Origin of the sequence: Sandarakinorhabdus glacialis (genome assembly GCF_014643455.1) — a bacterium.
Lineage (GTDB): Bacteria > Pseudomonadota > Alphaproteobacteria > Sphingomonadales > Sphingomonadaceae > Sandarakinorhabdus > Sandarakinorhabdus glacialis.
Genome location: NZ_BMJM01000001.1, coordinates 222,066 through 593,246 on the forward strand (window position 1 = coordinate 222,066; position 371,181 = coordinate 593,246).

Annotated in this window: 351 protein-coding genes, 5 tRNA genes and 8 pseudogenes (1 of these 364 cut by a window edge); 198 read left to right on the forward strand and 166 right to left on the reverse strand. The window is 65.6% G+C overall.

Features of this window, described 5'->3' with window-relative positions:
* The 3 genes in view from IEW98_RS01170 to IEW98_RS01180 are tightly spaced (at most 53 nt apart) and all read left to right on the forward strand, a layout consistent with a single transcriptional unit that may run on beyond the window.
* Positions 1-706, forward strand: partial view of a 3-methyl-2-oxobutanoate dehydrogenase (2-methylpropanoyl-transferring) subunit alpha gene (locus IEW98_RS01170; protein WP_188761094.1) — the 3' portion only. 596 nt of this gene lie to the left of the window's left edge; 706 of the gene's 1,302 nt are visible here — the last part of the coding sequence; its start codon lies off the left edge, out of view; it ends in the stop codon at positions 704-706.
* Between the two features lie 53 nt (positions 707-759).
* The gene (locus IEW98_RS01175) at positions 760-1,767 is read left to right on the forward strand and encodes an alpha-ketoacid dehydrogenase subunit beta (RefSeq protein WP_188761427.1); all 1,008 of its coding nucleotides are present in this window, start codon (positions 760-762) and stop codon (positions 1,765-1,767) included.
* On the forward strand, positions 1,767-3,071 hold the full coding sequence (locus IEW98_RS01180; RefSeq protein ID WP_188761095.1) for a dihydrolipoamide acetyltransferase family protein: 1,305 nt from the start codon (positions 1,767-1,769) through the stop codon (positions 3,069-3,071). The genes IEW98_RS01175 and IEW98_RS01180 overlap by 1 nt, the downstream gene beginning before the upstream one ends.
* Before the next feature lie 75 nt (positions 3,072-3,146).
* Here IEW98_RS01180 and glmS read toward each other — a convergent pair whose 3' ends face one another.
* Positions 3,147-4,970, reverse strand: coding sequence for a glutamine--fructose-6-phosphate transaminase (isomerizing) (gene glmS / locus IEW98_RS01185; RefSeq protein ID WP_188761096.1), 1,824 nt, complete (start codon positions 4,968-4,970; stop codon positions 3,147-3,149).
* Between the two features lie 5 nt (positions 4,971-4,975).
* Entirely contained in the window at positions 4,976-6,385 is a 1,410-nt protein-coding gene (gene glmU, locus IEW98_RS01190; RefSeq protein WP_188761097.1) for a bifunctional UDP-N-acetylglucosamine diphosphorylase/glucosamine-1-phosphate N-acetyltransferase GlmU, read from the reverse strand.
* 20 nt (positions 6,386-6,405) lie between these two features.
* On the opposite strand from glmU, the gene gph reads away from it, so the two are divergent.
* From gph to IEW98_RS01235, 9 genes are all read left to right on the forward strand, one after another.
* Positions 6,406-7,080: a phosphoglycolate phosphatase gene (gene gph / locus IEW98_RS01195; protein ID WP_243450493.1), complete on the forward strand. Its 675-nt coding sequence runs from the start codon at positions 6,406-6,408 to the stop codon at positions 7,078-7,080.
* A complete protein-coding gene (locus IEW98_RS01200; RefSeq protein ID WP_188761098.1) occupies positions 7,077-8,264 on the forward strand; it encodes a sensor histidine kinase in 1,188 nt (395 codons plus the stop codon). Before gph ends, IEW98_RS01200 begins: the two co-directional genes overlap by 4 nt.
* Positions 8,265-8,484: 220 nt before the next feature.
* Entirely contained in the window at positions 8,485-9,498 is a 1,014-nt protein-coding gene (locus IEW98_RS01205; RefSeq protein WP_188761099.1) for a substrate-binding domain-containing protein, read from the forward strand.
* Entirely contained in the window at positions 9,495-10,889 is a 1,395-nt protein-coding gene (gene pstC / locus IEW98_RS01210; RefSeq protein WP_188761100.1) for a phosphate ABC transporter permease subunit PstC, read from the forward strand. The genes IEW98_RS01205 and pstC overlap by 4 nt, the downstream gene beginning before the upstream one ends.
* Complete coding sequence (gene pstA, locus IEW98_RS01215) at positions 10,889-12,202, forward strand: phosphate ABC transporter permease PstA (protein WP_188761101.1); 1,314 nt, start codon at positions 10,889-10,891, stop codon at positions 12,200-12,202. Before pstC ends, pstA begins: the two co-directional genes overlap by 1 nt.
* Before the next feature lie 41 nt (positions 12,203-12,243).
* On the forward strand, positions 12,244-13,047 hold the full coding sequence (pstB, locus tag IEW98_RS01220) for a phosphate ABC transporter ATP-binding protein PstB (protein ID WP_188761429.1): 804 nt from the start codon (positions 12,244-12,246) through the stop codon (positions 13,045-13,047).
* An 11-nt stretch (positions 13,048-13,058) separates the two neighbouring features.
* Positions 13,059-13,787 carry a phosphate signaling complex protein PhoU gene (gene phoU, locus IEW98_RS01225; protein WP_188761102.1) on the forward strand — a complete coding sequence of 243 codons (729 nt, stop codon included), beginning with the start codon at positions 13,059-13,061 and terminating at the stop codon, positions 13,785-13,787.
* Positions 13,788-13,811: 24 nt separating this feature from the next.
* Entirely contained in the window at positions 13,812-14,516 is a 705-nt protein-coding gene (gene phoB, locus IEW98_RS01230; protein ID WP_188761103.1) for a phosphate regulon transcriptional regulator PhoB, read from the forward strand.
* 84 nt (positions 14,517-14,600) lie between these two features.
* Entirely contained in the window at positions 14,601-15,497 is an 897-nt protein-coding gene (locus IEW98_RS01235) for an SDR family oxidoreductase (RefSeq protein WP_188761104.1), read from the forward strand.
* Positions 15,498-15,846: 349 nt separating this feature from the next.
* On the opposite strand, the gene IEW98_RS01240 is transcribed toward IEW98_RS01235, so the two are convergent.
* Positions 15,847-16,185, reverse strand: coding sequence for a DUF2794 domain-containing protein (locus tag IEW98_RS01240; protein ID WP_188761105.1), 339 nt, complete (start codon positions 16,183-16,185; stop codon positions 15,847-15,849).
* A 42-nt stretch (positions 16,186-16,227) separates the two neighbouring features.
* The gene (gene epsC / locus IEW98_RS01245) at positions 16,228-16,911 is read right to left on the reverse strand and encodes a serine O-acetyltransferase EpsC (RefSeq protein WP_371870730.1); all 684 of its coding nucleotides are present in this window, start codon (positions 16,909-16,911) and stop codon (positions 16,228-16,230) included.
* Between the two features lie 143 nt (positions 16,912-17,054).
* On the opposite strand from epsC, the gene IEW98_RS01250 reads away from it, so the two are divergent.
* Entirely contained in the window at positions 17,055-17,291 is a 237-nt protein-coding gene (locus IEW98_RS01250; RefSeq protein ID WP_188761106.1) for a hypothetical protein, read from the forward strand.
* Between the two features lie 87 nt (positions 17,292-17,378).
* Here IEW98_RS01250 and ahpD read toward each other — a convergent pair whose 3' ends face one another.
* Together ahpD and IEW98_RS01260 are read right to left on the reverse strand one after the other, a co-directional pair.
* The gene (gene ahpD, locus IEW98_RS01255; protein WP_188761107.1) at positions 17,379-17,897 is read right to left on the reverse strand and encodes an alkylhydroperoxidase, AhpD family; all 519 of its coding nucleotides are present in this window, start codon (positions 17,895-17,897) and stop codon (positions 17,379-17,381) included.
* A gap of 120 nt (positions 17,898-18,017) precedes the next feature.
* Entirely contained in the window at positions 18,018-18,566 is a 549-nt protein-coding gene (locus tag IEW98_RS01260; RefSeq protein ID WP_188761108.1) for a peroxiredoxin, read from the reverse strand.
* Between the two features lie 107 nt (positions 18,567-18,673).
* Here IEW98_RS01260 and IEW98_RS01265 point away from each other — a divergent pair, with 107 nt between their 5' ends.
* From IEW98_RS01265 to IEW98_RS01285, 5 genes are read left to right on the forward strand one after another with little or no spacing between them, the layout of a single operon-like run.
* Positions 18,674-19,621 (forward strand): hydrogen peroxide-inducible genes activator, encoded by a 948-nt coding sequence (locus tag IEW98_RS01265; RefSeq protein WP_188761109.1) that lies wholly within the window; start codon positions 18,674-18,676, stop codon positions 19,619-19,621.
* Positions 19,618-20,592 (forward strand): NADPH:quinone oxidoreductase family protein, encoded by a 975-nt coding sequence (locus tag IEW98_RS01270; RefSeq protein WP_188761110.1) that lies wholly within the window; start codon positions 19,618-19,620, stop codon positions 20,590-20,592. The genes IEW98_RS01265 and IEW98_RS01270 overlap by 4 nt, the downstream gene beginning before the upstream one ends.
* A gap of 54 nt (positions 20,593-20,646) precedes the next feature.
* Positions 20,647-22,089: an aldehyde dehydrogenase family protein gene (locus IEW98_RS01275; protein WP_188761111.1), complete on the forward strand. Its 1,443-nt coding sequence runs from the start codon at positions 20,647-20,649 to the stop codon at positions 22,087-22,089.
* The gene (locus tag IEW98_RS01280; RefSeq protein WP_188761112.1) at positions 22,086-22,601 is read left to right on the forward strand and encodes a 2'-5' RNA ligase family protein; all 516 of its coding nucleotides are present in this window, start codon (positions 22,086-22,088) and stop codon (positions 22,599-22,601) included. The genes IEW98_RS01275 and IEW98_RS01280 overlap by 4 nt, the downstream gene beginning before the upstream one ends.
* A 41-nt stretch (positions 22,602-22,642) precedes the next feature.
* Positions 22,643-23,455, forward strand: coding sequence for an outer membrane protein assembly factor BamD (locus IEW98_RS01285; protein ID WP_188761113.1), 813 nt, complete (start codon positions 22,643-22,645; stop codon positions 23,453-23,455).
* Positions 23,456-23,553: 98 nt separating this feature from the next.
* Here the strand turns inward: IEW98_RS01285 and IEW98_RS01290 are convergent, their stop codons facing one another.
* On the reverse strand, positions 23,554-23,730 hold the full coding sequence (locus IEW98_RS01290; RefSeq protein ID WP_188761114.1) for a CsbD family protein: 177 nt from the start codon (positions 23,728-23,730) through the stop codon (positions 23,554-23,556).
* Between the two features lie 114 nt (positions 23,731-23,844).
* On the opposite strand from IEW98_RS01290, the gene IEW98_RS01295 reads away from it, so the two are divergent.
* A complete protein-coding gene (locus IEW98_RS01295; RefSeq protein ID WP_188761115.1) occupies positions 23,845-24,222 on the forward strand; it encodes an MAPEG family protein in 378 nt (125 codons plus the stop codon).
* A gap of 110 nt (positions 24,223-24,332) precedes the next feature.
* Here IEW98_RS01295 and IEW98_RS01300 read toward each other — a convergent pair whose 3' ends face one another.
* Positions 24,333-25,013 carry an MBL fold metallo-hydrolase gene (locus IEW98_RS01300; protein ID WP_188761116.1) on the reverse strand — a complete coding sequence of 227 codons (681 nt, stop codon included), beginning with the start codon at positions 25,011-25,013 and terminating at the stop codon, positions 24,333-24,335.
* A 313-nt stretch (positions 25,014-25,326) separates the two neighbouring features.
* On the opposite strand from IEW98_RS01300, the gene IEW98_RS16675 reads away from it, so the two are divergent.
* The 5 genes from IEW98_RS16675 to IEW98_RS01320 all read left to right on the forward strand — a co-directional run bounded on the left by IEW98_RS16675 (position 25,327) and on the right by IEW98_RS01320 (position 29,325).
* Positions 25,327-25,455, forward strand: coding sequence for a hypothetical protein (locus tag IEW98_RS16675; RefSeq protein WP_279380326.1), 129 nt, complete (start codon positions 25,327-25,329; stop codon positions 25,453-25,455).
* A gap of 249 nt (positions 25,456-25,704) precedes the next feature.
* Positions 25,705-26,079, forward strand: a complete 375-nt coding sequence (locus IEW98_RS01305; RefSeq protein ID WP_243450494.1) for a PEPxxWA-CTERM sorting domain-containing protein — start codon at positions 25,705-25,707, stop codon at positions 26,077-26,079.
* A gap of 92 nt (positions 26,080-26,171) precedes the next feature.
* The gene (locus IEW98_RS01310; protein WP_207792466.1) at positions 26,172-26,984 is read left to right on the forward strand and encodes a sterol desaturase family protein; all 813 of its coding nucleotides are present in this window, start codon (positions 26,172-26,174) and stop codon (positions 26,982-26,984) included.
* A gap of 84 nt (positions 26,985-27,068) precedes the next feature.
* Positions 27,069-28,676, forward strand: coding sequence for a SulP family inorganic anion transporter (locus IEW98_RS01315; RefSeq protein WP_243450495.1), 1,608 nt, complete (start codon positions 27,069-27,071; stop codon positions 28,674-28,676).
* A gap of 10 nt (positions 28,677-28,686) precedes the next feature.
* Positions 28,687-29,325 (forward strand): carbonic anhydrase, encoded by a 639-nt coding sequence (locus tag IEW98_RS01320; protein ID WP_188761118.1) that lies wholly within the window; start codon positions 28,687-28,689, stop codon positions 29,323-29,325.
* A gap of 62 nt (positions 29,326-29,387) precedes the next feature.
* On the opposite strand, the gene IEW98_RS01325 is transcribed toward IEW98_RS01320, so the two are convergent.
* From IEW98_RS01325 to IEW98_RS01335, 3 genes are all read right to left on the reverse strand, one after another.
* Positions 29,388-31,301 carry a S9 family peptidase gene (locus IEW98_RS01325; protein WP_188761119.1) on the reverse strand — a complete coding sequence of 638 codons (1,914 nt, stop codon included), beginning with the start codon at positions 31,299-31,301 and terminating at the stop codon, positions 29,388-29,390.
* A 61-nt stretch (positions 31,302-31,362) separates the two neighbouring features.
* Positions 31,363-31,734, reverse strand: coding sequence for a DUF1428 domain-containing protein (locus tag IEW98_RS01330; protein WP_371870725.1), 372 nt, complete (start codon positions 31,732-31,734; stop codon positions 31,363-31,365).
* 10 nt (positions 31,735-31,744) lie between these two features.
* A complete protein-coding gene (locus IEW98_RS01335; protein ID WP_188761120.1) occupies positions 31,745-32,185 on the reverse strand; it encodes a VOC family protein in 441 nt (146 codons plus the stop codon).
* A gap of 78 nt (positions 32,186-32,263) precedes the next feature.
* On the opposite strand from IEW98_RS01335, the gene IEW98_RS01340 reads away from it, so the two are divergent.
* The 3 genes from IEW98_RS01340 to IEW98_RS01350 all read left to right on the forward strand — a co-directional run bounded on the left by IEW98_RS01340 (position 32,264) and on the right by IEW98_RS01350 (position 36,073).
* Positions 32,264-32,932, forward strand: coding sequence for a winged helix-turn-helix transcriptional regulator (locus tag IEW98_RS01340; protein WP_243450496.1), 669 nt, complete (start codon positions 32,264-32,266; stop codon positions 32,930-32,932).
* Between the two features lie 95 nt (positions 32,933-33,027).
* Positions 33,028-34,773, forward strand: a complete 1,746-nt coding sequence (locus tag IEW98_RS01345) for a chorismate-binding protein (RefSeq protein WP_243450497.1) — start codon at positions 33,028-33,030, stop codon at positions 34,771-34,773.
* A gap of 97 nt (positions 34,774-34,870) precedes the next feature.
* Complete coding sequence (locus IEW98_RS01350) at positions 34,871-36,073, forward strand: pyridoxal phosphate-dependent aminotransferase (protein ID WP_188761123.1); 1,203 nt, start codon at positions 34,871-34,873, stop codon at positions 36,071-36,073.
* Positions 36,074-36,212: 139 nt separating this feature from the next.
* Here IEW98_RS01350 and IEW98_RS01355 read toward each other — a convergent pair whose 3' ends face one another.
* From IEW98_RS01355 to IEW98_RS01365, 3 genes are read right to left on the reverse strand one after another with little or no spacing between them, the layout of a single operon-like run.
* Positions 36,213-37,421, reverse strand: coding sequence for a DUF445 domain-containing protein (locus IEW98_RS01355; RefSeq protein ID WP_188761124.1), 1,209 nt, complete (start codon positions 37,419-37,421; stop codon positions 36,213-36,215).
* 55 nt (positions 37,422-37,476) lie between these two features.
* Positions 37,477-40,557, reverse strand: coding sequence for an efflux RND transporter permease subunit (locus IEW98_RS01360; protein ID WP_188761125.1), 3,081 nt, complete (start codon positions 40,555-40,557; stop codon positions 37,477-37,479).
* A gap of 11 nt (positions 40,558-40,568) precedes the next feature.
* Entirely contained in the window at positions 40,569-41,744 is a 1,176-nt protein-coding gene (locus tag IEW98_RS01365) for an efflux RND transporter periplasmic adaptor subunit (RefSeq protein WP_371870732.1), read from the reverse strand.
* 234 nt (positions 41,745-41,978) lie between these two features.
* On the opposite strand from IEW98_RS01365, the gene IEW98_RS01370 reads away from it, so the two are divergent.
* Complete coding sequence (locus tag IEW98_RS01370; RefSeq protein ID WP_207792467.1) at positions 41,979-42,170, forward strand: GlsB/YeaQ/YmgE family stress response membrane protein; 192 nt, start codon at positions 41,979-41,981, stop codon at positions 42,168-42,170.
* 167 nt (positions 42,171-42,337) lie between these two features.
* Positions 42,338-43,075, forward strand: a complete 738-nt coding sequence (locus IEW98_RS01375) for an SIMPL domain-containing protein (RefSeq protein WP_188761127.1) — start codon at positions 42,338-42,340, stop codon at positions 43,073-43,075.
* Positions 43,076-43,175: 100 nt separating this feature from the next.
* Here the strand turns inward: IEW98_RS01375 and IEW98_RS01380 are convergent, their stop codons facing one another.
* The gene (locus IEW98_RS01380; protein WP_188761128.1) at positions 43,176-43,952 is read right to left on the reverse strand and encodes an SDR family NAD(P)-dependent oxidoreductase; all 777 of its coding nucleotides are present in this window, start codon (positions 43,950-43,952) and stop codon (positions 43,176-43,178) included.
* Between the two features lie 112 nt (positions 43,953-44,064).
* Here IEW98_RS01380 and IEW98_RS01385 point away from each other — a divergent pair, with 112 nt between their 5' ends.
* Positions 44,065-45,273 carry an MFS transporter gene (locus IEW98_RS01385; RefSeq protein WP_188761129.1) on the forward strand — a complete coding sequence of 403 codons (1,209 nt, stop codon included), beginning with the start codon at positions 44,065-44,067 and terminating at the stop codon, positions 45,271-45,273.
* 197 nt (positions 45,274-45,470) lie between these two features.
* Here IEW98_RS01385 and IEW98_RS01390 read toward each other — a convergent pair whose 3' ends face one another.
* From IEW98_RS01390 to IEW98_RS01415, 6 genes are all read right to left on the reverse strand, one after another.
* Positions 45,471-46,238: a proteasome-type protease gene (locus IEW98_RS01390; protein ID WP_188761130.1), complete on the reverse strand. Its 768-nt coding sequence runs from the start codon at positions 46,236-46,238 to the stop codon at positions 45,471-45,473.
* A 51-nt stretch (positions 46,239-46,289) separates the two neighbouring features.
* Complete coding sequence (locus IEW98_RS01395; protein WP_188761131.1) at positions 46,290-47,141, reverse strand: transglutaminase family protein; 852 nt, start codon at positions 47,139-47,141, stop codon at positions 46,290-46,292.
* A 144-nt stretch (positions 47,142-47,285) separates the two neighbouring features.
* Positions 47,286-48,227 (reverse strand): alpha-E domain-containing protein, encoded by a 942-nt coding sequence (locus tag IEW98_RS01400; protein ID WP_188761132.1) that lies wholly within the window; start codon positions 48,225-48,227, stop codon positions 47,286-47,288.
* Between the two features lie 110 nt (positions 48,228-48,337).
* Entirely contained in the window at positions 48,338-49,801 is a 1,464-nt protein-coding gene (locus tag IEW98_RS01405) for a circularly permuted type 2 ATP-grasp protein (RefSeq protein WP_188761133.1), read from the reverse strand.
* A 116-nt stretch (positions 49,802-49,917) separates the two neighbouring features.
* The gene (locus IEW98_RS01410) at positions 49,918-51,204 is read right to left on the reverse strand and encodes a DUF6600 domain-containing protein (RefSeq protein WP_188761134.1); all 1,287 of its coding nucleotides are present in this window, start codon (positions 51,202-51,204) and stop codon (positions 49,918-49,920) included.
* 79 nt (positions 51,205-51,283) lie between these two features.
* A tRNA-Asn gene (locus IEW98_RS01415) sits at positions 51,284-51,358 on the reverse strand.
* A 153-nt stretch (positions 51,359-51,511) separates the two neighbouring features.
* On the opposite strand from IEW98_RS01415, the gene IEW98_RS01420 reads away from it, so the two are divergent.
* Complete coding sequence (locus tag IEW98_RS01420) at positions 51,512-52,558, forward strand: glycosyltransferase family 2 protein (RefSeq protein WP_188761135.1); 1,047 nt, start codon at positions 51,512-51,514, stop codon at positions 52,556-52,558.
* A 30-nt stretch (positions 52,559-52,588) separates the two neighbouring features.
* On the opposite strand, the gene IEW98_RS16680 is transcribed toward IEW98_RS01420, so the two are convergent.
* From IEW98_RS16680 to moaA, 3 genes are all read right to left on the reverse strand, one after another.
* Complete coding sequence (locus IEW98_RS16680; protein ID WP_188761136.1) at positions 52,589-54,250, reverse strand: Pnap_2097 family protein; 1,662 nt, start codon at positions 54,248-54,250, stop codon at positions 52,589-52,591.
* Positions 54,251-54,356: 106 nt separating this feature from the next.
* Positions 54,357-55,139, reverse strand: coding sequence for an NAD kinase (locus tag IEW98_RS01430; protein ID WP_188761137.1), 783 nt, complete (start codon positions 55,137-55,139; stop codon positions 54,357-54,359).
* Positions 55,132-56,178, reverse strand: coding sequence for a GTP 3',8-cyclase MoaA (gene moaA, locus IEW98_RS01435; protein WP_188761138.1), 1,047 nt, complete (start codon positions 56,176-56,178; stop codon positions 55,132-55,134). Before moaA ends, IEW98_RS01430 begins: the two co-directional genes overlap by 8 nt.
* A 153-nt stretch (positions 56,179-56,331) precedes the next feature.
* Between moaA and IEW98_RS01440 the strand changes: the two genes are divergently transcribed.
* Positions 56,332-58,137: an EAL domain-containing protein gene (locus IEW98_RS01440; protein ID WP_188761139.1), complete on the forward strand. Its 1,806-nt coding sequence runs from the start codon at positions 56,332-56,334 to the stop codon at positions 58,135-58,137.
* A gap of 8 nt (positions 58,138-58,145) precedes the next feature.
* Entirely contained in the window at positions 58,146-59,051 is a 906-nt protein-coding gene (locus IEW98_RS01445; protein WP_188761434.1) for a formylglycine-generating enzyme family protein, read from the forward strand.
* A 120-nt stretch (positions 59,052-59,171) separates the two neighbouring features.
* On the opposite strand, the gene IEW98_RS01450 is transcribed toward IEW98_RS01445, so the two are convergent.
* The 4 genes and pseudogenes from IEW98_RS01450 to IEW98_RS01460 form a co-directional block, all read right to left on the reverse strand.
* The gene (locus IEW98_RS01450; RefSeq protein ID WP_188761140.1) at positions 59,172-60,005 is read right to left on the reverse strand and encodes a hypothetical protein; all 834 of its coding nucleotides are present in this window, start codon (positions 60,003-60,005) and stop codon (positions 59,172-59,174) included.
* A gap of 234 nt (positions 60,006-60,239) precedes the next feature.
* Positions 60,240-61,046, reverse strand: a complete 807-nt coding sequence (locus IEW98_RS01455; protein ID WP_243450499.1) for an arginine deiminase family protein — start codon at positions 61,044-61,046, stop codon at positions 60,240-60,242.
* A gap of 41 nt (positions 61,047-61,087) precedes the next feature.
* Positions 61,088-61,240, reverse strand: a pseudogene (locus IEW98_RS16865) (hypothetical protein); the annotation flags it as partial.
* Positions 61,237-61,677 (reverse strand): APC family permease, encoded by a 441-nt coding sequence (locus IEW98_RS01460; protein WP_188761141.1) that lies wholly within the window; start codon positions 61,675-61,677, stop codon positions 61,237-61,239. The gene IEW98_RS01460 and the pseudogene IEW98_RS16865, both read right to left, overlap by 4 nt.
* A 5-nt stretch (positions 61,678-61,682) precedes the next feature.
* Here IEW98_RS01460 and IEW98_RS16685 point away from each other — a divergent pair, with 5 nt between their 5' ends.
* Positions 61,683-61,814 (forward strand): hypothetical protein, encoded by a 132-nt coding sequence (locus IEW98_RS16685; protein ID WP_279380327.1) that lies wholly within the window; start codon positions 61,683-61,685, stop codon positions 61,812-61,814.
* 141 nt (positions 61,815-61,955) lie between these two features.
* On the opposite strand, the gene IEW98_RS01465 is transcribed toward IEW98_RS16685, so the two are convergent.
* A complete protein-coding gene (locus IEW98_RS01465; RefSeq protein WP_188761142.1) occupies positions 61,956-62,543 on the reverse strand; it encodes a PEPxxWA-CTERM sorting domain-containing protein in 588 nt (195 codons plus the stop codon).
* Between the two features lie 292 nt (positions 62,544-62,835).
* On the opposite strand from IEW98_RS01465, the gene IEW98_RS01470 reads away from it, so the two are divergent.
* Complete coding sequence (locus IEW98_RS01470) at positions 62,836-63,804, forward strand: magnesium and cobalt transport protein CorA (protein ID WP_188761143.1); 969 nt, start codon at positions 62,836-62,838, stop codon at positions 63,802-63,804.
* A 48-nt stretch (positions 63,805-63,852) separates the two neighbouring features.
* Here the strand turns inward: IEW98_RS01470 and IEW98_RS01475 are convergent, their stop codons facing one another.
* From IEW98_RS01475 to IEW98_RS01495, 5 genes are all read right to left on the reverse strand, one after another.
* Complete coding sequence (locus IEW98_RS01475) at positions 63,853-64,626, reverse strand: bestrophin-like domain (protein WP_207792469.1); 774 nt, start codon at positions 64,624-64,626, stop codon at positions 63,853-63,855.
* Positions 64,627-65,067: 441 nt separating this feature from the next.
* Positions 65,068-66,237 (reverse strand): thiolase C-terminal domain-containing protein, encoded by a 1,170-nt coding sequence (locus tag IEW98_RS01480; protein ID WP_188761144.1) that lies wholly within the window; start codon positions 66,235-66,237, stop codon positions 65,068-65,070.
* Positions 66,234-66,647: a Zn-ribbon domain-containing OB-fold protein gene (locus IEW98_RS01485; RefSeq protein WP_188761145.1), complete on the reverse strand. Its 414-nt coding sequence runs from the start codon at positions 66,645-66,647 to the stop codon at positions 66,234-66,236. The genes IEW98_RS01480 and IEW98_RS01485 overlap by 4 nt, the downstream gene beginning before the upstream one ends.
* Entirely contained in the window at positions 66,644-67,864 is a 1,221-nt protein-coding gene (locus tag IEW98_RS01490; protein ID WP_207792470.1) for a cytochrome P450, read from the reverse strand. Before IEW98_RS01490 ends, IEW98_RS01485 begins: the two co-directional genes overlap by 4 nt.
* Before the next feature lie 6 nt (positions 67,865-67,870).
* Positions 67,871-69,370: a class I adenylate-forming enzyme family protein gene (locus IEW98_RS01495; RefSeq protein ID WP_188761146.1), complete on the reverse strand. Its 1,500-nt coding sequence runs from the start codon at positions 69,368-69,370 to the stop codon at positions 67,871-67,873.
* A 184-nt stretch (positions 69,371-69,554) separates the two neighbouring features.
* On the opposite strand from IEW98_RS01495, the gene IEW98_RS01500 reads away from it, so the two are divergent.
* The 3 genes from IEW98_RS01500 (at position 69,555) to IEW98_RS16090 (ending at position 73,709) form a co-directional block, all read left to right on the forward strand.
* Positions 69,555-71,168, forward strand: coding sequence for a GMC family oxidoreductase (locus IEW98_RS01500; RefSeq protein ID WP_188761147.1), 1,614 nt, complete (start codon positions 69,555-69,557; stop codon positions 71,166-71,168).
* Positions 71,169-71,415: 247 nt separating this feature from the next.
* The gene (locus IEW98_RS16085; RefSeq protein ID WP_207792471.1) at positions 71,416-72,609 is read left to right on the forward strand and encodes a TonB-dependent receptor plug domain-containing protein; all 1,194 of its coding nucleotides are present in this window, start codon (positions 71,416-71,418) and stop codon (positions 72,607-72,609) included.
* Positions 72,576-73,709, forward strand: coding sequence for a TonB-dependent receptor (locus tag IEW98_RS16090; protein WP_207792472.1), 1,134 nt, complete (start codon positions 72,576-72,578; stop codon positions 73,707-73,709). Before IEW98_RS16085 ends, IEW98_RS16090 begins: the two co-directional genes overlap by 34 nt.
* 50 nt (positions 73,710-73,759) lie before the next feature.
* Here the strand turns inward: IEW98_RS16090 and IEW98_RS01510 are convergent, their stop codons facing one another.
* Positions 73,760-74,434, reverse strand: coding sequence for a TetR/AcrR family transcriptional regulator (locus IEW98_RS01510; RefSeq protein WP_188761148.1), 675 nt, complete (start codon positions 74,432-74,434; stop codon positions 73,760-73,762).
* Positions 74,435-74,540: 106 nt separating this feature from the next.
* On the opposite strand from IEW98_RS01510, the gene IEW98_RS01515 reads away from it, so the two are divergent.
* The 5 genes from IEW98_RS01515 to IEW98_RS01535 all read left to right on the forward strand — a co-directional run bounded on the left by IEW98_RS01515 (position 74,541) and on the right by IEW98_RS01535 (position 80,529).
* Positions 74,541-75,395 carry an alpha/beta fold hydrolase gene (locus IEW98_RS01515; RefSeq protein ID WP_207792473.1) on the forward strand — a complete coding sequence of 285 codons (855 nt, stop codon included), beginning with the start codon at positions 74,541-74,543 and terminating at the stop codon, positions 75,393-75,395.
* 63 nt (positions 75,396-75,458) lie between these two features.
* Positions 75,459-76,646, forward strand: a complete 1,188-nt coding sequence (locus IEW98_RS01520; protein WP_188761149.1) for an aromatic ring-hydroxylating oxygenase subunit alpha — start codon at positions 75,459-75,461, stop codon at positions 76,644-76,646.
* Positions 76,647-77,016: 370 nt separating this feature from the next.
* The gene (locus tag IEW98_RS01525) at positions 77,017-78,204 is read left to right on the forward strand and encodes an acyl-CoA dehydrogenase family protein (protein ID WP_188761150.1); all 1,188 of its coding nucleotides are present in this window, start codon (positions 77,017-77,019) and stop codon (positions 78,202-78,204) included.
* A complete protein-coding gene (locus tag IEW98_RS01530) occupies positions 78,201-79,412 on the forward strand; it encodes an acyl-CoA dehydrogenase family protein (RefSeq protein ID WP_188761151.1) in 1,212 nt (403 codons plus the stop codon). Before IEW98_RS01525 ends, IEW98_RS01530 begins: the two co-directional genes overlap by 4 nt.
* A 13-nt stretch (positions 79,413-79,425) precedes the next feature.
* Entirely contained in the window at positions 79,426-80,529 is a 1,104-nt protein-coding gene (locus IEW98_RS01535; protein WP_188761152.1) for an acyl-CoA dehydrogenase family protein, read from the forward strand.
* Here the strand turns inward: IEW98_RS01535 and IEW98_RS01540 are convergent.
* Together IEW98_RS01540 and IEW98_RS01545 are read right to left on the reverse strand one after the other, a co-directional pair.
* The gene (locus tag IEW98_RS01540) at positions 80,510-81,202 is read right to left on the reverse strand and encodes an HPP family protein (RefSeq protein ID WP_188761153.1); all 693 of its coding nucleotides are present in this window, start codon (positions 81,200-81,202) and stop codon (positions 80,510-80,512) included. The two genes, IEW98_RS01535 and IEW98_RS01540, sit on opposite strands and share 20 nt — an antisense overlap.
* 24 nt (positions 81,203-81,226) lie before the next feature.
* Positions 81,227-81,880 (reverse strand): TetR/AcrR family transcriptional regulator, encoded by a 654-nt coding sequence (locus IEW98_RS01545; RefSeq protein ID WP_188761154.1) that lies wholly within the window; start codon positions 81,878-81,880, stop codon positions 81,227-81,229.
* A 124-nt stretch (positions 81,881-82,004) separates the two neighbouring features.
* Here IEW98_RS01545 and IEW98_RS01550 point away from each other — a divergent pair, with 124 nt between their 5' ends.
* Genes IEW98_RS01550 through IEW98_RS01575 form a run of 6 tightly spaced genes read left to right on the forward strand, consistent with a single transcriptional unit; the run spans position 82,005 to position 88,605 of the window.
* Positions 82,005-82,994 carry a phosphotransferase family protein gene (locus IEW98_RS01550; protein WP_207792475.1) on the forward strand — a complete coding sequence of 330 codons (990 nt, stop codon included), beginning with the start codon at positions 82,005-82,007 and terminating at the stop codon, positions 82,992-82,994.
* Entirely contained in the window at positions 82,991-83,728 is a 738-nt protein-coding gene (locus IEW98_RS01555; protein WP_188761155.1) for an SDR family NAD(P)-dependent oxidoreductase, read from the forward strand. The genes IEW98_RS01550 and IEW98_RS01555 overlap by 4 nt, the downstream gene beginning before the upstream one ends.
* 11 nt (positions 83,729-83,739) lie before the next feature.
* Positions 83,740-84,966 (forward strand): acyl-CoA dehydrogenase family protein, encoded by a 1,227-nt coding sequence (locus IEW98_RS01560; RefSeq protein WP_188761156.1) that lies wholly within the window; start codon positions 83,740-83,742, stop codon positions 84,964-84,966.
* 23 nt (positions 84,967-84,989) lie between these two features.
* Positions 84,990-86,534 (forward strand): acyl-CoA synthetase, encoded by a 1,545-nt coding sequence (locus tag IEW98_RS01565; protein WP_188761157.1) that lies wholly within the window; start codon positions 84,990-84,992, stop codon positions 86,532-86,534.
* Positions 86,531-87,571 (forward strand): amidohydrolase family protein, encoded by a 1,041-nt coding sequence (locus IEW98_RS01570; protein ID WP_188761158.1) that lies wholly within the window; start codon positions 86,531-86,533, stop codon positions 87,569-87,571. Before IEW98_RS01565 ends, IEW98_RS01570 begins: the two co-directional genes overlap by 4 nt.
* A complete protein-coding gene (locus IEW98_RS01575; RefSeq protein WP_188761159.1) occupies positions 87,568-88,605 on the forward strand; it encodes an alcohol dehydrogenase family protein in 1,038 nt (345 codons plus the stop codon). The genes IEW98_RS01570 and IEW98_RS01575 overlap by 4 nt, the downstream gene beginning before the upstream one ends.
* Before the next feature lie 59 nt (positions 88,606-88,664).
* On the opposite strand, the gene IEW98_RS01580 is transcribed toward IEW98_RS01575, so the two are convergent.
* Both IEW98_RS01580 and IEW98_RS01585 read right to left on the reverse strand, forming a co-directional pair.
* Positions 88,665-92,393, reverse strand: a complete 3,729-nt coding sequence (locus tag IEW98_RS01580) for a beta strand repeat-containing protein (protein ID WP_188761160.1) — start codon at positions 92,391-92,393, stop codon at positions 88,665-88,667.
* Positions 92,394-92,523: 130 nt separating this feature from the next.
* A complete protein-coding gene (locus tag IEW98_RS01585) occupies positions 92,524-93,420 on the reverse strand; it encodes a LysR family transcriptional regulator (RefSeq protein ID WP_188761161.1) in 897 nt (298 codons plus the stop codon).
* Positions 93,421-93,515: 95 nt separating this feature from the next.
* Here IEW98_RS01585 and IEW98_RS01590 point away from each other — a divergent pair, with 95 nt between their 5' ends.
* The 3 genes from IEW98_RS01590 (at position 93,516) to IEW98_RS01600 (ending at position 96,654) form a co-directional block, all read left to right on the forward strand.
* Positions 93,516-94,385 (forward strand): aldo/keto reductase family oxidoreductase, encoded by an 870-nt coding sequence (locus IEW98_RS01590; RefSeq protein WP_279380328.1) that lies wholly within the window; start codon positions 93,516-93,518, stop codon positions 94,383-94,385.
* Positions 94,386-94,563: 178 nt separating this feature from the next.
* Positions 94,564-96,363: a flavin-containing monooxygenase gene (locus IEW98_RS01595; protein WP_188761163.1), complete on the forward strand. Its 1,800-nt coding sequence runs from the start codon at positions 94,564-94,566 to the stop codon at positions 96,361-96,363.
* A 99-nt stretch (positions 96,364-96,462) separates the two neighbouring features.
* Positions 96,463-96,654: a Clp protease/crotonase-like domain-containing protein gene (locus tag IEW98_RS01600; protein ID WP_188761164.1), complete on the forward strand. Its 192-nt coding sequence runs from the start codon at positions 96,463-96,465 to the stop codon at positions 96,652-96,654.
* Positions 96,655-96,681: 27 nt separating this feature from the next.
* Here the strand turns inward: IEW98_RS01600 and IEW98_RS01605 are convergent, their stop codons facing one another.
* Together IEW98_RS01605 and IEW98_RS01610 are read right to left on the reverse strand one after the other, a co-directional pair.
* Entirely contained in the window at positions 96,682-98,019 is a 1,338-nt protein-coding gene (locus IEW98_RS01605; RefSeq protein ID WP_188761165.1) for a sensor histidine kinase, read from the reverse strand.
* A complete protein-coding gene (locus tag IEW98_RS01610; protein ID WP_188761166.1) occupies positions 98,016-99,413 on the reverse strand; it encodes a sigma-54-dependent transcriptional regulator in 1,398 nt (465 codons plus the stop codon). The genes IEW98_RS01605 and IEW98_RS01610 overlap by 4 nt, the downstream gene beginning before the upstream one ends.
* A 209-nt stretch (positions 99,414-99,622) precedes the next feature.
* Here IEW98_RS01610 and IEW98_RS01615 point away from each other — a divergent pair, with 209 nt between their 5' ends.
* The 3 genes from IEW98_RS01615 to IEW98_RS01625 are packed head-to-tail and all read left to right on the forward strand — an operon-like array spanning position 99,623 to position 104,138.
* Positions 99,623-100,939, forward strand: coding sequence for an efflux RND transporter periplasmic adaptor subunit (locus IEW98_RS01615; protein WP_243450500.1), 1,317 nt, complete (start codon positions 99,623-99,625; stop codon positions 100,937-100,939).
* A gap of 5 nt (positions 100,940-100,944) precedes the next feature.
* A complete protein-coding gene (locus IEW98_RS01620; protein ID WP_188761440.1) occupies positions 100,945-101,625 on the forward strand; it encodes an ABC transporter ATP-binding protein in 681 nt (226 codons plus the stop codon).
* Positions 101,626-101,636: 11 nt separating this feature from the next.
* Positions 101,637-104,138 (forward strand): ABC transporter permease, encoded by a 2,502-nt coding sequence (locus IEW98_RS01625; protein ID WP_188761167.1) that lies wholly within the window; start codon positions 101,637-101,639, stop codon positions 104,136-104,138.
* Positions 104,139-104,204: 66 nt separating this feature from the next.
* On the opposite strand, the gene IEW98_RS01630 is transcribed toward IEW98_RS01625, so the two are convergent.
* From IEW98_RS01630 to IEW98_RS16290, 3 genes are all read right to left on the reverse strand, one after another.
* Complete coding sequence (locus IEW98_RS01630; RefSeq protein WP_188761168.1) at positions 104,205-105,233, reverse strand: tyrosine-protein phosphatase; 1,029 nt, start codon at positions 105,231-105,233, stop codon at positions 104,205-104,207.
* 31 nt (positions 105,234-105,264) lie between these two features.
* The gene (locus IEW98_RS16285) at positions 105,265-106,323 is read right to left on the reverse strand and encodes a TonB-dependent receptor domain-containing protein (RefSeq protein ID WP_243450501.1); all 1,059 of its coding nucleotides are present in this window, start codon (positions 106,321-106,323) and stop codon (positions 105,265-105,267) included.
* A gap of 114 nt (positions 106,324-106,437) precedes the next feature.
* A complete protein-coding gene (locus IEW98_RS16290) occupies positions 106,438-107,529 on the reverse strand; it encodes a TonB-dependent receptor (RefSeq protein ID WP_243450502.1) in 1,092 nt (363 codons plus the stop codon).
* Positions 107,530-107,688: 159 nt separating this feature from the next.
* Here IEW98_RS16290 and IEW98_RS01640 point away from each other — a divergent pair, with 159 nt between their 5' ends.
* From IEW98_RS01640 to IEW98_RS01660, 5 genes are all read left to right on the forward strand, one after another.
* Positions 107,689-108,942, forward strand: a complete 1,254-nt coding sequence (locus IEW98_RS01640; protein WP_243450503.1) for a TetR family transcriptional regulator — start codon at positions 107,689-107,691, stop codon at positions 108,940-108,942.
* A 188-nt stretch (positions 108,943-109,130) separates the two neighbouring features.
* Positions 109,131-109,207: transfer RNA gene (locus IEW98_RS01645), tRNA-Arg, on the forward strand.
* 79 nt (positions 109,208-109,286) lie between these two features.
* A complete protein-coding gene (locus IEW98_RS01650; protein WP_188761169.1) occupies positions 109,287-109,781 on the forward strand; it encodes a 2Fe-2S iron-sulfur cluster-binding protein in 495 nt (164 codons plus the stop codon).
* Positions 109,778-110,746, forward strand: a complete 969-nt coding sequence (locus IEW98_RS01655; RefSeq protein WP_188761170.1) for an FAD binding domain-containing protein — start codon at positions 109,778-109,780, stop codon at positions 110,744-110,746. Before IEW98_RS01650 ends, IEW98_RS01655 begins: the two co-directional genes overlap by 4 nt.
* Positions 110,743-112,953 (forward strand): xanthine dehydrogenase family protein molybdopterin-binding subunit, encoded by a 2,211-nt coding sequence (locus IEW98_RS01660; RefSeq protein WP_188761171.1) that lies wholly within the window; start codon positions 110,743-110,745, stop codon positions 112,951-112,953. The genes IEW98_RS01655 and IEW98_RS01660 overlap by 4 nt, the downstream gene beginning before the upstream one ends.
* Here IEW98_RS01660 and mnhG read toward each other — a convergent pair.
* The 9 genes from mnhG to IEW98_RS01705 all read right to left on the reverse strand — a co-directional run bounded on the left by mnhG (position 112,931) and on the right by IEW98_RS01705 (position 121,313).
* On the reverse strand, positions 112,931-113,221 hold the full coding sequence (gene mnhG / locus IEW98_RS01665; RefSeq protein ID WP_188761172.1) for a monovalent cation/H(+) antiporter subunit G: 291 nt from the start codon (positions 113,219-113,221) through the stop codon (positions 112,931-112,933). The two genes, IEW98_RS01660 and mnhG, sit on opposite strands and share 23 nt — an antisense overlap.
* Positions 113,218-113,490 (reverse strand): K+/H+ antiporter subunit F, encoded by a 273-nt coding sequence (locus tag IEW98_RS01670; protein WP_188761173.1) that lies wholly within the window; start codon positions 113,488-113,490, stop codon positions 113,218-113,220. The genes mnhG and IEW98_RS01670 overlap by 4 nt, the downstream gene beginning before the upstream one ends.
* On the reverse strand, positions 113,484-113,981 hold the full coding sequence (locus IEW98_RS01675) for a Na+/H+ antiporter subunit E (RefSeq protein ID WP_207792476.1): 498 nt from the start codon (positions 113,979-113,981) through the stop codon (positions 113,484-113,486). The genes IEW98_RS01670 and IEW98_RS01675 overlap by 7 nt, the downstream gene beginning before the upstream one ends.
* A complete protein-coding gene (locus tag IEW98_RS01680; RefSeq protein WP_188761174.1) occupies positions 113,978-115,489 on the reverse strand; it encodes a monovalent cation/H+ antiporter subunit D in 1,512 nt (503 codons plus the stop codon). Before IEW98_RS01680 ends, IEW98_RS01675 begins: the two co-directional genes overlap by 4 nt.
* A complete protein-coding gene (locus IEW98_RS01685) occupies positions 115,486-115,821 on the reverse strand; it encodes a Na+/H+ antiporter subunit C (protein ID WP_188761175.1) in 336 nt (111 codons plus the stop codon). Before IEW98_RS01685 ends, IEW98_RS01680 begins: the two co-directional genes overlap by 4 nt.
* Complete coding sequence (locus tag IEW98_RS01690) at positions 115,821-118,622, reverse strand: monovalent cation/H+ antiporter subunit A (protein ID WP_188761176.1); 2,802 nt, start codon at positions 118,620-118,622, stop codon at positions 115,821-115,823. Before IEW98_RS01690 ends, IEW98_RS01685 begins: the two co-directional genes overlap by 1 nt.
* Positions 118,623-118,857: 235 nt before the next feature.
* Complete coding sequence (locus IEW98_RS01695; protein ID WP_207792477.1) at positions 118,858-119,226, reverse strand: c-type cytochrome; 369 nt, start codon at positions 119,224-119,226, stop codon at positions 118,858-118,860.
* Positions 119,227-119,229: 3 nt separating this feature from the next.
* Positions 119,230-120,822 carry a flavin monoamine oxidase family protein gene (locus IEW98_RS01700; RefSeq protein ID WP_188761177.1) on the reverse strand — a complete coding sequence of 531 codons (1,593 nt, stop codon included), beginning with the start codon at positions 120,820-120,822 and terminating at the stop codon, positions 119,230-119,232.
* Between the two features lie 191 nt (positions 120,823-121,013).
* Complete coding sequence (locus tag IEW98_RS01705) at positions 121,014-121,313, reverse strand: EthD family reductase (RefSeq protein ID WP_188761178.1); 300 nt, start codon at positions 121,311-121,313, stop codon at positions 121,014-121,016.
* Positions 121,314-121,473: 160 nt separating this feature from the next.
* Between IEW98_RS01705 and IEW98_RS01710 the strand changes: the two genes are divergently transcribed.
* A complete protein-coding gene (locus IEW98_RS01710) occupies positions 121,474-123,474 on the forward strand; it encodes a TonB-dependent receptor (RefSeq protein WP_188761179.1) in 2,001 nt (666 codons plus the stop codon).
* Positions 123,475-123,480: 6 nt separating this feature from the next.
* On the opposite strand, the gene IEW98_RS01715 is transcribed toward IEW98_RS01710, so the two are convergent.
* Positions 123,481-124,125 (reverse strand): TetR/AcrR family transcriptional regulator, encoded by a 645-nt coding sequence (locus IEW98_RS01715; RefSeq protein WP_188761180.1) that lies wholly within the window; start codon positions 124,123-124,125, stop codon positions 123,481-123,483.
* A gap of 110 nt (positions 124,126-124,235) precedes the next feature.
* Here IEW98_RS01715 and IEW98_RS01720 point away from each other — a divergent pair, with 110 nt between their 5' ends.
* The 6 genes and pseudogenes from IEW98_RS01720 to IEW98_RS01755 all read left to right on the forward strand — a co-directional run bounded on the left by IEW98_RS01720 (position 124,236) and on the right by IEW98_RS01755 (position 131,085).
* Positions 124,236-125,546 (forward strand): oxidoreductase, encoded by a 1,311-nt coding sequence (locus IEW98_RS01720; RefSeq protein ID WP_188761181.1) that lies wholly within the window; start codon positions 124,236-124,238, stop codon positions 125,544-125,546.
* Positions 125,477-126,253 (forward strand): FAD-dependent oxidoreductase, encoded by a 777-nt coding sequence (locus IEW98_RS01725; protein ID WP_188761182.1) that lies wholly within the window; start codon positions 125,477-125,479, stop codon positions 126,251-126,253. Before IEW98_RS01720 ends, IEW98_RS01725 begins: the two co-directional genes overlap by 70 nt.
* Positions 126,250-127,101, forward strand: coding sequence for an SDR family NAD(P)-dependent oxidoreductase (locus IEW98_RS01730; RefSeq protein WP_188761183.1), 852 nt, complete (start codon positions 126,250-126,252; stop codon positions 127,099-127,101). Before IEW98_RS01725 ends, IEW98_RS01730 begins: the two co-directional genes overlap by 4 nt.
* Positions 127,098-127,508, forward strand: coding sequence for a Zn-ribbon domain-containing OB-fold protein (locus tag IEW98_RS01735; protein WP_188761184.1), 411 nt, complete (start codon positions 127,098-127,100; stop codon positions 127,506-127,508). Before IEW98_RS01730 ends, IEW98_RS01735 begins: the two co-directional genes overlap by 4 nt.
* Positions 127,505-129,541 (forward strand): annotated as a pseudogene (locus IEW98_RS01740) (SDR family NAD(P)-dependent oxidoreductase). The gene IEW98_RS01735 and the pseudogene IEW98_RS01740 overlap by 4 nt, the downstream one beginning before the upstream one ends.
* Positions 129,538-131,085: an AMP-binding protein gene (locus IEW98_RS01755; RefSeq protein WP_188761186.1), complete on the forward strand. Its 1,548-nt coding sequence runs from the start codon at positions 129,538-129,540 to the stop codon at positions 131,083-131,085. The pseudogene IEW98_RS01740 and the gene IEW98_RS01755 overlap by 4 nt, the downstream one beginning before the upstream one ends.
* A 134-nt stretch (positions 131,086-131,219) precedes the next feature.
* Here IEW98_RS01755 and IEW98_RS01760 read toward each other — a convergent pair whose 3' ends face one another.
* The 6 genes from IEW98_RS01760 to IEW98_RS01785 form a co-directional block, all read right to left on the reverse strand.
* Positions 131,220-132,359 carry a nitronate monooxygenase gene (locus IEW98_RS01760; RefSeq protein ID WP_188761187.1) on the reverse strand — a complete coding sequence of 380 codons (1,140 nt, stop codon included), beginning with the start codon at positions 132,357-132,359 and terminating at the stop codon, positions 131,220-131,222.
* A 19-nt stretch (positions 132,360-132,378) separates the two neighbouring features.
* Positions 132,379-133,143 (reverse strand): SDR family NAD(P)-dependent oxidoreductase, encoded by a 765-nt coding sequence (locus IEW98_RS01765; RefSeq protein ID WP_188761188.1) that lies wholly within the window; start codon positions 133,141-133,143, stop codon positions 132,379-132,381.
* Positions 133,144-133,336: 193 nt separating this feature from the next.
* A complete protein-coding gene (locus tag IEW98_RS01770; protein ID WP_188761189.1) occupies positions 133,337-133,957 on the reverse strand; it encodes a glutathione S-transferase family protein in 621 nt (206 codons plus the stop codon).
* 30 nt (positions 133,958-133,987) lie between these two features.
* Entirely contained in the window at positions 133,988-134,821 is an 834-nt protein-coding gene (locus IEW98_RS01775) for a metallophosphoesterase family protein (RefSeq protein ID WP_188761190.1), read from the reverse strand.
* Complete coding sequence (locus IEW98_RS01780) at positions 134,782-135,639, reverse strand: alkaline phosphatase D family protein (protein WP_188761191.1); 858 nt, start codon at positions 135,637-135,639, stop codon at positions 134,782-134,784. The genes IEW98_RS01775 and IEW98_RS01780 overlap by 40 nt, the downstream gene beginning before the upstream one ends.
* A complete protein-coding gene (locus tag IEW98_RS01785) occupies positions 135,639-137,480 on the reverse strand; it encodes a hypothetical protein (RefSeq protein ID WP_188761192.1) in 1,842 nt (613 codons plus the stop codon). The genes IEW98_RS01780 and IEW98_RS01785 overlap by 1 nt, the downstream gene beginning before the upstream one ends.
* Positions 137,481-137,687: 207 nt before the next feature.
* Between IEW98_RS01785 and katG the strand changes: the two genes are divergently transcribed.
* The 6 genes from katG (at position 137,688) to IEW98_RS01815 (ending at position 144,369) form a co-directional block, all read left to right on the forward strand.
* Positions 137,688-139,922, forward strand: a complete 2,235-nt coding sequence (gene katG, locus IEW98_RS01790) for a catalase/peroxidase HPI (RefSeq protein ID WP_188761193.1) — start codon at positions 137,688-137,690, stop codon at positions 139,920-139,922.
* Positions 139,923-140,002: 80 nt separating this feature from the next.
* Positions 140,003-140,290: a hypothetical protein gene (locus IEW98_RS01795; protein ID WP_188761194.1), complete on the forward strand. Its 288-nt coding sequence runs from the start codon at positions 140,003-140,005 to the stop codon at positions 140,288-140,290.
* Between the two features lie 110 nt (positions 140,291-140,400).
* Positions 140,401-140,937 carry a hypothetical protein gene (locus tag IEW98_RS01800; protein ID WP_188761195.1) on the forward strand — a complete coding sequence of 179 codons (537 nt, stop codon included), beginning with the start codon at positions 140,401-140,403 and terminating at the stop codon, positions 140,935-140,937.
* Positions 140,938-141,054: 117 nt separating this feature from the next.
* Positions 141,055-141,993, forward strand: coding sequence for a CoA transferase (locus tag IEW98_RS01805; RefSeq protein WP_188761196.1), 939 nt, complete (start codon positions 141,055-141,057; stop codon positions 141,991-141,993).
* 1 nt (position 141,994) lies between these two features.
* Positions 141,995-143,347: a carbohydrate porin gene (locus tag IEW98_RS01810; protein WP_188761197.1), complete on the forward strand. Its 1,353-nt coding sequence runs from the start codon at positions 141,995-141,997 to the stop codon at positions 143,345-143,347.
* Positions 143,348-143,580: 233 nt separating this feature from the next.
* On the forward strand, positions 143,581-144,369 hold the full coding sequence (locus IEW98_RS01815) for a tyrosine-protein phosphatase (RefSeq protein WP_188761198.1): 789 nt from the start codon (positions 143,581-143,583) through the stop codon (positions 144,367-144,369).
* On the opposite strand, the gene acuI is transcribed toward IEW98_RS01815, so the two are convergent.
* The 5 genes from acuI to yghU form a co-directional block, all read right to left on the reverse strand.
* Complete coding sequence (gene acuI / locus IEW98_RS01820) at positions 144,370-145,356, reverse strand: acrylyl-CoA reductase (NADPH) (protein WP_188761199.1); 987 nt, start codon at positions 145,354-145,356, stop codon at positions 144,370-144,372.
* 41 nt (positions 145,357-145,397) lie between these two features.
* Complete coding sequence (locus tag IEW98_RS01825) at positions 145,398-146,027, reverse strand: biliverdin-producing heme oxygenase (protein ID WP_188761200.1); 630 nt, start codon at positions 146,025-146,027, stop codon at positions 145,398-145,400.
* 235 nt (positions 146,028-146,262) lie between these two features.
* Positions 146,263-146,976, reverse strand: coding sequence for a uroporphyrinogen-III synthase (locus IEW98_RS01830; protein ID WP_188761201.1), 714 nt, complete (start codon positions 146,974-146,976; stop codon positions 146,263-146,265).
* A gap of 94 nt (positions 146,977-147,070) precedes the next feature.
* Positions 147,071-147,484, reverse strand: coding sequence for a PaaI family thioesterase (locus IEW98_RS01835; protein ID WP_188761202.1), 414 nt, complete (start codon positions 147,482-147,484; stop codon positions 147,071-147,073).
* The gene (gene yghU, locus IEW98_RS01840) at positions 147,481-148,350 is read right to left on the reverse strand and encodes a glutathione-dependent disulfide-bond oxidoreductase (protein WP_188761203.1); all 870 of its coding nucleotides are present in this window, start codon (positions 148,348-148,350) and stop codon (positions 147,481-147,483) included. The genes IEW98_RS01835 and yghU overlap by 4 nt, the downstream gene beginning before the upstream one ends.
* Before the next feature lie 242 nt (positions 148,351-148,592).
* Between yghU and IEW98_RS01845 the strand changes: the two genes are divergently transcribed.
* Entirely contained in the window at positions 148,593-149,684 is a 1,092-nt protein-coding gene (locus tag IEW98_RS01845) for a sensor histidine kinase (RefSeq protein ID WP_188761204.1), read from the forward strand.
* Positions 149,685-149,725: 41 nt separating this feature from the next.
* Here IEW98_RS01845 and IEW98_RS01850 read toward each other — a convergent pair whose 3' ends face one another.
* Both IEW98_RS01850 and IEW98_RS01855 read right to left on the reverse strand, forming a co-directional pair.
* On the reverse strand, positions 149,726-150,940 hold the full coding sequence (locus tag IEW98_RS01850) for a serine hydrolase domain-containing protein (RefSeq protein WP_188761205.1): 1,215 nt from the start codon (positions 150,938-150,940) through the stop codon (positions 149,726-149,728).
* A gap of 94 nt (positions 150,941-151,034) precedes the next feature.
* The gene (locus tag IEW98_RS01855; RefSeq protein WP_188761206.1) at positions 151,035-151,280 is read right to left on the reverse strand and encodes a DUF6356 family protein; all 246 of its coding nucleotides are present in this window, start codon (positions 151,278-151,280) and stop codon (positions 151,035-151,037) included.
* A gap of 124 nt (positions 151,281-151,404) precedes the next feature.
* On the opposite strand from IEW98_RS01855, the gene IEW98_RS01860 reads away from it, so the two are divergent.
* Both IEW98_RS01860 and IEW98_RS01865 read left to right on the forward strand, forming a co-directional pair.
* Positions 151,405-151,480 (forward strand) — tRNA-Val (locus tag IEW98_RS01860).
* 283 nt (positions 151,481-151,763) lie between these two features.
* On the forward strand, positions 151,764-155,111 hold the full coding sequence (locus tag IEW98_RS01865) for an outer membrane beta-barrel protein (protein ID WP_188761207.1): 3,348 nt from the start codon (positions 151,764-151,766) through the stop codon (positions 155,109-155,111).
* 167 nt (positions 155,112-155,278) lie between these two features.
* Here the strand turns inward: IEW98_RS01865 and IEW98_RS01870 are convergent, their stop codons facing one another.
* Positions 155,279-155,755, reverse strand: a complete 477-nt coding sequence (locus IEW98_RS01870) for an Lrp/AsnC family transcriptional regulator (protein WP_188761208.1) — start codon at positions 155,753-155,755, stop codon at positions 155,279-155,281.
* 149 nt (positions 155,756-155,904) lie between these two features.
* Between IEW98_RS01870 and trxB the strand changes: the two genes are divergently transcribed.
* The 4 genes from trxB to IEW98_RS01890 all read left to right on the forward strand — a co-directional run bounded on the left by trxB (position 155,905) and on the right by IEW98_RS01890 (position 159,370).
* Complete coding sequence (gene trxB / locus IEW98_RS01875; protein WP_188761209.1) at positions 155,905-156,903, forward strand: thioredoxin-disulfide reductase; 999 nt, start codon at positions 155,905-155,907, stop codon at positions 156,901-156,903.
* 23 nt (positions 156,904-156,926) lie between these two features.
* Complete coding sequence (locus IEW98_RS01880; protein WP_188761210.1) at positions 156,927-157,847, forward strand: LysR family transcriptional regulator; 921 nt, start codon at positions 156,927-156,929, stop codon at positions 157,845-157,847.
* Positions 157,848-158,190: 343 nt separating this feature from the next.
* Positions 158,191-158,262, forward strand: a tRNA-Ile gene (locus IEW98_RS01885).
* Positions 158,263-158,272: 10 nt separating this feature from the next.
* Positions 158,273-159,370 carry a lysylphosphatidylglycerol synthase domain-containing protein gene (locus IEW98_RS01890; protein WP_188761211.1) on the forward strand — a complete coding sequence of 366 codons (1,098 nt, stop codon included), beginning with the start codon at positions 158,273-158,275 and terminating at the stop codon, positions 159,368-159,370.
* 74 nt (positions 159,371-159,444) lie between these two features.
* Here the strand turns inward: IEW98_RS01890 and IEW98_RS01895 are convergent, their stop codons facing one another.
* Positions 159,445-160,131 (reverse strand): MOSC domain-containing protein, encoded by a 687-nt coding sequence (locus IEW98_RS01895; RefSeq protein ID WP_188761212.1) that lies wholly within the window; start codon positions 160,129-160,131, stop codon positions 159,445-159,447.
* A 218-nt stretch (positions 160,132-160,349) separates the two neighbouring features.
* Positions 160,350-161,126: an enoyl-CoA hydratase-related protein gene (locus IEW98_RS01900; protein ID WP_188761213.1), complete on the reverse strand. Its 777-nt coding sequence runs from the start codon at positions 161,124-161,126 to the stop codon at positions 160,350-160,352.
* 520 nt (positions 161,127-161,646) lie between these two features.
* Between IEW98_RS01900 and proS the strand changes: the two genes are divergently transcribed.
* From proS to dnaE, 4 genes are all read left to right on the forward strand, one after another.
* Positions 161,647-162,960, forward strand: coding sequence for a proline--tRNA ligase (gene proS / locus IEW98_RS01905; RefSeq protein ID WP_188761445.1), 1,314 nt, complete (start codon positions 161,647-161,649; stop codon positions 162,958-162,960).
* A gap of 17 nt (positions 162,961-162,977) precedes the next feature.
* On the forward strand, positions 162,978-164,204 hold the full coding sequence (locus tag IEW98_RS01910) for a lipoprotein-releasing ABC transporter permease subunit (protein WP_188761214.1): 1,227 nt from the start codon (positions 162,978-162,980) through the stop codon (positions 164,202-164,204).
* Entirely contained in the window at positions 164,197-164,877 is a 681-nt protein-coding gene (locus tag IEW98_RS01915) for an ABC transporter ATP-binding protein (RefSeq protein WP_188761215.1), read from the forward strand. Before IEW98_RS01910 ends, IEW98_RS01915 begins: the two co-directional genes overlap by 8 nt.
* Before the next feature lie 74 nt (positions 164,878-164,951).
* Positions 164,952-168,473, forward strand: a complete 3,522-nt coding sequence (gene dnaE, locus IEW98_RS01920) for a DNA polymerase III subunit alpha (RefSeq protein ID WP_188761216.1) — start codon at positions 164,952-164,954, stop codon at positions 168,471-168,473.
* A gap of 101 nt (positions 168,474-168,574) precedes the next feature.
* Here the strand turns inward: dnaE and IEW98_RS01925 are convergent, their stop codons facing one another.
* Positions 168,575-169,513: a glutaminase gene (locus IEW98_RS01925; RefSeq protein ID WP_188761217.1), complete on the reverse strand. Its 939-nt coding sequence runs from the start codon at positions 169,511-169,513 to the stop codon at positions 168,575-168,577.
* A 154-nt stretch (positions 169,514-169,667) separates the two neighbouring features.
* On the opposite strand from IEW98_RS01925, the gene IEW98_RS01930 reads away from it, so the two are divergent.
* From IEW98_RS01930 to fabZ, 14 genes are all read left to right on the forward strand, one after another.
* On the forward strand, positions 169,668-170,996 hold the full coding sequence (locus IEW98_RS01930; RefSeq protein ID WP_188761218.1) for a cytochrome P450: 1,329 nt from the start codon (positions 169,668-169,670) through the stop codon (positions 170,994-170,996).
* 28 nt (positions 170,997-171,024) lie between these two features.
* Positions 171,025-171,345, forward strand: a complete 321-nt coding sequence (locus tag IEW98_RS01935) for a 2Fe-2S iron-sulfur cluster-binding protein (protein WP_188761219.1) — start codon at positions 171,025-171,027, stop codon at positions 171,343-171,345.
* A 58-nt stretch (positions 171,346-171,403) separates the two neighbouring features.
* Entirely contained in the window at positions 171,404-172,582 is a 1,179-nt protein-coding gene (locus IEW98_RS01940) for a PQQ-dependent sugar dehydrogenase (RefSeq protein ID WP_188761220.1), read from the forward strand.
* Between the two features lie 307 nt (positions 172,583-172,889).
* Positions 172,890-173,747, forward strand: a complete 858-nt coding sequence (gene rpsB / locus IEW98_RS01945; protein ID WP_188761221.1) for a 30S ribosomal protein S2 — start codon at positions 172,890-172,892, stop codon at positions 173,745-173,747.
* A 132-nt stretch (positions 173,748-173,879) separates the two neighbouring features.
* Complete coding sequence (tsf, locus tag IEW98_RS01950; protein WP_188761222.1) at positions 173,880-174,806, forward strand: translation elongation factor Ts; 927 nt, start codon at positions 173,880-173,882, stop codon at positions 174,804-174,806.
* 109 nt (positions 174,807-174,915) lie between these two features.
* Entirely contained in the window at positions 174,916-175,638 is a 723-nt protein-coding gene (gene pyrH, locus IEW98_RS01955) for a UMP kinase (RefSeq protein WP_188761223.1), read from the forward strand.
* A gap of 5 nt (positions 175,639-175,643) precedes the next feature.
* Positions 175,644-176,213, forward strand: a complete 570-nt coding sequence (gene frr, locus IEW98_RS01960) for a ribosome recycling factor (protein ID WP_188761224.1) — start codon at positions 175,644-175,646, stop codon at positions 176,211-176,213.
* Positions 176,214-176,215: 2 nt separating this feature from the next.
* Complete coding sequence (locus IEW98_RS01965; protein ID WP_188761446.1) at positions 176,216-176,947, forward strand: isoprenyl transferase; 732 nt, start codon at positions 176,216-176,218, stop codon at positions 176,945-176,947.
* 7 nt (positions 176,948-176,954) lie between these two features.
* On the forward strand, positions 176,955-177,749 hold the full coding sequence (locus IEW98_RS01970) for a phosphatidate cytidylyltransferase (RefSeq protein WP_188761225.1): 795 nt from the start codon (positions 176,955-176,957) through the stop codon (positions 177,747-177,749).
* Positions 177,749-178,906 carry a 1-deoxy-D-xylulose-5-phosphate reductoisomerase gene (locus IEW98_RS01975; RefSeq protein ID WP_188761226.1) on the forward strand — a complete coding sequence of 386 codons (1,158 nt, stop codon included), beginning with the start codon at positions 177,749-177,751 and terminating at the stop codon, positions 178,904-178,906. The genes IEW98_RS01970 and IEW98_RS01975 overlap by 1 nt, the downstream gene beginning before the upstream one ends.
* Positions 178,907-178,911: 5 nt before the next feature.
* Complete coding sequence (rseP, locus tag IEW98_RS01980; RefSeq protein WP_371870733.1) at positions 178,912-180,045, forward strand: RIP metalloprotease RseP; 1,134 nt, start codon at positions 178,912-178,914, stop codon at positions 180,043-180,045.
* Positions 180,046-180,128: 83 nt separating this feature from the next.
* Positions 180,129-182,696 (forward strand): outer membrane protein assembly factor BamA, encoded by a 2,568-nt coding sequence (gene bamA, locus IEW98_RS01985; protein ID WP_243450523.1) that lies wholly within the window; start codon positions 180,129-180,131, stop codon positions 182,694-182,696.
* Positions 182,696-183,268 carry an OmpH/Skp family outer membrane protein gene (locus tag IEW98_RS01990; protein ID WP_188761228.1) on the forward strand — a complete coding sequence of 191 codons (573 nt, stop codon included), beginning with the start codon at positions 182,696-182,698 and terminating at the stop codon, positions 183,266-183,268. The genes bamA and IEW98_RS01990 overlap by 1 nt, the downstream gene beginning before the upstream one ends.
* Complete coding sequence (gene fabZ / locus IEW98_RS01995) at positions 183,265-183,765, forward strand: 3-hydroxyacyl-ACP dehydratase FabZ (RefSeq protein ID WP_188761229.1); 501 nt, start codon at positions 183,265-183,267, stop codon at positions 183,763-183,765. Before IEW98_RS01990 ends, fabZ begins: the two co-directional genes overlap by 4 nt.
* A gap of 103 nt (positions 183,766-183,868) precedes the next feature.
* On the opposite strand, the gene IEW98_RS02000 is transcribed toward fabZ, so the two are convergent.
* From IEW98_RS02000 to IEW98_RS02030, 7 genes are all read right to left on the reverse strand, one after another.
* Positions 183,869-184,744, reverse strand: coding sequence for a DMT family transporter (locus tag IEW98_RS02000; RefSeq protein ID WP_188761230.1), 876 nt, complete (start codon positions 184,742-184,744; stop codon positions 183,869-183,871).
* Complete coding sequence (locus tag IEW98_RS02005; protein WP_188761231.1) at positions 184,744-185,964, reverse strand: glutamate carboxypeptidase; 1,221 nt, start codon at positions 185,962-185,964, stop codon at positions 184,744-184,746. The genes IEW98_RS02000 and IEW98_RS02005 overlap by 1 nt, the downstream gene beginning before the upstream one ends.
* 145 nt (positions 185,965-186,109) lie before the next feature.
* Positions 186,110-186,622 carry a molybdenum cofactor guanylyltransferase gene (mobA, locus tag IEW98_RS02010; protein ID WP_188761232.1) on the reverse strand — a complete coding sequence of 171 codons (513 nt, stop codon included), beginning with the start codon at positions 186,620-186,622 and terminating at the stop codon, positions 186,110-186,112.
* Positions 186,619-187,782 (reverse strand): isovaleryl-CoA dehydrogenase, encoded by a 1,164-nt coding sequence (locus IEW98_RS02015; RefSeq protein ID WP_188761233.1) that lies wholly within the window; start codon positions 187,780-187,782, stop codon positions 186,619-186,621. The genes mobA and IEW98_RS02015 overlap by 4 nt, the downstream gene beginning before the upstream one ends.
* 223 nt (positions 187,783-188,005) lie before the next feature.
* Complete coding sequence (locus IEW98_RS02020) at positions 188,006-190,033, reverse strand: acetyl/propionyl/methylcrotonyl-CoA carboxylase subunit alpha (protein ID WP_188761234.1); 2,028 nt, start codon at positions 190,031-190,033, stop codon at positions 188,006-188,008.
* Positions 190,034-190,042: 9 nt separating this feature from the next.
* The gene (locus tag IEW98_RS02025; RefSeq protein ID WP_188761235.1) at positions 190,043-190,495 is read right to left on the reverse strand and encodes a hypothetical protein; all 453 of its coding nucleotides are present in this window, start codon (positions 190,493-190,495) and stop codon (positions 190,043-190,045) included.
* On the reverse strand, positions 190,492-191,271 hold the full coding sequence (locus tag IEW98_RS02030; RefSeq protein ID WP_188761236.1) for an enoyl-CoA hydratase-related protein: 780 nt from the start codon (positions 191,269-191,271) through the stop codon (positions 190,492-190,494). Before IEW98_RS02030 ends, IEW98_RS02025 begins: the two co-directional genes overlap by 4 nt.
* 106 nt (positions 191,272-191,377) lie before the next feature.
* On the opposite strand from IEW98_RS02030, the gene IEW98_RS02035 reads away from it, so the two are divergent.
* Positions 191,378-192,229 (forward strand): LOG family protein, encoded by an 852-nt coding sequence (locus tag IEW98_RS02035; RefSeq protein ID WP_188761448.1) that lies wholly within the window; start codon positions 191,378-191,380, stop codon positions 192,227-192,229.
* A 79-nt stretch (positions 192,230-192,308) separates the two neighbouring features.
* Here IEW98_RS02035 and polA read toward each other — a convergent pair whose 3' ends face one another.
* Positions 192,309-195,065 (reverse strand): DNA polymerase I, encoded by a 2,757-nt coding sequence (polA, locus tag IEW98_RS02040; RefSeq protein WP_188761237.1) that lies wholly within the window; start codon positions 195,063-195,065, stop codon positions 192,309-192,311.
* A 99-nt stretch (positions 195,066-195,164) separates the two neighbouring features.
* Between polA and IEW98_RS02045 the strand changes: the two genes are divergently transcribed.
* The 10 genes and pseudogenes from IEW98_RS02045 to IEW98_RS16295 all read left to right on the forward strand — a co-directional run.
* The gene (locus tag IEW98_RS02045; RefSeq protein ID WP_188761238.1) at positions 195,165-196,043 is read left to right on the forward strand and encodes an MBL fold metallo-hydrolase; all 879 of its coding nucleotides are present in this window, start codon (positions 195,165-195,167) and stop codon (positions 196,041-196,043) included.
* Positions 196,044-196,090: 47 nt separating this feature from the next.
* Entirely contained in the window at positions 196,091-196,690 is a 600-nt protein-coding gene (leuD, locus tag IEW98_RS02050) for a 3-isopropylmalate dehydratase small subunit (RefSeq protein WP_188761239.1), read from the forward strand.
* 140 nt (positions 196,691-196,830) lie between these two features.
* Positions 196,831-197,127, forward strand: coding sequence for a UrcA family protein (locus IEW98_RS02055; RefSeq protein ID WP_243450504.1), 297 nt, complete (start codon positions 196,831-196,833; stop codon positions 197,125-197,127).
* A gap of 104 nt (positions 197,128-197,231) precedes the next feature.
* Positions 197,232-198,299 carry a 3-isopropylmalate dehydrogenase gene (gene leuB / locus IEW98_RS02060; protein ID WP_188761241.1) on the forward strand — a complete coding sequence of 356 codons (1,068 nt, stop codon included), beginning with the start codon at positions 197,232-197,234 and terminating at the stop codon, positions 198,297-198,299.
* A gap of 31 nt (positions 198,300-198,330) precedes the next feature.
* Positions 198,331-198,963: a DUF502 domain-containing protein gene (locus IEW98_RS02065; protein WP_188761242.1), complete on the forward strand. Its 633-nt coding sequence runs from the start codon at positions 198,331-198,333 to the stop codon at positions 198,961-198,963.
* Positions 198,960-200,231 (forward strand): dicarboxylate/amino acid:cation symporter, encoded by a 1,272-nt coding sequence (locus IEW98_RS02070; RefSeq protein WP_188761243.1) that lies wholly within the window; start codon positions 198,960-198,962, stop codon positions 200,229-200,231. The genes IEW98_RS02065 and IEW98_RS02070 overlap by 4 nt, the downstream gene beginning before the upstream one ends.
* Positions 200,232-200,264: 33 nt before the next feature.
* A complete protein-coding gene (locus tag IEW98_RS02075) occupies positions 200,265-201,308 on the forward strand; it encodes an aspartate-semialdehyde dehydrogenase (RefSeq protein ID WP_188761244.1) in 1,044 nt (347 codons plus the stop codon).
* Between the two features lie 46 nt (positions 201,309-201,354).
* Entirely contained in the window at positions 201,355-201,750 is a 396-nt protein-coding gene (locus IEW98_RS02080; RefSeq protein ID WP_188761245.1) for an NADH:ubiquinone oxidoreductase subunit NDUFA12, read from the forward strand.
* Positions 201,750-202,259, forward strand: a complete 510-nt coding sequence (gene mlaD, locus IEW98_RS02085; RefSeq protein ID WP_188761246.1) for an outer membrane lipid asymmetry maintenance protein MlaD — start codon at positions 201,750-201,752, stop codon at positions 202,257-202,259. Before IEW98_RS02080 ends, mlaD begins: the two co-directional genes overlap by 1 nt.
* Positions 202,260-202,521: 262 nt before the next feature.
* Positions 202,522-202,671, forward strand: a pseudogene (locus IEW98_RS16295) (DUF2155 domain-containing protein); the annotation flags it as partial.
* Between the two features lie 35 nt (positions 202,672-202,706).
* On the opposite strand, the gene aat reads toward IEW98_RS16295, so the two are convergent.
* The 4 genes from aat to aroQ are packed head-to-tail and all read right to left on the reverse strand — an operon-like array spanning position 202,707 to position 205,796.
* Positions 202,707-203,441, reverse strand: coding sequence for a leucyl/phenylalanyl-tRNA--protein transferase (aat, locus tag IEW98_RS02090; RefSeq protein WP_188761247.1), 735 nt, complete (start codon positions 203,439-203,441; stop codon positions 202,707-202,709).
* Positions 203,442-203,490: 49 nt separating this feature from the next.
* On the reverse strand, positions 203,491-204,837 hold the full coding sequence (gene accC / locus IEW98_RS02095) for an acetyl-CoA carboxylase biotin carboxylase subunit (protein WP_371870726.1): 1,347 nt from the start codon (positions 204,835-204,837) through the stop codon (positions 203,491-203,493).
* Positions 204,838-204,843: 6 nt separating this feature from the next.
* A complete protein-coding gene (gene accB, locus IEW98_RS02100; protein WP_188761248.1) occupies positions 204,844-205,320 on the reverse strand; it encodes an acetyl-CoA carboxylase biotin carboxyl carrier protein in 477 nt (158 codons plus the stop codon).
* 35 nt (positions 205,321-205,355) lie between these two features.
* Positions 205,356-205,796, reverse strand: a complete 441-nt coding sequence (aroQ, locus tag IEW98_RS02105; protein ID WP_188761249.1) for a type II 3-dehydroquinate dehydratase — start codon at positions 205,794-205,796, stop codon at positions 205,356-205,358.
* Positions 205,797-205,998: 202 nt separating this feature from the next.
* Between aroQ and thiS the strand changes: the two genes are divergently transcribed.
* Genes thiS through IEW98_RS02125 form a run of 3 tightly spaced genes read left to right on the forward strand, consistent with a single transcriptional unit; the run spans position 205,999 to position 208,504 of the window.
* Positions 205,999-206,973, forward strand: a complete 975-nt coding sequence (gene thiS / locus IEW98_RS02110; RefSeq protein ID WP_279380329.1) for a sulfur carrier protein ThiS — start codon at positions 205,999-206,001, stop codon at positions 206,971-206,973.
* A 27-nt stretch (positions 206,974-207,000) separates the two neighbouring features.
* On the forward strand, positions 207,001-208,119 hold the full coding sequence (locus IEW98_RS16095; protein WP_207792479.1) for a colicin D domain-containing protein: 1,119 nt from the start codon (positions 207,001-207,003) through the stop codon (positions 208,117-208,119).
* Positions 208,120-208,168: 49 nt separating this feature from the next.
* Positions 208,169-208,504, forward strand: a complete 336-nt coding sequence (locus tag IEW98_RS02125) for a colicin immunity domain-containing protein (protein ID WP_188761251.1) — start codon at positions 208,169-208,171, stop codon at positions 208,502-208,504.
* 109 nt (positions 208,505-208,613) lie between these two features.
* Here the strand turns inward: IEW98_RS02125 and IEW98_RS02130 are convergent, their stop codons facing one another.
* The 6 genes from IEW98_RS02130 to IEW98_RS02155 form a co-directional block, all read right to left on the reverse strand.
* Positions 208,614-209,108: an RNA pyrophosphohydrolase gene (locus IEW98_RS02130; protein ID WP_188761252.1), complete on the reverse strand. Its 495-nt coding sequence runs from the start codon at positions 209,106-209,108 to the stop codon at positions 208,614-208,616.
* 106 nt (positions 209,109-209,214) lie between these two features.
* Positions 209,215-210,165, reverse strand: coding sequence for an alpha/beta hydrolase (locus tag IEW98_RS02135; protein WP_243450505.1), 951 nt, complete (start codon positions 210,163-210,165; stop codon positions 209,215-209,217).
* 202 nt (positions 210,166-210,367) lie between these two features.
* Positions 210,368-210,979 carry an ABC-type transport auxiliary lipoprotein family protein gene (locus IEW98_RS02140; RefSeq protein ID WP_188761253.1) on the reverse strand — a complete coding sequence of 204 codons (612 nt, stop codon included), beginning with the start codon at positions 210,977-210,979 and terminating at the stop codon, positions 210,368-210,370.
* Positions 210,976-211,938, reverse strand: a complete 963-nt coding sequence (locus IEW98_RS02145) for an MlaD family protein (protein ID WP_188761254.1) — start codon at positions 211,936-211,938, stop codon at positions 210,976-210,978. The genes IEW98_RS02140 and IEW98_RS02145 overlap by 4 nt, the downstream gene beginning before the upstream one ends.
* A complete protein-coding gene (locus tag IEW98_RS02150) occupies positions 211,938-212,750 on the reverse strand; it encodes an ABC transporter ATP-binding protein (RefSeq protein WP_188761255.1) in 813 nt (270 codons plus the stop codon). The genes IEW98_RS02145 and IEW98_RS02150 overlap by 1 nt, the downstream gene beginning before the upstream one ends.
* Positions 212,750-213,892 (reverse strand): ABC transporter permease, encoded by a 1,143-nt coding sequence (locus IEW98_RS02155; protein WP_188761256.1) that lies wholly within the window; start codon positions 213,890-213,892, stop codon positions 212,750-212,752. Before IEW98_RS02155 ends, IEW98_RS02150 begins: the two co-directional genes overlap by 1 nt.
* Positions 213,893-214,075: 183 nt before the next feature.
* On the opposite strand from IEW98_RS02155, the gene IEW98_RS02160 reads away from it, so the two are divergent.
* Complete coding sequence (locus tag IEW98_RS02160) at positions 214,076-214,777, forward strand: HAD family hydrolase (protein ID WP_188761257.1); 702 nt, start codon at positions 214,076-214,078, stop codon at positions 214,775-214,777.
* A 6-nt stretch (positions 214,778-214,783) separates the two neighbouring features.
* Here the strand turns inward: IEW98_RS02160 and IEW98_RS16305 are convergent, their stop codons facing one another.
* From IEW98_RS16305 to IEW98_RS02185, 7 genes and pseudogenes are all read right to left on the reverse strand, one after another.
* On the reverse strand, positions 214,784-215,107 hold the full coding sequence (locus IEW98_RS16305) for a PEPxxWA-CTERM sorting domain-containing protein (protein WP_243450506.1): 324 nt from the start codon (positions 215,105-215,107) through the stop codon (positions 214,784-214,786).
* 9 nt (positions 215,108-215,116) lie between these two features.
* A complete protein-coding gene (locus IEW98_RS02165) occupies positions 215,117-215,944 on the reverse strand; it encodes an NF038122 family metalloprotease (protein ID WP_243450507.1) in 828 nt (275 codons plus the stop codon).
* 276 nt (positions 215,945-216,220) lie between these two features.
* Positions 216,221-216,328 (reverse strand): annotated as a pseudogene (locus IEW98_RS16870) (PEPxxWA-CTERM sorting domain-containing protein); the annotation flags it as partial.
* A 489-nt stretch (positions 216,329-216,817) separates the two neighbouring features.
* Positions 216,818-217,477: pseudogene (locus IEW98_RS16875) on the reverse strand (trypsin-like serine peptidase); the annotation flags it as partial.
* Positions 217,478-217,577: 100 nt separating this feature from the next.
* The gene (locus IEW98_RS02175; RefSeq protein ID WP_188761259.1) at positions 217,578-217,940 is read right to left on the reverse strand and encodes a hypothetical protein; all 363 of its coding nucleotides are present in this window, start codon (positions 217,938-217,940) and stop codon (positions 217,578-217,580) included.
* Positions 217,941-217,943: 3 nt separating this feature from the next.
* Positions 217,944-220,625 (reverse strand): aconitate hydratase AcnA, encoded by a 2,682-nt coding sequence (gene acnA / locus IEW98_RS02180; protein WP_188761260.1) that lies wholly within the window; start codon positions 220,623-220,625, stop codon positions 217,944-217,946.
* Positions 220,626-220,815: 190 nt separating this feature from the next.
* Positions 220,816-221,442, reverse strand: a complete 627-nt coding sequence (locus tag IEW98_RS02185; RefSeq protein WP_188761261.1) for a PEPxxWA-CTERM sorting domain-containing protein — start codon at positions 221,440-221,442, stop codon at positions 220,816-220,818.
* A gap of 167 nt (positions 221,443-221,609) precedes the next feature.
* Between IEW98_RS02185 and recR the strand changes: the two genes are divergently transcribed.
* Together recR and def are read left to right on the forward strand one after the other, a co-directional pair.
* A complete protein-coding gene (recR, locus tag IEW98_RS02190) occupies positions 221,610-222,206 on the forward strand; it encodes a recombination mediator RecR (RefSeq protein ID WP_188761262.1) in 597 nt (198 codons plus the stop codon).
* A 117-nt stretch (positions 222,207-222,323) separates the two neighbouring features.
* Positions 222,324-222,878, forward strand: a complete 555-nt coding sequence (def, locus tag IEW98_RS02195) for a peptide deformylase (protein ID WP_188761263.1) — start codon at positions 222,324-222,326, stop codon at positions 222,876-222,878.
* A gap of 126 nt (positions 222,879-223,004) precedes the next feature.
* Here def and IEW98_RS02200 read toward each other — a convergent pair whose 3' ends face one another.
* The 3 genes from IEW98_RS02200 to purF all read right to left on the reverse strand — a co-directional run bounded on the left by IEW98_RS02200 (position 223,005) and on the right by purF (position 225,889).
* Positions 223,005-223,616 (reverse strand): flagellar basal body-associated FliL family protein, encoded by a 612-nt coding sequence (locus tag IEW98_RS02200; RefSeq protein WP_188761264.1) that lies wholly within the window; start codon positions 223,614-223,616, stop codon positions 223,005-223,007.
* Entirely contained in the window at positions 223,613-224,296 is a 684-nt protein-coding gene (locus IEW98_RS02205; protein ID WP_188761265.1) for an SDR family NAD(P)-dependent oxidoreductase, read from the reverse strand. The genes IEW98_RS02200 and IEW98_RS02205 overlap by 4 nt, the downstream gene beginning before the upstream one ends.
* Positions 224,297-224,431: 135 nt before the next feature.
* The gene (gene purF, locus IEW98_RS02210; protein ID WP_188761266.1) at positions 224,432-225,889 is read right to left on the reverse strand and encodes an amidophosphoribosyltransferase; all 1,458 of its coding nucleotides are present in this window, start codon (positions 225,887-225,889) and stop codon (positions 224,432-224,434) included.
* Positions 225,890-225,989: 100 nt separating this feature from the next.
* Here purF and hisI point away from each other — a divergent pair, with 100 nt between their 5' ends.
* The 7 genes from hisI to IEW98_RS02245 all read left to right on the forward strand — a co-directional run bounded on the left by hisI (position 225,990) and on the right by IEW98_RS02245 (position 233,815).
* Positions 225,990-226,370 carry a phosphoribosyl-AMP cyclohydrolase gene (gene hisI / locus IEW98_RS02215; RefSeq protein ID WP_188761267.1) on the forward strand — a complete coding sequence of 127 codons (381 nt, stop codon included), beginning with the start codon at positions 225,990-225,992 and terminating at the stop codon, positions 226,368-226,370.
* The gene (locus IEW98_RS02220) at positions 226,367-226,993 is read left to right on the forward strand and encodes an NAD-dependent epimerase/dehydratase family protein (protein ID WP_207792480.1); all 627 of its coding nucleotides are present in this window, start codon (positions 226,367-226,369) and stop codon (positions 226,991-226,993) included. Before hisI ends, IEW98_RS02220 begins: the two co-directional genes overlap by 4 nt.
* A gap of 31 nt (positions 226,994-227,024) precedes the next feature.
* Positions 227,025-227,462 carry a MerR family transcriptional regulator gene (locus IEW98_RS02225; protein ID WP_188761268.1) on the forward strand — a complete coding sequence of 146 codons (438 nt, stop codon included), beginning with the start codon at positions 227,025-227,027 and terminating at the stop codon, positions 227,460-227,462.
* A 23-nt stretch (positions 227,463-227,485) separates the two neighbouring features.
* On the forward strand, positions 227,486-229,276 hold the full coding sequence (locus IEW98_RS02230; protein WP_188761269.1) for an acyl-CoA dehydrogenase C-terminal domain-containing protein: 1,791 nt from the start codon (positions 227,486-227,488) through the stop codon (positions 229,274-229,276).
* An 81-nt stretch (positions 229,277-229,357) separates the two neighbouring features.
* Positions 229,358-230,569, forward strand: a complete 1,212-nt coding sequence (locus tag IEW98_RS02235) for an acetyl-CoA C-acetyltransferase (protein WP_188761270.1) — start codon at positions 229,358-229,360, stop codon at positions 230,567-230,569.
* A gap of 112 nt (positions 230,570-230,681) precedes the next feature.
* Entirely contained in the window at positions 230,682-232,871 is a 2,190-nt protein-coding gene (locus IEW98_RS02240) for a 3-hydroxyacyl-CoA dehydrogenase NAD-binding domain-containing protein (protein WP_188761271.1), read from the forward strand.
* 125 nt (positions 232,872-232,996) lie between these two features.
* Positions 232,997-233,815: a metallophosphoesterase gene (locus IEW98_RS02245; RefSeq protein ID WP_188761272.1), complete on the forward strand. Its 819-nt coding sequence runs from the start codon at positions 232,997-232,999 to the stop codon at positions 233,813-233,815.
* 54 nt (positions 233,816-233,869) lie between these two features.
* On the opposite strand, the gene cysK is transcribed toward IEW98_RS02245, so the two are convergent.
* Complete coding sequence (gene cysK, locus IEW98_RS02250; RefSeq protein ID WP_188761273.1) at positions 233,870-234,790, reverse strand: cysteine synthase A; 921 nt, start codon at positions 234,788-234,790, stop codon at positions 233,870-233,872.
* Positions 234,791-234,816: 26 nt separating this feature from the next.
* Positions 234,817-236,112 carry an MFS transporter gene (locus tag IEW98_RS02255; protein ID WP_188761274.1) on the reverse strand — a complete coding sequence of 432 codons (1,296 nt, stop codon included), beginning with the start codon at positions 236,110-236,112 and terminating at the stop codon, positions 234,817-234,819.
* Between the two features lie 142 nt (positions 236,113-236,254).
* Here IEW98_RS02255 and IEW98_RS02260 point away from each other — a divergent pair, with 142 nt between their 5' ends.
* Entirely contained in the window at positions 236,255-236,572 is a 318-nt protein-coding gene (locus IEW98_RS02260; protein WP_188761275.1) for a hypothetical protein, read from the forward strand.
* A 2-nt stretch (positions 236,573-236,574) separates the two neighbouring features.
* Here IEW98_RS02260 and IEW98_RS02265 read toward each other — a convergent pair whose 3' ends face one another.
* Complete coding sequence (locus tag IEW98_RS02265; RefSeq protein WP_188761276.1) at positions 236,575-238,869, reverse strand: ATP-dependent helicase; 2,295 nt, start codon at positions 238,867-238,869, stop codon at positions 236,575-236,577.
* Between the two features lie 114 nt (positions 238,870-238,983).
* On the opposite strand from IEW98_RS02265, the gene IEW98_RS02270 reads away from it, so the two are divergent.
* A complete protein-coding gene (locus IEW98_RS02270; protein WP_188761277.1) occupies positions 238,984-241,335 on the forward strand; it encodes a putative bifunctional diguanylate cyclase/phosphodiesterase in 2,352 nt (783 codons plus the stop codon).
* Positions 241,336-241,654: 319 nt separating this feature from the next.
* On the opposite strand, the gene nudC is transcribed toward IEW98_RS02270, so the two are convergent.
* Both nudC and IEW98_RS02280 read right to left on the reverse strand, forming a co-directional pair.
* Positions 241,655-242,560, reverse strand: a complete 906-nt coding sequence (gene nudC / locus IEW98_RS02275; RefSeq protein WP_188761278.1) for an NAD(+) diphosphatase — start codon at positions 242,558-242,560, stop codon at positions 241,655-241,657.
* Positions 242,557-243,633, reverse strand: a complete 1,077-nt coding sequence (locus IEW98_RS02280; RefSeq protein WP_188761279.1) for an A/G-specific adenine glycosylase — start codon at positions 243,631-243,633, stop codon at positions 242,557-242,559. Before IEW98_RS02280 ends, nudC begins: the two co-directional genes overlap by 4 nt.
* Positions 243,634-243,659: 26 nt before the next feature.
* Here IEW98_RS02280 and IEW98_RS02285 point away from each other — a divergent pair, with 26 nt between their 5' ends.
* The 4 genes from IEW98_RS02285 (at position 243,660) to IEW98_RS02300 (ending at position 249,394) form a co-directional block, all read left to right on the forward strand.
* Entirely contained in the window at positions 243,660-244,193 is a 534-nt protein-coding gene (locus IEW98_RS02285) for a DUF721 domain-containing protein (RefSeq protein ID WP_243450508.1), read from the forward strand.
* Positions 244,194-244,339: 146 nt separating this feature from the next.
* Positions 244,340-245,029, forward strand: a complete 690-nt coding sequence (locus IEW98_RS02290; protein ID WP_188761281.1) for a DsbA family protein — start codon at positions 244,340-244,342, stop codon at positions 245,027-245,029.
* Positions 245,030-245,177: 148 nt separating this feature from the next.
* Complete coding sequence (locus IEW98_RS02295) at positions 245,178-245,951, forward strand: thioredoxin domain-containing protein (protein ID WP_188761282.1); 774 nt, start codon at positions 245,178-245,180, stop codon at positions 245,949-245,951.
* Between the two features lie 32 nt (positions 245,952-245,983).
* Entirely contained in the window at positions 245,984-249,394 is a 3,411-nt protein-coding gene (locus IEW98_RS02300) for a chromosome segregation SMC family protein (protein ID WP_188761283.1), read from the forward strand.
* Between the two features lie 88 nt (positions 249,395-249,482).
* On the opposite strand, the gene IEW98_RS02305 is transcribed toward IEW98_RS02300, so the two are convergent.
* Positions 249,483-250,121 (reverse strand): peptidylprolyl isomerase, encoded by a 639-nt coding sequence (locus IEW98_RS02305; RefSeq protein WP_188761284.1) that lies wholly within the window; start codon positions 250,119-250,121, stop codon positions 249,483-249,485.
* 185 nt (positions 250,122-250,306) lie between these two features.
* On the opposite strand from IEW98_RS02305, the gene IEW98_RS02310 reads away from it, so the two are divergent.
* From IEW98_RS02310 to IEW98_RS02355, 10 genes are all read left to right on the forward strand, one after another.
* Positions 250,307-251,143 (forward strand): peptidase, encoded by an 837-nt coding sequence (locus IEW98_RS02310; protein ID WP_188761285.1) that lies wholly within the window; start codon positions 250,307-250,309, stop codon positions 251,141-251,143.
* Positions 251,144-251,362: 219 nt separating this feature from the next.
* Positions 251,363-251,641 carry an AtpZ/AtpI family protein gene (locus IEW98_RS02315; protein ID WP_207792481.1) on the forward strand — a complete coding sequence of 93 codons (279 nt, stop codon included), beginning with the start codon at positions 251,363-251,365 and terminating at the stop codon, positions 251,639-251,641.
* A gap of 6 nt (positions 251,642-251,647) precedes the next feature.
* Positions 251,648-252,400 carry a F0F1 ATP synthase subunit A gene (locus IEW98_RS02320; RefSeq protein WP_188761287.1) on the forward strand — a complete coding sequence of 251 codons (753 nt, stop codon included), beginning with the start codon at positions 251,648-251,650 and terminating at the stop codon, positions 252,398-252,400.
* A 36-nt stretch (positions 252,401-252,436) separates the two neighbouring features.
* Positions 252,437-252,661, forward strand: a complete 225-nt coding sequence (locus IEW98_RS02325; protein ID WP_188761288.1) for an ATP synthase subunit C-like protein — start codon at positions 252,437-252,439, stop codon at positions 252,659-252,661.
* Positions 252,662-252,734: 73 nt separating this feature from the next.
* The gene (locus tag IEW98_RS02330; protein WP_188761289.1) at positions 252,735-253,214 is read left to right on the forward strand and encodes a F0F1 ATP synthase subunit B family protein; all 480 of its coding nucleotides are present in this window, start codon (positions 252,735-252,737) and stop codon (positions 253,212-253,214) included.
* Between the two features lie 10 nt (positions 253,215-253,224).
* Positions 253,225-253,869: a F0F1 ATP synthase subunit B family protein gene (locus IEW98_RS02335; RefSeq protein ID WP_188761290.1), complete on the forward strand. Its 645-nt coding sequence runs from the start codon at positions 253,225-253,227 to the stop codon at positions 253,867-253,869.
* 216 nt (positions 253,870-254,085) lie between these two features.
* A complete protein-coding gene (locus tag IEW98_RS02340; RefSeq protein WP_188761291.1) occupies positions 254,086-254,601 on the forward strand; it encodes a GNAT family N-acetyltransferase in 516 nt (171 codons plus the stop codon).
* A 63-nt stretch (positions 254,602-254,664) separates the two neighbouring features.
* Positions 254,665-255,225, forward strand: coding sequence for a DUF1285 domain-containing protein (locus tag IEW98_RS02345; RefSeq protein ID WP_188761292.1), 561 nt, complete (start codon positions 254,665-254,667; stop codon positions 255,223-255,225).
* The gene (locus IEW98_RS02350) at positions 255,222-255,830 is read left to right on the forward strand and encodes a CoA pyrophosphatase (RefSeq protein WP_188761293.1); all 609 of its coding nucleotides are present in this window, start codon (positions 255,222-255,224) and stop codon (positions 255,828-255,830) included. Before IEW98_RS02345 ends, IEW98_RS02350 begins: the two co-directional genes overlap by 4 nt.
* Positions 255,827-257,014: a CCA tRNA nucleotidyltransferase gene (locus IEW98_RS02355; RefSeq protein ID WP_188761294.1), complete on the forward strand. Its 1,188-nt coding sequence runs from the start codon at positions 255,827-255,829 to the stop codon at positions 257,012-257,014. The genes IEW98_RS02350 and IEW98_RS02355 overlap by 4 nt, the downstream gene beginning before the upstream one ends.
* A gap of 68 nt (positions 257,015-257,082) precedes the next feature.
* Here the strand turns inward: IEW98_RS02355 and IEW98_RS02360 are convergent, their stop codons facing one another.
* From IEW98_RS02360 to recO, 5 genes and pseudogenes are all read right to left on the reverse strand, one after another.
* Entirely contained in the window at positions 257,083-257,529 is a 447-nt protein-coding gene (locus IEW98_RS02360; protein WP_188761295.1) for a PA2169 family four-helix-bundle protein, read from the reverse strand.
* Between the two features lie 64 nt (positions 257,530-257,593).
* Positions 257,594-257,785, reverse strand: a complete 192-nt coding sequence (locus tag IEW98_RS02365) for a type II toxin-antitoxin system antitoxin (RefSeq protein ID WP_188761296.1) — start codon at positions 257,783-257,785, stop codon at positions 257,594-257,596.
* A 12-nt stretch (positions 257,786-257,797) separates the two neighbouring features.
* Positions 257,798-258,683: pseudogene (locus IEW98_RS02370) on the reverse strand (SPFH domain-containing protein).
* 390 nt (positions 258,684-259,073) lie between these two features.
* Entirely contained in the window at positions 259,074-261,368 is a 2,295-nt protein-coding gene (parC, locus tag IEW98_RS02375; protein ID WP_188761297.1) for a DNA topoisomerase IV subunit A, read from the reverse strand.
* A gap of 8 nt (positions 261,369-261,376) precedes the next feature.
* Positions 261,377-262,102: a DNA repair protein RecO gene (gene recO, locus IEW98_RS02380; RefSeq protein WP_188761298.1), complete on the reverse strand. Its 726-nt coding sequence runs from the start codon at positions 262,100-262,102 to the stop codon at positions 261,377-261,379.
* 179 nt (positions 262,103-262,281) lie between these two features.
* Here recO and IEW98_RS02385 point away from each other — a divergent pair, with 179 nt between their 5' ends.
* Positions 262,282-262,476 (forward strand): hypothetical protein, encoded by a 195-nt coding sequence (locus IEW98_RS02385; RefSeq protein WP_188761299.1) that lies wholly within the window; start codon positions 262,282-262,284, stop codon positions 262,474-262,476.
* Positions 262,477-262,595: 119 nt separating this feature from the next.
* On the opposite strand, the gene era is transcribed toward IEW98_RS02385, so the two are convergent.
* The 3 genes from era to lepB are packed head-to-tail and all read right to left on the reverse strand — an operon-like array spanning position 262,596 to position 265,026.
* Complete coding sequence (gene era, locus IEW98_RS02390) at positions 262,596-263,528, reverse strand: GTPase Era (RefSeq protein WP_188761300.1); 933 nt, start codon at positions 263,526-263,528, stop codon at positions 262,596-262,598.
* A complete protein-coding gene (rnc, locus tag IEW98_RS02395) occupies positions 263,525-264,205 on the reverse strand; it encodes a ribonuclease III (protein WP_188761301.1) in 681 nt (226 codons plus the stop codon). The genes era and rnc overlap by 4 nt, the downstream gene beginning before the upstream one ends.
* A complete protein-coding gene (gene lepB, locus IEW98_RS02400; protein WP_188761302.1) occupies positions 264,202-265,026 on the reverse strand; it encodes a signal peptidase I in 825 nt (274 codons plus the stop codon). The genes rnc and lepB overlap by 4 nt, the downstream gene beginning before the upstream one ends.
* Positions 265,027-265,133: 107 nt before the next feature.
* On the opposite strand from lepB, the gene pgi reads away from it, so the two are divergent.
* On the forward strand, positions 265,134-266,645 hold the full coding sequence (gene pgi / locus IEW98_RS02405; protein WP_188761303.1) for a glucose-6-phosphate isomerase: 1,512 nt from the start codon (positions 265,134-265,136) through the stop codon (positions 266,643-266,645).
* Positions 266,646-266,785: 140 nt separating this feature from the next.
* Here the strand turns inward: pgi and IEW98_RS02410 are convergent, their stop codons facing one another.
* Positions 266,786-267,523: an arginyltransferase gene (locus IEW98_RS02410; protein WP_188761304.1), complete on the reverse strand. Its 738-nt coding sequence runs from the start codon at positions 267,521-267,523 to the stop codon at positions 266,786-266,788.
* A gap of 105 nt (positions 267,524-267,628) precedes the next feature.
* On the reverse strand, positions 267,629-268,879 hold the full coding sequence (locus IEW98_RS02415) for a threonine ammonia-lyase (protein WP_188761305.1): 1,251 nt from the start codon (positions 268,877-268,879) through the stop codon (positions 267,629-267,631).
* A 65-nt stretch (positions 268,880-268,944) separates the two neighbouring features.
* On the opposite strand from IEW98_RS02415, the gene IEW98_RS02420 reads away from it, so the two are divergent.
* Genes IEW98_RS02420 through IEW98_RS02430 form a run of 3 tightly spaced genes read left to right on the forward strand, consistent with a single transcriptional unit; the run spans position 268,945 to position 272,241 of the window.
* A complete protein-coding gene (locus tag IEW98_RS02420) occupies positions 268,945-269,646 on the forward strand; it encodes a VIT1/CCC1 transporter family protein (protein ID WP_188761306.1) in 702 nt (233 codons plus the stop codon).
* Positions 269,647-269,682: 36 nt separating this feature from the next.
* Complete coding sequence (locus tag IEW98_RS02425; protein ID WP_279380330.1) at positions 269,683-270,564, forward strand: NAD(P)-dependent oxidoreductase; 882 nt, start codon at positions 269,683-269,685, stop codon at positions 270,562-270,564.
* Positions 270,565-270,609: 45 nt separating this feature from the next.
* Positions 270,610-272,241: an amidohydrolase gene (locus IEW98_RS02430; protein WP_188761308.1), complete on the forward strand. Its 1,632-nt coding sequence runs from the start codon at positions 270,610-270,612 to the stop codon at positions 272,239-272,241.
* A 130-nt stretch (positions 272,242-272,371) separates the two neighbouring features.
* Here IEW98_RS02430 and IEW98_RS02435 read toward each other — a convergent pair whose 3' ends face one another.
* The 6 genes from IEW98_RS02435 to IEW98_RS02460 form a co-directional block, all read right to left on the reverse strand.
* On the reverse strand, positions 272,372-272,971 hold the full coding sequence (locus tag IEW98_RS02435) for a thioredoxin family protein (protein ID WP_188761452.1): 600 nt from the start codon (positions 272,969-272,971) through the stop codon (positions 272,372-272,374).
* A 19-nt stretch (positions 272,972-272,990) separates the two neighbouring features.
* Positions 272,991-275,060 carry a protein-disulfide reductase DsbD family protein gene (locus IEW98_RS02440; RefSeq protein WP_188761309.1) on the reverse strand — a complete coding sequence of 690 codons (2,070 nt, stop codon included), beginning with the start codon at positions 275,058-275,060 and terminating at the stop codon, positions 272,991-272,993.
* A gap of 420 nt (positions 275,061-275,480) precedes the next feature.
* Positions 275,481-276,020, reverse strand: a complete 540-nt coding sequence (gene rpsI, locus IEW98_RS02445; protein WP_188761310.1) for a 30S ribosomal protein S9 — start codon at positions 276,018-276,020, stop codon at positions 275,481-275,483.
* Positions 276,020-276,526 (reverse strand): 50S ribosomal protein L13, encoded by a 507-nt coding sequence (gene rplM, locus IEW98_RS02450; RefSeq protein WP_188761311.1) that lies wholly within the window; start codon positions 276,524-276,526, stop codon positions 276,020-276,022. The genes rpsI and rplM overlap by 1 nt, the downstream gene beginning before the upstream one ends.
* Before the next feature lie 170 nt (positions 276,527-276,696).
* Entirely contained in the window at positions 276,697-277,062 is a 366-nt protein-coding gene (locus IEW98_RS02455; protein ID WP_188761312.1) for a DUF2237 family protein, read from the reverse strand.
* The gene (locus IEW98_RS02460) at positions 277,059-278,024 is read right to left on the reverse strand and encodes a COX15/CtaA family protein (protein WP_243450509.1); all 966 of its coding nucleotides are present in this window, start codon (positions 278,022-278,024) and stop codon (positions 277,059-277,061) included. The genes IEW98_RS02455 and IEW98_RS02460 overlap by 4 nt, the downstream gene beginning before the upstream one ends.
* A gap of 222 nt (positions 278,025-278,246) precedes the next feature.
* On the opposite strand from IEW98_RS02460, the gene IEW98_RS02465 reads away from it, so the two are divergent.
* From IEW98_RS02465 to IEW98_RS02485, 5 genes are all read left to right on the forward strand, one after another.
* Positions 278,247-278,612 carry a MerC domain-containing protein gene (locus IEW98_RS02465; RefSeq protein WP_188761314.1) on the forward strand — a complete coding sequence of 122 codons (366 nt, stop codon included), beginning with the start codon at positions 278,247-278,249 and terminating at the stop codon, positions 278,610-278,612.
* 50 nt (positions 278,613-278,662) lie between these two features.
* Positions 278,663-279,130 carry a Fur family transcriptional regulator gene (locus IEW98_RS02470; protein ID WP_188761315.1) on the forward strand — a complete coding sequence of 156 codons (468 nt, stop codon included), beginning with the start codon at positions 278,663-278,665 and terminating at the stop codon, positions 279,128-279,130.
* 146 nt (positions 279,131-279,276) lie between these two features.
* Positions 279,277-281,184, forward strand: a complete 1,908-nt coding sequence (dxs, locus tag IEW98_RS02475; RefSeq protein ID WP_371870734.1) for a 1-deoxy-D-xylulose-5-phosphate synthase — start codon at positions 279,277-279,279, stop codon at positions 281,182-281,184.
* A 64-nt stretch (positions 281,185-281,248) separates the two neighbouring features.
* Complete coding sequence (locus IEW98_RS02480) at positions 281,249-281,479, forward strand: AbrB/MazE/SpoVT family DNA-binding domain-containing protein (RefSeq protein WP_188761317.1); 231 nt, start codon at positions 281,249-281,251, stop codon at positions 281,477-281,479.
* Complete coding sequence (locus IEW98_RS02485; RefSeq protein WP_188761318.1) at positions 281,469-281,867, forward strand: PIN domain-containing protein; 399 nt, start codon at positions 281,469-281,471, stop codon at positions 281,865-281,867. Before IEW98_RS02480 ends, IEW98_RS02485 begins: the two co-directional genes overlap by 11 nt.
* Position 281,868: 1 nt before the next feature.
* Here the strand turns inward: IEW98_RS02485 and IEW98_RS02490 are convergent, their stop codons facing one another.
* The 7 genes from IEW98_RS02490 to IEW98_RS02520 all read right to left on the reverse strand — a co-directional run bounded on the left by IEW98_RS02490 (position 281,869) and on the right by IEW98_RS02520 (position 289,744).
* Positions 281,869-283,236, reverse strand: a complete 1,368-nt coding sequence (locus tag IEW98_RS02490; protein ID WP_188761319.1) for an L-serine ammonia-lyase — start codon at positions 283,234-283,236, stop codon at positions 281,869-281,871.
* A gap of 98 nt (positions 283,237-283,334) precedes the next feature.
* Positions 283,335-284,258 carry an oxygen-dependent tRNA uridine(34) hydroxylase TrhO gene (gene trhO, locus IEW98_RS02495; protein WP_188761320.1) on the reverse strand — a complete coding sequence of 308 codons (924 nt, stop codon included), beginning with the start codon at positions 284,256-284,258 and terminating at the stop codon, positions 283,335-283,337.
* A gap of 67 nt (positions 284,259-284,325) precedes the next feature.
* Positions 284,326-285,384 carry a phosphotransferase family protein gene (locus IEW98_RS02500; RefSeq protein ID WP_188761321.1) on the reverse strand — a complete coding sequence of 353 codons (1,059 nt, stop codon included), beginning with the start codon at positions 285,382-285,384 and terminating at the stop codon, positions 284,326-284,328.
* Positions 285,381-286,487 (reverse strand): Rv3169 family protein, encoded by a 1,107-nt coding sequence (locus IEW98_RS02505; protein WP_188761322.1) that lies wholly within the window; start codon positions 286,485-286,487, stop codon positions 285,381-285,383. Before IEW98_RS02505 ends, IEW98_RS02500 begins: the two co-directional genes overlap by 4 nt.
* 222 nt (positions 286,488-286,709) lie before the next feature.
* Complete coding sequence (locus IEW98_RS02510; protein ID WP_243450510.1) at positions 286,710-287,975, reverse strand: Y-family DNA polymerase; 1,266 nt, start codon at positions 287,973-287,975, stop codon at positions 286,710-286,712.
* Positions 287,976-288,047: 72 nt separating this feature from the next.
* The gene (locus IEW98_RS02515) at positions 288,048-289,379 is read right to left on the reverse strand and encodes a M56 family metallopeptidase (protein WP_188761324.1); all 1,332 of its coding nucleotides are present in this window, start codon (positions 289,377-289,379) and stop codon (positions 288,048-288,050) included.
* A complete protein-coding gene (locus tag IEW98_RS02520; RefSeq protein WP_188761453.1) occupies positions 289,376-289,744 on the reverse strand; it encodes a BlaI/MecI/CopY family transcriptional regulator in 369 nt (122 codons plus the stop codon). The genes IEW98_RS02515 and IEW98_RS02520 overlap by 4 nt, the downstream gene beginning before the upstream one ends.
* A 179-nt stretch (positions 289,745-289,923) precedes the next feature.
* Here IEW98_RS02520 and IEW98_RS02525 point away from each other — a divergent pair, with 179 nt between their 5' ends.
* The 5 genes from IEW98_RS02525 to IEW98_RS02545 all read left to right on the forward strand — a co-directional run bounded on the left by IEW98_RS02525 (position 289,924) and on the right by IEW98_RS02545 (position 295,262).
* Complete coding sequence (locus tag IEW98_RS02525) at positions 289,924-291,129, forward strand: alpha/beta fold hydrolase (protein WP_188761325.1); 1,206 nt, start codon at positions 289,924-289,926, stop codon at positions 291,127-291,129.
* Between the two features lie 147 nt (positions 291,130-291,276).
* On the forward strand, positions 291,277-293,052 hold the full coding sequence (locus IEW98_RS02530) for a tachylectin-related carbohydrate-binding protein (protein WP_188761326.1): 1,776 nt from the start codon (positions 291,277-291,279) through the stop codon (positions 293,050-293,052).
* Between the two features lie 101 nt (positions 293,053-293,153).
* Positions 293,154-294,170 carry a DNA topoisomerase IB gene (locus IEW98_RS02535; RefSeq protein WP_188761327.1) on the forward strand — a complete coding sequence of 339 codons (1,017 nt, stop codon included), beginning with the start codon at positions 293,154-293,156 and terminating at the stop codon, positions 294,168-294,170.
* A gap of 37 nt (positions 294,171-294,207) precedes the next feature.
* Positions 294,208-294,945: a queuosine precursor transporter gene (locus IEW98_RS02540; protein WP_188761328.1), complete on the forward strand. Its 738-nt coding sequence runs from the start codon at positions 294,208-294,210 to the stop codon at positions 294,943-294,945.
* Complete coding sequence (locus IEW98_RS02545; protein ID WP_188761329.1) at positions 294,945-295,262, forward strand: hypothetical protein; 318 nt, start codon at positions 294,945-294,947, stop codon at positions 295,260-295,262. The genes IEW98_RS02540 and IEW98_RS02545 overlap by 1 nt, the downstream gene beginning before the upstream one ends.
* Positions 295,263-295,272: 10 nt before the next feature.
* Here the strand turns inward: IEW98_RS02545 and purQ are convergent, their stop codons facing one another.
* Genes purQ through IEW98_RS02565 form a run of 4 tightly spaced genes read right to left on the reverse strand, consistent with a single transcriptional unit; the run spans position 295,273 to position 297,746 of the window.
* On the reverse strand, positions 295,273-295,938 hold the full coding sequence (gene purQ, locus IEW98_RS02550; protein ID WP_188761330.1) for a phosphoribosylformylglycinamidine synthase subunit PurQ: 666 nt from the start codon (positions 295,936-295,938) through the stop codon (positions 295,273-295,275).
* The gene (purS, locus tag IEW98_RS02555; RefSeq protein ID WP_188761331.1) at positions 295,935-296,165 is read right to left on the reverse strand and encodes a phosphoribosylformylglycinamidine synthase subunit PurS; all 231 of its coding nucleotides are present in this window, start codon (positions 296,163-296,165) and stop codon (positions 295,935-295,937) included. The genes purQ and purS overlap by 4 nt, the downstream gene beginning before the upstream one ends.
* 31 nt (positions 296,166-296,196) lie before the next feature.
* Entirely contained in the window at positions 296,197-297,189 is a 993-nt protein-coding gene (locus tag IEW98_RS02560; RefSeq protein ID WP_188761332.1) for an adenosine deaminase, read from the reverse strand.
* The gene (locus IEW98_RS02565) at positions 297,186-297,746 is read right to left on the reverse strand and encodes a phosphoribosyltransferase (RefSeq protein ID WP_243450511.1); all 561 of its coding nucleotides are present in this window, start codon (positions 297,744-297,746) and stop codon (positions 297,186-297,188) included. The genes IEW98_RS02560 and IEW98_RS02565 overlap by 4 nt, the downstream gene beginning before the upstream one ends.
* A 117-nt stretch (positions 297,747-297,863) precedes the next feature.
* Between IEW98_RS02565 and IEW98_RS02570 the strand changes: the two genes are divergently transcribed.
* Together IEW98_RS02570 and IEW98_RS02575 are read left to right on the forward strand one after the other, a co-directional pair.
* Positions 297,864-298,208, forward strand: coding sequence for a DUF6152 family protein (locus tag IEW98_RS02570; RefSeq protein ID WP_188761334.1), 345 nt, complete (start codon positions 297,864-297,866; stop codon positions 298,206-298,208).
* A 2-nt stretch (positions 298,209-298,210) separates the two neighbouring features.
* The gene (locus tag IEW98_RS02575) at positions 298,211-298,672 is read left to right on the forward strand and encodes a hypothetical protein (RefSeq protein WP_188761335.1); all 462 of its coding nucleotides are present in this window, start codon (positions 298,211-298,213) and stop codon (positions 298,670-298,672) included.
* A gap of 6 nt (positions 298,673-298,678) precedes the next feature.
* Here IEW98_RS02575 and IEW98_RS02580 read toward each other — a convergent pair whose 3' ends face one another.
* The 3 genes from IEW98_RS02580 to IEW98_RS02590 form a co-directional block, all read right to left on the reverse strand.
* A complete protein-coding gene (locus tag IEW98_RS02580) occupies positions 298,679-299,875 on the reverse strand; it encodes an FkbM family methyltransferase (protein ID WP_188761336.1) in 1,197 nt (398 codons plus the stop codon).
* Between the two features lie 30 nt (positions 299,876-299,905).
* The gene (locus IEW98_RS02585) at positions 299,906-300,082 is read right to left on the reverse strand and encodes a hypothetical protein (protein ID WP_188761337.1); all 177 of its coding nucleotides are present in this window, start codon (positions 300,080-300,082) and stop codon (positions 299,906-299,908) included.
* A gap of 293 nt (positions 300,083-300,375) precedes the next feature.
* Positions 300,376-302,769 carry a TonB-dependent receptor gene (locus tag IEW98_RS02590; RefSeq protein WP_188761338.1) on the reverse strand — a complete coding sequence of 798 codons (2,394 nt, stop codon included), beginning with the start codon at positions 302,767-302,769 and terminating at the stop codon, positions 300,376-300,378.
* A 262-nt stretch (positions 302,770-303,031) separates the two neighbouring features.
* Here IEW98_RS02590 and IEW98_RS02595 point away from each other — a divergent pair, with 262 nt between their 5' ends.
* Positions 303,032-304,282, forward strand: coding sequence for an MFS transporter (locus IEW98_RS02595; RefSeq protein WP_188761339.1), 1,251 nt, complete (start codon positions 303,032-303,034; stop codon positions 304,280-304,282).
* A gap of 82 nt (positions 304,283-304,364) precedes the next feature.
* Here IEW98_RS02595 and purC read toward each other — a convergent pair whose 3' ends face one another.
* Entirely contained in the window at positions 304,365-305,141 is a 777-nt protein-coding gene (gene purC / locus IEW98_RS02600) for a phosphoribosylaminoimidazolesuccinocarboxamide synthase (RefSeq protein WP_188761454.1), read from the reverse strand.
* A 238-nt stretch (positions 305,142-305,379) separates the two neighbouring features.
* Here purC and IEW98_RS02605 point away from each other — a divergent pair, with 238 nt between their 5' ends.
* The 4 genes from IEW98_RS02605 to IEW98_RS02620 are packed head-to-tail and all read left to right on the forward strand — an operon-like array spanning position 305,380 to position 306,979.
* A complete protein-coding gene (locus IEW98_RS02605) occupies positions 305,380-305,697 on the forward strand; it encodes a DUF1476 domain-containing protein (protein ID WP_188761340.1) in 318 nt (105 codons plus the stop codon).
* A gap of 1 nt (position 305,698) precedes the next feature.
* Entirely contained in the window at positions 305,699-305,929 is a 231-nt protein-coding gene (locus IEW98_RS02610) for a BolA/IbaG family iron-sulfur metabolism protein (protein ID WP_188761341.1), read from the forward strand.
* Between the two features lie 13 nt (positions 305,930-305,942).
* On the forward strand, positions 305,943-306,278 hold the full coding sequence (gene grxD, locus IEW98_RS02615) for a Grx4 family monothiol glutaredoxin (RefSeq protein WP_188761342.1): 336 nt from the start codon (positions 305,943-305,945) through the stop codon (positions 306,276-306,278).
* Between the two features lie 44 nt (positions 306,279-306,322).
* Positions 306,323-306,979, forward strand: a complete 657-nt coding sequence (locus IEW98_RS02620) for a hypothetical protein (protein ID WP_188761343.1) — start codon at positions 306,323-306,325, stop codon at positions 306,977-306,979.
* Between the two features lies 1 nt (position 306,980).
* Here the strand turns inward: IEW98_RS02620 and IEW98_RS02625 are convergent, their stop codons facing one another.
* A complete protein-coding gene (locus IEW98_RS02625) occupies positions 306,981-307,559 on the reverse strand; it encodes a GNAT family N-acetyltransferase (protein ID WP_308785493.1) in 579 nt (192 codons plus the stop codon).
* A 2-nt stretch (positions 307,560-307,561) separates the two neighbouring features.
* Entirely contained in the window at positions 307,562-308,416 is an 855-nt protein-coding gene (hemF, locus tag IEW98_RS02630) for an oxygen-dependent coproporphyrinogen oxidase (RefSeq protein WP_188761345.1), read from the reverse strand.
* Between the two features lie 205 nt (positions 308,417-308,621).
* Here hemF and petA point away from each other — a divergent pair, with 205 nt between their 5' ends.
* The 4 genes from petA to IEW98_RS02650 all read left to right on the forward strand — a co-directional run bounded on the left by petA (position 308,622) and on the right by IEW98_RS02650 (position 311,956).
* A complete protein-coding gene (gene petA / locus IEW98_RS02635; RefSeq protein WP_188761346.1) occupies positions 308,622-309,188 on the forward strand; it encodes a ubiquinol-cytochrome c reductase iron-sulfur subunit in 567 nt (188 codons plus the stop codon).
* 10 nt (positions 309,189-309,198) lie between these two features.
* Positions 309,199-310,515, forward strand: a complete 1,317-nt coding sequence (locus tag IEW98_RS02640; RefSeq protein ID WP_188761347.1) for a cytochrome b — start codon at positions 309,199-309,201, stop codon at positions 310,513-310,515.
* An 11-nt stretch (positions 310,516-310,526) separates the two neighbouring features.
* The gene (locus IEW98_RS02645) at positions 310,527-311,357 is read left to right on the forward strand and encodes a cytochrome c1 (protein WP_188761348.1); all 831 of its coding nucleotides are present in this window, start codon (positions 310,527-310,529) and stop codon (positions 311,355-311,357) included.
* 68 nt (positions 311,358-311,425) lie between these two features.
* Complete coding sequence (locus IEW98_RS02650; RefSeq protein WP_188761349.1) at positions 311,426-311,956, forward strand: adenine phosphoribosyltransferase; 531 nt, start codon at positions 311,426-311,428, stop codon at positions 311,954-311,956.
* A gap of 235 nt (positions 311,957-312,191) precedes the next feature.
* Here the strand turns inward: IEW98_RS02650 and IEW98_RS02655 are convergent, their stop codons facing one another.
* Positions 312,192-312,521 (reverse strand): DUF6481 family protein, encoded by a 330-nt coding sequence (locus tag IEW98_RS02655; RefSeq protein ID WP_188761350.1) that lies wholly within the window; start codon positions 312,519-312,521, stop codon positions 312,192-312,194.
* A gap of 241 nt (positions 312,522-312,762) precedes the next feature.
* On the opposite strand from IEW98_RS02655, the gene IEW98_RS02660 reads away from it, so the two are divergent.
* Together IEW98_RS02660 and IEW98_RS02665 are read left to right on the forward strand one after the other, a co-directional pair.
* A complete protein-coding gene (locus IEW98_RS02660; protein ID WP_188761351.1) occupies positions 312,763-313,281 on the forward strand; it encodes a hypothetical protein in 519 nt (172 codons plus the stop codon).
* A gap of 114 nt (positions 313,282-313,395) precedes the next feature.
* On the forward strand, positions 313,396-313,761 hold the full coding sequence (locus tag IEW98_RS02665) for a DUF4440 domain-containing protein (RefSeq protein ID WP_188761352.1): 366 nt from the start codon (positions 313,396-313,398) through the stop codon (positions 313,759-313,761).
* A 117-nt stretch (positions 313,762-313,878) separates the two neighbouring features.
* On the opposite strand, the pseudogene IEW98_RS02670 reads toward IEW98_RS02665, so the two are convergent.
* Positions 313,879-314,496, reverse strand: a pseudogene (locus tag IEW98_RS02670) (esterase/lipase family protein); the annotation flags it as partial.
* A 160-nt stretch (positions 314,497-314,656) separates the two neighbouring features.
* Between IEW98_RS02670 and IEW98_RS02675 the strand changes: the two are divergent.
* The 4 genes from IEW98_RS02675 to IEW98_RS02690 are packed head-to-tail and all read left to right on the forward strand — an operon-like array spanning position 314,657 to position 318,317.
* Entirely contained in the window at positions 314,657-315,154 is a 498-nt protein-coding gene (locus IEW98_RS02675; RefSeq protein ID WP_243450512.1) for a pyridoxamine 5'-phosphate oxidase family protein, read from the forward strand.
* Positions 315,155-315,211: 57 nt separating this feature from the next.
* Positions 315,212-315,865, forward strand: a complete 654-nt coding sequence (locus IEW98_RS02680; RefSeq protein ID WP_188761355.1) for a Pr6Pr family membrane protein — start codon at positions 315,212-315,214, stop codon at positions 315,863-315,865.
* Between the two features lie 44 nt (positions 315,866-315,909).
* The gene (locus IEW98_RS02685) at positions 315,910-317,424 is read left to right on the forward strand and encodes an AMP-binding protein (protein WP_188761356.1); all 1,515 of its coding nucleotides are present in this window, start codon (positions 315,910-315,912) and stop codon (positions 317,422-317,424) included.
* Complete coding sequence (locus IEW98_RS02690) at positions 317,424-318,317, forward strand: TraB/GumN family protein (protein ID WP_188761357.1); 894 nt, start codon at positions 317,424-317,426, stop codon at positions 318,315-318,317. Before IEW98_RS02685 ends, IEW98_RS02690 begins: the two co-directional genes overlap by 1 nt.
* 25 nt (positions 318,318-318,342) lie before the next feature.
* On the opposite strand, the pseudogene IEW98_RS16310 reads toward IEW98_RS02690, so the two are convergent.
* Positions 318,343-318,924 (reverse strand): annotated as a pseudogene (locus tag IEW98_RS16310) (RBBP9/YdeN family alpha/beta hydrolase); the annotation flags it as partial.
* A 344-nt stretch (positions 318,925-319,268) separates the two neighbouring features.
* Between IEW98_RS16310 and IEW98_RS02695 the strand changes: the two are divergent.
* The 8 genes from IEW98_RS02695 (at position 319,269) to ppdK (ending at position 329,252) form a co-directional block, all read left to right on the forward strand.
* The gene (locus IEW98_RS02695) at positions 319,269-319,892 is read left to right on the forward strand and encodes a 50S ribosomal protein L25/general stress protein Ctc (protein ID WP_188761358.1); all 624 of its coding nucleotides are present in this window, start codon (positions 319,269-319,271) and stop codon (positions 319,890-319,892) included.
* Between the two features lie 19 nt (positions 319,893-319,911).
* Entirely contained in the window at positions 319,912-320,484 is a 573-nt protein-coding gene (gene pth / locus IEW98_RS02700; RefSeq protein WP_188761359.1) for an aminoacyl-tRNA hydrolase, read from the forward strand.
* A gap of 99 nt (positions 320,485-320,583) precedes the next feature.
* Positions 320,584-321,684, forward strand: a complete 1,101-nt coding sequence (gene ychF / locus IEW98_RS02705) for a redox-regulated ATPase YchF (RefSeq protein WP_188761360.1) — start codon at positions 320,584-320,586, stop codon at positions 321,682-321,684.
* Positions 321,685-321,883: 199 nt separating this feature from the next.
* Positions 321,884-323,074 carry a molybdopterin-dependent oxidoreductase gene (locus IEW98_RS02710; protein ID WP_188761361.1) on the forward strand — a complete coding sequence of 397 codons (1,191 nt, stop codon included), beginning with the start codon at positions 321,884-321,886 and terminating at the stop codon, positions 323,072-323,074.
* Positions 323,071-323,364 (forward strand): hypothetical protein, encoded by a 294-nt coding sequence (locus tag IEW98_RS02715; RefSeq protein ID WP_207792482.1) that lies wholly within the window; start codon positions 323,071-323,073, stop codon positions 323,362-323,364. Before IEW98_RS02710 ends, IEW98_RS02715 begins: the two co-directional genes overlap by 4 nt.
* 5 nt (positions 323,365-323,369) lie before the next feature.
* Positions 323,370-324,350 carry a glycine--tRNA ligase subunit alpha gene (locus IEW98_RS02720; protein WP_188761455.1) on the forward strand — a complete coding sequence of 327 codons (981 nt, stop codon included), beginning with the start codon at positions 323,370-323,372 and terminating at the stop codon, positions 324,348-324,350.
* The gene (gene glyS / locus IEW98_RS02725) at positions 324,347-326,509 is read left to right on the forward strand and encodes a glycine--tRNA ligase subunit beta (protein ID WP_188761363.1); all 2,163 of its coding nucleotides are present in this window, start codon (positions 324,347-324,349) and stop codon (positions 326,507-326,509) included. The genes IEW98_RS02720 and glyS overlap by 4 nt, the downstream gene beginning before the upstream one ends.
* Positions 326,510-326,585: 76 nt before the next feature.
* A complete protein-coding gene (ppdK, locus tag IEW98_RS02730; RefSeq protein WP_188761364.1) occupies positions 326,586-329,252 on the forward strand; it encodes a pyruvate, phosphate dikinase in 2,667 nt (888 codons plus the stop codon).
* A gap of 210 nt (positions 329,253-329,462) precedes the next feature.
* Here ppdK and IEW98_RS02735 read toward each other — a convergent pair whose 3' ends face one another.
* Positions 329,463-329,741 carry a hypothetical protein gene (locus tag IEW98_RS02735; protein WP_188761365.1) on the reverse strand — a complete coding sequence of 93 codons (279 nt, stop codon included), beginning with the start codon at positions 329,739-329,741 and terminating at the stop codon, positions 329,463-329,465.
* A gap of 3 nt (positions 329,742-329,744) precedes the next feature.
* Positions 329,745-330,305, reverse strand: a complete 561-nt coding sequence (locus IEW98_RS02740) for a helix-hairpin-helix domain-containing protein (protein WP_188761366.1) — start codon at positions 330,303-330,305, stop codon at positions 329,745-329,747.
* Between the two features lie 165 nt (positions 330,306-330,470).
* On the opposite strand from IEW98_RS02740, the gene IEW98_RS02745 reads away from it, so the two are divergent.
* Genes IEW98_RS02745 through IEW98_RS02755 form a run of 3 tightly spaced genes read left to right on the forward strand, consistent with a single transcriptional unit; the run spans position 330,471 to position 334,280 of the window.
* Positions 330,471-332,111 (forward strand): MDR family MFS transporter, encoded by a 1,641-nt coding sequence (locus IEW98_RS02745; RefSeq protein WP_188761367.1) that lies wholly within the window; start codon positions 330,471-330,473, stop codon positions 332,109-332,111.
* Positions 332,108-333,094, forward strand: coding sequence for an alpha/beta fold hydrolase (locus IEW98_RS02750; RefSeq protein ID WP_188761368.1), 987 nt, complete (start codon positions 332,108-332,110; stop codon positions 333,092-333,094). Before IEW98_RS02745 ends, IEW98_RS02750 begins: the two co-directional genes overlap by 4 nt.
* A gap of 49 nt (positions 333,095-333,143) precedes the next feature.
* The gene (locus tag IEW98_RS02755) at positions 333,144-334,280 is read left to right on the forward strand and encodes an NAD(P)/FAD-dependent oxidoreductase (protein ID WP_188761369.1); all 1,137 of its coding nucleotides are present in this window, start codon (positions 333,144-333,146) and stop codon (positions 334,278-334,280) included.
* 133 nt (positions 334,281-334,413) lie between these two features.
* On the opposite strand, the gene tgt is transcribed toward IEW98_RS02755, so the two are convergent.
* Entirely contained in the window at positions 334,414-335,544 is a 1,131-nt protein-coding gene (tgt, locus tag IEW98_RS02760) for a tRNA guanosine(34) transglycosylase Tgt (protein WP_188761370.1), read from the reverse strand.
* Positions 335,541-336,017 (reverse strand): GNAT family N-acetyltransferase, encoded by a 477-nt coding sequence (locus IEW98_RS02765; protein WP_188761371.1) that lies wholly within the window; start codon positions 336,015-336,017, stop codon positions 335,541-335,543. The genes tgt and IEW98_RS02765 overlap by 4 nt, the downstream gene beginning before the upstream one ends.
* A gap of 132 nt (positions 336,018-336,149) precedes the next feature.
* Here IEW98_RS02765 and IEW98_RS02770 point away from each other — a divergent pair, with 132 nt between their 5' ends.
* The 5 genes from IEW98_RS02770 to proC all read left to right on the forward strand — a co-directional run bounded on the left by IEW98_RS02770 (position 336,150) and on the right by proC (position 339,173).
* The gene (locus tag IEW98_RS02770; protein WP_243450514.1) at positions 336,150-336,905 is read left to right on the forward strand and encodes a TlyA family RNA methyltransferase; all 756 of its coding nucleotides are present in this window, start codon (positions 336,150-336,152) and stop codon (positions 336,903-336,905) included.
* A 13-nt stretch (positions 336,906-336,918) separates the two neighbouring features.
* Complete coding sequence (locus IEW98_RS02775; protein WP_188761372.1) at positions 336,919-337,455, forward strand: TspO/MBR family protein; 537 nt, start codon at positions 336,919-336,921, stop codon at positions 337,453-337,455.
* A gap of 2 nt (positions 337,456-337,457) precedes the next feature.
* A complete protein-coding gene (locus tag IEW98_RS02780; RefSeq protein ID WP_188761373.1) occupies positions 337,458-337,733 on the forward strand; it encodes an accessory factor UbiK family protein in 276 nt (91 codons plus the stop codon).
* A 126-nt stretch (positions 337,734-337,859) separates the two neighbouring features.
* A complete protein-coding gene (locus IEW98_RS02785; protein WP_188761374.1) occupies positions 337,860-338,378 on the forward strand; it encodes a type III secretion system chaperone family protein in 519 nt (172 codons plus the stop codon).
* A gap of 27 nt (positions 338,379-338,405) precedes the next feature.
* Entirely contained in the window at positions 338,406-339,173 is a 768-nt protein-coding gene (proC, locus tag IEW98_RS02790; RefSeq protein WP_243450515.1) for a pyrroline-5-carboxylate reductase, read from the forward strand.
* Positions 339,174-339,232: 59 nt separating this feature from the next.
* On the opposite strand, the gene IEW98_RS02795 is transcribed toward proC, so the two are convergent.
* The 3 genes from IEW98_RS02795 to IEW98_RS02805 form a co-directional block, all read right to left on the reverse strand.
* Entirely contained in the window at positions 339,233-339,610 is a 378-nt protein-coding gene (locus IEW98_RS02795) for a hypothetical protein (protein WP_188761375.1), read from the reverse strand.
* Positions 339,611-339,716: 106 nt separating this feature from the next.
* Positions 339,717-340,043: a hypothetical protein gene (locus IEW98_RS02800; protein ID WP_188761376.1), complete on the reverse strand. Its 327-nt coding sequence runs from the start codon at positions 340,041-340,043 to the stop codon at positions 339,717-339,719.
* Between the two features lie 182 nt (positions 340,044-340,225).
* Positions 340,226-340,744, reverse strand: coding sequence for a MarR family winged helix-turn-helix transcriptional regulator (locus tag IEW98_RS02805; RefSeq protein WP_188761377.1), 519 nt, complete (start codon positions 340,742-340,744; stop codon positions 340,226-340,228).
* 94 nt (positions 340,745-340,838) lie between these two features.
* Here IEW98_RS02805 and IEW98_RS02810 point away from each other — a divergent pair, with 94 nt between their 5' ends.
* Positions 340,839-341,723 carry a branched-chain amino acid aminotransferase gene (locus tag IEW98_RS02810; RefSeq protein WP_188761378.1) on the forward strand — a complete coding sequence of 295 codons (885 nt, stop codon included), beginning with the start codon at positions 340,839-340,841 and terminating at the stop codon, positions 341,721-341,723.
* Positions 341,724-342,237: 514 nt separating this feature from the next.
* A complete protein-coding gene (locus tag IEW98_RS02815; RefSeq protein ID WP_188761379.1) occupies positions 342,238-345,141 on the forward strand; it encodes an SLBB domain-containing protein in 2,904 nt (967 codons plus the stop codon).
* On the opposite strand, the gene IEW98_RS02820 is transcribed toward IEW98_RS02815, so the two are convergent.
* From IEW98_RS02820 to IEW98_RS02880, 13 genes are all read right to left on the reverse strand, one after another.
* Positions 345,138-346,028 (reverse strand): flagellar motor protein MotB, encoded by an 891-nt coding sequence (locus IEW98_RS02820; RefSeq protein WP_188761380.1) that lies wholly within the window; start codon positions 346,026-346,028, stop codon positions 345,138-345,140. The genes IEW98_RS02815 and IEW98_RS02820 overlap by 4 nt on opposite strands.
* Positions 346,025-346,891 carry a flagellar motor stator protein MotA gene (gene motA, locus IEW98_RS02825; protein WP_188761381.1) on the reverse strand — a complete coding sequence of 289 codons (867 nt, stop codon included), beginning with the start codon at positions 346,889-346,891 and terminating at the stop codon, positions 346,025-346,027. The genes IEW98_RS02820 and motA overlap by 4 nt, the downstream gene beginning before the upstream one ends.
* Before the next feature lie 196 nt (positions 346,892-347,087).
* Complete coding sequence (locus IEW98_RS02830; RefSeq protein ID WP_188761382.1) at positions 347,088-348,008, reverse strand: flagellin N-terminal helical domain-containing protein; 921 nt, start codon at positions 348,006-348,008, stop codon at positions 347,088-347,090.
* Between the two features lie 162 nt (positions 348,009-348,170).
* A complete protein-coding gene (flgK, locus tag IEW98_RS02835; protein ID WP_188761383.1) occupies positions 348,171-350,042 on the reverse strand; it encodes a flagellar hook-associated protein FlgK in 1,872 nt (623 codons plus the stop codon).
* The gene (locus IEW98_RS02840; RefSeq protein ID WP_188761384.1) at positions 350,039-350,353 is read right to left on the reverse strand and encodes a hypothetical protein; all 315 of its coding nucleotides are present in this window, start codon (positions 350,351-350,353) and stop codon (positions 350,039-350,041) included. Before IEW98_RS02840 ends, flgK begins: the two co-directional genes overlap by 4 nt.
* The gene (locus tag IEW98_RS02845) at positions 350,353-351,438 is read right to left on the reverse strand and encodes a flagellar basal body P-ring protein FlgI (protein WP_188761385.1); all 1,086 of its coding nucleotides are present in this window, start codon (positions 351,436-351,438) and stop codon (positions 350,353-350,355) included. The genes IEW98_RS02840 and IEW98_RS02845 overlap by 1 nt, the downstream gene beginning before the upstream one ends.
* Positions 351,435-352,061 carry a flagellar basal body L-ring protein FlgH gene (locus IEW98_RS02850; protein WP_243450516.1) on the reverse strand — a complete coding sequence of 209 codons (627 nt, stop codon included), beginning with the start codon at positions 352,059-352,061 and terminating at the stop codon, positions 351,435-351,437. Before IEW98_RS02850 ends, IEW98_RS02845 begins: the two co-directional genes overlap by 4 nt.
* Positions 352,062-352,083: 22 nt before the next feature.
* Positions 352,084-352,869 (reverse strand): flagellar basal-body rod protein FlgG, encoded by a 786-nt coding sequence (gene flgG, locus IEW98_RS02855; protein WP_188761387.1) that lies wholly within the window; start codon positions 352,867-352,869, stop codon positions 352,084-352,086.
* A gap of 12 nt (positions 352,870-352,881) precedes the next feature.
* Complete coding sequence (locus IEW98_RS02860; RefSeq protein ID WP_188761388.1) at positions 352,882-353,634, reverse strand: flagellar hook-basal body complex protein; 753 nt, start codon at positions 353,632-353,634, stop codon at positions 352,882-352,884.
* 7 nt (positions 353,635-353,641) lie between these two features.
* Complete coding sequence (locus IEW98_RS02865; protein WP_188761389.1) at positions 353,642-354,934, reverse strand: flagellar hook protein FlgE; 1,293 nt, start codon at positions 354,932-354,934, stop codon at positions 353,642-353,644.
* A gap of 3 nt (positions 354,935-354,937) precedes the next feature.
* Positions 354,938-355,210 (reverse strand): flagellar hook assembly protein FlgD, encoded by a 273-nt coding sequence (locus IEW98_RS02870; RefSeq protein WP_188761390.1) that lies wholly within the window; start codon positions 355,208-355,210, stop codon positions 354,938-354,940.
* A complete protein-coding gene (flgC, locus tag IEW98_RS02875; RefSeq protein ID WP_188761391.1) occupies positions 355,207-355,602 on the reverse strand; it encodes a flagellar basal body rod protein FlgC in 396 nt (131 codons plus the stop codon). The genes IEW98_RS02870 and flgC overlap by 4 nt, the downstream gene beginning before the upstream one ends.
* Positions 355,599-355,934 carry a flagellar basal body rod protein FlgB gene (locus IEW98_RS02880; protein WP_188761392.1) on the reverse strand — a complete coding sequence of 112 codons (336 nt, stop codon included), beginning with the start codon at positions 355,932-355,934 and terminating at the stop codon, positions 355,599-355,601. Before IEW98_RS02880 ends, flgC begins: the two co-directional genes overlap by 4 nt.
* 210 nt (positions 355,935-356,144) lie before the next feature.
* Between IEW98_RS02880 and IEW98_RS02885 the strand changes: the two genes are divergently transcribed.
* The 3 genes from IEW98_RS02885 to IEW98_RS02895 are packed head-to-tail and all read left to right on the forward strand — an operon-like array spanning position 356,145 to position 357,305.
* Complete coding sequence (locus IEW98_RS02885; RefSeq protein ID WP_188761393.1) at positions 356,145-356,594, forward strand: hypothetical protein; 450 nt, start codon at positions 356,145-356,147, stop codon at positions 356,592-356,594.
* Positions 356,595-356,652: 58 nt separating this feature from the next.
* Positions 356,653-356,985 carry a flagellar biosynthesis anti-sigma factor FlgM gene (gene flgM, locus IEW98_RS02890; protein ID WP_188761394.1) on the forward strand — a complete coding sequence of 111 codons (333 nt, stop codon included), beginning with the start codon at positions 356,653-356,655 and terminating at the stop codon, positions 356,983-356,985.
* A 2-nt stretch (positions 356,986-356,987) separates the two neighbouring features.
* Positions 356,988-357,305, forward strand: coding sequence for a hypothetical protein (locus IEW98_RS02895; protein WP_188761395.1), 318 nt, complete (start codon positions 356,988-356,990; stop codon positions 357,303-357,305).
* Between the two features lie 83 nt (positions 357,306-357,388).
* Here the strand turns inward: IEW98_RS02895 and IEW98_RS02900 are convergent, their stop codons facing one another.
* The 3 genes from IEW98_RS02900 to IEW98_RS02910 are packed head-to-tail and all read right to left on the reverse strand — an operon-like array spanning position 357,389 to position 361,701.
* The gene (locus IEW98_RS02900) at positions 357,389-358,828 is read right to left on the reverse strand and encodes a TolC family protein (protein ID WP_188761396.1); all 1,440 of its coding nucleotides are present in this window, start codon (positions 358,826-358,828) and stop codon (positions 357,389-357,391) included.
* Positions 358,829-358,844: 16 nt separating this feature from the next.
* Positions 358,845-359,906, reverse strand: a complete 1,062-nt coding sequence (locus tag IEW98_RS02905) for an efflux RND transporter periplasmic adaptor subunit (protein WP_188761397.1) — start codon at positions 359,904-359,906, stop codon at positions 358,845-358,847.
* Positions 359,899-361,701 carry an ATP-binding cassette domain-containing protein gene (locus IEW98_RS02910; protein WP_207792483.1) on the reverse strand — a complete coding sequence of 601 codons (1,803 nt, stop codon included), beginning with the start codon at positions 361,699-361,701 and terminating at the stop codon, positions 359,899-359,901. The genes IEW98_RS02905 and IEW98_RS02910 overlap by 8 nt, the downstream gene beginning before the upstream one ends.
* 132 nt (positions 361,702-361,833) lie before the next feature.
* On the opposite strand from IEW98_RS02910, the gene IEW98_RS16880 reads away from it, so the two are divergent.
* The 4 genes from IEW98_RS16880 to IEW98_RS02930 are packed head-to-tail and all read left to right on the forward strand — an operon-like array spanning position 361,834 to position 366,450.
* Positions 361,834-362,703 carry a transglycosylase SLT domain-containing protein gene (locus IEW98_RS16880; protein WP_371870728.1) on the forward strand — a complete coding sequence of 290 codons (870 nt, stop codon included), beginning with the start codon at positions 361,834-361,836 and terminating at the stop codon, positions 362,701-362,703.
* 26 nt (positions 362,704-362,729) lie between these two features.
* On the forward strand, positions 362,730-364,820 hold the full coding sequence (gene flhA, locus IEW98_RS02920) for a flagellar biosynthesis protein FlhA (RefSeq protein WP_188761458.1): 2,091 nt from the start codon (positions 362,730-362,732) through the stop codon (positions 364,818-364,820).
* Positions 364,820-365,560, forward strand: a complete 741-nt coding sequence (locus IEW98_RS02925; protein ID WP_188761459.1) for a sigma-70 family RNA polymerase sigma factor — start codon at positions 364,820-364,822, stop codon at positions 365,558-365,560. The genes flhA and IEW98_RS02925 overlap by 1 nt, the downstream gene beginning before the upstream one ends.
* Positions 365,561-365,616: 56 nt before the next feature.
* Positions 365,617-366,450, forward strand: a complete 834-nt coding sequence (locus IEW98_RS02930; RefSeq protein WP_188761400.1) for an HpcH/HpaI aldolase/citrate lyase family protein — start codon at positions 365,617-365,619, stop codon at positions 366,448-366,450.
* Between the two features lie 69 nt (positions 366,451-366,519).
* Here IEW98_RS02930 and IEW98_RS02935 read toward each other — a convergent pair whose 3' ends face one another.
* Entirely contained in the window at positions 366,520-367,608 is a 1,089-nt protein-coding gene (locus tag IEW98_RS02935; protein WP_188761401.1) for a zinc ribbon domain-containing protein, read from the reverse strand.
* Complete coding sequence (locus IEW98_RS02940) at positions 367,605-368,624, reverse strand: NAD-dependent epimerase/dehydratase family protein (protein ID WP_188761402.1); 1,020 nt, start codon at positions 368,622-368,624, stop codon at positions 367,605-367,607. Before IEW98_RS02940 ends, IEW98_RS02935 begins: the two co-directional genes overlap by 4 nt.
* A 148-nt stretch (positions 368,625-368,772) precedes the next feature.
* On the opposite strand from IEW98_RS02940, the gene IEW98_RS02945 reads away from it, so the two are divergent.
* From IEW98_RS02945 to IEW98_RS02955, 3 genes are all read left to right on the forward strand, one after another.
* Positions 368,773-369,876: an MraY family glycosyltransferase gene (locus IEW98_RS02945; protein ID WP_188761403.1), complete on the forward strand. Its 1,104-nt coding sequence runs from the start codon at positions 368,773-368,775 to the stop codon at positions 369,874-369,876.
* 75 nt (positions 369,877-369,951) lie between these two features.
* Positions 369,952-370,026 (forward strand) — tRNA-Gln (locus IEW98_RS02950).
* A gap of 101 nt (positions 370,027-370,127) precedes the next feature.
* A complete protein-coding gene (locus tag IEW98_RS02955) occupies positions 370,128-371,081 on the forward strand; it encodes a DUF6538 domain-containing protein (RefSeq protein ID WP_188761404.1) in 954 nt (317 codons plus the stop codon).
* Positions 371,082-371,181 lie beyond the last annotated feature (100 nt).

Genomic DNA, 371,181 nt, shown 5'->3' on the forward strand with positions numbered 1-371,181 from the left:
TCCGCAGGCGGTGGGCTGGGCGATGGCGTCGGCGGCGAAGGGCGACACGCGCATCGCGGCGGCGTGGTGCGGTGAGGGATCGACGGCGGAGGGCGACTTCCATGCGGCGTGCACCTTTGCCAGCGTCTATCGGGCGCCGGTGATCCTCAACATCGTCAACAATCAATGGGCGATCAGCAGTTTTTCGGGATTTGCCGGGGCCGAGGCGACGACGTTTGCGGCGCGGGCGGTGGGCTATGGCATCGCTGGGCTGCGGGTCGATGGCAATGACGCGCTGGCGGTTTATGCGGCGACGGAATGGGCGGCGGAACGCGCGCGGACCAACCAGGGATCGACGCTGATAGAGCATTTCACCTATCGCGCCGAGGGCCATTCGACGTCGGATGATCCGGGGCAGTATCGGTCTGAGGGCGAGCCCAATGCCTGGCCGCTGGGGGATCCGATCCGGCGGTTGAAGGAGCATCTGATCGCCATCGGCGAATGGGACGAGGAGCGGCACGCGGCGCAGGACAAGGAAGTCGCCGAGGAGGTCAAGGCGGCACAGAAGGAAGCCGAAAAGAACGGCATCCTGGGGCATGGCCTGCACCAGCCGCTCGATACCTTGTTCGACGGGGTGTTCGAGGAGATGCCGTGGCATTTGCGCGAGCAGCAGGCGCAGATGCTGGCGGAAGAGACAGCGTCCGGGCGACCATGGGACAAGAAATGAGCGAGATTTTGCCAGAGACTGCAGAGGCTGGCGCAGAAGCCACCTCGTCGCGGATGAACATGATCCAGGCGATCAATTCGGCGCTCGATATCATGATGGATCGTGACCCCAACGTCATCGTCATGGGCGAGGACGTGGGATATTTTGGCGGGGTGTTCCGCGCCACCGCGGGCCTGCAGGCCAAGCACGGCAAGACGCGGGTGTTCGACACGCCGATCACCGAATGCGGGATCATCGGGGTCGCGGTCGGCATGGGGGCGTATGGCTTGCGGCCGGTGCCCGAGATCCAGTTTGCCGATTACATCTATCCGGCGCTCGACCAGTTGGTGTCGGAGGCGGCGCGGCTGCGGTATCGGTCGGCGGGCGAGTTCACCTCGCCGATCACGGTGCGGTCGCCGTTCGGCGGCGGGATTTTCGGCGGGCAGACGCACAGCCAGTCGCCAGAGGGCATCTTTACCCATGTGTCGGGCATCAAGACGGTGATTCCGTCGACGCCTTACGACGCCAAGGGCCTGTTGATCGCGGCGATCGAGGACAATGACCCGGTGCTGTTTTTCGAGCCCAAGCGGATTTATAACGGGCCGTTCGATGGCTATTGGGACCGGCCGACGCAGAATTGGTCGAAGCATCCGGCGGGTGACGTCCCGACCGGCTATTACCGGATCGAGCTCGGCAAGGCGAAGGTCGTGCGGGCTGGCGGGGCGCTGACGATCCTGGCCTATGGCACGATGGTGCATGTCTGCACGGCAGTCGTCGCGGCGGCGGGGGTCGATGCCGAGATCATCGATTTGCGGACGCTGATCCCGCTCGATATCGAGACGATCGAGGCTTCGGTGAAAAAGACCGGGCGCTGCATGATCGTCCATGAGGCGACGCGGACCGGCGGGTTCGGCGCGGAGCTGTCGGCGCTGGTGCAGGAACGGTGTTTCTATCACCTGGAAGCGCCGATCGAGCGGGTGACGGGGTTCGACACGCCGTATCCGCACAGCCTGGAATGGGCATATTTTCCGGGACCGGTGCGGATTACCGAGGCCCTCAAGAAGATCATGAAGGACGCATAATGGCCCGCTTTACCTTCAAGCTACCCGATATCGGCGAAGGCATCTCCGAGGCCGAGGTGGCGGCGTGGCATGTCGCGGTGGGGGACCGGGTCGAGGAGGACCAGCCGATTGCCGACATGATGACCGACAAGGCGACGGTGGTGATGGAATCGCCGGTTTCGGGGGTTGTCGTCGAACTGGCGGGAGTGGTTGGGGACCAGGTTTCGATCGGTGCGGCGCTGGTGGTGTTCGAGACCGATGCTGTTGTCACCGAGGACGAGGTGACGGCGGCAGCGCTTGAGGTGGTGGCGCAGCCACTGTCGGCGGCGCAGGTCGAGACGGCCGAGCAGTATGAGGCGGAGAATCCGGGGGTCGAGCAGGTTGTGATGTCTGCGGAGCCGGAGCCGGTGGCGGCGGTTGCGCCGGTTGAGGTGGCTCCGGTGGCCAAGGCCGCGCATGCGTTGGCGTCGCCGGCGGTGCGGGCGCGGGCGCGGGATCTGGGGATCGACCTGTCGCTGGTGAAGTCCGAGACCGACCTGGTGCGGCATGCCGATCTCGATGCGTATCTGCGATACGGGTCGGGGCAGGGGTATGGCGCCGGGCCGAAGCGGGCGCGGGCCGACGAGGCGATCAGGGTCATCGGCATGCGGCGGCGAATCGCCGAGAACATGGCGGCGTCGAAGCGGTCGATTCCGCATTTTACCTATGTCGACGAGATCGACGTGACGGCTCTGGAGGCGATGCGCGCCGATCTGAACGACAATCGCGGCGAGCGGCCCAAGCTGACGATGTTGCCATTGCTGATCGCGGCGATCTGCAAGACGATCCCGGATTTTCCGATGCTCAACGCGCGGTATGACGACCAGGCCGGGGTGGTGACGCGGTTCGGCGCCATTCATTTGGGCATGGCGACGCAAACCGATGCGGGGTTGATGGTGCCGGTCATTCGCGATGCGCAGGACCGCAATGTCTGGCAGCTGGCGACCGAAATCGGCCGGTTGGCGGAAGCGGCGCGGACCGGGACAGCGACTTCGGCGGAGCTGTCGGGATCGACGCTGACGGTGACGTCGCTGGGGCCTTTGGGCGGAATCGCGACGACGCCGGTGATCAATCGGCCGGAAGTGGCGATCATCGGGCCGAACAAGATCGTCGAGCGGCCGGTGTTTGCGAAGAATGCGCACGGTGTAAAGGAAATCCGCAAGGCGAAGTTGATGAACCTGTCGATCAGCTGCGATCACCGAGTTGTCGACGGCTGGGATGCGGCGAGCTTCGTGCAGGGGCTGAAGCGGTATCTCGAGACGCCGGTGCTGCTGTTCGCCGGATGACTGCCGCCGGGGCAGTTCGGTAATAACGGTCTTCCGTCGCGATTGTCCTGCTTGTGGGCCGCGGCCGGAACCCGGCTATTCGACCGTGACGCTTTTGGCGAGATTGCGGGGTTGGTCGACATCGGTGCCCTTGGCGAGGGCGACGTGATAGGCGAGCAACTGGACCGGGATCGCCGTTATCAACGGGCTGATGAACGGGTCGACGCTTGGCATCTCGATGGTGGCGGCGGTGCCGGCGCCGTGTTCGGCAAGGCCGGCGGCGTCTGACAGGAGATAGACCAGCCCGCCGCGGGCCATGACTTCCTGCATGTTCGAGACGGTCTTTTCGAAGCGCGGTCCGGACGGGGCGATGACGATGACGGGGACGTTCTCGTCGATCAGCGCGATGGGGCCGTGCTTGAGTTCGCCGGCGGCATAGCCTTCGGCGTGGATGTAGCTGATTTCCTTGAGCTTGAGCGCGCCTTCGAGCGCCATCGGATAGTCGGGGCCGCGGCCGATGTAGAGGATGTCGCGGGCCTTGCTGAGCGGCAGCGCGAGGGCGTGGATGGATTCCTCGGTCTTGAGGGCCTCGTTCATCGCGGCAGGAATTTCGGTGAGCAGGTGGACGAGACGGGCTTCCTCGACGGGCGTAACGCGGCCCTTGGCCTTGCCGAGGGCGATGGCAAAGGCGGCGAGGACGGCCAGCTGGCAGGTGAAGGCCTTGGTGCTGGCGACGCCGATTTCGGGGCCGGCGTGGGTGGGGAGGAGCAGGTCGGCTTCGCGCGCCATGGTCGATGACGCGACGTTGACGACGGCGGCGATGTGCTGGCCGCCGGCCTTGGCGTGGCGTAGCGCGGCGAGAGTGTCGGCGGTCTCGCCCGATTGCGAGATGAACAGGGCAAGGCCGCCGGGTTCATAGACCGGGTCGCGGTAGCGGAATTCGGAGGCGTTTTCGATCTGGACGGGGATACGGGCAAGGCTTTCGAGCCAGTAGGTGGCGACCTGGCCGGCGAGCAGCGCGGTGCCGCAGGCGACGATCTGGACGCGCTTGACGCCGGCGAGGTCGAAGGGGAGCGGCGGCAGGCTGATGGTTTCGGCGAGCGGATCGACATAGGCGCCAAGCGTCTGGGCGACGACGATCGGTTGCTCGTAGATCTCCTTTTCCATGAAGTGGCGGTGGTTGCCCTTTTCGATGACCGCGGCGGACGCCGACGAGGTGATGACCTGGCGGGCGACGGGGGCGTCGTTTTCGTCGAAGACCTGCGCGCTGTCGCGAGTCATCCGGACCCAGTCGCCTTCCTCAAGATAGGCGATGCGATTGGTGAACGGCGCAAGGCCGAGGGCGTCGGAGCCGAGGAACATCTCGCCGTCGCCGTAGCCGAGGACAAGGGGCGAGCCGCGGCGGGCGCCGTACATGAGGTCGGGGTGTTCGCGAAAGATGATGGCAAAGCTGAAGGCGCCGTTGAGGCGTTTCAGCGTGCTCGATACGGCGTCGTCGGGGGAAGCGCCTGCGGCAAGTGCCATGGTGATGAGGTGGGCGACGACTTCGCTGTCGGTGTCGGAAGTCAGCGTGCGGCCGGCGGCGAGGACTTCGGCGCGCAGCGGCTTGAAGTTTTCGATGATGCCGTTGTGGACGAGGGCGACTGCCTCGGTGGCATGGGGATGGGCGTTGTCGGTGGTGGGGGCGCCGTGGGTGGCCCAGCGCGTGTGGGCGATGCCGGAGGTGCCGGGCAGCGGATCGGCGGCGAGGACGGCGAGGAGATTGTCGAGCTTGCCGGCGGCGCGGCGGCGTTCGATGTGGCCGCGGTGGATGGTGGCGATGCCCGACGAGTCATATCCGCGATATTCGAGACGGCGCAGGCCCTCGACGAGGCGGCCGGTTACGGGGTTGGCGGAAAGGATGCCGATGATGCCGCACATTGGGGTCAGGCTTTCTTGCGGGCGAGTGAGGCGGCGCGGAAGCGCGTGGCCCAACCGGATTTGCTGGTTTGGGGCGGGCGAACGAGGGCGAGGGCGTCGGGTTCGACGTCGGCGGTGATGGTGCTGCCGGCGGCGACGATGGCGCCGGCACCGATGCTGACAGGGGCGACGAGGGCCGAGTTGGAGCCGATGAAGGCGCCGTCGCCGATGACGGTCCGGTATTTGAAGAAGCCGTCGTAATTGCAGGTGATGGTGCCGGCGCCGATGTTGGCGCGGGCACCGACGCTGGCATCGCCGATATAGGAGAGGTGGTTGGCCTTGGCGCCCGGGCCGAAGACGGCCTTCTTGGTTTCGACGAAATTGCCGATCTTGGCGCCGGCGCCGAGGATTGTGCCGGGGCGAAGGCGGGCGAAGGGGCCCACGTCGCAGTTTTCGCCGATGATGGCGCCTTCGATATGGCTGTGGGCGCGGATGGTCGTGCCGCTGGCGATGGTGACGCCGGGGCCGAAGACGGTGAAAGGCTCGATGGTGACGTCCTGGGCGATTTCCGTGTCATGGGCGAAGAAGACGCTGGACGGATCGATGAGGGTGACGCCGGCGGCCATGGCGGCGGTGCGGCGGTGCGATTGCCATTGGGCCTCGAGGGCGGCGAGTTCGGCGCGGCTGTTGACGCCTGCTACCTCGTCGGCGGCGGTTTCGATGATGCGGGCGGTGCGGCCGTCGGCGATGAGCAGCCCGATGATGTCGGGGAGGTAGTATTCGCCGGCGGCGTTGGCGTTGCCGACACGCGCGAGCAGCGGCCAGAGATCGGCGGCGCGGACCGCCATCAGCCCCGAATTGCACAGGGTTTCGGCGCGCTCGGCGGGGGTGGTGTCCTTGAATTCGACCATTTTCACGATGGTGTCGCCGGCCGCGATGATGCGGCCATAGGCGCCGGGATCGGCCGGGCGGAAGCCGAGGACGACTGCTGCAGGGGCGGCTGCGGTGTCGCCGGTCAGGGCGGACTGGAGGCGCTTCATGGTGGCGGCGGTGACCAGCGGCGCGTCGCCGTAGAGGATGAGGATGTCGCCGTCGAAGCCGGCGAGGGCGTCCTTGGCCTGGAGGACGGCGTGGCCGGTGCCGAGTTGCGGCGACTGCACGGCGACGGCGACGCCATGGGAAGCGACGGCAGCTTCGACCTGTTCGCGCGCCGATCCGACGACGACGACCTGTTGCTGCGGCGACAGCGATGCGAGGCTGTCCAATAAATGCAACACCATTGGTTTACCTGCGATCGGATGCAGAACCTTGTGCAGCGCCGATTTCATTCTTGTGCCTTGCCCGGCGGCGAGGATGATGGCGGCCAGAGGGCGGGTTTTGGGGCGGGGGCTGGTCACCGGATGCTGCTGCCATATCGGGCTTGCCTTGGGAAGCATTGCAAACGCATGGGGGAGTCGTGAATTTGTTGCCAGCCACTGTCGTCTTCGATCTCGATGGGACGCTTGTCGATACGGCGCCCGATCTTTGCGCGGCGCTCAACCATGCGCTCGGGGTGCTGGGGCGGCGCGGCGTGCCGGCCGAGGACGTCCGGCACATGGTCGGGCATGGCGCGCGCAAGTTGCTCGAGCGCGGGCTGGCGGCGACCGGCGAGATGACGCCCGAGCTGGTCGAGGCCGGGGTGGCGCCGTTCCTCGCGTTTTATGCGGCGAATATCGCGGTGGAGTCGCGGCCGTATGACGGGGTCGAGGCGGCCATGGACGCGCTGGCGGCGGCGGGGGTGAGGCTGGCGATCTGCACCAACAAGCCGGCGGCGTTGTCGGCGAAGCTGGTCGAGGCGCTGGGCTGGACCGGGCGTTTTGCCGCCAATCTGGGGTATGATTCGGTGCCGAGCCCGAAGCCGGATGCAGAGCATCTGTTCGCGACGATCGCGGCGGCGGGCGGCGACCGGGCGACGACGATGTTCGTCGGCGATTCGATCACCGATACGACGACGGCGCGGGCGGCGGGGATCCCGGTGGTGGCGGTCAGTTTCGGCTTTTCCGACCGGCCGGTCGAACAGCTGGGCGCCGATGCGATCATCGATCATTATGATGCGCTGGTTCCGGCGCTACGACGTTTGGGCGCGCGATGACCTTCGCCGCGATGCCGCTGGTGTTGCTGGCGACGGCCTTGCTGGCGGCTTTCATCGGTTATGCCCTGGGGCATCGCAAGGTGATTGCCGAGACGGCGCTGCCCGAGCCGATGCCGGCCGACGCGCCGCTGCCGACCGAGCCGGCGGCGGACCGGATCAGCGTCGAGGCGCTGGCCGATCCGGCGTTGATCGTTGCGGGTGATGTCGCGGTGGCGGCCAATGCGGCGGCGCGGCGGCTGTTCGGCGACCGGGTGGCGGGCAGCGACATGCGGATGACGGTGCGGCATCCGGTGGTGCTCGATGCGCTCGGCGAGGTGCGCAGCCATGGGCTGAGCCTCGAGCGCGAGATTACCGGGCTGGGCAGCGGCAACAGCATCTGGCGGATGCGTGCCGGCCATGGCGGCGTCGAAGGGGGCGACGCCGCACCGATGCTGGTGGTGTTCGACGACATCACGCAGACCCGGCTGACCGAGCGGATGCGGGTCGATTTTGTCGCCAATGCCAGTCACGAACTGCGCACGCCGCTGGCGACGCTGACCGGCTTCATCGAGACGCTGCAGGGCCCGGCGGCGGAGGACGAGCCGGCGCGGCGGCGCTTCCTCGATATCATGGCGCGCGAGGCGAGCCGGATGTCGCGGTTGATCGACGATTTGCTGTCGCTGTCGCGGATCGAACTCGACAAGCATGTGCGGCCGGTGGCGGTGCTCGATCTGAACGGGGTGATCGGCGATGTCGGCAAGACGCTGGCGATGCGGCTGGAGGCCGATGAGCGGATGCTGATCATCGAGGAGGCGACACCGTTGCCGCCGGTGATCGGCGACCGCGACCAGGTCCTGCAGGTGCTCCACAACCTGATTTCGAATGCGCTGAAATACGGGCGTAGCGGGACGCCGATCACCGTGACGGCGAAGGGTGAACCGGCTGGGGGAGGGGCGCTGGCGGTGGTGCGGCTCTGCGTCAGCGATGTCAGCGAGGGCATTCCCGTCGAGCATCTGCCGCGGTTGACCGAGCGGTTTTACCGGGTCGATTCGCTGCGCTCGCGGCGGATGGGGGGGACGGGGCTGGGGCTGGCGATCGTCAAGCATATCGTCGAGCGTCATCGCGGCCGGCTCGAGATCGAAAGCCGGCCCGGCGAGGGGACGAAAGTGTCGTTCACGCTGCCCCAGGCAAAAAGTGCGGCTTGAAGATGGCCTTTGGCAGCCGCTGTCATCGATCTGTAACAACGTTGTCATAAAGGCCACATCAGGCGGCGCTACCGCAAGGCATGCGTTCATCTTTTTTCAACCGTCGGCCGCGAACATGTCGCGAGCCTGGCGCGAACGCTTTGGCGGCTCGGTGAGCGGTCCTGGGCGGCAATCGGAGGGACGGGGCTTGGCAGGCAGGGCGTGTTGGGCGGGCACGCTGATGTTGCTCGGCACAGGCTTGCTCGCCGGGTGCAGCGGCGGCGGCGCGCGGACGCAGATCCGCATCGTCGGGTCGTCGACGGTCTATCCGTTTACCACCGCGGTCGCCGAGCAATTCAAGCGGGCGTATCCGCAGTTTTCTGCGCCGATCGTTGAATCGACCGGGACCGGCGGCGGTATCAAGCTGTTGTGCGCCGGCGTCGGGCAGCAGTTTCCCGATATCGCCAATGCGTCGCGGCGGATCAAGAAGGGCGAAATCGAGGATTGCGCCAAGCATGGCGTCGACGGGATCATCGAGATCCAGGTCGGGCTCGATGGGCTGGTGGTGGCGCAATCGCGCAAGGGGGCGTTCACGGGCGTGTCGGAGCGCGACATCTATCGGGCGCTGGCCGCCGATCCGTTCGGACGCGGGGCGAACACGGCACGGCTGTGGTCAGATGTGAATCCGGCGCTCCCGGCGACGCGGATCGAAGTCATCGGGCCGCCGCCCACGTCGGGGACGCGCGACAGTTTCAACGAGCTTTACATGACCAAGGGCTGCGAGACCGAGCCTAGCATGGCGGCGCTGAAGAAGAGCGACGAAGACAAGTTCAAGTCGATCTGCACCAAGGTGCGCGAGGACGGGCCGTTCGTCGAAGGCGGCGAGAACGATAATCTGATCGTGCAGAAGATTTCGGCCAATCCCAATGCGATCGGGGTGTTCGGGTTTTCGTTCCTCGAGGAGAACCTCGACAAGATCAGGGATGTGCCGCTGAACGGCGTCGAGGCGACGTACGAGAATATCTCGTCGTTCAAATATCCGGCGTCGCGGGCGATGTATATCTATGTGAAGGCGCAGCATGTGAAGGCGGTGCGCGGGATGCACGAATTCCTGATCGAATATAGCAAGGAATCGACCTGGGGGCGGGGCGGATATCTGTCGCGGCGCGGGCTGGTGGCGTCGCCCGATGCCGACCGGGCACGGTATGCGGCGGTGGCGCGCGACCTGACCCTGCTTGATCCGGCCGTGCTGTGAGCCTGTCGTTGATCCTGGTCGTCGTGCTGGCGCTCGGCGCGATGGCGTATTGGCTGGGCCGGTCGCGCGGCGCGGCGATGGTCGTGGCCGGCGGGCATCGCATCGGCGCGGTGCATTCGTTGCCGGGCTATCACGGCGCCTGGGTGGCGTTGCTGGCGCTGGCGCCGGCGCTGGTGGTGCTGGCGGGCTGGGCAATCGTTGGCGAGGGCGTGGTGACAGGGCAGGTGCTTGCCGCCGTTCCGCAAGATGTGCGGCCGGTGACGCCGCTCGACACGTCGGCGTTCATGAACGAAGTGCGCGGGCTGGCGGCGGGTGACATCGCCGCGGCGTTCAACCCGGCGGCGGAGGCGGTCGCGCCGCAGTACCGGGCCATTCGCGGCAATTATAATTTGATGGTCGGGGCACTGGCGCTGGCGTTGTTCGCGATCGGCGGGCTGTGGGCGTTCTCGCAGGTGCGGCCCGATTTCAGGGCGCGTAACCGGGTCGAGCGGGTGGTCAAATGGGGGCTGGTGCTGGCATCGGTGGTGGCGATCCTGACGACCTTCGGCATCGTCATGTCGCTGATCTTCGAATCGATCCGCTTCTTCCAGATGGTGTCGCCGGTGGAATTCCTGTTCGGCACCAAATGGTCGCCGCAGACTGCCATTCGTGCCGACCAGGTCGGGTCTTCGGGGGCGTTCGGCGCCGTGCCGCTGTTCTGGGGGACGATCTTTATCGGCGCGATCATTGCGATGATCGTGGCGATTCCGCTGGGGCTGATGGCGGCGATCTACATGACGCAGTACGCCGATGCGCGCGTTCGTAGGGTGGTCAAGCCGATGCTCGAGCTGCTCGCCGGGGTGCCGACGGTGGTGTATGGCTTCTTCGCTGCGCTGACGGTGGCGCCGGCGGTGCGTAATTTCGCCGTGTCGATCGGGATTGCCGACGCTTCGGCCGAGAGTGCGCTGGCGGCCGGGCTGGTGATGGGCATCATGATCATCCCATTCGTGTCGTCGATGGCCGATGACGCGTTGACGGCGGTGCCGCAGGCGATGCGCGACGGCAGCCTGGCGATGGGGGCGACCAAGTCCGAGACGGTCAAGAAGGTGCTGGTGCCGGCGGCGTTGCCGGGGATCGTCGGTGGCGTGCTGCTGGCGGTAAGCCGGGCGATCGGCGAGACGATGATCGTCGTCATGGCGGCGGGGCTGGCGGCGAACCTGACGCTCAACCCGTTCAGCAGCGTGACAACGGTGACGGCGCAGATCGTCGCGCTGCTGACCGGCGACCAGGAATTCGACAGTCCCAAGACCTTGTCCGCATTCGCGCTCGGGCTGGTGCTGTTTGTCATCACGCTGCTGCTCAACATCTATGCGTTGGCGGTGGTGAAGAAATACCGCGAGGCCTATGAGTGATGGCGAGCGTGATTATTCCCGAGAACGAGGCGGTGGCGGTGAAACTGCCGACCGATTGGGCTTCGCCGCTGATGCGCGGGCGCGTCGCGGCGCGGTACCGGGCGGAGCGGCTGTTCAAGCTGCTTGGGCTGGCGGCGCTGTCGCTGGCGGGGCTGTTCCTGGCGTTCCTGCTGTTCACCATCGTGCGGGATGGCTGGACGGGTTTCAAGCACACAGAAGTGCGGATTTCGGTCAGTTACGACCCGGCGTTGCTGGGAGTCGATCCGGCGGCGGCGACGGGGCCGGGCGGGCTCGAGGCGATCCGGCGCGGTGATTATATCGGGTTGATGCAGCGCGCGGCGGCACAACTTGGACCCGCGGCGAACGTGGTCAGCGATGGTGCGTGGCTCGATTTGCGGCAGATGGTCGAGGCGAACCCGGCCGTGCTGGGGACGACGCAGACGGTGTGGGTGCCGGTGCGGAGCAGCATCGACCTGCTGGCGAAGGGCAAGTTCGACCTGAAGGAGCCCGAGATTTCGCGCGGTGTCAGCAATGATGACGTGGCGTCGTACAATCTGCTCGAGACGCGCGGGCTGCTGAAGACCAGCTTCAACACCATTTTCACGGGGGCGGCGGATTCGACCGACCCCGAGCTTGCCGGGGTCTGGGGCGCGGCGCTGGGGACGTTCATGACGTTGCTGGTGACGATCGCCCTGGCGTTTCCAGTCGGCGTGCTGGCGGCGATCTGGCTCGAGGAGTTCGCCGCCAAGAACCGCTGGACCGACCTGATCGAGGTCAGCATCAACAATCTCGCGGCGGTGCCGTCGATCATCTTCGGCCTGCTTGGGCTGGCGGTGTTCCTGAATTTCTTCAACATGCCGCGCTCGGCGCCGCTGGTCGGTGGGCTGACCTTGGCGTTGATGACGCTGCCGGTGGTGGTGATCACGGCGCGAGTGGCGATCAAGTCGGTACCGCCGTCGATCCGCGATGCGGCGCTGGGCATCGGGGCCTCGCCGATGCAGGTGGTGTTCCAGCATGTGCTGCCGCTGGCGATGCCGGGTATCATGACGGGGACGATCATCGGCATGGCGCGCGCGCTTGGCGAGACGGCGCCGCTGCTGCTGATCGGCATGCGGGCGTTCGTGACCGATACGCCGCAGGGCTTTGCCTCGCCGGCGACGGTGTTGCCGGTGCAGGTGTTCCTGTGGTCCGACGACGTCCAGCGCGGGTTCATCGAAAAGACGTCGGCGGCGATCATCGTGCTGCTGGTCATGCTGTTGTTGATGAACAGCGCGGCGATCTATCTTCGCAACAAGTTCGAGAGGCGCTGGTGACCGACATTCCTGCACGTCAAGCCGACGGCAATTCGGCCCCGATGGCGCACAATGTGCCCGTCGCCGCCGGCCGCGCTGCCGAGGCCGTCACCACCAAGATGACGGCGCGCGACGTCAACGTGTTCTATGGCGCCAAGCAGGCGCTGAAGAACGTGTCGATCGACGTTAGCCGCGAGAATGTTACGGCTTTCATCGGGCCGTCGGGGTGCGGGAAATCGACGTTCCTGCGCTGCTTCAACCGGATGAACGATACCGTCGATTCGGCGCAGGTCAGCGGGCGCATCCAGCTCGATGGCAAGGACATCTACAGCCCCGACATGGACGTGGTGCAGCTGCGCGCGCGGGTCGGCATGGTGTTCCAGAAACCCAACCCGTTTCCCAAGTCGATCTATGAGAACATCGCCTACGGGCCGCGCATTCATGGCTTGGCGCGCGCCAAGCCCGATCTCGACATCATCGTCGAGAGCAGCCTGCGCCGTGCCGGCCTTTGGGACGAGGCCAAGGACCGGTTGAACGAGAGCGGCACCGCGATGTCGGGCGGCCAGCAGCAGCGGCTGTGCATCGCGCGGGCGATCGCGGTCGATCCCGAAGTGATCCTGATGGACGAGCCGTGTTCGGCGCTCGATCCGATCGCGACGGCGAAGATCGAGGAGCTGATCGACGAGCTGCGCGGCAAATATGCCATCGTCATCGTGACGCACAATATGCAGCAGGCGGCGCGGGTGAGCCAGAAGACGGCGTTCTTCCACCTTGGCTCGATGGTCGAATATGGCGACACCTCGATGATTTTCACCAATCCCGTCCAGACCCGGACCAAGGATTACATCACCGGCCGCTACGGCTGAGGACACCAGATATGGCAGACACCACCGCTCACACCGTCAAGTCCTTCGACGAGGATATCGCCCAGCTGCGGTCGATTATCACGCGCATGGGCGGGCTTTGCGAAGTGCAGATCGCCGGCGCCGTCGATGCGCTGGTCAGCCGGAATGTCGATGCGGCGATGCGGGTGGTCGAGGCCGATGCGCGGATCGACCTGCTCGAGGCCGAGGCCGAGGCGCTGGCGGTGCGGATCATCGCGCTGCGGGCACCATTGGCGGGGGACCTGCGCGAGATTGTCGCCGCGCTGAAGATCGCCGGCGTGCTCGAGCGGATCGGCGACTATGCCAAGAATATCGCCAAGCGCGCCTCGGCGCTGGCGATGGCACCGCCGATCGAGCCGGTGATCATCGTGCCGGAGATGGCGCGGGCGGTGATCGGCATGATCAAGGACGTGCTCGATGCATTCGTCGACCGCGATGTCCAACTGGCCAAGGCGGTTTGCGATCGCGACCAGCGGGTCGATGATCTGTACAACAGCCTGTTCCGGTCGTTGCTGACCTTCATGATGGAAAACCCGCACTACATCACGCCGTCGACGCATTTGTTGTTCGTTGCCAAGAATTTGGAGCGGATTGGCGATCATGCGACCTCGGTTGGCGAGATGGTGCATTTCGCGGTGACGGGCATCCATATCGTCGACCGGCCCAAGACCGACGACACTTCGACCTATTCGAATACGCCGCTGGTTCCGCCAGTCGCCTGAGTTTTTGCCGACGGAGACTTATCGATGCGTCCCAAGATCCTGCTTGTCGAAGACGACGCCAATCTGGTCGAACTGGTCAGCTATAACCTCGAGAAAGAGGGCTTCGACGTCATCCGCACCGATGATGGCGAGGAGGCGCTGGTGCTGGCGCTCGAGGAAAAGCCCGACCTGGTGATCCTCGACTGGATGATCGCCAATCTGTCGGGGATCGAGGTCTGCCGGCGGCTGCGGCGGGCACCGGCGACGGCGAATTTGCCGATCGTCATGCTGACGGCGCGCGCCGAGGAAGCCGACCGGATCCGCGGGCTCGAGACCGGTGCCGATGACTATGTGACCAAGCCGTTTTCGCCGCGTGAGCTGATCGCCCGGGTGCGCGCCGTGCTGCGCCGCCTGCGGCCGGCGCTGTCGGGGGGCAACCTCGACTATGCCGGGATCATGATGGACACGTCGGCGCACAAGGTCACCCGCGAGGGCAAGTCGGTCCAGCTCGGGCCGACGGAGTTCCGGCTGCTGCGGCATTTCCTCGAGCATCCGGGCCGGGTGTTCAGCCGCGAGCAACTGCTCGATGCGGTTTGGGGGCGCGACGTCTATGTCGAGCAGCGGACGGTCGACGTGCATATCCGGCGGCTGCGCAAGGCGGTCAATGCATCGACGGGCACTGCCGAGCTGCCCGACGTGATCCGGACGGTGCGGTCGGCGGGCTATGCGCTCGATGTCGAGCTGGTTTGACAGCACCTCGGCTGATTCAGGGTCTTTGCGTTTGGCCTCCGCTCGGTTAGAGGGCTCCGACAGTATCTGGGGCAGGCTTTTACCATGACTCTTCGTTTCGATGATCGCGTTGCAATCGTTACCGGTGCCGGCGGCGGCCTGGGCCGGGCCTATGCGCTCGACCTGGCGTCGCGCGGTGCCAAGGTGGTGGTCAACGACCTTGGCGGTGCGCGTGACGGCAGCGGCAGCTCGCTGTCGGCGGCGCAGTCGGTCGTCGACGAGATCATCGCCGCGGGCGGCGAGGCGATGGCCAATGGCGCCAGCGTCACCGACGAGGCCGCGGTCGCCAAGATGGTGGCGTTCGTCAAGGAGCGTTGGGGCCGGATCGACATTTTGATCAACAATGCCGGCATCTTGCGCGACAAGACCTTCGTCAAGATGACGCATGACGACTTCCGCCAAGTAGTCGATGTGCATCTGATGGGCAGCGTCATCTGTACCAAGGCAGTGTGGGAGATCATGCGCCAGCAGGCCTATGGCCGGGTGCTGATGACAACGTCGTCGACGGGGCTTTACGGCAATTTCGGGCAGGCGAACTATGGCGCTGCCAAGATGGGTCTGGTCGGCTTGATGAAGACGCTGTCGATCGAGGGGGCGAAATACAACATCAAGGTCAACACCATCGCGCCATTGGCGGCGACGCGGATGACCGAGGATCTGATGCCGCCCGAGCTGCTGTCGCGGATGGGGCCGGAGACGGTGGTGCCGGCTGCGGTGTTCCTGGTTTCGGACGATGCGCCGAGCAATGCCTGCATCAATGCCGGCGGCGGTGGTTTCGAGCGGTCGTATGTGACGCTGACGCAGGGCATCCATGTGGCGCCTGAGGACATGACCGCCGAGACGATCGCGGCGCGGTTCGAGGAAATCAGCGACCGGACGGGCGAGCTGGTGCCGGATACCGGTGGGGCACAGGGCGCGGTCGCGTTGAGCGGCGCCAAATAAGCACGGATTTCGGGTTTGAATTGAGGGGCTTGCGGGGAACCGTGGGCCCCTTTTTCGCGCGAATAAAATGGCGTCGTGGGGTTCTTGATATTTGCGTCGGATTTGAATGGGTTGACCCCGAGAAGTTCACTGGGACGCGAATTTTGTAGGGTTTCAAGGGCCTCCATCGCCTGTGGGAGAATCCATTGGATGGGGTTCGGGGCCTGCGGCCCCGGCCGCCGGAGGCTCTTTGTATGCGTGGTTCTAACACTAACCTATCTGGTGTGTTTTGTCAAGTTCTGGAAATTCGGGCATGCGGCGGGATGGATGCTGAAACGAGTTCAGCATGACGAAGGGCATATTTTTTGGGTCAGGCCTGGACGAGTTTGACGAGGCGGCGTTCGACGGGGGCGAGGACGCCGGCGAGGTCGTGGCCGCGTTTGAGGATGATGCCGCCTTCGCCGTAGAGGAGCCATTCGCCTTGCTTGAGGCGGAGGGCGGGGTCCTTGACGATGCGGACCTCGGGATTCTCGGCGGCGCGGCGGAAGGCCGAGAAGCTGGCGGTCCGGGCGCCGAGGTCGAGGGCGTAGTCGCGCCAATGGCCGGCGGCGACCATGCGGCCGTAGAGCGACAGGATGCGATCGAGCTCCAGACGGGTGAACGCCACCTGGGTCGGGGGCGTCAGCGGCAGGTTTGCGACGTTATCCAACGGCGGGAGCGGCCATTGTCAGCGCTGCGAAGGCAGCCATAGTCAGCGCTGCGCGGCCTTGGGGAGGTCAGGACGCACTTCGGCGGTGAGGGCGTCGAGGCGGGTGCGCAGGGCCTCGATCTCGCAGCGCAGGATTTCGAGTTTTTGCGTCTCGGGATCGAATTTCTGCGCGCACGGCGTGCCGTAGGGCATGAACGGCTTGGCATAGTCGCCGGCGTCGACGAGCACGGGCTTGGCGGGGATGCCGACCATGGTGGCGCCCTCGGTGACGTCGCGGGTGACGACGGCGTTGGCGCCGACGCGGGCGCGCTTGCCGACGGTGATCGGGCCGAGGACCTGGGCACCGGAGCCGATGATGACGCCGTCTTCGAGCGTCGGGTGGCGCTTGCCGGCGACGCCGTTGGCGGGATCTGTGCCGCCGAGCGTAACGCATTGATAGATTGTGACATTGTCGCCGATGACCGCGGTTTCGCCGATAACGACGAAGCCGTGATCGATGAAGAAATTGCGGCCGATGGTGGCGCCGGGATGGATGTCGATGGCGGTCAGGAAGCGCGACAGATGGTTGACGACGCGGGCGACGAAGAACAGCCGGGCGTTTAACAGCGCGTGCGCGACGCGGTGAAGGCCGAGCGCGAGGACGCCAGGATAGGTCAGGATCTCCCAGCGTGACCGGGGCGCCGGATCACGGGACTTGATCGAATCGAGATAGGCGATAAGCGCCATGGTGATCTCCGCGCGCCGGCCTGGGGGGCCGGGCTTCATTTAGAACCAGTTTATCGCGCTTTGGTTGCGGGCGCTAGTCGGGGGCGATCGGGGGAACAGCGGGGCGTGGGGGGCGTTTTTGGTCGTGTTAAGGGAGAAACGACATGCCCGAGAAGAACAAGGCTGAGAGGAACAAGCGCGGCGAGGCGGCTCCGGGGCAGGGGGAGGCCGTGCGGGAAGCGCTGGATGGGGGCCAGGCGCGCGAGGTCGATCGGTGGGAGGGGTTTTCCGAAGAAGAGGCGAAGCGGCGGGGGGCTGAGCCGGCGGCGCCCGAGGGGGCGGAGAAGCCGTTGGCGGGGTTGGCGCGGAAGGGGAAGGTGCTGGAGGGGGGCGAGGAGTAGGGCGTTATTCGGGGAAGGGGACCACCCCCACCCGGGCCGGTCAAGTGGCCGTCTCTCGCCTCCCCCCTCTAGGGGGAGGACAAGATTTTAGATTGCTTGGAGGGTTCTGGCGACGGCGTGGACCACCGAGGCGATGCGGACGCTGGCCTGGATCTTTTCGGCGGATATGTTGTGGGCGGCGAGGACCTTGTCATGGGCGTCGATGCACATGCCGCAGCCGTTGATGGCCGAGACGGCGAGGCTGAACAGCTCGAAATCGGCCTTGTCGATGCCGGGGGCGCCGATGACGTTCATGCGCAGCTTGGCCGGCATGGTCTTGTATTCGGGGCGTGAAGCCAGGTGGACGAAGCGGTAGTAGATGTTGTTCATTGCCATTACCGAGGCAGCAGCCTTGGCGGCGTTGAGCGCTTCGGGGGATAGTTTGCCTTCGGCTTCGGCTTCGATGGCTTCGATCACCGGCTTGTAGGCGCAGGCGTGCGCGACGGCGACGAGGGTGCCCCATTTCTGCTGGTCGGTGAGGAGTTGCTCGGAGAGCAGGCTCGAGACGTTGAGGCGCTGGTCCTTGGCGTATTCGGGGAGGGTCTTGGCGAGTTCGGAAAAGAGCATGGGGGTTCCTTTGCCCGGTAAAGGGGCCGGGCGAGCATCGTTCTGAAAGGGCGGGCGACCCCCACCCGCTCGCCTCAGGGGCGAGTCGCCTCCCCCCTGAGGGGGAGGGGACGTGGCAGCTTATGCGGCCGGCTTCAGGACTTCCTGGCCTTCCGACCAGTTGCAGGGGCAGAGTTCGTCGGTCTGCAGTGCGTCGAGGATGCGCAGGGTTTCGGCGGGGTTGCGGCCGACGTTGAGGCCGTTGATCGTGACGTGCTGGATGATGTTGTCGGGATCGATGATGAAGGTGGCGCGCAGGGCGACGCCGGCTTCCTTGACGATGATGCCGAGGGCATCGGCGAGGTGCTTCGAATTGTCGGCGAGCCATGGGAAGTCGCAGGCAGCGAGGCGCTCGTCGGACTTGCGCCAGGCGAAGTGGACGAAGTCGCTGTCGGTCGAGGCGCCGATGAGGACGGCGTCGCGGTCTTCGAAGTCGCTCTTGATGTCGCCGTAGCCGATGATCTCGGTCGGGCAAACGAAGGTGAAATCCTTGGGCCAGTAGAACAGGATCTTCCACTTGCCGGGGTATGCGGTGGTGATGTCGAGAGTTTCGCCAGCGGGGAGGGCGCCGACGCCCTGCTGAACGGGGAGAGTGAACGAGGGGACGATATCGCCGACGGTAAGGGCCATGAAAATAGAGCTCCATTTGGGGGGAATAGCGGTTGCCGGTTGTGATGTGGCGGAGGGGCGACTAGAAATCAAATCGATAATTTCAACGCTATAGATCGAGTGGGTCGATGACGTTTCTGCCAACATTGAAACAGCTTCAATATCTGACCGCACTGCACATACACGGGCATTTCGGGCGGGCGGCGGATGCGTGCTTTGTCACCCAGTCGACGCTTTCGGCGGGTTTGCGCGAGTTGGAGAATTTGCTCGGGGTGCAATTGGTCGAGCGTAATCGGCGGGTGGTGCGGTTCTCGCCGCTGGGCGAACAGGTGGTGGCGAAGGCGTATGAAGTGCTGCGCGAGGCCGATGCGCTGGCCAGCCTGACGCGGGCGACGAAGGAGCCGCTGGCGGGGGATCTGCGGCTGGGGGTGATCCCGACGATCGCGCCATATCTGTTGCCGCGGGTGCTGCCGGCGGTGCGGGCGGCGTATCCGGAATTGAAGCTGTATCTGCGCGAGGAGATGAGCGGTCCGGCGTGCGAGGCGTTGGCGCGGGGGACGCTCGATGCGGTGTTGCTAGCACTGCCGTGGGCGTGCGGCGGGGTCGAGACGATGCCGTTGTTCGACGATGCGTTTTACCTCGTCTTTCACCCGGGCGACCGGATCGATCCGCCGCCTTCGGTGGCGCCCGATGCGATCGACGATACGCATCTGTTGCTGCTCGAGGATGGGCATTGTTTGAAGGACCAGGCGCTGGCGGTTTGCGGGCGGCCGGAGTTGCGCGCCGATCCGGGGCACCGGGGGACGTCGCTGGTGACGTTGGTGCAGATGGTGGCGGGGCGGCTGGGGCAGACGCTGGTGCCGGAAATGGCTTTGAAGGCGGGGATTATCGAGGGTTCGGGGCTGATTGCGCGGCCGGTGACGGGGGGCGCGTCGCGGACGGTGGCGCTGGTGTGGCGGACCGGCAGCCCGCGCGCCGCGGAGTTCAAATTGCTAGGTGACGTGATCGTGTCGGCGGTGGACAGCGAAGGCGCCGGCGCTATGGTGCGCGCAAAATCCGGGGAGTTGATGCGATGAAAGCTGTGTTGTGTGTCGAGCATGGTCCACCCGAGAAACTGGTGGTGCGCGAGATCCCGACGCCTGAGCCGGGCAAGGGCCAGGTGCGGGTGCGGGTACATGCCGCCGGGGTCAATTTCCCCGACACGCTGATCATCCAGAACCTGTACCAGTTCAAGCCGGCGCTGCCGTTTTCGCCGGGCGGCGAAGCGGCGGGTGTTGTCGATGCGGTTGGTGAAGGGATTACCGACCTGGCGATCGGCGACCGGGTGGTGGCGATGACGGGCAACGGTTGCTACGCCGAGCAGGTGATCGCCAACCGGGCGCAGATCGTTGCCATTCCGGGCGACATGCCGTTCGATATCGCCAGCGGTTTCACCATGACGTACGGCACGTCGCACCATGCGCTGAAGCAGCGGGCGCGGTTGCAGCCGGGCGAGACGTTGCTGGTGCTGGGCGCAGCGGGCGGCGTCGGGCTGACTGCGGTCGAGCTTGGCAAGCTGATGGGCGCGCGGGTGATTGCGGCGGCTTCGAGCGACGAGAAGCTGGCGCTGTGCCGGGAATATGGCGCCGACGAGACGATCAATTACGCGACCGAGAATCTGAAGGACCGGATCAAGGACCTGACCGGCGGCAAGGGTGTCGACGTGGTTTACGATCCGGTCGGCGATCGCTTTGCCGAGCCGGCGTTTCGCGGCATCGCCTGGAACGGGCGGTATCTGGTGGTCGGTTTTGCCGGGGGCGCAATTCCGTCGCTGCCGCTCAATCTGCCGCTGATCAAGGGCGCCAGCATCGTCGGGGTGTTCTGGGGGTCGTTCACCCAGCACGAACCGGCGCTGCACCGCGAGAACATGGCCGAGCTGCTCGAATGGTATAACGTCGGCAAGTTGAAGCCGCATGTATCGAAGCATTTCCCGCTGGCGGAAGGGGCTGCGGCAATTCGCTGGGTGATGGATCGCAAGGCGACGGGCAAGGTCGTCCTCGACGTATAGGGGCGGTTTGACAAAAGGGGTCCGGGGCCAAGGCTCCGGCCGCCGGAGGATCTGATGAAACTGCAAGACTCCTACCCGCTGTATATCGCCAACAAGGCAGAGCAGCCGAACACCGACCTGGCGGTGACCGACAAGTTCACCGGCGAGGTGGCGACGCGGGTGGCGATGGCGGATGCGGCGATGATCGATCGCGGCATTGCGGCGGCGGTGGAGGCCGCGCCGGCGATGGCGGCGATGGCGTCGTACGAGCGGCAGGCGGTGCTGATGCATTGCGTGACGCGGTTTACCGAGCGCGCCGACGAGCTGGCGTATGCGCTGTGCATCGAGGCGGGCAAGCCGATCCGCGATTCGCGCGGCGAGGTCGGGCGGTTGATCGACACGTTCCGGATTGCCGCCGAGGAGAGCGTGCGGATGACCGGCGAGGTGCAGCCGCTCGATATTTCGGCGCGCGCCAAAGGCTATCAGGGGATGTGGAAGCGCGTGCCGATCGGGCCGTGCAGCTTTGTGTCGCCGTTCAATTTCCCGCTCAACCTGGCGGCGCACAAGATTGCGCCGGCGCTGGCGGTGGGGTGTCCGTTCGTGATGAAGCCGGCGTCGCGGACGCCATTGGGGGCGATCATTATCGGTGAAGTGCTGGCGGAGACGGATCTGCCGGCGGGGGCGTTCTCGATTTTGCCGGCGCACCGCGAGGGGGCGGATTTGTTCACGACCGATGATCGGTTGAAGTTGCTCAGCTTCACCGGGTCGCCGGATGTGGGTTGGGATTTGAAGGCGCGGGCGGGCAAGAAGAAGGTGGTGCTCGAGCTGGGCGGCAATGCGGCGGTGATTATCGACAAGGACGCCGACCTCGATGATGCGGCCGAGCGGACGGTGTTCGGGGCGTTCTACCAGTCGGGGCAGTCGTGCATCGGGGTGCAGCGGATCATCGTCCATGAGGCGGTTTACGATGCGTTTCGCACCAAGATGGTGGCGAAGACGCGGGCGCTGGTGGCGGGTAATCCGATCGACGAGGCGACCTTTATCGGCCCGATGATCGATGTGAAGGAAGCGGCGCGGCTGGGCGAGTGGATCGACGAAGCGGTTGCGGCGGGGGCGACCTTGTTGTGCGGCGGCGGGCGCGAGGCGGCGATGTTGCAGGCGACGCTGCTTGAGGGCGTGCCGCGGGCGGTGAAGCTTTATACCGAGGAAGCCTTTGGACCGGTGGCATTTTTCTCGAAGTTCAGTGATTTCGATGCGGCGCTCGAGGAGGTCAACGACAGCAAGTTCGGGTTGCAGGCGGGGGTGTTCACGCGCGACCTGTTCAACATGCTGAAGGCGTGGGACCGGCTCGAGGTCGGCGGCGTGGTGATCAACGACGTGCCGAGCTACCGGGTCGACAACATGCCGTATGGCGGGGTGAAGGATTCGGGGCTGGGGCGCGAGGGGGTCAAGTTCGCGATGGAGGACATGACCGAGATCCGGAATTTGGTCATTCGGCGGCGGCCGCAGGACATTTGAACGACGCCCGGCCTTTGATCCTGACGGCGTTGTTCGAAGCGCCGGTGCAGGCGCGGTTCGAGACGTTGCGGCGGGAGTTTTATCCGGCGGAAATCAACCGGGTGCCGGCACATGTTTCGTTGTTTCATCATCTGCCGGGCAGCGAGCTTGAGGCAGTGAAGCGGCGGTTGAAGGCGGTGTGCGGGCCGTTGCCGCGGCCGGCGGTGGCGGTTACCGGGTTGAAATCATTGGGCGGGGGCGTGGCGTTCAAGCTGCGCTCGGCGGAACTCGACGATGTGCGGGCGGAGCTGGCGGCGGGGTGGGACACGTTGTTGATCCCGCAGGACCGGGCCGGGTTCCGGGCGCATGTGACGGTGCAGAACAAGGTGACATCGGCGACGGCGCGGGCGACGTTGCAGGGGCTCGAGGCGGGGTTTGTGCCGTTCGAGGCCGAGGTTGTCGCGGTAGCGATCTGGCGATACCTGGGCGGGCCGTGGGAGGCGTTGGGGCAGGTTGCGTTCAGGGGCCGTTAGGGTGCTTGGCGCTAGAGCGGAGCGCTGCTAAGGGATTTTCCATGGTCTTCGCCCGCGCTATTCTTGTCCCTGTGCTTTTGCTCGCTGCGTCGTTGGCGCTGTCGGCGTGTGCGAGCGGGGACGGCAAGAAGGACCAGAGCTATATCGCGCGGGACGTCGAATCGCTTTACCTGGTCGCCAAGGACCGGCTCGATCGCCGGCAGTATGCAATGGCGGCGGCGATGTTCGATGAAGTCGAGCGCCAGCATCCTTATTCGGTATGGGCTCGCCGCGCGCAGTTGATGAGCGCCTTCAGCTATTATGTGTCGGGCGAATACAATGAGGCGATCGGTTCGGCGCAGCGGTTCCTGTCGCTGCATCCGGGTAGCCGTGAGGCGCCTTATGCCTATTACATGATCGCGATCAGCTATTACGAGCAGATCAAGAGCGTCGATCGTGACCAGCGGATAACGCAGCAGTCGCTCGATGCGCTGGGTGAGTTGATCCGGCGTTATCCGAATACCGATTATGCCGCCGATGCGCGGTTGAAGGTCGACCTGGCGCGCGATCACCTTGCCGGCAAGGAGATGGAGATCGGGCGGTTTTACCAGCAGCAGGGGCTTTACCTCGCGGCGGTCAGCCGGTTCCGGGCCGAGATCGAGACGTACGACACGACGAGCCATACGCCGGAGGCCTTGCACCGGCTGGTCGAGTCGTATCTGGCGCTGGGGTTGCCCGAGGAAGCGCGCAAGGCTGCGGCGGTGCTTGGGTCGAATTATCCGGGTTCGAAATGGTATGAGCGGAGTTATGCGCTGATCGGCAAATATGCGCCGGCTGCCGTGGACGCGGCAAAGCCGGCTTCCGGCGGGCGATAGCGGTTATGAAAACACCCCGCCGCGGTTAGCGACGGGGTGGTTCGCACCCGCATTCAGGGTGTTTCGGGCAAGTTGCCGGCAGGTTTGCAGCAACGGGGCTATTTTTTCTCGCGTAGTGCGTCCTTGACGCCGCCGACGCTGTTCTGGACCTTGCCGCTGACCTGGTCGGCCTTGCCCTCGGTCTCGAGCTTGGTGTCGCCGACGAGCTTGCCGACGCCTTCCTTGATTTTTCCGCCCACATTCTTGGCGGCACCGTCGACACGATCCTTGTCCATGATACTCTCTCCTTGCCTTGGGGTTCGTGATGTAGAACGAGTCCGGGACTGTCCGGTTGCCTGATCGGGGACGGGTTGGAGCGACGTGAGGGGGTTTTAGCGATTGTCACTCTGGTGACGGGTGGGCTGTGTGGCCTGATCTATTTCTATCTGTCTTGGCGGGTGGTGCGCGTGCGCCAGAGCGCGCAGGTGTTGCTCGGGGATGGCGGCGACGGCTTGCTGCTGCAGCGGATCCGGGCGCACGCCAATTTTGCCGAATATGTGCCGATCTGCTTGATCCTGATCCTGGCGATCGAGATGTCGACCGAGCGCAGCACCTGGCTTTTGTGGACGACGGGGTTGGCACTGGTGGTGGTGCGGTTGCTGCATGCGGTCGGCATGACCAGGACGGTGGCCAATCGATATCGGGTAGTCGGCGCGGCGGGGACCTGGGTGGTGATGATCGGGTTGAGCGTGGGGGCGCTGGTGGTGGCGGTTGGGATGGGGGGGTAAGGCATATTCTGGGGCGTTGGGGACCCCCACCCCGCTCGGCGGAGGCGCAGAGTCGCCCTCCCCGCAGGGGGGAGGGAGTTGAGTTGCCCTCCCCCGCGGGGGGGAGGGCGTTAGTCGAGGGCCAGGATGCGGTCGGCGACATAGGCGTTGCGATCGCGTTCGTGGGCGAAGGTCGACATCGGGCCGTGGCCGGGGATGAAGGCGGTCTGGTTGCCGAGGGGCCAGAGGCGGCTGGTGATCGAGCGGATCAGGTCGGCGTGGTCGCCGCGCGGGAAATCGGTGCGGCCGATCGAGCCCTGGAAAAGCACGTCGCCGACGATGGCGAGGTTCGACGGGGCGTGGTGGAAGACGATGTGGCCGGGAGTATGGCCGGGGCAGTGGTAAACCTTCAGGTGGAGGTCACCGACTGTGACCTCGTCGCCGTCGAACAGCCAGCGGTCGGGGGTGAAGGCGGTGGCGCCGTCGAGGCCGTATTTGGCGCCGTTGGCAGGGGCCTGGTCGATCCAGAACTTGTCGTCGGGATGAGGGCCTTCGATCGGCACGCCGAGATCGGCGGCGAGGACGCCGGCGAGGCCGCAATGATCAATATGACCGTGGGTGATCAGCAGTTTTTCGACGGTTACGCCGTTTTGCAGGGCGACCGACTTGAGCCGTTCGAGGTCGCCGCCGGGATCGGTGAAGGCGCCGCGCATGGTCTTGGTGCACCAGATGAGCGTGCAGTTCTGCTGGAGCGCGGTCACCGGGATGATGACGGCGTGGAGTGGCGGCAAGGGATCGGCGGTGCTGGTCATCGTTTGAATTTGCGGGTTCGGCGAAGCCCGCGCAAGGGTGGTCGCTTACTTAACATTTAACAATGTGTAAACTGGACCGACAGTTTACGGCGTGGATTTAGGGAAAACCGGACGGCTACAACCAACGATGCCACCTAACTATCTGAAATAAAATTATTTTAAAGTTATGGTTAACGCGAGGGACTTGGCACGGGTGTTGCAACGAGTGCGGCAAGCAGATTTGGTTTCAGTTGGCTCGGTGTGAATTGCGGTACCGACCTGGTGTCGCCGATTTGCTTTGATTGCTGTCAATTTTTTCGAAAGACCTTTCAACATGCGCGCTTTTTTCCTCGGCCTCGTGGCCGCAGCCAGCCTTGCTTCGAGTGCCCAGGCTGCACAATTGGTTGTCAACGGCGGCTTCGAAAGCTGGGGCCTGACGAGTTCGGATGAATTTTCGAACTAGTATGCGCCCGGCAACGGCCAGCTGACCGGCTGGACGACGACCGGACTGGCATTTGTTTTCGTTCCCGGTGATGCGACCGCTGTCGGCCGCTACAACGGCTTCGAGCTTTACGGTCCTTCGAACGGCCATAACAACGGCCTGACCACGAGCCTGACCGGCGGCAATTTCGTCGCTTCGGATGCCGACCGCGGTTTCGGCGCGCCGATCAGCCAGCTGCTGACCGGGCTTGTCGTTGGCAAGACCTATGACGTGTCGTTCGAATGGGCGGCCGCGCAGCAGCTCAACTATCCCGGCGCGACGTTTGAATCCTGGCAGGTCAGCCTGCTCGATTCGCAGGGCGCCGTGACGACCGATTTCCGCACCGACACCGTCATCAACCCGCAGGGCGGCTTCCAGGCCTGGCGCAGCGAGACGTTCAGCTTCATCGCCAGCGAAACTGCGCAGACGCTGCGCTTCTGGGCCGATGGCGGCCCCGGCGGCGTGCCGCCGTTCGCGCTGCTCGACAGCGTCTCGGTGACGGCCGCGGTGCCTGAGCCTGCAACCTGGGCGATGCTGGTTGTCGGTTTCGGTCTTGTCGGCGCGACGCTGCGCCGCCGCAATGCTGCCACCACCGTCAGCGCATAACATCAGCGCATAAGGGCTGATCGCCTCCGGCGGTATCGGTGCTCGCAAGGCACCAATACCGCCGGAGGTTTCGTTTCTCGGGAATGGTGACCATGGTTGCTGCCTTTATCGTCGACGTCCTGCGGCTTTGCGGATGGCTGGCGTTCCTGACCGCGGTATTCGTGCCGATTGAACGCTTGTTCGCGCGGTCGCCTTCCACGCTGTTCCGGCGCGAGACGGCAAATGACCTTGGCTATTATTTCCTCAACAGCCTGGTGCCGGCGGCGTTGATGGCGGCACCGCTCGCACTCGTCGCGGCGACGGTGCAGCAGGTCGTGCCGAGCGGTTTTCACGTCTTCATGCGCGGGCTGCCGCTGTGGGCGTCGATCCCGATCGGGCTGGTGGTCGCCGATATCGGGTCATACTGGGGGCACCGGATCAGCCATGCCTCGCCGACCCTGTGGCGATTCCACGCCGTGCATCACAGCGCCGAGCATATGGATTTCCTGGTCAATACGCGGGCGCATCCGGTCGACATGGTGGTGACACGGATGTTCGGGCTGGTGCCGCTGTACATCCTCGGGCTGGGAACGGCGGGGGCGGCGGGCAGCCTGTTGCCGGTGGTGATCACGCTGATCGGCACGTTTGCGGGGTTTTTCATCCACGCCAATGTGCGCTGGCGGATGGGCCCGGTCGAATGGCTGGTGGCGACGCCGGCGTTCCATCATTGGCACCACAGCCGCAACGACCATATCAACCGCAATTTTGCAGCGACATTCCCGGTGATCGACCGGATTTTCGGGACGCATTACCTGCCGGCGCATTTTCCGGCCGAATACGGCCTGGAGGAGCGATTGCCGGAAACCATGACCGGGCAATTAATCGGGCCGATCGTCGGCGGACGACGGGTTGCGCCGAGCCGATAAGCGGCAAGTCGAGCCGATTTAAGGTTGCCGAGTTGTAATGTTTGCCGCTAAAAGCCCATGTTGCAGCGCGGCAAAAGGACTTGCATGTCGACAGAATCGAGTAGCGGCCCGGTTGGGCCTGTCGGTCGGATGTTCGCAAGCTGGCGGTCGGACCTGCCGGCGTCGATCGTCGTGGCGCTGGTGGCGTTGCCGCTGTGCCTTGGTGTCGCGCTGGCGTCGGGAGCGCCGCTGTTTGCCGGATTGATCGCCGGTGTCGTCGGCGGTGTCGTCGTCGGCGCGATCAGCCGGTCGTCGCTTTCCGTAAGCGGCCCGGCGGCGGGCCTGACGGCGATCGTCTATGTCGCGGTGACGACCCTGCCGTCGTACGGCGCGTTCCTGATGGCGGTCTGCCTCGCCGGCGTCATGCAGATCGGGTTTTCGCTGACCAAGGGCGGCGTACTGGCCGATTTTGTGCCGTCGTCGGTGATTACCGGAATGCTGGCTGCCATTGGCCTGATCCTGATCTTGAAGCAACTGCCGCATGCCATCGGTTACGATGCGACGTCGGGCAGCGACCTCGAGTTTTTCCAGCGCGATGGCAGCAACACGTTCAGTGTCTTGCTCGACATGCTGCGCAACGACATATTTTGGGGGGCGCTGGCGATCGCGGTGATCAGCCTGGCGTTCCTGTTCTGGTGGGATAAGGCCAAGCCCAAGGACGGCCCGCTGCGGCTGTTGCCGGGGCCGCTGGTCGTCGTCGTGTTCAGCGTGCTCGCCAACATGTTCTTCGAAGCTTTCGCACCGTCGCTGGCGATCGGCCAGAGCCACCTCGTCAACGTCCCGGTGACGGCAACGCCAGCCGAGTTCGTGGCGCTGTTCCGGCTGCCGGATTTCGGATCGATCGGCACCGGGGCGGTGTGGACGACGGCGGTGACGCTGGCGATCGTCGCCAGCCTTGAATCACTGTTGAGCGTGACGGCTGTCGACGAGATCGATCCCAAGCGGCGGGTGACCGACAAGAACCGCGAATTGCTGGCGCAGGGTTGCGGCAACATCGTGTCGGGCGCGCTGGGCGGCATCCCGGTGACATCGGTGATCGTGCGGTCGTCGGCGAATGTCGATTCGGGTGCGGATTCGCGGCTGGCGACGATCATGCACGGCGTCTGGCTGCTGCTCAGCGTCACCTTGATTCCGGTGGTGCTCAACATGATCCCGCTGTCGGCGCTGGCCGCGGTGCTGATCGCCACCGGTTACAAGCTGGCCAAGCCCAAGCTGTTCACCGAGCGCTGGAAACAGGGCTATACGCAGTTCATTCCCTTTGTCGTGACGGTCGTCGCGATCCTGTTCACCGACCTGTTGATCGGCATCATGATCGGGCTGGGTGTCGGCATGGGGTTCGTGATCTGGCGCAGCCTTGCCGACGTCATTACCTATGTCGACACCGGCGACAACGTCATGGTGCGGGCGCGGCGCAACCTGTATTTTATCCACAAGGTGCAGCTGAAGGCGGCACTGGGGAGGGTGCCCGACGGCCATACCGTGCTGATCGACCTGTCGGCGACGAACTATGTCGATCTCGACAATATCGATATCATCAACGCGTTCGTGAAAAGTGCGCCGTATCGCAACCTGACGGTCTATCTGAAGGGTGACCCGATGGGCCGGACGCCGCCGATGATCAATGCGCCGCTGACCCAAGCCCGCGCGACCTGAGGACAAGATCATGCAAGAGATCAAGCAGCTGATGCTGCATAACCGGGCCTGGGCGGCGGAGCAGATCGCCGAGGACCCCGATTATTTCAAGCGCCATGTGTCGGACCAGAAGCCGGTGTTCCTGTGGATCGGCTGTTCGGACAGTCGGGTGGCGCCCGACCAGTTCACCCAGGCGGTGCCGGGCGGGCTGTTCATCCACCGCAACATCGCCAACCTGGTGCAGCCGGACGACGGCAACCTCATGGCGGTGCTCGATTATGCCGTCGGCGTGCTCAAGATCGACCAGGTCGTGGTGTGCGGGCATTATGGCTGCGGCGGCATTCGTGCGGCGCTGGCCGGGCGCGGCAATGGGGCGCTCGGGGAGTGGCTCGACCATGCGCACGATGTTTATGTCGATCATGCCGACGAGATCGATGCGATGCCCGACCAGGAGGCGCGGGTGAACCGCTTCGTCGAGTGCAATGTGCGCGACCAGCTGCTCCACTTGGCGGCCACGGGCCCGGTCAAGGCGGCGTGGAGCGAGGGGCGCGACCTGAAGCTGCACGGCTGGGTTTACGACCTGCGCAACGGGTTGCTGAACGGGATGCTGGAGATCGATCGGGAGACCGACCTGGGCGATGTCGAGCGGCCGGAGCGGGTGCTGGTCTAGCTGTCAGGAAGTAAGGACCCTCCCCCGACCCCTCCCTGGAAGCAGGGAGGGGGGAAGAAGGGTTATTTCAGAAGGGTCTGCTGCCAGAAGGCGAGGGTGCTGAGGAACTGATAGTCCTGGTTTTCCTTTTTCCGGAAGCCATGGCCTTCGTTGGCGGCGAGGATGTGCCAAGCAGGGGTGCCATTGGCGCGGACGGCTTCGACCATTTGTGTCGCTTCGGAGGCGGGGACGCGGGGATCGTTGCCGCCGGTGACGACGAGCAGCGGCACCTTGAGCTTCTTGGCGTCGGTGAGCGGCGAGATCTTCTGCAGGGCGAGGCGCTGGCCGGCGTTGCGCTCGTCGCCGTATTCGACGCGGCGCAGGTCGCGGCGATAGGACTGGGTGTTTTCGAGGAAGGTGACGAAGTTCGAGATGGCGACGGTGCATTGGGCCGCATTGAAGCGGTCGCCGTAGCGGATGGCGGCGGCGTAGCACATGTAGCCGCCGTAGCTGCCGCCGGTTACGGCGATGCGGGCGGCATCGATATCGGGGCGGGCGGCGAGGCTGTCGAGGAAGGCGCCGATGTCCTTGACCGAATCCTCGCGCTTGTAGGGGCCGTTGTCGAGGCCGACGAAGGTCTTGCCATAGCCCGACGAGCCGCGGACGTTGGGGTAGAAGACGGCGATGCCGAGCTCGTTGACAAGATAGTTGGTGCGGCCGAGGAAGCCGGGGCGCGATTGGCCCTCGGGACCGCCGTGGATGTCGATGATGAGCGGGCGCTTGCCGGGGAACTTAACCGGGTCGGGCGTGGTGAGGAAGCCCGAGACGGCGAGCTTGTCGAAGGATCGGGCGGTGACGAGTTGCGGCGCGCGGTTCCGGGCGGCATCGAGGCCGCCGGTTTCGGAGGTCGTCCAGCGGGTGGCGGCGAGGGTTTTCGGGTCGACACTCCAGGCGTCGGCGGGGGAGCCGGCGCTGGCCATGGTGAAGCCGATGTCGCCCCAAGGGGCGATCTCGAGGCCGCCGATGGTGCCGGCGGGGAGCTTGACGTCGCCGCGGAAGGCACCGGTTTTCGGGTCGAGGAGGCGCAGGCGGCTGACGCCGGCTTCGTTGAGGGTGAGGGCGATAAAGCTGCCGTCGTCGGCGATGGCGAATTCGTCGACGTCCCATTGCGCCGGGCCGGTGATTATCTGCCTGAAGCCGTTTTTCTGGTCGATGGTGCCGAGGCGCTTGAAGTCGTTGCCGATGTCGGAGGTGACGTAGATGGTGCCGTCGGGGCCGTATTTGGCGCCTTCGATGGCGGCCGGGGCGCCGGGGGCGTTGAGGCGCGACATGATGCCGGTGGCGAGATCGATGCTGTAGAGGTCGGCATGTTCGACCGAGGTGTAATGGCCGACGAGGGCGGTCTTGCCGTCGGGAGCGAAGTCCTCGAACGACCAGCCGCCGCCTTTGAGTTCGGCCAGCTTGCGATCGGTTTTCGGGTCGGCGGGGTCGATCAGGTAGAGATCGGTATCGGTGCCGTTGCGGCGGGTCGAGGCGTAGCCGACGGTCTTGCTGTCGCGCGACCAGACGGGGCCGGAATTGCGGCTCCTGCCATCGGTGAGCAGGCGGAGGCGGCCTTCGGCGAGGGTGTAGAGCTGGTAGAATTCATTGCCGCCGATGTCCTTGTCGACAAGGAGGGTCTTGCCGTCGGGCGAATAGACGCCGTCCAGGGGTTCGACCTCGAAGCTGATCTGGGTGCGGGCGGCGCCGGGGGCGGCGACCTTGTGGAGTTGCGGGGAATTGCCGAAGCGGGTCGAGATCAGCATTGACTTCGACACCGGCTCCCAGCCCTGGAAGGCGGCGCTGCGGTTTTCGAGATAGGGACGGACGGTGTCGGCGAGCGATTGCGGGATGGCGGGGACGCCGTCGGCGGTGATCGCCGAGGGAATGGGGAAGCTGGCGGGCGTTTGCGCTGCGGCCAGAGCGGCGATTGCGGCGGCGAAAAGGATGAGGCGCATCTTTGCTCCGGCGTTCAGGAGGCACCGGTGTGTCATGGCCGGGGGTTGGCGGCAAGATGGGTCAGCTGGAGGGGTCGTGGCCGGTATCGAGAATGGCCTGGAAGCCACCGACGATCATGCGTTTGCCGTCGAAGGGCATGCCGGCGGACTTCATGCGTTCGTCGGCCATCATGGCGGCCTTGCCGGCGTCGCGGGTGGGTTTGTCGGGCCAGGTGATCCACGAGAAGACGACGGCTTCCCCGGGTTCGGCAAGGACGGCACGGCGGAAATCGGTGACCTTGCCATCGGCGATGTCGTCGCCCCACGCCTCGACAACGCTGAGCGCGCCGAGTTCGCGGAAGATGGGCGCGGCGATGCGAGCGGCCTCGAGATAGGCATCGCGGCCGCCCGCGGGCACGGGGATGAGGAAGCCTTCGACATAGGGCAGGGGCATGGGATTCTCCTTAGGCTTGTGTGGCTTGAGGGGCGGCGGCGGGGTCCATCCAGAAGGTTTCCCAGATGTGGCCGTCGGGATCGGCATAGCTGCGGCCGTACATGAAGCCATGGTCCTGGAGCGGGCAGGGATCGGCGCGGCCACCGGCGGCGGTTGCGGCGGCGATGGCGGCATCGACGGCGGCGCGGTTTTCGGCCGAGAGGGCCAGCAGGACCTGGGTGGTGCGATGAGCGTCGGGGATTTCGAGCGGCGAAAAGTCGCGGAAACGGGCGTGATCGAGCAGCATCACGAATATGGTTTCGGATATGACCATGCACGAACTGCTGTCGTTGGAGAATTGCGGGTTCCGGACGGTACCGACGGCCGCGTAGAAGGCGGTGCTGCGCGCGACATCGGTGACGGGGAGGTTGATGAAGATCTGTCGCGGGGCGGGGGCATTCGCAGTGGCCATTGGTGGTTCCTTCGACTCGGTTGCGAAGCGTGGCGCAGATGGTTAGAAAAGACAACTATGAAGTTAGAAAAGATAAGTATGACGGCGAAGCGGCGATACGATGATGCGTGCGGGGCCGCCCATGGCCTCGACCTGGTGGGAGAGCGCTGGGCGTTGCTGGTGATGCGCGAGCTGTTGATGGGGCCGCGGCGGTTCGGGGATCTGCGGGCGGATTTGCCGGGGATCAGCGCGAATGTGCTGACGCAGCGGCTGGAAGGGCTGGAGGCGGCGGGGATATTGGGACGGCGCAAGCTGCCGCCGCCGGTATCGGCGCAGGTTTACGAATTGACGGCTTGGGGGCTTGAGTCAGTGCCGATTTTCGGGGCGTTGGGGCGGTGGGCGGCACGATCGCCGGGCCATGACCCGCGGCTGCCGCTGAGTGCAGTGTCGTTGATGCTGAGTTTCGGGACGATGTTCGATGCGGGGCTGGCGGGGCGGTTGGCGGCGCGGATCGGGTTTGTCATCGGGCGGGAGAGCTATGTGGTGGCGATTGCGGACGGGCGGATCAGCGTTGGGCGGGGTGCTGTCGAGGGGGTGGATGTGGTGTTTAGTGGGGCGGCGAGCGCGGTGGCGGGCGTGGTTTATGGAGGGGAGTCGCTGGCGGGGATGGTGGCTTCGGGGGCTTTGGGGCTGGTGGGAGATCGGGGGGTGGCGGCGCGGTTTGTCGGGTTGTTTCCTTTGCCGGTTAAGGCGGGGGCTTTGGCTTGATGGGGCGGGTTCCCCCACCCCGCTCGGCTGGGGCCGAGTCGCCCTCCCCGCAGGGGGGAGGGAGTAGAGAGGCGTTTGATCCGGTAAGGCCGTTTGTGTTGTTGGATGATGTGGCGGCGGGGAGTGCGCGGTTGTTTTCCGGGGTGGTGGAGACGGTCGAGGCGTGGATGCCGGAGGAGGTTCTGGGGGCGGTGGAGCGGCTGCGCGAGGTGGGGCCCTGGGCCGGGTTTTTGGGGTTTGAGGCGGGGTATGCTCTCGAGCCGCGGTTGCGGGGGTTGGCGAGGGCGGCGCCGGCGGGGGAGCCATTGGTTTGGTTCGGGCGGTTTGCGCGGGAAGAGCGGGTGGAGGCGGCGGCGTTGCTGGGGGAAGGGCCGGCCTGGGTCGGGGCGGCCGAGCCAGGGGTGTCGCGGGGGGATTATGATGCGCGGTTGGCGCGGGTGCTGGGGTTGATTGCGGCGGGGGATATCTATCAGGCGAATTTGACGTTTGCGGCGGCGGTGGCGGTGGGGGGGCATCCGCTGCATCTTTATGCGCGGTTGCGGGCGGGGAGCCGGGCGCCGTACGGGGCGCTGGTTTTTACGGGGGCGTTGTGGCTGCTCAGCTTTTCGCCGGAGCTGTTTTTTCGGTTGGAGGGGCGGAAGCTGACGGCGAAGCCGATGAAGGGGACTGCGGTTCGGGGTGGGGACGCGGTGGCGGATGCGGCGGCGGCGGCGGCTTTGCGGGCCGATCCGAAGAACCGGGCGGAGAATTTGATGATTGTGGATTTGCTGCGGAATGACCTGTCGCGGGTGGGGAGCGGGGTAGCGGTGACATCGCTGTTCGAGGTGGAGACTTATCCGACGGTTTTGCAGATGACTTCGACGATTACGGCGGTGGCGGATCACGGGGTTGTGGCGGCGGATGTGTTGGGGCGGCTGTTCCCCTGTGGCTCGGTTACAGGGGCGCCCAAGATACGCGCGATGGAGGTGATTGCTGGGGTCGAGGGGGGGGCGAGAGGGGCTTATACGGGGAGTATCGGGGCGATTTCGGTTGGGGGGGATGCGGTTTTTAATGTGGCGATACGGACGCTTGTGATTAGGCCGGGGCGGTCTTGGTCGGCGGATTCACCCACCCCCAGCCCCTCCCTTGAAGAAGGGAGGGGAGTCGAAGGGAGGTTGGGCCTTGGGTCTGGGATTGTGGCGGATAGTGAGGCTGGGGCTGAGTGGGGGGAGTGTTTGGCGAAGGGGGCTTTTTTGGCTCGGCGGGGGGTGCCGGATCTGATCGAGACGATGCGGTGCGAAACTGGGATTGTCGTTGATCTGGAGCGGCATTTGGGGCGGATGGCGGCTAGTGCGGGGTTTCTCGGGTTGGTGTTTGAGCTGAGGGCGGTGCGGGAACTGGTGCTGGGGGCGGTGGTTGGGTTTTCGGGGCGGGTGCGGGTGCTGGCTTCGCCGTCGGGGGCGATCTGTGTTCAGTGTTCGCCTTTGCCGGCTGCAGTGGGTGAGATGGTCGTGGCGGTGGCGCGATTGCCGGTAGCGGCGGGGGATTGGCGATTGCGGCACAAGACCGGCGATCGCGGGTTTTATGATGCGGCGCGGTGGGCGAGCGGGGCGGATGAGGTAGTGTTTGTCGGGGTGGATGGGTTGGTGACCGAGGGAAGCTTTACCAATGTGTTTGTGGAGCGCGGCGGAAGGTTGGTGACGCCGTCATTGGAGTTGGGGTTGTTGCCGGGGGTGCTGCGGGGGCGGTTGGTTGAGGAGGGGGTCGCGGTCGAGAGTGCGGTGACTGTCGCGGATTTGCGGCACGGGTTTTTCGTTGGGAATTCGTTGCGGGGGTTGATGCGAGCGCGGTTGCGGGGGTAAGCGCGCAGGCACCGGCGGACGGGAACCCCCACCCCGCTCGGCTGATGCCGAGTCGCCCTCCCCGCAGGGGGGAGGGAGGCAGTCTTGAGGAATTTCGATGTCGCAGCTTTCTGCCGCTATCCAGCGTATCCAGCCTTCGCCGACGATCGCAGTGACCAACAAGGCGGCGGTGCTGAAGGCCGAGGGGCGCGATATTATCGGGCTGGGCGCGGGCGAGCCGGATTTCGATACGCCGGATTTCGTCAAGGACGCAGCGATTGCGGCGATCCGCGAGGGGCAGACGAAATATACCGCGGTCGATGGTACGCCGGCATTGAAGAAGGCGATTCAGGCCAAGTTCAAGCGGGATAACGAGCTGGATTATGGGCTCGACCAGATCACGGTGAATGTCGGCGGCAAGCAGACGATCTTCAATGCGCTGCTGGCGACGCTCGATGCGGGCGACGAGGTGGTGATCCCGGCGCCGTATTGGGTGAGTTACCCCGATATCGTGGCGTTTACCGGGGCGACGCCGGTGATCGTCGAATGCACGTTCGAGCAGGGGTTCAAGCTTTCGCCCGAGGCTTTGGACGCGGCGATCACGCCGAAGACGAAGTGGCTGATTTTCAATTCGCCGTCGAATCCGACGGGGGCGGCGTATTCGCGGTTGGAACTGAAGGCGTTGACCGATGTGTTGATGAAGCACCCGCAGGTGATGGTGCTCGCCGACGATATGTACGAGCATATCGTCTATGACGGGTTCGAGTTTACCACGATGGCGCAGGTCGAGCCGGGGCTTTACGACCGCACGTTGACCGTCAATGGCGCGTCGAAGGCCTATGCGATGACCGGGTGGCGGATCGGTTATGCCGGCGGGCCGGCGTGGTTGATCAAGGCGATGGCGAAGCTGCAGTCGCAGTCGACGTCGAACCCTTGCTCGATCTCGATGGCGGCGACTGTGGCGGCGCTGAATGGCGACCAATCGTTCCTGCAGTCGCGTAATGAAGCCTTTGTGAAGCGGCGGGACCTGGTGGTGTCGATGCTCAACCAGACGCCGGGGCTGCGGTGCCCGCGGCCGCAGGGGGCGTTTTATGTCTATCCGGATTGTGCCGGGTTGATCGGCAAGACGACGCCTTCGGGGGTTGTGCTGGTGGATGACGAGGCTGTGGCGGCTTATCTGCTGGATAGCGAGGGCGTTGCGGTGGTGCATGGGGCGGCGTTTGGTGGGTCGCCGGCGTTTCGGATCTCCTATGCGACTTCGGATGATGTGCTGGAGGATGCTTGCCGGCGGATTCAGCGGGCTGTGGGGAATTTGACTTGAGGGCTGGTCGCATGGGGGAGGGGGGCGAGTCACCCACCCCCGGCCCCTCCTTTGAAGAAGGGAGGGGGGAAGGAAGCAGCAAGTAAGGGACCCGCCCCCGACCCCTCCCTAGAAGTAGGGAGGGGGGAAGAAGGATCCGTTAGAGCGCCAGCTTGATCGCGTGGATGGTGAGGCCGATGAGGCCGCCGATGAGGGTGCCGTTGATGCGGATGAACTGGAGGTCGCGGCCGACGGCGGTCTCGAGTTTTTCGGTGACGGTGCGCGCGTCCCAGCCGCGGACGGTGTCGCTGACGATGCGGACGATGCTGGCGCCATAGTCGTTGACGAGGCCGACGGCGGCGCGGCGGAGGTGGAGGTTGATCGCGGCGCGTAACGGGGCGTCGGATCCGAGCCTGGCACCAAGGGCTTTCATGGCTTCGGCGAGCTTGCCGGGGCCGGTGGCGGATGGGTTGGTGAGGTTGGCGACGATGCCGGTGCGGGCCTCGTCCCACAGGCCGGCGAGCCATTGGCCCATCGCGGGGTTGGCGATGAGATCGGTCTTGAAACCTTCGATGGTGGCCTGGGTTTCGGGGAAATGGCGCAGGTCGAAGGCGTAGGTGCGCAAGGATTCGCCGATGCGGCGGCGCAGCGGGTGGTGGGGGTCGCCGCCCATTTCCCAGAGCAGCTTGCGCAGGCCGGCGATCAGCGAGCCGGAAACGCGGGTGTCGACGTTGACGAGGCGGAGCAGCCAGTTGGTGCGATCTGCGACCATGCCGCGGATGGTCGATTCCTGGTCGTCGAGGGTGCGCAGGCCCCAGTCGATGGCCGAATCGATCAATGGCTCGTGGCGATTGTGATCGAGGGTGGTGTCGATGGTATCGGCGACGATCGGCGAGATGGCGAGGGCGCGTAGCTTTTCGGTGGCGGCGTCACGGACGAGATCGCCGATGACTTTTTGGTCGAGCGCCTCGATGACGCGGGCGATGAGGGGGCCGAAGCCGCGCCTGTTTGCCCCCAGCGATTGCGGGCGGTCGGCGCTGAGCCAGCGGGCGGCGGCGCCGGCCATGTCGACTTCCTCGAGGCGGCGGGCGACGACGGTGGGAGTGAGGAAATTTTCCTTGAGAAAGACGGCAAGGCTGTCGCCGATGCGGTCCTTGTTCGACGGGATGATCGCGGTGTGCGGGATCGGCAGGCCGAGCGGGTGGCGGAACAGCGCGGTAACGGCGAACCAGTCGGCAAGGCCGCCGACCATGGCGGCTTCGGCGAACGACTGCACCCAGGGCAGGGCAGGGTGGGCGTCGTGCCACCACGACGCCGCGGCGAAGATGCAGGCCATGGCGAACAGCAGCAACGTCGCCGCCAGCCGCATCTGGTGGAAGGGCGTTGCCGGAAGCTCGAAGGGACGCAGCAGTTTCAGTGGGGGCCTACTCCGCCGGGTGTGGCGCCGGTGTGATATCAGGCTTCTTAGCGCCTTCATCATTGGTGAACCAGCGTTTCATCCGCGGGGCCAGCCATTCCTCGGCACCGACGGCGAGGCTGAAGCTGGCGGGGACGATGACCAGCGTCAGGGCCGTCGAGACGATGAGGCCGCCGATGACGGTGACGCCCATCGGCGCCCGCGAACTGCCGTCGCCGCCAAGCGACAGGGCGATCGGCAACATGCCGGCGACCATGGCGATCGTGGTCATGATGATCGGCTGGACGCGCTTGTGGCCGGCTTCGAGGATGGCAGCGGTGCGTTCGACGCCCTTCGACATTTCCTCGATCGCCATGTCGACGAGCAGGATCGAGTTCTTGGCGACGATGCCGAGCAGCATCAGCAGGCCGATGAACACCGGCATCGAGATCGGCATGCCGGTGAGATGCAGCGCGATGCCGCCGCCGAGCGGCGCCAGCATCAGCGAGCCCATGTTGACGAACGGCGGCAGGATGCGTTTGTAGAGCAGCACCAGCACCGCGAAGACGAGCAGGACGCCGGCGACGACGGCGATGACGAAATTGACCAGCAGCTCGGCCTGCCATTTGTCACTGCCGAGCTTTACCTTGTCGACGCCGCGCGGCAGGTTGTTGAGGCTTTTCAGTGCGTCGATCTTGGGCTGGGCATCGCCGGAAACAAGGCCCGGGGCGAGATCGGCGCCGATCATGACGCGGCGCTGCTGGTTGTAGCGGCGCAGTTCGGTGGCGCCGGCGCCGAAGCTTATGTCGGCGACGACCTTCAATGGCACCGATCCGCCGCTGGCGGTCTGCACCGGCAGGTCGCTGATGGTGGCGAGGGTACGGCGCGAATTTTCGGCGAGCATCACCCGGATCGGGATCTGGCGATCCGACAGCGAGAATTTGGCGACGTTCTGGTCGATGTCGCCGAGCGTCGCGATGCGAATGGCCTCCGATAGCGCGGCGGTCGTCACGCCGAGTTCGGCAGCGACGGCGAAGCGCGGCTTGATCGAGATTTCCGGCCGGCGGAGATCGCCCTCGATGCGCGGCTGGCGCAATTCCTTGATGCCGCGCATTTCCTCGACGACCTTGGAAGCCGCGGCCTCGAGCGCGACGGGATCGGTGCCGGTCAGGACGACCGACATGTCACGGCCGTTGAAGCCGCCGTTCTGCGATTCGAAATTGACGCGCGCGTCGGGAATGGCCTGGAGCGACGGCGCCAGGCTGCGTTCGAATTCGACGCTGGTCATCGGCCGGTCTTTCCTGAGCGTCAGGAAGATGCTGGCCTCGCCGACTTCGATATCCGAGAACGCCGCTTCGACGACGGGGGAAGCGCTCAGGATCGCCGTGGCCTGGTCGGAGATGGCGGTGGTCTGCGCCAGGGTCGAGCCCGGCGGCAGGGCAATGGTAACCTGGCTGAAATCGGTGTCCATCGTCGGCTGGAAGGTGAGCGGGAGCGTGGCGAAGGCCAGCACGGTGCCGGCCAGCGCGCCGCCGCCGCCGAGCAGCGCGACCTTCCAGCGGTTGTTCAGCGACCAGCGCAGGATCGTGATGTACCAGCCGACCCACGCTGCATCGCCGTGGGCGGCCTCGCCTTTGCTCTTGAGGAAATAGGCCGCCATCATCGGGGTGATCAGGCGCGCGACGGCGAGGCTGAGCAGCACCGAGACGACGACGGTGAAGCCGAAGTTCTTGAAGAACTGCCCGGAAATGCCGGGCATCATGCCGACGGGGAGGAAGACCGCGACGATCGACATGGTGGTGGCGACGACGGCGAGACCGATCTCGTCGGCGGCATCCATGGCGGCCTGATAGGCCGATTTGCCCATTCGCATATGCCGGACGATGTTTTCGATCTCGACGATGGCATCATCGACCAGCACGCCGGCGACAAGGCCGAGGGCGAGCAGGCTGAGGCTGTTCAGCGAAAAGCCGAGCAAGTCCATGAACCAGAACGCCGGGATCGCCGACAACGGGATGGCGAGCGCCGAGATGACGGTGGCGCGCCAGTCCTTCAGGAAGATGAAGACGACGATGACGGCGAGGATGGCGCCTTCGATCATGGCGGCGATTGCCGAGTGATATTGCTCGTTGGTGTAGCCGACGCTGGTGTAGAGCTCGGTAAAGCGGATCTGCGGGTTTTCCTTCGCGATCTTGTCGAGCTCCGCATGCGCGGCATTGTACAGCGTGACGTCGGAATGACCCTTGGCCTTGGTGATCGAGAAGCTGAGCACCTGGCGGCCGTTCATCTTGGCGAAGCTGCGCTGTTCGGCGAAGCTGTCGCGCACCGTGGCGATATCGGCGAGGCGGATACTGCGGCCGCCGCCGACCGATATCTGGGTTTCGCTGAGCACGAGCGCGCTGCCGGCATTGCCGAGGACACGCACCGATTGTTCGGAGCCGGCGATTTCGGTCCGGCCACCGGCGGCGTTTACATTGACGAGGCGGAGCTGGTCGTTGACCTGTGAGGCGGTGAGGCCATAGGCCTGCATGCGGGCGGGATCGAGGACGACGCGGATTTCACGGCTGACGCCGCCGCTGCGCCTGACCTGCGCCATGCCGGGGATGGCCAGCAGGCGCTTGGAGACGGTGTTGTCGACGAACCAGCTGAGTTCCTCGAGGGTCATGTCGACGGCTTCGACCGAGATGAACGAGATCGGGCCGCCCGAGAAATCGACGCGCTGGACCTGCGGCTGGAGGATGCCCTGCGGCAGGTCGCTGCGGATGTTGGCGATGGCATCGCGGACGTCGTTGACGCTGCGATCGATGGGGACGCCGATGGCGAACTGGATGTTGGTGCGCGACGTGCCTTCGGAAACGTAGGAGGTGATTTCATCGACGCCGTTGATGCCGCGAACGGCGGCTTCGACGCGCTGGGTGACTTGCGTTTCCATTTCGCTGGGGGCGGCGCCGGGCTGGCTGACGACGACCTGCGCTGCCGGGAAATCGATGTCCGGGTTGTTGTTGATGTCCATCGTGATGAAACTGACGATGCCGGCGAGGGTCAGCATCGCGAACAGGACGAGCGGCGGGATCGGGTTCTTGATCGACCAGCTGGAGATATTGCGCATCGGGCGGGTCCTTAACCAGCGCTGCGGGCGACGACGGGGGCGATCTTTTCACCGGGGCGCAGGAAGGCGCCGGCGCTGGCGACGATCTTTTCGGTGCCATCGAGGCCCGAGGCGATGGCGACGCCCTGGTCGCTGACGGTGCCGACGGTGATGCTGCGGCGCTCGACGCGGTTGCCGGCGCCGACGACGAGGACATAGCTGCCCTTTTCATCGACCTGGACGGCGGACTGCGGCAGGACGGGGCGCGTTGCTTCACCCGAGGCGATGCTGGCCTTGGCGAAGGCGCCAACCCGGAGGCCGGGCGAATAGGCGAGCGCGATGCGGGCAATGCCCTGGCGGCTGGCGACATCGATGACCGGATCGAGCAGCCAGACGCGGCCGCGATATTCGATGTTGGAGCCGACGGGCGTGACGCCGGCGGCCATGCCGACCTTCAGCCGGGCGATGTCCTGCTCGGCAACCTGGGCGCGCATTTCGAGGACGCCGCCTTCGGCGAGGCGGAACAGCGCGGTGCCGGGCGAGACGACCTGGCCGACCTCGACGGTGCGCGACAATATGAGCCCGGCGGCGGGGGCGCGGACATCGAGGCGGGCAAGGCGGGCATTGGCTTCGGCAAGCTGGGCTTTTGCGACTTCGACGCGGGCACGGGCGCCGTCGCGGGTGGCGATGCGACTGTCGACATCGGCCTTGGAGACGAAGCCGCGCGAGACGAGTGCCTGGGCGCGATCGAGGTTCTGCTGGGCGAGCTGGGCATCGGCCTCGTTCGAGCGGATGGTGGCGGCAAGCTGGCGCGACTGCTGGACCTGGACGCTGTTATCGATCCGCGCGAGCACCTGGCCGGCGGCGACCATCTGGCCGGGATCGACGAAGACGGCGGTGACGCGGCCGCCATCGCCCTGGATGCCGACGGCGGCATCGCGGCGTGCGGCGATCGAGCCGGGGGCAGTGATGGTATCGAGGACGGCAGTGGTGCCGGGGACGATGACGGTGACCTGGGGCAGCGCGGCGACGACCGGGGCGGCGGCGGGTTTCTTGCCAAAGACCTGCCACAAGCCGAAGGCGACGACGGCTAGCACGAAGGCGACGACGACCGGGCGCAGCCATGGCCGACGCGACCCGGAATCGATGCTGGCAGCGGGGAAGCCATAGACGCCGGCTGCGTCGGGATCGGGCAGCTTGTTATGCATATTCATACTCAACGTCCTTGTGGCGACGACTGTATTACATGAATAAGTCAGTGCCTGCAATTGCTTCAATAACGCATCAATGTGGCAGTGCGAAGGCCAAATCCGAATGGCACCCCGGCTGGCCGGTCAGGGTGTGGGTTTTGGCCAATAAATTGCCATGGATGGCATGCGGCATGCAATTGTGCATTATTGCGGTCGCAGCCGGATGAGGCTGGGCAAGATAGGGGAATCGACATGGATCTGTTCGGAATCATCGGCACGGCGATCGTCGGCCTTGTCGTCGGCGTCATCGCCAAGTTCCTGATGCCGGGCAAGGACCCGAGCGGCTTTTTCGTCACCATGCTGATCGGCGTCGCGGGCGCCTTTGCGGCACGGTTGGTCGGTCGGTTGTTCGGCTGGTATTCCGACGGTTCGGCACCGGGCTGAATCATGTCGATCCTGGGCGCGATCCTGCTGTTGTGGATCTATCGCCTGATCAAGAGCCGCACGGCGTAACCAGATGTTCAGCCCTGCGAAAGCCGGGTTGATTTAAGCGTAATGAACCACCCGCCGGCGATGCCGGCGGGTGGTGTCTTTTTATTCGAGGTGACACGATGAACAAGCGTAACTGGCTTTCCGCGGCGGCCGCGATCGGGGTGATGATGATGGCGACGACAGCGCAGGCGCAGGTGGCTGGAACCGTGGGCGCGGTCCCGTTGGTGCCTTCGTCGACGACGTTGACGGTGGTTGCCGAAGGTCGCAGCCTGCGGACGCCCGATATCGCCGAGGTTTCGGGCGGCGTGGTGACGACGGCGCTGACGGCGGCGGCGGCGATGCGCGAAAACGCGGTGCGGATGAATGCTGTGGTGGCGGCGGTGAAGAAGGCCGGCATTGCCGATCGCGATGTGCAGACGTCGGGGTTGAGCCTGCAGCCGCAGTATAAATACGAGAACAATCAGGCACCGGTGCTGACCGGATACCAGGCGACGAACACCGTAGCGCTGCGGATCCGCAAGATCGCCGATACGGGGAAGTTGCTGGATACTTTGGTCGGGGTTGGGGCGAACCAGATTTCGGGGCCGAATTTCCGCGTCGAGGCCGAGGAGGCGGCATTGGATGAGGCGCGGGTTGCGGCGATGGGCACAGCGCGGGCGCGAGCCGAGCTTTATGCCAAGGCGGCGGGGCTGCGGGTGAAGCGGATTGCGTCGATTGCGGAGGCGGGCGGGTTCGAGCCGCGGCCGCAGCCGATGATGGTGCGGCAGGCGAAGATGGCGGATGCGATGGCTTCGCCGGTGGCGCCGGGGGAGGTGGCGCTTTCGGTTAATGTTACTGTGGTGTTTGAATTGGAGTAGGCGGCGCGGGTGATCCTTCGATTGAACGGGGGACCACCCCCACCCGGGCCGCCAAGGGGCGTCTCTCGCCTCCCCCCTTTAGGGGGAGGACAAGAAGCGTTCAGACGATTGTGGCGCCGCCGTCGATGGTGAAGCATTGGCCGGTGGCGAAGCCGCCGGCCTTGCCGGCGAGGAGGACGGCCATGCCGGCGATCTCGTCGGGGGTGCCGATGCGGCGGAGGGGGGCGTTGCCGGTCGAGGCCTTGAGGATGTCGGGGTTGTCCCAGAGCGCCTTGGCGAAATCGGTCTTGATGAGGCCAGGAGCGATGCAGTTGACGCGGACGTTGTCGGGACCGAATTCAGCCGCAAGGTTGCGGGCGAGCTGCATGTCGGCGGCCTTGGAGATGCAATAGGCGCCGATGACGGTCGAGCCCTTCAGCCCGCCGACCGACGAGATGATGGTGATGCTGCCGTCCTTGCGCGCCTGCATGGCGGGGGCGACCATGGTGATCAGCCAATGGTTGGAGACGATGTTGTTCTGCAGGATCTTGGTGAACTGGTCGTCGGAGATGCCGGCCTGGGGGCCGAAATAGGGATTCGAGGCGGCGTTGCAGACGAGGCTGTCGATCTTGCCGTGACGCTCCAGCGTCTTGTCGACGAGGTTCTGCAGGCTGGCCTTGTCGGCGATGTTGGCGGGGATAGAGAACGCCGCTTCACGGCCGACGGCGGCGTTGATCTCCGCGACGGCGGCGTCGCAGGCGTCGGACTTGCGGCTCGAGACGATGACGTTGGCGCCGTGCTCGGCCATGCGGTGGGCGATGGCCTTGCCGATGCCGCGTGACGAGCCGGTGATGAGGGCGGTCTGGCCGGTCAGGTCGAATAGTGCGGGCAATGTCATGATCGTCTCCTGTGGTTTTAAGGTGTCTATGCGGCGTCATTGCACCCCTGTCACCCGTCAGTGATGACAAGTTCATTGCGCCTCGCCATGGTGCGCCATGGCCGAATCGTTGATGACTAATTTCACGCGCCCCGGTGTGCGTGCCACCTGGCTGGCGTGTCTGTTCTTTGCCGGGTTCGGGTGCCTCGTGCCGTTCTTGCCGATGTGGCTGGAAAAAGCGCATGGATTTTCGGGGTCGCAGATCGGCCTGGTGCTGGCGATCGGCGGGTTTTCGCGGATCATCGCCGGGCCGTTGACCGCCGCCTGGGCCGACGGGCGGAGCGATCGCCGCGCGCCGATGTTCCTGTTCGCGATCCTGATGACGATCGGCTTCGGGTCGCTGTGGTTCGTCACCGGGTTCACGATGGTCTTCGTCATCATCCTGATGCTCGACGTGGCGTTCTGGGGGCTGTTGCCGGTCGTCGAGGCGGCGTTGCTGCGGCTGACGCGCTATGGCTGGCCGCGATATGGGTTGGCGCGGGGGCTGGCTTCGGCGGCGTTCGTGCTGGGGTCGAGCATGGTCGGCATGTTGATTGATCACTATGGCGCCTGGGCGATCTGGGGCTGGCTGTTCGGGGTGTCGGCGCTGCTGATCGTCGCGGCGTGGTGGATGGTGCCCGAGCCGGTGGCGGGCGACCGCGAGGCGCCGTTCGGGGCGCGGCTGGCGGCGGGCGTCGGCATGTTGAAGGATCGCAAGTTCGCGCTGCTGATCTTTGCCGCCGGGTTGATCCAGGCGACGCACAGCTATTTCTATGTGGCGGGGACGTTGATCTGGACCAACAGCCAGCAATTGTCGTCGACGCTGTCGGGGAATTTATGGTCGATCGGGGTGGTGGCCGAGGTTGGATTTTTGATCTTTTTGGCGCGTTGGACCGAGCGGTTCGCGCCCGAGACCTTGATTTTGGTGGGGGCGATTTCCGCGGTTATTCGCTGGACGGTGATGGCGGCACTGCCGCCGGTGTGGGCGCTGTATTTCCTGCAGATCATGCATGCCGGGACGTTTGCGGCGACGTTCCTGGGGGCGATGCGGATGATCCAGGGGCTGCATGGGGATGAGCGGACGCCGACGGCGCAGATGATCTATATGGCGCTGGCTTCGGCGCCGGCGCAGGCGGTGACGACGTTGATGTCGGGGGAGCTGTATGAGTACCTGGCGCCGACGGGGCGGGCGGCGCTGGGGTATCTGGCGATGACCGGGGTGGCGGTTGTTGGCTTGGTGCTGGCGGTCATGTTGTGGTTGCGGCGGGATCCTGTGGCGGCGCCGGTTGGGGCTGCTGCCTAGCGCTTTGCCGGTTGGCGTGGTGCTTGCGCTTGGGTGCGGGTGCGTGCGGGGAGGCTGGATGCCAGCCTTCGCTGGCATGACAGGGTAGAGATAGAAAGTTAGCTGGGTCCCGGGTCGAGCCCGGGATGACAGTTCTTTGGGTGCAGAGTCACCCACCCCCGACCCCTCCCTTGAAGAAGGGAGGGGAGCAGAAGCCGCTAGTCGTAGAGGCTTTCGCGGCTGGGTTCGCTGGCGTAGCTGGGGAGGGGGATGGCGGCGGCGGCGGCGCGGAGGGCGTTCGACCAGCGGTCGTTGATGTCGCGGTAATAATGGTCCTCGGCGTCGATGCGGTGGCTGAGTTCGACGCGGCTGGTGCCGGTGCGGACGGTGACGATGTCGATCGGCAGGCCAACGGCGAGGTTCGAGCGCATCGTGGCCGAGAAGGAGATCAGCGCGATCTTGATGGCTTCGGCCATCGGGGTTTCGAAATTGACCATGCGATCGAGGACGGGCTTGCCGTATTTGTGCTCGCCGATCTGCAGGAAGGGCGTGTCGGGCTGGCATTCGATGAAATTGCCGGCGCCGTAGATCAGGAACATGCGCGGGCGGCGGCTGTCGATGCTGCCACCGAACAACAGGCTGGCGTCGGTGCGGATACTGTCATCCTTGACGACAAGATCGATCGAGGCCTTGGCTTCGCTGAGGCCCTGGCCGACGATCTGGGCGGCGCGGAAGACGGTGGGGGCAGAGGCAACGAATTCGCGCTCGTCGCTGTCGGGCATGACGATGCCGAGCTGGACCCGGCTGAGCGCCGATTGGGTGACCGACAGGCTGCCGGCGGAGGCCACCGTCATGACGCGGTCGTCGCCGGTTTCGAGGATGCGGAGCTTGCGATAGGTCGAGATGTTGTCGACGCCGGCGTTGGTGCGGGTGTCCCCCATCATCACCATGCCCTCGCGGACCAGGATGCCGATACAATAGGTCATGACCCGAGGAATCCCCGTTGAACTGCCGTGTTGGTCGCGCGTCCGTCGGTGTCAGTTTTGCGACTGGCTCTGCTTCTGCGACCCCGACACGGCGGTGGCAAGCCCTGCTTCGCTGGCGGTGACGCTGACCGCCATGGTTTCGGCGCCGCCGCCGCGCCGGGCGCCGCGGACGGGAGCGGCATCGAGATAGTCGAGGCCGACGGCGACGCGGAGGTAGGATTCGGTCGTCGACATGCCGTTGGTTGGATCGAAGCCGACCCAGCCGAGATCTGGGAGGTGCGCCTCGACCCAGGCGTGGCCGGCGGGTTGGGTGACGATGCCGTCAGCGCGCACCAGGTGCCCGGAGACGTAGCGCGCCGGGATTTCAAGGTAGCGCGCGGCGGCGGCGAAGATGTGGCTGTAGTCCTGGCAGACGCCGGCCTGGAGGGCGAAGGCATGGGCGGCGCCGGTCTGGCTTTCGGTGGCGTCGGCGTCGAAGGTCATGCGTTCGAACAGCGCCTTGAGCATGACGTGGCAGGTTTCGAGCTGGTTGGCGCCGGCGCATTCGCGGGCGAAATTGCGGATGGCATCGTCGGCGGTGCTGAGCGGGGTGCTGCGCAGGTAGATGCTGGGGGGCAGCGGCTCGGGGGTGCCGGTAAGGACGCCGTGGGTCTCGGTGGTGTCGACTTCGCCGGTGACGTGGAGCGACAGGCGGCGGATGGGGGCGTCGGCGTAGAACATGTGGGTGATGTTGCCGAAGACATCGCGGCCGCGCCGGAGGTGGCCGTCGGCATCGGTGTCGAGGCGCCAGTGGATGATGTGCTGGTCGTGATGGCCGCAGGGTTCGACGCGGAGCAGCTGGATGACGTCGCTGGCTAGGGCGGAATAGTCGTAAATGGTGGAGTAGGCGACTTTGATGCGCATGACGGTGAGCGACCTAGTTTGGGTTTGGGGTGGTGGGCCCGATTTGTGCTGTGGGGTGGGGGGCTATTTTCGGCTGGGGCGGGAGATGGGCCCCGGCCTTCGCCGGGGTGACGATGAAAAAAGGGGTGGCGGCTAGAAAGGTCATCAGAAGAGGTATTGTTCGGCGATGGCTTCGCCGAGCTTGTTGTTGTCGATGATGAACTGGTTGAGGAATTCGTGGAGGCCGTCGGAGAAGATGGTGTCGATGTTCGAGCGCGACAGGCGGGCGTGGCCGGCCGAGGCGAGGCGGTGGGCGGGGCCGCGCTTGCCGGTGACGCTGGCGAGCAGGTCGAGGTGGCGGAGGAGCTCGTCGTAGCAGGAGGCGAGGCTGCGCGGGATCTGGCGGTTGAGGATGAGCAGGTCGGCGACCAGCCAGGGCTTGACGGTGTCGCGGTAGACCCAGCGATAGGCGGTCATCGCCGAGACGGTGCGCAGGATCGTCGTCCATTGAAAATAGTCGAGGCTGCCGCCGACGGTCTCGCCGCGGGGCAGCAGGAGGTGGTATTTGACATCGAGAAGCCGGGCGGAATTGTCGGCGCGCTCGATCGCCGAGCCGAGGTTGACGAACCAGAAGGCGTCGCCGCGCAGCATCGTGCGCTGGGCGGCGCCTTCGAAGGCGGCGACGGCATGCTTGACGAGTTCGAGGAGCGGCCCGATGGCGTCGCGGCCATCGAGGCGGGTGCCGTAGCGCGAGACTTCGAGCCAGGCGGTGTTGACGGCTTCCCAGGCTTCCTCCGTCAGTGCGGTGCGGACCGAGCGGGCGTTGGCGCGCGCCGCTTCGAGGCACGAGCGGATCGACGACGGGTTGGCGGGATCGAGAGTGAGGAAATCGCTGATCTGCTGCTCGTCGAGGGCGAGGCCGCGTTCGGCGTGGGCCTGGGTCATCCAGGTCGCGGCGAGGGCGGATTCCCAGGCGTTGCCGGCGCCGCCGTACGAGGTCGGCAGCGCGGCGAGACGCTGGGTGGCCTCGATCAGGCGCGCGGTGAAATCGGCGCGCTCGAGGTAGCGGCCCATCCAGTAGAGGTTGCCGGCGGTTCTAGAAAGCACGGGTTGTTTCCTGTTGAGCGCTGGCGTTTCGGCTGGTGCGGGACCCCTCACCCCGCTCGGCCAAGGGGCCGAGTCGCCCTCTCCCGCAGGGGGAGAGGGAGGTGGACGGCTTAGTCATCGACGACCCATGTGTCTTTGGTGCCGCCGCCTTGTGAGCTGTTCACAACCAGTGAGCCGGGGGTCATCGCGACGCGGGTGAGGCCGCCGGGGACGATTTTCACGTCGTTGGCGCCGGTGAGGACGAAGGGGCGGAGATCGACGTGGCGCGCGGCGATGCCGGCGTCGGTGGCGGTCGGGCAGGTGCTGAGCGCGAGTGTTGGCTGGGCGATGAACTTTTCGGGGTGGGCCTTGAGCTTGGCAGCGAAGGCGGCGAGCGTGGCTTGGGGCGCGTGGGGGCCGATCAGCATGCCATAGCCGCCCGAGCCGTCAACTTCCTTGACCACCAGTTCGGCAAGGTGATCGAGGACGTAGCCGAGCGCCTCGGGTTCGCGGCAGCGCCAGGTGGGCACGTTGCCGAGGATGGGTTCCTCGCCGGTGTAGAAGCGCACGATGTCGGGCATGTAGCTGTAGATCGCCTTGTCGTCGGCGACGCCGGTGCCGACGGCGTTGGCGAGGGTGACGTTGCCGGCGCCATAGGCCGACATCAGGCCGGGGACGCCGAGCATCGAGGCGGGGTTAAAGACCAAAGGGTCGATGAAATCATCGTCGAGGCGGCGGTAGATGACGTCGACGCGCTCGGGGCCCTCGGTGGTCCGCATGTAGACGATGTCGTCGCGGACGAAGAGGTCGGAGCCTTCGACAAGCTCGATGCCGAGTTTGTCGGCGAGGAAACTGTGTTCGTAGAAGGCGCTGTTGTGGCGGCCGGGGGTGAGCAGGACGCAAACGGGTGCGCTGCCGCTGCGGCTGCGGCGCGGGCTGACCGAGGCGAGGGTTTCGAGCAGCATTTCCGGATAGGTTTCGACGGGTGCGACCTTCATCTGGTCGAACAGCTCGGGGACCAGCTTGAGCATGACCTCGCGGTTTTCGAGCATGTAGGAGACGCCGGACGGCGTTCGGGCGTTGTCCTCGAGGACGTAGAACTGGTCGGGGCCGGTGCGGACCAAGTCGATGCCGGCGATGTGGGTCCAGACGCCGCCGGGGGGCTTTTTGCCGACCATGTGGAGGTTGTAGCCGGGGTTCTGGAGGACGAGCTCCTCGGGCATGATGCCGGCGCGCAGGATATCGCGCGGGCCATAGACATCGGCGAGGAAGGCGTTGAGGGCGCGGACGCGTTGCTTGAGGCCGGCTTCGAGGCCATCCCATTCCGAGCGGGCGAGAATGCGCGGCACGATGTCGAAGGGGATCAGGCGCTCGGCGGCATCGGGGTCGCCATAGACGGCGAAGGTGATGCCGATGCGGCGGAAGAAGAGTTCGGCTTGGCGGCGGCGCGTGGCCATCAGCTCGGGGGGCGATTGATCGAGCCAGTTCTGGATCGCGCGGTATCCCGAAGTAACTGCTGCCGGTTCGCCGCCCGAGGCACGGCCATACGCATCGCCGAGGCCGTACATTTCGTCGAATGCCGTGATTTGCGCCATTGCCGCTCCCGAAAGGCTGGATGCCGATAGTGTGCAGTGGCGCGGAAAGCGCAAGGGCAATGTGAGGTGTGCGGCGCCTCCGATCGAATACTTGCCGAAAAATTCCGGCGGGGCGGCTATTGCGGGCGGACGTCGTTGTTGTTGCGTTCCGAACGCGGGATGGATTGTGCCGGGCGTTCGGCTCGGAGTGGCGGGGCAGCGGCGGGCTGGGGGGCCGAAACCTGCGGGGCGGGGGCTTGCATAACAGGCCGGCCGCCGCCCGGGCCGCCCTGGTACTGGCCGGCCGGACGCGGCGGTTGGCCGACGGCGCCGACGGGTCGGCCGGGATTGCCGTTGTAGCCGGGGCGGGGCCGGCCGTTGAAGCTGCCGCCGATGGCGTTGCCGACGCCGTTGTTGACGCCGTTGTTCTGGCCGTAATTCTGGCCGTTCGGGCGGGGCACATAGGCAGGGCGGTCGCCGCCAGGGCGACCCTGGTAATTGCCCTGGGGGTAGCTTGGACGTTGACGCGGGACGCCGGCGATGGCGCCGCCGATGCTGTCCGAGACGCCGGGACGGGGGTAGTTTCCAGGGCGGCCGGGATAGTCGGGCCGGCCGGCGCCCGGGTTGTTGCCGGGGTAACCGGGGCGGTTGTAGCCGGGGCGGCCGTAGTTGTAGCCGGGCCGACCGTTCCAGCCGTTGTTGTAGTTCCAGCGGCTGCCACTCCAATAGTTGCGGCCGTTGTTCCACGGCAGGATGCGGCCGCCGAAGCCGCGCTGATAGATGTTCTGGCGCGGCACCCAGACCCAGCTCGGCGCGTACCAGCTGTTCCAGTTGTCGTAGCCCCAGCTGTTGCCCAAGCCGCCGGTGCCCAAGCCGCCGGTGCCGAAGCCGCCGCTGCCGAAGCCAACGCCGACCGAATAGGCGACGCCGGGAGGGATCGGTGCCCAGCCGGCGACGTCCTGCGTCTCGTCCTCGCGCCACGCCACCCATGACGGCGCCCATTCGGTGCCCGGCACCCAGACCCAGCCGGCGGCCTCGTCGAAGCCCCAGCGGCCGTAATGGTCGGTGGCCCAGCCCCAGGGATCGTCGCTGATCCACAGGCGATCCTCGCCCCATTGGCCGTTGACATAGGGCCGCCAGCCCTGAGGCGCGTCGGGCCGAAAGGCCTGGCCGAAGCGGCTGTCGATCCAGTCGCCGTATTGCGCAAGCGGTTCGTAGAAGACCTGGGTTGATACGACGTTCTGGCCGCCGAATTGATCGCCGGGCTGGGCGTATTGGCCGCCCCCCATGCCATTGTCGTAACCGGACGGATAGCTGGGGGCCTGGCCGCCGGCATAGTCATAGGCGCAGGCGCCGGTGAGCAGGAGGGCGGCGAACGGGAGGAGGCGGATCGGCGACATGATGGCGAACCTTTCGATTGCCATGATCGTTAACGATGTGTCGCTGTCGGCGCGATGAATGACGTATCCTTCGCGGTTTCGGCCCGTCGCATGGCCGAAAAACTGGCTCCCCGGGTAGGATTCGAACCTACGACATTTCGATTAACAGTCGAACGCTCTACCGCTGAGCTACCAGGGAACGGTGCGAGGCGGCGGCTATAGCCGGGGGATTGCGCATCGGCAAGGGCGAGTGTGAAGGTTTTCGGCTTTTGTTGCGGCGGTGCGGCATTGCGGTTGCCTTGGTGGGCGGGTTCGCGCATCCAAGCGTCTGGCGGATACGGGAAATGCTGCGATGAACGCGACGTTGAATGCTGCTCCGGAAGCTGCCAAAGGAGCGGCGCCTGTTGGCGTCGTGCTGGTGAACTGGAACCGCTGGGCGGATACGATCGAGGCGCTGGAATCGCTGTTGCGCAGCACGGTGCCGGTGCGCGTGGTGGTGGTCGACAATGCCTCGGCGGATGGGTCGTTCGAGCGGATTGCGGCCTGGGCCGCGGGGCGTGAGCCGGCGGCGGCAGCGTCGGCGCCGATGGCGCGGTTGAGCACGCCGGCACTGGCCAAGCCAATTGCGCTGCGACGGATCGCGCCGGATGAGGCCGGGACGGCGGAACTGGGTGCGGAGGACTGGCTGACGCTTGTTGATTCCGGCGGTAATCTGGGGTTTGCTGGCGGCAATAATGTCGGGCTGCGGCTACTGCAAACCGATCCGGCGGTCGAGATTTTCTGGCTGCTCAACAATGATACGGTGGTCGAGGCGGATACCGCGGCCTTGCTGGGGGCGCGAATGCTGGCCGAGCCGCGGGTCGGCATGTGCGGGACGGTGGTGCGCTATTACTGGCATCCGGACCGGGTGCAGGCGCTGAACGGCCACCGGCTGAGCTGGTGGACGGGGACGTCGAAGGGCATAAATCACGGCCTGTCGCCGGAGGTGGCGTTCGATGCCAGGCAGGTCGCGCGCGAGACCGATTTCGTGCTGGGGGCGTCGCTGGCGGTCAGCCGGGCGTTCCTCGAGACCGTCGGACCGATGGAGGAATCCTATTTCCTTTATTTCGAGGAGGCCGATTGGGCCGCGCGCAACGCCGGCCGCTTCGGCATCGGTTTTGCGGCGGGCGCGGTGGTGTTCCACAAGGAAGGCGGGTCGATCGGATCGTCGGGCGTGCCTGGCGCGCGCAGCGAGATGTCGGACTATTGGCTGGCGCGCTCGCGGCTGGCGTTCATCCGGCGGCACCGGCCGCTGCTATGGCCGTGGCACTGGCTGTTCAGCGGGGCGTTGATGGCGCGGCGGCTGGTGCGCGGCCAGCCGGCCAAGGCGAAGTCGATCTGGAAGGCGATGACCGAGTAGCGCGTTCAGGCTGGCTCGGGCGGCAGCAGCCTAGCTGCCGAGGCGTTGATGGGTGGTATTGAGCTTGGCCATCAGCTTGCCGTCGGAGGCGCGGGACAGGCTGGTCGATACGGTACGCTTGTCGCCATCCTGGGTAATGGCATGGATGCGGAATATGATCGTGCCGCCTGCGCCGCTGTTCGCGAAGTAATAGGTGTCGCGGTCGAGCGTCGTGTAATTCTGCCAGTCGCTGGCGCCAAGATGCCGTCGGGCACAGACGTCGTTGATGATCGGATAGGCCGCAAAGTAGAGCAGGCCGACGCCGTTGATGTCGTGATAGGGCTGTAGCTCATACTCGGTCTCGAACAGGATGGTTTCCACAGCCCCGTCGCTGCGTTGGGTACGGTAGTCGTCGACGATCTCGGGCGCGGCAGCAAGCAGCGGGATTGCAAAATTTTCGGGAATTGCCGGCTGGCCACGGACGAGCGATGTGTTCTGGCCCGGCACTTCGAACTTGGAAAAGTTCGACATGATTTCGACAATGCCCTGCGCGCGCTGGGTCGCGATACTTGCCGTGCTGAAGAACATTCCCGAACCAAAGCGGGACATGGTCATGTCGATGTCGAGCCGATCATTCTCGACAATTGCACTGAGGGGCTGGCCCAGCCGCAGACGGATAGCGGTGAACGTGGCATAGAGTCGGTCACCACGGGCATCGGCAATATTGCGGGACGAGACGCCGAGCGAGTCCGTGAGGATTTGCCAATGAATGTCGCCCAATTCCTTGAACAGCCAGCTTTCGGAAAGGCCGGCAGCGATCATTTGCGGCATGCCGACATCATGGCGGCGCAGGCGACGCGACCCGGTGCGCGGCAGGTCGGCAGTTCGCAAGCCGGGCATGAGGGCCGGGGCAGAGGCGGCGGAGAGCGCCGGACCAGTGCTGGCCGGCAGTGCCGGGGCGGTGCTGACCGGCAGCGCCGGGGCGGTGCCAGCAGGCAGCATGGCGAGAATGTCGGCGGGCGTGCTGATCGAGGTCCAGCGATCGTCATCGATTATCGTTCCCAGTGTGGCTTCGATTTCGGCCCTGAGGGTTACCAGGCCAAAACTGTCGAAGCCGACACTCGCAAGCGATCTGATCTTGTCTTCGTTTTTTAGCGCAAGCAACTGGTCGAGGCTGTTTGCCCGCGCGGCGCTCGGAACACTACGCTCACCAAGTGGCAGGGCGCGGGTCGTCGCAATGCCGGACGTCGTTGAAGCCCCGCTATTCGCGCGATCGAGGAAATGCACGGCGCGAATGCCCCATTTGCCGGTGCGAATATTGCGCTCGACGGCCCGGGCCGGATTGCCCGACATCAGCGAGCCCTCAGGTACGTCCGCCACCACAACGCTTCCCGCGCCGATGATGCAATGATTGCCGATCGTCACACCCGGCAGGATCACCGATCGGGCACCGATCAGGCAGTGCGATCCGATCCGCGTTTCGACATGTTTGTAATTGACGAAATCATGGCTGAGAATTGCGGCGTCGAACGAGACAGCCGTATAATCACCGATATGGATGCCGCGCGGGTTGGTTGTGTCAAGTCGTGCCGATCGAGCAATACGGACCTCCGTCCCAATATCCATTCCCCAAAACGATCGATAATAGCTACGCAGCAGTCGGGTAGACAGTAAATAAAGTTGTTTTTTTACCGCACTGGCAACTTTTGACATTAGATTTGTGCCCTAATGGTTGTGCGAACCAAGCCTGCGCCTGATTTGTGCACTGCGGTGTAGAGTTGAGAAGCAAACAATTCAAGCAGGTTATGCAGCTGGGATCTTAACTCGCGAATTGTTCGAGAACGATGCGATCGTCGAGGGCATAGCCCGGATCGAACAGCAGTTCGAGACGGATAGACTTGTCGGTGACGATCCGGACGGTGTCGACGTCGCGGACTTCGCGCTGGTCGGCGACCGCCGAAACGGGTCGCTTGCGGGCTTCGAGGACGCGGAATTCGATGACGCTGGCCTGGGGGAGCAGGGCGCCGCGCCAGCGCCGGGGGCGGAACGGGCTGATCGGGGTGAGTGCCAGCAGGTCGGATTGCAGCGGCAGGATGGGGCCGTTAGCGGAGAGGTTGTAGGCGGTCGAGCCGGCGGGGGTGGCGACGAGGATGCCGTCGCTGATGAGCTCCTCCATGCGGACCTGGCCATCGATGGCGATCTCGATCTTGGCGGTCTGGCGGGTTTCGCGGAGCAGCGAAACTTCGTTGATGGCCGGCGAGATGATGGTTTCGCCGCCGACGGTGATGGCGGTCATCATCAGCGGGTGGAGGCCGAAGCCGCGAGCCGCCGCGATCCGGCCGTGGAGGTCCTCGGGCTCGAATTCGTTCATCAGGAAGCCGACGGTGCCGCGGTTCATGCCGAACATCGGCTTGGGGTCGCTGGCGGACAAAGCTTCGTGCAGGACCTGGAGGAGGAAGCCGTCGCCGCCGAGCGCGACGACGATATCGGCGTCGCGGACGGGCACAAAATCATAGCGGGCGCGCAGGGCCTGGCCGCCTTCGTCGGCGGCTTCGGTGTCGGAGACAAGCAGTGCCAGTTTCGGCGGGGGCGTATCAGCCACCGGTGACGCTCATGTGGCGGCGGACGGCGGGGGCGGCGGCGCGGCGGTCGATGACGAAATCATGGCCCTTGGGCTTGCGGGTGATGGCTTCGTCGAGGGCCTTGTCGAGCTCCTGATCGTCGTCATGGGCGCGGATGACGGCGCGCAGGTCGGCGACATCGTCCTGGCCGAGGCACATGTAGAGCTGGCCAGTGGCGGTCAGACGGACGCGGTTGCAGCTTTCGCAAAAATTGTGCGTCAGCGGGGTGATGAAGCCGAGGCGCTGGCCGGTCTGCTCGATGCGGACGTAGCGCGCCGGGCCCCCGGTGCTGTCGGGCAGGTCGGTGAGGGTGAGGCGGGTCTCGAGGTCGGCGCGGACGCGGGAGAGGGGCAGATAGTGATCGACGCGGTCGACGCCGATCTCGCCGAGCGGCATTGTCTCGATGAGGACGAGGTCGTGGCCGCCCTGTGCGGCAAAGGCGAGCATGGCGTCGACTTCGGTATCGTTGACGCCGGCGAGGGCGACCATGTTGAGCTTGACGTGGAGCCCGGCGGCGGTGGCTGCCTCGATGCCGGCAAGGACTTGCGGGAGGCGGCCCCAGCGGGTGATCTCGGCGAACTTGGCGGGATCGAGCGTGTCGAGGCTGACGTTGATGCGGCGGACGCCCGCTGAGTAGAGGTCGGCGGCGTGGCGGGTGAGCTGCGAGCCGTTGGTGGTCAGGGTCAATTCCTCGAGCGCGCCGGTTTCGAGGTGGCGACCGAGCGAACGGACGAGTTCGATGATGCCGCGGCGGACGAGAGGCTCGCCGCCGGTGAGGCGGAGTTTCGTGGTGCCGCGGCGAATGAAGGCGGTGGCGAGGCGGTCGATCTCCTCGAGGCTTAGGACCTCGGCCTTGGGAAGAAACTGCATGTTTTCAGGCATGCAATAGACGCAGCGGAAGTCGCAGCGATCGGTGACCGAGACGCGCAGGTACGAAATCGCGCGGCCGAAGGGGTCGACCAGCGGACGGGTACCGGCCGGCGGCGCAGCGGGGCGGGTCAGGAGGGGAGCGAGATCCATGGCGGCTGCAACGTGGCGACGCGGGGCCGCGAAGTCCAGTGCAATGCGGGACATGCGTATTTTCCAACTGGCAACGGGTGTGGAGGTTTGTAAAAGGAGCGTATGCTGCACCTGCAACAACGCGCAACCGGCGCAAGAGGGCCATTCAAGACGATGCAAAGCGATGCGGTGCCCTTGAACAGCGGCCAGGCGAGCGCCGGCGAGCCGGTGCTGATCGTGTCGCCGCGCTATGCCGATGAAGTGGCGGCGTCGGTGACCGATACCGGGATGGTGCCGCGGATCGAGCGGCGGCCGGACAAGTCGGCGGAGCGGTTCGAAGCGGAGCCAGCGCGGCTGGTGGTGGTCGATGCACGCGGGGCGCTGGCGCAGGGGCTGGCTTCGGCGCGGGCGCTGGGCGGGCTAGTCGAGGTGCGCCAAGGCGCGATGCTGGTGCTGCTGTCGCGCAGCGACGGGTCGGCGACGGCGGCGGCGCACGATGCCGGGGCGACCGGCGTACTGGTCAGCCCGTTCGGAGGAGCGGCCTTTCGCAGCGCGTTGCGGCTGGCGGCACGGCATGCCGGACGGCTGGAGAATGCCGTGGTCGCCGATGGCGACCCGGCTGCGGGCCGGCGCCACGACCAGCTGACCGGATTGGCGACAAGCGACCAGTTGCAGACCTGGATCATGCTGGCGCTGGCGGCGCCCGATGCGCCGCCGGTCTATGTGTTGGCCGTGGGAGTCGAGCGCTTCGCACAGATCAACGCGGCATATGGCCGGGCGGTGGCGGACCGGGTGTTGACCGAGGTGGGTCTGCGCCTGAGCCAGATCGTCGATGCGCGGGACCGGCGGCCATTGGTCGATGCGCGGCTGCTGGCGCGGCTGGCGGCGGCGGAATTCGCGGTGGCGATGGCGGGTGCCGTGACGCTCGACGATGCGATGCGGTTGGCCAATGCGCTGGCGCAATCGTTCGAAATGCCGTTCGTTATCGACGATCACGTCGTTCATTTGTCGGCTCGGGTGGGCATCGCCGTCGGCGGTGAAATGGACAAAGCCTTGACAAGCAACGCGGAAACCGTGGCCGGTCACGCGGCGGCGCTGACCAGGCGGGCAAGTGCGGCGCTCGCCAGGGCACGTGCCGGGGACGCCGGGGCGATCGAGGTTTTCCAGATCGACCCGGCCGGCGATCCATTGACGCGGATGGCCGACCTCGAGGCCGATCTCCATCATGCCATTGCTGATGGTCACATCAAGATACTGTTCCAGCCGCAGCTGTCGTTAGTGACGGGGCGGATTACCGGGGTCGAGGCGCTGGTGCGCTGGGACCATCCGGCTCTCGGGTTGCTGCCGGCGGAGACGCTTCTGGGCACCGCGGCATCGGCGGAACTGGCGATCAAGCTGGGGCGACATATCCGACTACGGGCAATGAGCCATGCGGTGCGATGGACCAAGTCACTGGAAAAACTGAGACTTTCTCTCAATGTCACGGCCGCCGATCTGGCTGATCCGGGGTTTTCGGCGGCGCTTGAGGAAGCGATCGCTGAATCGGGGCTGGCGCGGAACCGATTGACGCTCGAAGTCACCGAAGGCGCGTTGATCGACGATATGTATGGCGCGGTGCAGCTGTTTTCGGCGCTGCGAGCGAGCGGGGTGCGGATTGCGCTCGATGATTTCGGAACCGGATATTCGTCGCTGGCGTGGATGGCGCGGTTGCCGATCGATGTCATCAAGCTCGACCGGAGTTTTACGCTGGGGCTGACGGGATCGCCGCGCGAGCGTGTAGTGGTGGAGACAATGGTGCGTCTTTCCAAACAGTTGGGGATGAAGGTCGTTGCCGAGGGCGTTGAGGACGAGAGCCAGCTGGAGGGGGCGCGGCTGGCGGGCTGCGACCTGGTACAGGGTTACAAGGTGGCGGCGCCGCTGCATGTCGAGGCGCTCGCGGATTTTTGCGAGAACTGGCAAGTGATGGAGATTGCTGGTTGAACAGCGGCATGGTGGCGGTCCGGGGTGGCCGTTTTCGAATGGGAGCGGACGACGGATATCCCGAGGAAGCGCCGGCGCATCTGGTCGAAGTCGATGATTTCCTTATCGATTCCTGCGCGGTGACGAACGCGGAGTTTGCGCGGTTCGTGGCGGCGACGGGGCATGTGACGGTGGCGGAGATGGTGCCTTCGGCGGCGGATTATCCGGGTGCGCTGCCGGAGACGCTGTTTGCCGGGAGCCTGGTTTTCCAGAAGACCAAGGCGCCGGTGAATACGCGGGACTGGTCGCAGTGGTGGTCGCTAAGGCCCGGGGCGAATTGGCGAAATCCTTATGGGCCGGGGTCCTCGATCGACGGGCTGGAGGCACATCCGGTGGTCCATGTCGCCTATGCCGATGCGCTGGCCCATGCGGTCTGGGCGGGCAAGGACCTGCCGACCGAGGCGGAGTTCGAATTCGCGGCGCGGGGCGGCCTGGAAGGGGCGACCTATGCCTGGGGCGAGGTTTTCCGGCCGGACGGGCGGCATATGGCGAACACCTGGCAGGGCAAATTCCCGTTCAAGAACAGCCTGGAAGACGGTTGGGAGGCGACGGCGCCGGTTGGGTCGTTCCCGGCCAATGGCTATGGCCTGCACGACATGATCGGCAATGTCTGGGAGTGGACGCAGGACTGGTTCCGGCCGGGTTTCGATGGCGATGCGGGCAAGGCGTGCTGCGTGCCGAAGAACCCGCGCGGGCCGGTGGCGGGGACGCTGGACCCGTCGGCGCCGATCCCGCAGCGGGTGCTGAAGGGCGGCAGTTTCCTGTGCGCGCCAAGTTACTGCAAACGCTATCGGCCGGCGGCGCGGCATGCCGAATCGATCGATACCTCGACGTGCCATATCGGCTTTCGGTGCGTCGTCCGGGGGTCGTTCTAGGGTCGATTACGGGGCTGCGCGGGGTGTGGCGGCGGTATTCGGCGGGGTGGTCGCCGGTGCTTTTACGCCCTGGATCGGGGATTGGCGGGCACGTTTCGGGCGATGGCCCGGTTCATGCGGTCAGCTTGGTTTGCCGACGGCTGGTTTAGGCTTGGCGGGTGCCCTGGCACGGGGCGGCGAGGCGGGCTTGCTCGCGGTCATCGGGACTGGCTTCGATGCGGTGACCGGCGGAACTTCGGGAGCCGAAGATGTCTCGATGTCGGGGACCTGGGCTTCTTGCATGACCGCGATGGAGGGCGACAGCGGCTGCGGCGTCTCGGCGGGAGCGGCTGGCGTTGCAGTGGCGGCGGCCGATATGGCGGCGGCCATGGCGGCTTCGGCGACGGGGTCGAGGCCGCGGGCTTCGAGGGCTTCCTCGCCGTCGCGGTCGCGCAGGGCGAGCGCGGCCATGGCGACGGCGTCGGCGATGAGTTCGAGGCCGATGAAGACGCCGATCAGCGCCACGGAAACTTCCGACCAGTTGAAGAACATCACTGCGCCGAGGACGGCCGAGAGGATGGCCGCGGCGAGGATGAAGTGGAAGTATTTCGACTGCTTGGCGTTGACGGCGATCATAAGCTTGGCGCCGGCGGAGCCGATGAGCAGCAGGCCGAGGACGAAGATGAGCGACACCGGCCCGATGGTGGTGGGGTCGCCGAACTTCATCGACAGGCCGGCATAGGCGAGCAGGATGCCGATCAGCGCCGGGCCGATGACGATGCGGAAGCGGCGGCGCGAGCGCAGCAATATCGAGACGAACTGGATAGCGGCGCCGATGAGGAGCAGCCAAGGGATGAGGCTGCCGGCGGCGGAGACGATGGTCACCGGGTTGAGCATGATGGACAGGCCGAGGATACCGAGTATCGCCGCCAGCCCAGCCTGGGTTTTCCAGTCCATTGCCCGGTTCATTGCCATTTTTCGCCCCTTTTTCGTGCTGTTGCGGCGGCGTTTTGTTGGGGAAGTGTAATGGGGAGTTGGATGAGGCGCCAGATGGGGGTGGGTCGTTTTTTGGGCGGTTTGGTTTTGGTTGGGGAAGTAAGCGGCGTGGGGGAGGGGGGCTTTGTTTTGTTGGGGTGGGAGATGGGCCCCGGCCTTCGCCGGGGTGACGGCTAAAAAAGGGGGTGACGGGGAAGGAGGGAGGCGCTTTTTCTAGAAGGCGACTGGGTCGCGGATGATGGGGCAGGTCATGCAGTGGCCGCCGCCGCGGCCGCGGCCGAGTTCGGCGCCGACTATGGAGATGACTTCGACGCCTTGTTTGCGCAAGGCCGTGTTGGTGGTGGTGTTGCGGTCGTAGGCGTAGACGACGCCGGGTTCGGCGCAGACGACGTTGTTGCCGCTGTCCCATTGCTGGCGCTCGCGGGCATAGGTGTTGCCGCCGGTTTCGACGATGCGGAGGTGCTTGTATTTGAGGGCCTCAGCGACGACGTCCGTGAAGGGCTTGTCTTCCTTGCGGATGTCGAGGTGGTCGGCGTCGTTGGCGGGCCGGATCGAATAGGTGTCCATCTTGTAGACGATTTCGGGAAACAGGGTGACGACGTCGCCGTCGCAGAAGGTGAAGACCGTATCGAGGTGCATCGCGGCGCGAAGTTTCGGCATGGCGGCGACGATGACGCGTTCGGCGGCGCCCTGTTCGAACAGCGCCTTGGCGAGCGAGGTGATGCCCTGGCGGCTGGTGCGTTCGCTGAGGCCGATGAGGACGTTGCCGTTGCCGATCGGTATGACGTCGCCGCCCTCGATGGTGGCCTGGCCATGGCTTCGCTCGGGGTCGCCCCACCAGACTTTCACCTTTTCGGGGCCGAAGTCCGGGTGGAATTTGTAGATGACGGTGGTCAGCAGGGTCTCTTCGTGGCGCGCCGGCCAGAACAGCGGGTTAAGGGTGACGCCGCCGTAGATCCAGCAGGTGGTGTCGCGGGTGTAGATGGTGTTGGGCAGCGGCGGCAGGAAATACTCGCCCATCGAATGCCGCGGTCGCGCATTTTCGTGATGAAGTCGAAATGGTCGCGCTTGGCGTTGGCGACCCAGAGCACGTCGTCGAACAACAGGCTGTCGCAGTTGGTCGGGGTGAGCCGCGTGTGGGCGAGGCCGGGGGCGCAGACGAGGACCTTGCGCAGCTTGCCGACTTCGGAATGGACGCCGTAGGGGGTCGTCATTTGTGGGGCTCCGTGGTGAGATTATAGTGGCTTGCGATCTCCGGCGCGGGCGCGAGGCCGGTGCTGGCGAGATCGTAGACGGCATAGAGTGCGGCGAGGACGGCGATGGCGAAGGCGATCGCCTCGCGGCCCTGGAAGATCGCGAGGCCGCGTTCGCGGCGGGTCATCCAGTACAGCGCGGTGCCGGCGGCGTAGATGATCGCCGAGAGCAGCAGGAACTTGAGGCCGCCGGCCCAGAGCAGGAAAGCGGTGTAGATCGTCGCCAGCGCGGCGATGATCAGGCCGGAGCGTTGCTGCGCCGGCTGGCCGGCATAGGTTTCACCGCTGCGCGCCAGTTTGAGGGCGAAGGCGGCGACGAGGAAATAGGGGATGAGGTTCATCGAGCTGGTCAGTTCGAGCGCCAGCAGGAAGGCGTTTTCGGCAAAGCCCGAGATCACCAGGGGTGGCGGTGGTCATCCAGACGGCGGAGGACGGGACTTTCGCGGCGCTCTCGGTGGCGAGGAACTTCGGCATGGTGCCCGATTTTGCCGCGCTGAACAGGACTTCGGCGGCGAGGAGCGACCAGCTGAGATAAGCGCCGTGCTGCCGCTGGTGTCGGCATTTTTCGTCGATATCGCCAATGCGTTCGTGATCCAGGGCTATTTGCGGTTCTTTGGTTGAGCGGGCGTTGAACGGCCGGGGATTGCCCCCGGCCGTTCGTTCGTACAGGCGTTGATCAGGCGGCGAGTGCAGCCGAACGACGACGCATCGCGGCGCCGACGAGGCCGAAGCCGGCGATCAGCATGGCCCAGGACTGTGGCTCGGGCACTGCGCCGGCGGTGAAGCTGAGCGAGGTGACGCCAAACTGCCATCCGGTGCTGTTGTTGTTGCTGAGAACGAGGCTGGTGATGCCGCTACCGGTCACATTGGTGCTGAAGTAGCCCCAGGTGGCGTCAAGCGCGCCCGAGCTGACCAGCGTTGCGCCGTTGTAGGCGCTGAAGCTGGAGCCGTTGCCGCCGCCGAAGTTATTGTAGACGAAGGAGATGTCGCTTGCACCGCTGCCGAAGGCGAAGTTGACGGTGTGGGCGGTGGGGTAGTAAGTCGTGGTGCTGTTGGTGAGGGCGAGGCCCTCACCGAAGACGTCGGCGACGATGGCGGGGCCATTGTCGACGCCGCCGAGCAGCGAGACGGAGACGCCCGCGAACTGGTTGGTGACAGCGGTGCCTGCGGCGAGCGCCGAGAAATCGATGGTGGCGGCGCCGGCAGCCGACGCAAAGGTGGTGAGCAACGCCGCTGCTGCGGTGAAGGCGATCTTGAAATTCATGGTGTCCCCTGACTGTTGGCGTCGTCTCGATTGACGACCGCAACGAAGATGATGCAATTGTCGTGCCAAGTGTTGGACGGACGGTAAGTGATTGAGAAAGTAGCGGCAGGCTGAACAAGGTCGATCTGCACCCGATATGAACTGTAAAGTTTTTTGACACTTTCGCGGCGTCTGGGCGTTGGATGACAGTCATTGCCCGGATGCGCACGCCAGTGCAGTGCCGCATTGTCAATTGCGGGCGCAACTGCTTCAAGGCGGCTGCGTTTTCGCACCCCGCCGAGCCAGAGCCCGTATGACCGTAGTAGCTGCCTTCATGTACCGCGACGGTGTCCGCGTCCGCGAGGTCGCCATCACCGACAAGGTGGACTGCGTGCACGAGAAATCCGAGTTCGTCTGGATCGGTATCGCCGACCCGACCGCGGCGGAACTGCGCACGCTGCAGCAGACCTATGCCCTGCACCCCCTTGCCGTCGAGGATGCCTTCAAGGCGCACCAGCTGCCCAAGGTCGATGTCTATGGCGACCAGTTGTTCGTCGTCGCACGCACCGCCTATCTCGAAGGCGATACCATCGCCTATGGCGAGACCGCGGTGTTCGTCGGCCATAGCCACATCATCAGCGTCCGCCACGGCTCGATGCGCGCCCATACCGGGCTGCGGACCGACCTCGAGGCGACCCCGACCCTGCTGGCGCACGGCGTCGATTATATCCTGCACGCCATTCTCGATTTCATCAGCGACGGCTATTTGCCCATGGTCGAGACCATCGAGCTCGAAGTGCTCGAAATGGAGCGGCGGGCAATCGACAATTTCCTCGGCCGCGCCGAAATCAGCCGCATCTTCGCGCTGCGCCGCGAGCTGATGCGGTTCCAGCGCATCCTGGTGCCGATGGGCGAAGTTGCCAGCAAGTTCGTCCGGCTCGAACTGCCGTGCATCGACAAGGAATCGCGGCCCTATTTCAACGACGTGCATGACCATGTCCGCCGCGTCCAGATGATCGTCGACGATTTGCGCGAGGTGCTGACATCGGTGTTCGAATTCAGCACCCTGCTCGAACAGCAGCGCACCGGCGGCATCACCCGCCAGCTCGCTGCCTGGGCCGCCATCCTTGCGGTGCCGACCGCGATCGCCGGCATCTATGGGATGAATTTCGAGAACATGCCCGAGCTGAAGACCCAGTTCGGCTATTTCGTCGTGCTGGGCGTGATTGCCAGTGCCTGCTCCGGACTGTTCCTCTGGTTCCGGCACACCAAATGGTTGTGAGCCGGCCAATCGCCAGCAGCCAAACCCGTTAATTGCGGTGCAAGGCGTTCACTGCAGGTGTGTGAGCGCGATCGCGGCGTTTTCGAATTCGGCAACATTGATGATGCCGAACCGCGGAAATTCGAGGTCGGCGATGACGTAGAGCGTCACGGTCATGATTGCCGCGAAACTGAGCAATCGGAGCCAGTCGCGGTTTCGGGCAGCGCCCATGCCGAACCCGGCCAGCGCCGCGGCAACCATTGCGAGCGTCAGGAGCATGATTGCGATTGTCGCGGGCGTGTGCATCAGCATCGAAAGCGCCCGTGTCGCGGTGATGTCGATCATGTCGTTCAGTGCCGGAAGCAGCAGCATGTTGGCGGCCGGCAGGGCGTCGGGCCTTGCCCCGGCGGTGATGGCCAATTGCCAGATTTCGCCCTGGGTTGCGGTGGAACGACCGAGTGCGGCCCTGAAATCAGCTTCGTTGCCAACGTGCGCATAGGCATCGACGCGGGAAGCGGCATAGCGGCGAAAGGCATTGCGCAAGGGCGGCCGGGCGTCGGCGGGAACGAGGTCGATGCGCAGCCAGGCGGTGCCGATGGCATTGGCTTCCTCGACGATGAGGTCGCGGCGGTGATCGAAGCGCGCGGCCGCCGCGGAGAAAGTGAAGGCGATGAGCAGGCCGAGAACGGCGAAAACGGCGGCGTCGACGGCACTGCCGCTTGCCTCTGCATGACCCGAGGCTATCGCGCGCCGGGCCAGCCACCGACCGAGCTCGAGGCTGAGCAGGAATGCCGCGAACAGGGCGATACACAGCACCAACGGGTGAGTGAACAGGAGTTGCAAACCGGGGTCTCCTTGCAACCCGCTCGCCGCCGAGCCGGCCGCAGAAATTCGGGACAGGTCGTGTCAGGTCCGACACGATCAAGTGTCGGACAATAATCGGTTGGGTTTGCGAGGCAAGTCCGCAGAGCGGCCTTTTTGCAACTGGATCTGTTGGCGGTGGATGCAAGACCAGGAGTGTCACCGGCCATGGCGTATCGCAGGGATGTTGATCGATGTCAGTGCAGGCGCAAGATGGCGACGACCATCGAGAATACGCCGGGCTGGTTTTCCGTTTCCGACATCCGTGTGCCGGCGGCAGAGCGCCGTGCTGCTGCAAGGGCCTGACAGCCGACCCCGAAATCCCGGCTGTGACGTGTGGAGTTTTGCCGGCGTCCAGGACTTGTCATCTTCGATATCGATACCGAACATGGGTCGGGGTAGGATATCCGTGCCATGCTGACCTCAGTCGAACCGGTTGGCGAAAATCGCCGAGCTGACGGTGGGGGAACCTGGCCCGCCGGCGAGCAGGCAGGTGCGGGCGCCGGCGACAGGGTTGGCGGATTCGCCGCGGAGCTGGCGGACGGCCTCGATCGGCAGGCCGATGCCGTGGATGAAACCCTGGGCGAGGTTGCCGCCCGAGGTGTTGACCGGCAGCTTGCCGCCGTCGGCGATGAGGTTGTCGAAGCGGATGACGTCGGCGGCGCTTTCGTGGCTGCAAAAGCCATGGTCGATCAGCGACATGACACCTTGGGCATCGAAGTTTTCGTAAAGCTGGACGACATCGATGTCGGCCGGGGTGAGGCCGGTGTCGGCGTAGAGGCGTTTGGCGACGGGGCGGAAACCGGCGGTGGCGTAAAGGTCGGCGGCGTCGTTTTCGAGGAGGTCGCCCCAGCCGGCTTCCGCGCCTTGTGCGCAGCCGAGGAGGTAGACGGGGGGCTTGGCAAGGTCGCGGGCGCGGTCGGCGGCGACCATCAACAGCGCGCCGGCACCATCGTTTTCGCGGCTGCAATCGAACAGGCGGAAGGGTTCGGCGATCATCCGCGAGCGGCGCAGCGATTCGATGTCGAAGTCCTGGCCGAAGCTGACCGCCTCGGGGTTGCGGTTGCCGTGGTAGTAGGACGCGCGGACGAGGTCCTCGACGATGTCGCGGGGGACGCCGTGGTGGTCGAACAGGCGGGTGGCGCGGATGGCGCAGACTTGCGCCGGGGAGACGACGCCGGCGGCGAGCAGGTGATCGGTGAGGTGGTGGGCCATGACTGCCGCCGAGAGTCGCCCGCTCGAGCCTTCGACAAGGGCGCGGAAGATGACGACGGCGGTGGCCTGGCCGGTGAGGATGGCGCTCGCTGCAACCCCAAACGCGCCGGCGATGCCGCCGCCGCCGCCGCCCCAGACGGCGGACGACCAGCGCAGTTCGCGGATGCCGAGTTCGGGCATGAGGCGGACGGGTTCGTTGTGATCGTCGCCATAGGAGACGAAGCCGTCGATTTCGGCGGGGTCGAAGCCGGCATCGGCGCAGGCGGCGAGCACGGCTTCGACAAGGACGGAGCGTTCGGGGAGGGGGGCGGCGCCGCGCTTGTACTGGCGCAGGCCGACGCCGGCGATGGCGGTGGTGCCATAGAGCGGGTGGGTCATGCGAGGCGGCTCCAGATGATCGTCGGGATCGGGTCGGTGCCCACGCCAGTTCTAATGACGGTGGTGCCGATGCGGCCGGTGAGGGGTTCGCCGATGACGGGATCGATGCGATCGGGGTCGTCGAGGCGGCCGAGCAGGCGGATGCCGCAATCATCGACTTCGGCGACGATGCTGGTGAACGGCAGGTCCAGCGATTCGGTGAGCGCGAAGCGGTGCCAGGTGCGGGTCCAGGAGAAGATTGCGGCGGTCATCGCACGCTCGGTCCAGGTGACGCCGACCGCGCCGCAACTGCCGCAGCGGTGCCCGGCAGGCCACATCCAGCGGTCGCAGCCGGTACAGCGGGGGAAGAGGAGTTTGCCGTCCGCAAGGCCCTGCCAATAGGGTGCGTCGGCGCCGGAGGAGCGGGTCATTTGGCGGTTCCCCAGGCGAGGGGGAGCGCCTCGAGCGCCATGACGGTGCCGGTGCGGAAGGGGCGGACGGCGCCGGGGACGATGCGGAAGGCCGGGATGTGGCGGACCCAGGTTTCGATGAGGATGCGGATTTCGGCGCGGCCCGGGACATGGCCGATGCAGAGGTGGGGGCCGGTCGAGAAGGTGATGTGGGCGGCGCGCTTGCGATCGATGTCGACAAGGCCGGGGAGGGTGAACTTGCGGTCGTCGCGGCTGCCCATGGGGAGGAGGTTGAGGACCATGTCGCCGGCGCGGAAGGGGACGCCGAGCAGGTCCTTGTCCTTGACGACGAGGCGCGGGGCGTTGACGACACCGAAGGCGCGGACGGCCTCGTCGGCGAAGGCGCCGGACAGCGACGGGTCGGCGGCGAGGCGGGCCTGCAGTTCCGGCATCTGGGCGAGTTGCTGATACGCGAAGCCGGTGACGTTGGTGACGGTGTCCATGCCGCCGAGGAAGAGCACGAAGCTCATCGCCAGGATCTCGTCGTCGGACATGGTGCGGGGGGTGCCTTCGCCGACATCGGCCTGGATGAAGTGGCTCATCAGCTTGTCGTCGGGGCTGGTGCGCTTTTCGTCGATCAGGCCCTTCAACAGCCCGAGGATTGTCGCGCTGAGCTGGCCGAGTTCCTCGGCGTCGTTCTGGACCTCGAAAAAGCGTTCGGCGAGATGGCGGAATTCGTGGAGGCGCGACAGGTCCATGCCCATCAATTCCATGAAGACGGTGACCGGATAGACCTTTGCGACATCGGCCATGAAGTCGCACGCGCCCTTGTCGGCAACGCCGGCGACGATGGATTCGGCCCAGTAGCGCAGGCGGGGCTCGATGGCCTTGATCGCGACCGGGCCGAACATCGGCGCCATGGCGCGGCGGTAGGGCAGGTTGTGGGGCGGATCGAGGCTGAGCGGGATGAAGAACGGCGGGTTGGGAACGCGGGGGATCTGCATTTCGCGAACCGAGAAATGTTCGGGGTCGGTGGCGATGGCGGCGATGGCGTCCATGCGGCGGACCATCCAGTGGCCGCCGTTGGCCGGGGTCCAGAAAATGTCGGGCGCGGTCTCGATGGCAGCGGCGTAGCTGTCCTGGACGGCGCAATCGATGCGCGGATCGGCGTAGATGTCGAATTCGAAGACAAGGTGCCGGGGGACGTGCGGGGGAATATGGTCGGGGGTGTTCATCATGGCTCCTCAGCGGACGCGGGGCAGGTGCGCATGGGCACCCGCATAGATCTGACGGACGGCGGGCTTGGACAGCTTGCCGGTGGCGAGGCGGGGAAGCGGTTCGGCCGAAAACGCGACGAAGCGCGGCACCTTGTAGTTCGAGAGGTTGGCGTCGCAGTGGCGGATGAGCGCGGCGACATCGATTTCGACGGGGCCGTGGATGACTGCGAACGGGGTCTCGCCGAATTTCGCGTCGGGGGCAGCGATGACCAGCACTTCGGAGATGCCGGGGAATTCGGCAATGACGGCTTCGACCTCGGCAGCGGCGATGTTGAGGCAGCCCGAAATGATGAGGTCCTTCATGCGATCGATGAAGGTCAGCATGCCGTGTTCGTCGAGCACGCCGATGTCGCCCGACCATAGCCAGCCGGCGCGGATGGTGCGGGCGGTTTCCTCAGGATTGCGCCAATAGCCGGCCATCATGCCGGGCGAGCGCATGAGGATCTCGCCGCGTTCGCCGGGGTCGCAGTCGCTGCCGTCGGGACGGACGACGCGGATATCGAGGAAGACGCCGCCCCAGCCGCATTTGTCGGGGGCGGCTGCTGCGAGGTGTTCGGGCATCATGGTGGCGTTGCCGCCGACCTCGGTCTGGCCGTAGATCTGGCGGATGACGATGCCGCGGGCGGCCCAGGTTTCGGATAGCTGCCGGCTGACGCGGGCGCCGCCAGCGGTGACGAGGCGCAGCGACGACAGGTCGGCAGCGGCGAATTCGGGCAGCGCGGCGATGAATTCGAAAAAGGCGGGCACGGCGCCGAAGCAGGTGATGCGCTGTTCTTCGATGAGGCGGAGCGCCTCCAGCGGCACGAACTGCGGTACCATGAAGATGGTGCAGCCCTGGACGCCGTAGTGCATCAGCTGGACAAAGCCGGCGGAGGTGTTGAGCGGGGCGAGGCAGATGACGCGCGCGCCGGCGGCGGAGGCTGTGCTTTCGACGGCCCAGTTGGCGGCGTAGGCGGTCATCGAGCGGTTGGTGAAGACGACACCTTTGGGCTTTGCCGTCGAGCCCGAGGTGGCGATGATGACGACGGGGGCGTCGGGGACGGGGTCGTGGGCGACGTTGGCGGGTTCGCCGTGACGGAGCGCGGCGATCACGGCGATGTCGTCGGGGGCGTGGCCGGCGGCGGCGATCTTGTCGAAATATTCGGGCATGGCGAAGATGCGCGAGGGCTCGGCGGTGTCCGTCAGCTCGGCGATCTCGCGGGCTGTGTAGCGGAAGTTGATGGGCGCGACGATGCCGCCGGCGCGGATGATGCCGAGGATGAGCGCGACATAGGCGAGGCTGTTGGTGGCGCAGATCGCAACGCGGTCGCCGGGGGCGAGGCCGCCGGCGACGAGGAGCGCGGCGACGCGGCCGGACCAGTCGTGCCAGGCGGCATAGGTGAGGGTGTCGCCCTCGAGCACGACGGCGGCCTGGTCGGGGCGCATGCGAGCCCACCAGGCGATGGCGGCGGGTAGAGTCTGGGCCATTTGTTCCCCTTAGGCGCGCCGTATTCTTCGGCTGGCACCGTGATTGCTGTCGTTCTGCGGGCGATGCTAGGAAGCGTTCTATCTAATGGCAATAGGTATTGATGAGAGGGTTGGCGACCAGCTCGATCTGTTATCTATGTCGTTTAGATAAACCGGGGTACGAACGCCGGGAGCGGGGAAAACCATGGACAGTCATGACTATGTCATTGTCGGTGCCGGTGCCGCCGGCTGCGTGCTGGCGTATCGGCTGTCGGAGGACCCGGCGAATTCGGTGCTGCTGATCGAGGCAGGGCCGCGCGACACGCATCCGTTCATTGCGATGCCCAAGGGGCTGGCCAAGGTGATGGCCGATCCGAGCCATCTATGGGCCTATGCCAGCCAGCCCGACGATTGCACGGCGGGGCAGTCGGAGATGTGGGTACGCGGCCGGGTGCTGGGCGGATCGAGCTCGGTCAACGGCATGATGTATGTGCGCGGCCAGCCGGCCGATTTCGATGCGATTGCCGAGATCAGCAGCGACGACTGGAACTGGGCGCATATCGGCGCGGCCTATGCGGCAATGGAGAACCACGAGCTGGGCGCTGCGCCGACGCGGGGCGATCGCGGGCCGCTCAAGGTGACGATGCCGGTGCTGCGCGATGCCTTGTCGGAAGCGCAGCTGGCGGCCGGCGAGGCGATGGGGTGGCCGCGCAAGGTCGATGTCAACACGCCGGATGATGGCGATGGCATCGGTTATGCGCCGCGGACGATTTCGGGGGGCAAAAGGCAGAGTGCGGCGACGGCGTTCCTGCGGCCGGCCGAGAAACGCCCGAACCTGACGATCGTGACCGATTGCACGGTCGACCGGGTGGTGTTCGAGGGCAAGCGCGCGGTGGGCGTCGAGGTGGTGCGTGGGGGCGGGCGGGAGATTTTGGCCGCGCGGCGCGAGGTGATCGTCTGCGGCGGGGCGATGGCGAGCCCGGGCATATTGGAGCGGTCGGGGATCGGCGATGCGGCGCGGCTGGCGGCGCTGGGGATCCCGCTGGTCCATGCGAGCGACCAGGTCGGCGAGGGATCGATCGAGCACCGCGGGCTGATCATGCAGTGGAAGCTGACCAGCGACGTTTCGCAGAACCGGGACTTTCATGGCTGGCGGCTGCTGAAATCGGCGCTGCGCTACTATCTCAACCGGACCGGGCCGATGTCGGCGGCGGCGTACGAGATCGGCGGCTGGTTCCGGACGCGGCCGGGGCTGAACCGGCCCGATGCGCAGGTGCTGGTGGCGCCGTTCTCGTTCGATTTCGCCAAGCAGCGCCAGGATGTCGAGCGGTTTCCGGGGATGCACGTGGTGGTCTATGCGCTGCGGCCGACGTCGCGCGGCAGCATCCATATCGACAGCCGCGACCCCGACAAGCCGGCGAGTTTCCGGCCGAATTACCATGACAACGACGCCGATCGGCAAGCGATGATCGGCGCGGTCAAGGTCATCCGAGACTATGTGCGGACGCCGCCGCTGGCGGCATTCGTTGGCGAGGAGACGATGCCGGGACCGGACTTCGCCGGCGATGCCGGGATTATCGATGCCTATGACCGGTTCGGGACGTGCGCGTATCACGCCGTCGGCAGCTGCCGGATGGGCAAGGACGATGCCGCGGTGGTCGACCCGCAGTTGCGAGTGCGGGGGGTCAGCGGGCTGCGGGTGATCGACACCTCGGTCATGCCGGTGATCCCGGCCGGGAACACCGCCGGCCCGACGATGGCAATGGCATGGCGGGCAGCGGACCTCATCCTTTCCGAAGCGCTGGCACGCGCTGACTGACGTTTTTATCTATTGACTGTAGTTTTAGGACTACGATGCTTTGGGGCATCGGAAAGAACATCGGCGGAAATGCCGGGACGACAATTTTTCATGGGAGGGGATCGAACATGACGCGACAGTTTCACCTGGCTGCATTGCTGCTGACATCGGCGCTGGCGGGCCTTCATGGGCGCAAGATGCGGTTGCTCCCGCCTCCCCCGAGCCCCTTGCGCAGTCGCAGGCGCAGTCCGATGAGCCGGGCGAGATCGTGGTAACGGCGCGGCGGCGGGACGAGCGGCTGGTCGATACGCCGGTAGCGATCACGGCGGTCAGCGGCGCGACGCTGAATGCCTATTCGGTGACGCGGGTGACCGACCTGGCGACATTGGTGCCGTCGCTGATTGCCGGCAAGGCGGCTTCGGGGTCGTCGGCGAGCATCTTCCTGCGCGGTGTGGGGTCGACGGCGCTGTCGGCGGGGTTCGACCAATCGGTATCGTTCGTCATCGATGGCCTGCCGATGAGCCGCGGCCGCGAGATCAGCCTGCCGCAGTTCGACGTGCGCGGCGTCGAAGTGCTGAAAGGCCCGCAGGCGCTGTATTTCGGTCGTAACACAACAGGCGGCCTGATCAGCGTGACGACCAACGGTCCGACTGACGAGCTCGAGGCCGGCATCAAGGGTGACTATGGCTTCAAGGCGCAGGAGAAATATGTCGAGGCCTATATCTCCGGGCCGCTTACCGACACCATTCGCGGCCGGGTTGCCGGGCGGTATTCGAAGGCCAACGGAGCCTTTGTCAACACGGCGGCGCTGACCTATCCGACGCCTATCCCGGGGCAGGTGCGGACACGCAATGCCGACCGGCGCGGCTACTCGGAGGCCTATAGCGGCCGGGTGACGCTCGACTGGCAGCCGACAGACGGCATCACATTCGAGCTCAAGGGCGGCGCGACAAAGATGACCGACGGCGGGCCGACGGACCTTATCGAGCGGGTTTGCGGCGGCGGGCGGACGACGCCGTTGCCGGCGAACGGCATACCGCCGAGCCCGAATGCCGATTGCGTGGTCAATGGCCGGTCGGACAGCTCGGCGCTGCCGATCCAGGTTGCGGAGGCGAACTATCGCAATGCCCGCGACGGCCGGATGTATGCCGATTTCGATTCGCAGTACGCGATCCTGACGGGGAACATCGAAAGCGAGCCGTTCGACCTGGCGTCGATCACCGGCTTTTACCGCTTCAACCAGACCGACCTGAACAATGTGTCGGGCGAGGCGTATCCGGCAAGCTTTTCCCAGCTGGCGAATTTCACGCAATATTCGCAGGAGCTTCGGTTCCAGTCGAAATTTGCCGGGCCGCTCAATGTGCTGGTCGGGGCGTTTTATGCGCATGGCAAGTTCAAGTTCGATACGGATGCCTATATATCTTCCCGGTGCCGTTCGATCCGACGACGGGCACGTATGTGACATTCAAGCGGGATAATGGCTTTGAAACCGATTCGATGTCGGTGTTCGGCGAGGCGACGGTCGACCTGACCGAGAAGTTCGAGATTTCGGCGGGCGCCCGCTACAGCCTGGAAGCCCGCGATTCCTACCAGCGGTCGTTGCCGGCGCACATCGCCTTTGCCGGCGCGTTTCCGGGCAATATCGTGCTGACCGATCGTTATCGCGACGACAATATCTCGCCGCAGGTGACGGTGCGGTACAAGCCCGAACCGGATACGTCGATTTATGCGGCCTACAAGCAGGGCTTCAAGGCGGGCGGGTTCAATATCTCGCAGGCGCTGACGCCGGCGGCCAGCGTGGCGGCGGGACGATACGGCGCAGAGACGGCAGAGGGCGGCGAGATCGGGCTGCGGACCTTGCAGTTCGACCGGCGGCTGAGCTTCAACATCACCGCGTATCGCTATATTTACAGCGACCTGCAGGTGCAGTTCTTCGACCCGCAGAGCGTTTCATTGACGGCGGGCAACGCCGGGGCGCTGCGGACCCAGGGGGTTGAGGCGGATTTCAATTACCGGGTGCCAGGCATCGACGGGTTCAGCCTGCGCGGCGCCGGGGCGTATAACGACGCCGAATACGCCGATTATATCGGGCAGTGTTTTCCGGGGCAGACAATCGCGCAGGGGTGCAATCTGCTGCCCGTCGGCACGGCGTTTACGTCGCAGGATTACGATGGGCGGACGCCGCCGAAGGCACCGAAGTTTGCCGGGCGGCTGGGATTCACCATGGATGCGCCGTTGGGCAGGTCGGGGCTGTCGCTGCGGGCCTCGAGCGACGTTAGTTATACGTCGGAATATAATTACACCGATGCGCTGCGGGTGGATTCGATCCAGCCGGCGTATGCGCGGATCGATGCGGCACTGGCGCTGTGCGGTTCGGACGGACTGTGGACGGTGTCGCTGATCGGGCGGAACCTGACCAACAAGCTGACGGTGACGGCGGCGAACGACATTCCGTTTGCCGGCGGGACCGGGACGGGGACCAACACCGGCGTCCTGGCGGATATGTCGGCATTCGTGGACAATCCGAGGGAGATTTTTCTTGAGCTGGCGCTGAAGTTCTAGCCGGTTTCGGGGCGCTGCCGCTGACGCTACCGCTGGCGCTATCGCTATCGCTATCGCTGGCGCGGGCCGTAGCGGACGCGGAAACCGTCCAGAAGCGCGCGCAGGGCCTCGACGTGGAGGTCCTCGTCGCTGGCCGGGGCGGCGGCGATGGCGCTGGCGAGATAGGGGAAATGCGCCTCGTCGACGGGTGGCATCGCCGGGGTGTGGTGTGCCTCGGCAGCGGCGGCGAACAGCGCCGAGCCATAGGTGAATTTTTCGACGGCTTCGAGGATGACGGCGTGGAATTGCGGCGGATAGGGGCAATCGACGAGCGAGCGTTCATAGGCCGGCAGCATCAGCTTGCGCGGGAAGAAGCGCAGCGCCAGCGGGGCGGCGTTGGGATGGCGGAGGGCGACGCGCCGGGTGGCGAGGCTGAGCTCGATGGTGCGGGTTTCCCAATCGTCGGACCAGCGTTCCTGCTGATGGCCGATCTCCTCGAGGAAACAGCGGGCGACCTGGGTGAGAAGCTCTTCCTTGTCGCGAAAGTGGTGATAGAGCGACGGCGCGCTGACGCCGAGGACGCGGGCCACGGCCTGGAGGCTGAGGCCGTCGAGGCCGCCACTGTCGATGAGGCTGAGCGCGGCATCCGCGGCGGCGCGCCGGGTTATCAGCGGCGAGGCGGGGCGGCCGGCGCGGGGCACGCGCGGCGTTGTTGCGGCGGCGGTTGCAGACGGTGATGATGTCATTCGCCGATTTTCCCGGCCTTGTTGCAGGTCATCGGGGCACCGTAGAAGGCACGGCGCAGCGGCGCCAGAGTCGGGCACGGAAAAAACTAATCTTGTTAGACAGGATATGATGATGGCGGTGAAGCGTTTCCAGGCGGGCGACGGGATCGAACTGGTGGCCGACGTCGCGGGGCCGCAGGGTGCGCCGGCGGTGATCCTGCTCCATGGCGGCGGGCAGACGCGGCATAGCTGGGCAGGGGCGATGACGGTGCTGGCCCAGCGCGGCTACCGGGTCATCAGCTTCGACGCGCGCGGGCACGGTGACAGTGGGTGGTCGGACGCGGGAGCCTATGGTCTCGATGACCGGGCCGCGGACCTGGCGGTGGTGGCGGGCTCGCTTTCGGCGCCATTCGCGGTCGTCGGCGCGTCGCTGGGCGGGGCGACGGCGATCCATTCGGTGGCGCTGGGCCTGCAGCCGGCGGCGGTGGTGCTGGTCGATATCGTGCCCGAGCCGGAGGCGGCGGGCATCGCGCGGATCGTCAATTTCATGCGCGGCAATCCCGATGGCTTTGCGACGTTGGGTGAGGCGGTCGATGCGGTGGCGGCGTATAATCCGTCGCGGCCGCGACCGCGCGATACCACCGGGTTGATGCGCAACCTGCGGCACCGCGAGGACGGCCGGCTGGTCTGGCATTGGGACCCGCGGATCCTGTCGGACGGGCCGGCGGTGGATCATGCCGTCGTCAAAGCATCGGCAGCGACGCTGGCGGATGCGGCGGCGCCGCCGGTTCTGCTGGTGCGCGGGTTGCAGAGCGACGTCGTCAGCGATGCCGGGATCGCGGCGTTCCGGGCACTGGTGCCGGCACTGGAAGTGGTCGATGTGACGGGGGCGGGGCACATGGTGGCGGGGGATCGCAACGATGCCTTTAACGCCGGGGTGACGGGATTCCTGGAGCGGCACCTGCCACTTTCGGGACGATAAACTATTGTCATTAGATTAGTGTCAGGGTAATGTCGTCGCTCATCTTGGGAGGGTGAGCGCGCCATGGAAAACATCGCCGAACTGACGCAGCCGGCGCTGCGCAAGGTCACCCGGCTGGTCGACCTGACTGCCAGCCAGCAGGCCGCCATCCGCCGGATCCCGGCCGAGAAGGACGCGGTCAACGTGCCGATCGCGGCGTCGCGGCCCAACGCCATCTTTACCGGGCAGGCGCGCTTCGACGCCGAGCAGGCGGGCATTTTCCGGCGCTATCCGGTGCCGATCACGCTTGAGGCGGTGCTGGCGGAGCCCGGGTCGGTGGTCGCCGTCGAGGCCTATGGCATGCCGTTGCTGGTGACGCGGACCCGCGACGACGAGATCCGGGTGTTCATCAATTCGTGCCAGCACAAGGGTTCCAAGCTGGTCGAGGATTGCGAAGTCCACAAGCAGAGCCGGCTGACGTGCCCATATCACGCCTGGACCTATGGGCTCGACGGCAGACTGGTCGGGGTGGCGCGCGCCGAGATGTTCGAGGGGCTGGACAAGGGCAGCCGCGGGCTGAAGCAGCTGCCGTCGCGGCTGTGGGGCGGCGTGGTCTATGCCCAGCTCGATGGCCGCGATCCGGACTGGTCGCAGGTATCGGACCAGGTTACAGCGGATTTCAAGGCGTTCGGCATGGCCGGGGCGCATGTCTATGGGCGCAAGTCGTTCGAGCTGAAGGCCAACTGGAAGCTGGTGCTCGAGCCGTTTCTGGAAGGCTATCATGTGCAGCGGCTGCACGCGGCATCGATCGGGCGGCTGTTCGTCGATGCGCCGAATATCGTCGATATGTTCGGTGCCAATGTGCGCCAGGTATCGGGGCGTATCGGGTATGAGCCGTCGATGGTCGACGACGACCCGGAGGGCAATGTCCACAAGCTGGTGACGCATGCCTATACGGCGTTCCCTAACGTCGTCGTCGTGACGAGCCAGTATTATATCAGCGTGATGATCCTGGTGCCGCGCGGCGTCGATCATACGACGGTGCATTATTTCATGCTGACGCCCGGCCCGGCGACGACACCGAAAGCCGAGGAGGTGTTCGAGCGGTCGTACGACCTGATCATCAAGGTTTTCGGCGGCGAGGATTTTCGCGCGGCGGAGATCAGCCAGGCGGGGCTGTCGACGGGGTATCCGGAGACGACGCTTTACTGTGGGCTGGAGGCGAATATCGTGAATTATTACGATGCGATCGAGGCGCTGATGGAGGTTTGATCGCGGGGTCTTGGCTCGGCAAGTCGGGCGTCCTTCGATTTCGCTCGGGATGAGCGGATCCGGGGTGTTGCGCGGGCTGAGTATCGCTTTGACTGGCGCGATCGTGTTCGGCGTCTCGGTGGATGCTGAAACAAGTTCAGAATGACGAGCGGGTTTGGTCGTCGGCGCGGGTGGTGGCGCGTTCGGTCAACCGGGCGGCGGCGATGGTCAGCGCTCGCCCGCGATACGGTAGCGAATGGCGCCGCAATTGCATCCACCCTCGATCATGCCCGCCCCTCTCCAATTGAACTGGACACGCCGAATTGGCTTTATCCGACGGCGGTAGTTCGTAAACCTGTGTGCAAGTGCAGGTTTGCGAGGATGATGGCATATGGACCTGTTGATCGATGCCGACGACTTGGCCTTTGTCGACGAGGCGCGGATTTTTTTCGAACGCGACTATCCGCGCGATATAATCGACAAGGCGCGCGCCGGGATCGTGCTGACGCGGGATGATCATGTCCGCGCCCAGCAGGCATTGCAGGCGCGTGGCTGGCTGGGGGTCGGCTGGCCGGCGGAACATGGCGGGCCGGGGTGGACGCCGGTGCGGCGGTATCTGTTCGAGCAGGAACTCGAGCGGGCGGGGGCGCTTTCGATCATCCCGATGGCGGTGATCTATATCGGGCCGATCGTCTGTGCGTTCGGGACGCCGGAGCAGCAGGCGCACTGGTTGCCCGACATTCTCGAATCACGGGCGATGTGGGCGCAGGGTTATTCCGAGCCGGAATCGGGGTCGGACCTGGCCTCGCTGGCGATGACGGCGACGCGCGATGGCGATGATTTCATCCTGCAGGGATCGAAGATCTGGACGTCGGGGGCACATTGGGCCGACTGGATATTCTGCCTGGTGCGGACCGAGAAGACGGCGCGCAAGCAGGACGGTATCTCGATGATCTGCGTCGACATGCGGACGCCGGGGGTCGAGGTGCGGCCGATCATCACGATGGACGGGTCGCACGAGCTCAACCAGGTGAGGTTCGATGCGGTGCGGGTGCCGGCGACGAACCTGATCGGCGAGGAGGGGCGCGGCTGGTACTATGCCAATGTGCTGTTGTCGGCGGAGCGGGTTTCGTACGCGCATGTCGGCCGCAAGCGCGCCGACCTCGCGGCGCTGGCGGTGCTGGGGGAGGAACGGCTGGGGGCCAATAACGGCTTTCGCCAGCGGCTGGCGCGGGCGGGGATCATGCTCGATGTGGTCGAGATCAGCGTCTTGCGCGTGTTGACGGGCGACGCCGAGCCGGCGGCGGTCTCGGGGCTGAAGATCGCGTGCACGCAGCTGGCGCAAGAGATCACCGCGCTGTGGGTGGAACTGGCCGGGCGCGACCGGTCGGCGCTGGTCGATCGCAGTGCCGCGGGATGGTCGGCGCAGGCGCCAGCGGTGCCGGGTTTTGCGGTGACGCGCACGGCATCCTATTTGTTCGAGCGGGCGCAGACGATCTATGGCGGGTCTACCGAGGTGCAGAAGACCATCGTCTGGCGGCATCTTGCCCGCGGTGGGGCACTCGGGCGCAGGGCATGAACCTCGACTGGAGCGATGACGAACTAGCGTTTCGGCAGGAAGTGCGGGAATTTTTCGCCGAGAATTTGACGGACGAGCTGCGGTCGGCAGGGACATGGATGACCAGTGTCTATGCCGATCATGAGCGATCGCTGGCGTGGCAGCGAATATTGCACAAGCGCGGCTGGGTCGCGCCGGCCTGGCCGGTGGAGCATGGCGGCGCCGGGTGGAGCGTAGCGCAGCGATATATCTTTGCTCGCGAGCGTGCGGCGGCCGGGGCGCCGCCGGTGTCGCCGATGGGGATCGCGATGTGCGGGCCGGCGATCATCGGGCATGGCAACGATTGGCAAAAGGCGCATTTCCTGCCGCGGATGCTGAGCGGCGAGCATTTCTGGTGCCAGGGCTATTCCGAGCCAGGGGCGGGATCGGATCTCGCGGCGCTGCAGATGCGCGCCGAGGATGACGGCGACGCGCTGGTGTGCACGGGGCAGAAGATCTGGAACACCCATGCCGATGTCGCGAACTGGGGATTTTTCCTGGTGCGCACGTCGCGGCTCGAGCGGCTGCAGCAGGGGATCACGTTTTTGCTCGTGGACATGACGACGCCGGGGGTGACGGTGCGGCCCATTGTGTCGCCAGCGGGCGAGCATATCCAGAACGAGATATTCTTCGACCAGGTGCGGGTGCCCAAGGCCAATGTCGTTGGTGCGATCGACAATGGCTGGACGGTGGCGAAGTACCTGCTCGAGTTCGAGCGCGGCGGGTCGGCCTATGCGCCGGACCTGCAGGTGCGGTTGGATCAGATCGAGGCGGCGGCGCGGACGGTCGCGGTGGGGGATGGAATGCTGGCGGACGACGCGGCGTTCGTGCGGCGGCTGGCACTGGCGCGGATCCGGCTGGCCGCGTTCGAGACGTATGAGTTTCGGGCGATGGCGGGGCCGGCTTTGTCGGGGGCGTCGGCGTCGGTGATGAAGGTGCTCGGTACCGAGTTGCAGCAGCATGTTACCGAGCTCGGGCTGCTCGTGGCGGGGCGGTATGGCATGGCCTACCAGCCGCAGGCGGGCATGCCGGGGGGCCAGGTTTCGCTGCCGCATGCGCACGGTACGTTCGTCGGCCCGCGCCAGGCGGCGGTCGCGCCGCTGCGCTATCTCAACGAGCGCGCCGGGTCGATTTATGCCGGGTCGAACGAAATCCAGCGCAACATCATCGCCAAGACGCTTCGGCTGTAAACAGGACCCCCTTATGGATTTCAGTCTTTCGGGCGAACAGCAGCAGCTGCGCGACAGCGTGCGCGGCTGGCTGAAAAGTCATCACGGCTTCGAGCATCGGCGGGCGATCAGCCGATCGGAGAGCGGCTGGGACGCGGCGACGTGGACGGCGTTTGCGGACGACCTGGGCATCCTCAGCCTCGCCGATATCGCAGTGCCGCACGACGCGGTGACGGTGATGGTCGTCATGGAGGAACTGGGCGAGGCGTTGATCACCGTGCCGTTCCTCGAGACGGTGGTGACGGGGGCGGCGGTGTTGCGCGCCGCAGGCGGCGAGGCTGCGCAGGCGCTGTCGGACGGCATCATTGCCGGCGACGTGCGGCTGGCGCTGGCCTGGGCCGAGCCCGATACGCGCTATGGCTGGCAGCCGAGGACAACGCGGGCGGTGCGCGAGGGCAACGGCTGGCGGCTCGATGGGCTGAAATCGGTGGTTGTGGGAGCGCCTTGGGCGACGCATCTCATTGTCAGCGCGCTGACCGACACGGGGACGTCGCTGTTCGTCGTGGCGCCGGATGCGATCGGCGTGAGCCTGATGTCCTATCCGACGATCGACGGGCGGCGGGCGGCGGACGTGCGCTTCGAGGGCGTGGTGCTGTCAGGCGATGCCTTGCTCGGCGAAGAGGGTGCGGCGCTGCCGGTGCTCGAACGTGTCGGCGATATCTCGATCGCGGCGATGGGCGCGGAGGCGGTCGGCGTGATGCGGCGGATGCTGGCGGACACGATCGAATATACCGGGCAGCGGAAGCAGTTCGGGCAGCCGATCGCTTCGTTCCAGGTTTTGCAGCACCGGATGGTCGACATGTTCATGCAGATCGAGATGGCGACGTCGGCGGTCTATCTGGCGACGTTGCGGCTGGAGGCCGAGCCCGCCGAACGCGCGCGGGCGGCGTCGGTGGCCAAGGTGACGATCGGCGAGGCGTGCCGGTTCGTGGGGCAAAATGCGGTCCAGTTGCACGGCGGCATGGGGATGACCGACGATGCCGCGGTCAGCCATTATTTCAAGCGGGCGACGGTGATCGAGGGCGAGTTCGGAACGACCGACCATCATGTCGAGCGGTTTATTTCGGTGGCGGGCTGAGGGCTCGCAATGCTGCATGGTGTTCGACGCGGCTGAACAGCAGGTCGAGATCCTCGCGCGCCACGTCGAAGGTCTCGCCGAGGTCGGCAAGGGCTTGGTCGATGTCCTCCGGGTGGAGCGGCAGTATCGGCGGTGGCAGGAGATGGCCGGCGACGGGGACAGGACGGTGCGGATAGCTGTGGCCTGAAAAGCGGTGGAAGGCGATGGCGAGCGCGGTGAGGATCACGGCGTTGAGTGCGACCGGCAGGAACGGGTAGGTGTATCCGGCGGCCAGCATGGCGGGACCACCGAGTACGGCGGACAAGGCAGCGGCACCGCCGGGGGGATGGAGCGAGCGGGTCAGCGACATGGCGAGAATGGCGCCGCCAACGGCCAGGCCGGCGGCAAGGGCGGGGATAGGCACCAACTGTGCAACGGTAACGCCGACAAGGGCCGAGATCACATTGCCGCCGATGACCGGCCAGGGCTGCGCCAGCGGGCTTGCCGGTACGGCGAAGACCAGCACGGCCGAGGCGCCAATGGGCGCGGCGACGAGCAGCAGGAGGTTCGGGTCATCGAACGGGGCTGCAATGATCAGGACGGTCAAGGCAATGCAGAGCGCTGCGCCGATACAGGCGACCAAGCGGTCGGCAAAGGTGCCACCGGCGAGCAACGGAACGAAAAATCGTGGCATTCGAATATTCATGGATGCCGACGTCTATAGTCGATCAGCCGGGCATTCGAGCATTGCGGTCATCGTCAGGGCGAAATGGGCGAGTGCGGTGTCCGATTGCCAGCTTGGATGGTCGCGTGCGGTGTCGGCAAGTTGTGCTTCGCGGGCGGCGAGGACGCTGCCGAGATAGGCGCCCATGAAGACGAAGCGCTGGTTCTTGAGCGCCGCGGGCATGGCGGGCATCAGCCGGCGCAAATGTTCGAGGCAGCGCAGATAGCCTGAATTCCAGCGATCGGCGAGCGTGTCCATGAAGAACTGGCGGTGGGTCATGCCGAGCATGACGACGAAGCGGCTATAGCCATTTTCGGCACCGTCGCCAGCGAGATCGACGCCGGCGTAGATCAGCACATCGACGACTTCGCGGACGCTGCGCGGGCCGCCCCGGGATTCGCGTTCGTCGAGCCATTCGTTGCGGCGCCGGTCGATCAGGATCGCACCGTCGAGGATGATCTCGCGGACGAGAGCGTCCTTCGAGCCGAAGTGATAGCCGACGGCGGCGTGGTTCTTCTGGCCGGCGACCTCGGCGATGTCGCGGACGGTGACGCCGTCGATGCCGCGCTCGGCGAACAACAGGCGGGCGACCGACTTGAGATGGTCGGCGGCGTCGGTCCGCGGTTTCGGGGCTGTGGGGTCAGGCATTGCAAAGCCTGATTTCCACTGCCTAGCAGTTACGTCAAGTGCATTATCCAACTGTCTTAAATACACGAGGATGATGACGAGCGAGTTTCCTGCAGGTGTTGATGAAGGCGCGTTGACCGGTTGGATGGATCGCGAGGCCTTGGGATCAGGGCCGATCTCGAACGCGGCGCTGTTGACCGGGGGTACGCAGAATATCCTGCTGCGTTTCGAGCGCGACGGGCGTGGTTATGTGCTGCGCCGGCCACCGCCGCATCTGCGCGCCAATTCTAACGAGACGATGCGGCGCGAGGCGCGGATGCTGGCGGCGATCGCCGATACCGGGGTGCCGCATCCGCGGTTGATTGCGGCGTGCGGCGACGAGAGTGTGCTGGGGGCGGCCTTCTATTTGATGGAGCCGATCGACGGCTTCAACGCGACGATGGGGCTGCCAGCGCTGCATTCGGGCTCGCCGGCGATACGCCGGCGGATGGGGTTGGCGTTGACCGAGGGCATCGCCGGGTTGGGGGCGCTGGATTATCGTACGCTTGGGCTGGAGGGGTTCGGCAAGCCCGACAATTATCTGGCGCGGCAGGTGGCGCGGTGGCAGTCGCAATTGACGTCGTACGGCGAGTTTGCCGGCTGGACCGGGCCGGATGCGATCCCGGGGGTTGCGCAGGTGGCGGCGTGGCTCGAGGCGCATCGGCCGGTCGACGGCGAGCCGGGGATCATTCACGGCGACTATCATCTTTCCAATGTGATGTACCGGCACGACGGCCCCGAACTGGCGGCGATCATCGATTGGGAGCTGACGACGATCGGCGACCCGTTAATTGACTTGGGGTGGCTAATGGCGACTTGGCCAGAGGGCGACGAGCATGGCGACGAGGCGGTCGCGATCCAGCCGTGGGACGGATTTCCGACGATCGCCGAACTGGTCGACCACTACCGGCCACGGACATCGCGCGACCTGTCGGCGATCGACTGGTACGCGGTGCTCGCCTGCTACAAGCTGGGCATCATCCTCGAGGGCACCCATGCCCGCGCCTGTGCCGGCAAGGCGCCGCGCGCGACGGGTGACCTGCTCCACGCCAAGACTGTCGGACTTTTCGAACGCGCACTGAGGTGGATCAGATGAACGACGATATGGATTTCAGTGGCAAGACCGTCCTGGTCGTCGGCGGATCGAGCGGGATCGGCAATGGCATCGCCCACGCGTTCCGGACACGCGGCGCGCGGGTGCATGTCTGGGGCACCAGGCGGAGCGCCGCGGATTATGCCGGCAATGAGGGGTCGGACCTGTCGGGGCTGGGCTATGATTGCGTCGATGTCGGTGATCCCGATGCGATTGCGGATGCGCCGGCGCCGTTCGCCGGGTTGGACGTGCTGGTGCTGTCGCAAGGCACTGTCGTCTATCGCCGCGGCGAGTTCGAACGCGAGGGCTGGGACCGGGTGATGGCGGTCAACCTCGACAGTTTGATGCATTGCTGCCGGCGCTTTCGGGGCGATCTGGCGGCAAGTCGCGGCTCGATCGTTATCGTCAGCTCGATTTCGGGGACCAAGGCCAACAAGGGCAACCCGGCCTATGCGGCGTCGAAGGCCGGGGCGATCAACCTGACCAGGACGCTCGGGCAGGCATGGGCGCCTGAGGGTATCCGGGTGAATGGGCTGGCGCCGGGGCTGGTCGATACCAAGCTGACCAAGGTCACCACCGAACACCCAAAGCGCCTCGAAGGAGCGCTAGCGGCGATTCCTTCCGGCCGGATGGGGACTCCCGCCGACATGGCGGGTGCCGCGCTGTTCCTCGCTTCGCCGCTCGCCGCATATGTGAACGGGCACACGCTGATCGTCGATGGCGGCCTTTCACTTTAGGAGATTTGGCAATGATTTTCGACCATTCCGAGAAGGTGAAGGCGCTGGTCGCCAAGCTCGAAGCGTTCATGGACCTGCACGTTTATCCAGCCGAGCAGGCGCACCACGACTGGGTGACCGAGCACGCCAATTTGTGGAAATATTGGCCGGAGCTCGACACGCTGAAGGCCGAGGCCATGGCGCAGGGCTTGTGGAACCTGTTCCTGCCGCATGAATATGGCGCCTGGAGCCCCGGGCTGACCAACCTCGAATATGCGCCGCTGGCCGAGATCATGGGGCGGGCGCCATGGTGTTCGGAGGTCTTCAACTGCTCGGCGCCCGATACCGGCAACATGGAAGTGCTGGCGCGGTACGGCAGCCCCGAGCAGCAGGAAATGTGGCTCAAGCCGCTGCTGGCGGGCGGAATTCGCTCGGCTTATGTGATGACCGAGCCGCAGGTGGCGTCGTCGGACGCGACCAACATCGAGCTGACGATCCTGCGCGACGGCGATGATTACGTGCTCAATGGGCGGAAATGGTGGATCTCGGGGGTGATGGACCCGCGGTGCTCGCTGTTGCTGGTGATGGGCAAGACGCTGCTCGACAACCCGCGCCATCGGCAGCATTCGACGATCATCGTGCCGGCGAATACGCCGGGGGTGAGCATCGTGCGCAACCTGACGGTATTCGGATCGAAGAACTCGCCGGGCGGCGAGGCCGAGATGCGGTTCGAGAATGTCCGGGTGCCGGCGGCAAACCTTATCCTTGGGGAAGGGCGCGGCTTCGAGATCGCGCAGGGGCGGCTCGGGCCAGGGCGCATCCACCATTGCATGCGGTCGATCGGCCAGGCGCAGCGTTCGCTCGAGATCATGGCGCGGCGGGTCGAGAGCCGGACCGCGTTCGGCAAGAAGCTGTCGGATCAGGGCAGCATCCGGCAGGACGTGGCGCGGTCGTTCTGCGAGATCGAGATGGCCCGGCTGCTGACGCTGAAGGCCGCCGACCAGATGGACCGGCATGGCAATGTCGTCGCCAAGGACCTGATCGCGGCGATCAAGGTGATCGCGCCGCAAATGGCGCAGACGGTGACCGATCGCGCGATCCAGGCGCATGGCGGCATGGGGGTGAGCGACGATACGCCGATCGCCGGGTTCTTTACGCTCAACCGGTTTCTGCGGCTCGCGGATGGGCCCGACGAGGTTCATATGTCCCAGCTCGGCAAGGCCAAGATCCGCGAATATAATGCGATGAATGCGCGGTGAAACCGTGACTTGGGGAGAACGTCATGGGTTGGATCAGTAGCGGCGAGCGCACGCTGGACGCGGTCGAATTCGGCGACCGGGTGGCGCGGGCGGCGACGGTGCTGGAACAACTTGGCATCCGGAAGGGCGACGGCGTGGCGCTGTACCTGCGCAACGACCTGGCGTTTTTCGAGGCGAGTTTCGGGGCAGGGTTGCTCGGCGTGTACCCGGTGCCGGTCAACTGGCACTACACCGCCGACGAGGCGGGGTATCTGCTGCGCGACTCCGGGGTCAAGCTGCTGCTGATCCACGCCGACCTGCTGCCGCCGATTGCGGACGCCATCCCCGAAGGGTTGCGCATCGTGGTGGTGGCGACGCCGCCCGAAGTTTGCGCCGCCTATGGCATCACCGCGGCGCTGCCGGCGGGATTTCCGCTGTGGCAGGAACTGGTTGATGCGGCGGCGCCGATGACCCGCGAAGCCGAAGTCGCACCGAGCACGATCATCTATACGTCGGGGACGACCGGCCGGCCCAAGGGCGTGTGGCGCGAGACGTTCACGCCCGAACAGGGTGCGGCGGTGTCCAGGATGCTTGGCTGGACCTATGGCTATACCGATTATCTGGAGGGGCGCGCCGACCCGGCCGAGATCGTCACGGCGGTCATCGGCCCGGTCTATCATGCGGCGCCGAATGCCCATTCGGCGTTCTCGATACGCTGCGGGGCCAACGTCGTCGTCATGCCGCGCTTCGATGCCGAAGAGCTGCTGGAGCTGATCGAGGCGAAGCGGATCACCCATCTGAACATGGTGCCGATCATGTTCAACCGGTTGTTGCGGCTGCCCGAGGAGGTGCGCCGGCGGTATGATTTGAGCTCGCTGAAGTTCGTGACGCACGCGGCGGCGCCGTGCCCGCCGCCGGTGAAGCGGGCGATGATCGAATGGTGGGGGCCGATCATCAACGAATATTATGGCTCGACCGAGATGGGCAATGTGACATCACTGACCGCCGACGAATGGCTGGCGCACCCAGGATCGGTCGGGCGGGTAATGCCCGATGTCGATGTGCGGGTGATCGACGACGAAGGCAACGACGTGCCGGCGGGGACGATCGGCGAAGTCATCGGGCGTGGGCGGGGTGCCGCCGAGTTCACCTATCGCAACGCGCCGGAAAAGCGCGCGGCGATGGAGAAGGCCGGGCTGATCACCCCGGGCGACATGGGATATTTCGACGCCGACGGGTTTTTGTATTTGTGCGACCGCAAGACCGACATGATCATCTCCGGCGGCGCCAACATCTATCCGGCCGAGATCGAGGCCGAATTGCACAAGATGCCCGGGGTTGCCGATTGCGCGGTGTTCGGCATTCCCGACGAGGAGTTCGGCGAGAGCGTGATGGCGGTCGTGCAGGCGATGCCGGGGCAAATGCTCGATTCCGGGGCGTTGCGCGCCGAGCTGCGGCGGTCGCTGGCAGGGTACAAGGTGCCGCGGCGGATCGATTTTGCCGATGACCTGCCGCGCGAGGATTCGGGCAAGATCTTCAAGCGCAAGCTGCGCGCGCCATTCTGGGAAGGCCGGGGAACCGCGATATGAGCGAAATTATCATCGAGCCCGAACTGCCGATCATCGATCCGCATCACCATTTGTGGGATTGGCGATCACGGGTCGCATTGCTGCCGCCGGAGACGCATGGCTTCGATGCTGTCCTGCGCCAGTCGCCGCGGTATTTGCTCGACGAACTGGTGGCGGATACCGGCAGCGGGCACAATGTCATCGGTACGGTCTATGTCCAGTGCGGGGCATTTTATCGGGCGGATGGCCCGGAGGCAATGAAGCCGGTGGGCGAGACCGAGTTTGTCAATGGCGTCGCGGCGATGGCGGCGAGCGGCGTCTATGGCCAGGTGCGGGCATGTGCCGGGATCGTCGGGCATGCCGATCTGGGGCTGGGCGATGGCGTCGCGCAGGTGCTTGACGCGCATATTGCGGCGGGTGGCGGGCGGTTTCGCGGCATTCGGCACATGATGGCGCATGACGCGGACCCGGCGGTGCTGGGGCCGTTAGGGCATGCGGCGGCGGGCCTGACGGGTGATCCGGCGGTCCGGCAGGCAGTGGCGCATTTTGCGGCGCGCGGGCTGTCGCTCGATGTGTGGGTGATCGAGCCGCAATTGCCGGGAGTGGTAGATCTGGCGCGGGCGTTTCCGGATACGGCGATGGTCATCGACCATGTCGGGACGCCGGTGGGGATCGGAGCCTATGCGGGGCGGCTCGAGGAGCGGTTTGCCGGGTGGGCGGCGAATATCCGGGCGCTGGCGGCCTGCCCGAATGTGTCGATGAAGCTCGGCGGTCTGGCCATGCCATTTGCTGGGTTCGAGGGCATGGGGCCGGGCACGCGACCGTCGTCGGACGTGCTGGCGAATGCGTGGCGGCCCTATATCGAGACATGCATCGAGGCGTTCGGCGCCGAGCGTTGCATGTTCGAAAGCAATTTCCCGGTCGATCGCTGGGGCGCGGATTATCCGGTGCTGTGGAATGCCTTCAAGCGCATCGCGGCGGGGGCTTCGGCGGACGAGAAGGCGGCGCTGTTTGCCGGGACCGCGGCGCGTTTCTATCGGCTGGAGGGGCTGGCATGAAGGCCCTGCGCTATTTTGGCGAGCGCGATATCCGCTTTGACTCGATGGACGACCCGCGGCTGGAATCGGATCGCGATGCCATCGTCCAGATGGAGGCCTGCTCGATCTGCGGCAGCGACCTGCATATCTATCACGGGCATGGATTTTCCGAGGATGTCGGCTTTTGTGTCGGCCATGAGGCGGTCGGCGAGATCGTCGAGGTCGGGCGCGCGGTGACGCGGTTGCGGGTCGGCGACAAGGTCATGATCCCGGCGGCGGTGGGCTGCGGCGCGTGCCGGTCGTGCCTGTCGGGCAATGTCATCGGCTGCGAGAACAACGGCGCCGGCTGTTATGGCCTGTCGGCGAAATTGCAGGGCGTCCAGGCCGAGACGTTCCGGGTACCGGCAGCCGACAGCAACGCGGTGAAGATCCCGGAGGGCATCAGCCGCGACCAGGCGCTGATGATGACCGACGCGCTGGCGACGGCGTGGTTCGGCGCGCGCAACGCCGACATCAAGCCGGGCAGCAGCGTCGCGGTGATCGGGCTGGGTCCGATCGGGCTGATGGCGGTCGACAGCGCATTCGTGATGGGCGCGCATGTCGTGTTCGCGATCGATCCGATTGCCGAGCGGCGGGCACTGGCGGCCGGATCGGGGGCAATTGCGTTGTCTCCGGATGAAGCCATCGAGCATATTCGCGAGGCGACGCATGGCCGCAAGGTCGATTGCGTGGTCGAGGCGGTGGGGCATGATGCGACGGTCGACCTGGCGCTGCGGCTGGTGACGCGGCGTGGGACCGTCTCGGTGATCGGCGTGCAGCAGTCGCGGCGTTATGCGTTTCCGCTCGAGCGCGCCTTTGCCGCCGGGCTGACATTCCGAATCGGGACGTGCTCGGTGCCCGAGGAATGGCCGGCACTGATGCCGCTGGTGCAGTCCGGGCGGCTGAAGCCCGAACGGTATATAAGCCACGTCATGCCGCTGAGCAGCGGCGCGGCGGCTTATGAGGCGTTCGACAGCCGAAGCGCCGGGGCGCTGAAGATGGTACTGGTGCCGTAGGGCGCGCGCTGGGAAGGAGCTGGGTCCCGGGTCAAGCCCGGGATGACACATCAGGTGGATCAGATGATTTGGCTATAGCTGAACAGATCGACCGAATTGACGCCGGTCATGACGATGGCCTGGTCGGGGAGGTTATCGCCGCCGGCGCCGTCCCAAAACACCCAGCCATCGGTGCTGCCGGCGACGAAGACCGCAGTCTTGCCGCCGGCGGCGAACAGCGAGCGCGCCATGTTGAGAGCATCGGTGAAGTTGTTGGTGCCGATCGATCCTTCGGCATAGGCGGTGGCGTCGAGGCTACCGGAAACTAGATCGAGATCGATGCGATCACCGGCGGCGGTGCTGAAATCGGTAATGCGATCAAGGTTAGTGTTAAGCGTCGTGTCGCCGAAGGCAAAGCCGAAGATGTCGGCGTCGAGGCCGCCCGTAAGCGTGTCCTTGCCGGTGCCGCCAATGAGCGTGTCGGCGCCCGATTGGCCGAGCAGGCTGTCGCTGGCGTCGCCGCCGCGCAGGATGTCGTTGCCGATGCCGCCGTCGAGGACGTCGGTGCCGGCGCCGCCTTCGAGGATATCGTCGCCGCCGATACCGGACAGGGTGTCGTTGCCATCGAGCCCGGTGATGACATTGCCGGCGGTATTGCCCGAGATGACGTTGGCGAGGCTGTTGCCGGTGCCGTTGATCGCGGCGGTGCCGGCAATCGTCAGCTGTTCGACGTCGGCGCCGAGCCGGTAGCTGACGGTTGTCGAAACGCGGTCGTTGCCGCCGCCGGCAAGTTCGGTGACGAGGTCGTCGTTGAGATCGTTGCCATCGTCCGACCAGACATCGACGAGATAGAGGTCGTCGCCGGCGCCGCCGGCAAGGGTGTCGATGCCGATGCCGCCGTCGAGCCGGTCGATTCCGGCACCGCCCTGGAGATTGTCGTTGCCGTTGCCGCCGAGCAGCTGGTCGTCGCCGTCGCCGCCGACGAGGGTGTCGTTGCCGTCGTTGCCGAGAATGGTGTCGTTGCCGGCTTCGCCCGACAGGAGATTGGCGGCGGCGTTGCCGGTCAGCGAATTGGCGAGATCGTTGCCGAAACCGTCGATCGCGAGGGCGCCGAGCAGGGTCAGGTTTTCGACCTGGGCGGCGAGGCGATAGCTGACCGAGGCGTTGACGCGATCGGTGCCGCCGCCGGCGAGCTCGACGACGATATCGTCATTGGTGCTGCGGCCATCGTCGGAAAAGCGATCGACTGTGTAGGTGTCGTTGCCGGCGCCGCCCTCCATGCGATCCTCGCCGGCACCGCCGTCGATCGTGTCGTTGCCGGCTAGGCCGTAGATCGTGTCGTTGAGCGCGGTGGTGCGCAGCGCGGCGACGGCGGTAGGCGTGATGGTGTCGTTGCCGGTAGTGCCGGTGATGGTGCGGCCGATCTCGTTGACATCGGTAACCGAAATAGCGAGCGCCTGGCTGTCGATATTGACCCCATCGGTCGCCTCGACGGTGACCTGGTAGATATTGTCGAGATCGCTGTCTTGCGGTGCCTCGAAATCAGGGGCGGCGAGGAAGGCAAGCGCGCCGGTGGCGGTGTTGAGGCTGAACAGCGCCGCGTCGGCGCCGCCGGATATGCGGTAGGTCGGCGTGGTGCCATCGGCGTCGGCGGCGATGACGCTGGTGACGACCACGGCGTTTTCGGCGACGGCGACTGCCGCGACTGCCGCGCCGCCGTTGCTGTTGATGACCGGTGCGGTGTCGTTCAGATTTGCGACCGTGATGGCAATGCTTTGCTCGGCGGTGAAGCTGCCATCATTGGCGGCGACGATAACCGAATAGATGTTGTTGCCGTCGGCATCGGTGGGGGCTTCGAAATCGGGAGCGGTGATGAAGGTCAGCGCGCCGGTGACGGCATCGAGGCTGAAACGGGCCGCGTCGTCGCCGCCGATGATGGCGAAGCTCGGCGCGAAGCCGGGCGTGGATGTGTCGGCGTCGACCGCGGTGATGGTCGCGGCGAGCACAGTGTTTTCATCGATGGTCGCTGCGGGGCCGGAGGTAATGACCGGTGAATTGTCGTTGAAGTTGGTGATCTCGATGCTGAGCTGCTGGCGGTCGCTGTTGAGGCCATCGGTGGCTTCGACAAAGACTTCGTAGCGATTGTCGCCATTGGCGTCGGCGGGTGCTTCGAAATCGGGGGCGGCGAGGAAGATTAGCGCGCCGGTCGCGGCATCGAGGCTGAACCGCGCGGCATCGGCACCGCCGGCAATACGGTACGTTGGCGTGGTGCCATCGGCATCGGCGGCGGCGACGATGGTGACGTCGGTGGTGCCCTCGGCGCGGGCGATGATGGCGGTGCGATCGCCGCCGTCGGACGAAATGACCGGCGCGGCGCCGTCGGCGGCATCGGCAACCGTGACCGACAAGGTCTGGACATCGCTGCCGCCGAGGTTGTCGAAGGCGCGGACATTGACCTGGTAGACGCCGTCGCCATCGGCATCGACCGGATTTTCGAAATCGGGCGCGTTGGCGAAGCTGAGCAGGCCGGTGGCGGCATCGACGACGAAAAGCGCTGCGTCGGCGCCGCCGGCGATGCCGAAGCCGAGCGTCTGGCCGGCATCCTGGTCGGCGGCGGTGATGGTGGTGACGGCAGCGGTGTTTTCAGCGATAGTCAGGACGGCCGTCGCACCGCCGCCGTCCGAGGTGATGACCGGGGGGTAGTTAAGCTGGTCGACCGAGAGCAGGGCGTCGGCGAATTGCAGGAATTCGACGGCGCGCAGCGTGTCGGTGCCATCGATGCCGCGGCTGTCGGTGACGGTATAGGAGCCATCGGCGTTGAGCACGGTGACATAGTCGGCGCGGTTGCCCGAATAGAGCGCGGTGTCGATGTCCTCGTCGCCGCCGAGGCTGTCGTTGCCGGCGCCGCCGACCAGCAGGTCGTTGCCGGCGCGGCCGCGGACGATGTCGTCGGCGTCGTCGCCGTAGAGGCGATCGTTGCCGGTGCCGCCGTCGAGCTGGTCGATGCCGCCGCCGCCGCGAAGCTCGTCGTCGCCGGCGTCGCCGAACAGCTTGTCGCCGCCGATGCCGCCGGGATCGTCGCCGTAAAGCATGTCGTTGCCGATGCCGCCATACAGCGTGTCGCCGCTGAGCCCGCCATAGAGCGTGTCGTTGTCCTCGTCGCCGTAAAGGGCGTCGGCGCTGACACCGCCATAAAGCGTGTCGTCGCCGGCGCGACCGCGCAGCGTGTCCTGGCCTCCGACCAGGTTGGCGCCCATGTCGTCGCCGTAGATTGTGTCGTTGCCCGCGCCGCCATCGAGCTTGTCACCGCCGCCGTTGCCGATCAGCAGGTCAATACCGTTGCCGCCGTTGATCTCGTCGTTGTTGGAGCCGCCGATCAGCGTGTCGTCGCCGTCCTCGCCATTCAGCAGGACTTGCTTGGTATAGGCGGCGCCGTTGCCGCGCGCGCTGAAATCGGCGATGTCGTTGCCGGCACCGAAGTAGAATTGCTGGATACCGTTGATGCCGCCGACGCCATCGGCAAATTGGCCGTTATTGAAGAAAATGGCGTCGTTGCGGCTCGATCCGTACAGGACGTCGGTGCCGCCATTGGAATTATAGACATCCTGCGAGATCTGTACGTCGGTGCCGCTGATGGCCAGCAGGCTGCCGTCGGCCTTGCGAATGCCGGTTGTCCAGGTGAACAGCGCAAATAGCGCATCGGGATTTACCCGGTCGAAATTATCGTCCTTGGTAAAAGCATAATAGCGATCGAGTGCGGCCGTGCCGTTGACGAACTGGGGACCGAAAAGATTATAGTATTGAGCCACCGCTGAACTCCCGCAGGAGTCGGAAACGCTGCAACGACCGACGTATCCGACGTTGTGCCAAGATACGCAGTTCGGGCCGCGGTGAGGCAGGGGCAAGGGGGGTAGTCCAATTGCCCCGGACGGAGCAGCTTCAGACGCGGGCCCCGATGAAATCGATGAAGGCCCGCAGCGGGGCCGGGAGGTGACGGCGGCCCGAATAATAGAGAAACGGTCCCGAAAATGACCGCCACCAGTCCTCGAGAACCGGCACCAGCGCGCCGCTGTCGAGGTGGGGCCTGAGCCAGTCTTCGAACAGCTGGATGATACCGGTGCCGGCGATGGCCGCATCGACCACGAGGTCGGTCGCGGCACCGATGCCGACGACCAGGGGTCCGGTCGGTTCGACGAGAATGATCTCGCCGCCGCGTTCATATTCCCAGGGGGGAATGGCGCCGCTGCTGAAACGCCCGCGCAGGCAGGCGTGCTCCAGCAGGTCACGGGGATGGCCCGGGATGCCATGGCGCGCCAGATAGGCCGGTGCGGCGGCGGTGGCGAAGCGTTGCACGCGTGGGCCGATCGGCACGGCGATCATGTCCTGCTCGAGCCGGTCATCGTAACGGATGCCGGCATCGCAGCCGGATGCGAGAATGTCGACGAAACCGTCCTCGGCGGTGATCTCGAGCCGGATGTCGGGAAAGGCGGCGAGGAACGGCGGGACGATCGCCGGCAAGACCAGCCTGGCGGCGCTGACGGGAACGTTGAGCCTGAGGGTGCCGGCGGGACGGTCGCGGAAGCCGTTGACGACATCGAGTGCGGTTTCGACTTCGGCGAGTGCGGGCAGCAGGCGTTCGATGAGACGGGCGCCGGCTTCGGTGGGGCGGACACTGCGGGTGGTGCGGTGGAGGAGGCGAACGCCGAGGCTGGCCTCGACACGGCGCACGGCTTCGCTGAGACCCGAAGCGCTTTTGTCGCTCGCGCGGGCAGCTTCGCGAAAGCCGCCGGCCCGGGCGACGGCAATGAAAGCGTTGAGATCACCAAGGTCCGCCACTGTGCGAATATTCGCACGGCCCGTACGAATTGTCTTGTCTTATCGCGCGGCGGGAGAGCGCCTAGATGGATGATCTCGCAACAAGGAGACTTTCCGTGACAGATATCGGCAAGGCCGGGACGTATTGGCTCTGTGATCGCAGCGTGAAGCGGATCGGCTACGGCGCCATGCAACTGGCCGGCCCCGGGGTGTTCGGGCCGCCACGCGATCGGGATGCCGCGCTGGCGGTGCTACGGGCAGCGATGGAGGCGGGTGTCGACCATATCGATACCAGTGATTTCTACGGGCCGCACGTTACCAACCAGATCATTCGCGAGGCGTTGTCGCCGTATCCACAGGAGCTGACGATCGTTACCAAGGTCGGTGCGCGGCGGGGCGCGGACGGTTCGTGGAATGCGGCGATCTCGGCGGCGGACCTTGAAGCCGCGGTGGACGACAATCTGCGAAACCTGGGTGTCGAAGCGCTCGATGTCGTCAATCTGCGGATCATGTTCGGCGATGGCCATGGTCCCGCCGAGGGATCGATCGAAGCGCCGTTGACGGCACTTGCGACGCTTCGGCAACGCGGCCTGGTCCGGCATGTCGGGCTGAGCAATGTGACATCGGCGCAGGTCGCCGAGGGGCGCCGGATCACCACCATAGCCTGCGTGCAGAACCAGTATAACCTCGTGCACCGCGAGGACGATGCGTTGATCGACGAACTGGCGGCGGCGGGAATCGCCTATGTGCCGTTCTTTCCGCTCGGCGGGTTCACGCCGCTGCAATCGAGTGGGCTCGATGCGGTCGCGGCGCGGATCGGGGCGACGCCGATGCAGGTTGCGCTGGCTTGGCTGCTGCAGCGGGCGCCGAATATCCTGTTGATACCGGGGACGTCGTCGACCGCGCATTTCCGCGAGAATATCGCGGCGGCTGAGCTGGCGTTGTCCGCGGCAGACCTGGCGGAACTGGGTGCAATCGGAGGCTAAAGGCGAGCCGGGAAACCGCCTCGGACGGAGGGGTTCGTGATCATCCCCTGCACCCCGGGGGATCGGTATGAACGCGGCTGCCCGATCCGCGAACCTGTGACAGCCTGCGGAAAACTGCCAGCTTGGCGCGGGCTCGAACTGGGCTAGCGTTGCCGCGGATCCACGGGGAACGAGCATCATGAGCAGCGACAAAGAAGCCGTATTGGCCCGCTATCGCGCCGAACGCGACAAGCGGCTGCGGCCCGACGGCAATGCGCAATATCTCGAAACGACCGGCAGTTTCGCGCATTTTCTCGATGATCCCTACACGCCGCGCGTGGAGCGCGAGCCGCTGACCGACCATGTCACCTTCGCCATGGTCGGCGGCGGCTTTGCCGGGCTGGCGGTCGGCGCGCGGCTGGTCGAGGCCGGCATCACCGATGTGCGGATCATCGACAAGGCCGGCGATTTCGGCGGCAACTGGTACTGGAACCGCTATCCGGGTGCCCAGTGTGATACAGCGTCGATCATCTACCTGCCGCTGCTTGAAGAGACGGGTCACATGCCGACCGAAAAATATGCCCATGCGCCGGAGATCCTCGAACAGTCGCGGCGGATCGGGCGGACGTTCGGGCTGTACGACAAGGCGCTGTTCCATACGCGCGTCGACGACATGGTATGGGATGACGAGCGCGGCGTCTGGGTCATCACCACGGACCGCGGCGATCGCTTCACCGCCGACTATATCGGCATGGGTACGGGGCCGTTGCACGTGCCCAAGCTGCCCGGCATCCCGGGCATCGAGACGTACAAGGGCCACAGCTTTCACACAAGCCGCTGGGATTACGACTATACCGGCGGTGATACCAATGGCGCGCCGCTCGATAAACTCGGTGACAAGCGGGTTGCGATCATCGGCACCGGCGCGACTTCGGTGCAGTGTGTGCCGCATGTCGCCCGCGCCGCGGAGACGCTGTATGTCGTCCAGCGGACGCCGTCGTCGGTCGACGTGCGGGCCAATGCGCCGATCGATCCGGACTGGTTTGCCGGCATTGCGACGCCCGGCTGGCAGAAGCGCTGGCTCGACAATTTCGCTGCCAATATCGGGCTGTGGCCGGTGCCGAGCGAGGATCTGGTGCAGGACGGCTGGACCGACCTGACCCGGCGGATTCGGGCGCGGGTGATGGACCTGCCGCCGGAACAGATGAACCCGGCGGGCATGATGGCGGCGTATGAAGACGCCGATATCGAGAAGATGTCCGAGATCCGCGCGCGCGCCGAAGCGATCGTCGAGGACAAGGAAACCGCCGAGAATTTGAAGGCCTGGTACCGCCAATTGTGCAAGCGGCCGTGCTTTCACGATGCCTATCTGCAGGCCTTCAACGAGCCGGGAACGCATTTGATCGATACCGGCGGCAAGGGCGTCGAGCGGATCGACGAGACCGGGTTCTGGGTCGGCGGCAAGCATTATGAGGTCGATTGCATCGTCTATGCATCGGGGTTCGAGGTGGGCACGTCGCACGAGCGCCGGGCCGGGTTCGACATCGCCGGTGTCGGTGGCCGGCGGCTGTCGGAGGCCTGGTCGGAGGGGATGCGGACCTTCCATGGGCTGCATGTCCACGGTTTTCCCAATGCTTTCATCGTGCAATTTGCCCAGGCGGCGAACTTCATCGTCAACGTGCCGCATAATTGGACCGATGCCGGCGACACCATCGCGGCGGTGGTCCGCCATGCGCAGGAGACCGGTGCAGCGCGGGTCGATGCCGACGCCGGGGCGCAGGAGGATTGGGTCAAGTTCCTGATGACCGGGCCGGGCATGATGGCCGGGGCGGCGCCCGATTGCACGCCGGGGTACTACAACAACGAGGGACTGGCGCGGGACGAACGGGCGGCGTTTGCGGTCGGGCATCCGGCGGGTGCGACGGCATTCTTCAAATATATCGACGATTGGCGAAAATCCGGAGAATTCAAGGGGCTGGTGTTCGAGAAGGCGGGTTGAGCGCCATGCAATATGCGGAAATTCGATACGAGGTCGAGGGCCCGGTGCTGACGGTGACGCTCGACCGCCCCGACAAGCTCAACGCCTATGCCAGCCTAGATGATCTGGCGTTTCGGCTCGTCGGAACTACCGTTCGATCTCCTCGAGATCGATGGACCGTTCGCGCTGGCGCTCGGGTCGTCGGGGGACGTCAAGGAAGGCGTCGGGGCTTTTATCGAGAAGCGAGCGCCGGCGTTTCCGGGACGGGTCTCGACGGATATGCCCGTCGGTTACCCGTGGTGGAAAGACTAGATAAAGGCCCGAAATCTTGCGGCGTTCTTAAATAAAGGCGCGAAAACGCGCGCCGCCGCCGGGCGCATCGTCCACGGCGATCGAGCCGCCATGGGCGATCACGACCTGATGGACGAAGCTGAGCCCGACGCCGTGGCCGTCGGCGCGGGTGGTGTAGAACGGCAGGAAGATGTCGTTGCGGCGGTCGGGTGGGATGCCGGGGCCGTTGTCGCCGACCTCGATCAGCGTCGCGCCGGGTTCGCCGGGGGTGACGGCCAGCGTCAGCCGGGGCGGGGTGCCGGCGCCGGTGGCGGCGGCGGCGCCGTTGCGGAGCAGGTTGAGGCAAAGCTGGGCGAGCAATTCCGGATCGCCGTCGATCGCGGCGTTGGGCGGTATCAGGCGCTGCAAATCGGCAAGCGCGCCGGTGGGGTCGGCGGCGAAAAGCCGGGCGATCTCGTCGGCCCAGGGCGCGGCCGCGAAGCGTTGGCGGCGGACTTCGGGGGGCCGGGCGAAGGCGCGGTAGCTTTCGACGAAACGGTGCATTCCTTCGGCGCGGCGGGCGACGGTGTCGATCGCGGCCTTGACGTCGGCAAGGTCCTCGCGGCCGCCGAGATCGGCTGCGGCGAGCAGGTCGGCGGCGGTGCGAGCAAGCGAGGTGACCGGCGTCAGCGAATTCATGATCTCGTGGGTGAGCACGCGGACAAGGTCGCTTTGGGCGGCCATTTCGGCGCTGCCGAGAACCTTTTGTACGGGCATCACCGAGACGATGCGGATGTCTTCGCCGAGCCGGTCGATGCGCGCCGATTCGATGATGACGCGCTGGGCGATGCCGTCCTTGAGCAGGCGGGTGAGCCGGCGTCCGGCCGGCGCCATGCCAAGAGCGGCGACGAACTCCGGGCCAAGCCGGGCAAAATCGGGCAGGCGAGTGACGTCGATCGTACCGAACTGGCGCCGGGCGGCCTTGTTGAGCAGGGTGACATGGTCGCCGCCCTGGATCATCAGCAGCGGCACCGGCGCGTCGTCGACGACGGCGGCGAGAAAGCGCGCTTCATCGGCGGCAAGCGAGCGGCGGCGACCGAGTTCGATGACGGCGTTGTCGAGCGCCCGGCCGAGCGCTTCGAAGCCGCCGCCCTTGCCGAGGGTGAAGCGCTGCGAAAAATCGTCGAAGCGGACAGCTTCGATGAAGCGGGCGACGGCGCGATTGGTCCGGTCGAGATAGTGCCAGAGATCGGCGGCCGCGACGATAACGAGAATGCCGGCGACGATGCGGGCGGCGACAAGGCCGGGCTGCGACCAGGTCCAGCCGGACGCCAGGATCAGCAGGGCCATGCCGGTAAGCCGGAGCGCCAGGCCGAATTCGAAACGGTGGATCGGTCCGCGTTTCAAAGCGCGTGCTTTTCCATGCGCCGGTAGAGCGCGGCGCGGGTCAGCCCGAGTTCGCCCGCGGCGAGGCTGATGTTCCAGTTGTGCTTCTTGAGGGCGCGCTCGACCATCTGTTTTTCGGCGCGATCGAGATTGAGGTCGGTGTCGACAGGCACCGGCGCCAGTGCTGGCGGTGGGGACAGTGCTGACGACCGGCGCGGCAGCGGGAAATCGTCGAGGACATAGGCGTCGCCGCGGGCCAGGATCACGGCGCGTTCGGCGGCATGGCGAAGGGCGCGGACATTGCCGGGCCAGTCATGGTTGCTGAGGATCTCGGCGAGCGCCGGCGACAGGTGCCGCGGCGGCGCCTTGTAGCGGCGCGCATAATGGGCAAGGAAATGGGCGAGCAGCAGCGGCACGTCCTCGGGCCGGGCGCGCAGCGGCGGCAGCTCGATCTCGACAGTGTTGAGGCGGAACAGCAGATCCTGCCGGAAGCGGTTTTCGTCGGTGAGTTGGTCGAGCGGCATGTTGGTCGCGGCGATGACCCGGATATCGAGCGGCACCGGCTTGTTGGCGCCGACCGGGGTGACTTCGCGGCGTTCTAGCGCGGTCAGCAGCTTGGGTTGCAGGCGCAGCGGCAGATTGCCGATCTCGTCGAGGAAGATGGTGCCGCCATTGGCTGCCTGCAGCCGGCCGATCCGGTCGCTTTTGGCATCGGTGAAGGCACCTCGGACGTGACCGAACAATTCGCTTTCGAAGACGCTTTCGCTGACGGTGCCGAGATCGACCGATACCATGATGCCGGCGGCGCGGCGCGAGCGGCTGTGGAGTTCACGCGCCACAAGCTCCTTGCCGGTGCCGTTTTCGCCCAGGATGAGCACGTTTGCATCGGTCGGTGCGGCGCGGTCGATGAGCGAGCGGACATGGTCCATGGCTTTGGAGGTGCCGAGCATCGGGGTTTCCGACGATGGCTTGGCCACTTCGACGACGCGGCGGCGCTCGTGGCGGGTTTCGCGGCGCGAACGGCGCAGCGCGGCGGCGGACCAGGTCGTGGCGAACAGGCGTTCATTGTCCCACGGCTTGGTGACGAAATCGGTCGCACCTGCCTTGATCGCCTCGACGGCGATGCCGATGCCGCCGTGTGCGGTGATGATGACGACGGCGGCGTCGGGGTCTTTTTCAAGGATGCGGCTGAGCCACAGGAAACCTTCGCGGCCATCGGTGGCGCCGCGGGCGAAGTTGAGGTCGAGCAGGATGACGTCGGGGGGCGATTTCTCGAGCAATGGGAGCAGCGCGTCGGGATGCGATAGCGTGATGACCTGGCGGAAGGCGCTGCGAATGGCGAGCTTTGCGGCAAGCGCGATATCGGCGTCGTCGTCGACCACGACCGCCGTTCCGAATGCCTGATTGTCGACCATTGCCACTCCCGGATTCTGCCTGTTTCGCCCTTGCCGAGCAAGTTCCGGGCCAACCCGCGGCGTTGGCACGATTTATGCAAAGCACGATGCAGGCGGGGCACGCGGGGGCACATCCCCAAGGCATGGAGATAGGATTTGGCGACAGGTTACCACAAGGTTGTTCATGAGCGGACACTCACTGTCCGTTTTCGGACAGTGGCGGGCGCCTGATGCAGGTCGTCCAGCTCGACCGCCACGATGGCGGGCCGGCCAGCGGCGGGGCCATGGATCGTCCAGTGGAAAAAAGGCGCCTTGACCGCCGCCTGCTGATCGCGATCGTTATGGGCCTGTCGGCCCTTGTCGGCGTGCTTTGGTGGCAGTTCGCGCCACGTGTCGGCAGCCAGTCGATCACGGCCGACCGGGCGACGATCTCGGAAGTCACCAGCGGCGTATTCGAGGATTTCCTGCCGCTGCGAGCGCAGGTCAAGCCGCTGGTGACCGTCTATCTCGACGCGGTCGAGGGCGGCCGTATCGAGCAGCTGTTCGCCGAGGATGGTGCCAGTGTCGTCAAGGGGCAGTTGCTGGCGCGGCTGTCGAACGCCGAGTTGCAGCTGTCGACGCTGGCCCGGCAGACCGAGGTCGAACAGCAGCTCAACAACATGCGCAGCCAGGAATTCACCCTCGAGCAAAGCCGCATGGCCAACCGGCGCGGCATCATTGAGGCCGAGCTGGAACTCGCCAAGGCGCAGCGCCAGCACGATGTGCAGGCGCCGCTGGCGGCGCGCGGCTTCGTCGCCGGCCGGGTGTTTCGGGATAGCGAGGACAATCTGAAGGCGCAGCGGGCGCGCACGAGCCTGCTCAAGGATGCAGCGGCGGCGGAGGAGCGGCTGCAGGCCAGCCAGCTGAGGCAATTGCGCGCTGCGTCGGCGTCGCTGCAATCAAGCCTGGGCATTGCCCGTGGCAGCCTCGATGCGCTCAACCTGCGTGCCCCCGTGGCGGGGCAGCTGTCGGCATTCTCGATCGAGATCGGCCAGTCGATGGAGCCCGGCGCGCGGCTTGGCCAGATCGACAGCCCGGGCCGCAACAAGCTGACCGCCGCTGTCGACGAATTCTATCTCGGCCGGATCGAGCCGGGGCAGGCGGCGACGATCACAGTCGGCGGCAAGGAGCATTTGCTCAAGGTCGCGCGGATCCTGCCGCAGGTGACCGGCGGCCAGTTCCGGATCGACCTGGTCTTTGTCGGCGCCGAGCCGCAGGGGCTGCAGCGCGGCCAGACCTTGCAGGCGCGGCTCAAGCTCGGCGATCCGGAACGGGCGAAACTGTTGCCGAACGGCAGTTTCTACAACGATACCGGCGGCAACTGGGTATTCGTCGTCGATCCCGACGGCACCAGCGCCGAACGCCGGCCGGTCCGGCTGGGACGCCGCAACAGCGACTTCATCGAAGTGCTGGACGGCCTCGATACCGGCGAGAAAGTGCTGACCAGCCCCTACACCGGTCTTGTCGACAAGACCGCGCTTACGATTGCCCCCAAGGAGAACGACTGATGGCGATGCTGACGATGACCAACCTGTCCAAGGCCTATCGTACCGATACCGTCGAGACGGCGGCGCTCGACGGGGTCGACCTTGCCATCGAGCAGGGCGAATTCGTCGCCATCATGGGGCCGTCGGGCTGCGGCAAGTCGACATTGCTCAACGTGATGGGAATGCTCGATTCACCGACCGCCGGATCGTACATGTTTGCCGACAAGGAGGTCGCCGGGCTGAACGAGGAGAAACTCGGCGAGCTGCGAAAACACTATATCGGCTTTATTTTCCAGAGCTTCAATCTCGTCGACGAACTGTCGGTGCGCGAGAATGTCGAACTGGCACTGCTGTATCACAACATCCCCGCCGCCGAACGCCGGACAAGGGTGGAGGCCGTTCTCGACAAGGTCGGCATCGGCCACCGGGCGGGGCATCGACCGGCGCAACTTTCGGGCGGCCAGCAGCAGCGCGTCGCCGTTGCCCGGGCGCTAGTGGGCGCGCCCAAGCTGATCCTGGCGGATGAGCCGACGGGGAACCTGGATACCGCGCACGGCGAGGAGGTGATGCGGATGCTGCGGCAGCTCAACGAGGAAGGCTCGACGATCGTCATGGTTACCCATTCGCCCGCCCACGCCGATTACGCCGGCCGGGTCATCAACATGCTCGACGGCCGTATCGTCGTCGAACGCCGCCGCGCGGCATAGGGAGCGGTAAAATGTGGCGCAATTACCTGACTGTCGGCCTCCGCAGCCTGATGAAGAACCGGCTGTACAGCTTCATCAACATCCTCGGCCTCGCGATCGGGCTGGCGGCGTGCCTGATGATCATGCTCTTCATCCGGTACGAGCTGAGTTATGACAATTGGGTGCCCGGCAACGAGAACGTGTACCAGTTGCAGAGCTGGTACAAGTCGCGTGAGACGGGCCGTGAAGACAAGTTGCAGATGACACCGTATATCGCCGGCAAGCGGTTCGAGAAGGACTTTCCGCAGGTTGCGGCAGAAGTATTCGTGATGAAGACGGCGCCGGTGTTCATCAAGAACGGCGAAGCGCTGGCGGCCGAGGATTTTCTGTACGTCGATGGCAATCTGCTCGACGTGATCAAGCTGCCGCTGGTGCGGGGCAATGCGGCCGGCCTGACCGAGGCGGGCACGGCGTTGATGACTCAGAGCGAGGCGCGGCGGCGTTTCGGTACCGAGGACGTCGTCGGCAAGACGATGAGCGTGATTTCCAAAGGGGTCACCCGGGATTACCGGATCGTCGGGGTGTTGAAGGAATTGCCGAAGAATTCGGCGCTGAAAGCCCGCGCGGTCGTTCGGATCGACATCAACAGTTTCATGGCCAAGGAACTCCAGGGCCTGTCGTGCTGGGGTTGCCAGTTCGGCTATTCGTTCATGCGGCTGAAGCCGGGCGCTGACGTGGCAGCAATGGCGGCGCAGCTGCCGGCGTGGGAGAAGCGCAATATCCCCGATGAGGATGCGGGCGGCGGCATGCGCTTCAACCAGGGCGATGAGCAAGACTGGCATCTCGCGAACCTGCGCGATATCCATATCGGGCCAGCGCAGGCGGCGTCGATGACCCCGGGCAACGACCGTTCGACGATCGCGACTTTCGGGATCATTGCCGCGTTGATCCTCGGCATGGCGGTGGTCAATTTCACCAATCTGTCGACGTCGCGGGCCAGCCAGCGGGCGCGCGAGGTGGCGCTGCGCAAGGTGCTCGGCGCCAATCGCAAGCAGTTGATCTCGCAGTTCCTGGCGGAATCGATGCTGGTGACGATCATCGCCATGCTGGTGGCGCTGGCGTTGGTCGAGCTGCTGATGCCGGCGTTCGCCGCGTTCCTCGATGCCGATATCCCGGTTCGTTATACCGGGCCGGACGGCCTGGGGCTGCCGGTCATCGGGCTGGTGTTTGTCGTCGGCTTGCTCGGCGGCATCTATCCGGCATTTTTCCTGTCGCGTTTTCAGCCCGCAGCGGTGCTCAAGGCCAACAAGTCCGCAGCCGAGACGCCGGGTTCGGGGCGGTTGCGCAATGCGCTGGTTGTCGGCCAGTTCGCGGTATCGATCGGCCTGATTATCTGCACGGCGGTGATCTATGCCCAGACGATCCACGCGCGCAGCGTCGATCCGGGCTTTGATCGCAACAACATCCTCCAGCTCGACGGGCTCACTCGGTACCAGTTGCTGACCCGCGGCGAAGAGATCGCCAACACGATGGCGCGGGTCGAGGGCGTCGATGCCGTCGGTCGCACCGGCATTGGCGTCGCCACCGAGAACAGCAGCAATACCGGCTATATCGTGCCGGGTCGCAGCGAGCTCGTCACGGTCGGGGTGTACAACGTCGATACGGGTTTCAAGGACGCGATGGGACTGAAACTGGTGGCCGGGCGCTGGTTCGACAAGGCACGGCCGATGGATGATGCGACGCTGCCGTTCCCGGCCGATGATGCGGCGGAACGGGCGCTGGCGGCGCGGGGTGCCAATGTCGTGATCAACGAGCTGGCGGCGCGGCGGCTGGGATTTGCCAATCCCGCCGACGCTGTCGGCAAGACATTCGGCGCCGGTTATGTGCAGACCCAGAACGGAGTCGTGCCATCAACGATCATCGGGGTCGTCGGTGACGCGCGATTCCGCTCGGTACGGGTGCCGCTCGAACCGATCTCGTTCCTGAACACGACGATGGGCCATCAATATCTGACACTGCGCTATCACGGCGACCCGGCGGCGGTGCGCGGCCGGGTCGAGCGGGCCTGGAGATCGATCATCAGCGACGTGCCGTTCGACGCGAAGTTCAGCGAGGCGGTGGTCGAGGACCTTTACCGCGCCGACAAAGCGCGGGCGACGACCTTTGCCGCGTTCGCAATCCTGTCGGTGATCGTCGGCTGCCTTGGGCTGTTCGGACTGGCATCGTTCACCGCCGAGCGCCGCACCAAGGAGATCGGCATCCGCAAGGTGCTGGGGGCGCGGACGCGCGACATCGTGCAGCTGCTCATCTGGCAATTTTCAAAGCCCGTGCTGGTCGCCAATTTGATCGCCTGGCCGGTTGCGTGGTGGCTGATGCGCGACTGGCTCAACGGCTTCGACAGCCGCATCGGCCTTGGGCCGCTGCCGTTCGTGGTGGCCGGCGGCGCCGCGCTGGTGATCGCGGCGGGAACGGTGGCGGGCCATGCGATGCGCGTGGCGCGCGCCAATCCCATCCACGCGCTGCGTTATGAATGACCGTGGGGCCGAAACCTCGGCAAACCTGGCCGCAACTCGGGTCCAGGCCGGGGGAGGCGCCGGGGTCTATTCGAGATAGGCGGTCTTGAGCTTGGCGACGTCGGCGGCCGACAGCTTCAGGTCTTCCCGGACATATCGCGCCATGCCGCCCTTTGCCTCGATGGCGGCGAATGCCGACTCCAGGTAGCGCCGATCGACGCCCATCAAGGCTTTGAGGGCATCGGGCGGGAGCTTCGACATGGCCAGCATGCTGGCGTCCGGTGTCTGGCCGGGTTTCGGCGTGGGGGCCCGGAAGTAGGTATTAGAGAGAAGATAATCCGCGATGACCGTTTCGCGCGGTACGCCGAGCACGGTCAACAGCATCGCCGCGGCCACGCCGGTGCGGTCCTTGCCGGCTGAGCAATTGAAAGCCAGCGGCGCACCGCCATTAACCAGGGCCCTGAACATCTGGGCGTACTGGCCGGCGAATTCGAAAGGCAGGCCCTTGTAGAAGCCCGCCATGGCATTCGAGGTCTGCTCGGCCGTGACGTTCGCGCTTTGGAACAGTTGCGCCATGGCACCCATGTCCATGCCATAGTCGCGGCTGAGGACGACAGGGCGGATACCGGCCGGCCATGTCACGGCTTCGCGCTTGCGTTCCTCGTTGGAGCGCAGGTCGCAGATCGTGCGGATACCCAGGTCGCCGAGATAATCGAAATCGGCGCTGGTCAAGCCCGACATCACGCCGGAGCGGTAAAGCTGTCCCCAACGGACGTGGCGCCCGTCCGCTGTGGCATATCCGCCGAGATCGCGGAAATTGTTGCCGCCGGCCAGCGGCAGCACGCGCTCGGCAGCGGTCACTTTCTGGCCCCTGGCGTCCTTGGCGAAGAAATACGGGCGCGGCGCGGCGGCAACATTTACCTGGTTGCCGGCGATGGGTTTCGCACTCTTGCCTTCGGGGTTGGTGGCCATGGTGACGCCGACCGGCGCGGTGAGGCCCTGCCAATCCAGCGTGATCTGGCCGCCGCTCCGCGTTGCCGTGGCAACCTGGGCGGAAACGCTTTGAGTATAGGCAGGTCCCGCAACCAGCGCTGCCATGAGCAATAATGCACGCATAGAGATCATCCTCGAAAAATATGGCTGGATGTCAGAACCGGACCGTGGCTTCGACGCCATAGGTCAGGGGCTCGTTGAAAATGCCCAGCAGCAGCGACTGCGGGGTTCCGGTCGCAAAGAACGTATGCTGTTCGTTGAACAGGTTACGCCCCCACAGCGAAACCTGGAGCCGGGCCGCGGCGTCGAGCTCGATGTCGGCAATCGCCAGCCGGCCGTTCACCACAAACGACGAGTCGGTCAGCAGCGGGTCGCTCGATTGCGAGTGATAACCGTCACCGCCGCTGGCATCGAGATGGGCGCGCAACTCGGCGCCTGCGACCGGCAAGCAATAGTCGATCGCGGCGCTATAGGCATTCTCCGGCGTGTATACCAGGAAGACATTTTCGAGCGCGTTGTTCCTGAACGGGTTCGCCGCCTTCTTGAGATCGCCCTTTGTATAGGCATAGCTCGCTGTCAGCGTCAGGCCCTGGAGGGCGGCGACTGTCAGGTCTGCCTCGACACCCTTGATGGTGCCGTTACCGGTGGCATTGATCGTCTCGATCGTGGTCCGGGTCGGACCTCCCGGCACCGCGGAGAGCACGGCATTGAAGTCGATCTGCTGATTTTTGTAGATCGTCTTGTAGGCTGCGACATTCAGACGGACGTGACGGTCTAAAAACTCGCTCTTGAAACCGATTTCCGTCGTTTCGACCTCTTCGGGATCATAGGCCCGATAGGTAATCGACCGCGAGTTTGCGCCGCCGGCCCGGTAAGCAGTGCCCCATTTTCCGTAAAGATGGATGCTTTCGCTGGCGTCGAAGGCAATCGTCACAGTCGGATCGACGCGGCTGCTGGAGATTTCGAAGGTGTCCGGCGTGTCGACGCCATTCACCTTGAACAGGTCGCCGTGCTTGTTGTCGTTGGTGTACCTCGCACCGGCGGTCAGGTGCAGCGCGCCGTCCAATATCGACGGGGTCCAGGTGCCCTGGCCATACAAGGCGAAGCTATCAGCCACCGCATTGCTCGCACGGTCGGGATAGGGGCTAACCTGGCCGGCGGCAAGCGAAGGCAGCCGGGTGGGCGCGGCGGCGCGGGTTGCCCCCCATTGCATCGTGTACGGTGCCCAGGCCCAATCCTCGCCCTTTTCATGGTAGCAATAGGCACCGGCGACGAAATCGACCTGCGAGAAGGTCCCGACCAGCTGAAGCTCCTGGCTGAACTGGTTCTACTCGAGGCCGGCAAGGCTGTATCGGGCAAATCGGGCGTTGGGGCCAAAGGCCCCCTGGTGCGCGCCGCCATTGTCGTACTGGCTTTGGCTCAGGGTGCGATAGGATGTGATCGAGCGGACTGATAGCCAATCACTGGCTTTCCAGTCGAGGTGGAGAGCATGGCCCTGGGTGTCGCCGACGCTTTCCTGGATGGGCACGCCGACGTCGGCGATCTGCGCCCGATCGGGCTGTACCTGGACGATATCTGCAAAGGGCAACAGGGGCGACTTGGCGAGGACCTGCATGTAATAGGGAGTCGTCGCATCGCGGGCGATGTCGAAATCATATCGCGCGCTGAAATTGTCGGTCGGCTCCCACAACACTCCGGCATGCAGGCCGCGCTGGTCGTACTGGTTGTAATCCTCCTCGCCGGCCATCGGGTTCTGGGTGGTGCCGCCGCGCTTGGTCACGATGGCATCGAGCTTCACGCTGAAATTGGCGAAGCGTGGCAGGTCGAGGTGGGTCTCGCTTTTGTAGCCGCCGAAGTTGCTGACCCCGATCGTCTGCGCCAGGTGAAACTCGCCGGATGGGCCGCGGGTGACGATACTCAGCGCGCCCCCGGTGGAATTGCGTCCGAACAGCGTGCCCTGCGGCCCTTTGAGCACCTCGATCCGCTCGAGATCATACAGCGCCGTGCCGAGGCCCTGCGAGCGACCCAGATAGACGCCGTCGATGTAGACGCCGACGCCGGAGTCGCGACTAGGCTGATTGGCGTCGAAAGGCACGATCCCGCGAATGCCGACGGTCAGCGCCGAATTGCGCCCGGCGAACGGCGCGATGCGCAGCGACGGTACCGCGCCGTTCATCAGGTCCCTGGGGCCGACGACCCCGCGCGCCTGGAGATCGTCGCTGCCAAGCACGGAGATCGAGACCGGCGTTCGTTGCAGGTTGGTTTCGCGCTTCTGCGCCGTCACGATGATTTCCTCGATGCCGGCGCTTTCGTCGACACTCGCCACGTTCTGGGAATAGGCCGGCGTCGTGACCCCGACGAGGATGGCAGTGCCCGCCAGGATGAGCGCGCGGAAATGCGCGATTGGAACGATATTCATTAATGTAGCCCCGGAACGACAATGGATGTCGTTCGCTAGAACGTTTGTATGTCTGGATTGTTACGGTTGTAGCATCATTGCATGACATGATTGGATCTGCGGAAATGGGGATGAACAGGCTATAGTGAAGTGATAGATCGATGCAGCGCCGCAGCGGCAGTGAGTAAAGACGTGGAAAATAAAGCCCAATATCAATCGGTAGATAGCCTTTCCTCGATGGATCGGCTAATCGCGGCGGTCCTTGTTTGCTGGGAAAAGTCTGGAAATGGCAGCATCTCGGCTCGTGGTCTCGGGCGCATGGCCAACGCGCCGGTCTCCAGCATCTATCATCACTTCGGGAGCCTGGAACGATTGTTTCTGGCTGCGCATGAGCAAGGGCTGAAAGCAGCGGAGCAATGGTGTGCCGACCGTTTGCGTGACTTGCCGGTAGGAGGTGCCACCGCAGCGCTTGCCCTGTCAGCCTTTCCAACATTGCTGGCGGCGCTGATCGACGACTGGTGCGTGCAGCAGCGCCAGTCGGCCTTTGCCTGGCGCGAGTGCCAGCTCATGGCGTCACGCGAACCTTGCTATCGCCCCGTCCTGCTTGAGTGGCAGTGCATCTGGGCCGGCTTCTGGGAAGAAATCTGCAGCCGGTGCGGCCATCGGGGCCGCGGTTTGCTCACCAGCTACTTGTTCGATGGGGAAAGCCTGCTTCATCTGATGCGCTGGCGACGGGTGGTCGATAGGGCCGGGCTTGGAGAAACCTGCGCCGGATGGAGCCGCTGGCTCGGCGGCCATTCCGCGGGGGAGGGCCACTGGCGGCAATATGCGGCTGAACAGGCCGGGCTGGAGATGCCCGAGACGACCGTCACGAACGCCACGACGGTGCGCATTGCGACAGTGGCTGTCGAGTTGCTTGCCGAGCAGGGTGTCGCCAGCCTGACCCACCGCGCCGTTGCGTTGCGGGCCGGCCTGACATTGGGGGTTGTGTCTTATAATTTCCGGACCAGCGCCGACCTGGCGAGGGCGGCCTTCGAACTGATTTATCGCCAGACAGTTGGATTGGGGGGCAAGATCGAGGATCCCGCGGCCATGACGGCAGACGCCTTGACTGCGCATTATGGCCGCTACAAATCCAGCGGGCACCTGTTGCCGGCGCTCGACGAACTGCTCGTCGCTGTCGCGCGTGATCCAAGTCTCAAGGCCTTTGCGCCGCAGTTGCGGTACTGGCGCGGTCGATCCAGCCACGACCTGTTGCTGGCGAACATGGGACCAGGTCGATTGGTGTCGAGCGTGGACACGGCGTTGTTCTCGAGCTTCGGCTCGGGCTGCCGACGGGCGTTCATGGGCTTCGACGAGGAGGAAGCCTCGATCCGCGGCATCGACGCAATGCAACAACTCCGGAACCTGCTCAGGTCGACAAGCGACCGATAGCTGGCAGCGGCGACACGTGCTTCACGCAGCCCAATCCGGGCGTCGGGCGGAACCGCGAGGTTTTTGCGATCTGGATCAGCTATTGTAACGATGTCGCCGCGCCTGTGGCGGGCGTTGGCGTGGAGCCCGGCATCGGGCGTTGGCGTAGAGCCCGGCATCGGTTAAGGCGTCGTCGCTGCAACGATCATGCGCCCGTAGCTCAGCTGGATAGAGCGCGGGACTTCTAATCCTGAGGCCGCTGGTTCGAGTCCAGCCGGGCGCACCAAGCCGCACTTTCCAGTCGCCGATAGCGAGGAACCTTGTGCCCGACCGCTGGTTTCAGGGGACCACGGAGGACGCACGACATGCCGGCACTTGTCATTAACGGAACGTTGCGATCGTTCGACTGCGACGAGCGAACGTCGCTGCTCGACCTTTTGCGCAATCATGCCGGACTGACCGGCACCAAGAAGGGCTGCGATCACGGCCAATGCGGGGCCTGCACCGTCATCGTCGAAGGCCGCCGCATCAACAGTTGCCTCAGCCTGGCGGTGATGCACGATGGCGATGAAGTGACGACGATCGAGGGGCTGGGAACGGCGACCGACCTGTCACCGCTGCAGCGTGCCTTCGTCTCGCACGATGCGTATCAGTGCGGTTATTGCACGCCGGGCCAAATCTGCTCGGCAACTGCGATGATCGAGGAAGCCCGGATGGGTTGGCCGAGCGCCGTCACCGATGATGTCGAGACGTCACCCGAGCTTAGCGACAATGAAATCCGCGAACGCATGAGCGGCAATCTTTGCCGCTGCGCCGCTTATCCCAATATCGTCGCGGCAATCCGCGAGACCGCAGCATGAAGGCCTTCACCTATGCGCGTGCCGGGAGCACGGCCGATGCGGTCGCCGCCGATGCGATGAAGATCGCCGGCGGCACCAATCTCCTCGACCTGATGAAGCTGGAGGTCGAAGTGCCGCGGCGGCTGGTCGATATCAACCGGCTGCCGCTGGCGGCGATCGAACCGGCCGGGGGCGGCCTTCGGATCGGTGCCGTCGTGCGCAACAGCGACCTGGCCGCCGACATTCGTGTCCGGCGCGATTATGCCGTGCTCAGCAAGGCGCTGCTCGCGGGGGCCAGCGGGCAGTTGCGCAACAAGGCGACCACTGGCGGCAACCTTTGCCAACGCACGCGCTGCGGTTATTTCACCGACACCGCGATGCCGTGCAACAAGCGCGAGCCCGGCTCGGGATGCCAGGCCATCGGCGGCTTCAACCGGATCCATGCCATCCTCGGCGCCAGCGACGCGTGCATCGCGACCTATCCGGGTGATATGGCGGTGGCGATGAGCGCGCTCGATGCCGTCGTCGAGATCGAAGGCACGGCCGGCAGCCGCAGCGTGGCGGTTCGCGACTTCCACCGGCTGCCGGGCAACACCCCCGAGCGCGATAATGTGCTGGAGGCCGACGACCTGATCACCGCGGTGACCCTGCCGGCGCCGGTGCCGGGGCGCCATGCCTATCGCAAGGTCCGCGATCGCTCGTCCTATGCCTTTGCATTGGTGTCGATCGCGGCCGTGGTCGAGATGGACGCCGGCCGCATCGCATCGGCATCGCTGGCGTTCGGCGGGCTGGCGCACAAGCCGTGGCACGACCCGGCGATCGCCGAGATACTGATCGGCAAGGCACCGTCGAAGGCATTGTTCGACAAGGCCGCCGATGTCCTGCTCGCCGGTGCGCAGGGGCAGGGCGCCAATGATTTCAAGATACCGCTGGCGCGGCGGACGCTCCACGCGGTGCTCGCCGAACTGACCGGAGAGACGGCATGACCAACACGCTGACGATGGACAAGCCCGACGTCCGCAATCGCCTCGATGCGATGGCGCAGGGCATCATCGGCGCGCCGCTGGATCGCCCTGAGGGGCCGCTCAAGGTTGTCGGCACCGCGACCTATGCATCCGAATGGCAACTGCCCGACATGGCATATGGCGTCTTCGCCCGGGCGACGGTTCCCGCGGGCAAGGTCGCAAGTATCGACCGCGAGGCGGTGCTCGCCATGCCCGGCGTGCTGGCGATCCATGATGATCCGAGGATGCTGGTCAACCCGGCGCAGGGTGGGGCGGGCAAGAAGCCGCTTCAGGACATTCGCGAAATCCATTATTTCGGCCAGACGGTGGCGCTGGTCGTCGCCGAGACTTTCGAACAGGCGACAGCTGCCGCCAAGGCGCTCAAGGTCGAATATGCGGCGCCCGATGACGCGTCGGTGTTCGATCCCGAAAGCAGCGCCGCGACGGTCGAGCACGGCCCCGATACCCAGCGCGTCCAGACCGGCGATCTCGACAAGGCGATGGCCGACGCCGCGTTTTCGGTCGATGTCACCTATACGACGGCAGGCCATGCCAGCGCGGCGATGGAGCCGCACGCCTCGATCGCCAGCTGGCAGGGGGATCAGCTGACCCTGCGCGGCAGCCTCCAGATGCTCAACTACAATGTCGCCGAACTGGCCGACTCGCTGGCTGTCGGCCAATCGCAGGTGCGGATCCTGAGTCCTTACGTTGGCGGCGGTTTCGGCTCGAAGCTCGGGGTTGGCGAGGACAGCGTTGCGGCGGCGATCGCGTCGCGCGAACTCGGGCGGCCGGTGCGGGTCGACATGTCGCGGCAGCAGGTCTTCGAAACGGTGATGCGGCGCTCCGAGACGCGCCAGCGGCTGCGGCTGGCGGCGCGTGCCGACGGCGTGTTGACCGGTATCGGGCATGAATGCCTGGTTTCCAACCTGCCCGGTGAGCAATATGCCGAGCCGGTGACCCAGGCGACGGAGTTTCTCTACGGCGGCGAAAATCGCATGCTGTCGGTCGATGTCGCGCGGATCGTGCGGTTGTGCGCGGGATCAGTGCGCGCGCCGGGTGAGGCGGTCGGCATGCAGGCGCTTGAATCGGCGATGGACGAACTTGCTGAAAAGGTCGGTATCGATCCCGTTGAACTGCGCAAGCGCAACATTCCCGCGATCGATCCTTCGCAGGGTACGCCGTATAGTTCGAACACGCTGGCGAAGTGCCTCGATGCCGGCGCTGCGCGGTTCGGCTGGGACCAGCGCCAGACGCAGACCTGCGCGACGCGCGAAGGCGAATGGTGGATCGGCATGGGCGTGGCGTCGGCGGCGCGGGTCCACAAGCTCGTCGAGGCCAGCGCGCGCGTTACCCTGGCCAGCGATGGCACGGTCAAGGTCGAGACCGACATGACCGATATCGGCACCGGCACTTATGCCGTGCTTGGCCAGATCGCCGGCGAAATGCTCGGTACGCCCATTGAAAAAGTCAGCGTATGTCTCGGCGACAGCGCCCTGCCGGCGGGTCCGGGTTCGGGCGGGTCATGGGGTGCGGCGTCGTCGGGGTCGGCGGTATTCCTTGCCTGCGAACAGATACGCCAGGCGCTGGCGAAGAAATTCCAGGGCGATGAGGAAGCCTTGTCGCTCAAGGACGGCATCGCCCGGCTGGGTGAAGCCAGCGCGATGGTGGTTGATTTGGTGGCGGGCAAGCCCATCGTCGGCGAAGGCACGATCAAGCCGGGCGAGACCAGCAAAGCGACGCGCCAGGCAAGCTATGGGGCGTTCTTCGCCGAGGTCGCGGTCAACGCCTATACCGGCGAAACGCGGGTGCGGCGGATGACCGGGGCATTCGGCATCGGGCGCGTATTGAACGAAAAAACCGCCACTTCACAATGCTATGGCGGGATGACCTGGTCGATCGGCAGCGCCCTGACCGAGGAACTGGCGTTCGACCTGCGCGACGGCCATCTCGTCAATCACGACCTTGCCGAATATCATGTACCGGTCAATCTCGATGTCCCGGCGCTCGAGGTGGTCTTCGTCGAGGAGCGCGACCCGCATGCCAGCCCGATCCAGGCTAAGGGTGTCGGCGAGCTTGGAATCTGCGGCGGGGCGGGGGCTATCGCCAATGCGATCTACAACGCCTGCGGCGTCCGGGTCCGGGATTTCCCGATGACCCTCGACAAGATCATCGGCGGCCTTCCCGATTAAGGGATCGGGATTTCGCAACCTTTCCAAGCACATGTGCCGTGATGGGCGCCGTGATGAAGACGAACAGCAGGATCACCAGGCCGCGCAGGTCGCCGCCGGAAACGATGATTCCGGCGGCTGCGATCGAGCCGAGGCCGAGGGTGGTGGCCTTGGTCGGGGAATGGAGGCGGGTGAAAAAGTCGGGTAGCCGGGCGAGGCCGATCGAGCCGATGAGGATGAAGGCGGCACCGACAAGGAGCAGCAGCGCGGCGACGGCTTCGGCGATCATGGCGCTTCCTTGTTGTTATCGCCCAGGAATTTGCCCAGCAGGACGGTGCTGACAAAGCCCAGCATGGCCAGCAGCAGCGCGGTTTCGAACCATGCGCTGGAGCGGTTGGCGATGCCGAAAAGCAGGACCAAGGCTATGGTATTAATGGTTAATGTGTCGATCGCGAGGATACGGTCCTCGGGGGCCGGGCCCTTTATCAGCCGATAGATATTCAGCAGAACGGCGAGGCCGATGATGACCGACGCGGCGGACAGGGCCAGGTTCAGCATCCGAAGATTTCCGTGAGCGGCATTTCGTAGCGACTTTTAATCTCGGCGATGAGTGCGGCCGGGTCGGCGACATCGAGGGCGTGGAGGTGCAAGATACTGGAATCCATGTCGATATCGATGGTGACCGTGCCCGGCGTCAGCGAGATGATGCTGCCGAGCAAGGTTGCGACAAAGGGATCGGCGATGTCGATCGGCAGGTCGATGAAGGCCGGGCGCAGTTTGCGGGGCGAGCCGAGAACGAGGCGGGCGACGTGAAAACTGGCGGTTACGATATCGCCGAGCACCCGGACGCAGAGCATGACCGCGGCAAGGGGGCGGACGAGTTTGGGTCGGTCGGGCCGGAGATTCCGGGTCAACCGGGGTATGGCGACGGCGAGAACAAGGGCGATTGCGAGCGCGCCGGGGGTCAATCGCGGGGCTAAAACGACCGTCAAACCGGCGATGGCGAGGCTGATTGCGGGCTGTGGCAAAATTTGGCGCAGGACGGTCATGGCCGGCGCTCCCGTGCAATCGGGTCGCTGCCCAGGACGGCAGCGATATAGGCCTGGCGGTCGCTGAGTTGCTTAGCTGTGGCCGAGGTCCAGTCGGCGAGCGGGCGGGCGGCAAGGGTCATTGCCGGGCTGGCTATGACGAGGACGAGCAAGGCGAGCTTTGGTCCGGCGAGGGTCGGTCCGGCGGACGGCGTTGCACTGTCCTGTTGCCAGAACAACAGGCTGGCGGCGCGGGCGAGGACCACGGTGAGGCCGAGGCCGGAGCCAAGCAGCGCAGCCCACCAAGCGGCTTGCCAGCCGCCGGTGCCGACCGACTGGAGGAGCATGAGCTTGCCGAGGAAACCCGACAGCGGCGGCAGGCCGGCGACGGCGACGGCGAGAATGAGGAAGGCGGTGCCGAGCATGGTCCGGCTGGCGACGGCAGGCCCGCGAACGAGGCGGTCGCCGAGGTCGCCGCGGTCCTGGTCGACGAGGGCGGCGAGGAGGAAGAGCCCGGCGGTGACCAGCGCCGAGTGCGGCAGGTAGAACAGCAGCGCGGCGATCGCGCCGGTATCGGCAAAGGCGACGGCGAAGACGAGGGTGCCGGCCGAGACCAGCACGAGGTTGGCGACGACAATGGCGAGGCGGTCCGCGGCGAACGCGCCGACGGTGCCGAGCGCGATCGTGGCGATCGCCAGTACGGGCAGCCATGGGAGCAGCAGCCCGGCAGTGGTCGGGGTGTTGCCGAAGATGGTGACCGACAGGCGCAGCAGCAGGACGATGCCGACCTTGGTCATGATGACGAAGATCATGGCGGCCGGCGGCGCGGCGGCGGCGTAGGTGCGGGGCAGCCAGAAGGCGAGCGGGAGGACGGCGGCCTTGAGCAGGAACACGGTGATGAGGATGGCGAAGGCGGCGCGGACGAGCGCGACGTCACCGGGCGGCACGCCGGCCAGGCGGTTGGCGATGTCGGCCATGTTGAGGGTGCCGAGGGTGGCGTAAATCAGCGCGAGGGCGACGAGGAACAGCGCCGAGCCGGCGAGGTTGAGGATGACATAGGCCAGCGCGGCGCGGGATTGGCGGGGCGTGTTGCCGCCGACCAGCAGGGCGTAGGAGGCGAGCAGCAGGATTTCGAAGAAGACGAACAGGTTGAAGATGTCGCCGGTCAGGAAGGCGCCGGCGATCCCCGCCAGCTGAAGCTGGAACAGCGGGTGGAAATGCCGGGGCATGGCCCTGCCGGTACCGGCGAGCAGCGCGGGCAGGGCGAGGGCGAAGGTGAGCAGCACCATCTGCGCCGCCAGCCGGTCGGCGACGAGGACGATGCCGAAGGGCGCCGGCCAGCCGCCGAGGCGATAGACGGCGATGGTCCCGGTGCCGGCGTCGAAACACAGCGCCAGTGCCGCGGCGCCGCCGAGCAAGACCGCGCCGAAGCCGATGCCGGCTTGCAACCGCGGCCGGTTGCTCGCCAGCAGCATGAGCGCTGCGGCGACGAACGGGATGAGGATCGGCAGGATGGGAAGGTGGCTCATTCGCCGGCGTCCCGGTCGCTATCGACGGTATCGGTGCCGTGCTCGCCGAGCGAACGGAGTGACAAAGCGACGAGATAGGCGGTCATGCCGAAACCGATGACGATGGCGGTCAGCACCAGCGCCTGGGGGAGGGGGTCGGCGAGGCGGGCGGCGCCGGGGAGGAAAAGCGGCGGGGTGTCGCGATCGAGGAGGCCGGCGACGAAGACCAGGATGTTGACGGCGTAGGAGATGAGGGTGAAGCCGAGCACGACCGAGAAGCTGCGCGGCCGCAGGACCAGGAAGATGCCGCCGGCAAACAACAGGCCGACGCCGATGGAGACGAGGATTTCCATTATAGGACGGGCTCGTGACGACGAAGTACTGCAAGTTCGGTCAGGATCAGCATCAGCGCCGCAAACACGGTGAGGAGGATGCCGAGATCGAAGATCATCGCGGAGGCGAGCTCGACATGGCCGATGACCGGGACGGCGATGCCGGCATGAGCGCTGGCCAGAAATGGCGCGCCGAAGGCGAGGCTGGCGATGCCGGTGGCAGCGGCGATGAGCAACCCGGCGCCGAGGATCCGGATATAGTCGATGCGCAGGTGTTTTTCGGCGAACGCCGCGCCGCCGGCAATATATTGCATCATCAGCGCCATCGCGGCGATCATGCCGGCGACGAAGCCGCCGCCGGGCAGGTTGTGCCCGCGCAGGAAGATATAGGCAGCGACCGCGAGCGCCAGCGGTAGCAACGGCTGCATCATCATCCGGAGCATGATGAATTGCGTTTCCGCCGGTCGCGCGTTGGTTGCGGCGGGGGTCAGCTTCAGCCCCGCCAACAGCGCCTGCACGCCGAGCGCCGCCATCGCGAGCACGGCGATTTCGCCCAGCGTGTCGAAGCCGCGAAAATCGACAAGGATGACGTTGACGACATTGGTACCGCCGCCGCCGGGCAGGGCTTGTGCGGTGTAGAAGCCGGAAATCGTCTCGAACGGCCGGGTCAGCATGGCGTAGCAGAGCAGCGCGGTGCCGGTCCCCCCGACTGCGGCGAGGATTGCATCGCGCCAGCGGCGGGTGTCGACGGGCGCGGCCGCAGCGATATTCCGAGGCAAATAGCGCAGGGCCAGCACCAGCAGCGTGATCGTCGCGACTTCGACCGCCACCTGTGTCAGGGCGAGGTCGGGCGCCGCGAAACGCACGAAGACCAGCACGGCGACGAGCCCGATGACCGACAGGAAGACAAGCGCCAGCAGGCCGGAACGGTGGAACCAGAGCGTGCCGCCGAGGCCGATGAGCAGGGCGGCGAAGGCGAACAGCGCCGGGGCGTCGACCGCGGCAAGGGGCAATGGCCCGGCCAGTCCGGTCTCGGCGGCGCCGAACCAGCTCCAGGTCGCGAGCGCGATCGCCAGCCCGAAAAGCAGCGCCAGATACTGGCGGATGCTTTGGTGGTCGATGGCGCGCACGATGGCCTGCGCCGCGGTGGCGGCGCCGGCATAGGCGCGTTCGAAGGCAACGGCATCGAGGCCATGGCCGGGCAGCAGCCGGGTCAGCCGGGCGTGGAACGAATAAAGTGTTTCGCGGCGGAGGTAGTAGAAGGCGCCGCCGCCGAGCGCGGCGATACTCATCACCAATGGCAGGTTGAAGCCGTGCCAGAGGGCGAGGGTGAATGGCGGCACCGGCGCCATCAGCACGGCGCCCGAGGCGAGGCGCAGGATCGGGCCCAGCGCCAGTTGCGGCAGCAGGCCGACGAGCAGGACGAGGCCGACCAGCACCTCGACCGGCAGGCGAATCCAGCGCACCGGCTCGTGGGGGATACGCGGCAGGTCGACGGCGTCGCCATTGAAGAAGACGTCGTGGACGAACCGCGCCGAATAGCCGACCGACAGGATGCCGCCGACCGTCGCTATGGCCGGCAACAGCCAAGTCCACAGGCCCGGCAGCGGCTTTGCCACGGCGGCGGCAAAGAACATCTCCTTCGACAGGAAGCCGTTGAGGAACGGCACCCCGGCCATGGCGCCGGCGGCGAGGATGCCGAGTGTCGCGGTGATCGGCATGACCTTGAACATGCCGGCCACGCGCCGCATGTCGCGGGTGCCGCATTCATGGTCGACGATGCCGGCGACCATGAACAGCGACGCCTTGAAGACGGCGTGATTGATGATGTGGAAGACCGCGGCGACCGGCGCCAGCGCGGTGCCGAGGCCGAAAAGCATGACGATCAGGCCAAGGTGGCTGATCGTCGAATAGGCTAGAAGCCCCTTGAAATCATTCTTGAACAGCGCCCGATAAGCACCGAAGACGAAGGTGAACGCGCCGGTGGTGGTGACGAGGGTGAACCAGAGTTCGGTGCCCGACAGCACCGGGTAAAAGCGCGCCAGCACGAACACGCCGGCCTTCACCAGTGTCGCCGAGTGGAGATAGGCGCTGACCGGGGTAGGGGCAGCCATGGCGCCAGGCAGCCAGAAATGGAACGGGAACTGCGCCGACTTGGTGAAGACGCCGAGCAGGACCAGCACCAGCATGACCGGATAAAGCGGATCGGCGCGGACGATGTCGCCGCGCACCAGGATGTCGGACAAGGCGAAGCTGCCGGACATCTTGCCGAGCAGGATCATGCCGGCGAGCAGGGCGAGGCCGCCGCCGCCGGTGACGGCGAGTGCGGTGCGGGCGGGGATGCGCGCTTCGCGCTCGCGGAATTTATAGGCGATGAGCAGGAACGAGGCGAGACTGGTGACCTCCCACGCCAGCACCAGCAGCAGGATGTTTTCGGCAAGGACGATGCCGAGCATGCCGGCGGCGAAGCCCAGCAGCAGCATGTAGAAGCGGCCGAGCCGGTCGGCCTCGGGCATGTAATAATAGGCGTAGAGCACGACCAGCAGGCCGATGCCGTCGATCAGGATAACGAACAACAGGCCGAGGCCGTCGAGGCGCAGGGCAAGGTCGAGACCCCATTCGGGGAACCAGGGCAGGGTAGCGGTGATGACCTGGCCGGCGAAGACCTGGGGGGCGAGGGCGGCGAGCGCGGCGAGGCCGGAAAGCATGGCGGCGCCGGCGGCGAAACCGGCGGCGCGGCGGGAGTGGCGCGCGGCGAGGGCGATCAGCGGCAGCCAGAGGAGCGGCAGGACGAGGAGGGCAACGAGGAGAAGGACCGTCATTGCGGAACCAGGTCGGGGTTTGGCCGACGGCGCGCGCGGAAGAAACTGGGTCCCGGGTCAAGCCCGGGATGACAAGTTTGGTTCGATTGCACCCTGAGTGACTCTAGTGCGTTTTGTTGCGGGTGCAAATGGGAAGCGGCAGGTTCGCCTTGCCGAACGGTGGGGGCGTTTCGGGGAATAGCGGGTGTTGCGGTACGATGGATGCTGAAACGAGTTCAGCATGACGAAACTGTTCCTAGCGGTCCTGGCCCTTGGGGGCGGGGACGCCGAGTTCGGCGACCTGGGCGGCGGTGACCCTGGACTTGTACCGGTTGCCGAAATGGGTGCGGACATAGCTGATGACGTCGGCGATCTGCTGGTCGGTCAGATTGCCGCGAAACCATGGCATGGGCCCCTTGCCGCCGGTGACGATGGCGATGGCGTAGTCCGGGAATTCGAGGTTGGGGTTGCTCGCCAGACCGGTAATGCGACCGGCGCCGACCGCGCCCCTGGCGTCGGCCATGTGGCAGGCCTGGCAGACCTCGCGGTAGATGGTTTCGCCGGGATGCGGGGCGGCGATGGCGGGGGCGGCGACAAGGCCGAGCAGGAGGGCGGTTCGCAGCATGGCTCAGGCCTCCAGTGCGCGCTTGTGGAGCCGGGTGACGGCGTCGAGCGACGACAGCAGCGCGCCCTCCATCCAGCAGCCGATGTACGAGGCGTGTTCGCCGGCGAGGACGATGCGGTCGTCGACGGCGACGAGCGTCTGGTAATGTTCCTTGCGGGTGTCCTCGTTCCATTGCGCGCAGCAGCCCAGCGTGAAGGGGACGCGGCTCCAGGCGACGGTAGCGCCGCTCATGTAGTTTTCCTTGTAGCGGCCCGGGTGGAGCACGGCGCCGTCCTCAAGGGCCTCGGCGATGCGTTGTTGTGGGGTCATGCCGGCGAAGCGGTATGAGGCGGGGCCGTAGATATAGGCGCCGAGCAGGACCGCGGGACCGGCGCTGTGCATGCCGTTGCTGGGGTATGACACCAGCGAGATCGGCCGATCGGTGAAGCTCATGCCGCCGTAAATGGCCTCGTCGTCCTCCCAGAAACGCGATTTCATCTCGAGGCCGACTTTGACCGAGTTCGAATAAGGGATGGCGGCGATGGCAGACAATAGCCCGGCGGAGGCGTCGAGCTCGATCTGCGACAGGATGCCGAGCGGGATGGTGCAGACGCAGTAATCGGCCTTGGCGGTCTGGACGGTGTTGGTGGCGACATCGGTGTAGGTGGCGGTGACGGCGCCGCCGCTTTGATCGATCTTGGTGACCTTGGCGTTGTAGCGGATCTTGTCGGCGACCTGCTTGCCAAACGCCTTGCCGATCATGCCCATGCCGCCGACGGGCTGGAACATCGTCGTCTGGTGCTGGCTTTCCATGTGGCTGGCGATGATGCCGCCGATGTCCGAATCGAGCAGGTCGGTAAGGGCGAACGGCTGCGAGGCGATCGGGGCGCCGTCGACGCCGCCGCCCAGCGGCCGGTCGTAGCCGCGTCGGCGGGCGGTGCGCAGGTTTTTCGCATAGCGCATGTCCTTGTCGAGGATGCCCCATTCGCGCAGGGCTTCCTTCAACCGGTCGCGGTCGGCGGCGACGATCGTCGAATCAAGGCCCTTGTTGTCGATGGCCTTGGCAAGGAGTTCGGCGACGTTGCCGTCCCAGTCGGCGGCGAGTTCGCGGTAGCGCTTTGGCTGGCCGCCAAAGGCTTTGGAGCTGTGCACCAGCGCCTGGTGGTTGAGCTGGATAAAGGGTTCGAGCACGACGCCGAAGGCCTTGCAATAATGCAGCAATGTGCGGTGGTGGTAGGGGATCCGCCATGGGCCGGGGTTGAGGTAATTGCCGGGCGCGAAGCCGACTTTCTGGGTAGCGCCGCCGAGCTCGGTGTAGGTGTCGCCCCCGTAAAGCGACCAGTTCCGTCCGCCGGGGCGGTTGTTGTATTCGAGGATCTGGACCTTGTAGCCGGCCTTGCCGAGTTCATAGGCGGCGAGCATGCCGGCGAGGCCGGCGCCGAGGACGAGGACCGATGCGCCGGGGCGGGCGCCGGACAGGTTGGGTGGGCCGGCGAATTGGGATTCAGCGGCGTGGCCCATGGCTTCCATCGCCTGATAGAGCACCGCAGCGCCGCCCATGAGGCCGATCGCGTGCAGCACCTCGCGGCGGGTCGGGGCGCGTCCGGTCGTCTCCATGGCTCGTGATCCCCCGGTTGTGCAGTGCAACACCATTGTCATACTGACGAGGGATTGCAGGCTCCGCAACCCTGTGCGTTGTCCATTTTGGGGGGTCGTGTGCGGGTGCACAATATTGCAGCAAATCGGGGTGGCCGGGGCAGGCGGCGGCTTATATTTCAGGCAGATGCGGGGCCGGGCAGCGCTGGATGCTATCTCGCTTCGCAGCGGACGGCGACGGGGGCGATGGTGGTGAACTTGGCGACGTCGCCGAAGACTTCGGCGGCTTCGGGCGAGGTCATGGCGCGATCGAGGGCGGCGCCGTCGGCGAATTCGAGGATGGCGATCGCGGCATAGGCGGCGGCGGGGTCGACCGGGATCAGCGCGGTGGCCGAGGTGAGGCCATACTGGGACCATTTTTCGCGGACCAGCGGGATATGTGTCGCGGTGTAATAGTCCGCGTCGAAGCTGGTGCCGTCGCTGACCGGGTAGGTCACTACGAATGAGGTCATGTGGTTCTGCCTTTCCGATATCGCTGTGAGGCCTTTGTTAGTGATCACCCGCCGGTCTGCCGACCCGCGAAATATGCGGGTTACCGGCGATGTCAGGCGTTATAGGCAGTAGGGCCAGTCCGGCCGCCGCGAGCCGTTTGCGAAAGTTGTGCCCGATCCCATGCGCCGTCTTGCCCTGTTGCTGCCGTTGCTGTCCGCCGTGCCTGCCCTCGCAGCGCCGGGGGTTGTCGAGAGCCCGGAAATCCTCGTGCTGGGGACCGGGCTGCCGTTGCCGCCGGGCACGCCGGCCTATGGGGCATCGATCATCGACCGCGACCGCCTGACCAGCGAGGCGTCCGACCGCGTCGAGAACGTCCTCAAGGACGTTGCGGGGTTCCAGCAGTTCCGGCGTTCCGACAGCCGCTCGGCGAATCCTTCGGCGCAAGGGGTGACGCTGCGTGCGCTTGGCGGCAACGCCTCGAGCCGGGCGCTGGTGCTGCTCGACGGCGTGCCGCTCGCCGATCCGTTTTTCGGCTTCATCCCGTTCAGCGCGCTTTCGGCCGATCGGCTGTCGGCGGTGCGCATCACCCGCGGCGGCGGCACCGGGGCGTTCGGCGCCGGCGCCGTGGCGGGCACCATCGAACTGGTCAGCGCCGTGCGCGACGACCTGCCGACCTATGCCGGCAGCGCGTTCTACGGCAGCAACGACGCGATGAGCATCGCCGGCGCGGTGTCGCCCGACCTCGGCGGCGGCTATGCGACCGTGTCGGGGCGGTTCGAGCGCGGCGACGGCTTTTTCACGATGCCCGAGACACAGCGCGTTCCGGCCAGCGCCCGTGCGCGCTATCGCGACTGGTCGGCGGGCGTGCGCGGGGTCATCCCTGTCGATGCCCGGACCGAACTCCAGTTTCGCGCGCTCCTCTATAACGACAATCGCACGCTGCGCTTCGAGGGCGCCGACAGCAGTTCCGAGGGACAGGATGCCAGTTTGCGGCTCGTTCACCGCGGCGACTGGATGGTCGATGCCTTGGCCTATGTGCAGGCGCGCAACTTCACCAACAAGGTCATCAGCGCGACCAGTTTCCGGTTGACGCTCGACCAGCGCAACACGCCCTCGACCGGCATCGGCGGCAAGATCGAGCTGCGCCCGCCGGTCGGCGGCGACCATGTGCTGCGCGTCGGTGTCGATGCGCGGCTGGGCGACGGCGAGTTGCTCGAGGACGCCTATAGCGGCGTCACGGGGCGGGTGACAGCGCGGCGCAACGCCGGCGGCCGCACCAGCACCGCGGGGCTGTTCATCGAGGACGACTGGAGCATCGGCCGGCTGGTGCTGACCGGCGGCGTGCGCGGCGACCGCTGGACGATCAACGACGGGTTTTTCCGGGAGGCCAACGCGGCGGGTGCCATGACCGGCAACATCGCGTATCCCGACCGTAGCGGCACCGTCGCCACCGGCCGCGCCGGCGCACTGTTCCGGGCCAATTCGACGATCGCCTTGCGCGCTGCCGCTTACACGGGCTTCCGCCTGCCTACCCTCAACGAGCTTTACCGGCCGTTCGTGGTGTTTCCGGTGACAACCCTCGCCAATGCGAGTCTCGGCCTTGAAAAGCTGCGCGGCGCCGAGGCCGGGTTCGATCTCGTGCCTTTGCCGGGCACCGCGATCGGCGTCACTGCTTTCTACAATCGGCTTGATGACGCTATCGCCAACGTCACCATCGCCCCAAACCTGCGGCAGCGGCGCAATGTCGATGCCGTCGTCGCCAAGGGGGTCGAAATCACCGCGCTGGCGCGACTTGGGCAGATCTCATTCGACGGTTCCTATGTGTTCAGCGACGCCGTGGTGCGCGGCAGCGGCGCGTCAGCCGGGCTCGACGGACTCGCGCCGTCGCAAAGCCCGCGCAATGCCGCCAGCGCAACGCTGGGTTGGGTGCCGGCGCCGAACTGGCTGGTGTCGGGAACATTGCGCTATGTCGGCAAGCAGTTCGAGGACGATCTTGAAACCGATGTGTTGCCCGATGCACTGACGGTCGATGCCGTCGTCCGGGTGCCGGTGTCGCGCCGCGTCTCGATCGTCGCCCGCGCCGAGAATATCTTCGACGAGACCGTGGTCACCCGCAACCAGGGCGGCTCGATCGATCTCGGAACGCCGCGGTTGTTCTGGATCGGGATCCGGCTGAATTGATGGCGGTCACGCTTCGAGGATTGCTGCCGCTGTCCGGATGATGTCGGCCAGCATTTCGTCGGACTGCCAGGTCGGATGGTCCGCAGTATCGGCAAGCATCGCCTCGCGCTGGGCGAGCAAGGGCCCCAAGTAACTGCCGAGGAAGACGAGCCGGCGGCTTTGCACCTGCCGCGAGGAGCCGGGCATCAGCCGGCGCAAATGCGACAGGCAGCGCCGATAGCCTTCGTTGTAGCGCCCATCGAGGGTGCGATCGACGAACGCCGAGTCGTAAACCGTCAGCCGGAACAAATAGCGATTGAAGTTGCTGCCGTAATCGGCGTCCTCGTCGACGAATTCGGCGGACGGCAGCACAATCGCTGCGACGGCATCGGCAACGCGGTGCGGGCCGCCATCGGCCTCCAGCCTGGCCAGGTGCACCCGCCGCCGCGCCTCGATGCGCTCGGCGCCGTCGACAAGGATTTCGGCGAGCAGGTTCTCCTTGGTGCCGAAATAATAGGTCACGACCCCCTGGTTGCGCTGCCCCGCTGCCTGGGCGATCTCGCGCACCGTGATGCCGCGCACGCCGCGCTCCGAAAACAGCCGGCGCGCCGTGCGTTTCAGCGCGCGGCGAGTCTCGTTGTCGCGATCGGTCAGGGTTTGAGGCGCGGTCACTAGCACTGCGAACAGCTATGCTAACTCATCTGACTTAGGTCAAACGACTTAGCATATGCCCGAGCCGCCAGAAGAATGTGGCCGAGCGCAAAGATCGCGGGAGGATCGCCATGACCAAGCTGCTGGAGCCGTTCGACGCCAAGGGCCTGCACTTCAAGAACCGCATCGTCCATGTGCCGACGACGCTCAACATGTCCGACCCGAATGGTTACGCGACGCGGCGGCTGGCGGCGGCGTACGGCGCACTGGCGGCGGGCGGCTATTCGGCGATCGTCGTCGGCGCCACCTGCGTCCGCCGCGACGGGCTGATCAACGAGCGCATGCTCGGGCTGTACGACGAAGATTACGTCATCGATTTCCGCGACACCGTCGCCGAGATCAAGAACAACGGGTCGCTGGCCGGCATCCAGCTTTTCTACGGCGGCCTCATCCTCGGGCTCGTCAGCACGATCCCGCTGGAGCCCGGCAAGGGCTGGATTCCCGGCACCGTCGCCTGGGGCCCCGGCAACACCTATGTCATCGGTAATCCTGCCAGCGATGTCGTGCCGACAGAGGCCTATGACGATATCGTCGAATGTTTTGCCCAGGCCGGGCGGCGGGCGAAGGAGGCCGGTTTCGACTTCCTGTCGTTCCATTTCTGCCACGGCTCGCTGCCGCACACCAACCTGTCGCTGCTCGCCAACCAGGGCCGCACCGACGCCTATGCCGACCGGTTTTACATGTGCGAAAAGATCATCCAGCGCACCCAGGAGCTGTGCGGCAAGGACTATCCGCTGATCCCGCGGCTGTGCGTCGATGAGAATCTGGAGGGCGGCTACGACATCGAATATTTCGCCGAACATTATGCGCCGCGGCTGCATGCGCTGGGGATATCGGTGCTCGATTGCACCTTCGGCTCGATGCTTGGCGCGCACAGCCGCCGCGCCGATATCCACTCGACCGAGTTCATCGGCCCGTCGTTCTACACCGCCAAGGTCGTCAACAAATCGAACATCCAAGCGCTGCGGGCCGCGCTCATCGCGCGCAACATCGACATGCCGCTGATCGGTTCGGCCAACCTCATCACCCCGATCATTTGCGCACGATGGTCGATGAAGCCGGCGCCGATTTCGCCGGCGTCTGCCGTCTGTCGCTCGACGATCCCGATTTTCCGATCAAGATCATGCAGGGCCGCGAGGATGAAATCCGCCTGTCGACCCACACCGGCGCCTCGCTGTTGCAGGGCAATATCTTCGGCAAGGGCTGGGCCGGCTCGGCGCAGAACCCGGTGTTCGGCCGCGAGGACGAATTCCGCATCGTGCCCACCACCTGCCCGCGCAAGGTCGTGGTCGTCGGTGGCGGCTCGGGCGGCATGGAATACGCCATCACCGCCGACGAGATCGGGCATGATGTCGTGCTGTTCGAACGCGACGAAACCCTAGGCGGCGCGATGGACTGGGCTGGCAATTACGCCGCGTTGCCCAACATGGAAATGCTGAGCTACCAGCCCAAATATCACCGCAAGATGATTGAAAAATCGAGCGTCGATGTGCGGCTCGGCGTCGATGCTGACGTCGCTGCGATCATGGCCGAAGCCCCCGACGTGGTGGTCATCGCCACCGGCGCCCAGCCGATTGCCGCCCCCTTCGAAGGTCTCGATGCCGCCCGCGCCAGCGGCTTCGCCATCCGCATCGACGACGCCATGCGCCGCGACAACCCGCCGGTCATCGGCATGCGCGTCATCATCTACGGTGCCGGCGAGGGGGCCGAACTGGCGCTCGATCTCAAGCTGCGCGGCCACGAGGTTCGCCTCATCGACGCCGGCCCAGCCTATGCCCCCGCCAACTATATCGGCTCGCGGGTCTGGGCGATCATGGGCATGATGGCGCACGTCGGGCTGGCGGTAGAACCTGGCCATTCGCTCGCCCGGCTGGCCGACGGCAGCGCGGTGTTCACCACAGCCGGCGGCGAAACCAGCGTCGAAGCCGATACCGTCGTCATCTGCTCGGTTCGCCGCGCCCTCAACGCGCTCGAAAAGGCCCTGCAATCACAGCCGGTCTCGCTCCATGTCGTCGGCGACGCGCGCACGCCGCGCTCCTACGCCAACGCCATCCACGAGGCGGCGTACCTGTCGCGGCAAGTCCGATGAGCGGGCGCCTGGAGGGCAAGATCGCCCTCATCACCGGCGGCTGCTCGGGCATCGGCCTCGCCACCACGGAGCGCTTCGTCGCCGAGGGCGCGCGCGTGCTTGTCACCGATTTGCAGTGCGAAAAGGGGGCCATGCTTGAGCGCCACTTTGCCGGAAAGGTCGCCTATCATCGCTGCGACGTGACGCAGGAGGCCGACATCGCTGCCGCGGTCGCTACGGCGGCATCGGCGTTCGGCGGACTCGACATATTGTTCAACAATGCCGGCACCGGTGGCACGCCCCTTGGCGTCGCGGAAATGACCATCGAAGCCTGGGACGCGACCTTCGCGCTCCTGCTGCGCGGGCCGATGCTCGGCATCAAGCACGCGGCGCCGCTGATGATCGCGCGCGGCGGCGGTTCGGTCATCAACACCGCTTCGATCGCCGGGCTCGAAGCCGGCTGGGGCCTCGCTTACGGCGTCGCCAAGGCCGGTGTCATCCAGCTTTCCAAGCTCGCCGCAGCCGAGCTCGCCGTCCACAACATCCGCGTCAACGCCATCTGCCCCGGCGTCATCGTCACGCCGATATTCGGGATTGCCGCCGGCCTCGAACGCCCCGCCGCCGACCAGATGGCTGCCGCCCTTGTCGAGGCGTCCGCCAAGATGCAGCCACTCCGCCGCGCCGGCGACCCCGCCGACATCGCCTCTGCGGCGCTCTATCTCGCCTCCGATGACTCATCCTTCGTCACCGGCACGCATCTCGTCGTCGATGGCGGCATCACCGTCGGCCAGCGCATTTCCTGGGATCCCGAGGCGGTCCTGCCGCTCCACGCCGCCATGCAAGCGGCACTTACCGGAAACGCCGCATGACCGATTCCATCCTGCCCTATGTAAAATCCGGCGACGGCGCCCCCTATCTCGCCGGCTCGCGCTGCGGCGCCTGCGGCCAGGTCTTCGTCGGCGAACGCAGCACCTGCGCCAAATGCACCGCGCGCGACAAAATGGAGCCCATCCACCTCGCCACCACCGGCCGCCTGTACGATTTCACAATTGTCCACCGCAGCTTTCCCGGCGTGAAGACCCCCTTCGTCGACGCCATCGTCGATCTCGACGACGGCGCCCATATCAAGGGCACCCTCATCGGCGTCGACCCGGATCCGGCCCGCATCGCCTTCGACATGCCGGTCCGGCTCGAATTCCGCGAGGCCATCCCCGTCGGCGCCGACCGGCCCTATTTGACCTATGTCTTCGTCCCCGCAGAAGGAGCCACGGCATGAGTGATGTCTATGTCGTCGGGATCGACATGATCCGCTTCGGCCGATACCCCGATCGCACCGTGCCGGGTCTCGCTGCCGAGGCCGCGCTGATGGCGCTCGACGATGCCGGGCTGACCATCCGCGACATGCAGGCGCTGTTTTGCGGCAATCTGGGGCAGGCCGCCGGCATGGTCGGCCAGCGCATGCTCGCCGAAATCGGGCAAACGGGCATTCCTGTTACCAATGTCGCCAACGCCTGCGCCACCGGGGCGACGGCGTTTCGCGACGCCTGGATGACGATCAAGGCCGGCGTTTACGACACGGTACTGGCGGTCGGCGTCGAGCAGATGGGCAAGGGCTTGCTCGGCGCCGGCGGCGGCGTCTCGCCCGAAGGGCTGGTCGGGTCTTACACGATGCCGGCGATGTTCGCCCATATCGGCATGGAGCATTCGCGCAAATACGGCACGACCTTCGCCCAGTTCGCCAAGGTTTCGGTCAAGAACCACCACCATTCCACCCTCAACGCCAAGTCGATGTACCGCGTCGAAACGCCGTTGGAGGAGGTCATGGGCGCCGAGATAATCTCCTATCCCAACACCAAGCTGATGTGCTCGGTCAACGTCGATGGCTCGGCCGCCGCGGTCCTGATGTCGGAGAAAAAGGTGCGCCAGCTCGGCCTGATGGACCGCGCCGTCCGCATCCGCGGGTCGGAAATGAGCAGCAACCTCTTCGCCGAACGCCAGGCCGCGATGCCCGATTTCAGCGCCGCGACCCGCCTAGCCGCGACCAACGCCTATGAACAGGCGGGCATCGGGCCGGGTGACGTCAACTTGGTCGAACTCCACGACTGTTTCGCCACCGCCGAGCTCGTCCATTACGAGAATCTGGGACTTTGCGCCGACGGCGAGGCGGGGCGGCTGATCGACGACGGCGACACTGCGCTCGGTGGGCGAGTGCCGGTCAACGTCTCAAGCGGGCTGTTGTCGAAGGGCCATCCGCTCGGCGCCACGGGCATCGCCAATATATACGAGATCGCCCCACCTCCGCGGCAAGGCCGGCGCGCGGCAGGTCGAAGGCGCGCGTATCGGGCTGACGCATGTCGTCGGCGGCGGCCCGGGGGCAGGGACCGCCTGCGCCATCCACGTCCTGGAGAAAGTGTGATGGACGACCTCAGCGGCAAGGTCGCGGTCATCACCGGCGGCGCCAGCGGCATCGGTTTCGCCCTTGCGCGCGGCGCGTTGCAACGAGGCGCCAAGGTCGTCATCTCCGACATCCGCGCCGACGCCCTCGCCGAGGCCGAAGCGGCGTTGTCGGGCGAGGACGAAGTCCTCGCCGTCCGCGCCGATGTCGCTCGCTACGACGATGTCGCCGCCCTCGCCGACGCGGCAATCGCCCGCTTCGGCACGGTCAATTTGCTCGTCAACAACGCCGGCGTGTTCGCCGCCGGGCTCGCTTGAGAAATCTCGCTGGAACAATATGAATGGGTCATCGGCGTCAACCAGCGCTCGGTCGTCCATGGCATCAAAGCCTTTTTTCCCCGCATGATCGCTGCCGACGAGGACTGCCACGTCGTCACAATTTCCTCTGGCGCCGGCATCACCGTCAACCCCGGCTTCGCCAGTTACTCGATGACCAAGCACGCCGTCGTTGCGCTCACCGAGGCGCTGTATCTCGACCTCGCGACGCAGGGCATCGCCAACATCGGCGTTACCATCGTCATGCCCGGCGTCGTCCAGTCGCGCATCATGTTCCCCGAAAGAACCGGCCTCGACATCCTCCAGGCCGAGCTCAAATCGCGCCACAACAACCCGGTGATGGCGGCGCTCGAGGCCGGCATGCGCGGCGCCGTCGATGCCGGGCTGCCGGTGGCCGAGCTCGCCGACCAGGTCTTCGACGCCGTTGCGCGCGGCGACCTGTATGTGCTGCCCAACTTTACCGACCCGACCTCGCAGACGATCGCGCAGGACATCGCGATGGGCCGCGCCACGGCGACCAACCCCTATCCCCCCATGATCGCGGCGATGCTCGCCCCCGCTACCGAGGACCCCGCATGACCGAGCTCCACCCCGCCGCACACATCGTTTCGCCCATCATCAACGCGATGATTCGCGACCGCGACCGGCCGATCGTCGAGATGGCCGGCGGCCGCGCCTGGACCGGCGGCGAAATGCTCGAGGCGACCAGCCGGCTGACACAAGCGCTGCAGGCGCAGGGGGTCAAGTCCGGCGCGCGAGTGGCATTGCTCGCGGGCAATTCGGTCGAGGTGCTACTGCTCCACAACGCGATCGCCTTTGCCGGCGGCTGCCTTGTCGCCATGCACCCGATGGGGTCGGCCGATGATCATCTGTTCGCCATCGAGGACGCCGATGTCGAGGTGCTGATCTACGATCCTGCCAATTTCGCCGCGCGAGCAGGGGAGCTGCGCGCACGCACCAACCGCCTCAAGACCGCGCTCTCGTTCGGGCCGGATGCAGAGAGCACCGACCTGCTCGCGCTCTCCGAAACCTACCCCCCCGGGGCATTGACTGCGCCGCTGCTCGACCCCGGCAACATCACGCGGCTGTCTTATTCGGGCGGCACCACCGGCAAACCCAAGGCCATTCCCGGCAACCCGCGCACCGCCGCCGCCGCGCTGCAGATCATGCTCAGCGAATGGGAATGGCCGATCGAGCCGCGCATCCTCGCCGCGGTGCCGCTCAGCCATGCCGGCGGCGCGTTGTTCGGGCCGATGCTGCTCAAGAACGGCTCGATGGTGGTACTGCCGTATTTTGAGCCCGGCGCGGTGCTGGCGGCGATCGAGAAATACCGCATCACCTGCACGATGCTTGTCCCGACGATGATCTATGCGCTGCCCGACCATCCCGATTTTGACAAATACGACATCTTCGGCCTCGAGACGATCTTCTATGGCGCTTCGCTGATGTCGCCCGTGCGCCTCAAGGAAGCTATCGAGCGCATCGGGCCGGTGTTCTTCCAGTTCTACGGCCAGGCCGAAGCCCCGATGACCGTCTGCGTCATGCGCCGCTCCGAACATGATGCCAACAACCCCGATCGCCTCGCCTCGTGCGGCCGCCCGGTGCCCTATGTCGACGTGGCGCTGCTCGGCGATGACAACCAGCCCGTGCCCGATGGCGAGCCGGGCGAAATCTGCGTCCGCGGGCCATTGGTGATGGACGGCTACATGGACCGTGCCGACCAGAACCTCGAGGCACTGTCGGGCGGCTGGCTCCACACCGGCGATGTTGCGGTCAAGGATCTCGACGGCTTCCTGCGCATCGTCGATCGCAAGAAGGACATGATCGTGACGGGCGGCTTCAACGTCTTCCCGAGCGAAGTCGAAAACGTCATCGCCTCGCATCCCGCCGTGGCGCAGGTCTCGGTTTTTGGAATCGCCGATGAAAAATGGGGCGAGGCGGTCCGCGCCGCGGTGGTCCTGCGACCCGGCGCGAGCGTCGAACCTGCCGTTCTCATTGCGCTGGTGCGGGAACACAAGGGGCCGGTGCAGGCGCCGGAAGCCATCGATTTCGTCGATGCGATCCCGCAGACGGCGGTGGGGAAGCCCGACAAGAAGGCGCTGCGGGCGCGGTTTGCCGCCTGACCCAACGCCTCCCCGTTTTCGTCATGCTGAACTTGTTTCAGCATCCACTCCGCCGCTGGCGCAAATTGGCCCGGCCGCACGATGGATGCTGAAACAAGTTCAGCATGACGATCGCCTTGTGAGGAGACTGCCCCTTATTCCTCCATCATCTCACCAACCGTGCCCAACGCATCCGCAAACTCTTCCTTGAACTCCTGCACAACCTGCCGAGCCGACTTCACCCCCTCGACCAGCCCAACGCCCTGGCCGACGAAGTACGTCACCAACGGCCGCGCTGCCGCATTCCCCCCTTCCGCCGACTTTTCGATCCGCCGGATAGCCGGCTCGCTGATGAGCGACATCAACGGCATCGGCAACGCCTCGGGCGCCCCCGGCGCATTCCACGCCTCGGTCCACCCCGACTTCAGCTGCCGCGAATATTTGCCCGTCCGCGTCTTTGCCCGCACGGTGTCACGCGACCGCGCCTCGACCATCTTCTCTCGGAAAACCTGCGATGTTTCGGACTCGTTCGTCGCCAGCCAGACCGACCCGGTCCACGCCCCCGCCGCGCCCATCGCCATGCATGCCATCATCTGGCTGCCGGTCATGATGCCGCCCGCCGCCAGCACCGGAATATCGCGGCCCTTCAAGGCGCGCACCACCTCGGGGATCAGCACCAGCGTCGAAACCTCGCCGCAATGCCCGCCCGCCTCGCCGCCCTGCGCGACGATCACGTCGCAACCGGCATCGGCCAGCCGCACCGCATGTTCCTTCGCTCCGGCCAGCGCGCCAACCGGCACGCCGTATTTGCGCCCCATCGCGATCATCTCTGGCGGCGGCTTGCCGAGCGCGTTGACGATCAGCTTGATCGGATGCCGGAACGACACTTCGAGCAGCTTCATCGCTTCCTCGGGCCAGAACGGCGGCGGCGCATCCGATGGCGGCCGGTCGGCGACGTTGCTGTCGCCCGGATCGATGCCGTGCTCGGTCAGCAGCTTGTCGACGAACGCCTTGTATTCCGGCCCGATGCGTTCCTTGAGCTTGCGCGATGTCAGCCCGCTCTCGTTGGCGACCCCCAGGTGCTCGGGGATCAGCACATCGACGCCGTACGGCTTGCCGTCGACATGCGCGTCGATCCACTGAAGTTCGACTTCGAGCTGTTCTGGATTGAACGCCGTTGCACCCAGTACGCCGAACCCGCCGGCGCGGCTGACGGCTGCCACCACGTCACGGCAATGGCTGAAGGCAAACAGCGGAAACTCGATACCGAGCATGTCGCAAATCTTGGATTTCATCTTTCATCTCCCCAAAAATCTAGGCGTTTCGCGCCATCAGACCACCGTCGACCGGAATCGTCGCGCCGGTAATATAGCTTGCCGCCGGCAGGCACAGGCTCAGCGTCATGTGTGCGACCTCCTCCGGCCGGCCATAGCGCCGCAGCGCCGTGCGCCGCCGGGCATAAACCTCCTTGTCGGCATCGGGCACCCCCGCCGTCATCCCCGTCGTGATCGGCCCCGGGCAGATGCAGTTCACCGTGATCCCCTCGGGCCCAAGCTCGACCGCAAGCGCCCGCGTCAGCCCGGTAACTCCCGCCTTCGCCGCTGCATAAGGACTGTCGCGGCTGGTCGCCCCCAGCGCCTCGGTTGACGCGATGTTGACGATCCGCGGCGCCGCCGACTTGCGCAGATAAGGCAACACCGCCCGCACGAGCCGCTGCTGCGCCGTCAAGAGGATAGCGAACGACCGCACCCACACGTCCTCATATTCGTCGGAATCGATCGGCGCGAACCCCGAAACGCCCGCATTGTTGACCAGGATATCGATACCGCCGAAGCGCGCCGCCACTTCGCCCACAACAGTCTTGATCGCCGCCGCATCGGCAATATCGAGCGTCCACGCCGCCGCCGAAAACCCGCGCCCGGTCATCTCCTCGGCCAACCCCCGCACGCTATCGCCCGATATATCGATGCAAGCGACATGCGCCCCCTCGGCAGCAAACACCTCCGCCGTCGCGCGCCCCATGCCCGACGCCGCGCCGGTAACAAGGACGACGGAATTGGCGACCGATCGGCTATTCATGGCGGCGTCCCTCGCAGATTGCCGACCCGTCTTCGGCCAATTCGCCAGCCCGCGCCCCTCCCAAAAAGACGCGCAAAATTTCTCACCTGTCATCCCGGGCTTGACCCGGGAGCCAGTTGCTTCTTTGCGCAGAGAAACAACTGGGTCCCGGGTCAAGCCCGGGATGACACCAGATGGCTAAGCGACCCCTTGATCAGGCGAAAGCGTAAGGCCCGCCCTTGACCAACGCCGCTGCGTAAGCGGGGCGCGCGTGGATCCGTGCCAGCCATGCCATCAGGTGCGGCCGCCGTGCATCGAGCCCCCCGCGCTGGCGCGATGCCTCCAGCGGAAAACTCATCATCACATCGGCGGCGGTGAACGCATTACCGGCGAACCATTCGCGCGTCGCCAGCTCGCTTTCGAGCCAGTCCAGATGCCCATCGAGCATCTTCTGCACCGTCGGCCGCGCCGGTCTTCCCAGCCAGCCGAGCCGGCCAAGCACCAGGATCGCCAGCAGCGGGGGCATCATCGAGCCTTCGGCATAATGGATGAAATGCCGGTACTGCAGCGCTGCTGCGGGATCCGCCGGCGCTCCCAAGCGGCCGGCTTTCGAGACCAGATACTCGGCGATCGCCCCGGTTTCGGCCACCACCACCCCATCGTCGTCGATCACCGGCGCCTTGCCGAGGGGATGCACCGCTTTCAGTTCGGGCGGCGCCAGCATCGTCTTCCTGTCGCGCTCGTATCGCTTGACCGCATACGGCAGGCCAAGCTCCTCCAGTAGCCACAGGATGCGCTGTGAACGCGAATTTTCGAGATGATGGACGGTGATCATGGTTCACCTTATACGCCCCGGCGCGCAATCCTAGAGATACAGCCCGAAATCCACCCCCAGCGCGTAGGACGCGCCCTTGTGGGCGATCGCAGTCTGGATCTCGGCGCCGCGCCCGGTGGGGATGACTTCGACCACGGCGAAGTTGAAGTTGGTGACCACCTCCTTCAGCACCGACCGGATGCCGTCGGCGACCTCGAAATCCCGGCTCAACAGCACGTCGACTGTCGGCGGGGCGCCGTGGATGGTGTTGATCCCCGACGCCGTTATCGACAGTGCCCGGTACGGCGGATCCTCACAGCTGACATCGAAGCGCGCGCCGAGGTGGATGTCGCCCGAGACGAAGACCAGCCCGCGCGGCGCCCCCGGCGTGCGGTTGCTCAGCCGCGCCTTGCCTGCCGCACGCAGCAGACGCGCCTGTTCGGGCCGCGAGAATTTGTGCGACCATTGATCCCGCGCCTCGTCGATATTGCCGATCTTGAAATTGCCCAGGTTGAGCTGGTTGCCGGTGATCGCGCTCGACAGCCGCGACAGATGGACATTGGCCACAGCCAGCGGAAACTGCTTGCCGCCGCCTGAATCCGGCTCGAGCGCATTCTTCTCGTCGCCGCGCCGGAACGCCTCGATGTCGTCGGTGCGGTCGCCCATCAGCTTCATCGTCGCGCCTTCGGGATCGATCGAGGCCAGCGGCGTCGCAGTCACCACGGCCAATGCCTCGACCTCGGGCGCGAGGTTGGCGAAGACCTGTTCGATGAACTGCCACTGCACCGGCCCCAGGATGGGCAGTTCGGCGCGGAAGACGTCGCGCTCGCCGCGGCTGTCGAGCATCAGCACCACCAGCCGCCCGCACCGGAACACCAATGGCATCGCCGAACGCGTGCCTGGGGGCGGGGGCGCATCGACATAGTTGGGGGCAGGCAGCGACGGATCCGCCGGGTCGCTGGCGCGCGGGTTATGACACGCCTGGAAATGCCAATAGGCGTCGCGGCAATCCTCGAAATACGCCCGGCAGATCTCGAAGATGGCTTCGCCGCGGGTGTGGCGCCGACCATCGTCGGACTATCCGATGCCGACGACCCCCAGCCGTCGCGGATGTCGTGGTCGTCATTGACCATATAGACGGGGATGTTGGCGAGCACGTCGCGGGTTTCGGGCAGGCTCCAGTGCAGCCGGTATTTTTCGGCGATCGCGGCGCGGCGTTTTTCGCGGCTCAGCTTGCGCTTTTCAGCGCTGAACAGGTCGATTCCGCCCTCGTCGAGATACAGCTGGTCGCCGCACATCAACAGGAATCGCGGCTTGGTATCGGCGATGTATTTGGCCAAGGCCGGCCAAGCGCCCTTGACGGATTTGACGTTGCACGAGATGGCGACGAAGTTGAACGCGCCCTGCGATCCGGGGTCGGGCATGGTGCGGAAAGTGCCGCGCCCGTCCGCCACCGCCTTGCCCCGGCGCAGCACCGTATACCGATATTGCCAATCGGCGCGCAGGCCATCGGCGATAGCGATCGCGGTCCGGAACTCGAGCGGACCCGGCGCCTCGGTGGAGACGAACGCGAACTGCCCGGCACCCTGGACCCGCAGCGTATAGTCGGCGGGATCGCCCGCCACCTCTATCCACACCCGGCTCGACCGGAAATCGGTGTGGCCGACGACGGGGCCGAGCACGAGCCGGTTCGGCCCGGCCATCAGCCGATATCCGCCGCGCCCAGCAATTTCTCGCCGATTACCCGCTCGATCTCGGCGGCCTCCTTGCTGCCGATCGGCACGAACACCGGCTCCACCGGCGCGGCGCCGCTGGGGTCGCGCGGTCGTGCGGCGAGCTGGGCATTATAGCGTTCGAGCACCGGCGCCGCCTTTAAGGCCTGCGCCAGGCTGGCAAGGTTGGTGACGCGCGCCTGCTTGAGCCGGCCCTGCAACTCGCCGCTCAGCCCGAATGCAGCTGCGGCCGCGGACACATCGAGGTTGCGCGGATCGCCCGCCGGCAGTTTTGCCCAGCGATCGAGCAGCAGTCCGACCAGCCGCGGATCGTTGAACTTGCCTGGCTTGGGAGCCTCCTTTTCCGGCGGATTGTCGAGCAGCACCGCCAGCTTGCGCTCGAGCGCGTTCGACCGCACCACCGACGCCAGCGCGCGTGACTTGGTCGTGCTTCGCGCCGACGACGCGACGACGTCGGTCGCCAATATGCCGAGATCGCGCGGCCCGATCCGGATCGGGCGCAGCGGCGCGACCGTCGCTGCGCTTTGCGTCACCGTAAGCGTATTGCCGGCCGCAAAGGCAAAACACGTATCGAGCTGGCGCGTCTCCCCGACGAGCACGCCGCGCTCCAGGGGCGAACGCTGGACATCGCGCTCATAATCGGACCGCTGCGTCTCCAGCCACAGTTCCTTGAAAGTCTTGTAGTTGACGCTCTTGCGGCTTACCTGCGCCAGCGCCGCGGTCGATATGATGTCGGCGATCATCATGCCGGCCGGCACGATTACCCAGGTCTCGACCACCGGCCGCGGAAAGCTCTGCGGCGGCAGCGTACCTGTCACGTCGACATCGAGCTCCTCGGCCGGGGTGCCGACCGGGATGGTCCGGTCGATGTAGTCGAGCACTCGCCACAGTGCCGGCCCAACATTGAATGGCTGGTTGAAATCGGGCTCGGCCGGCGGATCGTCGAGCAGGCAGACCCGCCGCAGCCGCGCCGTGACGCAGAAATCCTCGCCCTTGGGCACCACCACGATCATGGTGAATTCTTGGCAGCCCTCGATGCCGCTCGACCGCCGCTGCAGCAATTGCCCGAACCACAGGCTGGGGTCCGACGAGTCGATCGAAAGCTGCTGCAACGGCCGCGGCGACAGCGAAAATCGCAGATACGGCGTGCCGACATATCTGGTGTTGAGCAAGGTCAGGACGTTCTCGACGCTGGTCGTGTGGCTGACCAGTTCGCGGCGTTCCTGCGAGGCGTCGCGGTTGGTGACGTCCGATACCTGGGTCACGTCGCGGCTGCCGGCGACGCTCGTGGTCGTCGTCGAGGCTGACACCCCGATGCCGAACAGGCTGCCACCCGCCGACGCCGAATTCGTCGTTGCGTTGCTGCGCGAGGACTCGTGCATCTGGCTGCCGCTCTTGCCGATGAACTGGCTTTCGGCCGCGCCGCTGAAATCCTCGGCGCCGATCAGGCCGGACTGCACCATCTCGCGGCGCAGCGGGGCGGCGGCATGGAAATACGGGTGGATGGTCCCCAGCTCGCCGGTTTCGCGGCGGATCTTTATGTCGAGCTGGACATGATAACAGGGGATGCCCTCGCCGAGCACCGACGCCGCGATCGGGCCCGGTCCGGGTGGGAACTTCGCCGGCGAAATCGACGCCGCGACTTTCAGGAAAACGACGTCGTGGCCGGGAAAGGCGCCGGTCATCGCCGCATCGTCAGGGCGGAAGGTAAATAGCGAGATCGTCGTCTCGTCGGGCTCGCCGGCAACCAGCGGCTGGGTCGTCGAGGCGAGTTGCCATGGAATTTCGATCGCTGGCAGCAAGTCGGCCATGATCTTCCCTCCGAACGGTAAGGGTTGGAGGATAACATGTCGGGGACGGCGTTCGATAGCGCCGACGATGGACCATCCACGGCTCTTATGGGCGATTGCATCTCGCGGGATTGATCGAATTCATCGTGCGGCCTGATGAAATTTATTCGCTTCGTGTGCGGCGGCGATGGGCGCAGACTTCAGTCAACGAAAATGGAGGAGCCGAACATGGACGCAATTACCAAGGGTAGCCCGCTGAGCGACCCGTCGAAGGAGCCGCGCGCACTGCGGGCGCTGTTGGGGCGGACCAATCGCGACTGGTGGCCGAACCAGCTTTCGCTCGAGATCCTCAACCAGAATTCAACGGGTTCGCCCGATCCGATGGGCGAGGATTTCAACTATCCCCGCGCTTTCCTGTCGCTCGATTACCAGGCGGTCAAGGCAGACCTTCACGCCCTCATGACCGACAGCCAGCCGTGGTGGCCGGCGGATTATGGCCATTACGGGCCGTTCTTCATCCGCATGGCGTGGCACAGCGCCGGCACCTATCGCACCGGCGACGGCCGCGGCGGTGCCTCGTCGGGTTCGCAGCGTTTTGCGCCGCTCAATTCCTGGCCGGACAACGGCAATCTCGACAAGGCGCGCCGGCTGCTGTGGCCGATCAAGCAGAAGTACGGCGCCAAGCTGTCATGGGCGGATTTGATGATCCTGACGGGCAATGTCGCCATTGAATCGATGGGTGGGCCGGTGTTCGGCTTCGGCGGCGGCCGCAAGGACGTCTTCGAGCCTGAAAAGGACATCTACTGGGGCACCGAGGAGGAGTGGCTCGGCACCACCCGCATCGAGGAGGAATCCGGCCGCGCGCTCGAAAATCCGCTTGCCGCGATCCAGATGGGCCTGATCTACGTCAATCCCGAAGGACCTGGCGGCTGCCCCAACCCGCTCGGTTCGGGCCGTGACATGCGCGAGACCTTTGCCCGCATGGGCATGAACGACGAGGAGACAGTCGCGCTCACCGCCGGCGGACATACGTTCGGCAAGGCGCACGGCGCCGGTGATGCAACGCTCGTCGGGGTCGAACCCGAAGGCGCCGATATCGCCACCCAAGGCCTTGGCTGGCTGTCGACCCATGAAAGCGGCATGGGCGACCACACCATCACCTCGGGCATCGAGGGCGCCTGGACGCCGACGCCGATTACCTGGGACATGACCTATTTCGACATGCTGCTCGATCATGAATACGAGTTGGTGAAGAGCCCCGCAGGCGCCAATCAGTGGCAGCCGGTCGGCAACCCGCCGGAAACGCTGGCGCCGGGTGCCCACAGCCCCGATCGCCGGGTGCCGACGATGATGACGACGGCCGACATAGCGCTCAAGATGGACCCGATCTACCGGCCCATCACCGAGGCTTTCCGCGCCGATCCTGCGTATTTCGCCGATGCCTTTGCCCGCGCCTGGTTCAAGCTCTGCCACCGCGACATGGGTCCCAAGGCGCGCTATCTCGGTCCCGAGGTTCCTGCCGAAGACCTTATCTGGCAGGATCCGATCCCGGCTCCCGAGCATGCGCTGGTCGGTGAGGCCGACATCGCCGCGCTGAAGCAGAAGATCCTTGCGTCGGGCCTGACGGTCTCCGAACTTGTCCAGACCGCCTGGGCGTCGGCCTCCACCTATCGCGGTTCGGACAAGCGCGGCGGCGCCAATGGTGCCCGCGTCCGCCTCGCCCCGCAGAAGGACTGGGAGGTCAACGATCCACAGCAGCTTGCCCGGGTGCTTGGGGTGCTCGAGAGTATCCGCGGCAGCTTCGGCAAACCCGTCAGCCTTGCCGACCTCATCGTCCTTGGCGGTTCGGCCGCGGTCGAAAAGGCGGCTCGTGATGCCGGACACGAAGTGCCGGTGCCGTTCATTCCGGGCCGCACCGACGCCAGTGCCGAGCAGACCGACGCCGACAGCTTCGATGTTCTCGAACCCAAGGCCGATGGCTTCCGCAACTATCTCCAGGTCGCCTTTACCGTCCCCACCGAGGAACTGCTCATCGATCGCGCCCAGCTGATGCAGCTCAGCGCGCCCGACATGACGGTGCTTGTGGGAGGCCTGCGAGTGCTCGGCGGCAACCACGCCGGCAAGACACACGGCGTGCTCACCGATCGGCCGGGCCAGCTGACCAACGACTTCTTCGTCAATCTGCTCGACATGGGCACGGCGTGGAAGGAAGTCGACGGCCATGCCGACGAAGTCTTCATCGGCACCGATCGCCGGACCGGCGAGGAGAAATGGACGGCCACCCGCACCGACCTCGTCTTCGGCTCGAACTCGCAGCTTCGCGCCGTTTCCGAAGTCTATGCCTCGGCCGACGCCGGCGGGAAGTTCGTCCGCGACTTCGTCAAGGCGTGGACACGCGTGATGAACGCCGATCGCTTCGACCTTGTCAACGCCAGGAGCCACGCGCCGGAGGCAGCCGCATAAAGGCAGCCGCCGGAAAGGGCCGCGCCGGAGGACAGCCATCAGAGCTGCCCCGGCGCGGCATCACCTTGGGGAGAACCGTGATGCATCGCCAGCAGGTCGATGACCTCGATCCACGCCATGACTATTGGGTGCCCGCCGTTGTCGCGCCGCGCCGCGACTGGGCGGGTATGCCGGGCTGCCGGCGAGGCGCCCGCTACCTTGTCGACCAGCACACGCTCCACGCCAGCCGCGACGCCTTCAACCCGTTCGACAGCCAGCTGAACTGCCTGCAATGGATCATGCTCCACCGCGCCCGGCTCAACCAGGCGCTCCCCGGCGCCAACGTCCGTGCCGTCCGCCTCGATCGCTGGCTGCTCGGCCTCGAATAACACCCACTGATCCGTAACGCATTCGTGCTATCTCCCGGTGTTCGTTGACACCCCATGCCAATGCGATAGTGGCGGTAGCGTAACGAAACCGACCGTGCCAACGGCTTGTGTTGGGGAACAGGCATGGGCGTCACCAGGCGGGATACATCAAGGCGTCGGGTTATGCAGCCGCAGGCGCCGTCGTAACCTCAAGCCTGCCGGCGAGCGCCGCAACCCAGCCTTTCGACATCGACCGCAGCTTCGTCCGCTTCATGAACGATATCGGCGGCACCCCGTCCGATGCCGGCGGCAAGGTGACTTTCACCGGCCAGGATCCGATCATCCGCAGCCATTTCCGCGTCGGCGCTGCGATGGCGATGCCGGCGATGGGGGCCGCGCTCGGGGCTGCTGCGATCTGGCGCGCCCGCACCGGCCAGGGCCAGGATCTGAAGGTCGATCTTCGCGAGTCGATCTACAACGTCAACCCGCTGATCAGCGGCCTCAAGCTGATGATGCAGGCGCAGGGAATGTCGCCCGCCGGCGACGACGTCCCCGCGATTTCATCAAGCCGACCGTCAACGGCCTGCTCCCGCAAGCTCCCGTCGGCCTCGGCAACCCCGTCTCGTTCATTCCGTTCGAAACCCGCGACGGGCGCTATTTCAACCTGACCGGCATCTATCCACACCTGATGGACCGCGCCTTGGGCGTGCTCAAATGCGCACCCGGCGGCGACAACATCCGCGCCGCCTTCAAGAAGGTCGACGCCGTCCAGTTCGAGGACGACCTTGCGGCGGCGGGCGGCGGGCGGCGTCGGTGTCGTCCACCGGACGCGCGCCGAATGGCTGGCGCATCCGGAGGGCAAGGCGCTCGCCGCACTGCTGCTGATCGAGATCATCAAGATCGCCGATGGCCCGCCGGTGCCGTGGTCGGCCGACCCGGCGCAACCGCTGTCGGGGCTCAAGGTGCTGTCGAACACCCATGTCATCGCCGGCACCTGCTCGTCGCGGACGCTTGCTGAATACGGCGCCGAAGTCCTCCACATCGCCCGCGACCAGTCGTTCGAGCACGAGGCGCTGGTCATCGACGTCAATGTCGGCATGCGCTCGACCTTCGTCGACCTGCGCAACGCCGAACAGAACAAGCGCCTGAAGGGCCTTGTCCCGCAGGCCGATGTGTTTGTTGAAAATTACCGCCTCGGCACCCTCGATCGCCTCGGCTTCAGTCCCGAGGAACTTGCGGCCGGCCATAAGGGCATGGTCTATTTGTCGTGCAATGCCAACAGCACCAAGGGTCCTTGGGCCAATCGCGGCGGCTTCGACATGGAAGGCCTGTCGACCTCGGGCTTCACCATCGAGGAAGGCGCCGGCGGCCCGCCGCGCTTCCCGCCGACGTTGGTGATGAACGATTACATCGCCGGCTATCTGGGGGCTTGCGGGGTCATCGCGGCGCTGCGCCGCCGGGCGACGGAAGGCGGCAGCTATCATGTTCTTGTCAGCCTGACTCGCGCCGCCATGTGGTACGCCACCCTCGGCAAGTTCCCCGACGTGAACTTCGACCTGTCCGGCCCGAACAACCGCCTGATCGCTCCTGAGATCCTCGTCGCCGACACGCCCTATGGGCAGGTCCGCCGCCTTGGCCCGCAGGTAAAGCTGTCGAAGGCTCCCGGCAGATGGCGGTCGCCGCTGGTTGCCGTCCGCGGCGCCGATACCGTCAACTGGGCGTAGAATGATGGCATTGGCGAACAGGGCGGCGTTGCTGCTTGCATTGATGGCGGCTCCTGTGTTCGCGCAGGTCGCCCCCACCCAGGGGCCACCCGCCGACCCGGTGGCAGCCGAAGTCCTGCCCGACCTGCTCAATGGCACACTCTCGACTGAAGGCGACCTCGATGAAGACGCCGTGCCGCGCACGACGATCCTCAACGCCGCGCCGGCGCTGTCGCCGTGGTTCGCCTGGAAAGCCCGTATCCAGGAACGCACCGGCATCAGCTTTGGGGGTTCTTATGGCATCTTGTGGCAAAACTTTTCGAACAGCCGCTTCGGCGAGGAAAACGCTCTTGGCCATAAATTCACCTTCAACGCCTCCAAGGCGCTGATCAACGAAGGACAGGCCAACGCGCTGACGTTCGATATCGCCGTCGAGGACCGCCGCCCGCTCGGCACCGATTTCGCGCCGCTCCAGGCCGGCATCCTCGCCGGATCGAGCCTGCCGACCGCCGCCACCTGGGGCGATTTCAACCTCGGCGTGACCCAGGCCTATATCCGGCAAACCGTCGCCGGCGGGCGCTTCCAATATACGATCGGCAAGATCTTCGCCCCCAACTTCGTCGACGCCTATCCGTTCTTCGACGACAACCGCCAGTTCCTCAATCTCGCCTTCTCGACCAGCCCGACAATTGCCGTTCCCTTGCGCGGTTTCGGCTTCGTCGGCGCTGCTTATCCCGGCGCCGGCAATCTCTACGTGAAAGGCGGCATGTTCACCGCCAACAGCGACGACACCGGCGTCACCGTCGGCGACTTTTTCTCGAAAAACGAACATTTTTACTTCGTCGAAGTCGGCCAGACTCAGTTCGCGCGCCGCCCGATCCCGATCCATGCGCGCGGGCCGATGGATGCCAACAATTTCCACCTCACGTTCTGGTACCGCGACGCGCTGGCCTTTCGCACCGGCGAAAGCCCGCTGCTCCGCCCCCGCGACGAAGCCTATGGCGTTGCCTTCAGCGTCAACCAGATGATCGGCACCGATTACATGTGGTTCCTGCGCGGCGGCGTCGGCACCGGCGGCTTCGCCAAGGCCAACATCACCGGCGGCTTCGGCTATCGTCCGCCGGCGCGCACCGCCGACGTGTTCGGCATCGGCATCGGCTGGAGCGACCCCGAAATCCCCGACATCACCATCCCCCTGCCGATCCCGCTGCCGACCAACCTGCCATCGCAGACCGTCGCGGAAGTCTTCTACCGCCTGGCATTGACCTCCAACTTCGCGCTGACCCCCGACTTCCAGTTCATTCTCAACCCCTCGCTCGACCCCGCCTGCGGCAGTTTGGCCGTCCTCTCCCTACGCGCGCGCTTGGCGTTTTAGACAAAGCGCCCATCTTCCCCCTGTCATACCAGCGAAGGCTGGTATCCAGTCCATCCGCGCGGCACGTCCAACAGAACAGAGCCTCAAGCGTCCAAACGGGGTTTGGGGCCAAGGCCCCAACCGCCGGTGGCCCCACCTTCCCAAATAAAACCACCGCCTAACCAAACAACGCATTGCCCTTCGCCCCCCGGTTGCCGCAACCAGACCCCGCGGCCACCAAGGACGAAATCCCGATGGACAACAGAGTATTCGCCCTCACCGGCGTGCATAATTTTCGTGACCTCGGCGGCTATTCCGCCGGCCGCTCGAAACTCCGCGCCGGCCGGTTGTTCCGCTCGGGCCACCACTTCGGCGCCACGCCGGAAGACCTCACCGCCATCGAAGCCCTCGGCTTGCGCGCCGTCATCGATTTGCGCTCGATCCCCGAACGCCAGGCCTTCCCGTGCCGCCGCGCCGCTGGCTTCAGCGCCGAAGTCCTCCACCTCGATGACTTTCCGCCCCGCGTCCGCGCCGAGACCGCCCCGCATATCGAGGCCGCGCTGCGCGCCGGCGGCGCTCCCGAAGCCCATGAAATGATGCGCGCCTCCTACGATGGCATGCCGTTCCGGCCCGAGCTTCAGTTCATGCTCCGCCGCTATCTGGTCCGGCTCGCCGCCGACGATACCCCCAGCCTGATCCACTGCTTCGCCGGCAAGGACCGCACGGGGCTGCTTGTCGCCGTCCTCCACCGCGCGCTAGGCGTCCACGCCGATGATATCATGGCCGATTATCTGCTGACCAACACCGCCGGCGACCCCGAAGCGCGCATCGCCGACGGCGCGCAATTCGTCCGGCAAATGCACGGCGGCGCCGTCCACGACGACGCCATCCGGGTCATCATGTCGGTCGACGCCGACTATCTGACCGCCGCGATGCGCGCCATCGACGAGCTGCCGGGCGGCTTCGACGGTTATCTCCAGACGCAGATCGGCATCACCCGCGACCAGCGCGCCGGTCTCGATGAGCGCCTGCTCGAGGCCTGATCAGGCGTTCACATCGACAACCGTACGCCCCTGAACCTTGCCCTCGAGGATTTGCGCCGCCACTTCCGGCACATCCGCCAGCCCGATCATCCGGGTCGTGCGCGCCAGCTTGCCGAGATCGAGATCGCGCGCCAGCCGCGACCACGCTTCGACGCGCACGGCTTGCGGCGCATTGACCGAATCGATCCCGGCCAGCGTCACGTTGCGCAGGATGAACGGCAGCACCGAACCCGGTAGGTCGAGCCCTTGGGCGAGGCCGCATGCCGTGACAACGCCGCGATAGCCGGTCTGCGCCAGTACGTTCGCCAGCGTGTGGCTGCCGACCGAATCGACTGCTCCGGCCCAGCGCTCGCCGGCGACCGGCTTGCCCGGCTCCGACAGCGTCCGCCGATCGATGACTTCGGCGGCGCCGAGTTCGCGCAGATAATCACTCTCCTCGAGCCGTCCGGTCGAAGCGACGACGCGATAGCCAAGGTCAGACAGCAGGGCGACCGCGATCGATCCGACCCCGCCATTGGCGCCAGTGACGAGGATGTCGCCGCGGTCGGGCGCGATACCGCCATGTTCGAGCGCGAGGATGCACAGCATCGCTGTATAGCCCGCCGTGCCGATCGCCATCGCGTCTTTAGTCGACAGCGGCGCCGGGATTTTGACCAGCCAGTCGCCGCTCAACCGCGCCTTCTGGGCATAACCGCCGTGATGCGTCTGGCTGAGGCCCCAGCTGTTGGCGACGACCCGGTCGCCGACTTCGATGCCCGGACAGGTCGATGCTTCGACGGTCCCCGACAGGTCGATGCCGGCGATGAGGGGATATTTCTGGATGATTCCCGATTTGCCGCCGAGCGCCAGACCGTCCTTGTAGTTCACCGTGGAATATTCGACCGCCACGGTGACGTCGCCAGGCATCAGGTCGTTCTCGTCGAAATCGACGACGCCGGCCGAAACGCCATCACCGCTTTTGCTTGCAACCAGTGCCTTGAACGTCATGGCCTTCTCCCTGTCAGCACCGCCGCCTGAATCAATTGCCTTTACGATGGCGCGTCGCTGGAAGCGACTGCGAAAACCCCGGCAAAGGCCGCGTCGACAAGTGTATGGACGCGGACGAAAGCGTCCCTGGCGCCGGCGATGACGCGGTCTTCCTCATCGGGCTGCAGGACCAGTGCGTCGAGCGCGGCGGTGAATTCGCGCCAGTGGCGGGCACGGCCGCCGGGATGGCCGGCAAGGTGGCGGGCGCCGCAGTCCGCATCGAGGCCGAGAGCGGCGGCGGCCTTCAACAGGAACGCGGCGCCGAGGTTCGAGCCTTCGGCAACGTACAGCCAGCCGAAGGCAGTCGGCAGGTCGACGTCGCTTGCGCCGAAAAATGGCGGGCGATCAGCGGCTGGCGCAGTCTGGCCGAGGTCGGCGATGTCCCGGCCGATCTGCGCCAATCGGCGGCGGGCGGAAAGGTCGGGCAGCAGCCTGTCGAGCGCCGGATTGGCGTACAAGGCATCGATGTCGCGGTGGAAGCAATATTGGACCCGGAGGAGCCGGCCATAGCGATTGCGGCTGCCGAACGGGTCAGCCGACATGATGCGCTTGTCGAGCCCGTCATGGGTCTCGTTGGTCGCATCCTTGAGCCGCTTGGCGCGGGTCGGCAGCATGTCGGTGATGTCGTTCATCAAGCTTCCATTCGGTCTGGGATCGACACCGATCCATCTGCCGGGCGACGATAGCCTGGTAATGGCGAGCACTGCACCAGCTCGATCGTCAAGGCCGAAGGGCAGGTGCACCGGCGGCGGGGGCACCGGGCGCGACAAAAGGCGAGATGGGGCGCCGGACACCCTTGTCGCCAGGGTTCGAAGCTGTTGGCTTGCTGGAAACAGGCCACGGGTCGAGCCCGAGATCGACGCCGGGTCAGCAATTGTCGTTTGTGGCTGGCGAGGCGGCGCTCGGGTGGAAGGTTTCGAGCGCAGTGAGAAGCGATTCTTCGCTGGGCTGGGCGGCGATGGTGATGCGCAGGCCCGGCATGTCGGCGAAAAGCGCGGCGCTGGCGGGGGAGATGCAATGGAGGGTGCCGGTCCAGTTGCTGCCTTGCAAAAGCGCGGCGATGCGCGCGGCGGCGGGGGCGGAGTGGACGAGAATGCGGTCGGCGCGGGGGAGGGTGGTTTCGGCGATGCGGAGGCCGGCTTCGCCGACGGGGACGGTGCGGTAGACCTGGCGGCGGGCGATCTGGAGGTCGGCAAGTGCGGTCTGGAGGCGGTCGGAGGTGTAATCCGAGCAATAGTGCGCGATGCGGCTGCCGGGGGCCCGGGTGGCGGCGATGAAGCCGATGAGGGCGGTTTCGCTGCCGAGCGAGGTGGTGGTGAGGTAGCCCAGCGCGGCGGCGGCGGCGGCGATGCGGTCGCCGCAGGCATAGACGGGCGTGTCGGCGAGCGCGGGATCCATGACGTGGTTGCGGACGGCGTGAATGCTCGAGAAGACGATGGCGTGGGGCGGCTGGTCGAGAGGGGCGTGGGGAAGTGGCTGGATCTCGGAGACCGGGGCGAGCAGGGGGCGGTGGCCGGCGCGGTGGAGGCGGCGGGCGGTCCAGAGATTGTCAGGGGCGGAGCGGGTTATCCAGATCGGCATGCTATTCTGCTTTTGGCTGTTGCTGGGGGAGATGGGGACCCCCACCCCGCTCGCGCAAGGGCGCGAGTCGGCCTCCCCGCAGGGGGGAGGGAGTTTAGGAGGCAGTCATTTGTTCCACGCGCTTTGTTTCCAGGAGGCGAATTGTCGAGGTGCCTTTGGCGAGGACCTTGCCATTGGTGTCGAGCAGGCGGCCTTCCGCGAACAGCGTGCGGCCGCCGCCGTTTTCGATCCAGCCCTCGGCGATGACGAGGCCGGGGATGGTAGGCGCGAAATAGCTGATCTTGAGTTCGAGCGACATCGGGACGGTGTCGGTGCCGACCTTGGCGATGACGGCGTGGGCCATGGCGGCGTCGATCCAGCCGGCGACGAAGCCGCCCTGGGCGATGCCGCCGGAATGGCACATGTGCAGCCCGCAGCGGTATTCGAGCGAGGCGCGGCCGGGCTCCATTGTGACGATGCGGACGAATCCGAGTGTGTCGCCGAGGCCGGCGGGTTCATTGCCGATCATTCGGGCTTGGGTCCGATCTTGTCCTGGGTCTGGGTGTCGAAATCGCCGGCGTCGTGGCGCTCGTGGAGTTGGCTGGCGGGGTCGCCCATGGCGCGGTTGACCATGCGACCGCGCTTGACGGCGGGCCGGGCCCCGACTTGGTCGGTCCAGCGGATGACGTTGGTATATTCATGGACCTGGAGGAATTCGCCGGCTTCGTAGACCAGGCCCTTCACCAGTGCGCCGTACCAGGGCCAGATCGCCATGTCGGCGATGCTGTATTCGTTGCCCGCCATGTATTCGTTGGCGGCGAGGTGGCGGTCGAGGACATCGAGCTGGCGTTTTACTTCCATGGCGAAGCGATCGATGGCGTATTCGATTCGGGTCGGGGCATAGGCATAGAAGTGCCCGAAGCCGCCGCCAAGATAGGGGGCGCTGCCCATTTGCCAGAACAGCCATGACAGCGCCTCGGTGCGCGAGGCGTGATCAGTGGGCAGGAAGGCACCGAATTTTTCGGCGAGGTAAAGCAGGATGGCGCCCGATTCGAAGACGCGCTGGGGCGGGCTGACGCTGTGGTCGACCATCACCGGGATCTTGGAATTGGGGTTGATGTCGACATAGCCACTACTGAACTGGTTGCCCTCGCCGATGTTGATAAGCCAGGCGTCGTATTCGGCGCCGCTGTGGCCGGCGGCGAGAAGCTCCTCGAGCATGACGGTGACTTTGACGCCGTTGGGGGTGGCGAGCGAGTAGAGCTGGATCGGGTGCTTGCCGACTTCGAGGACCTTGTCATGGGTGGGGCCGGCGACGGGGCGGTTGATGGCGGCGAAACGCCCGCCGCTTTCCTTATTCCAGGTCCAGATCTTGGGGGGCGTGTATTCGGTCATGTCGGGGATGCCCTTGTTTGACGTACCCGGCGGATGTGCCAGCAAGGTCGTGGGCGGCGCAAGCCCGCATATATGAGGACATCTCATCCCGGTACCGGGCGATGTGATCTCTTCCAGCATCGCATTTGCAGTCAGACAGGGCAGGTACTCGACTACAATGTTCACAGCGTTTAAACGCAAGGGGTTACACCCGCGTTTGTCGCAGGCCGGTATCGCCAGGTAATGTGGAGAAATGCGCTCAGATGGCCGATGTTTCAATAATCCCATCGGATGAGGCTCGGCGTCTCGCGGCCGTTCGGCGCTACGATATTCTCGATACCCCGCCCGATGGCGCGTTCGATCGCATCACGGCGCTTGCCGCCCGCCGCTTCGGCGTCCCGATCTCGATCATCAGCATCGTCGACGAGGATCGTATCTGGTTCAAGTCGCACCACGGGGTAACCGTCGAACAGATCGGGCGCGACCCCGGCCTTTGCGCATCGGCAATCCTGTCCAACGATCCCCACATCCTGATCGATGCCAGCATCGATCCCCGCTCCCTGGCCAATCCTCTCGTGGCCGGCGATTTCGGGCTTCGCTTTTACGCCGGTGTTCCGCTCATGACGAACGATGGCCATAATCTTGGCACACTGTGCATCATCGACAGGGAAGCGCGCCCTATCGACCAGTCGCAGATCGACGATCTGAAAGACCTTGCTGCGATCGTGATGGATCGGATCGAACTGCAGCTCGCCGCCCGTCGTGCAGTCTCGAAGGCCGAGTTGATGGCGAAGGAAATCGACCATCGCGTGATGAACAGCCTGCAGTTCGTATCGAGCCTGCTCGCCATGCAGAGTCGATCTCTCGAGGATGAAGACGCTGTCGCCCACCTCCAGCTTGCCGCCAACCGTGTCGCCGCGGTGGCGCAGGTTCACCGTCATTTTTACGCCGAGGGAACGGACCAGACGTCCTGCCTGACGTTCCTTCGCCGACTTTGCGCGGACCTCGCATCGGTCCTGGACCGGGAAATTCAGGTCAGCGGCGACGAGGGCGATATACCGACGACGTCGATCCAGCCCATCGGGTTGCTCGTCAATGAACTGGCGACGAATGCGGCGAAACACGGACAGGGCTTGATCGAGGTGCGATATGAGATCGGGACGGATCGGCACACCCTGATCGTTTCCGACGAAGGCCGCGATCTGCCGACAGACTTCGATCCGGCTGAAGTTCGCCAGGGCCTGGGCATGCGAATTGTGACGTCACTCGCAAACCAGCTCGGCGGCGAATTGACCAGAGGGCATCGTCAAGACGGCGGCTCATCCTTCAAGGTGTCGTTTCCGGCTGCCCGTTAAATCCGGGCTGTCGTGTCCCCGCCCGCCAAGGGGCAAGCGGGTCAGTCGTCGAGAGCGCTATAGACCATGGTGCGGACTTCGCGGCGAACGGGATAGGTGCTGCTCGGGATGAGCTGGGTCATGAAGATTGCAACAAGGTCTTCCTCGGGATCGATCCAGAAGAAAGTGCTGGCGGCGCCGCCCCAGAAATAGTCCCCGTCGCTGCCGGGCATCAGAGTCTGGGCGGCGTTCAGCGTCGTCGCAAAACCGAGGCCGAAGCCGATGCCGTCATAGGCGGCTTCGGAGAACATCGATTTCGACATGGCCGCGATGCTGCTGTCGCCGGGCAGGTGGTTGGCGGTCATCAGGTCGATGGTCTTGCGGCTGAGGTAGCGGTGGCCGTCCGCGGTGCCGCCATTGAGCAGCATCTGGGCGAATTTGAGATAGTCGCGCGCCGTGCTGACGAGGCCGCCGCCACCCGAGATGAAGCTGGCCGGCTTGAGGAAGCTGCTGGTGGCGGCGTCGTCCTGCAGCTCGATGCCGCCGGCGCGGGCGGGTTGGTAGCAGCCGGCGAGGCGGTGGGCCTGGCCATCGCGGACGTGGAAGCCGGTGTCGACCATGCCGAGCGGCTTGAACAGGCGGTCGGACAGGAATTCATCGAACGGCTGCCCGCTGACGACCTGAACAAGCCAGCCGCAGACATCGGTAGCGACCGAATAGTTCCAGGCGTCGCCTGGCGAGAATTCGAGCGGGATCTTGCCGAGCGCGGCGATCATGTCGGCCAGTGTGCCGGATTTTTCAACTTCGCCGATCTTTTCGCGGCGATAGGCTTCGTCGATGTTGGTGCGGAGCTGAAAGCCGTAGGTGAGGCCCGCAGTGTGGCGGAGGAGGTCAACGACCTGCATCGGGCGCTTCACCGGCGTCGTCTGAAAACCGAGCTTTTGGGTGCCGGCGGCAAAGACCGCGAGGTTCTTCCATTCGGGGATGTAGCGATGGACGGGGTCCTCGAGAGCGATCCTGCCTTCCTCGACGAGCATCATCAGCGCCACCGACGTGATCGGCTTGGTCATCGAGTAGATGCGGAAGATCGTGTCCTCGGCAAGCGGCACGCCGCGCTCGACATCGGCGTGGCCGGTGATGCCGATATGGGCAATGTCGCCGTGGCGGGCGACGAGGGTCAGCGTGCCGGGCAGGCGGCCGGGTCCGGTATAGCGTTCGGCGAGGAACTTATCGATGCGCGCGAGGCGTTCGGGCGAAAAGCCGAGGGAAGCATCCATCTGAAAATCTGTCCTTGGATAACCGGTGCGTAGCCCCGGCTGAACCCGATCGGCGCAACTTATATACTGGCGACCCTGATAGGTTTCGCCGCGCTCAAAGCGTCGGCTGGTCGAAGCGGCGCGGGCTGATCTCGCCGTGGAGCTTGAAGATGGCGTCGCTGCCGGCGGTCTTGCAGAGGCCCGGGACAAAGGCGTGGACGACGCATTTGAAAGCGGCGGCGGCGAGGCGGACGGCGACGGTGAACGAGGCGGCCATGTGCTCGAGATAGGTCTCGTTGACGGCACGGGGGTGATCGACGAACAGGCGGGCAAACTGGCGGTCGAGTTGGCGGTCGATCATGGAGCCTCCTTGGTTGATCGGCATTATCCCGCAAAAAGTGGCCCGCCGCCAGCCTGTGGGCGATGCTGGCCCGTTGCAAGACGGTGGGACCGGCGCTAGGGAACCGGCCACTCGCCGATTGCGAGGGCGATTAGCTCAGTTGGTAGAGCGCTTCCTTTACACGGAAGATGTCGGCGGTTCGAGCCCGTCATCGCCCACCATATCCATTTGCGCTGCGGGCCAGCGTGCCTTCGCCTCGTGGACATGCCCCTGAATCCCGGTTGCAAACTGTTGCTGCAACGCAACACCGGCCGACGATCGGCCGGCGATCGATCTATGTGACGCGGTCAGCGCTGGACTGTCATGTAACTGTCATATCTCCCTCGCAATAGACGGGGCAATCGAATCGGGGCTGTGTGCAGGCACATCGCGGGCGCCCCGGTCCGGATCGTTCTCGTATTTCGGGCTTGCGGCTGACGCCATCAAGCAAACAGGGGTTTTTCAATGCGCTATCTTCGTATCGGTTGTGCCGTCGCTGCACTTATCGCCCCTGTTGCCGTCCAGGCGCAGGACACCACGTCGAGCATTCGCGGCCAGGTCACCGACAGCGCTGGCGTCGCCGTGCCGAGCGCGACTGTCGTCATTCTCCACACGCCATCGGGCACCCGCACCACGCAGGTGACCGATTCGAGCGGCGGCTTCAACGCCAGCGGGCTTCGCCTCGGCGGTCCCTACACGATCACCGTGAACGCCGCCGGCTATGACGCCGCCGACGAGACCATCAGCGGCCTTGCCGCCGGTACGCCGCAGCGCATCACCGTGCTGCTTGCAGCGGCGGGCGAGACGATCACCGTCACCGCGGCACGCCAGCGTTCGTCGATCAGCATCGCCAGCGGCCCGGCGACCGTCCTCACCGCCGAGGATATCCGCGGCGTCTCGACCGTCAACCGCGACATCCGTAACCTTGCCGTCCGCAACCCGCTGGTATCGCTCGATCCGACCAACGGCGGCGCCATCTCGATCGCCGGGCAGAACAACCGCTTCAACCGTATTTCGGTCGACGGTATCCAGTTCGGCGATCCGTTCGGACTCGAAGCCGGCGGCCTTGCTTCGGCACGCGGTCCAGTCCCCCTCGATGCCATCGCGGAATTCTCGGTCGAAGTTGCACCGGTCGACATCCAGCAGGGTGGTTTCCAGGGCGGCGCCATCAACACCCAGCTGCTATCGGGTACCAACGACTTCCACGCGCAGGGCTTTTTCACTTACTCGTCGGACAATCTGGCTGGCGACACCACGAAAGGCGTGACGCGTCCGCGCGATTTTGAATCGAAGATCTTCGGCGCGCAGCTGACCGGCCCCATCATCAAGGACAAGCTGTTCTTTGCCGTTACCTGGGAGCGGTTGCGCGATACGACGCCGTCGCAGGTCCAGGCGGCTGATCTGGGCATCACCCAGGCGCAGATTGACCAGATCAATCAGATTTCGACCAGCCGTTACAATTTCGACGCCGGGCAGGTGGCCAACAATGTGGCCGAAAGGGACGACAAGGTCGTCGCCAAGATCGATTGGAACATCGCCGACGGCCATCGTGCCGCGCTGACGTATATCTATAACGAAGGCAATCTGCTTGCCGGCCAGACCGGAACCAACCAGCTGAATGCCAACAACCCGACGCTTTCACTTGAATCGAACAATTATAACCAGGGTTCGGTCAACCATTACGGTGTGTTCCAGTTGAACGACCAGTGGACCGACAATTTCTCGACGCAGATACGGGTCAATTATAACGACTATGTTCGCCTGCAGGAACCCTTTGGCCAGAAGGATTTCGGCCAGTTCCAGGTCTGCCTCGAGCCGGCAGCAACCGTCGGCGGCGCCAATCCTTCGTGCCCGCGTACGGGTCCCGGCCGCGCGGCCACCCGCCAGATCCAGTTTGGGCCCGACACTTCACGCCAGGCCAACGAGCTTTCGGCGCAGACGCTGGGCATCGAGTTCATGGCGCAGTTGAAGATGAACAGTCACACGGTGAAATTCATTGCCGAACGTCGCGGCCAGGATTTCAATAACCTCTTTGCCCAGAACGTGTCGGGCAACTTCCGCTTCGACTCGATTGCCGATCTGGCTGCGGGACGCGCCAACCAGCTGGTGTTTGCGGCACCCTTGCGCGGCGACATCGGTACGGTGCGCGCGTTGTTCGCCAACAACGTCTATACATTCGGCCTGCAGGACGTGTGGGATGTCAACGATACGCTGTCGCTGACGGCCGGTTTCCGTTGGGACCTGTATGAAACGCCTGACACCCCGGTGTTCAACCCGGATTTCCTGGCGCGCACGGGTATTCGCAACAACTCCTCACTCAACGGTCGCCAGGTATTCCAGCCCCGCGTTGCGGCGGCCTGGTCTCCGACCGACCGCCTGCGCGTGCGGGGAACCGCCGGGCTGTTCGCCGGCGGTAATCCGAACGTCTGGATTTCTAACAACTATTCCAACCCGGGGCCGACGTTGGGAACGGCAACCGTGGCGCGTAATCTCGACGGCAGCTTCGCAATTACGGGCGTAAACACGGCGGGGCTGACGCCGGCACAGATACAGGCACTGGGGGCCGCGACGCTCAACAACGTGACCGGCGGCACCGGCGTTCCGGCGGCGTTGCGCAATCTGATCACTGGCGCCGGCTCTGCGGCTGCGCCGACCAATGTGCTCGACCCCAATTTCCAGATCCCGTCGCAATGGCGTGTTTCGGGCACGGTCGATTATGTCGCCGACCTCGGTGGCCTTGGCGATGACTGGAACTTCGGTGCCGATGTCGTGTGGTCGCGGGTCAAGAATGCCCTGACCTACACCGATCTCCGTTCGGTACCGAATACCTCGCCGGGCGGCGCGTCCACTCCCGATGGTCGTCCACGGTATCAGGCTTTCAACGCCGCAGCCGGCAGCAACACCGACCTGTTCCTGACCAACACCGACCGCGGGTATAGCTGGAACATCGTCGCTCGGGTCGACAAGCGTTGGGAGAACGGCTTCTTCCTTGGTGCGGCGTACACTTTCCAGCGCGCGAAGGACGTCAACTCCGGCACCTCGTCGACGGCCGGTTCTAACTATGGCAACGCGGCAGCAGGGATCGACCCTAACAATGGCGCCTATGGCACTTCGAACTATCAGATCGACGATGCGTATCGTTTGAACATCGGCTTCGACCAGGCGCTGTTCGGTGACAACAAAACCCGCATCGAGCTGTTCTTCAACAGTCGCGCCGGTCAGCGCTTCAGCTACACGTTCGCCGATACAACCAATAACGGCTCTACCGGCAACCGGTCAGCGGTGTTCGGCACGCAGTCGTTCAACAACCGATATCTGATTTATGTGCCTAACGTGGCGTCGCCGACGGCCGATCCTTTGGTTCAGTATGCGGCCGGGTTCGATTTTGCCGGCTTCCAGAAAGTTGTGCAGAACAGTGAGTTGACCAAGTACCAGGGCAAGATCGCGCCAAAGAACATCGGTCGTTCGCCGCGCTTCAACAAACTCGACCTCAGCATAAAGCAGGAACTGCCGTTCGTGTTCGGTGGCAAGATGGAAGTCTTTGCCGATATGGAAAACGTGCTCAACTTCATCGACAATGACTGGGGCTCGCTTCGGCAGGTGGCCTTCCCATATTATGGCACTCTGGTGAACGTCTCGTGCGTTTCGGTGGCAGGCTCGGCAACAGCGCCGAACAATACTGCTCCCTCGCAGCCTTGCGCCCAATACCGTTACGCCAATGTTTCGGGCTCTACGGTAACGGCTCCGGCGCAGACACTGTTCCAGAACCAGTCGCTCTGGGGCATCCGCGTTGGTGCGCGGGTCAAGTTCTAGGCTGACAGCGGACGCGCGTAGCGAAAGCTACGCGCGGACTCGTCTGACGTCAGCCCCGGCTTTGCCGGGGCTTGTTTTGCAATTTGCTTCTGAAGTCTGCGCGCGAAAGACCCCTCACCGGCTCGCGAAGGCGCGAGTCCGATCTCTCTCGCGTGGGGAGAGGTTCGTCAGTCTACGGGAACGCCGGGGCGGCTGAGGGCGGTGCGGATCACAAAGCTGGTTTTCACGCTTTCGACGTTCGGAGCCGGGGTCAGCGAGCTGGTCAGGAAGCGCTGGAACTCCTGGAGGTCGTGGGCGACGACCTTGAGGATGAAGTCGATCTCGCCGTTGAGCATATGGCATTCGCGGACTTGGGGCAGGGCGGAGACATGGTCTTCGAAGGCCTTGAGATCGGCCTCGGCCTGGCTGCGCAGGCTGACAAGGGCAAAGACGATGATGCCATAGCCGAGCGCCTGGGCGTCGAGGTCGGCGTGGTAGCCGAGGATGGTGCCGTTTTCCTCCAGCGCGCGGACGCGGCGCAGGCACGGCGGGGCGGTGAGGCCGGCACGATCGGCGAGCTCGACATTGGTGATGCGGCCCTCGGCCTGCAGGTGGCGCAGGATGACGCGGTCGATGTCGTCGATAGGGAGTCGCGAACGATGCATCTGGCGTAACTCCGTAACGCATAAAGCCCCTCCTTCATAACAATCTTGCCGGAACGCGCAAGGACTGCATTGCCTTCGCGCAATATCGGAGAGGGGTGCAAATCCCGTGGTTCGCGCCTATCTGGGAAGCATATCCCGAGGAGTTCACCGTGCCTGAGACCCGTCATACCCGCGTGCTGATCATTGGATCGGGCCCCGCCGGCTATACTGCGGCCATATATGCAGCGCGCGCCGCGATGGAGCCGGTGCTGATAGAGGGCCTGCAGCCGGGTGGCCAGCTGACCATCACCACCGAGGTCGAGAACTGGCCGGGCGATGTGACGGTGCAGGGGCCGAACCTGATGGTGCGGATGGCCGAGCAGGCGCGGCATGTCGGGGCCGAGCTGGTCAGCGACATCGTCACGCGTATCGACACGTCGGCGCGGCCGTTCGTGGTCGAGACTGATTCCGGCCAGCGTTGGACCGCCGATACGGTGATCATCTGCACCGGGGCGCAGGCGCGCTGGCTGGGCATCCCGTCGGAGACGAAGTTTCGCGGCTTTGGCGTCTCGGCGTGCGCGACGTGCGACGGGTTCTTCTTTCGCGGCAAGACGGTGGTCGTTGTCGGCGGCGGCAATACCGCGGTCGAAGAGGCGATGTTCCTGACCAATTTCGCATCGAAGGTGCATCTCGTGCATCGCCGCGGCGAACTGCGCGCCGACAAGACCAACCAGAAGCGGTTGTTCGCCAATGCCAAGATCGAGACGCACTGGTATGCCGAGATTGCCGATGTGCTCGGCAGCGATGCGCCGGCGACGGTGACCGGCGTGGTGCTGCGCGATACGCGCGACGGCCGGGTGCGCGAGCTGGCGTGCGACGGACTGTTCGTGGCGATCGGGCATGTGCCGGCGACGGAGCTGTTCGTTGGCCAGCTCGAGATGGACCATGAAGGCTATCTGGTGACGGCGCCCGATTCGACGGCGACGTCGGTGCCGGGGGTGTTTGCGGCGGGCGACGTGAAGGACAAGGTCTATCGCCAGGCGGTGACCGCGGCGGGAATGGGGTGCATGGCGGCACTCGAGGCCGAGCGGTTCATCGCGCATGGCCTGCATGGGATGAACGGGGTGGATGAGGAGGCCTTGGTGGCTGACGAGGCTGCTGCGGCTTAGGAAGGGGAGAAGGGGGGAGCGACGTGAACCTGGACTGGGAGAAGCTGCGGCTGTTCGAGCTGGTGGCCGAGGCGGGCAGCTTTACCGAGGCGGCGCGGCGGTTGCACATGAGCCAGCCGGCGCTGAGCCGGCAGATCGGTGCGCTCGAGGAGCAGATCGGCGCCAAGCTGTTCCACCGCCACGCGCGCGGGCTGGCGATGACGCACGAGGGCGAGCAGCTGCGCAGCGCGACGCACGACATGCAGGACCGGCTCGAGCGGACGCGGCAGGCGATCGATGCGTCGCGCGACCGGCCGACGGGCGAGATCCGGCTGACGACGACGGTGAGTTTCGGATCGACCTGGCTGGCGCGGCAGCTGGGCGATTTTCTCGATTTCTATCCCGATATCACCGTCAATCTGATGCTGTCGGATTATGACGTCGACCTGGCCAAGCGCGAGGCCGACGTGGCGATCCGTTTCCACCCGCCGCTGCAATCGGAACTGGTCCAGAAATCTTTGGTCGGCATTCGGCATTTCCTGTGCGCGTCGAACGAGTATCTGGCGAAGCATGGCGTGCCGAAGACCGTCGACGACCTGCGCCAGCACCGCCTGATTGCCTATGGCGACACGGCGCCGGATTCGCTGAAAGGCATCAACTGGGCGCTCGAACTGGGCATCGAGGGCACGGCGCGGACGGCGGCACTGACCATCAACAACAGCCACGGCGTGCTGCAGGCGGTTGAATCGGGCGCCGGGATCGCGGCGTTGCCGAGCTATCTGATCCGCTTCTCAGGGCGGGTGCGGGTGGTCCTGCCCGAAGTCGACGGGCCGGTATTCCGGACGTTCTTCACCTATCCTGTTGAATTGCGGCGGTCGCTTCGCGTAGCGGCGTTGCGTGACTTTCTCGTCGAGCGGATGGTGCCGGCCAATCTCGACATCGATCGCTATGCGCTGAACGCATAGCTGGACTGCAAGTTTGTGCACTGCACAAAGATGCTTCGGAACCGTAAATACAGTCCGTGGCCGTCGTTGACGGCGCTACGCTCGGATCGCCCACCCCCCCCGGGTGACCGAGTGTCAGGTTGCCGGTCGCTCCTCCCCCTTGAGGCCGGCAACCCGATCCGCACACTGCCCGCTCCACCCCCCCCCGGAGCCGCCAGTCCCTGCGGATCACATATTCGGGCCGGGCCTTGCCAACGCGAGGCCCGGCCCATTTTTTTGGGCATTTGAGTGGGTCCTGGGCAGCAGCGCGGCGTTTACTCGTTGCCGGGCAGCATGAGGATGGGCTAGGCGGTCGCTACCGGCCGGGCCTGTAGCTCAATGGTAGAGCCGGCCGCTCATAACGGCTAGGTTGGGGGTTCGAGTCCCTCCGGGCCCACCGGCGTGTTTTGAAGGAGCTGCTCCTGTCCGACTCCCGCCTGCCCGCCACCGCCCCGGGGGCGATTTCCGGTGACGCGGCGGCCGGCGGCGGGGCGGCGGTAGTATCGCCCGTCGCGGCAAACGATATTGCCGCCGGCGATGCCTTGCCGGGCAAGCCGAAGGGCAATCTGAAGCAGTGGATCGGTTTTGGGCTGGGCATTGTCGTCCTGTGCCTGGCGTTGTGGGGCCTCAAGATGATCGCGGGCCAGGTGACGCTGGCCGAGGTGATGGCCGACATTGAATCGACGCCGACGCACCTGCTGGTAGCGGCGTCGCTGTCGGCGGCGATGTCCTATGTGGTGCTCGTCGGTTACGACTGGCTGGCGACGAGGCACCTTGGCTATGACTTGCCGCTGCGGACGTTGGCGGCGGCGAGTTTCGGCAGTTTCACGATGAGCCATGCGCTCGGGCTGACGATGCTGACCGGTGGCAGCGTTCGGTATCGCACCTATACGCGTGCCGGGGTAACGCCGGGCGATATCGCAATGATCATCCTGCTGTGCGGATGGACATTCTGGCTGAGCATCGTCGCCGTGGCAGGGGTCGGGCTGGTCATTGCACCCGATCTGACCGAGGCTTTCAAGGACATCGTGCCGGGCGCGCATACCTGGGCGGGGATCATCCTGTTGACAGGGACGGTGTCGTATCTGCTGCTGGCGACCTTCTGGCGACGCGAGTTCCGGCTGTGGAGCTATCGCTTCTTCATTCCCGACGGGCGCGAGACGATGCTGCAGATCTTCATCGGGGCGGTCGACCTGGCGTTCGCGGCGGGGGCGCTTTATCTGCTGCTGCCGGGGGCGGGAGCTCCGGATTTCCTGACCTTCCTGACGATTTATGCAGTGGCGATGGTGGCCGGGGCGCTGAGCCATGCGCCTGGCGGGCTGGGGGTGTTCGAGGCGGTGATATTGCTGCTGATGCCCGATGCGCCCAAAGCCGGCGTGCTGGCGGCGTTGGTGATGTTCCGGCTGATCTATACGTATATTCCGTTCCTGCTCGGGCTGGTGGTGATTGCGGCGGGGGAGTGGCTGGCGTTGCGGGCGAAGCGGCGGGCTCGGCGGGCGGTTTAGCAGGCTGGGGACAGGGCCTCCGGCGGCTGGGGCCTTGGCGCCAGGCCCCGATTTATTTGTGGCTGGGTCCCGGGTCAGGCTCGAGATGACACGTCGGTGAGAGGGGCGCTCTGGGCGGCCAAGGCTTTTTCCGCCTTCGTTCGCCAGTATCGGGTAAGGCCGGGCAGGGTGGTCAGTTCCTGCAAGGCTTCCACCGTGCCGCCCTTGCCGGCGGCGAAGGGGGTAAAGCGGCTGATCGGCCAGCTGGGGTTGGGGCGTTCGATTATGGTGTGGGGGTCGCCGGCTGCGACCGAACCGGGCTCAAGGACACGGAAGTACCAGCCGCAGCGGCCCGAGCGGACCATGGCGCGGACGACCTTGGCGGTGCCCATCACGTCGGCAAGGATCGCGCACGGTTCGCGGATTTGCGAGACCTGCAGCAATGCGGTGCCGCAGCGAATAATGTCGCCGATGTGGACGCTGGTTTCGTCGAGGCCGGTGACGACGAGGTTTTCGCCCATGCTGCCGGGTCCGAAGCGGTCGGCGATTTCAGGAAATTCGGCGCGCCAGCCGACGTAGTCGGACAGGGCATAGGCATAGACCGCCTTGTCGGGGCCGCCATGGACGCGGCGGTGGGTCTGCTCGTCGCCGGCGATGCCGAGCGAGTGGATGGCGACGGACCCGGTGACGGGGGTCTTGATGAAGGCGGCGAGTTGGCCGTTCCCGCGCAGCGGTGCGGTGCGACCGACATGAATAGCCTGGATGATGCCGGGTGCGGTCATTTTGCCTCTTGCAAATTGGTCCCGGGTTTCTGACGTTGGTCTTTGAGTTCAACAACACGGAAGGAGGTGATCGGATGTCTCATTGTCACACGCTACGGTCCGGTGCGTTGGTGGTCGCGGTGGGAATCGCGGCGGAATAGGCGCTACCTCCGGTTTCGTAGCCGGCAATGCTGGGCCGTCGGGGGTTACCCCGGCGGCCTTTATTGTTTCAGGATGCTCTAGCGGCCCTTCCACTCGGGTTTGCGTTTTTGGGCAAAGGCGAGGGGGCCTTCGCGGAGGTCCTCGGATTTCCACAGGGCTTTGACGGCGGAGTGGGCCATCTGGCCCTCATAGGCTTCCTGGAGGGAGGCGGTATCGAGGCTGTTGGCAACGACCTGCTTCGAAGCGCGGAGCGACAGCGGCGACAGCGCGCAGATCTGGACGGCGAGGGCCTTGGCAGCGTCGAGCAGCCCGGCCTGGGGGACGACTTCATGGACGAAGCCGAGCGCCAGGCCCTCGGCGGCGGAGACGCTGCGGCCGGTCAGGATCATGCCCATGGCGCGCTTGACGCCGATGGTGCGCGGCAGGCGGTGGAGACCGCCGGCGAGCGCTGCGAGGCCGACCTTGGGCTCGGGCAGCGCGAAGGTGGCATTCTCCGAAGCGAGGATGATGTCGCAGGCCAGCGCGATCTCGAAGCCACCCCCCATGGCGACACCGTTGACCGCGGCGATCAGCGGCTTGTCGAGATCCCAGCGCGAGGTAAGGCCGGCGAAACCGGTGGCGGGCACGGCGACGGCATTGCCTTCGGCCTGGAAGCGCAGGTCGTTGCCAGCGGAAAAGGCGCGGTCACCGGCGCCGGTGAGAATGGCGACCCAGAGATCGGGATCGGCGGCAAAGTCGTCGAAGACCTGGGCGAGTTCGGCGTTGGCGGGCGGGTGGAGGGCGTTCATCCGTTCGGGACGGTTGATGGTGACAATCAGCGTGCGGCCGTCGCGTTCGATCTGGACGTGTTCCATGAGTAAAGCCTCCTGCGGGAAAGCGCGGTTGTGGCAGGGGGGCGGCAGGCCCGATATGGGTGAAATGAAGGGGTGAAGTGCGGCGCAAAAACGGAAAATGCCCGAATGCGGTTGCGCATCCGGGCATCCCCGTGACGAGACCTCTGAAACCTGAAAACATTTCTGCAGGATCGGACGTTGCCCCCGATCCGATCCTGCAGGCGCAAACCCGTTGCCGGGTCGCAGCATGTTTCCGGCCGTTCGGCCTTCTCCCTGAACCCCGGCTTTCGCTGAGTGATCGCAGTCTGGATAATCCGAACTTTCCATAATGTCATCGGAGAGTTGGGAGTTTTGACAGTCACCGCGCACTTGGTTGAAAAGTGTGGCGGGCTTGCAACATATGCGTAGCCGATGTTCGCATATTCCGGACCATGCCATGGTGCGTTTAAGGCGCTTGATCGAGTGCGGGTGCGTTGCGAACCGCGGCAGCCGTGCTACATGCGCGCCACACGTCTTTGCGATGACAAGAAAGAGCTGCCTCGTGCGCCTGTCCCGTTACTTTTTGCCCGTTCTCAAGGAAACGCCGGGCGATGCCCAGGTCGTCAGCCACCAGCTGATGCTGCGCGCCGGGATGATCCGGCAGACCGCGGCGGGCATCTATGCCTGGCTACCGATGGGGCTGCGGGTGCTCAGGAAGATCGAGAACATCGTCCGTGAGGAACAGGATCGCGCCGGCGCCATCGAAGTGCTGATGCCGACGATCCAGTCCGCCGAACTGTGGAAGCAATCGGGGCGATACGAGGCCTATGGCCCGGAAATGCTGCGGATCATCGACCGGCACGACCGCGAGATGCTGTTCAGCCCGACCGCCGAGGAGCTGTTCACGGTGATTTTCCAGAACGGCACCAAAAGCTATCGCGAATTGCCGCGCAACCTTTACCAGATCCAGTGGAAGTTTCGCGACGAGGTGAGGCCGCGGTTCGGCGTGCTGCGCGGGCGCGAGTTCCTGATGAAGGATGCGTACAGCTTCGATCTCGATTTTGCCGGGGCGCGGCACAGCTATAACCGCATGTTCATCGCCTATATGCGCACCTTCGCCCGCATGGGCCTTCATGCGATCCCGATGCGCGCCGATACCGGACCGATCGGCGGCGATTTAAGCCATGAGTTCATCGTGCTGGCGCCGACCGGCGAGAGCGACGTCTTCTATCACCGCAACTGGGAACAGGGGCATGATACCAGCGCGATCGATGCCGATGATGCCGGCGCGCTGGAGAGGTTCATCGACGGGCTTAATGCCGATTATGCGGCGACCGACGAGAAGCGCGATCCGGCGGCCGAGGCCGAGACCGGCGATGCGTTGAAGCAGTCGAAGGGCATCGAGGTCGGGCAGGTGTTCTACTTCGGCGACAAATATACCAGGGCGATGGGCGTCTCGGTGCAGGGGCCCGATGGCGTTGCGGTAGCACCGTTGATGGGCAGCTATGGCATCGGCGTGTCGCGGTTGATGGGGGCGATCATCGAGGCGTCGCACGACGAGGCCGGGATTATCTGGCCGGATGCGGTGGCGCCGTACAAGGTGGCGTTGATCAATCTGCGGGTCGATGACGAGGCCTGCGCAGCGGCGGCGGACGGGCTTTATGCCCAGCTGACGGCGGCCGGGGTCGAGGTGCTGTACGATGATCGCGACGAGCGCGGCGGGGCGAAGTTCGCCACGGCCGACCTGATCGGCCTGCCGTGGCAGTTGGTGGTCGGGCCAAAGGGCATCAAGGCCGGCGTCGTCGAGCTGAAGCGGCGCGGCGGCGAGCGCGAGGAAGTTTCGATCGAGGCGGCGACAGCGAGGTTGTCGGCTTGATCACCCGCTACGAACGGATGATCGCATCCCGGTATCTCTTGCCGGGCAAGGGCGAGGGATTCATCTTCCTGGTGGCAGCGATCAGCCTGATCGCGGTGGCGCTGGGCGTGGCGGCGCTGATCACCGTGATGAGCGTGATGAACGGCTTTCGCGCCGAGATGTTCGATCGGATCCTGGGGCTCAACGGTCATGCCGTGGTGCAGGGCTATGGCGGGCGGATCGAGGCCTGGCAGCCGTTGGCGGCGAAATTGAAGGCGATGCCCGGGGTGACCGAGGTGACGCCGTTGATCGAACAGCCGCTGATGGGCAGTTATGCCGGGCGGGTCGAAGGCGTCATCGTGCGCGGCATGACGGTCAAGGACATCGCTAACACGCGGGTGATCGCGCAGAACGTCGTCGCGGGCGACCTGAAGAATTTGCAGCCGGGGACGAGCACCGTGGCGATCGGAGTGCGGCTCGCCGAGGCGCTGGGCGCTCGGATCGGCGACGAGATTTCGCTGATCAATCCGCAGGGCGAATCGACGCCGTTCGGGACGGTGCCGCGGATCGTCGCTTACCGAATCGTCGCGGTCTTCGAGGTCGGCATCTTCGAATACGACAAGGCCTTCGTCGTCATGCCGATGCAGGACGCGCAGGTGCTGCTGCGGCTGGGCGATGCGGTCGGCATGGTCGAGGTCGTCACCAACGACCCCGACAATATCGGCATGATCATGGCGCCGATCGTGCCGCAGGTGACGGGGCAGGCGGTCGTCGTCGACTGGAAGACGAGCAATTCGGCGCTGTTTTCGGCGCTGGTGGTCGAGCGGACGGTGATGTTCTGGGTGCTGTCGATCATTATTTTGGTCGCGGTTTTCAACATCTTGTCGTCGCTGATCATGCTGGTGCGGGCCAAGACGCGCGACATCGCGATCCTGCGCACGATGGGGGCAAGCCGGGCGGCGTTGATGCGGGTGTTCGTGACTGTTGGGACGATTATCGGCGGGCTGGGGATCGGGCTCGGGATCGTGCTTGGGTTCACGCTGCTGTATTTCCGGCAGAACATCATCGACGGGGTGAGCAAGCTGACGGGGACCGACCTGTGGGACCCTTCGGTGCGGTATCTGAGCGATTTGCCGGCAAAGACCGATCCGCTGGAAGTGGTCGGGATCGTGCTGCTGGCGTTGCTGTTGAGCTTTTTGGCGACGCTTTACCCGGCGTGGAAGGCGGCAAGTACCGATCCTGTGCAGGTTTTGCGGTATGAGTAGCCAGGTGCTGGTCGTCGAGGATCTGCGGCGCAGCTTCACGCAAGGCGATGCGACGATCGAGGTCCTGCGCGGGGTCGACCTGTCGGTAAACGCTGGCGAGATCGTCGCGCTGCTGGGGCCGTCAGGGTCGGGGAAATCGACGCTGTTGCAGGCTGTCGGCCTGCTCGAGGGCGGGTTCCAGGGGCGGATCTCGATTGCCGGCGAGCGGGTCGAGGCGCTCGACAATGCCGGGCGGACGCGGGTGCGGCGCGACCGGCTGGGATTTGTGTATCAGTTCCATCATTTGCTGCCCGATTTCAGTGCGCGTGAGAATGTGCTGCTGGCGGGGTTGGTGGCGGGGCATCCCGAGAAGGAAGCGCGGGCCCGGGCGGACCAGTTGCTGACCGATCTGGGTCTGGGCGCTCGGCTGGCGCATCGGCCGTCACAGCTTTCGGGCGGCGAGCAGCAGCGTGTGGCGGTGGCGCGGGCCTTGGCCAACAAGCCGGTGCTGGTACTGGCGGACGAGCCGACAGGCAATCTGGATGAGGCCACGGCGGCGCGGGTACTGGGCGAATTCCTGTCGCTGGTGCGCGGGCAGGGGTCGGCGGCGCTGGTGGCGACTCATAACGTGGCGCTGGCGCGGGCGATGGACCGAGTGGTGACGCTCCACGAAGGACGATTGGCGGTCGCTTGACGGGTTTTCAGTCGGTCGAAGATAAAGCCAAGGCGAAGCTTTCCAGAATGGAGCGGAGGGGGCAGACTGCGCCCATGCCACACGCGGGTTTTGTCCATCTTCGCATGCATTCGGCGTACTCGATGCTCGAGGGCGCGATCCAGCCCGAGGACCTCGCCAAGGCATGCCGCAAGGCGGGGTTTCCGGCGGCGGGGCTGGCGGATCGCGGCAACATGTTCGCGGCGATGGACTTCTCGGCGGCGTGCAAAGATGCCGGTGTCCAGCCGATCATCGGCGCGATGGTCGCCGTCGAACGTCCGGGGTCGCGGACGGCGTTGACGCGGGCGATATATGACTGGCTGGTGCTTTTTGCCCAGGATGCTGCCGGATATGGGAATCTGATCTCGCTGGTCAGCCAGGCGCATCTGGGGGCCGATCCTGCTGACGACCCGCATCTCCTGCTCGCCGATTTCGAGGGGCGGACCGATGGGTTGCTGTGCGTGACCGGCGGGGCGGATGGCGCGTTGACGCGGTTGCTGGCCGATGGGCAGGCGATCGAGGCTTATGCCGATACGCTGACCGCGCTGTTTCCGGGGCGGCTTTACATCGAGATTTCGCGCGCCGGCGAGGCGGTCGAGGCGCGGTCCGAGCCCGGGTTGTTGCGACTGGCGCAGGCGCGGGATTTGCCGATCGTGGCGACCAACCCGGTCAAGTTCCTCGATGCGCGGGTGCACCTGGCGCATGACGCGCTGCTGTGCATCGCGGATTCGGCGTATGTCGAGGCCGAGGAGCGGCGCAAGTCGAACCCCGAGCACCGGATGAAGAGCGCCGAGGAGATGCGGACGGCGTTTGCCGATCTGCCCGAGGCGCTGGCGAATACGATCGTGGTGGCGCAGCGATGCGCATTCGCGGCGCCGGCGCGCAAGCCGATCCTGCCGCGGATGGCATCGGGTGGCCTGTCGGAGGATCCGGCGCTGGTAAAGGCGGCGGAAGCCGGCCTCGATCAGCGGCTGTCGGCTTTGTCGATCAGCGGCGAGGCGGCGGCGCCGTATCGCGAGCGGCTGGCGTTCGAGCTGTCGGTGATCAATGCCATGGGTTTCCCGGGCTATTTCCTGATCGTCGCGGACTTTATCGCCTGGGCTAAGCGGCAGGGCATCCCGGTCGGGCCGGGGCGCGGTTCGGGTGCGGGCTCGGTAGTGGCATGGGCGCTGACGATCACCGATCTCGATCCGTTAGAGCATGGCCTGCTGTTCGAGCGGTTCCTCAACCCCGACCGAGTATCGATGCCCGATTTCGACATCGATTTCTGCGAGACGCGGCGGCAGGAGGTGATCCAGTACGTCCAGGAACGCTATGGCCGCGACCAGGTCGCGCAGATCATCACCTTCGGGAAAATGAAGGCGCGCGCCGTATTGAAGGACGTCGGGCGGGTTTTGCAGATGCCGTACGGGCAGACGGACAGGCTGTCGAAGCTGGTGCCGAGCCATCCGACCGACCCGTGGACGCTGGCGCGGACGCTGGGGATCGGCAAGGACGCCGACGGCAAGCGCCATGTCGGGGTGCCCGAATTCATCGCCGAGCGCGATCGCGACCCCAAGGTGCGGCGGCTGATCGAGATCGCGTTGCAATTGGAGGGGCTGCCGCGGCATAGCTCGACGCATGCGGCGGGCGTGGTCATCGGTGATCGCCCGCTGTCGCAGCTGGTGCCGCTGTACCGCGACCCGCGGTCCGACATGGCCGTGACGCAGTTCGAAATGAAGGCGGTCGAAAAGGCCGGGCTGGTGAAGTTCGATTTTCTCGGGCTGAAGACGCTGTCGGTGCTCGACCGTGCGGCGAAATTGTTGAAGAACCGCGGCGTGGTGGTCGACTGGCTGGCGCTGCCATTGGACGATCCCGAGGTCTACAAGCTGCTGGCGCGCGCCGATACGGTCGGGGTGTTCCAGTTCGAATCCGAGGGCATGCGGCGCGCGCTTGGCCAGGTGCGGCCCGATTGTTTTGGCGATATCGTCGCGCTGGGCGCGCTGTATCGGCCGGGCCCGATGGACAATATTCCGAGCTTTGCCAACCGCAAGCACAAGCGCGAGGCGGTCGAATTGCTGCATCCATTGATGGAGCCGATCCTGCGCGAGACCTACGGGATCATCGTCTATCAGGAACAGGTGATGCAAATCGCCCGGACGCTGGCGGGGTATAGCCTGGGCGAGGCCGATTTGTTGCGGCGCGCGATGGGCAAGAAGATCCATGCCGAGATGGTCGCGCAAAAGGAGCGGTTTGCCGAAGGCGCCGACAAAAACGGCATCGACAAGAAGACGGCGTCGGCGATCTTCGACCTGGTGCTGAAGTTCGCCAACTATGGCTTCAACAAGTCGCATGCGGCGGCGTATGCGCTGGTAAGTTTCCAGACGGCGTGGCTGAAGGCGCATCACCCGGTCGAATATTTTGCAGCGTCGATGGCGTACGATATCACCAATACCGACCGGCTGGCGGCGTTCACCGAGGACGCGCGGCGATCTGGGGTGCGGGTGCTGCCGCCGTGCATCAATGCTTCGCAGGCGGATTTCGCGGTCGAGACGGTCGGCGACGATCTGGCGGTTCGCTATGCGCTCGCGGCGTTGAAGAACGTCGGTGAAAAGGCGATGGAGGTCGTCGTCACCGGGCGCGGCGCGGGCTATGCGGGGCTGCCGGCGTTTTCGAAGAACGTCGATCCGAAACTGCTCAACAAGCGGCAGTTGGAGAGCTTGATCGCGGCGGGGTGTTTCGACCGGATCGAGGCCAACCGCGCCGGCGTGTACCTGCTTGCCGAGGCGGTGCTGGGGACGGCGCAGGCGGCGGCCGCGGCGCGCGATTCGGCGCAGACGGCCCTGTTCGGCGAAGATACCGGGTTCATCGACGAGGGCGGGCTGGCGATGCTGGTGCCGGCCAACGCGAGCTGGACGCTGGCGCAGACGATGGCGCAGGAAAAGGAAGCGTTCGGTTTCTATTTTTCCGGGCATCCGGTCGAGGCATGGCGGCCGGTGCTCGATGCGCAGGGAGCCAAGAGCTTTGCCGAGGTCGCGGCGATGCCCGCTCCTGCCGGCGGTGGACGCCAGGGCGTCGTCATGGCCGGGCTGATCGAGGAAGTCCGCTGGCGGACGCCGCAGACCGGAAAAGGCAATCGCTACATGCTGATCACGCTTTCGGATCGTTCGGGGCAGTATGTCGGGAGTTGCTTCGACGAGGAGACGCAGGTTCGGCTCGAGGCGATCGCCAAGGATACGCCTTCGGTGCTGCTGCAGGCCGAATTGATGTGGCGTGAGGGCGAGGATGTGCCGCGAGTAACGGTGCGCGGGGTGACGCTGCTGGAGGCGATGGCGAAGCGAGCGCGCGGGCGGCTGGTAGTGAACGTCGCCACGTCTGAGGAGGCGGCGCAACTCGAGGCGCTGGTTGCCGGCGCGCGCGGGCAGGGGCGCGGCGAACTGGTGGCGCAGGTGGCGACGCCGGTGGGCATGGCGCGGCTGTGGCTGGGGCGGGATTATCTGCTCGATGCCGAGATGGTGGCGGCTACGGCGCGCGTTTTCGGGGTCGAGCGGGTGGTTTCCGAGGCTATGGAAGCGCCGCGACTGTCCTTGGTGAGCTAGGCTTACGCATCAAACTGTCATCCCGGGCTCGACCCGGGACCCAGTTTTTCTTCGCCGAAAAGAAACCGGGTCCCCGGTCGAGCCCGGGATAAAACCGCCGTTCAGAGAATATCCGGGTTGAAAACGCTCCAGCGCATGGTGTGGGCAAGCTGCTCCAGAGCGCGCGTGCCGAGCAGCGAATTTCCCTGCGGGCTGAGGCCGGGGGACCACACGGCGATGCTGGCGCGGCCGGGGGCGATGGCGAGGATGCCGCCGCCGACGCCCGATTTCGCCGGCAGGCCGACCTGAAAGGCGAATTCTCCAGAGGCATCGTAATGGCCGCAGGTCAGCATCAGCGCGTTGATGCGGCGGGCGCGCTCGGGGGAGACAATGGCCTCGCCGCTGACCGGGCAGACGCCGCCGGCCATCAGGAACCGCCCGGCGCGCGCGAGCTGCCGGCACGACATGGCGATGGCGCATTGCTGGAAATAGACGCTGAGCGTCGCATCGACCGGGCCGGCGATGGTGCCGAAAGCGCGCATATAGTTGGCGAGCGCAGCGTTGCGATAGCCGGTGGCAGCCTCCGACCAGGCAACGGCAGCGTCGAGGTCGATGGTCTCGTCGCCTGAAAGGCGGCGGATAAGTGCCAGGATGGATTGGAGGCCCTCGCCGGGGCTGCGGCCTTCGGCGATAAGGTCGGTGACGGCGATGGCGCCGGCGTTGATGAACGGGTTGCGCGGCCGGCCCTGTTCGAGCTCAAGCTGGATGATCGAATTGAAGGCGCTGCCCGAAGGCTCCTTGCCGACGCGGTCCCAGACCCGGTTGCCGTGCCGGGACAGCGCCTCGACAAGGGCGAAGACCTTGCTGACCGACTGGATGGAGAAGGCCTCGCCAGCATCGCCGGCGACATGCTCGGTGCCGTCGGCGGTGATCACCGCAATGCCGAAATGGCGCGGCGAGACCTTGGCAAGCTCGGGGATGTAGTCGGCGACGCGGCCGCGATCGGTGGCGGCCTGCAGGCGCGATGCGATGTCGGAGACGAGACCGGCGAGGTCGGCCATGGACGCTTTTCCTAGTTTCTTGCGGCGAGCATCCCAAAATAGTCGACGAAATGACCGCCGCCGGTCAAAATATGAGTGGCACTTGAATTACACGGAGAGTAACAACGCAGCTCGGGGTGAGATCGCGTTCAGCGCGACGGGATAGGAGACGCATATGGCGAGCAAGCACACTTTGTCACGTGAGGAACAGCCACAGCGTTGGCCGTTGCCGCCGCGTCGCCGTCCGGACCTCGCTGATTTCAGCCGTGCATCGCTGATTGCCTATCTGCAGACGGCGCCGCTCGACGAGGTCGATATCTCCGACCCGATGTATTGGGAAACCGATACCAACAGCATCTATTTCAAGCGGCTGCGCGATGAAGCGCCGGTGCATTTCACCACGCATAACAGCGATCGTCACCGCGGCTTCTGGTCGGTGACGCGCTGGGCCGACATCATGGCGGTGGATACCAATCACAACGTCTATTCGTCCGACGCGCATCTCGGCGGCATTACCCTGTTCGACATGGACCAGGATTTCATCATGCCGATGTTCATCGCCATGGACCCGCCCAAGCATGATGTGCAGCGCAAGGCCGTCAACCCGATCGTATCCGGGCCCAACCTGGCCAGTTTCGAAGGGCTGATCCGCGAGCGCACGCGCGAAGTTCTCGATGGCCTGCCGCGCGGCGAGGCGTTCGACTGGGTCGACCGGGTGTCGATCGAGTTGACCAGCCGGATGCTGGCGACGCTGTTCGATTTCCCCCAGGAGCATCGCCGCAAGCTGACCTATTGGTCCGACGTTTCGACGTCCGATGCCGAGATTCCGGGCAACCCGCAGAAGGAGGAGCGCCAGGCGATCCTGATGGGAATGCTGCAGGAATTCACGCTCCTGTGGAACCAGCGCGTCAACGAGCCGCCCAAGGGCGACCTTGTATCGATGCTGGCGCACAACCCGGCGACGCGGGACATGCCGCCGATGGAGTTCATGGGCAATCTCGTGCTGCTGATCGTTGGCGGCAACGATACGACGCGCAATTCGACCACCGGCGGCGTTTATGAATTCAGCAAGAACCCGGGCGAATGGGCCAAGCTGCGCGCCAACCCGGCGCTGGTCGAATCGGCGGTCAGCGAGATCATCCGCTACCAGACGCCGCTGGCGCACATGCGGCGGACGGCATTGGAGGACACGATCCTGGGTGGCCAGCGCATCCGCAAGGGCGACAAGGTCGTCATGTGGTACAGCTCGGGCAACCGCGACGAGCGCGCCATCGAGAACCCCGACGCCTTCATCATCGACCGGCCGCGGGCGCGCCAGCACATGTCGTTCGGTTTCGGCATTCACCGCTGCGTCGGCAACCGGCTTGCGGAACTGCAGCTGAAGATCCTGTGGGAAGAAATTCTCGCGCGCTTCGAAAGTATCGAAGTGCTCGAGGAGCCGGAGCGGGTGCCTTCGGCGTTCGTGAAGGGCTATAAATCGATGATGGTCCGGCTTCCGGCCTGACCTGCAGCAGCTGATACCAGGACCGAAAATGGCTCACGTTACATATATCGAATTCAACGGCACGCCGCATACCGTGGACGTCGCCGACGGCGTGTCCTTGATGGAGGGGGCGCTGCAGAACGGCGTCCCCGGCATCGACGGTGATTGCGGCGGCAACGCGGCGTGCGCGACGTGCCATGTCTATGTCGCCGATGGCTGGATGGGCAAGATCGGCGAGCGCAGCGAGAGCGAGGAAGCGATGCTCGATCTCGCCGACGGGTTGCAGGAAAACAGCCGGTTGGCGTGCCAGATATTCGCCAGCGACGGTCTTGAGGGGCTGGTGGTTTCCATGCCCGAGTCGCAGCACTAGGAGGAACCTTTCGGGTCGGCAGCGTTAAACCTGCAGACCAATCAAAGGACGCCTCGATATGCGCATCGCTCTTTTCTCGCTGCTGCTGGCTTCGGTGCCGGCGATGGCGGCTCCGGTCGTGCAGGGCTCGCCGAATGTGCCGGCGTTCAAGCCTGCGTTCGCCGGCCAGGCGCGCGCCGAAGCGGTCACCACGCGGACGAAGCTGGCGGTGACCGAGATCGCCACCGGGCTGAGCAAGCCATGGGGGCTGGCGTTCCTGCCCGATGGCCGGATGCTGGTCAGCGAAAAGACCGGCGCGCTGCGGATCATCGGCACGGATGGCAGCAAGTCGGCGCCGGTAACGGGAACGCCGGCGGTCGATGCGCGCGACCAGGGCGGCATGCTCGGGGTGGCAGTGCCGGGTGACGGATTTGTCTATTGGATCTATTCGGAGCCGCGCACCGGCGGCAACGGACTGGCGGTGGCGCGCGGCAAGCTGGGCGGAACCGCAGCCGCGCCGGTGCTTTCGGCGGTCGAGGTCGTGTTCCGGGTGCAGCCGACGCTCGATTCGACCATGCACTCGGGCGGCCGGCTGGTGTTCCCCGCCGATGGCACGATGATGGTGACGATGGGCGAGCGCTCGATTCTGCCGGGCCGGGTGCAGGCGCAGGACCTCGGCAGCGATTTCGGCAAGATGGTCCGTATCAACCGCGATGGATCACTGCCCAAGGGAAATCCCTATGCCGGCAAGGCAGGGGCGCGGCCGGAGATCTGGTCGATCGGGCATCGCAACATTCTGTCGGCGGCGCTCGATGGGCAAGGCCGGGTCTGGGAGGTCGAAATGGGGCCTAAGGGCGGCGACGAGCTCAATCTGGTCAAGCCGGGCAAGGATTATGGCTGGCCGACGATCACCTACGGCGAGGAATATTCGGGCAAGCCGGTTGGCAAGGCTATTACCGCGCAGGCGGGCATGGAGCAGCCGGTCTATTATTGGGACCCGGTGATCTCGCCGTCGGGCATGGCGATCTATTCGGGCAGCCTGTTTCCCGAATGGCAGGGCAACTTCTTCATCGGCGGGCTGTCGTCCACCGCGCTGGTGCGGCTGGTGATGCGGAACGACAAGGTCGTCGGCGAGGAGCGGCTGCTGACCGATCGCGCCGAGCGTATTCGTGATGTCGTGCAGGGGCCGGACGGAGCGCTGTACCTGTTGACCGACGACGCCAACGGCAAGCTGTTGAAGCTGACCCCCGCCGGCTGATCGAGGCTCCGGCCTGTCCTACACGCGCCACTTCCGCTATTCCGCGATACCAGCGCCCGGGACAGCTCACGCAGCCCCGGGCGTGGCACTGAAAAACGGCGAAAGCGGAAAATGCGGAAAATGTTAACGAATACTAGCCTTCGATTTCGGCCTAAACCGGCCATTGGCAACGAGCCTTCTTGACGTCGGGGGCCGGTGCCGCTAATCGCGCCGCTCCACAAACACACACGCAGGGGCCTTGCCCATCCGGTGTCGGAGAAATTCGAACATCCCCTGCGGCGGCTTAACCGGATAGAGGAGAAAGACTATGGCGGCACCCGTCGTGACTATGGCGCAGCTTTTGGAAGCCGGCGCTCACTTTGGACACCAGACTCACCGGTGGAACCCGAAGATGAAGCCTTACATCTTCGGTGATCGCAACGGCGTTCACATCATTGATCTGTCGCAGAGCGTTCCGCTGTTCGCTCGCGCGCTCGATTTCGTCCGCGGCACGGTCCAGGCCGGCGGCAAGGTGCTTTTCGTCGGCACCAAGCGCCAGGCGCAGGATCCCATCGCTGAAGCGGCTCGCCGTTCGGGCCAGCATTACGTCAACCATCGCTGGCTCGGCGGCATGCTGACCAACTGGAAGACCATCAGCGGTTCGATCAAGAAGTTCAAGCAGCTCGAAGAGCAGCTGGCAGGCGACACGGTCGGCCTGACCAAGAAGGAAATCTTGAAGCTTACGCGTGAGCGCGACAAGTTCGAGCTTTCGCTCGGCGGCATTCGCGACATGGGCGGCCTGCCCGACGTGATCTTCATCATCGACGTCAACAAGGAAGAGCTGGCCGTCAAGGAAGCCAATGTCCTGGGTATCCCGGTCGTTGCCATTCTCGACACCAACACCGATCCTTCGGGCATCGCCTTCCCGGTTCCGGGCAATGACGACGCCAGCCGCGCCATCCTGCTGTACGTCAACGCGATCGCCGACACGGTAATCGAAGCGCGCCAGGGCCGTGCTGCGGATCGCGGCATCGACCTTGGTGCACAGGACGAAGCACCGGTTGAATTCGCGATTGCGGCGCCAGCTGAAGAGCCTGTCGAAGCTGCTCCGGTAACGATGGAAGCCGCTGTCGAAGCGGTTACCGCGGTCGATGTCGCTGACGCCGAGGCGCAGACCCAGGCCTGACGATCGTTGCCGGCGATTGGCCGGTGACAACAAGCGAACGGGCCGGGTGCAGATGCTGCATCCGGCCGTTTCCGCAAAGAATTATCAAATCGGTCGTTTAGCGACCGCAGACCCGAACCAAGGAGTCAGTTCATGGCCGATATCACCGCCAGCATGGTGAAGGACCTGCGCGACCGTACCGGCGCAGGCATGATGGATTGCAAGAAGGCGCTGAACGAAAACAACGGCGACATGGAAGCGTCGATCGACTGGCTGCGCACCAAGGGTCTGGCCGCTGCCGCCAAGAAGGCCGGCCGTACTGCGGCAGAAGGCCTGATCGGCGTGACGGTTGCCGGCAAGCGTGGCGCCATGGTCGAAGTCAATTCGGAAACCGATTTTGTCGCCAAGAACGAGACCTTCCAGGGTTTTGTTCGCACGGTCACCGAGATCGCGGCCGAACTCGGCACCGATGTCGCGGCCTTGCTGGCGGCAGCGTATCCCGATAGCGACGGCAGCGTGCACGACAAGCTGACCCACAACGTTGCGACCATCGGCGAGCACCAGTCGCTGCGCCGCGCCGCCATCGTCGAAGTCGACCAGGGCATCGTGACGTCGTATGTCCACAACGCCACGGCTTCGGGCCTCGGCAAGATCGGCGTGCTCGTCGGTCTCGAATCGTCGGCGCCTGCCGATGTGCTTGAGCCCCTCGGCAAGCAGATCGCCATGCACATTGCAGCAGCAAACCCGCTGGCCCTCGACGAAACGGGTCTCGACCCTTTGCTGGTCGAGCGCGAGCGTGCGATCGCACGTGAAAAGGCGTCGACCTCGGGTAAGCCCGCCGAGATCATCGAGAAGATGATCGAAGGCGGCGTGCGCAAGTACGCGCAGGAAAACACCCTGATGACGCAGGTTTTCGTCATCGACGGCAAGTCCAAGGTCGGCGACATCGTTGCTGCGGCCGCCAAGGCTGCCGGCGTCCCGATCACCGTCAAGACCTTCGTGCGTCTCCAACTCGGTGAAGGCATCGAGCGCGAGGAAAAGGATTTTGCGGCCGAAGTCGCAGCAGCAGCCGGGCTGTAATTTCGATTGGACGCGGTCCATGAGGACCGCGTCCAAGTCGCTTGGCTTGGCGGCGCGGTCTGACTAGGGTGCCGCGACAAAGCGGACCCAGGGGAGTAGTTTCAGCATCATGCCACGGTCCGGTTTCAAGCGAATCCTGCTCAAACTGTCTGGCGAAGCGCTGATGGGGCAGGGGCAGTACGGCATCGATCCGGCCGAGACCGCGCGCATTGCCGGTGAAGTGAAGCTGGCGGTCGAGGCGGGTTACGAGATCTGTCTCGTCGTCGGCGGCGGCAATATTTTCCGTGGGTTGGCGGCGGCGGCCAAGGGTTTCGACCGTGGCTCGGCCGATTACATGGGCATGCTGGCGACTGTGATGAACGCGCTGGCGGTGCAAAACGCGCTTGAGAATGTCGGCATCGAGACGCGGGTGCAGTCGGCGATCCCGATGCCTTCGGTGTGCGAGCCCTATATTCGGCGTCGTGCCGAGCGGCATATCGAAAAAGGCCGCGTGGTGATCTTCGCTGCTGGGACAGGCAATCCGTTTTTCACGACGGACACCGGCGCGGCGTTGCGGGCGGCGGAAATGAACTGTGATGCGCTGTTCAAGGGGACTTCGGTCGACGGCGTCTATGATGCCGACCCGAAGAAAGTATCGACGGCAACTCGCTACGAAACATTGAGTTTTTCACGCGTGCTGTCCGATGATCTGAAGGTCATGGACGCCAGCGCGGTTTCGATGTGCCGTGACAATAATATTCCGATCGTGGTCTTCAACATCCGCGAGGCGGGCACTTTGGCGGCGGTTTTGCGCGGCGAAGGCACCTCGACGATCGTTACAACGGAAGGATAGCGCCTGTGGCTGAATTCGAAGCAGGACCGTGGAAGGCCGATCTCGAGCGGCGTTCGGCCGGTGCGACCGACGCGCTGAAGCATGACTTGGCGGGTCTGCGGACCGGGCGGGCGAATACCAGCCTGCTCGATCCGGTAACGGTTGAAGTCTATGGCTCGGCGATGCCGCTGTCACAGGTCGCGACGGTGACGGCGCCCGAGCCGCGGATGCTGAGCGTCCAGGTCTGGGACAAATCGAATGTGACGCCGGTCGAAAAGGCCATTCGGTCGGCCGGGCTCGGGCTGAACCCGATCACCGATGGCCAGACGCTGCGGCTGCCGATCCCCGACATGACCGAGGAGCGCCGCAAGGAGATGGCTAAGTTGGCCAGCACTTATGCCGAAAAGGCCAAGATCGCCGCGCGGAACGTGCGGCGCGACGGTATGGAAACGCTGAAAGCTGCTGAAAAAAAAGGCAAGATCAGCCAGGACGAGCAGAAGAAGTTTGAAGCCGAATTGCAGAAGATCACTGACAAGGCGGTCGCCGACATCGATTCGGCGGCGAATGCCAAGGAAAAGGAAATCCTTGGAAAGTGACGCTGTCGGCGGTTTCTCCAGCGACGGGTGTTGACGGGTCCGGCCTGCGCCATCTTGCCATCATCATGGACGGCAATGGTCGCTGGGCGAAAGCCCGGCGATTGCCGCGGGTTGCGGGACATCGGGCCGGGGTCGAAGCCGTGCGGCGGGTGGTCGAGGCGGCGCCTGACCTGGGGATCGAGATCCTGACGCTGTATGCTTTTTCGAGCGAAAACTGGAAACGGCCGGCCGAAGAGGTCGCCGACTTGATGGGGTTGCTCCACCATTATATCCGGTCCGAGATCAAGGACCTGCACAAGAACGGCGTGAAGCTTGATTTCATCGGCGATTGGAAGGCGTTGAAGCCCGACCTTGTGAGGTTGCTTGAAGATGCGCGGGTGCTTACGGGTGCGAATACGAAGCTGACGTTGATCATGGCGTTGAATTACGGCGGGCAGGACGAATTGGTTCGTGCGGCGCGTGGTCTGGCGGTCGCGGCCGCGGCGGGGCGGCTCGATCCGGCAACGATCAGTATCGAGATATTGGCGCAAAGGCTTGATACGGCTGGACTTCCGCCGCCGGACCTCGTGCTGCGGACTTCGGGCGAGATGCGGCTGTCGAATTTTTTGCTGTGGCAGTCGGCCTATGCCGAGTTCGTGGCGACCGATACCTTGTGGCCCGACTTCGATCGCGCGGCGTTGGCCGAGGCGGTCGCCGAGTTCGCGACGCGTGAGCGGCGCTTTGGCGGGCGCTAACCCATTGATGTTGCGGGTTGCTACCGGCGCCGCGCTGGTGGCGGTGGCGCTGGCTGCGGTGTGGCTTGGCGGGCAGGCATTCTTGGCTTTAGTTGCGGCAGGCACGCTGGTGATGTTTGCCGAATGGGCAGTCATGCAGCGGATGACACGCGGCGTGCGATTGGCCGGGCTGATATTGCTTGCGGGGGCTATCGCGTTGATGTCGTTGGTTTCTACGGCCGAGGCGCTGATGGCGTTGGCGGCAGGGGCGGCGATTTTGGGGCTGTTTTCGGCGCGTAGCGGGACGGGGTTCAGCCGGTCGACGGGTGTTTCGACGGTCTTTGGCGTGCTGTATTGCGGCCTGCCTGCTATCGCGTTGATATGGCTTCGTGAATTGCCGTTGGGACTGCCGGCGACGGTGTTTGTCCTGGTCAGTGTCTGGGCGACCGATATCGCTGCGTTCTTTGCCGGGCGGGCAATTGGCGGGGCGAAGCTGGCGCCGTCGATTAGTCCGAACAAGACCTGGGCCGGGGCATTTGGGGGAATTGCGGGCGCGATGGCGGTGTGTGGCGGGCTGGCCATCGGCTATTTGTCGTCGATCGATGGGCACGGCGCGGTACTTTTCATCCCCGTCGCGGGTATGTTTGCGGTCTTGTCGATTCTGGGCGACCTTTTCGAGAGCTGGTTGAAGCGCCGCGCCGGGGTCAAGGATTCGGGTTCGCTGCTGCCGGGCCATGGCGGCGTCATGGATAGGCTCGACGGGTTGGTCCCGGTGGCGATTGCCGGAGCGGCATTTTTTGCGGTTTCGGGCTGGGCCGGCTGATGCGGCGGATCGCGATTCTGGGCGCCACCGGCTCGGTCGGGCAGCAGGCGCTCGACCTCGTGGCGCGCAACCCCGGGCGCTGGCAGGTCGAGGCGCTGACGGCGAACGGCAATGCCCAGGCGCTGGCCGATGCGGCGCGCGCTTGCGGGGCGAAGTTTGCCGCGGTCGGTGACCCGGCGGCCTATGGCGCGTTGAAGGAGGCGCTGGCGGGATCGGGGATCGAGGCGGCGGCCGGGCCCGAGGCGATCTGCGAGGCGGCGCGGCGGCCTTCGGATATCGTGCTGACGGCGATCGTCGGCGCGGCGGGATTGAAGCCGACATTGGCCGCAGTCGAGCGCGGGGCGACGATCGCGATTGCCAACAAGGAGACGCTGGTGTGCGCTGGGCCGGTGGTCCAGGCGGCGGCGCGGGCTTCGGGGGCGGTGCTGTTGCCGGTCGACAGCGAGCATAATGCGATCTTCCAGTGTTTCGACCACGACCAGCCGGGCAGCGTCGAGCGGATTATCCTGACCTGCAGCGGCGGGCCGTTTCGGACCTGGACGCGGACTGAGATGGGGCAGGCCTCGGTCGCCGATGCGTGCAGGCATCCGGTGTGGTCGATGGGCGCCAAGATCTCGGTCGATTCGGCGACGCTGATGAACAAGGGGCTCGAACTGATCGAGGCGCATCATCTGTTCCCGGTCGGCATCGATCGGCTCGATGTCGTGGTGCACCCGCAGTCGGTGGTGCACTCGATGGTCGAATATGTCGACGGCTCGGTGCTGGCGCAATTGGGCACGCCCGACATGCGGATTCCGATCGCCTTTGCGATGGCGTGGCCCGAGCGGATCGCGACGCCGGCGACGCGGCTCGATCTGTGTGCGATCGGCAGGCTGGAATTCGAAGCGCCCGATTTCGAGCGATTTCCGTGCTTGAAACTGGCCTGGGATGCGATGCGCGCCGAGGGGTCGGCGCCGTGCATCCTGAATGCGGCAAACGAGGTCGCGGTGGCGGCGTTCATCGCCGGGAAAGTCGGCTTCCTCGATATCGACACAATCGTGGCCGAAACACTGGCGACGGTGGCTTCGGGGCCGGTCGGTTGCCTGGACGAAGTCCTCGAGATCGACCTGGCGGCGCGCGCCGCGGCTGGTGTTCAAGTGGAGTTGCGCACGCGATGACCGAATTGCTGCCCCAGCCCGGCCTCGGCTTTACGCTGCTCACGTACATATTGATGGTGGCGGTGCTCGTCGTCGTCCACGAGGGCGGGCATTACCTCGCGGGGCGGATGTTCGGCATCAAGATCGATGCGTTTGCTGTCGGATTCGGCCGCGAGTTGTTCGGCTGGAACGACAAGCGCGGCACCCGCTGGAAGGTCAATCTCGTTCCGCTCGGGGGTTACGTAAAATTCACCGGTGACATGAACGAGGCCAGCCAGCCGTCGCCCGAAGTGCTGGCGCTGCCCGCGGCCGAGCGTGCCGACCTGTTTGTTTCGAAGCCGTTGTGGCAGCGCGCCATCGTCGTTGCAGCAGGGCCGGCGATCAATTTCGCCTTTGCCATTCTCATCCTGGCGGGTTTCTACATGGCGCTCGGCCATCCACTGACGCCACCGGTGGTATCCATGGTGCAGCCGGGCAGCGCCGCCGCCAAGGCCGGCATCGTCGCCGGCGATCGTATCGTGAGCATCGATGGCGAGGCGATCGGCCGCTTCGAGGATATCGTCAACACGGTGATGATCAGCACCGGCGAGCCGATGCGCGTCGTGATCGCGCGGGGCGGCAGCGATAAGATCCTCACCATCGTGCCGGCCATGGTGAAGAGCAACGATGGCTTCGGCAACATCAGCCGGCATGGCCAACTGGGCATCGCGCGCGGCGACAAGGTCATCGAACGCGTCAACCCGTTCGAAGCGGTGGGTTATGGGATCAGCGATACGATCTCGATCACCGGTAGCATCGCGTCGACATTGAAGCAGGTCGTCACCGGGCAACGCAGCCTCGATGAACTGGGCGGGCCGTTGAAGACCGGGCAAGTCACCGGGCAGCAGGCGTCGCTCGGCGTGTTGGCATTTATCGCTTTCATGGCGTTTTTCTCGATCAACCTTGGTTTCATCAACCTGTTGCCGATCCCGATGCTGGACGGCGGCCATCTTGTGCTTTACGCGGTCGAAGCCATCAGACGGCAGCCGATCGGCGCTCGTGTGCAGGAACTGGCCTTCATGTCGGGATTTGCTGCGCTGATGACGCTGATGGCCGTGTTGACATGGAATGACCTGGGGTCGGTCGGGGTTTGGGACCGGCTTTCGGGATGGTTGAGTTGACGGATATAATCGATGTGGATGCGGCGGGTGGCAGCAAGGACGATCAAAGCGTGAAGCATTGCCAAGGGCAGCGGGGGCAGAATATGCGCCGCCGGGTCTCATTACTGCTCATTACGACGATGTTGGGTTCGCCGGCGCTGATGGGAGCGTCTGCGAACGCCCAGCAACCACGGCGTCCCGACGTGCAGCCGGCGCAGCCGACCGCCGAGGCCGAAGCGGCTGCGGCGGCGTCGCGTGAAGCCACGGCCCTGCCCGAGACTGCCGCCAATGCCGGCGTGGTGCGCGCCGTCATCGTGCGCGGCACCGAGCGGCTCGAACCCGAGACGGTGCGGTCGTACCTCAATCTGAATATCGGCGATCGTTACGATCGCGATCGCACCGATACGGCGTTGAAGGCGCTGTTTGCCTCGGAATTGTTCGCCGATGCGACGATCCGCGACGACAATGGCGCGCTGACCGTCGAGGTGAAGGAGAATCCGGTGATCAACCGGATCATCATCGAGGGCGCCAAGCGGGTCAAGGAAGACAAGATTCGCGAAGAAATCCGCCTGGCACCGCGCCAGATCTTCACCCGGTCGAAGGCGCGCGCCGATGTCGGGCGCATTCTCGAACTGTATCGCCGGTCAGGACGTTTCGCTGCTGCTGTCGAGCCCAAGATCGTCCAGCTCGAGCAGAACCGCGTCGACGTGGTGTTCGAAATGACCGAAGGGCCCAAGTCCAAGGTCCGCCAGATCAACATCCTGGGCAACGACAAGTTCAGCGAGGGCGACATCCGCAAGGCGTTCGCGACCAAACAGTCCCGGCCGTGGCGGTTTTTCTCGTCGAACGATACCTATGACCCCGATCGGCTGGCGTACGACCAGCAGAAGTTGCGGCAGTTCTATCTGACCAACGGCTATGCGGATTTCCGCGTCGTGTCGCAGGTGGCCGAATTGACCCCCGATGGCCGCGATTTCATCGTGACCTATGTGCTCGACGAGGGTGAGCGGTACAAGTTCGGCAAGGTCGACCTGGAAAGCCAGATCCGCGACATCAAGTCGGACGAGTTCAAGGCACTGATCACCATCAAGCCGGGCGACTGGTATGATGCGCAGAAGATCGAAAATACCGTCGAGGGCCTGACCGAGACCGCCGGGCTGCTGGGCTATGCCTTTGCCGATGTGCGGCCGCAGTTCGATCGCGACAAGGACAAGCGCGAGATGAATGTGGTCTTCCAGATCGGCGAGGCGCCGCGCGTCTATGTCGAAAAGGTCCAGATCAGCGGCAACACGGTGACGGTCGATACGGTCATCCGCCGCGAGTTCCGGCTGGCGGAGGGCGATGCGTTCAACTCGATCAAGGTCAAGCGGACGCGCGACCGGCTGCAGGGCCTGGGGTATTTCCAGGACAAGCTCGAGATCGAGCAGAAGCCGGGTTCGGCGCCCGACAAGGTCATCCTCGATACCGTCGTGCAGGAGCGCCCGACCGGCGAATTGCAGGTTTCGGCGGGTTTCTCGAGCCTCGAGCGCTTCATCCTGTCGCTGTCGATCCGCCAGCGCAACTTCCGCGGCCGTGGCCAGGAATTGCGCGCTTCGGCCAATCTTTCGAGCTATTCGCGGTCGATCGAGGCGGGCTTTACCGAGCCTTATTTGTTCGGACGCAACCTGGCGCTCGGGTTCGACGTGTTCCGGCGCGATTATCGCTCGTTCAACCAGCTCGGCAGCCAACGCAACACCACCTACACGCAGGTTTCGACGGGATTTCAGGTGCGCACCGGCTTTCCGATCACCGAGTTCTGGGCGGCGTCGTTGCGGTATGGGCTGTCGTTCGAGGAAATCAGTCTCGACGAGTCAGTGTTCTTCACCAACGGCCGGTGCGATCCGTTGCTGGCCGGCCGGTTCCTGTGCGAAGCGCTGGGCAAGCGGACGATCTCGTCGATCGGCTATTCGATCCTGTTCAACAATGTGAACAATCCGCGGCGGCCTTCGACCGGGCAGAAATTTTCGCTCAGCCAGGATCTTGCGGGTATTCCGACGGGCGTGAAGTATCTGCGTACGCGCGCCAATTACGATTGGTATCACGCGCTGTTCGGCACCGGGTTCGTTCTCAATCTGGGCGGCGAGGCGGGCTATATCGCCGGTTATGGCGGCAATGACGTGCTGCTGACCGATCGCTTCTTCCTCGGACAGCCGCAGATGCGCGGTTTCAACATCCGCGGTGTCGGGCCGCGGGTGCTGCGCCAGATGTTCGATGCCTCGGGAACGCCGATCACCGATCGCCAACAGGTCCAGGACGATGCGATCGGCGGCAAGGCCTATTACCTGGCGCGTGCCGAAATCCAGATTCCGCTGGGTTCCAGCGGTGAGGAGCTGGGGCTGCGGCCGTCGATCTTTGCCGATATGGGCGCGCTGTGGAACGTCAAGGCACCGCAGCTGACCTGCCTTAATGGTCCGACGACGGCGCGGCCGGATTGCCTGCCGTTCAACGGTTCGTCGTCGGGTTTCCAGGAAGTGTTCCTAGGCGATTCGCCGAGTCCGCGCCTGTCGGTCGGCGTCGGTGTCTCGTGGAATTCACCGTTCGGACCGTTCCGCTTCGATCTCGCCAAAGCCGTCCTTAAGCAGGAAGGCGACGATACCCAGCTATTCCAATTCAACGTAGGGACTCAATTCTGATGAAGACCATGCTTACTGCCGTGGCGCTTGCCACCGCCGCCATTGCCGCTCCGGTTGCCGCCCAGACGCTGCCGCCAGCGGTCATCATCATCGTCGACATGGACAAGGTGTTCCAGTCGACCGCCGCTGGTCGCCAGGCGCAGACCGAGCTGAAGACGCGTCTCGACAGCATCCAGGCGCGCGTCACCTCGCTGCGCACGTCGTTCGGCACCGAGGAGCAGACCCTGGTGTCGACGCGCCCGGCACAGGCGGCGACGCCTGCGGCGATCACCGCGTGGGAGACGAAGGCCAAGGATTTCCAGACCCGCAAGACCCAAGCAGAAGCCGAACTGGCCAAGCGCGAGCAGGATTTCCAGGCGAGCCGCCAGTTCGTGCTCAAGCAGATCAATGACGGCGCGCAGCCGATCATCACGACGATCATGAAGGAGCGCGGTGCTTCGATCGCGCTCGCCGAAGGTGCGACGCTGCAGCATTCGGCAAGCGTCGATGTGACCAACGATGTCGTTGCGCGCCTCGACAAGTCGCTGCCGCGCGTTTCGACGGCGGCTCCGGCGACCCCCGCCGCGCGATGAGCGACACTTCGGCAGCAGCGTCTTCCGCGGATATTCTTGCGGACGCGTCTTCCGCGGATATCAACGCGGTAATGGCGCTGCTGCCGCATCGCTTTCCGATGCTTCTTGTCGATCGCGTCGAGGACATTGTCCCCGGCGTGTCGGCGCGCGGCATCAAGGCGGTGACGATCAACGAGCCGTTTTTTGCCGGGCATTTTCCGGGACGGCCGATCATGCCGGGCGTGCTGATCGTCGAGGCGCTGGCGCAGACTGCCGGGGTGCTGGCGCTGCGAACGCTCGGGGATGCGGGGAAGGGCAAGCTGGTTTACTTCATGGCGATCGAGGCGGCGAAGTTCCGTGCGCCGGTGGAGCCGGGGTGCTTGCTCGATCTGAAGGTGGCTTTTACCCAGAACCGGGGGCGGGTGAGCAAGTTCAGCGGGCGGGCCGAGATTGCCGGCAAGCTGGTGGCCGAGTGCAGCTTTACGGCGATGATTGCGGATCCGCCTGAGGTGGGTTGAGGTTCAGGGTTGCCGCTTGGCCCCAGATCCCATTTTTATTTGAGCGCCGAAGAAACTGGATCCCGGGTCAAGCCCGGGATGACAGCGTCGGTACGCGCGGGCCTTACTCGCTCGGGATGATCGCCGGCACGCGCTCGCTGCGGCTCGCCCATAGGCATGCGGCCAGGATGATCGCGGCGCCGATCCAGACCTGCGGGCGGACGGGTTCGGCGAAGAAGATCCAGCCGAAGAACGCGGCCCAGGGGAGGGCGGTGAATTCCATGACGGCGAGGGTTTGCGCCTCGATATGGGCGTAGGCGCGGGAGAGGAACTGCATGCCGATGTTGCCGATCAGACCGAGCAGCATGAACCAGCCGAGAAGGGGGATGTCGGGGAGGGGGGCACCGATGGCAACCGGGCTGAGGACGAGCATGGGGATGGCGGCGCCCATGAGGGTGACGATAGTGGCGCCGTCGCTGGCGGCGCGCGCGCGGAGGAGGACCGACGCGCCGGCGTAGGCGATGGCGGCGTAGAGGACGGCGCCAAGCGCAAGGAGGCGGTCGCCGCTGAAATCGGGGGCGCCCTGGACGGTAACGAGCACGCCGATGAAGCCGAGGCCGACGGCGGCAAGGATGCGGGGCTGCATGCGTTCACCGAGGACGAGGCTGGCGAGGGGCGGGACGAGGAGCGGAGCGATGAAGGACAGGGTGATGGTTTCGGCGAGGGGGCGCTTGGTGAGCGACCAGTAGAAGGCGAGCGCCATGGAGGCGATGAGGATGCCGCGGACCAGATGGAGGGGGAGCATTTCGCGGGTGAGGGGTTGGCGGCCCTGCCAATTCCAGACGAGGAGGGCGAGGGCGGTGCCGGTGGTGTAGCGGGCGAGGGTGATTTGTGGGACGGGGACGCTTCCGGCGAGGTGTTTGACGACGACGTCCATCAGGCACAGGCTGCCGATGCCGGCGGCGGCCTGGGCGAAGGCGATGGGGCGGGTATTTGGCATTATTTCCCGAGTTGGCGGATGAGTTCGGCGGCGAGGTAGAGGCGGCGCGGGACGGCTTCGAGGAAGACATATTCGGCGGCGCCGGTGTGATAGCCGTAGCCGGGAAGGCCGAGGGATTCGATTACGGGAACGTTGGCCAGGGCTGCGTAGCCGGCGTCGGTGCCGCCGCCGGAGCGGGGCTCGATTTCGAGTGGGTGGCCGAGATCGGCGTAGATGGCGCGGGCGCGGGCGATGAGGGCGTCGCTGGCGTGGGTGGCGGTGAACGGCGGACGGTTGACGCGCACTTCGAGCTGGATTTCGGCGCCGGGGAGCGAGGGTTTGGCAAGGCGGCGGGTGATTTCGGCCTTGAAAGTGTCGAACTGGGCGGTGGTGGAGGTGCGCAGGTCACCGACGAGGGTGATGTTGTCGGGGATGATGTTGCGGACGCCGGCGGGGGATTGGCCGATGACGGTCCAGTTGAAGCGCAGCTTGCCGGGGCCCTGATCGAGGTCGCGGGTGGCCTCGATGACGTGGGCGGCTTCGACGAGGGCGTTGATGCCTTGTTCAGGGGCGGCGCCGGCGTGGGAGGCCTTGCCCTTGATGACGGCGGTAACGGTGTTGGTGCCCGAGGTGGCGCGCCAGAGCTGTTCGGGCATGGTGGTGGGTTCGAAGGAGAGGACGGCGTCCTTGCCGCGGGCGAGTTCGGTGATGATGGCGCCGGAGCCGAGCGAGCCCTTTTCCTCGTCGGTGTTGATGACGATGGTGAGGGAGCCGTAGTCGGCGGGTTTTAGCAGCTTGAGCGCATGGAGGATGACGGCGATGCCGCCCTTGTCGTCGGCGATGCCGGGGCCGTAGGCTTTGCCGCCCTCGATGCGGAAGGGGGCCTTGGCAAGAGCGCCGCGCTGGTAGACGGTGTCCATGTGGCTGAGCAGGAGGAGGTTCTTGCGGCCGGTGCCCGTGAGGCGGCCGACGATGATGTCGCCCTTGGAGATGGGGAGGGGGGCGACACGTTCGACCTTGGCGCCTTGGGCCTTGAGGGCGGTTTCGATGAGGGTGCCCAGCGCCGCCATGCCTTCAGCGTCGCCGGTGCCGGATTCGATGTTGACGAGGCTCTCGAGGGTTTTTGTGACGGCTGGGGCTTCGGCGGTGGCGGCCTTTAGGAGGGTGGGGTCGATTTTTGCGGTGGCGGGGGCTGCGAGGATTGCGGCGATGGCGGCGAGGTGGTGGATTGGCTTGGTCATGGTGGCTCCCCGGATGTGCGGGGAGTGTTAGTCGGGCGTTGGGGCGTTGCAAAGGCGGTGCGTTATATTGCGCGAGCGGGTGCACCCTCACCCGGGCCGCTGGCGCGTCTCTCGCCTCTCCCGCGGGCGGGAGAGGGGCAGGGGGTCAGCGCAGCGCGGCTAGGTCGGCGGCGGTGTTGATGTTGGCGAGCTTGCCGAGGTCGATGGCGTGGGCGTAGCAGGCTTCGGCCCAGCCGTGGACCGAGCGGTTGCCGGCGAGGATGTGGTCGCCGAGGGCGCTGGCGAGCGTGGTGGGCCAGAGGCCGATGGTGGGTTGGCCGAGCGCATAGGCCGGGGCGGGGGACAGGCTGCGGGCGAGGTCGGGGGGCAGGTTGGGCAGGTCGCAGCCTGCCGTGAGGACGTGGTTGTAGCCGGTTGCGGCGGCGTGGCGCAGGGCGGCGCAGAGGCCGCCGAGGGGTCCGAGGCCGGGGTTTGGCCAATCGGGGATGCCGGTCATGTTGGGGTAGTCGCGGCCGACGACGACGACGGCGCCTGCTTCGCGGGCGAGGGCGTTGATCACATGGTCGATGAGAGCGACGCCCTGGTGGCGGGCGAGCGCCTTGTCGGAGCCGAAGCGGCTCGATTTCCCGCCTGCGAGGACGGCACCGAGGAGTCTCAAGCGGTTTCTTTGAACAGCTCGCGGCCGATCAGATAGCGGCGGATTTCGCTGGTGCCGGCGCCGATTTCATACAGCTTGGCGTCCCTCAAGAGCCGCCCGGTCGGGTAGTCGTTGATATAGCCGTTGCCGCCGAGGCACTGGATGGCCTCGAGCGCCATCCAGGTGGCTTTTTCGGCGCTGTAGAGGATGCAGCCGGCGGAGTCCTTGCGGGTGGTTTCGCCGCGGTCGCAGGCCTGGGCGACGGCATAGGTGTAGGCGCGGGCGGTCGATTGGGCGACGTACATGTCGGCGAGCTTGCCCTGCATCAGCTGGAAGGTGCCGATGGGTTGGCCGAACTGGCTGCGGTCGTGGATATAGGGGACGACGACGTCCATGCACGCGGCCATGATGCCCAATGGGCCTCCGGAGAGCACGACGCGTTCATAGTCGAGACCCGACATCAGCACCTTGGCGCCCATGCCAACGCCGCCGAGGATGTTTTCGGCGGGGACTTCGCAATCCTCGAATACCAGCTCGCAGGTGTTGGAGCCGCGCATGCCGAGCTTGTCGAGTTTCTGCGCGGTGCTGAAGCCCTTCATGCCGCGCTCGATGAGGAAGGCGGTGACGCCGCGCGGCCCGGCTTCGGGGTCGGTCTTGCCATAGACGACGAGGGTGTCGGCGTCGGGGCCGTTGGTGATCCAGAACTTGTTGCCGTTCAGGAGATAGGCGTCGTTGCCCTTCCTTTCGGCGCGGAGCTTCATCGAGATGACGTCGGAACCGCTGCCGGATTCGGACATGGCGAGGCTGCCGACATGGTCGCCGCTGATGAGGCTGGGGAGATATTTCGCCTTTTGCTCGGCGGTGCCCCAGCGCGCGATCTGGTTGATGCAGAGATTGGAATGGGCGCCGTAGCTAAGGCCGACCGAGGCCGAGGCGCGGCTGATTTCCTCGATGGCGATGACGTGGGCGAGATAGCCGAGGCCGAGACCTCCGTCTGCCTCTGGGACGGTGATGCCGTGGAGGCCGAGGTCGCCGAGTTTTTTCCACAGGTCCATCGGGAAGTGGTTGGACGTGTCGATTTCGGCGGCGCGGGGCGCGATTTCGGCGGCGGCGAAGGCGGCGACGCTGGCGCGCAGCATGTCGATGGTTTCGCCGTGATCGTAGCGGAGCGAGGAGAGCATCAGCGGGCCTGATCGTTGCCGAGAGAGGTGTGGGTCATGGCGGTGGTTTAGGCGGGTTGGGGGGGCGGGGGAAGGGGGCAGGAAAGAAGCACCCACCCCCGGCCCCTCCCTTAAAGAAGGGAGGGGAGTTTAGGGAGGAAGCGAGGAAGTGAACCCGCCCCCGACCCCTCCCTAGAAATAGGGAGGGGGGAAGAAAGTAGCGGCCCCCCCGACCCTTTGAAAGTCAGGCGATTTCCACCAGCAGCATTCCGTCGGCGATCTGGTCGCCTTCGGTTATGTGGACGGCGGTGATGGTGCCGGCGGCGCGGGCGGTTATGCGGTGTTCCATCTTCATCGCTTCGAGAACGAGGAGGCGGTCGCCGGCTGCCACCGCCTGCCCGGCGATGGCGTCGACGGCGAGGACGCGGCCGGGCATGGGGGCGATGATGCGGCCGTCGGAGGCACCGGTGACGGCGTCCTTTCGGGGGGCGCGGCGGCTGAGGATGTAGGTCTGGCCGCCGAGGCGGACTTCGACGGCATCGGGGCCGGTGACGATGTTGCCGGTTACGATGCGGCCGCCGATGTCGGCGACGATGCCGCCGTTTTCGCGGCGCGCGCCGACTTCGGCGATGGTTTCGAGGCCGGCGAGGCGGAAGCGGCCACTCCCCGCCGCGCGGGCGCGATGATCGCCGGCGGCGCGGACGGTCAGGGCGTACATGGTGTCGCCGGTCCAGAAGCGGAAACTGCGTTCCTCGGGCAGGTTGAGGCGGAAGCCCGAGCGCGCAAAGGGTGAGGCGGCAGGTGCGGCTGGGGTTTCAGGCAGGACCGCGGCAAGGGCGGCGAGGAGAAGTGCGGTTTCGGGGACGGCCGATGCCGGGGCGAGGGCGTCGGCGTGGCGGACGATGAAGCCGGTGTCGACGTCGCCGTCGCGAAACGCCGGGTGGTCGGCGAGGCGGGCGAGAAAGGCGCGATTGGATTTGAGGCCCTCGACGATGGTGCCGCCGAGTGCCGCGACGAGGCGGTCGATGGCGATGCCGCGGTTGGGACCCCAGGCGATGACCTTGGCGATCATCGGGTCGTAGTCGAGGCCGATGGTGCTGCCGGTTTCGACACCGGTGTCGATGCGAACACCTTCTGCATCTTTGTTTGCGGCTCCGCTGTGCGCTGCGCCGGTGCCGAAATCGAGGCGCGTGAGCGTGCCGGTGGACGGCAGGAAGCCGCTGTCCGGATCCTCGGCATAGAGGCGGGCTTCGACGGCGTGGCCGGTGACGGCGATGGCTTCCTGGCTGGCGGGGAGCATCTCGTCGCGGGCGACGCGGAGCTGCCATTCGACGAGGTCGAAGCCGGTGATGCACTCGGTGACCGGGTGTTCGACCTGGAGGCGGGTATTCATCTCCATGAAGTAGAAGGCGGGGTCGCCATTGGCGTCGACGGCATCGAGATCGAGGATGAATTCCACGGTGCCGGCACCTTCATAGGCGATGGCGGTGGCGGCGGTGACAGCCGCTATCCCAAGCGTGTGGCGGAGGCGGTCGCTGAGGCCCGGGGCGGGGGCTTCCTCGATGACTTTCTGGTGGCGGCGTTGCAGCGAGCAGTCGCGCTCGAACAGATGGACGACATTGCCGTGGCGGTCGGCGAAAACCTGGACCTCGACGTGGCGCGGGCGCTGGATGAGCTTTTCGAGCATGACGCCGGCGTTGCCGAAGCTGTTCTGGCCTTCGCGCTGGGCGGCCATGAGGGCGTCCTGGAATTCGGCGGGGTCGTGGACGGCGCGCATGCCCTTGCCGCCGCCGCCGGCAACGGCCTTGATGAGCAGCGGGAAGCCGACGCCTTCGGCGGCGCGCTCGAGGCGGACAAGCGACTGGTCGGTGCCCTGGTAGCCGGGGGTGATGGGAACACCGGCCTTTTTCATTGCGGATTTGGCGGAGTCTTTCAGCGCCATGACGCGCATCGCGGCTTCGGGTGGGCCGACGAAGATGAGCCCGGCCTTGCGGACCGCTTTGGCGAAATCGGCGTTTTCCGAAAGGAAGCCGTAGCCGGGGTGGATGGCGTCGGCGCCGGTTCGCCTGGCCGCGGCGATGATGGCGTCGATATCGAGATAGGGGCGGGCTTCGGCGGGGCCGATGGCGACCGACTGACCGGCCTCGCGGACGTGCGGCGAGGCGGCGTCGGGATCGGAATAGACCGCGACCGTGGCGATATCCATGGCGTGCGCCGTGCGGATGATGCGCCGGGCGATCTCGCCGCGGTTGGCGATGAGGAGTTTATGCATGGGTGGGGCTCATTTCGGGCAACCTGTGGAGTCGGCGGTCCAGGCGAGGGAGTTGATCAGCCATTTGCCGCGGGTCTTGACGAAGCCGAACGAATCAACGCCGCAATGGCTGCGCTTGCCATCGATATCGAGGCTGTAGGGGGCCCAGACATGGGCGAAATCGCGGGTGACAAGAATTTGCGGGTCGATCAGGCGCTCGTCGATGGCGGTGCCCATGCGGGCGCGCATGCGGGCGGCGAACTCGGCGGCGGGGAAGACTTCGAGGTTGGAGCTGCCATCGGGCTTGAAGCGCTGGATCTGGATGAGGGTGCCTGGCTGCTGGGCGGCGAGGAAGGCGCCGGCGTCGTTGGTGTTGATGCTGTGCATGAAGGCGGACAGAGCGGCGGCGACTTCGGCGTGGTGGTTTTGCGCGGCGGCGGGTGCGGCGGCGAGCGCGAGCGCGAAGGCGAGGCGGCGGATCATGCGTTCCACTCCGGTTTGCGCTTGTCGAAGAAGGCCGCGAGGCCTTCGCGGCCTTCGTCCGAAGTGCGCCTGGCGGCGATGCGGTCGGCGGTGATTTCGCGCAAGGATTTGTCGATGGGACGGCCTGCAACGTCGGCGACCAGAGTTTTGGCGTCGGCGACGGCACCGGGCGCGGCCGCCGCGAGATGGACGAGCCAGTTGGCGATTATGGCGTCGGCGGTCGCGGCATCGGGGGCGGTTTCGTGGACGAGGTTCATGGCTTTTGCTTCAGTCGCACCAAAGCCTTCGGCGGTGAGGAACCAGCGGCGGGCGTGGGAGGCGCCGGTCTTGGCGACGACGAACGGCGAGATGGTGGCGGGGGTGAGGCCGAGGCGGACCTCGGAGAGGCGGAACTGCGCACCTTCGATGGCGACGACCATGTCGGCGCAGGCGACCAGGCCGACGCCGCCGCCGGCGACATTGCCGTGGACGAGCGCGATGACCGGCTTGGGGCAGGTATCGATGGTTTGCAGCATGTCGGAGAGCTTGAGGGCGTCGGCGCGGTTTTCGGCGGCGGTCCAGCCGCCGGCGCGGCGCATCCAGGCGATATCGGCGCCGGCGCAGAAGGATTTGCCGTTGCCCGAGAGGATGATGGCGCGGACGGCGGGATTTTTACCAAGTGACTGGAAGGCATCGGTAATGGCGGCAATCAGCGCCTCGTCGAAGGCGTTGTGGCGTTCGGGGCGATCGAGGGTGACGCGGGCGATGCCGCGGTCGTCGATGGTGTTGGTCAGCATGATGGGGTCCCGATCTGGTGTTCAGGGATAGGCGAACGGGGGGGAAAGGCAATGGTGGGGAGGGGGTGACATTGGGGGCCGGGCACCCTACTTCACGCCCCCCATGATGAACCCCCCGCACGTTCCCCCCCGTATATTTCCCACCGCTCGCGAGGAGGCTGTGGCTGCCAACGCGCCGACCAGCGTGCCGCAGACCGAGCATCCGGCGTATGCGCTGGCGTTCCAGGACAATGATTTCCTGTTGCGGCCGGAATTGCGGCCGGTGCGGTTTCAATTGGAATTGCTGAAGGCCGAGTTGGCGCTGGGGGAGGCGGGCATCGATTCGATGTTCGTGTTCTATGGGTCGGCGCGAATTCCGTCGCCCGAGGAGGCGCAGGGCGTGCTCGATGCGGCGACGACACCCGAGGAAAAGGCGATTGCCGAGCGGCTGGTGGCGAAATCGCATTATTACAATGTTGCGCGCGAACTGGCGGCGCTGGCGTCGTGCAACGATGCCGGCGGCGAGCGGTGCTTTACGGTGTGTTCGGGGGGTGGGCCGTCGATCATGGAGGCGGCCAATCGCGGCGCTGCGGATGTGGGGGCGCCTTCGGTGGGGCTGAATATCGTGCTCCCGTTCGAGCAGGTGCCGAACCCGTATGTGACGCCGGGGCTGTCGTTTCAGTTTCACTATTTTGCGCTTCGGAAGATGCATTTCTTGATGCGTGCCAAGGCGGTGGCGGTGTTTCCGGGCGGGTTCGGGACGTTCGACGAGATGTTCGAGTTGTTGACGCTGGTGCAGACGGGGAAGGTCGCGGCGCTGCCGATCCTGCTTTATGGGCGGGAATTCTGGACGAAAGTGGTGAACTTCGAGGCGCTGGCGGACGAGGGGGTTATTGCGCGGAGTGATCTGAAGCTGTTTCATATTGTGGAGACGGCGCAGGAGGGGTGGGATATTGTGGCGGAGCAGTTCGGGCTTTAACGTCGGCGGGGGACACCCCCACCCGGGCCGCGAAGGCGCGTCTCTCGCCTCCCCCCTCCAGGGGGAGGACAAGAGTATTTTAGTGGGCGTCGCCCCAGCTGGGGCCGGTGCCGATTTCCACGCCTAGCGGGATCGAGAGATCGACGAGCGGGCGGTGGGCGTTGGCCATGGTTTCGCGGATGACGGGGGTGGCTGCGGAGACTTCGGAATCGGGGACTTCGAAGACGAGTTCATCGTGGACCTGGAGCAGCATTTTCGTGCCGGTGAGGCCGGCGGCGGTCAGGGCGCCGGGCATCTGGACCATGGCTCGCTTGATGATGTCGGCGGCGGTGCCCTGGACGCGGGCGTTTACGGCGGCGCGCTCGGCGAACTGGCGCTCGCCCATGTTTTTGGAAAAGATCAGCGGGACGTGCGCCTTGCGGCCGAAGAGCGTGGTGACGAAGCCGTGTTCCTTTGCCGCCGCGATGGTTTCGGCCATGTAGTTGCGGATGCCGGGAAAACGGCTGAAATACAGGTCGATGTAGCGGGCTGCCTCGCCGCGATCGATGCCGAGGCGCTGGGCTAGGCCGAAGGCCGAGATGCCGTAGATGATCGAGAAGTTGATCGTTTTGGCGCGGGCGCGGGTGTCGCGGGTGAGTTCGCCGAAGACTTCCTGGGCGGTCAGGGCGTGGACGTCGCCGCCTTCGGCATAGACGGTCTTGAGTTCGGGAACGTCGGCGATGTGGGCGACGAGGCGGAGCTCGATTTGGTTGTAGTCGGCGGCCATGAGGACGTGGCCGGGGGCGGCGACGAAGGCGTGGCGGATGCGGCGGCCGAGTTCGGTTCGGATCGGGATGTTCTGGAGGTTGGGATCGTTCGACGACAGGCGGCCGGTCGAGGTCGCGGCGAGTGCGTAATTGGTGTGGACGCGGTCGGTGTCGGGGTTGATCTGGGCCTGGAGGGCGTCGGTGTAGGTCGATTTCAGCTTGGAATGCTGGCGCCAGTCGAGGACTTTCGTGGCAATGGCATGGCCTTCGCCCGCCAAGCGCTCGAGTTCGCTGACGTCGGTGGTCCAGGCGCCGGTCTTGCTGCTTTTCTTGCCGGATTTGAGGCCCATGCGCTCGAACAGGACTTCGCCCAATTGCTTGGGGCTGCCGATGGTGAAGGGGCCGCCGGCAATTTCGTGGATTTCACCTTCGAGGCGCGCGATTTCGATTTCATAGGCCGCGGACAGCCCGGCCAGCGCGCTGCGATCGACGCGGATGCCGTGCATTTCCATCTGGGCGATGACGGGGACCAGCGGGCGGTCGACGAGTTCGTAGATCTGGGTGACCTGTTCGCGCCAGAGCCGGGCCTTGAAGCCGGCGTGGAGGCGGAAGGTGACGTCGGCGTCCTCGGCGGCATAGTCGGTGGCTTCGCGAAGACCGACTTGCGAGAAATCCCATTTGCCGCGCGCGCCGCCGGTGACGTCCTTGAAGGCGATCGGGGTATGGCCGAGGTGGCGGGTGCTGAGGTCGTCCATGCCGTGGTTCCAGCGGCCGGCGTCGAGCGCGTAGCTGAGCAGCATGGTGTCGTCGAAGGGGGCGAGGACGGGGACGCCGTGGCGCTTGAGGACGATGAGGTCATATTTGAGGTTCTGGCCGATTTTGAGGACCGACGGATCGGCGAACAGCGGGTTAAGCCGGGCGATGACATCGGTTTCGGCGAGTTGCGGGAGTTTTTCGGCGAGCAGCCCCTCGCCCTGAACGTGGTTGAGCGGGATGTAGCAGGCGCGGCCGGCGCAGGTGGCGAGACTGATGCCGAGCAGGCTGGCGCGGCATTGGTCGATGCTGGTGGTCTCGGTGTCGACGGCGACGATGCCGCAGCTGGTGGCGTCGGCGATCCAGGCGTCGAGCTGGGCAAGATCAAGGATAGTCTCGTAGTCGGCGTGGACGAAGGGCACGCGATCGGGGGCGTCGGCGGCGACCGGGATGGCGTTGGCGGCTTCGGCTTCGCGGCCGAGTTTCGACAGCAGGGCGCGAAAGCCGTGCTTCGCGAGAAACTTGGCGAGGGGCTCGTGCGGCGGGTGGCGCAGGGTCAGGTCGGCGAGCGGCACGGCGAGGGGGATATCGTCCTTGAGGCGGACGAGTTCGCGGCTGAGACGGGCGTCGGCGATCGAGGCGGCGAGGGTCTCGCGCAGCTTGGGCTTCTTGATCGCGTCGATGTTGGCGATGACGCCTTCGACGCTGCCATAGGCCTGGATGAGCTCGGCGGCGGTCTTGGGGCCGACGCCGCGGACGCCTGGGACGTTGTCGACGCTGTCGCCCATGAGGGCCAGCACGTCGCCGACCTGTTCGGGGGGCACACCGAACTTGGCGACGACTTCGGCGCGGTCGATGCGGGCGTTCTTCATCGTGTCAAGGCAGTCGATGCCCGGCTGGATGAGCTGCATCAGATCCTTGTCGGACGAGACGATGGTGACGTTGAAATCGGCGGCGAGCGCGGCGAGGGCGTAGGAGGCGATGATGTCGTCGGCCTCGACGCCTTCCTGCTCGATACACGGGACCGAAAAGGCGCGGACGGCGTCGCGGATCAGCGGGAATTGCGGAATGAGGTCGTCGGGCGGCGGCGGGCGGTTGGCCTTGTACTGGTCGTACATGTCGTTGCGAAAGGTGATGCTGCCGGCATCGAGGATGACCGCGAGATGGGTAGGTGCCTCCGCATTTGCCAGCTCGGTGATGAGTTTCCACAGCATCGCGGTGAAGCCATAGACGGCGCCGACGGGGGTGCCGGTTGGATCGGTGAGCGGTGGCAGCCGATGATAGGCGCGGAAGATATAGCCGGAGCCATCGACGAGATAGAGGTGCTGCTTGGACATGTCGGGCGTGTCTTAGCAGGCGTTTTCTTGTCCTGCGAGGGCGGGCTTGCGTTCGCGGGGCGGGCGCAGGACAACGGTGTTGTCCATGGTGGAGAGATTATGCGCCCGAATATCCTTGTCGCTGCATTGTTCATGTCGGCGGCGGCCAGCGCGCAGGTTGGGCCGGTGACGACCGAGCCCGAGGCGGTGCCGTTCACCGTCGGCGCGATCCAGATGGTGTCGCTTCGCGATGGCGCCAATATCCTGCCTAACGACGGCAAGGTGTTCGGTGTCGATGCGGGGGTCGAGGCGGTCGACAAGGTGCTGGTTGCCGCCGGCGCGACGCAGGGCCAGATCGACCTTTCGGTGAATACGCTGCTGGTGCGGCTGCCGGGGCATGTGGTGTTGATCGATACGGGTTATGGCGCGGCGCGCGGGCTCACGCTGGCCAGTCTCGAAAAGGCCGGCGTGGCGCCCGCGGCGGTGACCGACGTGCTGATCACGCATGGCCACGGCGATCACATTGGCGGGCTGTTGACGGCAGACGGAAAGCCGGTGTTCGTCAATGCGGCGGTGCGAATGTCAGCGGCGGAATGGGCAGCGGTGAAGGCGGCGCCGGCGAACGCGAAGCTGGTCGCGGCGATCGGCAAGAAGGTGAAAACCTTTGCAGCGGGCGGCGCGGTGTTGCCGGGCATCACGGCCGTCGACCTGAGCGGACATACGCCGGGGCATAGTGGCTATAGAGTGGCTTCGGGTAGCAAGACGATGCTGGCGATCGGCGATTCGGCGCACAGCTATATCGTCTCGCTGGCGCGGCCCGGCTGGATCATCCAGTACGACAAGGACGCGGCCAAGACGATCGCGCGGCGCGAGGCGCTGCTGGCGGGATTGGCGACGAGCGGTGAAACGGTGTTTTCGCCGCATTTCCCCTATCCGGGGGTCGGGCGCGTGACGAAGGCCGGTGGCGGCTATGCCTGGGTGCCCGGCCTGCCGCGCTAGCATTGCCTGCTCTGGCGCCGCGCCGCTCTCTCTGGCATCAGGCGCGGATGCAGGCATTCACCACACTCAGCGGCACGGCGGTCCCGTTCGGCGCCGAAAATGTCGATACCGATGTCATCATCCCGGCACGGTTCCTGAAGACGATCACGCGGACGGGCCTTGGCAAGTCGGCCTTTACGGTAATCCGGCAGGATCCGGGCAATATCTTCGACAGCGAGCGCTATCGCGGCGCGCCGATTCTGATTGCCGGCGACAATTTCGGTTGCGGGTCGAGCCGCGAGCATGCGCCCTGGGCATTGGCCGACATGGGCTTTCGGGTCGTCATTGCGCCGTCGTTCGCCGATATCTTCTCGGGCAATGCGTTCAAGAACGGCATGTTGCTGGTGGTGTTGCCGCAGGAACAGATCGACCGGTTGATGGCGGTGGCGGCGACGGACCCAATCACTGTCGACCTCGAGAACCAGGTGGTGACGACCGATTTCCAGGATCGCTTTGCCTTTCCGATCGATCCGTTTCGCAAGCATTGCCTCGTCAATGGCCTCGACGAAATCGGTCTGACGACGGCGATGGATGCCGATATCGCCGCGCACGAGACGCGGCTGCACCGCGAGCGCCCGTGGATCGAAGGCGCAGCGCTGCGCGGTTGAAGGCCATGCACCAGTTGCAGGCCTGCCATGCGCCGGACGCGACGATCTTCACTTAAACGTCATCGCATCGGCCTTGGGCGTTCATCCCTGGCTCGTATTCCGGCGCCGGCGCGGGGATGGCCCCGTCATGGAGATGCACGATGTTCAAGTTCCTCGTTGTTGCCCTGCTCGCTGCTGCCCCGGTGATGGCGCAGGCCGAAATCGTCACCCGCAACGTGCGGGTCGCCGACCTCGACCTGCGTAGCCCCGCCGGCCTTGCCGAACTCGATCGCCGCATCGACCGCGCGGCGCGCCAGGTCTGTGAAACGGGCGGCGTCAAGCCGATCTGGGAACACCGGATCGCCGAGACTTGCCGCACCGGTGCCGTCGCCGGCGCCATGGGCGAACGCGAGGCCGTACTTGCCGCTGCGCAGACGACACGGCTCGCGGCGCGCTGAGCTGCGTTTCTCCCGGGCCGGCACCTGCTGGTCCGGGGAACGTTGGCCAGAAGCGTTGGCCCGGAAGCGTTGGCAATGCTGCCATTTCCCTCTAAGTCGGGGGCATGACCAAGACGCTTCTCATGCTCCCCGGCGACGGTATCGGCCCCGAAGTGACGGCGCAGGCGCGCCGCGTCGCCGAGCGCTTGATCGAGCAAGGGCTGGCGCTCGACATCGGCGAGGCGCGCTTCGGCGGCGTGGCGATCGATGCCGATGGCATGCCATTGACGGCCGACACGCTGACGCTGGCCAAGGCGTCGGATGCCGTGCTGATGGGTGCAGTCGGGGGTCCGCAATGGGCCGATCAGCCTTATGGCAACCGCCCCGAAGCGGGGCTGCTGGCGCTGCGATCGGGCATGAACGTCTATGCCAATCTGCGGCCGGCGCTGTGCTTTGCCGCGTTGGCGGATGCGTCGTCGCTAAAGCGCGCGCTCGTCGAGGGGCTCGATATCCTGTTCGTGCGCGAGCTGACCGGTGGAGTCTATTTCGGCGAGCCGCGCGGGATCGAGACGCTGCCCGATGGCCAGCGGCGCGGGGTCAATACGCACGTCTATACGACCAGCGAGATCCAGCGTGTGGCGCGGACGGCGTTTGCGCTGGCGCGCGGGCGCAAGGGCGAAGTCGTGTCGGCCGAGAAGTCCAACGTCATGGAGGCCGGGCTGTTGTGGCGCGAGGAGGTGCAGGCGCTGCGCGATGCCGAATATCCCGATATCAGGCTGACGCACATGCTCGCCGACAACATGGCGATGCAGTTGGTCAAGAATCCCAAGCAGTTCGATGTTATCCTGACCGATAACCTGTTCGGCGACATGTTGTCGGACGAGGCGGGGATGCTGACCGGGTCATTGGGCATGCTGCCGTCGGCGGCGATCGGCGATGCGGGGATGCCGGGGCTGTATGAGCCGATCCATGGCTCGGCGCCGGATATTGCCGGGCGCGGGGTGGCCAACCCGAGTGCGAGCATTTTGAGCCTGGCGATGGCACTGCGGTACAGCTTGGGAGCGCCGGAGTTGGCGGCGAAGGTCGAGGCGGCGGTCGAGGCGGCGCTCGATGGCGGCGCGCGGACGGCGGATCTGGGTGGGACGATGACGACGGCGGCGATGGGTGACGCGGTGCTGGCTCACCTGGCGTGATTTTTGAGGCCGCGAGCGCAGGCGCCGCGCTATGATGCGCCGGCTGGTCGGGCCGTTCGTGACCGGGCTGGTATTCCTCGCGCCGGTGATCCTGACGATCCTGATCCTGCAATGGCTGTCGGGGTATGTGACCGCGGCGTTCGGGCCGGGGACGATGATCGGCGAGGCGCTGGCCAATGCTGGGATGCTCGTGACCGAAAGCCGGTTGATGGCGTTCTGGTCGGGGATCGGGCTCGTCGTGCTGATCGTCTGGGCGCTCGGGTTGCTGGTGCAGACGCAGGCGCGGGCGCGGCTCGAGGGTGGGCTCGACGGGTTGATGGGGCGGATGCCGTTGCTCGGGGCGTTCTACCGGCCGCTGGCGCAGATGGTGCGGATGATGGGCGGTACGCCGGGCGGCGAGCTACAGGGCATGGCGGTGGTTTCGGTGCAGCTCGGAGACGATACCGAGGTGCTGTCGCTGCTGGCGACGCCCCAGATTTTCGACATGGGCGACGGGCCGCGGCATCTGGTACTGCTGCCGACGGCGCCGGTGCCGATCGGCGGGGCGTTGCTGTTCGTCGACGTGGCGCGCGTGCGTCGGGTGCCGGGGCTGGGCGTTGACGATCTGGCGAAATTCTATGTGTCGATGGGCACGATAGCTCCAGAGGGATTGATACGCCGATGAGCCTGACGCTGCGGATATTCCTGAGCCTGGTGGCCGGGCTGGCGGTGGGCAGTTTGCTGGCGGCGTATGGCAGTCCCGAAGCCGCCGAAGTCTTCGCAGCGGTTGCCGATCCGATCGGCGGCGTCTGGCTCGATGCGTTGCAGGCGACGGTGATCCCGCTGGTCATCGGGCTGTTGTTCACCGGCATCGCCGATGCGGCTGGCTCGGCGCGGGCGAGCCGGCTGGCGGGGCGAGCGCTGTTGCTGTTCGGGGTGCTGATCGTCACCGGCGGGGTGATCGCGGTGACCTTCGTGCCGGCGCTGCTCGGGGTCTGGCCGATCGCAGCGGACGCGGCGCGGGCGTTGATTCGCGACGATGCGGTGATCCCCGCGGCGGCGACGTTGAGCGCCGGGGCTTGGCTGCGCAGTTTCGTGCCGACCAATGTGTTTGCCGCGTTGGCGGGCGGGTCGATGTTGCAGCTTGTGATCTTTACCGGCGCGTTTGCCATGGCGGCGACACGGTTGCCGGTCGACGCCCGGCAGCGGTTGATCGGGTTTTTCGAGGCGGTGACGCAGGCGATGCTGGTGCTGGTGCACTGGGTGCTGATGCTGGCACCGATCGGGGTGTTCGCGCTGGCTTCGCAGGTCGGGATCAAGGTCGGCATCGGCGCGATCGGGATTCTGACGCATTATGTGGCGATCGTGATTGCGGTGCAGATCGTTGTGATCGTGCTGATTTATGTTTTGGTGGCGTTGATGGCGCGGCAGGGGGTGCTGGCGTTTGCGCGGGCGGCGGTGCCGGCGCAAGTGGTGGCGGTGAGCACGCAAAGCTCGATCGCGACGCTGCCGGCGATGCTCGAGGCGACGACGCGGGGCTTGGGCGTGCCCGACAATGTGGCGCGGCTGGTGCTGCCGATGGCGGTGTCGATCTTCCGGATGACGAGCGCGCCGGCGAATTTGGCAGTGGTGCTGTATGTCGCCAATTTGCACGGCATCGTGTTGGGGCCGGCCGAGCTGGCAGTTGGCGTGGCGGTGGCGTTTGCGGCGAGCATCGCGGCGGTGGGGTTGCCGGGGCAGGTATCATTCATCACCTCGGTGGCGCCGATCGCGCTGGCGATGGGGGTGCCAATCACGACCTTGCCGTTGCTGATCGCGGTCGAGATGCTGCCCGATATTTTCCGGACTTTGGGCAATGTGACGGGGGACATGGGGGTGACGGTGATCCTGGCGCGCGATGCTGTTGCCGAGGATGCCCCCTTGGAGGATGTCCCCTTGGACTCTGGGGCCTGATCGGCTAGTTGCGCCGCATCAGGAGTTTACCAAATGGCCTACAAGATCGTCGTCGTCGGTGCCACCGGCAGTGTCGGGCGTGAAATGCTCAATATCCTCGCCGAGCGGCAGTTTCCGATTGCCGAGATCGCGGCGGTCGCGAGCTCGCGGTCGACCGGAGACATGATCGATTTCGGCGACTCCGGGCGTGAGCTCAAGGTGCAGAATATCGAGCATTTCGATTTCGCGGGCTGGGACATGGCGTTGTTCGCGGCCGGCTCGGACGTGTCGAAGATCTACGCACCCAAGGCGGCGGCGGCAGGGTGCACGGTGATCGACAATTCGTCGCTGTTCCGCATGGACCCTGATGTGCCGCTGATCGTGCCCGAGGTGAATCCGGAAGCGATCGACGGCTATCGCAAGCGCAATATCATCGCCAATCCGAATTGTTCGACGGCGCAGATGGTGGTGGCATTGAAGCCGCTCCACGATGCGGCGGGGATCAGGCGCGTTGTGGTTTCGACGTACCAATCGGTTTCGGGCGCCGGCAAGGAGGGCATGGACGAGCTGTTCGAGGAGTCGCGGGCGATTTTCGTCGGTGATGCCTTGTCGCCGCGCAAGTTCACCAAGCAGATTGCCTTCAACGTCATCCCGCATATCGACAGCTTTGTCGGGCCGGAAACCGATTATGACGGATACACCAAGGAAGAGTTGAAGATGGCGCAGGAGACCAACAAGATCCTGTCGCCCGATATCCTGGTGACGGCGACGTGCGTGCGAGTGCCGGTGTTCGTTGGCCATTCCGAAGCGATCAACATCGAATTCGAGCGGCCGATTTCGGTCAAGGAAGCCCAGGCGATCCTGCGCGAATCCCCCGGCGTCATGCTGTACGACAAGCGCGAGGATGGCGGATATATCACGCCGATCGAGTGTGTTGGCGAATATGCGACGTATATCAGCCGGGTGCGCAAGGACCCGACAGTCGACAATGGCCTGGCGCTGTGGTGCGTGTCGGACAATCTGCGCAAAGGGGCGGCATTGAACGCCGTGCAGATCGCTGAATTGCTTGGGCGGCGGCATTTGAAGAAGGCGGCATAACCCGGTGGGGGTTGCGCTTCGCACCGGATTGGGGCTGTAGAGAGCCATGGGTATGCTGGTCAGAATCTTTACCTGGTGGAACGGTCCGGGTCTCGGCACGCGGATCATGACGCGGCGCCATGGCGCCGAAGTCGGCCGTGATGGCGAGGGCAACATCTATTACCGCCGTGGCGCGGGGAAGACCGAGCGGCGCTGGGTGATCTATAACGGCATTCCCGAAGCGACGCGGATTCCGCCGGAATGGCATTCGTGGATGCACAAGACGGTGGCACTGCCGCCGACCGAGGCGCCGACCCGCCCGCGGGTGTGGGAACGGCCGTGGACGCCGAACGCGACGGGTACGGTTGCGGCGCATATGCCGTCGGGCAGCCTTGATGCCGGCGGCAAGCGGGCGAAGGCGACGGGCGACTACCGCGCCTGGACGCCGGAGGCGGGGGACTGATGCGCGCTTTGTTCAAGGAAAACATCGTCGAGGCGCTGGTCGGCTTGCTCGTGGTGCTGGTAGCGACCGGTTTCGTGGTGTTCGCCTATGGGCGGACGCAGGCGGGGGCGAGCGCCGATGGCTATGTGCTGACGGCGCGGTTTCCCAACGTCGCGGGCGTGTCGCCGGGCACCGATGTGCGGATGTCGGGCATCAAGGTTGGGCGGGTCGTGTCGCAGAGCCTCGATCCGTCGAGTTTCCAGGCAGTGGTCCAGATCGGCATCGACAAGGCGTTGCAATTGCCGATCGATTCAAGTGCGGCGATCACTACCGAGGGCATATTGGGAGGGACATATGTTTCACTGACGCCGGGCGGCGATCCGGTGATGCTGAAGGCCGGCGAGGAGATTACCGATACGTCGGGCGCGACCGACCTGATGGCGTTGATCGGAGGCTTTGTGAACCGGTCGGGTGACACGGCGCCGGCTGCGGCGCACGCGGCTACACCGGCGGCCCCGGCGGCGAAATAGGGTGCGGACGGCGGGTGCGGGACTTGCGGCGCTGCTGATGCTGGCCGTGCCGGTGGTGGCGCAGGAGGCTGTCTTGGCGCCGGTTGCTCCCAAGGTGGCTGTTGCACCGGTTGTACCGAAAGCGCCGGTCGTACCCAAGGCGGCTGGGAAGACAGAGCCGGCGAGCAAGGGCCTGACGCCGAATGCCGAGCGCGAGGTGTCGATCGGCGCGATCAACAAGCGCACCGGGGTGACGCGGACTTTTAACGGCAAGCCAGGCGAGATGTTCGATTTCGGCGGGCTGCGGGTGACGGTTCGCGCCTGCGAGCAGACGCCGCCGTGGGAGCAGAAGCTGACGGGCGCGTTCCTGTTGATCGACGAACGGCTGCTGAGAGGCGGTTCTCGGCGGGTTTATTCGGGCTGGATGTTTGCCGAGAGTCCGTCGCTGCACCCGCTCGAGCATCCGCGCTACGATATCTGGGTCAAGAGTTGCACGATGCGTTTTCCCGAGACTGGGCCCGATACGGTGGTGGCCGGGCGCGGCGATTCAAGGGACAAGGCTTCGGCAAAGGCGTCGCCAAAAGCGTCAAATGCGAAGAAGTCCGCGGCCGTGCCGAGCGCTGCGGTCAATTGAGACTGGTAGAAGCGCGCGGTGATTTCGGCGGCGCCGAAGCTGGCCAGGTGGGCGGTCAGGAACTGGGTGTCGAGCAGGGTGAAGCCACCGAAATGCAGGCGCGCGACGAGAGCGGCGAGGGCGCATTTGGACGCGTCGCGTTCGCGGGTGAACATCGATTCGCCGAAGAAGGCGCCCGCCAGGCGGACGCCATAAAGCCCCCCGGCGAGCGTTCCGGCTTCGGTCCAGGCTTCGATGGAATGCGCGTGGCCCATCGCGTGGAGATCGCGATAGGCTTCTGAAATCATGGGATTGATCCATGTTTCGAGACGGCCGGGGGTGGGCTCGGCGCAGGCGTCGAGGACGGCGTTGAAGGCGCGGTCGGCGGTCAGCGTGAAGCGCTCGGACTTGAGTGTCTTGGCGAGGCTTTTGGAGAGATGGAAGCGATCGAGGGGGAGGACGCCGCGGCGCTTGGGTTCGACCCAAAAGACGTCGGGGCTGTCGGCGCGGTCGGCCATCGGGAAGATGCCGCTGGCATAGGCGCGGAGCAGGACGTCGGGGTCGAGGCGCGGTTTCAGGGGGTGGCTCATTGCGGATGCGCCCGCCCCGGCCCCCTCCGCAGCGCCGAAGGGGGAAAGGTCATGCCGCGCGTGAGGCTAGCCAGCGTTCGAGCCATTTGATCGTATAATTCCCGTCGATGAAGTCGGGATCCTCGATAATTGCCTGCTGGAGCGGAATTGTCGTCTTGGGGCCGTGGATGACGAATTCCTCGAGGGCGCGGCGCAGGCGCATGAGAGCGTCGTTGCGGTTGGCGCCGTAGACGATGAGCTTGGCGATCAGCGAGTCGTAATATGGCGGGATGCGGTATCCATCGTACAGCGCGCTGTCGACGCGGACATGAAGCCCGCCGGGGGCGTGGAAATCGGTGACGCGGCCGGGGGAGGGGGCGAAAGTGACCGGATCCTCGGCGTTTATGCGGCATTCGATGGCATGGCCTTCGAAGCGAATTTGTTCTTGGGTGACGCTGAGCGGCAGGCCGGCGGCGATGCGGATCTGTTCGCGGACGAGGTCGATGCCGGTTATGGCCTCGGTGACGGGATGTTCGACCTGGAGGCGGGTGTTCATCTCGATGAAGTAGAATTTGCCGTCTTCGTAGAGGAATTCCATGGTGCCGGCGCCGCGGTACTTGAGCTTGGCGACGGCTTGGCGGACGACTTCGCCCATTTCGGCGCGTTGCTCGGCGTTGAGTGCCGGGGAGGGGGCTTCCTCAAGGACTTTCTGGTGGCGGCGTTGCAGCGAGCAGTCGCGTTCGCCGAGATGGATGGCGCCGCCCTTGCCATCGCCGAAGACCTGGAACTCGATGTGCCTGGGTTCGTTGAGGTATTTCTCGATATAGACGGTGTCGTCGCCGAACGCGGCCTTTGATTCGGCCTTGGCCTGCTGCATCAGGCCGGGCAGGCTGGCGGCGTCGGGAATGACCTTCATGCCGCGGCCACCGCCGCCGGATGCGGCTTTGATCAGAACGGGATAGCCGATCTCGTCGGCGACGGCGATGGCTTCCTCGGGCGAGTTGACCGGGCCGTCGCTGCCGGGAACCAGCGGCAGGCCGAGTGCCGCGGCGGTGCGTTTGGCTTCGACCTTGTCGCCCATCTTGCGGATATGCTCGGGATCGGGGCCGATCCAGACGATCTTGTGCTCTTCGACGATCTCGGCGAAGCGCGCATTTTCCGAAAGAAATCCGTAGCCTGGGTGGATTGCGTCGGACTGGGAAATTTCTGCGGCGGAAATGATCGCCGGGATATTGAGGTAGGAATCGGTGGCGCTTGGCGGTCCGATGCAGATGGCTTCGTCGGCGAGGCGGACGTGCATGGCGTCGGCGTCGGCGGTCGAGTGGACGGCGACCGTGCGGATGCCCATCTCGCGGCAGGCGCGGTGGATACGCAGGGCGATTTCGCCGCGATTGGCGATGAGAACTTTACCGAACATCAGGCTTTATTCAATGACTACAAGAGGTTCGTCGTATTCGACAGGCTGTTCGCTGCGGATCAGGACCTTGATGACTTTGCCGGCCTTGGGCGCGGTGATCGGGTTCATGACCTTCATCGCCTCGATGATCAGCAGGATCGCGCCGGCGGCGACGGTTTCGCCTTCGCTGACATAGGGCGGGGAGCCGGGCTCGGGCGTCAGGTATGCGGTGCCGACGATCGGGGATTTTACGAGGCCTGGATGGGCTTTCCAGTCATCGGCCGCGGGCGTGGCGGGGGCGGCGGCGGCCTGTTGCGGGGCGATTTGCGCCGCGAACTGGGGCGCGGCGGGATAGCCGGCGGACACGACTGCAGCTGTTCGCGCGACGCGGATCGTGCGTTCGCCGTCCTTGACTTCGATTTCGGTCAGGTGGCTCGATTCGAGCAATTCGGCGAGCTCGCGGACGAGCGCGGTGTCGACCTGAATTCCACTGCCTTCTGGCATGATTTTTTTCCTGCGTTTTGCCCCGTAGGGCAGTCTCATTGCCGTAAGCGTGCCGCCGCGTCCAGCGCCAGCGTATAGGAAAGCGCGCCGAAGCCGCAAATGCTGCCGCGGGCGACGGGGGTGATGAAGCTGTGGTGGCGGAAGGCTTCGCGGGCGTGGGGGTTCGACAAATGGACTTCGATGACCGGCACGGGAATCGCCTTGATGGCGTCGTGGAGGGCGATCGAGGTGTGGGTGAGGGCGCCGGCGTTGAGGATGACGGCGACGACGCCGCGGCTGCCGGCCTCGTGGAGCCAGTCGACCAGATGGCCCTCGTGGTTGGATTGCCGCAGGTCGATCTCGAGGCCGAGGGCATGGGCCTGGTTCTCGAGGGCCTCGGCGATCGTGTCGAGGGTGTCGTGGCCGTAGATTTCGGGCTCGCGGGTGCCGAGGAGATTGAGGTTCGGGCCGTTGAGGACGAGGACGAGATTGCTCATTGCCGGACTATAGGGGGTTGTGGTGGGGAGTGTCACCTTCCTCGTCGGCGGGGGACACCCCACCCGGGCCGCGCAGCCGTAGGCGACGCCTTCGCGTCAACGGCGCGTCTCTCGCCTCCCCCGTTGACGCGAAGGCGTCGCCTACGGCTGAGGGGGAGGACAAGGGTTGCGGTTGATGGAGTCGGCACGCCATATGGGGCGGATGATCAATGTGACTTTGAATGGCGAGCTTCGCCGGGTGGCGCCCGGCTTGAGCGTGGCGGGATTGCTGGCTGAACTGGCAATCGATGTTTCAAAGGTGGCCGTCGAGCGGAACCTCGAGATCGTGCCGCGATCGACGTTCGGGAAGGTCGAGCTGGCCGATGGTGACCGGCTCGAGATCGTGCATTTCGTCGGCGGTGGGCAGGATGACGATTCCTGGGAGGTCGCGGGGCGGCGGTTTTCGTCGCGGCTGATCGTCGGCACCGGTAAATACAAGGATTTCGCGCAGAATGCGGCGGCGCTCGAGGCTTCGGGTGCCGAGATCGTCACCGTGGCGGTGCGGCGGGTCAATGTGACCGATCGCGGCCAGCCGATGCTGACCGACTTCATCGACCCGAAGAAGTTCACCTATCTGCCCAACACGGCGGGGTGTTTTACCGGCGACGAGGCGGTGCGGACGCTGCGGCTGGCGCGCGAGGCGGGAGGGTGGAACCTCGTCAAGCTCGAGGTGCTGGGCGAGGCGCGCACGCTGTATCCCGACATGCAGGAGACGCTGCGGGCGACCGAAGTGCTGGTGAAAGAGGGCTTCGACGTGATGGTTTATTGCGCCGATGATCCGATCGCGGCGAAGAAATTGGAAGACCTGGGGGCGTGCGCGATCATGCCGCTGGGGTCGCTGATCGGGTCGGGGCTGGGGGTGCAGAACCCGGTGACGATCCGCATGATCGTCGAGGGCGCCCGGGTGCCGGTGCTGGTCGATGCCGGCGTTGGCACGGCGTCGGATGCGGCGGCGGCGATGGAGTTGGGCTGTGCGGGGGTGTTGATGAACACCGCGATTGCCGAGGCGAAAAACCCGGTGCTGATGGCGCGGGCGATGCGGCTGGGGGTCGAGAGCGGGCGGCTGGCTTATCTGGCGGGGCGGATGCCGAAGCGGCGTTATGCCGATCCGTCGAGTCCGTTGGCGGGATTGATCTGAACTGGCTATAGTCGTTCCGGGCTTAGAATGAACGACGACAGGTGGCAGGGGGATCGCAGCGGCAGCGGGCCGTTGCCGATTTTTGCGGGGCGGATTCGCGCGGCGTTCCCGTCGATCGACGGGGGCCGTGCCGGGGCGCCATCGGTGTCCACCATGTTTCTTGCCGACCGGGTCGGGTATCTGATCAAGCAGAAAAGCATGATGCTGCTCGACCTTGGGCCGGATGTGAAGCTAGTGCAGAGCCTGGCTGGCATCGACGCCGGCGCGTTGCCGGGCGGCACGCCGCTGCACGAGAAGGTGCGGCTGGTCATCTCCGGGCTGGCCGATGTGCCGGCGGACGAAATCGGCGACGCCGGGCAGGCGGGATTCATTCAGCTCAGGCAGCAGTTGATCGCAACGCCGGCGACCGGGATCATGATGGTGACAGTGTTTGCCGGCTGGGCGGAGTCGCATGGCGCTGTCGTTGGTGGGCTGGCGATCGATGCTGCGTTGTTCGGAATGGCGGTGAACTCGATGGGAATGCTGGCGTTCGACTGGTTCGAGCGGCTGGCCGACCTGATCGGCAAGATCGGCGCGGCGGAGACACCGGCAGATGCGCAGCACTGCTCGGCGCTGCTCGCGAAGCTGATCGCCGAGATCGGATTTGCCACCTTTGCGACGCTGTTGCCGCGGGCGGCGGGCAAGCGGGTGAACCGGATGCCGGCAGGCCCGGCAGCGGCGTTGAAGACGGCGCCGCCGAAGCCGGCTGGACCAGCGGCCGCAGCGCCAGCGCCGGCGCCCGTTCCTCCACCCTTACCCGCGCCCGCGCCTGCCCCGGTACCTGTTCCTGTGCCCCCGGCCCTCGCCCCCGCTGCGGCTGCTGCTGCACCTGCTGCAGTCGCAGACGGTCTTGGCTATCCGGTTTTTGAGCCGAAGCACCTCCAGCACGCCTTCAAGCACGCCAAGGATTTTGGAGTTCTCGGCAATCAGTCGAAAAGCAAGCTTGCTGAATTCCAGGCGGCGATCGAGGCGCACATCGCGGCGCCGTCGACGGAGCGGAAAGTCGGAATTTATCGCGGTAAATCCGCTGTCCATTATTTGATCGCGAAACGGGCCTCAATATCATTCAGGCGGCGGACGGAAATTTTGAATCGGGCTGGAAGTTAAGTCCGCAGCAGATGGAGCACGTGTTGAAAACAGGGAAGCTTGGAGGCGGATGATGGACCCGGTGGAAAAATATCGGCTGCTTGTCGAACAGTTCTTGCGCAGGGAAATACCGGTTTCCAAGTTCCAGAAAACTTACCTCGAAAGTTTCAAGAACGAAGCGACAAGGTTCGAGGATCGAATATTCGAGGTGCTGGATCGGCTGTTCGGGGATGTCGATGCTTATACCGACGATGGCGAACTGCTTTCGATGTCGCCCGGACAATATATCGATGAAGTTGAATTGCGACTTTGTGCCGGCAACGCGCTGCGCGACTTTTCGCAAGCGAAACAAGGAAGGCGTTCGCGGTCGATCCCGCTGTTGGGGGGTGGGCACGGAAGCAAGTAAGTAAGTAAGCAAGTAAGTAAGTAAGCAAGTAAGTAAGCAAGTAAGTAAGTAAGCAAATACCCTCCCCCCACCCCTTCCTGGAAGCAGGGAGGGAGGAAAAGAAAGAGAGTTACGCTGCGAGGATGCGGATTATGTCGATGTAGAGGTCGCGCTTGAAAGGGACGGCGAGGTCGACGAGGCCGTCGACGCTGGCCCAGCGCCAGGCCTTGAACTCGGGGTGGGCGGTGGCGATGGCGACGTCGCTGTCCTGGCCGAGGAAGCGCATCGAATACCATTTCTGGCGCTGGCCGGCGTAGCGGCCCTTCCACAGCACGCCGACCATGTCGGCCGGCAGGTCGTAGTGATGCCAGTCGGGGGTTTCGGCGATGACTTCGACTAGATGTGGGGGGATACCGGTTTCCTCCTCGAGTTCGCGGAGCGCGGCGGTGAGGGGTTCCTCGCCCTTGTCGATGCCGCCCTGGGGCATCTGCCAGGCTTCGAGGGTCGAATCGAGGCGCTGGCCGACGAAGACCTTGCCGTGTTCGTTGAACAGCAGGACGCCGACGCCGGGGCGGTAGGGCAGGCCGGAGGGGTGGGTGCGCGGGGTGGTGGTGTCGTGGGTCATTTTTGCTCGCTTGTGGGGGTTGGAACTATTCTGGGAGCGAGACACCCCCACCCGGGCCGCGCAAGGGCGCGTCTCTCGCCTCCCCCCTCTAGGGGGAGGACAAGAGTTAGGCGGCTTCGTTGATGAGGATGCGGAGGTCGGTGAGGCAGGCGTGGAGGTCGTCCTGGGCCGAGGGGATGGCGGCGCGCAGCGTGATGCAGCCGTGGATCTGGCCGTCGGCTTCGCGGAAGATGGTGCGGACCCCGGCGGCGATGAGCTTTGCCGCATAGGCACGGCCCTGGTCGCGCAAGGGATCGAGGCCGCAGGTGAAGACCAAAGTGGCGGGCTGGCCGGCGAGGCTGGCGGCGTTGATCGGCGAGGCCCAGACATGGGTGATGTCGGCGCCTTCGGGCATATAGTGGCCGTTGAAATATTCCATGCCGGCGGCGGTGAGCAGATAGCCGTCGGCGAATTCGGCCATCGAGCCGGTCGTCGCGCTCATGTCGGTGGCGGGGTAGATCAGCCATTGCGCGAGGATCGGCGCGGCGAGGGTGCCGTGCGTTTCGAGGCTGATGGCAGCGGCGAGGTTGCCGCCGGCGCTGTCGCCGGCCGGGATGACGCCGGTGACAGGGTGGCCGATTTCGGCGGGCGAGCTAGCGACCCAGCGGGCGGCGGCGATGCAATCCTCGGTGGCTGCGGGGAAGCGGTGCTCGGGCGCGAGGCGGTAATCGACCGAGACGACGCTGATATCGAGAGTGCGGCTGATCTCGGCGCAGAGCGATTCGTAGATTTCGAGGTCGCCGATGACCCAGCCGCCGCCGTGATAGAAGACGATGACGGGGGCGGGAGTGTCTGTGAGGTTGTTGCGGTAGAGGCGTGCCGGAATGGTGTGGCCGTGGGGGCCGGGGATCGACAGGTTGCGGATTTCAGCGAGGTCGCCGCGGGGGCGCTCGGCGAACTGTGCCATGCCGGTCATCATGGCGCGGGCGTCGGTGGGGGGCATGTCCTGCATCTGCGGGCCGGGCTGGGCGGCGAGCATGGCGAGGAGGTTTTGGACGTCGGGACGGATGTAAGGCAATTTCTGGGCTCCCAAGGTTTGCTTTTGCGGGGAGTATAATGGGTGAGGACCGAGAGTCACCCACCCCCGGGCCCTCCCTTGAAAGGGAGGGGAGCAGGAAACAAGAAGTCCGCCCCCGACCCCTCCCTGGAAGTAGGGAGGGGAGCAGGAAGCAAGAAACCCGCCCCCGACCCCTCCCTAGAAGTAGGGAGGGGGAAGAAGGCTAAGTGCGGGACCAGGCGGCGACTTCGGCGGCGATCTTGTTGGCGGCGCGGTTGAGGGCGGCGGCGACGGCGGCGGGGGTCTGGTCGAAGGCGGGTTCGGCGGCTTCGAAACGGCGCAGGGTGACGGTGGCGCCGGGATTGCGCGGATAGGCGATCTGGGCGTCGTAGCGGACGCGGACCTGGGGGTTGGCGGGGTCGCTGACGTCGAGGCCGAAGACCCGCAGAGCGCCGGTCAGCTGGCGGGTGGGGGGGGTATTCGAGCTGCGGACGTCGATGACGGCGAGGCCATTGGCGGCGAGGGTGTCGGCGAGGACGCGCTGGAACTGACGGTTGGGTTGCTCGGCCCAAGTGGCGGCGGTGAGGTAGCTGACTTCGGTGGCCGAGGTGACGACCGGCACGCGCAGGGTCTGGAGAACGGCGGGGACGGCGGGGATATCGACGCTGATGGTGTCGGCAGTCTTGGCGGGGCCGTCATAGGCGCGCGGTGCGGCGGTGGCGGATAATGTGAGCAGCGACGACGGCGGCGTGCTGTTACCGCCGATCTGGACCAGCGGACCGCAGCCGGCGAGGAGGACGACCGCCAGCAGGGGGGCGAGAGCGGGGAGCTTCATTTCGCGGCTTTCGTCTTCGAGGGGTCGTATTCGGGCAGGGTGCGGCCGCCGACGAGCGCGCCGGCGGGGTCTTCGTCGAGCTTGGCGGCGATGGCACCGAGGTTGCCGGTCAGGTCGCGCAGGTCGCGGACGAGGCGGTTGGCTTCGGGCAGGGTATCGGTGGTCAGCGTGTCGAGGCCGGGTTTGGCGGCGCGGGTCAGCTCGTCGATGCGGGAGAGGCTGGACTCGGCTGCCTTGACGGCGCGTCGCAGGTCTTCGGCGAGGGGTTTTCCATCGGAGGTCAGCAGCGCGTTGGTGGTGCCGACGAGGCCGTCGACGCGCTTGAGGGTGACGGTGGCGGCGGCGAGGGTCTGGCGGGCCTCGATGACGGTCGCGGCGATTTCGGGGGCGCGATCGGCCAGCGCGTTGGTGGCGCGATCGGTGTTTTTCAGGATGTTGGCGATCGAATTGCGGTTGTTCGGATCGAGGACCTCGGCGAGGCGATCGGTGAGCTTGGAGACGTTGTTGAGCAGTTCCGGCGCATTGGCGAGAAGGGCGCCGAGGCCGCCACTGCGGGGCGGAATGACGGGGACGCCATAGGGCCCGGGGGTGGTGATGCGTTCGGCACCCTGCATGGCGCCCGACAGCGAGATCTGGCTGACGCCGGTGAAGCCGACGCCTTCGACGGCGGCGGTGGTGCCCTTGAGGACGGGGACTTCCTCGCCGACGCTGATGCGGACGCGGACGAACTGCGGGGTTTCGGGGAGGAGCTTGATCTGTTCGACCTTGCCGACGGGGACGCCGTTGAAGGCGACCGGCGACCCGACGGCGAGGCCGGTGATGGCTTCCTTGTAGAAGATGTCGAAATGCTGGTCGTTGGCGCCGGCAAAGCGGGCCAGCCAGAGTACGCCGATGAACATGGCAACGGTGATGGCGACGACCACGGCGCCGACGATGGCATAGTTGCTGCGCGTTTCCATCAGGCGGGTTCCATGGTTTTCGTTTTGCCGGCGCCGGCTGCTCTGCCCCGGGGCCCCGAAAAATATTCGCGGACCCAGGGGTGATCGAAGGTGAGGAGTTCGGGGATGGTGCCGACCGCGAGCACCTTCTTGTCGGCGAGGACGGCGACGCGGTCGCAGATGGCGTGGAGCGTATCGAGATCGTGGGTGATCAGGAATACGGTCAGGCCAAGGGTTTCCTTGAGCACCTTGATGAGCTCGTCAAAGGCGGCCGCGGAGATCGGATCGAGGCCGGCGGTGGGTTCGTCGAGGAACAGCAGCAGCGGGTCGAGCGAGAGGGCGCGGGCGAGGCCGGCGCGTTTTTTCATGCCGCCGGAAAGTTCGGAGGGGAATTTGGGACCGGCTTCGACGGGCAACCCGACCATGGTGACCTTGTAGCCGGCGAGTTCGTCCATCAGCGGTTCGGGCAGGTCGAGGAACTCGCGCATCGGGACTTCGATGTTTTCGGCAACACTGAGCGAGGAGAACAACGCGCCTTCCTGGAACATGACGCCCCAGCGGCGGCGCAGGTCCTTGGCGGCGGCGGCATCGAGGTCGCGGGTTTCCTCGCCGAAGACCTTTATGCTCCCTTCGCGGGTGGATTGCAGGCCGACGATGGCGCGCATGAGGACGGACTTGCCGGTGCCCGAGCCGCCGACGACGCCGAGGATTTCGCCCTTGCGGACGTCGAGATCGAGCTTGTCGTGGATGATTTGCTCGCCGAAGCCGGTAACGAGGCCGCGGACGCGGATGACGGCATCGTCTTCATCGAGGGTGGGGCCCAAGCCGGGCATCAATTGAAGCCGAGCGCGGAGAAGAAGACGGCGAAGAACGCATCGAGGACGATGACGACGAAGATCGATTCGACGACGGCGCGGGTGGTGCGTTCGCCGACGGATTCGGCGTTGCCGGTGACCTGCATGCCCTGGAAGCAGCCCATCATGGCGATGACGACGCCGAAGATCGGTGCCTTGATCATGCCGATGACCAAGTCGGAAAGCGGGGTAACCTCTTGCAGGCGCTGGAAGAAGGCGACGGGGGGAATGTCGAGCGAGATCCAGCAGAACAGCCCGCCGCCGAGGATGGCCATGAACGAGCCGAAAAATCCGAGCATCGACAACATGAGCCCCATGGCGATCACCCGAGGGACGACGAGGACTTCGATCGGCGACATGCCGATAGTGTGGAGGGCGTCGACTTCCTGATTAAGCTTCATCGAGCCGATCTGGGCGGCGAAGGCCGACGACGAGCGGCCGGCGACCATGATCGCGGTGAGCAGGATGCCGAGCTCGCGCATCACCGAGCGGCCGATGAGGTTGACGACGAAGACCTCGGCACCGAAGGCGCGGAGCTGGACTGCGCCCTGCTGGGCGACGACCATGCCGACCAGGAAGAGCAGCAGCCCGACGATGGGGATGGCGTTGACGCCGACCGCCTCGCATTGATGAATGAAGGCGTTCCAGCGCATCGGGCGGCGGCCGATGAGGGTCTGGCCGAGGACAATGAGGGTCTGGCCAAGGAAGGCCAGGAAATTGCCGACGTTTTCGACGGCGACGTAAAGGGCGCGGCCGATGCGGTCGAGGCGTTCGATGGCGCGATTGCCGTGGACGGCACGGATGGCTACGGGGTTGTCGTTGGCGGCGACCTGCGCGATCAGGCGGTCCGCATCGCCCGAGGCGTTTTCGATGGTGGCGGGGACGCCGGCGGCGGTCCAGTCCTGCACCAGGCGGTGGATGAGCCAGGCGCCTGAGGTGTCGATGCGGCCGATGCCCGCGAGGTCGATGGCCAAAGCCGAGCCGCCGGGAGTTATGGCGCGGAGTGGCCCGACGATGCCGGCGATATGGTCCATAGTCAGGTCGCCGCTCACGGCGAGGCGCCGGGCGGTGTTTCCACCGCCATCGTTATCGCCGCTGTCCTGGATGCTGGGCGTCGTCATGCCCTTGCATAGGTGCGGTATTGCCGCAGCCGGGGCAAGGGGCATGACGGCGACCAAACGACGGATTTGTGCGTTGGAATAACGGGCTTTCGGGAAAAAGGATCGTTTCACCTGTGCAAACGCGCGCCGTCGGGGCGGGTTCATCATGGCATTCGCGCCGGGAGACGATAGGGTGCCAAAAGCATGACGATCAGCATCTATGACATGGACCGAACCATCACGCGCAGCGGCACCTGGACGCCGTGGCTGAAGTTCTGGGCGCGGCGGGAGGCGCCGTGGCGCTTGCTGCTGGTGCCACTGCTGGCGGGGGCATTGATCGGCTATGCCGCCAGGCTGATCACCCGGGCGCGGTTGAAGGAGATCGGGCACCGGCTGTTCATGGGGCGGCGGGTCGGGCGGACGCGGCTGCTGGCGGCGGCCGATGCCTATGCCGACAAGGTGATTGCCACCAACATCTTTGCCGGCGCGCTGGCGCAGATCGCCGCCGATCGTGCCGAAGGTCAGCGGCTGGTGCTGGCGACGGCGTCGAACGAATATTATGTGCGCGCAATCGCTGCCAAGCTGGGCATCGATGACGTGATCGCGACGGCTTCGCGGTGGGACGACGACCATCTCCACCATCGGCTGGGCGGTGACAATTGTTACGGCGATATCAAGCGCGTGCTGGTCGAGGCATGGCTGGAGCGCGAGGCGCTGGCGGGCGAACCGGTGCGGTTTTATTCGGACCATGTTTCGGACCGGCCGGTGTTCGAGCTGGCCGAGGCGAGCGGCGGCGAAGCGGTTGCGGCCAACCCTTCGAAAGCGCTACGCCAGCTCGCGCAGGAACGCGGCTGGCGCATCGTCGACTGGGGGCAACCGGCGCGTTCGTTCTTCGAACGCGCCTGAGGACTTTCAGACCGTAAGCGCCGTCGCCCGGCGGCGCCGCATTGTTGCACCGGTAAGGCCAAAGCCGGCGATCAGCATTGCCCAGGTGCCGGGTTCGGGAACCGAGGCGGCGAAGGCCGAGAAGGCTTGTGCCGTCGAGAAGGTGTAGCCGGGGTTGGCGAGGACATCGACGTTGACGTTCCAGCCGATGGCATCGAGCAGGGCCAGATCGAGGCTTTCGACTGAGTCACCGACGCCGTTGCAGATATAGGGGTTCATTATGCCGCGGAAGTCGACGCAGGAGACGGCCGGGGCCTTCCAGTGCGACGCCTGCCAGCCGTCGCCGTTCACATCGCCGGTCTAGAAATAGCCGTCGTCGAAGACGGTGACGCCACCATCGATCGAGAAGTAGCTGTCGGTGCCGAAGGTCCAGTCGAGGACGCCGGGCGCCGAATAGCGGAACAAGTCAGCGCTATAGCCCCACCAGAATTCGTCAACGGGAAAACCGCCGCCGACGCTATAGTCGAAATCTTGCGCGCCGCTGAGGAAGCCGAGGGCGTGACCCATTTCGTGGATGGCGACGCCGATGAAGTCGTAGCTGCCGGCGGTGATGCCGTCGCGCGGATCGAAATCGAAATTGAAATCGCTCGAGAAGGCGATCTCACCGTCGACAACATCTCCAAAGCCGCCGACCAGTGCCTTCACATTGGCGGACGACAGGGCGATCGTATTGGCGATGGCGGTATCATCGGGTGCGATGCGCGATCCGGTTGCCGAGACGCCGTCCTGGGCCTTCGGCTCGAAATAATCGGGAACGGTGACGGTGACACCGCCGGTGGGGCTGAGCGGCGCGAAATTGGCGAGGGCCTTTGCATCGAGGGCGCTGTTGGCGCTGCCGCTGAGCAGGGACTTGTAGGTCGAGATGGGGACATAGGTGAACAGCGTGCTGCCGGTCGAACCGAGGATGCCGGCGCCGAGCGATTCGAAGCTGACGTCGAAGCGCACCGCAGCGTCGCTGGTGATGACGCTTTCCCAATAGCGCGCCGCGATGCCGAAACCCCTTTGCGCGGCGGTGCCGTTGACGCCGCCCTGGTCGATAAGCTTGATGGTAAGCGCCGATGCCGGGGCGGCGAGCGCTGCCCCGATCGTGAGGACGGAGACCATTCCGAGAAACCGAGCGCTGCGCATCAAAACCCCTTCTCAAAGCCACGCAAAAAACAACGTTTGCCAAGGTCCTGCCGGTATATGCCGCGGTCTGGTGCCGAGCCGAATCCCTACCCTTGGATGCGGATGATATGGCGCGCGCGTTCGGACGCAAGCGAATACGTCCGGAATTGACCAGAGTGTGACGATGCCCCGGCAAAGCCTGAAGATGGCGGGACCATGCATGTAAACAGGGCAATAAAAAGCGGCGCTGCCTGTTGCCGAGGCAAAGGCAGCGCCGCCATTTTAGCGCTGTAGAGATCAGGCGTTGAGCGTTATCGCCTTGGCACGGCGGCGACGCATCGAAGCGCCGGTGAGGCCAAAGCCGGCGATGAGCATTGCCCAGGTGCCGGGTTCGGGAACGGCCATTGCCGCTGCGATGAAATCGGTATGGATGAAGATCGGCACATAGCCGCTGAATTCACCCCAGCCGGAGTTGAGGCCGCCACCGAAATCGCCGAAACCGGCGCCGAAGGTCAGGCCATAGGAGTTGATCGACGACAGCTTGCCGTCGATGAAGCCCGGGCCGCCGGAATCGCCGCCGGCAATATTGACCTCGCGCTCGCCGAGACCGAGATCGGCGAAGTTGGCAGTGCCGATGGGACCAAGGCCGAGGGCGTTGGCGATCCGCGTTGCCTGGCTTTGTGCTGCCAGCCCGTTGTCGAAATCGGAGATGAAGCTGAACTCGACATCGGCGGTGCCGAAGAAATTTTCGCCGGTGGCGGGGTCGATATCGGTGAAGAAGCCCTGGAACAGCGGATTGCCCCAGGCATAGTCATAGATGTTGTCGCCTTCGCGCAGGTAGCCGGTCTGGGCGTTGGCCGGCGGCGTGTTGCCGGATGCACCGCCGACGTTCGAACGCGTGCCATAGCCGGCGACGTTGAACTGCTCGCCGGTCAGGTCAGCGGTGAACAGGTCATAGCGCTCGAACGCCCGTGATGCCGCATGTTCGAGGCGCAGGATGGCGATGTCGTTCTGGTCGATGACTTCGCCGGTATAGCCCTCGTTGACTATGTACTTGCTGACATCGATCGAATAGCCGCCCGGCTTGAAGGGGGTGCGCGCGTCGGCATTGCCATCGAAGAAATAAGCGGTGGTCGAAACCGGGTTGGGCGTGCCGGCACCGCCGCTGACGCAATGGCCGGCGGTGGCGATCGACATGCCGTCGCCGAGCAGGCTGCCCGAACAGATGAAGCGCGAGCCATTGGCATAGGTCATGATGAGGGCGACGACGCCGCTCTTGTTGGCGCTGGGCTTGTAGATGGGGTCGCCGCCGCCGGTGCCAGTGGCGGGCGGGACGGGGACGTTGGACGTCGGCGTCTGGCCGATGATGCGGCTGGCGGCGGTCCAGGTAAGGCCGTCGCGGGTGCCGCTGACCGACTTGGCGCCGGACGAGCCGATCAGCGATGGCTGACTGGAAGTTTCGAAGGCGATCGAAGTTGCGGCGGCAGGTGATGCCATCAGCGCGGTCACCGCGCCGAGACCCAGAATTGACACAGGAATATTATACTGGCGCATCTCGAACTTCCGGAAAAAGAAGCCGCCCCCGTTGGCGTGCGAGGACACGATATTTCACAATTGGTTTATTGCAACTGCGAACTGGTTAACGGGCAGTGTTTTATTGAAGGTTCGTGACATGCGCGTAACGGTGAGCCGGTGGCATTGTCAGGTCTTTCGCGGGCACGTTTGGCATTCGTGCGATTTTCGCGAGGTGGCGACGCATGATAGTGCCGAATTGCCAAATATTGGCGTCGAGCATCGCCCAACACGGTTCGAGGGCCGCGGCAATAGTGTAGCCGGATTTCGACGCAACGAAGGTCGCCTGCCCGCCATGCGGATGCTGCACGCCGATGGCTTCAGGGGCGGCAGGGCCGACGCGGTGATTCGGCCCAACCTGCGCGTGAGGCGGCAAGATCGCGCCAAACCGGGACTCGGCCGGCGTGGCGGGTTTGAAGCGTCGCCGCCGACGGCGACGACGCACCGGTCAGGCGGCGAGTTTGCGCAGCACGTAGGGCAGGATGCCGCCGGCATAGAAATATTCGAGTTCCTGCTCGGTATCGATCCGGCAACGGGTTTCGAAGCTGCCGGTGATGCCGTCGGCGCGGGTGAAGTTGACGGTGACCGTCTGGCGCGGCTTGAGCGTCGCGACACCGACGATGTCGAAGATCTCCGTACCGTCGAGACCGGCGGTCTTGCGGTCATGGCCTTCGGCGAACTGCAATGGGAGCACGCCCATGCCGACGAGGTTCGAGCGGTGGATGCGCTCGAAGCTTTCGGCGATGACGGCGCGGACGCCGAGAAGCGTCGTGCCCTTGGCGGCCCAGTCGCGCGACGAGCCTGTGCCGTATTCCTTGCCGGCGACCACGATCAGCGGGGTGCCTTCGGACTGGTAGCGCGCCGCCGCGTCGAAGATGGCGAGCTGTTCGCCCGACGGGATGTGCCTGGTCACGCCGCCCTCGACGCCGGGGACCATCTCGTTGCGGATGCGGATGTTGGCAAAGGTGCCGCGCATCATGATCTCGTGGTTGCCGCGGCGGGCGCCGTACGAGTTGAAGTCGGCTCGCGCGACCTGGCGTTCGCCGAGGTAGCGGCCGGCGGGGGAGACTTCCTTGATCGAACCGGCGGGCGAGATGTGATCGGTGGTGATCGAATCGGCGAAGATGGCGAGCGGGCGGGCGCCGTTGATGTCCTGCGTTGGCTGCGGGGTCATCGTCATGCCTTCGAAGTACGGCGGGTTCTGGACGTAGGTCGAGGACGGGTTCCACTTATAGGTGGCGCCGCCCTCGATCTTGATGCCCTGCCAGCGCTCGTCGCCGTCGAAGACATTGTCGTAGCGGGCGCGGAACATCTCGGCGGTGACCGACGACAGCACCATCGCGGCAACTTCCTGGTTGGTCGGCCAGATGTCCTTGAGGAACACCGGGCCGTTGATGCCTTCGCCGAGGCTCTCGGTGGTCAGGTCGAGGCGCATCGTGCCGGCGATCGCATAGGCGACGACGAGCGGCGGCGAGGCCAGGTAGTTGGCGCGGACGTCGGGCGAGACCCGGCCTTCGAAGTTGCGGTTGCCCGACAGCACCGAGGCGGCGACAATGTCGTTGTTGTTGATGGCGTCGCTGATCGGCTCGGGCAATGGCCCGGAGTTGCCGATGCAGGTCGTGCAGCCATAGCCGACGAGGTTGAAGCCGAGGGCGTCGAGGTCGGTCTGCAGGCCGGATTTGGCGAAATAGTCGGTGACGACCTTGGAGCCGGGGGCGAGCGAGGTCTTTACCCACGGCTTCGACTTGAGGCCGAGGGCATGGGCCTTGCGGGCGACGAGACCGGCGGCGACGAGGACGTTGGGGTTCGAGGTGTTGGTGCAGCTGGTGATCGCGGCGATGACGACGTCGCCGTGGCCGATATCGAAGTTGGCGCCGGTGACGGGCACGCGCTTGAACATCGTCTCGGTCTGCTTGTAGCCGCCTAGAAGCTCGGCTTCGAACGCGGGCTTGGCCTCCGACAGCAGGACCTTGTCCTGTGGGCGGCGCGGGCCGGCGAGGCTGGGCAGGACAGTGCCGAGATCGAGCCCGAGGGTGTCGGTGAAGACCGGATCGGGGGTGTCGGTTTCGCGCCACAGCCCCTGCGCCTGACAATAGGCCTTTACGAGCGCGATGCGTTCGTCGGTGCGGCCGGAGAGGCGCATATACGACAAAGTGGCTTCGTCGATCGGGAAGAAGCCGCAGGTGGCGCCGTATTCGGGGGCCATGTTGGCGATGGTGGCGCGATCGGCAAGGGTCAGTGCATCGAGGCCGGGGCCGTAGAATTCGACGAAGCGCCCGACGACGCCCTTGGCGCGGAGCATCTGGGTGACGGTAAGCACGAGATCGGTGGCGGTGATGCCCTCGGCCATGTTGCCTTCGAGCTTAAAGCCGACGACTTCGGGGATGAGCATCGAGACCGGCTGGCCGAGCATCGCTGCTTCGGCCTCGATGCCGCCGACGCCCCAGCCGAGCACGCCGAGGCCGTTGATCATCGTGGTGTGGCTGTCAGTGCCGACGACGGTATCCGGATAGGCAATGGTTTCGCCGCTCTCGTCTTCGGAGGTCCAGACTGCCTGGGCGAGATATTCGAGATTGACCTGGTGGCAGATGCCGGTGCCTGGCGGGACGACGCGGAAGCCCTTGAGCGCCGACGACCCCCAACGCAGGAATTCGTAGCGCTCGATGTTGCGGGCGTATTCGAGGTCCATATTGTCCTCGTACGCAGTAGCATTGCCGAATTCGTCGACCATGACGCTGTGATCGATGACGAGATCGACGGGGACTTGCGGGTTGATCTTTTGCGGGTCGCCGCCGAGCTTGGTCATCGCGTCGCGCATGGCGGCGAGATCGACGACGCAGGGGACGCCGGTGAAATCCTGCATGAGGACGCGGGCGGGGCGATAGTTGATCTCGTGGTCGGACTTGCCGGTGGCCAGCCAGGCGACGAGGGCCTTCAAATCGTCGACTTTGACGGTGGTGCCGTCTTCGAAACGCAGCAGGTTTTCGAACAGGACCTTCATCGAATAAGGTAGCCGGCTGATATCGCCGAGTGCTGCGGCAGCGGCATCGAGGCTGAAGTAGCTGTAGGACTTGCCACCGACATCGAGGGTGCGGCGGGTTTTCAGGCTGTCTTGTCCGATGGCAGTCATGGCATCTGGTCCTTCACGAATCCGGTTTGAGGGCGGTCTAGCGCAAGGGGGCGGGCGCGGGAAGGGTGGCGGCGCGGGCACGTGCCCGTGTTTGGCACGTCGGCGGCGAGCGCCGGCGATGGACGGCAGCCAGCAAAAAGGGCGCTGCCGGCAATCCGGCAGCGCCCTTTTTTCAGTCGTTCACGGGAGGTCAGGCAGCAAGCGTTGCTTTCGAGCGCTTGCGCATCGCGGCACCGACAAGACCGAAGCCGGCGATCAGCATTGCCCAGCTCCGTGGCTCGGGAACCGAACCGGCGACGTTGATAACGATCAGGCCATTGGCATCGAGCCCGGCGAGGTTGACGCGCACGGTGTTGTCATCGAACGATATGCGTGAGGCATCGAAGCCGGCATAGCTGGTTGCGCTGTTTATCGACACAGAGAAGGGCGAAGCGACGCTATATGTGTCGAAAAGAACGAAACCGTTGAAGTCCGCTGGCGACCAGGTGCAACGAGCGCCGCAAAATACATTGATGGTGAAGGTCGTGGCGCCGACCGAAATATCGGCGAGGCCGTAATAACTGAGCGGCGCGGTGGTGCCGACGGTGTAGTTGGCCGGACCAAAATCGAATGATCCCAACTCGGGAAACTCATGCGCAACCTGGACGGTAAGGCCAGTCAGCGAAACCGCAGATGCCGGCGCTGCAAACGTGGCAACGGCGAGCGTGACGGCCGCAAGCAGTGAAAAACGATCGATCATTTGGAGTACCCCTGCGAATTTTTTTGCGTGGGGTTTCCTGAACCTCATGCAAATCCACCAATGCAAAACTTGTGCCAATCGCCGCATCTTGTCATTACAGGGGCTTAACGAACGGGTGCCATTGTGTATGTAAGGCTTACCTACACTTAACGCAGGATTTTGGCGGGCCGGTTGCAGATCGATCGATCTGCGATGAATGTCTTGTTACGGTTGCCGTGCCGCGGCCAAGTCGCCATATCTGTCGCATGTCGTCTCCTGAAATCGATGCGTTGACGCAGGCACTGGCGCGGCTGCCGGGCCTTGGCCCGCGATCGGCACGGCGTGCGGTGCTGCACCTCATCAAGAAGCGTGAGACGGCGCTGGTGCCGCTGGTGGCGGCGTTGCAGGCGGTCGAGCGCAATCTGGTGACGTGCGCGGTGTGCGGCAATGTCGATACCCGCGATCCGTGCGGGGTGTGCACCGACCCGCGGCGGGACACGGCGTCATTGTGCGTGGTCGAGGAAGTGGCGGATTTGTGGGCGCTGGACCGGGCGCGGTTGTTTGCCGGGCGGTATCATGTGCTGGGCGGGCGGTTGTCGGCACTGGATGGCGTGCGGCCGGAGGATTTGGCGGTCGATGCGCTGGTGGCGCGGATCGCCGAGGGCGGTTTTGCCGAGGTCGTGCTGGCGATGAATGCGACGCTCGAGGGGCAGACGACGATGCATTATGTCGCAGAGCGGCTGGCCGGGTCGGGGGTGCGGGTGATGCAACTGGCGCAGGGTCTGCCGGTGGGGGGCGAGCTGGATTATCTGGATGAGGGGACGTTGGCGCTGGCGCTTAGGGCGCGGCGGTTGGTGGAGTAGGGGCCGTTTTGTTGGATGGGGACCCCCACCCCGCTCACGCAAGAGCGTGAGTCGCTCTCCCCGCAGGGGGGAGGGAGTTTCTTGATTTTTTGGGGTGGAATCACTAGCTGAGCGGCTATGGCTATTCTTGAGATCATTGAAACTCCCGATCCGCGGTTGCGGGTTATTTCCACGCCGGTGGCGAGTGTTACCGATGCGCACCGCACGCTAATCGCCGACATGTTCGAGACGATGTACGATGCGCCGGGCATTGGGCTGGCGGCGGTGCAGGTCGGGGTGGCGGAGCGGATCCTGGTCATCGACTTGCAGCGGCCGGCGGACGACACCGATCCGGACGCCGATCCCAAGGACGTCAAGTACGTCAACGAGCCGCGGGTGTTCATCAATCCCGAGATCGTCTGGGAGTCGGACGAGCTGACAGTCTATAACGAGGGCTGCCTTTCGGTGCCCGAACTGTTCGCCGATGTCGACCGGCCGTCGCGGGTGCGGGCGAAATGGCTCGACGAGACCGGCGCGGCGCATGAGCAGGAATTGGATGGCATGCTGGCGACGTGCCTCCAGCACGAGATGGACCATCTCGAGGGGGTGTTGTTTATCGATCATCTGTCGAAGCTGAAGCGCGACATGATGTTGAAGAAGCTGGAGAAGCTGCGACGGGCGAAGGCGGCTTAGGACGGCTTTGATCGACAGAGGGACCCTCCCCCGACCCCTCCCTTGAAGAAGGGAGGGGGGAAGTGAGACAGAGCAGAGTCACCCGCCCCCAGCCCCTCCCTTAAGAAAGGGAGGGGAGCCAGTAAGCTACTCCGTTTTCGGCGGGTGGGCTTTGGTCCAGCGGGCGTCGACACGGGCTTGCAGGTTTTTCTCGCCACGGGCGACCAGGGTGATGCCTTCGAGGGTGGGGACGTCGCTGCCGATCAGGCGGGTGCGCCAGCCATGGCCGATGTCGTAGATCGCGGTGTCGGTGCGTTCAGTGCCGTCGTCGAGATAGGTGGTGACGATGGCGACCGGCAGGCGGCGGGACTTGCGGTCGTCGCCGAGGGCGCTGCGCAGGCCGGCGGCGAACCAGCCGGTTTCGAGGCGGGAATTGCCGACGGTGTCGACCGGGTCGGCGCCGAATGCGGTCGGGAAGCTGATGGTCTGGGTCTGGATGACGCGGTCGCTGCTCGACGTGGCGAGGCGCAGGGTTTCGCCTTCGTCGGTGACGCTGGCGGTGAGGACGAGGGGCGCGACGCGGACGGGCGCAGACTTTTGCTCGGCGGCGACGGCGCGTTCGGCCTCGCGCTGCTGGTGGGAATCCCACAGGCTGGCGGCCGAAATGCCGAGCGCGACGATGCCGATGGTTTCACCGAGGGTGATCCAGCGGCGGCGGCGTTTGGCGGCGGCTTGCGGCGTGTCAGGCTGGTCGGTCATTGGCCGCGGAGTGCCAGTGCGGCGAGGGCCATAGCGGCGACGTGTTCGGGCGGCTTGACGGTGGAGGGGTCTTCGCCGGGGAAGGCGCGGGCGCGCATCGCGGTGCGGGTGCCGCCGGGATCGACGATGTGGGTGCGGATTTCGGAGACGGTGGCAGTCTCGGCACCATAGGTGGCGATGAGGTTTTCGAGGCCGGCTTTCGACGCGGCATAGGCGCCCCAATAGGCACGCGGCTTGGCGGCGACCGACGAGGTGAGGGCGACGACATCGGCGGCGGGACTGGCGCGGAGCCAGGGGTCGAAGGCGCGGATGAGGTGGAAATTGGCGGTCAGGTTAAGGGCGATGACCTTGTCCCATTCGGCGGGGACCTGGTGGGTGACGGGGCCGAGGGTGCCGAGCATGCCGGCGTTGAGGACGAGGACGTCGAGATGGCCCCAGCGGGCGCCGATCGCTGCGGCGAGGCGGTCGATGGCGTCGGAGTCGACGAGGTCGAAGGGGGCGATGGTGGCGGTGCCGCCGGCGTCGTGGATCTTGCCCTCGGTGATGGCGAGGTCTTTTTCGGTGCGACCGGTGAGGATGAGGTGGTGGCCGGTGGCGGCGAGCGCGAGCGCGATGGCGGCGCCGATGCCGCGGCTGGCGCCGGTTACCAGGGCGATCTTTTGGTTGGTTGGGTCGGTCATGGGGGCGAGGTAGCCTGCGCTCTCCTCCCTTTCAAGGGAGGGGCTGGAGTTGGGTGACTCTGGCGGGAGGTGGGGCTGCGTCGCAGAGTCACCCACCCCCGACCCCTCCCTTGAAGAAGGGAGGGGGGAAGGAAGTTAGATTACCCGCTCGGCGAGCAGGCTGAGCTGGTCGGGGACTTCGATGTCTTCCTGGTCGGTCAGGCGGGTGGGGTAGTCGCCGGTGAAGCAGGCGTCGCAATGCTGGGGGGCGTTGTCGTTGCGCATTTCCTCGCCGAGCGCGCGGTAAAGGCCGTCGATCGACAGGAAAGCGAGGCTGTCGACCTTGATATAGTCGCGCATCCGCTCGACATCCATTTGCGCTGCCAGCAGTTTGGAGCGTTCGGGGGTGTCGACGCCGTAATAGCAGCTGTGGCGGGTCGGCGGGCTGGCGATCCGCATATGGACCTCCTCGGCGCCGGCTTCGCGGAGCATCTGGACGATCTTGAGCGAAGTCGTGCCGCGGACGATCGAATCATCGATGAGGACGATGCGCTTGCCGGTGATCATGGCGCGATTGGCGTTGTGCTTGAGCTTGACGCCGAGGTTGCGAATCTGGTCGCCGGGCTGGATGAAGGTGCGGCCGACATAATGCGAGCGGATGATGCCGAGTTCGAAGGGCAGGCCCGATTCCTGGGCATAGCCGATGGCGGCGGGGGTGCCCGAATCGGGGACGGGAACGACCATGTCGGCGATCACCGGGCTCTCGCGGGCGAGCTCGACGCCGATCTTCTTGCGAACCTGATATACGCTGCTGCCGTCGACGACCGAATCGGGACGGCTGAAATAAACATGCTCGAAGATACACGGGCGCGGGCGCTGGGTCTCGAAGGGGCGCAGCGAGCGCAGGCCGCGCGGGCTGATGATAATGAGCTCGCCGGGCTCGACGGCGCGCAGGAAAGTGGCACCGACGACATCGAGTGCGACGGTTTCCGACGCGAGGATATACGCGTCGCCAAGGCGGCCGAGCACCAATGGCCGGATGCCGAGCGGATCGCGGCAGGCGAGCATGCCCTCCGGGGTCAGGCAAAGCAGGCTATAGGCGCCCTCGACGCGCTTCAATGCATCGATGAAGCGATCGAGCAGGGTGCGGTACGACGAGGTGGCGACGAGGTGGATGATGACCTCGGTATCGCTGGTCGACTGGAAGATCGAGCCGCGCCGGACGAGATCGCGGCGCATTGTGGCAGCGTTGGAGATGTTGCCGTTGTGCGCGATGGCGAAACCGCCCGAGGACAGCTCGGCGAACAGCGGCTGGACGTTGCGCAAGGCCGTCTCGCCGGTGGTGCTGTAGCGGTTGTGGCCGATGGCGACATCGCCCTTCAGCTTGCGGATGACTTCGTCGCTGTCGAAATTTCCGGCGACGTGCCCCATGGCGCGGTGGGTGTGGAAATCCTTGCCGTCCCAGGTGGTGATGCCGGCGGCTTCCTGGCCGCGGTGCTGGAGCGCATGGAGACCGAGGGCGGTGAGCGCCGCGGCTCCATCGGCGCCATAGACGCCGAAAACGCCGCATTCCTCGTGGAGATGGTCGTCCTCCCACGGGTCGGTGGTCATCATGCTTGTCATTGGAATGGGAGCCTCGCCAGCGCCTTGCCTTCGCGGCATATAGGGAGTGACGGCGGACTTGTCGCCCCCATAAGCGAAGCGGAACTGTCATATGAGCGATGCGCGTGAAACATCGTTAGAGTCTGGGCTGGGGCTGAATCCGCGCTGGGATGCGCATGGATTGATCACCGCGGTGGCGACCGATGTGGCCAGCGGCGAGGTGCTGATGGTGGCGCATATGAACGCCGATGCCCTGGCGGCGACGCTCGCGACGGGGGAAGCACATTATTGGAGCCGGTCGCGGCAGGAGCTTTGGCACAAGGGCGCGACATCGGGGTCGACGCAGCGGGTGATCGAGATGCGGATCGATTGCGACCAGGATGCGGTGTGGATGAAGGTCGAACCAGCGGGCCCGGCTTGTCATACGGGGGAGCGGTCTTGCTTTTACCGGGTGGTTGGGGCGAACGGTTTGGTGCGGGATAGCGGCGCGTGACTGTGTTGCTGGCGGGCGCGACGGGGATGGTCGGGTCGCGGGTGTTGGCGCGATTGCTGGCGGCCCGGGTCTCGGTAGTGCCGGTGGGGCGGCGCGCGACGGGGATTGCCGGCGAGGTGGTGGCGGATTTCGCGGCATTGCCCGAGCTGCCGGCGGCCGAGGTGGCGATTTGCGCGCTGGGGACGACGATCCGGGCGGCGGGGAGTGAGGCGGCGTTTCGAGCGGTCGATCATGATGCGGTGCTGGCGTTTGCTCGCGCGGCGAAGGCAGCGGGGGCGTCGCGGTTCATCCTGGTGTCGTCGGTGGGGGCGGATGCCGGGTCGCGGGTGTTTTATTCGCGGGTGAAGGGTGAGGTCGAGGCGGCGCTGGGGGCGATGGGGTTCGCGCGGCTCGATATCGTCCAGCCGGGGCTGATCCTTGGGCCGAGGGCCGAGCGGCGGCCGGCGGAGGCGTTTTTCCAGCGGTTGATGCCGGTATTGAACCCGCTGTTGGTGTGCGGCTTGGCGCGCTATGGCGCAGTCTCGGCGGGTGACATCGCGCGCGCTATCGTGAAGCTTTCGGTCCGCGTCGTGCCGGGGCGTTTCGTTCACCACAACCGTGCGATCCGCGCGCTGGCCGCTTGACCCTTACGTTAACGTCAACTAGTATTTTTGCATGTCGGAATCCGCGCACGTTTTTGCTGTCATCAAGGGGTCGCAGCTCGATGATGCGGCGGCGAGCTTCACCATTACCGAGCTGGCCCTGACCTTCAACGTAACGCCGCGGGCGATCCGTTTCTATGAGGACCAGGGCCTGATTGCGCCCGAGCGGCACGGGCAGAACCGGGTCTATTCGCGGCGGGATCGCGCCCGGCTGGCGTGGATCTTGCGCGCCAAGAATGTCGGGTTTTCGCTCGCCGAGATCCGCGAGATGATCGACCTTTACGACCTTGACGACAATCGTTCGACCCAGCGGCGTGTGACGCTCGACAAGTGCCGGGCGCGGATCCAGGCGCTGGCGGAACAGCGTGCCGATATCGATGCGACGATCGAGGAGCTCGAGAGCTTTTGTGCGGTCGTCGAGACGGTGACTCCGAAGGTCGCCAACCAGTAAACTTGCTTTCCAAGGACTTTTGCATGCCCGCCTATCGCGCCCCCGTGAAGGATACGCAGTTCGTTCTCGATGCCATTGTCGGGCTTGAGAAATACAGCAATTTGCCGGGGTTTGCGCAGGCGACGCCCGATGTCGTCAAGGCGATCCTTGAGGAAGGTGGCAAGTTCTGCGAGCAGGTCATCGCGCCGATCAATCTGTCGGGCGACATCGAGGGTTGCACCCGCGCCGCCGACGGCAGCGTGACGACGCCGGCGGGGTTCAAGGCCGCCTATGCGCAGTTCGTCGAGGCCGGCTGGGGCACGTTGATGGCCGACGAGGAATTCGGCGGGCAGGGGCTGCCTTACGTCGTCGGCACGGCGTTTTCGGAATATATGTCGAGCGCGAACATGGCGTTCGGCATGTATCCGGGGCTGAGCGAAGGCGCGCAGGCAGCGATCGAGGCGGTCGGCAGCGAGGCGCAGAAGAAGAAGTACCTGCCCGACATGGTGGCCGGGCGCTGGACGGGCACGATGAACCTGACCGAGGCGCATTGCGGGACGGACCTGGGGCTGATCCGGACGCGCGCCGAGCCGCAGGCCGATGGCTCCCATGCGATCTCGGGCAGCAAGATCTTCATTTCGGCGGGCGAGCACGACCTGTCGGACAATATCATTCACCTGGTGCTGGCGAAGACGGCGGGCGCGCCCGACAATGTGAAGGGCATCTCGCTGTTCATCGTGCCCAAGTTTCTCGTCAACGACGACGGTACGCTTGGCGTGTGTAACGGCGTCGTCTGTGGCTCGATCGAGCACAAGATGGGCATCCACGCCAATGCGACGTGCGTGATGAATTACGATGGCGCCACCGGGTTCATGCTTGGCGAGGAGAACAAGGGCCTGCGGGCGATGTTCATCATGATGAATGCGGCGCGGCTGGGTGTCGGCGTGCAGGGGTTGGCGATGGGCGAGGTCGCCTATCAGAACGCCGTGACCTATGCCAAGGACCGCATCCAGGGCCGCGCGCTGACCGGCCCGGCGCAACCCGAGGCCAAGGCCGATCCGATTATCGTCCACCCCGATGTGCGGCGGATGCTGATGGATGGGCGGGCGTTCAACGAGGGTGCGCGGGCGCTGATCCTGTGGGGGGCGTTGCAGGTCGACTTGGCGAAAAAGGCGGCGACGTCCGAGGAACGCCAGATGGCGGATGATTTGATCTCGCTGCTGACGCCGGTGATCAAGGGCTATTGCACCGATCTCGGCTATCGCATCGCCACCGAGAGCCAGCAGGTTTACGGCGGCCATGGCTATATCCGCGAATGGGGGATGGAGCAGTTCGTCCGCGATGCGCGGATCGCGCAGATCTACGAGGGCACCAACGGCATCCAGGCGATGGACCTTGTCGGCCGCAAGCTGGCGATGAACGGCGGGCGCGGGCTGCGAGCGTATTTTGCGGCTGTGGGCGAAGTAATCGCTGGCGCGAGCGACGAGCGGCTGGCGGTGGTGGCGAAACCGCTCGAGAAGGCGGTCGGCGATTTGCAGGCGGCGACGATGTGGCTGATGCAGAACGGCATGGCCAAGCCTGACAATGCCGGCGCGGGGGCGACGGCGTATCTGCATTTGATGGGCATTGTGGCGCTTGGCCATATGTGGCTCTTGATGGCCAAGGCGAGCATCGAGGCGCTTGATGGCGGGGCATCGGATGCCGATTTCTATACGGCAAAGCTGGTGACGGCGCGTTACTATGCAGAGCGGTATTTTCCCGATGTGCGGGCGCTGCGGGCGAAGCTCGAGGCGGGGTGCGAGGCGATGATGGCGATGCCGGCGGAGGCGTTTTGAACTGAATTTCGGGTGCGTCGATAGAGTCACCCACCCCCGACCCCTCCCTTGAAGAAGGGAGGGGAGCAGAAGGATGAGATTATGGTTGAAGCCTATATCTACGATGTGGTTCGGACCCCTCGCGGCAAGGGCAAGAAGGACGGCAAGCTTCACGAGATCACGCCTATCCAGCTCGGGACGCAGGTGCTGCAGGCGGTGCGCGACCGGACGGGCATCGATACCAGCGATGTCGACGATGTGATTTTCGGTTGTGTGTCGCCGGTCGGCGAGCAGGGGTCGGACATCGCGCGCGTCGCGGTGCTCAACGCCGATTATGCCGAGACCACGGCCGGGGTGCAGATCAATCGGTTCTGCGCGTCGGGGCTGGAAGCCGTCAACATGGCGGCGGCCAAGGTGATGATCGGCGAGGCGATGTTCGCCATCGGCGGCGGCGTCGAAAGCATGAGCCGGGTGCCGATGGGCTCCGATGGCGCGGCCTGGGCGATGGACCCTGCCGTGGCTTGGAAGACCTATTTCGCGCCGCAGGGCATCGGTGCCGATTTGATCGCGACGAAATATGGTTTCAGCCGCGCCGATGTCGATGCTTATGCAATGGAAAGCCAGAAGCGCGCGGCCAAGGCGTGGAGCGAGGGGCGGTTCAAGAACAGCGTCATCGGCGTGCGCGACGTGATCGGCGAGGTCGTGCTCGATCACGATGAGCATATGCGGCCGAACACCGACATGCAGTCGCTGGGGTCGCTGGCGCCGGCGTTTGCAGCGCTGGGCGAGCAGATGCCGGGCTTCGATGCGATCGCGTTGATGCGTTATCCCGAAATCGAGAAGATCGACCATGTCCATCACGGCGGCAATTCGTCGGGAATCGTCGATGGCGCGTCCGCCGTGCTGATCGGCAACAAGGAAATGGGCGAGAAATACGGGTTGAAACCGCGCGCCCGCATCCGCGCCACTGCGTCGATCGGCTCGGAGCCGATGATCATGCTGACCGGGCCGGAATTTGTCGCGGCCAAGGTGCTGCAGCGCGCCGGCATGACCAAGGACGACATCGATTTGTTTGAATTGAACGAGGCGTTCGCTTCGGTGGTGCTGCGGTATATGCAGGCGCTGAACCTGTCGCATGACCGGGTCAATGTGAACGGCGGCGCGATTGCCATGGGGCATCCGCTCGGGGCCACTGGCGGCATGATTCTGGGGACGGTGCTCGATGAGTTGGAGCGGACCGGCAAGGGGACGGCGCTGATCAATTTGTGCGTGGGTGCGGGTATGGGTACCGGCACGATTATCGAGCGGATCTAGCTTTTGCTGTGACCCTGGCGACGGCCGGGGCCCATCTTCGGGACGTGCAGGAGATGGGCCCCGGCCTTCGCCGGGGTGACGGGACATTTTGATACTTCAGGGGAGACCCACCATGACCGATACCGCAATCCGTTCCGAAATCGATGCCGATGGCATTTTGCTGCTTACGATCGACGTGCCTGGGCAGTCGATGAACGTCATCACGCCCGAGGTTTCGCGTGATCTTGCCGCCGCGATCGAGCGGTTGAAGACCGACCCCGCCATCAAAGGTGCGGTACTGACCAGCGGCAAGGCTTCGGGGTTCATGGCGGGTGCCGACCTCAAGGGCATCGGCGCGCTGATCGGGGGTGGCGTTGTTTCCGAGGGTAAGTCGAAGATGGCGGCGCTGTTCGACAGCGTCTTCCAGCTCAACAGGCTGCTCCGCGATCTCGAAACCTGCGGCAAGCCGGTCGCTGCTGCCGTCAACGGTCTCGCGCTTGGCGGCGGGCTCGAGTTCATCCTCGCCTGCCATTATCGCGTCATTGCCGACAATCCGAAGATTACGCTTGGTCTGCCCGAAGTCATGGTCGGGCTGTTCCCCGGTGCCGGCGGCACCCAGCGGTTGCCGCGCCTGATGGGCGTCCAGCCGGCGCTGATGTACCTGCTTCAGGGCAAGAACATGAGCCCGCAGGAAGCGCTCGGTTTCGGCGTCGTCCAGGCTGTCGTGCCCGCGGCCGATGTGGTTGCAACCGCAAAGGCGTGGGTCAAGGCCAACCCGACCAAGGGCATTCAGCCGTGGGACGAAAAGGGCTTCCGCTTCCCCGGCGGCGTCGGCGCGATGAACCCGGCGTTCGCCCAGACCTTCATGGCCGGCACCGCGATGACGCACGTCAATGCCGGCGACAACATGAACGCCCCCAAGGCGATCCTCAGCGCCGTCTATGAGGGCGCGCAATTGCCGATGGACACCGCGATCCGCGTCGAGAGCAAGTATTTCGCCAAGGTCGTCGCCGATCCACAGGCGGGCAATATGATCCGCAGCCTATTCGTGTCGAAACAGGCCGCCGAAAAGGGCGCGCGGCGTCCGGCCGGCATCGCGCCGATGCCGACGAAAAAGATCGGCATGCTCGGCGCCGGGTTGATGGGGGCAGGGGTCGCCATGGTGACGGCGCAGGCCGGGATCGAGGTGGTATTGCTCGATCGTGATCTGGCCGCCGCCGAAAAGGGCAAGCAATATACCGCCGACCGGCTGGCGAAGAAGCGCACCGATCCGGCCAAGGCACAGGTCATCCTCGATCGCATCCACCCGACCGCGAATTACGCCGACCTGGCCGGCTGCGACCTGATCATCGAGGCCGTCTTCGAGACCCGCGAGATCAAGGCCGGCGTCACCAAGGCGACCGAGGCCGTTGTCGGCGCCGACACGATCTTCGGGTCGAACACTTCGACGCTGCCGATCACCGGCCTCGCCGAAGCCTGGACCAAGCCGGAGAATTTCATCGGCATCCACTTCTTCTCGCCGGTCGAAAAGATGCCTTTGGTCGAGATCATCGTCGGCAAGAAGACGGGCGCCGAAGCGATCGCCAAGGCGCTCGACTATGTCGCGGCGATCCGCAAGACGCCGATCGTCGTCAACGACAGCCGCGGTTTCTACACGTCGCGCTGCTTCGGCACCTATGTGCAGGAGGGGCTGGCGCTGCTCGGCGAGGGCACCGTGCCGGCGCTGATCGAGAATGTCGGCAAGCAGATGGGCATGCCCGTCGGGCCGCTTGCGGTGAACGACGAAGTCGGGCTCGACCTGTCGTACAAGGTTGGCCAGCAGACGAGGGCCGACCTTGGCGACGCCTACAAGCCGGGTCCGGCCGATGGCGTCATCACGACGATGCACGAGCTTGGCCGCCAGGGCCGCAAGAACGCCAAGGGATTTTACGTCTATCCCGAGGGCGGCGGAAAGAAGTTTATCTGGCCCGAATTGCTGGCGACGGTCGCCGGCGGCGCGGCGGCCGAGCAGCCGAGCCCAGCCGAGGTCAAGGAACGGTTGCTGTATCGCCAGCTCGTCGAATGCGCGCGCTGCTTTGCCGAAGGCGTGCTCGAAACGCCCGAGGACGGCGATCTCGGTGCGATTTTCGGCTGGGGTTTCGCGCCGTTCACCGGCGGGCCGTTCAGCCATATGGACACGGTGGGTATCGCCGATGTCGTGGCGACGCTGGACCGGCTGGCGCAGGCGCACGGCGAGCGCTTCAGCCCGCCGGCACTGCTCCGCGAGATGGCGGCTGCGGGCGAGACATTCTATGGCCGGGCGAAATTGAAGGCCGCCGCCTGACCATAACAGATCGCGATACCGGGATTGATCCGGGATTCGGTTTCTTGTCTGCGCACAGAAGTAACTGGGTCCCTGGTCAAGCCCGGGATGACAGGAAACTTTGAACCAAACATACCAAGGCATCGATGCGCAAAACTCTGCTGGCCTTCTTCCTGCTCCCGGTCGGCCTTGCGCTGTTCGGACTGTGGGGCGCGTGGCAGACGCCCCGGGTGGTGCGGTATGTGGTGCCGATCGTCGGGCTGTCGGCACCGCTCAAGATCGTCCAGCTGAGCGATACCCACGCCAATTTCTACACTATGCCGCCTCGGCGGCTACGGACGATCGTGGCGCAGGCGAACGCGCTGAAGCCCGACGTTATCGTGCTGAGCGGCGACTATAGCGACGGGCATATCGTGACTTGGCCAAGCCTGACGCTCGAGCAGGCGCTGGAGCCGCTGGCCGACTTGCGCGCACCGCTGGGGGTGTTCGCCGTGCTTGGCAACCACGACCAGCCGTACTGGACGCGGCGGGTGATGGCGCGGGATTCAGTGAAGTTGCTGGTGGGGGCCGCGGTCGATGTCGGGCCGGTGGCGCTGGTCGGCGCACGCTCGCGCGCCATGCCGCCGGATCCGGCCTGCAATCTGCGAAGTGCCGTCGACAGCGCGCCAGACGACAAGCCGTTGATCGTGCTGGTGCACGAGCCGGATTATTTCGAGACGATGCCGAAGCGGGTACAGCTGATGATCGCCGGGCATACCCATGGCGGGCAGATTGTCCTGCCTTTGCTGGGAACGCGGCGGATCGGACCGTTCTACGATACGCATCTGCGGGGCTTGTTCCGCGAGCATGGGCAGACACTGGTGGTGTCGTCGGGACTTAGTACGTCGGTGCTGCCCGTGCGGATCGGGGTGCGGCCGGAAATTGTCGAGATTTTGTTGGTGCCAGCGGCGATGGGCGAGAAGTAAGGATGCAACCCGCCCCCGACCCCTCCCTCGAAGGAGGGAGGGGGGAAGGAAGGTTTATTCGGTGGGGAGGAATTCCGGGACCGAGAGGTAGCGTTCGCCGGTGTCGTAGTTGAAGCCGAGGATGCGCGCGTTCGCCGGCAGCTCGGGGATTTTCTGCGCGATGGCGGCGAGGGTGGCGCCTGACGAGATGCCGACGAGGATGCCTTCTTCCTTGGCCGAGCGCAGCGCCCAGGCCTTGGCGTCGGCGGGATCGACCTGGATGACGCCGTCGAGCATCTGGGTGTGGAGATTGGCGGGGATGAAGCCGGCGCCGATGCCCTGGATGGGATGGGGCGCGGGCTGGCCGCCCGAGATGACCGGCGAACTCGTCGGTTCGACGGCGAAGACCTTGAGGTTGGGCCAGGATTTCTTCAGCGCTTCGGCGACGCCGGTGATGTGGCCGCCGGTGCCGACGCCGGTGATGATCGCGTCGATCGGGGTATCGGTGAAATCGGCGAGGATCTCGGGCGCCGTTGTAGCGACATGGACGGCGATGTTGGCGGGATTCTCGAACTGCGCTGGCATCCAGGCGCCGGGGGTTTCGGCGACGATCTCGGTGGCGTGGGCGATGGCGCCCTTCATGCCCTTTTCGCGCGGCGTCAGGGCGAAACTGGCGCCATAGGCGAGCATGAGGCGCCGGCGTTCAAGGGACATCGATTCGGGCATGACGAGGATGAGCTTGTAGCCCTTGACCGCGGCGACCATGGCGAGGCCGATGCCGGTGTTGCCGCTGGTCGGTTCGACGATGGTGCCGCCGGGGAGCAGGCTGCCATCGGCCTCGGCGGCTTCGATCATGGCGAGCGCGATGCGGTCCTTGATTGAGGCGCCGGGGTTGGCGCGCTCGGACTTGATCCAGACTTCGGTGCCGGGGAACAGTCGGGCAAAGCGGATATGCGGCGTGTTGCCGATGGTTTCGAGGACGGAACTGGCCTTCATTGGGGGCACTCCATTGCAATGGCGCTTTATAGCGCCGGGCTGGGCTTCTCGCCACCCGGCGACAGGGCCGGCGGGTCAGGCGGCGCCTCCGGATCGACGAAGCGGTCGGCGCGGCGCAGCTCGGGGAACTGCCAGGCCCAGATGCCGGTGACGACGACGGCGCCGATGCCGCCGGCGATGACTGCCTCGACGGGGCCGAACCAGGCGGCGGTCACCCCGCTTTCGAACTCGCCGAGCTCGTTGGAGGCGGAGACGAAGAGCATCGACACCGAGGAGACGCGGCCGCGCATGGCGTCGGGGGTGTGGAGCTGGATCAGCGACGAGCGGATATAGACCGAGATCATGTCGGCGGCACCGAGGACGACGAGCGCGCCCATCGACAGGCGCAAATTGGTCGATTGGCCGAAGACGATGGTGGCGATGCCGAACAGCGCGACACAGGCGAACATGATCGGGCCGACGTGGCGCTTGATCGGGCGGACGGCGAGGACCAGGGCGGTCAGCGCGGCACCGACGGCGGGAGCGGCGCGCAGCGGGCCAAGGCCCTCGACGCCGACATGGAGGACGTCGCGGGCATAGACCGGTAGCATCGCGGTGGCGCCGCCGAGCAGGACGGCGAACAGGTCGAGGCTGATGGCGCCGAGCACGATGCGGTTGTGACGGACATAGCCAAGGCCTTCGACGAGGCTGCGCCATGGCGAGATTTTCGATGGCTCGGGGCGCGGCACCGGGCCGATGCGGAACAGCGCATACATGGCGCCGGCAAACAGCATCGCAGCGATGACATAGGGGCTGGCTGGATCGGCGGCGTAGAGATAGGCGCCGAGCGGTGGCCCGAGGACGGCGCCCGATTGCCAGCTGATGGCATTGAGCGCGATTGCTGAGGGCAGGATGGCGCGCGGCACGAGGTTGGGAGCAAGGGCGCTGAGCGACGGCCCGGCGAAGGCGCGGCCGACGCCGAGCAGGGCGGCGACGATGAACAGCGCCGGAATGGTGATCTCGTGGCGTAGCGAGAGATACGCCAGTGCGCCGGCGCATAATAGTTCGAGCGCGAGCGCGGCGCGGGCGATGTAGCGGCGATCGACGCGGTCGGCGACGACGCCGACGACCAGCGTGAGGCTGAACAGCGGCAGGAACTGCACCAGTCCGACCATGCCGAGGAGGAAGGCGGCGTCGCGCGGGGACATCGTTTGGCGGGCGATGTCATAGACTTGCCAGCCGATGACGATGACCAGCATCATGCCGCCGACGGTTGCGAGGAAGCGCGCGACCCAAAAGGCGCGGTAGTCGGGAATTAAGAGGGGTGCGGGAATATTGGCCACTGCAGCCGGGTTTAGGCAGCACGCCGCCGGGCCGCAATGTAAAAAACTTGATGGTTAACGTGCCGTTATGACAACAGCGCGATTGTGAAATATGAACGAGTCATCTACAGAGTGTTATTGCATTATGGCGTTTGAGGGATTGATGGACGATCTAAAAGAGTTTTGTGGTTACCTGCTCGGCGTCGCGTTTTGCCTGATGGCAATCGCCCTATGCGCTGCCGCATGGGTTGGTCTCGAGGATCAGTTTGGCTGGCGGTTGGCGCTGGGGGGCGTAGCGCTGAGCCTGTTGATCCGTATTAATTTTCCGCTGATTGTCGGATTGTATCTTTATGCCAGCAACGTCTGGGGCTGGGGTATGCCGGAATCGATCACCTTTGCGTTGCCGGGGTTCCTGCTGTTCATGCCGTCGATTGCTGTCGAGGTGTTCGGCACGCTGGTGAGCGTGGCTGCGCGGCGCTAGCCTCAGCCGGGCAACACCTCGATAAAACTGTCGAGCACGCGCTTCTGGCCGGCGTGCTCGAAATCGATTTCCAGCTTGTTGCCTTCGACGGCGGTAACGACACCGGCACCGAATTTGCTGTGGAATACCTTCGACCCGATCGCGACATCGCTGCGGCCTTTCAGCCCGACCGATACGGCACTGGCACGGACTTCGATTGCGGGCGTGCGGTTGGTACTGCCACCGAAGCCCCCGACCGCTGCGGCGCGCGCCCAGCCGGGGCCGCGCCCGGTGCCGCGTGAGACATCGCCGAACGGGTCGCCGCCCTGCAGCGCCGCGCGCCACAGGCTGGGGCCGCCGCTCATGGTGCTGCTGACATCGACGTTGGCGGGCGGCAGTTCCGACACGAAGCGCGACGGGATGGCGGCAGTCCATGTGCCGTAGATCTGGCGGTTGGCGGCGTGGGTGATGGTCGCGGTCTTTTTCGCCCGGGTGATGCCGACATAGGCGAGGCGGCGTTCCTCCTCCAACGACTTGGTGCCGCCTTCGTCCATGGCGCGCTGGCTGGGGAAGACGCCTTCCTCCCACCCGACGAGGAAGACATGGTCGAACTCCAGCCCCTTGGCGGCGTGGAGCGTCATGATGGTGATCTTTTCGTTGGCGTCGGACGCGTCATTGTCCATCACCAGGCTGACGTGTTCGAGGAACGCCGTCAGCGAGGGGTAGTCCTCCATGGCGCGGGTGAGCTCGATGAGGTTGTCGACGCGGCCATCGGCTTCGACCGATTTGTCGGCCTGCCACATGGTGATATAACCCGATTCATCGAGGATGATGCGTGCCAGTTCGGAGTGGGGCAGGTTTTCGGACTGGTCGCGCCAGCGGGCGACATCGGCGATGAAGCCCTTGAGCGCGCGGCGCGCGGCGGGGGTCAATTCGTCGGTTTCGACGAGTGCTGCGGCCGCCTGAGGGAGAGGCCGGTCCATGCTGCGTGCCAGGGCGTGGAGCTTGCCCATCGCCTTGTCGCCGAGCCCGCGCTTGGGGACGTTGACGATGCGTTCGAAGGCCAGCGCGTCGTTGGGCGAGGTGACGATGCGCAGATACGCCAGCGCGTCGCGGATTTCGGCGCGCTCGTAGAAGCGGAAGCCGCCGACGATCTTGTAGGGCAGGCCGATCGAGACGAAGCGGTCCTCGAAGGCGCGGGTCTGGAACTGCGCGCGCACCAGGATCGCCATGTGATTGAGCGAGGCGCCGTCGCGGGCCAGCTGCTCGGCCTTGTCGCCGACCAGCCGGGCTTCCTCGGGGCCGTCCCACACGCCGATGACCTTGACCTGATCGCCGGCGGGCTCGTCGGTGAACAGCGCCTTGCCGATGCGCGCGCTGTTGTGCGCGATAAGCCCGTTGGCGGCGGCGAGGATGTGTGGCGTCGACCGGTAGTTCTGCTCGAGCTTGATGACGGTGGCGCCCGGGAAGTCCTTTTCGAACTTGAGGATGTTGGCGACTTCGGCACCGCGCCAGCTGTAGATCGACTGGTCGTCGTCGCCCACGCAGGCGATGTTGCGGCGCTCGCTGGTGAGCAGGGTCAGCCAGCGGTACTGGGCGATGTTGGTGTCCTGGTACTCATCGACCAGAATATATTTGAAGCGCTTGCGGTAATCTACGAGCACGTCGGGGTGCGTGTCGAAGATCGTCAGCATGTGAAGCAGCAGGTCGCCGAAATCGGCGGCGTTGAGCGCGGCGAGGCGCTGTTGGTAGCGCGCGTAGAGCTTCGCGCCCGAGGTTCCCGGCGTGCTGTCGCCAAAGCTCATCGATTCGCCGACGGGGACATCGCCGGGCAGCTCGCCGCGGTTCTTCCAGCGGTCGATCATCCCGGCCAGCTGCTTGGCGGGCCAGCGTTTCTCGTCGAGCCCGGCTTCGATGACGACTTGTTTCAGCAGTCGCAGCTGGTCGTCGGTATCGAGAATGGTGAAGTTGCTGTCGAGCCCGACGAGGCCCGCGTGCTTGCGCAGCATCCGCGCCGCGATGGCGTGAAAAGTGCCGAGGAAGGGCAGCCCCTCGGCCATGTCGCCGATCAGCATTTCCATTCGGTGGCGCATCTCGCGCGCCGCCTTGTTGGTGAAAGTGACGGCAAGGACTTCGGACGGCCAGGCGAGGCGCGACGAAAGGATATGCGCCAGCCGTGCCGTCAGCGCGCGGGTCTTGCCGGTGCCGGCACCGGCCAGGATCAGCACCGGGCCCTCGGTGGTCAGCACCGCTTGGCGCTGCGGCGGGTTGAGGCCGTCGAGCCACGAGGGCGGCAATTGGGAGGGCAGGGAGGCCATCCGTGAACAGTTAGAGAACATCGGCGCAAAAGCCAAGTGCGGCGCGTCTGGACTTTAACACGCTGAGACCGGCGCCGTAATCCTGTCCACGGACGTAACGTGGGAAAAACGCGCATGTCAGCAATGTTCCGGCCGCCGATTGCGATCAGTTCCGCGATCGGCTGGTCGCAGGTTTTCGGTTTCCGGCAAGGCAAAGACCCGTTCTTTGCGCGCGTCCGTGCCGAGCAACTGGCCACGATCAACCGCTATGTGCCGTTCAACGTGACGCTGATGATGATAAATGTGCTGGCGCTGCTGTGGTCGCTGCGCGGCATCGCGGCGTCGGAATTCCTTTTGGGTTGGGGCGCGGTCATGGGGGCCCTGGCGCTGCTGTGGACGCTGCGCTTCAGCCAGGTGCGCCGGCGCGGCGCGGCGGCGGAGGTGTCGCAACACTATTTCTGGGCGATTTCCGCGGAAGTCGCCGCGTTTGGCGTGTGCTGGTCGGCATTGACGATCCACCTGCTGCCCTCGGCCGAAGTCGATGCCCAGGCGCTGCTGGTGCTGTTGTCGCTGATGGTGATGGGCGCCTGCGGGTTCGCCACCGCGGTGATGCCGGTGTGCGGCATCGCCATGGTGCTGGTCATCGGGATCGGCGCGGTGGCGAGCGTGCCGGCCGCGTCGCCGCTGGGCTCGGGCATGGTGATCCTCACCTTCATTTCCTTTGGCGTCGTCATCGTTCGCGGTGTCGTGGTGACCAGCTTCACGATGATGTCGCGGATGCGGACGCAGACCGAGCTCGGCGAGCGGACCGAAGTGGTGCGGCTGCTGCTCAACGAGTTCGAGGCCAACGGATCGGACTGGCTGATCGAAGTCGATGTCGAGGGGCGGCTGACGCATGTCTCGCCGCGTCTGTCGGACGTGGCGCGGCGGCCACGTGCAGAGCTGCTGGGGCAGCCGCTGCTCGGGCTGTTGGGGGACGAGCGGCGCGGCGAAGCCCGCAATTCGGTCAAGGCGCTGACCAACACATTCCTTGCGCGGCGGGCGTTTCGCGACATCACCATCCCGGTGCTGGTTGCCGACGAAACGCGCTGGTGGGCGCTGTCGGGGACGCCCAAGACCGATGCCGCCGGGCAGTTTGCCGGTTATCGCGGTGTCGGGCGCGACGTTACCGAGATCCGCCGCAGCCATGAACGCATCGTCCAGCTGGCGCGGTTCGATCCGCTGACGGGGCTCGCCAACCGGGCGCTGTTCCGCGAGGCGATGGAGGATGCGCTGCTGCGCGCGGTGCGGACGCGCAAGTCGTGCGCGCTGCTGTTCATCGATCTCGACCGGTTCAAGGCGGTCAACGACACGCTCGGCCATGCCGCCGGCGACCGGCTGTTGCGGTCGGTCGCCGAGCGATTGCGCAATGCCGTCGGGGGCGGGGCGACGATTGCCCGCCTGGGCGGCGACGAGTTCGCGGTGATGCTGCCCGAGGCGGCGCCGCGGCGTGCGGACCATGTCGCGCGGGCGGTGGTGGCGGCGCTGGCACAGCCATTCGATATCGAGGGACAGCTGGTCACCATCGGTGGCAGCGTCGGATTTGCGCTGGGACCGGCCGATGGCGCAAGTGTCGACCGGTTGCTGAAAAGTGCCGACCTGGCGCTTTACGAGGTGAAGTCGAACGGGCGGGGCGCGGCGTGTCGCTATGTGCCCGAGATACGCGAGCGCGCCGAGGAGCGCCGGGCGCTCGAGGTCGACCTCGGCATGGCATTGGAGCGCGGGCAGCTGGCGCTGGCGTTCCAGCCGGTGGTCGAAGCGGCGGACGAGCATATCGTCGGGTTCGAGGCGCTGCTGCGCTGGACCCATCCGGTGCTCGGCAAGATACCGCCCGACAAGTTCATCCCCGTCGCGGAGGATACCGGGCTGATCGTGCCGATCGGGCATTGGGTGATCCGCGAGGCGTGCGCCTGGGCGGCGAAATGGCCGCGGCATATCCGGATCGCGGTCAATCTTTCACCGGCGCAGATCGACGATCCGCTGTTGCTCGAGGTGGTCGCACAGGCGCTGGCCGACAATGGGCTGGAGCCGGCGCGGTTGGAACTGGAAATTACCGAGAGCCTGTTCTTGAACGAGAAGGTCTCGACGATCGAGCGGCTTGCGGCGTTGAAGGCGCTGGGGGTGCGGTTCGCGCTCGATGATTTCGGGACGGGTTATTCGGCGCTGGGCTATCTCCACAAGGCGGCGTTCAGCCGGATCAAGATCGACCGGAGCTTCGTGTCGCGGGCGCTGCAGCCGAATGGCGAGGCGAGCGCCATCATCCAGGCGATCGTGTCGCTGGCACATTCGCTCGACATGGCGACGACAGCCGAGGGGACCGAGACGCGCGAGGAGTTCGAGCTGTGCCGGTCATTGGGGTGCGAGCAGGTGCAGGGGTATCTGTTCGGACGGCCGATGCCGCCGGAGGAGGCGACCGCGCTGGTCGCGGGCGTATTGGTCGAGGCGTGAGTTTTTTGGCACGGGGGTCTTTTGAGAATGGTGGGGGATTTGAGGGAGTTGAACCGGACAAGTTCACTGGGACGCGAATCCGGATTCGCGTTCTGGGGGTGTGTGAACCCCCACCCGCTCGGCTGGCGCCGAGTCGCCCTTTCCGCCGGGGGAAGAAATTACTACTAACCTATTTGGCGAGTTATGTCAAGCTCTGCTCCCTACCCCATGCGAGGAGGCGACTCGTGCTCTTGCGTGAGCGGGTTGGGGGTCGGATTTGTCGCACCCCCACCCCGGGCCAGCTTTGCTGTCTCTCGCCCTCCCCGCAGGGGGGAGGGAGTTAGCTGACCCAGGCTTTTAGGAGGGTGTGGGCGATTGCCATGGGGGGCGGGGCAAGCCAGTCGCCGGTGCCGGCCAGGGCGGCGCGGACTTCGTCCCTGGTGACCCAGCGGGCTTCTTCGAGTTCGTCGGTGTCGAGGTTGATCTCCTCGGTGGTGGCTTCGGCGAAGCAGGCGACCATCAGCGAGGCGGGAAAGGGCCAGGGCTGGCTGGCGAGGTAGCGGACGCGGGCGACCTTGATGCCCGATTCCTCGAACAGCTCGCGGGCGACAGCTTCCTCGAGGCTTTCGCCGGGTTCGACGAAGCCGGCGAGCGCCGAGTAGAAGCGCTTGGGAAAGCCCGGCTGGCGGCCGACGAGGGCGCGATCGTCCTTGATTGCGAGCATGATGACGACGGGGTCGGTGCGCGGGAAATGTTCGGCGTGGCAGGCGGTGCAGTGGCGGGCGTAGCCGGCCTTGGCGAGCTCGGTCTTGCCGCCGCAGACGGCGCAGAATTTGTGGCGGGCGTGCCAATCGAGCAGCGAGCGGGCGTGGGCGACGATGGCGGCGCGGCCGTCGCCGAGCTGGACTGCTGCGACGCGGGCATCGATGATCTGGCCGCCGAAATCGGCGACGAGGTCGGCGCCGCTGGCGGCAGCTGCGAAGCGCGGCGCGCCGTTGGTGTCGAGACCCAGGAACACGCTGAGCGCGTCGTGAGGGACGTCGGAGCGATAGGCCCAGAGGATGTCGGGGTGTTCGCCGGTGGTGAGGACGGGCTTCAGGTCCTCCATGACCAGCCAGCGGGCGTCGGGGCGGGCGCGCAGCGCGACGAAGGCGGCGGGGTCGCGGCGCAGGTGATCGGCACGGTCGAGGGTGGAGCCGGTGAGGCCGACCGGCGGGACGTTCCAGCCGGTGAAGATATCGGTCATGCAGCCTCCGGGAGATGGGCGCGGGCGAGGACCGCGGCCTTTTTAAACAGCGTCGGCAGGCCGGCGCCGGGGATGTCTTCGACGTTTACCCACGCCGCTTCAAGTAGGGCGCCGGAAAGATCGGCGCGGGCAAGCTGGGGTTTTTGGGGCAGCGAAAGGGCGTGGACGGAGAGGATGAGCTCGAAATGGGTGAATCCATGGCTGATTGCGCCCAGATTTTGCCAGTTGCCGGGGAGCGGCGGGGCGGGCGCGGGTTCGGTGTCATGCCAGTCCGACGAGGGCAGGGCACGCATGCCGCCGAGCAGGCCCTTTGCCGGGCGGACGATGGTGAGGATTTGGCCTTGCGCCTCGATCCACCAGGCGGTGCCGCGGCGGGTGGGGCGGGGGCGTTTGGGGGCCTTTCGCGGCCAGTCGGCGGGGTTCGGGGAGCGCGCGGCGCGGCAGTCGGGGGATAGCGGGCAGATCAGGCAGCGCGGGTTTCGGGGTGTGCAGATGCTGGTGGCGAGATCCATCAAAGCCTGCGCGAAGTCGGACGCGTTTTGTGGGGTCAAAGTTTCCAGCGCGCCTCGGATTTGCGGGCGGGCGGCGGGGAGGGGGGTGTCGATGGCGTCGAGGCGGGTTACGACCCGCTCGACGTTGCCGTCGATGACGATGGCGTGGCGGCCGAAGGCGAAGGCGGCGATGGCGGCGGAGGTGTAGGGGCCGATGCCGGGCAGGGTCCGCAGGGCGTCCTCGTCGGACGGGAAGCGGCCGCCGTGGTCGGCAACGACGGCGCGGGCGCAGGCGAGCAGGTTGCGGGCGCGGGCGTAATAGCCGAGGCCGGCCCAAGCCTGCATGACATCGGCGTCGTCGGCGGCAGCGAGGGCGGCGACTGTCGGCCAGCGGGCGGTGAAGGCGGCGAAATAAGCTTTGACGGCGGCGACGGTGGTTTGCTGAAGCATGATCTCCGACAGCCAGACGCGGTATGGCCAGTCGGGGTCTGTCGGCAGCGCTTCGCCGGGCGGGTTGCGCCACGGCAAGGCGCGCGCATTGCCGCGATACCAGTTGAGCAGGTTGGAAACCGTATGCGTCACCGCTTCGCTATGGCATGGAATGCGGCATGGCCAAAAAGTCCGAAATTGCCGCAGCTGCGGAGCGGGGCGCGCGTCCGGTGCCGATCCGCTCGATGCGCGCGCGGGCGGTGGCCGACCTGGTGCCGAGCATCGGCGGGCAGGCGTTCAAGCGATTCGGTTTTACCCAAAGTGCGATCGTCGAGCGTTGGGAGGAGGTCGTCGGAGCGCAATATGCGCGGCACAGCCGGCCCGAGTCGCTGGCGTTTCCGCGCGGCAAGAAGGACGGCGGCACGCTAAAGGTGGCGGTGACTGGGGCGCTGGCGCCGATGTTGCGGCATGTCGAGCCGCAGGTCATCGAGCGGGTCAACCGGCTGTTAGGTTATGCGGCGGTGGCGAAGATGGTGCTGCGCCATGCCGACATGGAGCCGATGGCGAAGCGTGCGGCAGCGCCGTTGGCGGTCGAATTGTCGGTGGAGACGCGATCGACGCTGCGCGATATCGCCGATCCGGAATTGCGGGCGAGCCTCGAATCGCTGGCGCAGGCGCTGTCGAGCAGCCGGGGGCCGCCGATCGTCCGGTAACGTGGTGGCCCTTGGATTTCAGCGATTGGGACCACCCTCACCCGGCGCGCCAGGGGCGCGTCTCGCCTCTCCCTCGAGTGGGAGAGGGGTAGAAGACGAGCGGCGTTGCTGCGATAACGCTGGTGGTTCGTTCAGGAGAGTTTTCGATGCGCGCGATTGCGACTGCGATATTGCTGATGACTGCGGCCAGCGCGCAGGCGGCGAAGCCTGTAAACTGGGCCGAGACGGTCGCGTCGACACCGCAGGGCGGCATTTTGATCGGCAACCCCGAGGCCAAGGTGAAGCTGATCGAGTTCGGTTCGTTCACCTGTTCGCATTGTCGGGATTTCCACAAGGTCGGGCTGCCGGCGTTGAAGGCGAAATACATCAGCACCGGCAATGTCGCCTACGAGTTCCGCAGTTTCACCCGCAATGGTCCCGATGGCGCGGCGTCGTTGATCGTCGGCTGCCAGGCGGCGAAACCGGCGCTGGGCACGGTCGATGCGCTGTTTACCGACCAGGACAGCTGGATGAAGCCGTTTTCGGCGATTGGTGAGGCCGACGCCAAGGCGATCGCGGCGCTGCCGGTGGTGAGCCAGTTCGGCGCGCTGGCGGTGCAGGCCGGGCTGGACAGTTGGGCGGCGGCGCGCAAGCCGGGCCGCGGGCTGGCGCCGGCGAAGATCAAGGCCTGCCTCGCCGACAAGGCGGTGATGGACCAGCTGGTTATCAATCGTAACACCGCAGTTCAGGTATTCGGGTTGCAGGGCACGCCGACCTTCGTTCTGGACGGCAAGACGGTGGCGGGGGCGTATGACTGGGCGGCGCTCGAGCCGAAGCTGGTCGAGGCGCTTCGTTGATCGCGCCGAGACTGGTTGAGGCGCTTCGCTGACCCAGCCGAGACTTGTCGAGGCGCTTCGCTAAGCGGCCGGCTTGCCGGTTGGACGGGCTTTGCCTAGTGTTACGAACACGCGGCATGTCGTGCCTCGATCTTTCGAAAGTTATCCGATGCGCTTGACCTCCGGTCCTGTTTTTGGCCTCGCCATGTTGGCAACGCTTGCTGCGTGCGGCGACAAGACGGCGAAGGCGCCCGAAACGCCGGCGGCGGACACGACTGCGGCGGCGACTGCGATTGCGCCTATGGGCGGCACCGCGGCGCCGGCGAGCACCAATTGGACCGAGACCGTGGTGGCGACGCCCGAGGGCGGTTTCCGGATGGGCAACCCCAATGCCAAGGTCAAGCTGCTCGAATTTGCGTCGCTGACCTGCCCGCATTGCAAGGATTTCCACGCCGAGGCGCTCGAGACGATCAAGACCAAATATGTGGCGAGCGGCGATGTTTCGTATGAATTCCGCAACTTCGTCCTGAATGGCCCCGATTTTGCGGCGTCGTTGCTGGCGCGTTGCCAGGGTCCGGCGCCGTTCTTCGGGTTGCTGGCGTCGTTTTTCCGCGACCAGGATCAATGGACCAAGGGCTTTATCGCCATGTCGAAGGCCGATCAGGACCGGATCACTGCGCTGCCGCAGGACCAGCAGCTGGCGGCGATGGCGACGACGGCGAAGCTCGATGAATATGTCCGGGCTCGCGGCATTCCGCGCGCCAAGTTCGAAGCCTGTGTCGCCGACAAAGCCTCGACCGAGACGCTGACCAAGATGGGCACGCAGGCGACCGAGACCTATAAATTGACGGGCACGCCGGGTTTCATCATCAACGGAACTACGCAGAAGGACGTCTATACCTGGGCGGCGCTTGAGCCCAAGCTGCAGGAAGCGCTGCGCTGATGCGGCGTTGATATCGCTCGGGGGAGCCTGAATTGGAATTCCGCAAGCTGAGGCTGGCCGGATTCAAATCGTTCGTCGAACCGGCGGAACTGCGGATCGAACCGGGGCTGACCGGTGTCGTCGGCCCAAATGGTTGCGGAAAATCCAACCTTCTCGAAGCCTTGCGGTGGGTGATGGGCGAGGGTAGCCCGAAATCGATGCGGTCGGGCGGCATGGACGACGTCATTTTTGCCGGTACCGGCAAGCGCCCGGCGCGCGGCTTTGCGCAGGTGACGCTTGGCATGGCGGGAGCGGCCGGCGAGGAGATCGAGGTTTCGCGGCGCATCGAGCGCGGGTCGGGGTCGGATTACCGGGTCAACGGGCGCGATACGCGGGCGCAGGATGTGCGGTTGCTGTTCGCCGATTCAGCGACAGGCGCACATTCGCCGGCGATCGTCGGGCAGGGGCGGATCAGCGCCATCATCGCCGCCAAGCCTGCCGAGCGGCGGATGCTGCTCGAGGAGGCGGCTGGGATCGCCGGGCTGCATGTGCGGCGGCGCGAGGCGGAAATCCGCTTGCGCGCGGCGGAGACGAATGTTGCCCGGCTGGACGATGTCATTCGCGGGCTGGAGGCTCAGGCGAATGCGCTGCGGCGGCAGGCGAAAGTGGCCGAGCGGTACCGGTTGCTGTCGGACCAGTTGAAGATCGCCGAGGCGAGCGTGTTGTATGCACGGTGGGAGGCGGCGCGGGCGGCTTCGGAAGCGGCGCGGACGTCGGCGGCGGATGCCGAGGCGAAAGCCGGCGAGCTGACGCGGATCGCGGCGGGGTTGAGCGCCGGGGCGGCCAATGCCAGCGCCGACCTGCCCGATTTGCGGATGGCCGAGGCCGAGGCGGCGGCGGTCGTGCAGGCACTGCGGCAATCGCGGGCGCTGCTCGAGGCCGAGGGCGCGGCGGCGACGAAGCGGGTCGGCGATATCGAGGTGTCGATCGCGGCGATCGTGCGCGACCTGGCGCGCGAGGCGGGGATCGATGCCGATGCGCGCGCGGCGGAAACGGCGCTGGGCACGGAAAAGGATGCGCTGGGCGAGCGGCTGGCGGCGCTGGAAGCGGGTTTGCCGGGGCAAGTGGCGGCGGCCGAGCGCGAAGTTGTTGGCGCGGCAGCGGCCGAGGCGGGGCTGGGCGCGGCGGTCGACGCCCATGCGGCGGCGGCGGCGCAGGCGCGTGCGGCGGCGGAGTCGGTTGCGGCGGCGAATGCGCGGCTGGCGCGCGCCGAGGCCGAAGCGCGCGAGCTGGCGGGACGGTTGGCGCGGTTGGCACCGGCGCCGGATACCGGCGGGTTGGCGGCGGTTGTGGCGGCATCGGCGGCGGCGCTGGCTGCGTCGGAGGACGCGCTGGCGCTGGCGGAGGCAGAGCGGCCGGCGGCGGAGGCAGTCCGCGCCGAGGCGGCGGCGAGCCATGCGGGAGCGCGCGCGACGCTGGCCAGTCTGGCGGCGGAGGACGATGCATTGGCGCGGCGGCTGGCGGCGGATGCGGGCAAGGGGCCGCGGGTGGCCGACCTCGTCGAGCCGCGTGCGGGATATGAAGCGGCGTTGGCGGCGGCGCTGGGGGACGACCTCGATGCCGGGCCGGCGGGGAGCGATGCGGCGCGGCGCTGGGCCGGGGGCGATTTTGCCGGGGACCCGGGGTTGCCGGACGGGGTGACGGCTTTGGCGGCGGTGGTGACGGCGCCGGCGGAACTGGGGCGGCGGCTGGCGCAGGTCGGGGTGCTGGAGGAGGCGCCGACAGGGGCGGTGTTGGCGGCGCTGCGGCCGGGGCAGCGGCTGGTGTCGATGGCGGGGGCGCTGTGGCGCTGGGACGGGTTCGTCGATGCCGGCGGGCGGACCGATGCGACGGCGGCGCGGTTGCGGGCGCGGCGGCGGGCGGCGGAAGTGGAGCGCGAACGCGTGGCGGCCCAGGCTGCGATGGACGGTGCGGCGCGGGCGCTGGCGGGTGCGGTCGCCGGAGCCGGGCGGGCGGCGGAAGTCGAGCGCGCGGCGCGCGGCGCGCGTGATGGCGCGGCGCGGGGATTGGCAGAGGCGCGGGCACGGTTTGCGGCGGCCGAGACGGCGGCGAGCCGGCGGGCAGGCGAGGAGGCAAGCCTGGTGTCGGCGGCGGCGCGCAGCGATGCCGAACTGGCGCGGCTGGCGGGTGAAGCCGCGGCGGCGCGGGCGGCGGTCCCGGCCAGCGATGCGTTGGGCGGACTTTCGGCGGCGCTGGCGGCGGCGCGCGGTGCGGCCGAGGCGGCGCGGGCGGCGGTGGTGCGGGCGCGGGGGGTGGCCGAGGCGCAGGGGCGCGATATCGAGACGACCAGGCGCCGGCTGGCGGCGATCGATGTCGAGCGCGCGGGCTGGCAGCGGCGTTTGGCGGCAAGCGCGGGGCAGCAGGCCGAACTGGCGGGACGGGTGGACGCGGCGCGGGCGGAAGCTGCGGCATTGGCGGCGCGGGGCGATGCGATCGTGCGCCAGATTGCCGGGATCGCGGTGCAGACGGCGACGGCCGAGGCGGCGCGGGCGGCGGCGGGGGATGCGCTGGCGCGGGCCGAGGCCGAGCTGGCGGCACTGGCGGCGAAGGCGCGCGCCGCGGACGAGGCGGTGGCGGCGGCACGCGAGGCGCGGGCAACTGCGCGGGCCGAGGCCGACCACCAGGATGCGGCGCGGCTGGAGGTCGAGCGATTGTCGGGCGAGCGGTTCCAGTGCCCGCCGCCGGTGTTGCCGGGGCGATTCGGCTTTTCGCACGGCGGCGGCGACCCGCAAGCACTGGCGGCGGCGTTCGAGGCGCTGGCGGAGACGCGCGAGCGGTTGGGCCCGGTCAATTTGCGCGCCGATATCGAACTGGCGGAGCTGGAGGCGCAGGCGCGGCTGACCGATGCCGAAAAGGCCGAGCTCGATACAGCGATCGCGCGGCTGCGGGGGTCGATCGGCAGCTTGAACCGCGAAGGGCGGGCGCGGCTGGCGGCGGCGTTCATCGCCGTCGACGGGCATTTCCGGGTGTTGTTCACCGATTTGTTCGGCGGCGGCGAGGCGCAGCTGGCGTTGATCGAATCAGACGACCCGCTGGAGGCCGGGCTCGAGATTATGGCGCAGCCGCCGGGCAAGAAGCTGCAGTCGCTGACCCTGTTGTCGGGAGGCGAGCAGGCGTTGACCGCGACGGCGCTGATCTTTGCGCTGTTTCTGGCTAATCCGGCGCCGATCTGTGTTCTCGACGAGGTCGATGCGCCGCTCGACGATGCCAATGTCGAGCGGTTCTGCGACCTGCTCGACCGGATGGCGGCGGAGACGCGGACGCGATTCCTGATCGTCACGCACAATGCGGTGACGATGAGCCGGATGCACCGGCTTTATGGGGTCACGATGGGGGAGCCGGGGGTGTCGCAGCTGGTTTCGGTGGATTTGCAGGCGGCGGAGAGGTTGTTGGCGGTGGCTTGAAGGTGCCACTGTCCGGCGCAGGGAGACACCCCCACCCGGGCCGCGAAGACGCGTCTCTCGCCTCCCCCCTCCAGGGGGAGGACAAGGATTATTTGGTTTTTGTTGCCGTGATGATCGCCACGGGGGCGGCGAGGATCTGGCCTTTCATGGCGCCTTCGCCGGCGGTCGGGGAAACCGGGCTGGCCTGGATGGCGCGGACGATATCCATACCTTCGACGACATGGCCGAAAACGGCAAAACCGGGGGCGGCGAAGTCGGCGTCGAGGCTGTCGAGCTTGCCGATGATGATAAAGAAATCGCCTTGGGCGGTGCCGGGCGTGGTGCGCGCCATCGAGACGGCGCCGTCGTCATGTGTGAGGCCGGTCAGGCTGGTGGCCTCGTGCGCGATCGGCGGGAAGGAGCGCGTGGATATGCCGCGGATGCCGCCTTGGATGAGGCCGAGCGGCGTGTCGCGCGGGAAGCTGAGGGCGCGATAGAAGCTGGTGCCGTCGAACTTTTTCGCGGTGACGTAGCGGAGGAAGTTGGCGGCGGTCTTTGGCGCCTTGTCGATGTCGAGGGCGATGACGATCGGGCCTTTTGGCGTTTGCAGGGTGACGCGCGGGAGGGTGGGGCGCGGCGGCGGTGCAGGGGCCGGGGCCGGGAGCGGGGCCGCGGGGAGGGGCGCCGTTTGCGCGGCGGCGAGCGCCGGTATCGAGAGCAAGGCGATGGCGAGGAGAGCGATTTTCATGGTGCCAGTGTAGCGCCGTTCACGTTCGTGCAAAGACCTGGCGTGTAAAGGAAATCGGCACGTCCACGATAAACAGGACGTTGCTATGGTGTTGAGGCGACCGGTTGCGATGTTCAAGTCGCTGGGGATTTTCCCGACCGCGTTCGTTTCGCTGTGACGGCCGGTTGCCGGCCCGAGGAGTGGTCATGTTGCGCAAGTTGATGTTTCGGATTGGAATGATCGGCGCGGCCGCCGTTGGCCTTGGCGCGTGTTCGACGGGCTATGGTTATGGCGGCGGCTATGGCGGCAGCGACTATGGCTATAACGATGGCTATAACGATGGCTATGGCGGCAGTTATGGCGGGATCGGCGGATACGACAGCTATTACGGCAATCCGCTGGGTTGGCGATCGGTGCCCTATGGCTATGCCGGGTCGGGATTCGGCTGGTCGAATAATTATTATTATCCGGGCAACGGCGGCTATGTCTATGATCGCCGCGGCGTGCGCCGGGCGTGGTCGGGCAACCAGCAACGGTATTGGCAACAGCGGCCGCGGCAGCCCTATTATGCTGGCGATGGTCGTCCCGGATATGGTCGACCGGGCGATGGGCGACCCAGTTATGGACGCCCGGGATATGGGCGTCCGGGTGACGGGCGGCCGGGGTACAACAACGGTAATGGCCGCCCGGCATATGCGGGGCAACCGCGACCGGGCTATGACGGGCCGTCGTCGCGGCCGGGCTATAATGGCCAGCAGGGCGTCGGCAATTCCATCGGGGGCGCGATCGGCGGAGTCGGATCGCGGCCGACGATGGACCAGCAGAATGGGGCCCGGTACGAAGCCCAGCGCCAGCAACGCGATGCGAACCGCCAGCAATCGGCGGCGCAGCGCCAGCAGCGCGTTGTCGAGCGCCAGCAGCGGGCCGAACAGCGTCAGCAGCAGGGAGCCCGGCGCCAGCGGCAGGGGGCCGACCGCGAGCAATGGGGTGGCGAGCAGCAGGGCGGCCAGCGCCAGCGCCGCGGGGATGGCCCAGGGAACTGAGGGCTTCGCCGCGAAGTCGGATCCCAAACCAGCTAAGCTGGCCGTCGCCGCGATGCGAGAGCGTCGAGGCAGCGCACTATGGTTGACAGCCTCGCCCCCCAACTATAGAGCGCGGCCAAGCTTTGACGGCTTGCTGTCAGGGGCCATCGGCCTGTCGCGAAAGACTCGCGGCGACCGGTTTTTCAGTTTTTGCATCTTTCTTTCAGGGGTTCTCCCGCCTTGGCCAACAACCACGATGATGATGCGCTGGCGCGCCGCATCGCCGCGGCGCGGCGATCAGAAGCGTCGAAGCGCGACGGTTCGAAGCGCGAGGAAAGCCAGGGCTGGTCGGTGGCGCTCGAGTTCGTCGGCGCCATGCTGGTCGGGGGTTTCCTCGGCTGGTTCATCGACCGGCAGGCGGGCACCGGCCCCTGGGGATTGATCATATTGTTGTTGCTGGGCTTTGCCACCGGGCTCCGGTCGGTATTGCGCCAGCAGAAGAAGTTCGACGGGGAATAGTTTTCAATGGCCAACCCGATGGAGCAGTTTGCAATCGAAAGGATCGGTCCGCCGATCGTCGTTGCCGGCAATGACTTCTCCTTCACCAATTCGTCGCTGTGGATGCTGATCGCGATGCTCGCGGTCGCGGCGTTCCTGTATATCGGCACGGCGCGGCCGCAGCTGGTGCCGGGTCGTGCCCAGGCGGCGGTCGAGTATGTGTATGAATTCATACGAGACATGCTGCGCGAGAATGTCGGCAAGGAAGGCCTGAAATACGCCCCGCTGATCTTCGCATTGTTCGTCTTCGTGCTGTCGTGCAACCTGCTCGGGCTCATCCCGTTCGTCGGCGCCTTCACCCCGACCAGCCATATCGCCGTGACCTTCGGGCTGGCTATTATCGTGTTCGCGCTGGTGCTGATCGTCGGTTTTGCCAAGCACGGCCTGCACTTCTTCAAGCTGTTTCTGCCCGAGGGCACGCCGATCTTCGTGTTGCCGCTGGTAGCGGCGATCGAGTTCCTGTCGTTCCTGTCGCGGCCGTTCACCCTCGCCATCCGGTTGTTCGCCAACATGACCGCTGGCCACGTCCTGCTGAAGGTCTTTGGCGGCTTCGTCGTCGCGCTCGGGTCGTTCGAGGCACTGCCGTATGTGTTCGGGATCATTCCGCTCGGCGTCAACGTCGCGCTGACGGCGCTCGAGCTGCTGATCGCCGTCGTCCAGGCCTATGTGTTCGCCCTGCTGGCGTCGATCTACCTGAACGACGCCGTCAATCTCCACTAATTGCCAACCAGAATAATTGATCGAGAAGGAAATATAATGGACGTTGCATCTGCCAAGCTGATCGGTGCCGGTCTTGCTGCCATGGGCGCCGGTTTTGCTGCCATCGGCGTCGGCCTCATCTTCGGGATGTTCCTGCAGGGCGCACTGCGCAATCCTGCCGCTGCCGACAAGCTCGGCGCGCGACTGATCTTCGGTTTCGCCGTGACCGAAGCACTGGGCCTGATCGCCGCCGTCGTCGCGCTCGCGCTCGCATTTGGTTGATGCCGGAACTGCCGGCCCCGCAAGGGTCGGCAACACTGGCTGGATGATCCGGCCAACAAGAACTGGGTGAACCGTGCCGCAATTTGATCCTGCCAATTTCCTGCCGCAGATAGCGTGGCTCGCCGTGATTTTCGCGGTGCTCTATTTCGCCGTGGTGCGGCCGACCTTGCCAAAGGTTGGGCGCGTCATCGACGAGCGTGAGGGCCGCGTGGCCAGCGACCTCGATGCGGCCGAATCGGCAAAGGGCGAAGCCGACGCCATCCGGACCCGGTACGACGACGGCATGGCTGCCGCGCGCGAGGCCGCACAGGCCGAAGTCGTGACAGCCCGTGCCGACGCAGGCCGCGGCATCGAATCGCGGATGAAGGAACTCGCCGCGGTGCTCGACGGCCAGGCTGCCGATGCGGCGGCCCGGTTGGCGATCACGCGGGATGCGGCGCGCGCCACACTGGCCGCAACGACGACCGCATTGACCGGGGAAGCCATCGCGCGGCTGACCGGGATGAACGTGCCGGCCGACGAGATCGAAGCCGCGCTGGCAGCGCAGAAATAGGACCTGGACCTTGGCCGATACGCTGCCTTCCCCCGCCGCCCAGGTGCCATTCGGCGAACCCCTGGCCGTGACCGAAACTACGCCCGTGACCGAAACCACGCCCGTGGCCGAAACCCATGCCGGCACGCAAGTTGCCGGCGGCGAACACCATGACGAAGCGACCTTGTTCGGCCAGGGCGCCGAATTCTGGGTGTATGTGTCGATGGCGATCTTCTTCGCCCTCGCCATCATTCTCGGCAAACTGCCGGCACGCATCGCCGGCGCGCTCGATGCACGCATCGCCGATGTGAAACGCCAGCTCGATGAAGCCAAGGGCGTGCGCGCCGAAGCCGAGGCTTTGCTTGCCGACGCCAACGCCCGCCGCGAAGCCGCCGTCAAGGATGCCGAGGCCATCCGCGCCCGCGCCACGTCGGAAGCCGCCGAACTGGTCGCGGAAAGCCAGGCCGCGGCGACTTTGACGATCGAACGACGCACGCTCGCTGCCGAAGCCAAGATCGCCGCCGCCGAGCGTGCCGCCGAGGCGGAATTGCGGGCGGACGTGGCGCGGCGGGTCACGGCTGCGGCCGGGGCTTTGATCGCGGCGAAGGCTGATCCGGCCTTGCAGGCGAAGCTGACCGACGATGCGATCGCCGGGTTGGAGCGGCGGCTGCACTAGGCCGGGGGTTCAAGGCCTCCGGCGGTTGGGGCCTTGGCCCGAAACCCCATTTTCCCGACTGCTTCACTTTGCATTTATTGCACTGACGGCGTGGCCGTGATATTGCGCCGCGTATCATGACGACCCGTCTTTCCATGAGCCGATGAGGCTGGCACGCCGGAATCCCGAAAGGTTCTTGGCTGTTTTCTTCGCTCGCCATCTGGAAAGACCCTCGCCTTGATCCATATCTCGCCGCTGCAGGTGTCCGACCTGCCCGATATCGAAAAGTTGCTGGATGCCGGTTTCGGCCCGGCGCGGCACAACCGCACCGCTTATCGACTGCGCGACGGCGCGGCGCCGGTGGCGGCGCTGTCCTTCGGGGCGCGTGATGGTGCCGACTTGGCAGGGTCCTTGCAGTGCTGGCCGGTGCAGTTGCGCACGGTCGCCGGCGCGGTGGTGCCGATGGTGTTGCTGGGTCCGGTGGTGACGGCAGCCGATCGCCGGGGCCAGGGCATTGCGACCCAGTTGATCAAGGCGGCGTTGGCGGCGATCGATACGCAGGGCGACTTGCCGGTGATGCTGATCGGGGATGCGCCGTTCTATGGGCGGTTCGGTTTTTCGGCTGCGTTTACGAGGGGCTGGCAATTGCCGGGCCCGGTGGCGGCCGAACGGCTGCTGCTGCGCGGCGGCGATGCGGCAATAAACGTGACCGGCTGGGTCGAGCGCGGGTCACCGGCGCGGCGCGCGGCCTGATGCCAATTTGTGCTGCGGCGGGGTGCCCGTTGCACCTTTGACAAGCGGCTCTATGTAAGAGGCATGACTATCTCGCGTGACTCGGCCGGGCGTTCGCTGGCGGAACTGGCGGCGTTGCTCGGCCAGGGCAAGCTACCCCCGGTGCACCTCTGGCATCCGACCCATTGCGGTGATTCGCTGATGCGGATCGCGGCGGACGGCACCTGGTTCCACGAGGGTTCGCCGATCGGGCGCAAGGAGCTGGTCAAGCTGTTCTCGACGATCCTGCGGCGCGAGGACGACGGTAGTTTCGTGCTGGTGACGCCGGCCGAGAAGCTCGACATCGTCGTGGAGGATGCACCGTTCGTTGCTGTCGAGGCGACGAGCGAGGGCGAGGGGCACGAGAGGCAGCTGATTTTCCGGTTGAATACCGATGATCTCGTGGCGGCGGGGCCGGACAATGTGTTGCGGGTGGAGACGGCGCCTGATGGCACGCCGCGGCCGTATCTGCACGTTCGCAGCGGCCTCGAGGCGCTGGTCAACCGGGCAGTGTTTTACCAGCTGGCCGACCTGGCGCTGGCGGAGAGCGCCGACAAGCCGGGGCTGTCCAGTGGCGGCGTGTTCTTCCCGTTCATGCCGGCATGACCATCGATCGATTGCGCGCGGCGTTGCTGGCGGGCGGGGCGGCGGCGGAAGGCATCGCTTCGTATCGCGGCGATTGGGAGGTCACTTCGGACGCGGGGCCGGAGGATGCGGCGCGAGTGCTGACCCCGGCGGCGGTGCTGATCGCGTTGACCGCCGAGGCCGAGCCGCAATTGCTGCTGACCAAGCGGACGTCGACGATGACGCGGCATCCGGGGCAGATCGCCTTTCCGGGCGGGCGGGTCGATCCCGAGGACGACAGTGCGATCACGGCGGCGCTGCGCGAGGCGGAGGAGGAGGTTTCGCTGGCGCGGGGGCAGGTCGATGTGCTGGGAACGCTCGAGCGGTACGAGACCGGCACGGGGTTCTCGATCCTGCCGGTGGTCGGCGTGGTGCCGACGGGAATCGAATATGTGGCGCATGCACGCGAGGTCGACGAGATTTTCCATGTGCCGTTCGCGCATGTGATGAACCCGGCGAACCATGAGTTGCGGACCGGGGAGTGGCTCGGCAAGGCTCGCAAATTCTACGTGATCCGCCACGGCGAGCGTGAGATCTGGGGCGCGACGGCGGGCATATTGGTCAATCTTTCGCGGCGCCTCGGATGAACTGGCCGCAGCAGGACTGGGTGGTTTCGCCGGCGGGCACGGCGTTGCTCGAAGCGCTGGGCGCGGCGGCGGGGGAAACGCGACTGGTCGGCGGCATCGTTCGCGACGGGCTGCTCGACTTGCCGGGGTCGGACATCGACCTGGCGACGCGACTGGCGCCGCGCGAGGTCATGCGGCGGCTGTCGGCGGCGGGGTTGAAGGCGGTGCCGACCGGGATCGCGCATGGCACGGTCACGGCGATCTCGGACGGGCTGGTTGCCGAGGTGACGACATTGCGGCGCGACGTGGTGACCGATGGCCGCCACGCCGAGGTGGCGTTCACCGATGACTGGCAGGAGGATGCCAGCCGGCGCGACTTCACGATCAATGCGCTGTACGCGGCGCTGCCCGCCGGCGAGATCAGTGACTTTTTCGGGGGGCTGGACGATCTGGCGGCGCGGCGGGTGCGCTTTATCGGCGCGCCGCTGGCACGGATTGCCGAGGATCATCTGCGGATTTTGCGATTTTTCCGGTTTTCGGCGCGGTTCGGCGGTGTGATCGATGCCGAAGGCTTGGCCGCGTGCACGGCCCGGGCGAACGACTTGATGGCGTTGTCCCGAGAGCGCATCTCGGCGGAATTGCGGGGTATATTGTCGGTTCCGGACCCGGTGGCAATCATCGGGCTGATGATCGATCAGGGGATATTTCGGCCAGTGTTGCCGGAGATCACGGCGGCGCGGTTGCCGGTACTGGCGCGGACGGTGGCGGCAGAGGCAGCGGCCGGCGTGGCGCCCGACTGGCGGCGGCGGCTGGCGGCGCTGTTGCCGGCGGATGCGGCGGCAGTGGTGGCATCGCGGTTGCGGCTGTCGAATGCCGACAAGGTGCGCCTCGTCGCGGCTGCGGTGCCGCATGGCGGCGGTGCGATCTATCCGCAGGCGTGGACGCTGGGCGCCGAGACGCTGACCGACCGGCTGCTGATTGCTGGCGAACAGGGTGCCGAGGTCATAGCTCTGATTTCATGGACCCGGCCGAAAATGCCGGCATCGGGGCGGGATTTGCTGGCTAGGGGGTTGCCGCCGGGTCCCGAAGTCGCGCGGCGCCTCGGCTTGTTCGAGCGCGCCTGGGTGGCGGCGGGGTTTCCGCAGGATACGGCGACGGTCACGGCCCTGCTCGACCGTGCCGTCGCCGGCCCTGAGATCGGATAGCCTGCCCCCCTGTCCGGGGAGGCGCGGCGACCTGAGGGCTAGGACTTGAGGGGCGCAAGCCCCGACAGTCAGCCGGCGTAGCTGTGCTTCATCGCCGAGAACGTGTCATGGCCTTCGCGGACCGAGACATAAGCCTTGTCGATGGCGGCGCGGGTCTGGGCGCCCAGATCGGCCTTCATGGCATTTTCGTAGCGCGCCTTGATGACGTCTTCGCCGGCTTCGACCTCGTCGATCACTGCCTTGCGGCTGTTGCCGAAGGCGGACTTGAGCTTGAGAAAGGCACGGTGGGCGCCGGCGAACAGGGTGCCGTCGTCCTCGGGTTCGCCGCCGAGCGCGACGACCTGGGCCCGAAGATCGCCAACGACGCGGCGGCGCTCGCTGCCGAACCGACGAAACAGCGCGGCAAGATCGGCATCGTCGGCTTCGGTGGCTGCCTGTTCATAGCCATCGGCCGAATCGATGGTGGTGGCGATGAGGCCGTTGAGCGTGCTGATATCGGTACCGACGTCGACCATGGAATACCTCCTTGCGATAGGGGTGGCGCCGATAAACGCTCCCGAGAGCCGGGTGTTCCGTGTTTCAGGACAGCGGCGGTCGACCGCGCCGCGGCGGCGAGACGGTTGCTGCCTTGATGCCGCGGCGGGCGAGTGCTTCGCGCAGGAGGATCTCGATCTGGGCGTTGACGCTGCGCAGATCGGCGGCGGCGGCGCGCTCGAGGGCGTCGTGAAGCGCCGGATCGAGGCGCAGGGCAAAGGCCTTGCGTTCGGTCACCTGCCGCAGGGCCTATTGATACAGCGAGCCGGCGTTGAGCACCGGCTGGGTGTCGCGCTCACTGCAGAGGACGACCATCAGGTTGCTGACCATGGCGGCGCGGCTCGTCGTCGAGGTGGACGACGTTTTTTTCGCTGAGCAGGGCAAGCGCCATCTCGACCATGCCGACGGCGCCGGCGACGAGCGTCTCGCGCGCTGCGACAACGGCTGCGGCTTGTTGCCGCCGCAACATGGCGCCGGCGATTTCAGGGGCATAGGCGAGGTGGGTAAAGCCGCATTCGTCGACGGTGATGCCGGCGACCGCGAGCCGCGCCATCAGCTCGGCGCGAAGTTCGCCGCCGATGCGTTCGTGATCGCCGCGCAGCGTGACTTCCTGGTGGGTAAAGTCGTCATAGGGGTAGCGCGCGCCGATGGTGCGGACGGCGACCTCGATCTGGGCGGCGACGAAGCCGCGGTAATCATCGACATCGAACAGCGCCTGCGCCGAATCGGTGACCCGCCAGACGACCTGCGCGGCGATCTCGATCGGGTTGCCGCGTTGGTCGTTGACCTTGATGGTCTGCGAGATGAGGTTGTGGGCACGCAGCGAGATCTTGGCCTTGTGCATCCAGGGCCAGGTCCAGCGCAGCCCGGGGGTGCGATCGCTGCCGCGATAGGCGCCGAACAGGGTGATGGCGGCGGCCTCGTTGGGGGCGATCTTGTAGAAGCCGGTGGTGACGAAGAAAAACGCCATGATGGCCAGGACCGTGAACAGGATGCTGAACGGAGCGCCGGCGATGGTGCGGGAAAGGACGAAGATGCCGATGGCGACGAGGAGCAACATGGCCGCCAGCATGAGGAACCCGTTGGCGCCGGCGCCGGGGATCTCGCGACTGGGGACGTTAGTGTCTGTGGGCATGGCGCGCGGTTACCCGATGGTTAACGAGTTACTAACATTTTCCGCATTTTCCGCTTTCGGCGTTTTTCTTGGGTCCGGATTTTCGCGGAGTTTGCAGGCGTGCCGGCTGGTTCGAAGAACGCGTCGTGGTTTGGTGGTAGCGGAATTCGTGCGTGTAGGACAGGGGTCGGCGGGCGATTGAATGATATCGTCGTGATATCGGGTTTAACGGGGCGGGGCGCTTATTTCGGGACGGGTTGGAGATGGGCCCCGGCTTTCGCCGGGGTGACGGTAGAGAGTGGGGTGACGGAAAAAATGGAGTGACGGGAAAAATGGAGTGACGGGCAAAATTGGGGTGACGGGAACGGGTGGGGTGACGGGAACGGTTGGGGTGACGGCGGAGGAGGGCGCTTAGCCGAATTTGTTGTCGCGTGGGAAGCCCGTTGGCGGCAGGCGGCCAGCGCTGCCGCGAGTGCCCTTCCAGAAGGTCAGGTCGCTTTCGGTGCGGGTCCGATTGCCGGCACCGCCCATGGCCCAGTTGAGGCCCTCGGCCATCACGAAGCTGCGCGCGTCGGACATGCCGCCGTCCTTGTATTTCTGGAGGGCGACGCCCTGGCCGCGGCCCATCACCGGCAGGTCAGAGAGGTCGCAGACCAGCAGCTTGCGGTTGTCGCCGATGACCGCGACCATGTCGTCGCCAGGCGGGATGGCCTTGAGGATGGTGAACTTTGCGTTGTCCTTGAGATTGAGGACCTGGCGGCCCTTGCGGGTTTCGGCCAGCACATCGGCGGCTTCGACGATGAAGCCGCGGCCGTCGCTGGCGGCAACCAGCAGGCGCAGATCGGTTTTCCACACCGACAGGGCGACGATTTCCGTGCCCTCGGCGAGATCGATCATCAGCCGCAGCGGGTCGCCGAAGCCGCGCCCGCCGGGCAGCTTGTCGGCGCCGAGCGTGTAGAAGCGGCCGTCCGAGGCGGCGACCATGACCTTGTCGGTGGTATAGGCGTGGAAGGCGAAGGCAGCACCGTCGCCCTCCTTGAACTTGACCGCGTCACCGGCGGTCAGGTCGATATGGCCCTTCATGGCACGCACCCAGCCCTTCTGGCTGGCGATGATGGTCAACGGCTCCTTGTCGATCATTTCTTCGAGGCTGATCATTTTGACGTTGGGCGCGGTCTCGATCGAGGTGCGGCGCCTGCCGAGCGGGGTGGTCGGGCCATAAAGGGCGCGCAGGCGGGCAAGGTCGGTGCTGAGGCGCGCGGTCTGTTCGCTTTCCGAATCGATGAGCCCGCGAAGGCCGGCCGCCTCGAGAGTCAGCGCCTTGTTTTCCTTGCCGATCTCCATTTCCTCCAGTCGCCGCAGCGAGCGCAGCCGCATGTTGAGGATGGCCTCGGCCTGGTTCGAGGTCAGCTCGAAAGTCGACATCAGGGTCGCCTTGGGCTCGTCCTCCTCGCGGATGATGCGGATGACTTCGTCGAGGTTGAGATAGGCGATGAGAAAGCCGCCGAGGATTTCGAGGCGGGCATCGATCTTGTCGAGCCGGTGCTGCGAGCGGGCGACGAGGACCTGACGCTGGTGGACCAGCCATTTGGCGATGACCTGGCGCAGCGACAGCACGCCGGGGCGTCCGTGATCGAGGACGTTCATGTTGAGCGAGAACCGGGTCTCGAGGTCGGTCAGCTTGAACAGGCTCTCCATCAGCACTTCGGCGTCGACGTTGCGCGAGCGCGGCTCGATGACGATGCGGATCTTGTCGTCCGATTCGTCGTCGATATCGCCCAATATCGGCAGCTTCTTCTCGTTGACCAGCTCGGCGAGCGCTTCGATGAGCTTCCCCTTGACGACCTGGAAGGGGATTTCCTCGACGACGATGCGCCACATGCCCTGGCCAAGGTCTTCCTTGCGCCAGCGGGCCCGCAGCCGGAAGCTGCCGCGGCCGGTCGCGTAGGATTCGGCGATGCTGGCGGGTGATTCGACACAGATGCCGCCGGTCGGGAAATCGGGGCCCTTGACCCATTCGAGCAGCGCCGAACCGGGCAAACCGGGGTCGGCGAGCAGCGCCATCGCCGCATCTAGGATTTCGGCGGCATTGTGCGGCGGGATGTTGGTCGCCATGCCGACGGCAATGCCCGACGACCCGTTGGCGAGCAGATTGGGGAACATGCCGGGGAAGACCTCGGGCTCTTCCTCCTCGCCGTTGTATGTCGCGCGGAACAGCGCGCCGGCTTCGTCGAGGCCGTCCATGAGCGTGCCGGCGGCAGTCGTCAGGCGCGCCTCGGTGTAGCGCATGGCGGCAGCGTTATCGCCGTCGATGTTGCCGAAATTGCCCTGTCCGTCGATCAGCGGGTAGCGCAGCGAGAAATCCTGGCTGAGCCGGACAAGGGCGTCGTAGATCGATTGATCGCCGTGCGGGTGATATTTGCCCATCACGTCGCCGACGACGCGGGCGGACTTCTTGTAGCCGATGCTGGACGCACCGAGTGCGGCGCCGGTGCTGGGGCCGGGATCGAGCTTGAGCAGCCGCATGCCCCACAGGATGCGGCGATGAACGGGCTTGAGGCCGTCGCGCAGGTCGGGCAGCGAGCGCGCGGTGATCGTCGACAGCGCATAAACCAGGTAACGGTCGCCGAGCGCGGTATCGAAGGGCGTGTCGAGGATGCGATCGGCGGGCGACTCGGGAGGTGTTTTCGTTGTGTTCTTGGCCATGACCGGGATTAGCGCGGGGGCAGGCGGTTCGCCAGCCTTTCCCGCGCGCCGAGCGTATCGCGGCCGCGCGCCGTCAGCACATCACGCTCGAGGAAGTGCCCGGTCAGCTTGAGGCCGTCGTGGATGGAAGCGCTGTCGGCGGCTGCCGCGCCGATCAGGAAGGCGGGCAAGGGCAGCAGCTTGGCGGCATAGGGCAACCCGGCGTCGCGCGAGACGGCCTGGCTCGACCTGGGCGAGACATAGGCGAGATCGGCGGTGGTGCCGGTCGCGGCGCACGCCGACAGGTCGAGGCCGAAGCCGAGTTCGGAGAGGAGCAGATATTCGTAGCGCACGACCCCTTCGCCGAGCGCCAATGGTCCAGCGCCTGCGGCGATCGCGGCGGCAAGGGCATCGAGGGCGCGGTAAAGCGCCGGATGCGGGTCGTCCTCGGCGAGAGCGGCGGCGGTGAGGGCGGTCAGCCAGTCGAGCGCGGCGATGGCGGCGCCGCCGACGGCGAGCGCGGCGCGGGCGTCGGTCAGCTCGACGGTGGCGGCGGCGAGCTGGGTATCGACGCGGGCGCGCATCGACAGCGCGACGCCGTTGCCGGCCTGGAGGATGGGTCGCAGCCGGCGCGAACGGCCGCCGCGGACATAGCCGGCGACGATGCCGTTGGCAGGGGTGAGGAAGCGCACCACGGCACCATGCTCGCCGTGCGGCAGCATGGCGCAAACGATAGCGGGGGTATCGAGATGCATGGCGGTTTTCTAGCGCAAGGCGATCTGGAATACAGCGCCCGAACGACTTTTCTGCTATGGCTCAGGCAGCGAAGCGAAATACAACATACATTGATTTAACAGTTGAGAAACCTCGGCGTTAATTTAACGTTGTAAAACGGTCGGGCAAACAGACAGGCCCGCTCGAGAAAGGTTTTCGCGTGTTTCAGGTCAAATTCGGTGACGGCGCCGACAAGCGTATCACGATGGTCTGGGAAGAGCCGGCACCGCTGATGGCGCCGAGCGCCGCAGACCTCGCCACCGACGCGCGCGCTTCGGATGTGCTGTTTATCGTCCTCGATCGGGCGTGCGCCGACCTGGCGGCGCAGTCGAAGAGTGCCGGGACTGCGAGCTGAAATCTGATCTCGTCATGCTGAACTTGTTTCAGCATCCATCGCGCCGCGGTGTGAATTCGCCAGTCGCACAATGGATGCTGAAACAGGTTCAGCATGACGGTTCCTTTTTGCAATCGACCTCAGTCGACCCAATTGAGGCCCGAGTCGCGATAGACTTCGCGGTCTTCGGCCCAGTCTTCCTTGACCTTGACGTGCAGGAACAGGTGGACCTTCTTGCCGGTCAGTTCGGCAATGCCGGCGCGCGCGGTTGTGCCGATTTCCTTCAACCGCGAACCGCCCTTGCCGAGCACGATGGCGCGCTGGCTGTCGCGTTCTACCAGGATCTGCTGGTGGATGGCGATGCTGCCGTCGCGGCGTTCTTCCCACTTCTCGGTCTCGACGGCGCTGGCATAGGGCAGCTCGGCGTGGAGCTGGTTGTACAGCTGTTCGCGGGTGATCTCCGCCGCCATCAGCCGCGTCGTCGCGTCGGTAAGCTGGTCTTCGGGAAAGTGCCACGGGCCTTCGGGCATGGCGGCGGCAAAGGCGGACTTGAGTTCGGCAACGCCGTCGCCGGTGCCGGCCGAGACGAAATACGTGTCGGCAAAGCTGGCAAAGGCGTTGGCGTGCGCCGCAAGTTCGAGCAGGCGGGTTTTCGCGGTGATGTCGACCTTGTTGAGCACCAGCAGCTTGGGCTCGGGACGGTTGGCCAGGCTTTGCAGGATGGCCGTGGCGTCGTCGCGAAACCCCGACTTGGCGTCCACGACGAAGGCGATCAGGTCGGCACCCTCGGCACCTTCCCAGGCGGCGCGGACCATGGCGCGGTCGAGGCGGCGGCGCGGCGCGAAGATGCCCGGCGTGTCGATCAGCAGCAACTGGGTGGCGCCGTCGGTGGCGATGCCCATCAGGCGGGTGCGGGTGGTCTGAACCTTGGCCGAGACGATGGCGACCTTCTGGCCGACAAGCGCGTTGGTCAGCGTCGATTTGCCGGCGTTGGGGGCGCCGACGATGGCGACCGAGCCGCAGCGCTGCGGGGGGGCCGGGACCGCCGGGGTGTCGATGATGTCGTCCGTCATGTCTGAACCTTTGAGAGCAATGCCACTGCCGCGGCTTTTTCGGCTTCCTGCTTGCTGGCGCCGACGCCTTGTGCCGGCTCCTGCCCGCGCACGTGCACCTCGATGGTGAAGCGCGGCGCGTGGTCGGGTCCCTGGCGATCGATGACGGCATAGACCGGCATGCCGCGCCGTCGCTTGAGCGCCCATTCCTGCAACCGCGATTTCGGATCGGCAAGCAGGCGCGGGCCGTCGTCGAGCAATTGCTGCCATTCGCGGCGCACGAAAGCGTTGGCGACGTCCCAGCCGCCGTCGAGATAGAGCGCTGCGACCAGCGCTTCGGCGACATCGCCAAGGACGTTGTCAGACTGGTGGAGGCCCTTGGCGCGGGCGTTGGTTTCCATGATCAGGCGTTCGGACACGCCGAGCCCGCGCGCCACTTCGGCGTTCGCGGCCCCTTCCACGAGCGCGTGCAGCCGCGCCGTCAGCCGGCCCTCGGCTTCGTCGTGCGCGCCATAAAGCCAGGCGGCGACGGAATGGCCCAAAATACGGTCACCGAGAAACTCGAGACGCTGGTAGCTGTCGGGTCCCGACGCCGCGCTGCTGTGGGTGAGCGCGCGGCGCACGAGGCGGATGTCGGTGAAATCATGCCCGAGGCGCTCGCGGGCCCAGGCGGCAAGTTCGGCGTCGGTGTGGCTCACAGGCGCTTGCCGATGCGTTCGGTGCGCAGCGGGCCTTCCTGGCGGATCGAGAAGAAGATGCGGTCGGCGCGGCCGATGATGTTGGCGGTGGGGACCAGCCCGACCCCGCCTTCGGCGATGGTGAAGCGGCTGTCGGCCGAATCGTCGCGATTGTCGCCAAGGACGAACACATGGCCGGGCGGCACCGTCAGCACCGGGGTGGTGTCGCGGACGTCGCCCCGGACCTGGTCGAGGACGACATGATCGCGGCCGCCGGGGATGGATTCGGTGCGCGCCGGATAGCGGCAGATGACCCGGGTGCCCGCCGGGCCGCTCGTGCGGGTGCGGAAGTCCGGACGGCCGGGGCCTGAATCGCAGTCGGTGGTGCTGTCGGCGAGGACGAAGTCGGCGCGGGTGAGCTGGGGCAGGGCGGTGCCGTTGAGGATGACCTGGCCGTCCTGCATCGCCACGGTGTCGCCAGGCAGGGCGATGACGCGCTTGATATAGTCGGCGCGGTTATCGCGCGGCGTCTTGAAGACGATGACGTCGCCGCGCGCCGGCAGCGATCCGCCGATGCGGCCGTCGAACAGCGGCAGTCCGAGCGGCAGCGAATATCGGCCATAGCCATAGGGCCATTTGGCGACGAACAGATAATCGCCGACCAGCAGCTGCGGCAGCATCGATTCCGACGGGATGTTGAAAGGCTCGTAGACGAAGGTCCGTAAACCCAGCGCGATCAGCACCGCGATAAGGAGCATCCGCATGATCGCGCCCAGCGAAGCCTTTTGGCGCTGGGTGCGCGCGAGGTGCGCATCGCGGCTTTCGGAAATACTTGTCGACATTGCCGTGGGGCGTGGCGCGCGGATGCCTCCGGGTCAAGTGCGATGGTCACGTAATGTTCGCAAAGCAGGTGTTGGAACCCTTGTCTTCCTCCGCCATTGTGACGGGCATGACCCATGAAGCCCTTGACGCAATGCTGCCGCCGCCCTCGATCGCCGAACTGTTCGACGCCGATGATGGCCGACTGGCGCGCCTGTCGCGCGATGTGGCGGGGCTGCATTTCGACTTTTCCAAGCTGGCGGTCGACGGCAATATACTGGCGGCGTTGCAGGCGCTGGCGGTCGAGGCCGATTTCAGCGGCTGGCGGCAGCGCCTGTTTGCCGGCGAGGTCGTCAATGCGAGCGAGAACCGCGCCGCGACGCATATCGCCGAGCGCGGCACCGGAAGTGCTGCCGACAATGCCGCGGCAGCGATCGGCCAGGCGATGGTGCGCGACGTGGCGACCCGGGTGCGCGGCGAGGACGTCTCGCACGTGCTGCATATCGGCATTGGCGGATCGGCGCTGGGGCCGGCGCTGCTGCTCGATGCACTGGGGCGCGATGGCGACGGCCCGGTGGTGCATATCGTCGCCAATATCGATGGCGAGGCGCTGGCGCGGGCGGCGGCGCAGTGCGACCCGGCGCGAACACGGATCGTCATCGTGTCGAAGACCTTCTCGACGACGGAAACGCTGACCAATGCCGATAGCGCGCTGGCGTGGCTGGCGGCGGCGGGGGTGGCGGACCCGCGCAGCCGGACGATCTCGGTGACGGCGGCGCCGGAGCGGGCGCGGGCGTGGGGCGCAGGCGACGTGCTGCCGTTCGCGGACACCGTCGGCGGGCGGTATTCGCTATGGTCGGCGGTCGGCCTGCCGTTCGCGCTGCGCTGCGGGCCGGACGCGTTTGCAGCGCTCCACGCCGGCGCGCGGGCGATGGACGCGCATTTCCGCGACAGCGATGCCGGGCAGAACGCGCCGTTGCTGGCGGCGATGTGCGACGTCTGGGCGGCGCGGTACCAGCGCCAACCGGTGCGCGCGGTCTTCGCCTATGACGAGCGGCTGCGGCTGTTGCCGGCGTTTCTCCAGCAGCTCGAGATGGAGAGCAACGGCAAGAGTGTGACGCGGGCGGGAGCGCCGGTCGATGGCCCGACTGCGGCGGTGACCTGGGGCGGGACCGGCACCGATGCCCAGCACGCGGTGTTCCAGCTGCTCCACCAGGGCACGGTCGTGGGGCCAGCAGAGTTCGTCGCGGTGCGCGAACCGGGGCATGGCCTCGCGGCGACGCATCACCGGCAATTGCTGGCGAATTGTTTTGCCCAGGGCGCGGCCTTGATGCGCGGGCGGACGCTGGAGCAAGCGCTGGCGCTGTCGGGCGGCGATGCGGCGCTGGCGGCGGCGAAGACTTTTGCCGGCAACCGGCCATCGGCGACGATCCTGCTCGATCGGCTCGATCCGTTTTCGCTGGGCGCGTTGCTGGCGTTCTACGAGCACCGGGTGTTTGCAGCGGCGGTGCTGATGGGGATCAACCCGTTCGATCAATGGGGGGTCGAGCTGGGAAAGGAGATGGCGACGGCGGTGATGGCGGGCGGCGCGGAAGGGTTCGATCCGTCGACGGCGGATTTAATGGCTAGGGCGAAGATCTAGCCGTGTCCTCCCCCTTGAGGGGGGAGGCGAGAGACGCGGCTTCGCGGCCCGGGTGGGGGTGGTCCCCTTTCGGCGCAGGGGACCACCCCCACCCGCTCGCAAACGCGAGTCGCCTCCTCCCTCAAGGGGGGAGGACAAGGTTAAATTACCATCGGCTTCCAAATCCCTGCAATCAGCGCCTCAGCTGGCTGAAAGCTCTTCTTGTACGCCATGCGGTCACAGCCCTCGATCCAATAACCGAGATAAACGAACGGCAACCCCGCCTTCGCCGCGCGGGTAATGTGATCGAGGATGATGAAATTGCCCATGCCGCGGCGCGCGCCGGGATCAGGGTCGTAGAAGCTGTAGATCATCGACAGGCCATCGGACTGCTTGTCGGTCAGGCAGCAGCCCACCAGCTTGCCCGGGCGGCCATCGGTGCTGGGCTCGCGATATTCGACGACGACGGTATCGACCGGCGATTGCTCGACCATGTCGGCGAAATCATGCCCGTCCATGCCGGCCATGCCGCCGACCGGGTGGCGCGCCGTCAGATAGCGGCGGAGCAGCGCCCATTGTTCCTCGGTCGACCAGGGCTCACAAGCGGTGACCTCGAGGTCGGCGTGACGGCGCAGCAGTCGTTTCTGGCTGGTCGAGGGGCGGAATTCGCCGGTGACGACACGCACCGAGATGCAGGCGTGGCAGAAATCACAGCTTGGGCGATAGACGACGTTCTGGCTGCGCCGAAAGCCGATGCGGCCGAGCGCTTCGTTCATGTCGGGGGCATCGGTGCCCTTCAACTCGGCGAAAACCTTGCGCTCGGTAAGGCCCGGCACATAGGGGCACGGCGCCGGCGCGGTGACAAAGAAGCGTGGGAAGCGAAAGCTCTGGTCGGTCACTCAGCTCCCCCTCCGGTGGCTGTGTTACGTTCCAGTGTAATGCGGCCCGCCGGCCAATAGCCATAGTATAAATGACAGTTAACGCGCGCGTCAGTAGAGCCCGTATCAGTCGAGCTCCACCATGCGGACTTCATAGCTTGCCGCTCGCAATGCCTCGACGAGCCGGTTGAGGTGGTCGCGGTCGCGGGTTTCGCATTCGATGTCGGTGATCAGCCCCTTGGCCGGCAGGTTGGTAAACACCCGCTGGTGATAGACTTCGAGGATGTTGACCTGCTGCTGGTCGAAGATGCGCGCGACCTCGAACAGCTGGCCGGGGCGATCCTTCAAACGGATGCGCAGCCGCGCCAGCCGGCCCGAGCGCGCCAGTTCGCGGAGCAGGACATTGGCGAGCAGCCGCGTGTCGATGTTGCCGCCGCACAGGACCAGCCCGACCTTGGTGCCGCGAAAGCGCCGCGGATGCGCTAGCAGCGCCGCGAGGCCAGCCGCGCCAGCGCCCTCGACGACGGTTTTCTCGATGTTGAGCAGCATGGCGACGGCGGTTTCGAGGTCGCGCTCGCCGACGAGGACGATGTCGTCGACCAGCGCGCGGACGACCTGGCTGGTCAGCTTGCCCGGAGTCTTGACCGCGATGCCTTCGGCCAGCGTATCGCCGTCGCAGACGCTCGTCTCGCCCTTCAGGAACGCATACATCGAGGGGTAAAGCTCGGCCTGGACACCGATGACGTCGATCTTGGGGTTGCGCGCCTTGGCGACCGTGGCGATGCCCGAGATCAGCCCGCCGCCGCCGATCGGCACGACCAAAGTATCGAGATCGGGCACGGCATCGAGCATTTCAAGGCCGACGGTGCCTTGGCCGGCCATCACCAGCGGATCGTCGAAGGGGTGGACGAACACGAAGCCGCGCTTGGCGGCGAGTTCATGGGCGTGGCCGGCCGCATCCTCGAATTTCTCGCCGAACATCACGACGTTGGCGCCGTGGCTTTCGGTTTGCTGGACTTTTACGACCGGCGTGAAGCGCGGCATGACGATAGTGGCTGGAATGCCGAGCCGCTTGGCGCCATAGGCCAGGCCCTGGGCGTGGTTGCCGGCCGACGCCGCGATGACGCCGCGTGCGCGCTCCTCGGGCGTCAGGCTGAGCAGCTTGTTCAGCGCGCCGCGCTCCTTGTAGGCGGCGGTGAACTGCAGATTTTCGAACTTGAGCCAGACATCGGCGCCGGTCAGGTCCGACAGCGTCTGGCTGCGCAAGCAGGGTGTCCTGATAACGGCACCTTCGATCGCACGCGCTGCCATCTCGATGTCGGCGAGCGAGATCGGCAGGACGGAAGCATCGGGCGCAAGGGTGATGGTGGAAGTCATTGCGGTCTGTTAGCGGTCAAGGCCAGCAGGCGCAAATGCCGGCGGCACGGGAAAGGCAGGATTCGATGGCGCGCTCCCCCGTCCACCGGGAAAGTCATGCGCTGGATCGCATCGGCTGGCTGCGCGCCGGCGTCCTGGGCGCCAACGACGGCATTGTTTCGACCGCAAGCCTGATCGTCGGCGTCGCGTCGGCCAGCATGGCGTCGCAACAAGTCCTAGTCACCGGGGTGGCGGGCCTTGTCGCCGGCGCACTGTCGATGGCCGCGGGCGAATATGTCTCGGTGTCGTCGCAGGCCGATGCCGAGCGCCAGAACCTGGAATGCGAAAAGCTGGAGCTGAGCACCGACGACGCTGGCGAGCGCGCCGAACTGGCGGCCATATATGAAGGCCGTGGGCTCGACGCGGCGCTGGCGCGGGAAGTCGCAGCGCAGTTGATGGCAAAGGACGCGCTGGGTGCCCATGCGCGCGATGAGCTTGGGCTGACTACGGCGCTGGCGGCGCGGCCGATCCAGGCGGCGATCACTTCGGCGATGGCGTTCGCCACGGGTGCGGCGTTGCCCTTGCTGGCGGTCGTGCTGGCACCGGCCAACAGGCTCTCGCTAGCCGTGATGATGACATCGATCGCGGCGCTGGCGCTGCTTGGCATGACGGGCGCCCGGCTCGGCAAGGCACCGGTGCTGCTGCCGACGATCCGCGTGGTATTCTGGGGCGCGGTTGCCATGGCCGGCACAGCCCTGATAGGCCGAATGTTCGGCGCCTTGGTGTAGGGGCGGTCACCCGGCGGCGTAACGGGCCGGCAGATATTGGACGGAGCAAGAATGGCGCGCATCGGTTTTCTCGGCCTCGGCATCATGGGCGGCCCGATGGCGCGGCACCTCGCGGCCGCCGGCCACGACGTGATGGTGTATAATCGGACGGCGGAGAAAGCGGCGGCCTGGGTGGCGGCGCATGGTGGCCGCAGTGCGGCGACTCCGGCGCTGGCGGCGGCGGGGGCGGAGATGGTGTTGGCGTGTGTCGGTGCCGACAAGGACCTGCGCGCGGTGACGCTCGGCCCTGACGGCGCTTTCGCGGCGATGGCGCCCGGCGCGGTGTTCGTCGATCATACCACCGTCTCCGCCGAGATCGCCCGCGAACTGGCAGAAGCGGGAGCGGCGCGCGGCTTGCTGGTGCTCGACGCGCCGGTTTCGGGCGGGCAGGCGGGGGCCGAGAACGGTGCGCTGACGATCATGTGCGGCGGCAGCGCCGAAGCCTTTGCGGCTGCCGAGCCGGTGATGCAGGCGTACGCCAAGCGCATCGGCCACATGGGGCCGGCGGGCAGCGGGCAATTGACCAAGATGGTCAACCAGCTGTGCATCGCCGGGGTGCTGCAGGGGCTGGCCGAGGGGCTGGCGTTCGGCAAGGCGGCGGGGCTCGACCTGGGGCAGGTCGTCGACGTGATCTCGAAAGGGGCGGCGCAAAGCTGGCAGATGGATAATCGTGCGCCGACGATGGCGAAGGGCGAATTCGATTTCGGCTTCGCGGTCGACTGGATGCGCAAGGACCTCGGGCTGGCGCTGGACGAGGCGCGGCGGCTCGGCGCGGTGCTGCCGCTGGCGGCGCTGGTCGATCAATTCTACGGCGATGTCCAAGGCATGGGCGGCGGCCGGCAGGATACGTCGTCGCTGATCCGGCGGCTGGTACCTTAGTTCCTGCTCTGGCCGCTGGCCTCGGTGCCTGCTAGATTCCCGCCCATGAAAACAGCCAACACCCTCGTCGCCGCGTTCCTGCTGACCGCGGCGCCGGTCCTTGCCGACACGTCGTACGTCAACGCCAATGGCTATACGCTCGACGGCGGCGGTAGCCTGCAGCGGTTCGCGGTGCTGGTCGTCGGCAACGATGGCCGCGTCAAGGCGACATTGCCCGCCGGCGCCATCCCGCCGCGCGGCAAGAAGATCGATGTCGGCGGGCTCACGCTGCTGCCGGGGCTGATCGACGCGCACGGCCATGTCATGGGCCTTGGCGAGGGCGCGCTGGCGGTCGATTTGAACGGCACCAAGTCCTTGGCCGATGCCCTGGCGGCGATCCGCGCCAATCCGGGGACGGGGGCGTGGATCAAGGGCAGTGGCTGGAACCAGGAACGCTGGAACCTGGGGCGTTTCCCGACCGCGAAGGAACTCGACGCGGTGACCGGCAACCGGCCGGCTTTCCTCGAACGGGTCGATGGCCATGCCGGCTGGGTCAACTCCGCGGCGCTGGCGCTATCGGGCATCACCAACGCGACTCCGGACCCTGCCGGCGGGCGGATCGAGCGCGATGCCAGCGGTGCAGCGACGGGCGTGCTCGTCGATGCGGCGATGAAACTGGTGACGTCGAAGATCCCGGCGCCGACGACGAAGGAAGCCGACCTGGCGCTGAGCAAGGCGTTGCAAATCATGGGCTCGGTCGGGCTGACCAGCGTCGGCGACGCGGGAATGGATCGGCCGACCTGGGACCGGTATCGCCGCTTTGCGCGGACCGGCAAGCTGACGACGCGCATCTATGCGATGGCCTATGGGCCCGAGAATCGCGCGGCGATCGCGCCGAATGGCCCGATCGGCTGGGAATATGGCGACCGGCTGGCAATGATGGCGATGAAGCTGCAGGCCGATGGCGCACTCGGCAGCCGCGGCGCCTGGATGAAATCGGATTATAGCGACGCCGCCGGGCAGCGCGGCCTGCCATTTTTCGAGGAAGGCAATTTGCGCCGGATGATCCTCGATGCGTCGGCAAAGGGTTTCCAGGTCAACGTCCACGCGATCGGCGATGCCGCCAACGGCGCGGCGCTGGGCGCATTTTCGGCAACCCCCGAGGCCCAGCGGATGACCCTGCGCCACCGCGACGAACATACGCAGGTGGTCGCCGTGGAGGATCTGCCGCGCTTTGCCCGGCTCGGCATCATCGCCTCGATCCAGCCGACGCATGCGACCAGCGACAAGGGCATGGCCGAGGCGCGGGTCGGCGAAAAACGGTTGGCGGGGGCCTATGCCTGGCAGACCCTGATCAAGAGCGGCGCCCATATTGCCGGGGGCTCCGACTTCCCGGTCGAGCCGCCGAACCCGTTCTACGGGCTGCACGCGGCGGTGACCCGGCAGTCGCGCGACGGCTTGCCGCCGGGTGGCTGGCACCCGGAGGAGGCGATGACGATCGAGCAGGCCTTTGCCGCGTTCACCACCGGCGCGGCCTGGGCCAACCACGCCGAGGACAAGGTCGGCACGCTCGAGCCCGGCAAATGGGCCGACTTCGTGCTGATCGACCGCGACCCATTTGCCGCGCCGGCAAGTGGGCTTTGGCAGACGCGGGTCGATGAGACATGGGTGGCGGGGAAGCGGGTTTTCAGGCGGTAGGCGGACTGTCGCCGAACCGCACACCTCGTCATGCTGAACTTGTTTCAGCATCCACCGTGCCTCAGGCGAAAGCGTCCCGGCGGCGCGATGGATGCTGAAACAAGTTCAGCATGACGATTCCGTCTATGCGCTATTTATACTTGACCGAGCAGCCATAGGGCTTGGTCGTGGCGGGGTCGGGCGCCTTGCCCGCCTTCACGGCGAGGACGGCAGCGCGGGCATAATTGGTGCCGGCTTTCGCATCGGCTTCATCGGCGGTCGCGCGATCATTGATGGCGCCGGCATAGGCGAGTTTCCCCGCCGGATCGATGACGTAGATGTGCGGGGTGGTGCGGGCGCCGTACGCGGTACCGATGGTTCCGGCGGGGTCGAGCAGATAGGCGGTCGGGGCGGCCTTGTCCTTGGCGATTTGAGCCTTGGCGCCAAGGCCGTCGACCTGGCCCTGCTTGCCTGGGGCGCTGCTGTTGACGGTCAGCCAGACGGCGCCCGACTGGCGGGCCGCGGCCTGTGTCGCCTGCATGTTGCCGCTGTCGTAGTGGGCGCGGACGAACGGGCAGCCGGCGTTGGTCCATTCGAGGACGACGGTCTTGCCCTTGTAATCGCTCAGCTTGACGGTCTTGCCATTGGCATCGACGGCGGTGAACTGCGGTGCGGCGGCACCGACACTGGCGTTTGCAAACGCAGGGCCAAATGCCGGGCCGGCCGCCAGAAGCGCGGCGGCGAACAACATCGATTTCACGGCATGTCTCCTAGCCAAGTGCTGTCAGGGCAGAAACCGTCAGGATCTGCGGCAGTTCCCTTTGCTGGCCATCGGCGCCGTAGAAAACATAGACCGGCACCCCGGCGCGCTGCTGGTCGGCGAGCCATTTCGAGATGACCGGATCGCCGCGGGTCCAGTCGCCTTCGAGAACGGCGATGCCCTTGCGCCGGAAAGCCTCGGCGACGCTGGCATCGGCCATCGCGCCCTTTTCGTTGACCTTGCAGGTCAGGCACCAATCGGCGGTCATGTAGAGAAAAACCGGGGTACGGGCCGCGCGCAAGGCCGCGAGTTTTTCGGGTGAAAACCGCTGCGCCATCAACGCCGCCGGCGCCGAAGTGCCCGAATTGGCAACCGCCGGATCGGCGACCGGGAGCAGCAGGATCGCGGCGACGCCGGCCGCGATCGCGCCGCCGATGGGCAGCCAGCTGCTGGCGCCGCTGTGCTGGCGACTGCCCAGCCACCATAGCAACAGCCCGAGCAGGAGCGCGCCGGCGAGCCCCGCCGTCATGCCCGGCACGCCGACCTGTTGGCCCAGCACCCAGGCCAGCGCCAGCGCGGTGATGAACATCGGCACCGACAGGATGGCGCGCAAACGCGTCATCCAGGCACCCGGCCGGGGCATTCGGCGGCGCAGCGCGGGGATGAAGCCGACCGCGAGGAACGGCAGCGCCAGGCCGAGTCCGAGCCCGGCGAAAACCGCCAGCGCGGCGACCGGCGGCAAGATCAGCGCCGCGCCCAGCGCGCCGGCCATGAACGGCCCCGTGCACGGCGTCGCGACGAATGCAGCCAATGCGCCGGTGGCGAAACTGCCCAGCGCGCCGCCCTTGCGGATGGTCTGGTCGCCAAGAGCGCCCGTCGACAGGTTGATCTCGAACAGGCCTGCCAGGTTGAGCGCGATCGCGGTGACCAGCAGCAGCAGCGCCGTGATGACGCGCGGATCCTGCAGCTGGAACGCCCAGCCGACCTGTGATCCGGCCGCGCGCAGCAGCAGCACGAGGCCGCCGAGTGCCGTGCAGACGAGGATGACGCCGGCGGTATAGGCCAGCGCGTCGCGGCGCGCGGCGGCGGGTTCGACGTTGCCGCCGGCCAGGCTGAGCGCCTTGAGGCTGAGGATCGGAAAGACGCACGGCATGACGTTGAGGATGATGCCGCCGAGGATGGCGCCCAGCAGGATCAGCGGCAGGCCAGGGCCTCCCGCCGCGCGCGGCTTGTCGGCCGCAAGCGGCAGCCCGGCGGCGGGGACGTTGCCCGGCTCGGCGGTCAGCATCAGGCCGAGCGGCTTTTCCTCGCCGTCGATGACGACGCGGAGTACGCCGGTGATGGCGCCCGCGGGGGCGTCGCTGGCCTTGGTCTCGATGCGCAGCCGGTCGCCGGCCACCGTCACCACCTGCGGTGCGGCGTAGTCGATGACGCCGTCGGCATCGGGGTAGAAATAGGCGCTGCGGACGTCGCCGGGATTGCCGAACGGCACCGCCAGCACGAAGCGGCCGTCCGCGGCGCTCCAGTCGGCAACGGCGCTCATCGGCTTGGGCAGGGCGGCACGAGCCATCGCCAGCGCGATGCCGTTCTGGGGATCGGCGGCGCCGTCGCCGATGACCAAAGGCAGCGTCAGCGTCGCGCTTTCGGGGACGCATTGCTCGAGGCTGCAGACCAGCCAGTCGGCCTTGACCGTCACGTTAAAGGGCGTGCGCTTGCGCAGGTCGGCCGGCGGCGTAATGCTGGTGACCAGGACGTTGGGATGCGAATAGACGTAATTCATCAGCCCGGAAACGATCAGCGTCTCGGGGATGGGATAGGCCAGCGGCTGCGGCGCCGCGGTGCCGGGGGGCAGCGTCCAGGCGACGCGGGTGGGCGCGCCGGCGTCGCCGGGGTTCGACCAATAGGTGTGCCAGCCGGCCTTCGGCGTCAGTTGCAGGCCGATGCTGAACGGCTGGCCGGGCGCCGGGGTGGCGGTCTCGGCGATCAGCTCGATGCGGGTGTTGGGCTGCTGCGAAACGCTTTGCGCGGCGGCAGGGATGGCCAGCGTGGCGGCGAGAAATAACAGCAGGGCACGAATCATTGGATTGTTATGCCTGTGTTGCGGGGTGGGGGGAAGCGAGGGGGTGATCTTGCCCGAGGGCGGGCGCGTCACGATGGTTAACATTTTCCGCATTTTCCGCTTTCGGCGGTTTTTGGAGGGCGGAAGTGGAGGGGTGGGGGTGACGGGTGTGGGTAGCGGAAATGCGGGGTGTAGGACAGGGGTTGCCGGGTGATGGTGCTGGCGCGAGCGAAGCTCGCGCGTCGGTGGGCGGGAGTGCTGTCAGGCGCTTTTTCTGGGCGTTGCCGCGATGGAGAAAAGGCAAAAAAAAGGCGGGGGCGAAGCCCCCGCGTCGGACGGGTTCGGCGGAGTAACTCGGCCGCCCCGCCGGCCGTTGCGTACGCGAGTCTGCAGCCAAGCCGGAAATCGCGAAGCCGCAATTTCCGTCTTGGCTGCAGCCGCTTAACGCTTCGAAAACTGAAAGCTCTTCCGAGCCTTGGCCTTACCGTACTTCTTACGCTCAACAACGCGAGGATCGCGCGTCAAGAACCCGGCCTGCTTCACAGTCGTGCGCAGGGCTGGTTCAAAGCGGGTCAAAGCCACCGAGATACCGTGCTTGACCGCGCCGGCCTGGCCCGAAAGCCCACCGCCGACAACGGTGCACATGACGTCATACTGGTCGCGGCGATCGGCGATGTCGAACGGCTGGTTGATGACCAGGCGCAAGGTTGGGCGAGCGAAGTAAACGGTCTGGTCGCGGCCGTTGACGACGATCTTGCCGCTGCCGGGCTTGAGCCAGACGCGGGCAATGGCGTTCTTGCGCTTGCCGGTTGCATAGGCCCGGCCATAGGCATCGAGCTCCTGCGGCCGCAATGGCGCAGGGGGTCCGCCGCCGCCGGTGTGGGCTGGGTTCTGGTTGGTTTCGCTATGCGGTGCGTTCGGGTTGTACGTTCCCTCCTGCATGCCACCGAGATCGGAGAGCGACTGGCGATTGTCGGACATTATGCAGCAGCCTTCTTGTCGCCAGCTTCCTGGACGGTAAGGGTCGAGTTCTTGCGGTTCATCGCAGCGACATCGACGAATTCTGGGTTCTGGGCGGTGTGCGGATGCTCGGTGCCCTTGAAGACGCGCAGGTTGCGCATCTGGTCGCGGCCGAGCGGGCCACGAGGAACCATGCGCTCGACGGCCTTGATCAGGACGCGCTCGGGGAAGCGGCCTTCGAGGATCTTGGCGGGCGAAGTTTCCTTGATACCGCCAGGGTGGCCGGTGTGGCGGTAATAGCGCTTGTCGGTCGCCTTCTTGCCGGTGAACCGGACCTTTTCGGCGTTGATGACGATGATGTTGTCACCGCAATCGACGTGCGGGGTATAAGTAGCCTTGTGCTTGCCGCGCAGGCGGTTGGCGATCAGCGAGGCGAGGCGGCCGACGACCAGTCCTTCGGCGTCGATAATCAGCCATTTCTTCTCGACCTCGGCGGGCTTGATCGAGGCGGTTGAACGGGTGAGCATGATCTGTGTCCAGTAGTGAGCGAGACGGCCAGGGCGTGACGTATTTGTCGTCGCACAGGTCGGGCCGGATGGCGGCGATATCGCGCAAAGCCGGGATTTGGTCAAGCGTTTCCGGGGTTTTCCGATGTGGTGCCGGGATACCGCACGCTAGCCCGGCACGACGGCAGCCCCTAGTCCGTGATGGCGTGTGCCTGCAAATGCCCGAGCGCCGTCGTTTCCAGCGCCTTGGCATGGGTTGCATCGAGGACAACGTCGGGCGCAAAGCCGGCAATGCGGGCTTCTTCCCACCGCGCCGCGCACAGGCACCAGCGGTCGCCCGGCCTCAGCCCGGCGAAATCATACTCGGGTCGCGGCGTCGACAGGTCGTTGCCCTGCCCGGCGCTGAAGTCGAGGAATTCGGCGGTCATCACCGCGCAGACGACGTGGCGGCCATTGTCGCTATCGTCGGTGCTGCAGCAGCCATCGCGCTTCCAGCCGGTCAGCGGCGATGTCGAGCACAGCGCCAGCGCGCCGCCGATGACGTTCTTCGCCGTCATGCCGATCTCCCCTGCACCGACCAGTGCGCTGCCCAGACAGTCGCCGCCACCAGCAGCGCGCCGCCGGCCTGGTGCGCCACGCCGAGCGAGATGGCGACGCCGCTGAGCACCGTCGCCACGCCAAGGCAGAATTGCAGAACGACAGCGCCACCGAGCGCCAGCGCGCGGACGCCGGCACCGGCGCGCCACAGCCGGAACGCGATCAACAGGGCCGCGGCGGCGACCAGCCAGGCCATGCTGCGATGGATGAAATGCACGGTAATCGGCGCGTCGATGATGTCGGACGCGGTCCGCACCAACCCGGTCGGAATCAATGTTCCGAACATCAACGGCCAGGTGTCCGACGCATGTCCGGCGCGCATGCCGGCGACGAATGCGCCCCAGATGATCTGGACCAGAAGCAGCACTGCGAACGGCGTCACCCAGCGGCGCGGGCGCGGCGCGGCGACAGGCCCGCTCCGGAGCAGGTCGAGTGCCGTCCAGATGCACCCCGCCATGATCGCCAATGCCACCGTAAGATGCACCGCCAGCCGCTCATGCGCCACTTCGGTGCGGCCGACGAGCCCGCTCGAGACCATCCACCAGCCGATCGTGCCCTGCAGCGCGCCGAGCATCAGCAGCGCCAGCAGCCGCGGCTTATAACTTTGGGGAATCGCCTTCTTCACCCAGAACCACAGCAGCGGCAGCGCGAACGCAACACCGATCAGGCGGCCAAGCAGCCGGTGCACATATTCCCAGAAAAAGATGCCCTGGAACTCGGCGAGCGTCATGCCGCGGTTCATCATCTGGTACTGCGACGACGCCTTATAGGCTTCGAACTGCACTGCCCAGGCCGCGTCGCCGATCGGTGGCAGAGTGCCGGAAACGACATCCCAGCGGGTGATCGACAGGCCCGATTCGGTCAGCCGGGTAATGCCGCCGACGACAACCATGACGAAGACCAGCGCGGCGACGGCGCACAACCAGCCGGCGATCGCGCGTGGCCGGGCGCTGGCTCCGGGCAGGGAAGGAGCGCGGGGCAGGGAAGGAGCGCGGGGCAGGGAAGGGGCGGAAGCGATGCTGGCCATCGCCGTTCCCTAGGCCCGGACGCCGCCGCCGCCAAGCGCGTCGTGGTCGCGGGCGGCGGATCTCACTGCCCGCAAAAGCATCTTGCAGGGCTTAATGAGATAATGTAACACGCAGTCATGCCCAAGCGTTTCTCCAGCCTGCTCGACAAGTCGGCGATGACCCTTTCCGGCCTGTGTATCGTGCACTGCCTCGGCGGCACGCTGCTAGCGACGATCTTCGCCGCATCGAGCGGCTGGCTCGGGCATGACGTCCATCTGATCGGCCTCGCGCTGGCGCTGCCACTGGCGGGGTTTGCCTTGTGGCGCGGCGTCCTCGTCCATGGCCAGGCCGGGGTTGCCGTGCTCGGCGCGCTCGGCATCGGCCTGATGGCGATTTCGGTTTTCGCGGGGCATGGCGGCAGCACCGAGATCATGTTGTCGGTGGCCGGGGTCTCGCTGCTCGGCGGGGCGCATTTGTGGAATTTGCGGGCAGCGCGCGGCTAAACGCGCCGTGCTGCTTGCGGGGACGCACAGTAGCGCCGATATCGTGAGCCATGGCCAGCACGCACGATCATGATCATGCCAACCGCACCGGTGCGCCGCTTGCGGTCGCTGCCGAGCGGGCCTTGACGGCGTCGGGCGAGCAATGGACCGCCATGCGCGCCGCCGTGTTCAACGCCCTGACTTCGTTCGACAAACCCGCAAGCGCCTATGACGTCACCGACGCGGTGAGCACGGCGCAGGGGCGGCGCGTCGCGGCCAACAGCGTCTATCGCATCCTCGATCTGTTCGTCGCCAAGAACGTCGCCATGCGCGTCGAAAGCGCCAACGCCTATCTCGCCAACGCGCATCCGGATTGCCTGCACGACTGTATCTTCCTGGTTTGCGACACCTGCGGCCGCGCCACCCACGTCGACGACGACCAGTTGTCGGCGCGCATTCGCGAAACCGCCGTGGCCACCGGCTTCCGGCCCGAGAAGCCCGTGATCGAGGTGCGTGGCCGCTGTGCCACGTGCCCCTGACGGGCCACAAGGGCCTCTGGCGGGCGCACAGGAGCAAAATCCCGCGGCATCGGCATACATCGACAGTTGCGGGGTTACAGGGTAACGCTGTCATCAAGACTCAACAAAACCGGCGGACCTTGGTGACACAACGACCTCCCACCCCGATGCTCGACACGGTCAATATTCCGGCCGACATGAAACGCTTCAGCCACGAAGAACTGCGGCAGCTCGCCGACGAACTTCGGATCGAGATGATCGATGCAGTGTCGACGACCGGCGGACATCTTGGCGCCGGTCTTGGCGTCATCGAGCTGACGGTCGCACTGCATTACGTTTTCGATACGCCCGGCGACCGGCTGATCTGGGACGTCGGCCACCAGGCCTATCCGCACAAGATTCTGACCGGCCGCCGCGATCGCATCCGCACGCTGCGCCAGGGCGGTGGGCTATCGGGCTTCACCAAGCGCGCCGAGAGCGAATACGACCCGTTCGGCGCCGCGCATTCGTCGACTTCGATTTCGGCGGCCATCGGCTTCGCTGTCGCCAACAAGCTCAAGAACCAGCCCGGCAAGGCGATCGCCGTCATCGGCGACGGCGCCATGTCGGCGGGCATGGCGTACGAGGCGATGAACAATGCCTATTCGGCCGGCAATCGCCTTGTCGTCATTCTCAACGACAACGACATGTCGATCGCACCGCCGGTCGGTGCGTTGTCGGCGTATCTGGCGCGGCTGCTGTCGTCGCGGTCGTTCCTCGGCATGCGCGAGGCGGTCAAGCAGATCGCCCGCAAGACGCTGCCGCCGCCGCTGAAAAAGGCCGCGCGCCGCGCCGATGAATACGCGCGTGGGTTCGCGCAGGGCGGCGGCACCTTGTTCGAGGAGCTCGGCTTCTACTACGTCGGCCCGATCGACGGTCACAACCTAGAGCATTTGCTGCCGGTCCTCGAGAACGTCCGCGACGCTGCCGAAGGTCCGATCCTGGTCCATGTCGTGACGCAAAAGGGCAAAGGCTACGCACCTGCCGAAGCCGCCGCCGACAAATACCACGGCGTCCAGAAATTCGATGTCGTCTCGGGCACCCAGGCCAAGGCGGCACCGACCGCACCCAGCTACCAGAACGTCTTCGGCGACGCGATGGTCGCCGAGGCGCGCCGCGACCCCACCATCTGCGCCATCACCGCCGCCATGCCATCGGGCACCGGCGTCGACCGGTTCGAAAACGCCTTTCCGGAACGCAGCTTCGACGTCGGCATCGCCGAGCAGCACGCCGTGACCTTCGCCGCCGCACTTGCCGCACAGGGCATGCGGCCGTTCTGCGCGATCTACAGCACCTTCCTGCAACGCGCCTACGACCAGGTCGTGCACGACGTCGCCATCCAGAACCTGCCGGTTCGCTTCGGCATCGACCGCGCCGGGCTCGTCGGCGCCGATGGCTGCACCCATGCCGGGGCGTTCGACGTCGCGTATCTGACGACGTTGCCCAACATGGTGGTGATGGCGGCGGCGGACGAAAACGAGCTGACCGACATGGTTCACACCATGGCGCTGTACGACGCCGGCCCGATCGCGGTGCGCTATCCGCGCGGCGAAGGCACCGGCGTGAAGATTGCCGCGACGCCGACGCGCCTCGAAATCGGCAAGGGGCGGATCGTTCGCGAAGGCAAGACTGTCGCGCTGCTGTCGCTTGGCACGCGGCTGGGCGACGCTCTCAAGGCCGCCGAGGAACTCGAAAACAAGGGCCTCAGCACCACCGTCGCCGACATGCGCTTCGCCAAGCCGCTCGACCACGACCTGATCCGGCATCTCGCCGCCACCCACGAGGTACTGGTCACCATTGAGGAAGGTGCCTCGGGCGGCTTCGGTTCGCATGTCCTGACCTGGCTCAGCGACGAGGGCCTGACCGATGGCGGCCTCAAGGTCCGCACGTTGCGGTTGCCCGACATCTTCCAGGACCATGATTCGCCGGCCAGGCAATACGCCGAAGCCGGGCTGGATGCCCCGGCCATCGTCAAATCGGTCCTTGAAGCACTGCGCCACAACAGCGTCGGACTGATCGAGGGTGCGCGGGCCTGATCATTGCGTCCCGGCGCGGCGCCGTGATATACTTCACTTTGAACGTATATCCACGGAGCCCGTCATGCAGGTCGCCAAATGGGGCAATAGCCTCGCCATTCGCATTCCCGCTGTGGTCGTCGAGCTTCTCGAGTTGAAAGAAGGCGACGAAATCAACATCATCGCCGCCGGCATGGAAACGGTCGCGATCGAACGTGAGCCCACCCCACAGGAATGGCTGGCGCGTCTGGACAAGTTCCGTGGGCGCCTGCCGAAGGACTGGAAGTTCGACCGCGAAGAAGCAAATGCCCGGTAGCTTCTTCGACAGCAATATCCTCCTCTATTCAGCCTCCAGCGACGACGACAAGGCAGACCGTGCCGAGGCACTGATCGTGCGCGGTGGCACCGTCAGTGCTCAGGTGCTCAACGAAGTCGCGAATGTCGCGCGGCGCAAGATGCATTTGACCTGGGTCGAAACGCGCGACCTCCTGCTGCCCTTCCGCAAATTGCTGACAATCACCCCCGTCACCGAAGCCATCCACAATCACGGCCTCCGCCTTGCCGAACGCCACGGTTTCGCGATCTACGACTCCATGATCGTCGCGGCCGCCATCGCCGCCCACTGCGACACACTCTGGTCGGAGGACATGCACCACGACCTGACCGTCGAATCCGTCCTCACTATCCGCAACCCGTTTGCCTGAGTCAGCAAACCACCACGTTCACCGCCAACCCGCCGAGCGATGTTTCCTTGTATTTCTCGCCCATGTCGGCGCCCGTCCGCCGCATCGTCTCGATGACCTGGTCGAGGCTTACCCGGTGCGTGCCATCGCCCAGCATCGCCAGCCGCGACGCCTCGATTGCCTTTACCGCCCCCACCGCATTGCGCTCGATGCATGGTACCTGGACCAGCCCGCCAACCGGATCGCATGTCAGTCCCAGATTATGCTCCATGCCAATTTCGGCGGCATTCTCGACTTGGCCGTTGCTGCCGCCCAGCGCTGCCGTCAACCCTGCCGCCGCCATCGAGCACGCCACCCCGACCTCCCCTTGGCAGCCGACCTCGGCCCCCGAAATCGATGCATTTGCCTTGAACAACGCCCCAATCGCCGCCGCTGCCAGCAGGAATGTATCCGACCCTGCCACCGAAGCCCCCGGCGCGAACCGCTCATAATATCGCAGCACCGCCGGCACGATTCCCGCCGCGCCATTGGTCGGCGCCGTCACCACCCGGCCGCCGGCGGCGTTCTCCTCGTTGACCGCCAACGCCCACAAATTCACCCAATCGATCACCGACAAGGGATCGGCCAGCATGCGTTCCTGCCGTTCGCGCAGCAACGCCAATATGAGCGGCGCCCGCCGCACCACCTTCAAGCCGCCCGGCAACTCACCCCCGGTCCGGCAACCCCGATCGATGCAATCCGACATCGCCGCGCGGATCGCCGCCAACCGCGATCGCACTTCCGCCTCGGGCAGCGCCGCCAGTTCATTCGCCAGCGCCAGATCGGCGATCGAGATCCCCGCCGTCCCGGCGCGCTCCAGCAATTCCGCCCCCGTCGCATAACGATACGGCAGGTCGAGCAATGCCGACGGCGGCGCATTGCGCGCAATCTCCGCCTCGCCGACCACCGCCCCGCCGCCGATCGAATAGCTCGTCTCGGCCAGCAAAACCGCACCATCTGTATCCAAAGCCGTAAATATCATCCCGTTGCTATGGTGCGAAAGCCGCCGCCGCTGGTGCCACAGCAAATCGCGCCCCTCGTCGAACACGATCTCCGCGCCGCCCGCTAAGGGCAACGCACCGGCCACCCGCACCCGCGCCACCAGCACCGCCGCCCGGTCCGGATCGAGTGCCTCGGGCCGCTCCCCGCACAGTCCCAAAATCACCGCGCCGTCGGTCGCATGTCCCTTGCCCGTCAACGCCAGGCTGCCGAACAATTCCGCCATCACCCGCGCCGGCCGCAACCCCGCCGCCCGCGCTGCGAAATCCGCCGCCGCGGTCATCGGCCCCATCGTGTGCGACGACGACGGCCCGACGCCGATCTTGAACAGTTCGAAAACGCTGAATGGCATGGGAGGTGCAGTCCTTGTTTGTCATCCCCGGCTCGCCCCGGACCCAGTTGCTTCTCTGCCGACAAGACGGGGTCGAGCCCGGGAAGACAGACTAGCCGCTACCTCTCGCGCCCTACATGCGCCTCGCCCCGCGCCGCTGCCAGCAAGGCCTGCTTGTGCCGCTCCGCATATCCCGCCCGCTGCGTCGCGTCGCGCGCGTCATGGCAGGCCGGGCAGGCGATTCCTTCGACATACTGCGGTGACGACCGCGCCTCGGGCCCCACCGGCATGCGACACCCGCGGCAGAGCTCATGGCGACCCGGCGCCAACCCCGGCCCCACCGCGACCCGCTCGTCGAACACGAAACACTCACCCTGCCACCGGCTCTCCTCCGGCGAAACCGTCTCGAGATACCGCAAGATCCCGCCCTCCAGATGGAAGACCTGCTCCACGCCTTCGGCCTTTAATAGCGCCGTCGCTTTCTCGCAGCGAATGCCCCCGGTGCAGAACATCGCCACCCGCGGTGCCGCCATCACCGCCGCGCGATTGGCTTCGAACCATGCCGGAAAGTCTCGGAACGTCCGCGTTGCCGGGTCGACCGCGCCGGCAAAGCTACCGATCGCGACTTCATAATCATTGCGCGTATCGATCACCATCGTCCCCGGCGCGTCGATCAGCGCATTCCAGTCCTCCGCCGCCACATGCACACCCGCGGCAAGCGGATCGACCTGCGGCCTGCCCATTGTCACGATCTCGCGTTTCACCCGCACTTTCGTCCGATGGAACGGCATCGTCGCCGCGCGCGAATATTTTACATCGAGTTTCGCACAGCCGGGCAGGGCGCGAATATGGCCGAGCACTGCCGCCACCCCCGCATCGGGTCCGGCGATCGTGCCGTTGATGCCCTCCGGCGCCAGCAGGATCGTGCCCCGCACACCCTGCGCCCGGCACAGCGCCTCGAGCGGTCCGCGCTGTTCGGCACAATCCGCCAGGTCGGCAAACCGGTACAGCGCGGCAACGCAAAAATCCTCGATCTGGCTCATGGCGCCGTCGTAAACCCCGCAGTCCGCCGGGGCAACGTCGCCCGGCGATCCCACCGCAGCCGGCTCTTCAGTGCGCCTTGCCGTCGATCAGTTCCAGGCTGCCCAGCGCCAGTGCCTGTCGCGCTGGCCGCTCGGCCATCACCGCGAACATCTCGTCGCCGCGCACAGTGCGTTCGACGTTCATCGACGCAAAGATCGCCATCAGCACGCCGGCCAGCGCATTGACCCGGTAGTCGTGCCACCCCGCCGCGCGCGCCGCCGCATCGAGCACGACGTCGTGGCTTGCCAGCGCCTCGACATAATCGTCGAACAGCCCCGCCTCGATCGCCGCCCGCTCATCGGGGTCGGCGACGCTGGTGCCGACCAGATACGCCACATCGGCGAACGGGCAGCCGATGCCGACGGTCTGCCAGTCGACGACGAACACCCTGCCGTCCGGCGCGTACAGCAAATTATCGAGCCGAAAATCGCCGTGGACGACACTCCAGGCACTCGCTTCGCGGTTCAGATACGCCCCGATATTCGCCGCCAGCGCCCGTGCCAGGGCAAGGATATCCGGCGCCAGCCGCCCCTGGTAGCGTTCGGCAAAACCCTCCGCCAGCGCCGGCAGCGCTGCCTCGATCATGGCGCGCGTGTCCTTCGCCAGCCACGGATGGCGCTCGGCGGTATCGCCGTTCCAGAATGGCGCATGCAGCGCCGCCAGCTCGCCGATCGCCGGCCGCAACCGTTCCGCTCCGGCGCCGGCAACCTGGTCGGCCTGCACCGCCGGCGCGCAATCGCCGAGCAACAGCGCGAACGTCACGCCGTCATCGGCGATCTCGGCGTGATAGCAGTGCGGCTTCGACACCGCGCTCATCCCTGCCAGTTCGCGATACCAGCGCACTTCCTTGTCGTAATTGCCGAGCACACCGGCGATGTAACGGCTCTTTTCGTCGTGGCTCGGGCATTTGGCGATAACCGTTGCCGGCCCGGCATGGCCATCCCAATCGAGCGTCAGCCGGAAACTGTCGCACATCTGCCCGGTGCCAACCGGCGCCGCACTCATGCCGCGCAGCGATCCCACCGGCGCCTTGAGCACGCGTTCGAGCCAGTCGTTGCCGAATTCCGCCGGCGAAACCGGGATCATCCAGCCGGGTCCAGCAGTCCGCTGAAGCCGCTCGGCGCGTGCGGCCCGAGCAGCAATTGCTCGAGGATGCCGCGGCCATGATGCTCCTCGCCGTCCCAGCGCAGCACCGCGTCCGACAGCGCCTGCAAGTGCATGTTGCCCGGTGCATTATCGTCCATCGCCGCCAGGTCGATGCTGTCGTGCGCCACCGCCAGCGGCCCATGGTCCATGCCATGGCTCCATTCGGGATGAGTATAGCCCAGCCCGTGCATATAGAAGCGCCCGCCGCTCGGCCGCACGATAAACTCGCCGCGATCGCCGAGCCCGATACGCGCCTCGGTGACACGCCGGCCACCCGGCGCATAGCTTAGGGCCAGCTCGACATGATCGATATCGACCGTCTCAGCGGCCTTGGAGTCTTTGGCAAGTTTCGCCACCACCGCACGCCGGTTCCACGGCAGTCCGGCGGCATCGTCGTTGGTATGCGCGAACACCGCATGGCCGGGGAAATTGCACGGCGTCCACAGCCAGAAAAACTGGCTGAAATTCCCCGCCGGCGGCGGCTGCGGCTCGGGCGCGCCGACCGGGCGGATGCCCCAGCTGCGATCGCGCGTTCCCATCGACCCCGGCGGCATGGTAATCGTCCCGCCGGCGCGCCGGATCGTTCCCGACCAGCCGCCGTTCTGTGTCATCCGGGTGTAATCCATGAACAACCGCGTGCCGTTGCGCCGCGTGAATCGCGGCTCCTCGATCGGCGCGTGGCGTGCGTCAAAGGTCAGCACCGCCGAAATCCCGCTGTCGTTATCCTCGAGCGTCACCCGAAGCTGCTGCAACGGCGCGATGATCTCGACCCGCATCGGCCCCACCGACAGGTCCAGCCGCTCCCCGCCGACACTGTGGCGCGACGCGCGGACATTGTGCTGCACACCATCGACAACCAGCGAAAACGCCCCGTCGATGATCCCGAGCTGCGGATAAAACCCCATCGCAGCGGCAAAGAACACGCTGCCGTCGGGGCTGTAACCATTGAAAAAATAGCGATCGTAGAAATTGCGATCGGTGCCGGCGAACGCAATCGGCTCGGGCGTCTGGTGCACCGGAAAATCATCGGCTTTGGTCAACATGGCAACGGCCCTCCACTCGGCTGCCGCAACAGAAGCGCCGGGAGGCCCAACGTCGCCTGCCACAATAGCCAGCCCTCCCGCTTGTCCTCCCCCTCAAGGGGGGAGGCGAGAGACGCGTCTTCGCGGCCCGGGTGGGGGTGGTCCCCAGTCGGCGCGGGGCGACACCCCCACCCGCCGCGCCAAGTAGCGCGAGTCGCCTCCCCCTCCAGGGGGAGGAAAACCCTATTCGTGGAACTCCGCCAGCTCCGGGATCCTTGTAAACGCAATCCGCGGCCCCGAAGACCGCGCTGCCCCCAGTGCATCATGCCCCATCGTCACGGCATCGCGCCCGAAGCGCTCGTTCACCCGGTCCATCGCCCGCGACAGTGCCAGCCGCCGCACTTCGGACCCCGCATCCATGCTCGCCTCGAACAGATGCAGTTGCACCGCATCAGCATCACCCAGCTCGCTCAATGTCACCCCGACCTGGAGCAGCCGCCGCGCGCCGAATTCGCCCAGCATCCGCCGCCACAGCCCCTCCAGCGCCACCAGCAACGTCACCGTGTCCATCACCGGCGGCATCCGCACGCTTGCCGACCATTTCCCCACCCCGCGATCCTCCGCCTTCACCGACAACCCGAGCAATTTTGTCCGGTTCTGCGCCCGCCGCAAGCGCGTGGCGGCCTTGGCGAGCAGCCGCCGCGCCACCAGCCGCGCCCGTTCCGGCGTGCGCTTTTCCGGCCCCAGCACATGGCTATGCCCGATGCTGCGCCGCTCGGTCGGCGTTTCGGCGAGGTCGGCACCCTGCAGCAGCCAGTGCATGCGCTCGCCCCACACGCTCCCCCACGCCAGCCGCGCCTCGCGTTCGTCGAGCGCCAGCAGCCGCGCCATGTCTACGATGCCGACCGCGTTCAGCCGCCGCTCCATGTTGCGCCCGACGCCCGGAATGTCCGACAGCGGCAGCGCCGACAGCCGCGCCTTCAGGCTTTCGGCCGGCAATATCGTCAGCCCGTCGGGCTTCTTCATGTCGGCCGCCATCTTGGCCAGCAGGCGATTGGGCGCCACGCCGATCGACGAGGTCAGGCACTCGCCGACATTCGCCCGGATGCCCGCCTTGATCCGCGCCGCCAGCGCCGTCACCTCGGCGATGCCGTTCTCGTTGTCCATCAACCGGCACGCCACCTCGTCGATCGAGCAGACCGCCGTCACCGGCACATGGCGCCCGACCTCCTCGATGATCCGGTGATGAAAGCGCACATATTCTTCGTGCTGGCCCGGCACGATCACCAGGTCGCGGCACAGCGCCTTGGCCTCGTAGATCTTGGTGCCGGTGCGGATGCCGAACGCCTTGGCCTCGTAACTCGCCGCGATCGCGCTGGTCGAATCGGTGTGCACCGGCGCCACCACCACCGGCCGGCCCCGGATCGACGGATCGAGCTGTTGTTCGACACTCGCAAAATAGCTGTTGAGGTCGAGATACAACCAGCGAAGGGGCACCGACTCGCTCATCGGCATAGGCTAGCACGACCAGAACGAAAGAGGAACACCGCCGCAGTCATCTCGCGACGGTGTTCCGCCCGATCAGCCGGCGAGCGTCGCCTCGACCTCGCGGATCGACCTGTCGATCGCGCCAAGGGCATGGGCGCGCTCGGCTTCGGGGAACACCGGGCTCGCCGCTTGCGTCGCCACCGACGCGCGCATCGTGTTCAGGCTGGCGAGCCCTTCGGCGAGTGTCGCGCGGACCGGGGCGGGCGCCGCACTTGCGCACATCACCGTATAGGTCTGCGTCGTCCCCGCGCCCTTGATGACCATCGCAGAAGGTTTCGCCGTCGGCTTCAGGCTGCATCCAGCCGGCGCTGTAAAATCGCCGGGCAGGGTCTTGCCGCCGGGCAGGGCCGCACCCGGCGCCACGGTCCGGCCGCCGACGATCAGCGTGAAGCCGCCGGAACCGTCGGGCTTTACGCCCAGTGTCACGGCCTGCGTACCCGTTCCCGTGCCGGATGCTGCGCTCGCGTCCGCGACGGTCGCGGCGAGTGCCGTGCCGCTAACGAGCACGAGAGCAGCCCCGCCGAGCACGAGGCGGCGCTTCGAGCGGGGTTTTTGACCGAGCATCATCAATCTTCCTTTCAGGTTGGAGCGCGTGTTGAAATTGCACACGGGCAACGCGCCGATCCCCGCGGCCTTGGCAAGAACATGGGCATAAAGCGGCAACGCGCCGGCTTCCCGGCCGGCAAGCACCGCCCCATCGGCGGCGAATTCCTGGTCGTCGCGAAATGCCCGGACCGCCGCCCAGGCGACCGGGTTCCACCAATGCGCGGCGAGCACCACGAGCGACGCCCAATTGGCTACAAGGTCGCCGCGGCGGTGGTGGACGATTTCATGCGCGATCACGAGGTCGCGCTCGCTGGCGGTATAGTCGCGCCAGAACGTCCGTGGCACCGCGATGAAGCGGCGAAACACGCCAAAGGCCAGCGGCCCGTCGACGTCTGCGGCGATGATCAGGATAGTGCCGAAACGGTCCTGGACGATGCCATCGACGCGCGATCGGTGGCAGAAGCGAAAATGCCGCACGGCATAGGTCGCAAACACGGCGCACGCCCCGGCAAGCCAGACCATCAGCAGCATCTCGCCGAGCGGCGCCGATGCAAGCCGTTCGCCCGGCCCCGAAACGCCGAGCGGCCCAGCGAACAGGATCGACATGCCGCCACCGGCAACGCCCGCCAGCGGCAGCCCGGCCAGCAGGTCGGCGGGGAGCGGCGGCAGCAGCATCCGCAGCGCCGGCAGCGCCCATAAAGCATAGCCGAGGCGCGGGCCGACAAGGCGGCGCACCGGCGCGCGGACGAGCAGCACGAACAGCATCAAGGCTGCCGATCCGATCAGCGCCGCCTCGCCCCAGGCGATCAACGCCGTCATGACTTGAGGCCCTTGAGCAGCGCCTCGATCTCGGCGATTTCCTCGTTGCTCAGGGCATCGCGTTCGGCGAGATGTGCCACCAGCGGCGTCAACCGCCCTCCGAACAGCCGGTCGATCAGCCGCCGCGATTCGCCGTCGACATAATCGCCGCGCGCGACCAGCGGCCGATAAAGATAGCGGTTGCCGTCTTCCTCGTGCGCGACAGCGTTCTTGGCGACAAGCCGCGCCAGCAATGTCTTGACCGTGTTGGCCGACCAGCCGCGCTCGGCCGGCGCCCGTTTGATCACGTCCTGCGCGCTGAGCGGACTGGCGTCCCACAGCACCGCCATGACCGCCGCCTCCGCCTCGCTGATCCGTTCCATCACCCGCTTCTCCGAATCGACTACACACGTAGTTACCATGCCTACGCGTGTAGTCAACATGGCGGCGTTGCCCGGGATCTGGTTTGTCATTGCCGGCTGGACCGACCGAGCGCGCAATGGTTCCGTCTGCGGCGAACGCGCGGCTTGGGTGAAGTCGTCGCCGGCAGCGGCATCGCAACGCCTTGCAGATTATCGTTGCCGTTCGACCCGGTTCATTGTTTCCTCTAAGAGCGCATCTGCAAGAGGCCGTGGTGGAGACTGGAATGAAGTGGATATCGGGCGCCGCGGCAATCTGCATCGCCCTTGGCGCGACCGCCGCCTTCGCGCAGCGCGCCGGTGAACTTGTTTCCGCGCAGCCGGTCACCCAGACACCGCCCGGCACCCAGGCGTGGAAAATCACCTCTTGGACAACCGACGCCAGGAATCGCCTGGCGCTTGTGACCGGCATGGTCGTGGCACCGCGTGAAGCAATCCCCACCCACCCGCGCAACGTGCTGGCCTGGACACACGGCACCTCGGGCATAGCCAAACGCTGCGCGCCGTCGTTCAGTCCCGCTTTCTGGACCCATTCGCCGGGGCTGGACGGTGTCGGCAAGGGTTACGTTGTGGTGGCACCGGACTATCCGGGGCTGGGCAGCGAGGGTGTGCATCCCTATCTCGTCGGGCAGGATACGGGTCGCTCGGTGCTCGATGCCGTTCGCGCGGCGCGCTCGATCCCGGGCGCGGCCGCCGGCAATCGCTTCGCCGTCTGGGGCGAATCCCAGGGCGGGCACGCCGCACTCTGGACCGGTCAGCTCGCGCGTCGATATGCGCCTGACCTGCAGCTGGTCGGCGTTGCAGCGGCAGCACCGACGACCGATCTGACCGAGAACGTGCGGCAGGTTCCGAACAAGGCAGTGGGGGCGTTGATGACGTCCTTCATCGGCCATAGCTGGGCCAATCACTACGGCGCGCCGTTGGCGACGCTCGGCGGGCCGCAGACGCAGCGCATCATGACGCGACTGGCGCAGAACAATTGCATCGAACTGGAAGCCAAGCCGAAGTTTCTCATGATGGCGGGAATTCTGACGGTGCAGACCCGCCTCAAGGACAAGGACCTTGGCGTGATTCAACCCTGGGCACGGCTGGCGAGACTGAACAGCCCCTCCACCACTGATTTCGGTGTGCCGATGCTGATCGCCCAGAATCCAAAGGATGATCTGGTCGAGCCCGAAGTGACGCGCGCATATGCCAGGGCGCAATGTCGTTCAGGCGCGCGGCTGCGGTATCTGACGATCAGCGGGGCGGGACATGCGACAAGTGCGAGGGATTCAGCGGGCGATACCCTCGCCTGGATTGCGGACCGCTTTGCCGGTCGGCCAGCGCCAAACGATTGCCGGCGGATCTGAATGATCACAATTGTTGGCGAATTGGAGGACTGCCGAGCTTGCGGAAGCGCTTGTCAAATCAGCCAATGTTTCTCGAGCTAACCTGAATAGCCTCGGACATCGGACCGCAGATGTGCGATCGTCGCCCATCGTTGCGGGAGACCCGAGATGGGTGAGCAGACCAAGACGCTTGAAACGATCGTGGAGGTCATTCCGGTCTATGGAACGGTGATCAAGACGGCGATTCCGGTCTTCGAGTTCGCGCACAATTTCGGCCGGTCCACGCCGACGGAACAGGCGCTCGCCGCCCTTCAAAAGCAGATCGATGCGCTCGTCGCCGCCCTCGAGGAGGTCAATCGGCGTCTCGATGTGCATGCCCGGCGCATCGTCAAGATCGAGAACGAGCGGCATGTCGACAAGCTGATGACACTTGGCCGGGAGTTGCAGCGGATTGCGGTCCGCATCCTGCTCGATTCGGCGGACGCAAAGGAGCGCACACTTCTCGCATTCGATGCGGTGGCGCTGGCAAACCGGTTTCTCGACGAGCCCGATATCTGGGAGTGGACCGATATCGGCATCACCCGCGACTTCGACGCTGATGGTAATTTCGTGCGCGACCACGTCGATATCCGCCTACCCGACTTCAAGTCGCACCTCGCGCTGCCGCTCTATGCCAATGCATTGATGTCGCTGCTCGTCGCGATCGACATGGATACCAAGGGCGACCCGGCAACTGTCGAGCGCCGTTATGACCAGACGCTCGACCGCCACATTGCCGCCGTGCTGACGCGTGACGGCTGGGACGAGCTCAACGACCCCCCGGTGACTTTTGCCGAAATGATCCGCGCCCGGATCACCTGCCGGCCGTTCCCGCTCAACAAGTTCGCCGCAAGGGGCGAATGCATCTTCGGCATCGTGTGCGAGAACGTGATGGAGCGCCGCTCCACGAATATCCGCGACGTTACCATCCAGCTTGCCGATCAGGGACCGTCGGTGCTGTGCACGGTCAATCCCGACATCGGCCAGTCCGATGAGGAGGATATCGAAGGCGAGAAGGGCGTACTGGTCCTCACCGAGCTCGGCGGCATGATGCGCCGTGTCAGGGACACCGGCAGCCTGCGCGAGCCCTTCGTCGGGCGCTTCGTCATGTCACCGACGCCGGCGCTCGCCGTGCTCTACGGCCTGCGGCACGACGGCGGCCTGGACTGGTATCGCCAGGCCCCCCCGGGTGCACCGGGTACGCCGGCAAACTGGCAGGGGCCGATCAGGACCCACAACGGCTTTCAGGACTATCTCAAGATCTTTCCGGGTGGCGGCAATGATATATATGCGCTGCGCAGGGACGGCGTCCTGCAATGGTGGACGCACGATGATTTCAATGACGGCGGACCCCGGTGGACTGGCCCTCGCGATATCACCTTCGGCTGGACAAATCCGTCGATCCTGTCGGTGACCCCCGGGGGTGACCGGGTGTTGTACCGGCTGGACGACAGCGACGCCTTCGGCAATGGCGGACTGACCTGGCTCAGGCACGATGGGGTTACAACCGGGGTCGCTGCCAACGCCTGGTCCGGGCCGCTCGTCGTCCACTCCGATTTTGCAAAATATGTGCGTCTCTTCTCGGCGAACGAGGGCGTCGTGTACGGCGTGGCTGCCGATGGCCAGCTGATGTGGCACCGTCACAAGGGCTTCAGGACCGGCACGAACGTCTGGGAGGGGCCGCGTCCGGTCGGAACCGGCTGGCAAAACTTCCGCGACGTCTTTGCAACCGATGGCGGCGTCATTTACGCTCAACATGCCGACGGCACGCTCATGCGCTATGTTCACCTGGGTTGGGAAACAGGTGTGTTCCGGTGGATCGATCCGGTCCCTGTTGCCTTTGGAGTCGGCGGTTACAAGCAGGTGATAACGCTGATGAGCCGGTCGCCTGCTCCGATCGGTTGACCTGGGACGCGTGGCTGGCGATCGCGCCATCGGCACACGTATTGTCATCAACTCGCCGCTTGAACGGAACCGTTGCGCCCGCCGTCTGGTTCAACCCGGCAATGACAAGCCCGATTCCAGAAAACGCCGCCCTCGCTCGCAAGGCGGGCCTCCATTATGTCAACGATGACGATCCCGGCATCACCCGCAAACTCAGCGGCGATGGCTTTGCCTATACCGGCCCGGCGGGTCGCGCGGTCAAGGACGCGAAAACCCTCAAGCGCATCGCCGCGCTTGCCATACCGCCGGCGTATACCGATGTCTGGATCAGCGCCGATCCGCTCGGCCATATCCAGGCCACCGGGCGCGACGCCAGGGGCCGCAAGCAATATCGCTATCATGCCGATTGGCACGCCTTCCAGGGCAATGCCAAGTTTGCTGCCATGGCCGAATTCGGGCGCGCCCTGCCCAATGTGCGCGCCGCGCTCAAACGCGATCTTGCCAAGCGCGACCTCAGCCGCCCGCGCGTGCTGGCGACCATCGTCCGCCTGCTCGAACAGACGCTCGTGCGCGTCGGCAACGACGAATATGCCCGCACCAACAAAAGCTTCGGCCTGACGACGCTGCGCAACCGCCACCTGAAGCCCGACGGCGCCGCCGTCCGCCTCGATTTCAAGGGCAAGAGCGGCATCCGCCACAACGTCCGAATCGGCGATCGCCGCGTGCTGACCGTCATCCGCAAGCTCCACGACCTGCCCGGGCAACGCTTGTTCCAGTATGTGGGCGAGGACGGCGAAACGCACCAGCTCGGCTCGTCCGACGTCAATGATTACCTGCGCGAGATCAGCGGCGCCGACATCACCGCCAAGGACTTCCGCACCTGGGCCGCCACGCTGGCCGCGGCGCGCAGTTTGGCGGTCGCCGACCCGCCGCTGTCCGACGCCGAGGCCAAACGCGCCATCGTCAGCACCGTCAAGGACACCGCCGGGCTGCTTCGCAACACGCCGACGGTCTGCCGTGCCGCCTATATCCATCCCGGCGTATTCAGCGGCTGGCGGGCAGGGGCGCTGGCCGGCAAGTTCGGCGGCGATCTCGGCAAGGACGAGCGCGCCCTGATCGGCTTTCTCGAATCGGTCTGATTTGCCACCGTCCGGCCAGCCGCTAAGGTCGGCAAACATGAACATCGAACCCCCCATCACCACTATCGACGCCGGCGCGCTCGCCGGGCGCCAGCTGCGCTATTACGACTTCGTCATGGCGGCGTTCGTCACCATCCTGATCTGCTCGAACCTGATCGGCGCCGGCAAACCCGCGCAAGTGACATTGCCGTTATTGGGCGCTGTCACCTTCGGCGCCGGTATCCTGTTCTTCCCGCTCGGCTATGTGCTCGGCGACGTGATGACCGAAGTCTATGGCTATGCCCGCGCCCGGCGCGTCGTCTGGGCCGGTTTCGCCGCTTCGATCTTCGCAGCCGGCATGGCGTGGGTGGTCGTCAGCCTGCCGCCGTCCCCCGCCTGGACCGGGCAGCCGGCGCTCGCCGAAGTCTTCGGCCAGGTGCCGCGCATCTTCTTCGCCTCGATCCTGGCGTTCTGGGCCGGCGAGATGGCCAACGCCTTCACCCTGGCGCGAATGAAGGTGCTGACCAGCGGCAAGCACCTCTGGACCCGCACCATCGGCTCGACGGTGGTGGGGCAGGGGGTCGACAGCCTGATTTTCTACCCCGTGGCATTCCTGGGCGTCTGGCCGACAAAGCTCGTCGTCGCCGTGATGTTCACCAACTATTTGCTCAAGGTCCTGTGGGAAGTCGTCCTCACCCCCGTCACCTACCGCGTCATCGCCTTCTTCAAGCGCGCCGAGGGCCTCGACGTCTTCGACACGAAAACCGATTTCAGCCCGTTCAGGACTGGCGTCTGATGTCGATGCTGCAGGACGCCAAGCTGGCGATGATGGGCGTGACCCATCTCGACAAGGATGCGCTGCATATCCACATCGGCCTCGCGGCATTCTTCGCGGCGGCGCTGGTGCTGCGCTGGCCGATCGGCGGCGGCCGCCCCTGGCTGGCGGCGCTGGCGCTCGCGGTCGGCGGCGAGATCTGGGACATTATCGACACCGCCCGCGTGAAATCCCCACAGATATTCTACGCCAACTGGCACGACGTCTGGAACACCCTGCTCTGGCCGACCGCAGTCACCCTGCTCGCACGCTGGACGCAGCTTTTGCAGCGCCGCTGACCCGCGTTCGCTAGCCGAGCGCCGCCGCCAGCGCCTCGAAAACCCGCCGCCCGTCCGTCCCGCCCTGCTCGGCCTCGATCAACCGCTCCGGATGCGGCATCAGGCCCAGCACATTTCCCTGTGCATTGACGATGCCCGCAATCCCCCGCGCCGACCCGTTCACATCCTCGGCATAGCGAAATACCACCCGGCCTTCACCCTCGAGCCGGTCAAGCGTCTCCGCATCGGCGAAATAATTCCCGTCATGGTGCGCCACCGGCACGCGGATCGTCTCGCCCGCATCATAGCGCGCCGTGAACATCGTCTGCGAATTCTCGACCGTCAGCGCCACGTCGCGGCAGACGAAATTCAACCCCGCATTGCGCATCAAGGCGCCGGGCAACAACCCCGCCTCGGTCAGCACCTGGAAGCCATTGCAAACCCCGAGCACCGCACGCCCCTCGCCGGCCGCTGCCACCACCGCCGCCATCACCGGCGACCGCGCACTCATCGCGCCCGATCGCAGATAATCGCCATAGGAAAACCCGCCCGGCAGCGCGATCAGGTCGAGCCCTTCCGGCAATTCGGTCTCCCGGTGCCAGACCATCACCGGCGCCGTCCCGGTGATCTGCTCCAGCGCCACCGCCAGGTCCCGATCGCAATTCGATCCCGGAAACACGACGACCGCGGCCTTCACAGCAGTTCGATCCGGTAATTCTCTATGACCGTATTCGCCAGCAGCCGCTTCGCCATGTCGTCGACCTCGGCCTCGCTGGTGCCGTCCGCCAGGTCGAGCTCGATGACCTTGCCCTGCCGCACCCCGGCGACCCCGGCAAAGCCAAGTCCCCCCAAGGCATTCTGGATGGCACGCCCCTGCGGATCGAGCACGCCGGGCTTGAGGGTGATGGTGACTCGGGCTTTCATCGCGCCGCTATCCCCCACAGGCGAGAACGGGTCAACTGCCGACGTACTCGTCCACCTCGGCCAGATACCGCGCGCGCTCCTCCGCCCCCAAAAACGCCCCCTCGAAACTGTTCCGCGCCAGCACCGCCAAGTCCGCCCGCCCCAGCCCCAACGCCTCCGCCACCGCCACATAATTCGCGTTCACATACCCGCCGAAATACGCCGGATCGTCCGAATTCACCGTCACCTTCAAGCCATGGTCCAGCATCACCCGCAGCGGATGCAGCCCCATTTCCTCCACCACGCACAGCTTCAAGTTCGACAGCGGACACACCGTCAAGCACACCCCCTCATCGACCAGTCGCGCAACCAACCCCTCATCCTCGAGCGCCCGATTGCCATGGTCGATCCGGTCCACGTCCAGCACATCGAGCGCCTCGATCACATAGTCCGCCGGGCCTTCCTCGCCGGCATGCGCCACCAGCTTCAACCCCAGCCCGCGCGCCCGAGCAAAAACCCGCGCAAATTTCGCCGGCGGATGCCCCGCCTCCGACGAATCCAGCCCCACGCCATCAATGCGCGCCAGATACGGCAGGGCCTCATCGAGGGTCGCCTCCGCTTCATCCTCGCTTAAATGCCGCAAGAAACACATGATCAACCGCGACGTGATCGCCGCGTCGTCCAACGCCCGCGTAATCCCCCCGATCACCGTACCGAACGCCACCCCACGCGCCGTATGCCCCTGCGGATCGAAGAATATCTCCACGTGCCGGACATTATCCGCCGCCGCCCGCGCCAGATAAGCCGCCGTAAGATCGTAAAAGTCCTGCTCCGTCAGCAGCACCCCCATCCCCTGGTAATAAATATCCAGAAAATCCTGCAAATTCGAAAAGTCATACGCTGCGCGAACATCGTCCACAGTCGCAAACGGAATCGCCACGCCGTTCCGCTCCGCCAGCGCAAACAGCATCTCGGGCTCCAAAGACCCCTCGATATGCAAATGCAGCTCCGCCTTGGGCAGCCCCGCAACAAAGTCCCGCATCATTCGCCACTCCGTAAAATCACCGCCGCATCCGGCTTGTTCCGCAGGATTTCCTCGCGGCTCAGCCCATCGATCTCGTGCGGAAATACCAGCCACGCATCGGTCTCGTGCACGAAGAAATCCGGCTTCAACGCCGTGCAGTTCCGCGCCGGTTTCCAGTAAACCGTCGCGATCCGCACCTCGCGCGGCGTGTTGTGCCGGCACCGCAGCGCCAGCTCGCGCAGAAACGCCACGATGCTCCGCCCGCTATCGAACACATCGTCGATGATCAGCAACCGGTCCTCCGGATCGAGCGAATCAACCAAATGCCCCAGCGCAAACACCCGCACCTCCGGCGCCTGCATGTCGATCCCCGTATAGGACGACGTCCGGATCGCGATATGGTCGCAGACACAGCCATGATGCTCGAGCAGTTCCTGCACCGCGATCCCCACCGGCGCGCCGTCGCGCCAGATGCCCACCAAATGCGTCGGCGCAAAGCCGCTGTCGATCACCTGCCAGCCCAGCCGAAACGAGTCCGCCAGCAGTTCATTCGCCGAGATATAGATTTTTTCGCTCACGCCGCCTCCTGCCACCGGCATGGCCCCAATCGCCTCCGCAGATCAAGCGCCCCCCGGTTGCCACCGCGCCGCCGAACCGCGATAATCACCGCGGGGGTACGCTGAAGGAGTCAGACCATGCGCCCCATCCTCATCGCCGCCGCCATCCTCATCCTGCCGTCCGCCGCCCTCGCCCATCACGGCTGGAGCAGCTACGACGCCGCCAAGCCGATCAAGGTCACCGCCCCCGTCACCGCTGTCACCTGGGGCAACCCGCACGGCACCGCGCAGGTGACATGGAACGGCAAGCCCTGGGCCGTCGTCCTCGCTCCCACCGCCCGCATGGAGGCCCGCGGCCTCAGCCAGGACGCCCTCGCCAAGGCCAAGTCAGTCACCCTCGAAGGCTATCCGCGCACCGACGGCACCGCCGAAATGCGCATCGAGCGCGTCACCCTCGGCGACAAGACCATCGAGCTCCGCTGACCTTGCTCGCCGCGCTCATCGAATGGCTGTCGGCCTCGGGCCTCACCGCCTGGGCCGGCAGCGGCCGCGTCTATCCGATCGCCAACGTCGCCCATTTGCTCGGGCTGGTGCTACTCCTCGGCGGCATCGGCATCGTCGACCTGCGCCTGATGGGCCTGCTCCAGGCACTCCCCGCCGCTACGCTGACTCGCGCCCTGACGCCCTTCGCCATCACCGGCTTCGTCCTGATGCTGCTCAGTGGCAGCACGATGTTCGCCGCCGACGCCGCATCGCTCATCGCCTCGCCGACATTCCGCTGGAAACTCGCTATCATCGCCGTCGCCCTCGCCAACGCCGCTGCCTTCCGCTGGCTGCTGCGACCCGGCATCGAGGGTTCCGGAGCGGGCAGGGCACTTTCCGCCGGCGTCTCGCTCGGCGCGTGGCTCACCGTCGCCGTCCTCGGCCGCATGATCGCCTATAGCTGACGCCGCCTAGTCCTTCGCGATGTCCTTTGCCAGCAGATCGAGATCCGCCGGCGGACGCTTTCCGGTCAGGGCATAGGCAAGGCTGCCGTGCTGCCAATATGCGATCGTCATGCCGTCGCGCTGCGTCACACTCGGCCGTGACGGAGCAACACCGTCGGCGCGCGTTGCAAACAACGATATCGGCCCAGCCTTGCCATTGCTGATGCTGAGCTGCAGGCTTGGCCCGGTGTCCGACGGAAACAGGAATACGTCGACCACCCGCCAGCCCGCCGGCAGGTCCGGCACTTCGATCCGCAGCGCCGCACCGACTTCATCGGCATCCAACCGCGCAATCGCCGGACTGAACCGCGTTCGCACCTGTGCCGTCCGGTGCGATTGCAGCGCATCATCGACAAAATATTCAAGCGCCGGGTCGGTCTGCGGCGTGCGGCGCGTGCCCACCGCCCATCCGGTCGCCACCACCGCCAGCATCGCCCCCACCGCCGCGAACCGGCGCCAGCCGCCGCGCACACCGTTGCGAACACCCGCGCGCACGGGTTCGCCCGATCGTTGCCACGCCGGCCGCCGCGGGAAACGCGCCATCCGCCCAGGCTCCGTTGCTGCGATATCGCGTGCGAACACGGCATCGAAATGGCCGGACTCACCCACATCGTCGATACGCCCGAAACCATGGTCCTGCAGCAGGTCGAACACCGCGGACGGCGTCGCGCCATATTGGCCCAGGTTGCTCGCATCGATTTCGACGACAACGCCGCGCGTCCTCGGATACGCCAGCAGCGGCGCCAGGCCCTGGAGGGCCGCGAGCTCGAAACCCTCGACGTCGATCTTGACCAGTACCGATCGCCTGTCGATGAGGCGCAAAATGCCCGGAAAATCATCGAGCGACAGCGACGCCACGGTTTCCCCCGCCAGCGCCGGCCCCCTGACGATGGCAAAACGCCCCGAATGACTGGGGCGCGAATTGTCGAGCAGCTCGGGTCCGGTTGCATCGGCGATCGCCATGTTGAAGGCCAGGACGTTGCCCGACGCATTCAGGCCGATGTTGCGGACCAATGTTGCAAACGTCTCGAAACACGGTTCGAACGCGACAACCAGCCCGCCCGGCCCCACCCGCTGCGCCGCGAGCAAAGCAAAAACGCCGCAATTGGCGCCGACATCGACAAAGCATTCGCCGTCACCCAGCGTGCCTACGGCATCGGGCACGGTGTTGCCGTATCGACCAAGGACGCACAGCTAATTGGTGCGGTCGTTCACGGCAAGGCTCAGCGTTACGCCATATCGCGACCGGACCGGCGTGCCGTCGAGAAATCGCGCCAACGGCCTCAGCAATCGCCACTTGCCGCGGAAATTGGGCAGCCGGTGTAGATAGCCATTCAACAGGAACGACAGGATCGGCCGCGTTGCGCGCACGGGTATTCCTTCGGCTGGCTGCGACGATTGCGCGAGTGTTAGAACCCCGCCCGGTGCCGGTGTAACGATCTTCGGGAGCATAGCCGTTCGCGCTGCGAACGCGGTTGTGGTGGGCCGCGTTTTTTTGGGCGGCAGGGCGGTGGGGTGGAGAAACAGTCAAGCGAAGCAAGGGCACGGGCAAAGCCCGTGCTGGCGTCGGACGGGTTCGGCGGGGGAAGGCCCCGCCGCCCCGCCGGCCGGTCTTGCGCCTGTCGGCGCGCTTGGCTTCGCCATGCGCGCTCGCGGCGCTGCGACTAAAACGTCCTCCTCGCCGTCACCCCAAACGTCCTTGGCTGGTTCGTCGCATACCCGATCCGCGCCCGCCCCCCACGCTCCCGGTCAAGCGACAGCAGCGCATTCTCATCGAACAGATTGTTCACATACGCCGTCAAAGAATACCCCCCGCCGAACTCCAGCCCGGCGCTGATGTTGACCAGGTCATATGCCGGCAGCAGCAGCGTGATCGAGCGCACCTCATTGCCCGTCGCGCCGCCGAACGGCAGCCCGGACACGAAAAAGCTTGCCGGCGGCTCCTGGTCGCCCGGCTGGGTATAGCGGTCGCCGACATGCTGGTACGACGCATTCAGCACGACATTGCTCGTGTCGCTGATCGGAAAGCTGTAGTTGGCGTTCGCCGAGATCTGGAATTTGGGCACCGTCGGCAGGCGGTTGCCGTCGCGGATGCCGCCGATGACATTGCCGTTGCCGTCGCGCACCGTCGAATCGAATTCGGCCTGCAACACGCTACCCGAAACGCCGACGATCAAGCCCTCGACCGGCCGCCCGGTCAGCTCGAACTCGACCCCGAAGCTGTGCGCCTTGGGCACGTTGAAGACGATCCGCGACGAGCACGACCCGGCATCGAGCGTCGTCTGCAGGTTGCGGATATCCGAATAGAAGACCGCCGCATTGAAGGTTATCCCGCCGGCCTTGGCCTTGATGCCGCCCTCGTAATTCCACAGCGTTTCGTCGCCATAGGCCTGGAAACCGCCGAAGATCGCGCGGTCCTGCGCGGTGCACAGATTGCCGTTCAGCGGATCGTTGACGCCGCCCAGCCGAAATCCTTTGGCCGCCTGCGCATTGATCGTCACATCGTCGGTCACTGCAAAACTGGCGAGGAAGCGCGGGTTGAAGTCGTCCGACTGGGTCCGGTCGACCTTGCCGGTATCGCCATTGGCGAACAGCCCGCCGCTGGTGATCGTCCGGCTTTCCTGGAAGTCGTACCAGCGCAGGCCGCCGGTCAGCGTCAGCCGGTCGAAGAAGCGATAGCTGACCTCGCCGAAGCCCGACAATTGCTCGAGCGCATAAGGCAGGCTCGAATTGAACGGCGAGTCCGCCGGAAACCCGTTGGCAACGGCCGCCGACGTCCCCGCGCCGAGCGTTGCGTCGGTGAAGGCGTCATAGCCCGGCGTCGGCAGCCGCTGCTGATAATCACGGTCGGTATTGGCGTAGAACGCTCCGACAACCCATTGAAACGGGCTGTCGTTCGCCGAACCCAGCCGCAGTTCCTGGGTGAAGCTTTGCACCTTGGTGGTATCGCGCAGGTTCGACGGCAGCGTCACCGCCGCATCGGGGAAACCGAGGTCGATCGACACCGATCCGCTCAGCGTGCCTGCATCGCGCGAAACCAGGATGTCGCGATCGGTATAGCTCGTCACCGAGGTGACGTTGACGCCATCGAGGTCGACTTCGACGGTGCCGTCGATGATCAGCGTCTTGTCGCGGAATTCTTCACCCTGCAGCAGATATTGCTGGCGCTCGCCGAATGTCACCGGCGCCCGCGTCGTGGTGAACGGGTTGGCGAACAGGTTGAAACTATCCTGCCGGTTGAAACCCTCGGTGCTGATCTCCTGGTACAGCACGCGCGGCGTGATCTTCACATTTTCGCTGGGCTGCAGCAGCAGCGCGACACGCCCGCCGTAACGCTCGCCCTTGTTGACGTTTTCCTGCGTGCCGCCGCCTTCGCGCAGCGCGTCGATGAAGCCGCCATAGCGGGTGTAATAACCGACGGCGCGCACCGCGATCGACTCGCTCAATGGCAGGTTGACCGCCGCCTTGGCGCTGCCGCCGACCGATCCGCCGTCGATGATGTTGAGGTCGGCCTCGACGGTGCCTTCGACGCGCTCGGTCGTCGGCTTGTTGGTGATGTAGCGGATGGTGCCGCCCACCGACCCCGACCCGAACAACGTGCCCTGCGGACCGCGCAGCGTCTCGACGCGATTGAGGTCGAACAGGTCGATGTCGGGGGTAAACAGCGACAGCGAGATCACCGTTTCATCGAGGTAGAAGCCGACCTGCTCTTTCACGCCCGGCTGGTCGCGGACAATCTGCCCCGCCGAAACGCCGCGAATCGACACCTGGCTCTGCCCCGGCCCGAGATTCTGGATGGTCAGCCCGGCGACGTTGCGCGACAGATCCTCGATCGTCGAGGCACCCGAGCGCTGGATATCGGCCTGGGTCTGCGCGTTGATCGAAAACGGCACGTCCTGCAAGTCGCTGGCGCGCTTGGTAGCGGTCACGACGATGGTGTCGTCATCGACGGCAGCAGCAGTGGCAGCAACTGCCTGGGCATTGGCCGGGGCGGCAAGTATCGCCGCCACCGACACACCAGCCAGCAGGAACGACGACTTAATAAAACGTGAAGACATTGCAATTACTTCCCTTTTTTGTTTTGTCATTATTGCCGAAGCTGTCTGCAGGGGGTCAACATCGCCGGTGTCGCAGTGCCGAGAATCTTGGCGAGCGTTGCTAATTTGCCATGCGCAAGGGGCCTCCGGCGACTGGGGCCTTAGGCCCCAGACCCCAATCTATTTGATTGTGGCGTGAACCCGACAACAGGGGTTTGGGGCCAAGGCCCCAACCGCCGGAGGCCCTTGTTGACAGACCCGCAACTTCTGCCAGCCTTGGCCAATGACCCCGATCACCCCGTCGCGTGCACTTGTCGTCATGGTCGGCCTCGCCATCATGCTCAACTATATTGACCGCGGCGCCATCTCGATCGCGGCGCCGCTGATCAAGGATGAAATGGGCCTGACCGCGACCGGTTACGGCCTCGTCGTCTCGTCGTTTTTCTGGACCTATGTGCCAATGCTGATGCTTGCCGGCTGGCTCGCCGACAAGGTCTCGGTTCACCGCCTGATGGCCGCTGGCGTCGCGGTCTGGGCCATCGCGACTTTGGTCACCGGGTTCGCCGGCGGCCTGGTGTCGCTGGTCATCCTGCGCCTGCTGATGGGCGTCGGCGAAGGCGTCGCTTTCCCCAGCGCGTCGAAACTCCTCGCCCGCGCTCCTGAGGCCAGCCGCGGCACCGCCAACGTCGCGCTCGGGGCAGGGCTCGCCATGGGGCCGCTCGTCGGCACGCTGGCCGGCGGCTTCATCCTGGCGCGCTACGGCTGGCGGCCGATGTTCCTTGTCTTCGGGCTGGTAACCCTCATCTGGCTGGTGCCGTGGCTGCGAATGCGCGGTCAGGTCGACCTGCCAGCCGATCCCGGCGATGCCCCTCCGGTCGGCTATGGCGTCATGCTCCGCACCCCGGCGCTATGGGCGATGTCGGCCTATCATTTCGCCGGCACCTACGCTCTCTACTTCGTCATCGCCTGGCTGCCGCTGTGGCTCATGAAAGTCCGCGGCTACGACATCACCGACATGGCGCTGCTGACGGCGTTGTTCTACCTCGGCCAGACGGTCGGCGCGGCTTTCGGCGCCGGCATCACCGACCGCCTCATCGCCGGCGGCCGCTCCGCATCTACGGTCCGCCGGACGGCTGGAATCATCGGCTTCGTCGTGTCGGTAGTCGGCATCCTCGCCATCTCGCAGACAACGACCACCGCCGGCCTGATGTTCTGGCTGGTGATGACCAGCGTCTGGTTCGGCTCGAACACCGGAATTATCTTTACCGCCGGGCAGACGCTCGCCGGACCCGCCTCGGCGGGGCGCTGGGTCGGCGTCCAGTCGGCCATCGGCAACCTCGCCGGCATCACCGGCCCAGTCATCACCGGGCTGATCGTCGACAATGCCGGCTATGGCCCGGCGTTCGTCCTCGCCGCCGGCGTCGTTCTCGTCGGGTTGATCGCCTTCATAGTCGGCGTACCGAAACTGGCACCGGTCGATTTCAGCGGCGCGAAAACCCGATCGCCCGCGACATACCCGCAAAACCCGGTTTGAAGGCGCAAACCGACCGCCGATTCGCCCGGGAAGTACCGCCGGCATCCCGCCGACGGCCCTCAAACTGTCCCGAAAAGCCCCGCTATTTCCCGCGGGACTTGCGATGCTCGTCAAGGTCGAGCACCGCCGATTCATCCTCGGGCATCAACCCAAGACGCCGCGCAACTTCCTGATAAGCCTCGACTTCGCCGCCCAGGTCACGCCGGAACCGGTCCTTGTCGAGCTTTTCGTTGGTTTTCATGTCCCAAAGCCGGCAGCCATCGGGCGAAATCTCGTCCGCCAGGATCACCCGGGCAAACTCGCCATCGAACAAACGACCGAATTCCAGTTTGAAATCAACGAGCCTGATCCCCACCCCAGCAAAAAGCCCGGCCATGAAATCGTTGACCCGGATCGCCATGTCGGAAATGTCGTGCATCTCCTCCTGGCTCGCCCAACCGAAAGCCGCGATATGCTCCTCGGTAACCAAAGGATCGTTGAGGGCATCGTCCTTGTAATAAAATTCCAGGATGGTGCGGGGCAGGGTGGTTCCCTCCTCTAGCCCGAACCGCTTCGCCAACGAGCCGGCAACGACGTTGCGGACCACGACCTCGATCGGGATTATCTCAACCTGGCGAACGAGTTGCTCGCGCATGTTCAGACGCCGGATGAAGTGCGTCGGGATGCCGATGGTGGCCAAAAGCGTGAAAAGATGCTCGGAAATGCGGTTGTTGAGCACCCCCTTGCCGCTGATCGTGCCTTTTTTCTGCGCGTTGAAAGCGGTCGCGTCATCCTTGAAATACTGGATGATCGTTCCCGGCTCGGGACCCTCGTAAAGGATCTTGGCCTTGCCCTCATAAATCTGGCGACGGCGCGTCATGGCTGTCCTCCTGATGGTCCGCCTTAGGGCTGGTCGCTGCCCAAGGGCAATTCGACCGGCGAACCTGTTGAAATTAAAGAACCCCGGAAACACCCGTAAAGGCGCGCCCGGGGCGAGACATTGCACATAGCGCGCACCGGCACCGCCTGCAATGTCCCGTATCGAATTGCAGGTTGCGCATTGAACACGTAGCGCCTCCCCTCTATCTCCAGTGACAGCATCGGTGCGGGAGTTTTGCATGACCACCTTCGACAATCGCGAGACGGCCTTCGAGAACAAGTTCGCGCATGACGCCGAACTCCAGTTCAAGGTCGTTGTGCGTCGGAACAAGCTGCTCGGCCAATGGGCTGCGGAACGCCTTGGAAAGTCAGGCGAAGATGCGGAAGCCTATGCGAAAACCGTCGTTGCCGCCGATTTCGAGGAAGCCGGTGACCAGGACGTCATCCGCAAGCTCGTCGCCGATCTCGCCGCCACCGGCACCACCGAAGCCGATATCGTCGCCGCGCTGGGCACCAAGGCCGGCGAAGCGCGCCACCAGATCATGGAAGCGATGTAACGTGCCGATGGCCGCCCATGACATCGAGGCGGCGATCGTCGCGGCGCTTCCCGGCGCACTTGTCGAGATCACCGATCTTGTCGGCGACGGCGACCACTATGCCGCCAAGGTCACCGCGGCGCAGTTTTCCGGCATCCCCCGTGTCCGCCAGCACCAGCTCGTCTACAACGCCCTTGGCGGGCGGATGGGCGGCGTGCTCCACGCCCTGCAACTGACGACAATCCCGGCCTGAGGAGGTCCATCCCATGACTGACACCACCCACGACCGCATCGGCAGCCTGGTCAACGCGAGCGACATCGTGCTGTTCATGAAGGGCACGCCGCTGTTCCCGCAGTGCGGTTTCTCCAGCGCCGCCGTCGCCATTCTCGAGCGCCTTGGCGTCGAATTCGAGGGCGTCGATGTTCTCGCCGATCCGGAAATCCGGCAGGGCGTCAAGGCGTATTCGGAGTGGCCGACGGTGCCGCAGCTTTACGTGAAGGGGGAGTTCGTCGGCGGTTCCGACATCATGATGGAGATGTACCAGGCCGGCGAATTGACCGAATTGCTTGAAAAGGCCGGAATTCCGCGCACCGTTTCCTGACCGCGGTGCCTGGCCTCAAGCTCGTCGAAATCTGGCAGTCGACGTTGGCGGTCCTGCGCCCGCAGTTCTGGACGCTGTTCGCCATCGCTGCGCCATTCACACTGCTGGTCGATGTCGCGCTGACCTTGTTCGGGCCCGAACCACCGAAGACTCCGGCTGAACTGACGCCCCGCATTGCTGTTGTCATCATTCTAATCCCGGCTCTGATCGGCGGGATTGCCCAGCTCGCGGTCGCGCATCTGATCGCGCGACCCGAGGATACACCGCGGGTCGCGCTGGCCGCAGCGTTCGCGGTCTTGCCCGCTTATCTCGGGGCGGTTCTGCTTTCAGGCATTCCAACCGGTATCGGGCTGTTGTTGCTGGTTATTCCGGGCTTGTATATCGCGGCGCGGCTGTTCCTGATCGTGCCGATCGCCGTTGTCGAACGCCTGGGTATGATTGCCATATTGAAACGCAGCTGGACGCTGACCGAGGGCCATGCGGGCTCGATCCTGCTGTTTCTTCTGCTGGCAATCTTGTTTCTGTTCGGCGCCACGGTGCTGGCATCCGGTGTCGGCGCAGCCCTTGGTTCGGTGCTGACACTGGCCGGATTAAAGGCTGTGGGGACCTTTGTTGCCGCGCTTGCGTCAGCCTTGGTCGGCATGATCCTGTCGATCGCGGTCACTGCCGCTGCGACCGTTATCTATCTCAAATTGCGCTGAATTACAGTAGCGGAGCGTGCGGTGCGACCGTCGGCGGATATAGGCCCTCGGCGCGTGGATCGGCATAGATCTCGACCGCGCGCGCGAAGGGCCTGAAGCCTTCGCGCTGGTAGAAACCGAGCGCGCCCGGATGGTCGAGATCGCAGGTATGGACCCAGATCCGTCCGATGCCCGGCCGCCAGGCCAGCCGCATCGCGTGCGCCATCAGCCACGCGCCATGACCGTTTCCGGTCATTCCGGGCACCAGCCCGAAATAAGCGATTTCGACTTCACCAGCTATCCGGAAATCGAGCTCGAGCATCCCGACAGGTGTACCGTCACGGCGGGTTGCGATATGAATCCCGGTCGTCGGTGCGTCCAGGATGCTGGCAAGCATTGCGTCGTCGAGGACCAGGCGCCCACGCCACAGCCAGGGTGCGCCGATCTCACGGAACAGGGCGAGATAGCGCGTCCGATCGACGGGCGCCCGCCAATGCTCGAGGCGCAGTGCCGATTTCGATGGACCGCTCGCGGCCCGCGCCGCCAGCATTTCGAGGCTGGTGACGATGGTGGCGATGCTGCCGCTCGGGACCGAAATCATGCTCAATCCCAGCGCGCCTCGGGCGGCAGGCTCATCAGGATGGCGTCGACATTGCCGCCGGTCTTGAGACCGAATGTGGTACCCCGATCATAGACGAGGTTGAATTCGGCGTAGAGGCCGCGATAGCGCAGTTGCGTCAGGCGATCCGCGGCGCTGTATGGCTGGTGCATCTTTTCCCGAACAAGCCGCGGATAAATATCGAGAAAAGTCGCGCCGACATCTTGGGTGAAGGCGAAGTCCTTGGCCCAGTCGCCGCTGTCGAGGTGATCGTAGAAGATGCCGCCGACACCGCGATGACGGTTGCGATGGGGCACCCAGAAATAATCCTCGGCCCATTTTTTATAGGCGGGATAGTAAGCCGGGTCGTGGCGGCCGGCCATTATACGCAGGGCGTCGTGGAAGGCTTTGGTCTGGCCATCGTCGGGCAGGGCCGGGTTGAGATCTGCACCGCCGCCGAACCAGCGTCTGGTCGTGACAAGGAAGCGGGTGTTGAGGTGGACGGCCGGAACCAGCGGATTGAGGGGGTGGATGACGAGGCTGATGCCGGTTGCGAAGAACCGGGGATCGTCGCTGGCGCCGTTTATCTGCTTGGCGAACTCGGGCGAGAATTCACCGTGGACGGTGGAAATGTTGACGCCGGCTTTTTCGAAGACACGGCCCTTGAGGACCGACATGACGCCGCCGCCGCCGTGGCCGCCGCCGGCATCGGGACGGTCCCAGGCAGTTCGCTGGAAACGTCCGGCGGGCGCGGGGCCGGCTGCTTCATCTTCAAGGCGTTCGAGCGCGGAGCAGATGTCGTCGCGAAGCCGCGAGAACCATGATTGTGCAGCGCGTTGCTGATCGTCGAGTTCGTACATGGGTGTCCTTTAGCCGCATCGCCATAATCCGTGAAAGCCCGATATATTCCCTGTGTCATGCGAGGCAGCAACGACTGGGCATGGCTCCGCGCCGAACGGTCTCCAAAATCGGCGTTGCGTTCCGGACCATGACGAGTCTATTGCCAGACGCGGACGTGGTGCCTTGCGGCATCGCGCGAAGAATTTTACTTTTCAGAGGTCTTTGATGGCTAGCGAGACGCGGCTTCCCCTCGATACCGACCTGCCCCCGGATGGGGAACGGCGGCGAGACTTTCTTTACGTTGCGACGGGCGCCTTTGCGGCAGTTGGTGCGGCCGCGTTTGTCTGGCCGATGATCAACCAGATGAATCCTTCCGCCGACGTGCGGGCGATGGCGTCGATCGATCTCGACCTGGCTTCGGTCGAACCGGGGCAGGCGATCAAGGTCAGCTGGCGCGGCAAGCCGGTTTTTGCTCGGCAATTGACGCCGGCCGAGATCCAGCAAGCCAATGCTGTCAACGTTTCGACGCTGCGCGACCCGCAGACGCTGGCCGAGCGGACCAAGCCCGGCAGCGAGAAGTGGCTGATTACGCTGGGCGTTTGCACCCATCTGGGCTGTGTTCCCCTCGGGGCCGGCCAGGGTGAAGTTCGCGGTGACTTCGGCGGATATTTCTGCCCGTGCCACGGTTCGCACTATGATACGGCGGCGCGTATCCGCAAGGGTCCGGCGCCGAAGAACCTCGAGGTTCCGCAATATGCATTCAAGACGCCCACGTCCGTGACGATCGGCTGAGGAGGATCAGATGAGTTTTCCCTGGGCAAAGCACTATCAGCCGACGAGCGATCTCGGCAAATACATGGACAGCCGGCTGCCATTGCCGCGTTTTGTTCATGGGGCATTAGGGGCCGGATATCCGACGCCGAAGAATTTGAATTACTTTTATAACTTCGGCGTCCTCGCCGGTGTTGCACTGGTTGTTCAGATCATCACCGGCATCATTCTCGGTATGCACTATGCGGCTAATACGACGGTTGCCTTTGACTCGGTCGAGCACATCATGCGCGACGTCAGTGGTGGCTGGATGTTCCGATACATGCACGCTGTCGGTGCCAGTTTCTTCTTTGCCGTTGTTTATATCCACATTTTCCGGGGACTTTATTACGGCTCGTTTAAACCGCCGCGGGAAGTCCTTTGGATGCTCGGATTGGTTATCTTCCTGCTGATGATGGCGACAGCCTTCATGGGTTATGTTTTGGTCTGGGGCCAGATGAGCTTCTGGGGTGCTGCGGTCATCACCGGGTTGTTCTCGGCGCTGCCGATTGTCGGCGAGGCCATCCAGACGTGGCTGCTCGGCGGTTTTGCGCCTGATAATGCGACGCTCAATCGGTTCTTTTCGTTACATTACCTGCTCCCGTTCGTGATTTTCGGGGTCATCATCCTGCATATCTGGGCGCTGCACATTCCAGGCTCGAACAACCCGACAGGCGTCGATGTGAAGGGGCCACAGGATACGGTACCGTTTCATCCCTATTACACGGCCAAGGACTTTTTCGGGCTCGGCGTCTATTTGACGATCTTTGCTGCGGTCGTGTTCTTTGCACCTAATGTGCTGGGCGAGGCCGACAATTACATCCCGGCAAACCCGCTCTCGACGCCGGCGCATATCGTGCCTGAGTGGTATTTCTGGCCGTTTTACGCCATTTTGCGTGCGTTCACGACGGACCTCTTCTTCATTCCAGCAAAGTTGCTCGGGGTGTTGGCGATGTTCGCGGCGATCCTGCTGCTGTTCTTCCTGCCCTGGCTGGATACGTCGCCGGTGCGTTCGAACTCGTACCGTCCGCTTAATCGCATCCTTTTCTGGGTATTTGTTGCCGTTTGCCTGGTTCTGGGCGTCTGCGGTGGCAAGCCGGCCGAGGAGCCATGGGTTCGGCTAAGCCAGATCTTCACGGCGTATTATTTTGCGCATTTCCTCATCATCACGCCGCTGGTCAGCCGCTTTGAAAAGACATTGCCGCTGCCTAACTCGATCTCCGAAGCGGTTCTTGCCAAATACGGCAAGCCGTCGCCTGCCGCGACAGCAGCGGGTGTCGGTGCTGCTGCTCCGCAGCCGGCTGAATAAGGGTCAAATCGATGGTTCGTCTTGGCGCTTTGGCCGTTGGCCTGTTTTTCTGCATTGCCGTCCTGTGGGGCGCGGTGCAGCCGCGCGATGCGGTTCCGCGTGATCCGATCAAGGAAGCCCATGAGCATCCCGAGCAGATTGCCTGGACGCATAATGGCGCTGGAAACCTTGGGGTATTCGGCACTTTCGATCGTGGGCAGTTGCAGCGCGGCTTCCAGGTTTACAAGGAAGTTTGCTCGGCTTGTCACTCGCTGAACCGGGTGGCGTTTCGTGATCTGGCGGCGCTTGGGTTTACCGGGCCGCAGATCAAGGCGATTGCTGCCGATTACCAAGTGCCCTCGGTCGACGAAAATGGTGAGGCGGCGACGCGGCCGGCGACGGCAGCCGATCGTTTGCCGCTGGTCTATGCCAATGAGACGGCTGCTCGTGCGGCGCAAAATGGCGCACTTCCGCCGGATTTGTCGCTGATTACCAAGGCGCGGCCGGATGGCACCAACTATCTTCGGTCTTTGTTGCTGGGATATCGGGACAAGGTTCCGGCCGGGCTGACGGCGTCGCCGGGTCTGCATTACAACCCGTGGTTCCATTCGGTATTCATTGCGATGCCGCCGCCGCTGGTTGCTGATGACCAGGTGACTTATGCCGATGGTACCAAGGGCACCAAGGACCAGTATGCCACTGATGTTTCAGTGTTTTTGACTTGGGCTGCGGAGCCGAAGCTGGAGGCGCGCAAGCAGATCGGAGTAGCTTCGATCCTGTTCCTGCTGATCATCACCGGGCTTGGTTACCTGAGTTACAAAAAGGTCTGGGCCGATATCAAGGGCAAGGGTAAATCTGCCTGAGTTTTCGGACAGTTCGGGAATTGGGGCGGTCACCTGGTGGCCGCCCTTTTTCGTTCAAGGGGTTGAGAATGAACGATGATTTGCGCAGGCTGATTAGAACGATCCCGGATTATCCAAAACCTGGCGTGCAGTTTCGGGATATCTCGACGCTTTTGCTCGATGGAACTGGGTTCCGGATGACGATTGAACGGCTGGCGGCGGCGGTCGGGCCGGTGCCGAACCTGATTGCCGGGATCGAGGCGCGGGGGTTCATCTTTGGCGCGGCGCTGGCGCAGGTGATGGGGTGTGGACTGGTTTTATTGCGCAAGAAGAACAAGTTACCGGGGATGGTGACTGGGATCAACTATGCGCTGGAATATGGTGTCGACCGGATCGAGATGCATTCCGATGCGGTTTCGCCGGGGGCGCGGGTGGTGCTGGTCGATGATTTGATCGCGACTGGAGGGACGGCGCTGGCGGGGGTCGAGCTGCTAAGATCGGCGGGTGCAGTGGTCGATATTGCGGCGTTTGTCATCGATCTGCCCGACCTTGGCGGGGCGGGGCATTTGCGGGCAAAAGGGGTCGATGTGAAGACGTTGGTGGGGTTCGCCGGGGATTGAGCCGGGGTGGTCGAGGGTGTGATTGCGCCCTTGGACGGGATGTTTGCGGTATGTTTGGGGAAGCGCGTAGGATTTGCGCGTGGAAATGCTGCGGCGGGTGGTGGCCGCCGGGCAGGTAGCTGGGTCCCGGGGCGAGCCCGGGATGACAGGTTGGTAGAGGAGGTTGGCGCCGTCGATTGGGCGCGGGGCTAGACTGGATGCCAGCCTTCGCTGGCATGACAGGCTTGGAAGGGGCTTAGCGGCCCTTTTTGCGGGCGGCGTAGCGGGCGTCGCGGGCGGCTTTTTGGGCGGCTTCGCGGGCGATGCCTTCGAGGCGGGCGTGTTCGGCGGCGACGACTGCCTGGGCCTCCTTGGCGAGGCGGGCCTCTTCGGCGCGGACGGCGGCTTCGGCGCGTTCCTTCTTGCGTTCTTCCTCGCGCTCGGCGCGCTTTTCGGCGGCGCGGGCGCGTGCGGCCAATGCCGCTTCGTCTGGCGGCGGCGCGCTCTTGAATTTGGTGAGAGCTGCCTTGCGGGCGTCGGCCGCCGCGGTGGCGCGGTCGGTGTGATCGGGGAGTTTGAAAGCCATATTCGGCGCTCTTTAGCGGTGAGTTCATTCCGCTGCAATGGCGTGTGTGGATTGGGCGGCAATCGGGTGGGATTCCGGGAGAGCGAGTCCGGCGGGGAGGCTGGATGCCAGCCTTCGCTGGCATGACAGTTAGAAGGGAGTTGTAACGTTGGCGGAAGGGAATCTGGTCGGCTATGGAACCGGGGATGCGCCGTATCCTGCTGATCCTTGTTCTTTTGGCCGCGGCGGTGATCGTTGGCTTGTGGCGCGGTTGATCGACCTGCTGGCGCGGCACACCAAGGCGCGCAATATCGACGTGCTGACCTATAGCGCAGGCGGCACCGTCGGCAGCGACGGGCTGGCCTTGGTCGGGCGCGAGGCGCTTCGCAAAGGCGCGGTGGATCCGCGGCTGGGCGAGGTCTATCCCTGGGTGAGCAGCGACGTGCTGGTGGCGTTGCTGTTTCATCTGCCGCCGGGGGAGCGGGGGCTGGTGGCGGGGAAGACCGAACTGGCGCCGGGCAAGGTGGCGGAATATTGGTCGTTTCCGGCGGATTATCCGGAGCGGTTGCCGTGGGTGATGGCGGGGTTGCGGGAGCGGGGTCGGGGAGGTGGCGGTGGTCGCGCCGGCGGTGGGCGAGGCGAGGTCGCGGGCGCGGAAGGACGAGGTGGCCGGGCGGTTGCTGGCAGAGCGGGATCGGGTTCGGCGGCAGGGCTTGTTGCGCTTCGTGCGACAGGTGGCGTTATGCGGGTTCGACTGTGCTGGTTGCACGATGGATGCTGAAACAAGTTAAGCATGACGAACGCTTATATTTGGGGGTCCTTGCGCGATGGTGCCGCAGGGGGAACGGGCGTTGCCCGGTGATTGTTTTCCGTGTCGTAGTGACAGGAGAGCAGGATGGACGACGATCGGATCTGGGCCTTCGAGGAGAGCCTGTGGGTTGGCGATGCGGCGCATTATCACGAGTTGATCGACGACGAATGCGTGATGGTGCTGCCGGCGCCGCCGTTCGTGATGAGCGGGGCCGAGGCGATCGAGGCGGTGTCGTCGACGCCGCGCTGGGAGCGGGTGGAGTTCAGCGAGCAACAGGTCAAGCGGCCGCAGGAGGGGCTGATCGTCATTGCCTATCATGTGGTTGCCAGCCGGGAAGGCAGCGATCCCTATTCGGCCTATTGCACGACGGTGATGCGGTGGTTGTCGCATGAGGTCTGGCGGGTGGTCCAGCATCAGCAGACGTTGCGGGGTGTCGTAGGGGGTGGTTGACGGCGTCTGGTCGTCCGTCGAGTGATGGGGCGAGTATTGTTGTCCTGTTAGTTCGGGCACACCCTCACCCGGCGCGCTGGCGCGCGTCTCGCCTCTCCCGCAAGCGGGAGAGGAGGCTTATGCGAACATTCCGGACTCGAGGAACGCCAGGGTCTGGGCGATGACGCGTTTGTCGCCGACCATCATCGTGTGCTGGACGGGCAGGGTGATGTGACCCGTCATGCCTTCGATCTTCGTGGCGGCGACGCAGACCTTGCCGTCGTTGGCGCCGGGGAGGAACAGGCGGGGCAGGATGGGGTCGAAGGGGCGGTCGCCGGCGATGATGCCGAGGGGATAATCGACTGTCCCGAGCTGGCGTTCCTCGGCCGGCGTGCGGCGGGTGCGGAGATGGGCACTGTTGGGGCCGAGAATGAGATTGTCTAGCCTGAGCGATTGCAGCGCATCCGCGAGGTTGCTGCCGCTGTTGGGCGGGGCGAGCATGACGACGCGTCCGAGACTTTCGGGGCGGTGGGCGGTGATATAGGCGCGGGTGACGAGGCCGCCGAGTGAATGGGTGACGAAGTGGAGCGGGCCGGGGTGCTCGCGGGTGAAGGCGCGGATGCGCGGTTGCAGCCAGGCGAGGATTTCGGACATCGTGCCGCGCGAGTTGTACCACGGCGACAGTATTGCGTAGCCGGCCGGCCGGAGCGCGGCGGCGACACTGCGCATCGAGAAGCTGGTGCGGCCGAGACCGTGGAGAAGGACAACGGCGCCTTTTGCGCGCTCGGTGGTGAAATCATGGCGTCGCTTTCGGGGTCGTTACGGTGCGACGATGAGGCATGTCGCGACCGGCGGCAATGTGGAACCGGGTTGCCGGGCTAGTGGTTTGGCAAGCGTCATCAAAAGGAGACGCATTGTGGCAAGTGATCAGGAAATCGCCGGAAAGTTCTGGAAGACGCTCGATTCCGACCGGACCGTAATGCTCGGGCTCGAGGGCCATGAAGACGGCCACCTGCGGCCTATGACGGCGCAAGTTGAAGATAACGATACGGGCCGCGGGCCGATCTGGTTCTTCACGTCGGACGACAACGGCATTGTCGAGGCGATCCGCGGCGGCGCGTCCGGACGCGCGACGGCGACGCTGGTTTCAAAGGGGCACGAGCTGTTTGCCTCGTTCGACGGGACGCTTGCCGAGCATAATGACCAGGCGACGATCGACCGGTTGTGGAACCCGTTCGTCGCGGCGTGGTACAGCGGCAAGGATGATCCCAAGCTCGTGCTGTTGCGCATGGAGCCGGGTAATGCGGTGATCTGGCTCAACGAGAATAATCTGTTCGCGGCGGTCAAGATGCTGATCGGGATCGATCCCAAGGTCGACGCCAAGGACAAGGTGGCGCAGGTTTCGCTCGGGTAGGACTTGCCCGTTCCCCGGGGGTCGGCCAATGCTGGCCGATCTTCGGGGGAGGGCTTGATGAACGATTCATTGGATGCGGGACGCGCCGCGCGGCTGCGGCGGGTTGCCGGAATGATCGCGGCGATCGCCTGGTTCGCGGTAGCGGGCCAGTTCACGGTGAGCGCCGGCAGGGCGGCGGGACTGGGCGAGCCGTTGTGGACGGTGCCGGTCAATTTGCTGGGTTTCTTCACGATCTGGGCGAATATTCTCGTCGCACTGGTGACGATGTTCGCCCCATTCGGATGGGGCGGCTTGCTCGGGCGGCCCGCAGCGCGGCTTGCGGTGTTCGTCTATATCGTCGTCGTCGGGCTGATTTATAACATCTTGCTGGTTGGCCTGTATCCCCTCGCGGGATTCGGGCTGTTCGTCGATACGCTGCTGCACCGGGTCGTGCCGGTGCTTTATGCCTTGTGGTGGCTGGTGCTGGTGCCGCGCGGGTCGGTTGGCTGGGCAACGTTGTTGCCGGGGCTGGTGGTGCCGACGCTTTATGCCTTTGTCGCGATGGGCAAGGGCGCGGCGACGGGGCGGTATCCATACCCGTTTCTCGATATCGGGGTGCACGGCATCGGCGGCGTGATGATCAATATTGGCGGGTTGGTGGCGTTGTTCGCGGGGCTTATGGCTGTGGCGATTGCCTGGGATCGCCGGGCAGCGCCGCGCGCTGCGGCTTAGAGGTTCGGTGCCGCGCGCTGCGTCATAAAGTTTGGGGAGAGACAATGCATCCGTTCGTCCACGCCGAAGCAACGCCCGACAGACTGGCGATCATCATGGCCGGCAGCGGGCAGGTGATGACCTATGCCGAACTCGAGGCGCGGTCGAACCAGGTCGCGCAACTGCTGCGCAGTCATGGCCTGAAGCGCGGCGATACCGTGGCGATCATGATGAGCAACGGCATCGATTATTTGCCGGTGTGCTGGGGCGCGCAGCGGGCGGGGCTGGTTTATGTCGCGATGTCGACCAAACTGACGGCCGACGAGGCGGGCTATATCCTTTCGGATTCGGGCGCCAGGATCGTGTTTGCCAGCGCCGGATTGGCGGCGGTGGTGGCGGGGGGTGATGTGTTGGCGCGTTATGTCACCGGGGGTGCGGTGGCAGGCTTCGACGATCTCGATACGGCGCTGGCGGCGATGCCCGTGGAGCGGATCGCCGACGAGAGCGCCGGGCGCGATATGCTGTATTCAAGCGGCACCACCGGCCGTCCCAAGGGCGTGCGCGGGCCGTTGCCCGAGGGTCCGCTCGATGCCGGTGACGGGATAAGCGGGCTGGTGTCGGTGCTGTATCAGTTCGGGCCGGACATGATCTACTTGTCGCCGGCGCCGCTCTATCATGCAGCGCCGCTGCGGTATTGCATGGCGGTGCAGCGCTTCGGCGGGACAGTGGTGGTCATGGAACGGTTCGACCCCGAGGCGTATCTGGCGCTGATCGAGAAATACCGGATCACCCATAGCCAGCTGGTGCCGACGATGTTCGTGCGGATGCTGAAACTGCCCGAAGCGGCGCGGATGGCGCATGACCTGTCGAGCTTCAAGGTGGCGATCCATGCGGCGGCACCGTGCCCGGTCGATGTCAAGCACGCCATGCTCGAATGGTGGGGGCCGGTGATCCATGAATATTATTCGGCGACCGAGGGCGCGGGGTTCACGACGATCAATTCGCAGGAGTGGCTGGCCAAGCCGGGCTCCGTCGGCAAGGCGATTTTGGGCGAAGTGCGCGTGCTGGGCGATGACGACAGCGTTTTGCCGGCGGGGCAGACGGGGCGAATCTATTTCGCCGGCGGGCCGGAGTTTGCCTATCACAACGACGCCGAGAAAACGGCGAGCGTGATGAGCGCGCACGGCGCGACGTTCGGGGATATTGGCCATGTCGATGCGGATGGTTATTTGTTCCTGACCGACCGGGCGGCGTTCATGATCATTTCGGGCGGGGTCAATGTCTATCCGCAGGAGGCGGAGAACGCGCTGACGCTGCATCCCGAAGTGGCGGACGTCGCGGTGTTCGGGGTGCCCGATGCCGAGATGGGCGAGGCGGTGAAGGCCGTGGTGCAGCCGCGCGACATGAGCCTGGCGGGGCCGGAGCTGGAGGCCGAGCTGATCGCGTTCGTGCGGGCGCGATTGAGCCATGTGAAATGCCCCAAGAGCATCGATTTCATGGCGGAGCTGCCGCGGCACGATACCGGCAAGCTGTACAAGCGGCTGCTCAAGGACAAATATTGGGCGGAGAGCGCCGCCTGATGCGATTGTCGTTCTGGATTTTGGCGCTGCTGGTTGCGGCGCCGGCATTGCTGGTTTTGCCGGCTGCGCCGGCGGGTGCTGCGCCCGGTGTGTGGGTGGTACGCGACGCCGATACCGAAATCACGCTGTTCGGGACGATCCATGCGCTGCCGAAGGGCGAGAAGTGGCTGTCGCCGGGGCTGGCAGCACGGTTCGATGCGGCGGACACGCTGGTGCTCGAGGCGATCATTCCGGACGATGCGTATAGCCTGGCGCCGATGGTGGCCGAGATTGGCATGGCGGCGCCCGGGGCACCGGCGCTGAAGCCGTTGGCGGCAAGGGTGACGCCGGCGGCGGCGTTGCTGATTCCGTCGGCGTCCCAGGCGGCGGGGGTGCCGGTGGCGGCGCTCGACAGGATGGAGACCTGGCTGGCGGCGATCACGCTGGGCGAGGCGACGCTGCGCGCGGCGGGGTTCGATTCGGGCAATGGCGTGGAGCCGGCGCTGACGCTGCGCGCGAAGGCGGCGAAGAAGGCGATCGTGGCGCTGGAAACGCCGGAGCAGCAGCTGCGGTTTTTCGATGGGTTGCCCGAGGCCGACCAGGCGGCGATGCTCGAGGCGACGCTGACGGACTTGCGGATGGCGAAGGAGGATAGCGCCAGGTTGCTGGCGCTGTGGCGGGCGGGCGATGTGGGGGCGATCGAGCGGGATTTTGCGCGCGAGGTGCGCGCGTCGCCGCTGCTGGCGAAGGTGCTGCTGACCGATCGCAATAGGCGCTGGGCGGACTGGATCAGCGGCGTGATGCGGCGTCCGGGCAAGGTGTTCGTGGCGGTTGGGGCCGGGCATTTCGGTGGGACGGCGGGGCTGTTGGCGTTGCTGCAGGCGCGGGGGATGGTGGTGGAGAAGGTGCAGTGACGGCGTGCCGTAGGGCGGCGGCGCGTCGGTAGGGAGTACGATCGGCGGTGGCCGATGCGATGAGCGTGTCGAGCAGGACTTCGCCGAAGGGCCAGGCGCCGAGCTGCGACGCGGTGTTGATATGGCCGGGGGCGCCGGCATCGATGAAGGCGCTGCCCCATTCGTCGGCGAAGGTGCGGCTGCGGGGGACGACCGCGTAGGGGTCGGTGCTGCTGGCGACGAGGGTCGAGCGGAACGGCAGGGCGCAGCGGGAGAGTGGGGCGAAGCGGGCGATGTTGGCGGGGAGGCCGGCGCGCTCGGCGTCGCAGGGGGCGACGAGGAGCGCGCCGGCGACGCGGTGGGTGCTCGAGCCGGGACGGGCGGCCCAGGCGGCGATGGTGGCGCAGCCGAGGCTGTGGCCGACGAGGATGATGTTATCGGCGGGGAAAATCTGGCGCTCGAGGCCGTCGATCCAGTCGGCGGGGTCGGGGTCGTGCCAATTGGCTTGCTCGACGCGGTGGCAGTCGGGGCGGGATTGCAGCCAGAGCGATCGCCAATGGCCGGGGCCGGAGCCGTTGATGCCGGGAACGATGAGAATTGTCGGGCCGGGAACGGATGCGGAATTCATGCGCGGCTCCTTTGGATCGCTGGGCAGAACCGGCGGAGGCGCCGGACGGGTCCGGTCCGGTGCCTCCGCCGCAGGACTGGCGGCGTCTGGGGAAACGCTCCGCCAAGATCGTCACCGGACTGACTCGGTGGCGATGGCGGCAGCATATCCCATTGCCTTGGTAGGCTATCGGTGGTTTTGCTTTGTGGTGGGCAAGGCGAACTTGGCATCGGGCGTTACCGAAATCGTACCGACCTTGCTTTTGGGCAGTTGCTGGCTTATGCGCCACCGCTTCGCGTCTTCCCGATTCTGCATCCCTGGAGGCCTGGGGCGGCGCGATATGTGAACAATTGGAGAAGCGAGCAATGAGCGAAAATCTAAAGCTCGCGGCCGAAACGCGTGACCGGGCAGGCAAGGGAGCCTCTCGGGCAGTGCGTCGTACGGGCCGCGTACCGGCAGTGATCTATGGCAATGGCGAAACCGCCGTGACCATTCACGTCGAAGAGAAGCTGCTGGTCCGCCAGCTGTCGACCGGGCATTTCATGAATTCCGTGGTCGAAATCGCCGTCGATGGCGGTGCGCCGGTGCGTACCCTGCCGCGCGACGTGCAGTTCCACCCGGTTTCGGATCGCCCGATCCATGTCGATTTCCTGCGGCTGGCCGGCAACGCCGTCATCACCGTCGAAGTGCCCGTGCACTTCATCGATGAAGACAAGTCGCCCGGCATGAAGCGCGGCGCGGTGCTCAACATCGTTCGCCACGAACTGCAGCTCGATTGCCCTTCGGATGCGATTCCCGACCAGATCGAGATCAGCCTCGATGGCACCGATGTCGGCGATTCGATCCACATCAGCGCCGTCAAGCTGCCGGAAGGCGTCAAGTCGCACATCACCGATCGCGATTTCACCATCGCCACGCTGGTTGCGCCTTCGGCTCTGAAGAGCGAAACCGACGCAGCCGAAACCGCAGCTGAAGAAGCCGCGGCCTGAGATTGATTGACCGAGACCGGTGAAGCTTTTTGCCGGTCTCGGTAATCCGGGCGCTGCCTATGCGCTCAATCGGCACAATATCGGGTTCATGGCGGTCGACGCCATCGCCGCGCTCCATGGTTTCGGACCGTGGAAAACCCGATTTCAGGGATTGACCAGCGAAGGCCGTATCGGGCCGCACCGCGTCACCCTGCTCAAGCCTGCGACATTCATGAACGAGAGCGGACGCTCCGTTGGCGAGGCTGTGCGGTTTTTCAAGGTCGAGCCGACGGATGCGTTGACGGTGTTTTATGATGAGCTGGATCTGGAGCCGTTTCGGGTGAAGGTGAAGCATGGCGGCGGGGCGGCGGGGCATAATGGGATTCGGTCGCTGGATGCGCATCTGGGGCCGGAATTTCGGCGGGTGCGGATGGGGATCGGGCATCCGGGGCACAAGGACCGGGTCTCGCCGTATGTGCTGGGGAATTTTGCCAAGATCGAGATGGATCCGCTGGCGGATGTGCTGGGGGCGGTGGCGGCCGAGGTGTTGTGGTTGCTCGATGGCAATGATGCGCGGTTCATGAGCGAGGTTGCTCGGCGGGTGCAGGGATAGGGCTCGTCATAGCTTTCCAATTCGGTGTCCAGCGGCTAGAGCGCGGCCACGTCTGACCCTGCCCGTATGTGCGCGGGAAGCAAGAACCAAGGATCGATAATGGCTATTCGTTGCGGGATTGTCGGGCTGCCCAATGTCGGCAAGTCGACGTTGTTCAATGCGCTGACCGAGACGGCCAGCGCGGCGGCGGCCAATTATCCGTTTTGCACGATCGAGCCGAATGTCGGCAATGTGCCGGTGCCGGATACGCGGCTTGATGACCTGGCGCGGATTGGCGGGTCGGCGAAGATTATCGAGACGCAACTGGGGTTTACCGACATTGCCGGGTTGGTGCGCGGCGCGTCGAAGGGCGAGGGGCTGGGCAACCAGTTCCTGGCGAATATCCGCGAGACCGATGCGATCGTGCATGTGCTGCGGTGTTTCGAGGATGACGACGTTACGCATGTCGAGGGCCGGGTCGACCCGGTTTCCGACGCCGAGACGGTCGAGACCGAACTGATGTTGTCGGACCTGGAGTCGCTCGAGAAGCGGGTGCCGTCGCTGGTGAAGAAGGCCGCGCAGGGGGACAAGGAAGCCAAGTTGCAGGCGGTGGTGCTGGGCCAGGCGCTGGAATTGCTGCGCGAGGGCAAGCCGGCGCGGCTGGTGGTGGCCAAGGACGAGGAGGAGCAGCGGGTGCTCGACCAGGCGCAGCTGCTGACGTCGAAGCCGGTGCTGTATGTCTGCAATGTCGAGGAGGCTTCGGCGGCGGCGGGGAACGCGTTCAGTGCGGCAGTGCTCGCGATGGCGGCGAAGGTCGGGGCGGGGGCGGTGATCGTTTCCGCGGCGATCGAGGCCGAGGTGGCTTTGATGGATGCGGGCGATCGGCCGGAGTATCTGGAAGCGCTGGGGCTGACCGAGACGGGTTTGGCGCGGGTTGTGCGGGCGGCTTATGAGCTGTTGGGGCTGATTACGTTCTTTACGGTGGGGCCCAAGGAGGCGCGGGCCTGGACGGTTACTGTGGGGTCGAAGGCTCCGCAAGCGGCTGGGGCGATCCATGGGGATTTCGAGAAGGGCTTTATCCGGGCGGAGACGATGGCGTTTTCGGACTATGTGAAGTTCGGGGGCGAGGCAGGGACGAAGGAGGCTGGGAAGTACCGGTCTGAGGGGAAGGAATATGTGGTGCAGGATGGGGATGTGATGCTGTTTCGATTCAACGTCTGAGGGGTGGGTTGGCGGCGGGTTCGCCGGGACGGTTTTGCTTCTGCTGGGCGGGGGGTGCTTGGGGCGACCGCTGGATGCCAGCCTTCGCTGGCATGACAGCGGGGGAGTGGGGGCTTTTTTTGATGGTGCGGGAGTAGGTAGCTGGGTCCCGGGTCAAGCCCGGGATGACAGTTGGAGAGGGCGGCGCTAGGGTTTGTGCATGATTGCACGCCGACATTTGCTTGCTGTTGCCGCTGCGGGGGTTGCTGTGCCGGCCTTCGCGCAGAAGATGGTTGACCTGGGCTTTCCGGGTGGGCCGAGCGCTCGGCCCTTGGTGACGGATTATCCGGGCAAGGGGGCGATGGTCCTGCAGCGGACGACGCCGCCGTTGCTCGAGACTCCGATGCGGGTTTTCGATGGCGATGTGCTGACGCCGAATACGTCGCATTATGTGCGTTGGCACTGGGGGTTTCCGGTCGAGGTCGATGCGGCTGCTTTTCGGTTGAAGGTTGGTGGGCATGTGGGGAAGCCGCTGTCGCTGTCTTTGGCAGAGTTGAAGAAGTTGCCGCGGTTCGAGATTGTTGCGGTGAACCAGTGTTCAGGGAATTCGCGGGGGTTTTTCGAGCCGCGGGTGGCGGGGGCGCAATGGGGCAATGGCGCGATGAGCAATGCGCGCTGGACGGGGGTGCGGCTGCGCGATGTGCTCAAGGCTGCCGGGGTGAAACCGGGGGCGGTGCAGGTGCGGTTTTCTGGGCTCGATGCGCCGGCGGTCGAGGCGGCGCCGGACTTTGCCAAGTCGCTGGCGGTCGATCATGCGCTGGACGGCGAGGTGATGATCGCCTGGGCGATGAATGGTGAGGATCTGCCGATCCTGAACGGGTTTCCGCTGCGGCTGGTCGTGCCGGGTTGGTTTTCGACGTATTGGGTGAAGATGCTTGATAGCATCGAGGTGCTGAGCGCCCCGGATACGGGGTACTGGATGGCGAAGGCGTATCTGGTGCCAACGGCGCCGGGCGCGAACGTGGCGCCGGGGACGAGGGAGTTTGCGCGTGAGCCGATCAATCGTATGCCGCCGCGGTCGTTCGTGACGAGTGTCGCGGATAAGGCTGTGGTCGGCTGGACGCCGGAGATGAAGGTCGGCGGGATTGCGTTCGGCGGGGATTGCGGAGTGCAGCGGGTCGAGGTTTCGGGGGATGGCGGGGCAAGTTGGCGCGATGCTCGGCTGGGGACTGACTTGGGAAAATATGGCTTTCGGCGGTTCGATGGGGTTGTGCCGGTGGCGCGTGCGGGGGCGGTGTTGATGGCGCGGTGCACGAATGCCAACGGATTGGCGCAGGGGATGGTGCCGAACTGGAATCCCGGCGGTTATGCGCGGAATGTCGTCGAGCCGGTTCGGGTGCGGTTCTCGTGATCCGGATGGCTGTGGTCACGGCGCTGGTGAGCATCGTCTTGCCGGGTGAGTTCGTGGCTTTTCCGGACATCAAGGGCGGGCCATCGGCGGAGGTGGTCAATTCGAATTGCCTGGCGTGTCATTCGGGCGAGATGGTGACGAACCAGCCGCGGTTGAGCGAGGCGGAGTGGCGCGCGGTCGTCGGCAAGATGCGCGCGACATACAAGGCGCCGATCGCGGAAAGCGACGATGCGGCGATCGTGGCATGGTTGACGGCGATGCAGCAGCAGCGGGCGTCTTCCGGCGGTTGACCCCAATGCGGTCGCGCCGCTACACGCGGGGCAGTATTTTGCACCTGCGAAGGGCTTTTCCGCTGACGTCGCTTTCTTTCCAGGACATCATCCTTACGCTCCAGGGGTACTGGGGCGACAAGGGTTGCGCGATATTGCAGCCGTACGACATGGAAATGGGAGCGGGGACGTTCCACCCGGCGACGACGCTGCGCGCGTTGGGTCCCGACACATGGAATGCGGCGTTCGTGCAGCCGAGCCGGCGGCCGAGCGATGGGCGGTATGGGGAAAACCCGAACCGGCTGCAGCATTATTACCAGTTTCAGGTGATCTTGAAGCCTTCGCCGGCGGATCTGATCGACCTTTATCTGGGGTCGCTCGATGCGATCGGGATCGATCGCCGGGTGCATGACATTCGGTTCGTCGAGGATGATTGGGAATCGCCGACCTTGGGGGCCTGGGGGCTGGGCTGGGAAGTCTGGTGCGATGGCATGGAGGTGACGCAGTTCACCTATTTCCAGCAGGTTGCGGGGCATGATTGTGCGCCGGTGGCGGGTGAGCTGACCTATGGGCTGGAGCGGCTGGCGATGTATGTGCAGGGGGTCGAGAGTGTTTACGACCTCCGGTATAACGATGCCGGCGTTTCGTATGGCGATGTGTTCTTGAAGCAGGAACAGCAGTTTTCGGCGTATAATTTCGAGCACGCCAACACCGAGCGGTTGTTCCAGCATTTCAAAGATGTGAGCGAGGAATGCCGGGCGTTGGTGGGGGTAGGGCTGCCGTTGCCGGCGTATGACCAGGCGATCAAGGCTAGCCATATCTTTAACTTGTTGAATGCGCGGGGCGTGATTTCCGTGGCTGAGCGGCAGGCTTATATCGGGCGGGTGCGGGATTTGGTTAAGGCTGTGGCGGATATCTGGGTGGCTTCGTTTGGTGTTGCGACACCCCCACCCGGGCCGGCCAAGGGGCCGTCTTTCGCCTCCCCCCTTGAGGGGGAGGGGAAGTGAGCGCGTTTTTGCTTGAGCTGGCTTCGGAGGAAATTCCGGCGCGGATGCAGGCGGCTGCGGCCGAGCAGTTGCGGACGCGGTTTGTCGATGGATTGAAGGCGGCCGGGTTGGCGCATGGGGCTGTGGTGGCGGATGCGACGCCGCGGCGGCTGTGGTTGATTGCCGAGGATGTGGCGGAGGCCAGTGCGGCGTCGAGCGAGGAGCGCAAGGGGCCATCGGCTTCGGCGCCCGAGGGCGCGATTGCGGGGTTCTTGCGCGGCGTCGGGTTGACGCGGGATCAGTTGGAAGAACGGGTTACGCCCAAGGGCGTGGTGCTGTTTGCGCATATTGCCAGTCCTGGGCGGTCGGCGGCGGCGATTCTGGCGGAGCTGGTGCCGGCGATCGTGCGGGATTTCCAGTGGCCGAAATCGATGCGTTGGGGCGCGGGGACGGTGCGCTGGGTGCGGCCGTTGACGGGGATCGTGGCGTTGCTCGACGGCGACGTTGTGGCTTGTGAGGCGCATGGGGTTGTGGCCGGGCGTGAGACGCGCGGGCACCGGATCATGGGCGGGGCGGTTTCGGTGGAGAGCGCCGGGACCTATGCGGCGCAGTTGCTGGCGGAGAAGGTGGTTGTGTCGTCGGCGGAGCGGCGCGGGTTGATCGAGGCCGGGGCGACGGAGGCTGCTGCGGCTGAGGGCTTGAGCGTGGTTCCGGATGCGGGACTGGTGGCGGAGAATGCCGGGCTGACGGAGTGGCCGGTGCCGATGTTGGGGGCTTTCGATCCGGCGTTTTTGGCGGTGCCGCGCGAGGTGATCCAGCTGACGATGCGGACGAACCAGAAGTATTTTGCTTGCGTGGATGCGGGCGGGGAATTGGCTCCGGCGTTTGTTTGCACGGCGAATTTGGTCGCGAGTGATGGCGGCGGCGCGATTATTGCCGGGAACGAGCGGGTGCTGAGTGCCCGGTTGGCGGATGCTAAGTTTTTTTGGGACCAGGATGTTGCGGCTGTTTTGGCCGGGGGGCTGGAGGTTTTTGCGCCGAAGTTGAGCGATATCGTTTTTCATGAGAAATTGGGGACTGTTGCGGACAAGGTCGCGCGAGTTGCGAAGCTGGCGCGGTGGTTGGTTGAGAGTGGGGCTGTTTCTTCCGCCGATGGGAAGGCTCCCCTCTCCCCGCTCGCCGAAGGCGGCGAGTCGCCCTCTCCATCAAGGGGAGAGGGTAGCGGGTTGGCCGATCTGGCGGAGCGAGCGGCTTTGTTGTGCAAGGTTGACCTGGTTTCGGCGACAGTTGGCGAGTTTCCCGAGGTGCAGGGGGTTGCCGGCGCGTATCTGGCGCGGGTGTCGGGCGAGGATGCGGCGGTCGCGGATGCTATTCGGGATCATTACAAGCCGGTGGGGCAGGGGGATGATGTTCCGACGGCTCCGTTAAGTGTGGCGGTGGCTTTGGCGGACAAGCTGGATACCATTGCGGCCTTTTTTCTCATCAACGAAGCTCCAACGGGATCCAAAGACCCTTTTGCTATTCGCAGAGCCGCTTTGGGAGTTATTGCATCGATTGTTCGGAACGGGCTGCGCTTTCGTATGGAAACAGTTCTGCTCCAGACTGTCGGCGACGACCTGGACAGTTTCGTGAAGGTCTTCGACGGCCGGATTGAGGAGAAGCTCGGAGCGTTTTTTGCTGACCGGCTTAAGGTTCAGCAACGTGAATTGGGCATGCGTAACGATTTGATCGACGCGGTATTTGCCCTCGGTGGCGAGGATGATCTGGTTCGCCTTTTGGCTCGTGTCCGTGCGCTGCAAGCCGTTCTTGCAACAAAGAACGGTACCAACCTCCTTGCCGGGGTTAAGCGCGCCGCGAGTATCCTGCGCATCGAGGAGGGCAAGGATAGGCTGGTTTTTGATGGCGCAACGGACGTGAACCTGTTGAGCGAAGATGCGGAACGGGCGCTCTCTGTCGCGCTTGATGGATCGGTGCCGGAGATTGCTGCAGCTGTCGAACGCGAAGACTTTGCTGCCGCGATGGCTGCGCTCGCAGGTCTGCGACCGGCAGTGGACGCGTTTTTCGAGGGGGTTATCGTTAATGCGCCTGATCCGGCGGTGCGGTTGAACCGGTTGGGGTTGTTGGCGCGTTTGCGTGGTGCGGCGAATAGCGTGGCGGATTTTTCCAAGATCGAGGGGTGATTTACCCCTCACCCCGGGCCGCCTTTGGCGTCTCTCGCCCTCTCCCGCAGGGCGAGAGGGTAACGTGGAGCTTTTGATGACCAAGTCTGTGTTTCGGTTCGGTGGCGGGTCGGCGGATGGCGATGCTTCGCAGAAGACGCTTTTGGGGGGCAAGGGGGCCAATCTGGCCGAGATGGCGGGCATTGGGTTGCCGGTGCCGCCGGGGCTGACGATATCGACGCCGGTTTGTGCGGCTTATTATGACGCCGGCGGGAAATTGCCCGAGGCGATCAAGGCCGAGACGCTCGAGGCGCTGGCGGCGGTCGAGGCAATTACCGGCAAGGGTTTCGGCGATGCGAGCGATCCGTTGCTGGTGTCGGTGCGGTCGGGGGCGCGGGTCTCGATGCCGGGGATGATGGATACGGTCCTGAATTTGGGGCTGAACGATGCGACTGTGGTTGGGTTGGCGGCGGCTTCGGGGAATCCGCGGTTTGCCTGGGACAGCTATCGGCGGTTTATCCAGATGTATGCCGATGTGGTGCTTGGGCTCGATCATTATCTGTTCGAGGATGCGCTTGAGATCCTGAAGGAAGATCGCGGGGTTTCGCTCGATACCGAGCTGTCGGCGGAGGATCTGCAGGGGCTGGTGAAGCGCTACAAGGGGCTGGTCGCGCAGCATTGGGGGGATGAGTTTCCGCAAGGCCCGCACGAGCAATTGTGGGGTGCGATCGGTGCGGTGTTCGGGTCTTGGCGGTCGGACCGGGCGCGGACTTATCGGCGATTGAACGATATTCCGGAAAGCTGGGGCACCGCGGTCACGGTGCAGGCGATGGTGTTCGGCAATCGCGGCGACACGTCGGCGACGGGGGTGGCGTTCACGCGTGATCCGGCGAACGGCGAGCGGGTGACGTACGGCGAATATCTGATCAACGCGCAGGGCGAGGATGTCGTGGCGGGGATTCGGACGCCGCAGTACCTCACGCGCGCCGCACGGGAGCGGGCCGGGGCGAAGGCGGCTTCGATGGAAGAGGCGATGCCGCAGGTTTTCGGCGAGCTGGCGGCGGTGTTTGCGCTGCTCGAGACGCATTATCGCGACATGCAGGATATCGAATTTACCGTCGAGGATTCGCGGTTGTGGATGCTGCAGACGCGCGCCGGCAAGCGGACGGCGAAGGCAGCGTTAAAGATTGCGGTCGATATGGCCAGCGAGGGGCTGATTACCGAGGCCGAGGCGGTGCTGCGGGTGGAGGCGGGGGCGCTCGACCAGTTGTTGCATCCGACGCTCGATCCAAAGGCGAAGCGCGATGTGATTGCGCGCGGGTTGCCGGCGTCGCCTGGGGCGGCTTCGGGGGCGGTGGTGTTCGATAGCGATACGGCGGAGGCGCGCGCCAAATTGGGCGAGGCGGTTATTTTGGTACGCACCGAGACGTCGCCCGAGGATATCCATGGCATGCATGCGGCCAAGGGCATTCTGACGGCGCGCGGCGGGATGACGAGCCATGCGGCGGTCGTGGCGCGCGGCATGGGGCGGCCGTGCGTGTCGGGGGCGGGGAGCCTGGCGATCGATCTGAAGGCGCGGGTGATGAGCGTCGGCGGGCGGACGGTGGCCGAGGGCGACCGGATCACGCTCGATGGGGCGACCGGCGAGGTCATGCTGGGTGAAGTGGCGACGATCGAGCCCGAATTGGCGGGCGATTTCGGGGTGTTGATGGAATGGGCCGACAAGCATCGGCGATTGAAGGTGCGCACCAATGCCGAGACGCCGGCGGATTGCCGGACGGCGCGGGGCTTTGGCGCCGAGGGGATCGGGCTGTGCCGGACCGAGCATATGTTCTTCGAGCCGTCGCGGATTACGTCGGTGAGGCGGATGATTTTGGCCGAGGACGGCAAGGGGCGGGCTTCGGCGCTGGCAGAGTTGCTGCCCGAGCAGCGGGCCGATTTCGAGGGGATTTTCCGCGAGATGGCGGGGATGCCGGTGACGATTCGGTTGCTTGATCCGCCGCTGCACGAGTTTTTGCCGCATGACGAGGCGGGGTTTGCCGATGTGGCGGCGGCGACCGGCCTGACGGTGGCGACGGTGCGTCGGCGGATCGGGGAGTTGCATGAATTCAATCCGATGCTGGGGCATCGCGGTTGCCGGCTGGGCATCACCTATCCTGAAATCTATGCGATGCAGGCGCGGGCGATCTTCGAGGCCGCGGTCGCGGTGGCGAAGGATACCGGCGAGGCGGTGGTGCCCGAGGTGATGGTGCCGCTGGTGGCGACGGCGCGCGAGCTCGAGATTACCAAGGCGGCGATCGATTTCGAGGCGCAGCAGGTGTTTGCCGAGACCGGGCGGACGCTGGAATATATGGTGGGGACGATGATCGAGCTGCCGCGCGCGGCGCTGCGGGCGGGGGACATTGCTGAATTCGCTGAGTTTTTCAGCTTCGGAACGAATGATTTGACGCAGACGGCGCTGGGGATCAGCCGGGATGATGCGGCGCGGTTTTTGACGACGTATGTGGATATGGGGATTTATCCGCGGGATCCGTTTGTGGGGATCGATGAGGAAGGGGTTGGGGAACTTGTCGAGATTGCTGTGGAGCGGGGGCGGAAGGCGCGGTCGGGGTTGAAGCTGGGGATTTGCGGCGAGCATGGGGGGGATCCGGGGAGTATCGCGTTCTGCGAGAAGCTTGGGTTGGATTATGTTAGTTGTTCGCCTTATCGGGTGCCGATTGCGCGGTTGGCTGCGGCGCAGGCGGCGCTGAGGGCGAAGGGGTAGTCTGTTTGGCGTGTTGGGTTGCAGACGCACCCACCCCCGGCCCCTCCCTTGAAGAAGGGAGGGGAGCAGGAAGGAAGGACCCTCCCCCGACCCCTCCCTGAAGAGGGAGGGGGGAAGAAGAGGGTTATTTTCTGGTCCAGCGGCCTATCAGGAGGCCGAGGATGAAGGCGGCTAGGATCCAGAGCCAGATTTCGGTGAAAAGCCAGAGCATCAGGGCCAGGTGGCTCGGTAGATGCCGGGGTGGTTGGCGAGTTCGGCGATGATTTTGGCGCGCATGGCGGGGGTGGCGGTGCCGCTCAGCTGCGCGGTGCGGGTGGGGCGGTTGTTGGCGTCGTTCCAGTGCGCGGCGCCGTCGGGGACGTTGTTGGCGAGCATGATGGTTGCGACCTCGGCGCCGAGTTTGGCGAGAAGGGCTTGTTTTTCATAGCGAAAGGCGGCGTAGGCAAGGATGAAGGTGAGGGCGAAGCCGGTTATGAGCTTCGCTGTCATGCTTCAGATGTTCGTGCCGAGTTTGCCGAACAGGGTTTCATATTCGGTGTAACGGCCCTCGGTGAGCAGCTTGGCCTGTTCGACGAGGCGGTCGCCTTCGATGCGGCCGCGGAAATTGCCCATCTGGCCGTCGATGACCTGGACGTCGGCGCCGCTCCAGCCGGCGATCTGGTCGATGCGATCGATGCCGGATGCCTTGAGCCGGTCGGCGAACTTGGGACCGACGCCCTTCAGCTGCGACAGGTCAAGCGGGTTTACGGTGCGGGTTTGATCCGTGATTACAGAGCCTTCGGGAGCGGTGCGCTGGCGGGCGAAGTCGCGGCGGAGCTTGTCGACTTCGTCGGACAGGGGCCGGATCTGGGCTTCGCGGGCCTTGAGGTCGACGGCGAGGCGTTCGCGTTCGGCGATGGCGGTGTCGCGTTCGCGGAGCAGGCCGTTGTTGCGTTCACCGAGGACGGCGACCCGGCGCTTCAGGCCGCTGCGCAGGGCCAGGCCGATCAGCACGCCGAGAATGAGCGCGGCGACGGCGATGACGACGAGTTGCATGTCGACGGCGTAGGTCATTTCGAAATCTCCCCTGTGACCTCTTGCCCCGGCCAGTGGGGGGATTGCAAGCGGTCGCGGGGTGAACGCGCACCGTGCAGGATCGTTGCCCGGGTGTTTTCGGGGATATCGCGGGATGGTTCGCCCTCGACCGCGGGAAATTGGCGGGCTATCGGCGGGCAGGACATGACCGCGCAGACGATCCCGCATCAATATTCGACGAGCGAGCGCCGTGTCGCGCTCGCGGCGGTGCTGATCGTGCTGTTCCTGTCGGCGCTCGACCAGACGATCGTCGCGACGGCGATGCCGCGGATTGTCGCCGAGTTGCAGGGGCTCGACCGGATTGCCTGGGTGGGGACGGCGTATCTGCTGAGCTCGACGGTAACGGTGCCGATCTATGGCAAGCTGGGCGATATTCATGGCCGGCGGCCGGTGCTGGTGTTCGGGGTGCTGGTATTTCTCGGCGGGTCGATGCTGTGCGGGCTGGCGGGCGAGTTTGGGCCGCTGCCGCTGCTCGGGGACGGGATGAACCAGTTGATCGTGTTTCGCGCGGTCCAGGGGCTGGGGGCCGGGGCGCTGGCGACGGGGGCGTTCGCGACGGTCGCCGATCTGGCGCCGCCGGCCGAGCGCGGCAAGTATAGTGGCTGGTTCGGCGCGATGTTCGGGCTGGCGGGGCTGGCCGGGCCGGTGCTCGGCGGCTTCCTGACCGACCATGCGACGACGATGGTGCTGGGGCACCAGGTTTCAGGGTGGCGGTTCATTTTCTATGTGAACCTGCCGCTGGGCGGGTTTGCGCTGTGGATCTTGCTGACACGGTTGCCGCATGGATCGAAAAGCCATGATGCGCGGGTCGACTGGGTAGGGAGCGCGCTGATCGTGGCGACGTTCGTGCCGCTGCTGCTGGCACTGGGCTGGGGCGGCGAGGGCGGCGGTTGGGGGCAGACCCGGATCGTGCTGAACGTCATCGGTGGCCTGGCGGCGTTCGCGTTGTTCCTGAAGGTTTCGATCGGCAAGAGCTGGGCCGTGGTGCCGCTCGACCTGTTTCGTGACAAGGTGGTGGCGCGGGGCAATCTGGCGCTGTTTCTGGTCAATCTGGGGTATATGGGCGTGCCGATGTTCTTGCCTTTGTACCTGCAGATCGTGCGCGGCATGTCGGCGAGCGAGAGTGGTATCGCCATGCTGCCGCTGCTCGGCGGGGTGCTGGTCGGATCGATGGTGGCGGGGCAGGTGGCGCGGCGTACCCAGCAGTACAAGCCGGTGATCGTCTGGGGAGGCGCGCTGGCGTTGCTGGCGATGGCGGCGTTGACGCGGACTAGCGCCGGGCAGCCGCAATATCTGCTGACCATCAACCTGCTGGTGCTCGGGTTGGGGCTGGGGCCGGCGCAGGGGATGTTCTCGCTGGCGATCCAGAGTGCGGTCGACCATGGCCGGGTCGGGGTGGCGACGGCGTCGGCGCAGTTTTTCCGGCAGATCGGGGCGACTGTCGGCGTCGCGGTGTTCGGGGCGTTGCTGACGTATAATCTGTCCGCCGAACTGCCGCGGCAGGTGCCGCAACTGACGGCGGCGGGGGCGAGCATCGGGCTTTCCGAGGCGCAGACGCTGGCGATGGACGACCGGGCGCTGGCGGCGGCGCTCGCGGCGCGGGGTGATGCCGATCCCAAGGTGGCGGCGGCGGCCAAGGCTGGTTTGCAGGCAAGTTTTGCCGGGTCGATCGAGGCGCTGTTCCCGGTCGCGCTGGGGGTGATGGTGCTGGCGTTCCTGGTGACGCTGGTGGTGCCGGGACTGCTGCTGCGGGGGCGCGAGAACCCGCCGTTGATGGAGGCATGAGCGGCAATACGCTTGCCCGGCGGCGGACGCTGCCGGCGGGCGGACGCGTGGAAATGCGGGCGATGCGCGATGGCTGGATGGTGCGGACGGCGGTCTGGGAGGCGGTGAAGGACGGGCCCGGGTCGATCTTGCTGCTGACCGGGCGCGGCGATTTTTTCGAGAAATATTGCGAGACGCTGCACGACCTGGTCGATGCCGGGTGGGGCGTGGCGACCTTCGACTGGCGCGGGCAGGGACTGTCGGGGCGGATCGGCGATACGGTGATGAAGGGGCATAGCGACGGCTTCGAGGTCTGGGCGGACGACCTGGACGAGCTGATCGGCTGGTTTCACGCGGTCTTGCCAAGGCCGTGGTTCGCGGTGGCGCATTCGATGGGCGGGCATTTGCTGCAGCGGCACCTGGCGGGCGAAAACAGCGAGTTCGAGCGGGCGGTGTTGCTGGCGCCGATGCTGGGGGTGCGGGCACCGCCGCTGGGGCCGGCGATGGCGGGGCGGCTGGCGCGGCTGATGGTCGTGCTCGGGCGCGGCGGGCAATTTGTGCCGGGCGGCGGACCCTATGTAGCGGGGACGGCGGGGTCGATTCGGCAGCGGCTGCTGACGAGCGATGCGGAGCGGTATCTCGACGAGGCGTGGTGGGTGGGGCAGAACCCGGCGCTGGCGCTGGGCAGCGTCACCTATGGCTGGCTCGATGCGGCGCTGCGCTCGCTGGCGTGGATATTGTCGCCGCCGCCAGAGGCGCGGGGGACGGGCGAAGGGGCCGACCGGCGGCCGATGCTGGAACGGATCACGACGCCGATGCTGGTGATGATCCCCGAGCATGACGGGCTGGTCGACAATGCGGTGACGCGGCGGGTGCAGGGGGCGATGCCTTATGCGCGGCTCGAGGAGGTGGCGCGGGCGGGGCATGAACTGTTGCGCGAGGTCGATGCGGTGCGGGGGATGGTGTTGGGACGGGTGATGCGGTTTTTGGAGACGGGTGTGTGATTGCTGGATTGAGCCTGGTCACCCTGTCCCCGGTGGTAGAGGGTTAGACATGCGTTTCGATGTGGTGATTGTCGGGGCCGGGATTGCCGGGGCCAGCCTTGCCTGGTCGCTGGGGCGGCGGTCTGGCGGGCGGTTGACGGTGGCGATCTGCGAGATGGAGTCGCAGCCGGGATACCACACCACCGGGCGGTCGGCGGCGTTCTGGGTGGAGAGTTATGGCGGGCCGGGGATCGTGCCGCTGAGCCGGGCGTCGCGGGCGTTTTTCATGACGCCGCCGCACGGGTTTGCGGCGCGGCCGCTGTTGTCGGTGCGGCCTGCGCTGCATCTGGCGCCGCCCGACGATGCGGATTTCGGGGCAGACGGCGCGTTGGCGGCGGTGGCGGCGGAGTTCGATATCGGCGGGGTCGAGTATCGCTGGCTGGATGCGGATGAGGTGCTGGCGTCGCCGGCGGGGGCCATGATGCGGCCAGAATGGCGGACGCGCGGGATATTGGAGCCCGATTGCCACGATATCGATGTGGCGGCGCTCCACCAGGGCTATTTGCGCGGGGTGGGGGACTGGAAGCCGCTGGTGATGGCCGACGCCGAGGTGACGGCGATGGCGCGGGTGGGCGGTGAATGGCGGCTGGAGACGAAGGCCGGTCCAATCGAGGCGGGGATTGTCGTCAATGCGGCGGGGGCTTGGGCGGATGGCGTGGCGGCGCTGGCGGGAGCGCGGCCGCGCGGGTTGCAGCCGCTGCGGCGGACGATGGCGGTGCTGCGGATCGAGCCCGAGCCGCCGGCGGATTTGCCGGTGGTGATGGATGCCGCGGGGCGGTTTTACTTCAAGCCGGATGGCGGGCGGTTGTGGCTGTCGCCGCATGACGAGATCCCCGATGTGGCGCACGACGTGCGGCCCGACGAGATCGACGTGGCGGTGGTGATCGACCGGTTCGAGCAGGCGTGCGTGTCGAAAGTGGTCAGGCTGGAGACGAGCTGGGCGGGATTGCGGACGTTTGCGCGAGACCGTCTGCCGGTGTTTGGCTGGGATGGCGCGGTGGAGGGGTTTTTCTGGTGTGCGGGGCAGGGGGGATTCGGGATCCAGACGGCGCCGGCGGCGGGCGATTTGTGTGCGGGGTTGTTGCTGGGGGAAGAGGGGGTTGTGGCGGCGGGGGATTATCTGGCGGGGCGGGGTGGGTTGGGGTGAGTTGGGGACGGGTCAGAGCCCTCACCCGAGCCGCGCGAAGGGCGCGTCTCTCGCCTCTCCCGCAAGCGGGAGAGGGGCAGAAGGGGCTGCCTGCTCTGACGTTCGAGCTTATGCAAATAAAGTAACTGTGTGGTTAGTTTTTGTAACGCGTGAGGAAGGTGTCGGCGAAGCTGGCGAGGCGGTGGTCGGTTATGGCGGCGCGGAGGCTGGCCAAGAGGTGCTGGTAGAAGCCGATGTTGTGCTCGGTCATCAGCATGGCGCCGAGCATTTCCTTCGATTTCACGAGGTGGTGGAGATAGGCGCGGCTGACGGCGGCGGGGCCTGTGCAGACCGGGCAGGGGCAGTCGTGGTCGAGGGGGGCCTGGTCCTCGGCGTGACGGGCGTTGCGCAGGTTGAGCGGGCCGTCATGGGTGAAGGCCTGGGCATTGCGGCCCGAGCGGGTGGGCAGGACGCAGTCGAACATGTCGACGCCGCGGACGACGGCGCCGACGATGTCGTCGGGCTTGCCGACGCCCATCAGGTAGCGCGGGGCGGTTACCGGCAATTGCGCGGTGGCGTAGTCGAGGACGCCAAACATGGCGGGCTGGCCTTCGCCGACGGCGAGGCCGCCGATGGCATAGCCGTCGAAGCCGATGTTCTGCAGCGCGGCGGCGCTTTCGGCGCGCAGGCGTTCGTCGAGGCCGCCTTGCTGGATGCCGAACAAGGCGGCGCGGCTGGCGTGTTCGGGGGCGCTGTCGAAGGCGGTGCGGCTTCGTGCGGCCCAGCGCATCGAGCGCTGCATGGCGGCTTCCATGGCTTCGCGCGGGGCCGGGAGGGCGATGAGCTCGTCGAAGGCCATGACGATATCGGAGCCGAGCAGGCGCTGGATCTCGATCGAGCGCTCGGGGGTGAGCAAATGCCGGCTGCCGTCGAGGTGGCTGGCGAAGGCGACGCCGTCCTCGGAGCGTTTGGTCAGGCTGGCGAGGCTCATGACCTGGTAGCCGCCGCTGTCGGTGAGGATCGGGCGGTCCCAGCCCATGAAATGATGGAGGCCGCCGAGGCGGGCGACGCGCTCGGCGCCGGGGCGGAGCATGAGGTGGTAGGTGTTGCCGAGGATGATGTCGGCGCCAAGGCCACGGACTTCGGCGGGGCGCAGGCCCTTGACGGTGGCGGCGGTGCCGACCGGCATGAACGCAGGGGTGCGGATGGTGCCGCGTTGCATGGCGATTTCGCCGGTGCGGGCGGCGCCGTCGACGGCGTGGATCTGGAAGGCGAAGCGGGTCATTTGAGGTGTAACGTCCAGGTTTCGCCGGGTTCGGTGCGGCCGAATTCGTCGTGGTCGGCGGTGGCGGTGATGACAAAGCCGGCGGCGGCGTAAAGGCGGCGGGCGGGGAGGAGGACGGCGTGGGTCCAGAGCATGAGCTCGCGGTAGCCGGCGGCGCGGGCGAAATTCACGCATTCGGCGATGAGTTTGGTGCCGAGGCCGTGGCCGCGGGCGGCGGGATCGAGGTAGAGCAGGCGGAGCTGGGCGATACTGTCGCCGGCATCGACGCAGAAGATCGAGCCGAGGATCTGGTCGTCCTGCTCAGCGATCCAGCACTTGCTGCGACCGGGGATATGGGATTTGAGGAAGTTGGCGGTGACCTCGAGGAGGAGCTGTTCCATGTTGCCGTGCCAGTCATGGGCGGCGCTGTAATAGCGGCATTGGGCGGTGACGATGGGGCCCATGTCCCCGTGCCGGAATTCTCGGATTTGCATGGTGGGGGTTTAGCGCGTGCTTTCGGAAATTACAGGGTTTCATTTGGCGCGGTGGACCACCCCCACCCGCTCGCCAAGGGGCGAGTCGCCTCCCCCCTTGAGGGGGAGGGGAAGGGGGGGTAGTTGCGGCGGATGAAGCAGCGGGTTGACCAGATGTTGGCGGAGCGTGGGCTGGCGGAGAGCCGGACACGGGCGCAGGCGTTGATCCTGGCGGGCGTGGTGTTTGCCGGCGAGCGCAAGGTCGCCAAGGCGGGCGAGATGCTGGCAGCGGATGTCGTGCTCGAGGTGCGCGGGCGGGACCATCCCTGGGTGTCGCGCGGCGGGGTCAAGCTGGCGCATGTACTCGATGCGTTCGGGTGGGACGTGGGGGGCGTGACGGCGATGGATGTCGGGTCGTCGACGGGGGGCTTTACCGATGTGTTGCTGACGCGCGGGGCGGTGCGGGTCTATGCGGTGGATTCGGGGACGAACCAGCTGGCGTGGAAATTGCGGCAGGATCCGCGGGTCGTGGTGCTCGAGCAGTTGAGCGCGCGGTTGCTGACGGCGGACCATGTGCCGGAGGCGGTGGACCTAATCGTTTGCGATGCGAGTTTTATTGGCATGGCGAAGGTTTTGCAGCAGCCCCTCGAGTTTGCGGCCCCGGCGGCGCGGTTGCTGGCGCTGGTCAAGCCGCAGTTCGAGGCGGGGCGCGGCGAAGTCGGCAAGGGCGGCGTGGTGCGCGATCCGGTGGTGCACCAGCGGGTGTGTGACGAGGCGGCGGCGTGGCTGGCGGCGCAACCGGGGTGGCGGGTGACGGGGCTGGTGCAGAGCCCGATTACCGGGCCGGAAGGGAATATCGAATTTTTGCTGGGGGGCGAACGGCTTTTACGGGACGGCACAATCGGCTAGGGAGCGGTCGTTGATGGACATTACCCAGTCTTACCCGGTTGCGAGCCGCGGCTCGCAATGGCGGGCGGCGATCGTCCTGGCGCCCTTGCTGCTGGTGCTGGGGGGATTGTCGGCGCGCTTTGCCGGGTCGACCGAGGACAATGGCTGGTTCCAGACGCTGGCGCTGCCGGCGTTGCAGCCGCCGGGGCCGGTTTTCGGGATTGCCTGGAGCATCCTGTACACGCTGCTTGGGGTGGCGGCGGCGATCGTCTGGGGACACAAGGCGGCGGCGGGGCGCGGGCTGGCGCTGGGGCTGTTCGCGGTGGGGATGGTCATCAACCTGGCGTGGTCGCCGGTATTCTTCCGGTTTCACATGATCTTGCCGGCGCTGTTGATCATCGCGTTGATGCTCGTTGTCGCGGTGGTGACAACGTTTGCGTTTGCACGGGTGTCGCGACTGGCGGCGTGGCTTATGCTTCCCTATCTTGTATGGCTGAGCTTTGCCCTCGCCTTGAATGCCCGCATCCTGGTGCTCAATCCGGCGGCCGACGAATTTCAGATAGGAATCTGACCATGCAGACCGAAAACAAGCTGTTCGAAGACTTTTCCAAGGTCGTGACATCGGCGTTCGGGACGCTGGCCGGGGCCGGGCGCGAAGTGCACGAGGATGCGCGGCGCCGGGCGCGCGAGTTTGTCGGCGGTGCCGATGCAGTCGAGCGCGACGAGTTCGAGGCGGTCAAGGCCAATGCTGCGGCGGCGCGCGAGGCGACCGAGTTGCTCAAGGCCGAGGTTGCCATCCTGCGTGCCGAAATTGCCGCACTGAATGCGAAAAATGCCCCAGTGGCGTGATTATCCACATTTTAATGGTGTGTTGCCCGAGTCGCTTGCTTGCCAAATCGCTGCGTTCTGCTCAACCATGGGTGGGACCACATTTGGGGGTCGTGGACCGGGGGCACACAAGATGAGCCGCAAATCATGAGCCTGGTCGATATCGATTACACGCCTGCGCCTGCCGCGCCCATCGACATGCTCGAGCATGTTTTCGATGCCAATGGCTGGGCTTTCGAGCGGTCCGGCGACGAGGAAATCAGCACGTCGATCAAGGGCGGCTGGGCGACGTACCAGCTGCGCGCTTTGTGGCGCGAGGAGGAGCGCGTGCTGCAGATCATCGCGCGCGCCGACCTGACCGCGCCCGATGAGCGCAAGATGGCGATCTATGAGACGTTGGGCCTCATCAACGAGCAATTGTGGATGGGGCATTTCGAGCTGTGGTCGTCGGACAGTGCAGTGCTGTTCCGCCATGCGACGTTGCTCGACAATGACGACGACGAGCATGAGCCCGATCTGACGATCGGGCAGGCCGAAGTGCTGGTCGAGGCGGCTGTCGATGAATTCGAGCGGTTTTACCCGGTGTTCCAGCTGGTGATGTTTGCCGACCGGACGCCGCAGGATGCGATGGCGGCGGCGCTGCTGGAAACGATGGGCGAAGCTTGAGCGGAGCCGCAACGTGAGTTTCAAAGCGTGAGCGCTCCGATCTGGCTTCTGGGCTGCGGGAACATGGGCGGCGCGTTGCTGCGCCGCTGGGTGGCCGAGGACATGGGGCCGGTGGCGGTCATCGATCCGGTGGCGAAGGATTTGCCTGCCGGAGTCGAGGCCTATGCGGTGCCGCCTGTCGGACGCCCCGACGTGCTGGTGCTGGCTGTGAAGCCGCAGATTTGGCGCGAGGCGGCGGCGGCCGTCGCGGCGGTGACGGGGCCGATGACGCTGGTGGTTTCGGTGATGGCCGGGGTTACGACGGCGGATCTTGCCAGCGTGTTTCCGAAGTCGGCGATCGTGCGGGCGATGCCAAATACGCCGGCGGCGATCGGCATGGCGGTGACGGCGCTGTTCACGACGGCGGGCGATCTGGCGGAAGGCGCGGCGGAGGCGCTGTTCGGGCCGGCGGGGACGACGGTCTGGCTGTCCGATGAAGGTGATTTCGATGCGGTGACGGCGGTCTCGGGGTCGGGGCCGGCGTATGTGTTCGCGTTTATCGAGGCGCTGGCGGCGGCGGGAGTTGCGGCGGGTCTCGAGGCCGGGTTGGCGGAGCGGCTGGCGCGGGGGACGGTGAGCGGGGCAGCGGCGTTGGCGGTGGTGGATTCGACGCCGGCGGGGGTGTTGCGCGAGCGGGTGACTTCGCCGGGGGGGACGACGGCGGCGGGGCTGGCGGTGCTGGTGCCGGGGTTGGGGGAGTTGGTCACGGCTGCGGTGGCGGCGGCCGCGGCACGGTCGCGGGGGTTGTCGGGGTAGGAGATAGTTGCTGAAGCAGGCGGCCAGTACGATAGCTGTCAACTTTCTTGTAACTGTAACTAAGTCCGCTTTCGAATAGCTTTAATTTGTTCACGCCAATCCGGGGAACGCACGGCCAATATCTCTTCCATAGTTGGTGCCTGATAGGTACCAGACAGCAGATCATCTCGCCCCTTCGCCATAGCCTTCGCCATTGGATGATGGTGAAACCAAGCGGTCGAGTCCGAATCTACACCATGATGTGCCCAAAAAATAAAGGTATTTAGGTTCGTTCTAAAGTATACAAATTGATCAGAGCCAGTTGTACTATTTTTAGCCTCGAATTTTGTAGAACTTCTCGGATGAAGTGCAGCTCCTTGATAAGCCATCTCACAGAATGCCTTTTGCGTTAGCACTTCTCCATGGAACGATAGAAACTTATCGTCGGACAATTTCATGACGGCAAATGTTCCGTTTTTTTTGTATTCTGATGATCGGAAGGGTGGTGTGGCGTAAAACCTATGGTGACCATAACCAGCTGACGTCTGTCGCATAGCGGTAATTTCACAAAATCTTTTTTAGATTTTTAGCATTTTCAGTATCATCCCAGCCCGTTCTGGTGGTAAAAAGCACCCGGGTCGTTGCTGTAAATAAACCAGGGATTAGTTTAAGAAGCTGCGTGCTCGCGATAGGTTTGCGAGGCTGTGCAGTGTTCTCTGCCAGCCTGTGAATCTGACTGCTATGAAGGCTTAATGTGTTTTCTTTGAACTCTCTGCTAGAGATGTAGATCTCTTGCGCTTCGCGTGTGACATTGAACGATAAGCTTCGAAGGCGTTCGTTAGCGATTCCAAAGCGCAAGGTAGTAACAGATCCATCGATTAGGTCGGTCATGAGGGCAACCCAATGTGCGCTAAGCTACCTGCAAAAAGTTAGTAAGAGAATGGGGTCGTTAGCCAAGGCTCCGGCGGCCCAAAGCTCCGGGCGCTATCATCGTCGTACTGAAATGCCCTCTACGCGGCGCACTGGCGCGCATCTCGCCTTTCGCGCAGGCAGGAGAGGCTTTGCGACGGCCTTTAGCCTTGACGCAGGCTTTCAACGAGGGCGCGGTCCTGAGCGGGAATGAGGCCGATGAGGACGGACCAGAAGCCGGTGACGGCGGATTGGCCGGCTTCGCCGTAAGCCGATGCCATGCCGGTTTCTAGTTCGGCGAACAGTGATGCTTCGAGGGCGGTGCCGGCGGGGGTGAGGCGGAGCAGGCGTTGGCGGCGGTCGGTGGTGCCGATGGCCTGTTCGACGAGGGATCTGGACTGGAGCTCGGTAAGTACGCGGCCGAGGCTTTGCTTGGTGATCGCGAGCAGGCGGAGCAGGTCGCCGACAGGCAGGCCGGGGCGGCGGGCGATGAAATACAGGGCGCGGTGGTGGGCGCGGCCGAAGCCTTCGCGATCTAGAATGGCGTCGGCACCGCGGATCATAGAGGAATAGCCGAAATAAAGCAGCTCGATACCGCGGCGGATCTCGTCCTCGCGCAGGAACAGCGGTGATGCCGTTGGCGGCAGGGGACGGCTTGCCGTGGTAGGATTTGGGACAGTCATGTTGACATATCTTGCACGGATGCTTAGCGAGGGGCAAGAAATTACCGGCGGCAGGGCGTTTGCCGTAACAATATGTGCACGAGGGAATTGGGCAATGGTCGACGCCACCTTTGATGATCGCGACGGTTTCATCTGGTTCGATGGTGCCTTGCGGCCGTGGCGCGATGCCAATGTCCATGTCCTGACCCATGCGATGCATTATGCCAGCGCGGTTTTCGAAGGCGCGCGGGCTTATGGCGGCAAGGTGTTTGCGCTCGAGCAGCACAGCCAACGGCTGATCGAATCGGCGCGGATCCTGGGGTTCGAACTGCCGTGGACGCGCGAGCAGATCGATGCAGCGGTGAACGAGACGCTGGCGGCCAACGGCCTTGTCGACGGCTATGTGCGGCCGATCGCGTGGCGCGGATCGGAGCAGATGGGGGTTTCGGCGCAGCGCACCAAACCGCACCTGGCGATCGCATGCTGGGAATGGGGCGCGTATTTTGGGCCGGAGGCGCTGGCCAAGGGTTTGCGGCTGAACATCGCGAAATGGCGCCGGCCGGCGCCCTATACGGCGCCGACGAAATCCAAGGCTGCCGGGCTGTACATGATCTGCACCATGTCGAAGCACGCCGCCGAGGATGCCGGATACAACGACGCGCTGATGCTCGACTGGCGCGGCCAAGTGGCCGAAGCGACAGGCGCCAATGTGTTCTTCCTGAGGGACAATGTCCTGCATACGCCGACGCCGGACTGTTTCCTGGATGGCATCACGCGGCGGACGGTCATGGGCCTGGCGCGCAAGCGGGGGATCGAGATCGTCGAGCGGGTCATCTGGCCTGAGGAACTGGAGACGTTCCAGCAGGCGTTCTTGACGGGCAGTGCGGCGGAAGTCACGCCCCTTGCCGAGATCGGACCCTGGCGGTTCGAAGTCGGCGCGCTGACGCAGCAACTGGCTGCGGATTATTCGGACCATGTGAACGGGCGGAGTCGCGATTGAATTTACACTTTGTTGCATTCATCGCGGCAAAGGGTGGCACATTGGCGGCGAATTGAATTTGGATTGCAATAATCCCCGCATTTTTGATCGTTAAGCTACTTGGGGAACCATTGTGGTTTCTCTGGGCTTGCCCTGGGACGGCAAATGCTGCATTGCGGCGGTCATCAAATTGCAACGCAAGTGCTGATATGGCAGTCACGGGGATAACGGTAATATACGGAGAGTTCGTGTCAGTGGTTCGAGCCGGAATTATCTTGTCGCTTGCTGGCGCGCTCTGGGTGGTGCCGTCGGTTGGCACGCGTGGCCAGGGAACCCTGGGCGATCGGTATGTCCATCCCGATGAACCTTTGCTTGGGCAGGGCATTTTCGAGCGCGCTGTTCTCGAGCGCGGCGATGCCCGTGCCGCAGCGGCCGTAGGGCAGCTTTAATCGTTTTCGTCATTTGCGCGGGCGTTGACGGGTTGTCGGACCGTCCTTAAACGCCGTGCTTGGTGAACCTTGGTTTAGGAACAACAATGCGTAGGGCGTTTCGGCCATTCGCCGGTAGTCTGGCATTTGTTGCCATGGGTTTTTCGACATTCGGCACTGCGATCCTCGGCCTTGCGACAGGTGCGAGCGCGCAGTCGATCGATCCGGCGGTCCTGCAGCAGTTGCAAGGCCAGCTCGGCAGCAGCAGCAGCACTGGCGGCTCCGGTGCAGGCGAGGCGGTCGACCGGTCGCGCAACAATGGGCAGCAGCCGGATAGCCCGGGCATCGGCATCGATCGGGCGACCCGGATCGACACGCGCGAGGAGCAGGAGTTTCGGCGGGCGGAGGCCCGGAGCAACCTGGCGAGAATATATCGGCCCTCCCCCATCGAGCGGGAGTTTCGCGACCGGCTGGCCGATCCAAGCTTGCGCCAATTCGGGTATGACCTGTTTCAGTCGGCGGGCGGCGGCAGCAGCGGTGCGATCACCGGCGCGGTCGGCGATGATTATGTTATCGGCGTCGGCGACGATGTCGTTGTCCAGTTCCAGGGTGCGACCAACAGCAGCCAGACGGTTCGGGTCAGCCGTGACGGGCGGCTGGTCGTCGGGGCGTTGCCACCGATCCCGGCGGCGGGGCGCTCGATTGCGTCGGTGACGCGAGACCTGCAGGCGGCGACGCGGCGCACGCTTTTGGGAACCGAAGTCTATATCTCGCTGGGGTCGGTGCGATCGGTGACCGTGTTCGTCGGCGGCGAAGTCGACCGGCCGGGGCAGTATAACCTGACGTCGCTGAGCGATATCAGCGCGGCCCTGGCGCAGGCCGGCGGCGTGCGGCGGACGGGGTCGCTGCGCAATGTGCGGATCGCGCGCGGCGGCAGCTCGATCTCGGTCGATTTGTACGGGCTGCTTGGCATCGGCACGCCGCCGGCACTGCGGCTGCGCGATGGCGACCGGGTGATCGTGCCGGTTATCGGCGACACCGTGGCGATCGGCGGCAGCGTGTCGCGGCCCGGCATCTACGAGATCCGCAAGGGCACCTCGCTGGGCACCTTGCTTGATTTTGCCGGCGGGGCGCTTAGGCCGCGCGGCAACCAGATCGCCATCAGCCGCATCGCTGCCGACGGCCGCGAGCAATATCTGCGCGCGGCGACGCTGGCGACGGCGCTGGTGCCGGGCGATGCGGTGCAGTTGACCGGCGGCAGCGCCGGGGGCAGCACCGGGCGTGTCGTGCTGCGCGGCTATGTCGCCAATCCCGGGGCGCGGGCACTGATCGCGGCGCCGACGGTGCGCGATCTGCTCGGCAATATCGGCGACGTGCGGTCGGGGACATATCTGCCGATGGCGGTGCTCATCCGGCGTGATCCTGTAACGGCGGCGCGCGTGTTTCAGCCGGTGAACCTGGCGGCGGCGCTGAATTCCAGCCCTGGTGTCGCGCTGCGCAGCGATGACCGGCTGTATGTATTCAGCCGGGACGATGTGGATTTCATCAACACAACGCCTGTGCGGCGCGTGGTACTGGGGCAATCGAATTCGCTGATCGAATGCGCCTCGCTCGATCGGCTCGAGACGCTGGTTCGCGACAGCCAGACGGCGAGGTTTACCGTCGTCACGCGCGCCGCTTTCATCGTCGAACGCGGCGGGCGCAGCGACGTGGCGTCGACCGGCGGCAGTATCGCGAGTACGTCGCGGGCCAATGAATCGACGTTGCGGAGCGGTGACGACCTCACCGGACTTCGCGGTGCCGGCGCTGCCGGAGCGCTGGCGGCGCAAAAGCGCAGCGAGGCAGCGCGCGGCGACTCGCAAAACGACGACGACAGGCGTGACCGCCGCAACGATCAATTCAACGCCGAGGACTTCACGGCAAACGGATTGTCGTCGCAGCCGTTATTGCAGGCGCGCGGGCAATGCCCGGCGGTGTTCGAGGAGGAGCCCGAACTGCTGGCGGTATTGATCGAAAACGCCGTGTCGATCGGCGGCGCCGTGCGGCGGCCGGGTGCCTATCCGGTGGCGGGGCCCGTCAGTGCGGCGGAGATCGCCTCGGTGGCCGAGGGTGTGCTGACCGCGGCGTCGGAGATGACGCTCGATGTGGCGCGGGCGTCGGGCAGCAACGTTGAACAAAAGCGTATTGCCGTCGATGGATATCCGATGGCGCTGGCATCGACGATCGTGCGCGCCGGCGATGATTTGCGGTTCAACGCGGCTCAGCCGCAGTTCGAGCCGGGCGGGGTGCTGTTGTCGGGCGAGTTCAACCGGCCGGGGCTGTATTCGATCCGCAAGGGCGAGACGCTGGCGCAGCTGACGGCGCGTGCCGGCGGCTTGTCGGGGCTGGCCTATCCCTATGGCGCAATTTTCACGCGGCGGTCGGTCAAGGAATTGCAGCAGGAGGGTATTCGGCGCACCAGCCGCGAGCTGACAACGTCGTTGCTGGCGGTTTCGGCGCGCAAGGAGGGCTCCGGGGAGGGTGTTATTGCCGGCCAGCAGTTGATCGCCCAGCTCGCCAATGTCGAGGCACCCGGGCGGGTCGTGGTCGAGGCCGATCCGCGTGTGCTCGAAGTGCGCCAGGATCTCGACACCATCCTCGAAAGCGGTGACGCGATCGTGGTGCCGAAGCGGCCCAATTTCGTGCTGGCGCTTGGCGATGTCTCCAATCCAGGGGCGTTTCAGTTCGTTTCCGGCAAGTCCGTGGGCGAATATCTGCGCGAAACCGGCGGGACATCGTCGACGGCCGACAAGAAGCGCATCTTTGTCGTGCTGCCGAATGGAACGTCGCAGCCGATCGGGTCGCGGGGCTGGGGCCGGGACAGTGTGAACGTCATCCCGCCGGGTTCAACGATCATCGTGCCCAAGAACATCGATCCCTTGTACAAACTGGATGTTATTCGTGACGTGACGGGCATCATCAGCAGCTTGCTGACGTCGGTGGCGACGGTTGCGATCCTGGCGACCAACTAGGCGTCCTTGTAGAGCAGGGTCACGCTGATCCGGCGGTTGCGCGGGTCGCTGCGGTCGGCGGGGTTGTAGGGGTCGGTGTCGGACACGCCCTCGATGCGGCGGAAGCGGCGGGTGTCGACGCCGGCGGCGGTGAGCGCGCGGCGGGTGGCGTCGGCGCGGGCGGACGACAGGGTCCAGTTGTTGGTGGCCGTATCGGCCGCGCCACCGGCGGCGAACGCCAGGCTGTCGGTGTGGCCGCGGACGGTCAGCCGGTTCGGGGTGGCGGCTACGGTGGCGGCGACGCTGTGGACCATGGCGAGGGCGGCGACGCTGAAGACGCTGTTGCCGACGCCGAACATGGCGAAGTCGGCGCGCTCGACCATGTCGATGCGCAGGCCGTCATGGACGCGGACGAAGCGGATCTGGCCCTTGAGGCCCTTGACCGTCGGGTCGCCTGCCAGCCGTGCCGCGATGATGCGTTCGACCATGCGGAAACGCTCCTGGTCGGCGGCGCGGCTGTTGCCGGGATTGACCTTTTTGTCCTGCGAGGCGGTTTCGGCCTCCAGCGGCCCGCCGCCGCCTCCGCCGGTGTTCGACGCCGGGCGAGGGCCGGTGAGCGCGGCGTGGACGGCGACGCCGTCGTCGGAGCGCAGCGAGCGGCCACCGAGCACGCCGTTCGAGCCGCCGCTGTTCTTCATCTGGATCACCGTGGGCGTGAAATAATCGGCGATGCCCTTGCGCTGGTCTTCGTCGGTGGCGCCCAAAATCCACATTAGCATGAAGAACGCCATCATGGCGGTGACGAAATCGGCATAGGCGATTTTCCAGGCGCCGCCGTGATGGGGGGCGTGATGGCTCTTGCGCTTGCGGTAGACGACTTCGGGCTCGATGTGGAACTCGGGTTTCATCGCGCGGTCCTGAGGCCGTCGAAGATCTCGGAGAAGCTCGGCTGGTTGTGCGGGCCGATGGCGGTGCGCGCCGCTTCGATGACGAGGGGTTGGGGTTGCCCCTTGAGGCTGGCGACGATGACGCGGCGGATGACGAGGTAGATCTCGCTGTCGGAATCGAGGACCGCCTTGAGTCGGGCCGAACAGGGGCCGACGATGCCGTAGCTGAGCAGCACGCCGAGGAAGGTGCCGACCAGCGCCGAGCCGATCATGCCGCCGAGGATGGCGGGAGGCTTGTCGATCGAGGCCATGGTCTTGATGACGCCGAGGACGGCGGCGACGATGCCGAGCGCGGGGAGCGCGTCGGACATGGTCTGCAGGCTCTCGACCGGCTTGAGCGCGGCGGTGTGGTGGCTGTCGATGGCGGTTTCGATGACGTCGTCGACGGCCTGGGGGCTGAGGTTGCCGGTGCTGACCACCAATAGCCGGATCGAATCCGTAAGCAGGTGGAGGAAGAATGGGTCGGCGAGGAATTGCGGATATTCGGCGAAGATGGTGCTCGATCGCGGGTCTTCGATATGCGTTTCGACGGCGACCGGGCCGTCGTTTCGGAACATCTTCATCAGCCGCGCGGTGAGGAAGATGGCGGCGGCGTAATCGGCTTTCTTGTAGCGCGGGCCTTTGACGATGGCGGCAAGGCCAGAGCCCATCGCCTTGATGCCGCGAAGATCGGTGCCGACGAGGGTGGCACCGGCAGCCGCGCCGCCGATGATGAGCATTTCATGGGGGAGCGCATGGAGCACGACACCGATGCTGCCGCCGGTCAATGCGAAGCCACCGAATACCATGACGATAAGCACGACGAGGCCGATTACCGAGATCATGGAGTTAATGTCGCTCCCTTGGCGGCCCGGACTGGCTGTGCTGGCGTCTAAGGGGTTTACGGCGAGGGGGCGGGGGGGCTTAGGCGGGGCAGGGTTAATGGGTGGTGAGGATTGGTACTTGGCGTCGGCGGGGGGACACCCCCACCCGGGCCGCGAAGGCGCGTCTCTCGCCTCCCCCCTCTAGGGGGAGGACAAGTTAGCGGAGCTGGTCCCAGAGGCTGAGGTTGGTGGTGATGACGAAGCTGCCCTGGGTGGCCTTGAGGACGGTGACGAGGTGCTGGAGTTCGGCGATGGCGGCCGGCATGTCGAGGCTTTCGAGGCGGACAAGATCGGTTTTCGTCGCGAGGCCGCTGCGGGCGATGCGGTCGGTCTCGGTGTCGAGGCGGGCGAGGCGCGCGCCGGCAACAGCGCGGGTGGTGGCGAGGCGATCGACCTGTGCGTCCATCTGCACCAGCGTGTCGGCCATCGCGGCCTCGCGGACGAGCTTGTCGGGCTCGGCGAGGGCGACCTGCAAGGCAGTCAGGGCGGCGAACAGGTCCTTGGTGCCGGCGGCGGAGTCGGTCGTTCCGAACGCGTCGGGGCCTTCGATGCCGCTCATGACGACGGCGCCGCCGACTTCGAGCGCGGGGGCGCGGCCGGCGCCTTGCCAGCGCACGATGCCATTGGCGTCGGCGGCATAGGCCGGGCGGTCGGCTGCGGCGCCGCCGAACAGGCGCTCGCCGTCGCTGCCGCGGCTTTCGGCGAGGCCGGTGAATTGTTCGAGCAACTCGCCCACTTCGCTGGCGAGGATGGCGCGATCGGCGGCGGCAAGCGTGCCGTTGCTGCCTTGCAGCGCGAGGTCGCGGGCGCGCTGGACGATGTTGGTGATGCCGTCGAGGGCGGTATCGGTGGCGGTGAGGCGGCGCGCCGCGGCGTCGATCCCGCGCTGCGTGGCGTCGGCGGCGACCGAGGCGCGGCGCAGCGTGGCGGCCCGGGTGGACGCGACGGCGTCGTCGGAGGGGGCGAGGATGCGCTTGCCGTTGGCGATCTGGCCGTTCAGCGTGTCGATGGCGGCGCTGAGGCTGCTCATGCGGGCGACGGCGGCGGTGTGGGCGGCGCGGGTATTGATCTGGGTCATGGGGCGGGCTGGGTCTGCGCGCGGGGCGGGGTTCTATTCGGGTGGGGCGGGAGATGGGCCCCGGCCTTCGCCGGGGTGACGGTAGAAAAAGGGGTGACGGTAGAAAAAGGGGTGACGGCCAGGGACGGGGTGACGTTGAAGAAGAGGTTTGGTGGCATCGGGCTAGCTCGCCACGCCGAGGAGAGTGTCGAACAGGTCGCGGGCGGCGGCGATGACCTGGGCGTTGGCGCGATAGGCGACCTGCAGCCGGGTAAGTTCGGCGGCTTCGCGGTCGAGATCGACGCCGGAAACGGCGTCGCGGGCGCGGGCGCTGTCGCTGCGGACCGAAAGTGCGGCGGCAGCCAGGCGGCGGGTTTCGGACAGGCGCGAGGCGATGCGCGCGGTGCCGGCGTCGAGGCTGGCCTCCATGGTGCCGCCGGTGCCGCTGTTGGCGCGGACGGCGGACAGCGCGCGGGCGTTGCCGTTGTCGCTGCTGCCGGGCCCTGTCTGGAGGATGCGGAAACTGTCGCCGACAACCGGGCTGCCGGTGAGGGTGATGCCGAAGCCGGCGCCGATGATGCGGCTGCCGTCGAGGGCGACCGTGGCGAGCACGCTGCCCGTGGCGATGTCGGTGATCTGGGCAATGCCGGGGGCGGTCACGGTGAGCCGGTACGGTGCGGCGGGGGCAAAGGCGGCCGCAGCGGGGTCGGTGTCGAGCGTGATGCGGCCGTCGCCCTTGTTGGCTGCGGCGGTGTCTGTGATGAAGCGCGCGGCGACGGCGAGCCGTTCGGCGCCGATCGGGCGGAGCGCCAGGCCGATGGCGCCGCCGGCGGGGTGAAGTGTCCAGCTGTCGCCGGCGCGGGCACCGGTGCCGGGACGGATCGTGACGCCGTCGAGGGTCAGCGCGCCGGTGCCCGAGACAGTGGCGGTGCCGTCGGTGCGCGACAGCGTCCAGCCGGCGGCGTCCTTGAGCAGGCGATAGCCATCCGGCGCGAGGGGGGCGTTATCGGCGATGCGAATGTCGATGGCGGCATCGCCGGCGTTGGCGCGGCCGGGCGTGTTGACGAGAGTTTGCGTGCTGAACAGCGGCGTGCCGGGATCGCCCAGCGCATCGGTGCCGGCGCTGTGCCAGGCATTGATGTCGGTGGCGAAGCGCCCGGCGAGGCCATCGAGTTCGGCGCGGGTTTCGCCGACTTGCCGGCTGGCTTCGATCAGCCCGGCGAGGCTGCCGCTGGCGGGTAGGGTGAGGACGATGGCGCTGTGGGTCGGATCGAGGATGATTTCGGCGCCGCTCGGGCCATCGCGGACGCCGATGCGGACGGCCGGGCCGTTGGCGGGGACCAATGTCGCGGCCGCGGCGCCGCTGCCGAGCTTGACGGTGACGGTGCCGCGATCGCCTTCAGTGACGCTGATGCGGACGCGCTGGGCGAGTTCGGCGAGCAAGCTGTCGCGGCTGTCGAGCAGGCCGTTGGCAGCAGCCCCGCCGGACTGGGTACGGCGCAGCTCGTCGTTGACGCGGGCGAGGGCGGAGGTGATCGCGTTGACCTCGGTGGTGCCGGTCTCGGCGGCGGACTTGAGGTCGTTGCCGAGTTGATCGAGCCCCTTGCCGAGACCGGCGAAACTGCTGGCGGCCTGGTTGGCGCGATCGAGAAAGATCGTGCGCGCTGCGGTCGAGGTCGGCGCAGCCGCGAGGTCGGTGGCAGCGTCGAAGAAGCCGCCTAGGCGGGTGTCGAGATCGGAACCGGTGATGAGGGTTTCGAGGCGGACCATCCAGTCGGCGCGGACCTCGTAGCGGGCGTGATCGCCGGCGGCGACGCGGGCGGAATTGACCTTCAAGGCGTCGGTGGCGCGGGTGATGGCGCCGGCCGAGACACCGGCACCGGTGGCGGTGTCGCGTTCGAGGGGGGTGCCGGCGCCGCTGGGGGAGGTGTGCATGCGGATCTGGCGGCGGACGTAATCGGGGTTGTCGGCGTTGGCGACGTTGTCGCCGATGATGGTCAGCGCCGCTTGGTAGGCGCGGACGCCGGCGGAGCCGATGCCGAGCAGGTCGGTCATTTCTGGGTCTCCATGCGGCGAGGCTCCGGCATCGTGCGGGCGCGTTCGGCAGCAAGCAGCCGGGCGACGCCGAGGGGGGCGGCACGGGCGATGGCTTCGGCGCGGCTATGGTCGATCATGTCGCGGACCTGGCCGCCGCTCGCGCCCAGACCGTCGTCGCCGAGTTGTGCGGCGCGGGCGGAGCGGAGCAGGGTTTCGGCGATGAGAGTTTCGAACTTGAGGGCGATTTCGGCGTCGCGCCTGGCCGCGTCGGGTGCGCGCAGGGGCGGCGGCTTGAGCGGGAAGCCAGTGGGGGCGATGGCGAGTTGCATCAGATGACGATCAGTTCGGCACGCAGCGCGCCGGCGGCCTTGAGGGCTTCTAGGATCGCGACCAGATCGCCGGGTGCAGCGCCGAGCGCGTTGACGGCGTTGACGATGTCGCCGAGGCGGGCGCCAGGGGCAAACATTGCCATGCGGGCGGGGGCCTCCGACGCTTCGACGCGCGATTGCTCGGTGACGACGGTCTGGCCGCGGCCGAAGGCGCCGGGTTGGCTGGCTTGCTGGTTTTCGGTGACGCGGACGGTCAGATTGCCATGGGCGATCGCTGTGGGGAGGATACGGACTTCGCCGCCGATGACGACGGTGCCGGTGCGGGCGTTGACGATGACGCGCGCGGCGGGCGGAGACAGCTCGACTTCGAGGCTTTCGATGCGCGCGGCGAGGGCGATGCGCTGCGCGGTGTCGGTGGGGGCGCGGATGGTGATGGTGGCGGCATCGATGGCGCTGGCGGGGGTGCCGGGAATGGCGGTGTTGATGGCGTCGGCGACACTGCGCGCGGCGCTGAAATCCTGGTCGGTGAGATCGAGGGTGAGGTCGGCGCTGCCGGCGAAGGGCGAGGGCACGGCGCGCTCGACGCTGGCGCCGCCGGGGATACGGCCGGAAGAGGGTGTGCCGACGACGATGCGCGAGCCGTCGCGGCCCTCGGCGCCGAAGCCGCCGACGGCGAGGTTGCCCTGGGCGAGGGCGTAGAGTTCTCCGTCGGCGCCTTGCATGGCGGCAAGGAGGAGGGTGCCGCCGCGCAGGGACTTGGCTTGGCCGAGGGCGGAGACAGTGACATCGATGCGCTGGCCGGGCTTGGCGAAGGGGGGGAGTTCGGCGGTGATCATGACCGCGGCGGCGTTTTTCAGTTGCGGGACGACGCCGGCGGGGATGGTGACGCCGAGTCGCGCGGTGGCGGATTTGAGCGACTGGATGGTGAATTCGAGATTCTGGTCGCCGGTGCCGGACAGGCCGACGACGATGCCATAGCCGGTGAGGGCGTTGGCGCGGACGCCGGAGAAACGGGCGATGTCCTTGATGCGCTCGGCTTGGGCGGGGGCGGCGAGCAGGAGGAGGGCGAGCAGCGCGCGGTTCATAGCGGCACGACCTTGGCAAAGAAGCGCGCGAGCCAGCCCTGGCGGCTTTGGTCGGCGATCTGGCCGCTGCCCGAATAGCGGATGCGGGCGTCGGCGACGCGGGTGCTGGGGACGCTGTTGTCGGCGCCGATATCGTCGCTGCGGACGAGGCCGGTGAGTTGGACCTGCTCCTCGCCGCGGTTGAGGGTGAGGCGTTTTTCGCCGGCGATGGCGAGGATCCCGCCGGGCAGGACGCGGGCGACGGTGACGGTGATGTCGCCCGACAGCTGGTTGTCCTGTGCCGCGCTGCCGCTGCCCTTGAAGTTTTGCGTCGAGCCGCCCGAGGTCAGACCCTCGGGAACCCAGGAGAAGGGCGGGACCGTGGGCAGGGTGATGCTGGTGGTGCCGTTGCGTGCGGAATCAGCGGTGGCGGACTTGCGCGCCTGGGTTCGCTCGATCAGGCGGACGGTCAGCAGGTCTCCGACACGGCGGGCGCGGCGATCGCTGGCGAGGCCGGTGTAGCTGGCGGCGCTGTAGAGGCTGCCGGTGAGCGCGGTCGGCGGCGCGGGAGGGGGCGCCGGGAAAGTGGCGGCGACGCCGGGGACACGGCCGAAGCCCTCGTCGGCGCAGGCAGGAAGCAGCAACAACAAGCCGATAGAGGGGCGATTAAACATTTTGGGTGACGTACCGTGACATTTCGTCGGCGGCGTTTATGACCTTGGCGTTGACCTCGTAAGCGCGCTGGGTCTCGATCATGTCGACGAGTTCCTGGACGGTCGAGACGTTCGAGCCTTCGAGTGCGCCCTGGCGGAGGTTGCCGGCACCGTCGACGCCGGGGGCGCCGGCCTGGGGTGCGCCGCTGGCGGCGGTTTCGACGTAGAGGTTGTCGCCCTTGGGTTCGAGGCCGGCGGGGTTGAGGAAGCGGGTGAGCTGGACCTGCCCGGCTTCGACGGGGGCGGCCTGGCCGGCGAGAACGGCGGAGACGGTGCCGTCGACAGCGATGGTGATCGATTGCGCGCCTTCGGGGATGGCGACGGCCTCGGCGAGACGCAGCCCGGCCGAGGTCACCATCTCGCCGGTTGCGGACAGTTTGAACGAGCCGTCGCGGGTATAAGCTTGGGTGCCATCGGGCATGACGACGGCGAAAAATCCTGATCCTTCAATGGCTAGGTCGAGGGCGTTGTCAGTCTGGGTCATCGAGCCCTGCGCGTGGATGCGTTCGGTGCCGGCGACGCGGACGCCGGTGCCGGTGCCAAGGCCCGTCGCATATTGGGTGCCGTTCCCCGATGCGGTGCCGGCCTGGCGCGGGTCCTGGTACATCATGGTAACGAAAGCGGCGCGGTCGCGCTTGAAGCCGGTGGTGTTGACGTTGGCGAGGTTGTTCGAGATCGTCTTCATACGTTGGTCGAGCGCATCGAGGCCGGACCGGGCAATTTGAAGGGCAGTTGTCATTGAGATTGCTCCTTATTGGCTGTCGAATGCCATCAGGCGGGCGGTACGTTCGTCGATGTCCTTGGCGACGCCTAGCAGGCGGGCGCTGATCTCGAAGCCGCGCGATTGCTCGGTCAGTTCGACCAGCGCGCCAGCGGTTTCGACGTTGGAATTTTCGAGGCTGCCGATCGCGAGCCGCGCGGACGGGTCGGCGGGCAGGGGGATGGCGCTGGTGAACTGATTGTCTGGGCCCTTGTCGAGGCCCTTGAGGGCGGCACCGGCGACGAGCTTGAGTTGGCCGAGCGCGACTATGCCGGCGGCGGTCCTGGTGGTCAGGGTGCCGTCGGGGGCAACCTGGAGTTCGGAGCCGGGCGGGACTGCGATGGGCGTGCTGGCCTGGTTGAGGACGGGATGGCCGTCGCCGGTTTGCAGGAGCCCGGTGGGGCCGATGCCGAGGTCGCCGCGGCGGGTATAGGCCTCGGTGCCGGCGATGCGGCCTTCGACGGCGAGCCAGGCGTCGCCTTGCAGGGCGATATCGAGCTGGCGGCCGGTGGCCTGGAGTTTGCCGGGCAAATTCGGGGTGGCTAGGCTGGGGGCGCCAGCCTGCGCGCGGCTGCGCGCCGTCGGCGTTTCAGTTCGGCTTTCAGTGAGATAGCGCCCTTCGGCGGCGATGATTTCGCGGCGGAAGCCGGTGGTGCCGGCGTTGGCGAGATTGTTCGCGGTGACGGACTGGGCGCGTGCCTGAGCCGAAAGGCCGGTCAGCACGGTGTAGATGACGCGGTCCATGCCAGGGTCAGCGCAGGTTGATGATGGTCTGGAGCAGTGTCGTGTCGGTCTCCAGGGCCTTGGCATTGGCCTGGAAATTGCGCTGGGCGGCGATCAGCCCGACGAGCTCGACGGTGAGATCGACGTTGGACCGTTCGAGGCTGCCGGACAGGATCGAGCCGATGCCGTTGCGGCCGGCCTCGCCGGTTATGGCCGGGCCGGAGTCTGGCGTGACGACGAAGCTGGCGTCGCCAACCTGCTTCAATCCCTGGGGATTCGAGAAAATGGCGACGGCGACCTTGCCGAGTGTCTGGATCTCCCCGTTAGTGAAGCTGGCGCGAAGCGTCCCCGAAGCATCGATGGAGACGCTTTCGAGCTGGCCGCTCGGGAAGCCGTCCTGCTCGATCGCCGCGCGGCTGAATGGGCCCGATTGCTGGGTCGTGGCGATGCCGTGGTCGAGACTGAGGATCAGGGGCTGGCCACCGCCGGCAGGGAGCATGCTGTCAAAGACAACGGCGGAGGCGGGGTTGACCAGGTCGCCGCTCGGATCGAATTGCATGGGGATGCCGGCCGTGCCGCCGATCTCGAGTTCGGCGCCGCCGACTATGACATGGGCCGTCCATTTATGGGTCAGGTCACCGGGTGCGGGGACGCCGGTTTTGACGTAGTAGATGTTTGCCGAGAGCGGGTTGCCGAGCGAGTCGTAGATGGTGACTGAAGTCGAATTGTTGAAAGTGGCCGGGTCTTCGGCGTTGAAGGCGTAGGGATTGGTCGCGGTGTAGATCGGCTTGTCGGGGATGATGACCGCATCGGCCGGCAGGTTGACCGACAGCTTGATGCCGGTGGTCGCCTGGGGGATGCCCGAGGTCAGCGGGAGCCGGGCCGAGACCGTCGAGGCGAGGTCGTTGGTGAGCAGGCTGCCGTCGGTTGTCGTCGGGAACAGTTGCAGGCGGCGGCCGGCGGTATCGACGACGTAGCGGTCGGGGGTCATGCCGAAGCCGCCGTTGCGGGTGAAGCTGATGGCGCCAGCGCCGCCGCTGCCCTTGACGGCGAAAAAGCCCTGGCCGGATATGGCAAGGTCCAATGCGCTGTCCGAGCTTTCGATCGGACCCTGTTGGAATTGCTGAGTAATGGCTCGGACTGCGGTACCTGAGCCGACGGTGCGGCTGGCGTTTTGCAGGGGCGAGTTGGAGATGATGTCGCCGAAGCTGACGCGGCTGCGCTTGAAGCCATTGGTGCCGACATTGGCGACGTTGTTGGCTATGGTGCCGAGTTCGGTCTGGGCGCCGGTGAGGCCGGTAATCGAGGTGTAGAAGGCCATTTTCTAATCCTTCGCGGGTTTGGAAGCGGCGATGAGCTGGTCGAGTTTCGCAGCGATATCGGCGAGCGTGTTGTTCGATTCAGCGATGCCGTTGACTGTCGAAAACTGGGCCATCTGAGCGACATACTCGCTGTTATCGACGGGTTTTGTCGGGTCCTGGTTTTTGAGCTGCGCGGCCATCAGGGCGAGGAAATCGCTTTGGTCGAGGCTGGTTTTGTAGGGCTTCGGCGCTGCGGTCTGCGCGGCGGGGAGCCCTGTGATGGGGGCCACACTCATCGGCCGAGCCTGAGGGTGTCGAGGGCGAGGGCCTTGGCGGTGCCGAGGACTTCGACGTTGTTGGCATATTGCCTTGCAGTTTCAACCATTTCGACAAGCTCCTGGTTCGGGTCGACGGCGGCGGTCCAGATGTTGCCATCGGCGTCGGCGAGGGGGTGGCTGGGATCATTGGTGCGTTCGGGATTGCCGGTGCGTTCGATCGCGGTGACATCGACCGTTGCTGCCTGGCCGCTGTAAGCCGTTGTGAACATAGGCTTGAGCGCGCGAAAGGCAGTGGCTTCGCTGCCCGAGACGGTGCCGGCGTTGGCAAGGTTCGAGGCGATGGTGTTGAGCCGGACCAGCTGGGCCGCCATGGCGCGGCCGGCGATGTCGAAAGTCGAGAGGGGCATCATTCGCCGCCTTTCAGCGCGGCCATGATGGTCTGGATACGCCCGGTGAGAAAACTTAGCGATGTCCGGTAGTTGACGGCGTTCTCTGTAAAGGCGGTCTGTTCGGTGGCGAGTTCGACCGAATTGCCGTCGAGCGAGGTCTGCACCGGGACCCGGTAACGCATTGAATTCGCCGCGCCATCCAGCGCCGCGCGAAAATCCATGTCGCGGGCCTTGAAACCGGGCGTCGCGGCGTTGACGATGTTCGACGCTATGATATCAATGCGCTGCGACCGAAGCTTCAGTGCTGCGGCGTGGACGCCGAGTTGGCGGTCGATGAGATCGGGACCTGTCATGGAGCCTGCCTAGCAAGCGCCGTGCCAAGTCTCGGGAATGGGAGATCCAGGGGCTTTCGGGGCGCGTGCGAGGGTGTCGGTGAGGCAGTTCGGTGCCGGTTTGCGGCAAGTTCTGGCCGCGAAACGGGATGTGAAAGGCATATCGCAGGTGTGTCGGGGGAGTTGGCGCGTTTTTTGCTTGGGGCTTTGCGTAAACAGGAGGACGGGGCAGTGGAGTTTTTGTTGATGGGCGCGGCGGCGTTGATGTCGCTTGGGGAACTGGAAGCCAAGGTAGAGGAGTTTGCGGGACGGCCGGCCATGGTCGATCCGCGGCTCGTGCTGCCCGGTTGCGCAGGCCCCGAGCTCGCCTGGAGCGGCGGCGGCACGAGTGTCCGGGTGCGGTGCCCGTCGCCGCCATGGGCGGTCTATGTGGCGGTGCCGGTCGTTGCCGAGGCAGCCGTCGATGGCAGCCTGCCGGCGATTCGGCGCGGCGAGCGCGTCGTGGTCGAAGCCGAGGGAGAAGGCTTTGTGGTCGCCATCGAAGCTGTTGCCGAGGCGGATTCGCGCGGCGCGCGGGTGCCGTTGAAGGCGGTACCGGGCGGGCGCCGGATGCTCGGGGTGGTCGGCGCCGATGGGCGGGTGCGAATTCATGGTTTAAATGCCATGGTCAACAGCCGTTAATCGCAATGTTGACGCTGCGCCGGCCGTTGTCCGGGGCATGATGAACGAGGAGAACGACGTGATCGATTCTGTGGGCAGGAGTGGGTTGCCGAGGCCGATAGCGGCCGCCGGCGGCGCCGGGTCGCGGCGGGTCGAGGCCGAGCTGGCGCCGGTGGCGGTGGCGGGCGGTGCGGGAACGCGCGGCGTCGGGACCCCCGTTGGGCAGGCAGCCGGGCAGGCGGTCGGGCAGGCGCTGGGGCGGATCGTCAAGGATCTGGCCGCATCGCCGCCGGTCGACATGGCGCGGGTCGATGCGTTGCGCAATGCGATTGCGACCGGCGCCTACAAGCCCGACCCAGATGCGATCGCCGGCAAGATGATGGCGCTCGAGACGCTGCCCAGGAAGGCGTGACGATGGCGGGTGCGAGCAGCTTCGTTCGCCTCGTCGAGGCGATTCGCGGCGAGCTGGCGGCGCTGGAAGCCGAGGATGCGATGTTGATCGAGGCGGCGACGGCGGCGAAGCTGGCGGCGTTGCAGGCGGTGCAGGCGGATATCGACGGCGGGATGCCGGCCGATCGCGGGTTGCTGGGTGAAGCGCGGGCGCTCAATGCCGAGGCGGCGCTGCGGGCGCGCGCCAAGATCATCACCACGGAGAAAAGGCTGGCGGCGGTTTCGGTGCTGGCGGGGCGGCCGGCGGCGCTGGTTTATGGGCGGGACGGGCGCTGGGCCTGAAGGGTCAGGTTTTTTCGGGCCAGGATAGGGCCGACGGCGCAGTGGATGCTGAAACGAGTTCAGAATGACGAGTGTTTTTTTATTCAGAGGCCCAGCGCGGTGATGTCGGCGGTGGCGGCGGCGAGGTCTGCGTGGGCGACGATCTGGCGGAAGGCAGCGTCGAGGCGGCGGACCTTGGCGTCGGCGGCGGCTTCCTCGCGGACGTTGACGAGGAAGAAGTCGCTGGCGCCGAGTTGAAAACGGCGGCGTTCGCCGGTGGCCATGGCGGCGGCGCGGTCGGCTTCGTCGGCGGCGAGGCGGTTGAGCCGGGCGCTGCTGGTGGCGGTGATGCCGAGCGCGTCGATATCGGCGAGAATCTGGTCCTCCGCCTGGCGGCGGCGTTGTTCGAAGGCGTCGATTTCGGCGCGGGTCTGCGCCAGTCGGCCGCGCGCCGCGCTGCGTTGCAGGGGCAGGGTGAACGCCAGTCCGACCTTGGTTTCCGTACCGCTGCGCGACGGGCCGCCGAGGCCGACTTCGCCGAAATCGTGCGATGCCTCGACCTTGAGATCGAGGCGGGGCAGGAAAGCGTTGCGATCGAGCGCCAGCCTTTGCCCGGCCTGCTGCATGCGGATGTCGATGCTGCGCAGGTCGGGGCGCTGCAGGACCATGGCGCGGGGCTGCGCCGGCAGCGGCAGCGGTGCCGCGAGATCGGCGGGGAGCCGGCTGGATAGCGGGCGAACCGGCTGGCCGTCCGGTCCGCGCAGGTAGAGCGACAGCGCGGTCGCGGCGATATCGAGCGCCTGTTCGGATTGCACCACCAGGGTTTCACGGCGGAGCAAATTCTGCTCGTTTTCGATCAGCGTGATCCGCGGCCGGGCGCCGGTTTCGACCTGGCGGACAAAGCCCTGCTGGCGGTCCTGCGACAGTTTGAGCAGGTCGCGGTAGATCTGCAGCCTGAGGCCGGCGACGACCCAGTTGTTATAGGCCTGGATGGCGCGTGCCTGGACGCCGATGGCGACCATCAGGCGATCGGCGTCGGCAAGGGCGACATCGGCGTCGGCGGCGATGCGCCCGAAGCGGCGTTCGTCGATCATGCGGTCGCGCATCAGGGCGAACACCGCGCCGGCCTTGAGCTCGCCGAGCTTGTTGGTGAAGCGCTCGTCTTCGTAGATCGGAAATTCGCCGCGCGAGACGCGGTAGCCTCCATAGGCATAGCCGCCGAGGTTGCCGAGTGGCTGGGTGACCCGGGTTTCGACGATGCCGCCGTCGTAATAGCCCGACAGGCGTTGCTCGGCGTCGGCGCTGAACACCGTGTCGAAGGCGGCATCGGCGCTGAGCCGCCGGCCCTCCGCACCGCGGACGCGGGCCAGCGCCTCCAGCACCAGCGGGGCGTTCTGGCGGGCCGAGGAGAGGACTTCGGCGAGGGTAAGGGGGGCGATGAAGGGGGCGACAGTCGTGGCAGGCTGCGCGGTGGCTCCGGCGGGTTGCGCGGTGGCGCCGGCGGATGCGACGAGGACGCCAAGCGCGCCAGCGAACCCGGCCAAGGCCCCGGCCGATCGTCTATTTGGCACTGGGCGGCGGTCCTGCGAGCGTGCCGGTGGTGGTGGTCGTCGTCGCGTCGCCGGGCGGCGGCGTATATTGCAGCGGGAAATTGTTGAGCAGGCGCCAGAGTTCGAACCACACCTTGACGGTGTCCATCAGCACCCAGCCGCGCACGCTGGCGCCCAGCCGGACCGATGGTTCGGTGGGCCATGCCGGCTTGCCGGGGGCCGGTTCGACGAGGATCCGGTAGAGGCCATTCGACGAGGCGGCGATATCGACCGCCACGACGCGGCCATCGAACAGCCCGCGTGCGATCGACGGCCAGCCGGAAAACTGGATCGCCGGCCAGCCTTCGAACTGCAGCCGGACGGGGCGCCCGGCATGGACCAGCGAGACGTCGCGGCCATCGACATAGAGTTCGACGACGCGCTTGGCCTGGTCGGGGACGAAGGTTGCCACCACGGCGCCTTGGGACAGGATGGTGTTGTTGTCGTCGCCCTTGACCCGCATGATGCGGCCGGCGCGCGGCGCGGTGACCAGCTGGTTCGACTGGCGCTGCAGATTGGTATCGATGCGATTGAGCTGGCCTTGCGCGGCGGCGACCTTGGCACGGTAGTCGGTGACCTTGATCTGGGCGAATTCATGTTCGCGGCGCGATGCCAGGCCTTCGCGGTAGAGCGTGCCGGTGCGTTCGACATCGAGCTGTGCCACCCGCGCTGCCTGCCGCGCCGCATCGGCCTCCAGCACGACCTGGGCGCGTTCGGCGGCGAGGCGATCGAGGTAGCGCGGGTCGATATCGACGATGCGCACGATGGGGTCGCCGGCCTTTACCGTGCTGCCGTCGGTGACATACCAGCGGTCGATGCGGCCGGCGACGAGCGCGGTGATATTCTGTTGCCGGTCGAGCGGATCGAGCGCGACGACGGTGCCCGATGCGGCCGCCGTCTGCACCCATGGCACGGTCGTCACGAACGCCGCGACGCCCAGAAGCCCGGCGACCATGAGGATGGCGATGGCGCGGGCGACGCGGGGCGGCTTGAGTGACGCCAGGGTCGGGAAGCGATCGCGCTCGTTACGCATCACGGGGTCCGGACGGGCTGGTGGTCATTGTTGCGGGGTCGCGGGCGGCTTCCTCTCGCACGGCTTCCTCCCGCACGGCATCGGCAAGCGCTTCGCGGCCGCCGGCCTTGCGGAGCCGGTCGAAGCTGTCGCGGTCGGCGACGACTTGCTGCCGGTCGCGGCCGAGCCACAGGAAGCCGGCCAGGGTGATGTCTTCGGGCCGGTTGCTGAAATAGATGATCGTCGTCGCCTTGTCCGTGAAACTGTCGAAGACCGCCTCGAGCCGGGGCCGCGATACCATGTCGTAGAGCGGCGACAGCACGAGAATGCGCGGTTCGGCAAGCATCGCCGCCGCCAGCCGCAGCTGCATGGTCTTGCCGACCGACAAGGGATAGCCGGTGAAGGACAGGACCGTCTGCAGGCCATCGCGCAGCGCGGCGATGCGGTCGTCGAGGCCGACCAGTTTCAGCACGCGGATCATCGCGGCGGGATCGGCGGCGGGATTGGCGAGCTGCAGATATTCGAGAATGCTGATCTCGACCACTGCCGGCCGATCGAGGACCTGGACTTCGCTGCGCAGTTCGAACGTATCGAGGGCGCCGATATCGACGCCGCCGATGGTGATCAGGCCATTGTCGGGCTTGAGGTGGCGCTTGAGCAGGTTGGCGAACACCCGTTCCATGCCGGGCGAGCCCTGGGCAACCAGGTGCGCGGCGTGGGGGATGGCGAAATCGAAGCGTACCGGGCCGCCCTGGTGCGCGAACTGGACATGCGCCATGGCGAGGTCGCTGTCGCGCGGCAGCAGCGGCACAGCGCGCGGCGGCGTCGGTGCCTCTTGCGGGATAGTGTAGAGCAGCGCCAGTTCCTCGACGGCGGCGACGAGATCATAATAGTCGTCGAGGTAGGAGCCGAGCTGCGCGATGCCGTAGAAGACGCTCGAGAGGATGAGTTCGGCGGCGACCAGTTGCCCGATGGAAAGCTGTTCCTGGATAACCAGCCAGCCGCCGAGTGCCAGCAGGCCGGCACTGGCGACGGCGTAGAGCACGGCGAGGGCGATCGTCTGCGGGAAGAAATAGCCGAACTGGCGTTTGTGGGCGGCGACATAATTGGCGGTCACGGCCTCGGAGCGGGCGAGGGCGAAATCGATATGGCTTGCCGATTTGTAGAAGCCGTTCGAGGCGCCGACGCTTTCGAGCCAGTGCGCGGCGGCGTATTTTTCGTGCGACAGCGCGATCGAGGTGCGCATCGCGCCGCGCGACCAGAGCCGCCAGATCACCCACACCAGGATGATGACGATGACGTTGAAGGCCAGAAAAAACGGGTGGTAGAAGGAAGTGACGGTGAAGCCGACCGCCGCCTGGAGCAGGATGGTGAAGCCGCCGATGAGCAGCGACGGCACGACTTTCTGGACGTTGATAAGCTCGAAGAAGCGATTGAACAGGTCGATGCGGCGGCTGTCGGCGAAATAGGGGTTGGCGGCGTTGATCGCTCGCAGGCTGACATCGGCGACGAGCCGCGCCATGAAGCGGCGGCGGAACAGTTCCATGATCCAGGTCCGCAGCGCGCCGAGCAGGCCCGAGACCAGCAGCAGGACGAGCAGCACCGCGGACAGGGTAAATAGCGGTGTCGGCAGCGCGGTGTTGGCGATGCTGTTGATCAGCATCTGGACCGAAATCGGGGTGGCCAGCGACAGCATCGAGATGCCGACGCCATAGACGATCGCCAGCCAGAAGAAGCTGCGATCGGGGCCGATGATGGGGCCGACCCAGCGCATGACGTCGCGCAGGTCGATGCCGCGCTCGCCGTCCCCTGCCATCTGTTCTCCGATCCGTATGGCCATGTCGGCTGGCGGATATAGGGGCCGGGGCGTGATTATCTCAAGGGGCGGGCCGAAAATTATTACGGAATTGTCATATTGATGGTTTGGGATGGTTGGCACGGGGTTTGCATGGCGGCGGGGGGTGCCGGTTGCGGCGCCGGTGGGGGCGATGTGGACAGGATCGAGGGACTGGCTGGGCGGGTGGCGGGCGTGGTTGCGGCTGTTCGTACGGCGGCGGCGCGGACCGGGACCGATTTTTCCTATCTGATGGCGCAGGCGCGGGTTGAATCCGGGCTGAATCCGGCGGCGAAGGCGAGGACGTCTTCGGCTGTGGGGCTTTACCAGTTTACCAATTCTACTTGGCTCGAGACGGTGCGGAAGCATGGGGCGGAGCATGGGTTGGGATGGGCGGCCGAGGCGATATCAAAGGGGGCGGCTGGGGCTGGGTCTGCTGTGCGCGGGGCGATTTTGGAATTGCGGGAGGATGCTGGGGCTGCTGCGCTGATGGCTGGGGAGTTTGCGGCGGATAATGGGGCTGTTTTGCAGGCGCGGTTGGGGCGGGCTGTGGGGGCGGCTGATTTGTATATGGCGCATTTTTTGGGGGTTGGGGGGGCGGTTCGGTTTTTGACGGCATTGGCGGAGACGCCGGGGAGGTCGGCTGCGTCGGTGGTGCCGGGGGCGGCGGGGAGTAATCGCGGGGTATTTTTTGGGCGGGGGGGTGAGGCGAAGTCGGTGGGGGAGGTTTATGCGCGGTTCGAGGGGAAGTTGGAGGTTTCTGCGGGAGAGGAAGGTCCCCTCACCCCGTTCGCTTCGCGAGTCCCCCTCTCCCGCGAGGGGAGAGGGGGCGGAGAAGTACCCCTCACCCCGCTCAACGCAAGGGCGTTGAGTCGCCCTCTCCCGCAGGGGGAGAGGGGAGAACGGGTGCCGCTATCCGGCAATTCTGTGCCGGTTGATCGGGCTCGGTTGGCTTATATGTTGCTGGCGGAGCTGGGCGGTTGATCGGGCGGTTCAGTCCGCGGGCGGCGATGTTGCCGGCGGCGATCCTGATGCTGGTGCTGCTGATGGTGGTGCCGGTGCCGGCGGTGCTGCTCGATCTGTTCTTCATCCTGAATATCGGGATTTCGCTGATCGTGCTGATGGTGGCGATCAATACGCGCAAGCCTTTGGATTTTTCGGCGTTTCCGACGGTGTTGCTGTTTGCGACGTTGCTGCGGCTGTCGCTCAATGTCGCTTCGACGCGGGTCGTGCTGGTGCATGGGCATGAAGGGACAGCGGCGGCGGGGCATGTCATCGAGGCGTTCGGGTCGTTTTTGGTGGGCGGCGATTATGTCGTGGGGATTTTTGTTTTTGCAGTCTTGATGATCATCAATTTGGTGGTGATTACCAAGGGCGCGGGCCGGGTTTCGGAAGTGGCGGCGCGATTTACGCTCGATGCGCTGCCGGGCAAGCAGATGGCGATCGATGCGGATTTGAATGCGGGATTGTTGACGGCGGACGAGGCGCGGAAGCGGCGGTTGGAGGTGACGACCGAGGCGGATTTTCATGGCAGCATGGATGGCGCGTCGAAGTTCGTGAAGGGCGATGCGGTGGCGGGGGTGTTGATCCTGGTGATCAATATCGTCGGTGGGTTGATCCTGGGGACGGTGCAGCACGACCTGGGGCTCGGCGAGGCGGCGAAGGTCTATCTGTTGCTGGCGATCGGCGACGGGTTGGTGGCGCAGGTGCCGGCGCTGTTGCTGTCGATCGCGGCGGCGATGGTGGTGACGCGGGTCGGGTCGGAGCTCGACCTGGCGGGGCAGGTGACGAGCCAGTTTGCGCAGAGTGCGAGCTGGGCGCCGGTGGCGGTGATTTTGGGGCTGCTGGCGCTGGTGCCGGGGATGCCGGTGCTGGCGATCCTGCCGGCGGCGGCGGGGGCGGGATGGATTGCCTGGGCCTTGCGCAAGAAGGCGCCCGAGGTTGGCGCGGCGGTGGTCGACGTGGAGCCGACGACGATTTCCTGGGCGGAAGTGGCTGACACGGCGCCGGCGAGCCTCGATATCGGGTTTGGGTTGGTGCCGCTGGTGGACGAGGCGCGGGGGGCGCCGTTGATGGTGCGGATTACCGGCATCCGGCGGCAATTGTCGAAGCAGCTGGGATTCGTGCTGCCGCCGGTTCGAGTGCGCGACGAGATGGCGCTGGCGCCGTTTGCCTACCGGATTTCGGTGGGCGGGGTGGTCGTCGGCGAGGATCTGGCGTTTCCCGAGGATATGCTGGCGATCGAGGCAGGACCGGTTTCGGCGGTGATCGAGGGGCGGCCGGTGACCGACCCGGCGTTCGGGTTGCCGGCGCGGTGGATCGTTCCCGAGGACGCCGATCTGGCGACGGCGGCGGGGTATACGGTGGTCGACGCGGCTTCGGTCATTGGGACGCATTTGAACCATTTGCTGGGGGTGCATGCGCATCGGCTGCTGGGGCAGGACGAGGTGCAGGCGATGCTCGATACGCTGGCCGAGAGTGCACCGGCGCTGGCTGGGGGGCTGGTGCCCAAGTTGCTGTCGCTGGCTGTGGTGACGGGGGTGATGCAGCGGCTGGTCGAGGAGGGGGTGCCGGTGCGCGATGTGCGCGGGATTGTCTCGGCGCTGGTGGCGGCGGCGGGGCGGTCGCAGGAGGTGGCGGAGCTGGCCGAGATGGTGCGGGCGCCGTTGGGGGCGGCGATCGTGCAGACTTTGGCGGGGCTGCGCGAGCCGGTGGCGGCGATTGCGATCGATCCGGTTCTGGAGGGTTTGCTGGCGCAGGCGGTGCGGGCGGCGCCGGGGTCGGCCTGGCCGTTCGATCCGGAACTGGGGGCGCGGGTGGGGGAGGCGATTTCTTCGGCGGCGCAGGGGTTGTTGAGTGAAGGGCGGCGGTTTGCGGTGGTGACGACGCCGTTGGTGCGGCGGCCTTTGTGGTTGTTGCTGCGGGTGCGGTTGCCGCAACCGGTGGTGGTTTCGTTTTCGGAGATCCCGGATGACCGGGTTGTGGATGTTGTTGCGGTTGTGGGCGGACATGCTTCGGCAGAGTCACCCACCCCCGGCCCCTCCCTTGAAAGGGAGGGGAGCAGAACAGTGGATGTTCCTCAGTTTCATGGAGACGAATGATGGATGCTCGGCTTGGGCTTGATATGGCGTTGTATGCGCCGGCGCGGTTGGCGGCGACCGATCCGGAGCGTCTGGTTTCGTCGCATTTGGCGCTGGTGCGCAAGATCGCCTGGCATGTGCATGCGCGGGTGTCCTCGGCGATCGATATCGAGGATTTGGTGCAGATCGGCATGGTCAGCCTGATCGAGGCGGCGCGGGCGTTCGAGGATCGCGGACATGCGGCGTTTGCGACCTATGCGACGGTGCGGGTGCGCGGCGCGATGATCGATCAGTTGCGCAAAGGTGCGACGCTGGTGCGGTCGGCCATCCGGCGGCGGCGGGAATGGGGGATCGTGCGGTCGGCGCTCGAGGGCGTGCTGGGGCGGGCGGCAAGTGATGCCGAGATGGCCGAGAAGTTGGAGATCACGGTCGAGGTGTTCCGGCAGGGCGTGGCGGCGACCCATGCGGCGCATACCGAGAGCATCGACGATGTCTATTCGGACCATAGCGACTGGTTTGCGCATGATGGCCCCGATGCGTTTGACCAGCTCGAGTCGAAGACGATGCGGACGGCGATTGCCGGGGCGGTTTCGAGATTGCCCGAACGCGAGGCGATGGTGCTGCAGCTGTATTTTGTCGAGGAACTGAACCTGGAGGAGATCGGCAAAGTGCTCGGGGTGGGGGCGGCGCGGGTGTGCCAGATCAAGAAGGCGGCGCTGGGCAAGATGCGCGGGCAGTTGAAGGGCTGGGACGCGGATTAGGGTTGCGGGCGGGGTGTTGGGCGGTATCTGGGGCGATTAGTCTCGAGGATATTGCCATGACGGATGTTTTGCGGCCGCGGCGATCGGTGCTTTATTTGCCGGCGAACCGCGAGAGTGCGGTGGCGAAGGCGCGGACGCTGGCGGTGGATTGCGTGATCCTCGACCTGGAGGATGCGGTGCAGCCGGCCGCCAAGGATGCGGCGCGGGAGGCGGCGGCGGCTGCCATGCAGGCAGGGGGCTGGGGCGGGCGCGAGATGTTGCTGCGCGCCAATGGGCTGGGGACGGCTTGGGCCGCGGCTGACCTGGCGATGGCGAAGGCGGCGGGGTTCGGGGCTGTCGTGGTGCCGAAAGTGGATAGTGTCGATGAAGCGGCGCGGGCTGTCGAGATGGCGGGCGGACTGCCGGTCTGGGCGATGATCGAGACGCCGCGCGGGGTACTCGATGCGCCGGCGATTGCGCGGGTGCCGGGGGTGGTGGCGCTGCTGGCCGGGATGGCGGATTTGGCGAAGGATTTGCGGGCGCGGCCGGATGGGGCGCGGACGCCGCTATTGTATAGCCTGTCGGCGATTGTCGTCGCGGCGCGGGCGGCGGGGGTGATGTGCTTCGATGGCGTGTTCACGGATGTCGGGGACGCGGCGGGTTTCGAGGCGGAGGCGCGGCAGAGCGTCATGCTGGGATTCGATGGGAAGACGTTGATTCATCCTTCGCAGGTGGCGGCCTGTAATTTGGTGTTTTCGCCGAGTGCGGAAGACGTGGTTGAGGCTGAGGGGTTGATTGCGGCCTATGAGGCCGGGTTGGCGAGTGGGGTGGGGGTTACGACATTTCGAGGGAAGATGGTCGAGGTGCTGCATGTTGAGGAGGCGCGGCGGGTTTTGGGGTTGGCGCGGTAGAAAACCCCTCTCCCGGCTCGCGAAGGCGCGAGTCCGACCTCTCCCTCAAGGGGAGAGGTAAGTACACCCTCACCCGGGCCGCAAAGGCGCGTCTCTCGCCTCTCCCGTCGAGGGAGAGGGGGTAGCAGACGCGGCTGTGCCGCAGGCGTGGCAGAAGGGGGAGAAGGCGTTTTTGCGGGCGGTGCAGGTGTGGCAATGGTCGAAGAGGCCGATGCCGCAGTGGGGGCAGAAGTCGATTATGGGGTCCTTGAGATTTACCGGGCGTTCGCAGCCGGGGCAGACACCCTTGTCGAGGCGGACGAGGGCGGCGTCGTAGCTGAGGATTTCGCGGCGGGCTTGCGCGGGCTGGGCCTCGGCGAGTCTCTGGTCGGCGAGGTATTTGTTGAGCGCGAGGATGGCGTAGCGGCCGACGAGGATGGTGACGATGATGCCGACGGTGAAGCGGACATAGCCGCCGTAGCTGGGCAGGTAGGGCACTAGTTCGACGAAGAAGGCGAACAGCGCGAAGATGATGAAGCCCCAGACGAAGGGCCAGTATTTCGACTTGCGTTGGCGGGCGAAGAGATAGCCGGCGACGGCGAGCAGCGGCAGGGTCAGCATCAGGCGATAGCCGAAGACGCGGAGTTCCGAAGCGCGGAGTTCGTCGGCGTAAAGGACGTCGGCGGCCTGTTCGTAGGGGAGGATGGCGGTGTTGGCGCGGTCTTCGGCCTGGCGGGCGTCGAGCATGACCTGGCGCTCGGCTTCGGCCGCGATGCGCGCCTTGTCCTCGGCGGCCTTGAGCGCGTCGAGCGCGGCGGTGCGGCTGACGAGTTCGGCGTCCTGGCCTGGCAATTCGGTGGCGGTGCGGGTGGCGACCCAATTCTGGAAGGTCTCGCGGCCCGAAATATAGGCCTCCGACGCGGCTTGCAGGCGGAGTTCGGCCTGTTCGAGCGGGGGCCGGGCCTTTTCGGCGCGGGCGACGGCGGCGTCGCGCGCGCGGCGCAGCGGGGCGACGGCCTTTTGGTTGATGAAGAGTTCGCGGCTGGAGCTGGCCTCGACCTGGGGAAGGTCGCCGACGATGACGTTGCCGAGGCCGATCAGGAAGCCGGCGAAGACGATGGCGATAAGCCACAGCCCGCGGTTGAACCATTTTTCGGAAAGCCGAAGGGATTTGCTCATCCGGGGATTGTTTCGGCCCCCGAAGATTTTGTCCAGTCGCGATACCAGTCGACGAAGGCGGGGATGCCGACGGCCATCGGCGTGGCGGGGTCGTACCCAAGGTTTCCGCGGGCGGGGGCGATATCGGCCCAGGTCGCGGTGACATCGCCGGGCTGCATCGGCTGCGGGTCGATGATCGGGGCAATGCCGCACGCGTTGCCGATCAGCGCGACGAATTCGCCCAGTGGCTGCGGTTGGTCGTTGCCGAGGTTGTAGATGGCGTGCGGACTGTGCGAGCCGCCGGGCTTCGCGGTGTTGTCGTCGGCGGGCGGGGCGTCGAGTGCGGCGAGGACGCCGGCGACGATGTCGGCGATATAGGTGAAGTCGCGGCTCATGGCGCCGCCGTTGTAGAGCGGCAGTGGCGTGCCGGCGAGAATGCGCTCGGTGAAGCGCCAGAGCGCCATGTCGGGGCGGCCCCAGGGGCCATAGACGGTGAAGAAGCGCAGCCCTGTCACGGGGGTGCGGTAGAGATGGGCGTAGCTTTCGGCCATCAGCTCGTTCGATTTCTTGGTGGCGGCGTAGAAGGAGACCGGCCGGTCGGCGCGCGCCTCGGCGTCGAGCGGGAGGACGGCGGCGTCGCCATAGACCGACGACGACGAGGCATAGACGAGGTGGCGAACGCCGGCGCGGCGCGCCAGTTCGAGGATCTCGAGCTGGCCGATGAGGTTGCTATGGGCGTAGGCGCGCGGGTTCTCGATCGAGTAGCGAACGCCGGCCTGGGCGCCGAGATGGACGATGCGGTCGAAGCTGGTGTTGCCGATGGCGTTGGCGAGTGCGGCGGTATCGGCGAAGTCGGCGTGGGCGAAGCGGAATTGGGGATGGTCGCCGATCAGCTGCGCGAGGCGGTCGCGCTTCAGTTGTACGGGATAATAGTCGTTGAGACTGTCGATGCCGAGGACCGAATCGCCGCGGTCGAGCAACGCCCTGACAACATGCGCGCCGATGAAGCCCGCGGCGCCGGTAACGATGACGGTCATGTGCTGGGTTCCGTTGCGTGTCGACAGGAATGATGAGGGAGCGTTGGCACTTAGTCTTGCTTTGGAAATCGCTTCGCGGCTAGGGGAAAGGGGGAGTAATCAAGAAGCCCCTGGGCGGTTGCACAGGAAATAGGACGGCAGGTTGTCTATGATGACGCAGGGGGAGGCGGCATCCGCGTTTGGACTGGCGCTTGGCGGGGCAGGCCCCGCCTATGGACCGGCGCTTGTCGCGGCGGCTTTTGCCTATGGCCTGGTGCTTGCGTTCGTGGTCGGGCGCCATGCGCGGGTGATCGGGACCTGGCTGCAACTGCTCGATTACCCCGATCTCGACGGCGGCCGCAAACAGCATGGCAAGGTGACGCCGCTGGTCGGCGGGTTGGCGGTGGCCGGCGCCGCGGTGGGCGGCGCCTTGATGGCGGCGCAGTTCGTGCCGGCTGTGTCGCCGGCGCTGCATCTTTACTGGCTGGCCGGCGTGGTCGGCGCGATGTTCGTCATCGGCGTGGTCGACGACATGTTCCATCTGTCACCGGTGCTGCGGCTGGGCGCGGCGCTGACGGTGCTGGTGCTGGCGGTCAGCAATGCGCCCGATTTCAGCCTGGCGTTCGTGCGGTTTTCGGGACAGCCGCAACTGTGGCTGCTGGGTATCTGGGGCGATGCATTCACGCTGCTGTGCCTGCTCGGGCTGCTCAATGCCGTCAACATGGCCGATGGCAAGAATGGCATCGTCATCGGCATGGGTCTGATCTGGACAATCGTGCTGATGGTGCATGTGCCGGCGTCGATGCTGCCGGTGCTGGCTTCCGTCGGGGCGGCATTGCTGGTGATGGGGGCGTACAACATGGCCGGCAAGCTGTTCCTGGGGGATGGCGGCAGCTATGCGATTTCGGCGCTGTTCGGGTTGCTGGCGATCTATGCCCATAATCATGATTTCGAGACGATGCGCGCCGACGACGTGGCGGTGATGTTCGCGATCCCGGTGTTCGACACGATCCGGTTGATGGCGGTGCGGATCGCGCGCCGGCGATCGCCGTTCGAGGGCGATCGGGACCATTTGCATCATCATCTGCATGCGCGGATCGGTTGGCCGACGGGGCTGGGGATCTATATGGCAATGGTCGGCCTGCCCAATTTGGGCGCGCTGGTCTGGCCGGGCAGCGGGCTGGTGTGGCTGGCGGTGTCGTTTGTTGCCTATGTGGGAGTGCTCAAGGGCACGCGCTTTGCCAGCGAAGTGGCGGGGCGACCGGCCGAATAGGTGCGGTCCGACGCAGCAATGCGCTTTTTGTATTGCCGAGCGGGTGCCACCGGCCTAGGTGCGGCGACCTGTCGTTGGGGCGTCGCCAAGTGGTAAGGCACCGGCTTTTGATGCCGGCATTCGCAGGTTCGAATCCTGCCGCCCCAGCCAGTTTCAGCTAACCTATTGATTTTGCTGTACTCACCCAGACTGCTGGGGATTGTTGTGCCACTTCATTGTGCCACAACTTTCCGGCGGATGCCGAGGCCGCAATGCGTAAATCACTTCAGGTCTATCGTCGCGGCGCCACATACTGGTGGCGGCAAATCTTGCCCGTCGAAAAGAAAAAAATCGAGATTCGGTTTTCGTTACAGACACTTGATCATACAACAGCCAAGCGGAGAGCCGCGGCAATGATCACGGCGACTGATGCCGTGAAGGATATGATGGAGTTTGTGATGCGCCCCCTCGACGCTCGGCCCACCGAGAAGGAACTCAAGGCCATGGCGAAAGAGGCCTACCAGATTCAGCTTGCCCGGACGATGGAACGTCAGCGCGAAAACCCGGAGCAGCGGGACATGCACCGTCGGTTCAACCGTGCCTACGGCGATTTCTATCAGTTCCTTGAGGACACAGGTGGCAAAAGGCCGATCGCTCGGACCGATATCGATCGATTGGAGGCCGAGGGATGGTCTGTCGAACGGCTGGAGTCTCTCGCGCTGGTATCGCACCAGCACTTCTCGGAGCAGAAGTCGATTTCGGTCCGCACGATTGACAGTCTTCTCGAGGAACACGGCTTTCAACCGCAGCCCGGGCTCCGCAGGATCGTCGAACGGGCGCTCTATCCCGCCTACAAGAAGGCGTGTGAAGTGGCAGATGCTTACTGGGAGCCACCCGTCATCCCGGTCACCAAGCTTGAAACCGTTGCCGCCCCGCTGCAGGTAGCGCCTGACGTCCCAGAAAGGTGGCGGGGCAGGAGCGTGCGGGACGCGATGCGCGTCTTTTTCGAAGAGGCAAAGTCTGGAAAGACTTTTGATGCCAAACGCCGGCACCAGGCGCTCGACTCTGCTTGGCTGCTGGACGAGTGCAGCGGGGGCAAACCGGTATATGAAGTTACCAACGAACACCTCAAGGCATTACGTAAGCATCCGGTCAGAACCGCATGGGGCGGCGCCGTTCAGGCTTTTCGGCGGCTCCATCGACGTCCGAGGGCTTCGAGGACTTGATCGATAGCGGCGGTATCGATGAGGTTCGGGTCGAACGGCTTTCCGATCCAGCGGTGGACGTCTTCGTGCTGCTCATGGGTTGGGTCGTTGGCGGCTTCGA

Excerpts from the sequence above, each read along its gene's own strand:
- IEW98_RS02415 (WP_188761305.1), bottom strand. The coding sequence starts at position 268,879 with ATGACTTCCACCATCACCCTTGCGCCCGATGCTTCCGTCCTGCCGATC.
- IEW98_RS02225 (WP_188761268.1), top strand. The coding sequence starts at position 227,025 with ATGTCGGAATCCGCGCACGTTTTTGCTGTCATCAAGGGGTCGCAGCTC.
- IEW98_RS01395 (WP_188761131.1), bottom strand. The coding sequence starts at position 47,141 with ATGCGCATCAAAGTCGCCTACTCCACCATTTACGACTATTCCGCCCTA.
- IEW98_RS02490 (WP_188761319.1), bottom strand. The coding sequence starts at position 283,236 with ATGCCATTCAGCGTTTTCGAACTGTTCAAGATCGGCGTCGGGCCGTCG.
- IEW98_RS01410 (WP_188761134.1), bottom strand. The coding sequence starts at position 51,204 with ATGGCAATCGAAAGGTTCGCCATCATGTCGCCGATCCGCCTCCTCCCG.
- katG (WP_188761193.1), top strand. The coding sequence starts at position 137,688 with ATGGACGCAATTACCAAGGGTAGCCCGCTGAGCGACCCGTCGAAGGAG.
- IEW98_RS02765 (WP_188761371.1), bottom strand. The coding sequence starts at position 336,017 with ATGCAAATCCGAGAATTCCGGCACGGGGACATGGGCCCCATCGTCACC.
- IEW98_RS01270 (WP_188761110.1), top strand. The coding sequence starts at position 19,618 with ATGAAAGCTGTGTTGTGTGTCGAGCATGGTCCACCCGAGAAACTGGTG.
- IEW98_RS02500 (WP_188761321.1), bottom strand. The coding sequence starts at position 285,384 with ATGATCCCGGTTTCGCCGGCGGAATTCGGCAACGACTGGCTCGAACGC.
- IEW98_RS01390 (WP_188761130.1), bottom strand. The coding sequence starts at position 46,238 with ATGACCTATTGTATCGGCATCCTGGTCCGCGAGGGCATGGTGATGATG.
- IEW98_RS01520 (WP_188761149.1), top strand. The coding sequence starts at position 75,459 with ATGGAAAACATCGCCGAACTGACGCAGCCGGCGCTGCGCAAGGTCACC.
- IEW98_RS01335 (WP_188761120.1), bottom strand. The coding sequence starts at position 32,185 with ATGGCCACTGCGAATGCCCCCGCCCCGCGACAGATCTTCATCAACCTC.
- lepB (WP_188761302.1), bottom strand. The coding sequence starts at position 265,026 with ATGTCGACAAGTATTTCCGAAAGCCGCGATGCGCACCTCGCGCGCACC.
- IEW98_RS01710 (WP_188761179.1), top strand. The coding sequence starts at position 121,474 with ATGCGCCGTCTTGCCCTGTTGCTGCCGTTGCTGTCCGCCGTGCCTGCC.
- IEW98_RS01810 (WP_188761197.1), top strand. The coding sequence starts at position 141,995 with ATGATGGCATTGGCGAACAGGGCGGCGTTGCTGCTTGCATTGATGGCG.
- rplM (WP_188761311.1), bottom strand. The coding sequence starts at position 276,526 with ATGCTCACCCGTTCAACCGCCTCGATCAAGCCCGCCGAGGTCGAGAAG.
- glmS (WP_188761096.1), bottom strand. The coding sequence starts at position 4,970 with ATGTGCGGCATCATCGGCATCCTTTCCGCCAACCCCGTAACCGGCCGC.
- IEW98_RS01545 (WP_188761154.1), bottom strand. The coding sequence starts at position 81,880 with ATGCCTGACCCCACAGCCCCGAAACCGCGGACCGACGCCGCCGACCAT.
- aat (WP_188761247.1), bottom strand. The coding sequence starts at position 203,441 with ATGAGCCACCCCCTGAAACCGCGCCTCGACCCCGACGTCCTGCTCCGC.
- IEW98_RS01510 (WP_188761148.1), bottom strand. The coding sequence starts at position 74,434 with ATGACATCATCACCGTCTGCAACCGCCGCCGCAACAACGCCGCGCGTG.
- IEW98_RS01530 (WP_188761151.1), top strand. The coding sequence starts at position 78,201 with ATGAACCTCGACTGGAGCGATGACGAACTAGCGTTTCGGCAGGAAGTG.
- leuB (WP_188761241.1), top strand. The coding sequence starts at position 197,232 with ATGACCAAGACGCTTCTCATGCTCCCCGGCGACGGTATCGGCCCCGAA.
- purC (WP_188761454.1), bottom strand. The coding sequence starts at position 305,141 with ATGACGCGCCGTCGCCAGATTTATGAGGGCAAGGCCAAGATCCTTTAC.
- IEW98_RS02200 (WP_188761264.1), bottom strand. The coding sequence starts at position 223,616 with ATGACCGACCAGCCTGACACGCCGCAAGCCGCCGCCAAACGCCGCCGC.
- IEW98_RS02160 (WP_188761257.1), top strand. The coding sequence starts at position 214,076 with ATGACGATCAGCATCTATGACATGGACCGAACCATCACGCGCAGCGGC.
- IEW98_RS01845 (WP_188761204.1), top strand. The coding sequence starts at position 148,593 with ATGGCCGATGTTTCAATAATCCCATCGGATGAGGCTCGGCGTCTCGCG.
- IEW98_RS01835 (WP_188761202.1), bottom strand. The coding sequence starts at position 147,484 with ATGATCGGCAATGAACCCGCCGGCCTCGGCGACACACTCGGATTCGTC.
- accC (WP_371870726.1), bottom strand. The coding sequence starts at position 204,837 with ATGTTCGGTAAAGTTCTCATCGCCAATCGCGGCGAAATCGCCCTGCGT.
- IEW98_RS01610 (WP_188761166.1), bottom strand. The coding sequence starts at position 99,413 with ATGGTCGACAATCAGGCATTCGGAACGGCGGTCGTGGTCGACGACGAC.
- rpsI (WP_188761310.1), bottom strand. The coding sequence starts at position 276,020 with ATGTCCGACAATCGCCAGTCGCTCTCCGATCTCGGTGGCATGCAGGAG.
- IEW98_RS02830 (WP_188761382.1), bottom strand. The coding sequence starts at position 348,008 with ATGACCCAGATCAATACCCGCGCCGCCCACACCGCCGCCGTCGCCCGC.
- ychF (WP_188761360.1), top strand. The coding sequence starts at position 320,584 with ATGGCTATTCGTTGCGGGATTGTCGGGCTGCCCAATGTCGGCAAGTCG.
- mnhG (WP_188761172.1), bottom strand. The coding sequence starts at position 113,221 with ATGATCGCCGAAGCCGTCGCCGCGCTGCTGCTCCTTGTCGGTGCCGCC.
- IEW98_RS02810 (WP_188761378.1), top strand. The coding sequence starts at position 340,839 with ATGGTCGACGCCACCTTTGATGATCGCGACGGTTTCATCTGGTTCGAT.
- IEW98_RS01990 (WP_188761228.1), top strand. The coding sequence starts at position 182,696 with ATGAAGACCATGCTTACTGCCGTGGCGCTTGCCACCGCCGCCATTGCC.
- IEW98_RS01325 (WP_188761119.1), bottom strand. The coding sequence starts at position 31,301 with ATGCGCCTCATCCTTTTCGCCGCCGCAATCGCCGCTCTGGCCGCAGCG.
- IEW98_RS16290 (WP_243450502.1), bottom strand. The coding sequence starts at position 107,529 with ATGAATATCGTTCCAATCGCGCATTTCCGCGCGCTCATCCTGGCGGGC.
- IEW98_RS02860 (WP_188761388.1), bottom strand. The coding sequence starts at position 353,634 with ATGGACCGCGTCATCTACACCGTGCTGACCGGCCTTTCGGCTCAGGCA.
- motA (WP_188761381.1), bottom strand. The coding sequence starts at position 346,891 with ATGATCTCGGTAATCGGCCTCGTCGTGCTTATCGTCATGGTATTCGGT.
- IEW98_RS01355 (WP_188761124.1), bottom strand. The coding sequence starts at position 37,421 with ATGCGGCTGGCGGCGACGTTGCTGCTGTTCGCCATGGCCTGCATCTTC.
- pyrH (WP_188761223.1), top strand. The coding sequence starts at position 174,916 with ATGCCACGGTCCGGTTTCAAGCGAATCCTGCTCAAACTGTCTGGCGAA.
- phoB (WP_188761103.1), top strand. The coding sequence starts at position 13,812 with ATGCGTCCCAAGATCCTGCTTGTCGAAGACGACGCCAATCTGGTCGAA.
- IEW98_RS01970 (WP_188761225.1), top strand. The coding sequence starts at position 176,955 with ATGTTGCGGGTTGCTACCGGCGCCGCGCTGGTGGCGGTGGCGCTGGCT.
- acuI (WP_188761199.1), bottom strand. The coding sequence starts at position 145,356 with ATGACGTTCAAGGCACTGGTTGCAAGCAAAAGCGGTGATGGCGTTTCG.
- IEW98_RS02820 (WP_188761380.1), bottom strand. The coding sequence starts at position 346,028 with ATGAAACCCGAGTTCCACATCGAGCCCGAAGTCGTCTACCGCAAGCGC.
- IEW98_RS01550 (WP_207792475.1), top strand. The coding sequence starts at position 82,005 with ATGGATCGCGAGGCCTTGGGATCAGGGCCGATCTCGAACGCGGCGCTG.
- IEW98_RS01235 (WP_188761104.1), top strand. The coding sequence starts at position 14,601 with ATGACTCTTCGTTTCGATGATCGCGTTGCAATCGTTACCGGTGCCGGC.
- recO (WP_188761298.1), bottom strand. The coding sequence starts at position 262,102 with ATGCATCTCGATACCCCCGCTATCGTTTGCGCCATGCTGCCGCACGGC.
- IEW98_RS02015 (WP_188761233.1), bottom strand. The coding sequence starts at position 187,782 with ATGCTCTCCTCGCTCCGCTACGATCACGGCGAAACCATCGACATGCTG.
- IEW98_RS01650 (WP_188761169.1), top strand. The coding sequence starts at position 109,287 with ATGCCGGCACTTGTCATTAACGGAACGTTGCGATCGTTCGACTGCGAC.
- IEW98_RS02735 (WP_188761365.1), bottom strand. The coding sequence starts at position 329,741 with ATGACAGCGAAGCTCATAACCGGCTTCGCCCTCACCTTCATCCTTGCC.
- IEW98_RS02800 (WP_188761376.1), bottom strand. The coding sequence starts at position 340,043 with ATGACCGACCTAATCGATGGATCTGTTACTACCTTGCGCTTTGGAATC.
- IEW98_RS02695 (WP_188761358.1), top strand. The coding sequence starts at position 319,269 with ATGAGCGAAAATCTAAAGCTCGCGGCCGAAACGCGTGACCGGGCAGGC.
- IEW98_RS02465 (WP_188761314.1), top strand. The coding sequence starts at position 278,247 with ATGCCCAAGCGTTTCTCCAGCCTGCTCGACAAGTCGGCGATGACCCTT.
- IEW98_RS01365 (WP_371870732.1), bottom strand. The coding sequence starts at position 41,744 with ATGCATAACAAGCTGCCCGATCCCGACGCAGCCGGCGTCTATGGCTTC.
- IEW98_RS02905 (WP_188761397.1), bottom strand. The coding sequence starts at position 359,906 with ATGCGTAACGAGCGCGATCGCTTCCCGACCCTGGCGTCACTCAAGCCG.
- IEW98_RS01440 (WP_188761139.1), top strand. The coding sequence starts at position 56,332 with ATGCAAAGCGATGCGGTGCCCTTGAACAGCGGCCAGGCGAGCGCCGGC.
- yghU (WP_188761203.1), bottom strand. The coding sequence starts at position 148,350 with ATGACCGAATACACGCCCCCCAAGATCTGGACCTGGAATAAGGAAAGC.
- IEW98_RS02750 (WP_188761368.1), top strand. The coding sequence starts at position 332,108 with ATGAGCGGCAATACGCTTGCCCGGCGGCGGACGCTGCCGGCGGGCGGA.
- IEW98_RS01780 (WP_188761191.1), bottom strand. The coding sequence starts at position 135,639 with ATGGCCGGGCCGAACCGGCTCGTGCTCGGCCCCGTCGTCGGCCACACC.
- IEW98_RS01630 (WP_188761168.1), bottom strand. The coding sequence starts at position 105,233 with ATGCGTGCATTATTGCTCATGGCAGCGCTGGTTGCGGGACCTGCCTAT.
- IEW98_RS02260 (WP_188761275.1), top strand. The coding sequence starts at position 236,255 with ATGGACGATCTAAAAGAGTTTTGTGGTTACCTGCTCGGCGTCGCGTTT.
- IEW98_RS02005 (WP_188761231.1), bottom strand. The coding sequence starts at position 185,964 with ATGACCAAGCCAATCCACCACCTCGCCGCCATCGCCGCAATCCTCGCA.
- IEW98_RS01320 (WP_188761118.1), top strand. The coding sequence starts at position 28,687 with ATGCAAGAGATCAAGCAGCTGATGCTGCATAACCGGGCCTGGGCGGCG.
- IEW98_RS02625 (WP_308785493.1), bottom strand. The coding sequence starts at position 307,559 with ATGATTTCGGTCCCGAGCGGCAGCATCGCCACCATCGTCACCAGCCTC.
- IEW98_RS02080 (WP_188761245.1), top strand. The coding sequence starts at position 201,355 with ATGGGTATGCTGGTCAGAATCTTTACCTGGTGGAACGGTCCGGGTCTC.
- IEW98_RS02125 (WP_188761251.1), top strand. The coding sequence starts at position 208,169 with ATGATGGACCCGGTGGAAAAATATCGGCTGCTTGTCGAACAGTTCTTG.
- IEW98_RS02865 (WP_188761389.1), bottom strand. The coding sequence starts at position 354,934 with ATGGCCTTCTACACCTCGATTACCGGCCTCACCGGCGCCCAGACCGAA.
- tgt (WP_188761370.1), bottom strand. The coding sequence starts at position 335,544 with ATGACCCGCTTCGCCTTCCAGATCCACGCCGTCGACGGCGCCGCCCGC.
- IEW98_RS01380 (WP_188761128.1), bottom strand. The coding sequence starts at position 43,952 with ATGACATTGCCCGCACTATTCGACCTGACCGGCCAGACCGCCCTCATC.
- IEW98_RS01670 (WP_188761173.1), bottom strand. The coding sequence starts at position 113,490 with ATGCTGAACCTGGCCCTGTCCGCCGCGTCGGTCATCATCGGCCTCGCC.
- IEW98_RS01565 (WP_188761157.1), top strand. The coding sequence starts at position 84,990 with ATGGGTTGGATCAGTAGCGGCGAGCGCACGCTGGACGCGGTCGAATTC.
- hemF (WP_188761345.1), bottom strand. The coding sequence starts at position 308,416 with ATGTACGAACTCGACGATCAGCAACGCGCTGCACAATCATGGTTCTCG.
- IEW98_RS02530 (WP_188761326.1), top strand. The coding sequence starts at position 291,277 with ATGGGTGAGCAGACCAAGACGCTTGAAACGATCGTGGAGGTCATTCCG.
- IEW98_RS02545 (WP_188761329.1), top strand. The coding sequence starts at position 294,945 with ATGTCGATGCTGCAGGACGCCAAGCTGGCGATGATGGGCGTGACCCAT.
- IEW98_RS01870 (WP_188761208.1), bottom strand. The coding sequence starts at position 155,755 with ATGCATCGTTCGCGACTCCCTATCGACGACATCGACCGCGTCATCCTG.
- IEW98_RS01705 (WP_188761178.1), bottom strand. The coding sequence starts at position 121,313 with ATGACCTCATTCGTAGTGACCTACCCGGTCAGCGACGGCACCAGCTTC.
- IEW98_RS02785 (WP_188761374.1), top strand. The coding sequence starts at position 337,860 with ATGAGCCTGGTCGATATCGATTACACGCCTGCGCCTGCCGCGCCCATC.
- dnaE (WP_188761216.1), top strand. The coding sequence starts at position 164,952 with ATGCCACACGCGGGTTTTGTCCATCTTCGCATGCATTCGGCGTACTCG.
- era (WP_188761300.1), bottom strand. The coding sequence starts at position 263,528 with ATGACGGACGACATCATCGACACCCCGGCGGTCCCGGCCCCCCCGCAG.
- mlaD (WP_188761246.1), top strand. The coding sequence starts at position 201,750 with ATGCGCGCTTTGTTCAAGGAAAACATCGTCGAGGCGCTGGTCGGCTTG.
- IEW98_RS01540 (WP_188761153.1), bottom strand. The coding sequence starts at position 81,202 with ATGCCACGATTTTTCGTTCCGTTGCTCGCCGGTGGCACCTTTGCCGAC.
- IEW98_RS02205 (WP_188761265.1), bottom strand. The coding sequence starts at position 224,296 with ATGACCGACCCAACCAACCAAAAGATCGCCCTGGTAACCGGCGCCAGC.
- thiS (WP_279380329.1), top strand. The coding sequence starts at position 205,999 with ATGATCAATGTGACTTTGAATGGCGAGCTTCGCCGGGTGGCGCCCGGC.
- rpsB (WP_188761221.1), top strand. The coding sequence starts at position 172,890 with ATGGCGGCACCCGTCGTGACTATGGCGCAGCTTTTGGAAGCCGGCGCT.
- IEW98_RS02690 (WP_188761357.1), top strand. The coding sequence starts at position 317,424 with ATGCGATTGTCGTTCTGGATTTTGGCGCTGCTGGTTGCGGCGCCGGCA.
- IEW98_RS02870 (WP_188761390.1), bottom strand. The coding sequence starts at position 355,210 with ATGAGTGTGGCCCCCATCACAGGGCTCCCCGCCGCGCAGACCGCAGCG.
- IEW98_RS01385 (WP_188761129.1), top strand. The coding sequence starts at position 44,065 with ATGACTAATTTCACGCGCCCCGGTGTGCGTGCCACCTGGCTGGCGTGT.
- IEW98_RS02805 (WP_188761377.1), bottom strand. The coding sequence starts at position 340,744 with ATGACTGTCCCAAATCCTACCACGGCAAGCCGTCCCCTGCCGCCAACG.
- IEW98_RS01450 (WP_188761140.1), bottom strand. The coding sequence starts at position 60,005 with ATGGCAATGAACCGGGCAATGGACTGGAAAACCCAGGCTGGGCTGGCG.
- IEW98_RS01725 (WP_188761182.1), top strand. The coding sequence starts at position 125,477 with ATGGAATACGCCATCACCGCCGACGAGATCGGGCATGATGTCGTGCTG.
- IEW98_RS02650 (WP_188761349.1), top strand. The coding sequence starts at position 311,426 with ATGAACGATGATTTGCGCAGGCTGATTAGAACGATCCCGGATTATCCA.
- IEW98_RS01975 (WP_188761226.1), top strand. The coding sequence starts at position 177,749 with ATGCGGCGGATCGCGATTCTGGGCGCCACCGGCTCGGTCGGGCAGCAG.
- IEW98_RS02290 (WP_188761281.1), top strand. The coding sequence starts at position 244,340 with ATGCGCGCGATTGCGACTGCGATATTGCTGATGACTGCGGCCAGCGCG.
- def (WP_188761263.1), top strand. The coding sequence starts at position 222,324 with ATGGCTATTCTTGAGATCATTGAAACTCCCGATCCGCGGTTGCGGGTT.
- IEW98_RS02935 (WP_188761401.1), bottom strand. The coding sequence starts at position 367,608 with ATGAGCAAATCCCTTCGGCTTTCCGAAAAATGGTTCAACCGCGGGCTG.
- acnA (WP_188761260.1), bottom strand. The coding sequence starts at position 220,625 with ATGACTGCCATCGGACAAGACAGCCTGAAAACCCGCCGCACCCTCGAT.
- IEW98_RS01175 (WP_188761427.1), top strand. The coding sequence starts at position 760 with ATGAACATGATCCAGGCGATCAATTCGGCGCTCGATATCATGATGGAT.
- IEW98_RS01515 (WP_207792473.1), top strand. The coding sequence starts at position 74,541 with ATGATGATGGCGGTGAAGCGTTTCCAGGCGGGCGACGGGATCGAACTG.
- IEW98_RS02470 (WP_188761315.1), top strand. The coding sequence starts at position 278,663 with ATGGCCAGCACGCACGATCATGATCATGCCAACCGCACCGGTGCGCCG.
- IEW98_RS01930 (WP_188761218.1), top strand. The coding sequence starts at position 169,668 with ATGGCGAGCAAGCACACTTTGTCACGTGAGGAACAGCCACAGCGTTGG.
- IEW98_RS02655 (WP_188761350.1), bottom strand. The coding sequence starts at position 312,521 with ATGGCTTTCAAACTCCCCGATCACACCGACCGCGCCACCGCGGCGGCC.
- IEW98_RS02360 (WP_188761295.1), bottom strand. The coding sequence starts at position 257,529 with ATGGTCGACGTCGGTACCGATATCAGCACGCTCAACGGCCTCATCGCC.
- IEW98_RS02780 (WP_188761373.1), top strand. The coding sequence starts at position 337,458 with ATGCAGACCGAAAACAAGCTGTTCGAAGACTTTTCCAAGGTCGTGACA.
- IEW98_RS02265 (WP_188761276.1), bottom strand. The coding sequence starts at position 238,869 with ATGGCCTCCCTGCCCTCCCAATTGCCGCCCTCGTGGCTCGACGGCCTC.
- IEW98_RS16095 (WP_207792479.1), top strand. The coding sequence starts at position 207,001 with ATGAACGACGACAGGTGGCAGGGGGATCGCAGCGGCAGCGGGCCGTTG.
- IEW98_RS01935 (WP_188761219.1), top strand. The coding sequence starts at position 171,025 with ATGGCTCACGTTACATATATCGAATTCAACGGCACGCCGCATACCGTG.
- IEW98_RS02145 (WP_188761254.1), bottom strand. The coding sequence starts at position 211,938 with ATGGAAACGCGCAGCAACTATGCCATCGTCGGCGCCGTGGTCGTCGCC.
- IEW98_RS02065 (WP_188761242.1), top strand. The coding sequence starts at position 198,331 with ATGATGCGCCGGCTGGTCGGGCCGTTCGTGACCGGGCTGGTATTCCTC.
- IEW98_RS02310 (WP_188761285.1), top strand. The coding sequence starts at position 250,307 with ATGTTGCGCAAGTTGATGTTTCGGATTGGAATGATCGGCGCGGCCGCC.
- IEW98_RS02440 (WP_188761309.1), bottom strand. The coding sequence starts at position 275,060 with ATGATTCGTGCCCTGCTGTTATTTCTCGCCGCCACGCTGGCCATCCCT.
- IEW98_RS02595 (WP_188761339.1), top strand. The coding sequence starts at position 303,032 with ATGACCCCGATCACCCCGTCGCGTGCACTTGTCGTCATGGTCGGCCTC.
- IEW98_RS02355 (WP_188761294.1), top strand. The coding sequence starts at position 255,827 with ATGAACTGGCCGCAGCAGGACTGGGTGGTTTCGCCGGCGGGCACGGCG.
- IEW98_RS02560 (WP_188761332.1), bottom strand. The coding sequence starts at position 297,189 with ATGATGCGGGACTTTGTTGCGGGGCTGCCCAAGGCGGAGCTGCATTTG.
- IEW98_RS01285 (WP_188761113.1), top strand. The coding sequence starts at position 22,643 with ATGGTCTTCGCCCGCGCTATTCTTGTCCCTGTGCTTTTGCTCGCTGCG.
- IEW98_RS02130 (WP_188761252.1), bottom strand. The coding sequence starts at position 209,108 with ATGACCCACGACACCACCACCCCGCGCACCCACCCCTCCGGCCTGCCC.
- IEW98_RS01265 (WP_188761109.1), top strand. The coding sequence starts at position 18,674 with ATGACGTTTCTGCCAACATTGAAACAGCTTCAATATCTGACCGCACTG.
- IEW98_RS01680 (WP_188761174.1), bottom strand. The coding sequence starts at position 115,489 with ATGAGCCACCTTCCCATCCTGCCGATCCTCATCCCGTTCGTCGCCGCA.
- IEW98_RS02590 (WP_188761338.1), bottom strand. The coding sequence starts at position 302,769 with ATGTCTTCACGTTTTATTAAGTCGTCGTTCCTGCTGGCTGGTGTGTCG.
- IEW98_RS01785 (WP_188761192.1), bottom strand. The coding sequence starts at position 137,480 with ATGGCCGACTTGCTGCCAGCGATCGAAATTCCATGGCAACTCGCCTCG.
- IEW98_RS01445 (WP_188761434.1), top strand. The coding sequence starts at position 58,146 with ATGGTGGCGGTCCGGGGTGGCCGTTTTCGAATGGGAGCGGACGACGGA.
- IEW98_RS01850 (WP_188761205.1), bottom strand. The coding sequence starts at position 150,940 with ATGGATGCTTCCCTCGGCTTTTCGCCCGAACGCCTCGCGCGCATCGAT.
- IEW98_RS01625 (WP_188761167.1), top strand. The coding sequence starts at position 101,637 with ATGTGGCGCAATTACCTGACTGTCGGCCTCCGCAGCCTGATGAAGAAC.
- IEW98_RS01500 (WP_188761147.1), top strand. The coding sequence starts at position 69,555 with ATGGACAGTCATGACTATGTCATTGTCGGTGCCGGTGCCGCCGGCTGC.
- IEW98_RS02640 (WP_188761347.1), top strand. The coding sequence starts at position 309,199 with ATGAGTTTTCCCTGGGCAAAGCACTATCAGCCGACGAGCGATCTCGGC.
- IEW98_RS02435 (WP_188761452.1), bottom strand. The coding sequence starts at position 272,971 with ATGTTGTTCGCCGCCGCGCTTCTGGCGGCCGGCCCGGCATTTGGCCCT.
- IEW98_RS02515 (WP_188761324.1), bottom strand. The coding sequence starts at position 289,379 with ATGACGGCGTTGATCGCCTGGGGCGAGGCGGCGCTGATCGGATCGGCA.
- IEW98_RS01600 (WP_188761164.1), top strand. The coding sequence starts at position 96,463 with ATGATCTGGCGTTTCGGCTCGTCGGAACTACCGTTCGATCTCCTCGAG.
- bamA (WP_243450523.1), top strand. The coding sequence starts at position 180,129 with ATGCGCCGCCGGGTCTCATTACTGCTCATTACGACGATGTTGGGTTCG.
- IEW98_RS02930 (WP_188761400.1), top strand. The coding sequence starts at position 365,617 with ATGACGGATGTTTTGCGGCCGCGGCGATCGGTGCTTTATTTGCCGGCG.
- IEW98_RS02710 (WP_188761361.1), top strand. The coding sequence starts at position 321,884 with ATGATTGCACGCCGACATTTGCTTGCTGTTGCCGCTGCGGGGGTTGCT.
- IEW98_RS01560 (WP_188761156.1), top strand. The coding sequence starts at position 83,740 with ATGATTTTCGACCATTCCGAGAAGGTGAAGGCGCTGGTCGCCAAGCTC.
- IEW98_RS01455 (WP_243450499.1), bottom strand. The coding sequence starts at position 61,046 with ATGGGCGAGTATTTCCTGCCGCCGCTGCCCAACACCATCTACACCCGC.
- IEW98_RS02510 (WP_243450510.1), bottom strand. The coding sequence starts at position 287,975 with ATGAGCGAGTCGGTGCCCCTTCGCTGGTTGTATCTCGACCTCAACAGC.
- IEW98_RS01755 (WP_188761186.1), top strand. The coding sequence starts at position 129,538 with ATGACCGAGCTCCACCCCGCCGCACACATCGTTTCGCCCATCATCAAC.
- IEW98_RS01720 (WP_188761181.1), top strand. The coding sequence starts at position 124,236 with ATGACCAAGCTGCTGGAGCCGTTCGACGCCAAGGGCCTGCACTTCAAG.
- IEW98_RS02045 (WP_188761238.1), top strand. The coding sequence starts at position 195,165 with ATGCGCCCGAATATCCTTGTCGCTGCATTGTTCATGTCGGCGGCGGCC.
- IEW98_RS01830 (WP_188761201.1), bottom strand. The coding sequence starts at position 146,976 with ATGCCGATCTGGATAACCCGCTCCGCCCCTGACAATCTCTGGACCGCC.
- tsf (WP_188761222.1), top strand. The coding sequence starts at position 173,880 with ATGGCCGATATCACCGCCAGCATGGTGAAGGACCTGCGCGACCGTACC.
- IEW98_RS02910 (WP_207792483.1), bottom strand. The coding sequence starts at position 361,701 with ATGGCAGGGGACGGCGAGCGCGGCATCGACCTGCGCGACGTCATGCGC.
- polA (WP_188761237.1), bottom strand. The coding sequence starts at position 195,065 with ATGTCCAAGCAGCACCTCTATCTCGTCGATGGCTCCGGCTATATCTTC.
- IEW98_RS02230 (WP_188761269.1), top strand. The coding sequence starts at position 227,486 with ATGCCCGCCTATCGCGCCCCCGTGAAGGATACGCAGTTCGTTCTCGAT.
- ahpD (WP_188761107.1), bottom strand. The coding sequence starts at position 17,897 with ATGCTCTTTTCCGAACTCGCCAAGACCCTCCCCGAATACGCCAAGGAC.
- flgC (WP_188761391.1), bottom strand. The coding sequence starts at position 355,602 with ATGATGCCCCTCTCGACTTTCGACATCGCCGGCCGCGCCATGGCGGCC.
- IEW98_RS02140 (WP_188761253.1), bottom strand. The coding sequence starts at position 210,979 with ATGAAGCTCCCCGCTCTCGCCCCCCTGCTGGCGGTCGTCCTCCTCGCC.
- IEW98_RS01795 (WP_188761194.1), top strand. The coding sequence starts at position 140,003 with ATGCATCGCCAGCAGGTCGATGACCTCGATCCACGCCATGACTATTGG.
- IEW98_RS02035 (WP_188761448.1), top strand. The coding sequence starts at position 191,378 with ATGAACCCCCCGCACGTTCCCCCCCGTATATTTCCCACCGCTCGCGAG.
- IEW98_RS01420 (WP_188761135.1), top strand. The coding sequence starts at position 51,512 with ATGAACGCGACGTTGAATGCTGCTCCGGAAGCTGCCAAAGGAGCGGCG.
- petA (WP_188761346.1), top strand. The coding sequence starts at position 308,622 with ATGGCTAGCGAGACGCGGCTTCCCCTCGATACCGACCTGCCCCCGGAT.
- IEW98_RS02305 (WP_188761284.1), bottom strand. The coding sequence starts at position 250,121 with ATGAAAATCGCTCTCCTCGCCATCGCCTTGCTCTCGATACCGGCGCTC.
- IEW98_RS02320 (WP_188761287.1), top strand. The coding sequence starts at position 251,648 with ATGGCCAACCCGATGGAGCAGTTTGCAATCGAAAGGATCGGTCCGCCG.
- IEW98_RS02570 (WP_188761334.1), top strand. The coding sequence starts at position 297,864 with ATGCGCCCCATCCTCATCGCCGCCGCCATCCTCATCCTGCCGTCCGCC.
- IEW98_RS01330 (WP_371870725.1), bottom strand. The coding sequence starts at position 31,734 with ATGCCCCTGCCCTATGTCGAAGGCTTCCTCATCCCCGTGCCCGCGGGC.
- IEW98_RS02925 (WP_188761459.1), top strand. The coding sequence starts at position 364,820 with ATGGATGCTCGGCTTGGGCTTGATATGGCGTTGTATGCGCCGGCGCGG.
- IEW98_RS02745 (WP_188761367.1), top strand. The coding sequence starts at position 330,471 with ATGACCGCGCAGACGATCCCGCATCAATATTCGACGAGCGAGCGCCGT.
- cysK (WP_188761273.1), bottom strand. The coding sequence starts at position 234,790 with ATGAAGGCCAGTTCCGTCCTCGAAACCATCGGCAACACGCCGCATATC.
- flhA (WP_188761458.1), top strand. The coding sequence starts at position 362,730 with ATGTTGCCGGCGGCGATCCTGATGCTGGTGCTGCTGATGGTGGTGCCG.
- dxs (WP_371870734.1), top strand. The coding sequence starts at position 279,277 with ATGCTCGACACGGTCAATATTCCGGCCGACATGAAACGCTTCAGCCAC.
- IEW98_RS02665 (WP_188761352.1), top strand. The coding sequence starts at position 313,396 with ATGGACGACGATCGGATCTGGGCCTTCGAGGAGAGCCTGTGGGTTGGC.
- IEW98_RS01825 (WP_188761200.1), bottom strand. The coding sequence starts at position 146,027 with ATGAACGACATCACCGACATGCTGCCGACCCGCGCCAAGCGGCTCAAG.
- IEW98_RS02505 (WP_188761322.1), bottom strand. The coding sequence starts at position 286,487 with ATGTTGACCAAAGCCGATGATTTTCCGGTGCACCAGACGCCCGAGCCG.
- IEW98_RS01370 (WP_207792467.1), top strand. The coding sequence starts at position 41,979 with ATGGATCTGTTCGGAATCATCGGCACGGCGATCGTCGGCCTTGTCGTC.
- IEW98_RS02325 (WP_188761288.1), top strand. The coding sequence starts at position 252,437 with ATGGACGTTGCATCTGCCAAGCTGATCGGTGCCGGTCTTGCTGCCATG.
- IEW98_RS01770 (WP_188761189.1), bottom strand. The coding sequence starts at position 133,957 with ATGATCACCGTCCATCATCTCGAAAATTCGCGTTCACAGCGCATCCTG.
- IEW98_RS02345 (WP_188761292.1), top strand. The coding sequence starts at position 254,665 with ATGACTATCTCGCGTGACTCGGCCGGGCGTTCGCTGGCGGAACTGGCG.
- IEW98_RS01405 (WP_188761133.1), bottom strand. The coding sequence starts at position 49,801 with ATGGCGCAAATCACGGCATTCGACGAAATGTACGGCCTCGGCGATGCG.
- IEW98_RS02840 (WP_188761384.1), bottom strand. The coding sequence starts at position 350,353 with ATGCAACTCGCCATCGCCCCCACTGGCTTCCCGCTCAAGCCGCCGCCC.
- recR (WP_188761262.1), top strand. The coding sequence starts at position 221,610 with ATGTCGTCTCCTGAAATCGATGCGTTGACGCAGGCACTGGCGCGGCTG.
- IEW98_RS02740 (WP_188761366.1), bottom strand. The coding sequence starts at position 330,305 with ATGACCTACGCCGTCGACATGCAACTCGTCGTCATCGCCGTCGCCGCG.
- IEW98_RS16880 (WP_371870728.1), top strand. The coding sequence starts at position 361,834 with ATGGCGGCGGGGGGTGCCGGTTGCGGCGCCGGTGGGGGCGATGTGGAC.
- IEW98_RS01205 (WP_188761099.1), top strand. The coding sequence starts at position 8,485 with ATGTTGCTCGGCACAGGCTTGCTCGCCGGGTGCAGCGGCGGCGGCGCG.
- IEW98_RS01525 (WP_188761150.1), top strand. The coding sequence starts at position 77,017 with ATGGACCTGTTGATCGATGCCGACGACTTGGCCTTTGTCGACGAGGCG.
- IEW98_RS02645 (WP_188761348.1), top strand. The coding sequence starts at position 310,527 with ATGGTTCGTCTTGGCGCTTTGGCCGTTGGCCTGTTTTTCTGCATTGCC.
- IEW98_RS02770 (WP_243450514.1), top strand. The coding sequence starts at position 336,150 with ATGAAGCAGCGGGTTGACCAGATGTTGGCGGAGCGTGGGCTGGCGGAG.
- IEW98_RS02605 (WP_188761340.1), top strand. The coding sequence starts at position 305,380 with ATGACCACCTTCGACAATCGCGAGACGGCCTTCGAGAACAAGTTCGCG.
- IEW98_RS01275 (WP_188761111.1), top strand. The coding sequence starts at position 20,647 with ATGAAACTGCAAGACTCCTACCCGCTGTATATCGCCAACAAGGCAGAG.
- IEW98_RS02815 (WP_188761379.1), top strand. The coding sequence starts at position 342,238 with ATGCGTAGGGCGTTTCGGCCATTCGCCGGTAGTCTGGCATTTGTTGCC.
- nudC (WP_188761278.1), bottom strand. The coding sequence starts at position 242,560 with ATGACCGATATCTTCACCGGCTGGAACGTCCCGCCGGTCGGCCTCACC.
- IEW98_RS01375 (WP_188761127.1), top strand. The coding sequence starts at position 42,338 with ATGAACAAGCGTAACTGGCTTTCCGCGGCGGCCGCGATCGGGGTGATG.
- IEW98_RS01940 (WP_188761220.1), top strand. The coding sequence starts at position 171,404 with ATGCGCATCGCTCTTTTCTCGCTGCTGCTGGCTTCGGTGCCGGCGATG.
- IEW98_RS02755 (WP_188761369.1), top strand. The coding sequence starts at position 333,144 with ATGCGTTTCGATGTGGTGATTGTCGGGGCCGGGATTGCCGGGGCCAGC.
- IEW98_RS01735 (WP_188761184.1), top strand. The coding sequence starts at position 127,098 with ATGACCGATTCCATCCTGCCCTATGTAAAATCCGGCGACGGCGCCCCC.
- purS (WP_188761331.1), bottom strand. The coding sequence starts at position 296,165 with ATGAAAGCCCGAGTCACCATCACCCTCAAGCCCGGCGTGCTCGATCCG.
- IEW98_RS01895 (WP_188761212.1), bottom strand. The coding sequence starts at position 160,131 with ATGACCGCACCCGGCATCATCCAGGCTATTCATGTCGGTCGCACCGCA.
- phoU (WP_188761102.1), top strand. The coding sequence starts at position 13,059 with ATGGCAGACACCACCGCTCACACCGTCAAGTCCTTCGACGAGGATATC.
- flgG (WP_188761387.1), bottom strand. The coding sequence starts at position 352,869 with ATGACAACTGCCCTTCAAATTGCCCGGTCCGGCCTCGATGCGCTCGAC.
- IEW98_RS02155 (WP_188761256.1), bottom strand. The coding sequence starts at position 213,892 with ATGACGACGCCCAGCATCCAGGACAGCGGCGATAACGATGGCGGTGGA.
- IEW98_RS01465 (WP_188761142.1), bottom strand. The coding sequence starts at position 62,543 with ATGAATTTCAAGATCGCCTTCACCGCAGCAGCGGCGTTGCTCACCACC.
- IEW98_RS02350 (WP_188761293.1), top strand. The coding sequence starts at position 255,222 with ATGACCATCGATCGATTGCGCGCGGCGTTGCTGGCGGGCGGGGCGGCG.
- IEW98_RS02795 (WP_188761375.1), bottom strand. The coding sequence starts at position 339,610 with ATGAAATTGTCCGACGATAAGTTTCTATCGTTCCATGGAGAAGTGCTA.
- IEW98_RS02955 (WP_188761404.1), top strand. The coding sequence starts at position 370,128 with ATGCGTAAATCACTTCAGGTCTATCGTCGCGGCGCCACATACTGGTGG.
- IEW98_RS02420 (WP_188761306.1), top strand. The coding sequence starts at position 268,945 with ATGGCGCGCTCCCCCGTCCACCGGGAAAGTCATGCGCTGGATCGCATC.
- IEW98_RS02455 (WP_188761312.1), bottom strand. The coding sequence starts at position 277,062 with ATGACGGCGAAGAACGTCATCGGCGGCGCGCTGGCGCTGTGCTCGACA.
- IEW98_RS02000 (WP_188761230.1), bottom strand. The coding sequence starts at position 184,744 with ATGCCAAATACCCGCCCCATCGCCTTCGCCCAGGCCGCCGCCGGCATC.
- fabZ (WP_188761229.1), top strand. The coding sequence starts at position 183,265 with ATGAGCGACACTTCGGCAGCAGCGTCTTCCGCGGATATTCTTGCGGAC.
- IEW98_RS16285 (WP_243450501.1), bottom strand. The coding sequence starts at position 106,323 with ATGCAATGGGGGGCAACCCGCGCCGCCGCGCCCACCCGGCTGCCTTCG.
- IEW98_RS01690 (WP_188761176.1), bottom strand. The coding sequence starts at position 118,622 with ATGACGGTCCTTCTCCTCGTTGCCCTCCTCGTCCTGCCGCTCCTCTGG.
- IEW98_RS16675 (WP_279380326.1), top strand. The coding sequence starts at position 25,327 with ATGCGCGCTTTTTTCCTCGGCCTCGTGGCCGCAGCCAGCCTTGCTTCG.
- glmU (WP_188761097.1), bottom strand. The coding sequence starts at position 6,385 with ATGCTTCCCAAGGCAAGCCCGATATGGCAGCAGCATCCGGTGACCAGC.
- IEW98_RS01815 (WP_188761198.1), top strand. The coding sequence starts at position 143,581 with ATGGACAACAGAGTATTCGCCCTCACCGGCGTGCATAATTTTCGTGAC.
- IEW98_RS01340 (WP_243450496.1), top strand. The coding sequence starts at position 32,264 with ATGACGGCGAAGCGGCGATACGATGATGCGTGCGGGGCCGCCCATGGC.
- accB (WP_188761248.1), bottom strand. The coding sequence starts at position 205,320 with ATGCCAGAAGGCAGTGGAATTCAGGTCGACACCGCGCTCGTCCGCGAG.
- IEW98_RS02480 (WP_188761317.1), top strand. The coding sequence starts at position 281,249 with ATGCAGGTCGCCAAATGGGGCAATAGCCTCGCCATTCGCATTCCCGCT.
- moaA (WP_188761138.1), bottom strand. The coding sequence starts at position 56,178 with ATGGATCTCGCTCCCCTCCTGACCCGCCCCGCTGCGCCGCCGGCCGGT.
- IEW98_RS01620 (WP_188761440.1), top strand. The coding sequence starts at position 100,945 with ATGCTGACGATGACCAACCTGTCCAAGGCCTATCGTACCGATACCGTC.
- IEW98_RS01180 (WP_188761095.1), top strand. The coding sequence starts at position 1,767 with ATGGCCCGCTTTACCTTCAAGCTACCCGATATCGGCGAAGGCATCTCC.
- IEW98_RS01485 (WP_188761145.1), bottom strand. The coding sequence starts at position 66,647 with ATGACCCGCTCCTCCGGCGCCGACGCACCCTATTGGCAGGGCCTTGCG.
- IEW98_RS01490 (WP_207792470.1), bottom strand. The coding sequence starts at position 67,864 with ATGATGAACACCCCCGACCATATTCCCCCGCACGTCCCCCGGCACCTT.
- IEW98_RS01855 (WP_188761206.1), bottom strand. The coding sequence starts at position 151,280 with ATGATCGACCGCCAACTCGACCGCCAGTTTGCCCGCCTGTTCGTCGAT.
- IEW98_RS02775 (WP_188761372.1), top strand. The coding sequence starts at position 336,919 with ATGGACATTACCCAGTCTTACCCGGTTGCGAGCCGCGGCTCGCAATGG.
- IEW98_RS02680 (WP_188761355.1), top strand. The coding sequence starts at position 315,212 with ATGAACGATTCATTGGATGCGGGACGCGCCGCGCGGCTGCGGCGGGTT.
- IEW98_RS01695 (WP_207792477.1), bottom strand. The coding sequence starts at position 119,226 with ATGCTGCGAACCGCCCTCCTGCTCGGCCTTGTCGCCGCCCCCGCCATC.
- pgi (WP_188761303.1), top strand. The coding sequence starts at position 265,134 with ATGACCCATGAAGCCCTTGACGCAATGCTGCCGCCGCCCTCGATCGCC.
- IEW98_RS02070 (WP_188761243.1), top strand. The coding sequence starts at position 198,960 with ATGAGCCTGACGCTGCGGATATTCCTGAGCCTGGTGGCCGGGCTGGCG.
- IEW98_RS02285 (WP_243450508.1), top strand. The coding sequence starts at position 243,660 with ATGGCCAAAAAGTCCGAAATTGCCGCAGCTGCGGAGCGGGGCGCGCGT.
- IEW98_RS02845 (WP_188761385.1), bottom strand. The coding sequence starts at position 351,438 with ATGAACCGCGCGCTGCTCGCCCTCCTCCTGCTCGCCGCCCCCGCCCAA.
- IEW98_RS01360 (WP_188761125.1), bottom strand. The coding sequence starts at position 40,557 with ATGCGCAATATCTCCAGCTGGTCGATCAAGAACCCGATCCCGCCGCTC.
- IEW98_RS02295 (WP_188761282.1), top strand. The coding sequence starts at position 245,178 with ATGCGCTTGACCTCCGGTCCTGTTTTTGGCCTCGCCATGTTGGCAACG.
- IEW98_RS02485 (WP_188761318.1), top strand. The coding sequence starts at position 281,469 with ATGCCCGGTAGCTTCTTCGACAGCAATATCCTCCTCTATTCAGCCTCC.
- IEW98_RS01660 (WP_188761171.1), top strand. The coding sequence starts at position 110,743 with ATGACCAACACGCTGACGATGGACAAGCCCGACGTCCGCAATCGCCTC.
- epsC (WP_371870730.1), bottom strand. The coding sequence starts at position 16,911 with ATGGCGCTTATCGCCTATCTCGATTCGATCAAGTCCCGTGATCCGGCG.
- IEW98_RS01685 (WP_188761175.1), bottom strand. The coding sequence starts at position 115,821 with ATGGAAATCCTCGTCTCCATCGGCGTCGGCCTGTTGTTTGCCGGCGGC.
- IEW98_RS02150 (WP_188761255.1), bottom strand. The coding sequence starts at position 212,750 with ATGCCCGGCTTGGGCCCCACCCTCGATGAAGACGATGCCGTCATCCGC.
- IEW98_RS02430 (WP_188761308.1), top strand. The coding sequence starts at position 270,610 with ATGAAAACAGCCAACACCCTCGTCGCCGCGTTCCTGCTGACCGCGGCG.
- ppdK (WP_188761364.1), top strand. The coding sequence starts at position 326,586 with ATGACCAAGTCTGTGTTTCGGTTCGGTGGCGGGTCGGCGGATGGCGAT.
- trhO (WP_188761320.1), bottom strand. The coding sequence starts at position 284,258 with ATGAGCCAGATCGAGGATTTTTGCGTTGCCGCGCTGTACCGGTTTGCC.
- IEW98_RS01470 (WP_188761143.1), top strand. The coding sequence starts at position 62,836 with ATGACCGTAGTAGCTGCCTTCATGTACCGCGACGGTGTCCGCGTCCGC.
- IEW98_RS01765 (WP_188761188.1), bottom strand. The coding sequence starts at position 133,143 with ATGAATAGCCGATCGGTCGCCAATTCCGTCGTCCTTGTTACCGGCGCG.
- IEW98_RS01250 (WP_188761106.1), top strand. The coding sequence starts at position 17,055 with ATGCCCGAGAAGAACAAGGCTGAGAGGAACAAGCGCGGCGAGGCGGCT.
- IEW98_RS02880 (WP_188761392.1), bottom strand. The coding sequence starts at position 355,934 with ATGACAGGTCCCGATCTCATCGACCGCCAACTCGGCGTCCACGCCGCA.
- IEW98_RS01915 (WP_188761215.1), top strand. The coding sequence starts at position 164,197 with ATGAGTAGCCAGGTGCTGGTCGTCGAGGATCTGCGGCGCAGCTTCACG.
- IEW98_RS01910 (WP_188761214.1), top strand. The coding sequence starts at position 162,978 with ATGATCGCATCCCGGTATCTCTTGCCGGGCAAGGGCGAGGGATTCATC.
- IEW98_RS01480 (WP_188761144.1), bottom strand. The coding sequence starts at position 66,237 with ATGACCCACCCGCTCTATGGCACCACCGCCATCGCCGGCGTCGGCCTG.
- IEW98_RS02720 (WP_188761455.1), top strand. The coding sequence starts at position 323,370 with ATGCGGTCGCGCCGCTACACGCGGGGCAGTATTTTGCACCTGCGAAGG.
- IEW98_RS01865 (WP_188761207.1), top strand. The coding sequence starts at position 151,764 with ATGCGCTATCTTCGTATCGGTTGTGCCGTCGCTGCACTTATCGCCCCT.
- IEW98_RS01290 (WP_188761114.1), bottom strand. The coding sequence starts at position 23,730 with ATGGACAAGGATCGTGTCGACGGTGCCGCCAAGAATGTGGGCGGAAAA.
- IEW98_RS02055 (WP_243450504.1), top strand. The coding sequence starts at position 196,831 with ATGTTCAAGTTCCTCGTTGTTGCCCTGCTCGCTGCTGCCCCGGTGATG.
- pstB (WP_188761429.1), top strand. The coding sequence starts at position 12,244 with ATGGCGCACAATGTGCCCGTCGCCGCCGGCCGCGCTGCCGAGGCCGTC.
- IEW98_RS01260 (WP_188761108.1), bottom strand. The coding sequence starts at position 18,566 with ATGGCCCTTACCGTCGGCGATATCGTCCCCTCGTTCACTCTCCCCGTT.
- IEW98_RS01595 (WP_188761163.1), top strand. The coding sequence starts at position 94,564 with ATGAGCAGCGACAAAGAAGCCGTATTGGCCCGCTATCGCGCCGAACGC.
- IEW98_RS02075 (WP_188761244.1), top strand. The coding sequence starts at position 200,265 with ATGGCCTACAAGATCGTCGTCGTCGGTGCCACCGGCAGTGTCGGGCGT.
- IEW98_RS01310 (WP_207792466.1), top strand. The coding sequence starts at position 26,172 with ATGGTTGCTGCCTTTATCGTCGACGTCCTGCGGCTTTGCGGATGGCTG.
- IEW98_RS01300 (WP_188761116.1), bottom strand. The coding sequence starts at position 25,013 with ATGACCAGCACCGCCGATCCCTTGCCGCCACTCCACGCCGTCATCATC.
- IEW98_RS01760 (WP_188761187.1), bottom strand. The coding sequence starts at position 132,359 with ATGAAATCCAAGATTTGCGACATGCTCGGTATCGAGTTTCCGCTGTTT.
- IEW98_RS01575 (WP_188761159.1), top strand. The coding sequence starts at position 87,568 with ATGAAGGCCCTGCGCTATTTTGGCGAGCGCGATATCCGCTTTGACTCG.
- IEW98_RS16680 (WP_188761136.1), bottom strand. The coding sequence starts at position 54,250 with ATGTCAAAAGTTGCCAGTGCGGTAAAAAAACAACTTTATTTACTGTCT.
- IEW98_RS02535 (WP_188761327.1), top strand. The coding sequence starts at position 293,154 with ATGACAAGCCCGATTCCAGAAAACGCCGCCCTCGCTCGCAAGGCGGGC.
- IEW98_RS02245 (WP_188761272.1), top strand. The coding sequence starts at position 232,997 with ATGCGCAAAACTCTGCTGGCCTTCTTCCTGCTCCCGGTCGGCCTTGCG.
- hisI (WP_188761267.1), top strand. The coding sequence starts at position 225,990 with ATGAGCGATGCGCGTGAAACATCGTTAGAGTCTGGGCTGGGGCTGAAT.
- IEW98_RS01315 (WP_243450495.1), top strand. The coding sequence starts at position 27,069 with ATGTCGACAGAATCGAGTAGCGGCCCGGTTGGGCCTGTCGGTCGGATG.
- IEW98_RS01555 (WP_188761155.1), top strand. The coding sequence starts at position 82,991 with ATGAACGACGATATGGATTTCAGTGGCAAGACCGTCCTGGTCGTCGGC.
- IEW98_RS02685 (WP_188761356.1), top strand. The coding sequence starts at position 315,910 with ATGCATCCGTTCGTCCACGCCGAAGCAACGCCCGACAGACTGGCGATC.
- grxD (WP_188761342.1), top strand. The coding sequence starts at position 305,943 with ATGACTGACACCACCCACGACCGCATCGGCAGCCTGGTCAACGCGAGC.
- IEW98_RS02030 (WP_188761236.1), bottom strand. The coding sequence starts at position 191,271 with ATGCTGACCAACACCATCGACGACCGCGGCATCGCCCGCGTCACCCTC.
- IEW98_RS01775 (WP_188761190.1), bottom strand. The coding sequence starts at position 134,821 with ATGCCATTGGTGTTCCGGTGCGGGCGGCTGGTGGTGCTGATGCTCGAC.
- purF (WP_188761266.1), bottom strand. The coding sequence starts at position 225,889 with ATGATGACCACCGACCCGTGGGAGGACGACCATCTCCACGAGGAATGC.
- IEW98_RS01655 (WP_188761170.1), top strand. The coding sequence starts at position 109,778 with ATGAAGGCCTTCACCTATGCGCGTGCCGGGAGCACGGCCGATGCGGTC.
- IEW98_RS02025 (WP_188761235.1), bottom strand. The coding sequence starts at position 190,495 with ATGATCCGCCGCCTCGCCTTCGCGCTCGCGCTCGCCGCCGCACCCGCC.
- IEW98_RS01700 (WP_188761177.1), bottom strand. The coding sequence starts at position 120,822 with ATGGAGACGACCGGACGCGCCCCGACCCGCCGCGAGGTGCTGCACGCG.
- IEW98_RS01200 (WP_188761098.1), top strand. The coding sequence starts at position 7,077 with ATGACCTTCGCCGCGATGCCGCTGGTGTTGCTGGCGACGGCCTTGCTG.
- parC (WP_188761297.1), bottom strand. The coding sequence starts at position 261,368 with ATGGCCAAGAACACAACGAAAACACCTCCCGAGTCGCCCGCCGATCGC.
- leuD (WP_188761239.1), top strand. The coding sequence starts at position 196,091 with ATGCAGGCATTCACCACACTCAGCGGCACGGCGGTCCCGTTCGGCGCC.
- IEW98_RS01925 (WP_188761217.1), bottom strand. The coding sequence starts at position 169,513 with ATGGCCGACCTCGCCGGTCTCGTCTCCGACATCGCATCGCGCCTGCAG.
- IEW98_RS01615 (WP_243450500.1), top strand. The coding sequence starts at position 99,623 with ATGCAGGTCGTCCAGCTCGACCGCCACGATGGCGGGCCGGCCAGCGGC.
- IEW98_RS02540 (WP_188761328.1), top strand. The coding sequence starts at position 294,208 with ATGAACATCGAACCCCCCATCACCACTATCGACGCCGGCGCGCTCGCC.
- pstA (WP_188761101.1), top strand. The coding sequence starts at position 10,889 with ATGGCGAGCGTGATTATTCCCGAGAACGAGGCGGTGGCGGTGAAACTG.
- IEW98_RS01730 (WP_188761183.1), top strand. The coding sequence starts at position 126,250 with ATGAGCGGGCGCCTGGAGGGCAAGATCGCCCTCATCACCGGCGGCTGC.
- IEW98_RS02940 (WP_188761402.1), bottom strand. The coding sequence starts at position 368,624 with ATGACCGTCATCGTTACCGGCGCCGCGGGCTTCATCGGCGCGCATGTT.
- IEW98_RS01350 (WP_188761123.1), top strand. The coding sequence starts at position 34,871 with ATGTCGCAGCTTTCTGCCGCTATCCAGCGTATCCAGCCTTCGCCGACG.
- IEW98_RS02240 (WP_188761271.1), top strand. The coding sequence starts at position 230,682 with ATGACCGATACCGCAATCCGTTCCGAAATCGATGCCGATGGCATTTTG.
- IEW98_RS02895 (WP_188761395.1), top strand. The coding sequence starts at position 356,988 with ATGGCGGGTGCGAGCAGCTTCGTTCGCCTCGTCGAGGCGATTCGCGGC.
- IEW98_RS02165 (WP_243450507.1), bottom strand. The coding sequence starts at position 215,944 with ATGCGCAGCGCTCGGTTTCTCGGAATGGTCTCCGTCCTCACGATCGGG.
- IEW98_RS02235 (WP_188761270.1), top strand. The coding sequence starts at position 229,358 with ATGGTTGAAGCCTATATCTACGATGTGGTTCGGACCCCTCGCGGCAAG.
- IEW98_RS01570 (WP_188761158.1), top strand. The coding sequence starts at position 86,531 with ATGAGCGAAATTATCATCGAGCCCGAACTGCCGATCATCGATCCGCAT.
- IEW98_RS01495 (WP_188761146.1), bottom strand. The coding sequence starts at position 69,370 with ATGGCCCAGACTCTACCCGCCGCCATCGCCTGGTGGGCTCGCATGCGC.
- flgK (WP_188761383.1), bottom strand. The coding sequence starts at position 350,042 with ATGACCGACCTGCTCGGCATCGGCTCCGCCGGCGTCCGCGCCTACCAA.
- IEW98_RS01535 (WP_188761152.1), top strand. The coding sequence starts at position 79,426 with ATGGATTTCAGTCTTTCGGGCGAACAGCAGCAGCTGCGCGACAGCGTG.
- IEW98_RS02270 (WP_188761277.1), top strand. The coding sequence starts at position 238,984 with ATGTCAGCAATGTTCCGGCCGCCGATTGCGATCAGTTCCGCGATCGGC.
- IEW98_RS01900 (WP_188761213.1), bottom strand. The coding sequence starts at position 161,126 with ATGGAACACGTCCAGATCGAACGCGACGGCCGCACGCTGATTGTCACC.
- IEW98_RS02945 (WP_188761403.1), top strand. The coding sequence starts at position 368,773 with ATGATGACGCAGGGGGAGGCGGCATCCGCGTTTGGACTGGCGCTTGGC.
- IEW98_RS02020 (WP_188761234.1), bottom strand. The coding sequence starts at position 190,033 with ATGCATAAACTCCTCATCGCCAACCGCGGCGAGATCGCCCGGCGCATC.
- aroQ (WP_188761249.1), bottom strand. The coding sequence starts at position 205,796 with ATGAGCAATCTCGTCCTCGTCCTCAACGGCCCGAACCTCAATCTCCTC.
- IEW98_RS01675 (WP_207792476.1), bottom strand. The coding sequence starts at position 113,981 with ATGACCGTCCTGCGCCAAATTTTGCCACAGCCCGCAATCAGCCTCGCC.